The 339,955-nt window shown below is 72.3% G+C and carries 298 protein-coding genes, 9 tRNA genes and 1 pseudogene (1 of these 308 only partly in view); 126 read left to right on the forward strand and 182 right to left on the reverse strand.

Annotated elements, in window-relative coordinates; translation table 11 throughout:
* From ACGIF2_RS01520 to ACGIF2_RS01565, 10 genes are all read right to left on the reverse strand, one after another.
* Positions 1 to 974, reverse strand: the 5' portion of a protein-coding gene (locus tag ACGIF2_RS01520; protein WP_396042747.1) for a pyridoxal phosphate-dependent aminotransferase. 226 nt of this gene lie to the left of the window's left edge; the window shows 974 of its 1,200 coding nt (coding positions 1-974); its start codon is at positions 972 to 974; its stop codon lies beyond the left edge, outside the window.
* Between the two features lie 79 nt (positions 975 to 1,053).
* A complete protein-coding gene (locus ACGIF2_RS01525) occupies positions 1,054 to 1,623 on the reverse strand; it encodes an NUDIX hydrolase (protein WP_396042749.1) in 570 nt (189 codons plus the stop codon).
* A complete protein-coding gene (gene pdxS / locus ACGIF2_RS01530) occupies positions 1,620 to 2,543 on the reverse strand; it encodes a pyridoxal 5'-phosphate synthase lyase subunit PdxS (protein WP_396042751.1) in 924 nt (307 codons plus the stop codon). Before pdxS ends, ACGIF2_RS01525 begins: the two co-directional genes overlap by 4 nt.
* 61 nt (positions 2,544 to 2,604) lie before the next feature.
* Positions 2,605 to 3,291 carry a hypothetical protein gene (locus tag ACGIF2_RS01535; protein ID WP_396042753.1) on the reverse strand — a complete coding sequence of 229 codons (687 nt, stop codon included), beginning with the start codon at positions 3,289 to 3,291 and terminating at the stop codon, positions 2,605 to 2,607.
* Entirely contained in the window at positions 3,288 to 4,511 is a 1,224-nt protein-coding gene (locus tag ACGIF2_RS01540) for a glycosyltransferase family 4 protein (protein WP_396042755.1), read from the reverse strand. Before ACGIF2_RS01540 ends, ACGIF2_RS01535 begins: the two co-directional genes overlap by 4 nt.
* The gene (locus ACGIF2_RS01545; RefSeq protein ID WP_396042757.1) at positions 4,508 to 5,473 is read right to left on the reverse strand and encodes a phosphatidylinositol mannoside acyltransferase; all 966 of its coding nucleotides are present in this window, start codon (positions 5,471 to 5,473) and stop codon (positions 4,508 to 4,510) included. The genes ACGIF2_RS01540 and ACGIF2_RS01545 overlap by 4 nt, the downstream gene beginning before the upstream one ends.
* Positions 5,470 to 6,078 (reverse strand): phosphatidylinositol phosphate synthase, encoded by a 609-nt coding sequence (gene pgsA / locus ACGIF2_RS01550; protein WP_396042759.1) that lies wholly within the window; start codon positions 6,076 to 6,078, stop codon positions 5,470 to 5,472. Before pgsA ends, ACGIF2_RS01545 begins: the two co-directional genes overlap by 4 nt.
* Positions 6,079 to 6,085: 7 nt before the next feature.
* Positions 6,086 to 6,664, reverse strand: a complete 579-nt coding sequence (locus tag ACGIF2_RS01555) for an HIT family protein (protein ID WP_396042761.1) — start codon at positions 6,662 to 6,664, stop codon at positions 6,086 to 6,088.
* A 7-nt stretch (positions 6,665 to 6,671) separates the two neighbouring features.
* A complete protein-coding gene (gene thrS, locus ACGIF2_RS01560; protein ID WP_396042763.1) occupies positions 6,672 to 8,675 on the reverse strand; it encodes a threonine--tRNA ligase in 2,004 nt (667 codons plus the stop codon).
* A 143-nt stretch (positions 8,676 to 8,818) separates the two neighbouring features.
* The gene (locus ACGIF2_RS01565; protein ID WP_396042765.1) at positions 8,819 to 9,496 is read right to left on the reverse strand and encodes a TetR/AcrR family transcriptional regulator; all 678 of its coding nucleotides are present in this window, start codon (positions 9,494 to 9,496) and stop codon (positions 8,819 to 8,821) included.
* A 122-nt stretch (positions 9,497 to 9,618) separates the two neighbouring features.
* On the opposite strand from ACGIF2_RS01565, the gene ACGIF2_RS01570 reads away from it, so the two are divergent.
* Positions 9,619 to 11,865: a hypothetical protein gene (locus tag ACGIF2_RS01570; RefSeq protein WP_396042767.1), complete on the forward strand. Its 2,247-nt coding sequence runs from the start codon at positions 9,619 to 9,621 to the stop codon at positions 11,863 to 11,865.
* 121 nt (positions 11,866 to 11,986) lie between these two features.
* On the opposite strand, the gene ACGIF2_RS01575 is transcribed toward ACGIF2_RS01570, so the two are convergent.
* Positions 11,987 to 12,793, reverse strand: a complete 807-nt coding sequence (locus ACGIF2_RS01575) for an alpha/beta fold hydrolase (protein ID WP_396042769.1) — start codon at positions 12,791 to 12,793, stop codon at positions 11,987 to 11,989.
* Between the two features lie 197 nt (positions 12,794 to 12,990).
* Positions 12,991 to 13,062: transfer RNA gene (locus ACGIF2_RS01580), tRNA-Val, on the reverse strand.
* 192 nt (positions 13,063 to 13,254) lie between these two features.
* Between ACGIF2_RS01580 and ACGIF2_RS01585 the strand changes: the two genes are divergently transcribed.
* Entirely contained in the window at positions 13,255 to 13,683 is a 429-nt protein-coding gene (locus tag ACGIF2_RS01585) for an SsgA family sporulation/cell division regulator (protein ID WP_396042771.1), read from the forward strand.
* Between the two features lie 82 nt (positions 13,684 to 13,765).
* Here the strand turns inward: ACGIF2_RS01585 and ACGIF2_RS01590 are convergent, their stop codons facing one another.
* Both ACGIF2_RS01590 and ACGIF2_RS01595 read right to left on the reverse strand, forming a co-directional pair.
* Positions 13,766 to 14,641 carry an aminotransferase class IV gene (locus ACGIF2_RS01590; protein ID WP_396042773.1) on the reverse strand — a complete coding sequence of 292 codons (876 nt, stop codon included), beginning with the start codon at positions 14,639 to 14,641 and terminating at the stop codon, positions 13,766 to 13,768.
* A gap of 99 nt (positions 14,642 to 14,740) precedes the next feature.
* On the reverse strand, positions 14,741 to 15,865 hold the full coding sequence (locus tag ACGIF2_RS01595) for a chorismate-binding protein (protein ID WP_396042775.1): 1,125 nt from the start codon (positions 15,863 to 15,865) through the stop codon (positions 14,741 to 14,743).
* A gap of 124 nt (positions 15,866 to 15,989) precedes the next feature.
* On the opposite strand from ACGIF2_RS01595, the gene ACGIF2_RS01600 reads away from it, so the two are divergent.
* From ACGIF2_RS01600 to ACGIF2_RS01610, 3 genes are all read left to right on the forward strand, one after another.
* A tRNA-Gly gene (locus ACGIF2_RS01600) sits at positions 15,990 to 16,061 on the forward strand.
* 53 nt (positions 16,062 to 16,114) lie between these two features.
* Positions 16,115 to 16,185 (forward strand) — tRNA-Cys (locus ACGIF2_RS01605).
* Between the two features lie 22 nt (positions 16,186 to 16,207).
* Positions 16,208 to 16,282 (forward strand) — tRNA-Val (locus ACGIF2_RS01610).
* Between the two features lie 103 nt (positions 16,283 to 16,385).
* Here ACGIF2_RS01610 and ACGIF2_RS01615 read toward each other — a convergent pair.
* Positions 16,386 to 16,904 carry a GNAT family N-acetyltransferase gene (locus ACGIF2_RS01615; protein ID WP_396042777.1) on the reverse strand — a complete coding sequence of 173 codons (519 nt, stop codon included), beginning with the start codon at positions 16,902 to 16,904 and terminating at the stop codon, positions 16,386 to 16,388.
* A 175-nt stretch (positions 16,905 to 17,079) separates the two neighbouring features.
* Positions 17,080 to 17,673 carry a sugar O-acetyltransferase gene (locus ACGIF2_RS01620; RefSeq protein ID WP_396042779.1) on the reverse strand — a complete coding sequence of 198 codons (594 nt, stop codon included), beginning with the start codon at positions 17,671 to 17,673 and terminating at the stop codon, positions 17,080 to 17,082.
* Between the two features lie 418 nt (positions 17,674 to 18,091).
* Between ACGIF2_RS01620 and ACGIF2_RS01625 the strand changes: the two genes are divergently transcribed.
* The 3 genes from ACGIF2_RS01625 (at position 18,092) to ACGIF2_RS01635 (ending at position 18,377) form a co-directional block, all read left to right on the forward strand.
* Positions 18,092 to 18,163 (forward strand) — tRNA-Gly (locus ACGIF2_RS01625).
* Between the two features lie 54 nt (positions 18,164 to 18,217).
* A tRNA-Cys gene (locus tag ACGIF2_RS01630) sits at positions 18,218 to 18,288 on the forward strand.
* A 14-nt stretch (positions 18,289 to 18,302) separates the two neighbouring features.
* Positions 18,303 to 18,377, forward strand: a tRNA-Val gene (locus ACGIF2_RS01635).
* A 175-nt stretch (positions 18,378 to 18,552) separates the two neighbouring features.
* Here ACGIF2_RS01635 and ACGIF2_RS01640 read toward each other — a convergent pair.
* The gene (locus tag ACGIF2_RS01640) at positions 18,553 to 19,287 is read right to left on the reverse strand and encodes a hypothetical protein (RefSeq protein ID WP_396042781.1); all 735 of its coding nucleotides are present in this window, start codon (positions 19,285 to 19,287) and stop codon (positions 18,553 to 18,555) included.
* A gap of 445 nt (positions 19,288 to 19,732) precedes the next feature.
* Between ACGIF2_RS01640 and ACGIF2_RS01645 the strand changes: the two genes are divergently transcribed.
* Complete coding sequence (locus ACGIF2_RS01645) at positions 19,733 to 19,963, forward strand: SulP family inorganic anion transporter (protein WP_396042783.1); 231 nt, start codon at positions 19,733 to 19,735, stop codon at positions 19,961 to 19,963.
* 500 nt (positions 19,964 to 20,463) lie between these two features.
* Complete coding sequence (locus ACGIF2_RS01650) at positions 20,464 to 21,834, forward strand: arylsulfatase (protein WP_396042785.1); 1,371 nt, start codon at positions 20,464 to 20,466, stop codon at positions 21,832 to 21,834.
* A gap of 857 nt (positions 21,835 to 22,691) precedes the next feature.
* Here the strand turns inward: ACGIF2_RS01650 and ACGIF2_RS01655 are convergent.
* The gene (locus tag ACGIF2_RS01655; RefSeq protein WP_396042787.1) at positions 22,692 to 24,947 is read right to left on the reverse strand and encodes a LuxR C-terminal-related transcriptional regulator; all 2,256 of its coding nucleotides are present in this window, start codon (positions 24,945 to 24,947) and stop codon (positions 22,692 to 22,694) included.
* Between the two features lie 155 nt (positions 24,948 to 25,102).
* On the opposite strand from ACGIF2_RS01655, the gene ACGIF2_RS01660 reads away from it, so the two are divergent.
* Positions 25,103 to 27,469, forward strand: a complete 2,367-nt coding sequence (locus ACGIF2_RS01660) for a sulfatase-like hydrolase/transferase (RefSeq protein ID WP_396042789.1) — start codon at positions 25,103 to 25,105, stop codon at positions 27,467 to 27,469.
* Between the two features lie 173 nt (positions 27,470 to 27,642).
* Positions 27,643 to 28,641, forward strand: coding sequence for a formylglycine-generating enzyme family protein (locus ACGIF2_RS01665; protein ID WP_396042791.1), 999 nt, complete (start codon positions 27,643 to 27,645; stop codon positions 28,639 to 28,641).
* A gap of 454 nt (positions 28,642 to 29,095) precedes the next feature.
* Here ACGIF2_RS01665 and ACGIF2_RS01670 read toward each other — a convergent pair whose 3' ends face one another.
* Positions 29,096 to 29,746 (reverse strand): hypothetical protein, encoded by a 651-nt coding sequence (locus ACGIF2_RS01670; RefSeq protein WP_396042793.1) that lies wholly within the window; start codon positions 29,744 to 29,746, stop codon positions 29,096 to 29,098.
* Between the two features lie 187 nt (positions 29,747 to 29,933).
* Here ACGIF2_RS01670 and ACGIF2_RS01675 point away from each other — a divergent pair, with 187 nt between their 5' ends.
* Positions 29,934 to 32,318, forward strand: coding sequence for an ATP-binding cassette domain-containing protein (locus tag ACGIF2_RS01675; RefSeq protein WP_396042795.1), 2,385 nt, complete (start codon positions 29,934 to 29,936; stop codon positions 32,316 to 32,318).
* Between the two features lie 58 nt (positions 32,319 to 32,376).
* Here ACGIF2_RS01675 and ACGIF2_RS01680 read toward each other — a convergent pair whose 3' ends face one another.
* The 12 genes from ACGIF2_RS01680 to ACGIF2_RS01735 all read right to left on the reverse strand — a co-directional run bounded on the left by ACGIF2_RS01680 (position 32,377) and on the right by ACGIF2_RS01735 (position 47,622).
* Entirely contained in the window at positions 32,377 to 34,728 is a 2,352-nt protein-coding gene (locus tag ACGIF2_RS01680) for an alpha/beta hydrolase-fold protein (protein WP_396042797.1), read from the reverse strand.
* 180 nt (positions 34,729 to 34,908) lie between these two features.
* Positions 34,909 to 35,757, reverse strand: coding sequence for an HpcH/HpaI aldolase/citrate lyase family protein (locus tag ACGIF2_RS01685; protein WP_396042799.1), 849 nt, complete (start codon positions 35,755 to 35,757; stop codon positions 34,909 to 34,911).
* Entirely contained in the window at positions 35,754 to 36,974 is a 1,221-nt protein-coding gene (locus ACGIF2_RS01690) for a CaiB/BaiF CoA transferase family protein (protein ID WP_396042801.1), read from the reverse strand. Before ACGIF2_RS01690 ends, ACGIF2_RS01685 begins: the two co-directional genes overlap by 4 nt.
* Complete coding sequence (locus tag ACGIF2_RS01695) at positions 36,971 to 39,064, reverse strand: SUMF1/EgtB/PvdO family nonheme iron enzyme (protein ID WP_396042803.1); 2,094 nt, start codon at positions 39,062 to 39,064, stop codon at positions 36,971 to 36,973. The genes ACGIF2_RS01690 and ACGIF2_RS01695 overlap by 4 nt, the downstream gene beginning before the upstream one ends.
* Positions 39,061 to 40,017 (reverse strand): ribokinase, encoded by a 957-nt coding sequence (locus ACGIF2_RS01700; RefSeq protein WP_396042805.1) that lies wholly within the window; start codon positions 40,015 to 40,017, stop codon positions 39,061 to 39,063. Before ACGIF2_RS01700 ends, ACGIF2_RS01695 begins: the two co-directional genes overlap by 4 nt.
* A complete protein-coding gene (locus ACGIF2_RS01705; protein ID WP_396042807.1) occupies positions 40,014 to 41,378 on the reverse strand; it encodes an ADP-ribosylglycohydrolase family protein in 1,365 nt (454 codons plus the stop codon). The genes ACGIF2_RS01700 and ACGIF2_RS01705 overlap by 4 nt, the downstream gene beginning before the upstream one ends.
* Entirely contained in the window at positions 41,375 to 42,568 is a 1,194-nt protein-coding gene (locus ACGIF2_RS01710; protein ID WP_396042809.1) for an ADP-ribosylglycohydrolase family protein, read from the reverse strand. Before ACGIF2_RS01710 ends, ACGIF2_RS01705 begins: the two co-directional genes overlap by 4 nt.
* A 95-nt stretch (positions 42,569 to 42,663) precedes the next feature.
* Positions 42,664 to 43,959 carry an ABC transporter substrate-binding protein gene (locus tag ACGIF2_RS01715; RefSeq protein WP_396042811.1) on the reverse strand — a complete coding sequence of 432 codons (1,296 nt, stop codon included), beginning with the start codon at positions 43,957 to 43,959 and terminating at the stop codon, positions 42,664 to 42,666.
* A 44-nt stretch (positions 43,960 to 44,003) separates the two neighbouring features.
* Positions 44,004 to 44,870, reverse strand: a complete 867-nt coding sequence (locus ACGIF2_RS01720) for a carbohydrate ABC transporter permease (protein WP_396042813.1) — start codon at positions 44,868 to 44,870, stop codon at positions 44,004 to 44,006.
* Positions 44,867 to 45,823, reverse strand: coding sequence for a carbohydrate ABC transporter permease (locus tag ACGIF2_RS01725; protein WP_396042815.1), 957 nt, complete (start codon positions 45,821 to 45,823; stop codon positions 44,867 to 44,869). Before ACGIF2_RS01725 ends, ACGIF2_RS01720 begins: the two co-directional genes overlap by 4 nt.
* Positions 45,820 to 46,875: a LacI family DNA-binding transcriptional regulator gene (locus ACGIF2_RS01730; RefSeq protein ID WP_396042817.1), complete on the reverse strand. Its 1,056-nt coding sequence runs from the start codon at positions 46,873 to 46,875 to the stop codon at positions 45,820 to 45,822. The genes ACGIF2_RS01725 and ACGIF2_RS01730 overlap by 4 nt, the downstream gene beginning before the upstream one ends.
* 213 nt (positions 46,876 to 47,088) lie before the next feature.
* Positions 47,089 to 47,622, reverse strand: coding sequence for a flavodoxin domain-containing protein (locus ACGIF2_RS01735; protein ID WP_396042819.1), 534 nt, complete (start codon positions 47,620 to 47,622; stop codon positions 47,089 to 47,091).
* A 185-nt stretch (positions 47,623 to 47,807) separates the two neighbouring features.
* Here ACGIF2_RS01735 and ilvD point away from each other — a divergent pair, with 185 nt between their 5' ends.
* The 3 genes from ilvD (at position 47,808) to ACGIF2_RS01750 (ending at position 50,768) form a co-directional block, all read left to right on the forward strand.
* A complete protein-coding gene (ilvD, locus tag ACGIF2_RS01740) occupies positions 47,808 to 49,706 on the forward strand; it encodes a dihydroxy-acid dehydratase (RefSeq protein ID WP_396042821.1) in 1,899 nt (632 codons plus the stop codon).
* A gap of 76 nt (positions 49,707 to 49,782) precedes the next feature.
* The gene (locus tag ACGIF2_RS01745) at positions 49,783 to 50,514 is read left to right on the forward strand and encodes a hypothetical protein (RefSeq protein WP_396042823.1); all 732 of its coding nucleotides are present in this window, start codon (positions 49,783 to 49,785) and stop codon (positions 50,512 to 50,514) included.
* Positions 50,511 to 50,768: a helix-turn-helix domain-containing protein gene (locus ACGIF2_RS01750; protein WP_396042825.1), complete on the forward strand. Its 258-nt coding sequence runs from the start codon at positions 50,511 to 50,513 to the stop codon at positions 50,766 to 50,768. The genes ACGIF2_RS01745 and ACGIF2_RS01750 overlap by 4 nt, the downstream gene beginning before the upstream one ends.
* A gap of 67 nt (positions 50,769 to 50,835) precedes the next feature.
* On the opposite strand, the gene ACGIF2_RS01755 is transcribed toward ACGIF2_RS01750, so the two are convergent.
* The 4 genes from ACGIF2_RS01755 to ACGIF2_RS01770 are packed head-to-tail and all read right to left on the reverse strand — an operon-like array spanning position 50,836 to position 53,086.
* Positions 50,836 to 51,420 (reverse strand): DoxX family protein, encoded by a 585-nt coding sequence (locus ACGIF2_RS01755; protein ID WP_396042827.1) that lies wholly within the window; start codon positions 51,418 to 51,420, stop codon positions 50,836 to 50,838.
* 51 nt (positions 51,421 to 51,471) lie between these two features.
* Positions 51,472 to 51,897: a hypothetical protein gene (locus ACGIF2_RS01760; protein ID WP_396042829.1), complete on the reverse strand. Its 426-nt coding sequence runs from the start codon at positions 51,895 to 51,897 to the stop codon at positions 51,472 to 51,474.
* An 11-nt stretch (positions 51,898 to 51,908) separates the two neighbouring features.
* On the reverse strand, positions 51,909 to 52,403 hold the full coding sequence (locus tag ACGIF2_RS01765; protein ID WP_396042831.1) for an NUDIX domain-containing protein: 495 nt from the start codon (positions 52,401 to 52,403) through the stop codon (positions 51,909 to 51,911).
* 47 nt (positions 52,404 to 52,450) lie between these two features.
* Positions 52,451 to 53,086: a uridine kinase gene (locus ACGIF2_RS01770; protein ID WP_396042833.1), complete on the reverse strand. Its 636-nt coding sequence runs from the start codon at positions 53,084 to 53,086 to the stop codon at positions 52,451 to 52,453.
* 135 nt (positions 53,087 to 53,221) lie between these two features.
* On the opposite strand from ACGIF2_RS01770, the gene ACGIF2_RS01775 reads away from it, so the two are divergent.
* Together ACGIF2_RS01775 and ACGIF2_RS01780 are read left to right on the forward strand one after the other, a co-directional pair.
* Positions 53,222 to 54,124 carry an alpha/beta hydrolase gene (locus ACGIF2_RS01775; protein ID WP_396042835.1) on the forward strand — a complete coding sequence of 301 codons (903 nt, stop codon included), beginning with the start codon at positions 53,222 to 53,224 and terminating at the stop codon, positions 54,122 to 54,124.
* Position 54,125: 1 nt separating this feature from the next.
* Positions 54,126 to 54,758 (forward strand): GyrI-like domain-containing protein, encoded by a 633-nt coding sequence (locus ACGIF2_RS01780; protein WP_396042837.1) that lies wholly within the window; start codon positions 54,126 to 54,128, stop codon positions 54,756 to 54,758.
* 25 nt (positions 54,759 to 54,783) lie between these two features.
* Here the strand turns inward: ACGIF2_RS01780 and ACGIF2_RS01785 are convergent, their stop codons facing one another.
* Positions 54,784 to 55,185 carry a VOC family protein gene (locus ACGIF2_RS01785; protein WP_396042839.1) on the reverse strand — a complete coding sequence of 134 codons (402 nt, stop codon included), beginning with the start codon at positions 55,183 to 55,185 and terminating at the stop codon, positions 54,784 to 54,786.
* Between the two features lie 171 nt (positions 55,186 to 55,356).
* Here ACGIF2_RS01785 and ACGIF2_RS01790 point away from each other — a divergent pair, with 171 nt between their 5' ends.
* Positions 55,357 to 56,841: an SDR family NAD(P)-dependent oxidoreductase gene (locus ACGIF2_RS01790; RefSeq protein ID WP_396042841.1), complete on the forward strand. Its 1,485-nt coding sequence runs from the start codon at positions 55,357 to 55,359 to the stop codon at positions 56,839 to 56,841.
* A 17-nt stretch (positions 56,842 to 56,858) separates the two neighbouring features.
* On the opposite strand, the gene ACGIF2_RS01795 is transcribed toward ACGIF2_RS01790, so the two are convergent.
* A complete protein-coding gene (locus tag ACGIF2_RS01795; protein ID WP_396042843.1) occupies positions 56,859 to 57,653 on the reverse strand; it encodes an SDR family oxidoreductase in 795 nt (264 codons plus the stop codon).
* Positions 57,654 to 57,752: 99 nt separating this feature from the next.
* Positions 57,753 to 58,256 carry a DUF664 domain-containing protein gene (locus ACGIF2_RS01800; RefSeq protein WP_396042845.1) on the reverse strand — a complete coding sequence of 168 codons (504 nt, stop codon included), beginning with the start codon at positions 58,254 to 58,256 and terminating at the stop codon, positions 57,753 to 57,755.
* Between the two features lie 147 nt (positions 58,257 to 58,403).
* Here ACGIF2_RS01800 and ACGIF2_RS01805 point away from each other — a divergent pair, with 147 nt between their 5' ends.
* The 5 genes from ACGIF2_RS01805 to ACGIF2_RS01825 all read left to right on the forward strand — a co-directional run bounded on the left by ACGIF2_RS01805 (position 58,404) and on the right by ACGIF2_RS01825 (position 65,262).
* The gene (locus ACGIF2_RS01805) at positions 58,404 to 59,570 is read left to right on the forward strand and encodes a N(5)-(carboxyethyl)ornithine synthase (RefSeq protein WP_396042847.1); all 1,167 of its coding nucleotides are present in this window, start codon (positions 58,404 to 58,406) and stop codon (positions 59,568 to 59,570) included.
* A 111-nt stretch (positions 59,571 to 59,681) separates the two neighbouring features.
* The gene (locus ACGIF2_RS01810; RefSeq protein ID WP_396042849.1) at positions 59,682 to 60,698 is read left to right on the forward strand and encodes a magnesium and cobalt transport protein CorA; all 1,017 of its coding nucleotides are present in this window, start codon (positions 59,682 to 59,684) and stop codon (positions 60,696 to 60,698) included.
* Between the two features lie 147 nt (positions 60,699 to 60,845).
* The gene (locus ACGIF2_RS01815) at positions 60,846 to 61,844 is read left to right on the forward strand and encodes an NAD-dependent epimerase/dehydratase family protein (protein ID WP_396042851.1); all 999 of its coding nucleotides are present in this window, start codon (positions 60,846 to 60,848) and stop codon (positions 61,842 to 61,844) included.
* A 454-nt stretch (positions 61,845 to 62,298) separates the two neighbouring features.
* Complete coding sequence (locus ACGIF2_RS01820) at positions 62,299 to 63,687, forward strand: glutamate decarboxylase (protein WP_396042853.1); 1,389 nt, start codon at positions 62,299 to 62,301, stop codon at positions 63,685 to 63,687.
* A 162-nt stretch (positions 63,688 to 63,849) separates the two neighbouring features.
* Complete coding sequence (locus tag ACGIF2_RS01825; RefSeq protein ID WP_396042855.1) at positions 63,850 to 65,262, forward strand: amino acid permease; 1,413 nt, start codon at positions 63,850 to 63,852, stop codon at positions 65,260 to 65,262.
* 12 nt (positions 65,263 to 65,274) lie between these two features.
* On the opposite strand, the gene gtfA is transcribed toward ACGIF2_RS01825, so the two are convergent.
* The 3 genes from gtfA to ACGIF2_RS01840 form a co-directional block, all read right to left on the reverse strand.
* Positions 65,275 to 66,801, reverse strand: a complete 1,527-nt coding sequence (gene gtfA / locus ACGIF2_RS01830) for a sucrose phosphorylase (RefSeq protein WP_396042857.1) — start codon at positions 66,799 to 66,801, stop codon at positions 65,275 to 65,277.
* Positions 66,802 to 66,908: 107 nt separating this feature from the next.
* The gene (locus ACGIF2_RS01835) at positions 66,909 to 67,805 is read right to left on the reverse strand and encodes a DUF72 domain-containing protein (protein ID WP_396043342.1); all 897 of its coding nucleotides are present in this window, start codon (positions 67,803 to 67,805) and stop codon (positions 66,909 to 66,911) included.
* A gap of 86 nt (positions 67,806 to 67,891) precedes the next feature.
* Entirely contained in the window at positions 67,892 to 68,806 is a 915-nt protein-coding gene (locus tag ACGIF2_RS01840; RefSeq protein ID WP_396042859.1) for a DNA-3-methyladenine glycosylase family protein, read from the reverse strand.
* 105 nt (positions 68,807 to 68,911) lie between these two features.
* Here ACGIF2_RS01840 and ACGIF2_RS01845 point away from each other — a divergent pair, with 105 nt between their 5' ends.
* From ACGIF2_RS01845 to ACGIF2_RS01855, 3 genes are all read left to right on the forward strand, one after another.
* Positions 68,912 to 69,160, forward strand: coding sequence for a hypothetical protein (locus ACGIF2_RS01845; protein ID WP_396042861.1), 249 nt, complete (start codon positions 68,912 to 68,914; stop codon positions 69,158 to 69,160).
* 105 nt (positions 69,161 to 69,265) lie between these two features.
* Positions 69,266 to 70,429, forward strand: coding sequence for a GGDEF domain-containing protein (locus ACGIF2_RS01850; protein ID WP_396042863.1), 1,164 nt, complete (start codon positions 69,266 to 69,268; stop codon positions 70,427 to 70,429).
* Positions 70,416 to 71,018, forward strand: a complete 603-nt coding sequence (locus tag ACGIF2_RS01855; protein ID WP_396042865.1) for a methyltransferase domain-containing protein — start codon at positions 70,416 to 70,418, stop codon at positions 71,016 to 71,018. Before ACGIF2_RS01850 ends, ACGIF2_RS01855 begins: the two co-directional genes overlap by 14 nt.
* On the opposite strand, the gene ACGIF2_RS01860 is transcribed toward ACGIF2_RS01855, so the two are convergent.
* The 3 genes from ACGIF2_RS01860 to hrpB all read right to left on the reverse strand — a co-directional run bounded on the left by ACGIF2_RS01860 (position 71,009) and on the right by hrpB (position 74,404).
* Positions 71,009 to 71,368, reverse strand: coding sequence for a DUF1622 domain-containing protein (locus tag ACGIF2_RS01860; protein WP_396042867.1), 360 nt, complete (start codon positions 71,366 to 71,368; stop codon positions 71,009 to 71,011). The genes ACGIF2_RS01855 and ACGIF2_RS01860 overlap by 10 nt on opposite strands.
* Before the next feature lie 106 nt (positions 71,369 to 71,474).
* A complete protein-coding gene (locus ACGIF2_RS01865) occupies positions 71,475 to 71,816 on the reverse strand; it encodes a cupin domain-containing protein (protein ID WP_396042869.1) in 342 nt (113 codons plus the stop codon).
* Positions 71,817 to 71,839: 23 nt separating this feature from the next.
* The gene (gene hrpB / locus ACGIF2_RS01870; RefSeq protein WP_396042871.1) at positions 71,840 to 74,404 is read right to left on the reverse strand and encodes an ATP-dependent helicase HrpB; all 2,565 of its coding nucleotides are present in this window, start codon (positions 74,402 to 74,404) and stop codon (positions 71,840 to 71,842) included.
* A 147-nt stretch (positions 74,405 to 74,551) separates the two neighbouring features.
* On the opposite strand from hrpB, the gene ACGIF2_RS01875 reads away from it, so the two are divergent.
* From ACGIF2_RS01875 to ACGIF2_RS01895, 5 genes are all read left to right on the forward strand, one after another.
* On the forward strand, positions 74,552 to 75,178 hold the full coding sequence (locus ACGIF2_RS01875) for a hypothetical protein (protein ID WP_396042872.1): 627 nt from the start codon (positions 74,552 to 74,554) through the stop codon (positions 75,176 to 75,178).
* Positions 75,179 to 75,572: 394 nt separating this feature from the next.
* Complete coding sequence (locus ACGIF2_RS01880) at positions 75,573 to 76,877, forward strand: ABC transporter substrate-binding protein (RefSeq protein WP_396042874.1); 1,305 nt, start codon at positions 75,573 to 75,575, stop codon at positions 76,875 to 76,877.
* Positions 76,878 to 76,958: 81 nt separating this feature from the next.
* The gene (locus ACGIF2_RS01885) at positions 76,959 to 77,927 is read left to right on the forward strand and encodes a carbohydrate ABC transporter permease (RefSeq protein WP_396042876.1); all 969 of its coding nucleotides are present in this window, start codon (positions 76,959 to 76,961) and stop codon (positions 77,925 to 77,927) included.
* Between the two features lies 1 nt (position 77,928).
* On the forward strand, positions 77,929 to 78,807 hold the full coding sequence (locus ACGIF2_RS01890; protein ID WP_396042879.1) for a carbohydrate ABC transporter permease: 879 nt from the start codon (positions 77,929 to 77,931) through the stop codon (positions 78,805 to 78,807).
* Positions 78,808 to 78,847: 40 nt separating this feature from the next.
* Positions 78,848 to 79,804 carry an LLM class flavin-dependent oxidoreductase gene (locus ACGIF2_RS01895; protein WP_396042882.1) on the forward strand — a complete coding sequence of 319 codons (957 nt, stop codon included), beginning with the start codon at positions 78,848 to 78,850 and terminating at the stop codon, positions 79,802 to 79,804.
* 21 nt (positions 79,805 to 79,825) lie between these two features.
* Here the strand turns inward: ACGIF2_RS01895 and ACGIF2_RS01900 are convergent, their stop codons facing one another.
* Positions 79,826 to 80,767 (reverse strand): hypothetical protein, encoded by a 942-nt coding sequence (locus tag ACGIF2_RS01900; protein ID WP_396042884.1) that lies wholly within the window; start codon positions 80,765 to 80,767, stop codon positions 79,826 to 79,828.
* Positions 80,768 to 80,931: 164 nt separating this feature from the next.
* On the opposite strand from ACGIF2_RS01900, the gene ACGIF2_RS01905 reads away from it, so the two are divergent.
* Positions 80,932 to 81,240 carry a hypothetical protein gene (locus tag ACGIF2_RS01905; RefSeq protein WP_396042886.1) on the forward strand — a complete coding sequence of 103 codons (309 nt, stop codon included), beginning with the start codon at positions 80,932 to 80,934 and terminating at the stop codon, positions 81,238 to 81,240.
* Between the two features lie 86 nt (positions 81,241 to 81,326).
* On the forward strand, positions 81,327 to 82,334 hold the full coding sequence (locus ACGIF2_RS01910; protein ID WP_396042888.1) for a LacI family DNA-binding transcriptional regulator: 1,008 nt from the start codon (positions 81,327 to 81,329) through the stop codon (positions 82,332 to 82,334).
* Between the two features lie 112 nt (positions 82,335 to 82,446).
* Here the strand turns inward: ACGIF2_RS01910 and ACGIF2_RS01915 are convergent, their stop codons facing one another.
* Positions 82,447 to 84,345 carry an adenylyl cyclase gene (locus ACGIF2_RS01915; protein WP_396042890.1) on the reverse strand — a complete coding sequence of 633 codons (1,899 nt, stop codon included), beginning with the start codon at positions 84,343 to 84,345 and terminating at the stop codon, positions 82,447 to 82,449.
* 175 nt (positions 84,346 to 84,520) lie between these two features.
* Here ACGIF2_RS01915 and ACGIF2_RS01920 point away from each other — a divergent pair, with 175 nt between their 5' ends.
* Both ACGIF2_RS01920 and ACGIF2_RS01925 read left to right on the forward strand, forming a co-directional pair.
* A complete protein-coding gene (locus tag ACGIF2_RS01920; protein ID WP_396042892.1) occupies positions 84,521 to 86,209 on the forward strand; it encodes a long-chain-fatty-acid--CoA ligase in 1,689 nt (562 codons plus the stop codon).
* A gap of 36 nt (positions 86,210 to 86,245) precedes the next feature.
* Entirely contained in the window at positions 86,246 to 87,451 is a 1,206-nt protein-coding gene (locus tag ACGIF2_RS01925; RefSeq protein WP_396042894.1) for a winged helix DNA-binding domain-containing protein, read from the forward strand.
* 28 nt (positions 87,452 to 87,479) lie between these two features.
* On the opposite strand, the gene ACGIF2_RS01930 is transcribed toward ACGIF2_RS01925, so the two are convergent.
* Positions 87,480 to 89,096, reverse strand: coding sequence for a methyl-accepting chemotaxis protein (locus tag ACGIF2_RS01930; RefSeq protein ID WP_396042896.1), 1,617 nt, complete (start codon positions 89,094 to 89,096; stop codon positions 87,480 to 87,482).
* Positions 89,097 to 89,317: 221 nt separating this feature from the next.
* On the opposite strand from ACGIF2_RS01930, the gene ACGIF2_RS01935 reads away from it, so the two are divergent.
* Entirely contained in the window at positions 89,318 to 91,246 is a 1,929-nt protein-coding gene (locus ACGIF2_RS01935) for an FAD-dependent oxidoreductase (RefSeq protein ID WP_396042898.1), read from the forward strand.
* 72 nt (positions 91,247 to 91,318) lie between these two features.
* On the opposite strand, the gene ACGIF2_RS01940 is transcribed toward ACGIF2_RS01935, so the two are convergent.
* The 4 genes from ACGIF2_RS01940 to ACGIF2_RS01955 are packed head-to-tail and all read right to left on the reverse strand — an operon-like array spanning position 91,319 to position 94,538.
* Complete coding sequence (locus tag ACGIF2_RS01940) at positions 91,319 to 91,777, reverse strand: SRPBCC family protein (RefSeq protein ID WP_396042900.1); 459 nt, start codon at positions 91,775 to 91,777, stop codon at positions 91,319 to 91,321.
* Between the two features lie 24 nt (positions 91,778 to 91,801).
* Positions 91,802 to 92,659: a hemerythrin domain-containing protein gene (locus ACGIF2_RS01945; RefSeq protein ID WP_396042902.1), complete on the reverse strand. Its 858-nt coding sequence runs from the start codon at positions 92,657 to 92,659 to the stop codon at positions 91,802 to 91,804.
* Between the two features lie 21 nt (positions 92,660 to 92,680).
* Positions 92,681 to 94,105 carry an MFS transporter gene (locus ACGIF2_RS01950; RefSeq protein ID WP_396042904.1) on the reverse strand — a complete coding sequence of 475 codons (1,425 nt, stop codon included), beginning with the start codon at positions 94,103 to 94,105 and terminating at the stop codon, positions 92,681 to 92,683.
* Entirely contained in the window at positions 94,098 to 94,538 is a 441-nt protein-coding gene (locus tag ACGIF2_RS01955) for a MarR family winged helix-turn-helix transcriptional regulator (RefSeq protein ID WP_396042906.1), read from the reverse strand. The genes ACGIF2_RS01950 and ACGIF2_RS01955 overlap by 8 nt, the downstream gene beginning before the upstream one ends.
* Before the next feature lie 128 nt (positions 94,539 to 94,666).
* On the opposite strand from ACGIF2_RS01955, the gene ACGIF2_RS01960 reads away from it, so the two are divergent.
* From ACGIF2_RS01960 to ACGIF2_RS01985, 6 genes are all read left to right on the forward strand, one after another.
* Positions 94,667 to 95,182 (forward strand): histidine kinase, encoded by a 516-nt coding sequence (locus ACGIF2_RS01960; protein WP_396042908.1) that lies wholly within the window; start codon positions 94,667 to 94,669, stop codon positions 95,180 to 95,182.
* Between the two features lie 70 nt (positions 95,183 to 95,252).
* Positions 95,253 to 96,092 (forward strand): DUF4097 family beta strand repeat-containing protein, encoded by an 840-nt coding sequence (locus ACGIF2_RS01965; protein WP_396042910.1) that lies wholly within the window; start codon positions 95,253 to 95,255, stop codon positions 96,090 to 96,092.
* Positions 96,093 to 96,157: 65 nt separating this feature from the next.
* Positions 96,158 to 96,970 (forward strand): ABC transporter ATP-binding protein, encoded by an 813-nt coding sequence (locus tag ACGIF2_RS01970; RefSeq protein ID WP_396042912.1) that lies wholly within the window; start codon positions 96,158 to 96,160, stop codon positions 96,968 to 96,970.
* A complete protein-coding gene (locus ACGIF2_RS01975; protein ID WP_396042914.1) occupies positions 96,967 to 97,803 on the forward strand; it encodes an ABC transporter permease in 837 nt (278 codons plus the stop codon). The genes ACGIF2_RS01970 and ACGIF2_RS01975 overlap by 4 nt, the downstream gene beginning before the upstream one ends.
* A gap of 106 nt (positions 97,804 to 97,909) precedes the next feature.
* On the forward strand, positions 97,910 to 98,539 hold the full coding sequence (locus ACGIF2_RS01980) for a ClpP family protease (protein WP_396042916.1): 630 nt from the start codon (positions 97,910 to 97,912) through the stop codon (positions 98,537 to 98,539).
* The gene (locus ACGIF2_RS01985) at positions 98,536 to 99,123 is read left to right on the forward strand and encodes a ClpP family protease (protein WP_396042918.1); all 588 of its coding nucleotides are present in this window, start codon (positions 98,536 to 98,538) and stop codon (positions 99,121 to 99,123) included. The genes ACGIF2_RS01980 and ACGIF2_RS01985 overlap by 4 nt, the downstream gene beginning before the upstream one ends.
* Before the next feature lie 43 nt (positions 99,124 to 99,166).
* Here the strand turns inward: ACGIF2_RS01985 and ACGIF2_RS01990 are convergent, their stop codons facing one another.
* The 3 genes from ACGIF2_RS01990 to ACGIF2_RS02000 form a co-directional block, all read right to left on the reverse strand.
* A complete protein-coding gene (locus tag ACGIF2_RS01990) occupies positions 99,167 to 99,523 on the reverse strand; it encodes a helix-turn-helix domain-containing protein (RefSeq protein WP_396043344.1) in 357 nt (118 codons plus the stop codon).
* Positions 99,524 to 99,667: 144 nt separating this feature from the next.
* Positions 99,668 to 100,156 (reverse strand): flavodoxin domain-containing protein, encoded by a 489-nt coding sequence (locus tag ACGIF2_RS01995; protein WP_396042920.1) that lies wholly within the window; start codon positions 100,154 to 100,156, stop codon positions 99,668 to 99,670.
* Between the two features lie 194 nt (positions 100,157 to 100,350).
* Positions 100,351 to 100,932, reverse strand: coding sequence for a dihydrofolate reductase family protein (locus tag ACGIF2_RS02000; protein ID WP_396042922.1), 582 nt, complete (start codon positions 100,930 to 100,932; stop codon positions 100,351 to 100,353).
* A gap of 34 nt (positions 100,933 to 100,966) precedes the next feature.
* Between ACGIF2_RS02000 and ACGIF2_RS02005 the strand changes: the two are divergent.
* Positions 100,967 to 101,108 (forward strand): annotated as a pseudogene (locus ACGIF2_RS02005) (transposase); the annotation flags it as partial.
* A 373-nt stretch (positions 101,109 to 101,481) separates the two neighbouring features.
* Here ACGIF2_RS02005 and ACGIF2_RS02010 read toward each other — a convergent pair.
* A complete protein-coding gene (locus ACGIF2_RS02010) occupies positions 101,482 to 101,739 on the reverse strand; it encodes a hypothetical protein (RefSeq protein ID WP_396042924.1) in 258 nt (85 codons plus the stop codon).
* Positions 101,740 to 102,683: 944 nt separating this feature from the next.
* On the opposite strand from ACGIF2_RS02010, the gene ACGIF2_RS02015 reads away from it, so the two are divergent.
* Positions 102,684 to 103,373 carry an HAD-IA family hydrolase gene (locus ACGIF2_RS02015; protein WP_396042926.1) on the forward strand — a complete coding sequence of 230 codons (690 nt, stop codon included), beginning with the start codon at positions 102,684 to 102,686 and terminating at the stop codon, positions 103,371 to 103,373.
* 364 nt (positions 103,374 to 103,737) lie between these two features.
* On the opposite strand, the gene ACGIF2_RS02020 is transcribed toward ACGIF2_RS02015, so the two are convergent.
* From ACGIF2_RS02020 to ACGIF2_RS02120, 21 genes are all read right to left on the reverse strand, one after another.
* A complete protein-coding gene (locus tag ACGIF2_RS02020; RefSeq protein WP_396042928.1) occupies positions 103,738 to 104,298 on the reverse strand; it encodes a GNAT family N-acetyltransferase in 561 nt (186 codons plus the stop codon).
* 139 nt (positions 104,299 to 104,437) lie between these two features.
* On the reverse strand, positions 104,438 to 105,190 hold the full coding sequence (locus ACGIF2_RS02025; RefSeq protein WP_396042930.1) for an IS30 family transposase: 753 nt from the start codon (positions 105,188 to 105,190) through the stop codon (positions 104,438 to 104,440).
* Positions 105,115 to 105,609, reverse strand: a complete 495-nt coding sequence (locus tag ACGIF2_RS02030; RefSeq protein WP_396042932.1) for a transposase — start codon at positions 105,607 to 105,609, stop codon at positions 105,115 to 105,117. The genes ACGIF2_RS02025 and ACGIF2_RS02030 overlap by 76 nt, the downstream gene beginning before the upstream one ends.
* A 202-nt stretch (positions 105,610 to 105,811) precedes the next feature.
* Complete coding sequence (locus ACGIF2_RS02035; protein ID WP_396042934.1) at positions 105,812 to 106,159, reverse strand: hypothetical protein; 348 nt, start codon at positions 106,157 to 106,159, stop codon at positions 105,812 to 105,814.
* Between the two features lie 861 nt (positions 106,160 to 107,020).
* The gene (locus ACGIF2_RS02040; protein ID WP_396042936.1) at positions 107,021 to 107,854 is read right to left on the reverse strand and encodes a hypothetical protein; all 834 of its coding nucleotides are present in this window, start codon (positions 107,852 to 107,854) and stop codon (positions 107,021 to 107,023) included.
* Positions 107,851 to 108,072 (reverse strand): hypothetical protein, encoded by a 222-nt coding sequence (locus ACGIF2_RS02045; RefSeq protein WP_396042938.1) that lies wholly within the window; start codon positions 108,070 to 108,072, stop codon positions 107,851 to 107,853. Before ACGIF2_RS02045 ends, ACGIF2_RS02040 begins: the two co-directional genes overlap by 4 nt.
* 46 nt (positions 108,073 to 108,118) lie before the next feature.
* Positions 108,119 to 108,580 carry a hypothetical protein gene (locus ACGIF2_RS02050; RefSeq protein ID WP_396042940.1) on the reverse strand — a complete coding sequence of 154 codons (462 nt, stop codon included), beginning with the start codon at positions 108,578 to 108,580 and terminating at the stop codon, positions 108,119 to 108,121.
* Between the two features lie 49 nt (positions 108,581 to 108,629).
* Positions 108,630 to 108,706 (reverse strand) — tRNA-Pro (locus ACGIF2_RS02055).
* Between the two features lie 52 nt (positions 108,707 to 108,758).
* Complete coding sequence (locus ACGIF2_RS02060; RefSeq protein ID WP_396042942.1) at positions 108,759 to 110,072, reverse strand: MFS transporter; 1,314 nt, start codon at positions 110,070 to 110,072, stop codon at positions 108,759 to 108,761.
* On the reverse strand, positions 110,069 to 110,764 hold the full coding sequence (locus ACGIF2_RS02065) for a GntR family transcriptional regulator (RefSeq protein ID WP_396043346.1): 696 nt from the start codon (positions 110,762 to 110,764) through the stop codon (positions 110,069 to 110,071). Before ACGIF2_RS02065 ends, ACGIF2_RS02060 begins: the two co-directional genes overlap by 4 nt.
* Positions 110,765 to 110,779: 15 nt before the next feature.
* The gene (locus ACGIF2_RS02070) at positions 110,780 to 111,724 is read right to left on the reverse strand and encodes a hypothetical protein (protein WP_396042944.1); all 945 of its coding nucleotides are present in this window, start codon (positions 111,722 to 111,724) and stop codon (positions 110,780 to 110,782) included.
* 160 nt (positions 111,725 to 111,884) lie between these two features.
* Entirely contained in the window at positions 111,885 to 113,402 is a 1,518-nt protein-coding gene (gene der / locus ACGIF2_RS02075; protein ID WP_396042946.1) for a ribosome biogenesis GTPase Der, read from the reverse strand.
* A 33-nt stretch (positions 113,403 to 113,435) separates the two neighbouring features.
* Positions 113,436 to 114,137, reverse strand: a complete 702-nt coding sequence (locus ACGIF2_RS02080; protein WP_396042948.1) for a lysophospholipid acyltransferase family protein — start codon at positions 114,135 to 114,137, stop codon at positions 113,436 to 113,438.
* Positions 114,134 to 114,892, reverse strand: a complete 759-nt coding sequence (gene cmk / locus ACGIF2_RS02085; RefSeq protein ID WP_396042950.1) for a (d)CMP kinase — start codon at positions 114,890 to 114,892, stop codon at positions 114,134 to 114,136. Before cmk ends, ACGIF2_RS02080 begins: the two co-directional genes overlap by 4 nt.
* On the reverse strand, positions 114,874 to 115,989 hold the full coding sequence (locus ACGIF2_RS02090; RefSeq protein ID WP_396042952.1) for a prephenate dehydrogenase: 1,116 nt from the start codon (positions 115,987 to 115,989) through the stop codon (positions 114,874 to 114,876). Before ACGIF2_RS02090 ends, cmk begins: the two co-directional genes overlap by 19 nt.
* Positions 115,986 to 116,915 carry a pseudouridine synthase gene (locus tag ACGIF2_RS02095; RefSeq protein ID WP_396042954.1) on the reverse strand — a complete coding sequence of 310 codons (930 nt, stop codon included), beginning with the start codon at positions 116,913 to 116,915 and terminating at the stop codon, positions 115,986 to 115,988. The genes ACGIF2_RS02090 and ACGIF2_RS02095 overlap by 4 nt, the downstream gene beginning before the upstream one ends.
* A complete protein-coding gene (gene scpB / locus ACGIF2_RS02100; RefSeq protein WP_396042956.1) occupies positions 116,912 to 117,616 on the reverse strand; it encodes an SMC-Scp complex subunit ScpB in 705 nt (234 codons plus the stop codon). Before scpB ends, ACGIF2_RS02095 begins: the two co-directional genes overlap by 4 nt.
* Complete coding sequence (locus ACGIF2_RS02105) at positions 117,613 to 118,620, reverse strand: segregation and condensation protein A (RefSeq protein ID WP_396042958.1); 1,008 nt, start codon at positions 118,618 to 118,620, stop codon at positions 117,613 to 117,615. Before ACGIF2_RS02105 ends, scpB begins: the two co-directional genes overlap by 4 nt.
* Complete coding sequence (locus ACGIF2_RS02110; protein ID WP_396042959.1) at positions 118,604 to 119,470, reverse strand: ParA family protein; 867 nt, start codon at positions 119,468 to 119,470, stop codon at positions 118,604 to 118,606. Before ACGIF2_RS02110 ends, ACGIF2_RS02105 begins: the two co-directional genes overlap by 17 nt.
* A 64-nt stretch (positions 119,471 to 119,534) precedes the next feature.
* The gene (locus ACGIF2_RS02115) at positions 119,535 to 120,554 is read right to left on the reverse strand and encodes a site-specific tyrosine recombinase XerD (protein ID WP_396042961.1); all 1,020 of its coding nucleotides are present in this window, start codon (positions 120,552 to 120,554) and stop codon (positions 119,535 to 119,537) included.
* Positions 120,535 to 121,482, reverse strand: coding sequence for a heme o synthase (locus tag ACGIF2_RS02120; RefSeq protein WP_396042963.1), 948 nt, complete (start codon positions 121,480 to 121,482; stop codon positions 120,535 to 120,537). The genes ACGIF2_RS02115 and ACGIF2_RS02120 overlap by 20 nt, the downstream gene beginning before the upstream one ends.
* Before the next feature lie 402 nt (positions 121,483 to 121,884).
* On the opposite strand from ACGIF2_RS02120, the gene tkt reads away from it, so the two are divergent.
* From tkt to pgl, 5 genes are read left to right on the forward strand one after another with little or no spacing between them, the layout of a single operon-like run.
* Positions 121,885 to 124,059 carry a transketolase gene (gene tkt / locus ACGIF2_RS02125; protein WP_396042965.1) on the forward strand — a complete coding sequence of 725 codons (2,175 nt, stop codon included), beginning with the start codon at positions 121,885 to 121,887 and terminating at the stop codon, positions 124,057 to 124,059.
* Between the two features lie 29 nt (positions 124,060 to 124,088).
* Positions 124,089 to 125,210 (forward strand): transaldolase, encoded by a 1,122-nt coding sequence (gene tal / locus ACGIF2_RS02130; protein WP_396042967.1) that lies wholly within the window; start codon positions 124,089 to 124,091, stop codon positions 125,208 to 125,210.
* Entirely contained in the window at positions 125,207 to 126,748 is a 1,542-nt protein-coding gene (zwf, locus tag ACGIF2_RS02135) for a glucose-6-phosphate dehydrogenase (protein WP_396042969.1), read from the forward strand. Before tal ends, zwf begins: the two co-directional genes overlap by 4 nt.
* Positions 126,745 to 127,662 carry a glucose-6-phosphate dehydrogenase assembly protein OpcA gene (locus tag ACGIF2_RS02140; protein WP_396042971.1) on the forward strand — a complete coding sequence of 306 codons (918 nt, stop codon included), beginning with the start codon at positions 126,745 to 126,747 and terminating at the stop codon, positions 127,660 to 127,662. Before zwf ends, ACGIF2_RS02140 begins: the two co-directional genes overlap by 4 nt.
* Entirely contained in the window at positions 127,659 to 128,417 is a 759-nt protein-coding gene (gene pgl / locus ACGIF2_RS02145) for a 6-phosphogluconolactonase (RefSeq protein ID WP_396042973.1), read from the forward strand. The genes ACGIF2_RS02140 and pgl overlap by 4 nt, the downstream gene beginning before the upstream one ends.
* A gap of 59 nt (positions 128,418 to 128,476) precedes the next feature.
* Here the strand turns inward: pgl and ACGIF2_RS02150 are convergent, their stop codons facing one another.
* The 10 genes from ACGIF2_RS02150 to uvrC all read right to left on the reverse strand — a co-directional run bounded on the left by ACGIF2_RS02150 (position 128,477) and on the right by uvrC (position 138,187).
* Positions 128,477 to 128,938, reverse strand: coding sequence for a DUF5680 domain-containing protein (locus ACGIF2_RS02150; protein WP_396042975.1), 462 nt, complete (start codon positions 128,936 to 128,938; stop codon positions 128,477 to 128,479).
* A gap of 178 nt (positions 128,939 to 129,116) precedes the next feature.
* Entirely contained in the window at positions 129,117 to 129,467 is a 351-nt protein-coding gene (locus ACGIF2_RS02155) for an RNA polymerase-binding protein RbpA (protein WP_396042977.1), read from the reverse strand.
* Between the two features lie 9 nt (positions 129,468 to 129,476).
* Positions 129,477 to 129,719, reverse strand: coding sequence for a preprotein translocase subunit SecG (gene secG / locus ACGIF2_RS02160; protein WP_396042979.1), 243 nt, complete (start codon positions 129,717 to 129,719; stop codon positions 129,477 to 129,479).
* A 192-nt stretch (positions 129,720 to 129,911) separates the two neighbouring features.
* Entirely contained in the window at positions 129,912 to 130,706 is a 795-nt protein-coding gene (tpiA, locus tag ACGIF2_RS02165) for a triose-phosphate isomerase (protein WP_396042981.1), read from the reverse strand.
* A gap of 3 nt (positions 130,707 to 130,709) precedes the next feature.
* Positions 130,710 to 131,909, reverse strand: coding sequence for a phosphoglycerate kinase (locus ACGIF2_RS02170; protein ID WP_396042983.1), 1,200 nt, complete (start codon positions 131,907 to 131,909; stop codon positions 130,710 to 130,712).
* 126 nt (positions 131,910 to 132,035) lie between these two features.
* Positions 132,036 to 133,043 (reverse strand): type I glyceraldehyde-3-phosphate dehydrogenase, encoded by a 1,008-nt coding sequence (gene gap, locus ACGIF2_RS02175; protein WP_396042985.1) that lies wholly within the window; start codon positions 133,041 to 133,043, stop codon positions 132,036 to 132,038.
* A gap of 196 nt (positions 133,044 to 133,239) precedes the next feature.
* Positions 133,240 to 134,220, reverse strand: a complete 981-nt coding sequence (whiA, locus tag ACGIF2_RS02180; protein WP_396042986.1) for a DNA-binding protein WhiA — start codon at positions 134,218 to 134,220, stop codon at positions 133,240 to 133,242.
* Positions 134,221 to 134,239: 19 nt separating this feature from the next.
* Positions 134,240 to 135,217 carry a uridine diphosphate-N-acetylglucosamine-binding protein YvcK gene (gene yvcK / locus ACGIF2_RS02185; protein WP_396042988.1) on the reverse strand — a complete coding sequence of 326 codons (978 nt, stop codon included), beginning with the start codon at positions 135,215 to 135,217 and terminating at the stop codon, positions 134,240 to 134,242.
* Positions 135,214 to 136,158: an RNase adapter RapZ gene (gene rapZ / locus ACGIF2_RS02190; RefSeq protein WP_396042990.1), complete on the reverse strand. Its 945-nt coding sequence runs from the start codon at positions 136,156 to 136,158 to the stop codon at positions 135,214 to 135,216. The genes yvcK and rapZ overlap by 4 nt, the downstream gene beginning before the upstream one ends.
* A 22-nt stretch (positions 136,159 to 136,180) precedes the next feature.
* The gene (gene uvrC / locus ACGIF2_RS02195; protein WP_396042992.1) at positions 136,181 to 138,187 is read right to left on the reverse strand and encodes an excinuclease ABC subunit UvrC; all 2,007 of its coding nucleotides are present in this window, start codon (positions 138,185 to 138,187) and stop codon (positions 136,181 to 136,183) included.
* 72 nt (positions 138,188 to 138,259) lie between these two features.
* Between uvrC and ACGIF2_RS02200 the strand changes: the two genes are divergently transcribed.
* Positions 138,260 to 138,787, forward strand: a complete 528-nt coding sequence (locus ACGIF2_RS02200; RefSeq protein WP_396042994.1) for an OsmC family protein — start codon at positions 138,260 to 138,262, stop codon at positions 138,785 to 138,787.
* 39 nt (positions 138,788 to 138,826) lie between these two features.
* Here ACGIF2_RS02200 and uvrA read toward each other — a convergent pair whose 3' ends face one another.
* Positions 138,827 to 141,688 (reverse strand): excinuclease ABC subunit UvrA, encoded by a 2,862-nt coding sequence (gene uvrA, locus ACGIF2_RS02205; RefSeq protein ID WP_396042996.1) that lies wholly within the window; start codon positions 141,686 to 141,688, stop codon positions 138,827 to 138,829.
* A gap of 101 nt (positions 141,689 to 141,789) precedes the next feature.
* Between uvrA and ACGIF2_RS02210 the strand changes: the two genes are divergently transcribed.
* Together ACGIF2_RS02210 and ACGIF2_RS02215 are read left to right on the forward strand one after the other, a co-directional pair.
* Positions 141,790 to 143,643 (forward strand): glycoside hydrolase family 15 protein, encoded by a 1,854-nt coding sequence (locus tag ACGIF2_RS02210; RefSeq protein ID WP_396042998.1) that lies wholly within the window; start codon positions 141,790 to 141,792, stop codon positions 143,641 to 143,643.
* Positions 143,644 to 143,651: 8 nt separating this feature from the next.
* Positions 143,652 to 144,356, forward strand: a complete 705-nt coding sequence (locus ACGIF2_RS02215) for an MBL fold metallo-hydrolase (RefSeq protein ID WP_396043348.1) — start codon at positions 143,652 to 143,654, stop codon at positions 144,354 to 144,356.
* A gap of 27 nt (positions 144,357 to 144,383) precedes the next feature.
* Here ACGIF2_RS02215 and ACGIF2_RS02220 read toward each other — a convergent pair whose 3' ends face one another.
* From ACGIF2_RS02220 to ACGIF2_RS02230, 3 genes are read right to left on the reverse strand one after another with little or no spacing between them, the layout of a single operon-like run.
* A complete protein-coding gene (locus ACGIF2_RS02220) occupies positions 144,384 to 145,058 on the reverse strand; it encodes a GNAT family N-acetyltransferase (protein ID WP_396043000.1) in 675 nt (224 codons plus the stop codon).
* A gap of 49 nt (positions 145,059 to 145,107) precedes the next feature.
* Positions 145,108 to 146,262, reverse strand: coding sequence for an acyl-CoA dehydrogenase family protein (locus tag ACGIF2_RS02225; RefSeq protein ID WP_396043350.1), 1,155 nt, complete (start codon positions 146,260 to 146,262; stop codon positions 145,108 to 145,110).
* A 5-nt stretch (positions 146,263 to 146,267) separates the two neighbouring features.
* The gene (locus ACGIF2_RS02230) at positions 146,268 to 147,110 is read right to left on the reverse strand and encodes an aldo/keto reductase (protein WP_396043002.1); all 843 of its coding nucleotides are present in this window, start codon (positions 147,108 to 147,110) and stop codon (positions 146,268 to 146,270) included.
* Between the two features lie 81 nt (positions 147,111 to 147,191).
* On the opposite strand from ACGIF2_RS02230, the gene ACGIF2_RS02235 reads away from it, so the two are divergent.
* Positions 147,192 to 147,482, forward strand: coding sequence for a YciI family protein (locus ACGIF2_RS02235; RefSeq protein WP_396043004.1), 291 nt, complete (start codon positions 147,192 to 147,194; stop codon positions 147,480 to 147,482).
* Positions 147,483 to 147,489: 7 nt separating this feature from the next.
* Here ACGIF2_RS02235 and ACGIF2_RS02240 read toward each other — a convergent pair whose 3' ends face one another.
* The 8 genes from ACGIF2_RS02240 to ACGIF2_RS02275 all read right to left on the reverse strand — a co-directional run bounded on the left by ACGIF2_RS02240 (position 147,490) and on the right by ACGIF2_RS02275 (position 156,670).
* A complete protein-coding gene (locus tag ACGIF2_RS02240; RefSeq protein ID WP_396043006.1) occupies positions 147,490 to 148,221 on the reverse strand; it encodes a Type 1 glutamine amidotransferase-like domain-containing protein in 732 nt (243 codons plus the stop codon).
* The gene (locus ACGIF2_RS02245; protein ID WP_396043008.1) at positions 148,218 to 149,231 is read right to left on the reverse strand and encodes a TerC/Alx family metal homeostasis membrane protein; all 1,014 of its coding nucleotides are present in this window, start codon (positions 149,229 to 149,231) and stop codon (positions 148,218 to 148,220) included. The genes ACGIF2_RS02240 and ACGIF2_RS02245 overlap by 4 nt, the downstream gene beginning before the upstream one ends.
* Positions 149,232 to 149,240: 9 nt before the next feature.
* A complete protein-coding gene (locus ACGIF2_RS02250; RefSeq protein WP_396043010.1) occupies positions 149,241 to 150,257 on the reverse strand; it encodes a TerC family protein in 1,017 nt (338 codons plus the stop codon).
* Positions 150,258 to 150,432: 175 nt separating this feature from the next.
* Entirely contained in the window at positions 150,433 to 152,523 is a 2,091-nt protein-coding gene (uvrB, locus tag ACGIF2_RS02255) for an excinuclease ABC subunit UvrB (protein WP_396043012.1), read from the reverse strand.
* Between the two features lie 54 nt (positions 152,524 to 152,577).
* A complete protein-coding gene (pcp, locus tag ACGIF2_RS02260) occupies positions 152,578 to 153,216 on the reverse strand; it encodes a pyroglutamyl-peptidase I (RefSeq protein WP_396043014.1) in 639 nt (212 codons plus the stop codon).
* Entirely contained in the window at positions 153,213 to 153,842 is a 630-nt protein-coding gene (coaE, locus tag ACGIF2_RS02265) for a dephospho-CoA kinase (protein WP_396043016.1), read from the reverse strand. The genes pcp and coaE overlap by 4 nt, the downstream gene beginning before the upstream one ends.
* 171 nt (positions 153,843 to 154,013) lie before the next feature.
* A complete protein-coding gene (rpsA, locus tag ACGIF2_RS02270) occupies positions 154,014 to 155,492 on the reverse strand; it encodes a 30S ribosomal protein S1 (RefSeq protein WP_396043018.1) in 1,479 nt (492 codons plus the stop codon).
* A gap of 152 nt (positions 155,493 to 155,644) precedes the next feature.
* Positions 155,645 to 156,670, reverse strand: a complete 1,026-nt coding sequence (locus tag ACGIF2_RS02275) for a 6-phosphofructokinase (RefSeq protein ID WP_396043020.1) — start codon at positions 156,668 to 156,670, stop codon at positions 155,645 to 155,647.
* Positions 156,671 to 156,955: 285 nt separating this feature from the next.
* On the opposite strand from ACGIF2_RS02275, the gene ACGIF2_RS02280 reads away from it, so the two are divergent.
* Entirely contained in the window at positions 156,956 to 157,771 is an 816-nt protein-coding gene (locus ACGIF2_RS02280) for a class I SAM-dependent methyltransferase (RefSeq protein ID WP_396043022.1), read from the forward strand.
* Between the two features lie 21 nt (positions 157,772 to 157,792).
* On the opposite strand, the gene ACGIF2_RS02285 is transcribed toward ACGIF2_RS02280, so the two are convergent.
* The 3 genes from ACGIF2_RS02285 to polA form a co-directional block, all read right to left on the reverse strand.
* The gene (locus ACGIF2_RS02285) at positions 157,793 to 159,439 is read right to left on the reverse strand and encodes a cation acetate symporter (protein WP_396043024.1); all 1,647 of its coding nucleotides are present in this window, start codon (positions 159,437 to 159,439) and stop codon (positions 157,793 to 157,795) included.
* Positions 159,436 to 159,786: a DUF485 domain-containing protein gene (locus tag ACGIF2_RS02290; protein ID WP_396043026.1), complete on the reverse strand. Its 351-nt coding sequence runs from the start codon at positions 159,784 to 159,786 to the stop codon at positions 159,436 to 159,438. Before ACGIF2_RS02290 ends, ACGIF2_RS02285 begins: the two co-directional genes overlap by 4 nt.
* A gap of 147 nt (positions 159,787 to 159,933) precedes the next feature.
* Positions 159,934 to 162,708: a DNA polymerase I gene (polA, locus tag ACGIF2_RS02295; protein ID WP_396043028.1), complete on the reverse strand. Its 2,775-nt coding sequence runs from the start codon at positions 162,706 to 162,708 to the stop codon at positions 159,934 to 159,936.
* Here polA and ACGIF2_RS02300 point away from each other — a divergent pair.
* Positions 162,707 to 163,111: a PaaI family thioesterase gene (locus ACGIF2_RS02300; RefSeq protein WP_396043030.1), complete on the forward strand. Its 405-nt coding sequence runs from the start codon at positions 162,707 to 162,709 to the stop codon at positions 163,109 to 163,111. The genes polA and ACGIF2_RS02300 overlap by 2 nt on opposite strands.
* On the opposite strand, the gene ACGIF2_RS02305 is transcribed toward ACGIF2_RS02300, so the two are convergent.
* On the reverse strand, positions 163,024 to 163,734 hold the full coding sequence (locus ACGIF2_RS02305) for a GNAT family N-acetyltransferase (RefSeq protein WP_396043032.1): 711 nt from the start codon (positions 163,732 to 163,734) through the stop codon (positions 163,024 to 163,026). The two genes, ACGIF2_RS02300 and ACGIF2_RS02305, sit on opposite strands and share 88 nt — an antisense overlap.
* Positions 163,735 to 164,260: 526 nt before the next feature.
* Between ACGIF2_RS02305 and ACGIF2_RS02310 the strand changes: the two genes are divergently transcribed.
* The 4 genes from ACGIF2_RS02310 to ACGIF2_RS02325 are packed head-to-tail and all read left to right on the forward strand — an operon-like array spanning position 164,261 to position 168,298.
* A complete protein-coding gene (locus tag ACGIF2_RS02310) occupies positions 164,261 to 165,478 on the forward strand; it encodes a branched-chain amino acid ABC transporter permease (RefSeq protein WP_396043034.1) in 1,218 nt (405 codons plus the stop codon).
* A gap of 12 nt (positions 165,479 to 165,490) precedes the next feature.
* The gene (locus ACGIF2_RS02315; RefSeq protein ID WP_396043036.1) at positions 165,491 to 166,477 is read left to right on the forward strand and encodes a branched-chain amino acid ABC transporter permease; all 987 of its coding nucleotides are present in this window, start codon (positions 165,491 to 165,493) and stop codon (positions 166,475 to 166,477) included.
* Positions 166,467 to 167,393: an ABC transporter ATP-binding protein gene (locus tag ACGIF2_RS02320; RefSeq protein ID WP_396043038.1), complete on the forward strand. Its 927-nt coding sequence runs from the start codon at positions 166,467 to 166,469 to the stop codon at positions 167,391 to 167,393. Before ACGIF2_RS02315 ends, ACGIF2_RS02320 begins: the two co-directional genes overlap by 11 nt.
* Positions 167,390 to 168,298 (forward strand): ABC transporter ATP-binding protein, encoded by a 909-nt coding sequence (locus ACGIF2_RS02325; protein ID WP_396043040.1) that lies wholly within the window; start codon positions 167,390 to 167,392, stop codon positions 168,296 to 168,298. Before ACGIF2_RS02320 ends, ACGIF2_RS02325 begins: the two co-directional genes overlap by 4 nt.
* A gap of 136 nt (positions 168,299 to 168,434) precedes the next feature.
* Here the strand turns inward: ACGIF2_RS02325 and ACGIF2_RS02330 are convergent, their stop codons facing one another.
* Together ACGIF2_RS02330 and ACGIF2_RS02335 are read right to left on the reverse strand one after the other, a co-directional pair.
* Positions 168,435 to 169,694 carry an ABC transporter substrate-binding protein gene (locus tag ACGIF2_RS02330; protein WP_396043042.1) on the reverse strand — a complete coding sequence of 420 codons (1,260 nt, stop codon included), beginning with the start codon at positions 169,692 to 169,694 and terminating at the stop codon, positions 168,435 to 168,437.
* 221 nt (positions 169,695 to 169,915) lie between these two features.
* Positions 169,916 to 170,554 carry an ANTAR domain-containing response regulator gene (locus tag ACGIF2_RS02335; RefSeq protein WP_396043352.1) on the reverse strand — a complete coding sequence of 213 codons (639 nt, stop codon included), beginning with the start codon at positions 170,552 to 170,554 and terminating at the stop codon, positions 169,916 to 169,918.
* A gap of 204 nt (positions 170,555 to 170,758) precedes the next feature.
* Here ACGIF2_RS02335 and ACGIF2_RS02340 point away from each other — a divergent pair.
* Positions 170,759 to 170,832: transfer RNA gene (locus tag ACGIF2_RS02340), tRNA-Leu, on the forward strand.
* Positions 170,833 to 170,859: 27 nt separating this feature from the next.
* Here ACGIF2_RS02340 and ACGIF2_RS02345 read toward each other — a convergent pair.
* The gene (locus tag ACGIF2_RS02345) at positions 170,860 to 171,303 is read right to left on the reverse strand and encodes a hypothetical protein (RefSeq protein ID WP_396043044.1); all 444 of its coding nucleotides are present in this window, start codon (positions 171,301 to 171,303) and stop codon (positions 170,860 to 170,862) included.
* A 586-nt stretch (positions 171,304 to 171,889) separates the two neighbouring features.
* Entirely contained in the window at positions 171,890 to 172,585 is a 696-nt protein-coding gene (locus ACGIF2_RS02350) for a TetR/AcrR family transcriptional regulator (RefSeq protein WP_396043046.1), read from the reverse strand.
* Between the two features lie 93 nt (positions 172,586 to 172,678).
* Between ACGIF2_RS02350 and ACGIF2_RS02355 the strand changes: the two genes are divergently transcribed.
* From ACGIF2_RS02355 to ACGIF2_RS02365, 3 genes are all read left to right on the forward strand, one after another.
* The gene (locus ACGIF2_RS02355; RefSeq protein WP_396043048.1) at positions 172,679 to 174,295 is read left to right on the forward strand and encodes an MFS transporter; all 1,617 of its coding nucleotides are present in this window, start codon (positions 172,679 to 172,681) and stop codon (positions 174,293 to 174,295) included.
* Positions 174,296 to 174,346: 51 nt separating this feature from the next.
* Positions 174,347 to 174,736, forward strand: coding sequence for a VOC family protein (locus ACGIF2_RS02360; protein ID WP_396043050.1), 390 nt, complete (start codon positions 174,347 to 174,349; stop codon positions 174,734 to 174,736).
* 72 nt (positions 174,737 to 174,808) lie between these two features.
* Complete coding sequence (locus tag ACGIF2_RS02365) at positions 174,809 to 175,303, forward strand: hypothetical protein (protein ID WP_396043052.1); 495 nt, start codon at positions 174,809 to 174,811, stop codon at positions 175,301 to 175,303.
* A gap of 40 nt (positions 175,304 to 175,343) precedes the next feature.
* Here ACGIF2_RS02365 and ACGIF2_RS02370 read toward each other — a convergent pair whose 3' ends face one another.
* The gene (locus tag ACGIF2_RS02370) at positions 175,344 to 176,519 is read right to left on the reverse strand and encodes an LCP family protein (RefSeq protein ID WP_396043054.1); all 1,176 of its coding nucleotides are present in this window, start codon (positions 176,517 to 176,519) and stop codon (positions 175,344 to 175,346) included.
* A 362-nt stretch (positions 176,520 to 176,881) separates the two neighbouring features.
* On the opposite strand from ACGIF2_RS02370, the gene nrdD reads away from it, so the two are divergent.
* Together nrdD and nrdG are read left to right on the forward strand one after the other, a co-directional pair.
* Positions 176,882 to 179,122: an anaerobic ribonucleoside-triphosphate reductase gene (nrdD, locus tag ACGIF2_RS02375; protein WP_396043056.1), complete on the forward strand. Its 2,241-nt coding sequence runs from the start codon at positions 176,882 to 176,884 to the stop codon at positions 179,120 to 179,122.
* A 1-nt stretch (position 179,123) separates the two neighbouring features.
* Positions 179,124 to 179,726 carry an anaerobic ribonucleoside-triphosphate reductase activating protein gene (gene nrdG, locus ACGIF2_RS02380; RefSeq protein WP_396043058.1) on the forward strand — a complete coding sequence of 201 codons (603 nt, stop codon included), beginning with the start codon at positions 179,124 to 179,126 and terminating at the stop codon, positions 179,724 to 179,726.
* Here the strand turns inward: nrdG and ACGIF2_RS02385 are convergent.
* On the reverse strand, positions 179,723 to 180,571 hold the full coding sequence (locus ACGIF2_RS02385) for an alpha/beta fold hydrolase (protein ID WP_396043060.1): 849 nt from the start codon (positions 180,569 to 180,571) through the stop codon (positions 179,723 to 179,725). The two genes, nrdG and ACGIF2_RS02385, sit on opposite strands and share 4 nt — an antisense overlap.
* Positions 180,572 to 180,869: 298 nt before the next feature.
* Between ACGIF2_RS02385 and ACGIF2_RS02390 the strand changes: the two genes are divergently transcribed.
* Genes ACGIF2_RS02390 through narI (ACGIF2_RS02410) form a run of 5 tightly spaced genes read left to right on the forward strand, consistent with a single transcriptional unit; the run spans position 180,870 to position 189,041 of the window.
* Complete coding sequence (locus ACGIF2_RS02390; RefSeq protein ID WP_396043062.1) at positions 180,870 to 182,177, forward strand: MFS transporter; 1,308 nt, start codon at positions 180,870 to 180,872, stop codon at positions 182,175 to 182,177.
* A gap of 15 nt (positions 182,178 to 182,192) precedes the next feature.
* Positions 182,193 to 185,939 (forward strand): nitrate reductase subunit alpha, encoded by a 3,747-nt coding sequence (locus ACGIF2_RS02395; RefSeq protein WP_396043064.1) that lies wholly within the window; start codon positions 182,193 to 182,195, stop codon positions 185,937 to 185,939.
* Positions 185,939 to 187,618, forward strand: coding sequence for a nitrate reductase subunit beta (gene narH / locus ACGIF2_RS02400; protein WP_396043066.1), 1,680 nt, complete (start codon positions 185,939 to 185,941; stop codon positions 187,616 to 187,618). Before ACGIF2_RS02395 ends, narH (ACGIF2_RS02400) begins: the two co-directional genes overlap by 1 nt.
* Positions 187,615 to 188,289, forward strand: coding sequence for a nitrate reductase molybdenum cofactor assembly chaperone (gene narJ, locus ACGIF2_RS02405; RefSeq protein WP_396043068.1), 675 nt, complete (start codon positions 187,615 to 187,617; stop codon positions 188,287 to 188,289). Before narH (ACGIF2_RS02400) ends, narJ (ACGIF2_RS02405) begins: the two co-directional genes overlap by 4 nt.
* Positions 188,286 to 189,041: a respiratory nitrate reductase subunit gamma gene (gene narI, locus ACGIF2_RS02410; protein WP_396043070.1), complete on the forward strand. Its 756-nt coding sequence runs from the start codon at positions 188,286 to 188,288 to the stop codon at positions 189,039 to 189,041. Before narJ (ACGIF2_RS02405) ends, narI (ACGIF2_RS02410) begins: the two co-directional genes overlap by 4 nt.
* A 28-nt stretch (positions 189,042 to 189,069) precedes the next feature.
* On the opposite strand, the gene ACGIF2_RS02415 is transcribed toward narI (ACGIF2_RS02410), so the two are convergent.
* Together ACGIF2_RS02415 and ACGIF2_RS02420 are read right to left on the reverse strand one after the other, a co-directional pair.
* Positions 189,070 to 191,739: a multicopper oxidase domain-containing protein gene (locus ACGIF2_RS02415; RefSeq protein ID WP_396043072.1), complete on the reverse strand. Its 2,670-nt coding sequence runs from the start codon at positions 191,737 to 191,739 to the stop codon at positions 189,070 to 189,072.
* Complete coding sequence (locus ACGIF2_RS02420) at positions 191,736 to 192,914, reverse strand: hypothetical protein (protein WP_396043074.1); 1,179 nt, start codon at positions 192,912 to 192,914, stop codon at positions 191,736 to 191,738. The genes ACGIF2_RS02415 and ACGIF2_RS02420 overlap by 4 nt, the downstream gene beginning before the upstream one ends.
* A 107-nt stretch (positions 192,915 to 193,021) precedes the next feature.
* Between ACGIF2_RS02420 and ACGIF2_RS02425 the strand changes: the two genes are divergently transcribed.
* The 5 genes from ACGIF2_RS02425 to ACGIF2_RS02445 all read left to right on the forward strand — a co-directional run bounded on the left by ACGIF2_RS02425 (position 193,022) and on the right by ACGIF2_RS02445 (position 196,567).
* Positions 193,022 to 193,786: a helix-turn-helix transcriptional regulator gene (locus tag ACGIF2_RS02425; protein WP_396043076.1), complete on the forward strand. Its 765-nt coding sequence runs from the start codon at positions 193,022 to 193,024 to the stop codon at positions 193,784 to 193,786.
* A 183-nt stretch (positions 193,787 to 193,969) separates the two neighbouring features.
* Positions 193,970 to 194,431, forward strand: coding sequence for a DUF2243 domain-containing protein (locus ACGIF2_RS02430; RefSeq protein WP_396043079.1), 462 nt, complete (start codon positions 193,970 to 193,972; stop codon positions 194,429 to 194,431).
* The gene (locus tag ACGIF2_RS02435; RefSeq protein ID WP_396043081.1) at positions 194,428 to 195,219 is read left to right on the forward strand and encodes a cytochrome c oxidase assembly protein; all 792 of its coding nucleotides are present in this window, start codon (positions 194,428 to 194,430) and stop codon (positions 195,217 to 195,219) included. Before ACGIF2_RS02430 ends, ACGIF2_RS02435 begins: the two co-directional genes overlap by 4 nt.
* A gap of 90 nt (positions 195,220 to 195,309) precedes the next feature.
* Positions 195,310 to 195,729 (forward strand): ChaB family protein, encoded by a 420-nt coding sequence (locus ACGIF2_RS02440; protein WP_396043083.1) that lies wholly within the window; start codon positions 195,310 to 195,312, stop codon positions 195,727 to 195,729.
* Entirely contained in the window at positions 195,713 to 196,567 is an 855-nt protein-coding gene (locus ACGIF2_RS02445; RefSeq protein ID WP_396043085.1) for a glycosyltransferase, read from the forward strand. Before ACGIF2_RS02440 ends, ACGIF2_RS02445 begins: the two co-directional genes overlap by 17 nt.
* A 134-nt stretch (positions 196,568 to 196,701) precedes the next feature.
* Here ACGIF2_RS02445 and ACGIF2_RS02450 read toward each other — a convergent pair whose 3' ends face one another.
* Positions 196,702 to 197,460, reverse strand: a complete 759-nt coding sequence (locus tag ACGIF2_RS02450) for a DUF4118 domain-containing protein (protein ID WP_396043086.1) — start codon at positions 197,458 to 197,460, stop codon at positions 196,702 to 196,704.
* 189 nt (positions 197,461 to 197,649) lie between these two features.
* The gene (locus tag ACGIF2_RS02455) at positions 197,650 to 199,575 is read right to left on the reverse strand and encodes a potassium transporter Kup (RefSeq protein WP_396043087.1); all 1,926 of its coding nucleotides are present in this window, start codon (positions 199,573 to 199,575) and stop codon (positions 197,650 to 197,652) included.
* A 97-nt stretch (positions 199,576 to 199,672) separates the two neighbouring features.
* Between ACGIF2_RS02455 and ACGIF2_RS02460 the strand changes: the two genes are divergently transcribed.
* The 6 genes from ACGIF2_RS02460 to narI (ACGIF2_RS02485) all read left to right on the forward strand — a co-directional run bounded on the left by ACGIF2_RS02460 (position 199,673) and on the right by narI (ACGIF2_RS02485) (position 208,505).
* Positions 199,673 to 200,302, forward strand: a complete 630-nt coding sequence (locus ACGIF2_RS02460) for a nitroreductase family protein (protein ID WP_396043088.1) — start codon at positions 199,673 to 199,675, stop codon at positions 200,300 to 200,302.
* A gap of 100 nt (positions 200,303 to 200,402) precedes the next feature.
* A complete protein-coding gene (locus tag ACGIF2_RS02465; RefSeq protein WP_396043089.1) occupies positions 200,403 to 201,611 on the forward strand; it encodes a nitrate/nitrite transporter in 1,209 nt (402 codons plus the stop codon).
* Between the two features lie 72 nt (positions 201,612 to 201,683).
* The gene (locus tag ACGIF2_RS02470; RefSeq protein WP_396043354.1) at positions 201,684 to 205,349 is read left to right on the forward strand and encodes a nitrate reductase subunit alpha; all 3,666 of its coding nucleotides are present in this window, start codon (positions 201,684 to 201,686) and stop codon (positions 205,347 to 205,349) included.
* Positions 205,349 to 207,070 carry a nitrate reductase subunit beta gene (gene narH, locus ACGIF2_RS02475; RefSeq protein WP_396043091.1) on the forward strand — a complete coding sequence of 574 codons (1,722 nt, stop codon included), beginning with the start codon at positions 205,349 to 205,351 and terminating at the stop codon, positions 207,068 to 207,070. Before ACGIF2_RS02470 ends, narH (ACGIF2_RS02475) begins: the two co-directional genes overlap by 1 nt.
* Positions 207,067 to 207,762: a nitrate reductase molybdenum cofactor assembly chaperone gene (narJ, locus tag ACGIF2_RS02480; protein ID WP_396043093.1), complete on the forward strand. Its 696-nt coding sequence runs from the start codon at positions 207,067 to 207,069 to the stop codon at positions 207,760 to 207,762. The genes narH (ACGIF2_RS02475) and narJ (ACGIF2_RS02480) overlap by 4 nt, the downstream gene beginning before the upstream one ends.
* Positions 207,759 to 208,505: a respiratory nitrate reductase subunit gamma gene (gene narI, locus ACGIF2_RS02485; RefSeq protein WP_396043094.1), complete on the forward strand. Its 747-nt coding sequence runs from the start codon at positions 207,759 to 207,761 to the stop codon at positions 208,503 to 208,505. Before narJ (ACGIF2_RS02480) ends, narI (ACGIF2_RS02485) begins: the two co-directional genes overlap by 4 nt.
* 19 nt (positions 208,506 to 208,524) lie before the next feature.
* On the opposite strand, the gene ACGIF2_RS02490 is transcribed toward narI (ACGIF2_RS02485), so the two are convergent.
* Positions 208,525 to 209,328 carry a DUF2249 domain-containing protein gene (locus ACGIF2_RS02490; RefSeq protein ID WP_396043096.1) on the reverse strand — a complete coding sequence of 268 codons (804 nt, stop codon included), beginning with the start codon at positions 209,326 to 209,328 and terminating at the stop codon, positions 208,525 to 208,527.
* A 164-nt stretch (positions 209,329 to 209,492) separates the two neighbouring features.
* On the opposite strand from ACGIF2_RS02490, the gene ACGIF2_RS02495 reads away from it, so the two are divergent.
* A complete protein-coding gene (locus ACGIF2_RS02495) occupies positions 209,493 to 210,140 on the forward strand; it encodes a helix-turn-helix transcriptional regulator (RefSeq protein ID WP_396043098.1) in 648 nt (215 codons plus the stop codon).
* A gap of 121 nt (positions 210,141 to 210,261) precedes the next feature.
* Positions 210,262 to 211,080, forward strand: coding sequence for a YwiC-like family protein (locus ACGIF2_RS02500; RefSeq protein ID WP_396043100.1), 819 nt, complete (start codon positions 210,262 to 210,264; stop codon positions 211,078 to 211,080).
* Positions 211,081 to 211,105: 25 nt separating this feature from the next.
* Here ACGIF2_RS02500 and ACGIF2_RS02505 read toward each other — a convergent pair whose 3' ends face one another.
* The 4 genes from ACGIF2_RS02505 to ACGIF2_RS02520 all read right to left on the reverse strand — a co-directional run bounded on the left by ACGIF2_RS02505 (position 211,106) and on the right by ACGIF2_RS02520 (position 217,227).
* A complete protein-coding gene (locus ACGIF2_RS02505) occupies positions 211,106 to 212,677 on the reverse strand; it encodes an aspartate:alanine exchanger family transporter (RefSeq protein ID WP_396043102.1) in 1,572 nt (523 codons plus the stop codon).
* A 161-nt stretch (positions 212,678 to 212,838) separates the two neighbouring features.
* Positions 212,839 to 215,733, reverse strand: coding sequence for a beta-glucosidase H (locus ACGIF2_RS02510; protein ID WP_396043103.1), 2,895 nt, complete (start codon positions 215,731 to 215,733; stop codon positions 212,839 to 212,841).
* Between the two features lie 210 nt (positions 215,734 to 215,943).
* Positions 215,944 to 216,315: a hypothetical protein gene (locus ACGIF2_RS02515; protein ID WP_396043105.1), complete on the reverse strand. Its 372-nt coding sequence runs from the start codon at positions 216,313 to 216,315 to the stop codon at positions 215,944 to 215,946.
* Between the two features lie 93 nt (positions 216,316 to 216,408).
* Positions 216,409 to 217,227: a UbiA family prenyltransferase gene (locus ACGIF2_RS02520; protein ID WP_396043107.1), complete on the reverse strand. Its 819-nt coding sequence runs from the start codon at positions 217,225 to 217,227 to the stop codon at positions 216,409 to 216,411.
* A gap of 219 nt (positions 217,228 to 217,446) precedes the next feature.
* On the opposite strand from ACGIF2_RS02520, the gene ACGIF2_RS02525 reads away from it, so the two are divergent.
* The 6 genes from ACGIF2_RS02525 to ACGIF2_RS02550 all read left to right on the forward strand — a co-directional run bounded on the left by ACGIF2_RS02525 (position 217,447) and on the right by ACGIF2_RS02550 (position 223,941).
* On the forward strand, positions 217,447 to 218,523 hold the full coding sequence (locus ACGIF2_RS02525) for a type III polyketide synthase (protein ID WP_396043109.1): 1,077 nt from the start codon (positions 217,447 to 217,449) through the stop codon (positions 218,521 to 218,523).
* Positions 218,520 to 219,062: an isoprenylcysteine carboxyl methyltransferase family protein gene (locus ACGIF2_RS02530; protein ID WP_396043111.1), complete on the forward strand. Its 543-nt coding sequence runs from the start codon at positions 218,520 to 218,522 to the stop codon at positions 219,060 to 219,062. Before ACGIF2_RS02525 ends, ACGIF2_RS02530 begins: the two co-directional genes overlap by 4 nt.
* Positions 219,059 to 220,096: an NAD(P)/FAD-dependent oxidoreductase gene (locus ACGIF2_RS02535; RefSeq protein ID WP_396043113.1), complete on the forward strand. Its 1,038-nt coding sequence runs from the start codon at positions 219,059 to 219,061 to the stop codon at positions 220,094 to 220,096. Before ACGIF2_RS02530 ends, ACGIF2_RS02535 begins: the two co-directional genes overlap by 4 nt.
* A gap of 157 nt (positions 220,097 to 220,253) precedes the next feature.
* Positions 220,254 to 221,780, forward strand: a complete 1,527-nt coding sequence (locus ACGIF2_RS02540; protein WP_396043115.1) for an MmgE/PrpD family protein — start codon at positions 220,254 to 220,256, stop codon at positions 221,778 to 221,780.
* The gene (prpB, locus tag ACGIF2_RS02545; protein WP_396043118.1) at positions 221,780 to 222,673 is read left to right on the forward strand and encodes a methylisocitrate lyase; all 894 of its coding nucleotides are present in this window, start codon (positions 221,780 to 221,782) and stop codon (positions 222,671 to 222,673) included. The genes ACGIF2_RS02540 and prpB overlap by 1 nt, the downstream gene beginning before the upstream one ends.
* A 77-nt stretch (positions 222,674 to 222,750) precedes the next feature.
* On the forward strand, positions 222,751 to 223,941 hold the full coding sequence (locus ACGIF2_RS02550; protein WP_396043120.1) for a bifunctional 2-methylcitrate synthase/citrate synthase: 1,191 nt from the start codon (positions 222,751 to 222,753) through the stop codon (positions 223,939 to 223,941).
* 84 nt (positions 223,942 to 224,025) lie between these two features.
* Here the strand turns inward: ACGIF2_RS02550 and pyk are convergent, their stop codons facing one another.
* The 16 genes from pyk to ACGIF2_RS02630 form a co-directional block, all read right to left on the reverse strand.
* Positions 224,026 to 225,462 carry a pyruvate kinase gene (pyk, locus tag ACGIF2_RS02555; RefSeq protein ID WP_396043122.1) on the reverse strand — a complete coding sequence of 479 codons (1,437 nt, stop codon included), beginning with the start codon at positions 225,460 to 225,462 and terminating at the stop codon, positions 224,026 to 224,028.
* A 90-nt stretch (positions 225,463 to 225,552) separates the two neighbouring features.
* The gene (locus tag ACGIF2_RS02560; protein WP_396043125.1) at positions 225,553 to 227,037 is read right to left on the reverse strand and encodes a glutamate synthase subunit beta; all 1,485 of its coding nucleotides are present in this window, start codon (positions 227,035 to 227,037) and stop codon (positions 225,553 to 225,555) included.
* Positions 227,030 to 231,595 carry a glutamate synthase large subunit gene (gene gltB / locus ACGIF2_RS02565; protein WP_396043127.1) on the reverse strand — a complete coding sequence of 1,522 codons (4,566 nt, stop codon included), beginning with the start codon at positions 231,593 to 231,595 and terminating at the stop codon, positions 227,030 to 227,032. The genes ACGIF2_RS02560 and gltB overlap by 8 nt, the downstream gene beginning before the upstream one ends.
* Before the next feature lie 148 nt (positions 231,596 to 231,743).
* On the reverse strand, positions 231,744 to 232,634 hold the full coding sequence (gene lgt, locus ACGIF2_RS02570; RefSeq protein ID WP_396043129.1) for a prolipoprotein diacylglyceryl transferase: 891 nt from the start codon (positions 232,632 to 232,634) through the stop codon (positions 231,744 to 231,746).
* Positions 232,631 to 233,470 (reverse strand): tryptophan synthase subunit alpha, encoded by an 840-nt coding sequence (gene trpA / locus ACGIF2_RS02575; protein ID WP_396043131.1) that lies wholly within the window; start codon positions 233,468 to 233,470, stop codon positions 232,631 to 232,633. Before trpA ends, lgt begins: the two co-directional genes overlap by 4 nt.
* Positions 233,467 to 234,747, reverse strand: a complete 1,281-nt coding sequence (gene trpB, locus ACGIF2_RS02580; protein WP_396043133.1) for a tryptophan synthase subunit beta — start codon at positions 234,745 to 234,747, stop codon at positions 233,467 to 233,469. The genes trpA and trpB overlap by 4 nt, the downstream gene beginning before the upstream one ends.
* Entirely contained in the window at positions 234,744 to 235,556 is an 813-nt protein-coding gene (trpC, locus tag ACGIF2_RS02585; RefSeq protein WP_396043135.1) for an indole-3-glycerol phosphate synthase TrpC, read from the reverse strand. Before trpC ends, trpB begins: the two co-directional genes overlap by 4 nt.
* A gap of 128 nt (positions 235,557 to 235,684) precedes the next feature.
* Positions 235,685 to 236,104 carry a DUF4190 domain-containing protein gene (locus ACGIF2_RS02590; protein ID WP_396043137.1) on the reverse strand — a complete coding sequence of 140 codons (420 nt, stop codon included), beginning with the start codon at positions 236,102 to 236,104 and terminating at the stop codon, positions 235,685 to 235,687.
* A gap of 47 nt (positions 236,105 to 236,151) precedes the next feature.
* The gene (locus ACGIF2_RS02595) at positions 236,152 to 236,619 is read right to left on the reverse strand and encodes a DUF2752 domain-containing protein (protein ID WP_396043356.1); all 468 of its coding nucleotides are present in this window, start codon (positions 236,617 to 236,619) and stop codon (positions 236,152 to 236,154) included.
* A 21-nt stretch (positions 236,620 to 236,640) separates the two neighbouring features.
* Complete coding sequence (locus ACGIF2_RS02600) at positions 236,641 to 237,192, reverse strand: DUF4190 domain-containing protein (RefSeq protein WP_396043139.1); 552 nt, start codon at positions 237,190 to 237,192, stop codon at positions 236,641 to 236,643.
* A gap of 122 nt (positions 237,193 to 237,314) precedes the next feature.
* Positions 237,315 to 237,566, reverse strand: coding sequence for an HGxxPAAW family protein (locus ACGIF2_RS02605; protein ID WP_396043141.1), 252 nt, complete (start codon positions 237,564 to 237,566; stop codon positions 237,315 to 237,317).
* Between the two features lie 161 nt (positions 237,567 to 237,727).
* On the reverse strand, positions 237,728 to 238,354 hold the full coding sequence (locus tag ACGIF2_RS02610) for a Trp biosynthesis-associated membrane protein (protein ID WP_396043143.1): 627 nt from the start codon (positions 238,352 to 238,354) through the stop codon (positions 237,728 to 237,730).
* Positions 238,351 to 239,922, reverse strand: a complete 1,572-nt coding sequence (locus ACGIF2_RS02615) for an anthranilate synthase component I (RefSeq protein ID WP_396043145.1) — start codon at positions 239,920 to 239,922, stop codon at positions 238,351 to 238,353. The genes ACGIF2_RS02610 and ACGIF2_RS02615 overlap by 4 nt, the downstream gene beginning before the upstream one ends.
* Entirely contained in the window at positions 239,919 to 240,347 is a 429-nt protein-coding gene (gene hisI / locus ACGIF2_RS02620) for a phosphoribosyl-AMP cyclohydrolase (protein WP_396043147.1), read from the reverse strand. Before hisI ends, ACGIF2_RS02615 begins: the two co-directional genes overlap by 4 nt.
* Positions 240,348 to 240,427: 80 nt before the next feature.
* Positions 240,428 to 242,290: an ABC transporter ATP-binding protein gene (locus ACGIF2_RS02625; RefSeq protein ID WP_396043149.1), complete on the reverse strand. Its 1,863-nt coding sequence runs from the start codon at positions 242,288 to 242,290 to the stop codon at positions 240,428 to 240,430.
* Positions 242,287 to 244,191: an ABC transporter ATP-binding protein gene (locus ACGIF2_RS02630; protein WP_396043152.1), complete on the reverse strand. Its 1,905-nt coding sequence runs from the start codon at positions 244,189 to 244,191 to the stop codon at positions 242,287 to 242,289. The genes ACGIF2_RS02625 and ACGIF2_RS02630 overlap by 4 nt, the downstream gene beginning before the upstream one ends.
* A 95-nt stretch (positions 244,192 to 244,286) precedes the next feature.
* Between ACGIF2_RS02630 and ACGIF2_RS02635 the strand changes: the two genes are divergently transcribed.
* Positions 244,287 to 244,937, forward strand: coding sequence for a TIGR03085 family metal-binding protein (locus ACGIF2_RS02635; RefSeq protein WP_396043155.1), 651 nt, complete (start codon positions 244,287 to 244,289; stop codon positions 244,935 to 244,937).
* A gap of 16 nt (positions 244,938 to 244,953) precedes the next feature.
* Here ACGIF2_RS02635 and hisF read toward each other — a convergent pair whose 3' ends face one another.
* The 6 genes from hisF to ACGIF2_RS02665 form a co-directional block, all read right to left on the reverse strand.
* The gene (hisF, locus tag ACGIF2_RS02640) at positions 244,954 to 245,724 is read right to left on the reverse strand and encodes an imidazole glycerol phosphate synthase subunit HisF (RefSeq protein ID WP_396043158.1); all 771 of its coding nucleotides are present in this window, start codon (positions 245,722 to 245,724) and stop codon (positions 244,954 to 244,956) included.
* Between the two features lie 2 nt (positions 245,725 to 245,726).
* A complete protein-coding gene (locus ACGIF2_RS02645; protein ID WP_396043160.1) occupies positions 245,727 to 246,623 on the reverse strand; it encodes an FKBP-type peptidyl-prolyl cis-trans isomerase in 897 nt (298 codons plus the stop codon).
* Between the two features lie 72 nt (positions 246,624 to 246,695).
* On the reverse strand, positions 246,696 to 248,057 hold the full coding sequence (gene pafA / locus ACGIF2_RS02650) for a Pup--protein ligase (protein WP_396043162.1): 1,362 nt from the start codon (positions 248,055 to 248,057) through the stop codon (positions 246,696 to 246,698).
* Between the two features lie 46 nt (positions 248,058 to 248,103).
* Entirely contained in the window at positions 248,104 to 248,811 is a 708-nt protein-coding gene (gene prcA / locus ACGIF2_RS02655) for a proteasome subunit alpha (protein WP_396043164.1), read from the reverse strand.
* Positions 248,808 to 249,665 (reverse strand): proteasome subunit beta, encoded by an 858-nt coding sequence (prcB, locus tag ACGIF2_RS02660; RefSeq protein ID WP_396043167.1) that lies wholly within the window; start codon positions 249,663 to 249,665, stop codon positions 248,808 to 248,810. The genes prcA and prcB overlap by 4 nt, the downstream gene beginning before the upstream one ends.
* A gap of 6 nt (positions 249,666 to 249,671) precedes the next feature.
* The gene (locus ACGIF2_RS02665; protein WP_396043169.1) at positions 249,672 to 249,869 is read right to left on the reverse strand and encodes a ubiquitin-like protein Pup; all 198 of its coding nucleotides are present in this window, start codon (positions 249,867 to 249,869) and stop codon (positions 249,672 to 249,674) included.
* Positions 249,870 to 250,045: 176 nt separating this feature from the next.
* Here ACGIF2_RS02665 and ACGIF2_RS02670 point away from each other — a divergent pair, with 176 nt between their 5' ends.
* On the forward strand, positions 250,046 to 254,527 hold the full coding sequence (locus ACGIF2_RS02670) for an SCO7613 C-terminal domain-containing membrane protein (RefSeq protein ID WP_396043171.1): 4,482 nt from the start codon (positions 250,046 to 250,048) through the stop codon (positions 254,525 to 254,527).
* 18 nt (positions 254,528 to 254,545) lie between these two features.
* Here ACGIF2_RS02670 and dop read toward each other — a convergent pair whose 3' ends face one another.
* The 4 genes from dop to ACGIF2_RS02690 form a co-directional block, all read right to left on the reverse strand.
* Entirely contained in the window at positions 254,546 to 256,162 is a 1,617-nt protein-coding gene (dop, locus tag ACGIF2_RS02675; protein ID WP_396043173.1) for a depupylase/deamidase Dop, read from the reverse strand.
* A gap of 35 nt (positions 256,163 to 256,197) precedes the next feature.
* Positions 256,198 to 257,835 (reverse strand): proteasome ATPase, encoded by a 1,638-nt coding sequence (gene arc / locus ACGIF2_RS02680; RefSeq protein ID WP_396043175.1) that lies wholly within the window; start codon positions 257,833 to 257,835, stop codon positions 256,198 to 256,200.
* 166 nt (positions 257,836 to 258,001) lie between these two features.
* On the reverse strand, positions 258,002 to 259,045 hold the full coding sequence (locus ACGIF2_RS02685; protein WP_396043177.1) for a tRNA (adenine-N1)-methyltransferase: 1,044 nt from the start codon (positions 259,043 to 259,045) through the stop codon (positions 258,002 to 258,004).
* A gap of 11 nt (positions 259,046 to 259,056) precedes the next feature.
* Positions 259,057 to 260,184 (reverse strand): site-2 protease family protein, encoded by a 1,128-nt coding sequence (locus ACGIF2_RS02690; RefSeq protein ID WP_396043179.1) that lies wholly within the window; start codon positions 260,182 to 260,184, stop codon positions 259,057 to 259,059.
* Positions 260,185 to 260,314: 130 nt separating this feature from the next.
* Between ACGIF2_RS02690 and ACGIF2_RS02695 the strand changes: the two genes are divergently transcribed.
* Positions 260,315 to 261,169: a RecB family exonuclease gene (locus tag ACGIF2_RS02695; protein ID WP_396043358.1), complete on the forward strand. Its 855-nt coding sequence runs from the start codon at positions 260,315 to 260,317 to the stop codon at positions 261,167 to 261,169.
* 6 nt (positions 261,170 to 261,175) lie between these two features.
* Here the strand turns inward: ACGIF2_RS02695 and ACGIF2_RS02700 are convergent, their stop codons facing one another.
* Positions 261,176 to 261,862, reverse strand: a complete 687-nt coding sequence (locus ACGIF2_RS02700) for an HAD family hydrolase (protein ID WP_396043181.1) — start codon at positions 261,860 to 261,862, stop codon at positions 261,176 to 261,178.
* 203 nt (positions 261,863 to 262,065) lie between these two features.
* Between ACGIF2_RS02700 and ACGIF2_RS02705 the strand changes: the two genes are divergently transcribed.
* On the forward strand, positions 262,066 to 262,929 hold the full coding sequence (locus ACGIF2_RS02705; protein ID WP_396043183.1) for a PAC2 family protein: 864 nt from the start codon (positions 262,066 to 262,068) through the stop codon (positions 262,927 to 262,929).
* 28 nt (positions 262,930 to 262,957) lie between these two features.
* Here the strand turns inward: ACGIF2_RS02705 and mshC are convergent, their stop codons facing one another.
* On the reverse strand, positions 262,958 to 264,220 hold the full coding sequence (mshC, locus tag ACGIF2_RS02710; RefSeq protein ID WP_396043185.1) for a cysteine--1-D-myo-inosityl 2-amino-2-deoxy-alpha-D-glucopyranoside ligase: 1,263 nt from the start codon (positions 264,218 to 264,220) through the stop codon (positions 262,958 to 262,960).
* A gap of 119 nt (positions 264,221 to 264,339) precedes the next feature.
* On the opposite strand from mshC, the gene ACGIF2_RS02715 reads away from it, so the two are divergent.
* A complete protein-coding gene (locus ACGIF2_RS02715; RefSeq protein WP_396043187.1) occupies positions 264,340 to 265,317 on the forward strand; it encodes a magnesium and cobalt transport protein CorA in 978 nt (325 codons plus the stop codon).
* 33 nt (positions 265,318 to 265,350) lie between these two features.
* Here the strand turns inward: ACGIF2_RS02715 and ACGIF2_RS02720 are convergent, their stop codons facing one another.
* Complete coding sequence (locus ACGIF2_RS02720; RefSeq protein WP_396043189.1) at positions 265,351 to 266,247, reverse strand: undecaprenyl-diphosphate phosphatase; 897 nt, start codon at positions 266,245 to 266,247, stop codon at positions 265,351 to 265,353.
* 66 nt (positions 266,248 to 266,313) lie between these two features.
* Here ACGIF2_RS02720 and ACGIF2_RS02725 point away from each other — a divergent pair, with 66 nt between their 5' ends.
* Positions 266,314 to 267,276: an aldo/keto reductase gene (locus tag ACGIF2_RS02725; protein WP_396043191.1), complete on the forward strand. Its 963-nt coding sequence runs from the start codon at positions 266,314 to 266,316 to the stop codon at positions 267,274 to 267,276.
* A gap of 64 nt (positions 267,277 to 267,340) precedes the next feature.
* Here the strand turns inward: ACGIF2_RS02725 and ACGIF2_RS02730 are convergent, their stop codons facing one another.
* On the reverse strand, positions 267,341 to 267,679 hold the full coding sequence (locus tag ACGIF2_RS02730) for a primosomal protein (RefSeq protein WP_396043193.1): 339 nt from the start codon (positions 267,677 to 267,679) through the stop codon (positions 267,341 to 267,343).
* Between the two features lie 95 nt (positions 267,680 to 267,774).
* On the opposite strand from ACGIF2_RS02730, the gene ACGIF2_RS02735 reads away from it, so the two are divergent.
* On the forward strand, positions 267,775 to 268,032 hold the full coding sequence (locus tag ACGIF2_RS02735; RefSeq protein WP_396043195.1) for a DUF5703 family protein: 258 nt from the start codon (positions 267,775 to 267,777) through the stop codon (positions 268,030 to 268,032).
* An 18-nt stretch (positions 268,033 to 268,050) separates the two neighbouring features.
* Here ACGIF2_RS02735 and ACGIF2_RS02740 read toward each other — a convergent pair whose 3' ends face one another.
* From ACGIF2_RS02740 to ACGIF2_RS02755, 4 genes are read right to left on the reverse strand one after another with little or no spacing between them, the layout of a single operon-like run.
* A complete protein-coding gene (locus tag ACGIF2_RS02740) occupies positions 268,051 to 269,403 on the reverse strand; it encodes a M20/M25/M40 family metallo-hydrolase (protein WP_396043197.1) in 1,353 nt (450 codons plus the stop codon).
* 37 nt (positions 269,404 to 269,440) lie between these two features.
* Positions 269,441 to 271,531: a M3 family metallopeptidase gene (locus ACGIF2_RS02745; protein ID WP_396043199.1), complete on the reverse strand. Its 2,091-nt coding sequence runs from the start codon at positions 271,529 to 271,531 to the stop codon at positions 269,441 to 269,443.
* A 41-nt stretch (positions 271,532 to 271,572) separates the two neighbouring features.
* Positions 271,573 to 272,601, reverse strand: a complete 1,029-nt coding sequence (locus ACGIF2_RS02750) for an NAD-dependent epimerase/dehydratase family protein (RefSeq protein WP_396043202.1) — start codon at positions 272,599 to 272,601, stop codon at positions 271,573 to 271,575.
* Positions 272,602 to 272,654: 53 nt separating this feature from the next.
* Positions 272,655 to 273,185: a dihydrofolate reductase family protein gene (locus tag ACGIF2_RS02755; protein WP_396043204.1), complete on the reverse strand. Its 531-nt coding sequence runs from the start codon at positions 273,183 to 273,185 to the stop codon at positions 272,655 to 272,657.
* 122 nt (positions 273,186 to 273,307) lie between these two features.
* Between ACGIF2_RS02755 and ACGIF2_RS02760 the strand changes: the two genes are divergently transcribed.
* On the forward strand, positions 273,308 to 274,159 hold the full coding sequence (locus ACGIF2_RS02760) for an SDR family oxidoreductase (protein ID WP_396043206.1): 852 nt from the start codon (positions 273,308 to 273,310) through the stop codon (positions 274,157 to 274,159).
* Between the two features lie 11 nt (positions 274,160 to 274,170).
* On the opposite strand, the gene ACGIF2_RS02765 is transcribed toward ACGIF2_RS02760, so the two are convergent.
* From ACGIF2_RS02765 to ACGIF2_RS02775, 3 genes are all read right to left on the reverse strand, one after another.
* Positions 274,171 to 275,661 carry an amino acid permease gene (locus ACGIF2_RS02765; protein WP_396043208.1) on the reverse strand — a complete coding sequence of 497 codons (1,491 nt, stop codon included), beginning with the start codon at positions 275,659 to 275,661 and terminating at the stop codon, positions 274,171 to 274,173.
* Positions 275,662 to 275,727: 66 nt separating this feature from the next.
* Positions 275,728 to 276,837 carry an alanine dehydrogenase gene (gene ald / locus ACGIF2_RS02770; protein ID WP_396043210.1) on the reverse strand — a complete coding sequence of 370 codons (1,110 nt, stop codon included), beginning with the start codon at positions 276,835 to 276,837 and terminating at the stop codon, positions 275,728 to 275,730.
* Positions 276,838 to 276,957: 120 nt separating this feature from the next.
* Positions 276,958 to 277,914 carry an aminoglycoside phosphotransferase family protein gene (locus tag ACGIF2_RS02775; protein WP_396043212.1) on the reverse strand — a complete coding sequence of 319 codons (957 nt, stop codon included), beginning with the start codon at positions 277,912 to 277,914 and terminating at the stop codon, positions 276,958 to 276,960.
* Between the two features lie 28 nt (positions 277,915 to 277,942).
* On the opposite strand from ACGIF2_RS02775, the gene ACGIF2_RS02780 reads away from it, so the two are divergent.
* Positions 277,943 to 278,716 carry a fructosamine kinase family protein gene (locus tag ACGIF2_RS02780; RefSeq protein WP_396043214.1) on the forward strand — a complete coding sequence of 258 codons (774 nt, stop codon included), beginning with the start codon at positions 277,943 to 277,945 and terminating at the stop codon, positions 278,714 to 278,716.
* A 322-nt stretch (positions 278,717 to 279,038) separates the two neighbouring features.
* Here the strand turns inward: ACGIF2_RS02780 and ACGIF2_RS02785 are convergent, their stop codons facing one another.
* The 4 genes from ACGIF2_RS02785 to ACGIF2_RS02800 form a co-directional block, all read right to left on the reverse strand.
* Entirely contained in the window at positions 279,039 to 279,434 is a 396-nt protein-coding gene (locus ACGIF2_RS02785) for a hypothetical protein (protein ID WP_396043216.1), read from the reverse strand.
* A gap of 291 nt (positions 279,435 to 279,725) precedes the next feature.
* Positions 279,726 to 279,899: a hypothetical protein gene (locus tag ACGIF2_RS02790; protein ID WP_396043218.1), complete on the reverse strand. Its 174-nt coding sequence runs from the start codon at positions 279,897 to 279,899 to the stop codon at positions 279,726 to 279,728.
* Between the two features lie 561 nt (positions 279,900 to 280,460).
* Positions 280,461 to 280,916: a hypothetical protein gene (locus ACGIF2_RS02795; protein WP_396043220.1), complete on the reverse strand. Its 456-nt coding sequence runs from the start codon at positions 280,914 to 280,916 to the stop codon at positions 280,461 to 280,463.
* Between the two features lies 1 nt (position 280,917).
* Positions 280,918 to 281,274 carry a hypothetical protein gene (locus ACGIF2_RS02800; protein ID WP_396043222.1) on the reverse strand — a complete coding sequence of 119 codons (357 nt, stop codon included), beginning with the start codon at positions 281,272 to 281,274 and terminating at the stop codon, positions 280,918 to 280,920.
* Positions 281,275 to 281,348: 74 nt separating this feature from the next.
* Between ACGIF2_RS02800 and ACGIF2_RS02805 the strand changes: the two genes are divergently transcribed.
* A complete protein-coding gene (locus ACGIF2_RS02805) occupies positions 281,349 to 282,848 on the forward strand; it encodes a leucyl aminopeptidase (protein ID WP_396043224.1) in 1,500 nt (499 codons plus the stop codon).
* Between the two features lie 68 nt (positions 282,849 to 282,916).
* On the opposite strand, the gene ACGIF2_RS02810 is transcribed toward ACGIF2_RS02805, so the two are convergent.
* Positions 282,917 to 283,279 (reverse strand): oxidoreductase, encoded by a 363-nt coding sequence (locus tag ACGIF2_RS02810; RefSeq protein ID WP_396043226.1) that lies wholly within the window; start codon positions 283,277 to 283,279, stop codon positions 282,917 to 282,919.
* Positions 283,280 to 283,515: 236 nt separating this feature from the next.
* On the opposite strand from ACGIF2_RS02810, the gene lpdA reads away from it, so the two are divergent.
* The 3 genes from lpdA (at position 283,516) to ACGIF2_RS02825 (ending at position 287,643) form a co-directional block, all read left to right on the forward strand.
* Positions 283,516 to 284,901: a dihydrolipoyl dehydrogenase gene (gene lpdA, locus ACGIF2_RS02815; protein WP_396043228.1), complete on the forward strand. Its 1,386-nt coding sequence runs from the start codon at positions 283,516 to 283,518 to the stop codon at positions 284,899 to 284,901.
* Between the two features lie 30 nt (positions 284,902 to 284,931).
* Positions 284,932 to 286,653, forward strand: a complete 1,722-nt coding sequence (gene sucB / locus ACGIF2_RS02820; protein ID WP_396043230.1) for a 2-oxoglutarate dehydrogenase, E2 component, dihydrolipoamide succinyltransferase — start codon at positions 284,932 to 284,934, stop codon at positions 286,651 to 286,653.
* 99 nt (positions 286,654 to 286,752) lie between these two features.
* Positions 286,753 to 287,643 carry a TIGR01777 family oxidoreductase gene (locus ACGIF2_RS02825; RefSeq protein ID WP_396043232.1) on the forward strand — a complete coding sequence of 297 codons (891 nt, stop codon included), beginning with the start codon at positions 286,753 to 286,755 and terminating at the stop codon, positions 287,641 to 287,643.
* Here the strand turns inward: ACGIF2_RS02825 and ACGIF2_RS02830 are convergent.
* The 3 genes from ACGIF2_RS02830 to ACGIF2_RS02840 form a co-directional block, all read right to left on the reverse strand.
* Positions 287,627 to 289,198 (reverse strand): serine/threonine-protein kinase, encoded by a 1,572-nt coding sequence (locus ACGIF2_RS02830; RefSeq protein WP_396043234.1) that lies wholly within the window; start codon positions 289,196 to 289,198, stop codon positions 287,627 to 287,629. The genes ACGIF2_RS02825 and ACGIF2_RS02830 overlap by 17 nt on opposite strands.
* 90 nt (positions 289,199 to 289,288) lie before the next feature.
* Positions 289,289 to 290,353: a Gfo/Idh/MocA family protein gene (locus ACGIF2_RS02835; RefSeq protein WP_396043236.1), complete on the reverse strand. Its 1,065-nt coding sequence runs from the start codon at positions 290,351 to 290,353 to the stop codon at positions 289,289 to 289,291.
* Between the two features lie 49 nt (positions 290,354 to 290,402).
* On the reverse strand, positions 290,403 to 292,730 hold the full coding sequence (locus ACGIF2_RS02840) for an MMPL family transporter (protein ID WP_396043360.1): 2,328 nt from the start codon (positions 292,728 to 292,730) through the stop codon (positions 290,403 to 290,405).
* A gap of 65 nt (positions 292,731 to 292,795) precedes the next feature.
* Here ACGIF2_RS02840 and ACGIF2_RS02845 point away from each other — a divergent pair, with 65 nt between their 5' ends.
* Both ACGIF2_RS02845 and lipB read left to right on the forward strand, forming a co-directional pair.
* Positions 292,796 to 293,311, forward strand: coding sequence for a MarR family winged helix-turn-helix transcriptional regulator (locus ACGIF2_RS02845; protein ID WP_396043239.1), 516 nt, complete (start codon positions 292,796 to 292,798; stop codon positions 293,309 to 293,311).
* A gap of 10 nt (positions 293,312 to 293,321) precedes the next feature.
* Complete coding sequence (lipB, locus tag ACGIF2_RS02850) at positions 293,322 to 294,014, forward strand: lipoyl(octanoyl) transferase LipB (RefSeq protein WP_396043241.1); 693 nt, start codon at positions 293,322 to 293,324, stop codon at positions 294,012 to 294,014.
* Between the two features lie 42 nt (positions 294,015 to 294,056).
* On the opposite strand, the gene ACGIF2_RS02855 is transcribed toward lipB, so the two are convergent.
* The gene (locus ACGIF2_RS02855; protein WP_396043243.1) at positions 294,057 to 294,575 is read right to left on the reverse strand and encodes a flavodoxin domain-containing protein; all 519 of its coding nucleotides are present in this window, start codon (positions 294,573 to 294,575) and stop codon (positions 294,057 to 294,059) included.
* A gap of 205 nt (positions 294,576 to 294,780) precedes the next feature.
* Between ACGIF2_RS02855 and ACGIF2_RS02860 the strand changes: the two genes are divergently transcribed.
* The 4 genes from ACGIF2_RS02860 (at position 294,781) to ACGIF2_RS02875 (ending at position 299,063) form a co-directional block, all read left to right on the forward strand.
* Positions 294,781 to 296,058 (forward strand): MFS transporter, encoded by a 1,278-nt coding sequence (locus tag ACGIF2_RS02860; RefSeq protein ID WP_396043245.1) that lies wholly within the window; start codon positions 294,781 to 294,783, stop codon positions 296,056 to 296,058.
* Positions 296,059 to 296,116: 58 nt separating this feature from the next.
* Positions 296,117 to 297,118 carry a lipoyl synthase gene (gene lipA / locus ACGIF2_RS02865; RefSeq protein WP_396043247.1) on the forward strand — a complete coding sequence of 334 codons (1,002 nt, stop codon included), beginning with the start codon at positions 296,117 to 296,119 and terminating at the stop codon, positions 297,116 to 297,118.
* 80 nt (positions 297,119 to 297,198) lie between these two features.
* Positions 297,199 to 297,906: a DUF4191 domain-containing protein gene (locus tag ACGIF2_RS02870; protein ID WP_396043249.1), complete on the forward strand. Its 708-nt coding sequence runs from the start codon at positions 297,199 to 297,201 to the stop codon at positions 297,904 to 297,906.
* Between the two features lie 50 nt (positions 297,907 to 297,956).
* Positions 297,957 to 299,063 carry a serine hydrolase domain-containing protein gene (locus ACGIF2_RS02875; RefSeq protein WP_396043251.1) on the forward strand — a complete coding sequence of 369 codons (1,107 nt, stop codon included), beginning with the start codon at positions 297,957 to 297,959 and terminating at the stop codon, positions 299,061 to 299,063.
* Between the two features lie 7 nt (positions 299,064 to 299,070).
* Here the strand turns inward: ACGIF2_RS02875 and ACGIF2_RS02880 are convergent, their stop codons facing one another.
* Positions 299,071 to 299,565: an RDD family protein gene (locus ACGIF2_RS02880; protein WP_396043254.1), complete on the reverse strand. Its 495-nt coding sequence runs from the start codon at positions 299,563 to 299,565 to the stop codon at positions 299,071 to 299,073.
* A 182-nt stretch (positions 299,566 to 299,747) separates the two neighbouring features.
* Between ACGIF2_RS02880 and glnA (ACGIF2_RS02885) the strand changes: the two genes are divergently transcribed.
* Entirely contained in the window at positions 299,748 to 301,172 is a 1,425-nt protein-coding gene (gene glnA / locus ACGIF2_RS02885; RefSeq protein ID WP_396043256.1) for a type I glutamate--ammonia ligase, read from the forward strand.
* A 454-nt stretch (positions 301,173 to 301,626) separates the two neighbouring features.
* Here the strand turns inward: glnA (ACGIF2_RS02885) and ACGIF2_RS02890 are convergent, their stop codons facing one another.
* The 6 genes from ACGIF2_RS02890 to ACGIF2_RS02915 form a co-directional block, all read right to left on the reverse strand.
* Positions 301,627 to 302,241 (reverse strand): hypothetical protein, encoded by a 615-nt coding sequence (locus tag ACGIF2_RS02890; protein ID WP_396043258.1) that lies wholly within the window; start codon positions 302,239 to 302,241, stop codon positions 301,627 to 301,629.
* Complete coding sequence (locus ACGIF2_RS02895; RefSeq protein ID WP_396043261.1) at positions 302,238 to 303,641, reverse strand: hypothetical protein; 1,404 nt, start codon at positions 303,639 to 303,641, stop codon at positions 302,238 to 302,240. Before ACGIF2_RS02895 ends, ACGIF2_RS02890 begins: the two co-directional genes overlap by 4 nt.
* A gap of 86 nt (positions 303,642 to 303,727) precedes the next feature.
* On the reverse strand, positions 303,728 to 304,585 hold the full coding sequence (locus ACGIF2_RS02900; RefSeq protein WP_396043362.1) for an ATP-binding cassette domain-containing protein: 858 nt from the start codon (positions 304,583 to 304,585) through the stop codon (positions 303,728 to 303,730).
* A gap of 89 nt (positions 304,586 to 304,674) precedes the next feature.
* Positions 304,675 to 304,983, reverse strand: a complete 309-nt coding sequence (locus ACGIF2_RS02905; protein WP_396043263.1) for a hypothetical protein — start codon at positions 304,981 to 304,983, stop codon at positions 304,675 to 304,677.
* Positions 304,984 to 305,701: 718 nt separating this feature from the next.
* The gene (locus tag ACGIF2_RS02910; RefSeq protein WP_396043364.1) at positions 305,702 to 306,301 is read right to left on the reverse strand and encodes a TetR/AcrR family transcriptional regulator; all 600 of its coding nucleotides are present in this window, start codon (positions 306,299 to 306,301) and stop codon (positions 305,702 to 305,704) included.
* Between the two features lie 26 nt (positions 306,302 to 306,327).
* Entirely contained in the window at positions 306,328 to 307,323 is a 996-nt protein-coding gene (locus ACGIF2_RS02915) for an NADP-dependent oxidoreductase (protein WP_396043266.1), read from the reverse strand.
* A gap of 258 nt (positions 307,324 to 307,581) precedes the next feature.
* On the opposite strand from ACGIF2_RS02915, the gene ACGIF2_RS02920 reads away from it, so the two are divergent.
* Together ACGIF2_RS02920 and ACGIF2_RS02925 are read left to right on the forward strand one after the other, a co-directional pair.
* On the forward strand, positions 307,582 to 308,157 hold the full coding sequence (locus ACGIF2_RS02920) for an alcohol dehydrogenase catalytic domain-containing protein (RefSeq protein WP_396043268.1): 576 nt from the start codon (positions 307,582 to 307,584) through the stop codon (positions 308,155 to 308,157).
* Positions 308,158 to 308,189: 32 nt separating this feature from the next.
* On the forward strand, positions 308,190 to 308,372 hold the full coding sequence (locus ACGIF2_RS02925; RefSeq protein ID WP_396043270.1) for a hypothetical protein: 183 nt from the start codon (positions 308,190 to 308,192) through the stop codon (positions 308,370 to 308,372).
* A gap of 60 nt (positions 308,373 to 308,432) precedes the next feature.
* Here the strand turns inward: ACGIF2_RS02925 and ACGIF2_RS02930 are convergent, their stop codons facing one another.
* The 4 genes from ACGIF2_RS02930 to ACGIF2_RS02945 form a co-directional block, all read right to left on the reverse strand.
* Entirely contained in the window at positions 308,433 to 308,867 is a 435-nt protein-coding gene (locus ACGIF2_RS02930; RefSeq protein WP_396043272.1) for a glyoxalase superfamily protein, read from the reverse strand.
* A 12-nt stretch (positions 308,868 to 308,879) separates the two neighbouring features.
* The gene (locus tag ACGIF2_RS02935; RefSeq protein ID WP_396043274.1) at positions 308,880 to 309,140 is read right to left on the reverse strand and encodes a hexameric tyrosine-coordinated heme protein; all 261 of its coding nucleotides are present in this window, start codon (positions 309,138 to 309,140) and stop codon (positions 308,880 to 308,882) included.
* A 78-nt stretch (positions 309,141 to 309,218) separates the two neighbouring features.
* Complete coding sequence (locus ACGIF2_RS02940) at positions 309,219 to 309,863, reverse strand: trimeric intracellular cation channel family protein (RefSeq protein ID WP_396043276.1); 645 nt, start codon at positions 309,861 to 309,863, stop codon at positions 309,219 to 309,221.
* Between the two features lie 67 nt (positions 309,864 to 309,930).
* Positions 309,931 to 310,938 (reverse strand): Lrp/AsnC ligand binding domain-containing protein, encoded by a 1,008-nt coding sequence (locus ACGIF2_RS02945; RefSeq protein ID WP_396043278.1) that lies wholly within the window; start codon positions 310,936 to 310,938, stop codon positions 309,931 to 309,933.
* A gap of 162 nt (positions 310,939 to 311,100) precedes the next feature.
* Here ACGIF2_RS02945 and ACGIF2_RS02950 point away from each other — a divergent pair, with 162 nt between their 5' ends.
* Positions 311,101 to 312,324, forward strand: coding sequence for an amidohydrolase (locus tag ACGIF2_RS02950; protein ID WP_396043280.1), 1,224 nt, complete (start codon positions 311,101 to 311,103; stop codon positions 312,322 to 312,324).
* Entirely contained in the window at positions 312,321 to 313,823 is a 1,503-nt protein-coding gene (locus ACGIF2_RS02955; RefSeq protein ID WP_396043282.1) for an MFS transporter, read from the forward strand. The genes ACGIF2_RS02950 and ACGIF2_RS02955 overlap by 4 nt, the downstream gene beginning before the upstream one ends.
* A 110-nt stretch (positions 313,824 to 313,933) precedes the next feature.
* Here ACGIF2_RS02955 and ACGIF2_RS02960 read toward each other — a convergent pair whose 3' ends face one another.
* Positions 313,934 to 314,599 carry a hypothetical protein gene (locus tag ACGIF2_RS02960; RefSeq protein ID WP_396043284.1) on the reverse strand — a complete coding sequence of 222 codons (666 nt, stop codon included), beginning with the start codon at positions 314,597 to 314,599 and terminating at the stop codon, positions 313,934 to 313,936.
* 141 nt (positions 314,600 to 314,740) lie between these two features.
* Here ACGIF2_RS02960 and ACGIF2_RS02965 point away from each other — a divergent pair, with 141 nt between their 5' ends.
* The 5 genes from ACGIF2_RS02965 to ACGIF2_RS02985 all read left to right on the forward strand — a co-directional run bounded on the left by ACGIF2_RS02965 (position 314,741) and on the right by ACGIF2_RS02985 (position 321,271).
* Positions 314,741 to 315,994, forward strand: coding sequence for a HupE/UreJ family protein (locus tag ACGIF2_RS02965; protein WP_396043286.1), 1,254 nt, complete (start codon positions 314,741 to 314,743; stop codon positions 315,992 to 315,994).
* Between the two features lie 133 nt (positions 315,995 to 316,127).
* A complete protein-coding gene (locus ACGIF2_RS02970) occupies positions 316,128 to 318,110 on the forward strand; it encodes a fibronectin type III domain-containing protein (RefSeq protein WP_396043288.1) in 1,983 nt (660 codons plus the stop codon).
* Between the two features lie 89 nt (positions 318,111 to 318,199).
* Entirely contained in the window at positions 318,200 to 319,345 is a 1,146-nt protein-coding gene (locus tag ACGIF2_RS02975; RefSeq protein WP_396043290.1) for a WxL protein peptidoglycan domain-containing protein, read from the forward strand.
* A 171-nt stretch (positions 319,346 to 319,516) separates the two neighbouring features.
* A complete protein-coding gene (locus ACGIF2_RS02980) occupies positions 319,517 to 320,239 on the forward strand; it encodes a YqjF family protein (protein WP_396043292.1) in 723 nt (240 codons plus the stop codon).
* An 18-nt stretch (positions 320,240 to 320,257) separates the two neighbouring features.
* A complete protein-coding gene (locus ACGIF2_RS02985) occupies positions 320,258 to 321,271 on the forward strand; it encodes a glycosyltransferase (RefSeq protein ID WP_396043294.1) in 1,014 nt (337 codons plus the stop codon).
* On the opposite strand, the gene ACGIF2_RS02990 is transcribed toward ACGIF2_RS02985, so the two are convergent.
* The 4 genes from ACGIF2_RS02990 to ACGIF2_RS03005 form a co-directional block, all read right to left on the reverse strand.
* Positions 321,268 to 322,497 (reverse strand): zinc-dependent alcohol dehydrogenase, encoded by a 1,230-nt coding sequence (locus ACGIF2_RS02990; RefSeq protein ID WP_396043296.1) that lies wholly within the window; start codon positions 322,495 to 322,497, stop codon positions 321,268 to 321,270. The two genes, ACGIF2_RS02985 and ACGIF2_RS02990, sit on opposite strands and share 4 nt — an antisense overlap.
* 50 nt (positions 322,498 to 322,547) lie before the next feature.
* Positions 322,548 to 323,630 carry a YihY/virulence factor BrkB family protein gene (locus tag ACGIF2_RS02995; protein ID WP_396043298.1) on the reverse strand — a complete coding sequence of 361 codons (1,083 nt, stop codon included), beginning with the start codon at positions 323,628 to 323,630 and terminating at the stop codon, positions 322,548 to 322,550.
* Positions 323,631 to 324,018: 388 nt separating this feature from the next.
* The gene (locus ACGIF2_RS03000; protein WP_396043300.1) at positions 324,019 to 325,044 is read right to left on the reverse strand and encodes a zinc-dependent alcohol dehydrogenase family protein; all 1,026 of its coding nucleotides are present in this window, start codon (positions 325,042 to 325,044) and stop codon (positions 324,019 to 324,021) included.
* Positions 325,045 to 325,191: 147 nt separating this feature from the next.
* The gene (locus ACGIF2_RS03005; protein WP_396043302.1) at positions 325,192 to 325,767 is read right to left on the reverse strand and encodes a GNAT family N-acetyltransferase; all 576 of its coding nucleotides are present in this window, start codon (positions 325,765 to 325,767) and stop codon (positions 325,192 to 325,194) included.
* A 95-nt stretch (positions 325,768 to 325,862) separates the two neighbouring features.
* Here ACGIF2_RS03005 and ACGIF2_RS03010 point away from each other — a divergent pair, with 95 nt between their 5' ends.
* The 3 genes from ACGIF2_RS03010 (at position 325,863) to ACGIF2_RS03020 (ending at position 329,185) form a co-directional block, all read left to right on the forward strand.
* A complete protein-coding gene (locus ACGIF2_RS03010; RefSeq protein ID WP_396043304.1) occupies positions 325,863 to 326,384 on the forward strand; it encodes a sigma-70 family RNA polymerase sigma factor in 522 nt (173 codons plus the stop codon).
* Positions 326,381 to 327,511 (forward strand): hypothetical protein, encoded by a 1,131-nt coding sequence (locus tag ACGIF2_RS03015; protein WP_396043306.1) that lies wholly within the window; start codon positions 326,381 to 326,383, stop codon positions 327,509 to 327,511. The genes ACGIF2_RS03010 and ACGIF2_RS03015 overlap by 4 nt, the downstream gene beginning before the upstream one ends.
* Positions 327,512 to 327,670: 159 nt before the next feature.
* Entirely contained in the window at positions 327,671 to 329,185 is a 1,515-nt protein-coding gene (locus ACGIF2_RS03020; RefSeq protein WP_396043308.1) for a DUF4153 domain-containing protein, read from the forward strand.
* Positions 329,186 to 329,239: 54 nt separating this feature from the next.
* Here the strand turns inward: ACGIF2_RS03020 and ACGIF2_RS03025 are convergent, their stop codons facing one another.
* Positions 329,240 to 330,211, reverse strand: a complete 972-nt coding sequence (locus ACGIF2_RS03025) for a hypothetical protein (RefSeq protein WP_396043310.1) — start codon at positions 330,209 to 330,211, stop codon at positions 329,240 to 329,242.
* Positions 330,212 to 330,359: 148 nt separating this feature from the next.
* Here ACGIF2_RS03025 and ACGIF2_RS03030 point away from each other — a divergent pair, with 148 nt between their 5' ends.
* Both ACGIF2_RS03030 and ACGIF2_RS03035 read left to right on the forward strand, forming a co-directional pair.
* Positions 330,360 to 331,481, forward strand: coding sequence for an AI-2E family transporter (locus ACGIF2_RS03030; RefSeq protein WP_396043312.1), 1,122 nt, complete (start codon positions 330,360 to 330,362; stop codon positions 331,479 to 331,481).
* A gap of 104 nt (positions 331,482 to 331,585) precedes the next feature.
* The gene (locus tag ACGIF2_RS03035) at positions 331,586 to 332,791 is read left to right on the forward strand and encodes an AI-2E family transporter (protein WP_396043314.1); all 1,206 of its coding nucleotides are present in this window, start codon (positions 331,586 to 331,588) and stop codon (positions 332,789 to 332,791) included.
* Here the strand turns inward: ACGIF2_RS03035 and ACGIF2_RS03040 are convergent.
* The gene (locus ACGIF2_RS03040) at positions 332,782 to 335,823 is read right to left on the reverse strand and encodes a bifunctional [glutamine synthetase] adenylyltransferase/[glutamine synthetase]-adenylyl-L-tyrosine phosphorylase (RefSeq protein WP_396043316.1); all 3,042 of its coding nucleotides are present in this window, start codon (positions 335,821 to 335,823) and stop codon (positions 332,782 to 332,784) included. The genes ACGIF2_RS03035 and ACGIF2_RS03040 overlap by 10 nt on opposite strands.
* Before the next feature lie 39 nt (positions 335,824 to 335,862).
* A complete protein-coding gene (glnA, locus tag ACGIF2_RS03045) occupies positions 335,863 to 337,200 on the reverse strand; it encodes a type I glutamate--ammonia ligase (protein WP_396043318.1) in 1,338 nt (445 codons plus the stop codon).
* 96 nt (positions 337,201 to 337,296) lie between these two features.
* Here glnA (ACGIF2_RS03045) and ACGIF2_RS03050 point away from each other — a divergent pair, with 96 nt between their 5' ends.
* Complete coding sequence (locus tag ACGIF2_RS03050) at positions 337,297 to 338,946, forward strand: NAD+ synthase (protein WP_396043320.1); 1,650 nt, start codon at positions 337,297 to 337,299, stop codon at positions 338,944 to 338,946.
* Between the two features lie 86 nt (positions 338,947 to 339,032).
* Positions 339,033 to 339,845: a 3-methyl-2-oxobutanoate hydroxymethyltransferase gene (gene panB / locus ACGIF2_RS03055; RefSeq protein WP_396043322.1), complete on the forward strand. Its 813-nt coding sequence runs from the start codon at positions 339,033 to 339,035 to the stop codon at positions 339,843 to 339,845.
* The last annotated feature ends 110 nt before the right edge of the window (positions 339,846 to 339,955 follow it).

Genomic DNA, 339,955 nt, shown 5'->3' on the forward strand with positions numbered 1-339,955 from the left:
GCGCGCGTGATGTCGACCATGAGGTAGAACGCGCCGTCGGGCCGCACGCACGGGATGCCGCGGGCCGCGAGCAGCGCGACCGCGGCGTCGCGACGCTCGCGGTAGCGGGCGACGGCGTCACGGACGTCGTCCTGCGGGCCGGCGAGGGCCGCCAGCGCGGCACGCTGGCTCACCGACGACGGGCACGCGACGGTCGCCTCGGCGACCTGGCCCAGCAGGTCGTGCACCACGTCGTCTCTCGTCACGACGTAGCCGAGCCGCCACCCCGTCATGGCGTAGGTCTTGGAGAACGTGAAGAACGTGACGACCCGCCCGTCGGTGTCGTAGCGGGCCGGGCTCACGTGCTCAGGGCCGAACGTGATCGCCTCGTAGCACTCGTCCGAGAACACCCACAGGTCGTGGCGCCGGGCGATGTCGACGATGCCCTCGAGCACGTGCGCGGGGTACATCGCACCCGTCGGGTTGTTGGGCGAGCTCACGAGCAGCACCTTGGTGCGCGGCGTCACGGCGGCCTCGATGTCCTCGAGGGTGGGCACGAAGCCGGCCGCGGCCCGCGCCGGGTACGTCGCGACGTCGACGCCCACGGCCGTGGCGGCCATCCGCCAGTTGGGGAACTCGGGGTCGGGGACGAGCATCTCGTCGCCCGGGCCCATGAGCGCGTTGATGGCCATCGCGAGACCGTGCATGGCCCCGTGCGTGGCGACCACCTCGTCGGGCGACGTGGGCAGGCCGTTGATCTCGGTGACCTTGCGGGCCAGGGCCGTGCGCAGCTCGAGCGAGCCCACGCTCGACGTGTAGCCGGTGTGGCCGTGGCGCGCGTCGCGGGCCGCCGCCTCGATCACGTGCGCGGGGGTGGAGACGTCAGGCTCGCCCAGCTCGAGGCGTATCGCCGTCGGGTCGAGCATGGCGAGCTCCATGACGCTGCGGATCCCGCTGCGCTGCATACGGATGACAGGTGAGGTCGAGGTGGGCACGTACCGCACGGTAACCCCTCGATGTCACCGGCATGTGACGACGCAGGTCCTGCCTGCGGCGTGTCCCCGGTCACGGGCCTCAGCCGCGACAGTCCCCCAGATGCCGGGTCTGCCCGTCCCAGCCCGGCAGGAGCCCACGCACGAGGTCGACCAGCCCTTCCGGGAAGACCTCCTGGCGCACCTGCGCGAGCTCGTCGAGGTCCCACCAGCGCAGCTCGTCGACCAGGTCGAGCTCGATGTCGGTCCAGCCCTCGCGACTGAGCGCGTCGACGTCGGAGCCCACGCCGTGCCCGAGCCGCGCGACGAAGATCTCCTCGTCCTGCCGGCAGTGCTCGGCGAAGAAGTCGAAGACCGCCGAGCGCGTGAGGACGGGCCCGACCAGCGCGTCCGCGGCGAGCTCGATGCCCGTCTCCTCGCGCACCTCGCGCAGCGCGGCCGTGCGTGCGTCCTCGCCCGGGTCGATGCCCCCGCCGACAAGGAACCACCAGCTCCGGCTCGGCTGGTCCGCGTCGTGCCCGCGCATGAGCAGCACCCGGTCCTGCGGGTCCAGCAGGATCACCCGCGCCGCCCGGCGGAACCGCAGCCCGTCCGCGCCCTCGACCCACTCGGAGCCCAGGGCGTGGACCGGACCGTGGACCGGCTCGGTCACCAGCCCCGCTCAGCCAGGCGGTGCGCGACGGGCACGTCGTCGACGTTGATGCCGACCATCGCCTCGCCGAGCCCCCGCGAGACCTTCGCGATGACGTCCGGGTCGTCGAAGAACGTCGTCGCCTTGACGATCGCGGCAGCACGTTCGGCCGGGTTGCCGGACTTGAAGATGCCCGATCCGACGAACACGCCCTCCGCACCGAGCTGCATCATCATCGCCGCGTCGGCCGGGGTCGCGATGCCCCCCGCGGTGAACAGGACCACGGGCAGCTTGCCCGTCCGGGCCACCTCCTGGACCAGGTCGAACGGCGCCTGCAGGTCCTTCGCGGCGAGGAACAGCTCGTCCTCGGGCAGCGACGTCAGGCGGCGGATCTCGTCCCGGAGCGTGCGCATGTGCGTCGTCGCGTTCGAGACGTCGCCCGTGCCGGCCTCCCCCTTCGAGCGGATCATCGCCGCGCCCTCGGTGATGCGCCGCAGCGCCTCCCCCAGGTTCGTCGCACCGCACACGAACGGGACGGTGTAGGCCCACTTGTCGATGTGGTGCGCGTAGTCGGCCGGGGTCAGCACCTCGGACTCGTCGATGTAGTCGACGCCGAGGCTCTCGAGCACCTGGGCCTCGACGAAGTGGCCGATCCGGGCCTTGGCCATGACGGGGATGGACACCGTCGAGATGATCGCGTCGATCAGGTCCGGGTCGCTCATCCGCGCGACCCCGCCCTGGGCCCGGATGTCGGCCGGGACCCGCTCGAGCGCCATCACGGCGACCGCGCCGGCGTCTTCGGCGATCTTGGCCTGCTCGGCCGTCACGACATCCATGATCACGCCGCCCTTGAGCATCTCGGCCATGCCGCGCTTGACGCGGGCGGTCCCGACGGCACCACCGGGTGCGGACGGGGCGGACGTGCTGCGTTCAGTGGTCACGCTGGCCTCACGATCGAACGGGCGGGAAGGGTGGCGAACACCCTGGGAAGGCGTCCTCGATTCATCCTAGACCGTGGGGTTCTCGCCCGGTCTCGCCGTTCCGACCTGCGGAAGCAGCCGGTCGGCCGGGCCGCCCGAGGGCGTCCGGCCACGCGTCGTCGAGCTCGAGGGTCTGGGGCACCGGGGCGTGACCCGCGAGGCGCAGCAGCCGCACGATCCACCCCTTGCGGACCCGCTGGGTCTGCGCCACCGCCTCGTTGTGGAAGCGCCGTGCCAGCTGCGTGCGGTACCAGGACGCGGCGATCGCGTCGAGCAGCATGTCCCCGCCCGGCTCCTCGCGCAGCTCGGCCACCTCGTCGACGTCGTCCAGCACGGCGCGCAGCGTCGCCGACAGCTCGCTCTCGGCGAGCCCCCGGTCGTGCTGCTGCAGGTGCGGGTCCCCCGCGCGTGCGCCGACCCCGTCGAGGTCGAGCGGGAGCGCCGCGAGCCCCGAGACGTCCTGGCCACCGGCAGCCAGCGCACCCCAGGCCGCCTCACCGACGAGCAGCGAGCTCACCGGGTCCATGAGCCCCGACGCGGCGAGCGTCGACGCGGCCGTCGCCCGGCGCAGCAGCTGCGCGTCGACCACCGCGCGCGACGCGGCGACCTTGCGGTGCAGCCGGTCGAGCCGCGAGGCCGCGACCCACACCCACCACACGGTCAGCGCGATCAGCGCGGCGGCGAGCACAGCACCCTCGGACCAGCTCATCGCGCCTCACCTCGTCCGCGCCGTCGATCCAGGAGCCGCGAGCCGCGCCGCGAGGAGGGGTCCTCCCGCACGGGCGACTCCCGGTCCTCGACGACCATCTCGTACACCGTCAGCACCTCGTGCGTGACCGACGACCAGTCGTAGCGCCGCACGGCCTCGCTGCCGCGGGCGACCAGCTCGCGCCGGCGCTCGTCGTCGCCGAGGACCGCCAGCAGCGTGCGTGCCAGGTCCTGCGAGTCGCCCGTGCGGAACAGCGCGCCCGCCCGCCCCTCGTCGAGCACGCGCCGGAACGCACCGAGGTCGGACGCGACGACGGCGGTACCCGCGCTCATGGCCTCGACGAGCACGATGCCGAAGCTCTCGCCGCCCGTCTGCGGCGCGCAGTACACGTCGACCGACGCGAGCAGCCGGGCCTTCTCCTCGTCGCTGATGCCCCCCAGGAACTCGACCGCGTCGGCGTTGTCGCCGATGAGCGCACGCACGTCGTCGGGGCCCGTCTCGCCGCGCCCCGCGACGAGGAACCGGGTCCCCGGGCGGTGCCGCAAGATCTCGGGCACCGCGCTGAGCAGCACCGCGAGGCCCTTGCGCGACTCGTCGAGCCGCCCCAGGAACGCCACGGTCGGTGCCTGCGGTGTGCCGACCCAGCGCGGGTCGCTCGTCGCGTCGGCGAACGCGTCGACGTACACCCCGTTGGGGATCACGACCGCGTCACCGCCCAGGTGCTCCACGAGGGTGCGTCGGGCGTCCTCCGAGACCGCGATCCGGGCGCTGATCTTCTCGAGCGACTGCCGCACCAACGGGTAGGCGGCCTGCAGGGTGCGCGAGCGCAGCAGCGCGGTGTGGAACGTCGCCACGATGGGGCCGTCCGCGATCCACAGCGCGAGCATGCTCAGGCTCGGGGTCACGGGCTCGTGCAGGTGCAGCACGTCGAACTCCCCCGCGGCGAGCCAGCGCCGCACCCGCGCGGCGGTGACCGGGCCGAAGGTGAGCCGCGCGACGGCGCCGTTGTACCGCACGGGCACGGCCCGCCCCGCGGACGTCATGTACGACGCGATCGGGGTCTCGTCGTCGGCCGGGGCCAGCACCGACACCTCGTGCCCGCGCGCGATCAGCGCCTCGGCCAGGTCCCGCACGTGGAACTGCACGCCACCCGGGACGTCGAACGAGTACGGGCAGACGATCCCGATGCGCAGCGGTCGCGCGTCAGCCGGTTCGCTCACCGCTCCGCCTCCGAGGCGGCCACCGTGGCGGCGTACCGCTCGGGATCCAGGTCGGCGACGAACACCTTCTGCAGCATGTGCCAGTCCTCCGGGTGGTTCTCGATCGTTCCGGCGAGCTGGTCGACCCATCGCTGGGTGGTCACGGCCACCTGCTCGCGTCGCGATCCGGTCGTCGGCGGCACGACGGGCGGGTGGAACGTGACGACGACGCCCCAGGGCGACCCGGCGACCCGGCGGCGCTCGCCGTGCAGCCGTTCGTAGTGGACGCTGATCGCGACCAACGGCGCGCCCGTCGACACGGCCAGCGCGGCCGGCCCTGCCGCGACCCGGGCCCGCTCGTCGAACAGGTCGACCTCGACGCCGCGCGCCGTGAGGTCGCGGTCGGCGAGCAGCGGGAGCAGGCCGGGACCCGTGCGCGCCACGCGCAGGAGCTCACGGAACACCTCGCCGCCCGGGGCGAGCGGGATGATCCGCATCCCCAGGTCCTCGCGGAACCGCAGGAACGCCTGGAACAGCTCCTCGGGCTTGAGGCGCTCGGCGACGGTGGTCACGGGCGCGAGGTCGACGGTCCCCCACGCCCCGGCGAGGTCCCAGTTGCCCATGTGTCCCAGGGCCGCGACGACGGTGCGCCCCTCGTCGAGCGACGGCTGGACGTTCTCGCGCCCGACGACCCGCACCCGGGCGAGGATCTGCTCGCGCGTCAGCGACCCGACCGCGAACGCCTCGCCGAAGTAGCGGATGTACGAGCGCATGCCGGCGCGGCTGAGCCGCCGCAGCTCACGGTCGTCCATCCACGGACGCACCCGGCGCAGGTTCCTCTCGAGCTGGCGCACGCCGGACCCGTGCCGCAGCCACGCGACGTCGGCACCCAGGTTGCACGCACCCCGCAGCAGCGGCCCGGGGACCCGGCCCGCCCCGCGCAGCCCCAGCAGGTACAGCGGAGCAAGGTCGGGGCTCTTCACCGAGCAGCCTCGACCTGCCGCCGCACGGCGGCCATCCGCTGGCCCACCGTGACGGCCGAGGCGAGCGCGAGCAGCCCGAGGACGACCGTGAGCACGACCGACGGCAGCCCGACCCCGACGAGGGCGCATGCCACGAGGACCGCCGCGAGCCGGTCGGCCCGCTCGGCGATACCCACCGCAGCCGTCATGCCGAGCCCTTCGGCCCGGGCCCGCGCGTAGGGCACGATCGAGCCGAGCACGAGGCACGCGAGGGCCAGGACCCCGGCCACGCGGTCGTCGCCCGTCCCGAAGAACCACAGCACGAGCCCCGCGAAGATCGCGGCGTCGCCGAACCGGTCGAGGGTCGAGTCGAGGAACGCGCCCCACGCGCTCGACCGTCCGGCCCGGCGGGCCATCACGCCGTCGAGCGAGTCCGTGAGGACGAACGCCGAGATCACGAGCGTGCCGAGCAGCAGATGGCCCGTCGGATAGGCCCACAGCGCCGTCACGACGACGGCAAGCGTCCCCGTGATCGTCACCGCGTCGGGTGAGACCCCATGTCGCAGCAGGGCGTCGGCCAGGGGCGTCATGACGCGTGTCATGAGCCCCCGCAGTCGGTTCAGCACGCCGTGGTCATCCCTTCAGGTCAGACGGCCACGCCGCAGCGAGGCGCGCCCGGGTGTCGCCCAGGATCTCGGGCAGTGCGCGCGTGCGCGCGACGATCGGCAGGAAGTTCGAGTCGCCGCCCCAGCGGGGCACGACGTGCTGGTGCAGGTGCGCCGCGATGCCGGCGCCCGCGACGTCGCCCTGGTTCATGCCCAGGTTGAAGCCCTGCGGGGCGTACACCTCGCGCACGACGCGCATCGCCGTGCGGGTCAGCTCGGCGACGTCGGCGACCTCCTCGGGCGTGAGGTCGGTGTAGTCGGCGACGTGCCGGTACGGGCACACGAGCAGGTGGCCCGAGTTGTACGGGTACAGGTTGAGCACCACGTACGCGGCCCCGCCGCGAGCGACGACCAGACCTTCCTCGTCGCTCAGGTGCGGCGTGCGGCAGAACGGGCAGCCCGCACCGGCCGTCGCGTCGGTCGGCTTGTTCTCGCCGCCGATGTACGCCATCCGGTGCGGGGTCCACAGCCGCTCGAAGCCGTCGGGCACACCGGGGTGATCGCCCGGCTGCTCGACCTCGACGGGGTCGTCGGCGTCGTCGCTCACGGCGCGCTCAGACCTGGACGCGGTCGCGCACGGCCGCCACGACGCGCTCGACGGCCTCGGCCACCGGCACGCCGTTGTCCTGGCGCCCGTCGCGGTAGCGGAACGACACCGCGCCCGCGTCGACGTCGTCCCCGCCGGCGATCAGCACGAACGGGATCTTCTGCGTGCTGGCGTTGCGGATCTTCTTGCCGAAGCGCTCGTCGCCCGTGTCCAGCTCGGCGCGGATGCCCTGCGCCCGCAGCTGGGCCACGACGTCGGCGAGGTAGTCGTTGAACGGCTCGGCCACCGGCACCGCGAGCACCTGCACGGGCGCCAGCCAGGCCGGGAACGCCCCCGCGTAGTGCTCGGTCAGCACGCCGAAGAAGCGCTCGATCGAGCCGAACAGCGCGCGGTGGATCATCACCGGGCGCTGCCGCGAACCGTCCGCCGCCGTGAACTCGAGCTCGAAGCGCTCGGGCAGGTTGAAGTCGAGCTGGATCGTGGACATCTGCCACGTCCGCCCGATCGCGTCACGCGCCTGGACCGAGATCTTCGGGCCGTAGAACGCCGCGCCGCCCGGGTCGGGGACGAGCTCGAGCCCGGACGCCTCGGCGACCTCGGCGAGCGTCCGCGTCGCCTCGTCCCAGACCTCCTCCGAGCCCACCGACTTCTCGGGGTTGCGGGTCGAGAGCTCGAGGTAGAAGTCCTCGAGGCCGTAGTCCTTGAGCAGGTCGAGGACGAACTGCAGCGTGGTGGTGAGCTCGTCCTTCATCTGCTCGCGGGTGCAGTAGATGTGCGCGTCGTCCTGGGTCAGGCCGCGCACGCGGGTCAGGCCGTGCACGACGCCCGACTTCTCGTACCGGTACACGGTGCCGAACTCGAAGAGCCGCAGCGGCAGCTCGCGGTACGAGCGCCCGCGCGAACCGAAGATCAGGTTGTGCATCGGGCAGTTCATGGGCTTGAGGTAGTAGTCCTGGCCCGGCTTGCGCACCGATCCGTCGTCGTTGAGCTCGGCGTCGATGTGCATGGGGGGGAACATGCCGTCGCGGTACCAGTCGAGGTGGCCCGAGACCTCGTACAGGCGTCCCTTGGTGATGTGCGGGGTGTTGACGAACGAGTAGCCCGCCTCGATGTGGCGCTTGCGGGAGTACTCCTCCATCTCGTTGCGGATGATGCCGCCCTTGGGGTGGAACACCGGCAGGCCCGAGCCGAGCTCGTCGGGGAACGAGAACAGGTCGAGCTCGGCGCCGATCCGGCGGTGGTCGCGGCGCTCGGCCTCGGCCAGCCGCTCGAGGTACGCCTTGAGCTCGTCCTTGGTGGGCCACGCCGTGCCGTAGACGCGCTGCAGCTGCGGGTTCTTCTCGGACCCGCGCCAGTACGCGGCGGCCGAGCGGGTGAGCTGGAAGCCGTTCGCGATGAGCTTGGTGCTCGGCAGGTGCGGGCCGCGGCACAGGTCCTGCCACGCGACCTCGCCGGTGCGGCGCACGTTCTGGTAGATGCTCAGACCGCCGAGACCCACCTCGACGCTCGCACCCTCGCCGGCCTCGGCGGCGGTGCCCTTGAGCCCGATGAGCTCGAGCTTGTACGGCTCGTCGGCCAGCGCCGTGCGGGCCTCCTCCTCGGTCACGTCCCAGCGACGGAAGGTCTGGCCCTCCTTGACGATCCGCTGCATGACCTTCTCGAGGGCCTTGAGGTCCTCGGGGGTGAACGGGGTCTCGACGTCGAAGTCGTAGTAGAAGCCGTCCGTGATGGGCGGTCCGATGCCGAGCTTCGCCTGCGGGTTGACCTCCTGCACGGCCTGGGCGAGCACGTGCGCGGCCGAGTGGCGCAGCACCGCGAGGCCGTCGGGCGAGTCGATCGTGACGGCCTCGACGACCGCCCCGTCGGGCAGCGGGAGCGCGAGGTCGCGGAGCTCACCGTCCACGCGGACGACGACGACGTCACGCCGTGCGCCGAAGAGATCGGTGCCCGTCGTCCCCGCCTCGACCGTAGTGCTCGTTCCGTCGACGGTCAGGGTGATGTCCTCGGGCACGGGTGCGATCTCCTCAGGTCAGGCCAGCCGGAGCGGCGGGCGCACCCACGATGCTACCGAGCCTGGTCGGCCGTCCGGCCGCAGCACGGCCGACGGCCCGTCGCGGGGCGGACGAGGGACGGTCCCACGGCACCGCGGGACCGTCAGACGGACGGCGCCCCGTGCACCTCGCTCCACTGCGTCGACGCCCAGTCGACGTCGGGGTAGCGGCTCGTCTGGGTGGAGGGACCCGTGAGCATGCCCGCGAGGGCATCGACCAGGAAGTCCCCGACCTCGGGCCACCGCGGGTCGGCACCGTCACGGTCGGCGGCGCCCTCCACGTCGGCGCACGAGGTCAGCACCAGCCGCATCATGAGGCTGAGACGCCCCCGCGCGACGCCAGGGTCCAGGGCGGACATGCGCGAGAGGAGCGAGGTGCCGATCGACCGGTCGGCGAGGCTCGTGCGGGAGGTGTCACGGAAGAGCGGTGCGGTCTCCGGGTGGTAGAAGGCCCGGGCGAGGAAGCGGGCGCGCCAGCTCGGGGTGGGGAGCTCAGCGAGGTTCGCCGTGACCGGGAGCACCAGGGCGCGCACGTCGCCCACGAGCGACTCGGACTGCTCGAGGAGGCTCAGTCGCTGTGCGGCGACGGCCACCGCGTGCCGTTCGACGAGGGTGCACAGGAGCCCCTCCCGGCCACCGAAGTGGTACCGGACGGCCGAGTGGTTCTTCTGGCCCGCAACCTCCGCGATCCTGCGGTCGGAGACGTCGGAGATCCCGTGCTCGGCGAAGAGCCTCTCGGCGACGTCGAGCAGCGCGGTCCGTGCTGCGTCCGACCTCGTCATCGGTGGTGAACCTCCAGGGCGTGCGTGCCGAAGTGACACAGGTCATGGATCGTAGCGGCACTGATTTTAAGCCACGTGGCGTAAAGTGCGGAGGAACCCCCACCGAACGGAGCCCATTCATCGTGCTGCCCGATCCCGACCAGACCGAGGCCGAGCGAGCCATCGCTGCCGACGCGCGTCCACCCGCCACCGAGCCGTCGGCAGCGCGACGCACGAAGCCAGGGCCCTCCCCCGTGAAGGCCAAGATCATGGGCTACGTCGGCATCCTGGCCTTCCCGTTCGTCATGGTCACGATGATGTACGCGACCTACATCGGCACGATGCACGCCCCGCAGGTCACCGACCTGCCCGTCGCGGTCGTCGGCGCCAGCAGCGACTCCGGGGCCGCGCACGACACCTTCGCTGCGCTCGACGCCCTCCCCGACGACCAGGTCGAGCCGCTCATGGTCGCCACCGTCGCCGAGGCGCGCGCGCTGCTCGACTCGCAGGACGTGGCCGCCGCGATCGCCCCACCCGTCCTCGACGGTGCCCCCGCGACCGTGTACGTCGCCGGCGGCGGCGGTGCGTCCAGGGCGCAGACCGCGCGGACGTTGGCCGTGTCCACCACCACGGGCCTCGGCTGGTCCGCCGAGATCGAGGACGTCGCGCCGCTGCCCGCGGGCGACTCGTCCGGCACCGTCGCGCTCTTCGCCGCGATGGGGATGATGCTCGCGGGATACGTGCCGATCAGCATCATGATGATGGGCACGCCGCACCTGCTGCGGCTCCGCCGCTTCCTGCCCGCGCTCGCCGGCTGGGCCGTCGCCGTGCCGAGCGTGATCTACCTGCTGCTCGGCCCGGTGGTCGGGGGCGTCGCAGGGCACTACTGGGAGTTCCTCGGCGTCGGCGCGCTCACCATCTCCGCTGTCGCCCTCGTCCAGCTCTTCTTCACCAAGCTCGCCGGACCGCTGGCGGTCCTGCTCGGCATGCTGCTCCTCGTGGTGCTCGGCATGCCGGCGTCGAACCTGGCCCTGCCGGTCGAGTCGATGCCTGGCTTCTTCCAGGCCGCCCACCACGTCCTCCCGCTCCCGGCAGCAGGTGAGGCCCTGCGCTCGATCCTCTACTTCGACGGGGTCGGCCTGGCGCCACACCTGATCACGCTCGGTGTCGGGCTCGTCGTCGGTCTCGTCCTCGCGGCCGTCGTGGACCGCAAGAACGGCGACGTCATCCCCGTCGCGTCGAAGTTCGAGGACGCGGACACCCCCCTGCCCGCGCTGCCTGGGGGTCCCCTCCGCTCGAAGAAGATGCGCTACTTCGCCGCTGCCGCGTTCCCCGGCACCCTGGTCGTGCTCGTCGTCGGCCTCATGGGCTTCACGATGCACGCGCCGACGGTGCGGGACATGCCGGTGGCCGTCGTCGGCCAGACCAGCGAGCTGGCGGGTCAGGCTGCCGCCGGGCTGCAGCAGGCGCTCGGCGACGTCGTCGACCTGCGGGTCGCCGACTCCGTGGCGGCGGCCGACGAGGCGATCACGCAGCAGGAGGTCGTGGCGGCGTTCGTGCTGCCCGGCGTCGAGGGCCAGGACGCCGTCCTGCGCACCGCGTCCGGCGCGGGCATGGCGCAGCAGCGCGCCGCCTCCACGATCTTCACCCAGATCGCCGACGCCCAGGGGATGTCGCTCCAGCAGGTGGACGTCGCGGCCCTCACCCAGGACGACCTGCAGGGCAGCAACAGCATGTACGTCGCGATGGCGTGGGTCATGGCGGGCTTCCTGCTCTGCTCCGTGCTGCGCGGTGGAGCACCGCACCTGCGCACGATGCAGCAGCTGCTGCCCGTGCTGCTCGGCTGGGCCGTCGGCATGTCCGTGTGGCTGTGGTTCCTGTTCTCGGTCCTCATCGGAGCGGTCCACGGCAACGCGTGGCAGCTGATCGGCTTCGGAGCCGTGACGATCCTCGCCGTCTCGCTCGCCACGGCGGTCCTCACCCGGACGATCGGCATGGCGGGCGTGCCGATCGCCACCCTCGTCATGATGCTCGCGGGCGTCCCGGCCTCAGGCGGTGGCATGTCGATCTACATGGTCCCCGAGCTGTTCCGCTCATTGCACGGCGTGCTCCCGCTGGCGGCCGCCACGGACGCCGTGCGGTCGCTGACCTATCTCGGTGGCACCGGCGTGGTGCAGAACCTGCTCGTCATCGTGGCCTGGGGAGCGGTCGGCCTGCTGGTCAACGTCCTGGTGGACCGCTACCTGGCGACGCGCCCGCCGCACCCGCAACCCGAGCGCTTCATGCCGCAGCGCAGCTCGGGCACACCGGCCTCGACCCTGCCGACCGGTGCGGACGGGACCACCTCTGACGCCGCTCTCGAGCCCGAGCCGACGGGCGCGCGTTCGTAGGCCGTTGGTCTGGACGGCGGGCCGTCGCGGCGTCAGCGCCGTGGCGGCCCGCCGGTGCGACTCCTGACCCGGCCTCGGTCGCACCAGGGCCGCCACCTGCCGCACGAGGATCGGCCTGCCGTCAGGACAGGCCGGCGACGAAGTCGGCGAGGTCGTTGACGACCCGGTCGGGCTGCTCCAGGTGGACGCCGTGGCCGGCGCCCGGGTACACCACGAGCCTGGCGCCGCGGATGCGGTTCACGATGGTGTCCTGGTCGCTGCGTGGGACGACCGGGTCATGGTCCCCCCAGATCAGGAGCGTCGGTGCTGTGATCCGGTCCAGCATCGCGGTCGCGTCGGAGTCGATCAGCCCGCGCATGGCGCCCTTCCAGACTCGGGCGGGAGCCTTCAGGCTCTCGTCGACGAGGTCGTCGACGACTCCCTCGGGCAAGCTCTCGGGGCTGGTGGCGCGCACGAAGCCCTCGACGAACGCACGGTCGAGCGGGTCCTCGAGGCGCGCGATGGTCTCCCACATCTCGGCGACGCCGGGCTTGTCGGCAAGAGTGGCTGGGGTGCTGACGAGCACCAAGCCGGAGACCCGGTCGGAGCTGCTGCCGGCGACGACTTCGGCGACCAGGCCGCCGCTGGAGGTCCCGACCAGGACTGCCCGGCGGACGCCGACCGCGTCCATGAAGGCAACGAGGTCGGCCGCGTAGTCGGCGGGCCGGTAGCCGTCGCGAGGCCGGTCGGCGTCACCGTGGCCGCGCTGCGTCGGGGCGTAGCCGTGGATGAACGGTGGCAGGCGTTCGAGGAGGGCCTCGAGGTACCGCCAGGACTCCACGTACCCGTGCACGAAGACCACGTCGATCCCGGCAGGGTCTCCGACCTCGGCGTAGGGCAGTGTGAGCTGGCCGGTGACGGCCGCGGTCTTCACTGCGACACCCGTCATGGGCGGGCCCCTCCCTGCTGCGGCCGCCCCCCACGCTGAGGATGAGGGACCCCCAGCCATTCTCACCCGCCCCGAGGCGGGCGTCACCGTCTCGCAGAGACCCAGTGACAGATCGGGCTGCGGAGGGGCGACGGGGCCCGAAAACGAGAACCGCCTCCGACCAGCGATGTCGCTGACCGGAGGCGGTCTTCTCGATGTGGGCGATACTGGGTTCGAACCAGTGACCTCCTCGGTGTGAACGAGGCGCTCTACCACTGAGCCAATCGCCCGTCGTCACGACTGCACGACCCGCAGGCCGTCCACCGTGGTTGACGTCGAGAATGCTACCCAACGTTTGGCGATATTCCGAACCGGACTCGCCGCGCGGCCTGATGGGTGAACTCCGGGACGAAGTTCACCACGAAGCGCCGTCCCGCTGCCATGATGGCAACTCCACTCACGTGCGAATCAGGAGGACGCCGGTGACGCAGCAGTCGTACGACGTCGTCGAGGTCGTCACCATGCAGCTGATCAGCTCCGACGCGAGCGTGATCCCGGTGACCGCAGAGATCTCGTTCCGGATAGCCGACCCCTACACGGTCCGTGCTGTCTTCACCGGTCCCCACACGATGTCGACCTGGCTGCTCGGCCGCGAGCTTCTCGTCCAGGGCATGCTCGCCCGGAGCGAGGCCCCCGCAGGTACGGGCGACGTGCAGGTCTGGCGCGACGAGGACCCGGACTACGCGCTCCTGTCGCTCAGCGGGGTCGAGGGCAGTGCGCTGCTCGCCACCCCGGCCGAGCCCCTCGAACGCTTCCTCACCGCCACGCAGGCGCTCGTCCCGCTGGGATCCGAGAGCGACCGCATGGAGAGCGAGATCTCGGCGCTCATCGCAGCGTTGCTGACCGCCTGAGAACCCGCAGCACCGACCCCGCAGCACACGCGACAGGCCGGCCGCCCCTCACGGGGTGACCGGCCTGTCGCGTGGCCGGGCCTCACGGGTCGAGGTGCTCGACCATCCGCGACTCGAACAGGTCGCGCGCGGCCGCGCACAGCGGACCGACCGCGACGTCGTGGCCGTCGAGCTGCACCACGGGCACCACGTTGCGCACCGAACCGCTCAGCAGCAGGTGCGCACCACCGGCGAGCACGTCGTCGAGGACCGACAGGGGCAGCTCCCCCGGCCTGGCCTCGCGAACCGGCAGGCCCGTCTCGGCGCCCCACTCGAGCAGCAGCTCGCGCGTGATGCCGGCGAGGCACCCGCCCGACAACGCCGGGGTGACCAGCTCGCCGTCGCGCTCGACGAAGACGTTCGAGCCGGTGCCCTCGCACAGCTCGCCCACTGTGTTCGCGAGCAGCGCCTCGTCGGCGCCGTGCCGGGCCGCCTCGGCGAGAGCCACCACGTTCTCGGCGTACGAGGTCGTCTTGAGCCCCGCCACCGCCGAGCGCTCGTTGCGCACCCACGGCACCCGCACCGCGCGGGCGACGTCCGAGCGCGTGGCCGGACCGGCGAGGACCACCACCGTCTGGGGGACGAGTCCCGCGGTGAAACGGTGCGAGCCGAGCGGACCGGGACCGGCCGTGAGCGTGATCCGCAGCCGCCCGACGTCGGGTCCAGAGGCGGCGAGCACAGCCGCCACCCCGGCGCGGATCGCGGCCTCGTCCGGGTCCTCGAGACCCAGGCCGCGCGCCGAGCGGGTGAGCCGACGCAGGTGACGGGTCAACGCGAACGCCTCGCCCCGCACCACGCTGCACGTCTCGAACACGCCGTCACCCACGGTCAGGCCGTGGTCCACGGCGGTCACGAGGGGGTCGTCGGGGGCCCGCAGGCTCCCGTCGAACCAGATCAGGGGGGTTGTCGGGTCGCTCATGGCTGCCAGTCTGGCACCGGACGAGCGCGAGAGGGCGGTGAAGCTGCGGCGCGCGCCGGTTGCCGCCGGACGGCACAACGGGGTGCGGTGCGGAGGCGCTCAGTGCGGACGGGAGGCGAGCCCGACCAGGCGGCGGGCCTTGAGCTCGGTCTCGACCCACTCCGCGGCCGGGTCGCTCCCCCACGTGATGCCCGCGCCGGTGCCGAAGCGCAGCACCCCGCCGACGCCCGGGTCGGGCTCCCACCAGAACGTGCGGATCCCCACCGCGAGCTCGGCGCGCACCGCACCGTCGGGGGCGACGTCGACCCAGCCGAACGCGCCGCAGTACGGCCCCCGGGGTGCCCGCTCGAGCGCCCCGATGACGCGCAGCGCCGCGCTCTTGGGAGCCCCCGAGACCGATCCGGGCGGGTACGTGGCGTCGAGCAGGGTCGACCACAGCCGCGCACCACCCACGACGTCGGGGGTGAGGGCGCCCTGGACGGTCGAGACCAGGTGCACCAGGCCCGGGTGCTCCTCGACCGCGAGCAGCGACGTCACCTCCACGGTCCCCGGCAGGCAGACGCGCTGCAGGTCGTTGCGCACCAGGTCGGTGATCATGACGTTCTCGGCGCGGTCCTTGGCCAGCAGCCCGTCCACGGTCGCCGCGGTGCCCTTGATCGGGGCCGACGTGACCACGTCGCCGTCGACCCGCAGGAACAGCTCGGGCGAGGCGCTCACGACCCACGCCGGCTCGATGCCCGGGCCCGCGGGGACGCTCACTCCTCCCGCGTACGGCGCGGGGTTGCCCGCCTCGAGGACCGCAGCGAGGGCACGCGCATCGGGCGGGCCGTCCGCACCAGGGGGCAGCGGTGCCGCGAGCACACGGCAGACGTTCGCCTGGTAGACACCCCCGCGCCGCACCTCCGCACGCACCTGCCGCACGGCGTCCTCGTACGCGTCGCGCGTCATCGACGACGCCCACGCATCCGCGGACGGACCTGCCCACGGTCCGGGCCGCGGGATCACAGGCCCCGGGTCGCGGTCGACCTCGGCGAAACGCCAGGCCCGCACCCGCCCCTCGAACTCCCCCACGACCACCCAGAGCCCCGGCGTGGTGAGCCGCTCAGGCTCCGCACGAAGGTCGACCTGCTCGAGCACGCCGCGCGCGCGCAGCCCGGCGAACCACGCCTCGCCCGCCGCGGCGACCTGCGGGGCGGGCGCCACGGAACGGCTGGTCACGGCCACGACGTCACCGTAGCGACCCGCGGCATGCCCCCGCGGGCGAGGCCAGTTGGACGGACCCCGAAAGAGTCAGTTAGAGTCTGGGACGCACACAGAACGCCGGTGAGAGCCGGCGTGACGTGATCGCGCGGACGTGGCTCAGTGGTAGAGCATCACCTTGCCAAGGTGAGGGTCGCGGGTTCGAATCCCGTCGTCCGCTCGGAGATGAACTCCTTGATCGGGGCACTCGTGCACCGCTGAGGACGATCTCAGGGTGGAGTGGCCGAGTGGCGAGGCAGCGGCCTGCAAAGCCGTATACGTGGGTTCGAATCCCATCTCCACCTCGCAACACGCTTCACCCCTCACGGGCGATTGGCGCAGCGGTAGCGCGCTTCCCTGACACGGAAGAGGTCACTGGTTCGATCCCAGTATCGCCCACCATCTTGTGCAGTTCAGAGGCCGTTCCGGGTTCACCCGGGGCGGCCGTCCTGCATCTCCGCACCCCGCGCGCTGCGGACCACGCCGATGGCGGACCCCAGGAGCGTCAGGTGCGAACGAGGCGCCTCTCCCACAGGCCGGTGTCGGGGTCGATCTTCCGGTGGCCGTCGAAGGCGAAGCCCCACTTCTCGTAGAAGGCGTGCGCACGCGGGTTGGTCTCGAAGACCCACAGGTGCGCGGGCGCGTCACCGAGAGCGTGCGAGATGAGTGCCGCGGCCACGTCGGTGCCGTGATACGCCGCAGCCACGTACAGACTCTTGAGCTCCAGCGGCGGGATCCCCGAGTCGGCGGAGTCACCCCAGCTGACGACGCCCGCGAGCGAGCCTGCGACACGACCGACGGCAACGTGGCGCGTACCTGTCACAACCCTCTCGCGCCAGCGCATCTCACGAGCGTCCGCGTCAACGCCATCGAGATAGCTCCGCGGAACCAGGTCCAGGTACGCCTCACGCCAGCACGCGGTCTGGAACTCGGCAATCGCGCGCACGTCGGAGGACACCGCCGCGCGCACCACGACACCGGCGCGCTCGTGCCGTTCCTCCCTGGCCGACGACATGCCACTCATCGCTGTCCCCTTCACCGTCGGGGCAATCCACCCGAATCGCTGGACCGGACGCAACGGTAGCCCGCCCGCCACCAACCGGACCGCGGTGGCAGCTGCCAGGGCGCTCGACCCTGCGGCGCCAAAGACGACAGCGCCGCCCTCGTGCCAGCCGGCGGCGGGTACGGCGCTCGCGCGGTCAGGCGAGGGTGCGGATCACCCGAGCCGGGTTCCCGGCCGCGAGGACGCCCGCCGGCACGTCCTTGGTGACGACAGCACCGGCGCCGATGACCGATCCGGCACCGATCGTCACGCCCGGGCAGATCACGACGCTGCCGCCGAGCCACACGTTGTCGCCGATGACGATGGGCTCGACCCGCTCATAGCCCTCGAGGCGGTGCTGCGGGTCGAGCGAGTGGTTCGGGGTGTAGAGCCGCGCGCTCGGACCGATCAGCACGTTCTTGCCGATCACGATCTCGCCGCCGCCGAGGGCCAGGAAGTCGGCGTTGATGAACGTGCCGTCGCCGATGTGGAGCTGCGAGCCGTAGTCGAGGTAGACCGGCGGCCGGAAGTCCACACCGTCGCCGACCGTCCCCACGAGCTCGCGGAACAGCGCCAGGGCCGCGTCGGGGTCGCTCGCGTAGGTCTCGTTGATCTCGCGGCAGGCGCGCTGGGTCGCGGTGGTCATGCCGGCCAGCTCGGGTCCGTGCCGGTAGCGGTACCACTCCCCCGCGACCATCTTGTCGAACTCGGAGCGGGTGGGGTCGCCGGTCGGCGCGGTCGTGGGGGGCACGGTGCCCGACGATACCAACGGCGCAGGCATCAGACCGGGGACCTTGTCCTCGCCGCACCACAGACCTGCCCGGGTGCACTGCCCAGGGACGCCGCTCGCCGTGACGACGCTGCGTGGCGAGGCTTCGGCCGCCGCCGGACCGCCGAGCGCGCCGGGCATCCGGGCATCCGGGCACCGGCACCACGCGCACGCATCGGCCCCGCTCCCCTGCCCCGATGATCCGGGCGACCACCGCGGCGGTGTGATGCACGCCGCGCCGCGCCGCAGATCCGCAGGATCATCGGGCAGCCGGGCACCACGGGAGGCCCATGACCGGCGCTGCAGGTCACAGCGCCTGCCGGGTGACCCGAGCACCCCCCAGAATCGGCTAGAGTTCTGGTCGCGCCTGAAGCGCCGGGAGACCGGCCCACGTGGTCGCGCGGACGTGGCTCAGTGGTAGAGCATCACCTTGCCAAGGTGAGGGTCGCGGGTTCGAATCCCGTCGTCCGCTCGGAGATGAGTTCTGATCGGGGCACGTGTGCACCACTGAGGAACGCTTCTCAGCGGTGGAGTGGCCGAGTGGCTAGGCAGCGGCCTGCAAAGCCGTCCACGTGGGTTCGAATCCCATCTCCACCTCGCAGGACTGCATTGGGCGATTGGCGCAGCGGTAGCGCGCTTCCCTGACACGGAAGAGGTCACTGGTTCGATCCCAGTATCGCCCACCACCATTACCGCAGGTCAGAGGCCGTTTCGGAAGACTCCGAGGCGGCCTTTTCCCTTGCTCTGAGGCGAAATGTAGCAACGGGTGTAGCAACGTCCCTCCAGATCGCCGCACCCGGTCGTGCATAGATCTGCGAGCGCAGGCATCGAGATGCAGCCCCGAGCCTTCTACAGGCAGCTTTACTCAGCCCTCCCGATGTCGGTCGTCTCGTCGGCCGAGAAGACCACCGGCTGCGTCATTCCGACTCGGCCGGTGCCGACAGCGTTGCCGTCGTAGTAGAGAGAGACGTTGCCGCCCTTGGCCAGGCCGCCGCCGAACGCGAACTCCATCCGCACTTGGTGCTTGCCCTCGGGGATCGCCGTGGCGGCCTCTGCGAACTCCTGGATGCCCAGGACGTTGTAGACGAACTTGGCCTTGCCGTCCTTGGCGTAGAGACACCAGCCGCCGAACCGTCCTCCCTGAGCGATGATCACGCCCTCCGCCCCGCCTGCGGGGACATTGACCTTCGCGGTGATCGAGAACGACTTGTTCTTGATGCTGACGACGCTGTTCTCCGACAGACGTCCCATGCCAAGGAAGAACAGTTGCGAGTTCCCACTGATCAGCGTTGGTCGGCCAGCCATTTCTGGGACGATTCTCTCTGCGGTGCGGTCGTCCATGGGCAACACGTTGTACTTGGTGGCCTCGATCAGCCAGAGTCGCTGCAACTTGGCGAGCATGTCCGGCTTGTCGGCGGCCAGGTCGCGGGCCTGGCTGTAATCGGCCGTGCCGTCGTACAACTCCCACACGTCGTCGTCGAACGCCGGGAGATCACCACCGACCATGACCCACGGCGTGCGGTGCTTCGTCACCGCGCTCCAGCCCCGGTGATAGATCCCGCGATTGGCGAACATCTCGAAGTACTTGCAGATCATGCTGCTCCGGCGCGTCCACGCCGTTCAACGTGTACAGCATGCTCGTGCCCTCCATGGGCGACTGCTGCACCCCTTTCACCATCGTCGGCTCAGGCAGCCCGGCCGCCTCCAAGATCGTCGGAGCGACGTCATGACATGCACGAACTGCGACCGCAGCCCACCCAGGTCCTCGATCCCGTTGGGCCAGTGCACGATCGTCGCGTTGCGGGTCCCGCCCCAGTGCGACGCCACCTGCTCCGTCCACTGACGCGGGTGATCACGTTCGCACCTGCCACCTGAGTCGGGCGGTCGCAGGAGCCTGCTTGCCGACAGGCCGGGCAATGACGACGTCGGGCGAGCTCGAGGCCCGACTCCGGGTGGCTCCCCGGAGAGGTCGCGGAGCGAGACACGGCGTACCCCAGCCACACGACCACTCGAGCCGCCCGTAATGGCCGCCCTTCCCCGCGTGTCCCTGCTCTCGGGCTTTGCCGGGATCGGTCCCGGCAGTGCGCTGCGCGAGGCGTCAGCCGGCGTCATGCTCCTCGCCCTGGCTGTCCCCTTGAACATCGGGTACGCCCAGATCGCCGGGCTCCCCGCGACCGCAGGCATGTACGCACTGATCGTGCCAACGATCGTGTTCGCGCTGCTGACACGACGGACTGGACATCGCTCGCGCTCCGATGCCCGCTCGGCGTAGGCCCCGGCGCGGTGTTGCCGCACGATCGTCTCGACGAATTCCCGCCTCGCAATCTCCTCGCGCATCCGCTTCCTCGACTGCTTCGCGCTTCTGGTCGAGCCGTTGCTGCCAGGTCAGCACGCGGAGGGCGGGCGCGTGCACAGGCTCGAGCTCGTCGAGCTTCGCTCATCGCCGCCAGGCGGGCAGCTCGTCGGGTCTGAGGTCGGACTTGGACACGCCGAGGAGTCGCACGCTCGGGTCGCCGGGGTTCCGGATGACGCCCAGGACGGAGGACAACCGAGGTGGGGTCGCCGGGATCGCAACGATCCACGTCGCTGGGACCTCGCCACTCGTCGGGCTCCCAGTGAGGCGACCTCCTCTCGCCGGGCCCATGACGAAGAGCGTCATCGAGCTCGGGCCAGCTGCCCGGTTTCACCTACTTTGGGCGATGCGACGACCGGGGTGGTGCGCGATCCTGAGCGTGAGCGGGCGACGACCGCCCGCACTAGGGAGGTGCCGCGATGGCGAGAACGCCGAACGTGGTGTTCATCTTGTGCGACAACGTGGGCTGGGGCGACTTCGGCGTCTACGGCGGGAGTACGCCGACGCCGCGCATCGACCGGCTAGCCGGCGAGGGCATCCGGTTCAACAACTACTGCGTCGAGTCGCAGTGCACGCCAACGCGCTCGGCCATCTTGACCGGTCGCCAGTCCGTGCGGTCGGGTACGTTCCGGGTGCCGTTCGCAGGGGAAGGGAAAGCGGGCTTGGCGCCCTGGGAGTACACGATCGCCGACCTGCTCTCCGAGGCTGGCTATGCGACGTCGCTGTTCGGCAAGTGGCACTGCGGGGACACCGAGGGCCGGTTGCCGACGGACCAGGGTTTCGACGAGTGGTGGGGCTATCGCAACAGCGTCGACGAGGCCGGCTGGACGTCTTACGCCACGTTTGACGCGATCGCCAAGGCCAAGGGAATTCAACCGCCGCAGCTCTGGGAGGGCACCAAAGGTGGTGCGCAGACCGCCGTGCGCGAGCTGAATCTGGAGGTGCGACCGTTGCTGGACGAGCTGATCGTGCAGAAGGCGACCGACTTCATCACCCGCCAGGCTGCTGCGGACAAGCCGTTCTTCACCTACGTCGGGCTCTCACACATGCACCCGCCGGAGCGTGCGCACCCGGACTTCGACCAGACCTCCCCGGCCCGCCTGGGCCAGTACGCGGACCTCATCGCCGAGATGGACTACCGGGTCGGACAGATCGTGGACTGCATCGACGAGGCGGGCATCACCGACAACACCCTCGTGGTCTTCTCCAGCGACAACGCGGCAGGGGACATCCCGGCCATCCAAGGCGGCTCGAACGGCCCCTTCCGCGGCTCGTTCATGACCCCGCCGTGGGAAGGGTCGATGCGGGTTCCAGCGATGGCCCGCTGGCCAGGGAGCGTTCCGGCGGGTGTGGTCACCGAGGAGCTGCTGTCCGCGCACGACTGGTACGCCACCTTCGCTTCCCTTGCCGGGGCAGCGGACAAGGTGCCCACCGACCGACCCATCGACGGCATCGACGCCTCGAACTTCCTGCTCGGGCAAAATAGCGCCAGCGGCCGGGAGAGCTATCTGTTCTTCGGTCCGGACGGTTCGTTGATGTCGGTCAAGTGGCGCAACGTCAAGGTGGTTCTGCGCTACAGCGACGGCATAGATCAGCCGATCGTGACTCCGCAATGGCCCATGCTCTTCGACCTGGCCAGCGACCCAGGCGAGCTGTACAACCTGCTGGCCACAAAGATGGATATGGGCTGGATGATGGGCGTCGCATTCCAGATCGTCGGCGACTACCAGAGGAGCATCGTCCAACACCCGAACATCAAGACCGGTGCTGAGTTTACCGGGTACGAGTGACGGCACCGAGCCGGGCCGCCCAGCACAGCCAGCTGTAGCTCTCGGTCAACAAGCCTCGAGGTTAGAGCGATGATGAATGACTCAACCGGCCGCGTCAGCGACGTCGACGGCGGCGACCACCTCACACGTATGGGGTGACCAGTTAGCAGCCGACTGGCACGAGCGGGCGCACGACACTGATCGACCTTCTCGGGTGCCAACGCTCGTTGTCGGGCCCGCGGTAGCGCCGCGCACGCGGGCGAGGCGCTTCATCGCGTGCTTGAGCCGGAGCTCGTAGGTGTGCCGGGCAGCGGGAGGAAGCGGTTCGACCCGTCCTTCCGCCCCGTCGCCCGATCGACCGACTCGGGCGGAACACACGAAGGGCTGCTCCCACCCTGTCGGCGGCCCCGGCGCTTTCGTCACGCGAGTGTGTAGCTTCCGGTCCGGCAATCACGACCTTCACGCAATCGGCGTGATGACCCGCGCTCGCGGCGGGTCGCATAGTGGCATCGCACCGCACGGAACCGCCGAGTGACCCGATGAGGTGATCGCGTGGAGTACACCGACCGACTGCGACGCTTCGCGATCAACGACGCCGCGCTGCTTGAGAGGGAGTTCGAGCTGCGCGCTCTGGAGCCCTGGGCCGCCGCCCTCGTTCGGCTAGCCGCCCTGATCGCGATCGGGGGTGCGGAGCCGACGTACAGCGCGGAGGTCGACCGCGCGGTGAGCTGCGGAGCCACACCCACCCAGATCGTCGACGTGCTGGCTGCGTCCACCCGATCGTCGGTCTTCCGATTGTCGTCACGGCTGCACCCAAGCTGCTCTGGCGCTCGGCTACGACCCGTTCGACACGGACCCGGGGGGATCCACCTGACCCGCTAATCCCCCAGCAGGCCGATCCTGACGGCCTGCACCACGGCGTCGCTGCGCGTCGAGACGCCGAGCTTGCGGTAGATCGATCCGATCTCCGAGCCCGCAGTGTTCCGCGAGACGAAGAGTCTCTCGCCGATCTCCTTGATCGTCAGGTGCGTCTGCAAATACGGCAGGACGCGAAGCTCGGCAGGGGTGAGTGGGGAGCGGCCGGTCGCGCCTAGGTGCTCGCTCGCGTCGAGTGCCGCTCGCAGGTCGGTGACCTCGCGGAGAAGGGTCCCCAGGTGGGCCCGGAGCAACAGGAGATCGTCGATCTCACGCAGCAGGTGGCGCGCGGCGGCGTGGTCACCAAGGGCAGCGCAGGTCCGCGCGAGCTGAACCCGGCCGCGTACGGCGACGAACGGCAGCACGTGGGTGCACAGGCGCCGGGCACGCATCGCGCGGGTGAGGTGCCGGTTCGCCTCGGCGATGTCACCGTTGTGCACGTACAGGCGGGACGCTGCGGCGAACCCGAGCATGCTCACGGCGTAGTCGTGCATCCGGTGCTCGTCGATCACGCCCAATAGGCGTCGCACCCGGATTCCCGCTTGCGTCCAACGCCCGTGGTCCATGTCGAGCAGGGCTAGCTCGGCCTCGCAGAAGACGACCGAGTCGCCGTTGCCGATGCGATCGCCCGCGACGCTGCCCTCCTCGAGCAGACTCGCCGCGCGGTCGACGTCGCCGAGCAGGAGGTGGGCCTCGCCCAGCAGGAGCAAGGCGTTGTCCCGCCACGGGCTCCACTCGGGTTCCAGCTCGATCGACATCGCGGCGTCCGCGAGCATCCTCTCGGGGCCGTCCGCGCACATCGTTGCCCGAAGCATGGCCCGGGCCGAGTCGAACGACGAGGAACCGTCCAGCGGGACCAGGTCGAACGAGGACGCCTTGACGACCGCGGCCCACCGCTCTGCGTCCACGGCGTTGCCGGTGAACACGGCGATGTAGCCGGAGAGCACGGCCAACGGGGGGTACCCGGCCACCGAGACGTCGCCGAGGGTGCGCAGCCAGCGTTGAACCGTCCCGACCTGTCCGGCCGCCCACGTCGGGACTACCAGCTGCGTGACGAGGTGCACGCACCGCTCCAGCTCGCTGGTCCGCAGCAGGTGCTCCAACGCCCGGGCCATCGAGCCGTGAGACTCGAACCAGTCGGCAGCGCGCAAGTGAAGCTTCATTGAACATTCGGGCTCGATACGGGCCAGCTCGCCGAGAAGGAACTCTCGAAAGAGGGGGTGATATCGGAACCACTCTCGGCGGCGATCCAGAGGGATCAGGAAGAGACTGGAGGCCTCGAGGTTGCGCAGCTCCTCCACCGCTCGGGGGGCAGCAGGATCGTCGACGAGCGCGTCGCACAACGGCGCGCACATCTGGTCCAGGACGGCAGTCCGTCGCAAGAACTGCTGCGTGTGCTCTGGCAGCCGCATCAGCGCTTCGCGCTGCAGGAAGTCGGCGACGTATCGGTCCTCCCCCGTCAACATCGGCACCGCGCCACTTGCGTCGTCGCGTGCGATCAGCGACGCCAAGTAGATCCCGACCGGCCAGCCCTCCGTGCGTTCGGTCAGGAGAGCGGCTGCTTCCGGGGTCACTGTGACGTGTGACGTCGCGAAGATCTGCTCGGCACCCGATGCGTCGAGTGCTAGGTCCGATGCGGTGAGCTCGATGGCGTCCCCGGTGGCGCGCAGCCGGGGAAGATGCGGATGCTCTGTCCTGCTCGCCGAGACCACCTGCGAACCGTCCGGGATACCTGCCAGCACGACGCCGAGGATGTCGTGGCACTCTGCCGAACGCACCTCGTGCAGGTCGTCGAGGACGAGCAGGAAGGGCACCGAGCTCGCACGGAGCACCGCCGCCATCCGCGGTGCAGCGCGACCCAGCGGGGACACGCCGATGCCGACCAGCTCGGAGGCAAGCCCGAGATCTCCGCCCGGGATCCTTTCGACCGCGGCGGCGAGCAGCGTGAGCAGCGCAGCAGGATCGTCGTCGAGCCGGTCGAGCGACACCCACGCCACGTACCGGTCCTCGCGCAACGCCCATTCGGCCAGCAGGGTCGACTTGCCATATCCGGCCGGCGCCGTCACGCTCACAACTCGGCATCCGCTGGTCCGGGCGCGCTCGATCAGATGCGCCCTGGCGACCCAGCCTGAGCGTGGTCGAGGCACTGCGAGCTTGGTGTCGAGGAGTACCCGGTCCAGCTCGGCGGTCGCGGGTAGCCCGCCGGGGACCTCGGTCACTCTCGCAGCGTAGGCACAGCCGGTGGTCCGCTCAACATTTCGTCCTGGTGGTTCCGCCAACGACGTTCTCACGCGTTATGCGTGATGTGTCCTCATTCGGGTGCGCCTAGTTTCAAGACGACCGATCGACGTCACAGAGCCTGCGGAGAACCGTCATGAGCGCTGACCGGCACGCACGCACGATGCTCCCCATCCCGGACCGCCCGGCGCCGAGGCTGACGACGTACGACGCGAAGGACCCCGACACGACCTTCCCGCCGATTGAGCCCCTGCTCCCGCCGCAGGGAGCGCCGAACGTGCTGATCGTGCTGCTCGACGACGTGGGTTTCGGGGCGTCGAGCGCGTTCGGTGGCCCGTGCGCCACGCCGAACGCCGAACGGTTGGCGGCCGGAGGGCTGAGGTTCAACCGGTTCCACACCACCGCCCTGTGCGCGCCCACCAGGCAGGCCATGCTGACCGGCCGCAACCACCACTCGGTCGGCATGGGCAGCATCACGGAGACGGCGACATCCGCGCCGGGCAACAGCTCGCTGCGACCGAACACCAAGGCGCCCCTGGCGATGACCCTCAAGCTGAACGGGTACTCGACCGCGCAGTTCGGCAAGTGCCACGAGGTCCCGGTGTGGCAGTCGTCACCGCTGGGCCCGTTCGACGCGTGGCCGTCAGGCGGCGGTGGGTTCGAGACCTTCTACGGGTTCATCGGCGGCGAGAACAACCAGTGGGAGCCGGCGCTGTACGACGGGACGACACCCGTCGACCCGCCGGCGACGCCCGAGGAGGGCTACCACCTGACTGAGGACCTGGCCGACCATGCCGTGACCTGGGTGCGACAGCAGAAGGCGTTGATGCCCGACAGGCCGTTCTTCGTCTACTTCGCCCCGGGTGCGACGCACGCACCGCACCACGTGCCGAAGGACTGGATCGACAAGTACGCCGGGCGGTTCGACGACGGCTGGGACGTGCAGCGTGAACGCACGTTCACGCGGCAGAAGGAGCTGGGTGTGATCCCAGCCGACACCGAGCTCACCGCGCGGCACGACGAGATCCCGGCGTGGGACGACATGCCCGAGGAGCTCAAGCCGGTGCTGGCCCGTCAGATGGAGGTCTACGCCGCGTTCCTTGAGCACACGGACCACCACGTGGGCCGGCTCCTCGACGCCATCGAGGACCTCGGCGTCATGGACGACACGCTCGTGTACTACATCGTCGGCGACAACGGGGCGTCTGCCGAGGGCACCGTGAACGGTGCGTTCAACGAGATGGCCAACTTCAACGGCATGGCCGCGCTCGAGACGCCGGAGTTCATGCGCAGCAAGATGGGCGAGTTCGGCTCACCCGCGTCGTACAACCACTACGCGGTGGGCTGGGCCTGGGCGATGTGCTCGCCGCTGCAGTGGACCAAGCAGGTGGCCTCGCACTGGGGTGGCACCCGGAACGGGACGATCGTGCACTGGCCGCACGGGATCACCGAGAAGGGCGGGCTGCGCTCCCAGTTCACACATGTCATCGACGTGGCTCCGACGATCCTGGAGGCCGCGGGCCTGCCCGAGCCGACGATGGTCAACGGCGTGATGCAGTCGCCCATGGAGGGCACCTCCATGCAGTTCGCGTTCAACGAGCCCGACACCCCGGAGCGCCACGACCTGCAGTACTTCGAGATGTTCGGTAACCGCGGCATCTACCACCGCGGCTGGAGCGCGGTCACCAAGCACAAGACTCCGTGGTTGATGGTCGGCGGCAACCTGCCCGCGTTCGACGACGACGTCTGGGAGCTCTACGACGGCTCCACCGACTACAGCCAGGCCCGCAACCTCGCGGCCGAGCATCCCGACCTCCTGGCCAAGCTGCAGCGGTTATGGCTGATCGAGGCGGTGAAGTACAACGTCGTTCCGCTCGACGACCGCACCGGCGAGCGGCTGGAGCCGTCGATGGCGGGTCGGCCGACCCTGATCCGCGGCTCGTCGCAACTGTTCTTCCCGGGCATGGGGCGGCTGTCGGAGAACAGCGTGGTCAGCATCAAGAACAAGTCGTTCTCCGTGACCGCCGAGGTCAACGTCTCGCCCGGTGGCGTGCACGGCGTCGTGATCGCCCAGGGGGGCCGGTTCGGCGGGTGGAGCGTCTACTTCAAGGACGGCCGGCTCACGTTCGTCTACAACGTCCTGGGCATCCATGAGTTCTCGGTCCCGGCCGAACAGCCCATCCCGTCCGGGACGCACCAGGTGCGCGCAGAGTTCGCCTACGACGGGGGCGGGCTCGCCAAGGGCGGGGACGTGACCCTCTTCTACGACGGCACAGCGGTCGGTACGGGTCGGGTCGCGATGACGCAGCCGATGGTGTTCTCCGCCGACGAGACGACGGACATCGGCTACGAGTCCGGGACCACGGTGAGTCCCGACTACACGGCCGCCACCAGCCGGTTCACCGGGAAGATCCACTGGGTGCGGATCGACCTCGGCGACGACGACCACGACCACTTCATCGACCCCGACGAACGCCTCCGCATCGCACTCGCTCGCCAGTAGGCCGGACTCGCCGGAGCGGGGTTCACACCCCTCGCTCCCCTGGGCGCGGCGTCGAGAGTCACACCACCACGAAGGAGTCGCAATAGATGTGTCGACGACGTTCAGCAAGGGCGACGTACTGCTCTAGATGCTCGATCTCTTCCTGTTCATCATCAGGTTCTGGCTGCTGAGCTGTGCCCAGCGGAGAGCTGACCGCGGTGGTCGCGATACCGGGTGGCGAGCTGTTGATGGGCTCGACCGGGTACTACGCGGACGAGCAACCCGTCCACACGGTTGTCGTGCACGGCTTCCGGATCGAGACCCACCCGGTGACCAATGCGCAGTTCGCTGCGTTTGTCGACGACTCCGGTTACGTCACGGTGGCCGAGCAGCAGCTCGACCCCGTGTTCTACCCCGATGTCGCCGTCGAAGATCTGCAGCCCGGCGCACTCGTGTTCCGACCGACGAGCGGTCCGGTCCCGCTCACGAACTGGCGGCAGTGGTGGCACTGGCAGCCCGGCGCCTCGTGGCGGCACCCCTTCGGCCCGGGATCGGACCTCGCCGGCAAGACGAGTCACCCGGTGGTGCAAGTCAGCTACGTCGACGCCGCGGCCTATGCCGCGTGGGCCGGCAGATCGCTGCCCACCGAGCCCGAGTGGGAGCTCGCCGCACGGGGCGGTCTCGTCGGCAAGGACTTCGCCTGGGGCGATGACGCACGACCAGATGGCGACCTGCGGGCCAACACCTGGCAGGGCCGCTTCCCCTACGAGAATCTGGGCGCGGCCGGCTGGGCCGGTACTTCGCCGGTCGGCACATTTGCATCCAACGAGTTCGGGCTCGTGGACATGATCGGGAACGTCTGGGAGTGGACCGCCGACCCGTACACCGAGCGGCACGACGTCGACGCACATGCCACCTCGTCGTGCTGCGCGCCCTCGGCTGTGGAGGCACGCACGACAGCGAGCATGCACGCCGCGTCCACCGTCGATCCCGCGGTCCGAAAGGTCCTCAAGGGCGGGTCGCACCTGTGCGCCCCGGAGTACTGCTTGCGGTACCGCCCCGCTGCGCGGTCACCGCAGGCCATCGACTCAGCAACCACGCACATCGGCTTCCGCTGTGTCATCCGTTCGCACCTGGGGCCACCTGAGTCGGGCGGCCGCAGGAGCCTGCTTGCCGACTGGCACGGGGAATGACAACGTCCGGCGAGTTCTCATCGCCGCCGTGTGCTTCGTCGCGGTCCTCACCGTCGGCGCCGTCCGCGGCGTGATCATCGCGTTCCTGCTCTCGGTCATCGACGTCGTGCGACGAGCAGCCAACCCACCCCACCGCCGAGCTCGGCGCCAGCACGGGCCGCGGCCGCCTGGTCACCCGCAGTCGAGCATCTCAGGGGCGCCGACCGGGGCGACGCTCAGGACGGCCGCGTACTGGGTCGACGGCGACGACATCCCGCGCAAGACGGTCTCCGAGCTCAAACGGGTCGGTCACGACCATCACCGTGACGAACCTCGGCGCGGGCGCCCTGGTGACGGCACCGACCGACGACCAGGTCACGACCGAGATGCCGTTCTGACAGGCCCGCGGGACTGACGCGGCCCGCACGGGAGCCCGTCGCGGATCTGCTGCGACGGGGGCTCCCGTGCGGGGACGTCAGCCCAGGAGCGTCGGCGCGCCCGACCGGGCCCGCCGCCGCATCCCGACCGCGCCCGTGCCCAGGAGCAGGAACGAGCCTGCGAGCACCGCGATACGCAGCGGATCGAACCCCGTCGAGCTCAGGAAGCCGTGACGCACGACGGGCGTCGACTGCGCGGCCGGGGTGCCTCCGTCGGAATCCGGCGGGACGATCGCCGCGCTGCCGGGATCGGTGACGCCTGGCGTCACGACCGGGGCGGCCGTGCCGAAAGGCACGGAGGTGAGCAGGACGTCACCGGCGCCGGCGTTCACGTCGCCGTCGGCCGCACCGTAGGTCAAGGCGCTGAGCCATGCGGTGGTGGCACCGTCGTACGCCAAGAACAGGTTGCTGTCGTAGTCGTCCATGCCGTCGCGCTCCACTGTCCCGAACTGGGTGACCGGTCCCGGCGTGCCCCCGGGTGTCACGGCCACGCGGAACAGGTCCACGCCCCCGACGCCGCCGGCCATCCGCCCGGCGGTGTGCCCGACCACGAGGAGCCGGCCCGAGGGGTCGGCGACCACCGCGACCGCGCGATCGTCACCGGTGGTCCCCAGCTGGGTGGACCATCCGAGCGTGCCGGCGGCCGCGACCGACGCGACGAAGGCGTCCTTGTCCCCTCTGACAGGCACGCGGGGCTGACGCGGCGACACGTCAGCCCCGCGCTCGGGTGCTCGTCCGACCGGCCGTGCCTCGCCACGAGCGACCACGGTGGACGGTGCGCGATCCCGGATGGCACTGTGCCCCGGTGAGCCCGGCAAGACGCCGGCGAGGACGCGCTGACCGCGAGCGCGCTCCACCCAGGGGGACGGAGACACGATGAGTGCCACGGAGTCGGACCCGCACGCACCCGCGCCGCACGCCGCCGACGTGCACGACCTGATCCGTGTGCAGGGTGCACGGGAGAACAACCTGCGGGACGTGAGCGTCGAGATCCCGAAGCGTCGGCTGACGGTGTTCACCGGCGTGTCCGGGTCGGGCAAGAGCTCGTTGGTGTTCGACACGATCGCTGCGGAGTCGCAGCGGATGATCAACGAGACGTACAGCGCGTTCGTGCAGGGCTTCATGCCGACGCTCGCTCGGCCGGACGTGGACCTGCTGGAAGGGCTGACGACGGCGATCATCGTCGACCAGGAGCGGATGGGCGCCAACGTGCGCTCGACCGTCGGCACGGCCACGGACGCGAACGCGCTCCTGCGGATCCTGTTCAGCCGGCTCGGGGTGCCGCACGTCGGCTCGCCCCAGGCGTACTCGTTCAACGTGGCCTCGGCCCACGGTGCCGGGGCGATCACCGTCGAGCGTGGCTCGCAGAAGGCGTCGCGGGCGAGCTTCTCGATCACAGGCGGGATGTGCCCGCGGTGCGAGGGCATGGGGCGGGTGACCGACTTCGACCTGACCCAGCTGTACGACGCGGACAAGTCGCTCCTCGAGGGTGCGATCACGGTCCCGGGGTACAGCGTCGACGGGTGGTACGGGCGCATCTTCTCCGGCTGCGGGTTCTTCGACCCTGACAAGCCGGTCCGCGACTTCACGCCGACGGAGCTCGACGACCTGCTCCGCAAGGAGCCGACGAAGATCAGGGTCGACAACGTCAACCTCACGTACGAGGGCCTGATCCCGAAGATCCAGAAGTCGTTCCTGTCGAAGGACCGGGAGGCGATGCAGCCGCACATCCGGGCGTTCGTGGACCGGGCGGTCACGTTCACGTCGTGCCCCGAGTGCGGCGGCACCCGGCTCAACGAGGGGGCGCGCTCGTCACGGATCGACGGCGTGAACATCGCCGACGCGTGCGCCATGCAGATCAGCGACCTCGCCGGGTGGGTGCGTGACCTGGACGCGCCGTCGGTGGCACCGCTGCTGGGGGCGCTGCGGGACCTGCTCGACGCCTTCACCGAGATCGGGCTCGGGTACCTCTCGCTGGACCGGGCGTCGGGCACGCTCTCGGGCGGTGAGGCGCAGCGCACCAAGATGATCCGCCACCTGGGGTCCTCGCTCACCGATGTGACCTACGTGTTCGACGAGCCGACGGTCGGTCTGCACCCGCACGACATCCAGCGGATGAACGACCTGCTGCTGCGGCTGCGCGACAAGGGCAACACGGTGCTCGTGGTGGAGCACAAGCCGGAGACGATCACGATCGCCGACCACGTCGTCGACCTCGGGCCCGGTGCGGGCTCGGCAGGTGGCACCGTCTGCTTCGAGGGCACCGTGGAGCAGCTCGCGACCAGCGGCACCCTCACGGGCCGCCACCTCGACGACCGGGCCACCCTCAAGCAGGAGGTGCGCACCCCCCACGGCAGGCTCGAGGTCCGGGGCGCATCCACCCACAACCTGCAGGACGTCGACGTCGACATCCCGCTGGGCGTCCTCACCGTGGTCACCGGTGTCGCCGGCTCGGGCAAGTCCTCGCTCATCCAGGGCTCGGTCGCGGGGCGGGACGGCGTGGTGTCGGTGGACCAGGGCGCGATCAAGGGGTCCCGGCGCAGCAACCCGGCCACGTACACCGGACTGCTCGAGCCCATCCGCAAGGCGTTCGCGAAGGCCAACGGCGTCAAGCCGGCGCTGTTCAGCGCCAACTCCGAGGGGGCGTGCCCCACGTGCAACGGCGCGGGCGTGGTCTTCACCGACCTGGCGATGATGGCGGGCGTCGCCACGGTCTGCGAGACGTGCGAAGGGAAGAGGTTCGAGGCCTCGGTGCTCGAGTACCACCTGGGCGGGCGTGACATCAGCGAGGTGCTCGCGATGCCGGTCACCGAGGCCACGGAGTTCTTCGGCTCGGGCGAGGCTCGCGTCCCCGCCGCGCACGCTGTGCTCGGGCGGCTCTCCGACGTCGGGCTCGGGTACCTCAGCCTGGGCCAGCCGCTCACGACCCTGTCCGGCGGCGAACGGCAGCGGCTCAAGCTGGCGACCCGCATGGCGGAGAAGGGCGGCGTGTACGTCCTCGACGAGCCCACGTCGGGCCTGCACCTGGCCGACGTCGAGCAGCTGCTCGGCCTGCTCGACCGGCTCGTCGACTCGGGCACGTCCGTCGTCGTGATCGAGCACCACCAGGCCGTCATGGCGCACGCCGACTGGATCATCGACCTCGGCCCCGGCGCGGGGCACGACGGCGGGCGGGTGGTCTTCGAGGGCACGCCCGCCGACCTGGTCGCGGACCGCTCGACCCTGACCGGCCAGCATCTCGCGGCCTACGTCGGCGCCTGACGGCCCGCACGGGAGCCCGTCGCGGATCTGCTGCGACGGGGGCTCCCGTGCGGGGACGTCAGCCCAGGAGCGTCGGCGCGCCCGACCGGGCCCGCCGCCGCATCCCGACCGCGCCCGTGCCCAGGAGCAGGAACGAGCCTGCGAGCACCGCGATACGCAGCGGATCGAACCCCGTCGAGCTCAGGAAGCCGTGACGCACGACGGGCGTCGACTGCGCGGCCGGGGTGCCTCCGTCGGAATCCGGCGGGACGATCGCCGCGCTGCCGGGATCGGTGACGCCTGGCGTCACGACCGGGGCGGCCGTGCCGAAAGGCACGGAGGTGAGCAGGACGTCACCGGCGCCGGCGTTCACGTCGCCGTCGGCCGCACCGTAGGTCAAGGCGCTGAGCCATGCGGTGGTGGCACCGTCGTACGCCAAGAACAGGTTGCTGTCGTAGTCGTCCATGCCGTCGCGCTCCACTGTCCCGAACTGGGTGACCGGTCCCGGCGTGCCCCCGGGTGTCACGGCCACGCGGAACAGGTCCACGCCCCCGACGCCGCCGGCCATCCGCCCGGCGGTGTGCCCGACCACGAGGAGCCGGCCCGAGGGGTCGGCGACCACCGCGACCGCGCGATCGTCACCGGTGGTTCCCAGCTGGGTGGACCATCCGAGCGTGCCGTCGGCCGCGACCGACGCGACGAAGGCGTCCTTGTCCCCCCGCGCTGCTGCACCGCCGAGGGCGCCTTCCGTGTCACCGACGACGGCCACGCCATCGGAGGTGGTGACGAGGCCGAGGATCTCGTCGGTCGCTGACGTGCCGACCGCCGTGACCCACTGCCGGGCTCCGGCGGGGCTGTACCGCGCGACCCACCCGTCGTTCCCACCGAGGCCGGTCGTCCCCGGCATCGCCCCGCCGGCGATGCCCGCGACGTACGCCCCGCCGTCCGCCGCGCGCGTGATCGCCAGGGCCTTGTCCTCGCCCGGGCTGCCGATCTGGTCCGCCCAGAGCAGGTTGCCCGCACCGTCGAACCGGGCCAGGACGGCGTCCTTGTCACCGGCGCTGGGCGTCCCGGCAAAGCTCCCCGACGTGTAGCCGGCGACGTAGATCCCGCCTGCGCCGTCGGACGCGGTCGCGTAGACGCGGTCGGCCTTCGCCGGGTCCCCGAGCTGCTTCACCCACGACTCGTGGCCGGTCGAGTCCACGGCGGCGACGAACACGTCGTCCGAGGCTCCGCTGGGGTGCGTGCCGTCGAGGTTCCCTCGCGTGTAGCCCGCGGTGAGGACCGCGCCGGCTGCACCCGGGACGAGTCCGTAGGCACGGTCGTTGGCCGTCGTGCCGAGCACGTGCGTCCACAGCGGGTCACCCGCTGCGGACCGTGCCTGCAGGACGGCGTCCATGCCGCCGACCCGGGCGACCCCCGGGAGCGCGGCTGCGGCGTTGACGGCCACGACCACAGAGCCGTCAGGTGACGCGACCACACCACCGGCGCGGTCGTCGCCGACGCTGCCGAACGTCGCGCCGGCGAGGGGGTCCGGCGCGGTCGTCCGGAGGTAGCTCGCCAGGTCGGTGAGGCCCTCACGGAACCCGGGCCGCCACACGGTCCAGTCGTGGCCCCCGTTCATCACCCGGAGCTCGGCCGTGATGCCGGGTACCCGGCGGGCGGCGTTGTACAGCTGCGCGGACTCCAGGTCGAGGTCGTGGCGTGCGTCCGCGGGCGCGGGGTTCGCGTACTCGTCGTCCCCCACGGCGATGAACAGGTGCACGGGCAGGGCGGGGTCGACCGCGGCCAGGGCGGCCGGGTAGTTGAGCGCGTCGTAGCGGGCCTGGTCGAAGAGCGCCGTGCCGACCCCGTACGCGCCGTAGTCGCGGGTCGACGAGTCAGCAGGCGGGCTCGGCACGTAGACCGCGGGGCTCAGCACGATGGCGGCCGAGAAGACGTCCTGGTGCGCGAGCGCATAGCGCAGCGCCCCGGCCCCGCCCATCGAGTACCCGCCGACGGCACGCGCAGACCGGTCGTCGACGGTCCGGTAGGTCGCGTCGACGTAGGTCACCAGGTCGTGGGTGAGCGCGGTCTCCACCGCCTTGCCAGGACCGCCCGCGGCGGGGGCCGTCCCGGTGTACTGCGAGTCGACGTACCAGCTTCCGCCGCCGCTCCAGGGCGCGTCCGGCATGACGACCACCAGGGGCGGCACGGAGCCGTCGGCGATCATCGCGTCGAGATCGCCCGAGACCTGGGTCCACGCCTTCTGCGTGTCACCCCGCCCGTGCAAGAGGTACAGCGTCGGGTAGCTCTCGGTCGCGGTGTCGTACCCGGGCGGAAGGTACGTGGTGAAGCTGATCGTGCCGCCGAGCGCCGCGGAGGGCGCCGTCCCCGCGACGAGGGTGCCGGCCGGGTCCGCGGCGGAGGCCGGCGACCCGGTGACCGTCACCAGGGAGAGGCCGAGTGCGCAGGCCAGGAGCAGCACCGCACTGCGACGTGGTGACCTCCTGACCCGACCATGGGACGTCGATGTGCTCATGCTGGATCTCCTCCTTGAGATCAGGCGGTGCAGGGTCGATCAGGTCCGTACCGGTCGGGCTCGGCACGCACTGCCGGTCCGGGAGCGAGCTCAGTCCGCGAGCGCGACCGTGCGCCGGGCGCGCTCGACCATCGCGACGTCGAGGAAGGTGCCGTCGGGCAGCACCACGGTCCCGCTCCCCGCCTGCTGGGCGTCGCGCAGGGCAGCGACGACGAGCTGCGCGCGGGCGAGCTCGACCTCGGTGGGGGCGAAGGCCGCCGCGATCACCGGCAGCTGCCGGGGGTGGATGGCCGTCCGTCCGAGGAATCCGAGGCTGCGCCCTGTCGCGCAGGACCGCGCGAGCCCGGCGTCGTCGCGCACGTTCGGGTAGACGGACATGGCCGGCGCCGGCAGCCCGGCTGCGCGGGCGGCGATGACGACCCGCGAGCGCGCGTACGCGAGCGCGGCGTCGTCGTCGACGCCGAGGTCCGAGCGCAGGTCGGCCTCCCCCAGGCCGAGGCTGGCGACCCGGGGGTGGGCTCGAGCGATGTCGGAGGCCGCCTCGATGCCCCCGGCCGTCTCGAGCAGCAGGTGCAGGGGGCGGTCGCCGACGGCCGCCGCCACACGTGTCACGTCCAGGGGTGAGCCCACCTTGGGGACCCGGACCGCGACCTGTGCCGGCAGACCGGCGACGGTGGCCAGATCGAGCGCTGACCAGGGGGTGTCGAGCGCGTTCACCCGCACCTGGACGCGGCGGCCCGGCTGTCCGGCAACCAGGCGTCCGAGTGCCGCGCGGGCGGACTCCTTGTGGGCAGGGGCGACGGCGTCCTCGAGGTCGACGATGACGACGTCGGCAGCGGACGCGAGCGCCTTCTCCACCAGGTCGGGCCGGTCGGCGGGGGCATAGAGCAAGGTGACGACCGGCCGTTCCACCGGGTTCCCGGCCCCGGGCTGGCTCACAGCACGCCCTCCGCCCGCAACGACGCGATCTCCTCGGCGCTGAGGCCGAGCGCACCGAGCACCGAGTCGGTGTCGGCGCCCGGCGCCCGGCCCGTGAACCGGGTCGGTGCGTTGTCGCGTGACATCCGGAACAGCGGCCCCTGCATGGCGATCCGCCCCAGGTCCTCGTCGTCGACGTACTGGATGGTGCCCAGGGCGTTGAGCTGGGGATCGGCGACGATGTCCCGCGCGTCGTAGATGGGCGCGACGGCAGCCTCGGCCTCGTCGAACGCGGCGATCACCTCCTCACGGGTCCGCGCGCGGATCCAGGCGGCGACCGACGCGTCCAGGTCGTCGGCGTGCGCGGCGCGCCCCGATCCGGTGGCGAACCACGGTTCGTCGATGACGTCCGGGCGCCCCACCAGGCGCATCACACGCTCGGCGATGCTCAGTGCGCTCGTGGAGACCGCGACCCAGGCGCCGTCGGACGTCTGGTAGGTGTTGCGGGGCGCGTTGTTCGCGGAGCGGTTGCCGGTGCGCGGCTGGATCGAGCCCAGCTGGTCCCACCGGGTGATCTGGGGGCCGAGCATGGCCAGCATCGGCTCCACGATCGCCAGGTCGACGACCTGACCGAGCCCGGTCCGGGTACGGGCGTGCAGGGCGGCCATGACCGCGTAGGCGACGGCGAGCGAGGCGACGCCGTCCGCGAGGCCGAACGGTGGCAGCGTCGGTGGCCCGTCGGGTTCGCCGGTCAACGAGGCGAACCCGCTCATCGCCTCGGCCAGCGTGCCGAAACCGGGCCTGCGCCGGGAGGGGCCGATCTGCCCGAAGCCGGTGACGCGGGCGAGGACCAGCCCCGGGTTGGCTGCCGAGAGCCGCTCGTAGCCGAGGTCCCAGCGCTCGAGGGTGTCCGGGCGGAAGTTCTCGATCAGGACGTCGGCCGTGGCCGCCAGCCGGACGAGGACGTCCTGGCCCGCGGGCTGCGACAGGTCCAGGGTGACGGTCCGCTTGTTGCGGCCCAGGGTCTTCCACCACAGGCCGTGCCCGTCCTTGGCGGGTCCGTGACCGCGGGAAGGGTCGGGGCGGCGGGGGTGCTCGATCTTGATGACCTCCGCGCCGAGATCCCCGAGGTGCATGGCGGCCATCGGACCCGCGAAGAGGGTGGAGACGTCGAGCACGCGCAGCCCGGCGAGCGCGCCCTCGCCTGCCGTCGGCGTGGGGTGGGGGGTGGTGGTCATGGCCGAGCCTCCGGGGTGTTCCAGGCGCACCGGAATCCGATGCTGGCCGACCGCGCGAGCCCGAGGCCGGGCATCAGGTACTTGGCCGAGAAGTCAGCGGGCCGGGGGCCGCCGTCGAAGTACCACTCCGAGTCCGGGGTGGCGTGGTCGGACCCGCCCTTGAGCATGACGAACCGGGTGCGTCCGTCGGTGTGCTCGCTCTCGGTCCAGTTCCAGACCGCCGGCCGACGGCGGGTGAACCCCGGTCGATCGGCGGCGAGCTGCCACTCGTCCTCGCTGGGCAGGTGGCCACCCGCCCACGCGGCGTACGCGCGCGCATCGTCCAGGTCGACGAAGGTGACGGGCTGGTCCTCCGTGCCGGGCACGGGTGCCGGCGCCACGTCGGTGATGTGGCCCACGGCGTCGAGCCGCCCGGCCCAGTGAGCCAGGAACCGGTTCGTGGTCCGCGGGCGATAGCCGGTGGCGGTCATGAACTGCGCGAAGTCTCCGTTGGACACCTCGCTGGCACCCACCACCACGGGGGTCGTGAGGTGCACGACGCGCTCGAGCGTGCGCTGGTCGTGCAGCCGTGGTGGCAGCGGCTTCCACTCCTCGACGTAGGGGGCGCCGTCGTACATCCCGGTCTCCCGGGCACGGAAGCGCACGGTCAGGACATGGGTGCCGGCGGCCACGACGACACCGTGCGGCCGCACCCCTGACCCGGCTCCCGGAGCGATCTGGGCGAGGTGGGGCTGGAGCCGCCGCGACCGGGCGTGGGGGAACGCGGTGTCGCTCGTGTCGGGGACGGCCGACGTCAGGGCGAGCACGGGGTCGAGACCGGAGCCGGGTTCGGTGACCCCGGGCGCGAGCCGCAGGAGCCCGGCGATGCCGTGGGCGGGCACCCGGGTGCGGACCGGATCCGCCGGGTCGAGACGCCGCCCGCCGGTGAGGTCGACGAACCGGGTCCCCTCGGGCGAGGGGGTGCCGAGGTCGCCGGGAAGGAGCACCGGACCGGTCCAGTCGGTGTCGCCGCGGTTGACGAGCGTCCACACGGTCAGCCCGTCGAGCTCGAACCGGGACGCGTAGACCCCCGCCGCGGTGGCCGCCGGGTCGAGCTCGGTCAGCGGCGTCCACTCCCCCTGGTGGAGGACGTGTGCCAGCGCGCGCTGCACCGGGAGCATCCGGCGCAGCGTGGCGGAGTCGCGGGGGTTCCAGCCGACCCAGGCGCCGAAGACGACCTCCCACACCATGAGCCCGACCCCGTTGATCCAGGCGCTCTGCAGCTCGGCGGAGTGATCGCGGTTCCAGCGCCGGACGTGGTGCTGCAGGTGGCGGCGCTCGTACCAGTGCGCCCGCAGCACCCCCGGCACGGGGCTGTCCGCGAACCACTGCGCCCAGGACAGGGAGTGGTCGGCGATGCGGGCGAGGGGCAGCTTCGACTCGCCTTCGAGGGCGAGCCCGGATCGCGCGGCCTCGAGGGCACCGACGAGGGCGGGGTTGGCCTCTTTGAGGGTGTCGAGGAAGACCCCGTCGGCGTGCAGGTCACGCACGAGCGTGGCGAGCTCGACGACGTCGTCCCCGGTCCGGCGGGTCCCGGTGTCCCAGGGGTTGTAGTCGACGAAGACGCGCACGCCCGCGTCGTGCAGGGTGGTGACGAGGTCGTCGAGCCCGGGGACGTCGCGGTAGAAGTCCCACTGGTTCCGGTCGTCGATGCCGATCACCGGGTAGGCGTGCCACAGCACGATCCCGTCGAGCCCTCCGAGGCGCTCCCGCGCGTCGGCGAGCAGCCGCTCGGGGGTGAACCGGTGCGTCTCGACGTCGTACAGCAGCTCGTCCCAGAGCCAGACCTGCGCGATGGCGAAGCAGCTCGCCGACCACGCCGCCGCGGGGCGCTCGTAACCGGCGCCGGTGAACTGCAGGCGGGAGCGTGCGTCGGCCCGCCATCGGGTCAGCTGCGCGCGCCAGGCGGGCCACAGCTCCGGGTCCTGGGGCGCGGCGAAGATCTTGGCGTCGTCGAGCGTCGCGAGGTCGAACGGCTCGTCGCCGAGCGGCACGACGGTGGGCAGGTCGATCGGACGGGGGACGAGGGGGTCGAAGCCGAAGTCGATCATGCGCCGCCCGCCTCTCCCTCGGCCGACGCCGTGCCCGGCGCCGGGTAGGAGGCGTCGCGCTGGGCGCGGGTCTCGGCCGACGTCGGGACGGAGTCCTGCGCTCCGCGTCGTTGGACGGCGAGCGAGGCGGCGGAGCTCCCGAGCCGGACCGCCTCGAGGATGTCGAGCCCTCGGGCGAGTGCGGCGGCGACGAACCCGCAGAACGTGTCCCCCGCGGCGGTGGTGTCCACCGCGACGACCACCGGGGAGGGGATCCGGGCCGGTGCAGCCCCCCGACGGGCCACCACTGCTCCGGCGCTGCCCAGGGTGACGACGACGAGGGGAACCCGCTCGGTCAGCGCCCGCGTGGCCTGGTCGACGTCACCGGCGTCAGGTCCGCACAGGTCGAGCGCCTCATGCTGGTTGACGACCAGGATGTCGATGAGCGACCAGAGCTCGTCGGACAGCGGGGCCGACGGCGCGGCGTTGAGGATGAACACAGCGCCCGTCCTGCGGGCGCGAGCGGCGGCGACCACAGCCGCCTGGGGGATCTCGAGCTGAGCGAGCAGGACGTCCGCTGCGGCGATCCGTTCGCGCTGCTCGGCGCTCGGCGCAGCGACCGCGGCATTGGCACCGGGGACGACGACGATCGCGTTCTCGCCGCCGTCGTCGACGCTGATCAGTGCCGTCCCGGTCGGGGCGTCGACGGTGGCCACGAGGTCGGTGCGCACTCCGGACGCGGTGAGCGAGTCGCGCAGCCGGGCCCCGTCGGCGTCGTCACCGAGGCAGCCGAGGAAGCTCGTGTCCGCGCCGGCCCGAGCGGCGGCCACCGCCTGGTTCGCGCCCTTGCCGCCTCCTGAGCGACTCATGCTCGACGCCAGCAGCGTCTCCCCCGGGCCGGCGATGCGGGGTACCCGCACAGCGATGTCGAGGTTCACGCTGCCGATGACGACCACGGAACCCGGGGCCGTCACGGCCGCACCTCGGTGGCGAGGTCCACGGTTCGCCGCGCGAGCTCGGCGATCGACAGCCGGCCGTCGCCGGGAAGGCTCGTGGCGATCTGGTCGCGGAGCGGGGCCGTCCAGGCCGCGGGCAGCTGAGATGCCCCCCGGACCGCGCCGACCACGCCGCCCACGGTTGCTCCGGCGGAGTCGGTGTCCCAGCCCGCGGTCACCGCGAGGGCGATGCTCGCGCCGAGGTCGCCGTTCCCGGCAGTCAGCGCATAGGCGATGGTCGCGGCGTTGTTCAGCACGTGCACCCAGTGCAGGTCCCCGAGCTCGGCGTGCAGGACGTCCAGGGCGTCGGGCACGGCCGCTCCCGACCGACCGATCTCGACGCCTCGGCGCACGGCGCTCGCCAGCCTGCTCTCGGGCGGCACCACGGCCAGGCCGGCCTCGATCGCGGTCCCGACGTCGTCGACCACCACGGCCGCGGCACACATCCCGGCGACCCACATGGCGCCGTAGACGCCGTTGCGGGTGTGGCTGAGCCGGGCGTCGGCCCACGCGAGGCGGGCCGCGGTCCGGGGGTCCCCGGGACTGGTCCACCCGTAGACGTCGGAGCGGATCAGAGCGCCGATCCACTCCCGGAACGGGTTGTGGTGGGTCGCCGTCGACGGGACGGGGCGCGCGTCGAGCAGGTTGCGGTAGGCGGCCCGCTCGGCGGTGAACACCCGTCCGGCGGGCAGGTTCGCGAGCCAGGCATCGGCGACGTCGTCGGTGGTGAACCCGCGGCCGTGCGCCTCCAGGATCCCGAGCGCCAGGATCGGGAAGTTGAGGTCGTCGTCCTCCGGCATCCCGTCGATGTTCTCGACCAGGCTCGTGGGCGCGCTGCGCCGGTTCCAGGGCCAGCGGGCCGCGACGTCGTCGGGCAGGCCCGCTGCCGTGAAGTAGTCGGCCAGCGGCCAGCGACCGGTCGAGCGCAGGATCTCCTCGATGCCCTGGCGTGGGATCTTCTCCACGGGCTTGCCCAGCAGGCAGCCCGCCGCGCGGCCCAGCCACGCCCCGTGCACCCGGTCGGCGAACGCCCCGGACTCGTGGTCCGGGCCTGGTGTCGGGACGGGCGAGGACCAGAGCGCCTCGATCGAGCCCAGGTCATCGGGTTCGTGCGGGTGCGCGGGGGTCGGGAGCGCATCGAGCTCGTCGAGCAGCACCCGAGCGAGCGCCCGGACCCCGGGCGCGGCGGGCCGTGGCCCGGCCCCGCTCACCGGTGGGCTGGGGTCTCCCCCGGCGTCGACCCAGCCCTGAGCGAGGTGGGCGACGTCGCGCCCTTCTGCCGCGGACTGGACGAGCTCGTGCGCCACGAGGTCTTCGGGCTGGGCCCAGGTCAACCTCATCGCCGGACGCCCTCCGCCTGCACGCTGACCTCGTCCTGCACGCCGGTGGCGGTCGGCGCGGTGAGGTCCGCGAGACGGCGCAGGTGCGCCTGGGCACGCTCGACGTCGCGGGCGGCGATCCGCGTGGCGGCATCCGCCATCTGCCGGCCGACGGCGGTCAGGTCGGTCCGGCTCGCTGCCTCGATCGTCGTCACCCAGTCCTCGGGGATCACGCCACGGCCGCCGAGCGCTGCCGTGACAGAGCCGGCCATGGTGGCGATGGAGTCCGCGTCCCGTCCGTAGTTGACCGCGCCGAGGACCGACGGGACGAACTCGCCGTCGTGCGCGAGCACGAAGCCGAGCGCGACCGGCAGCTCTTCGATCGACTTGGTCCGGGACGGCAGCCGGGCATCCAGGGCGGGCTTGCGGTACTCGGGTCCGACCGTGTCGAACGGCGCGACCGCGGCCCGGAGCGCGGGCGCGAGCTCGTCGTCCGGGGCGAGGGCACGCACCGCCTCGACGACCGCTTCGATCGCGTGCAGCGTGCCGTCGCGCGCCACGTCGAGACACCCCGCCACGACGGTCTGCGCCGTCGCCCCCGGGGCCATCGCGGCGGCCACGGCAGCGGCGAACACCCCCGCGGCCTCCCGGCCGTAGCTCGACTGGTGCGCACCCGCGATGTCGATCGCCTCGGTGTAGGCGCCACGGGGATCCCCCGCGTTGGCGATGCCGACGGGCGCCATGTACATCGCCGCTCCGCAGTTGACGATGTTCCCGACGCCGGCCGAGCGCGGATCGACGTGGCCGTAGTGGAGTCGCGCGACGATCCACTTCTCGGCGAGGAAGACCCGGTGGAGCAGGATCGTCTCCTTCTCGAGCTCCGGGATCCACCGGACGTCGCCGACGAGCAGGGGCACGAGATCCTCGGCCACCGCGTACGCGTCAAGATGGTCGCCGCGCCGGGCGTACACCTGGACCAGCGCCTGCGTCATCAAGGTGTCGTCAGTGATGTGCCCGTCACCCTTGTGGTACGGAGCGATGGGGCGGGCGTCCTGCCAGTTCGGGTAGTACGGGGGCACGATGCCGGTGACCGGGCCGCCGTAGCGTGCCTCGATCTGCTCCGGGGTCCAGCCCTCGGTGGCCCCGCCGAGCGCATCGCCGACGGCTGCGCCGATCAGGGTCGCCACGGCGCGGTCTTCGAGCCAGTTCACATCGTCTCCAGGTGCAGTTCGAGCGTGCGGTGCGGGGTGCAGGGTGTGCAGGGGTGGGTGGGGCGCGCCAGCGGGGACGCGCCCCACCCGATGGCTCAGCGGCTGACCTGAGCCCAGCCGTCCGTGAGCTCCTGCGCGAGCTCGTCAGCCGTGGTCTGCTGCGCGAGGAACTTCTGGTACGCGGGGGTCGCGACCGTGTCCTTCCACTGCGTGTAGAGGTCGACCGAGAGGAACGGCGCCTTGGTGAGGTACGCACCGGACTTGAGGGTCATGTCCCAGCCGTCGGCACCAGCGGTGTCCGTCGCGATCTTCTTCTGCGCCGACGTCGACGCCGGGATGAGGGCGTCAGCGGTGTTCAGTGCTGCGAGGTTGTCCGTCGAGGCGAAGTAGTTGACGAACTTGGCTGCTTCGGCGACGTGCTCGGAGTCGATGTTGACCGACAGCGTCTGGGGGTTCGCGGACTGCGCGGCGCCCTTCGTCCCCTCGAGCGGCGGCAGGACGACCCAGTCGAAGCCGGCAGGCGCGTCCTTGGCGATGTTGGCGGCCTGGAACGAGCCCTGGACCGTCATCGCCACGTTGCCCGCGTAGAACGAGGCCAGCACCTCGGAGCCGGACTGCGTCAGGCTCACGGGGTCGATCGACTTGTCGGTGTAGGCCATGTCGGAGACCCGCGTCGGAACCGCCATCTCGCCGTCGCCGATCTCGATCGTGGCGTCCTTGCCCGTTCCCTCGAAGTACGTGCCGTCGAACCCGAGCCCGAGGCTCATGAAGGTCGCCGTCGGGTTCTTCAGGCCCCAGGCGACGCCGAACTTCCCGCCCGTCGAGGTGGCCTTGGCGATGCTCTGGAACTCGTCCCAGGTCATGGTCTCCCCGGACGGGACCGTCACCCCCGCGGCGTCGAGCATCGTCTTGTTGGCGAAGACCATGTACGACTGCAGCTCGGTCGGGACCGCGATGATCTTGTCGTCGACGGTCACGGACTTCCAGATGCCGTCGGAGATGTCAGCCTTCAGGTCCGCGTCCACGAGGTCGGTGAGGTCCGCGACGTAGCCGTCCACCGCGAAGGGGATGATGCTTGCCGCCTCGTAGTGGATGATGTCCGGCGCGACCCCGCCGTTGAACTGCGCGACGAGCTTGTCGTAGACGCCGTCCCAACCGGCGGGCACGAGCTCGACCTGGATGTCCGGGTTCTCTGCGTTCCACGAGTCCACGATCGACTGGGTGGCCGCGATGGCACCGGGCTGGTCGGAGAGCGACTGGAAGGTCAGCTCGACCGGCTCGGCGGGCGCCGACGACGGCGACGTCGCCGGGTCCGAGCTCGAGCCGCACGCGGTCAACGAGATCGCGGTGAGGGCGATGACGCCCATGGCGACGGTGCCACGGATCTTCATGAGGTGCCTTTCGGGGGTGGGTGGTGGTGGGGGAATCGAAAGATTCAGCCCTTGACGGCGCCGGCGAGAAGACCGCCGGCCAGCTTGCGCTGGAGGAAGCCGAAGAAGATGAGGCTCGGGATCGTCGCGAGCACCGCGCCGGCCGCCAGCGGACCGAGGGCGACCTTGCCCTCACCGCCGACGAACATCTTCAACGTGATGGGGAGGGTGTAGTTGTCCGGCGACTGGATCAGCACGAGAGCGAAGAAGAACTCGTTCCATGCCGAGACGAAGGAGAACATCGCGGTAGCCACCACGCCGGGCATGAGCAGCGGGAGGACGATGATCCGCAGGACCTTCAGACGGCTCGCGCCGTCCATCGACGCGGCCTCCTCGAGCTCGACCGGGATCGACGCGATGTAGCCCTGCAGCATCCAGAGCGCGAACGGCATCGTGTAGGTCGTGTAGACGATGATCAGGCCGAACAGGTTGTCGACCAGGCCGATGCTCTTCAGGATGAGGAACAGCGGGATGATGATCAGGATCACCGGGAACACCTGGCTGACCAGGATCCAGCCCGTCCCCACGGTGCGGAGCTTGCCGCGGAACCGGGCCAGCGCGTAGGCCGCCGGCATCGAGATCAGGATCACCAGGAACGTGGTGGCGACCGCCACGAACAGGCTGTTGGATGCCGAGTGCAGGAGCCCCTGCTTGGCGAGGGCGTCCGAGAAGTTGGCCCAGTGGAAGCTCTCCGGGATGAGCCCGACCCGGAGCGAGTTGAGCTCGCTCGAGGACTTCATCGATGCGGAGACGAGCCACAGCAGCGGGAATCCCAGGAAGATCAGATACGCCGTCAGCGACACGTACTGCATGGGCCTGATGAGCCGCTTGGCCCCGGTGAGCTGCTTCGTCCCGGTGAGCGTGGTGCTCATTTCTCACGGTCCCCTCGGAGTTGGGCCCACAGGTAGACGGCGAGCAGCACGACGACGACGAGCACGAGCACGTCCCCCATCGCGGCCGCATACCCCAGGTTCCGGTTCTTGAAAGCCTCGATGTAGGTGAAGAGCATCGGGAGCATCGTCTTGCCGCCCGGCCCACCCTCGGTCATGACGTACACGAGGCCGAACGAGTTGAAGTTCCAGATGAAGTTCAGCGAGGTGATCGACGCGACGATCGGGCGCAGGCTCGGCAACGACACGTTCCAGAACCGCGACCACGCGTTCGCGCCGTCGATGGCCGCTGCCTCGTGCAGCTCGTCCGGGATCTGCTGCAGGCCTGCCAGGAGCGTGATCGTGGTCTGGGGCATGCCCACCCAGATGCCCACCACGATGACCGCGGGAAGTGCCGTGTCGAAGTTCCCGAGCCAGTTGGTGTCCGACGGGCCCCCGAGGAAGCCGATCACCGCATTGAGCGGGCCCGTGGTCGGCGAGTAGATCATTCGCCACATGATCGCCACGACCACGGGTGGCATGGCCCACGGGATGAGCGCCAGCAGCCGCGTCACCGACTTCAGTCGGAGATCAGCGTTCAGGAGCAGGGCCAGGCCCATCCCGGCCACCAGCTGCAGCACGGTCACGGACAGCGCCCAGATCATGCCGATCCGGAAGGACTCCCAGAAGAGCGTGTCGCCCACCAGACGGGCGAAGTTGTCCAGCCCGACGACGTTCGACTCCGAGTTCCGCTTGAGCGTCGAGTCGGTGAAGGCGAGAAAGATCCCGTTGAGCAGCGGGTAGATGCTGAACGCGAGCACGGGGATCAGCGAGGGGATCACCAGCGCGACGGCCTCACGGCGCCGAGCACGGCCGACCCCGGATCGCTGGTACGGGCGGCGGCCCGCGGACGTCGAGGGGGCCTTCGAGCGAGCGGCGTCAGTCGTGAGCGTCATCGCACATCTCCGGCGGTCTTCGGCTCGACGACCGTCGACCCGCGGACGACGAGCGTGGGTTGGACGACGAGCCGGCGGGCCACCCGGGTGGGCTCGGCGAGCCGGTCGAGGAGGAGCTCGGCGGCATGCCGGCCACGCTCGGCGGACCCGAGCGAGACGCTCGTCAGGCCAGGGTTGAAGAAGCCGGCGAGCTCGGTGTCGTCCATCCCCACCACTGCGAGGTCCTCGGGTACCCGGAGCCCGAGCTCGAGCGCGGCATGGACGGCTCCGACGGCGAGCAGGTCGTTGGCCGCGACGAGCGCGTCCAGCGTGCGGACCCCGTTCGCGCCGCGGTGTCGCGAGAGCAGATCCAGCGCGGCGCGGCGACCGGCCGCCACGGTGAAGTCGGCCGCGACCTCCTGGACGGAGCTCACGGTGGGCGTGAGGCGGTGAGCGGCGTAGGCCTCCACGAAGCCGCGCTGGCGAGACGTCCCGGGTGTCGTGTCGAGCGGACCGTTGAGGAAGCCGATCTGCCGCCGGCCGCTGTCGACCAGGTGGTCGACGGCCAGCGCGACCCCGCGTGCGGAGTCGGTCTGCACCGTGTCGAGCTGGACGGACTGGGGCAGCGAGCCCACCACGACCACCGGGACGGCCACACGCTGGAGCTCGGCAACGAGCTCATCCGTCACCCGGAGCGGGCTGATGATCAGTCCGTCGGCGTACCCGCGCGCCAGGCTGCGCACGAGATCGACGGTCTCCGCGGGCGCTGCGCCCGTCGACGACACGAGGAGCCGATAGCCCGAGCCGCTCACCACGGACTCGATCGCCCGCATCATCTCGACGTAGACCGGGTTGCCGACGTCGTCGACCGCGAAGGCGAGCTGGAGCGAGTGCCCGAGCTTGAGCGACCGGGCCGTCGCGTCCGGGACGTAGCCGAGGCTCAGCGCTGCGGCCCGTACCTTCGCGACCGTCTCCGCGCTCGCGACCATCCCGTTGAGCGCGCGGGATGCCGACGCCACGGACACTCCGGCGAGCTCCGCGACCTGGATGAGGGTGGGACGAGCGGGCGACATCAGGCGAATCCCCTTCGACGCTGAAGAGTGATCACTGGAAACGTTTCCAGTGCGCCAAGACTGGACCCGCCGGATCCGCTTGTCAAGACCCACGTCCGCAGACGTCGACCACCGGGCGGTCAGGCTGACGTCACGATCCGCCCGAACGGGTGACTCAGATCGCAGCCCTCATCGCGCCGGCCGACGGTCGCGGTCCCCGCGGGACCGCACCGTTCACCCGCGCGTGGCCGAGAGCTCCGAGGCGACACCGCGCGCCCACGCCGCGATGGCCGGCCAGTCCCGGAAGTCACCCTCGACCATGACGTCGCGCGCTGCCGGCACCCGCATCACGAGCCGTCCGGCCCGGTCGAGGCGTGCGGTGTCGAGCGCCCCGAAGAAGACCGCCGTCCCGCGGGCGCCGGTCGCCTCGACGAGCTTGGCGATGGCGAGCGGCTGCGAGGTCTCGACGAGGTCCTTGCCGGCCTTGTCGTGCGTCGCGGTGCCGAGCGGGCCGCTGCTGAACAGCCAGACGGGCCGCTCGCGGAGCTGGGCGCCGTGACGGCGGACGAAGTCGCGGGCGTCGCGGTGCCACCGGCCGGCGAAGACGGCGCTGCCGACGATGACGGCGGTGTACCCGGAGAGGTCGGTGACGGTGGCGGCGGGCAGGGTCTCGGCGGGGTGGCCGGCGTCGGTGAGCTCGCGGGCGACGTGCTCGGCGATGCCCCGCGTGGCGCCGTACTTGGTGGCGTAGGCGACGAGGACGGGCATGGGCTTCCTCCGGTTCGCAGGCCCCGCGGAGGCCTGGTGCCCGTGCGCGGGGTGGGTCGTGGACCTGTCCGCAACGTATTCCCTGCGCGCGGCGTGCGGTCCTGGTTCGCGCGTCGATGCAGGCCGGGGTGTCCAGCGCCCGGTCGGTGACGTCAGCACCGGTGCTGGAGTGATGAGATGTGCTCATGCCTCAGCTGCGATCGAGAACCGTCACCCACGGCAGGAACATGGCCGGAGCGCGCGCGCTGCTGCGCGCGGCCGGGGTCGCGCGGGAGGACATCGGCAAGCCGATCATCGCCGTCGCGAACAGCTTCACCGAGTTCGTCCCCGGGCACACGCACCTCGCGCCCGTGGGGCGCATCGTCTCGGATGCGATCCTCGAGGCCGGTGCTGTGCCGCGGGAGTTCAACACCATCGCGGTCGACGACGGCATCGCGATGGGACACGAGGGCATGCTCTACTCGCTGCCCTCGCGCGACCTGATCGCGGACTCGGTCGAGTACATGGTGCAGGCGCACCGTGCCGACGCACTGGTGTGCATCTCCAACTGCGACAAGATCACGCCCGGGATGCTGATGGCCGCGCTGCGGCTCAACATCCCCACGGTGTTCGTCTCGGGCGGTCCGATGGAGGGCGGCTCGGCGACGCTCACGGACGGTTCGACGCGCACCGGGCTCAACCTGGTCACGGCGATCTCCGAGGCGGTCGACGACAAGGTCTCCGACGCGGACATCGACCGCATCGAGGAGGCCGCGTGCCCCACGTGCGGCTCGTGCTCCGGGATGTTCACCGCCAACTCGATGAACTGCCTGATCGAGGCGCTGGGCCTGGGCCTGCCCGGCAACGGCTCGACGCTCGCGACGCACACCGCGCGCCGGGCGCTGTACGAGGACGCCGGGCGCACAGTCGTGGACATCACCCGCCGGTACTACGAGCAGGACGACGCGAGCGTGCTGCCGCGGGCGATCGCCACGCACGAGGCGTTCGACAACGCGATGGCGCTGGACATCGCGATGGGTGGCTCGACGAACACGGTGCTGCACCTGCTCGCCGCGGCGCACGAGGCCGAGCTCGACTACACGCTCACCGACATCGAGGCGCGCTCGCGCCAGGTGCCGTGCCTGAGCAAGGTGGCGCCCAACGGGATCTACCTGATGGAGGACGTGCACCGCGCCGGCGGGATCCCCGCGATCCTGGGTGAGCTGCACCGGGGCGGCCTGCTGCACGAGGACGTCCACTCGGTGCACTCCCCCTCGCTCGACGCGTGGCTCAAGGAGTGGGACGTGCGCGGCGGCGGGGCGTCCGACGTGGCCGTCGAGCTGTTCCACGCCGGGCCGGGCCGCCAGCGCTCCGCGAAGGCGTTCTCGCAGTCCTCGAGGTGGGACGAGCTCGACGTGGACGCGGCGAACGGCTGCATCCGCGACGTCGAGCACGCCTACTCCGTGGACGGCGGCCTGGCGGTGCTGCGCGGGAACCTGTCCGAGGACGGCTGCATCGTCAAGACGGCGGGCGTCGACGAGTCGATCTGGACGTTCTCCGGACCTGCGCTCGTCGTGGAGTCCCAGGACGACGCGGTCGAGGCGATCCTGTCCAAGCGCGTCAAGCCCGGCGACGTCGTCGTCATCCGCTACGAGGGTCCGCGCGGCGGCCCGGGCATGCAGGAGATGCTCTACCCGACCTCCTACCTCAAGGGGCTCGGGCTGGGGAAGGCCTGCGCTCTGGTCACCGACGGGCGGTTCTCGGGCGGGACGTCCGGGCTCTCGATCGGCCACGTCTCCCCCGAGGCGGCGGCGGGTGGGGCGATCGCGCTGGTCGAGGACGGGGACACGATCACGATCGACATCCCGCACCGCTCGATCCGGCTCGAGGTCGGGGACGAGGTGCTGGCCGAGCGTCGGGCACGGCTCGAGGCGACCACCGGTTACCGGCCCCGCTCGCGGGCCCGCACGGTCTCGCCCGCGCTGCGCGCCTACGCCGCGATGGCGCTCTCGGCCGACAAGGGCGCCGTGCGCGACGTGAGCATCCTCGAGGACCGGGTGACCGCTCGCGCGGCGGCGCACGCGCAGCCCGCGTCGGAAGGCTGACCCGGGCGCTCAAGTTCGCCGTATCGACTGTCGATATGCCATCGCACAGGCCCTCCCCTTTGCGATGGAGCAGATGATGACGACAGCAACGACGCAGCCACGGTCCGCACCCCGCACCCTGGGAGGAGCCTCCCTCGTGGGCCTGGCCACGGTCTTGGCCTGGCTGCTGATCGGCGCCGGGGCCTTCGTCGTCGTGCAGGTCGTCTCCGGGACGATGGTCGCCGAGGTCCCGGTCCGGCTCGGCCCGGGCACACCGGCGTACGAGAGCGTCGTGCTGCCCTGCGTCGAGGGCTGGTCACGCGAAGTGGGCTCGGGCTGTGCGCCCGCCGCGACCGCCGAGCAGTGGCCCGGCGGCGCGGCGCTCCCGGTCGATCACGACGGCGGGATGGTCGCGACGGGCTACGACGCCTCGTGGACGACGGCACTGCTGGCCGACGCCGGGACCTGGGCCCTGCTGCTCGCCGGTGGTGTGGTGGTGCTGATCCTCGTCCCGGTGCTGCGCAGCACGGCGGCCGGTCGCCCGTTCGCGCCCCACAACGGCCGCCGCCTGGCCGTCGCCGCCTCCGTCACGGCCGCCGCCTGCCTCCTCGCGACGGCCGGGCCGTACCTGGCGGCCCCTGAGGTGATCGCGCTGCTCGAGGCCGCACGCGTTGCGCCCGACTCGGCGATCACGCTGCCCGACGGGTGGCTCGTCCCGCAGCTGCGCGTCACCTGGTGGCCCGCGCTGGTCGCGACGCTGCTCCTGGTCCTCGCCGCAGCCACCCGCACGGGCGCGCGGCTGGCCGACGACGCCGAGGGTCTCGTGTGAGCGCCGACGACCCGGCAGCGCCGAACCGGGTCGTCTGCCACCTGGGGAGGGTGCTGGACGACCGCGGGATGACCCTCGTCCAGCTCGCAGAGCGCACGGGGATCACGGTCGCCAACCTCTCGGTCCTCAAGAACGACCGCGCCCGGGCGGTCCGCTTCAGCACCCTCACCGCCGTGTGCGACGCCCTGGGCTGCCAGCCGGGCGACCTGTTCGAGGTTGCCCCGACCAGGAAGCGCCCAGCCGGCGGAGCCTGAGCCGGGGAGCCCCCACGGACCGGGCGTGGCCGCGCGCCGGCCCCGCCCGGGCCACCCACCCGACGCCTCAGCGCAGCCAGGGTGTCCGACGGACGACGGGGAGCTGGGCCCACCGACGTCCCAGACCCCACGTGTCACCGGCCAGCAGAACAGCGCACACGATCAGGACCAGCGCGTAGACGATGTGGTAGTCGACCAGGGGGTTGGTGGACCCGGCGACCAGCGGCCACTCAGCAGCCCACATGAGGACCATGAGCAGCGAACCGCACACCGCGGCGACGCGCAGACCGATCCCGAGCATGACGGCCAGGCCCACGCCGAGCAGAGCCAGCATGAACAGCCAGTCGGTGACCGGCCCGGCCATCGACGCGAAGGTGTCCTTGAACGGGCCGACCGCCGCGAACTTCATGAAGCCCTGGCTCGGGGTGCCGCCCTCGAGCCACGAGAGCGAGGGATCCCCCTCGGTCACGGGCGCGCCGGTGCTGTAGTGCAGCCCGAACGTCTTGTCGAGGAAGGCCCACAAGAAGACGAAGCCGGTCACCAGACGGGTCACGGCGAGCCATCGGCGGCCCGTCTGGGAGGTCACGACGTCGTGCTGGACGAGGACGGCGGGGTGGGCCGACCGCGACGGTGCGGAACGGGTGGTGGCCATGAGTTCCTCCGTGGGAGACCGGAGCGCTGGTTTGTCCGGCTCCCACCAGGTTTAACCCGATACCGCCCGGGTCCCAGGGACCGAGGTCCCAGGCACGGGTGCGGCACGGTCGATGACCAGCGGGGCGAGCGCGGTCGGGAGCGCGGCGACCCCCGGGCCGCCACCCGCGAGCCAGACCGCGAGCGCGGCGGTGAGCTCGTCGCCCGCGAGCCGTTCGAACCACACCGGCAGGGCCTGCGCCGCACGCCCCTCGGGGCTGGGTCGGGCGACCACGACGTCGCCTCGCTCGCACTCGTCGAGGCACTCGGTGAGGGTCAGCCGGGCCGCGCCGCTCGCCTCGACGGCCCGCAGGCGAGCGGGCTGGCCACCCTCGAGCGGGTCGTCCGCACCCAACGTCTCGCCCGAGCACAGGCTGCACACCGTGAGCCCCGGGATGGTCCTGCGCTCGCGCTGCCCGCAGCCGTCCCGTTCGCTCACGAGCGAGAAACCTACCCGAGCGGCGGCGGCCCGCCGTCCGTCGACGATCCGGGCAGCCGCGCCTCGAGCGCGTCGAGCAGCGGGACCTGGCCTCCGATCACGAGCGCGCGCGCCTCGTCGAGCGGGAACCACGCGGCTCGGTCCAGCTCGGGGAAGACGATGCGACGCCCCGAGCGGGGCGGCCACTCCATCTCGACCGGGTTGCTCGCGATCGTCGTGACGTCGAGGTCGCCCCGGCGCGCCCACGCGGTCACGAGCTTGCCGCCACGCTGGCGCACGGTGCCGAGGTCGATCTCGGGCCCGGGCGGCGGCGGTCGCCCGATCTCCTCGGTGAACTCGCGCACGGCGGCCACGTGCGGGTCCTCGCCGTCGGCAGGCTCGCCCTTGGGGATCGTCCAGGCACCCGCGTCCTTGCGGGCCCACAGCGGGCCACCCATGTGCCCGAGCAGCACCTCGACGCGACCATCGACCTCGCGGTGGAGCAGGATGCCCGCGCTGCGCCTCATGCCCTCACCCCATCAGCCGTCGCCGGACCCGTCGCCCTCCGACGCTGTCACACGTCGACCACGAGCGCCGGGTGCCGCGGGTCGTCCACCCGCAGCACCAGGTCGGCGACCTCCTCGGGCCGCACCTCCTCGCCGTAGCGGGCGAACGCGGGCAGCGTCCACGCGCCGTCCGGCGGGGTGCGCCGGGCGAGCGTGGCGGGCCGGAGCGCGAGGTGGACGGTCAGGTCCAGGTCAAGCCAGCGCCCGAGCAGCAGCGCACCGTCGAGCAGCAGCACGGTGCCGGGGGCGGTCGCCTCGTACGGTGCGCGCGTGGCTCGGTCGGTGCGGGGGTCCCAGAAGCTCGGCAGGTATCGGCCCGTGCCGCCCTCGCCGAGAGGATCCAGGACCTCGCGGGTGAGCGCGCCCGTGTCGATCCGGTCCTCGAGGTACGCGTCGGCGTCGTCGTGCCCGTGCTCGAGCCGCAGCGACGCGGGTCGCAGGAAGTCGTCGGCCGAGACCCGCACCACCGGGCGCCCGGCGGCACGCAGCGGGTCGACGAGGGCGTCCGCGAGGTCGCCCGGTCCCGCCGCGGGCGCGCCGTCGATCGCGACCCGCAACCGGCCACCCTGCCGGTCCGCGGTCGCGAGGACCGCCTCGGCGACGTGCCGGACGACGCCGTCCGGCGTGAGGGGCTGGGCGCGCACCCCGCCAGTCTGCCGCACCGTCCGCGGTCGCCCACCCGGCCGACGCTGGTGCACGATCCGGACAAATGCGATGCTGATCCCGGTCACGGCGCTCCGCGGAGCGGAGGGTCGGGCCCCCACCCCGGAGGAGATCGCATGGCGACGATCACGGACTTCGAAGCGGCACAGATCGACAAGGCGAACGCGTCGGGCAGACCCCCCGTCGTGTTCATCCACGGGCTGTGGTTGCTGCCGAGCAGCTGGGACCGGTGGCGTGAGGTGTTCGAGGACGCGGGGTACGCGACGCTGACGCCGGGCTGGCCCGACGATCCCAACACCGTCGCTGAGGCCCAGGCGCACCCCGAGGTGTTCGCCCACAAGACAGTCAAGCAGGTGGCCGACCACTTCGCGGAGGTCATCGCCCGGCTCGACGCACCCCCGGTCCTCGTGGGGCACTCGTTCGGCGGGCTGCTCGCACAGATCCTCGCCGGACGCGGCCTGGCCGCCGCGACGGTCGTGATCGACCCGGCACCCTTCCGAGGCGTGCTGCCGTTGCCCGTCTCGGCGCTCAAGTCGTCCTCGCCGGTGCTCGGCAACCCGGGAAACTACGGGCGAGCGGTCCCCCTCACGTACGAGCAGTTCCGCTTCGCGTTCGCGAACGCGCTCGGCGAGGACGAGGCCCGCGCGCTGTACGAGACGTTCGCGGTGCCCGCGTCCGGCACGCCGCTGTTCCAGGCTGCGACGGCCAACCTCAACCCTTGGACCCAGGCCAAGGTCAACAGCAAGAACCCGGAGCGCGGGCCCATGCTGCTGCTCTCGGGCGAGCTCGACCACACCGTGCCGTTCGCGGTCACGAACGCGTCGTTCAAGAAGCAGCGCCGCAACGCCGGGGTCACCGAGCTGCGCGAGGTCCCCGGCCGCGGTCACGCGCTGACGATCGACAGCGGGTGGCGGGAGGTCGCGGGCACGACCCTCGACTTCGTGCAGCGCTTCGTCGCTCCGACGGCGACGCCGACGGTGGCCGAGCCGGCCGAACAGGCGCCCGAGAGGCCCGCCTGACGTGATCCCCGCCCCCGGTGGCAAGACCGACCTGATGATCTCCGACCGGTCGTACTACCTGCCCCCGGCCCACCCGACCGAGATCGTCCTGCCGTCGCTCGGCTACGTCGCGATCAACGGTCGCGGCGAGCCGGGCGGCGCGGCCCACCGGGTGGCCGTCGACGCCATCGACACGACGCTGCGCACGCTCAAGGCGCGCGCGAGAGCCCGCGGTCAGGACTTCGCGATCGCGAAGCACGAGGGGCTCTGGTGGAACGACGAGGGAGAGCTCGTCCCACCCGCGCGACTGTCCCCCTACGACTGGAACTGGACCATGCTCGTCAGGCTGCCGGAGTTCGTGGACGCCACCGAGGTCGCGGCCGCGGCCGAGACGTCCCGGACCGACCGACCCTGGCTGAACGCGCTCGCCGACATCCGGGCCACGCGCCTGACCGAGGGTCGCTGCGTGCAGATGCTCCACGTGGGGCCGTACGCGGACCGACCCGAGACGATGACCGCGCTCACCGACTACATGGACGCGCGAGGCCTGGTGATGTCGGGCCGGCACCACGAGATCTACCTGTCGGACCCGCTCCGGGTGTCACCCGCGCGGCTGCGGACGGTGCTGCGCTACCCGGTGGTGGCGCGGCACTGACCGCGACCGCCCTGGGCGTCGCTCCTCAGACCACCTCGATCGAGGACGTCTCGATGTTGAGGATGTTGCCGTCAGGGTCGGTGAACCACACCGAGCGCATGTCCCCCATCGTGGCGATCCCGTCCGCCCAGACGGTGTCCTCGTCCGTCTCGAACGTCTGGAACGTGATGCCGTTGTCGCGCAGCTTCGCGATCTCGGCGTCGAACTCCCCCTCCGGGACCTGGAACGACATGGCCGTCGCCTGGTTGGTGCCCGCGAAGTCCGACGCGTAGACGAGGAACGACTCGTCCCCCGCGCTGTAGACGACCCCGTCCGGGACGCTGTCGTCCGTGTTCTCGACGAAGCCGAGGACCCCCTCGTAGAACGCGCGTGCCCGATCGACGTCAGAGACTGCCAAGGTGGGGCTGGGCGCATAGTCGGAGAGCATGATGCCTCCCACGGCGGACCGGACGACCGTCGCCAGGTCGGCCTCCTTCGAACGTATGTCGGCACCCCGGAGCCGTCAAGGAACGAACCCACCCAGCCGGGGCCCTTACAGTAGGCGCGGTTCATTTCAGGTGGTCGGCACGGCCCGACCCGGCAGGACGGCACACGGAACATGACAGCGACCGACTCCTCCGACGCGCGCTACGCGGAGGTGGCCGACGGTGTGGACGCAGCGGACCTCGAGGTCTTCCTGCGCGTGATCGAGCAGATCGGCGAGCTGCCCTCGGACCACCCGCACATCACCGTGGCACGGCGCGCCACGGCCCAGCTCTTCAAGGCCGCGAAGAAGCAGCGTCGCACCGAGAAGCGCGCAGCGATCAGCGAGGCCGACCGTGCGGTGGTCGCCGCGACCGCGACCGGCAGCCCGGGCCGCATCGACGACGAGACGCGCGGCCTGCCCATCACCTCGAACGCGCAGGGAGCGATCGCCGGGACGCTGCTGCGCCCCCGGCCCTGCTACATCTGCAAGGAGCCGTACACCACGGTCGACGCGTTCTACCACCAGCTGTGCCCGGCCTGCGCCCGGCTCAACCACGCCAAGCGCGACGCGCGGACCGACCTCCGGGGCCGGCGCGCGCTGCTCACGGGCGGCCGCGCGAAGATCGGCATGTACATCGCGCTGCGGCTGCTGCGCGACGGCGCCGAGACGACCATCACGACGCGCTTCCCGCGCGACGCGGCCCGCCGGTTCGCCGCGATGGAGGACAGCGCCGACTGGCTCGACCGCCTGACGATCGTGGGCATCGACCTGCGTGACCCGGCCCAGGTCGTGGCCCTCGCGGACCAGGTCGCGGCCGAGGGCCCGCTCGACATCCTCATCAACAACGCCGCGCAGACGGTGCGCCGGTCGCCCGGTGCCTACTCCCCGCTCGCTGACGCCGAGCTCGAGCCCCTGCCCGCCGGCCCCATGCCGGTGGTGCGCACGCTCGGGCACACGAGCGACGCCCACCCGCGGGCGCTGGCCGGCTCGGTCACCGAGCTCACGAGCCCCGTCTTCGAGCTCGCCGCGCAGACCGACGTCGCGAGCATGGCCCTCACGGCGCAGGCCGCGTCTCTCGAACGGCTCGTCGCGGGCACCTCGATCGACGCGGGCGGTCTGGTGCCCGACACCGCCGACACGAACAGCTGGGTCGCGACCGTCGACCAGGTCGACGCGATGGAGCTGCTCGAGGTCCAGCTCTGCAACCAGACGGCGCCGTTCATCCTCATCAGCCGCCTGCGTCCCGCGATGAAGGCGTCGCCGGCCCGGCGCACCTACGTCGTGAACGTCTCGGCGATGGAGGGGGTGTTCGCGCGCGGCTACAAGGGCCCCGGGCACCCGCACACCAACATGTCGAAGGCCGCGCTGAACATGCTCACGCGCACGTCCGCGGCCGAGATGGCCGAGGACGGGATCCTCATGACCGCCGTCGACACCGGCTGGATCACCGACGAGCGCCCGCACCCGACCAAGGTGCGGCTCGCCGAGGAGGGGTTCCACGCGCCGCTCGACCTCGTCGACGGGGCCGCGCGCGTGTACGACCCGATCGTGCGCGGCGAGGCGGGCGAGGACCTGTTCGGCTGCTTCCTCAAGGACTACGAGCGCTCAGCCTGGTAGTGCCCTGACGGCGGCCTTCAGAGCGTCTTGACGAGGCCGCCGTCGATGACGAAGTCGGCACCCGTGACGTTGCCGGCACGGTCGCTCGCGAGCAGCACGACGAGGTCGGCGACCTCGTCCGGCCGGGTGAACCGCCCGGTCTCGAACCCACCCTGGGCGGCGATGGCCTGCTCGCGGGCGGTGTCGGGGTCGGTCCCGGCGGCCGCCGCGAGGGTCGCAGCGACACCGTGCTCGCCGAGCCACAGGTCGGTGGCGACGGGCCCCGGGCTCACCGTCGAGAACCGCAGGCCCTGAGCACCGAACTCCTTGGACCACGACTTCGAGACGTTACGCAGCGCGGCCTTGGTCGCCGAGTAGTCGATCACCCCGGGGTCAGGAAGGAAGGCGTTGACCGAGGCGATGGTCACCACCACGCCGCCGCCGCGGGCCACCAGCAGCGGGACGGCCGCGCGCGTCGCCCGGACCGCCGCCATGAACCCGAGGTTCCACGTCGCGAACCACTCCTCGTCGGTCACCGCGAGGAACCCCGCTGTCCGCGGGGTGACAGCGCCGACGTTGTTCACGAGGATGTCGAGCCCTCCGAAGTGAGCCGATCGGCCCACGAGGTACTCGGGCCCCTCGGGGGTCGACAGGTCGACCTCGACGGGCAGCACCACCCCGGTCCACTCGAGACGGCTGAGGTCGGGGTTCAGGGTGCGCGCCCCGGCCACCACCTTGGCGCCCTCGGCGGCGAGCGCCTTCGTCACGGCCAGCCCGATGCCGCGGCTCGCGCCCGTGACGACCGCCACGCTGTCCTGGAGATGCAGGTCCATCGCATGTGCTCCGCTCCGCCGGGTACCGCCCACGCCTCGAGTCGATCGTGGCCCGGCGCGCGGTGGGCGGCAAGGGGTCGACCCGCCCGGGCGGTGAGCTCAGGTCAGCAGCCCGCGGACGTACGCGGCCTGCCCCGCGTGCTGCAGGTCGTCGGCGATCACGCTCACGAGGCGGACCCCCAGGGTCACCGGCGGGTCCCACGACTCGTCCACGACGCGGTCCAGGTCGGCGTCCGCGAGCGCCGCGACCCGGGCCACCGTCACCTCGTGCACCGCTTCCAGGTACTCCCGCAGCAGGCCGACCGAGGCCACCTGCACCGCGGCGACCTGCTCCGAGGTGTGCCCGTAGCCCGTCTCGTGCGGGTCGAGCGGGAGCGCGAAGCGCTCGGCCCAGCCGCCCGAGGTCCAGACCTGCGGGGCGTCGAACGCGTCGGCGACGTGGCCGTCCTGGACCCGGGTGAGGTGCCACACGAGCCAGGCCACCGAGTTGCCGTGCCCGTCGGGGCGCCAGCTCGCCTGCTCGGGCGTGAGGCCCGCGAGCGCCGCGCGGCCCGCCTGCTGCACGCGGGTGAAGCCGTCCACCAGAACCTCCGACGCGCGCATGTCCGTCCTCCGCCTGCGTGCTCCCGGCCCTCGGGCGTCCGCTGCGCAGCACGGTAGCCCGGACCGGAGCGGCCCGCAGGGCAGGCCCCCGGACGGGTGCCGTACTGTCGAGGGCGCGGACCACGTGGTCCGCACGAGGGAGCCACGATGACCGTCAGGTCCGGCGCTGTCCACCTCGGAGTGCCGGCGACGTCCCGCAAGCAGGACGAACGCCGGCTCCCGATCCACCCCGAGCATCTCGAGCGGATCGACCCCGGACTCCGCGGACGCATGCTCCTCGAGAACGGCTACGGCGCCGCTCTGGGTGCGACCGACGACCACCTGCGCACGCTCGTGGGAGGCGTCTGCTCGCGCGCCGAGCTGCTCGAGCGCTCCGACGTGGTCCTGCTGCCCAAGCCGCAGGCGGCCGACCTCGCCGAGCTGCGGGAGGGCCAGGTCCTGTGGGGCTGGCCGCACTGCGTGCAGGACGCCGCGCTGACCCAGGTGGCCGTGGACCGGCACCTCACGCTGATCGCGTTCGAGGCCATGAACCACTGGGCCCACGACGGCGGGTTCGGGCTGCACGTGTTCCACAAGAACAACGAGCTCGCGGGGTACTGCTCGGTGCTGCACGCCCTCGCGCTGGACGGGTCGACCGGCGACTACGGCCGGCGCCTGCGTGCGGTGGTGATCGGTTTCGGCGCGACAGCGCGCGGGGCGGTGACGGCGCTCAACGCGCACGGCGTGCACGACGTCCACGTCCTCACGCACCGGGGCGCCGCGGCCGTCGGCTCCCCGATCCACTCGGCGCGGATCTCGCAGCTCGACCACGACGAGGTCGCGCCGTTCGTGAACCACGTCCTCACGGAGACCGGGCGCGTCCCGCTCGCGCCGTTCCTCGCGACGTTCGACGTCGTCGTCAACTGCACGCTCCAGGACCCCGCCGCCCCGCTCACGTACCTCAGCGAGGACCAGCTCGGCGGGTTCCGGCCCGGCAGCCTGGTCGTGGACGTCTCGTGCGACGAGGGCATGGGCTTCACCTGGGCCCGCACGACCACGTTCGAGTCGCCGACGTTCGACGTCGGGGACCGTGTGCACTACTACGCGGTCGACCACAGCCCGTCGTACCTGTGGGCGTCGGCCACCTGGGAGATCAGCGAGGCGCTGCTCCCCTTCCTGCCCACGGTCATGGCAGGTCCCGCGGCGTGGGACGCGGACCAGACCATCGGCCGGGCCATCGAGGTGCGGGACGGCTCCGTGGTCAACCCGGCGATCCTGGAGTTCCAGGGCCGGGACGCGCGGTACCCGCACGTCCGCGCGCCCCACGCCGCGTAGGCGGGTGGCCGCCGGCCCGCCGCACCCACGGCATGATGGGGGCGGCTCCGCCCCGGCCCGCAGTCGAGCGAGGCTGCAGGGGGCGGGCACGGGTGACGGGAAGGCCGCAGCATGAGTGTGATCGACAACGCCGTGTACGTCGACGGGCGTCGCAGAGCAGAACCCGAGTCGCTCGAGATGACGTTCGAGCTGCTGGACGCCGACGGCGAGATGGCATGGATCGGCCTCTACCGGCCCGACCGCGCGGCGATCCAGTCGGTCGCCCGCAAGTTCGACCTGCACCCGCTGGCGGTCGAGGACACCATCAGCGCGCACCAGCGCCCCAAGCTCGAGCGCTACGGCGACGTGCTGTTCACCGTGCTGCGGCCCGCGCGCTACCTCGACGAGGAGGAGCGCGTCGAGTTCGGCGAGCTCCACGTCTTCACGGGCAAGGACTTCGTCGTGACGGTGCGCCACGCCGAGTGCCCCGACCTGCCCCGGGTCCGCGAGCGCATGGAGGACACCCCGGAGCTGCTGCGGCTCGGGCCCGAGGCCGTGCTGTACGCGATCCTGGACCAGGTCGTCGACGAGTACGCGCCCGTGGTCCTGGGCCTGCAGAACGACATCGACGAGATCGAGATCGAGGTCTTCGCGGGCACCCCGGACGTCTCGCGGCGCATCTACCAGCTGTATCGCGAGGTCATGGAGTTCCAGCGGGCCACGCACCCCCTCGTGGGCATGCTCGCGGAGATCCGCTCGGGGCTCGGCGAGACCGGGACCGACCGGGACCTGCGCCGCCACCTGCGGGACGTCGAGGACCACGTGCAGCGCATCGTCGAGCGGGTCGACTCCCACCGCGCGCTGCTGCAGAACGCGCTGACCGTGAACGCGACGGTGGTGAGCGAGCGTCAGAACGAGGAGATGCGGGCCATGACCGAGGCCAGCCTCGTGCAGAACGAGGAGGTCAAGAAGATCTCGGCGTGGGCCGCGATCCTGTTCGCACCCTCGCTGGTGGGCGGTGTCTACGGGATGAACTTCGAGCACATGCCCGAGCTGGGGTGGGAGTACGGGTACCCCGTCGCGCTGGGGCTCATGGTCACGTGCTCGGTCGGGCTGTTCGCTGTGTTCCGGTCCCGCAAGTGGCTCTGAGCTGCGGGTCGGTTCGCAGGACCTAAGGCCCCATCGAGCCAGGACCTTGGACCTCAGGACCGTGGCGTGACCCGGACAGACTGGTTTTCGACGGCACTCGCCGTCCTGGCGCCGGGGGCGCCGGTGCACCGTAGGGAGCTACACATCATGGAATCGGTCCTCGTCATCGGAGGCACTGGCCTTCTCGGGTACCACACGACCCTCGAGCTGGTGCGACGGGGCTTCGCCGTCACGTCGCTCGCGCTGCCGCCGATGCCGGCCGAGGACCTGTTCCCCGCCGAGGTCGAGAGCCTCCTGGCCGACGTGAGCGCGCTGTCGGACGACGAGCTCGGCGCCCTTCTGACGGGTCGGCACGCGGTCGTGTACGCCGCGGGTGCCGACGAGCGGATCATCCCGGACGCCCCGGCGGCGAAGTTCTTCTACGAGGCCAACGTGCGTCCGGTGCAGCGGGTCGCGCGCCTGGCGCGGGCCGCGGGCGTCAAGAAGTTCGTGCTGTTCAACTCCTACACCGCGGAGTTCGCCGAGCAGTGGCCCGACCTCGGCTACCGGACGCGCAACGGCTACCCCCGCACGCGGCTCGCGCAGGAGGAGATCGCCTACCTCGAGGGCGACGGCGCGATGGACGTGATGTCGCTGCGGCTGCCGTACATCTTCGGCACGATGCCCGGGCGCACGCCCCTGTGGCAGATGTTCATCGACCTGATCCGGGCGCAGCCGGGCTTCGTGGGCGTCGGGGCGGGGTCGACGTCGTCGGTCACCGTCGAGCAGGTGGCACAGGCCGCCGCGGGCGCGATCGAACGTGGCGAGCACGGCGGCCGGTACCCGATCAACGGGTACGACCTGACGTACGTCGAGTTCCACCGGACGATCTGCGAGCTCATCGGTCGCGACCCCGACGAGGTGGGCGTGGTGCCGCTCGAGGCGATGCTCCCCACCGCGGCCGAGCACGACGCAGCGGCGGCCGCCGCCGGCAAGGAGCACGGCATCCACGTGTCCGACTCGGTGCGCTTCAACGCCCGCGACGCGGTGTCCGACCCGGCACCGTCACAGGCCGTCCTGGGCTACGCCGACGCCGACGTGCCCGCCGCGATCGTCGCGACGATCCGCGCGTGCCTGGAGATCGAGGCGCAGACCGCGTCCGTGTGACCTGGCCCCCGACGCCGGTCCCCGTCCGGGGGCCGGCGTCGTCGTGCTCGGACCTCCCGCCGGGTCTGCGGGCGCTGGACGCGCCCCGCCCGGGCAGGCGACGTAGCCTGAACGGACGCAGGGTGGACCAGAGGGGGCACACATGTCACCACCCATAACCCGCTCGCGGCCCCGGCCGGTGCGCCGCGCTCCGGTCCCTGACCGGGCCCCCACCACCTGACCTCGTCCACGCTGGACGGCTGGCGGCCGCTGCGCCGCTGCTCCCGTCCCCCTCGGTGCGAGCCGGCCGGCAGCCCGACACCGTCGCCGCCGTGCGTCCGATGGAGCGTGCACCCGGCACCGAGCCGTGCCTGGGCACGCAGCTCGCGCACGCGATCCACACCGCCGGGGGCCATCGTGCCGTCGGCACCGACCGAGCCTGGTCCCGGCGCGGGGCCGCGCTGGAGGATGAGAGATGTCGACCAACGAGAGCCTCAACGAGAGCCTGAACGCGTCCGACCCGATCTTCGCCCGGCGCGGGGAGGACACCCTCTCGTCGCGGACGAGCCTCGACGAGGAGCCGATGCTCCCGTCCACCGCGTACCAGATCGTCCACGACGAGACGATGCTGGACGGCAACGCGCGGCTCAACCTCGCGACCTTCGTCGGCACGTGGATGGACGAGCACGCGATCAAGCTCTACAACGACTCGTTCCAGAAGAACATGATCGACAAGGACGAGTACCCGCAGACCGCGGCGATCGAGCAGACGTGCTGGCGGATGCTCGCCGAGCTGTGGCACGCCCCGGCCCCGACGAGCACCACCGGGTGCTCGACGATCGGATCGTCCGAGGCCTGCATGCTCGGTGGCCTGGCCCTCAAGCGCCGCTGGCAGGAGGCACGCCGCACGGCGGGGAAGTCGGTCGACAACCCGAACCTCGTGATGAGCTCGGCGGTGCAGGTGTGCTGGGAGAAGTTCTGCAACTACTGGGACATCGAGATCCGGCTCGTGCCGATCACCGAGGAGCACAAGACCCTCGACGGGTACGACCTCGAGAAGTACGTGGACGAGAACACGATCGGCGTCGTGTCGATCCTGGGGGTCACGTACACCGGGATGTACGAGCCGGTGAAGCAGGTGGCCGAGGCCCTCGACCGGATCCAGGAGAAGACGGGGCTGGACGTCGCGATCCACGTCGACGGGGCGTCCGGGGCCATGGTGGCCCCGTTCCTGCAGCCCGACCTGGAGTGGGACTTCAGGATCGACCGGGTGCACTCGATCTCCACCTCGGCCCACAAGTACGGCCTGGTCTACCCGGGCCTGGGCTGGGTCGTGTGGCGCGACAAGGAGTACCTGCCCGACTCGCTGGTCTTCCACGTCAGCTACCTCGGCGGTGACATGCCGACGTTCGCGCTGAACTTCTCGCGGCCGGGCGCGCAGGTGCTGCTGCAGTACTACCTGTTCCTGCGGCTGGGCCGGAAGGGCTACTACGAGGTGCAGAAGGCCTCGCAGGACGTCGCGCTCTTCCTCTCGAAGGGCATCGCCGAGCTCGGGCCGTTCGAGCTGTGGAACGACGGCAGCGACATCCCCGTGTTCGCCTGGCGCATCAAGCCGGGCTACACCGACAGGTGGACGCTGTACAACCTGCAGGACCGGCTGCGCACGCGCGGCTGGCTCGTGCCCGCCTACCCGATGCCGGACGACCTGTCCGACATGACGGTGCAGCGCATCGTGGTCCGCAACGGCCTGAGCATGGACCTCGCGGCCCTGCTGCTCAACGACATCAAGACCCAGACCGAGTACCTCGACGGGCTCGAAGGGAGCCTCCCGCAGGAGGCCCCGCAGTCGGCCTTCCACCACTGAGCGGGAGCCGTGTCCACCGTTCACCCGTCCTCCGCGGCGGGGGCGGACGGTCGGCCGCCCGCCGGGGAGGTCAGCGGACCGGTGCACCAGGTCCGGGCCCGGACGCGCCGACGCCCGCGCCTCCGTGCGCGGAGCGGGTCACGCGCGATCACGCTCGCGCAGATGACGGTGCTGACCGTCGTGGCTGTGGTGGGGCTGCGCTCGGCGCCCGCGATGGCGCCGTACGGGCTGGGCGCCGTGGTGCTGCTGCTCGTGCCGGCCCTCGTGTTCCTGGTGCCGACCGCGCTGGTCGTCGCCGAGCTGGGCAGCACCTGGACCGGGGGCGTGTACGTGTGGGTCCGCGAGGCCCTGGGCCCGCGGTGGGGCCTCACGGCGGTCTGGCTGCAGTGGGTCCAGGGCGTCGTGTGGTACCCCGTGCAGCTCGCGTTCATCGCAGCGAGCGTCGCGTACGTGCTGGTCGCCCCCGACCTGGCGACGTCCGGGGTGTACACCGCCGTGGTGGTGCTCGCACTGTTCTGGGGCTGCACCCTGGTGACCATGCTCGGCGGCACCCTGTTCGCCCGGCTGGGCGCGTGGGGCGGTGTCCTGGGCACGCTGCTGCCCGCCGCGCTCCTCGTCGCCCTGGGCGGGGTGTGGCTCGCCACGGGTGAACGCAGCCAGGTGAGCCTGTCCCCCGCCGAGCTCGTCCCGCCGTACACCGGCATCGCCACCGTGGTGCTCGTGATGTCCAACGTCCTCGCCTTCACCGGGATCGAGGTCAACGCTGTGCACGTCGGGCACCTGCGAGCGCGGGCACGTGGCCTGCCGCGCGCGGTGCTGCTCGGCGCCGCGCTCGTCGTGGCGGTGGTCGTGCTCCCCCCGATCGCGGTGTCGCTCGTCGTCGAGAGGGCCGATCTGGGCGCCACGAGCGGGGCGAACATCGCCTTCGGGACCTTCCTGGGCCTGTGGGACGTGCCCTGGGCCCTGCAGGTCGTCTCGGCGTTGCTCGCGGTCGGCGCGCTCGCCTCGGTCCTGACGTGGGTCGCGGGCCCGAGCCGCGGGCTCGAGATCGCCGGCCGGGCGGGGCTGCTGCCCCCGAGCCTGCAGCGGCGCAACGCGCGCGGCACCCCGACCGGTGTGCTCCTGCTCCAGGGGGCCGTGGTCTCGGTGCTGGCCGTGCTGTTCGTCGTCGTGCCCGATCCCGCCGCTGTGCTCGCGCTGCTCGTCGGGACCGCGGCCGCGCTCTACCTCGTCATGTACATGATGGTGTTCGTCGCGGCCGTGACCCTGCGCCGCACGCACGCCGCCGTCGTGCGGGGCTTCCGCACCCCGGGGATGCCCGCTGTCGCGACGATCGGGTTCGCCGCGTGCCTCGCCGCGTTCTTCATGACGTTCATCCCGCCGGCCGCCACACCGGTCGACGTGGGCGCCTACCCCTGGCTGACGGCCGCCGCGGTCGTGCTCGTGGGCACACCCCCGCTGCTCCTCTACCGGCTGCGGCGCCCGGGCTGGGACCAGCGCACCCCGCTCGAGCGGGACGAGGACAGGGGTGCCCTGCTGGCCGCACCGGCCCTGGACGGCACGCCCCCGCCCTGAGGCCCCCGGCGGTCAGGCCTGCCGCCGCCACGGCAGCCGCAGCTCCCGGGCACCGTCGAACAGGTCGGGGACGTGCCGCAGGTCCCCGTCCTCGTCGGTCCAGGTCAGCGCGGCACGGCCCGTTCCGAGCGAGACCTCGAGCCGGGCCTCGTCGCGCCCCTTCCTCCAGCGCAGCTCGAGGTGCTCGCCGCTGCCACCGAAGCTGAACCCGCCGCCGAACGCGGGGTGCGCGTCCCGGAACCGGATGAGGTCGAGCAACGCGACGACCACCGGGCGCACCAGGTGCTCCTCGACGTCGCGTGGTAGGTAGCGCCGCCGGTTGATGTCACGACCGACCCGGGTTTCGGCCAGCAGCACCAGGTCGTTGTACCCGGCCAGGAGCCCCACGTAGTACACCTGCGGGATCCCCGGGGTGAAGAACTGGAGCGCCCGGGCCACCAGGTAGCGCGAGTCGTCACGCGCGAGCGCCTCGAAGTACGTGGTGTTGACCTGGTAGACGTCCACGTTCGACGCGCCGGTCCCGGTGGACAGGCGCGAGCCCTGCCCCGCACGCTCGTGGATGCCCTCGACGAGCAGCTCGAGCTGCTCCGGGTCGAGCAGCCCGGGCTCCCGGGTCTCGTCGTGCGCCGGCCCGATGTCGACCACACCGATGCCGTCGTGCGTGTCGAGCACGGTGACCGCGTTCGCCGGGCGCACGGCGAGCCACCGGCGCAGCGGGTCGCCGTCGCCCGTGAACAGGCTGTAGAGCACGAGCGGGGGCAGCGCGAAGTCGTACACCAGGTCGACGCGTCGGGCCAGCGCGACCTGCTGGGCGTAGTGCCCGTGCACCTCGACGAGCACCCGCATGCCCAGACCGTGCGCCCGCGCCGTGATCCGGTCGATCAGGTCGAACGTGTCGGGGGTGAGGAAGCACGACGTCCCGGCCGTCTTGATCGCGTAGCCCACGGCGTCGAGCCGCACGGTCGTGACCCCGGCCTCGGCGAGCGTCACCAGCACGCGGTCGAGGTACTCCCAGCCCGCGTCGCCGCGCAGGTCGAGGTCGATCTGGTCCTGCGTGAACGTGGTCCAGGCGAGCCTGCGTCCCTCACCCCAGGGCACGGCGGTGAAGGGCAGGCCCGGGCGCGGACGGTAGATCCGCAGCAGGTCCTCCTCCCGCGCGCCGTCCGGGAACACCCCCTGCATCGTCAGGAACAGGCTCGCGTGCTGCGACGCGTCGCCGAGCCGTGTCGCGTCGAGGAACTGCGGCGAGCGCGAGGAGACGTGGTTGACGATGAGGTCCGCGGTGAGCTCGAACCGTGAGGCGAGCGCCCGGACGTCGTCCCACGTGCCGAGCCGGGGGTCGACGCGGGTGTGGTCGATCGGGTCGAAGCCGCCGTCGGCTCCGTCGAACGGGACGTAGAAGGGCAGCAGGTGCACGCCCGAGAAGACCCCACGGAACGGACCGTCGAGCAGCGCGAGCAGGCCCGGGATCGTCGCCCCGAGACGCTCCGGGTACACGATGAGCTGCACACCTCCGGGTGTGGCCGGCCTGTCGACCATGGCGCGCGCTCCCCCGCCCTGCGCGGCGCAGGGCCCCAGAACCGACGATACCGGGCATCGAGCCAGACGCGCGGCGGCGGTCTGGGCGGTGCCGTGGGTCCTGCCCGTCACTGCGCGGCGGCGCCCGGCGGGCCGTCGCGCAGCATCGCCGCGAGGGACATCGCGTCGAACGGCGCGTGGACCTTCGCGTCGTTGTCGAAGTACACGTACACCTCACGCCCGTGGGGGGCACGCGGTGCGTGCGAGGCGACGAGCGGGCCTCCGACGTCGGTCTCGCCGGCCGACCAGGCCCGGACCCGGGCGGCCCACTCCTCGAGCAGCGTGCGCGGGTAGCCGCTCGCGTACAGCTCGGCGTGCCCGTGCAGCCGCACGTAGACGACGTCGGACGTCACGTCGAAGAGCTGGGGCCAGCGCCCCGCCGAGTCCGCGACGACGAGCGCGATGTCGTGCGCGCGCAGCAGCTCGACGAAACCGGGCTCGACGTAGCCCGCCCCCCGCACCTCGAGCGCGTGGTGCAGCGGTCGGTCGGCGTCGGTCGTGGTCCACGCCCGCCCGTCGAGGCGCGCGTCGTGCTGCGCGGCCAGCTCGGCGGCGCGGGCCGTGGTGCGTGGGAGCAGCGCGAAGAACGCGGCGAGCCGGTCGGGGTCGTAGGGCAGCGTCGGCGGCAGCTGCCACAGCACCGGTCCCAGCCGGCGGCCGAGCGCGAGCACCCCCGAGGCGAAGAAGTTCGCGAGCGGCACCTGCACGTCCACGAGCTTCTTCAGGTGCGTCACGAATCGCCCGCCCTTGACCGCGAGCACGAAGTCCTCGGGGGTCTGCGCGGCCCACTGCTGGTAGCTCGACGGGCGCTGCAGCGAGTAGAACGAGCCGTTGAGCTCGATCGTCCCGAGCCGCGCGGCGGCGTACCCGAGCTCGTCGCGCTGGGGCAGGCCCACGGGGTAGAACGTGCCGCGCCACCGCGGGTAGCGCCACCCGCTGATCCCGACCCGCGTCACCGTCCCGATCCTAGGAGCGCACCCGGCGCGCCGCCCGGGCGGCGGTGCTGCCTCCGGGCGGCGGTCCTGCGGGCGGTGGTCCTGCCGCCGGGCGGTCAGCCGCGCCGGTGGTCCTGCACCGCGAGGCGCGGACCGCGGCGAGGGACGCGCGCCGCCCCCGACAGGTGCAGCAGCCGCACCACCCGGTGCCGGTGCGGCCGGTACGGCTCGAGGAGCTCGAGCATCCCGGCGTCGTCCACCGTCCGCCCCACCAGCGCCCAGCCGACCTGACCGGCCAGGTGGTAGTCACCGACCGAGACCGCGTCCGCGTCGCCCAGGGCGCGCTGCGCCGTCTCGGCCGCGGTCCACACACCCACCCCCGGCACGAGCTGCAGCCGGGCCCTCGCCTGCTCGGGCGCCATCGTGACCGCCTCCTCGAGCCGCGCGGCGACCCGTGCGCACTCGGTCACGGTGCGGGCCCGCCGCGGGTCGACCCCGGCCCGGTGGAAGTCCCACGAGGGCACCGCGAGCCAGCCCCGGGCATCGGGCGGCACGCGCATGCCGTCGGGCGCCGGACCGGGCGCCGGGTCACCGTGCTGCACGAGCAGCCGGCGCCACGCGTCGTGCGCGCCGCGCAGCACCACACGCTGCTCGAGCACCGCCGGGACGAGGGCCTCGAGGACCCTGCCGGTGCGCACCATGCGCAGGCCCGCATGACGGCGGTGCGCGGTGCGCAGCAGGTCGAGCGTCGGCTCGAACGAGGCCGGGTCGTCGCGGGCCCCGAGCAGCTCCGGGGCGTCCGCGAGCGCGGCCACCGCTCCCGGACCCCAGGCCGCGACGTGCACGTGGTGGGGCGAGGCCTGCACGAACCGGCAGGTGACGGGCCCGTCGGCGGTCCGGGTCGTGCGCCACACGGCGCCGTCGGCGGTCCGCCGGAACGTCGGGTCGAACCGGCCGTGGGCCAGCGGCGCGAGGGTCAGCGCGAGGTCGAGCGGCCCGGCCGTCTCGAGGGTCGTGGCGCGCGCGTCCATGCGCCCATGCTCACACGCGTACCTGAGGCGGTGCGGTGGGCACCGGGACCCTGCCGGGCGCATCCTGGACAGGACGTCGCCGTCGCCCACCGGAGGGAGTGCGCCATGTCCCAGCACGACGAGTTCGCCGAGCTCTCCACCGCGGACGCCGCGTCGGACGAGGCCTACCCCACCGCACGGCCGCGCGGGCAGGGTGCCGTGATCTTCCTGCTGTGCTTCGCGCTGTTCCTGCTGGGCATGTGGCTGTTCGCGGTGGGCTTCGGTCACGCGAACGGGTACATCTTCGGCGCCGGCATCCTCGCGTGCACCCTCGCCTACCTCGTCCCGGTCTACCTGGGCGGTCCCAGCTTCTGACCGGGCTCCGGGCGCGCGGCGCGGCGCGGCGCGGCGGGGCATGGCGTGACGAGGAACTCGGCCCCGACCCTGCAAACCGGGCCCCGCCTGGACGATGAGCAAGGTGTGAGCACGTCATCGCGCACCCTCGGCACCGTCGCGGCGGACAGGTCGTTCATCGGGTGGGTCGCGCGCCGCACGCCACGGTGGGTGCGCACGGGCGGCCTGGAGGCCGTGGTGGGCAGGGTGCTCCTGGTGTTCATGGGGGCCGTGCTCGCGATCAGCGCTCCGCTGCTGTCCCTGGACCTGCGCGGGACAGGGCTGCTGCTCGCCGCTGCCGGGACCCTGCTGCTGCTCGCCGGCCTGAGCCTGCGGGTCCGGTGGCGACGCCTGCCCCGGCTCGCGACGCTCGTCTTCCCGGCCGTGGCGCTGCTGACCCTGCTCGCCGTCGCGCTCGAGATCGAGGGCGTCGCCACGGCGTACGTGGGCCTCATCCCCCTGTGCTTCGTCTACACGGGCCTGTTCCACCACGGCTCCGCCGGGCCGCTGCTGCTGCCGCTCGCCACCGTCGCCTACATGGCGACCCTCACGGCGGTCAATGCGACCTCGTGGATCCGGCTCGCGGTCTACTGCGCCGCGTGGCTCGCCATCAGCGCGACGCTCGGGACCAGCCAGTCCCGGCAGCGCGCCGCCACCGAGCTGCTGCACGAGCTCAGCCGCACCGACTCGCTCACCCGGCTCGGCAACCGGCGGGGCCTCGAGCGGCGCCTCGAGCGCCTCGCGATCGGCGACTGCGTCGTGATCTGCGACCTCGACCACTTCAAGCGCGTCAACGACGCGGGCGGGCACGCCGCGGGGGACGTGATCCTCGAGCGGTTCGCGTCGACGCTCGCGCAGCACCTGCGGGGACGCGACTACGCGGCCCGCTTCGGCGGTGAGGAGTTCGTGCTGCTGCTGGCCCGGACCCGCCCCGGACAGGCGCTCACGGCCGTGGACGTGCTGCGTGCCGAGTGGGCCGAGATCTCGGAGGTGACGTTCTCGGCGGGGATCGCCTCGTTCTCGCGCTCCCGCGACGCGGCGCAGACCCTCGCGGGGGCCGACGCGGCGCTGTACCGCGCGAAGGAGGAGGGGCGTGACTGCTCGCGCTTCTCCGCGTGGGACGCCGAGGTGCCCACCCCGCGCCGGACCCTGCCCCCGCGCGACGCGGACGAGCCCGAGCATCGTCCACGGGGTGTCGGGCGCGCGGTGCGGGCCGTGGACGACCGACACTACGGAGATGCACACGCCTGACGGGGCCACCTGGCCCGGCACGACTGACCCCGAGCACTCCCGCTGGTACATCGCCCGGTTCCGGGCCATGGCCGCCGACGGCCACGACCTCGCGGGCGAGGCCCGGTTCGTCGACGCGATGGTGCCGCGAGGCGCCCGCATCCTCGACGCCGGGTGCGGCCCGGGCCGCGTCGGCGGTGAGCTGCACGCGCGCGGCCACGTGGTCGTCGGCGTCGATGTGGACCCGCTGCTGATCGAGGCCGCGCAGACCGACCACCCGGGCCCCCGCTGGTACGTCTCCGACCTGGCGGCGCTCGACCTCGCGGCCCTCGGCGAGGACGAGCCGTTCGACGCGGCCGTGCTCGCGGGCAACGTCATGCCGTTCCTCGTGCGGGGCACAGCGTCCGAGGCCCTGCGCCGGGTCGGGGCGGCCGTGGCGGGCGACGGGTTCGTGGTGGTGGGCTTCCAGGTGCGGCGACTGCCGCTCGAGGTGTTCGACGCCGCTGTCGAGGGCGCGGGGCTGCGGGTCGAGCACCGGTTCGCCACCTGGCAGCTCGGGGCGTGGCACGACGACGCCGACTTCGCGGTGAGCGTGCTGCGTCACTCCTGAGGGGCGCCCGTGGTGGCCTTCGGCTGCCACGGCCACCGCCCGGAGATCTCGAGCTCGAGGGAGAAGCTCAGGAACGTGCGGATGAGCACGATCCCCGCGAGGACCCCCACGCTCTCGAACGTCGGGGTCACGGCGACGGTACGGATGATGTCCGCAGCCACGAGGAGCTCGAGCCCCAGCAGGATCGAGCGGCCGAGCTGCTGGCGGAACGGCCGGTACACCGGCGCGTCGCCGCCCCGCGCGGTGCGCAGCGCGGCGACCCCGGCCGCGATCGCCCCGACGACGATCGCCACGACACCCGCGGCGTCGACGCCCTGGCCGACCGTCTCGACGACCTCCTGGAAGCCCATCGTCTCTCCTCGCCGCGCCACGACGGCGCACCCCACGTGGGGCCATCCTCGGTCGCCGGGCGTGGGCGCGCCCGCCGAGCGCCGTCGCCGACGACGGACTCACCGCTCACGCCGGGCCGAGCACCCCCGCGTCCCCCGGCGGGCGGACCGCCGGGTGCTTCATCTCGACGAAGATCGCCCGGGTGGGGGTCTGGCCGGTGTTGCAGGCGTGGTGCTGCTGCGCGGGAAGCCACACGACCTCGCCTGCCGGCAGCTCGACGTCCCGCACCTGGTCGTCCTGGAACAGCCGGCGGGTGAAGGACGTGAGCGTGTACATGAGGGAGTCGGGGTGCGCGTGCAGGGCGGTGGCGTCGCCCGGCTCGTCGGTGTACTCGAGCACGCGCACCTCCTCGTTCTCGAAGATCGTGCGGTAGTGCTCGGGGTTCGTCACCACGGGGTCGAGGCTCATGACCCCCATGGTGCTCCGGACCCTCAGGTGCCGCGCGGGCGGCGCACGCCGCGCACGGGCTCGGCCTGCAGCGGGTCGTCCGGCCACGCGTGCTTGGGGTAGCGGCCGCGGAGCTCGGCGCGCACCTGCGGGTAGCCCGTGCGCCAGAAGGACTCGAGGTCGGCCGTCACGGCTGCCGGGCGTCCGGCCGGAGAGAGCAGGTGCAGCAGGACCGGCACGCGCCCGTCGGCGACACGCGGGGTCGCCCGCCAACCGAAGACCTCCTGGAGCCGCACCGCGAGCACCGGCTGCTCGCCGTCGTAGTCGACGCGCACCGACGAGCCGCTGGGCACCGCGAGCCGCTCGGGGGCGAGCTCGTCGAGACGGGCGGCCTGCGGCCACGGCAGCAGCCGGCGCAGCGCGGCGTGGACGTCGATGCGGGCGAGGTCGCGGGTGCCGCGGACCCGCGCGAGGTCGGGTCCGAGCCACCGGTCCAGCCCGGCGAGCAGCTCCGCGTCGCTCACGTCCGGCCAGGGGTCGCCCAGCGCACGGTGCAGGAAGTCCAGGCGTCGACGCAGGGCCACGGCGCCCGCCGACCAGCGCAGCACGGCGAGCCCCTCCCGGTCCAGGCCGTCGCGGACCGCGGCGACGACGAGCTCGCGCGGCGGGTCGACCAGCGCGGCCGAGGTCAGCTCGATCGCCCCGAGGGACGTGGTACGTCGCGCGACGACCCCGTCGGACCACGCGACGGTCTCGGCCTCGCGCCACAGCGCGGGCGCGGCCTCGAGCGCGAGGTCCTCGTCGATCGGCGCGGCCGAGCGCACAGTCGCGTCCCGACGGCCTGCCGCGCGGTCGGCGTCGGCCACCGCGAGCCACGGCAGACCCTGCAGCGGCGACCCGGCGGGCAGCGAGGCACCCGTGCCCGACGCCATGAGGTACGTCGTCCCGCCGGGCCGCAGCCGGGCGATGCGGTCCGGGTGGGCGAGCGCCACCACGAGACCGACCGCGAGGTCGTCGGTGAGCTGGTGGGGTGGGCGCCCGGTCGCACCCGGCCGGGCCGGGCCGGCGCCGTGCGCGACCGGTGCCGCCTCGGACAGCGCGTGCTGCATCCGTCGCGTCTCGTCGGACCATCCGCTGCCTGCGGCCTCCGCCCCGCCCCGGCGCAACGCGCGCAGCGCCGCGACCAGGTCCCCGCCGGGGGCACGCACGTCGGAGGACAGCATCGCGACGACCTCGGCGGCCCGGCGGGGTCCGACCAGGTCTGCCGCGTCGAGCAGCGCCCGGGCGAGCCGGGGGTCGGCGCCGACCCGGGCGACGTCCCGGCCGCGTGGCGTGACGCGTCCGTCGTCCGCGAGCGCGCCGAGCCCCACCAGGACCTCGTGCGCGGCACCCATCGCCCCCGCGGGCGGTGCGTCCATGAGGGCGAGGCCCACGCCACCGGGGCTGCCCCAGCAGGCGAGCTCGAGCGCGAACGAGGTCAGGTCGGCGGTCATGATCTCGGGTTGGGGGTGCTCGGGCAGCTGGACGTGCTCCGCGGGCGACCAGCAGCGGTACACCGCGCCCGGGCCCTCGCGCCCGGCGCGGCCGGCCCGCTGACGGGCACCGGAGCGGCTCACAGCGACGGTCACGAGCCCGGCCAGGCCACGGCGGTGGTCGGTGCGCGGCTGGCGGGCGAGCCCCGCGTCCACCACGACGCGGACCCCGGGGACGGTGAGCGAGGACTCGGCGACAGCCGTCGAGACCACCACGCGTCGGCGGGGACCCGCCGTCAGCGCGAGGTCCTGCTCACGGTGCGGCAGGCGTCCGTGCAGCGGGCGCACGTCGGCGTCGACCCCGGCCAGGCGTCGGGCGACACCGGAGACCTCCCCGGCCCCGGGCACGAACACCAGCACGTCGCCGTCGTGCTCGGCGAGGGCTCGGCGCGTGACGGCGGCCACGTGGTCCAGGAACGCCGGGGTGACCCCGCGGTCGTCGGTGCGGCGCACGCGGGGCGGTGGCGGGCACCAGTGCTCGGCCACCGGGTGCAGCGCCCCGGGCACCTCCACGACGGGCACGGGCACGGCCGCACCCTGCCCGAGCAGCTCAGCCGTGCGCGCGGCCTCGACCGTGGCGGACATGGCCACGAGCACGAGGTCGGGGCGTAGGTTCGCGCGCACGTCGACGAGCAGCGCCGTCGTCAGGTCGGCGTCGAGGTGCCGCTCGTGGCACTCGTCGAGCACCACCGCGTCGACGCCCGCGAGCTCGGGGTCGCGCTGCAGACGGCGCAGCAGCACGCCGGTCGTGACGACCTCGACCCGGGTCGCCGCGCTGCTGCGACGCTCGCCACGCACCGCGTACCCGACGCTCTGCCCGACGGGCTCCCCCAGCAGGCCGGCCAGCCGACGGGCCGCAGCCCGGGCGGCGAGCCTGCGCGGCTGGGTCACGACCACCCGGCCGTCGACCGCCAGGGCCAACGCCGGCGGGACGAGCGTGGTCTTGCCCGTTCCGGGCGGAGCCTGCACGACCGCCGCGCCCGTCGCACGCACGGCGTCCGCGAGCGCCGGGAGACCCGTCACGACCGGCAGGTCGGGAGGGGCGGCGAGCAGACGGGCGAACGGGTCGACGGGCACAGGCGAAGTCTGCCCTGCGAGGGTGGGCGCGCAGCCGGCGTCCGTTCGGGTTGCCCCTCTTCCTGACGGCATCGACGAAAATGTACGGTCGGCTCAGCCCGCTGAGCGCCCGAGCTCTCCGGCATCTACGACCACGCGGAGCCCTCTGTGGACGACACCCTGCTCGCGCCCCCGGTGCCTCATGCCGGAGGTGTCCGGACGCTGGCCCGGGCGCTGACGGCGCTGGGCTGGGGCGCAGGCGTGTGGGGCGTGCTCTACGCGATCAACGGCGCGACCCAGGCACCGGCCGCGGTCCGGGTGCCGGTCACGCTGCTCGCCGCCCCCGGCGCACCCGCCACCGGGGCCGTCACGGCGGCGTTCACGGTGCCCGACGGGTGGCTCGACGGCTCCGGCTCGCGGCTGACCCTGCGGCTGTGGGGATCGTCGGTCCCCGAGCAGGTGCTCAGCCGAGGCGACGTGCTGCTCGGCGGGCTGGCCCTGCTCGTGCTCGCCCTCGCGGTGGGCCCTGTGCTCAGGTCGATCGCCGCAGGTGACCCGTTCGCCGTCGGCAACCCGCGCCGGCTCATGGTTGCGGCCGGGGCGATCGTGGTCGGGGGCGCGGTCGCGCCGTTCCTCCCGCAGATCGCCGCAGCGCAGGTCATCGCTCGCGCGGGGCTCAGCGCTCACCTGGCGCCCGTCCACACGTTCCCGCTCGCGCCGCTGGTCACCGCCGCGCTGGTGCTCGTCCTCGTCCCGGTGTTCCGCGCGGGGACAGCCCTCACGCGCTCGTTCTAGGGCCCCGCGCCGCCACTGTCGTCTGCCCTGTGAGCAGACGCCGTGCCGCAGGGCACCTCAGACGCTCGGCGGGTGGGTGCCCTCCGCGGCCCTCCGGCGCCCGCTCACGCCCCGTCGGCCACCTCCAGGTTGATGCTGTAGACGTTGTCCTCGTCCGCCCGTCGCGCGGGGGTCGCAGCTGCGGCGCTGGGCGCGGTGGAGCAGGCCTCGGCCGGGGGACCCGACCTCGTCGGGGGGCGCTCCTTGCGCCTCTGACCGGCCCATTTGACGTTCGGCATTTGTTCAACCGATACTCCTAATCGAAGCGCTTCGACAGCCTGATCCGCGACGCCGACTGGCTCGTCGAAGGGCGGCCGACGCGCGACCTGCTGCTCTCGATGAGGAGACCAAGAACATGAAGAACCTGTCCCGTCGCGCCGGTCTGGTCGCGACTCTGGCCATCGTGCCGCTCGCACTCGCGAGCTGCTCCGGAGGGTCCGACAGCGCGTCGGGCGACGGTGAGTCCCTGACGGTCTGGCACTTCGAGTCCGACACCTCGGCCATGGGCCAGGCGTGGGATGCCGCCATCAAGATCTTCAAGGACGAGCACCCCGGCGTCGACGTCGTCGTCGAGAACCAGACGTTCGAGGCGATCCAGAAGAACGCCAAGATCGTCCTCACCGGCGACGACGTGCCGGACGTCATGGAGTACAACAAGGGCAACGCCACGGCCGGCCAGCTCGCCTCCCAGGGGCTGCTCGCCGACCTCACGGACTACGCCGAGGAGTTCGGCTGGGACGACACGCTCTCGAGCTCGCTCCAGACCACGGCCAAGTACGACGAGGCCGGTCTGATGGGCTCGGGCGACTGGTACGGCGTGCCGAACTACGGCGAGTACGTGTCCGTCTTCTACAACAAGGACATGTTCGCCGCCGCCGGCGTCGAGGTCCCGACCACGCTCGCCGAGTTCGAGACCGTCATGGACACGTTCGTCGCGCAGGGCATCACCCCGCTCGCGGAAGCCGGTGCCGAGTACCCGCTCGGCCAGCTCTGGTACGACCTCGTGCTGGCCAACGCCGACCGCGGCTTCGTCGACGACTACCAGCTGTTCGCGAACGACGTCGACTTCCACGGCCCCGAGATGACGGCCGGCACCGAGACGCTCGCCAAGTGGATCGACAAGGGCTACGTCGCCTCCGACGTCGCCGGGCTGACCGCCGAGGACATGGGCACGTCGTTCATCTCGGGCACCTACCCGATGATGGTCTCCGGCTCGTGGTGGTTCGGCCGCCTCGCCGACGAGATCCAGTACGACTGGGGCCAGTTCAAGTTCCCCGGCAGCGACCTGCAGATCGGCTCGTCGGGCAACCTCTGGGTCGTCCCGGAGAACTCGGCGAACAAGGACCTCGCGGCCGATTTCATCGACATCACCCTGCGCCCCGAGGTGCAGAACATCCTCGGTGAGAAGGGCGGCCTGCCCGTCGCCGGCGACCCGTCGGTCATCTCCGACCCGAAGACGCAGGCCCTGACCGAGGGGTTCAACGACATCATCGCGGCCGACGGCCTCGCCTTCTACCCCGACTGGCCCGTCGCAGGCTTCTACGACGTGGTCGCGAGCGGCATGCAGTCCCTCGCCAACCAGTCCAAGTCGCCCGCCGAGGTCCTCTCCGACCTCGAGAGCGCCTATGCCGAGGGCCGGGCCGACCTGCTCGAAGGCTGACCCGCTCGACGCGCAGTGCGCGTGGTGCCCGGGAACGACCCCGGGCACCACGCGCCCGTCCACCCACGAAGGACCGAAGAGATGTCAGCAACCCGAACGGCGCCGGTGGTCGCCGAGAGCACCCCGCGGACGACAGCGATCCGTCGGTCGCGACGCCGACCGTCCCCCTACTGGTGGTACCTCCTGCCGGGCGCCGTCGGATTCACGGCGATCATCCTCGCGCCCTTCGCGATGAACGTCTGGTACAGCCTCCACAAGTGGAAGGGCGGCAACGCCCCGATGCGGTGGGTCGGGCTCGAGAACTACACCAACCTGTTCGCGGACGAGAAGTTCTGGATGTCGTTCCAGAACTCGGTGTCGATGATCGTCGCGATGGTCGTCGTGCCGACGCTGGTCGGCCTCGTGCTGGCAGCGGTCCTGTTCGACTACATCGGCAAGCACTTCGGCGGCCGCGTGGCGAGCGTGCTGCGCGCGAGCTACTACCTCCCGCAGATCCTGCCCGTGTCGATCGCGGGGATCCTGTGGAACTGGATCCTCAACTCCCAGACGGGCGCCCTCAACGAGATGCTGCAGGCGATCGGCCTCGACAACCCGCCGAACTGGCTGGGCTCGACCTCGACCGCGCTGCCGTCCGTGATGCTCGTGCTCATCTGGCTCCAGATCGGCTACCCGACAGTCATCTTCATGTCGGCGATGGAGCGCGTCGACCCTGAGCTCTACGAGGCCGCCGAGCTCGACGGCGCCGGCTGGTGGCGCCGCTTCCGGGCGATCACGGTGCCGCAGATCAAGCCCGAGACGTTCGTCATCTCGCTGACGTGCACCATCGCGGCCCTGAAGGTCTTCGGCCCGGTCTACGTCCTGACCAAGGGTGGTCCGGAGAGCTCGACGCTCGTGCCGTCGTACTACTCGTACCTCAACTTCTTCGACAAGTCGAAGGTCGGCTACGGCGCCGCCATCGCGACAGTCCTGACCGTCATCATCATCGTGATCGCCCTGGCGATCCAGTACTTCCAGAACCGCAGCGCGCGGCGGGAAGAGGAGGGCCGCTGACATGGCTGGTGTCATCTCGCACCCCCGCGGCGCAAGCGCTTCGACGACAGAACGCCCGAAGAAGACCCTCGCGACGTGGCTCATGCTCGCGGCCGCCGTGATCGTCGCCATCCTCATGCTGGCGCCGTTCATCATCATGCTGCTGAACGCGTTCAAGTCCCCCACGGACTACTCGACCAACGGCCCCCTGTCGTTCCCGACCCACCTGTACCTCGACGGGCTCACGTCGTTCTGGCAGCGCGTCGGCTTCGAGACCAAGCTCTGGAACTCGATCTGGACCTCAGGCCTCGTGGCCGTGCTCGCTGTGGTCCTCTCGCTGTTCAACGCGTACGCGATCGGCGTCGGCCGGATCAAGGGCCGCCTGTGGATCGTGGCGCTGCTCCTGCTCGCCAACATGCTGCCGCAGGAGGTGCTGATCTACCCGCTGTTCACGATGATGCAGGAGCTCGGCCTCGGGAACTCGCAGTGGTCGATCGTCATCATCTTCACCGTGATCCAGTCCGCGTTCGGCACGTACCTGCTCGCGTCGGTGCTCGGCACCTTCCCGCCCGCGCTGCTCGAGGCCGCGCGGCTCGACGGGGCCTCGCGCTGGCAGATCCTGTGGCGCGTGGTGTTCCCGGTGGTGCGCCCGAGCATGAGCGTCCTGGTGATCTTCTTCTTCATCTGGACCTGGAACGAGTTCTTCATCCCGCTCGTGATGCTCACGACCAACGCGACCCAGACGGTCCCGATCGCGCTCGCCTCGCTCCAGGGCGACCGCATGCTCGACGTCCCGACCCTCAACGCCGGTGCGCTCGTGTCGCTGGTGCCGACGCTGATCTTCTTCCTGCTGTTCCAGCGCACCCTGACCCGCGGCGTGACCGCGGGCGCGGTGAAGTAGCTCGTCACCCGCACGACAGCGGGTCGGTAGGTTGCTGCCCATGACGAACGACGACGCCGCTGTCGGCATCCTGCTCCCCCGAGACCTGCCCGCCCCGTCCGTGCTGCCGTTCGCACGGCGGGCGGAGCAGGCGGGGTTCGACGAGCTGTGGGTGGTCGAGGACCTCGGCTTCCGGGGCGGGATCGCGCAGGCGGCCGCGGTGCTCGCGGTCACCGACCGGATCCGGGTGGGCATCGGCATCCTGCCGGTCGGGGCCCGCAACGTGGCGTTCACCGCGATGGAGCTCAACACCCTCGCCGAGATGTTCCCCGGGCGCGTCGACGCGGGCATCGGGCACGGCATGCCGGGGTGGATGCGGCAGGTCGGCGCCTGGCCGGCGAGCCCCTTGACCCTGCTCCGCGAGCAGTCCGTCGCGCTGCGGGCCCTGCTGCGCGGCGAGATCGTCTCGGTCGACGGCAGCCACGTGCGCCTGGCGGACGTCACCCTCGAGGGTCCGGCTCCTCAAGTGCCGCGGGTCCTCGCGGGCGTCCGTGGTCCGCGCTCGCTCGCCGAGGCGGGCCGATCGGCCGACGGCACGGTGCTCGCCGAGCCCGCCACCCCCGAGTACATCGCGGCGGCCCGCTCCCACATCGGGGACGCCCCCGGGCACCGGGTCGTGGCGTACAACGTCGCGAGCGTGCACCCCGACGCCGCCGTCGCGTACGCGGCCGTCCGGCCCGCTCTCGCCTGGATCGGCGAGCCCGACTGGTCACCCCACGTCGCTCCCCTGCCGTTCGCCGCCGAGCTCGCCGAGCTCCGGGCCCGCAGCGCCTCGCGCGAGGCCTTCGCGGCGGCCCTGCCCGACGCCTGGGTCGCGCAGCTCGCGGTCGCGGGCACCCCGGACGCGTGCCGGGCCCGCATCCGCCAGATGCACGACGCGGGCGCCGCGAGCGTGGTGCTCACCCCGTCCGGGCCGGACCCGCTGGCCGATCTCGACGCGTTCGCGACTGTGCTCTGAGGTCTGCCGCACCCGCTCGGGTCAGTCCGGGGGCCACCCGCACGCGCGGGCGACGAACTCGTGCAGGGCGGCGCGGGCCGTCTCGGGCAGCGGCACGTACGTCACGGTCTGCTCGACGCCGTCGACCCGCGCGCGCAGCGGCAGGTACCCGCCGCGCTTGTCCTCCGCGACGGCGTGCGGGTCGCAGCGTGCCGCGGTCGCCTCGAGCACAGCGCTGACGGGCTGCCCGGTCGCGGACGTGAGCCCCGGGTGCCACTGCGGGTCGCCGACCGGGGTCAGCAGCGTGGTCCCGTCGACCGCGTCGACGTCCACCCGCGGGCCGCCGGGCACCGGGGCGAGCCGCAACGTCATCCGTACCCGCAGCCCTTCGGGTGCCTCGACGACCTCCAGATCGGCGTCGAGCGACACCCGCGCACCGGCGGCGATCGCCGCGCCCGCGCAGTCCTCGTCGCGGGCGCGCGCGAGCACCCCGTGCGGGTCGTCGGGGTCGGTCACGAGGTGCACCACGACGGGTTCCTCGGTGCTCGTGCCCGGCGTCGCGTCCGGTGGCGTCGCGTGCGCCAGCTCGATGGCCACCACGACGGGCTCGTCGGCGCTCGACCCGCACGCGGGAGTGCCGAGGTGGACCGGGACGTCGGCCGTCCACCCGGGGGGCGCTTCCTCGGGACCGTCCGACGTCGCGGCGGTGGCCCACCCGCCACCCGTGAGCTCGACCGACCTGACGACCAGGTCGTCGTCACCCCCGTTCGTCACGCGCACGCGCACGATGCGCGCGGCCAGCTCGGCGCGGGCCTGGTGCACCTCGACCGAGATCTCCGCGGGCAGCGGCGCGGTCACCGCCGGCGACGCGGACGCGGCGGGCCGGACCGGGGCGTCGGCGCTGCACCCGGCGCAGGCGAGGACCACCCCGGCCGCCAGCACGATGGCCGGGGTGCGCACCCGCGAGCGCCCGAGCGGCTCCATGCCCGCATCCTGGCCCAGCACTCCCCCGCATCGCCAGCCCCGACCACGGGCGGCCCCCTGCTGCGCACGACGCGCGGCCGGTGCAGCATGGGATCGAGCACCGACGACCCCCAGCGACCGACGCCCAGCCACCATGGACTGGCGACCGAGGACAGGTGAGCGCGATGACGCGACGGCAGACCACCCTGACCGTGCTGCTCGTCGTCGGGCTCCTGGTGCTGGCGGCCTGCGCGGCCGGACCCAACGACGCGCAGGGAGCCGGGCCCGACCAGGCGGGTTTCTGGCTGGGGCTCTGGCAGGGGTTCATCAGCCCCGTCACCTTCGTGATCTCGCTGTTCGACCACGACGTCAACATCTACGAGGTGCACAACGTGGGCCGCTGGTACAACTTCGGCTTCCTCATCGGTGTGGCCGTGACGTTCTCGGGGGCCGCCGGGGGCGGGTCGTCGGGGCGTCGTCGGCGCGCGCGGTAGCACCGGACCTCGCGGCAGGCCCGGCACCCGCTGCACGAGCCCACCGACGCGACCCGGCGCGCGGCTAGGGTGGGCGCACCGAGCGGGTGCTGCCGAAGGAGGTCGACGTGCGGGGCGTGACCAGCGCGGACGTCGCACGCGAGAGCGGGGTCTCCCGCACCACGGTGAGCTACGTGCTCAACGCGACGCAGGGCGTGCACATCTCGGCGGCGACCCGGGAACGGGTGCGCGAGACAGCGGAGCGGCTCGGGTACGCGCCGTCGGCCGCGGCGCGCACGCTGCGCACCGGACGCAGCGACCTCGTGCTGTGCGTGCTTCCCGACTGGCCGATCGGCCCGGTCGTCGACTCGCTGCTCGAGCTCCTCGCGGCTGAGCTCGGCGGACGCGGGCTCGCGGTGCTGGTCCACCACGGCAGGGGTCGGCGTCCGCTGGCCGAGCTGTGGCGTTCGGTGACCCCGCGGGCCGTCGTCGGGTTCACCGAGTTCGCCCCCGAGGACGAGCGCGCGATGCGCCAGGCCGGCATCCAGGTGGTCGGCACCGAGCTCGAGACGGACCCGCGTGACCCCGGGGCCCACGCCGTGTCCCAGGTCCGGATCGGGCGGCTGCAGGTGGCGCACCTGGCCGACCGCGGCCATCGCCGCATCGCCTACGCGGCGCCGACGGACCAGCGGCTCGCCGACTTCACCACGGGCCGGCTGCAGGGGGCGCGGCTCGAGTGCGGGGCGCGCGGGCTGCCCGAGCCGGTGGTCCGGGAGGTCGACCTGGACCCGGGTGCGGCGGCGGTCGCGGTGCGCGGCTGGCGGGAGGTCGACACCCCCGTCACCGGCGTCGCCGCCTACAACGACGAGGTCGCCCTCGCGGTGCTGGCGGGGCTGCGTGCCGTGGGGCTGCGCGTCCCGCAGGACGTGGGCGTGATCGGCGTCGACGACGTCCCCGCCGCGCGGCTCGCGGTGCCCGCTCTGACGAGCGTGTCCCAGGGGATCGAGGCCCAGGCGCTGTACCTGTCCGCGGCCGTGCTCGCCGCGATCGACGGGGCGGCCGAGCCGGCCCCGTTCCCCGCGGTCCTGCGGGTGGTCGAGCGCGAGTCGACCTGACCGTCCCCCGTCGGGCCGGGTCGGCGTGCACGCGGGCGGCCGGGGTGCTCGACCCCGACCACCCGCGCCGCCCGCTGCTCGAACCGCTCGGTCCCTCAGCCGGACGTGCCGGTCACGGGTAGGACACCACGAAGCTGGGCGTCCCGGTGTTGCTGTTGTCGACCGGTGCTCCGGTGTCGTTGACGACGTGGTCGATCGTGCCCGCGCCGAGGTTGACAGTCATCACGTGGTGCAGCCGCACCCCGGCCGTGACGGGCACCTCGAACCCGCGGGTGGCGTGGAGCGTCGGGTCCACGTTGGTGTAGACGTACGCGCCGCCACCCCAGAGCTCGTGCTGCCTGACCTTGTCGGACACCTTGTACGCGGCCCAGCCGAGCACGCCGTCGTGCTGCCAGGCGGCCTGGTTCGGCGCGTCGTACGGCAGCTCGTTCTGGAAGAACACGGTGCGGCCCCGCTCGCCGTTCCAGATGACGTTGAACTGCTGGTAGTGCTCGACGAACAGGCCGGTCGCTGTCACGTCGTCGCCGTTGACGACGACGCCGTTGCGGCCCGTGCTGACGTCCCAGCCGAACGACCCCGGGACCCCGTGGTCGGCACGCCAGGCCCACAGGTGGTCGATGAGCACGTCGTCGCTGTTCACCTCGAGGCTGACCGTCGCCTTGCCGACGTGCGGGCCACCGACGCGGAAGTACACGTCGCTGAGCGTCGTCGGGTTGCGCGGGTCGCTCGCGCCGTGCCGGTGGCTCCCCTTCGCCGTCCCCACCCGGAGCAGCACCGGTGAGTTCACGGTCCCCGCGTCGATCGTCAGGCCCGCGACGACCACGCCGGGCACGTCGGCCACGGTGAGCGGCACCGCGCCGCGCACCGCGGTGAGGGTCGCGTGCCCGAGCCCGAGCACGACTGTGCTCGCCCGCGTGACCGCGAGGGACTGGGCGACGTCGTACACCCCCGGGGTGAGCAGCAGGTGGCGTCCGCGTGCGAGCTGGTCGTTGATGGTGCGCACGGAGTCGGACGGCTTCGCCACGAAGAACTCGCCGAGGGGGATCGTGCGGCCGGGGGTGATCCCCTCGTCCCACGTGACGCCGGCGGTGTCACGCTGCGCGGCGGGGACCCGCACGTTGTAGCGACCCTTGGCGTCCACGAAGAGGTAGGGCTTCTCACGGCTCAGCGGCGTGGTGTCGAGCGTCGTGTACGGCGGGTCGGGGAACGTCGCGTCGGTCGGGGCGCCCTCGACGCCCGCGAAGACCGCGTTCCACACGCCGTTGGACCAGCTGCCGATGGTGCTGTTGCGGGTCAGCCACTGCTGCTGGGACCCGTTGACGACAGCGCCGGCCTTGCTGTCGGCGATGTAGCCGCCGCTCGCGTACTGCGGTCCGGCCGTGCAGTAGTCCATGAGCGAGAGCGTCCCGCCGGTGACGTTGAGCCGTCGCATCGATACCGCCTGGGACACGGCCCAGAAGTTCGCGGTGGCCCGGCAGCCGTCCTGCCCTGCACCGTTGATGTTCAGGGTCAGGTTGGACAGCGTGCGCCAGAAGTTGACGAGCGCGAGGCAGTTGCTCGTGCCGTCGTCCTCGAGGCACCGGTTGTAGACCTCGATCTTGCCGTTGATGACGACGTCGGTGGGTGAGGCGCCGAGGCCCGCGAGCTCGGTGTAGTAGCCGACCTTGATCTGGAGCGGCTGCTCGGCGGTCCCGTACTCGCCGGGCAGGAACAGCAGCGCCTTGCGCGCTGTCCCCATCTCGGCGTCGATCTGCTGGGAGTTGATCGCGTCGACGGTCGCCTGGATCTCGCTCACCGGCATGCTCGGGTCGAAAACGACGACGTCGGGGCCGAGGTCGGGACGCCCGGAGCCGTGGCCGGTGCCGGGGCGCGTCCCGGCGGTCGCGGTGGCGGTCAGGGCCGCCGAGAGCACGAGCGTCGCGGCGAGACCGACCGCGACGCGTCGCAGGTGCCGCCGGCCCGGGCCGCGCGCGGCGTGGGGTGCGGGATCGAGGGTGGGGTGTGGTGTCATGCGGTTCAGTCCTCCCCATTGAGGCCTTTGTCCAGGTGACTCGTGTCACGTGGCAGTCTCACCGTAGAGAGCATGTGAGGTGCGCCACAAGGGCTTCGGCTCCCCGTGCGGCACGTTGCTCTCGTCACCCCCCGAAGTGGCGGTCCGGCACAGCAAGGCGCGAGACCATAGGTGCATGTCGCAGACTGACCAGCAGCCGTGGGTGAAGAACTACCAGCCGGGCGTCCCCGCCGAGATCGATCTCCCCACGGAGTCGCTCGTCGAGATGTTCGAGCGCTCGGTGGCCGAGGCGGGACAGCACCCGGCGATGGAGTTCTTCGGGCGTCGCACCACGTACGCGCAGCTCGGTGACCAGGTCGCCCGCGCGGCCGAGGGCCTGCGCCGGCTCGGGGTGCGGGCAGGTGACCGCGTCGCGCTGGTCCTGCCCAACTGCCCCCAGCACGTCGTCGCGTTCTACGCGGTGCTGCGGCTCGGCGCGATCGTCGTCGAGCACAACCCGCTGTACACGTCACGCGAGCTGCGCCACCAGTTCGAGGACCACCAGGCCCGCGTCGTCATCGCCTGGGACAAGGCCGCGGCCGCGATCCGCGCCTTCCCGTCGGACGTCGAGATCGACCACGTCGTCTCGGTCAACCTGCTCAAGGCGTTCCCGACGGCCAAGCGGCTCGCGCTGCAGCTGCCCGTCAAGAAGCTCCGCGCGACCCGCGACTCGCTGACCGCCGCGGCCCCCGGGACCCTCACGTGGGAGTCGCTGCTGACGTACGGCCCGATCGACCCCGCGCACCCCCGCCCGTCGGTCGACGACCTGGCCGCGATCCAGTACACGTCGGGCACCACGGGCCACCCCAAGGGCGCGATGCTCACGCACCTGAACCTGTACGCCAACGCGCTGCAGGGCGAGGCGTGGATGCACGGTGCGGAGTACCGCAAGGAGATCTTCTACGCGATCCTGCCGATGTTCCACGCGTTCGGCATGACGCTGTACCTGACCTACGGCATCCGCAAGCAGGCCCTGATCGTGCTGTTCCCCAAGTTCGACCCCGACCTGATCCTCGACGCGATGAAGAAGTCGCCCGCGACCGTCTACTGCGCCGTGCCGCCCATCTACGAGCGCACCGCGCTCGCCGCGAAGGAGCGGGGCGTCTCGCTGCGGTCGTGCAAGTTCTGCATCTCGGGGGCCATGAACCTGCCCGAGCACGTGGTCGAGCTGTGGGAGTCGATGTCGGGCGGCCTGCTCGTCGAGGGCTACGGCATGACCGAGTCGTCGCCCGTGGCGCTCGGGAACCCGTTCCACCCCACGCGCCGCGCGAGCACCATCGGCGTGCCGTTCCCGTCGACGCGCATGAAGGTCGTCGACCTCGACGACCCCACCATCGAGGTCGCCCAGGGTCAGCCGGGCGAGCTGCTGCTGCAGGGCCCCCAGGTCTTCCAGGGCTACTGGAAGAACCCGGAGGAGACCGCCAAGACCCTGCTGCCCGACGGCTGGCTGCGCACGGGCGACATCGTGACCGTGGACGAGGACGGGTTCACCACGATCGTCGACCGCGCCAAGGAGCTCATCATCACCGGCGGCTTCAACGTCTCCCCCACCGAGGTCGAGTCGGTGCTGCGCCTGCACCCTTCCGTTGCCGACGCCGCCGTGGTCGGCAAGCCCCTGCAGCGCGGGGGCGAGATGGTCGTCGCCGCGATCGAGCTCGAGCCGGGCGCCGTGCTCGACGAGGACGCGCTGCGTGACCACTGCCGCACCCACCTCGCGGCGTACAAGGTGCCGCGCCGCATCGTGGCGATCGACGAGACCCCCCGCTCGATGCTCGGCAAGGTGCTGCGCAAGGAGGTCCGCGAGCAGATCCTGCCGCTGGTCTGACGCGGCGCCGGTCGCCCGCACCGTCGCCGCGGCCGCGTGGGTCGCCCTCGACATACTGACGGGGCGACCCTCACGATCGGCACGACCGAGCTGCTGCGGCTTCGGCTGAGCGCCCAGGGGCTCGGCCCGTCCGACCCTGCTCCCCCGCCCGGGCCGGCGTCGGACGTCGCTGCCGGTGCCGTGGGTCGACTGTTCGCGCTCCAGGGGCAGGACCTCCCGGGCGTGCTGTGGTCGATCGGCCGACGGTCGCCCGGCGCGGACGTGGCCGACGTGCGCGGCGCGTTCACGTCCGGAGACCTGGTGCGCAGCTGGCCGTTCCGCGGCACCCTGCACGTCCTCGCGGCTCGCGACCTGCCCTGGGTGCTCGCGCTCACCCGCGACCGGATGCTCGCGTCCGCCGCCCGACGCGAACGCGAGCTGAACCTCGACGCCACGACGTTCACCCTCGCGCGCGACGCCGCTGTGCGGGCGCTCGAGGGTGGCCGCTCGCTGGCCCGCTCCGAGCTCCTCGCCGCGTTCGAGGACGCCGGGGTGCGCACCGACCAGCAGCGGGGCTACCACCTGCTGTGGCACCTCGGCCTCGAGGGTGTCGTGGTGCTCGGTCCGTTCCACGGCGCCGAGCAGCACCTGGTGCTGCTCGACGAGTGGGTCAGCGATCCCCGCGACCTGCGCGGTGCCGACGCCGTCCGTGAGGTCGTCTTGCGGCACCTCGCGGGACGTGGAGCGGCGAGCGTCGCCGATGTCGCCTGGTGGTCCAAGCTGCCCGTCCGCGCGGTCCGTGCTGCCGTCGACGAGCTGCAGGGCTCGCTGACGGGGCTGGACCACGAGGGGACCACGCTGTGGGCCGTGACGGAGGCGCTCGACACCCCGCCGGCCCAGCACGCCCCGGTGCTCGCGCTGCCCGGGTTCGACGAGCTGCTGCTGGGCTACACGGACCGCACGGCCTCGCTCGCGGACGAGCACGCGCTCCTCACCGTCCCCGGCGGCAACGGCATGTTCAAGCCCACCGTCGTGGTCGACGGCCACGTGGCGGGCCTGTGGTCGCGCAAGGTCGGCGCCCGGCGCGCGACCCTGACCTTCACCCCGCTCGAGGTCCCGTTCGACGACGGCGTCCGGGCCGGGATCCGGTCCGAGGCCGACCGGTACGGCCGCTTCCTCGGCGTCGAGGCGGACGTCGTGGTCGAGGACGAGCCGGTCCTTCCCACCAGCCCGGTGCGGTCCCGTCAGGCCAGGCGGGCCTGACGGGACCAGCGCCGGTGACGGCCGCCCGTCAGCGGGGCTGCTGCCCGCGGGCCAGCGTGAACCGGCCGACGAGCGCCTCGAGATCGGTGCTCATGGTGGTCAGGTCGCGTGCGATCGAGTGGGTCTGCCCGACGCCCTCGGCGGTCGTGGCGGTCGCCGTGGCGACCCCGTCCACGGCAACCGCGATCTCGTTGGCACCGTCGGCGGACTGCGAGACCGCGCGCGCCATCTCGCGGGTGGTGGCCGTCTGCTCCTCGACGGCCGAGGCGATCGTCATCTGGTAGTCGCTGATCTGCGAGATCACCGCGAGGACGTCACTGATCGCGTCCGCTGCCGACGAGCTGTCGGCCTGGATCGCCTCGACCTTCGCAGCGATGTCGCCGGTGGCACGGGCGGTCTGCTGGGCGAGCTCCTTGACCTCGCCGGCGACGACCGCGAACCCCTTGCCGGCCTCGCCCGCACGGGCGGCCTCGATCGTCGCGTTGAGCGCGAGGAGGTTCGTCTGGTCGGCGATCGTGGTGATGAGCTTGACGACGTTGCCGATCTCCTGGCTGGACTCCGCGAGGCGGGCGACGGTGCTGTTCGCGTCCTCCGCGTCGCGCACCGCGCGGCTCGCGACCTGGGCCGCGGAGGACGCGTTGTGCGCGATCTCCTGGATCGAGGCGTTCATCTGCTCGGCGCCCGCGGCCACGGTCGCGAGCGACTGGGAGACCTGGGTCGCGCCCGCCGCGGCGGTCACCGCCCGTTCCGCCGCGTCGCCGGCCGAACCGGTGATGACCTCGGCGGTGGTCGTGAGGCGGGCAGCCCCGTCCGTGAGGGTCGGGATGCCGTCGGCCGTCCGCACCAGGGTCTCGTTGACAGCGTCGAGCGCGGCGTCCAGGCTCCGCGACATGGTGCCGACCTCGTCCGCGGTGGTGATTCCCGAGCGCAGCGTGAGGTCGCCGTGCGCGAGCCCGTCGATGACGTGCACGACCCGCGCGAGCGGGCGGCGCACCGAACGGGTGACGATCAGGCTGAGGCCGATGCCGATCACGATCGCCGCAGCCAGGCTCAGCCCGATGAGCCGTGCGGCGTTGCGGGTGGTGCGCTCGCCGTCCGCGATGATCTCCTCGGAACGCACGTCCTGCGCGTGGGTGAGCGCGTCGATCCCGGCGACGATGTCCGCCATCATCGGTGCCGCCTTGCTGTCACGCAGGTCACGCACCGTCGCGGTGTCGCCGGCGTCGGCGGCAGGCAGGTAGTCCTCGTCGATCATCGTGCGGTAGTCGGCGATCAGCGCGGTGGTGCGCTCGAGGTCCGCCTGGTCGCCGGCGTCGGCGGTGCTCCCGAACCCGGTCAGCCCGTCGTCGGTCTGGGCGCGGGACTCCGCGAGCGACACCAGGTACGAGTCCTTGGCCGCCCGCTCGGTGCTCGCGACGTAGGACAGCGCCCAGATCCGCTCGGAGAGCAGGCTCGCGCGGGTCTGCGCGAGCTCCTCGACCGGCACCAGAGCCTCGGTGGTCAGGGCACGCATGTCGGTGCGCGCCTGGGTGACAGCCAGCAGACCCACGCCGCCCAGAGCTGCCGAGCAGAGTAGAAGGAGCGTGGTGAGCAGCGTGATCTTGCCTGCCACGGAGATGTCGGAGAAGCGCTGGGGGCGGGGCATCTGGCGAGTCCTCGATGTTCGGTGGGGCCGTGCGGCCGTCTGGCCACGGTGCGAACGTAGTGCGGGGCGAAGCAAATCATGGGTTGAATCGCGGGCGCGTCGGGTGCGACCACAACCGCACCCGTGCCTACCCTCGGGGGCCGGACGAAGGTCCGGACATCCCTGTCCGTTTCGGGGCAACGATGTTCAGGTCTCACCCCTCGTCCGCAAAGGCACGTCAGATGTCCGACTTCTCACGGATCCTCGAACCCGCCCGTTGGGGTTCGCTCGAGCTGCCGAACCGCATGTTCATGCCCCCGATGGGCACCCACACGACCCACCCCGACGGCACCATCTCCGACGTGGGCCTCGCCTACTGGCTGGCGCGCGCCCGCGGTGGCGTCGGCCTGCTCATCACGGAGTCGATCCAGACCCAGACCGTGTCCGAGCTCGCCAACCCGTCGGTCATCTCGATCTCCGCAGACCACCAGGTCGCTCCGCTGCGGGACGCAGTGGCGCAGGTCCATTCGACCGGCGCGCTCATCGCCGCCAACCTCACCCCGGGTCTCGGGCGGATCATGCCCGTGGCGCCCGACGGCGGCCCGGCGTTCTCGGCGTCCGACAACACGATCCTCGCCGACCCCGCGCAGCGCTGCCGCGAGCTCAGCCTGGAGATGATCGGGGAGATCCTCGAGCAGTTCCGCGCAGCCGTGCGCCGCACGCTGGACTGCGGGTTCGACGCGATCGACCTGCACGCGCACACCGGCTACCTCACCGACCAGTTCATGTCCTCGACGTGGAACCGCCGCACGGACGAGTACGGCGGCAGCCTGGAGAACCGGATGCGGTTCCCGACGGACATGCTGCGGATCGTGCGCGAGGAGGCAGGCTCCGACTTCCCGCTGTCCATGCGCATCACAGTCACGCACCACTTCCCGGGCGGCCGTGAGGCCGAGGAGTCCCGCCAGATGGCCCGCATCCTGCAGGACGCCGGCCTGGACGTGCTGCTCGTGGACTCGGGCGCGTACGAGGCGATCGACTGGTCCTTCCCGTCGTACTACATGGGCGACGGCGTCTACCTACCCGATGCAGCAGCCGTGAAGCCCGGGCTCGACATCCCGGTGGCGGTGTGCGGCAACCTCACGCCCGAGCTGGGCGAGCAGGCGCTGCGGGACGGCGTCGCCGACTTCATCGGCTTCGGCCGCATGCTCATCGCCGACCCCGACCTGCCCGCGAAGGTGCGCGCCGGCCGGGCCTCGTCGGTGCGTCCGTGCATCCGCTGCAACGAGATGTGCATCGGCAACGTGGTCCGCGGGAGCGGCCTCGAGTGCTCGGTGAACCCGCAGGCGGGCCACGAGACCGACCGGGTCCTGCTGCCGACGCCCACCCGCAGGCGCGTCGCCGTCGTGGGCGCCGGTCCTGCCGGTCTCGAGGCGGCCCGCGTGGCCGCCACGCGCGGGCACGACGTCGACGTGTACGAACGAACGGACGCGATCGGCGGGGTGCTCGAGCCCGCGGCCACGCCCGACTTCAAGCGCGAGCTGCACCGGATGATCGACTGGTGGCGCGTCGAGCTCGCGGACCTGGGCGTCCGCGTGCACCTGGACCACGAGGTCGGGCCGGACTCCCCCGAGCTGCTGGAGGCCGACGCCGTCGTCGTCGGCTCCGGCTCGACGCCGGTCGTCCCCAGCATCCCGGGCATCGACGCCCCCGGCGTCGTGGACGTGCTCGCGTTCCACCGCGGGGCACCCGTGGGGCAGCGCGTGGTCGTGTGCGGCGGCGGGCTCTCCGGCGTCGACTCGGCGCTCGAGCTCGCCAAGGACGGCCGCGACGTCACGGTGGTCGAGATGGCCGAGCAGATCGCGCCCACCATGGTGATCCACAACCGGGTCGCGCTGCTCCGCCAGCTCGGCGAGCAGGGTGTGCGGGTCCTGACCGGGCATGTCGTCACGGCCGTCGAGCCCGGCTCCGTGCAGGTCAAGGGCCCCGACGGCGCCGAGCGGATCGAGGCCGACACCGTGATCACCGCGTTCGGGGTGCGCGCCAACAGGAGCCTCGCGGACTCCCTGACCGGCCGGGTCGCCGAGCTGCACGTCGTCGGCGACGCGGTCCAGCCCGCGAAGGTCGCCGAGGCCGTGCACACCGGGTTCCAGGCGGGCATGGCGATCTGACCGGAGCGCAGCACCCGTCAGATGCCCCGACGCCCGGACCGGCTGGTCCGGGCGTCGGGGCATCCGGCAGAGTCACTCCCGGGGTGCGCGGGCCCGGTCTGCCTCCTCGAGCACCCGGCGGAGGCCGGTGAAGTCGCGCAGCAGGATCCGCGCCAGCACGGACGTCGGCAGGAGCGCCACCAGCCGGAGCCAGGCGGCGACGTCGCCGCCGTAGTCGGCATGGACGCGCGTGCCTCCGGCATCGGGCGTGCACACGTACTCGACGCGGGAGTTCCACGGCGACGTCGACTGCCACACGACGCGCCGGTCGCGCTCGACGGCCTCGAGCACGTCGGTGAACCGGACCCGGAACGGCCCGAACCGGTCGACAGCCGCCCACCGGTTCCCCACCTGCGGCGGACCGCTGTCCAGCGGGCGGCGGGAGTCGACCGACGGCGCGAACTCGGGCCACCGACCCGGATCGGCAAGGTACGGGTAGACGCGCGACGGCGGGTGATCGAGGTGGACGTCGAGCGTCACGCGCCGCCACATGAGTTCCTCCTCGGGGTCGCCGCGTCACACCACAGGGGGCACGGGACGGTCGCCGTAGAGCTCCCGCATCGCACTGTCGTACCTCCGCTTCATGAGGAGGAGATACAGGAGCCGGATCGGGGCGGGCACGTTGGTGCGGACCCAGTCCTCTCGCTCGGCCTCGGGCACGCTCGCGATCAGCAGGCCGAGCTGCAACGCCAGGACGTCCTTCCCGAGCTCCTTGCGGTGGGCCACGAGGGTGGCGCGTGTGTGCTCCTCCATGAAGTCCCACTCCTGCTGCGACATCACCTCGCCCGCGACAGGAAGGATGTCGTCCTCCTCCTGCCCGAGATGCACCAGCAGGACGTCGCGGAGACCTTCGATCTCGGTGGCGAAGGCGTCGCGACGCTGGGGATCGGCGGTGAGCACCCAGGGCTCCAACATCGGCTCGATCCGCGCGAGCCACACCGCGACCTCGGCGTGCTGCGCTCGCATCTGACCGACGTGCAGGGCGCAGGCGGGTTCGCGCGAGACCAGCCTGTCCCACAGCACCATGTCCTCGGTCCCGTGGTGCAGGTGCAGGGCGAAGAAGTCGAGGTGGGCGTAGCGGCCGACGACCGCGGAGCGTGCGGTGTCGCCGGGCTCGACCTCGCGCACCAGCTCAGGGAGCTGCCGATACAGCCAGCGGAAGATCCGATGGACGAGGATCATCCCCGACGTGTCGCAGCCGGGGTGCTGCCCGGCGGGCAGCGGCCCGGGAGGAGGAAGTCTTTTGGCCATCCCGTCCTCCACCCGATCATCGAGATCAACATCGACATCGGCGTCGTCCTGGCGCGAGACCCACGCTACTCCGGCCGACGCCGAGCGGCGGGCGCAGCTGCGCGCCGCCGCGGTGAGCAGCACCGCGTGATGGTACGGACGCCGCTAGGTGCGGCCCTGGTCCTGCCACCGCCGGGACGCCAGGGCGCCCGTCGCCTGGCGCGTGAGCAGTGCGTGGACGACCAGGACGGCGAACACCGCCGCGCAGAGCAGGGCGCCGATCTCGAGGACCGCCGTGATGCCCGACCCGGTGGGGTGATGATCGGGGGCCATGTTCGTGGCGATGACGGCTGCGGACATGGCCGTGCCGAACGAGCTCCCGACGGTGCGCAGCACCTGGTTGAAGCTGACCGAGCTGCCCAGCTCCTCGGTCGCGACGCTGCGCGCGATCAAGGCGGGCATCGCGGCGTAGCTGGCGCCGATCCCGAGGCCGAAGGCGAACATGCCGAGCAGCAGCTCCCAGAGCTCGCTGTGGGCGCCCCACAGCAGAGCCCCCGCCGCCGCCATCAGGCCCGCGCCGATCGGCAGCAGCGTGGCCAGGTGCACCCGGTGCGACACACTGCGGACCACGCGGTTCGCGAGGAAGCTGCCCACCGAGAGCGGGAGCATCACGAACCCGGCCCAGACGACCGGCATCGCCATGCCGTACCCCGTGGACGCGGGCGCCTGGGCGACGAGGCTGGCGACCGACAGCCCGATGTACATGGCCGCACCGAGGCCGATCGCTGTCCCGTTGGCCAGCAGCACCTCACCCTGGCGGAACACCCGCAGGTTGATCAGGGGGTGTGGGCTCCGCAGCTCCGTCCGGACCCACAGGGTGAGCAGGAGCACCGCCAGGACGATGCACGTGACGATCCGCGGCGAGGCCCATCCCCAACGGGGGCCCTCGCTGATGCCCAGGAGCAGGGTCCCGAGCCCGAGAGCGAGCAGGCCGGCACCAGCGACGTCGAAGGGCGTCCGGCGCACGGTCGCGTCCGGCCCGGCGGGCACGGTCCGCACCACGACGACGATCGCGGTGAGCACGAACAGGGCGGCGAACCAGAAGGCGAGCCGGTAGTCGAACAGGCCCGCGATGATCCCCGTGAGCGGGTAGCCGATGCCGATCCCGGACGCCACGGTGACCGACAGGCTCGAGATCGAGCCCTGCACCTGCGACGGCGAGACGTGACGACGCGCCAGCGAGATCGTCACCGCGACGATGCCGTAGGTCAGGCCCTGCAGCGCTCGTCCCACCAGGAAGATCGTGAAGGTGGGCGCGAGGGCGGCAACGACGCAGCCGACCCAGATGATCGACAGGGCGACGAGCAAGAGCTTCTTCTTGTGCGGTCCGTCGCTCAGCCGTCCCATCACCGGGGTCGCGACCGCACCCGCCAGCAGGTTGATGGTGAGCATCCACTGCGCGGTGCTGACCGGCACGTCCATCTCGGCCGAGATCGTCGGCACGAGCAGCATGCCCAGCGAGCTGACGATCGCCGTCGACAGTGCGGCGTAGATCAGACCGGGTACCAGGCGGGGGTGCGGCTCAGTCATCGATGGTCTCGGCGGTGATCTTCCGCAGGATCGAGACGCCCGCCTCGAGCGTGCGCGTCTCCTCGTCGGTGAGCCGTTCGGCGATGGCACGGTCCAGCCACTCGTGTCCCACCCACGACTCCTGCGCGAACCTGTCACGGCCGGCATCGGTGACGACGATCCAGACCTTGCGCCGGTCCTCCTCGTCGGGGATGCGGGCGACGCAGCCCATCCGCTCGAGCTCGCGCGCTGCGAGCGAGACGCCCTGCGGGCTGACGTGGACGGCGACGGCCAGCTCGGCCGTGGTCGCACGCCCGCGAGCGACCAGATGACGCAGGATCCCGACCTTGCCGGCCGAGAGCGTCCGTTCGAGGTTCATCCTTCGCACGATCGGGTTCAGCACGTCGAGCAGTGAGCGCGTCACCTCGGCGACGGGCGCGGGTTCATGGGGCACCTCCCGACCGTACACCTGCTTGATCAAGTTGCTTGCGCATCTCCTGTCAGCAGCACCTCGCCACCGGACCGCACCACCGTGACGCCATAACCCTTGTGGTGGCGCCAAAGTGGTGTCACAGTGGTGTCATGGACCTGAACAGATACGTCGCCGAGCTGCACCACCAGCTCGCCACCGCTGCCTCCGCCGGCGGGGACGAGGCTCGTGAGCTCGCCGATCGTCTGACGGCCCCGCTCGACGCCGCGGTCCGCCTCGTCCTGCTCGAGGCGCTCTCGGTTGCGGCGAACGAGATCACGGCCGAGCTGGCCCCCGGCTCGGTCGATGTCCGCCTCCGGGGCCGCGACCCAGAGTTCGTCGTCACCCCCGCCCCGTCCTCGGACTTCGAGGATGCCGCACCTCCGGCGGCGGCGGACCCGGTCCGGCCCGCTGCCCTCGAACCCGACGACGTCAGCACCTCGCGCACCACGCTGCGCCTCCCCGACCAGCTCAAGGCACAGGTCGAGGACGCAGCGGCTCGCGAGGGCATGTCAGTCAACACGTGGCTGGTGCGTGCGGTCGCGGCCGCGCTCCAGCCCGCCGCGCCGTCCCGCGCCACGGCACGTACCCGCAGCACCTCCGGCCGGTTGACCGGCTGGGTGCGCTGACCCACCACCGCACGCAGACTCGCGTCCCGCCACCCGGGGCGACGCCCACTCCTCCGGAGGCCCGCTCACCATGCCTGCTTATGCGACCCCAGAACCGATCACCGTCGCGGTCGACCTCGCCGCCGCCGTCGTCAACGTCGTCGCGAGCGACCGCGCCGACACCGTGGTCACCGTCAGCCCCAGCGACCCGAGCAGGTCCGGCGACGTGCGATCCGCAGACGAGACCCGCGTCGACCTCCTCGACGGGACCCTCACCGTGCAGACGAGCGGCAGGTGGCGGCACCTCACCAAGTCCGCCGTCGAGGTGACGATCGAGGTGCCGACCGGATCCACCCTGCAGGGCACCGCGCTCGGTCCCCTGTTCACCGAGGGCTCGCTCGCGGCCTGCTCCTTCACGAGCCGCTCCGGGGACATCCGGATCGACGTGGCCGGTCAGCTCGACCTGCGCGCATCGGCGGGCTCGGTCGTCGTCGGGCATGCGCTCGGTTCGACCTCGATCGTCGCCGCTGCCGGTGGCGTGCGCATCCGCGAGCTCGACGGCGACACCGTCCTCAAGGTTCCCAACGGATCCACCGAGATCGGCCGGACCACCGCCAGCCTGAAGGTGAACGGCGCCCACGGGTCGATCGCGATCGGCCGGTCGCTGGGTGAGACCGAGGTGCGGTGCGCGTCCGGGAGCATCCGCGTCGAGGAGGCGACGGCCGGCCGTCTCCAGCTCGAGACCTCGTACGGCTCGATCGACGTCGGGGTGCCCGAGGGCACCGCCGCCTGGCTCGACGCCACGTCGCAGCACGGCGCGCTCCGCCACCTCCTGCAGGACGCCGTCGGCCCCGACGAGGGCGACCTGACGGTCGAGGTCCACGCCAGCACCAGCTACGGCGACGTCGTCGTCCGACGCCCGCACTCCTGACCCGGGCCCCGACCGACCCGGGCCCGCCAGACCACCCGCACGCCACCACGCCCGAAGGAGAAGCCATGACCACCCCCTTCCAGGGGCCCGCGATCGAGGTCGCCGGCCTGCGAAAGTCCTATCGGTCGAGGTCCGGCGAGCAGCTCGTGCTCGACGGCGTCGACCTCGTCGTCCCCGCCGGCACCGTGACAGCCCTGCTCGGCCCCAACGGGTGCGGGAAGACCACGACGGTCGGCATCTTGAGCACGCTGCTCGCCGCCGACGCCGGCACCGTGCGCGTCGCGGGCCATGACGTCGCCCGGGAGCCCGATGCCGTGCGTGCGTCGATCGGCGTCACCGGCCAGATCACGGCCGTCGACGAGCTGCTCACCGGCACGGAGAACCTGCGCCTCATGGCCGACCTCAACCACCTGGGCCGCACCGCGGGTCGCCGACGAACGGCCGAGCTGCTCGAACGGTTCGGTCTGACCGAGGCGGCGGCCAAGCCCGTGGCGACCTACTCGGGAGGGATGAAGCGCAAGCTCGACCTCGCGATGACCCTCGTGGGGGCACCCTCGGTCGTCTTCCTCGACGAGCCGACCACGGGCCTCGACCCCCGCAGCCGCCGCGCCCTGTGGGACGAGGTGCGTGCCCTCGTGGCGGCCGGCACCACGATCCTGCTCACCACCCAGTACCTCGAGGAGGCCGACCGGCTCGCCGACCAGGTCGCCGTGCTGCACGGCGGCCGGATCGTCGCCGAGGGCACGCCGGCCGAGCTCAAGGCCGTGCACGACGCTGGCTCGCTCGACGACGTGTTCCTCGCGCTCACCGAACCGCCCGCCGAGGCCGAGACCGACCCCGAGGACACCGCCACGGCCGACAAGGAGAAGATCCGATGACCACCATCGCCCCCACCGCACCCGCGACCGTCCGCCTGCGCCCGGTCTCCGACGTCCTGACCATGCTGCGCCGCAGCCTGCTGCGCGCCGTGCGCTACCCGGGCCTGACCGTCTTCCTGGTCGCCGTCCCGCTCGTGATGCTGCTGCTGTTCGTGTACGTCTTCGGCGGGGCCTTCGGCGCCGGCGTGGCGCCCGGCGTCGCCTCGGGGGCCGAGGGGCGCGCCGCCTACCTGGCGTACATCACGCCGACCCTCCTGATCCTCACCGTGGTCGGTGGGGCGACGTCGGTCGCCATCAGCGCCGCGATGGACGCCTCCAGCGGAATCATGGCGCGGTTCAAGACGATGACGATCTCGCCGGGGTCCGTGCTGTCCGGGCACGTGCTCGGGTTCGTCGTGCAGGCGATGGTCGCGCTCGTCCCCCTTCTCGCCGTCGCCTTCGCGATGGGCTACCGCCCCGCCGCCGACGCGCTCGACTGGCTCCTCCTGCTCGGGCTGCTCGGGCTGCTCGGCCTCTCCCTCAACTGGCTGTGCGTCGCCATGGGGCTCAACGCGCGCAGCGTCGAGACGGCGAGCAACACACCGATGATCCTGCTGCTCCTGCCGTTCCTGGGCAGCGGGTTCGTCCCCGTCGAGACCATGCCCACGGCCGTGCGCGTGTTCGCGGAGCACCAGCCGTTCACCCCCGTCATCGAGACCGCGCGCGGGCTGCTCGCCGGCGGCGCGGGGCTCGAGGGCGCGGTGGCCGCGCAGGCGGTCGGCTGGTGCGTGGTGCTCGGCGCAGCCGGCTGGGCGTGGTCGCGCTCGCTCTACCGCCGTGAGCGGCGCGTCTGAGCGGCACCTCCACCTCTGGGACGCGGTGCGAGCTCTCTGCCGAGGGCTGCTCTGCTGGCGGCAGAGACGCCTCCCGGGGCAGCCATGAGCGGTGCACCGTGGGGACATGAGTGAATCCCCGATGACGCGCTTGTTCAGTCCACGCATCCGACAGGAGTTCTACGAGCGCCGGGTGCTCGTGCTCGACGGGCCGCTCGATGACGACAACGGGACGCTGCTGGCCACGCAGCTGATCGCGCTGGCGACCGCGGACCCGTCGGCGGATGTGGCGTTGTGGATCCACTCACCCGGTGGTTCTGTGCCGGCGATGCTCGCCATCCGCGACATCATGCGGACGATCCCGAACGACGTGTCGACGGTCGTGTTCGGGATCGCGTACAGCGCCGGACAGTTCCTCCTCTCGGCGGGCACCCGAGGCAAGCGCAAAGCACTCCCCCACTCGCGGATCCTGATGCACCAGGGTTCCGCCGGGATCACAGGCAGTGCGGTCGACGTCGAGCTGCAGGCGGACGACCTTCGCCACACCCGAGACACCGTGCTGCGGTTGATCGCCGAAGACACCGGGCAGCGCGTCGAACGGGTCTTCGAAGACTCGATCCACGACCACTGGTACACGGCCGAGGAAGCCCGTGAGTACGGGTTCGTCGACACGATCGTGCGCTCCTTCGAGGAGATCGCACCCTCGCATCGCGTGATGACGGGGTTTCACGGAGCGATCGTGGAGGAGGTCCGATGAGCACCTACACGATCCCTCAGGTGATCGCACAGCATCCTCGAGGCGAGCGGATCATGGATGTCTACTCGCATCTGCTCACCGAGCGGATCATCTACCTCGGCACCGCCATCGACGCCGGTGTCGCGAATGCTCTGATCGCGCAGCTGCTCTTCCTGGAGTCGAGCAACCCGGACGGCGAGATCCAGCTCTACGTCAACTGCGAGGGCGGCGACCCGAGCGCCATGCTGGCCATCTACGACACCATCCGGTTCATCCGCCCCCAGGTCGCGACCACGTGCGTGGGTCAGGCCGTCGCCGTCGGTGCCGTCCTCCTGGCTGCCGGCGCGGCCGGGAGACGCGCGGCTCTGCCCCACGCGCGGATCATCCTGCATCAACCCGCAGCGCACGGGCGTGGCGCGATCCCCGACCTGATCCTGCAGGCCGACGAGGTCGTGCGCATCCGTTCCGACATCGAGGACGTGCTGGCCTGCCACACGGGTCAGAGCGTCGAGACGCTTCGTGCCGACACCGACCACGACCGCTTCTTCACCGCGCGCGCCGCGCGCGACTACGGCCTCCTCGACCATGTGATCGACCAGCGCTGACGGCACGTTCGGCCTCTGCGCCGGGTCGTGGCGGCCGCGCCGGTCACGCGGCCAGCGCGAGAGCGGCCCGGCAGACCGGCCCCTGTGCCGCGCCGAACTGAGCGCTGGTCAGGGACTCTGCGACCGCGAGCGTGAGGTCGACCAGCGTGGCATCCATCGCCCCCGCGACGGCCGCGATCATCTCGGAGGACGGCTCCTTGAGCCCTCGCTCGATCTCCGAGAGGTACTGCGGCGAGACCCCAGCGCGGCTGGCGACGTCGCCGAGCGTCTCACCGCGCGCGTGCCGGAGGCTTCGCACGCGGGCACCGAGGGCATGCCGCCACAGCGGTTCACGCGGCGCCCCCTCGGCAGATCCCGCATCTCTCAGCGGCGCGGGGGGAACGGCTGGACGCTGGGGCAGGACGATGTCGGCCATGCCCGATCGTAGGACCGCGCGGCGGCTCGCTGCCGCGTGATCTGCTCACAGCAGAGGGCCGCGACGCAGGGCGATCCCGCGCGTCATCGTCACGCACCGAGCCGGTCCCGAGGGAGCGGCACGGTCGATCTACGCCCGGAGCTGGCCGTCCACCTCGTCGACCCACCGGGCGACGTGCTCGGCGTCGCGCCAGTCGCCGGCCTTGGTCTTGGCCATCGCGCTCGCGGGGAAGCCCTTGGCGTCGGGCTCGAGCCGCCCTCCGAACGTCTGGACCCCCCGCGCACCGATGCGCGCCGCCGCCTCCCGTACGTGCGGGACGGGTGAGATCTGACCCTCCTCCGCGGACGCGTCGAGCGGTCCGGTGGCGACGAGCCACACCGGCAGCTCGGACAGGCGTTCCGCCTGCCGCTTGACGAGCTTGCGCGCGTCCTTGTGCCACCGCCCCGCGTACAGGGCGCCCGCGACGATCACGGCGTCGACGTCGTCCAGGTCCGCGACCTCGGCCGCCGCGCGGACGGTCGTGTCATGTCCGTGGCTGCCGAGGCCGTGGGCGATCTGCTCGGCGAGGCCCTGCGTACCACCCCGGGACGTCCCGTAGGCCACCAGCACGTGCGACATCTCCAGCTCCGTCCGACGACGAGTCGCGCCCTGCTGGGCACACCTCGATCGTCGACCGGGGTGCCCGTCGGACGTCAGGGCCAGAGGTCCCCCGCGGGCTGGTGACCCAAGGGCAGCGATGCGCAAACGCGGTCGGAGGCCCGGTCTAGTGTCACGGTTCGCAGTGGACTTCCTCGCGTCACCGCTCAGATCGGTCAACGGCGCACCCGATAGCGCAGGTGAAGCACCCGGTTGCCCTGGATCACCACGTCCGGATCCTCCAACAGGTGCTGTGCGTGGACCGACCCGAAGTAGCGCTTGCCGGACCCGAACACGACGGGTACGACGTCCATGCGCACCTCGTCGATCAGGCCCGCGGCAAGCACCTGGCCACCGACGTCGCCAGCGGCGACCTCGACGATGCGGTCACCCGCAAGCTCCTGTGCCTTGGCCACGGCGGCCTCGACGCCGTCGACGAAGTGAAACGGCGCCTCGGGGTCCCAGCCGTCGGGCTTCGCTCGGTGCGTCACGACGACCACGTGGTCGATCCCGCCCGGAGGCTTCCCGTCCCAGCCGTCCGTCAGGTCGAAGACGTGGCGGCCGACGATCGTCGCCCCGATCTGATCCCAGTACGGCCGGGTGTAGTCGTAGGACGTCTGCGACACCTTCAACTCGCCGCTCTCGTCCAACGGCACCTCACCGTTGGACAACCAGTCGAACAGCGGTCCGGGCTGGTCATCCGCGTCCGCGACGAAGCCGTCCACCGACACCGAGCTGTACATGACCACCTTGCCCACGGGGCTCTCCTCTGCTTGGGGATGCAGCCACGCCGTCCCTGCTGCATCGAGCGTCATCACGCTGGGACGGACGCTGAACGAGCGCGCCGACGACGTCCTGGCCTACGTCGACCGCCCCGGCACCAGCAACGGCCCCACCCGAGGCGATCAACGGCCGGCTCGAGCACACCCTCGGTTGTCAAGAGCCCTCATGATCATCCTGCGGCGAGCGTGACGCGCAGCGCCCGGACGCCGGGCCCGACGTGCACAAATGACAGAGCGATCGCGTTCGTGCGGATGGAACAATCCCGGCAAACGAGGGTCATGCGGCTGGCTAACGCATTCTCAAACCGAATCGTGGCGGCGCGGCAAAACCAACGGGGAACGTGCGAGAAACGAGACAGGCCCGTGACCTCGATGTCTCGTCAACTGTTCGACACAGCCATGAGCATTGAGGTCACGGGCCTGATACGTCCCACTACCGACCGACTCACCCTGCCTTCCAGCCGTGAAGAGCCGGCAAGGCATCGCCCCACACCAAGCAGGCGGCTCGGTCGCGGCGAGGACCACCTACCGCTTGGCGATGGCAATTCCCAAGAAGATGCCCACGACGAAGCCTGCGCTTCCTGCCAGCATCGTGGCGACATTGCCAGCCTGTACGGCAGTGGCAGTCGCGGTCATTCCCGCCTGGGCTGCGGCTTGCGTCGCCTGCGCTCCGGCAGTCACTGCCGCCTGAGTCGACTCCACACCCGCAGCGGTCGCTGCCTGCACCGCAAGCTCGGTCTCAACACTTTCGACGCGCGTCAGCAATTCGTCCTCAGTGGGCATAGTGGTACCTCCGTGAGAGAATCGATTCCGTCTCGACGAGAGTATGGCGACGCCGAGCTCCTCGCCATCCGGAGGAGGTCGGCCGTGGCCGAGATCGTCGATGCCCGGTCAGGCGGCGCTGACGTCAGTCACGACGAGATCGACGTGCACGACGGTGTCGGCCAGGTCAGGGGTACCGAGCGTGGTTCGCAGCAGGTCCGTCTCCCACCCCCAGCCGGGCGCAAGGCGCCTCGTAGCCTCAGCGCGCTCGACGGCGTGAGCGTCGTCGCGCGGTGGCTGAGCCCTCGAGAGGAGCGCTGACGCCGGATTACCCGCCTGCAGCCGCCCCGTCCGCTCCCGGAGGGTCCACGACCCCCGAACATGCGATCAGGGCCCTGCCGGAGTACCCCCAGCAAGACCCTGACCTGTACAAACTCTGTCGGGCTGACAGGATTTGAACCTGCGACCCTTGAAGAATCCCTGGGCCGCGGGCATCTCCCCCGGCGTCTTGCATCTTTTGGTGAAACCGCGCGTGATCTGCGGATTTACGCCGTGCGCGGCGGCGGATACCACGCATCGTTGGCTATTGTCGAGCGTCGACATGCCACGTATCCGTGGGGTAAACGTGGGGACTGCGATCTCCCGCTGGCCACGTATTCGCCAATCAATCAAGCATGCCTCAAGGCGCACCACCTCGGCCACAGTGAGATCGGAGCCTGAGCCGGTTTGCCGGACAGTTGCGCCGGGCGGGTCTTACGGGACAAAGCACGACGCTCAGCACGATCCTAGCGCCTCGGTCACTGAGTGGGCCGTTGGAGGTTCCCCTTACGGAACACTCCCCCGCGGCGGCCGGTGCCGCGCTCATGCCGTTTTGCAGATGACATGCGGCACGCTGGCTCCCGAGGCGGATCGCGTGGTCGTCCTCGCCCGCTCACCGTGCGTTTCGCCGAGGTAGTGTCCGACAAGTGACGACCCGCCCGCTCAACGCCGCCGATAGAGGGATGCCGCCCGCGTACGAGTTGGCCGTCGCGGCTGTTCTGCTCGACATGGACGGCACGCTCGTGGACTCCACCGCTGTCGTCGAGGCTGTCTGGGGTGAGTTCGCCGCCACGCACGGCGTCGACCTTGAAGCGGTGCTGCGCTTCTCCCACGGGCGCCGCACCATTGACACAGTGACCGCTTTCCTGCCGGACCCGCACCAGGCACGCGACGTCGCAGCCGACATCGAGGCCGACGAACTCGTACGCCTTGAGGGGATCATCGCGATCCCCGGAGCACGCGATCTGCTCGCCTCACTGCCCGACGCACGCGTCGCCGTGGTGACGTCGGCTGAGCGGGAGCTCGCCGTACGCCGGCTGACGGCAGTTGGCCTGTCGTGTCCCACCGTGCTCGTGGCCGCGGAAGACGTCGAGGCTGGCAAGCCATCTCCTGACGGGTTCCTGCGTGCGGCAGCCGCGCTCGGGGTCTCCGCGGAGGACTGCGCCGCCTTCGAGGACGCTGAAGCGGGCCTGCAGGCCGCGAGGGCCGCAGGTGCGTTCACCGTCGTCGTCGGTGGCTACGAGTCACCCCTCACCCGTGATCTCCGACGAGTGATCGACTTCCGCCAGGTGAGAGCACGCATCGAGGGCCACCGCGTGGTGCTCGCGCTCCCCTAACCTTTGGCATCGCCTCCTGCGGGGCGGGCTCACGGCCATGCCGCGACGGCTCAGACGCCCGATCATGGCCCGAGGGGCGCACGCCGGGCCGCCGCCAGGGATGGAGTGTCCCGGTTGTTGGGGGTGAGCGAGACATGTCCCAGTGGAGGAACCCCCTACGGAACGCTCCGCTGGGCCGACCGACCGCCCCGAAGCCCCGGGCGACCCGGTCAGGCCATGGCGCCGCGTCCTATGGCCGCTACTACAGACGCGAGCGTCTGGCCACGCCGCGGGCCATCGTTGCGCAACGGCCCGCGGAACGCAGGCCCAACACAGGGCAGCGGCGAGCGTCTCGTGCACCGGACAGTTCGCGGCAGCGCGGCCCTCACTCGGCGAGGTCTCCAGCCAGCAGGCTATGGACAACGGTGTCCCGGCGACCCGATTTGAACGTCATGTGCGAGCGCAGCACGCCTTCGCGCCGGAAGCCGCATCGCTGAGCTACCCGCTGCGAGGCGATGTTGTCGGGGCCGCAGGTCAGTTCCACGCGCGCGAGGTTCAGGGCGTCGAAGCCCCAACCCGTCAGCAGCCGAACGGCTGTGGTCGCGGCACCCCGACCACGCGCCGCCGTCGTGAGCCAGTACCCGATGGACGCCCGTCGCTGCGTCAGATCGACCGCGTACAGCGACACACCGCCCCACAGCGTCCCCGTGCCGCACGCCGCCACCGCCAGCTGCAACTCCTGCCCCGCGATCCGCGAGCGCTGCTGGTCCTCCAAGAACCGCTTCGCGTCCTCGACGAGGTAAGGGTCAGGGGACGGCCATGTGAACGCCAGCACCTCCGGGTCAGCGAAGGCCGCATGCAGAGCGACTGCCTCGTCGGCGAGCCACGGTCGCAACAGGACGCCACCGGAGGACAAGTCCGGGTCAGGCAGCGATAGGGCGCTCACCGCAAGCAGCATAGGAGCCCCGCAACCACGGGCGACCCCGCACGCACTCATCTGGCGCAAGTGGTGCGGCCCCGGGCGCGGTCGGGCCGGGGTGTCCCGGCTACGGGGTGTGCAGGGCAACGTCTCCGTGCAGCAACCCCTACGGAACGGTCGCGTGCTGCCTGGCGGTCGCCTCGGCGTAGACCTCGGCCGGGGTTCGCCAGCCCAGCACCCGCCGGGGCCGGTTGTTGAGCCGCGCCGCCACCTCGTCGAGCGCGCGCTGGTCACGCCCCCGCAGGTCCTCGCTGCGAGCGAGGTACTGGCGCAGCAGCCGGTGTGTGTTCTCGTTGGTGCCGCGCTGCCACGGGCTCTTCGGGTCGCAGAAGTAGACGGGACACCCGGTCTGGGCGGTCTGCTCGGCGTGAGCTGCCATCTCGCGGCCGCGGTCCCACGCCAGCGAGCGGCGCAGCTGAGATGGAACCTGGTGCAGCGCGTCGCGCAGCGCCGCCTGCACCGCATGGGCCGTGATCCCAGGTAGCGCGACCAGCAGCAAGTATCGGCTCGAGCGCTCAACCAGCGTCGCGACCGCCGACGGGCGCCGGCCCATCACCAGGTCGCCCTCCCAGTGCCCCAACGTCCGGCGGTCCTCGGCCTCGGTAGGGCGCTCGCGCAGCGGCACCATCCCGCGCAGCCGGCCACGGCCGGAAGGCTGACGGGCCACCTTCGGATAGCGCATCGCCCGACCGGTGCGCAGGCGCTGCGTCAGCCGCGGTGACAACGGCGAGCGGGCCGGGACGAACAGGCTCAGGTAGATCGTCTCGTGCGACACCCGCATGCTCACGTCATCTGGGTGCTCCAGGCGCAGCCGGTGGCTGATCTGCTCAGGCGACCACTCTTTACCCAGGCCCTGCACGACCGCCGCGAGCAGCCGGGCGTTGCCGTGCAGTTGCCGACCTTCGGTCGCCTCGCCCGCCCGTACGCGGCAGTGTCGGCGTCATACGCCCGGTAGGCGTCGTGGCCGCCGTTGCGAGCCACCTCCCGCGACACCGTCGACGGTGGCCGGCCCAGCGCGTCGGCGATCTGCCGCATGCTCCGTCCAGCCGCCAGCCCCCGCGAGATCTCCTCACGCTCTCGCAGCAACAAGTGCCGCGCCGAGCGCCCCGCTGGCCGAGGCCGCACCCCGCCGGTCTGCGCCACGTACCGGCGAATGTGATGCACCGGCGCCCCCAGCTGGCGGGCGACGCTGCGCAGCGCCTCACCCTCCCGCCACCGTCGCCACAGCTCGTCCTGCTGCTCAACCGTCAACCCACCCGCCTGCACGTCTGCCTCCACGAAGTGATCATCGTGGTGCGTTGACCCACTGAGACCGCCGCGGTATCGCGTTCAACGACACCACGGCGGCCCGGCAACGCCCACACCTTCACGGTCGCTCCCTCGGTTCGTCGACCGCGACGGTCCGCATCTGGCGCCTGTGCCGGGACCCAGCCCCGGACCTACCGATCAGCAGCTCCGGGATGACGTCGTGAGCAGGTCTTCACCCCTGTGCTTTGGCCTGGATCCGCTGCACGGAGGCATCGAAGCGGGTAGGGCTGTCCAGCTTCAACCGACGACTCTGCCGTCGGGCGAAACCAAGTCGCCGCCCCACCCGCATCTTGATCCCCCTGAAGATCGCCGCCATTCCGACGAAGTACCCGCCGAGACCACCCATGAAGATGGCGGCGGCGACTGGCGGTGGCAGCACATCGGCCCACTCGAGCGAGATCACCGCGATGAGCAGGCCGACGGCGACCGGCCCCGCGGCGAGCCCCAACATGAGCCAGCGGAGCATCCCGTCGACGCCGTCGTCACCCAGCCGGCTCTGCCACCTGGCCTCGATGAGCACCCGGGTCCGCGCTCGCCTGCCGCCTCGTCCTGTGTTGCCCACGACCTCACTCTTCGACATGGCACGACGCTATCCAGTCGACTGCCGTTCCTGTTCCCCACAGCTTCGCCCCGACGTCGAAGGCCTTCATGACCAAAAGTGCCTCCTCCGACAACTCCCCACCGGTCACGACCGCCCCGAAACCTGGCCCCTCCGGCAGGCCTTACGACTGGCCGAGCGCGACCGACCCGCTTGCCGGGCAGCCACCCGCCGCTCGGCGAACTGCTACGAGCCCCTGCCCGGGCTCGTTGATCCACATCGTCGCCAAGAGGCTCGTTCGCATCCCCGACGGCGGGGGTGGAAGCCGCACGGCCGCGGACAACGACCCAACGACAGACGCGGTCCGCACGCTCTGTGCTCTCATGGCGCTGGAGTCACGTGCTGCCCCGGCCTGGGCGTTCGTTGGGGGTTGGGTTCGCGGGTTCCCAATGTCGTGTGCAGCGTTTCTTCGTTGCTTGATGGCCTTGTGCTCGGCGGGTGGGATGTCGCCGAACGGCGCACGCACCGCGGCCGGCAAAGTCAAGCCCGCTCGAGGGTTGCGGTCCACGGCCGAAGAACTGGTCGATCATCTCGACCATGGCAGCCCCCATCCCGCGGCTCCGGCTGGCCGGCGCCTGCGCGTGCGACGACGCGCGATGCTCCGGCTAGTCGCCCATACCGATGTCTAGGTGTAGTTCCTCCCCGGCATCGGAGTCGAGGGGTGGCGAGGTGTACCCGCGCTGCATGACGTCGTCACGATTCCAGATGCCGTACGGCCTCGACATGTCCGGCTCAACGCTGGCTGCGCTCGATTAGCAGCCGAACGACACTCGTGTCCGACGACTAGTCACTGAGGCAATTACCAGGTGTCGGAGGCGTGCCCGAACGCGCATGGGCCGACTCCACGGCCGCGTCGAACGCGACGAGGTCGGGTGTGACGGGAAGGCTCCCGCTCAGCCGCTCCGGGATGCCAAGATGGTGCGCCGCAGCGGCCCGGGTCCGCCGGCGCGCCCGCGCCGCCCCCCACGTGCCCGCACCTCCGGCCACGATCGCACCGAGCAGAACCGCGGGCGCCCAGGGCTGCCCGGTCAGCACGGCGGGCATCCCCACCGTCGGCACCGCGATGACCGCGACGGCCCGGAGGCCGACCCACTGGGCCGTGACCCGTTGCGCGTGGACAGCCGCTGCGTCGTACCGGTCCCCCCAGAACCGGGCGAGCCGGCGCTCCCACGCGGCTCCCCATCCCGTCCCGTCGACCACCGTGGGCTCTCCCGGGGCGAGGGCCTCGTACTCCCGAGCCCGCACGACGCTGGCGTCGAAGGCGGCGACACCGTGCCGCAGCGTGATCGGTGCGATCCAGCGCGAGTAGTCGAGGCCCAGGTCGCTCTGCACCTGGTGGATCAGCAGGGACCACGCCCGCATCCTTCGCGCTGCCAGCACGCCGAGCGCGGCGATGCCCACCACGAGCGCCGCGACGAGCTCGGGCCCGACGCGCCACACCACCGCTGCGACAACCGACACGACGAGCCAGACGACGAGGACGACAGTCGAGACCTCCGCCAGCACGACGACACCGCGCATGTGCTCGCGTGCTCGTGGGCTCAGGCGCGGACCCCAGGTATCCTCGAGGCCGCGTTCCACCGCACTGACGTGGGCGGCCCACGTGTGACGTGTCACGGGTCGCACCCTTCCGCGCCGTGCCCGTACTCGTGCTGGTAGGCCAGGCCGTCGACCCCAAGACCGGTCCCACCGAACATGAGCCCACCGAGCGCTCCGCCCTTCGAGTACCCCTCCAAGATGAACTTCTGCTGCGAAGTCAGGCCACCTTGCCAGCTGAGGATGTCGGCGGGAAGGCCGCGCGCACCACTGTCCATCGAGAGCGTTCCCCTCGTCATTCCCCCGCAGGCTGCACGGTCCTGTTCGGCGAAGCAGTACGAGCCGTCAATGGCTGCCGCGACGCCACCGGCACCCAGCGGTCCATCCCGCGGCCACGGTCGTGGTGGACGCCACCCCGGCGACGTCTAGAGACACGCCAAGGTACGCCGCGGCGCCGCCACCGACCACACCGGCACCGAGCTCGGCGACGAGCCCGACCCCGTGGCAGCGATCGCGATCCCGGCGGCTACGAGCCCGATCGTCAGCCACGTCTTCTTCGAGAAGAGCCAAAGCCGGCACACCGACGTACTCCGCCAGTGTCTCGATGCTGAGCAGCGGCTCGAGGCCGTCGCCGTCGAGTGTGGCGAGGCACTTGTGGTTGGCTCGTTCGTGTTCATACACGAAGGTGTGCGCGACGGCGAGCAAGGCGCGACGGCGATGCACGCCGTTGCCCGACATCGCGTGCACGACCTGGTGCGTCCGTGCGACGCGGCGCGATAAACGCGGGGGAAATGCGGGATCGAGCATGTCTAGAGACACCTCAGGCCTGGTGAGACACCGTCTCACCAGGCCTGATTGGTCGGGCTGACAGGATTTGAACCTGCGACCCCTTGACCCCCAGTCAAGTGCGCTACCAAGCTGCGCCACAGCCCGAACGTTCCCTTGGGAACACGGAGACTCTACCGCACCGGAGCGGTCTGTCTCGTCACGAGTCCGTGCCGCGGGTGCCCGCCAGGCCGATGGTTCCGCTGGTCACGGCGGTCGATGTGGTGAGGGTCACCCGACGCGTGGGCAGGTGCGCCTTCCAGGCCGCACCGACGACGGCGAGGCACAGGAGGGCGATCGCGAGCCCTCCGAGGAACATCTGCGGGTAGCTCCACCAGCCGGCCAGCATCGCGAGCAGTGCGGGGACGGCGAACCCGACGTACGCGACCGAGTAGTAGACGGCAGTGAGCCCGGCGAGGTCGTCGGGGCCCGCGATGCGCTGGACCTCGTTGAGCCCGGCGACGAGCGCGAGCCCGTAGCCCATGCCGAGCACGGCGGCAGCGACCAGCACGACGGGCAGGGCGAGCCGGTCGGCGGCGAGCGCCCCGAGACCCATGCCGACCACGACGATCACGAGCGCCACGACCGACGCACGGGCGCTGCGGTCGGTGTCGATGGCCCGGCCGAGCACCTGGATGCCGACGCCGCAGCCGAGCGTGAGCACGGTGAGCAGTCCGGAGAACGCGACCGGCAGGCCGCCGGAGTGCTCCCGCATCAGCCCGGGCAGCACGGCGTAGGCCGATCCGGCGCAGCCGAAGACCCAGGGCGCGAGCGGCACCACGACGCGCAGGAACCGGCGGTTGGCGACGGTGGGGATGCGCAGGTCGTCCCGCAGGGGCAGCTGAGCGCCCAGGGCGGTGCGGTGGCGCGTCTCGGGCACCCGGAGGAGCCACAGGCAGGCTCCGAGGGTCAGCACGACGTGCACGAGGTAGGACGTGTGCGTGGGCCACGGCCCCCACTGGGCGAGGGCGCCGGCGACCCCGGCACCCACGAGGAAGCCGAGGGTGAGCGCGAGCGAGGCCCGACGGGCCCCGGCGCGCGGGTCGCCTGTCCCGGCCGAGAGCTCCGTGACCCAGGTGGTGCCGACGGCCATGACGAGCCCGAGCGCGGCACCGCACAGCACGCGCCCGACGCCCAGGGCGACCGGTGAGTCCGCGCCGAGCGCGAGCACGAGCGAGCCGGCCAGGCTGAGCGGCGCTGCGGGCAGCAGCAGGGGTCGGCGCCCGTACCGGTCGGACAGGGGGCCGCCGACCAGCAGCGCGGGCACGATGCCGAGCACGTACGCCCCGAGCAGCACGTTGACGGTGAGTGCGGAGAAGCTGCTGACCTCGCGGTACAGGACGAGCAGGGGTGTGAACTCGTTGCCGCCCCACGCGACGGTGAACATCGAGGCGGCGACGCCGAGCCAGATGCGTGACTGCCCGCCGAACCGCGTCTGGGGTGTGCGGTCCAGCTCGATCGCGACGGCGGTCATCGGGCCTCACCGGCCTCGGCGGCACGCTCGGGCAGGTGGGCGTGGTCCAGGTGGCGGCGGAGCGCCACCCTGAACTCCGCGACGGCCCCGGCGCCGACGGCCGCGGCAAGGTGCTCGTGCTGGTCGACGAACGCGCGGGCCCGCCCCTCGTCGCGCCACAGCGAGCGGGCCACCATGCGCCGCTGCCGTTCGCGCAGAGTGACGTAGAAGCTCGTGAGGAGCGGGTTGCCGCCCCCGGCGACGATGGTCAGGTGGAACTCGGTGTCGTGCTCGGCGTACGCGTCGATGTCGCCGCGGTCGAGCGCGTCGCGCTGCTGGTCGATCGACGCGCGCAGCCGGGCCTCGAGCCGTTCGCGCTCGTCGCGGTTGCGCAGCGCCTCGACGGCGTGCACCTCGAGCAGCAGTCGCGCGTCGACCACGGACTGCGCCTCACCGGCGGCGACGGGGACGACGAGCGCACCCCGCTTGGGGTACAGGCGCAACCAGCCCTCGGTCTCGAGCCGCAGGAAGGCCTCGCGGACGGGGGTGCGGCTCATGGTGAGCCGGGCGGCGATGTCGCCCTCGCTGACCATCGTGCCGCCCGGGAGCTCGTCGGTCAGGACGAGCTGCTTGACGTGGCGGTAGGCCTTCTCGGCGGCGGGCGTGGCCTTCGGCGGTGCGGGCAGGGCAAGGGTCGCGGTCTTCGACAACATAGACACAAGATGAGTCTATCTGGCGTTCTCGCGCTCCCCCGCCGCCTCGAGCCGCCGTGCACGCGCGACCTCGCCCTCGGCCGCCACCACGCCCAGCACCAGCAGGTCCACGATCAGCCCCGTCAGCGCGGCCCACTGCTGGAGCCGGAACAGGAAGATCTGGGTCAGCAGCAGGCTCACCAGGACCGAGCGGCGGAACCACGCGAAGCCGTCCTCGCGCGATCGCCGCACCACCACGAGCCCGACCACCGAGCACGCGAGCGAGCCGGCACCCGAGACGAGCATCCCGACCACGACCCAGCCCGGCACGTCGACCCCGCCGAGCCACGCGACCAGCCCCCGCCCGATCGTCGCCGCCTCGGTACCCGTGAGCACCACGACCGCGACCCACGGCACCCAGCGGGCCCGCACGAGCCGGTGCGTGCCGCGCACGACCCACCGGGCCACGGACCCGACCACGTCGGGCACCTCGTGCTCGTCGTCCTCGACCACCCGGAGCAGCGCCCGCACCTCGGGCGCACCGCGCTGGTCACCGGCCGCCTGCACCAGCCCGCGGGCCCGGCGCCGCGCGCGCGGGCTGAACCCGCCGACCACGCCCGAGACGGCCTGGTCGACGGCCCCCGCGAGGAGCTCGCTCGCGTCCCGCTCCCGTCGCCCGTGCAGCACCTCGGCGAGCAGCGCCAGCAGCACCACGACGACGTAGATGAGCGAGGCGGTCGGGGCGTAGAAGTAGTCGTTGTCGGCCGTGACGAACTTGCCGATCTCGTCGACGAAGAGCCCGAACCCGATGCCGCCCACCACCGCGCCGAGCGGCCGCACCACGGGCCCGGCGTACGAGAGCAGGAGCACCACGGCGACGGCGAGCAGCAGGCCACCCCAGAGCACGTGCGCCACGTGCAGGTGCGTCCCGCCGACCTGCGGGTAGCCCGTCGCGGCCAGCAGCCCCCGTGTGAGCAGCACCGTCACCACGGTCGCGACGAGGAACGCCGCGAGGTGCTGCGGCGCGGCGGGTCGCGTGGCAGCCCGAGCCGCAGCAGCACCGCGCGGCCGGGCACGGCGGACCGCGCCGTACCCCCCGGCGGGCCGGCGGGCGAGTGCGCCCCGCCGGCCGCCGGACGGGTCACCGCTTGCGCTTCTCCCGCACCCGCACCGAGATCTCGATCGGGGTGCCCTCGAAGCCGAAGGTCTCGCGCAGACGACGCTCGATGTACCGGCGGTAGCCGGCCTCGAGGAAGCCGCTCGCGAAGATCACGAACCGCGGCGGGGAGGTCGACGCCTGCGTCGCGAACAGGATGCGCGGCTGCTTCCCCCCGCGCAGCGGGTGCGGGTGCGAGGCGACGAGCTCACCGAGGAACGCGTTGAGACGTCCCGTCGGGATGCGAGTCCCCCACGACTCGAGCGCGCGCTCGAGCGCCGGCACGAGCCGCTCCGCGTGCCACCCGGTGCGGGCCGAGAGGTTCACGCGCGGCGCCCACTGCACCTGCACCAGGTCCTGCTCGATCTCGCGCTCGAGGTACGGACGACGGTCCTCGTCCATGAGGTCCCACTTGTTGAACGCGAGCACGAGCGCCCGTCCGGCCTCGATGACCTGCGAGATGACACGCGTGTCCTGCTCGGTGAGCTTGGTGGACGCGTCGATCAGCACGACCGCGACCTCGGCCTTCTCGATCGCGGCCTGGGTGCGCAGCGACGCGTAGAAGTCGGCGCCCTGGGTCTGGTGCACGCGGCGACGGATGCCCGCGGTGTCCACGAACCACCACGTCTTGTCCTTGAGCTGCACGAGCTCGTCGACCGGGTCGCGCGTGGTCCCGGCGACGTCGTCGACGACGACCCGCTGGGCGCCCAGCACCTTGTTGAGCAGCGAGGACTTGCCGACGTTGGGGCGCCCGACGAGGGCCACGCGCCGCGGGCCGCCCACAGGGATCGCGGTGCCGTGCGCCGAGACCCGCGGCAGCGCCTTCATCGCGGCGTCGAGCAGGTCACCCGTGCCACGCCCGTGCAGCGCGGAGACGGGGTGCGGCTCGCCGAGGCCCAGGCTCCACAGCTCGGTCGCGTCGGCCTCGACGCGCGGGCCGTCGACCTTGTTGGCGCAGAGCACCACGGGCTTGCCGGACTTGCGCAGCAGACGCACGACGCGCTCGTCGGTGGCGGTGGGGCCCACCGTTGCGTCGACCACGAACAGCACGGCGTCGGCGAGGGAGATCGCGACCTCGGCCTGCTCGGCGACGCGCGCCTCGATGCCCGCGACGTCGACCTCCCAGCCGCCGGTGTCGACGAGGGTGAAGTTGCGGCCGGCCCACTCGGCCGGGTAGCTCACCCGGTCGCGCGTCACACCGGGCTTGTCCTCGACGACCGCCTCACGGCGGCCGAGGATGCGGTTGACGAGCGTGGACTTGCCCACGTTGGGGCGGCCCACGACGGCGAGCACGGGCAGCGCCGCACCTCCGGCCTCACCCGGCCCGGCGCTGATCTCGCCCTCGAGCAGGGCGAGGTCGTCCTCCTCGAGGTCGTACTCGGCGAGGCCCGCGCGCAGGGCCTCCTCACGGGCCGCATCCGACAGCTCGGTGTCCGGGGTGGTGTCGGTGGCGCCCAGTGGCGCGTCGTCGGGCAGGCCCGCGGTCGGGTCGGTCTCGGTCATGGGGCCATTCTCTCCCGCGCACCGCCCTGACGACTAATGCGCCTCCTGCGGGGCCGGGACGTCGTGGTCCGCGTCGTCCACGGGCAGCCTGATCCCGGTGCGCCCGACGGCCGCGGTCACGAGGTCCGACAGCGCGACACGGATCTCCTCGTTCGCCTGGGCGACCGCGGCCCGGCCCGACGTCCCCGGCGCCCGCTCGAGGACGAGCGGCTCGCCGAACTCGATCTCGAACCGGCGACGGAAGCCCGGCAGGTGCCCCACGGACTCCCCCGTCCGGCGCGTGCCGAGCACGGCGACCGGCACCACCGGCGCGTGACCGTTGATGGCGAGCCACGCGACGCCGGCCCGCGCGTCGGCCGCGTCACCGCGCCCACGGTTCCCCTCGGGGAACACAGCGACGACTCCCCCGCGCTTGAGCACGCCCAGGGCCGCCGCGAGCGACCCGCGGCCGTCCTGACGGTCGACGGCGATCTGGCCCAGGCCGCGCAGCACCGGACCCAGCACCCCCGCGAACAGCTCGGCCTTGATGAGCACGTGCGCGGGGCGCGGCGAGGCCCCCGCGAGGATCGGGCCGTCGGCGACGCCCACGTGGTTCGCGGCGAGCAGCACGGGCCCGTCGGTGGGGACGCGGTCCGCGCCCGTCACGTGCGTGTTCCACAGCCCGTGGGCGAACACGCGCCCGGCCACCAGGCCGACACGCGCCCCGCGGGCGCCAGGTATCACCGGCTCGCTCATGCGACGCGTCCGCTGACCTGCGCGACCACGTCGAGCACGGCCTGCACGGTCTGCTCGAGGTCCAGGTCCGACGAGTCGACGGTGACCACGCCGTCGGCCGCGACGTGGAACGTGGACACCGTGGAGTCGTCCCGGTCGCGGCGCAGCACCTGGTCGCGGGTGGCTTCGACCGCTGCGGCGTCGGCGCTGCCGTGCACGTCCTTCGCGCGCCGCGCGAGCCGCGCCTCCTCGCTCGCGGTCAGCAGGACCCGCACGTCGGCGTCGGGGGCGATCACCGTGGTGATGTCGCGCCCCTCGGCGACGATCCCGCGTCCCTGCGAGAACGACGTCGGCACCCGCTCGGCCGCGATGGCCTCGCGCTGGCGGCGGCCGAGCTCGGCGCGGACCTCGAGGTTGGTGGCGACGGCGCTCACGGCCGACGAGATGGCCGTGGTGCGGATCGCCTCGCCCACGTCGGTGCCGCCCACGTGGACCGTCGGCCCCTGCGGGTCGACCCCCACGACGAGCGGCAGGTCACGCACGAGCGCCGCGACGGCCGCCGTGTCGGTCAGCGGGACGCCCTGCTCGAGGCACCACCACGTCGCAGCGCGGTACATCGCGCCGGTGTCGAGGAACGCGAGCCCGAGCCGTGCGGCGACGAGCCGCGACACGCTGGACTTGCCCGAGCCCGACGGCCCGTCGATCGCGACGACCAGTGCCTCGTGGCGCCGTCCGCCGTCGTGCTGTGCTTCCGTGCTCAACTCACCAGTCTCCATCCGCGGGCACTGAGCTCCGCCTCCAGGTGCTCGGACCGTCCGGGCAGGACCCACATCGACGCCATGCCGACCGGCCGGCCGGCCGAGTGCTCGAGCCGCAGGTCCTCGAGGTTGACCCCGGCGTCGCCGACGTCGGCCAGCAGCCGGGCGAGCTCGCCGGGGGTGTCGGGGACGAGGGCTGTGACGACCTCGTACGTGCGTGGCGCGCCGCCGTGCTTGCCGGGGATCCGGGCCGCGCCGGCGTTCCCGTCGGCGACGGTCTGCGCGATCGCCGCGAGCGCCCCGAGCTCGACCGTCTCGGGGCCGGTCGCCGCCGCCGCACGGTCGAGGGCGGCGATCACCACGTCGAGGTCGCCGCGCAGGTCGCGCAGCACCCCGCGCACCGCGTCGGCGTTGGCGGCCAGGATCGACGTCCACAGCGCGGGGTCGCTCGACGCGAGCCGCGTCACGTCGCGCAGCCCCTGGCCCGCGAGACCCAGCGCCTGGTCGGACGCGTCGCGGAGCCGGGACGCGACGAGGCTCGAGACGACCTGCGGGACGTGCGAGACCACGGCGACCGCCGCGTCGTGCGCGGTGGCCTCCATGTCGACGGGCACCGCCCCCAGGTCCACGGCGAGGGCCCGCACCGCGAGCAGCGCCGCCGCCGAGGACGTCCCCGAGTCGGCGACGACCCACGGCCGCCCGACGAACAGCTCCGGCACCGCGGCGGCCGGACCCGAGCGCTCGCGCCCGGCCATGGGGTGCGAGCCCACGTAGCGGGTCAGGTCGGCCCCGGCGGCACGCAGCTCGTCGAGCACGGACCCCTTGACGCTCGCGACGTCGGTGACCACCGCGTCCGGGAACGCCGCGAGCTCGGCGAGGACCACGTCGGCCGTGACGTCCGGGGGCGCCGCGACGACCACGAGCGCCGGGGGCGCGTCGTCGGGCGTCGCCGGACGGCCGGCACCGACGTCGCGCGCGAGCGCCAGGGCGGTGCGGGACGGGTCGTGGAGCACGACCTCGACCCCGCGGGTGGTCAAGGCCAGTCCGACGGACGCGCCGAGCAGCCCGGTGCCGACCACCCGCACCGGGCCGCGCGTCGCGACCGTCGAGGTCACATCCCCACCAGCGCCATGAGCGTGCCGAGCTCGACCTTGCCGAGCACCCGCGTGCGGCCCTGACGCAGGTCGCCGAGCTTGATCGGGCCGATCTGCGTGCGCACGAGCCGCGTCACGGGGAAGCCGACCTCGTCGAAGATGCGCCGGACCACGCGGTTGCGGCCCTCGTGCAGCACGATCTCCACGAGGCTCGCCTGCGGGGTCTGGTCCACGATCCGGAAGCTGTCGACGGACACGAGGCCGTCCTCGAGCTCGATGCCCTGCTGGAGCTGCTTGCCGAGCGAGGGGTGCACGCGCCCCTCGACCTCGACCATGTAGGTCTTGGGGACCTCGTGCGACGGGTGCGAGAGGCGGTTCGCGAGCTCGCCGTCGTTGGTCAGCAGGATCAGGCCCTCGGTCTCGGCGTCCAGGCGCCCGACGTGGAAGAGCCGCTCCTCGCGGTTCTTGACGAACTCGGCGAGCGACGGACGCCCGTCGGGGTCGTGCATGGTCGAGACCACGCCGAGCGGCTTGTTCAGCGCGATCGTCACCATCGAGGTGTCGAGCTGCACGCGCATCCCGTCGACGTGGATCGCGGCCTTGGCCGGGTCGACCCGCACCCCGAGCTCGACGACCGGTACGCCGTCGACCGTCACGCGGCCCGCGGTGATGAGGTCCTCGCACGCTCGGCGCGAACCCAGGCCCGCGCTCGCGAGGACCTTCTGCAGCCGGACGCCGTCCGGGTCGTGCACGTCACGCGGCGGCTCGACAGGTCGTGCCGGTCCCTTGGCGCGTGCCGGTCGTGCCGGCCGGCCGCCCTGTGCGGCGCCGCGTGCGGGACGCGGCTGGCCGCTGCGGCCGCTCGCTCCGCGGGAGGCGCCGGGGCGCCCTCCGCTGTCGCGTCCGCGGCCTCCGCCGTCGCTGCGTCGTCCATCCGGTGTGCTCATCGTCTCTCCCCATTCGCCGTGTCCACGCCCTCGAGCGCGTCGTAGTCCGGCAGGTAGGGCGCGAGCGGAGGCAGCTCGTCCAGGCTCGCGAGCCCCATCCGCTCCAAGAAGTATCCCGTGGTCTCGTAGAGGACCGCACCAGTCGACGGGTCGGTGCCCGCCTCGGTGACCAGCCCACGGGTCGTCAGCGTCCGGACGACGCCGTCGACGTTGACCCCGCGCACCCCGGAGACCTGCCCGCGGGTCACGGGCTGGCGGTACGCGATCACCGCGAGCGTCTCGAGGGCCGCGTGCGTCAGCCGCGACGTCTGGCCCTCGAGCACGAACCGCCCCACGACCTCGGCGTACGGGGACCCGGAGTAGATGCGCCAGCCCGCGCCGGCGTGCCGCAGCTCGAACCCGCGCGGGCGTCCGCCCTGGTCACCGCGGTACTCGGAGGCCAGGGCGAGCAGGATCTGCTCGACCCGGTCGGTCGGCAGCGCGAGGACAGACGCCAGCCGGACCGCGGGGATCGGCTCGTCGGCGACCATGAGCACAGCCTCGACGGCGGCGAGCGCCCCACCGGGGAGGTCCTCGACGTCGAACGCGAGCTCGTCGGTCGCGACCGCACCGGGCTCGGCCGTGACGTCCGCCGGGTCGGCACCGGATGTGGTGGACGTCACGTCGGTGACGTCGGTCGGATCGAGCGCTGGCTCGGTCATGCGTCGTGCTCCAGGGTCGGGAGGTCGAGGGGGGTGTCCGGTGCCGGGTCGGCGGCCAGGGCTTCGCGCGCTGCCGTCGCACGGACCAGGTCGGCGTCGGCCACGTCGAAGTCGTCGGAGACCTCGACGTCGCCGTCGTCGGTGCCGGTCCAGCGCACGGTGAGCTCCCCGAGCGGGGTCACCTGGTCGAAGCCCACGGCCCCCTCGCGGAACAGCTCGAGCAGCGCGAGGAACCGCGAGACCACCACGAGCGTCGAGCCCGCGTCGGCCGTGAGCGCACGGAACGTGGCCGCACCGCCGTGCCGCAGCCGGTCGACCAGCAGCGCGGCCTGGTCGCGCACCGAGACGGCAGGCGCGTGCAGGTGGCTGATGTCGACGCCGGGGGGCGGAGCCTTGGGCGACAGGGCCCGGGCGGCCAGCTGGGCGAGCTCGTGCGGCCCGATCTGCCAGACGAGCTCGGGCAGCAGCGCTGCGAGCTGCGGCTCGAGCGTGACGCTGCGCGGCGTGCGCCGGGCCTCAGCCGTGAGCCGCTCGCCGATGTCCGCGGCGACGACCTTGTAGGCGCGGTACTGCAGCAGCCGCGCGAACAGCAGGTCGCGCGCCTCGAGCAGCTCGAGGTCCTCGGCGTCCTCGACGTCACCGGCCGGCAGCAGCCGCGCGGCCTTGAGGTCGAGGAGCGTGGCCGCGACCACGAGGAACTCGCTCGCCTGCCCCAGGTCCCAGGACCGGCCGCCCTGGGCCGCGGCACGCTCGGCGGTCCGGATGTACCCGATGAACTCGTCGGTGACGCGCGCGAGCGAGACCTCGGTGATGTCGAGCTTGTGCTTGGAGATCAGCCCGAGCAGCAGGTCGAACGGGCCGCTGAAGTTGTCGAGGTGCACCTCGAACGCGCTCGTGCCCGCGGGGGTCGCGCTCGCGCCGCTGGTGTCCGGTGCGTCTGCGCTCGGCGCGGGCTGCTGCGGGTGTCCTGGCGCCTCGGCGACCAGGCTAGGCGGCGTCGCCACGGGCGATGAGCTCGCGCGCGAGCTGGCGGTAGGCCGTCGCGCCGCTGTGGGTCGGCGCGTACGTGGTGATCGGCTCGGCCGCGACCGACGCGTCCGGGAACTTCACCGTGCGGCCGATGACCGTGTGCAGCAGCGTGTCGCCGAACGCCTCGTGCACGCGGGCCACGACCTCGCGGGCGTGCAGCGTGCGTGAGTCGTACATCGTCGCGACGATGCCGTCGACCTCGAGGCGCGGGTTGAGCCGGTCGCGCACCTTCTCGATGGTCTCGACGAGCAGCGCGACGCCGCGCAGCGCGAAGAACTCGCACTCGAGCGGGATGAGCACGCCGTGCGCGGCCGTGAGGGCGTTGACGGTGAGCAGCCCGAGCGAGGGCTGGCAGTCGATGAGGATCACGTCGTAGTCGTCGAGCGCAGGGCGCAGCACGCGCGCGAGCACCGACTCACGGGCCACCTCGGTCACGAGCTGGACCTCGGCCGCCGACAGGTCGATGTTGGCGGGCAGCAGGTCGAGGTTCGGCACGTCCGTGGTGCGCACGACCTCGGCGAGCGAGGCGTTGCGCTCCATCAGCAGGTTGTAGACGGTGCGGTCGAGCTCGTGCGGGCTGATGCCCAGGCCCACCGACGCGGCACCCTGCGGGTCGAAGTCGACGATGAGCACCCGACGACCGACCTCGGCGAGCGCCGCCGCCAGGTTGATCGTGGTGGTCGTCTTGCCGACGCCACCCTTCTGGTTGCACATCGCGATGACCCTGGCCGGACCGTGCGAGGTCAGGGGCTCGGGGTCCGGGAAGATCGGCAGGGCGCGCCCGACGGGGTCGCGCTCCAGCTCGGTCGTCTGCTCGGTTGCCACGCGGACAACGTACCGGAGCGGATGCCCCGAGCGGCTGCGACAGACCGGACACGCCCGCGCGGGCTCAGCCGACGGGGTGCGTGACCGCGTCGTCGCGGTCGGGGCTGGTGCGGCGCAGCGCACGCGGGTGCGAGGTCGCGTAGACCTCGCGCAGGGTGTCGCGCGTGACCAGGGTGTAGATCTGGGTGGTCGTGACGGAGGCGTGCCCGAGCAGCTCCTGGACCACGCGCACGTCGGCACCGCCCGCGAGCAGGTGCGTCGCGAACGAGTGCCGCAGCGTGTGCGGGGAGATGTGCGTCGCCTGGGGCAGCCTGGCCCGCTCGGCCGCGGCCCGGAGCACAGCCCACGCGCTCTGCCGGCTGAGCCGCGCGCCGCGCGTGTTGAGGAACAGGGCCGGGGTGCCCCGACCCCCCGCGGCGAGCATGGGCCGGGCGCGCACCAGGTAGGCCTCGACCGCCTCGACCGCGTACGAGCCCACGGGCACGATGCGCTGCCGGTCGCCCTTGCCCGTCAGCCGCACCGCGGCGAGCCCGGGCGTGAGGTCCAGGTCGTCGACGTCGAGGCCCACGGCCTCGGAGATGCGGGCACCGGTCGAGTAGACGAGCTCGAGAAGCGCGCGGTCGCGCAGGGGCACGGCCCCCTCCCCCGCCGACGCCGCCTCGAGCAGCCGCTCGACGTCCGCTGTCGAGATCGCCTTGGGCAGCCGTCTGGGCTGGGCGGGCGGACGCACGGCGCTCGACGCGTCGGTGCCGGTGAGCCCTTCGAGCGCGCAGAACCGGTGCCAGCCGCGGACGGCGACCACGGAGCGGGCGGTCGAGGACGCCGACAGCGTCGAGCCGCCGTCGCTGCCGGTGCGCACCACGGTGACGAAGTCCTCGACGTCGGCCGGGGTCACCTCGGCCGGGGTGGTGCGACCGCGCGCGTCGAGGTGGGCGACGTAGCGGCGCAGGTCCCGCCGGTACGCCGAGAGGGTGTTCACCGAGAGCCCCCGCTCGACGGTGAGGTGGGCCAGGTAGTCGTCGACGACCCTCTGCAGCGGGCTCTCGGGCTCGGCCCGCCCGTCGTCAGAGGGGGAGGAAGACATCCACCACGATCGCGGCGCAGAGCAGCGTGAGGTAGGTGATGGACCCGTGGAACACCTTCATCGCGTCGAGCTTGCCCCGCGACGGGTCGAGCGCACGCCGGTACAGGCCCACGCACAGCGCCAGGAACCACGCGCCGAGCCCGACGGCCAGGATCGCGTAGACCCAGGTCATGCCGTAGACGGGGACCAGGAGCAGCGAGCACGCGATCATCGCGATCGTGTACGCGATCATCTGGCGGGCGACCTTGGTGTCGCCGGCCACGACCGGGAGCATCGGGACGTGCGCGGCCGCGTAGTCGCGCCGGAACTTGATCGACAGCGGCCAGTAGTGCGGCGGGGTCCAGAAGAAGATGACACCGAACAGCAGCGCCGCGGTCCACGAGACGCCCTCCGTGACGGCCGACCAGCCGATCAGCACGGGCATGCACCCGGCGGCGCCGCCCCAGACGATGTTCTGCGACGTGCGGCGCTTGAGGATCATGGTGTAGCCGACGACGTAGAGCAGGATCGCCGCGGCCGTGAGCAGCGCGGAGGGGACGTTGACGAGCACAGCGAGCCACGTGAGCGACACGACCGCGAGCAGCGAGGCGAAGACCAGCGCGGCCCGGGGGGTCAGCTCACCGGTGACGAGCGGGCGCCGCTTGGTGCGGTTCATGACCTCGTCGATGTCGCGATCGAGGTAGCAGTTGAACGCGTTCGCGGCACCGGCCGCTCCGCCTCCGCCGACCAGCGTCGCGAGCACGAGCCACAGCGACGGCAGGCCGCGCTCGGCGAGCACCATGGTCGGGATCGTGGTGACCAGGAGCAGCTCGATCACGCGCGGCTTGGTCAGCGAGACGTAGGCCGCGACCTTGCGTCGCAGCGGACCGCGCCGCCCGACCGCGCCGGTGGTGGGAGCGGGCTGGGCGTCGTCCACGGCTCCTGGCACGGCTCGTTCGTCCGCCGACGCGCCCGTGGGCACCCCGGCGTCGTCCAGTGGGGCAGGGCTCGTGATGCGCACGCGCTGCGGACTTCCGTTTCTCGAGCTGTCGGTGGGGTCGTCAACCGCCCATGCTACGTCGGCGGGCACCCCGGGACGGGTCGCCGGACCGCCCCGGGCGCCACCTGGCGGTGTGACGTCGGTCGTCTGACTCCAGATGAAATCGATTTCACGGTCGATGGGCCGACCCACGCGGGAGCACCGCGGCGAGATAGGCTCGACCCACACGGCTCTGCGTTGCGCCACCCGGCCCTCGCTCGAGACGTGTCCGGGAGCCCACCGAGGGCTGGCCGGCCAGATCGATCGGAACGCCCAGGGATGCTGAACCTCCCTCGGCGGGAATGAGGTGCGGTGAACGCGAAGGCCCCCGTGGCAGCGACAGTCGGCTGGACCGAGCTCGACAGGAAGGCCGTGGACACGATCCGCGTCCTGGCTGCCGATGCCGTGGAGAAGGTCGGCAACGGCCATCCCGGAACCGCCATCAGCCTCGCCCCCGCGGCGTATCTGCTCTACCAGAACGTGATGCGCCACGACCCCGCCGACCCGAGCTGGCTCGGTCGCGACCGCTTCATCCTCTCGGCAGGGCACTCGAGCCTGACGCAGTACCTCGAGCTCTACCTCGCGGGCTACGGCCTCGAGATCGAGGACATCGAGGCGCTGCGCACGTGGGGCTCCAAGACCCCCGGCCACCCCGAGTACAAGCACACGACCGGCGTCGAGATCACCACGGGCCCGCTCGGCCAGGGTCTCGCGAGCGGTGTCGGCTTCGCCATGGCGGCCCGGCGCGAGCGCGGTCTGCTCGACCCCGACGCGCCCGCCGGCGAGAGCCCGTTCGACCACTTCGTCTACGTCATCGCCTCGGACGGCGACCTCCAGGAGGGCGTGACCAGCGAGGCGTCCTCGATCGCCGGCACCCAGGAGCTCGGCAACCTCGTCGTGCTGTGGGACGACAACCACATCTCGATCGAGGGCGACACCGACATCGCCTTCACCGAGGACGTCCTCAAGCGCTACGAGGCCTACGGCTGGCACGTCCAGTTCGTCGACTGGACCCAGGGTGCCGACGGCTACGAGGAGAACGTCGACGCGCTGAACGCCGCGATCGAGGCGGCCAAGCAGGTCACCGACCGTCCGTCGTTCATCGGCCTGCGGACCATCATCGCGTGGCCCTCGCCGACCAAGAAGAACACGCACGGCGCGCACGGCTCCAAGCTCGGCGGCGACGAGGTCCGCGGGCTCAAGGAGGTCCTCGGCTTCGACCCCGAGAAGTCCTTCGACGTCGACCCGGCCGTCATCGCGCACACCCGCGAGCAGGTCGCCGCGCGCGCCAAGGCCGCCAAGGAGCTGTGGGACGCCCGCTACGAGGCGTGGCGTGCCGCCAACCCGGACCGTGCCGCGCTGCTCGACCGGCTCGTCGCGGGCAGGCTGCCCGACGGCTGGACCGACGCGCTGCCCACGTTCCCCGCCGGCAAGGGGATCGCGACCCGCGCGGCGTCCGGCGAGGTCCTCTCGTCGCTCGCCTCCGCGCTGCCCGAGCTGTGGGGCGGCTCGGCCGACCTCGCCGGCTCGAACAACACCACGATGAAGGGTGAGCCGTCGTTCCTCCCGACGGAGCGCTCGACCAAGGAGTTCGCGGGCAACCCGTACGGGCGCACGCTGCACTTCGGCATCCGCGAGCACGCGATGGGCTCGATCCTCACGGGCATCGCGCTGCACGGCCTCACGCGCCCCTACGGCGGCACGTTCCTCACGTTCAGCGACTACATGCGTGGTTCGGTGCGCCTCGCGTCGCTCATGGGCGTGCCGGTCGTCTACGTCTGGACGCACGACTCGATCGGTCTGGGCGAGGACGGCCCCACGCACCAGCCCGTCGAGCACCTCGCCGCGCTGCGCGCCATCCCCGGCCTCGCCGTGGTCCGTCCCGCCGACGCCAACGAGACGGTCGCGGCGTGGAAGGCGATCATCGAGAAGCCGCACGGTCCCGTGGGCCTCATCCTCACGCGCCAGAACGTGCCCACGTTCCCGCGCGGCGAGGACGGCTTCACCTCGGCCGACGGCGTCGAGCGCGGCGCCTACGTGCTGGTCGAGGCGAGCACGGGCACGCCCGACGTGATCCTCATCGGCACGGGCTCCGAGGTCCAGCTCGCGGTCGCAGCGCGTGAGGCCCTCGAGTCCCAGGGCGTGGCCACGCGCGTCGTGTCCGCACCGAGCCTGGAATGGTTCGCCGAGCAGGACGAGGCGTACCGCGAGCAGGTCATGCCGTCGTCGGTGCGGGCCCGGGTCTCGGTCGAGGCCGGACTTGCGCTCTCGTGGCACAAGATCGTCGGTGACGCCGGGCGCACGATCTCGCTCGAGCACTACGGCGCATCGGCCGCGTACGAGACGCTCTACCAGGAGTTCGGCATCACGACCGAGGCCGTGGTCGAGGCCGCGCACGAGTCGATCGCCGCAGCGGCCGGGCAGCACGCGCCCGCGTCCGACGCGGGGACGCCCACGCAGAGCGGGACCGGCGACCAGATCGTCTGACCGTCGCAGTGCCAGGAAGGGGATCCACCATGACCGAGGACCGCAGCACCGCGCTCGACCGGCTCACAGCAGCCGGCGTCGCGGTGTGGCTCGACGACCTGTCGCGCGAGCGGCTCCGCACGGGCAACCTCGCGGGACTGGTCACCGACGACGACGTCGTCGGGGTCACGACCAACCCGACGATCTTCGCGAGCGCGCTCGCGAAGGGCGACGCCTACGACGCGCAGCTCCGTGAGCTCGCGTCCGAGGGCGCCGACGTCGACCGCGCGGTCTTCGCGATCACGACCGACGACGTCCGGGAGGCAGCCGACGTGCTGCGCCCGGTGTACGACGCCACGGACGGCGTCGACGGTCGCGTCTCGATCGAGGTGGATCCCCGCCTGGCGCACGACACCCAGGGCACCATCGACGCCGCCAAGGCCCTGTGGGCAGCGGTGGACCGTCCCAACGTGTTCATCAAGATCCCCGCGACGCCCGAAGGGCTCCCGGCGATCACAGCCGTGCTCGCCGCGGGCATCAGCGTCAACGTGACGCTGATCTTCTCGCTCGAGCGGTACGCCGCGGTGATGGCGGCGTTCCTCGACGGCCTCGAGCGGGCCAGCGACAACGGCTACGACCTGCGACCCATCGGTTCGGTCGCGTCGTTCTTCGTCTCCCGCGTCGACGCCGCGATCGACCCCCGGCTCGACGCCCTCGGCACCCCCGAGGCCGCCGCGCTGCGGGGCCGGGCCGCCGTCGCCAACGCGCGGCTCGCGTACGGCCTCTACGAGGAGGTCGTGGCGGGTGACCGCTGGCAGGGTCTCGCCGAGCGCGGGGCGCACCCCCAACGTCCGCTGTGGGCCTCGACGGGCGTCAAGGACCCGGCGTACCCCGACACGAAGTACGTCGAGGAGCTCGTCGTCGCCGGCACCGTCAACACCATGCCCGAGGCGACGCTGCGCGCGTTCGCCGAGCACGGCACCGTGCGGGGCGACACCGTCTCGGGGGCGCAGGTGGAGTCGGCACGCGTCATCTCGGCCCTCGCCGGCCTCGGCATCGAGATGGACGCGGTCACCGCGCAGCTCGAGGCCGAGGGAGTGCAGAAGTTCGAGGCGAGCTGGGACCAGCTGCTCTCGACCGTCACGTCAGGACTCTCGAAGGACAACGGATGACTCCGGCGAACGTCACCGCCGACCACAACCCGCTGCGCGACCCCCGCGACCGGCGTCTGCCCCGCATCGCGGGCCCCTGCGGCCTGGTGATCTTCGGCGTCACGGGCGACCTCGCACGCAAGAAGCTCATGCCGGCCGTCTACGACCTGACCAACCGTGGCCTGCTGCCGCCCGGGTTCGCGCTCACCGGGTTCGCGCGACGCGACTGGGAGACCCAGGACTTCGCGCAGATAGTGCACGACTCGGTCAAGGAGCACGCCCGCACGCCGTTCCGTGAGGCCACCTGGCGCCAGCTCGCCGAGGGCATCCGGTTCGTGCAGGGCACGTTCGACGACGACGACGCGTTCGACCGGCTGAGCGAGACGGTCGAGGAGCTCGACAAGGACCGCGGCACCGGCGGCAACCACGCGTTCTACCTGTCCGTCCCCCCGAGCTCGTTCCCCGTGGTGTGCCGCCAGCTCGCCCGCTCGGGGCTCTCGCAGCCCCGCGAGGGCACGTGGCGCCGGGTCGTCATCGAGAAGCCGTTCGGCCACGACCTGGAGAGCGCGCGCGAGCTCAACGCCGTCGTCTCCCAGGTCTTCCGGCCCGACGACGTGTTCCGCATCGACCACTACCTCGGCAAGGAGACGGTCCAGAACCTGCTCGCGCTGCGGTTCGCGAACCAGCTGTTCGAGCCGATCTGGAACGCGCACTACGTCGACCACGTGCAGATCACCATGGCCGAGGACATCGGCATCGGCGGCCGCGCCGGGTACTACGACGGCATCGGCGCCGCACGCGACGTCATCCAGAACCACCTGCTCCAGCTGCTCGCGCTCACAGCGATGGAGGAGCCGGTCTCGTTCGACGCGGAGTCGCTGCGCGCCGAGAAGATCAAGGTGCTCTCGGCCGTCCGGTTGCCGCGCGACCTGGGTCGGCACACCTCGCGCGGGCAGTACACGGCGGGCTGGCAGGGTGGCGAACGGGTCGCCGGGTACACCGAGGAAGAGGGCTTCTCCCCCGGTTCGACGACCGAGACGTTCGCCGCCGTCCGCCTGGACATCGACACCCGGCGCTGGGCCGGCGTGCCGTTCTACCTGCGCACGGGCAAGCGGCTCGGACGCCGCGTGACCGAGATCGCCGTCGTGTTCAAGCGCGCGCCGCACCTGCCGTTCGAGTCGACCTCGACCGAGGAGCTGGGCAAGAACGCCCTGGTGATCCGGGTGCAGCCCGACGAGGGCGTCACCCTGCGCTTCGGCGCCAAGGTCCCGGGCACCGCGATGGAGGTCCGCGACGTCACGATGGACTTCGGCTACGGGCACGCGTTCACCGAGTCCTCCCCCGAGGCCTACGAGCGGCTCATCCTCGACGTGCTGCTCGGCGACCCGCCGCTGTTCCCGCGGCACGAGGAGGTCGAGCTGTCCTGGAAGATCCTCGACCCGATCACCTCGTACTGGGCCGAGCACGGCAAGCCTGACCCGTACCGCTCCGGCACCTGGGGCCCGACCTCGGCCGACGAGATGATGGCCCGCGACGGACGGCACTGGAGGATCCCGTGATCATCGACCTGCCCGACACCTCGACGCGCGCCATCAACGGGCGCCTGGTCAAGGCCCGTGACGAGGGCGGGGCGGTGGCCCTCGGTCGCGTGCTCACCCTCATCATCGACCTCGGCGGCCACGACCCCGAGGAGTCGATCGAGGCGGCCAACGACGCGAGCCGCGAGCACCCGTGCCGCATCATCGTGCTCGCCGACCAGCCCGGTCACCGTGCGGCCTCGCTCGACGCGCAGATCCGCCTGGGCGGCGACGCAGGGGCCAGCGAGGTCATCGTGCTCCGCTCCGCCGGCGCGCTGCGCAGCCACTCGGACACGCTCGTGATCCCGTTGCTGCTGCCCGACGCGCCGATCGTCGTGTGGTGGCCGTACGACGTCCCCGACGACCCGGGCGCGCACCCGCTGGGTGCGATGGCCCAGCGGCGCATCACCGACTCGGTCAACACCACCGCACCGTCGAAGGCGCTGCGGCACCTGGCCGAGGTGTACTCCGAGGGCGACTCCGACCTCGCCTGGACCCGGACGACGCTGTGGCGCGGCCTCATCGCCGCGACGCTCGACCAGGCGCCGTTCGAACCCGTCGAGCGCGCGCTCGTCTCGGGCGAGAGCAAGCACCCGTCGGTCGACCTCATGGCCGCGTGGCTCGCGGAGGCGCTCGACTGCCCCGTCGACGTCGAGCGCATCCCCGGCGCCCCGGCGATCACGCAGGTGCGGCTCGACCGCAAGGCCGGCCCGATCATCCTCGACCGGCCCGACGGCAAGACCGCGGCCCTCATCCAGCCCGGCCAGCCCGAGCACCGCATCGCGCTGCCGATCCGTCAGCTGCGCGAATGCCTGTCCGAGGAGCTGCGGCGCCTCGACCCCGACGAGGTCTACGGCGAGGTGCTCCGCACCGGGCTCGCGAAGGTCCAGTCGTGAGCGAGCGGCTCGTGGTGGTCCACCCCGACGCCGCTGTCCTCGTCGAGGCCACCGCGGCGCGGCTGCTCACGCGCCTGCTGGACCTGCAGTCGCAGCGACGGCCCGTGCACGTGGTGCTCACGGGCGGCACGGTGGGCATCGCGACGCTCGCCGCCGTCGCGCACGACCTGGTGCGCACCGCCGTCGACTGGTCGGGCGTGCACCTCTGGTGGGGCGACGAGCGGTTCCTGCCCTCGGGTGACGGCGACCGCAACGAGACCCAGGCCCGCGACGCGCTGCTGCGCTCGCTCGGCTCGGCGCTGCCCGACGTCAACGTGCACCCGGTGCCGGCCCTCGGCGGTGACGTGCGCACCCCGGAGCGAGCTGCCGAGCTGTACGCCGCGGAGCTGGCCCGTTTCGCCGCGCCCGGTGCGACCTCGCCCGCGTTCGACGTGCTCATGCTGGGGATGGGGCCCGACGGCCACGTCGCGTCGCTGTTCCCCGGGCACGAGGCCCTCGCGGTCGAGGGCGTCGCCGCGACCGGCGTGCACGGCTCCCCCAAGCTCCCTGCCGAGCGGGTCTCGCTGACGTTCGACGCCATCCGTGGCGCCCGCGAGGTGTGGGTCGTCGCAGCGGGCCCGGAGAAGGCCCAGGCGGTCGCCTCAGCGCTCTCGGGCGCCCCGGTCGACCAGACGCCCGCTGCGGGGGCCTCCGGCTCCGAGCGGACGCTGTGGTTGCTCGACGCCGCGGCGGCCGGCACCGAGCCCGACGCCTGACGGCTGGTCCGGTGGCAGTCCCTGGTGAGGGGCCCGCCACCGGCTCGCTCACGTCCGGCTCACGGCCGCACGAGGCCGCCGTGGTAGACGAGCTCGTAGACGCGCACGCCCGCCCGCTCGATCCACTCCTTGCCCTCGAAGTGCGTCACGTCCCCCGTGCTCGTGTCGGTGTAGACGTCCTCGCCCTGCGTCGAGCGGAATCCGCCCAGGAACCGCCCCTCACCGTAGAGCTCGGTGAGCGAGGCCTTGATGACCTGCCCCGCACGGCCCGCGTCGATCAGGTCGGGCCGCAGCAGGTACCCGTAGTAGCCCATCGACCACACGGGCCGCCCCTCGAACGTCACGACCTCCTGGCCCAGGAAGTCGCTGCCGCCCACGTAGCTGTCGAGGTAGCCGTAGTCCCCCTCGGCGTAGGTCAGGTCCACGGTCCCGGGTCGGGACCCTGCAGCGGCGGCACCTGACCCTGCGTAGGTGGCCGTCTTGGCCCGCACGACGACCTGCTCGAGCTCGCTGACCTGCATCGTTGCACCTTTCTCGGAGGAGCGTCGACCGTAGCGCGGGGCACCCACACGACCCCCGGGGCGCTCTGCCCAGGCGCGGTCGCCGGACGCACGACGCACGACGAGCGCCTGCCCCGGAGGGCAGGCGCTCGTCGTCACACGGTCGGAGCCACGCAGCGCTGCGCGGCGGACCGGTCGTTCAGCGGCGTCCTCGACGTGCTCGCAGCGCAGCCAGCGCCTCGTCGAGTATCGCCTCGCCGTCCTCGTCCGAACGACGCTCCTTCACATAGGCGAGGTGCGTCTTGTACGGCTCGTTGCGCGACGGCGACGGAGGGTTCTCCTGGTCCTGTCCACCGGGGAAACCACACCGGGGGCAGTCCCACGTCTCGGGCGCCTCGGCGGCGGCCTCCTCGGCAAAGCTCGGGCGCGTCTCGTGCCCGTTCGCGCACCAGTACGAGATCCAGATGCGAGGCGCGCTGTCGCCCCGCTCGGCCTCGCCCATGGGGCCGGCACCGACCCGCGATCCCCTGATCGCGCTACCACTGGCCACGGGACTCCCTCAGCTCACGCGCTGGATCAGGCCCAGCAGGATGATGATGACCGCCCACGTGACCGCGACGGTCACAGTGATGCGGTTCAGGTTGCGCTCGGCGACTCCCGAGCTGCCCGCGCTCGAGGTGATGCCGCCGCCGAACATGTCGGACAGGCCGCCGCCGCGCCCCTTGTGCAGCAGGACGAGAGGGATCAGCAGGAAGCTGGCGAGCACCAGCAGGACCTGGAGGGTGATGCGCAGGGCGTCCACGTCGGGGGTCTGTCCTCACTCGTGCGGGGCGTCACCAAGAGGTGATCGGGTCAAGACTAGGCGATCCAGCGTAGGTGACGGCGCAACGAACGCCAAGAACATGGCGGCGCACGGTGCGGTGCCTGTCACCCAGCAGCGGGTGTGCGGACCGGGGTCCCGGCCCGCACACCCACGCCACGGGTCGTGCAGAGGTCAGAGACCGACCTCGTGCGCCTGGAAGCGCGCGATCTTCGCGAACTCCTCGGCGTCGAGGCTCGCACCGCCGACGAGCGCGCCGTCGACGTCGGGCTTGGCCATGATCGACGCGACGTTGCTCGACTTCACCGAGCCGCCGTACAGCACGCGCACGGCGTCGGCGATCTCCTGGCCGTACATCTCGGCCAGCTTGCCGCGGATCGCGCCACAGACCTCCTGCGCGTCCTCGGGGGTCGCGACCTCGCCCGTGCCGATGGCCCAGACGGGCTCGTACGCGATGACGACGGTCGCGGCCTGCTCGGCCGTGATGCCCGCGAGCGAGCCCTCGAGCTGCGTGAGCGTGTACGGCACCTGCTCGCCGGCCTTGCGGACGTCGAGGCCCTCGCCGACGCACACGATCGGGACGATGCCCGAGCCGAAGGCAGCGACGGCCTTGGCCGCGACGACCGCGTCCGACTCGTGGTGGTACTCGCGACGCTCCGAGTGACCGACCGTCACGTACGTGACGCCCAGCTTCGCGAGCTGCGTCGCCGAGATCTCACCGGTGTACGCGCCGCTGGCGTGCTGCGAGACGTCCTGCGCGCCGTAGCCGAGCTCGAGCTTGTCGGCGTCCACGAGCGTCTGCACGGAGCGGATCGACGTGAACGACGGCAGCACGACGACCTCGGTGGTCGCGTAGTCGAACTTGCCGTCCTTGAGCGTCCAGGCCAGCTTCTGCACCAGGTGGATGGCCTCGTTGTGGTCGAGGTTCATCTTCCAGTTGCCTGCGATGAGCGGGATACGAGTCGTCATGGCTCAGCCCTCCAGAACTGCGATGCCGGGGAGGGACTTGCCCTCGAGGAACTCCAGGCTGGCGCCGCCACCCGTGGAGATGTGGCCGAACGCTGCCTCGTCGAAGCCGAGCACGCGCACGGCTGCGGCGGAGTCGCCACCGCCGACGATCGTGAAGGCACCGTTCTCGCCAGCCTCGACGAGCGCCTGCGCGATGGCACGCGTGCCGTGCGAGAACTCAGCGAACTCGAAGACGCCCGCGGGGCCGTTCCACACGACGGTCTTCGCGTCGAGGATCTTCTCGCGGAACAACTCCCGCGACGCCGGGCCGATGTCCAGACCGATGCGGTGGTCCGGGATGGCGTCGGCAGCGACGTCGTCGTGCGGCGAGTCAGCGGCGAACGCGTCCGCGACCACGATGTCCGTGGGCAGCACGATCTCGACGCCGAGCTCCTCGGCCTTGGCCAGGTAGCCCTTGACCGTGTCGATCTGGTCGGCCTCGAGCAGCGAGGCGCCGACCGAGTAGCCCTTGGCGGCGAGGAACGTGAAGACCATGCCGCCACCGATGAGCAGGCGGTCGGCCTTGGTCAGCAGGTTCGCGATCACGCCGAGCTTGTCGGAGACCTTGGAGCCGCCGAGCACCACGACGTACGGGCGCTCGGGGTTCTCGGTCGCCTTCTTGAGCGAGTCGACCTCCTTGAGGACGAGCAGACCCACGGCGGACGGGAGCTTCTGCGCGACGTCGTACACCGACGCCTGCTTGCGGTGCACCACACCGAAGCCGTCCGACACGAACGCGTCGGCCAGCGCCGCGAGGTCCTCGGCGAGGGCGGCGCGCTCGGCGTCGTCCTTCGAGGTCTCGCGGGGGTCGAAGCGGATGTTCTCGAGCAGGGCGATCTGGCCGTCCTGCAGCGCTGCGACGGTCGCCTTGGCGGAGTCGCCGACGACGTCCTCGGCGAGTGCGACGGGCTGGCCGAGCAGCTCGCTCAGGCGCTCGGCGACGGGGGCCAGGGAGTACTTCGCCTCGGGAGCACCCTTGGGGCGTCCCAGGTGGGCTGCGACGACGACGCGCGCGCCCTTCCCGAGCAGCGTCGTGAGCGTGGGCAGCGCCGCGCGCACCCGGCCGTCGTCCGTGATCGTCGTGCCGTCGAGCGGCACGTTGAAGTCGGAGCGGACGAGGACGGTCTTGCCCCGCAGGTCCCCGAGATCCTCGATGGTCTTCATGGCGTTCTCATTCCTCACAGGGGCCGCGTCAACGACCCGGGACATGACAGCGTCCGCGTGCGCCTCGGACCCGAAGGCCGCGGGGCGCACGCGGACGCATGGTCGTGCTACGTCAGGGTCGACGTGTCAGAGACGCTCGCCGACGTAGACCGTGAGGTCCACGAGACGGTTCGAGTAGCCCCACTCGTTGTCGTACCAGCCGACGACCTTGACCTGGTCGCCGATCACCTTGGTGAGCTTGGCGTCGAAGATGCACGAGGCCGGGTCGGTGACGATGTCCGACGACACGATCTCGTCCTCGGTGTAGACCAGGATGCCCTTGAGCGCCTCGGTCTCGGAGGCGGCCTTGATCGCGGCGTTGACCTCAGCGGCGGTGACCTCGCGGCCGGCCGTGAACGTCAGGTCCGTGGCAGAGCCGGTCGGGACCGGGACGCGCAGCGCGTAGCCGTCGAGCTTGCCCTTGAGCTGCGGGAGCACGAGGGCGACAGCCTTGGCGGCACCCGTCGAGGTCGGGACGATGTTGACCGCAGCGGCACGCGCACGACGAAGGTCGCGGTGCGGGCCGTCCTGCAGGTTCTGGTCACCCGTGTACGCGTGGATCGTGGTCATGAGGCCACGCTCGATGCTGAAGGCCTCGTCGAGGACCTTGGCCATCGGCGCGAGGCAGTTCGTGGTGCACGACGCGTTGGAGATGATGTGCTGCGTCGCGGCGTCGTAGTCCTGCTCGTTGACGCCGACGACGAACGTGCCGTCCTCGTTCTTGGCCGGAGCCGAGATGATGACCTTCTTGGCGCCGGCGTCGAGGTGAGCCTTCGCCTTGGTCGCGTCAGTGAAGAAGCCGGTCGACTCGATGACGATGTCGACGCCCAGCTCGGCCCACGGCAGCAGCGCGGGGTCGCGCTCCTCGAGGGCACGGATGGCCTTGCCGTCCACGATGATCGACGACTCGTCGTAGGTGACCTCGGCGGGGAGGCGACCCAGGACGGAGTCGTACTTCAGCAGGTGCGCCAGGGTCTTGTTGTCCGTGAGGTCGTTGACAGCGACGACGTCGATGTCCGCCCCGGACGCCAGGATGGCCCGGTAGAAGTTACGTCCGATACGGCCGAAGCCGTTGATACCGACGCGGATGGTCACTTGCCCTCCTCGGCAGCGCCGACGGAGTCGGCGCACACAGTTACGGTGATTGACTTGCACGCACGCCGATGTGCGCCGCCGGTGCCCACGAAGAAGACGAACCGCATCCCCCTTGGCCTTCGCCGGGCCACCGGATGCGATGAGCCTATACCCGTGACGGCCATCACGCCGGGACCTAGGTCTACGGCGCGACGTGTCAGAGGTCCAGGAGCTCCGGGCTCAGGCCGGCCTCGGTGTCCGGTATGCCGAGCTCGGCGGCGCGCTTGTCCGCCGTCGCCAGCAGACGCCGTATGCGCCCCGCGACGGCGTCCTTCGTGAGCACCGGGTCGGCCAGCTTGCCCAGCTCCTCGAGCGAGGCCTCCTTGTGCGCGAGCCTCAGCTCGCCCGCCTCACGCAGGTGTTCGGGCAGGTCGGCGCCGAGGATCTCGAACGCCCTCTCGACGCGCGCGCCCGCGGCGACCGCGGCACGGGCCGAGCGGCGAAGGTTCGCGTCGTCGAAGTTCGCGAGCCGGTTGGCGGTGCCGCGCACCTCGCGGCGCACGCGCCGCTCCTCCCACACCAGCATCGTGTCGTGGGCGCCCAGCCTCGCGAGCATCGCGCTGATCGCGTCGCCGTCACGGATCACCACCCGGTCCACGCCACGCACCTCGCGGGCCTTGGCCGCGATGCCGAGCCGGCGTGCCGCACCCACCAGCGCGAGGGCGGCCTCGGGCCCCGGGCAGGTCACCTCGAGGGCCGACGACCGGCCGGGCTCGGTCAGCGAGCCGTGCGCCAGGAAGGCCCCGCGCCACGCCGCCTCGGCCTCGCCGACACCGGCAGACACGACCTGGGGCGGCAGCCCTCGGACGGGGCGTCCGCGGTTGTCGAGCAGGCCGGTCTGCCGCGCGAGCGACTCACCGTCCTTGACGACCCGCACCACGTACCGGCTCCCCCGCCGCAGCCCGCCCGCCGAGATCACGATCACGTCGCTGCCGTGGCCGTAGACCTCCGAGATCGCCTGCCGCAGCCGACGCGCGGCGATGCCGGTGTCGAGCTCCGCCTCGATCACGATCCGGCCCGAGATGATGTGCAGACCACCCGCGAACCGGAGCATGGCCGACACCTCGGCCTTGCGGCAGGACGTCTTGTCGACCTGGAGCCGTGCGAGCTCGTCCTTCACCTGTGCCGTCAGCGCCATGGCGACATCTTGCCATTCTCTAGGAGTCCCCCGTGCGCGTCCCCACGTCTCCGAGATAGTCGTCGACCACGTCGCGCAGCGCCGCAGCCAGGCGCAACGGATCGTGACGGGGAGACCCGTCGCTGCTGCCGACCTGGCGCAGGAGCAGCCGCGCCCCGATCGCGGCCGTGCGCTCGACGAGCACGCCGACGTCCTCGACGGCCCCGGGGTCGGCCACCACCGCGTCGATGCGGAGGTCGGGCGCATGCCGGAGCAGCACGTCGATGTAGTCCTCCGCGCGCATGCCGTCGGTCTCGCCCGCGTCAGGGGCCAGGTTGAGCACGAGGATGCGGCCGGCCGACGTGCGGTGCAGCGCCGCCGCGAGGTCGGGGACGAGCAGATGCGGCAGCACCGACGTGAACCACGAGCCGGGCCCGAGCACGACCCAGTCGGCCCCGTCGACCGCGGCGACGGCCTCCGCGCACGCCGGAGGGGCGTCGGGCACCAGGCGCACGCTCGTGATCCGCTCACCGACCACGGCGACGGCGCTCTGGCCCCGGACCACGCCGATGGTCCCGTCGCCCTTGTCGACGTCCGCCTCGATCTCGAGCGGCACCGCAGCCATGGGGAGCACCCGGCCGCGCGCACCCAGCAGCCGACCCACCCAGTCGAGGCCCTCGACGGTGTCCCCCAGCAGCTCCCACAACGCCACGATCAGCAGGTTGCCGACCGCGTGGCGGTCGAGGTCCCCCGACGACGAGAAGCGGTGCTGCAGCACGTCGCGCCAGGTGCGCCCCCACTCGGTGTCGTCGCACAGCGCCGCGAGCGCCATCCGCAGGTCACCCGGGGGCAGCACCCCCAGCTCGTCGCGCAGCCGCCCCGACGAGCCGCCGTCGTCGGCCACGGTGACCACGGCGGTCAGCTGGTCCGACATCAGACGCAGCGCCGACAGCGTCGCCGAGAGCCCGTGCCCCCCACCCAACGCGACGAACGACGGACCGGCAGGCACCAGGCTCACTCCTTCCCGAGGTCTCGGGCGGAGACGGTCACCCGCAGACCACGGTCACGCAGCCGGGCTGCGATCGCCTCGCTGATCGCGACCGAGCGGTGCTTGCCGCCGGTGCACCCGACGGCGATCGTCAGGTACCGCTTCTCCTCCTGCACGTACCCGGCCAGCGCCGGCTCGAGCGCGTCGACGTAGCGCTCGACGAACGTCGTCGCCCCCGGCAGGCCCAGCACGTAGTCCCGCACGGGCGCGTCCCGGCCCGAGAGGTGGCGCAGCTCCGTGATCCAGTACGGGTTCGCGAGGAACCGCACGTCCACGACGTGGTCCGCGTCGAGCGGCAGCCCGTACTTGAAGCCGAACGAGACCACGTTGACGCGCAGCGTGTCCGAGCTGCCGCCCGCGACGGCTGCCCGGATCTCGCGTGCGAGGTCGTGGACGTTGAGGTCCGACGTGTCGATCAGCACGTCCGCGCGCTCGCGCGTGCTGCGCAGCATGGCCCGCTCGGCGCCGATCCCGTCGAGGATGCGGCCGTCTCCCTGGAGCGGGTGCGGGCGCCGCACCTGCTCGAAACGCCGCACGAGCACCTCGTCCGACGCGTCCAGGAACAGGATCCGGTAGTCGATGCCGGCCTCGCCGAGCCCCGACAGCACCTGCTCGAGGTCGGCGAAGAACTCGCGACCGCGCACGTCCACGACCGCACCGAGGCGCTGCGGCTGGGCGCCCCCCGTGCCGTGCGTCATGAGACCCACCAGGTGCGTGAGCATCTGGGCCGGGAGGTTGTCGACCACGTACCAGTCGAGGTCCTCCAGGACGGCGGCCGCGCGCGTGCGCCCGGCGCCTGACATCCCCGTGATGATCAGGACCTCGGGCGTCTTCAGGCGCGGAGCCTCGGCGGCGGCCTCGAGGGCCGGGATGCCGGCAGGAACGGTGATGGGAGAAGGCTCGTCCGACATGGCCCCAGCATGCCAGCCCGGGTCAGGACCCTGCGGTTCCCGCGGTCGTAGGCGTGGCGAGCGCCGCGACCACGGCCGCGGCCGTGCGCTCCCCCATGCCCGGCACCGACGCGATCTCCTCGACCGAGGCCGCCCGGAGGCGCTTGAGCGAGCCGAAGTGCTTGAGCAGAGCCGCCGACCGCGCGGGCCCGAGCCCGGGCACCGAGTCGAGCGCCGAGACGGTCATGCCCTTGCTCCGGCGCTTGCGGTGCGCGGAGATGGCGAACCGGTGGGCCTCGTCGCGCAGCCGCTGCAGCAGGTACAGCCCCTCCGAGCTGCGCTGCATGATCACCGGGTACTCCTCGCCCGGCAGCCACACCTCCTCGAGGCGCTTCGCGAGCCCGCACAGCGCCACGTCGTCGATGCCCAGCTCGGCCAGCGCCGCGGCGGCAGCGGCCACCTGGGGCGGGCCGCCGTCGACGACCACCAGGTTGGGCGGGTACGCGAAGCGCACCGGCTTGCCCGTGGTCTCGTCGACCGGGCCCGAGCGCGGCAGGCTCTCGTCGTCGTCCTCACCCATCTCGAGGTCGCTCGACGCGGTGCGCTCGGACAGGTAGCGGCGGAACCGGCGCGTGATGACCTCGTGCATCGCCTCGGTGTCGTCGCGGGCCCCCTGCCCCTCGGCGCCGCGCACCGAGAAGTGGCGGTACTCGCTCTTGCGCGCGAGCCCGTCCTCGAACACCACCATCGACGCCGACTGGAACGTCCCCTGGTTGTGCGACACGTCGTAGCACTCGATGCGCAGCGGTGCTGTCGACAGGTCGAGGGCCTCCTGGATCTCGCGGAGCGCCTGGCTGCGGGTCGTGAGGTCGCCCGCGCGGCGCGTGCGGTGCAGCACGAGCGCGTGCTCGGCGTTGCGCTGCACGGTCTCGGCGAGGTCCTTCTTGTCGCCGCGCTGCGGCACACGGACCTCGACCCGGCTGCCCCGCAGCCCGGTGAGCCAGTCCTGCACCTGCTCGACGTCGGTCGGCAGCACGGGGACCAGCACCTCGCGCGGCACCGCACGCGAGTCGCCGCGCCGCGTCGCGTCGGCCCGACCGGCCGCGTCCTCGCCCTCGCCGCCGTAGACCTGCTGGAGCAGGTGCTCGACCAGGTCGGCGTCGGTCGCGTCCTCGACCTTCTCGACCACCCAGCCGCGCTGGCCGCGGATGCGCCCGTCGCGGACGTGGAACACCTGGACCGCGGCCTCGAGCTCGTCGCCCACGAGCGCGAAGACGTCGGCGTCCGTGCCGTCGGGCAGCACCACGGCGTTCTTCTCGGTGGCGCGCTCGAGCGCGCCGATGTCGTCGCGGAGCCGGGCCGCACGCTCGAAGTCGAGGTCGGCAGCGGCCTCCTTCATGCGCTGCGTCAGGCGCCGCGTGAACCGGGCCGTGTCGCCCGCCATGAAGTCGCAGAAGTCCTGCGCGAGCGCCTTGTGGTCGTCGGGCGAGATCCTCCCGACGCACGGCGCCGAGCACTTGTCGATGTACCCGAGCAGGCACGGACGGCCCTGCTGGTGGGCGCGCTTGAACACCCCGGCCGAGCACGTGCGCACGGGGAACACCCGCAGCAGCAGGTCGACGGTCTCGCGGATCGCCCAGGCGTGCCCGTACGGACCGAAGTAGCGGGTCCCCGGACGCTTGGCCCCCCGCATGACCTGCACGCGGGGGAACTCCTCGGACATGGTGACCGCGAGGTACGGGTAGGACTTGTCGTCGCGGTACTTGACGTTGAACCGCGGGTCGAACTCCTTGATCCAGGAGTACTCGAGCGCGAGCGCCTCGACCTCGGTGCCGACCACAGTCCACTGCACCGACGCCGCGGTCGTGACCATCTGCTGGGTCCGCGGGTGCAGGCCCGCGACGTCCTGGAAGTAGCTGCTGAGCCGGGACCGCAGGCTCTTCGCCTTGCCGACGTAGATGACGCGGCCGTGCTCGTCCCGGAAGCGGTACACGCCCGGGGAGTCGGGGATCTCGCCGGGGGCGGGACGGTAGGTGGCGGGATCGGCCATGGGTACGAGGGTAGTTCGCGTGACTGACGCCGAACGCACGCACCGCGGCGGGCCGCGGGCTAGCGTGGCGCGATGGGCCCCCTGCACACGTACGCCGCCGACGTCGTCTGGACCGGAGCCGGTGCGTCCGGCACCGCGAGCTACACCTCCTACAGCCGCGACCACGACGTGCGGATCGGTGACAAGCCGCCGCTGCCCGGATCGGCCGACCCCGCGTTCCGCGGCGACCCCGCCCGGTACAGCCCGGAGGAGCTGCTGGTCGCGGCCCTCGCGCAGTGCCACATGCTCTGGTTCCTGCACCTCGCGTCGGCCGACGGCGTGGTGGTCGTCGGGTACACCGACCACGCGCGGGGCACCATGCGGGTCGAGGCCGCCGGGCACGGGCAGTTCACCGAGGTGGTGCTGCACCCCGTGGTGACCCTCGTGCCCGGCGCGCACGCGAACGACGGGGGCCCGGTCGACGACGCTCGGCTCGACGCGCTGCACGAGCGCGCGCACGAGCACTGCTTCATCGCCCGCTCGGTCAGCTTCCCCGTGCGGTGCGTCCCGTCGACGCCGCGCACGGGCGAGGTGCCGCTCGTGACGACGCCCGGACGCTGAGGTCGCGGAGCGCCCGAGCGGTGGTGGTCGGCTCCCGCGTCAGGCGCTGACAGCGACCGCCGCGGGCTCGAGCACCTCGGCGAGGAACCTCCCGGTGTGGCTCGCCTCGACCGTCGCGATGTGCTCGGGCGTGCCCTCGGCGATCACCAGGCCGCCGCCGCTGCCACCCTCGGGCCCCATGTCGATGACCCAGTCGGCGTTCTTGATCACGTCGAGGTTGTGCTCGATCACGATCACGCTGTTGCCCTTGTCGACGAGCGACTGGAGCACCTCCAGCAGCCTGCGGATGTCCTCGAAGTGCAGACCGGTGGTCGGCTCGTCGAGCACGTAGATCGTCCGGCCGGTCGACCGGCGCGCGAGCTCCGTCGCGAGCTTGACGCGCTGCGCCTCCCCGCCCGAGAGCGTCGGGGCCGGCTGCCCGAGCCGCACGTAGCCGAGGCCGACGTCGACGAGGGTGTTCAGGTGGCGCGCGATCGCGGCGAAGGGTGCGAAGAACTCGGCCGCCTCCTCGATGGGCATGTCGAGCACGTCGGCCACGTTCTTGCCCTTGAACCGGACCTCAAGGGTCTCCCGGTTGTAGCGCGCCCCGTGACAGACCTCGCACGGCACGTACACGTCGGGCAGGAAGTTCATCTCGATCTTGAGCGTCCCGTCGCCCGAGCACGCCTCGCAGCGCCCGCCCTTGACGTTGAACGAGAACCGGCCGGGCCCGTAGCCCCGGACCTTCGCCTCGGTCGTCTCGGCGAACAGCTTGCGGATCCGGTCCCAGACCCCCGTGTAGGTGGCCGGGTTCGAGCGCGGCGTGCGCCCGATGGGCCCCTGGTCCACGTGCACGACCTTGTCCAGGTTCTCCATCCCGGTCACGCGCTTGTGCCGGCCGGCGACCTGGCGGGCGCCGTTGAGCTCGTTCGCGAGCACGGTGTAGAGGATCGAGTTGACCAGCGTCGACTTGCCCGACCCCGAGACGCCCGTGACCGCCGTGAGGGTGCCGAGGGGGAACGTCACGTCGATGCCGCGCAGGTTGTGCTCCCGCGCGCCGACCACGGTGACGGCGCGCGCCGGGTCGATCGCCCGGCGCTCGGCCGGCATCGGGATCGCGCGACGACCCGACAGGTAGGCGCCGGTGACCGAGTCAGGCGACGCGAGCAGCCCCGCGAAGTCGCCCGAGTGCACCACGTGGCCGCCGTGCTCCCCCGCGCCGGGGCCGATGTCGACGATCCAGTCGGCGGCGCGGATCGTGTCCTCGTCGTGCTCCACGACGATGAGCGTGTTGCCCAGGTCGCGCAGCCGCGTCAGCGTCTCGATGAGCCGACGGTTGTCCCGCTGGTGCAGGCCGATGCTGGGCTCGTCGAGGACGTACAGCACGCCCACCAGCCCGGAGCCGATCTGCGTCGCCAGCCGGATGCGCTGGGCCTCCCCGCCGGAGAGCGTCGCGGCGGGCCGGGACAGCGACAGGTAGTCGAGCCCGACGTCGAGCAGGAAGCCGAGGCGGGCCTGGATCTCCTTGAGCACCTCGACCGCGATCGCGCGCTCGCGCTCGCCGAGCTGCAGGTCGTCGAGGAAGTCACGGGCGGCCCGGATCGGCAGGTCGCAGATCTCGGCGATCGACAGGCCGCCGACCCGCACCGCGAGCACCTCGGGCTTGAGCCGCGCACCCTGGCAGACCGGGCACGGGACCTCGCGCATGTAGGCCTCGTACCGCTCCTTGCTCCAGTCGGACTCGGTCTCCTTGTGGCGCCGCTCGATGAACGTGACAGCGCCCTCGAAACCGGTCGAGTACTGCCGCTCCCGACCCCAGCGGTTCTTGTACCGGACGTGGACCTCGTGGTTCTCGCCGTACAGCACCGCCTTCTTGGCCCGCTCGGGCAGGGCTCGCCACGGCACGTCCATCGAGAAGCCCAGGTCGCTGGCCAGCGCGCTGAGCACGCGCGTGAAGTACTCGCTCGACGCCTGCGACCAGGGCGCCACGGCCCCCTCGGCGAGCGAGAGGTCCTCGTCCGGGACGATCAGGTCGGTGTCCACCTCGAGGCGTGAACCGATGCCCGTGCACTCAGGGCATGCGCCGTACGGCGCGTTGAAGGAGAACGTGCGCGGCTCGATCTCCTCGAGCGTGAGCTGGTGGTCGTTCGGGCAGGCCCGGTGCTCGGAGAACCGGCGCTCGCGCTCGGGGTCGTCCTTGTCGGCGTCGACCATCTCGACCACCAGGAGGCCCCCGGCCAGGCTGAGCGCCGTCTCGACCGAGTCGGTCAGACGTCGCTGGACGCCCTCCCGGGCCACCAGCCGGTCGACGACGACCTCGATGTCGTGCTTGAGCTTCTTCTCCAGGGCGGGCGGGTCGGTGAGCTGCACGACCTCGCCGTCGACGCGGGCACGCGCGAAGCCCTTGGACTGCAGCTCCTTGAACATCTCTGCGTACTCGCCCTTGCGCCCGCGGATCACCGGCGCCAGCACCTGGTACCGCGTGCCCTCGGGCAGCTCGAGCAGGCGGTCGACGATCTGCTGCGGCGTCTGGGCCGTGACCTGCTCGCCGCACACCGGGCAGAACTGGGTGCCCGCGCGCGCGAACAGCAGGCGCAGGTAGTCGTAGACCTCGGTGATGGTGCCGACGGTCGAGCGCGGGTTGCGGTTCGTCGACTTCTGGTCGATCGACACCGCGGGCGAGAGCCCCTCGATGAAGTCGACGTCGGGCTTTTCCATCTGACCGAGGAACTGGCGGGCGTACGCCGAGAGCGACTCGACGTAGCGCCGCTGGCCCTCGGCGAAGATCGTGTCGAACGCGAGGGAGGACTTGCCCGACCCCGACAGCCCGGTGAACACGACGAGCGCGTCACGCGGGAGGTCGATGTCAACGTTGCGCAGGTTGTGCTCACGGGCGCCTTGCACGATGAGTCGATCATTCACCCGGACATGGTAGGACGGTCACCTGACATCCGCACACGTGTTCGAAATGTGGCACTGCCCACAGTGCCGCACCGGCGCCTGCCTCGGACGATGATGGGGGGATGACGCCGCCGACCGTGCCGATCTCGGAGTACGCGGTGCTGGGCGACGGGAGCACAGCGGCCCTCGTCTCGCTCCGCGGGTCGGTCGACTGGCTGTGCTTCCCGCAGTTCGACTCGCCCGCGTGCTTCGCGGCGCTGCTCGGCGGTCCGACGCACGGCCGCTGGCTGCTGACAGTGCCCGACGCGACCGAGGTCACGCGCACCTACCTCGGCGACTCGTTCGTGCTGCAGACCACCTACGCCTCGCCCACCGGGACCGCGCTCGTGACCGAGGCGATGCCGCTCGGTGACGGGCGGGCCGACCTGGTGCGGCGCATCGAGTGCCTCGAGGGCACCGTGACCGTGCGCCACGAGTGGGTGGTGCGCTTCGGCTACGGGACCATCGAGCCGTGGGTGCACCACGTGCGCGACCCCGACGGGTACGACACCATCCGGGCGATCGCCGGCCCCGACTCGCTGGTGCTGCGCGGCAACCGGCTGCCGCGGGCCGAGGGGCGTGCGCACCGCGACGACTTCGAGCTCACCGAGGGGCAGTTCGTCGAGCTCGCCTCGACGTGGACGCACTCGTGGCGCCCCGTCCCCCGCCGGCTGTCGATCACCGACCGGCTCGCCTCGACCCGTCAGCGCTGGGGTCGCTGGGCGCGCCGCTGCGACTACCACGGGCCGCACCGCGCCGCCGTGGTCCGCTCGCTGCTCGTGCTGCGCCTGCTGACCGACGCCGAGACCGGCGGCATCGTCGCCGCGCCCACGACGTCCCTGCCCGAGGTGTTCGGCGGCGAGCGGAACTGGGACTACCGCTACTGCTGGCTGCGCGACGCCGCCCTCACGCTCGAGGCGCTGCTCGAGAACGGCTACCGCGAGGAGGCGACCGCGTGGCGCGACTGGCTGCTGCGTGCGGTCGCCGGTCGCCCCGCCGACCTGCAGATCGTCTACGGCTCCGATGGGCGCAGGGACCTGCCCGAGGCGACCCTCGACCACCTGCCCGGCTACGCGGCCTCACGACCGGTGCGGATCGGCAACGGGGCCGTCGACCAGGTGCAGAACGACGTGCTCGGCGGGGTCATGTGCGCGCTGCAGCTCGCGCGGGAGGCTGGTCTGACCGAGACGACCGACTCCTGGTCGATGCAGCAGCACCTCGTCGCGGAGCTCGCGACCCACTGGCGCGAGCCCGACCGTGGCATCTGGGAGGTGCGCGGCGACCCCCAGCACTTCACGCACTCGAAGATCATGGCGTGGGCTGCGCTCGACCGGGCCGTGCGCGCGGTCGAGCAGCACGGCCTGCCGGGGCCGGTCACGCGGTGGCGCGCCGAGCGCGCGGCGATCCGCGCGGACGTGCTGGCTCACGGGTACGACGCCGAGCGCGGAACCTTCGTCCAGCACTACGGGGCCGAGCACACCGACGCGGCGCTGCTCCAGATGCTCCAGGTCGACTTCCTCCCGGCCGACGACCCGCGCGTCCAGGGCACGATCGCCGCTGTGCGCCGCGAGCTCGAGGTCTCCCCCGGGCTGCTGCTGCGGTACCGCACCGGGCGGACCGACGACGGCATGCCCGGGGTCGAGTTTCCGTTCCTGGCCTGCTCGTTCTGGCTGGCAGACGCGCTCGCGCGCAGCGACCGGCTCGACGAGGCGACGGCGGTGCTGGACCGGCTCGTCGGGATCGGCAACGACGTGGGCCTCTTCGCCGAGCAGTACGACCCGGTGGGCCGACGGATGGTGGGAAACTTCCCGCAGGCGCTGAGCCATCTCGCGCTCGTGCGTGCCGCGCACAGCCACGAGCTCGCGCTCGCGCGGCAGGGCCGACGTGCCGCGGCAGCGGCGGCCGGGCGCACCCCCGAGCGGGACACGGAGCAGTGAGGACGACCATGGGCTACACCGGTGACGTGCGGGCGGGCGGCCCCGCCGACGTGCGCGAGCTCGACGCGCTGACCGTCCGCAAGGCGTCCGTGGGCGGCATGGACAACAACGCCTACCTGCTGACCTGCCGCCGCACCGGCGCCCAGCTGCTCGTCGACGCCGCGGCCGACGCGGACCGGCTGCTCGATCTCGTGCGGGAGGGCTCGGCCACCGCGCGCCTCGACACGGTCGTCACGACGCACCGGCACCGCGACCACCTGGGCGCCCTGGCGTCGGTCGTGGCGGTCACGGGGGCGCTCACCTGCGCAGGGGCCGACGACGCGCACGCGATCTCGGTCGAGGCGGGCGTCCCCGTGCACGAGCGCCTGCACGACGGGGCGACCGTGACGTTCGGCGACGTGGTCCTCGACGTCATCGGCCTGCGCGGCCACACTCCCGGCTCGGTCGCCCTGGCCTACCGCGAACCCGCGGACGCCCGCGCCGACGGTGCGGTGCCCGGCCGCACGCACCTGTTCACGGGCGACTCGCTGTTCCCCGGCGGGCCGGGCCGCACCTCGGGCGGCGAAGACTTCGACAGCCTCATGGACGACCTCGAGGAGCGGGTCTTCGCGCAGTTCCCGGACGACACGTGGGTCTACCCGGGCCACGGGAACGACACAACGCTCGGTGTCGAGCGCCCGCACCTCGGGGAGTGGCGCGCCCGGCGCTGGTGAGCACCCCCGCGCCGCGCTGACCTGCGCTCAGTCGATCGCCAGGAACCGGCGCACCGGGCCGACACCGTGCAGCTCGATGCCGCTCCTGTCGAGGCCGCACGCCGCCCCCCGCTGCTCCCAGTCCGCGCGTTCGAGCCGGTAGCGCTGCGAGACCGCCGGCTGCCCCTCACGCGCAAGCGTCACGATGCCGTCGGGTGCGTAGCCCATCTTTCGGGTGACGGCGTTCGACGCCGGGTTGTCGGCGAACGCGTCGGTCCGGGCGACCTGGGCGCCGAACCCCTCGAACGCGAGGTGCAGCGCGAGCGCGCGCATCCGGGTGCCGGTGCCCTTCCCCTGGAACTCCAGGCCCAGCCACGAGCCGGTCGTGACGTCACGGGTCACGGCGAAGTCCGTCGCGGACAGACCCTGGACGCCCTGGGGGATGCCGTCGCGGAGCACAGCGAGCTCGATCGACCACCTCTCGGGGCTGGTGCGCGACCGCACGCCCCACTGGTAGGTCAGGACCGAACGGCCGACCTCCTCGGGAGTGCCCCGGGTCCACGGCACGGTGAACGGCATCCTGTCCGGCGCGTGCACCCCACGAGCGGCGACCGCCGCGAGCTCGTGCAGGAGGTCGTCCGAGAGGTACCTGAGCTCGAGGTCGCCCTGCACCACGCGCAGCCCGGTGAAGGGCCACACCGTCACGTCGTCCATCGTCGTCATCGGGTCAGCCTCCCAGCACGACGAGGCCGCTGACCAGCGGAAAAGCAGCTCAGGGCTCGATCGGCCCCAGGAGCGCGTTGGCGACGGTGGCGTGCGCGGACTCGTCGTCCGACGGGTGGAAGATCCCCGCGAGCACGTCCCGGTACAGGCGCCCCAGCTCGTTGCCGGCGAAGTACGAGCCGCCGCCCGAGACGCGCAGCGCCTGGTCGACCACGTCGCGCGCGTTCTCGGTGGCCCGCACCTTGAGCCCGACGAGCCGCGGGAACCACTGGCTGCCGTGGTCGGCGAGCTGGTCGACGTCCCGCGCGAGCGTCGTGATCTGGGGCAGCATGCCGTCCTGCGCGATCGCGGCCGTCGCGATCTTCCACCGGATGTCCGGGTCCTGCGCGTACGTGCGCCCGCCGTTCTTCATCGACGTGCGCCGGTTCGCGGCGGCGACGGCCAGCTCGACCGCGCGCTGCCCGATGCCCGTGTACACCGCGGCCAGCAGGATCTCGAACGTGGCGAACAGCGCGAAGATGAACGGGTCGCCGCTCGGGCCCGGGGGAAGCGAGCGGTAGACACGCTCGGGTCGCGCGTACGCGCCGTCGAGCACAGTGGTGCAGCTCTGGCTCGCGCGCATGCCCAGGGTGTCCCAGTCGTCGCGCACCTCGATGCCGCCGTCCTCGCGCGAGACGACGGCGTGCACGAGCCGCGGGTCCTGCGGGTCGGTGTCGTCCCGGCCGAAGGTCGCCAGCCGCGTCCACACCGGCGACAACGACGTGAAGATCTTCGTGCCGTAGTAGCGGTACCCGCCGTCGGGCTGGGGCTCGGCGCGCGTGCGCGAGCCGAACATCACCAGGTCGTTGCCGCCCTCGGAGTTGCCGAACGCGAAGACCTCCCCGCGCGCCGCGTCCTCGAGGACGAACTCGAGCGCGTCGTCGCCCCGCGCGGCGAGCGCGGCGGCGATCCCCGTGACCACGAGGTGCATGTTGACCGCGAGGGCCGTCGCGGGGGCCGCGGTGGCCAGCCGCACCTGCTCGAGCGCGACCTGCTCGAGCGTGAGCCCCAGACCGCCGAGGCGCACCGGCACGAACGCGCGCAGGTAGCCCGCGGCCGTCAGGTCCGCCAGGTCGTCGTGCGGGAACGTGTTCTCCGCGTCGTGCCGCGGGGCGCGCTCGGCGACCCGGGCCAGCAGCTCGTCGGTGAGGACGTGCGTCGTCATCGCGCTCACGCCCCGAGCACGTCGGGGTCGGGGCCGATGCGTTCGCCGCGGTCGAGGCCCGCGATCGCCTCGTGGTCGGCCGCGCTCAGCGCGAACCCGAACACGTCGAGGTTCGCCGCGATCCGGGCCGGGGTGACCGACTTGGGGATCACGACGGTCCCGAGGTCGAGGTGCCAGCGCAGCACCACCTGGGCTGTGCTCACGCCGTGCGCCTGCGCGATCGCGACGAGGACCGGGTCCTCGAGCACGCCCGTGTTGCGACCCAGCGGTGACCACGCCTCGGTCACGATGCCCAGCTCGGCGTGCACGTCCCGCAGCGCGCGCTGCTGCAGGTACGGGTGCAGCTCGACCTGGTTGACCACGGGCACCACGCCCGAGTCCTCGATGATCCGCGCGAGGTGCGCCGGCTGGAAGTTCGAGACGCCGACCGAGCGCACCCGGCCCGCGTCGCGCAGCTCGACCAGCGTGCGCCACGTCTCGGAGTACAGGTCCTGGCCGGGCATCGGCCAGTGGATGAGGAACAGGTCCGGCTCCCCCAGCCCCAGGCGCTCGACCGAGGCGTCGAACGCGGCGAGCGTGCGCTCACGACCCTGGTCGTCGTTCCACAGCTTGGTGGTGACGTACACGTCCTCGCGGGGCAGACCCGAGGCACGCACAGCGCGGCCGACCCCGGCCTCGTTGCCGTACAGCTTGGCGGTGTCGATCAGGCGGTAGCCGTCGGCCAGCGCGTGCGCCACGGCCGTCTCGGCGCCCTCGTCGTCGATCTTGAACACACCGAAGCCCAGCTGCGGGATCGTGGTCCCGTCGTGCAGGTGGACGTCGGGGACCGGGGGAAGCGGAGCAGTCATGACGTCATGCTCTCATCCGCCCCGGACGCCGGGCGTGCCGTGGGCGCGGACCGAGGCGACCGCTGCGGCAGGATGTCCCCTATGCAGACCTATGCCGTCCAGTACGTCTACGACGCCCGCCACGAGCTGCAGGACGAGGTGCGCCCGGCGCACCGCCTGTACCTGTCGGGCCTGGCCGAGCAAGGTCTCCTGCTCGGGTCGGGTCCCTTCACCGACGGGGCGCCCGGCGCGCAGCTCGTGTTCCGCACCGAGGACCCCGCCCAGCTCGACCGCCTGCTCGAGGCCGACCCGTTCGCGATCGCCGGCGTGATCGCCGAGGTCGGTGTCCGCACGTGGAACATCGTGATCGGCCCCTGGGCAGCCGACGACTGACGCCCGCTCAGGCCCCGGGCAGCACCCGCGGCTCGAGGCGGTCCTCGACCACGGCCCCGTCCTCGCGGCGCACCTCGTACGCACCGCTGCCGCGCCGCTCGGTCACGGCTTCGACGAGCGCGGTTCCCCGGTAGACGAGCCCCACGCCGTCGTCGGTGCAGTGCGTCGTGGGCAGCACGCCCTCGCCCACCAGCCGGTGGACCAGCGGACGGCGCTCGGCCTCGGAGTCGTAGTGCACCCCGTTGCCGTACGGCAGCAGCCCCAGACCGTCGGTGACCGCACGCAGCTCGGGACCGAACGAGTCGGTCGTCCCGCCCACGTACCAGCAGATCGACCCGGCGCTCACCCCGGCCAGCACCACCCCGGCCTCCCACACGCGGCGGAAGATCTCGTCGAGGCCGTGCACGCGCCACACCGCCAGGAGGTTGGCCACCGAGCCGCCACCCACCCACACGACGTCCTGCGCGAGCAGGTGACCCTCGACGTCCTCGACGTTCGGCATCGGGAACAGGTTGAGGTGGGTGAGCTCGACGCCCGCGACCCGAGCCGCCTCGTCGAGCGCCGCGTTCGCCCACGCCTGGTCGCCGCCCGCGGTGCCGAGGTGGCACACGCGCGGCCGGCCCGAGGTCCCGGCGAGATCGACGGCGTGCCACATGAGCGGGCCGAGCTCGAGTCGGGTGCGGCGCCCGGCCACCAGCCCGCCCGACGTCGCGAGGATCGTGGGGGCGTCGGCGCTCACGGCTCGATCACCGGCGCCTCGGCGCGCGCGAGCTGCTTCTCGTCGTGGTTCACCTTGAGCAGGCTGACGACCGCGGTGAGCCCGAGGGTCACGACGATGACGGCCAACGAGAACCAGATCGGCATCTCCGGTGCCCAGGCCACGTGCTCACCGCCGTTGATGAACGGCAGGGTGTTCGAGTGCAGGGCCTCGAGCACGAGCTTGACCCCGATGAACCCGAGCAGCACCGCCAGCCCGATGTGCAGGTAGACGAGCCGCGTCAGCAGGTCGCCCAGCAGGAAGTACAGCTGGCGCAGTCCCATGAGCGCGAACAGGTTGGCCATGAGCACCAGGTACGCGGACTGCGTCAGGCCGAAGATCGCGGGGATCGAGTCGAGCGCGAACAGCAGGTCGGTCGAGCCGAGCGCGACGAGCACCACGAGCATCGGCGTCACGAGCCGGCGCCCGTCCTCGACGACCGTGAGCCGCACGCCGCGGTACCCGTCGGTCGACGGCAGCCAGCGCTGCACCAGCCGCAGCACGAGCGGCGGACGGTAGTCGTCCTCGTCACCGCCACCGCCCTCGCGGCCGACCTTGACCGCCGTCCACACGAGGAACGCGCCGAACAGGTAGAACAGCCACCCGAAGCTCGAGATCGCCGCCGCACCGACCGCGATGAAGATGCCGCGGAACACCAGGGCCAGGATGATCCCGATGAGCAGCGCCGTCTGCTGGTAGGGCTTCGGCACTGCGAAGGTCGTCATGATCAGCAGGAAGACGAAGAGGTTGTCGACCGACAGCGAGTACTCCGTGAGCCAGCCCGCGAAGAACTCCCCCGCGTACTGGCCGCCCGCGGTCACCCACACCCCGAGCCCGAACGCGATCGCGAGCCCGACGTACAGGGCGAGGTACCGCAGGCACTCGGACGTCGTCGGGATGTGCGGTCGCCGCCCGACGACAGCGACGTCGACGAGCAGGACGACGCCGGCGATGCCGAGAGAGAGGATCCAGACGAGGGGTGGGACGACCACGGGCTACCTTCAGCTGTCGTTGCGACCCGCGACGGCGCGTTCGTCGTTGCGGGTCTTGATGAGGCTCGCGACGGTCGCCACGGCCAGAGTTCCCAGGATGAACCCGAGCGAGAGCCAGATCGGGATCTCGGGGGCCCACTCCACGTGCTCGCCACCGTTGATGAACGGGAGCTCGTTGGTGTGCAGCGCCTCGAGGACGAGCTTGACGCCGATGAAGCCGAGGATGACCGACAGTCCCTGCGCGAGGTACACCAGACGGTCGAGCAGCCCGCCGAGCAGGAAGTACAGCTGCCGCAGCCCCAGCAGCGCGAAGGCGTTGGTCGTGAAGACGATGAACGGCTCCTTGGTCAGGCCGTAGATCGCGGGGATCGAGTCGAGCGCGAACAGCACGTCGGTGCTGCCGATCGCGACCATGACCAGGAGCATCGGGGTGATGAACCGCTTGCCGTCGATCACGGTGGTCAGGCGGTCGCCGTGGTAGACGTCGGTCGTGGGCACGACCTTCTTCATCATGCGGACGGCGAACCCGTCCTTGCGCTCGGCGGCCGCGACCTCTGCCGACTGCTCGTCGTGCTTCTCGAGAGCGAGCTTGACGGCCGTGTAGACGAGGAACGCGCCGAACAGGTAGAAGACCCACGAGTAGCGCTCGATGGCCGCGGCCCCGGCGAGGATGAACACGGTGCGCAGCACCAGGGCGATCACCACGCCCACGAGCAGCACCTTCTGCTGGTACGGCCGGGGCACCTTGAACTTCGTCATGATGATGAGGAAGACGAAGAGGTTGTCGACCGACAGGCTCTTCTCGGTGAGGTAGCCGGCGAAGTACTCCGTGCCGTGGTCCCAGCCCCACACCATGCCCAGGCCCACGCCGAACACCACGGCCAGCGCGATGTAGAAGATCGACCACCTGACCGACTCGCGGAACGTCGGCTCGTGCGGGGTGCGGACGTGGGTGAAGAAGTCGAAGAGGACCATCGCGACGACGAGCGCGACGGTCGCTCCCCAGATCCAGAGCGGGACGGACACAGGTCTACCTCCGGTACAGGTTCGGGTACCGGAGGTCTCTCCCACCCGCTGCGTCAGCGGGCCGGCTCCCCGGGTCGCTGCTGAGCGGACCGTGATGACGAGGACGCCGTGTCGGGATACTCCCCTCCACAAGGGACTCAGCATAAGGCACGGCCGTCAGACCGACAGCCGTTGGTCAGGCGGTCGCGGCCTGCATCTGCCGCAGCTCCTTCTTGAGCCCCGAGATCTCGTCGCGCAACCGTCCCGCGAGCTCGAACTGCAGCTCGGCGGCGGCGGCGTGCATCTGGTCGCTGAGCTCCTGGATCAGCTCGGCCAGCTCGCCCGCCGCGGCGCCCGCGAGGCTCACCCGCGAACCGGCGCCACCCGGCACCGGGGCCTTGCCCCGCTGCTGCTCCCGGCGGTACCCGCCCTCGAGCAGCTCCTTCGTGTCGACGTCCTCGCGCGCGAGCATGTCGGTGATGTCGCCGATCTTCTTGCGCAGGGGCGTCGGGTCGATCCCGTGCTCGAGGTTGTACGCGACCTGCTTCTCGCGACGACGGTTCGTCTCGTCGATCGCCATGGCCATCGCGGGCGTGATCTTGTCCGCGTACATGTGCACCTCGCCCGAGACGTTGCGGGCTGCGCGCCCGATCGTCTGGATGAGCGAGGTCGCCGAGCGCAGGAAGCCCTCCTTGTCCGCATCGAGGATGCTGACGAGCGACACCTCGGGCAGGTCGAGCCCCTCGCGCAGCAGGTTGATGCCGACGAGCACGTCGAACTCCCCGAGCCGCAGCTCACGGAGCAGCTCGACGCGGCGCAGGGTGTCGACCTCGGAGTGCAGGTAGCGCACCCGCACACCCTTCTCGAGCAGGTAGTCGGTGAGGTCCTCGGACATCTTCTTGGTCAGCGTGGTGACGAGCACACGCTCGTTGCGCTCGGACCGCGTGCGGATCTCGTCGAGCAGGTCGTCGATCTGGCCCGTCGTGGGCTTGAGCACCACCTGCGGGTCCACGAGGCCCGTCGGGCGGATGATCTGCTCGACCGTCCCGTCCGACATCGACAGCTCGTAGCTGCCGGGCGTGGCGGAGAGGTACACCGTCTGCCCGATCCGGTCGACGAACTCCTCCCAGCGCAGCGGCCGGTTGTCCATCGCGCTGGGCAGCCGGAAGCCGTGGTCCACGAGGTTCCGCTTGCGCGACATGTCGCCCTCGTACATCGCGCCGATCTGCGGCACGGTGACGTGCGACTCGTCGATGACCAGCAGGAAGTCCTCGGGGAAGTAGTCGAGCAGCGTGTGGGGTGCGGTGCCCGGCCCGCGGCCGTCGATGTGCCGCGAGTAGTTCTCGATGCCCGAGCACGAGCCGATCTGACGCATCATCTCGATGTCGTACGTCGTACGCATGCGCAGCCGCTGGGCCTCGAGCAGCTTGTTCTGCCGTTCGAACTCCTCGAGCCGCTGGGCGAGCTCGGCCTCGATCGACCCGATGGCCCGTTCCATGCGCTCGGGGCCCGCGACGTAGTGCGTCGCCGGGAACAGGTAGATGTCCTGCTCGGCGCGGACCACGTCACCCGTGAGCGGGTGCAGCGTCTGGATCGACTCGATCTCGTCACCGAAGAACTCGATGCGGATCGCGAGCTCCTCGTACACCGGGATGATCTCGACGGTGTCGCCCCGGACCCGGAACGTGCCCCGCGTGAAAGCCATGTCGTTGCGCGTGTACTGCATCGCGACGAACCGGCGCAGCAGCTGGTCGCGCTCCACCTGGTCGCCGACCGACAGGCGCACCATGCGGTCGACGTACTCCTGCGGGGTGCCCAGACCGTAGATGCACGACACCGACGCCACCACGACCACGTCGCGCCGCGTCAGCAGCGAGCTCGTGGCGGAGTGCCGCAGCCGCTCGACCTCGTCGTTGATCGACGAGTCCTTCTCGATGTAGGTGTCCGTCTGCGCGATGTACGCCTCGGGCTGGTAGTAGTCGTAGTACGAGACGAAGTACTCGACCGCGTTGTTCGGCAGCAGCTCGCGGAACTCGGTGGCGAGCTGCGCCGCGAGCGTCTTGTTCGGTGCCATGACGAGCGTGGGCCGCTGGAGCTTCTCGATGAGCCACGCGGTGGTCGCCGACTTGCCGGTACCGGTGGCACCGAGCAAGGTCACGTCCTTCTCGCCGGCCTGGATGCGGCGGGTGAGGTCGGCGATCGCCGACGGCTGGTCACCCGAAGGCGTGTAGTCGGAGATCACCTCGAACGGCGCGACCGTCCGCTGGAGATCTGTCACAGGGCGCATGCCTCCACGGTACGTGCACCGTCTGACAACCCGCGCACCCGCCCCGTGCGACCCTCAGGCCTCGCTGCCCGCCGCGACCCGGGCGTCGACGCGTGTCCCGAGCGTGACGGTGAGGATCCGGCCGAGGGCCCGCGCCGAGTCGGCTGTGCTCAGGGCGGGCTCCCCCACCTCGACCTGAGCGGGTGTGCGGGGCACGTGCACGAACCCTCCGCGCATGCCGGTGGTCGACGCCAGGAGGTGCGCGAGCACGTAGGACGTCGCGTTGCACACGTAGGTCCCCGCTGTCGTCGACACCTCGACCGGCAGCCCGAGCTCGCGGACCGCCGCGAAGCACGCCTTGACGGGCAGCGTCGACTCGAGCGCGAGCGGGCCGCCCGCCACCACCGGGACGTCGACCGGCTGCGCGCCGTCCGAGTCGGGGATCCGCGCGTCGACGAGGTTGAGCGCGAACCTCTCGATGCCCACCCGGCCACGGCCGCCCGCCTCACCCACGCACACGACCACGTCGGGCCGCACCTCGTCGACGGCGGCCCGCAGCAGTGCGGGCACCGACCCGAACGACACGGGCAGCAGCCGCGTCACCAGACGCGCGTCACCGTCCCAGACCGCCTCGACGTGCTGCACGGCCTCCCACGAGGCGTTGACCGGCTGGCCGTCGAACGGCTCGAAGCCCGTCAGCAGGATCGTGCTCACGGCTTCTCGGCCGCGAGCTCGGCGCTGCGCTCGTCGGCCAGCCGCTGCCAGAGCGCGTCGACCTGCGTCTGCAGGCCCGCGACGTCGCCCGAGCCGTCGAGCACCACGTCGGCGAGGGCGAGGCGGGCGGCGTCGTCGATCTGCGCAGCGATGCGCCCCAGCGCCTCCTCGCGGTTCAGGCCTCGCATGCCCATGAGCCGCTCGGCCCGCAGCGCCGAGGGGGCGTCGACGACGACGAGCACGTGGAACGCGTCGGCCTGCCCGGTCTCGACCAGCAGCGGGATGTCGTGGACCACGACCGCCCCCGGGTCTGCGGTCGCCGCGGCGGCCTCGCGCTCGGCGGCGAGCCGGCGCACGCTCGGGTGCACGATCGCGTTGAGCTGCGCGAGAGCGTCCAGGTCGGCGAACACGATCCCGCCGAGGGCCGCCCGGTCGAGCGCACCCTCGGGCGTCAGCACCTGCGCGCCGAACGCGGCGACGATGTCGTCGAGCGCCGCGGTGCCCGGGGCGACCGCCTCGCGCGCGAGCACGTCGTAGTCGATGACCACGGCCCCGAGGGTGCCCAACCGCTCGGCCACCACCGACTTGCCTGCTGCGATCCCGCCGGTCAGTCCGATGCGCTGCATCGCTCCATCCTGCCCGACCTGCTCGCCGTGTGCGTCGGCGGGACGCGGAACGGCCGCGATCCGGCGGCCTGCGCGGGCCCGGTCACCCGCCGGGGACAGCACAGCGGGCCGGCCACCCGAAGGTGACCGGCCCGCTGCCAGGAACGTGACGTGGCGCCGAGGCGCCAGGTGTCAGTTGCCCGTGAGCTTCTCGCGCAGTGCGGCGAGCGCCTCGTCCGACGCGAGGGTGCCCGCAGCCTCCTCGGCCGGGGCCGAGGAGTAGGACGACGCCGTAGCGGTGCTGCTGCTGCTGCCGGTGTCGCCGTTCGCGGCCTCGGCGTCGGCCTTGCTGGCCTCGGCGACCTGCTTGCGGTGGGCCTCCCAGCGCTCGTGGGCCTTGGCGTACTGCGCCTCCCACACCTCGCGCTGGGCCTCGAAGCCCTCGAGCCACTCGTTCGTGGCCGGGTCGAAGCCCTCGGGGTACTTGTAGTTGCCCTGCTCGTCGTACTCGGCCGCCATGCCGTACAGCGCCGGGTCGAAGTCGTCGCTGTTGGGGTCGACGCCCTCGTTGGCCTGCTTGAGCGACAGCGAGATGCGGCGACGCTCCAGGTCGATGTCGATGACCTTGACGAAGACGTCGTCGCCGACCTGGACGACCTGCTCCGGGATCTCGACGTGGCGCACGGCCAGCTCCGAGATGTGGACCAGGCCCTCGATGCCGTCCTCGACACGCACGAACGCGCCGAACGGGACGAGCTTCGTGACCTTGCCGGGGACGACCTGGCCGATGGCGTGCGTCCGGGCGAACGCCTGCCACGGGTCCTCCTGCGTCGCCTTGAGCGACAGGGAGACACGCTCGCGGTCGAAGTCGACGTCGAGAACCTCGACGGTGACCTCCTGACCGACCTCGACGACCTCGGAGGGGTGGTCGATGTGCTTCCAGGACAGCTCGGAGACGTGCACGAGGCCGTCGACGCCGCCGAGGTCCACGAACGCACCGAAGTTGACGATCGAGGAGACGACACCGGGGCGGACCTGGCCCTTCTGCAGCGTCTGCAGGAAGGTCGAGCGCACCTCGGACTGCGTCTGCTCGAGCCAGGCACGGCGCGAGAGGACGACGTTGTTGCGGTTCTTGTCGAGCTCGATGATCTTGGCCTCGATCTCCTTGCCCACGTAGGGCTGGAGGTCGCGGACACGACGCATCTCCACGAGCGACGCGGGCAGGAAGCCGCGCAGACCGATGTCGAGGATGAGGCCGCCCTTGACGACCTCGATGACGGTGCCGGTGACGACGCCGTCCTCCTCCTTGATCTTCTCGATCGTGCCCCACGCGCGCTCGTACTGCGCACGCTTCTTGGACAGGATCAGACGACCTTCCTTGTCCTCCTTCTGGAGGACCAGGGCCTCGACCTCGTCGCCGACCTGGACGACCTCTCCGGGGTCCACGTCGTGCTTGATGGACAGCTCACGGGAGGGGATGACGCCCTCGGTCTTGTAACCGATGTCGAGCAGCACCTCGTCACGGTCGACCTTGACGATGGTCCCCGAGACGATGTCACCATCGTTGAAGTACTTGATGGTGGCGTCGATGGCAGCGAGGAAGTCCTCGGCCGAGCCGATGTCGTTGATCGCGACCTGCGGCGTGGCGGGCTTCGCGGTGGAAATGCTCATGTAGTGATGGACTCCGATGCGGACAGGAAGTAGTGCGGGCAAGGATCCTGATGGATTGTCGGCTGCTGACCTGCGACCGCCGTACGAGCGGACCGTGGGCGTGCAGCACCACCCACCAGCCTATCTTTGGGCGGGACGCGGGTCAAAGCGGATCAGGCGAGCGCCTGCGCGACCTGCAGCAGCTGGGCGGGCACGTGCTTGACCTTCCCGGCGATCTCCGGGAGCGGCACGAGCACGACCTCCTCGCCACGCAGCGCGGTCATCACGTTCGACTCGCCCCGCGTCACCGCGTCTATGGCCGCGACCCCGAAACGGCTGCCGAGGATGCGGTCGGACGGCGTGGGGATGCCACCGCGCTGCACGTGCCCGAGCACGGTGACGCGGGTGTCGAACCCGGTGCGCTGCTCGATCTCAGCCTTGACGCGCTCGCCGATCGCGCCGGCGACGATCTCGCCGAACTTGCCGACCGGGGCCTCGTACGACATCGACGTGCCTTCCGCGGGCACCGCGCCCTCGGCCACGACGACGATCGAGAAGCTCGCGTGCGCACGGTGCCGGTGCTTGAGGAACCGGATGACCTTGTCGATGTCGAACGGGTCCTCGGGGGTCAGCACGACCTCGGCGCCGCCCGCGATCGCCGACGTCACGGCGATCCAGCCAGCGTGGCGACCCATGACCTCGACGATCATGACGCGGTTGTGGCTCTCCGCGGTGGTGTGCACCCGGTCGATCGCCTCGGTCGCGATGTCGACGGCGGTGTCGAAGCCGATCGACCTGTCGGTGCCCCACACGTCGTTGTCGATCGTCTTGGGGATCGCGACGATCTTGACGCCCTCGTCCGCGACCTTGCTGGCCGCGTGCAGGGTGCCGTCGCCACCGATGCAGATCAGGGCCTCGATGCGCTCGGCCTCGAGCGTCTGGAGGACGGCGTCGATGCCACCGTCGGACGCGTGCGGGTGGTACCGGGCGGTGCCGAGCAGCGTCCCGCCGACGGGCAGCACGTTGCGGATGTGCTGGCGGGTCAGCGGGAACACGTCGCCGTCCACGACACCGCGCCAGCCGTTGCGGAAACCGACGATGGAGTGGCCGTGCTCACCCTCGCCTCGCTTGACGACGGCCCGGATAGCCGCGTTCAGGCCGGGGACGTCCCCGCCTCCGGTGAGCAGTCCGACACGCACGCGAGAACTCCTTCAGTCGTCTGGGGGCCGGGCAGTCGCGCGCCGTCGCGCACCCGTAGGGCCCAGGGTATCCACCGACGGTCCCCGGCGCCGGGTCTTGGGTCCCACGACGGGCGCGGGTGACGCCTCCGCTCCCGTGTGCCGCTCCACGACCCGGCAGGCCGGGCACGACGCCGGGAATCGCCCAGATCAGGGCCGCGCGCGCCGCCACGACGCCCGCGTCCGGCCGTCCCGCACCGGTGGGATGATCGTCCGGACCCCGAACCGACGCCCGAGGAGCCCTGCGTGGAACCGCCCGACGAGAGACTGGCCGACGCCGGGTACCGCGCGGTGCCCGACGAGGCGGGCGGCCGCGCCGGACGCCGCTGGTGGGACGCGAACGCCCGGGAGTACCTCGACGAGCACGGCGAGTTCCTGGGCCCCGACGAGTTCTGCTGGTGCCCCGAGGGGCTGCGCGAGGCCGACGCGCACCTGCTGGGCGACGTGGCGGGGGTGCGGGTCCTCGAGGTGGGAGCGGGCGCCGCGCAGTGCTCACGGTGGCTCGTGGGCCAGGGCGCTCACGTCGTGGCCACCGACGTCTCGGCGGGGATGCTCGCCGCCGGGTCCGGGTACGACGCCGCGGCGGGCACCCGGACCCCCCTCGTGCAGGCCGACGCGCGCGCCCTGCCGTTCGCGGGAGCGAGCTTCGACGTCGCCTTCACCGCGTTCGGGGCGATCCCGTTCGTGCCCGACGCGGCCCGCGTGCACGGCGAGGTCGCGCGGGTGCTGCGCCCCGGTGGGCGGTGGGTCTTCTCGGTCACGCACCCCGTGCGCTGGGCGTTCCCCGACGACCCGGGCGAGGCCGGCCTCACCGCGACCCGCTCGTACTTCGACCGCAGGCCCTACGTCGAGCTCGGGACCACCGGGAACGTGCTGTACGCCGAGTACCACCGCACGCTCGGCGACCACGTCGGCGAGGTCGTGGGCGCCGGCCTGGTGCTCGACCGGGTCGTCGAGCCCGAGTGGCCCGCGGGGCACGACCGCACGTGGGGCGGGTGGGGGCCGGTGCGCGGTGCGCGCCTGCCCGGTACGGCGATCTTCGTGACCCACCGACCGGCCTGAGCGCACCGCGCACCGTCCGCCTCAGTGCGCCGTCGCCTTCTCGGCGCCGGCGCCCGTGAGCGAGCGCACCTCCATCTCGGCGAACTTCGCCGGGGCCGCGCGGTCCTTGGAGAGCAACGTGCCGACGATCCCGAGCAGGAACGCGAGCGGGATCGAGATCAGGCCCGGGTTCTCGAGCGGGATGACGTGGAAGTCGACCGACGTGTCCTTGATCATCGACAGGCTCAGCCCGGTGACCGGGTCGACCTTGCCCGAGACCACGGGCGAGAACGCGATGAGCACGAGGCACGAGACGAGCCCGCCGTACATGCTCCACAGCGCGCCCGAGGTGTTGAACCTCTTCCAGAACAGCGAGTAGAGGATGGTCGGCAGGTTGGCGCTGGCCGCGACCGCGAACGCCAGCGCGACCAGGAACGCGACGTTCTGGCCGTTCGCGAAGATCCCGCCGACGATCGCGAGCAGCCCGATCGCGACGACCGTGATGCGCGCGACCCGCACCTCCTTGTCCGGGTCGACCTTCCCGTCCTTGATGACCGAGGCGTAGATGTCGTGCGCGAACGACGCCGCCGCCGTGATCGTCAGGCCGGCCACCACCGCGAGGATCGTCGCGAACGCCACCGCCGAGATGAGGCCCAGCAGCACCGTGCCGCCCAGCTCGAACGCCAGCAGCGGCGCCGCGGAGTTGACCCCGCCGGGTGCGGCCCGGATCACGTCGGGCCCGACGAGCGCCCCGGCGCCGTAGCCGAGCACGAGCGTGAACAGGTAGAAGATGCCGATGAGCCAGATGGCCCAGACCACGCTGCGACGCGCCTCCTTGGCGCTCGGCACCGTGTAGAAGCGCATGAGGACGTGCGGCAGCCCCGCGGTGCCGAGCACGAGCGCGAGCGCGAGCGACAGGAAGTTCAGGCGGGTCAGCGACGTGGCGCCGTACTGCTTGCCCGGCTCGATGAGCGCCTCGCCGCCGGGGCCCGCCGTGTCGATGGCCCCCTGCAGCAGGGCTGAGAAGTCCATGCCGAACTTCGCCAGGACCCAGATCGTCATGACGCCCGCCCCGATGATCAGGAGCACGGCCTTGATGATCTGCACCCACGTGGTGCCCTTCATGCCGCCGACCAGCACGTACAGGATCATGAGCGCCCCGACGACGGCGATGACGACGCTCTGGCCCGCGACCCCGTCGATGCCGAGCAGCAGCGCGACGAGCCCGCCGGCGCCGGCCATCTGGGCGAGCAGGTAGAAGAACACCACCGCGAGGGTCGCGAGCGCTGCGGCCATCCGCACCGGGCGCTGCTTGAGGCGGAACGAGAGCACGTCGGCCATCGTGAACTTGCCCGTGTTGCGCATGAGCTCGGCCACGAGCAGCAGCGCGACGAGCCACGCGACGAGGAAGCCGATCGAGTACAGGAACCCGTCGTAGCCGTTGACCGCGATCGCGCCGCAGATGCCCAGGAAGCTCGCCGCGGACAGGTAGTCCCCCGCGATGGCGGTGCCGTTCTGCGGGCCGGTGAACGAGCGGCCCGCGGCGTAGTAGTCGGCCGCGCTCTGGTTCGACTTCGAGGCGCGGAACACCACGACGAGCGTCACCGCGACGAACGCGACAAAGATCCCGATGTTGACCGCGGGGTTGCCGATGCTCACGGCCTCGGCCGCGACCGCCGCGGGCCTCATGCCAGGTCCCCTTCCTCGATCTGGCGGCGGAGCTCGGCGGCGACCCGGTCCTGGCGCGTGTTGGCCCAGTGCGCGTAGATCATCGTGATCGCGAACGTCGAGACGAACTGGCCGAGGCCCAGGAGCAGCCCGACCGTGATGTTGCCCGTGACGCGGATGCTCATGAAGCCGTGTGCGTAGTCGGCGAGCAGCACGTACACGAGGTACCAGGTGAGGAACAGCGCGGTCATCGGGAACACGAACCGGCGGAACCGGTGTCGCAGGGCCTGGAACTCGGGCGACCGCTGCACGCGCTCGTAGTCGGTCTCTTCACGTCGGGTGTCGTGATGCTCTGCCACATCGGACATGGGGCTGCCTCCGCGGTTCGGGGTGGCACCGTCGCCACCGCGACCCACTGTGACGCACGTCACGGGTGAAGTCACGCATCTCGTGACAGATGCGACAGGCCGCCGGGACGCCCGGCGGCCTGTCGGTGCCTCACCCGCGGTCGGAGGTCAGTGCCCCGCCTCGTGCCAGCTCACCCCGGCGCCCACCGACACGTCGAGCGGCACCAGCAGATCGGCGGCCGAGCCCATCTGGGCACGCACCAGCTCCTCGACCTCGGCGCGCTCCCCCGCGGCGACCTCGAGCACGAGCTCGTCGTGCACCTGCAGCAAGAGCTGCGACCGCAGCCCACGTCGGGCGATCTCGCTCTCGACACCCAGCATCGCGACCTTGATGAGGTCTGCCGCGCTGCCCTGGATCGGCGCGTTGAGCGCCATCCGCTCGGCCATCTCACGGCGCTGCCGGTTGTCGCTCGTGAGATCGGGCAGGTAGCGGCGCCGGCCCATGATCGTCGCGGTGTACCCCGTCGCACGGGCCTCGTCGACGACCCCCGTGAGGTAGGACCGCACCCCGCCGAACCGCGCGAAGTAGTCCTCCATCAGGCGGGCCGCCTCCCCCACCTCGATGTTGAGCTGCTTCGAGAGGCCGAACGACGACAGCCCGTAGGCCAACCCGTAGCTCATGGCCTTGATCTTCGAGCGCATCGCCGAGGTGACGGCGTCGGTCGGCACCGAGAACACTCGGGAGCCGACGTAGTTGTGCAGGTCCTCTCCGGAGCGGAACGCCTCGATGAGCCCTTCGTCGCCCGAGAGGTGCGCCATGATCCGCATCTCGATCTGCGAGTAGTCGGCCGTCAGCAGCGTCTCGAAGCCGTCACCCACCACGAAGGCCCGGCGGATCTGCCGGCCGGCCTCGGTGCGGATCGGGATGTTCTGCAGGTTCGGGTCGGTCGACGACAACCGGCCCGTCGCCGCGATGGTCTGCTGGAAGGTGGTGTGGATGCGCCCGTCGTCGCCGACCGAGCGCAGCAGCCCCTCGACGGTCTGACGCAGCCGGATCGCGTCGCGGTGCGCGAGCAGGTGCGCCAGGAACGGGTGCTCGGTGCGAGCGAACAGGTCAGCGAGGCTCGCCGCGTCGGTCGTGTACCCGGTCTTGATCTTCTTGGTCTTGGGCATGCCGAGCTGGTCGAACAGCACCTCCTGGAGCTGCTTGGGCGACCCGAGGTTCACCTCGCGCCCGATCACGTCGTACGCCTCGGTCGCGGCCGTCTGGACCTGCGCGTCGAAGGTCTTCTCGAGCTCGCGCAGGTAGTCGGTGTCGGCCGCGATCCCGCGGTGCTCCATGCGCGCGAGCACGTCCTCGAGGGGCAGCTCGAGGTCCGCGAGCAGGCGTCCGGCGCCGCGGTCGTCGAGCTCGTCGGCGAGCACGTCCGCGAGCTCGCGGACCGCGGCGGCGCGACCCGCCGCCTGACGGTCCTCGTCCGAGCCGTCGAGCTCGAGGTCGAGCGCGCCCTGCGTCCCCGCGGCCTGCACGCCCGACGCCGAGTCGAGCTCCCGGTGCAGGAACCGCACCGCGAGCGAGGGCAGGTCGTACGAGCGCTGGTCGGGGTGGCACAGGTAGGCCGCGACCTCGGTGTCGAACACGACGCCCGCGAGCGTGAGCCCACGGCCCGTGAGCGCGTGCCACGCGGCCTTCGCGCCGTGGACCACCTTGGGGGCCTCGGGGTCGGCGAGCCACGTCGCGAGCGCCTGCTCGTCGGTGGGCGTGAGCGTCGTCAGGTCGAGAGAGACGGCCTCGCTCGCGTCGTCGGAGATCGCGAGCCCCCACGCGTCGCCTGCGGCCGGCCGCACGGTGCCGCGCACGTCGATCCCGAGGGGACGACCTGCTCGCTGGGCGAGCCAGTCGCCGAGCGTGCCGGGCTCGAGCGTCACCAGGTCGATGCTCGCTCCCGGGGCGAGGGGCTCGGCCGCCTCGCCCGGCATGGCCGCGAACAACCGCTCGCGCAGCGCGGTGAACTGCAACGCGTCGAACACCCGGTGCATGGCCTCGCGGTCCCACGGTCGCACCGCGAGGTCGGCCGGTCCGACCGGGAGCTCGAGGTCGGTCAGCAGGTGGTTGAGCTCACGGTTGAGGATGACCTGGTCGAGGTTCGCGCGCAGCGACTCACCGGCCTTGCCCGTGATCGACGGGGCCGCGGCGATGATCCCCTCGAGACCGCCGTACGCCGTGATCCACTTCGCCGCCGTCTTCGGGCCCACGCCCGGGACACCCGGCAGGTTGTCGCTCGTCTCGCCCACCAGCGCGGCCAGGTCCGAGTACTGCCCAGGGCCCACGCCGTACTTGGCCTGCACCGCCTCGGGGGTCATGCGGGTCAGCTCGGACACGCCCCGGATGGGGTACAGCACAGTGACGTCCTCGTTGATGAGCTGGAACGCGTCCCGGTCGCCCGAGCACACGAGCACCTGCATGCCGGCCGCGCGCGCCTGGGTCGCGAGCGTGGCCAGCACGTCGTCGGCCTCGTAGTTCTCCTTCTCGATCACGGGGACCCGCATGGTCTCGAGCACCTCGCGGATCAGCGGCACCTGACCACGGAACGGCGCGGGCGTCTCGTCGCGGGTTCCCTTGTAGGCCGGGTAGCGCTCGGTGCGGAACGTCGTGCGGCCCAGGTCGAACGCGACGGCCAGGTGCGTGGGGGCCTCGTCGGCGAGGATCTTGGTGAGCATCGAGGTGAAGCCGTACACCGCGTTGGTCGGCTGGCCCGACGTCGTCGAGAAGTTCTCGACGGGGAGCGCGAAGAACGCCCGGTAGGCCATCGAGTGGCCGTCGATCAGCAGCAGCCGGGCGGGGCCGGTGGCCGGCGAGGGGGACGCTGTCGCGGCGTCGGGGGCGGTCGGCTGGTCGGCAGTTGGCTGAACGTCGCTCACAGGTGCCAACCTATCGGGCATGACTGACGTCGACGGCCTGCCGCCCCTGGACCAGACCCTCATCGCCCGGATGGGCATCACGATCCTGGAGGTGGCGCCTGAGCGTGCCGTGGGCACGATGCCCGTGGACGGGAACACCCAGCCCTACGGCCTGCTGCACGGTGGCGCGTCGGCCGTGCTCGCCGAGACGCTCGGGTCGTTCGCCGCGGCGGCGCACGCCGGTCCGGGTCGCATCGCCGTGGGCATCGAGCTCAACGCGACGCACCACCGCTCCGCGCGGGAGGGCACCGTGACGGGCACCGCGAGGGCTGTGCACCTCGGGTCGACCCTCGCGACCTACGAGATCGTGGTCGAGGACTCCGAGTCGCGGCGGCTCTGCACCGCGCGGCTGACCTGCATGCTGATGGACGACCGGCGCAGCTGAGCGCTCGCCGCAGCCTGGACGGCGCTGCTCCCGACCACGTCGCCGTGCGCCGACGCCCGGACCTGACGGCGCCGGGCGATCAGGTCCTCGAGCCCCCGGCCCGAGGAGCGGCGTGCCTGCGCACCGGCCGTCTCGCCCACGAGGCGACGCTGGAGCGCGCTCGTGCTGACCACCCGGTGCGCCGCCGCGGGGACGAAGCCGAGCCGGACGAAGAAGCGCTGCATGCCACGGGCGCCGGGAAGCGGTGCGGCGTACACCTCGGTCGCCCCGGCGGCCTCGGCGACCTCGAGCGCACCGATCATCAGCGCGTGACCGAGACCACGCCGCCGGGCGCGCGGTGCGACGTAGATCGCCTCGAGCGTCAGGCTCACGACATCGGTGAACGGGCCGGGGCCGACGACCTGGGCCAGGAGCAGCCCTGCGGGCTCGCCCTCGAAGAACCCGACGAGCAGCTGACCACCGCGCGAGGCGAGCAGCGTGCCGAGCTGGTCGCGCAGCCGCGCCGCGTCGTCGCTGCACAGCTGCGCACCGACCGCTGACTCGGTCCTCGCCTCGAGGCACAGCTCGACGAGAGCCGCCAGGTCGTCGGGCTCGGCGGGTCGTACCTGAGCACCTGGGCGCACCTGCGTCGGCCTCCTGTCGTGTCTCGTGGTCGGGCGCGGGGCTCCGTCGACCGTCGCGCGGTCCGATCATGACAAAGACAACGCGCTGTGCCTAGTCCGCAGGTCGGAGAACCGGTCGCGTCGAGCGCGCCGCGCCGACATTCACCCCAAATGGTGAATCCTGGCGGTTTCGTGCGTGATGCTGTCGCCGCGTGCGTAATGCACCCGACACAATCCGCTCCTAGTCTCCTCCCCACTCGGAAGCCGCGCACCGCTCGGTACCACGCCGAGAATCGTGAACCAACCCGACCGAACCGACCGGACGGAGGTCCCAGTGCGCCGAGCAGCGTCACCGGACCGATTCACCAGCTCGACGCACGGACGGACCAGGCACCGGGTCCGCGCCCTCCTCGGCCCGACCCTCGTCGCCCTCGTCGCGACGGCGGTCGCGTTGCTGGGCGCGGGTCCCGCCGCGGCGGCGGGCGCTGTGTGCGCCGCCGACCCGGCGACCGGGTGCGTCGGGGGGACGATCCGGACCGCGGCAGGCGTGGGAGCACCCGACATCCTCCTCACGATCGAGGGCGGCGGCCAGAGCGTCGAGGCGACGACGGACGCGGACGGCCGCTGGGCGGCAGCTGTCACCGCCGCAGGCGAGTACACGGTGACCCTCGACGAGGCGTCGCTGCCCGCCGGTGAGTCGCTGCGCGACCCGGCCGGCAACCCCCGGACCGTCACGGTCCGGCTGGGCGCGAGCGCAGGTGCGCTGTTCCCGCTCGGGGCGCCCACCGGGGGCTCGACCGGGGGCGCGAGCGCGGCACCGACGACCGGGACGGGCACGGACCCGTCGGCACCCGCCGACACCGGGGGGAAGCCCGGGGGCATCACGGCCCAGCGCGTGCTCCAGCAGGGCGTCAACGGCCTCGTGTTCGGCCTGCTGCTCGCCCTCGCGTCCGTCGGGCTCTCGCTCATCTACGGCACCACGGGCCTGAGCAACTTCGCGCACGGCGAGCAGGTCACGCTCGGCGCGCTGCTCGCGTACGTCGGGTGCCAGACCTTCGGCCTGCCGCTGCTGGTCTCCGGGATCGCGGCAGTGCTGCTCGGGGCAGCGTCCGGGTGGCTCCAGGACGCCGGGATATGGCACCAGCTCCGCAAGCGGCGCATCGGGACGACGCAGCAGATGATCGTCACGATCGGCCTGTCGATGGCGCTGCAGTACACGTTCCAGTTCTTCCTCGGCGGTCGCCCGCTGCGCATCGTCACGGCCAACCCGAAACCTGTGCGCATCGGGCCGATGCTCTTCACGCAGCAGTCGCTCACCTCGGCGGCCATCGCGATCGTCGCGATCGGGGCGGTGGCCTACTTCCTCGTCGCGACCCGCACCGGTCGCGCGACCCGGGCCGTCTCCGACAACCCGGCCCTCGCGGCCGCCTCGGGCATCACCGTCGAGCGCATCGTGCGGATCGTGTGGACGCTCGGCGCGGGTCTCGCGGCGCTCGGCGGCGTGCTGCTCGGCCTGTACTTCAACGCGACGAACTGGAACATGGGCGGCGCGATCCTGCTCCTCATGTTCGCCGCCGTCACGCTGGGCGGCCTCGGCACCGCGTTCGGCGCGCTCGTCGGGTCGGTGGTCATCGGCCTGGTCGTCGAGCTCTCCACGCTCATCCTCCCGTCCGACATGCGGTACGCGGGAGCGCTCGTGATCCTCATCCTCGTCCTGCTCGTCCGGCCCCAGGGCATCCTGGGCCAGGCCGAGCGCATCGGCTGACGGAGGCCACCCATGGACTGGCAGCAGATCCTCACCAACGTCGCCGGCGAGATCATCGCCCCCACCACCGCCGCGTACGCGCTCGCCGCGATCGGGCTCAACGTGCACTTCGGCATGACCGGGCTGCTCAACTTCGGCCAGGCCGGCTTCATGCTGCTCGGCGCGTACGGCTACGCGATCGCCTCCGTGGCCGGGTGGCCCGTGTGGGCCGCGTTCCTCGTCGCCCTCGCGTGCGCCGTGGTCTTCGCGCTGATCCTGGGCGTGCCGACCCTCAAGCTGCGGGGCGACTACCTCGCGATCGTGACGATCGCCGCGGCGGAGATCATCCGCATGGTCGGGCGGTCCACGTCGCTCACCGGGCTGACCGGCGGCAACGCGGGCATCTCGGGCGACGGTTTCAAGGGCTCGTTCCAGCACCTGTCGCCGCTGCCCGACGGGAACTTCGCGATCGGCCCGTGGTCGTACTCGACCAACTTCTCGAACAGCTGGTGGGTCCGCATCGTCGGCTGGGCGCTCGTCGCCATCGCGTGCTTCGTGGTGTGGCGGTGGATGAACAGCCCCTGGGGCCGCGTGCTCAAGGGCATCCGCGAGGACGAGGACGCGGTTCGCTCGCTCGGCAAGAACGTCTACGCGTACAAGATGCAGGCCCTCGTGGTCGGCGGCGCGATCGGCGCCGTCGCCGGCATCGTGTACGCCCTGCCCCGGGCCGTGCAGCCCGACTCGATGGGCCGGCCCATGACGTTCTACGTGTGGACGATCCTGCTGCTCGGCGGGGCGGCGACAGTGTTCGGCCCCGTGCTCGGCTCGATCCTGCTGTGGACCATGCTCATGCTGGTCAAGACCGTGCTGCGCGACGTGATCCCCTCGACCGTGCTGCGCACCGAGCAGATCGAGATGCTCGGGTGGGTGCTCGTCGGCGTGACCCTCATGCTCCTCGTGATCTTCCGACCACAAGGAATCCTCGGCGACCGCAAGGAGCTGGCGATCGATGTCCGCTGACACCCCCGGCCCCGCGCCGGCCACCCTCGCCCTGGCCGACGTCGAGCGTGTGCCCGGCGCCGCCAAGCCCGACCCGATCCTCGTCGCCGAGGACGTCACGCGGACGTTCGGCGGCATGACGGCCGTCGACGTCGACCGGCTGCAGGTCCAGCGCGGCGCGATCACAGCACTGATCGGGCCCAACGGTGCGGGCAAGACCACGCTGTTCAACCTGCTCACCGGCTTCGACCGCCCCGACACCGGGACCTGGTCGTTCGAGGGCCGCTCGCTCGCGCGGGTGCCCGCGGCCAAGGTCGCCCAGGCCGGCATGGTGCGCACGTTCCAGCTCACCAAGGCGCTGTCCCGCATGACGGTGATCGAGAACATGCGCCTGGGCGCGACGGGGCAGAACGGCGAGAACCTGTTCGCCGCCCTGGTGCCCGCGCTGTGGCGCACGCGCGAGGACGAGATCACCGCGCAGGCCCTCGAGCTGCTCGAACGGTTCCGGCTGCTCGAGAAGAAGGACGACTTCGCGGGCAGCCTCTCGGGCGGGCAGCGCAAGCTCCTCGAGATGGCCAGAGCGCTCATGAGCCGCCCGACGATGGTGATGCTCGACGAACCCATGGCCGGCGTGAACCCCGCGCTCACGCAGTCGCTGCTGGGCCACATCCAGGCGCTGCGCGACGAGGGCACCACTGTGCTGTTCGTCGAGCACGACATGCACATGGTGCGGCACATCTCGGACTGGGTCGTGGTCATGGCCGAGGGGCGGATCGTCGCCGAGGGGCCGCCCGAGTCCGTGATGCAGGACCAGGCGGTGATCGACGCCTACCTCGGCGCGCACCACGACACCGACCTGGGCGACGACCGGCTGCTCGAGGACGACGTGACCCACCAGCTCGAGACAGAGGCGCAGGCCGAGGAGGAGCAGCGATGAGCACCGACCCCGGGTCCCCCGCACCCGTCACCGCGAGCGACGTGCACCGCGGCGCCCCCACCGGCGAGGCCCTGCTCACCGCCACCAGTCTCGTCGCCGGCTACGTGCCCGGCGTCGACATCCTGGGCGGCTGCGACCTGGTGGTGCACCCCGGCGAGCTCGTCGGCATCATCGGGCCCAACGGTGCCGGCAAGTCGACGCTCCTGAAGGCGCTCTTCGGTCTCGTGACGATCCGCTCGGGCACCGTCGTGCTCAAGGGCGAGGACATCACCAACCACCGCGCCGACTCGCTCGTGCGCCGCGGCGTGGGCTTCGTGCCGCAGAACAACAACGTCTTCCCCTCGCTCACGATCGAGGAGAACCTGCAGATGGGCGTGTTCCAGGCGCCCCGCCTGTTCGCCCAGCGCTTCGAGTTCATCGTCGACCTGTTCCCGACCCTCGGTGACCGCCGTCGGCAGCGCGCCGGGTCGCTCTCGGGCGGCGAGCGCCAGATGGTCGCGATGGCCCGCGCGCTCATGATGGACCCGTCGGTGCTGCTGCTCGACGAGCCCTCCGCGGGCCTGTCACCCGTGCGGCAGGACGAGACGTTCCTGCGCACCCGCAAGATCAACCGGGCCGGGGTGTCCGTGGTGATCGTGGAGCAGAACGCCCGCCGCTGCCTGCAGATCTGCGACCGCGCGTACGTCCTCGACCAGGGACGCAACGCGTACTCGGGACCGGGCCGCGACCTCATGCACGACCCCAAGGTGATCGAGCTGTACCTCGGCACGCTGGCAGCTGACGTGGAGACCGCAGCCGGCACCGCGGGTCACCCGGGCACGCAGGACGCCACCGACCGCCCGGACACGGTCGAGCCGACCGACCCGGCAGGCGACGCGGGCGACTCCCCCGACACACCGCGCTGAGCTGCTCGGGCCGCCCACGGCCCGAGCACGCACACACGAGCACGCACACGAAGGGGCCGGGCGGTCTGACCGCCCGGCCCCTTCGTGTGCCACCCGCTCCCTGGGGGCGCCCGCAGGCACCCCCAGGGAGAGTGGATCAGAGCTCGCCGAACTCGGCCTTGATCCAGGTGTACGTGTTGTCCTCGCCGTACTGGTAGATCCCGATGAAGGCGCTCGACGGGTCGTTCTTGTCGTTGAACGGCCCGGCCCCCGAGAGGGCCTGGTAGGCGATCTCGTTGCCCGCCTCGAGCTCCTTGACGCCCTCGGCGAAGGTCTTGACCTTCGTGCCGCCGTCGGCCCCGGAGACGGCCGCCAGGTTCTTCTGGATGGTCGGTCCGTCGGTCGCGCCACCCTTGACGGCAGCGAGAGCCGCGAGGACGACCGCGTCGTACGACTCGGCCGCGTACGAGAAGTCCTTGAGGTTCGGGTCGACCGCGAGCAGCCGTGCCTTGAGGTCGTCGTCCGGGTAGGCCCCGGGCAGCGTGCCCTGAGCGCCCGTGAGCGTGCCCGGCGCGAACGTCTTGCTGTAGTCCGACAGGTTGCCGTCGACGAAGTACAGCTTGGAGGTGTCGAAGCCCTGGGCGACGAGCTCGGGCACGATCAGCTCGGTCTGGGCGAACGCGATGATCGCGATCGCGTCGGGCTTGGTCGCCAGGACGTTGCTGACGATCGTGTTGTAGTTCTGCTCGGTCGGGTCGAACTCCTCGCCAGGGTTGCCGTAGGTGATCGTGCCACCGGCGCCCTCGACCGTGGACTTCAGCACGTCACGCAGCGACGTGCCGTAGTCCTCGTTGAAGACCAGGGCCCCGACGTTCGAGTAGCCGTCGTTGAGGATGAGGTTCGCGAGCGAGGCACCCTGGAGCAGGTCCGACGGCGCGGTGCGGAAGTAGTACGGGTCCTTGCCCGACAGGTCGGTCGCGGTGTTCGCCGGCGAGATCTGCACGATCTCCGCGTTGGTGATGTCGTCGACCACGTTGCGCGTGACAGCGGACGCCGCGGCGCCGATGATGACCTGCACGTCCTTGCCGATCAGGTCCGTGACCGACTGGGTCGCGACCTCGGCGTGGTCGGCGTCGGACGAGTCGGCGTGCTCGATGACGACGTCCTGACCGAGCACCCCACCGGCCTCGTTGATCTCCTTGATCGCGAGGTTGACCCCCGCGATCTCAGGCGGGCCGAGGAAGGCCAGCGAGCCCGTCTGCGGGAGCAGCGAGCCGATCACCAGCGCGTCGGCGGAACCACCCCCATCTGCCGACTCGGAAGCCCCCGGTTCAGCGTCCGAGGAGCACGCGGTGAGGGCGAGGGCGAGCGCACCTGCGAGGGCGGCGAACCGGAATCCATGCGTCACACGAGTCATGCGTGGTACCCCTTCGGCTACGGGTCCGCGCGGCCACGGATGGTCGGCGGATCGAACTGAGTGCGGGAAACGTAGCCATCCTTTGTGTCGGCAATGTGACCTGGGACCCCCCGGAGAAGGTTGTGGCCGATTTGTGACCAAACACAGCGAGGAAAAGTCACCCGGACGACACAAAGCCCGGACCACCCGTGACGGGCGATCCGGGCTCGAGGCCGATCAGGTCAGTCGCTGCCGCCGCCGACCTGCTCGATGACGGCGTCCGCGACCTCACGCATCGTGAGGCGGCGGTCCATCGACGTCTTCTGGATCCAGCGGAACGACTCGGGCTCGGTCAGGCCCATCTTCGTCATGAGGAGCCCCTTCGCGCGGTCGACGCGCTTGCGGGTCTCGAAGCGCTCAGCGAGGTCGGCGACCTCCGACTCGAGCGCGGTGATCTGCGCGTACCGGGAGATCGCGATCTCGAGCGCGGGCAGCAGGTCGGCCGGGCTGAACGGCTTGACCACGTACGCCATCGCGCCGGCGTCACGCGCCCGCTCGACGAGCTCGGTCTGCGAGAACGCCGTGAGCAGCACGACCGGGGCGACGTGCGCCTTGCCGATCCGCTCCGCGGCCGAGATGCCGTCGAGCACGGGCATCTTGACGTCCATCACGACGACGTCGGGCTTGAGCTCCAGCGCGAGCTGCACGGCCGTCTCGCCGTCGCCCGCCTCGCCCACGACCTCGAAGCCCGCGTCGCGCAGCGTCTCGACGACGTCCATGCGGATGAGGGCCTCGTCCTCAGCGACGACCGCGCGCCGGGCCGGCCGCGCCTTGGGGGCCTCCGGCTCGTCCTGGGTCGACGCGGCAGGGGCCGTCGTCAGGTCCAGAGGGGCCGCAGCCTCGTCGGTGCTGGGGGTCGTGCTCGCGTCGTCCTCATTCGTGCTCACGGCGTCAGCCTAATGCCGCGCGGCGCCTGACGTGGCCGGACGAGACGCCACCTCGCGTGACGCAGACCTCACCGACCTGCGCGCGACCCCCCAGACGGTCGCCCGACAGGCGCTCACGTGCGCGGTAGCCTTCTCCTGGCCCCGATAGCCCAATCGGCAGAGGCGTTCGGCTCAAACCCGATCCAGTGTGGGTTCGAATCCCACTCGGGGCACCGAAGGAGGACGACCGGGCTCACCGGTCAGGCAGGCGGCAGGTCGAGCGAGCTGATCGCCACGCCCGGATCGGCGAGCGTGCCCGCCTCAGCGAAGGCCGCGATGGCGCTGTCGATCACTTCGCGCACCGTGGTCGCGTGGTAGACGCCCTTTCTCAGGGCGACCGTGACGACGGTGCTCGGGGCTACGCCATCGAGGTCGACCGTGACGACCCCGAAGCCGTGCGGACCACCGATGAGCTTGCTGCGGAGCACAGAGATCGCGAGGACGTCGTCGACCGCCTCCCGCAGCGGACTGCTCCAGTGGAACCGGACCAGCTCGCCGCCGGACGCCGTCGGGCAGGAATCGGCTTCGCGGTAGCCGCGCCGCTGCAGCTCGTTCGCGACCACTCCCCGCGCGGTCGCCCGGTCGCACGTCACGCGGATGGCGCGGGCAGGACTCTGCTGCGCGGCGTCTTGACGGCGGTTCACCGGTCGCCCAGGTGTCGGCGGACGGCGTCGACTCGTGTCTGCAGGTCGTCGAGTGCACGCCTGGGGGACGCGAGGGGGTCCTCCACGTGGCCGGTCTGGCGACGAAGGAGGTCACTGCCGAGACCCAGGGTGGCGAAGTCGACCGCGACACTCATGCCGGGAGTGTTCCACGGCGTCGTCGACGTCGTGGGCCGGACTGGGACGGTTCGTCAGAGGGCCCCGACCAGCCGCCTCCCGCAGCGGACTCGGGAGGGTGTGCGCAAGCCGAGGCGGTCGACCATCGCGCTCCGCCGTTCGAGCAGGCGCCTGCCCTCCCCCCGACGACGTCGCGAGTCGTCTTCTGCGCTGCGTGCAAGTAGGCGCGTGCTCCCCGGGCGGCGGCGTTGGGGTGGCGTTTATCACAGCTGGCCATCGTGGCGCACCCACTGCCGGTGCCAAACGCGTTGCCTCGATACGCAGCCCGCAGCCCACATGACTGCATCTGAGCCCGACCGCATGCGCGAGCTGATACTGGGTCAGATCCGCTCGCTCACGCACAGCGCACAGGGCCGCCGGTGATCGGCCAGCGAGGCGCTGGACCGTGGGGTCACGGCGATCGCTGCGAGCCGGTGACCCGTAGCGCCAGGCCGTCGAGGATGCACTCGAGTCCCCAGTCGAACCTCTCGTCCAGGTCCATCGTCGTGAGGTAGTGCGACGCCTCGGCGAGGTGCGGGAACGCCTCGGGGGGGAGGTCGGCGAGCTCGGCGGAGACATCCGCCATCGCCTCGACGGGGGTTCCGCCCATCGCTTCGACCGCGCGCATCGGGTTCATCTCCTGGAGCACGAATCCCTGCACGTAGGTGACGGAGGTCAGGTACATCGCGGCCGCGGCGCCCCCGGGGCTGAAGTCAGCCGACCGGAAGATGCCGAGCACGTGCTCCATCATCACGGAGGAGTGACGGCCGACGACGAAGCGGCCGGCGATGAGCCTCGGGACGTCGCGCCGGGACTTCAGGAGGGCCCGGTAGCGGTGGGCCAGCACCCGCACCTGCGCGCGCCAGTCGCCCTCGACGACCGACAGGTCCAGGCCCGCCAGCGCGGCGTCCGCCACGAGATCCAGCAGCTCCTCCTTGTTGCGGACGTGCCAGTAGAGCGAGGCGGCCTGCAGACCGAGCTCGCTCGCCACGCGCCGCATCGACAGCGCATCGAGCCCGTCACGCTCGAGGACGGTGAGCGCCGCCTGAACGAGGACGTCCTGGGTGAGGGCGGGCTGGTCACGTCCGGCCCGAGGTCTGGGGGTCATCGCCGCACGCCTCTCTGATTGGTCCCTTGCAATCTAACACCGTTAGTGGGAACGTCTCCTCGTTCAATCAACTAACACCGTTAGGTGAAGCCGTTGCCCTCCTCCACCGCCCGTCGGCGCCAGCTCATCCTGGCGACCCTGTGCCTCGCTCTCTTCATGTCGATGCTGGACAACGTCGTCGTCAGCAACGCGTTGCCCAGCATCTCCACCGACCTCCACGCCGGGATGACCGGCCTGCAGTGGGTCATGGAGGGCTACAGCCTCGTGTACGCATCGCTCCTCCTGCTGGGAGGCACCCTCGGTGACCGCGTCGGCCGCCGACGGCTGTTCCTCGGCGGTCTCGCGCTGTTCACGGCGGGCTCGCTGGGGTGCGCCGTCGCGGGCACGCTCCCGGTCCTGGTGACGGGACGTGTCGTCCAAGGGGTCGGGGCGGCGCTCCTGACTCCGCAGTCGCTCGCGATCCTGCGCGTGACCTTCGTCTCCGAGGTGGAGCGCGCTCGCGCGATCGGCACGTGGAGCGGGGTCTCGGCACTGGGGCTCGCCCTGGGCCCCGCGATCGGTGGGCCGCTCGTGACCGCGTTCGGGTGGGCCAGCGCGTTCTGGATCAACATCCCCGTGGGCGTCGCCGCCCTGGTCCTGGGCATGCGGGTGCTGCCGCACGACGACGGCCATGGGGGTCGCGTCGACCTGCTGGGACAGGTCGCGGGGACGGCGGGGGTCGCGGGGGTGGTTTTCGCGCTGATCGAGGCGCCGAGCCGCGGCTGGACGTCTCCGACCGTGCTCGGCAGCGCAGCCGTCGGCGCTGTCGGTCTCGCGCTCTTCGTCCCGGTCGAGCTGCGCGCGAAGCGACCCATGCTCGACGTCCGGCTGTTCCGCGACCGCATCTTCGCGGGCGCGACCCTGGCAGGCTTCGTGGTGAGCTTCGGGATGTTCGGCGTGCTCAGCTACCTCGGTCTCTACATGCAGTCCGTGCTCGGCTGGTCGGCGGCCGGCGCGGGGATCGCCTCGCTCCCCTTGACGGCCGTCGTGATGCTCGCGGCGCCGGTCGCGAGCAGGATGGCGGCCCGGTGGGGGCCGCGGCCCCCGTTGGTCATCGGTCTCTCGCTCTGCGCGACGGGTGTGGCGATCCTCTCGCGCGCCGGCGCGACCTCGAGCTACGCCGACTTCTGGTGGGCGCTCCCCTTGATCGGCACCGGCATGGGGATGTCCTTCAGCCCGATCACGATCGCCGTGATGGGCCGCGTGCCGGCAGCCCGCGCCGGGATGGCCTCGGCCGCCACCAACGCCACCCGCGAGCTCGGTGGGGTGGCGGGGGTCGCGGTCATGGGCAGCCTCATCACCGTCCGGCTCGCGTCCGTGCTCCCTCAGCGGCTCGCCGACGCCGGGGTACCCGACGCCGTCGCCCGTCATGTCCTCGACACCGCGACGGCGGGAGGCGCCGGCGGCATCGCGACCTCGGCCGACGTCCCGCGGGCCATCTCGTGGTCCACGGCGCTCTCCTTCACCGACGGCCTCCAGCTCGCACTCGTCGTCGCGGCCGTCGCGCTCGCGCTCGGCGCCGTGATGGCCTTCCGCCAGCTACGGCCAGAGGCCGTCGTGCCGGCCGTGCCGGGTCGGCCGACGAGCGTGCCGGGGTCGACGCCGACGACGGGGACCAACGGGCACGGCGGGGGACCTAGGGCTCGCATCCCCTCCCGAGATCGTCCCTAACCTGGCCGCACGCCCCACGCAAGACGTGGGCGACGACGAGGCGGGGGCACGATGGACGTCCTGGGGTTCGACAACGTGTTCATGCAGGTCGGTGACCTGGAGGAGGCGATCGACTTCTACAGCCGGGTCGTCGGGCTGCCGGTGGCCAAGCGTTTCGACGCCATGGGGACCGTCCTGTTCCAGATCGGCCACGAGACGCCAGGGCTGGGCGTGGGGGTCGTGGAGTCGCCCGACCCCGGCGGGCACAAGGTGTGGTTCGAGGTCGCCGACGCGCGTGCAGCCGCCGAGCAGCTCGCGGCGAGCGGCGTGCCGCTCCTCGCTCCCCCGTTCGCGATCCGGACGGGATGGGTCGTCGAGATCGCCGACCCATGGGGCAACCGCCTCGGCTTCACCGACTACCAGCTGATGCCCCAGCTGGGCCGACCCGCGGCGGCGGGCTAGCCGCACTCACCGTCCGGGCACATCTCCCGCCCACCTGCCCGGGACGTCCCGGGCGGGTGGGACGATGGGCGGATGCCAGACGTGACCGGGCTGTCGCCCGCCGATGCACGCCTCGAGACGATCAGGCGTGCGGTCGCCGCCGCCGAGAAGGCCGAGTCCGACCTCCAGGACGCGGTCGACGCGGCACGCGAGGCCGGTGACCCGGAGGACGCCATCCGTCGGGTCCTGGCGACCCGCGACTCGGCCGCGCGGACCGCTGCGCACGAGCTCGTCGCCGCGCTGGGCCCGACATACGTCGCGGCCGTCGCAGGGGCCACGAGCAAGCAGCAGGCGGCCGAGTGGGCCGAACCCGGTGGGTCCGTCCCGGGACCGGACGCCGCACGACGCCTGCGGCTCGCGCACCGGACCTGGACGCAGGTCGCGGGTGCCCGGGGCGACGCTGCCGCGCGTGCCTGGTTCCTGGGCGCGAACCCGCACCTCGGCGGGGACTCACCGCTGGTGGCGATCAAACGGGATCGCGCGCCCGAGGTCAGGTCGGCGATCGACGCGCTCCTCGACGAGCGGTAGCCGGTCCGGCGACGCGCGGCGGGAGTCGGATCCCGCGCGCTCAGGCCTCGCAGGTGGCGGTGACGTCGGCGCCCGTGAACGGCTCGCGGCCCGCGGACCTCGTCTGCGTTGGCACCGGGACGGGAGCGACGGGTGCGGTCGTGGGCGACGGCGACGTGCCGAGGGCTGGCGACGTGCTGGTCGTCGCAGGCGCCGGGGCGACGTCGGTGGCCGGTGGCGGCGCGGTCTCGTCGGCCGGGACGACGGGGAGGTCCTGCGCCATGGCGGCCCACACCGCGTCGGCCTCGTCGGTCCACACGACCCGGTCGTGGTCGGCGGGGTCCGGGCCGTTCGGGATCGTCATGAACGTGATCTGCTCCCTGCCGATGCCGCGCATGCTGTACCCGAGCCCGGCGATCCGCCGGACGTCGAGATCGTTATCGGTGGTCAGCGAGCTGGTCGCTGCCGACAGGAACGACAGGAGCTCGGGGACGTCGGTCAGGACGTTCTTCGCGAGCACCTCCCCCAGCACGGCCGACAGCAGGCGCTGCTGGTTGCCGATGCGGTTGAGGTCCGAGCCGTCGGTCCCCTCGATGTGCCGGGAACGGGCGAGCTGAGTCGCCACGACACCGTTCAGGTGCTGGTCACCGGGCCCGAGGTCCAGCCCGGTGTAGCGGTCCTTCATCGGCACGGGGATGCAGATGTCGACCCCGCCGATCGCGCCGATCATCTGCTGGAACCCCGCGAAGTCGACCACGGCCACATGGTCGATCCGCACGCCCGTGTTCTCCGTGACGGTGCTCGCCGTGCACGCCGCCGCGGTGCCGAGGTCACCACCGAGGTCCCACCCGATCCCGAACGCCTCGTTGAACTGGCCACGCTCCCGAGGCTTGGACGTCGAGCCGTCCACCGCAGAGCAGGCGGGGATGCGCACCATCGAGTCACGCGGGATGGACACGAGCTCGACCCGTGACCGGTCGGCGGAGAGGTGGGCGACGATCACGGTGTCGGACGCCATCGTGTCGGCCTCGCCGCCGATCGCCGCGTTCTCGCCGTCGCGCTGGTCCGAGCCGAGCAGCAGGATGGTGACCGCTGCCCCCGCGCCGGGGTCGTCGAGGCCCGCGCTGCTCGGCGTGGACGACGGCTCGGCGATCAGGCCCACCATGTCGACGTGCGTCATGTTCCCGCCCAGCCGTGCCGCGACACCCGTCGCCGCACCTCCCACCCCGACGAGCACAGCCGTGAGCCCCAGAGAGACGCCCCGCGCGACCGCGTGGCTGCGCTGCCGCCGCGCATGACGGGGCGCGGGACCTGGTTCCGACCGCTGGTGGAGTGGGGCCACGGGGCGAACCTAGGCGACCGCACCTGACTGCGGAGGGGGAACGACCGGAAATCACGTGAAGCGTCTGTGTGCATCGGTCAGAGAACTCTTGTCGGCCCGCTTTCATGCGGCTGGGGATGCGACCAGGGACCTTTGACCTGGGTCGCCGAACAGCACTACATCTAGCGTCTAGCGATCACACGACCACCACATCTTGTCGTTGAACCCGCGGTCCGCATGGCGCCGCCACCGGTTCGGTGACTGAGGAAGGCACGCGCATGCTGCAGACCGAGTCCCCCGCGGCGGCGGCCACGACGGCCACGACCACCCCTCGGGGGCTGATGGTCGCCAAGCGCGACGGCCGACGGCTGGCGTTCGACGACGAGCGCATCTTCGCGGCGCTGGCCAAGGCGTTCACCGAGGTGCACGGCGAGCCGACGCCCACGACGCACCGCACGCTGCGTGACCTCGTCGCGCGGATCAACCGCGAGCTGGCCGCACGCTTCAGCGTCGACGTCAAGATCTACGAGATCCAGAACGTCGTGGAGCACGTGCTGCTCGACAGCCACGAGTACGCCGTCGCCGAGGCGTACATCAGCTACCGCATCCAGCGTGACTTCGCCCGCAGCAAGGCGACCGACATCAACCACTCGATCGTCCGGCTGATCGACAAGGACCAGTCGATCGTCAACGAGAACGCCAACAAGGACAGCGATGTCTTCAACACGCAGCGGGACCTGACCGCGGGCGCGGTGGGCAAGGCCATCGGCCTGAAGATGCTGCCCCCGCACGTGGCGAACGCCCACCAGAAGGGCGACATCCACTACCACGACCTCGACTACCACCCCTATGCGCCGATGACGAACTGCTGCCTCATCGACTTCCAGACGATGCTCAGCAAGGGGTTCCGGATCGGCAACGCCGATGTCGAGCCGCCCCGGTCGATCCAGACGGCCACCGCGCAGATCTCGCAGATCATCGCGAACGTCTCCTCGAGCCAGTACGGCGGGTGCTCGGCCAACCGCATCGACGAGCTGCTGGCCCCGTACGCGGAGCGGAACTTCGCCAAGCATCTGGCCGACGCTGCGCGCTGGGTCACGGACGAGGCGCTGCACCACCAGTACGCCGAGGAGCGCACGCGCAAGGACATCTACGACGCGATGCAGAGCCTCGAGTACGAGATCAACACGCTGTTCACGTCGAACGGGCAGACGCCGTTCACCTCGCTCGGGTTCGGCCTGGGCACGAGCTGGTTCGAGCGCGAGATCCAGCGGGCGATCCTGCAGATCCGCATCGACGGGCTGGGCAGCGAGAAGCGCACCGCGATCTTCCCCAAGCTGATCTTCACGCTCAGGCGCGGCCTCAACCTCGACGAGGGCGACCCCAACTACGACATCAAGCAGCTCGCGCTCGAGTGCTCGACCAAGCGCATGTACCCCGACATCCTCAACTACGACAAGATCGTCGAGCTGACCGGCAGCTTCAAGGTGCCGATGGGGTGCCGGTCCTTCCTGCAGGGGTGGCAGGACGCCGCGGGGAACGACGTCTCCGAGGGCCGGATGAACCTGGGCGTCGTCACGCTCAACCTGCCGCGCATCGCGCTCGAAGCGCAGGGCAGCACCGAGCGGTTCTGGGGAATCCTCGACGAGCGGCTGGCCATCGCGCGCGACGCGCTGCTGTTCCGGATCGCGCGCTGCAAGGAGGCCACGCCCGCCAACGCGCCGATCCTCTACGTGTACGGCGCGTTCGGCGAGCGGCTCGCGGCCGGGGACTCCGTGGACGCGCTGTTCAAGGACGGCCGCGCCACGGTGTCGCTCGGCTTCATCGGCCTGTACGAGGTCGCCGCGGCGTTCTACGGCGGCGCGTGGGAGCACGACCCCGAGGCGAAGGCGTTCACGCTCGACATCCTGCGCACCCTGCACTCCAGCACGAGCGCGTGGAGCCGGGAGAACGGCTACCAGTTCAGCGTCTACTCGACCCCGAGCGAGAGCCTGACGGACCGGTTCTGCCGGCTCGACAAGGCCAAGTTCGGGTCGGTCGCGGACATCACCGACAAGGACTACTACACGAACAGCTTCCACTACGACGTGCGCAAGAACCCCACGCCGTTCGAGAAGCTGGACTTCGAGATGGACTACCCGACCTACGCGTCGGGCGGGTTCATCCACTACTGCGAGTACCCGGTGCTCCAGCAGAACCCCCGCGCGCTCGAGGCGGTCTGGGACTACGCGTACGACAGGGTCGGCTACCTGGGGACCAACACCCCGATCGACCGGTGCTACGCCTGCGGCTACTCGGGCGACTTCGACGCGACCGCCCGCGGGTTCGAGTGCCCCGAGTGCGGCAACGCCGACCCGCTGACCTGCGACGTCGTCAAGCGCACGTGCGGCTATCTCGGCAACCCGCAGGCCCGGCCCATGGTGCACGGCCGGCACACCGAGATCGCCTCACGGGTCAAGCACATGACCGGCGCCGTGGGCGGGGTGCCCATGCAGCCGGGCGCGTCCGACCAGGGCTGAGATGCGTACCCCGCTCCCCCGCGAATGGCTGTCCGACAAGCTCAGCCAGGACCACGTCGGGGACTACAAGCCGTTCCAGTTCGTCGACGGCGAGGGCGTGCGGTGCAGCCTGTACGTCAGCGGCTGCCTGTTCGCGTGCGAGGGCTGCTTCAACGAGGCCACCTGGAGCTTCCGCTACGGCCGCCCGTACACCGACGAGCTCGAGGACCGGATCCTGGCGGACCTGGGCCACGAGTCGGTGCAGGGGCTGACGCTGCTGGGCGGCGAGCCGTTCCTCAACACCGGCGTCTGCCTGCGTCTCGTCACGCGCCTGCGCCGAGCCTTCGGTCACACCAAGGACGTGTGGGCGTGGTCGGGCTACACGTTCGAGGAGCTGCTCGCCGACAGCGACGACAAGGTCGCGCTGCTGCGCGAGGTGGACGTGCTGGTGGACGGCCCGTTCCGCCGCGAGCTGCGCGACCCGGGGCTGCAGTTCCGGGGCAGCAGCAACCAGCGGATCGTGGACGTGCGGGCCTCGCTCGCGGCCGGCGAGGTGCGGCTGTGGGAGCGCCGTTCCGATGCCGCATCCGCGTTCGAGCAGGTCGAGCGGCGGGCGCTGATCTAGAGGCGGTCGAGCGCTGCGCCCACTGCTGCGAGGAACGCGGACGGGTCGTCGCGCCGCGGGTTGTGACCGGCCCCGGCGAGCGGGACGTGCACGAGGCGACCCCCGAGGATCTCGCGCGCCCGGGCGGCTGCTGCCGGGTCGACGACCGAGCCGAGCGACGGCGCTCCGCTCACGACCGTCACCGCGACATCGAGCCCGGCGAGCGACTCGACCCAGTCACGGCCCTGCCAGTCGTGCGGCACGTGCGCCAGCCGCTGGTCGACCTGCGTCTTCGACCGGGCCCACGGACCGATCTCGTCGTCGGGCCACCCCGCGTTCGCACGACGCCCGTAGGCCTCGAGCGGCGCAGCGTCGACGCCCGCAAACGATTCCAGGAGCGGCCCGAGGAAGTCGGGGACACCCGCGGCGTCGGCGGGCCGACCGGCCGACCACGCCGGCTCCTCCAGCAGCACCCCGGCGACCAGCTCGGGTCGCGTCAGTGCGAGCTCCTGGGCGACGAGGCCGCCCATCGAGTGCCCGACGACGAACGCCGGGCGGTCGGTGATGGTGCGCAGGACGGCCGCTGCGTCGTCCGCGAGCGCCGCGATCGTGAACGGCCGGTCACCGAGCGGCGTGCGCCCGTGGCCGCGCGCGTCGACACCGACGACCCGGCGACCGGGCGCGAGGACCCGCGCCACCGGGTCCCAGCACTCGGCCGAGTCGGTCACGCCGTGCAGCAGGAGGACGGGGGGCGCGGTGTCGTCCGCGGGGTCGTCGGTGGTCCACGCGGTGTACCCGACCGACCGACCCTCGACGGTCAGGACGCGCTCCGTCGCGCGGACGGGGTACGGCAGGTCGGTCGGCACGGTGGCGTCCTCTCGCTGAGGTGGCAGCGCCGAGACTAGCCCCCGGCCGAGACGTGACCGCCTTCATCACGCTGGTGTGCGAGGCACCCAGCTCGTGTCGACGTACCCCCTGGGTGCTGACAAAGAGCTGCGGAGATCGGCAACGTGCCGGACCCGGTGAGCGCACGATGGGGGCCGTCCTTGGCACCCCCGGCAGCGCCGGGATTTTCCACGGTCTACGGGCTCGCAGGCCCCGTGAGCGTCGCGCCATCCTGGCCTGGACCGGACCAGGAAGACTGCCGCTACGAGGGAGTTGCAGATGGCCACACTGACGAGCACGACCCGTGACCTGACAGGCTGGGACCCCGAGAACGCGGAGACCTGGGACCGACGGCTGGCGTGGCGGACGCTGGCGATCACCACCTACAACCTGACCCTCGCGTTCACCGTGTGGTACCTGGTGTCAGCGATCGCCCCGCGGCTCACCACGATCGGGTTCGACCTCGACAAGGGCCAGCTGTACTGGCTGGTCGCGGTGCCGGGCCTGGCCGGCGGGCTCCTGCGCCTGGTGTTCATGTTCCTGCCGCCCGTGGTCGGCACCCGGACACTGGTCGGTGGCAGTGCGACCCTCCTGCTGCTCCCGATGATCGGCTGGACGCTGGCGGTCCGCGATGCCACGACGTCGTACGGCGTGCTGCTCCTGCTGGCCGCCGCCACCGGCATCGGTGGTGGCGCGTTCGCCGGGTTCATGCCGTCCACCAGCTACTTCTTCCCGCGCAAGATGTCCGGCACGGCGCTCGGGCTCCAGGCGGGCATCGGCAACTTCGGGGTCAGTCTCATCCAGTTCCTGGTCCCCTGGGTGGTCGGCTTCGGCCTGCTCGGCACGGCGGCCCTCACCCCGCAGACCACGGTCGACGGCGGACAGCTCTGGCTGCACAACGCGGGGCTGGTCCTCGTCCCGTGGGTCCTGGCCGGCATCGTGATGGCGGCGCTGTTCCTGCGCCGTGTGCCCGTCACGGCGAACTTCCGGCAGCAGCTGGACATCTTCTCCAACCGCGACACGTGGCTCATGACCGCGATCTACCTGATGACGTTCGGGGCGTTCTCGGGCTTCGCCGCGCAGCTCGGCCTGCTGATCCTCAACGAGTACGGCAGCTTCGCCGACGCCCCCGACCCGCTCAAGTTCGCGTTCCTCGGGCCGCTGCTCGGCTCGTTGACCCGGGCCGCGTGGGGGCCGTTGTGCGACCGGTTCGGCGGTGCGGTGTGGACGCTCGTGGCCGGGATCGGCATGACCGCGAGCACCGTGTTCACGCTGCTCTTCCTGGACCCGCACGACGTCGGCCAGTTCACCTGGTTCCTGGTCGGCATGCTGGCGATCTTCACGTTCGCGGGCATCGGCAACGCCGGGACGTTCAAGCAGATGCCCATGATCTTCGACCGCCGGCAGGCCGGCGGCGTCATCGGGTTCACGTCCGCGATCGCGGCGTTCGGGCCGTTCCTCGTGGGCATGGCCCTGTCCGCCTGGAGCCCCCGGGCGTTCTTCATCGGCGCGGCGGCCTACTTCGCGCTGTGCACCTGGTTGACCTGGGCCAACTACGCGCGGCCCGGCGCACGTCGTCCGAGCTGATCAGAGAAGGTCATCATGCCTGCACCCACCGACCGGCCGCGCACGACCGGCACGGACAACGCCGCCGTCGACCGGCTGCTGCGCCTCGGCTCGCACCTGCGCCGCGGCGAGGTCTCCGAGGACCTCCGCTCGGTCTTTCTTCAGGGTGGCCGCGAGGGCGACTCCTTCTACCGTGACCGGTGGTCGCACGACAAGGTGGTGCGCTCGACGCACGGCGTGAACTGCACCGGGTCGTGCTCGTGGAAGGTGTACGTCAAGGACGGCATCATCACGTGGGAGACGCAGCAGACCGACTACCCGTCGGTCGGCCCGGACTCCCCCGAGTACGAGCCCCGGGGCTGCCCGCGGGGTGCAGCGTTCTCCTGGTACACGTACTCCCCCACGCGGATCCGCTACCCGTACGTGCGCGGCGTGCTGCTGCAGGCGTACCGCGAGGCCAAGCAGCGCACCGGCGACCCGGTCCTGGCGTGGGCCGAGGTCACGTCCGACCCCGAGACCTCGCGGGCGTACAAGTCGGCCCGTGGCAAGGGCGGCCTGGTCCGGGCGACGTGGGACGAGGCGGCCGAGATCGTGGCCGCCGCGCACGTGCACACGATCAAGGAGTACGGGCCCGACCGGATCGCGGGCTTCTCCCCCATCCCCGCCATGTCGATGGTCTCGCACGGGGCCGGCTCCCGGTTCGTGTCGATGCTCGGCGGCACCATGCTGTCGTTCTACGACTGGTACGCCGACCTGCCGGTCGCCTCGCCGCAGGTGTTCGGCGACCAGACCGACGTCCCGGAGTCCGCCGACTGGTGGAACGCGAGCTACCTCATGATGTGGGGCTCGAACGTCCCGGTGACCCGCACGCCCGACGCGCACTTCATGACGGAGGCCCGGTACCGCGGGCAGAAGGTCGTCACGGTCTCGCCGGACTACGCCGACAACAGCAAGTTCGCGGACGAGTGGCTGGCACCGCACCCGGGCACCGACGGCGCCCTGGCGATCGCGATGGGGCACGTCATCCTGCGCGAGTTCCTCGTCGAGCGCCGCACCGAGCAGTTCGCGTCGTACATGACGCGGTTCACCGACGCCCCGCACCTGGTGCGGCTCAAGGCGCGCGAGGACGGCTGGGTACCGGACAAGTTCCTCACCGGCGACCTGCTGCCCTCGCCCAGCACCGACCGCGACGCGGCGTTCCAGACTGTGGTCCTCGACGCGTCGGGCACCGCCGTCGTCCCGCCGGGCACGCTCGGCCACCGGTTCGACCCGGCGCAGGCGGGGCAGTGGAACCTCGACCTCGGGGACATCGACCCCGTGCTCTCCGTGGCCGACGCGGCGGACTGGGACGGCGCAGCGGTCACCATCGACCTGCCCCGCTTCGACGTGGCGCCCCAGCCCGGCAACGAGCACCAGGGCGGCGCCGGCATCGTGCGCCGCGGCGTGCCCGTGCGGCGGATCGGCGACCACCTCGTCACCACGGTGTTCGACCTGATGCTCGCCCAGTACGGCGTGGGGCGTGACGGGCTGCCGGGCGACTGGCCCACGGGTTACGACGACCCCACCAGCCCGGGCACCCCCGCGTGGCAGGAGGAGATCACGTCGGTGCCCGCCGCCGCGGCAGAACGGATCGGACGGGAGTTCGCCGAGAACGCGGAGGCGTCGGGCGGACGCTCCATGATCCTCATGGGGGCCGGGACCAACCACTGGTTCCACTCCGACACGATCTACCGCGCGTTCCTCGCGCTCGTGACGATGACCGGGTGCCAGGGCGTCAACGGTGGCGGCTGGGCGCACTACGTCGGGCAGGAGAAGTGCCGGCCCGTGACCGGGTGGGCGCAGTACGCCAACGGCCTGGACTGGTCGCGTCCGCCGCGCCACATGATCGGCACGGCGTTCTGGTACCTCGCGACCGACCAGTGGCGCTACGACGGGCTGCCCGCCGATGCGCTGGCCAGCCCGCTCGCGGAGGGCACGTTCGCCGGGCGCACCACCGCCGACTGCCTCGTGGAGTCGGCCCGTCGCGGGTGGATGCCGTCCTACCCCACGTTCGACCGCAACCCGCTCGATCTCGTGGACGAGGCGCGCGCGCAGGGTGTGGAGCCCGCGCAGCACGTCGTGGACGAGCTGGAGGCCGGGCGGCTGCGGTTCGCGTGCGAGGACCCCGACGACCCGGCGAACTTCCCCCGGGTGCTGACTGTGTGGCGCGCGAACATCCTCGGATCGTCCGGCAAGGGCAACGAGTACTTCCTGCGGCACCTGCTGGGCACCGACAACGCGGTGCGGGCCGAGGAGTCCGAGCCCGGGCGTCGCCCCGTGAGCATGGAGTGGCACGACGAGGCGCCGCGCGGCAAGCTCGACCTGCTCGTCACGAGCGACTTCCGGATGACGTCCACCACGCTGTTCAGCGACGTCGTGCTGCCGACCGCCACGTGGTACGAGAAGTCCGACCTGTCGACCACGGACATGCACCCGTTCGTGCACTCGTTCAACCCGGCGATCGCGCCGCCGTGGCAGACCCGCACCGACTTCGACACGTTCGCGACTCTCGTCCGCGAGGTGCAGCGGCTCGGCACCGTGCACCTCGGCGTGCGCGAGGACCTCGTGGCGGCCCCTCTGCTGCACGACACCCCCGACGAGCTCAGCACCCCGTACGGGCAGGTGCCCGCGCAGGCGGAGCTGGTGCCGGGCGTCACGATGCCCAAGCTCGTCGTCGTGGAGCGCGACTACACGACCATCGCGGACCGGTGGGCCGCGCTCGGCCCCCTGACCGCCGCGGCGGGGATGGTGACGAAGGGCGTCACGTACTCGCCCGAGCCGGAGGTCGAGGCACTCGGCCGGCTCAACGGGACGGTGCCCGCGGGCCCCGCGGCGGGGCGGCCGCGGCTCGCCACCGCCCAGCACGTGTGCGAGACCATCCTGGCGCTCTCGGGCACCACGAACGGCCGCCTCGCGGTCCAGGGGTTCGAGCAGATGGAGAAGCGCACGGGCACCGAGCTGGCCTCGCTCGCCCGCGACCACCAGGGCGAGCGGATCCGGTTCGCGGACGTGCAGGCGCGCCCGGTGCCGGTCATCACCTCGCCCGAGTGGTCCGGCTCCGAGCACGGCGGGCGCCGGTACTCGCCGTTCACCATCAACGTCGAGCACCTCAAGCCCTGGCACACGCTCACGGGTCGCCAGCACTTCTACCTCGACCACGACTGGATGACCGAGCTCGGCGAGAACCTGCCCGTCTACCGCCCACCGCTCGACCTGCACCGGCTGTTCGGCGACGCGCGGCCCGGGTCGACCGACCCGAGCGGGGCGCCCGGCTCCGAGGGGACCGCGGAGGTGGCCGTGCGGTACCTGACCCCGCACTCCAAGTGGTCGATCCACTCGGAGTACCAGGACAACCTCTTCATGCTGTCGCTGTCCCGGGGCGGCCCGACCATCTGGATGTCCCCGCAGGACGCGACGACGATCGGCGTGCGCGACAACGAATGGATCGAGGCGTACAACCGCAACGGCGTCGTGGTCGCCCGCGCGATCGTCTCCCACCGCATGCCGGCCGGGACCGTGTACATGTACCACGCCAAGGACCGCACGGTGGACGTGCCGCGGTCGGAGACGTCGGGGCTCCGCGGCGGCATCCACAACTCGCTCACCCGGGTGCTGCTCAAGCCCAGCCACCTGATCGGCGGGTACGCGCAGCTGTCCTTCGCGTTCAACTACCTCGGACCCACGGGCAACCAGCGTGACGAGGTCACAGTGATCCGCCGTCGCTCGCAGGAGGTGCAGTACTGATGCGTGTCATGGCTCAGATGTCGATGGTGATGAACCTCGACAAGTGCATCGGGTGCCACACCTGCTCGGTGACCTGCAAGCAGGCGTGGACGAACCGCACCGGCGTGGAGTACGTGTGGTTCAACAACGTCGAGACCCGCCCGGGCGTCGGCTACCCGCGCCGGTACGAGGACCAGGACCGGTGGCGCGGGGGGTGGGTGCGCACGCGCGGCGGCCGGCTCAAGCTCCGGGCCGGCGGGCGGTTCAGCAAGCTCGCGCACATCTTCTCCAACCCGACGCTGCCGGGGATCGACGACTACTACGAGCCGTGGACGTACGACTACGACACGCTCCTGTCGGCGCCGCTGGGCGAGCACACCCCCGTCGCCCGCCCCAAGTCGTTGCTGACCGGCGACGACATGCAGATCCGCTGGTCCGCGAACTGGGACGACGACCTCGGCGGCTCGGGCGAGACGATGGCGGGCGACCCGGTGCTCGCCACGATGAGCACGCAGGTCAAGGCCGAGTTCGAGTCGGCGTTCATGTTCTACCTGCCGCGCATCTGCGAGCACTGCCTCAACCCGTCGTGCGTGGCGTCGTGCCCGTCGGGCGCGATGTACAAGCGCTCAGAGGACGGCATCGTGCTGGTCGACCAGGACGCGTGCCGCGGCTGGCGCATGTGCGTGACCGGCTGCCCGTACAAGAAGGTGTACTTCAATCACGCCACGGGCAAGGCCGAGAAGTGCACGATGTGCTACCCGCGGCTCGAGGTCGGGCTGCCGACCGTGTGCTCGGAGACCTGCGTCGGGCGGCTGCGCTACCTCGGCCTCGTGCTGTACGACGCCGACCGGGTGCTCGAGGCCGCGAGCGTCGAGGACCCCACCCAGCTGCTCGACGCCCAGCGCTCGGTCTTCCTCGACCCGCACGACCCGGAGGTGGTCCGGGCGGCCCGCGAGGCCGACATCCCCGAGGACTGGATCACCGCCGCACAGGCCTCCCCGATCTGGAAGCTGATCGCGGAGTACCAGGTCGCCCTGCCCCTGCACCCCGAGTACCGGACCATGCCGATGGTCTGGTACATCCCCCCGCTGTCCCCCGTGGTCGACGTGGTGTCGGGCTCGGGCGCCGACGGCGAGGACGCGCCCACGCTGTTCGCGGCGATCGACCGCCTGCGCATCCCGGTCGAGTACCTGGCCGGGCTGTTCACCGCCGGCGACACCGAGCCCGTGGTCGCGTCGCTGCAGCGGCTCGCCGCGATGCGGGCCCACATGCGCAACGTGAACCTCGGGATCGAGCAGGACCCGCGCATCGCCGCCGCCGTCGGCATGGACGCCACGACCATCGAGGCGATGTATCGGCTGCTGGCCATCGCGAAGTACGAGGACCGGTACGTCATCCCGGCCGCGCACGCCGAAGGCGCACGCGAGCTCGAGGAGATCGCCACCGGCTGCTCGCTCGACGGCGAGGGCGGCCCAGGGATGGGCGGGCCCTTCGGCTCCTCGAGCGGGCGCCCCGTGCGCGCGAGCGTCGAGACGTTCCACGCTCTGCGTGACCGTCAGCTCGGGGAGGGCCCCGCCGACCAGGGGGCGCCGACGCGCGTCAACCTGCTCAACTGGAACGGCGACGGCGCACCGCCCGGGCTGTTCCCGCCCGAGCCCGACCAGGCCGGGTACGGCCAGGGACCCGAGGCGCGGTCATGACGCGCACCGCCCTGCCGTTCCTGACCCCGGTCACGTGCACCGGCCCGCAGCGGGCGGTCGCGCACATGACGGCCGCGCTGCTGCTCGACTACCCGACCGCCGACCTCCGAGACGGGTTCGCGACGCTGCGCTCGACGGTGGCGGACCTGCCCCGTCGGGTCGAGAAGGCGTTCACCTCGTTCCTCGACCGGGTGGACGTGTGGGACCTCGCCCAGCACGAGGCCGAGTACGTCCGCACGTTCGACCTCAAGCGACGCTGCGCGCTGTACCTGACGTTCTACGCCGCGGGCGACACCCGCCGGCGCGGCATGGCCCTGGTGACCTTCGTCGAGGCGTACCGGGCGTGCGGCTGGCAGCCACCCCCCGACGAGCTCCCCGACTTCCTGCCGGCGGTGCTCGAGCTGTCCGCGCGCGAGCCGGGCGAGATCAGCGACCTGCTGCTGGGCGCCCACCGCGACGGTCTCGAGGTGCTGCGATCTGCCCTGCACGATCTGGGCAGCCCGTACGCCGACGTGCTCGACGCGGTCTGCCTGACGTTGCCGCAGGTGGACGCCGCGACGGCGGAGCGCTTCACCGCGCTGGTCGCCGCCGGGCCGCCGCAGGAGATGGTAGGGCTGTCGGCCCCGCTGCTCCCCTTTCCCACCACCCGACCTGTGGAGGCGCTCTCGTGAACACCTGGGACACCCTGTGGTGGGTCGTCGTGCCCTACGTCGCGGCCGCCGTGTTCGTCGTCGGGCACGCGTGGCGCTACCGCTACGACCAGTTCGGCTGGACGACGCGCTCGTCGCAGGTCTACGAGAACCGTCTGCTGCGCTGGGGATCGCCGATGTTCCACGTCGGGATCCTCATGGTGATCGGCGGGCACGTCGTGGGGCTGCTGGTCCCGCGCAGCTGGCTCGAGGCGATCGGTGTGACCGAGCACGTCTACCACCTGGGCGCGACGTGGATGGGCACCGCGGCAGCCGTGCTGACCCTCGCCGGGCTCGCGATCCTGGTCTACCGCAGGCGCACGGTCACCCGGGTGTTCACGGCGACCACCCGCATGGACAAGGTGATGTACGTCAGCCTCGGGGCGACGCTGACCTTCGGGACCGCGGCGACCGTGCTGTTCCAGGTCTTCGGTGAGGCGTACGACTACCGGGGGTCCATCGCGCCGTGGGTGCGCGGGCTCCTCACGCTCCGGCCCGACGCGGCGCTCATGGGCGACGTGCCGCTGATGTTCCAGCTGCACGTGCTCAGCGCGATGCTCCTGTTCATGCTGTGGCCGTTCACCCGGCTGGTGCACGTCTTCTCCGCACCGCTGGGGTACGTGGTCCGGCCGTACATCGTCTACCGGTCCCGCGACGAGCACATCGGCTCGCGCGCCGTGCGCCCGGGCTGGGAGCGCGTGGAGCGCCCCGGCACCGGTTCGCGCCCGCGCTGACCCGTGCCGGCGGACCGAGGGGCCGCCGTCAGCCGTCCGTGACGAGGAACCGGCCGGCGGCGCCCGACTCGGCGTCGCTCATCGCGTGCGTCACGAACGAGTAGGTGCCGGCCTCGGGGAACGTGAGCTCGACGAAGCCGCCCTCCGCGGGCTGCAGCGCGAGCACCTGGGCTCCCCCGGTGCCGGTGGACCCACCGTCCCGCAGCACCCAGTCGCCCTCCCGGTACACCGAGCTGAACTGGCTCCCCACGACATGGAACGCGCTCGCCCGGTTGGGCCCGGCGTCGAGCACCCAGATGCGCACGCTGTCACCGGCCGGCACCTCGATCGGGCGGTAGCGGTACTGGTTCGCGTACCCGTTGAACACCACGAGGTCGGGCTCGCCGTCGGCGACCTTCGCCGCGTCCGACTCCCCGCCCTGCGGACCGAGGTAGAGCTCGGACTGGACCAGGAGGTACTCGTGGTCGACCGCCGGGAGCCCGGGCGGGTCGATGACGACTGCCCCGAACATGCCGCTCGCGATGTGCAGGCTCATGGGCGCGGTGGAGCAGTGGTACATCCAGATGCCGCTGCGGTTCGCCGTGAACGTGTACGTGAGCGTCTCGCCGGGGGCGATCGTGCGCATCACGTCGTCCGGCGACAGGGCGCCCGCGTGGAAGTCGAGCGAGTGCCCGATGCTGCCCTCGTTGACGAGCGTGACCACGAACGTGTCACCGACGCGGCCCCGCAGCACCGGCCCGGGCACGGCGCCGTTGAACGTCCACGCGAGCTGCGTCACCCCGGGGGCGACCTCGCGCTCGATCTCCTGGGCGCGCAGGGTGACGTGGTGCGTGGTCACCCCGTCGACGGTCTGAGCCGTCCCACCCGACTGCTCGACGCCGGAGACGGCCGCGGGGGCCAGCACGGCGTCCCACGGCCGGAAGTCGGCGTCCGGCTCGGCACCCGGGTCGATGTCGTCGGCGGCAGATGCGGCCGCGGCGCCCGGGCTCTGGTCGTGCTCGTGGTCGACGACCTGGGCGGAGGCCGCGGCGGCCGCACCGGTGGCGACGATCTCCAGGGTCATCCCCATGAGCCGGTGCCCGGCGACCGAGCACCACCCGTCGGTGTCCGCGGAGACGACGCCCGCGTCGACGGTGGTGGTCTCCCCCGGCTCGAGCCGTCCCGACGTGGCGCCCGACGCCAGCACGAGGTCGTGCACAGCGGAGTCCCCGTTCGTCAGCTCGATGACCAGCCGGTCGCCGACGGGCACGTCGACCGACCGGGGACTGAACCGCATGTCCAGGGCCGTGACCTGCACCGTGGTGGTGCCGCCCGAGGCGGCGACGGGTGATCCCGCGGGCACCGAGGCCGCGTCCGTGACGCCCGCCGCGACGGGGTCCATCGCGACGCCGAGGACCACGGCGACGAGCAGCCCGGCCACGGCGACGCTGGCACCTCCCCGGTGCCGGGTCGACTGCAGCGGGTCGGGCGTCAGCGGGATGGCGGGCGGTGCACCCGTCGGCACGGGGGGCGCCGGGACGCGGGACTGGCGGACCGCGACGACGGCGAGCACGAGGAACGTGACGAGGGCTCCGAGCCCGACGAGCGAGACGACCACCCGCACGGCGCTGGGCACCGGCGCGACGTAGAGCAGCAGCGCACCGTTGAGCAGGACGACCCGGGCCGCGCCACCCCGGTCGAGGGCAGCCGACGTGCGCCGCTGGACCGCCGGACCGCCACCGAGCACGACGGGCAGCAGGTGGGACATCGACCCGACGAGCACCTGGGCGACGAACCCGACGACGAACGCGGGCACCAGGTCCACGAGGGCGCCCGCGGCCGCGTCCCAGTCCGGGGCGAGGGCGACCCGCACCCCCAGGGCCACCGTCGTGCCGGTCCACCAGAGCAGGGCGCCGCCCACGCTCCAGGCCGAGAACGACCGGGGCGCCGAGGAGCGCGCCTGGGCGACCACGAACCGGCCGAGCATGGCGATCCCCGCCACGACGACGGCAGCTCCTGCGGCCACGATCACCCTGCTGCCCGATGCGGGCCCCGCCGTGAGCACGACCACCCCTCCCACGAGGACGGGGAACGCGCGCCGCGCCGCGGCCTCCGCAGCGGGGTGGATGCGGGCGTGCAGCACCGTCGGCCACAGGACGACGAGCGTGCCGGCGACGGTCAGGCCGACCCAGCCGAACAGCGTGAGGGCGGTGTGCGCGACGGACAGCCGCGCGTGCGGCTCGGGGCCGACGGGGAAGCGCGCCATCACGACGCCGCAGGCCACCCCCGGGACCAGGAACGCCGCGGCGGCCAGGTAGTAGCGCACGAGGTGCGCGAAGCGTGCGGGCAGGGCGTGCCCGCGCTGCCGCGCGATGCCGACGACCTGATGCACCGCGGCGCCCGCCACGGCGGCGCCGCCCCCGACGACGAGCGGGGTGCTGACGACCTGGACCCCGACCACCACGGCCACGGCACCCGCGTTGTGCAGGGCCAGGCGCGCCAGCAGCGCCGTCCGGCTCGCCGGGTGGCGGAGCAGCGTGTCGGCGAAGTGCTGGCTCCAGATGAGGATCGCGGTGCTGGCGCCGCCCAGCAGGAGCAGGTGGACCATGAGCCATCCGGAGCCGACGATCTCGCGGTGCACGACTGTCGCGAGCGCCGCCGCGGCCAGCCAGGCCAGGACGACGACGTTGGCGCGCAGGTGCCATGCCGCGCGGTTCACGGCCGCAGCCCGATCGTCGTCGCCACCGCTGCCGGCCCGGCGGGTCTCGCGGGTTCGGGGTCGACGACCCGCGGCCGGGGACCTGGCCGGTCGGGGCCACGTCGGCCTGCCCGGGCGACGGAGACAGCCGCGACCACCATGAACCCCAGCAGGGCGACGATGTTGCCGACCCCCCCGACCTGCACCGCGATCGGCACGTCGTGGGCGTCGCCGACGAGCACCCGCAGCGCGAGGGTCACGTGCAGCACAGCGAGCGGGGTGTACATCACCGGGTGGTACGGCAGCGGACGGCGCACGACGGCGGGCAGGATCACCGGGGCGTGGGCCATGATCATCGACATCACGAAGCCGAGGAACACGCTGTGCAGCACGGCGTCGTAGCCGCCGCCGGAGAGCACCGGACCGCCCGCGAGCCACACCGCCCCGGCGACGGCGAGCCACACGTACCCGGCGAGCATCGCGACCGCCATGAACCGCGGCAGCCCTGCCGCGCGGACGGTGCGGCGGGCGACGTCGTGACGCACGAGGACGCCGACGAGGGTCAGCAGCACCGCCCCCAGGAGCGGGTACCCGACAGCGGGCCACAGCAGGGCAAGGACAGCCGCGACGCACCACGCCTGCGCGAGGACCAGCACGGCGTCCTCGACGCCACGCGGTGGGGCCGCCACGCGCAGCAGCTCCAGACGCTCCCCGGCGATCGTCAGGACCAGGAAGCCGGCGAGGCACGGGACGAGGTGCGGGACGGCGACCCCGCTCGTCCAGAGCCCCGCGGCAGCGACCGCGAGCGCGGCGCCCGTCGCCTGGACCGCGACGGCAGCTGCGGGCTGTCGTCGCCACACGCGCGTGTAGAGCCAGACGAGGGCGAGCGCCCCGAGGAGCAGCGCCGTCTGACCGACGACCCGCGGCAGGGGCGAGACGAGGGCGAGGCCGCCGGCGCCCAGGAGGAGCGGGGACGCGTACCCGGCTCGACGGCCCACAGCGACGGCACGTTCGAGTGCGACGACGGTCCCCACGAACCCGAGCACCATGACCGGGCCGTGCACGTCCGGCAGCCGCTGCAGGTCGACGGGGGCCGGCAGACCCAGCAGCAGCAGGGCGCCGTCGAGGCCCGCGAACATCGCTGCCCCCGCTGGGAGCAGGAAGACGGAGCGGGCGGCGACGCGTCGATTATCCACGGGCTCATCGTGGTATTTCGGAACAGCCCCGTGCCCAGGACGAACGTCCCTGGGCTCGACGTCGATGCCGACGCAGGCTGCGGTGCACGAGGAGTGAGGGGACACGCATGGACGAGGCAGCGAGCACCGGTCTTCACGGTCGGCGTGCGCGCTCGGCGCTCGCCTCGAGCAGCCGGGTCGAGCTGCTCGACGCCCTCCAGCGGCGCGGCGCGTGCACTGTCGACGAGCTCGCGGCCGCCACGGGTCTGCACGAGAACACGACCCGCGAGCACCTGCAGCGGCTCATCGCCGAGGGGTACGTCCGACGTGACCCCGGCACACCGGCCGGGCGCGGGCGACCACCGATGCGGTACCGCTCCACGACGGCGCGCGACGTGCGCGAGGATCCCCTGGCGGCGCGACGGCTCGAGGACTCGATCGCCCAGGCTGCACTCGTCCGAGCGCTGCTGGACGGCTACGGCATGGCCATGGACGACGTCCCGGGCTCCGCGCAGCAGCACGGCACCCGGATCGGGCGGCATCTGGACGATGACGCGGCCACCGAACGGTCGCCCGACGACGTGCGGCGTGCGGCGCCCGAGGGATCCGAGACCTACGCGGCCCACGAGCGACAGGTCCTCGCCCTCGACGCCCACCTGGACAGGATGGGCTTCGACCCCGTGCTGGACCCCGACACGCTGACCTTCGACCTGTGGCGCTGCCCGTTCCTGGAGCTCGCGCAGGAGCGCCCCGAGGTCGTCTGCAGCGTGCACCTCGGGCTCGCGCAGGGGGTGCTGGAGCAGGTGGGCGGCCCCGTGCGCGCACAGGCCCTCGAGCCGTTCGTCGGGCCGCGGCACTGCGCGCTGCGTCTGACCACCGACGCGCAGAGCTGACGGACGATCCAGACGACGGCAGACAGGTGCTCTCCTGCTCCGTCGCCGGACAGGACGTCAGGAGGACGCCGACCGTCGGGCCGTTCCTGATGCGGGAGGCCGGCAGGCCCGAGAAGGTGGTGGCACCGAGGTCCGCTTCGAGGGGGAACCCATGGCCACGCGATCAGGCACCACGGTGAGCCGGTGACGGGGCCGGCCGCGGCGCTGGACCCCCGCCGCTCCACGTGGGTGGGGGCACTCCTCGGCATCGGCGTGATGGCGGCGGTCGACCAGATCGTCTTCCACCAGATCCTGGGCTGGCACCACTTCTACGACCGGGCGACCCCCGACATCGCCCTGCTCTCCGACGGGCTGCTGCACGCCGCGGAGCTGATCGTGCTCGTGGCGGGGATCTTCCTCGTGGCGGACCTGTCGCGTCGACGCGCGCTGTCCCGCGCCGCGCTCTGGAGCGGCGTCCTGCTCGGAGCCGGCGCGTTCCAGGTGTTCGACGGCCTGGTGGACCACAAGGCGCTGCGCGTGCACCAGGTCCGGTACGAGGTCGAGCTCCTCCCCTACGACGTGGCGTGGAACGTCGCGGGCCTGCTGCTGCTGGCGGGCGGCCTCGCGATGGCACTTCGTGCCCGGCGAGCGAGGCAGACGCCATGACCCCGGCGCGGATGACGGACTGGGCGCCGCCGGTGGCCGTGGCCGCAGCGCTGCTCGTCCCGTACCTGGTCGCGCTGCGGCGACGTCCGGGCACGCTGCCCGACCATCCCCGATGGCGGACCGCGGCATGGGTGTGCGGCGCGGTCCTGGCGGCGGTGGCCATCACTCCCCCGATGACTGCGCTCGCCCACCACGACCACCGCGCCCACATGACCCAGCACCTGGTGCTCGGCATGTACGCGCCGGTGGCCCTGGTCGCGGGGGCGCCGTTGGCGCTCGCTCTGGGTTCCATGCCGCAGCGCACGGGTCGCGCCGTCAGCAGGGTGCTGCGCACCGCACCGGTCCGTGCGGTCACCCATCCGCTGACCGCCGCTGTGCTCGCCGTCGGCGTCCTGTTCGTGCTCTACCTGACACCGCTCTACGAGCTGAGCCACTCCCACGCCGGGCTCCGGTGGCTGATCCTGCTGCACTTCCTGCTGGCCGGGTACGCGTTCGCCTGGTCGATCGCCGGGGTCGACCCCGCACCGCACCGGTCGGCCTTCGCCACGCGTCTCGCCGTGCTGGTCGTCGCGGCCGGGGCGCACTCCTTCCTCGCCAAGCTGCTGTACGCCCGCACGACGAGCGACCCGCACGCGCACCTCGGCTCACTGGCAGACGCCGCCCAGTGGATGTACTACGGGGGCGACGCTGCGGAGATCCTGCTGGCGACGATGCTGTTCGCCACGTGGTACCGCCGGCGCGAGCCCGTCAGCGACCCGCCGCGCCCCGGCCGGCTGCAGCACTCCTGACGCGACGGCCGCGAGATGCGGCGGGAGGCCGTCCGGCCGACCATGGGGCCAGGCCACCGCACCAGCCGAGCCGCGCACCAGGAGGTCGCCATGCCGATGATCGGCAAGAAGGGCAAGGTCCACAAGAGCGAGCTGCCGAGCACGGTGGCCCGTTCGGGGAGGAAGGCGCGAGAGACCTTCGCGAAGGCGCACGACGCCGCCGCCGAGCAGTACGGCGAGGGCGAGCGCGCGCTCGGGGCGGCGTACTCGACCCTCGAGCACACGCACGAGAAGGTCGGCAAGCACTGGGAGCGCAAGCACGACGAGAAGAAGGGCCGTGGCCACCGCGGGCCCGACGCGCCGCGTCGCACCTCGACCGACGTGCGTCTCGACGCCAGCGCCACCAAGGCGCACCTGTACGAGGCCGCCAAGGGCCTGGGCATCCCCCGCCGCTCCACGATGTCCAAGAGCGAGCTCGTCACGGCCATCCAGCAGGAGAACCGGAGACGGTCCCGTGCCGCCCGAGCGTGACGCCGCCACGGTCGGCCCCCTGGTCGGCGCCACGCAGACGCCGGTCCTGGGCGCCGCGACGCCGGAGCGCGGCATCCCCTCGCACCTGACCGTCACGGTCGTCGTTCCCGCGCGGGACGAGGCGACCCGCCTGCCGCGCTGCCTGCGTTCGCTCGCAGGCCAGACCCTCGCCCCGCACGAGGTCGTCGTCGTCGACAACGCGTCGCGGGACTCCACCGCCGAGATCGCCTCGCAGGCCGGCGCCCGGGTGGTGCACGAACCGGTGCCTGGCGTGTGGTCCGCCGCGGCCAGGGGGTACGACGCGGCCGGGACCGACCTGATCGCCCGGTGCGACGCCGATTCGGAGCCCCCGCCGGACTGGATCGAGCGCATCGTCCGGGCGTTCGAGGAGGACCCCGGCCTGCAGGTCCTGACCGGGCCGGGTGACTTCTACGACCTGTGGGGGCCGCCAGGTCGGGTCGCGTCCTGGGTCTACATGCACGGCTACGTCACCGCGATGACGCTCGCTCTGACCCATCCGCCGGTCTTCGGCTCCAACCTGGCGATGCGCACCGAGGCCTGGCGCCGCGCACGGCCCAACGTGCACCGCACCCGCGACGACATCCACGACGACGCGGACCTCAGCTATCACCTCACGGGGCGCATGCGGTTCGACTGGGGTCTGTGGGTCGGCATCTCGCCCCGACCTCTCTTCGCGGCCCGCCGGCGTCGGTGGGCCGTCGGCATGCGCACGGTGCTGATGCACTGGCCCGCGCACGCGCCGTGGCGCCGGTTCCTGGGCCTGTCCGGACCGCACCTGACGAGCACGCGGCCCACCCGGGGCGCACGACTCCGCTGACCGCCGCGGGGTCGCCGTCGGCGGCCGGCTGTCTCCCGAGGTCCTGCCGGGCAGAGGTCCTGCCGGGCAGAGGTCCTGCCGGGCAGAGGTCGCCGGCGACCAAGGGGCTCACCGAACTCGTCGGGGCCTGAGCCTCAGCCCGCGGGGTTGGCCAGGGCAGCGCCGACCTGATCGGCCAGCAGCACAGCGACCCGGCGCTGCTCGAGCGTCGGTGACACGACCCGGGTCGCGGCCGTCAGCACGAACCGGCCGACGCCGACCCCGCCGTGACGCACCTCGAGCCCGATGACGTCGTCGCTGGGCAGCCCGTGGCGCTCGACGTCGACCGGGCGCCCGCGCTGGGTCACCGACCCGTCGTGCTCGAGGCACGCGGACGACCGGCCCTGCGCGGCGAGCGGCTCGAAGCCGCACGCGTCGACGCCCAGGACCTCCACGATCTGCCGCGAGACGTGGTCGACGAGGGCGTCGGTCGACTCCCCCCGGGCCGCCACGATCTCCGCGGTGCCGATGACGCCGGTGAGGTAGCCCGCCCGCCGGCTCGCCGCCGACTCCTGCCGCAGACCCCACAGCGCGATCTCGCTGACCGCGAAGCCGATGAGCAGCAGCAGGACGGTGGCCTGGATGTCGTCCGCGTCGTCGATCTTGAAGCTGTTGTACGGAGCGGTCAGGAAGAAGTCGAACCACGCACCGGCGGAGAGCGCCGCGACGAACCCCGCAGGGCGCGACCCGGTCGCGGCAGCGCCGACCACGACGAGGACCAGTGCCAGCGCGACGGTGGTGCTGGTGATCGTGTCCCGGAACGGGGCCAGGGCCGCGCTCACGACGAGGGGGGCGAGCGCCGCGAGCACGACCAGCACACCGCGACGGTCCCGCACGAACGACCTGATGTCCATCTCCGCACTCCTTCCACGAGCGTCGTCGGAGCGTGGAGGGCCGCGGTGACGACAGGCGGTGCGCCCGGGGCGGACCGCGGTTCCAGCATGCCCGCTGCGGGCCCGCCGCGGTGCCGTGGTGGCGTTCGGGAACCGTCAGGATCGGCTCCCCGGGCGTCAAGGAACCGTGAAGGGACCGGCGTCCCCGCGCTACAGGTCGAGGTTCGCGCCGATGACGATGGTCCGGCCGGGCGGCAGGTGGAACACCTCGGTGCGCCGCGCGGCGTTGTGCGCCATCCAGACGAACAGCCGAGCGCGCCAGTCCTTGAGGTGCGCGGTGCCCGTGGTGCTCACGGTGAAGACCGACAGGAAGTACAGGGCCTCGTGGAGGTCGATGTCGAGCTCGCGCGACGTGCCGACCGCGAGCGCGAGCCCCCGCGGGATGTCCTGGCTGTCGTTGAACCCGACGCGCACCCGCACGTGGGCGATGCCGTCACCCGCGTAGCCGAGGTCGGAGACCTGGACCCGGTCGGTGTGGCGGACGTGCGGCACGTTCTCGTTGACGACCTGGACGATGACCACGTGCTCGTGGAGCACGTGGCTGAAGCTCAGGGCCAGCCGCAGCGCCAGGGGTGTCGTGGTGCTGTTGTTGTGGGGGAAGACCGCGAGCCCGGGCACCCGCGGGACGCGCGCCACCCGGATCTCCTCGACGAACCGGTCGAGCGGACCCTCGAGCTCGCGGCGCCGGGCCCCGAGGATCTCGGCGCCGCTGCGCCAGGTCGTCATGAGCGTCACGACCGCGGCGGCCACGACCAGGGGGATCCACCCGCCGCTGAAGACCTTGGTGAGGTTCGCGACGAAGAACGTCACCTCGAGACCACCGACCACCACGGCGTACGCGACGAGCTGCCACGTCGGCCAGTGCCAGACGGCGTGGGCGAGCAGCAGGAAGAGCAGGCTCGTGAGCACGAGGGTGCCGGTCACGGCGAGCCCGTACGCGGTCGCGAGCCGGGTCGAGGTGCGGAACAGGACGACGAGGAGGACGACGCCGAGGAACAGGATCCAGTTGACGACGGGCAGGTAGATCTGACCGCCTTCCTCACGTGAGGTCTGCTTGACCGTCAGGCGCGGGAGCAGGCCGAGACGGACGGCCTGCCGGGAGACCGAGAACGCGCCCGAGATCACCGCCTGGGACGCGATCACGGTGGCCAGCGTCGCGAGGACCACGAGGGGCAGCGTCGCCCAGGACGGTGCGAGGAGGAAGAACGGGCTCGCGACTGTGGTCGGGTCGTCGAGGATCATCGCGCCCTGGCCGACGTAGTTGAGCGCGAGCGCGGGGAACACCAGCGCATACCAGGCCGCGCGCACGGGACGCGCCCCGAAGTGCCCCATGTCCGCGTAGAGCGCCTCGGCACCGGTGATGGTGAGCACCACGGCGCCCATCGCGACGAACGCGACGAACGGCCGCTCGGCCACGAAGGTGAGCGCGTACGTCGGTGACAGCGCCGCGAGGATCCGCGGGTTCGCCACGATGTGCGGCGCGCCGAGCACGGCCAGGACCACGAACCACGCGGCCATGACCGGCCCGAACGCCCTGCCGACCACCTCGGTGCCCCACCGTTGGAGGACGAAGAGCAGCGTCAGGACCACGACCGACACGGGCAGCACCAGCCCGGCGAGCGAGTCGTCGACCACCGCGACCCCTTCGATCGCGGCCAGCACCGAGATCGCGGGCGTGATCACGCTGTCGCCGTAGAACAACGCGGCCCCGAACACCCCCAGCAGCGTGACGACGGCCAGCCGCCGTCGGCCCGCGAGGCGGGCACGTAGCAGCGCGACGAGCGCGAGGATGCCGCCCTCGCCTTCGTTGTCGGCGCGCATGACCAGCGTGACGTACTTGACCGACACGATGATCGTCACGGACCAGAGGACCAGCGAGATCACGCCGAGCACGTCGATCTCGGACGGGCTGACGTCGTTGTGGTCGATGCTGAACACGGTCTGGAGCGCGTACAGCGGGCTCGTGCCGATGTCGCCGAACACGACCCCCAGCGCTCCGAGCGTCATGGCGGCCGGGCCCGGGCCACGCCCCGCCGACGCCCCCGGGACGTCGGTCGAGCTCTCGCTGGTGCTCACCTTCGCATCGTGGCACAGACCGGACGAAGCGCCGGGTCGGGCCGCTCACCGACCGTGTCTGCGGCCAGTCCGTGCGAACACCGGCCGGGACTCGGCGATGATCGAGCCCATGGAGTTCCAGGACGTGGTCCGCCGTCGCCGCATGGTGCGCACGTACACCCCCGACCCCGTGGACCCGGCGCTCGTCGACCGGCTGCTCGACAACGCGGTGCGGGCCCCGAGCGCGGGTTTCAGCCAGGGCTGGGGGTTCCTCGTGCTCGACGACCCGGCGGACGTCGCACGGTTCTGGTGCTCGACCACGCCGGCGGGCACGGAACGGCCCAGCGCGTGGCTCGAGGCGATGCGCGTCGCCCCGGTGGTCGTGGTCCCGCACTCGAGCCGGGCGGCGTACCTGGCCCGGTACGCGCAGGACGACAAGCGGTGGACGGACCCCGACGCCGACCCGTGGGCGGTGCCGTACTGGCACGTCGACGCGGGCATGGCGGCGCTGCTGATCCTGCAGACGGCGGTCGACGCGGGGCTGGGGGCGTGCTTCTTCGGCATCCCCGCCGCGCGCACCGAGGCGTTCCGGGCCGAGTTCTCGGTGCCGGAGGAGTTCATGCCGGTCGGCGCGATCACGGTGGGGCACCCCGGCCCGGTCGAACGGCTGCCGGGCTCGGCCGCCCGACGCGCACGCCGACCGCTCGCCGACGTGGTGCACCGCGGCACGTGGTCACCGCCCCGCTGACCTGACGCGGTCGGCACCCGATCGGGCGGTGCGCGCCCAGCACTGCTACCGTCCGAACCGGACATATGCCGCGCGGGTGCCACCATCGAGGGGGCGAGCTGTGACCGACGGGAAGCCTCCGACAGCGGATGCCGCCGGACCTGCCGGCCGCATGCTCGTCCTGGCGACCGTGGGCTTCATGGTCAACTTCTGGGCCTGGGCCCTCATCAGCCCGCTCGCCGCCGCGTACCGCGAGCGCCTGGACCTCACCGTGTTCGAGCAGTCGGTGGTGGTGGCCGTCCCCATCATCGTCGGCTCGCTCGGCCGCATCCCCGTCGGGGCACTCACCGACCGTCTGGGCGCCCGGCTCATGTTCCCCGTGGTCAGCCTGCTCACCGTGCTCCCGGTGCTGTTCGTCGGGCTGGTGGCCGACAGCTACGCCGCGATGCTCCTCGGCGGGTTCTTCCTGGGCCTGGGCGGGACGACGTTCGCGATCGGCGTCCCGCTCGTGAACGCCTGGTACCCGCCGGCCCGGCGCGGCACGGCGCTCGGCATCTTCGGGATCGGCATGGGCGGCACGGCGATCTCGGCGTTCACGACCGTGAAGATCGCCGACCGCTTCGGCAACGCGGCACCGTTCGTCCTCGTCGCGGGGATCCTCGTCGTGTACGCGGCGGTCTCGGCGCTGCTGCTGCGCGACGCCCCGGGTCGCACACCACCACCCCCCGGCTCGTTCCTGGCCCGGACGTGGGAGACGGTCAAGCTCCCCGCGACGTTGCAGCTGTCGTGGCCGTACGCGGTCGGCTTCGGTGGCTTCGTCGCGTTCAGCGTGTACCTGCCCACCTACCTCACCAACACGTTCGACCTGACCCCGGACGACGCCGCGCTGCGCACCGCGGGCTTCGTCGTGCTGGCCGTCGCGATGCGGCCCGTCGGCGGGTGGCTCTCCGACCGCGCCGACCCGATCGTCGTGCTCGTCGTGTGCTTCGTCGTGGCAGCGGCCCTCGCGGCGGTCGCGGCCTTCCAGCTGGCGCTCGTCCCGGTGGGCACGATCGCGTTCCTCGGCCTCGCCGCAGTGCTCGGCGGCGCCTCGGGCGCGACGTTCGCCCTGGTCGCGCGGCTCGCCCCCGCCGCGAAGGTCGGGGCCGTCACGGGGGTCGTCGGGGCCGCGGGCGGCCTCGGCGGGTTCGTGCCGCCTCTCATCATGGGCGCCGTCTTCAGCGCGACCGGCAGCTACGGGCCGGGCCTGGGACTGCTGGCCGTGACCTGCGCCGCGACGGCCCTGTTCACCTGGGGCCCGCTGCGTCGCTCCGCGAACCGCACGACCTGACCGCCCAGCACCCCGTCGTCGAGAGGACCCCTCGTGCCGATCCAGGACGACCCCACCACGTCACCGCCGCGGATGGACGACGACGTGATCCGCACGCTGCTGCGCACCCGGCGCTTCTTCCAGAAGAACGAGGTCTCCCCGGACCTGCGGACCCTGCACCAGGTGGGCGGGCGCGACGCCGACTCGTTCTACCGGGACCGTTGGAGCCACGACAAGGTGGTCCGCTCGACGCACGGAGTCAACTGCACCGGGTCGTGCTCGTGGAAGGTGTTCGTCAAGGACGGCATCATCACGTGGGAGGCGCAGCAGACCGACTACCCCACGGCGGGCCCCGACAGGCCCGAGTACGAGCCCCGCGGCTGCCCGCGCGGCGCCGCGTTCTCCTGGTACACCTACTCCCCCACCCGGGTGCGCTACCCGTACGTGCGCGGCGTGCTGCTCGAGATGTACCGCGAGGCCCGCACCCGCACGGGCGACCCCGTCCTGGCGTGGGCGGACATCATGGCCGACCCGGACCGCTGCCGGGCGTACAAGGCGGCCCGCGGCAAGGGCGGGCTGGTGCGCGCGACGTGGGACGAGGCCGTCGAGATGGTCGCCGCCGCGCACGTGCACACCATCCGGGAGCACGGACCGGACCGGATCGCGGGCTTCTCTCCCATCCCGGCGATGTCGATGGTGTCGCACGGCGTCGGGTCCCGGTTCTTCGCGCTGATCGGCGGCGCGATGCTCTCGTTCTACGACTGGTACGCGGACCTGCCGGTGGCCTCGCCGCAGGTCTTCGGCGACCAGACCGACGTGCCCGAGTCGGGCGACTGGTGGGACGCCGGGTACCTGATCATGTGGGGCTCGAACGTGCCGGTGACGCGCACCCCCGACGCGCACTGGATGGTCGAGGCCCGGTACCGGGGGCAGAAGGTCGTCGCCATCTCCCCCGACTACGCGGACAACGTGAAGTTCGGCGACGAGTGGCTGGCACCGCAGCCGGGCACCGACGGCGCCCTGGCGATGGCGATGGGCCACGTGGTGCTGCGCGAGTTCTTCGTGGAGCGCACCACGCCGCACTTCGACCAGTACGTGCGCCGGTTCACCGACCTCCCGTTCCTGGTCGCCCTGGAGCCGCGCGGCGACCAGTTCGTACCCGGCAAGCTCCTCACCGAGGCGGACATCGGCGGGGCGAGCGAGCACGCGGACTTCAAGCCGCTGCTGCTCGACCAGGCCACGGGGCGCCCGGTGGCCCCGAACGGCTCGCTCGGCTTCCGCTTCGGCGCCGAGGGCGAGGGTCGGTGGAACCTCGACCTGGGCGACGTCGTGCCGATGCTCAGCCTCGCCGGCGAGGGCGCGCGGGGCGTCGAGGTCGAGCTGCCGCGCTTCGACGGGGTGGACGGCTCGGCGGAAACCATCCGGCGCGGGGTGCCGATGCGGGTCGTGGCCGGGCACCTGGTCACCACCGTGTACGACCTGCTGCTGGCGCAGTACGGCGTGGGACGGCCCGGGCTGCCGGGCGAGTGGCCCACGGGCTACGACGACGCGTCCCAGCCCTGCACGCCCGCGTGGCAGGAGGCCATCACCGGTGTCCCTGCCGCCAAGGCCGCCCGCGTGGGCCGAGAGTTCGCTGCCAACGCGGAGGAGTCGAAGGGCCGGTCCATGATCATCATGGGCGCCGGGGTGAACCACTGGTTCCACGCCGACACGATGTACCGCGCGTTCCTCACCCTGACCATGCTGTGCGGCACGCAGGGCGTCAACGGTGGCGGGTGGGCGCACTACGTCGGCCAGGAGAAGGTGCGCCCCCTGACCGGGTTCACGCAGTACGCCAACGCGCTCGACTGGTCGCGTCCCCCGCGCCTGATGATCCAGACGGCCTACTGGTACCTGCACTCCGGCCAGTACCGCTACGACTCGTTCGGCGCGGACGCCCTCGCCTCAGCGCGCGGCGGCGGCGCGTTCGCGGGGCTGGCGATGGCCGACGTGCTGGCCAAGTCCGCGCGCATGGGCTGGATGCCCAGCTACCCGACCTTCGACCGCAGCTCCCTGAGCCTGGCCGACGACGCGGCGGCGGCCGGCGTCCCCGTCGACGAGTACGTGCCGGCCGCGCTGCTCGACGGCAGCCTGAGGTTCGCCGGCGAGGACCCGGAGGCCCCGTCGAACCACCCACGTCTGCTCACCGTGTGGCGCTCGAACCTGCTGGGCAGCTCGGGCAAGGGTGACGAGTACTTCCTCAAGCACCTGCTCGGGACGGACTCCTCGCTGCGCGCCCAGGAAGCCCCGCCCGACGTCCGCCCGCGCGACGTGACCTGGGCGCCGGACGCCACCCTCGGCAAGCTCGACCTGCTGCTCACCCTCGACTTCAGGATGACCAGCACCACCCTGTTCTCGGACGTGGTGCTGCCCGCCGCCACCTGGTACGAGAAGTACGACCTGAGCACCACGGACATGCACCCGTTCGTCAACTCGTTCAACCCGGCGATCGCCCCGCCCTGGCAGACGCGCACCGACTTCGACGCGTTCCACGCCATCGCGCGCAGGTTCTCCGACCTGGCGGCCGTGCACCTGGGGACGCGCCAGGACGTCGTGGCGGTGCCGCTGATGCACGACACCCCCGACGCGATGGCCACCCCCTCAGGCCGGGTCCGGGACTGGAAGCTGGGCGAGTGCGACCCGGTTCCGGGCGTGACCATGCCGAAGCTGGTGGTGGTCGAGCGCGACTACGCGGCGGTCGCGGAGAAGCTGGGCGCCCTGGGGCCGCTGGCCGACAGGCTCGGCGCGACGACGAAGGGCATCACCTACGACCTCACCGAGCCGGTGGCCTTCCTGGCCCGCAAGAACGGCGTGGTGCGCGGCGGCGTCGCGGACGGGCGACCGTCGCTGCAACGTGACGTGCACGCCTGCGAGGCGATCCTCGCGCAGTCGGCAGCCACGAACGGCCACCTCGCGGTGGCGGGCTTCCGCGACCTCGAGCGGCGCACCGGGCAGCCGATGGTCGAGGCGCTCGCGGTCGAGAACGAGGCGCGACGCATCACCTTCGCGGACGCGCAGGCGGCGCCCGTCGGCGTGCTCACCTCCCCCGAGTGGTCCGGCTCCGAGACGGGCGGGCGCCGCTACTCGCCGTTCACCACCAACACCGAGCACCTCAAGCCGTGGCACACGCTCACCGGACGCCAGCACTTCTTCCTGGACCACGACTGGCTGATCGAGATCGGCGAGCAGCTGCCCGTCTTCCGGCCGCCGCTCAACATGGCCGCGCTGTTCGGCGAGCCGCAGCTCGGCGACCAGGGCGAGCTCGGCATCACGCTGCGCTACCTCACGCCGCACAACAAGTGGTCCATCCACTCCGAGTACCAGGACAACCTGCTGATGCTCAGCCTGTCGCGCGGCGGGCCGCTGATCTGGATGAGCGAGAAGGACGCCGCGAAGATCGGCGTGGCGGACAACGACTGGATCGAGGCGGTCAACCGCAACGGGGTCGTGGTGGCCCGGGCCGTCGTGTCCTACCGGATGCCCGAGGGCACCGTGTACATGCACCACGCCCAGGACCGGCTGATCGACGTGCCGCTGGCGGAGACGTCGGGCAAGCGCGGCGGGATCCACAACTCCCTGACCCGCATCCTCATGAAACCCAGCCACCTGGTGGGCGGGTACGCCCAGCTGTGCTTCGCGTTCAACTACCTCGGGCCCACGGGCAACCAGCGTGACGAGGTCACAGTGATCCGCCGTCGCTCGCAGGAGGTGCAGTACTGATGCGTGTCATGGCCCAGATGTCGATGGTGATGAACCTCGACAAGTGCATCGGGTGCCACACCTGCTCGGTGACCTGCAAGCAGGCGTGGACGAACCGCTCGGGCACCGAGTACGTGTGGTTCAACAACGTCGAGACCCGGCCCGGGCAGGGCTACCCCCGCCGCTACGAGGACCAGGAGAAGTGGGAGGGCGGCTGGGAGCTCACGAAGAAGGGGCGACTGCAGCTCCGTGCGGGCAGCCGGATCAAGAACCTGCTGACGATCTTCGCGAGCCCCAAGATGCCCTCGATCGACGACTACTACGAGCCCTGGACCTACGACTACTCGGTGCTGACCGACGCCCCGCGCCAGGAGCACATCCCCGTCGCCCGGCCCCGCTCGCTGATCACCGGCGAGGACACCGCGATCACGTGGAGCGCGAACTGGGACGACGACCTGGGGGGCTCGACCGCGCTCGGCCAGGACCCGGTCCTCGCCAAGGTCTCGGACAAGGTCAAGCTCTCCTACGAGCAGACCTTCATGTTCTACCTGCCGCGGATCTGCGAGCACTGCCTGAACCCGTCCTGCGCGGCGTCGTGCCCGTCGGGGGCGATCTACAAGCGTGCCGAGGACGGCATCGTGCTGGTGGACCAGGACCGGTGCCGGGGCTGGCGCAAGTGCATCACCGGCTGCCCGTACAAGAAGGTCTACTTCAACCACCGCACCGGCAAGGCCGAGAAGTGCACGTTCTGCTTCCCCCGCGTCGAGGTCGGCCTGCCCACCGTCTGCGCGGAGACGTGCGTGGGTCGGCTGCGCTACATCGGTCTGGTGCTGTACGACGCCGACCGGGTGCTGGAGGCGGCCGCGGTGCAGGACCCGCACGACCTGCTCGAGGCGCAGCGCAGCGTCTTCCTCGACCCGAGCGACCCCGCGGTCGAGCGGGCCGCCGAGGAGGCGGGCATCCCCTACGACTGGGTGCAGGCGGCACGCCGCTCGCCGATCTGGTCGCTCATCAGCACGTACCGGGTGGCCCTGCCGCTGCACCCCGAGTACCGGACGATGCCGATGGTCTGGTACATCCCGCCGCTGTCCCCCGTGGTCGACGTGGTCGCGGAGACCGGCGAGGACGCCGAGGCTGCCGACAACCTGTTCGCTGCGATCGACACGCTGCGCATCCCCGTGGAGTACCTGGCCGAGCTGTTCAGCGCGGGCGACCCCGCGCCGGTCACCGGGGTGCTCAAGAAGCTCGCCGCGATGCGCTCCTACATGCGCGACCTGACCATGGGCCGCGAGGGCGACCCGTCCATCCCGGCCGCGGTGGGCATGTCCACCCAGGACATGGAGGCGATGTTCCGGCTGCTCGCGCTCGCGAAGTACGACGAGCGCTACGTCATCCCGCCCGCGCACGCCGAGCAGGCGCACGACCTCGAGGAGCTGGCCACCGACTGCAGCCTCGACTACGAGGGCGGCCCAGGGATGGGTGGCTCGGGCCCGTTCGGGGAGGGCTCGGGCACCGGGACGCCGCTCGCGGTGGAGAACTTCCAGGCCCTGCAGGACCGGCAGAGGTCAGGGTCGAGCACCGACACCACGGGCGCGGGCAGCCGGGTCAACCTGCTGAACTGGGACGGCCGCGGCGCGGCGCCCGGGATGTTCCCGCCCCGCTCCGAGTCCGGCGGCGGGGAGCCCCCGACCGACACCGGGCCCGAGCCGGGACCCCGGCCTGGGCCGGAGCCGGGACGATGAACGACCAGCCGACCTCGCGGCTGCGACGAGGACGAGCCCGACGCGCACCCCTGGACGACAGCCAGCGCGCGCTCGTGCACCGGGTGGCGGCGCTGCTGCTCGACTACCCCGACCCCGAGCTGCTGCAGCGGCTGCCGGCACTGCGCGCGGCGGTGGACACGCTGCCCGCGCCGGTCCGCGACGACCTCGCCGGGGTGGTCCACCACCTCGCGACCGCGCAGCCGCAGGCAGCCGCTGCGACGTACGTCGAGACGTTCGACCTGCGCCGCCGTGCCTGCCTGTACCTCACCTACTACGCCCACGGCGACACCCGCCAACGCGGCGTGGCCCTGCTCGCGTTCAAGCAGGCCTACCGGGCGGCCGGGCTGCTCCTGCGCGACGACGAGCTGCCCGACCACCTGTGCGTGGTGCTGGAGTTCGGCGCGACCCACGACCTGGCCGCCGGGACCGCGCTGCTGCTCGAGCACCGGGCGGGGCTGGAGGTGCTGCGCCTGGCGCTGCGCGACGCGGGCTCGCCGTACGCGGGTGCCCTCGCCGCGGTGTGCGCCACGCTGCCCCCGCTCGCCGGTGACGACCGGGACGCCGTCGCCCGGCTCGTCGCCCAGGGCCCGCCCGACGAGTCGGTGGGCCTCGAACCGTACGGCTCCCACGACCCGGCGCTCGGCCACCCCCGCGAAGGAGCACGACGATGAGCTCTGGCGACCTGCTGCTCTGGGTGGTGCTGCCGTACGTGACCCTCGCGATCTTCATCGGCGGGCACGTCTGGCGCTACCGGTACGACAAGTTCGGCTGGACCACGCGGTCCTCCCAGCTCTACGAGAGCCGCCTGCTGCGCTGGGGCAGCCCGCTGTTCCACTTCGGCATCCTCGCCGTGGTGGTCGGCCACGTCGCGGGCCTGGTGGTCCCCGAGTCGTGGACCGACGCGATCGGCATCTCCGAGGGCCTCTACCACGCGTTCGCCGTGGGGGTCGGCTCGATCGCCGGGTTCTGCACGCTCGTCGGGCTCACGCTGCTGATCTACCGCCGGCGGACAGTGGGACCCGTGTTCCGCGCGACGACACGCATGGACAAGGTCATGTACTTCTTCCTCGCGCTCGTGATCGTGCTGGGCGTGTTCAACACCGCCTCGGGTGCGGTGCCGAACATCGAGGGGGACTACAACTACCGCGAGGGCGTGTCCGTGTGGTGGCGCGGGATCTTCTCCCTGCGGCCGCAGCCCGAGCTGATGGCCGACGCGCCCCTCGGCTTCCAGGCGCACGCCGTGGTCGCGATGATCCTGTTCGCGCTGTGGCCGTTCACCCGGCTCGTGCACGTGTTCAGCGCGCCGCTGTTCTACCTGTGGCGACCGTACGTGGTGTACCGCAGCCGGGACGCGCAGCAGGGTTCGCGCGCGGCCCGGCCCGGATGGGGAGCCTCCGAGCCCGTCGACCGCTGACCGGGCCCGCACGGACCGATCAGACGGCGCTGCGCACGAGGCGCAGGCGCCACGCCTCGGGCCCACGCTCCAGGTAGTCGACCGCGAACGCGCCCGGCTGACGCTGCTCGATCTGGGCGAGCAGCGGCAGCGGGTCGTGCGGGGCCACCAGGACCATGCCGCTGCCCGGACCGACGGCATCGAGGGCGCCGAAGATCGTGGCGTGCCGCAGGGCGTGCGGGACCGTGCGGGCGTCGAGCACGGGGAGCTCCGGCTCGTCCGACCCACCGCATCCGCACTCTCCGCCGCAGCCGCCCGCGGGAGCGTCCTCCACGTCGGGAACGGGCTCGGTGACGTGCGCGGTCAGCTCGTGGTGCATCGCGTCGAGGATGGTGGCGAGCGCGACCCCGGGAGCCGCGACGAGCAGCGGGACCACGAGCGTGTTCTCCTTCAGCAGGTGGCTCTCGAACAGGACCCGCAGCGCCGTCGCGTCTGCCGCGGCGCGCACCGGGTCGGCTGTCGTCGCCAGCCGGGCCACGAGGCCGTTCAGGGCCTCGTGCTCGCCACGCATCCCGTCGATGAGCAGCCGTCCCTCGCGCAGTTCGCGTGCCGGTGGGTACATCTCCGCCTCTTCCGCACGGGCGTGCGGGAGCAGCTCGGTCTCGCACCAGGTGACCAGGCCGGTGCGTGCGGCCTGCACCGCGACCTGGTCCCGCGCGACAGCTGCGCCCACCAGCGTCTCGACCAGGAGCGCGAGGGCCCCGGCCATCTCGGCGTGATGCTGCTCGATCGTTGTCGCGGCAGCAGAGTCCGCTGCGCTGGTGGCGAGGGTGACGGCGTTCATGGCGACCTCCGGCTCGGTGGGCGTGCCCACATCTCGCGGTCCCGGGGTGTCGCGGCCGCGCCTCGGATATTAGTACCCTGTGCTCCGTGGAAAACAATCAGGATGGAGCCGCCGGTCCCGCACCCCGCCTCGGCCCCCCGGACGACGGGCCCGACCGTGGGCACGTGCCCCTCTCGGAGGCCCGCACCACGCTGCTCGAGACCCTGCGCGCCCAGCCCGCACCGGTCACCGTCGCGACGCTCGTCGAGGTCACCGGTCTGCACCTCAACACAGTCCGCGAGCACCTGGACGCGCTCCACCGCGACGGGCTCGCCCGCCGCCGCCGCGACGACCCCCACGGCCGCGGGCGCCCCGCATGGCTCTACGAGCCGACGCGGCGCACCTCGACCCTCGCGGCGTACACGGGACTGGCGGCGACCCTCGCCGAGACGATCCATCGCACCAGCCCGACCCCGCGCGCGGACGCCACGAGCGCCGGCGACCGGTGGGGCCACGACCTCGCCCGCGACCGCCCCGCACCCGACGCGCACGACGCCGAGCCCGCCGAGCACGCCCGGCGGCAGGTCGTCGAGCTCCTCGACGACCTGGGGTTCGCCCCCGAGCCCGACGCCGGCCACCGGCGCGTCCGCCTCACCCGCTGCCCGCTGCTCGAGACCGCCCGCGCCTACCCGGACGTGGTGTGCGCCGTGCACCTGGGTGTCGCGCGAGGGGCGCTCGCCGCGCACGGGGCCGACCCGGACGCGGCCCGGATCGCGCCGTTCGCCGAGCCCGGGGCGTGCCTGCTCGACCTGGCCGACCCCGCCACCACCTGAGGAGGAAGCTGACGTGGTGCTTCCCACCCTGTCCCCGGGCAACGCCGTGCCGGATGCCACCCCGAACGGAGCCGGACCGATGTCCCACGCCGGGGCAGGTGCTGCCCCCTACGGTGGATCGATGCCCGCCACCGAGGCCGCACCTCCCCGGGCGCCCCGCGCGCCCCGATCTCGACGCCGCGGACCCGGGTGGGTGCCGAACCAGCACGGCGCGTGGGCCATGCTCGTCGCGCCGTTCGTGGTCGGCGCGCTCGACTCCGGGCCGACGTGGCGCCAGGTCCCGCTGCTGCTGCTGTGGCTCACGGGCTACCTCGCGTTCTTCGCCGCGGGGCTGTGGCTGCGCTCGCGGTGCAAGGGCCGGTACTGGCCGCCGGTGCGCACCTACGGGGTCGTGACGGCGGCGCTCGGTGCGGTCGTCGTGGCCCTCGCCCCCGAGCTGCTGCGCTGGGTCCCGGTGTACCTGCCGCTGCTCGCGGTGAGCCTGTGGTGCTCGTGGCGCCGGGCCGACCGCACCTACCTCAACGACGGCGTGACCATCGTGGCCGCGTGCCTCATGACCGTGGTCGTGACCGCGCTCGGTTCCCACCCCGCCGTCGGCGCGGGTCTCCCGGGCGCAGGCTGGCTGCCCGGTGCGGGCTCGACCCGTGCGTGGCTGCTCGCCGCCGTGCTCGCGACCTACTTCGGCGGCACCGTGCTCTACGTCAAGACGCTGATCCGCGACCGCGGCGACGCGAGGGTCTGGGCCGCGTCGGCGGCGTACCACGTCGTGGCGTGCGTCGCGGCGTTCCTGGTGGACCCGTGGGTCGGCGCCCTGTTCGCGGTCCTCGCTGTGCGCGCCGCCGTCGTCCCCCGCCGGTGGCCGGGGATCACGCCTGCTCGGATCGGCGCCGGGGAGGTCGTGGCGACGATCACGCTCGCGGCCCTGCTGCTCGTCGGCTGACCCCCGCCCGCGGCCGCGACCGCCGTCAGAACCCGACGACGACCGGGGCGAGCACGATCTTCACGATGATCCCGAGCGCGAACACCGCGGCGTAGCCGCCGTCGATGCGCTCGTCGGTGGTGCGGTCGTTCGCGTACGACAGGATCGCGGGCTGCCCCACGAACCCCGCGAGGCCTCCCGCCACGCGCGCCGAGCTGACCCCCACGAGGCGGCCCATGCCGACGAAGAGCACAGCCGAGACGACCACCACGACGGCCGCGGTGAGCACGATCCGCAGTCCGAGGCCCGTGAACGCCTGCGCGGCGAACGCCTGCCCGGACGCGAGCCCGGTCGCCGAGAGGAAGAGCAGCAGCCCCAGCTGCCGGATGGTCAGGTTGGCCGGCTGGGGCAGCCCCCACACGATCGGGCCGGTGCGCTCGAGCCGCCCCAGCACCATGCCGACCACGAGGGGTCCGGCGGCGGCACCCAGCGCGAACGACGAGCCGCCCGGCAAGGGGATCGTGACGAGACCCACCAGCAGGCCCACCACGAGACCGAAGCCGAGCGAGAGCGCGTCGACCTCGCTGACCTTGCGCTCCGAGTCGCCGAACAGCGCCGACACGTCGGGGATGTGCCCGCGCGGCACGATCACCCGGACGCGGTCGCCGAGCTCGAGCACGAAGTCGTCCGAGGCCAGCAGGTCGAGGTCGCCGCGGCGCACCCGCGTCACGATCCCGCCGAACCGCCCCGGGACGTCCATCTCGCCGATGGTGCGACCGGCGACCCGCGGGTCGGAGACCAGGAACCGCCGGAAGTCGACGACGCTGCGATCGTGCGCCAGGTGCTGGTCCACGCGGTGCCCCAGGTGCTCGGTCGCGCGTGCGACCGCGGGCGCCGGGCCGACCACCACGACCTGGTCACCGGTCCGCAGCTGCTCGTCGTCCGTCACGACGCGCGTGTGCCCGTCCCGCGAGAGGTAGGAGAAGCGCACCGAGTCGTCGTCGAAGCCCGGGACGTCACGCAGCGGGCCGGCGTGCTGGACCTCGACGCTGATGTCGACGAGACCCTTGCGGGCCACCGGCTCCGGGTCGTGCTTCGCGCGCCACGCCCTGCTCACCACGATCGTGACCGCGACGATCGTGAGCGTGACCCCCACGGGGTAGGACAGCGCGTACCCGACGGCGGGCTCCTGGCTCCCCCCGGCCGCCTCCGTCGCGGCCGCGAGCGCGGGGGTGCTGGTCAACGAGCCCGTGAAGATGCCGGCCTGGATGGCCGAGGCGATCCCGAGGCCACCGCCGAGCGCCACCGTGACGGCGGCCGCGGCGACGAGGATCACGACCGAACCGGCCATGAGCGGCAGCTGACGCCGCAGGTCCCGGAAGAAGCCGTTCCCCGCGGCGAGGCCGACCGTGTAGACGAACAGGGCGAGCCCGAGGCTCTGCACCAGACCCAGGCCCTCCCCGAGCCGTGGGTCGAGCGCGCCGACCGCGAGCCCCACGAACAGCGCACCCGAGGCGCCGAACCGCACGGGCCCGAACGGCACCGTGCCGAGCAGCGAGCCGAGTGCGAGCACCACGAGCAGCGTCAGGAGCGGGGACGAGACCAGGACGTCGATCATCGGGCTACCACGTGCGTCACGGCCTTCTCCTCGTGCCAGGGACGTCTCGTGCCCGGTCGGCACATCTTACGGAGGCCACGACGTCCCCACACGACCGGGAGCCGGGACGAGCAGGTCTCCCTGCCCGCCCCGGCTCCGGCCCGAGGGCTACGCCTCGTCCCTCACGAGCGTGAACGGATCCGCACCGTCCCCACCAGCGGGGTGTCCTCGGACGACGAGCCGACGTACACCGGCACGTTCCCCGACGGGGTGACCCAGCTGTCTGAGTCGACGTCCCAGTAGGAGAACACCTGGGGGTCGAGCGGCACCGTCACGACTGTGCTCTGTCGGGGCCGCAGGGTGACCTTCGACCAGCCGGCGAGCGACTTGGGCGCCGTGGCGACCGGTGCACCGGGCAGCTCGCCCGCGTACGCCTGCACGACCTCGGACCCGGTCCGCTGACCGGTGTTGGTGATCTTGACGGTCGCGGACAGCTTGCCGTCCTTGCACGAGCTGCCCTTGCCCTTGTCCCAGCCCTTCTTCCCGTGGTCACCGCGGTCGCCGTGGTCACCGCGGTCGCCGTGGTCACCGCGGTCGCCGTGGTCGCTGCGGTCGCCGTGGTCGCTGCGGTCGCCGCCGCCGAAGACGGAGCCGTAGGCGTTGGCGTCGTCCGGGTTCTCAGCCTCGGAGTCACGGTGACCGTTGTCGTCGCCCGGCGTGACGTTCCACGTCTTGCACGACAGCTGCAGGTCGGAGTAGCTGAACGAGGTGTACGAGAGCCCGTAGCCGAACGGGTAGGACGGCTGGATGCCGAGCTCCTGGTAGCCGCGGTACCCGACGAAGATGCCTTCGGTGTACTCGGCGTTCAGGCCGTCGCCCGGGTACTGGGCGGCGGTGGGCGTCGGGGTCTGGGTGTCGTCCACCGGGAGGGTGATCGGCAGCTTGCCCGACGGGTTGACGTCCCCGAACAGGATCCGGGCGATCGACGTGCCCTGGTTCTGCCCGCCGTACCAGGAGTGCACCAGGCCCGCGACGCCGTCCTGCCAGTCGGAGACCTGGGTCGCCGCGCCGGTCGTCAGGACGACGATCGTTCGCGGGTTGGCCGCAGCCACCTCCCGGATGACGTCGGGCTGGCCGTTGGGCAGCTCGATCGTCGCGAGGTCGGAGCCCTCGGTCGAGTAGTCGCGGACGAAGACCACGGCCACGTCGGCAGCCGCAGCGGCCTCGGCCGCTCCGGTCGCCTGCGGGGCGACGACGCCTTCCGGCGGGACCCAGCCGAGCTTGATCTGCTGGGCGCTCTGGTTCCACGCCTCGCTCGAGTCGTACACGTAGGACAGCACGACCGGGTGGGTCGAGCCGGCCTCGAGGTCGACCGAGTAGCTCACGATCTGGTTGGACTCGGTCGCGTTCGGGACGAACGCCTCGGTCGAGATGACGTCCGCTCCGTCGAGGTTGAGCGTCGTCACGCCGTTCGTGACCACCTGCAGCTCGTAGGTGCCGGTCACGGGGGCCACGATCGACCCGCTCCACCGGACGGAGGAGTTCGTGTCGAGCGCCTGCGTCTGCGGCGGGAAGTGCGGCGAGTTGGCGTTGAGACCGTCGAAGATGACGAACCCGCCGTTCAGGCCCGCGTACGGGTCCGTCCGGTCGAAGTACGGCGTCCCCGAGAAGTCCTGGTTGAGGTAGTACCGGGCCGTGAGCCCGTTGTTGCCCGACTCGTCGCGCAGGAAGTCCGACGGGATGGGCTGTGCACCGCGCAGGAGCGCCGTCGTGGTGACCGGGTCAGACCCGCTCGTCCACGTCACGTCGGTACCGCTGCCGGCCCGGTTCTGGATGCCCTGCAGCGGAGAGGTGGTGATCGTCGGGTCGGCGATGTGCGAGCTGCCGCCGCCCTGCACGACCGTGTCGGCGTCGGAGCCGATCACAGCGATCGAGTCGACGCCGCTGCCCAGCGGCAGCGCCTGGTCGTCGTTCTTCAGCAGCACGATCCCCTGCTCGGAGATCTCGGCCGAGGCCAGGTTGTGCTCTTCCTCGGGCAGCGGCTGGATCTCCTGCGGGTTGTCGAAGACACCGAGCCCGAACATGGGCCGCAGGATGCGCAGCACAGCGTCGTCGATGCGGCTGATCGGCACGGTGCCGTCGTTCACGGCGTCGATGAGCGGTCCGCAGAACGCGCAGGTGCCGGGCTGCTGCGACGGGTCGGAGTTGCCGGGCATCTCCTGGTCCTGGCCCGCGAGGATCTCGAGCGTGCCGTGGTTGGCGCCGTAGTCGGTGACGACCCAGCCGTTGAACTCGTACTGGGTCTTGAGGATCTGGTTGATCAGGTAGTCGCTGCCGCAGGAGTACTCGCCGTTGACCTTGTTGAAGCCACACATGACCGAGGCCGCGTGGGACTCCTCGATGGCGATGTCGTAGGCACGGTTGTAGATCTCCTGCTGGGCCCGCTCGTCGACGACGGCGTTGAGGCCCTCGAGCCGGTTGAACTCCTGGGTGTAGACGGCCCAGTCCTGCAGGTTGCCGATCACCCCGCCGTAGTTCTGCGTGGTGCGGACGTAGGCGCCGCCCAGCTTCCCCTGCAGCAGCGGGTCCTCGCCGTAGGACTCGAAGTTGCGGCCGTTCTGGGGCACGCGGGCGATGTTCAGCGAGGGTGCCAGCACCATGTTCTGCCCGGTGCGGTACGTCTCGTCGGTCTCGACCTCGGACGCGTAGGCGGCGATGTCGGTGTCCCACGACGCCGCGACGCTCACGGCGGAGGGCAGCAGCGTGGACCGCTTGCCCGGCACCTCGTCGTTGGCGACGCGGACGCCGTTGCGGCCGTCCGTCATCTTCAGGGCGGGGATGCCCAGCCGCTCGATGGGCGCGTTGTAGAAGCCGAACGAGTTGTTGAGCTCGCCGTGGAGCATGTCGACCTTCTCCTCGAGGGTCATCTCCGCGAGCAGGGCCTCGGCACGTTCGGTGGCCGAGGCGTCCGTGTCCCACCACTGCTGGCCCGAGCGCCAGCCGTCGTCCTTCGTCTGCTGCTGTCCTCCTCGTGGACCCTGCCGTTCGCCTGCGGCGGCGGCGGTGGCGGGCGCCACCAGCGCGACCGCACAGGCCGCGGCAGCCACCACCCGTAGCGTTCTGGATGATCGTGGAGCTTGTCTCATCGGGCACTCCCTCGTGTCGAGGACGTGACACGGCGGAATAACGTCGCACACACGGCGCTCGTGTCTATCCCTCGGAAGATTGACACTATTTCACCCGATTTGTCCTGTCCAACCGGTAGCGCGATCTGCTATGAGCAACCCTCAACGCAGCAGGTCAGCCTCGGGAACCGAGAGGTGCACGACCCCGTCGACGACACCCTGCACCTGGTCCCCGGAGGCGTAGAGGTGCCGCCCCCCGAGGTGGTGCCGGTCGATCCGCAGGTACCCGAGACGGGCCAGCTCCTCCTGAGCCTGCCTCGGCAGCCGCCCTTCGCCCGTGATCGCGGCGGCCACGGCACCGATGACCCCACCTTCACGCTGGGGCTCCTCACCCTCGGCGGTCACCGCCTCGGGATCCCCCATGTGCACGTCCCCGACCTTGCCGACCTTCTGCCCGCCCGGGTCGACGACCTCCATGCCCTCACGCACCTGCGCGATCGGGCCCGGTTCGCCGAACGGAAGCCTCTCAGTCATGGTGGTCCCCTTCGTTCGCTGCCTCGCACGACGCCGTCATCGGCAATTCACGCTATGCCCGAGATGTCCGGATCGCCCGCGCTCGTCCCGCCCTCAGGGCAGCAGCCGCCCCGCGGCGACGAGCAGCACGACGTCGACCCCAGCGACGGCGATGACGAGCAGGAACGGCACCCGGCTGCGCGGGCGGAGCACGGCGACGGTGCACGCGGCCACCGCGAGCGCTGCGGCCACCGCGAGACCCACGAGCCCCGCGGCGCCGGGCGCACCCCCGCGCCCGAGCACGAGGCACCCGGTCGCCGTCACGAGGGCCGCGCAGGCCACCAGGCTCGACACCCGAGGGCCCCAGCGGTGCGGGAGCCCGCGCACACCCGTGCTCGCGTCGTCCTCCAGATCGGGCACCACGTTCGCGAGGTGCGCACCGACCCCCAGCAGCGCACCTCCGGCGGGCGCCCACCACGGGGGGACCGGGGCGCCGGGCAGCGCCCCGACGACGAACACCGGGATGAGCCCGAACGAGACGGCGTAGGGCAGCCAGGACCACACCGTGCCCTTGAGCCGCAGGTTGTAGGCCCACGCCGAGGCCACCGCCACGAGGTGCAGACCCCCCGACCACCAGCCGAGCCCGGCCGAGAGGAGCACGCACGCGAGCAGTGCGACGAACGCCGCGGTGCGCACCTCGGCGACCCGGACCGCGCCCCGGGCGAGGGGCTTGTCGGTGCGGGCCACCGCGGTGTCGCGGGCCGCGTCGAGCCAGTCGTTCGACCACCCGACCGAGAGCTGGCCGGCCAGGACCGCGAGCCCGAGCACCCACCAGGTCCGCACGGGCGACCCCACCCCGATCGCGAGCGCCGTCGCGAGGGCCGTGACCGCGACGGTCGGCGCCGGGTGGCTCGCGCCCAGCAGCGCGCGCACACCGTCGCTGCGTCGTCGCGGCCGATGACCCGCGGCGACAGGTGCCGGACGCACCGCGGACCCACCCGACGCCGGCGCAGCGGGACGCACGCCTGGACCGGCTTCCTGACCGCTCACGCCGACCACCCCCGCGCCGAGCCTAGGGCGCGGTGGTGGTCGACGCGCGCGTCGGTGGCCCTCTCCCGCGACGTGCGGACCTCGGCGTGGCACGATGCCGAAATGTCCCGGATCGTCGCGGTCTCCCCGGTGCTCCCCGTGCACGCCTACGACCAGGCGACGATCACGGCCGTGATCGCGCCGCTGCTCACGTCCGACCCGGTGCGACAGGCCGCGATCCAGCGGCTTCACACCGCGAGCGGTGTGCGCACCCGGCACCTCGCCCTCCCCCTCGAGCGGTACGTCGAGCCGATGTCGTTCGGGCAGGGCAACGACGTGTTCATCGAGGTCGGTCTCGACCTGGCCGAGGACGCCGTGCGGCGCGGCCTGAAGTCTGCGGGCCTGGCCCCCGACGACGTCGACCTGCTGCTGTTCACGTCGGTCACCGGCATCGCGGCCCCGTCGCTGGACGCCCTGCTCGCCGGACGCCTCGGGATGCGACCGGACGTCAAGCGGATCCCGGTCTTCGGCCTGGGCTGCGTCGCCGGGGCCGCGGGCATCGCCCGGCTGCACGACCACCTCGCGGGCCACCCCGACGACGTCGCTGTGCTCGTCTCGGTCGAGCTGTGCTCGCTCACGCTCCAGCGCGACGACGACTCGCTCGCCAACGCCGTCTCGAGCGGCCTGTTCGGCGACGGCGCGGCGGCCGTGGTCATGGCCGGCGCGCGCCGGGCCCGTGAGCTCGGGCTGCCGGGGCCCGATGTGCTCGCGACCCGCAGCTGCCTGTTCCCGGGCACCGAGGGCCTGCTGGGCTGGGACGTGGTGGACACGGGGTTCCGCATCGTGCTCTCACCGACCCTGCCCGACGTGGTGGGCACCCACCTGGGTCCCGCGGTCACCTCGTTCCTCGCGGCGCAGGGCCTCGCGACCGATGACGTCCGCACGTGGCTCGCGCACACCGGCGGCCCCCGGATCCTCGACGCCGCAGGTCGCTCGCTCGGCCTGCCGCCGGCTGCACTGGCCCGCAGCCGCGCGGGCCTCGAGCGGGCGGGGAACCTCTCGTCGTCCGGGGTGCTGCACGTGCTGGCCGATGCGCTCGCGGGGCACGACGCCCCGCCGGGCTCGCCCGCGGTGCTGTTCGCGATCGGGCCGGGCGTGAGCGCCGAGCTCGTGCTGCTGCGCTGGGACGCGCCGTCATGAGCAGCGTGACGCTCTTCGTGCTGCTGGTCGGCGCTGTCGCCGTCGAGCGCCTCGTCGAGCTGGTCGTGGCGCGCCGCCACGCCGCGTGGGCGCTCGCCCGGGGCGGTGTCGAGCTCGGCGCGGGCCACTACCCCGCCATGGTCGCGCTGCACACGGGTCTGCTCGTGGCCTGCGTGGTCGAGGTGCTGGGCCTGGACCGTCCCTTCGTGCCCGCGTGGGGCTGGGCCGCGCTCGCCCTCGCCCTCGCGAGCCAGGTGCTGCGCTGGTGGTGCGTGCGCACGCTCGGCCCGCAGTGGAACACCCGCATCCTCGTGGTGCCCGGACTCGCGCTCGTGGCACGCGGGCCGTACCGGTGGCTGCGGCACCCCAACTACGTCGCGGTGGTCGTCGAGGGCGCGGCGCTCCCGCTCGTGCACTCGGCGTGGCTCACGGCGCTGGGCTTCACCGTCCTGAACGCCGTGCTGCTGCTCGGGTTCCGCATCCCGGCCGAGGAGCGCGCTCTCGACGCGGCGACCACCGACGTCGCGAGCCCCGCATGAGGCCCGAGGTCGACGTCCTGGTGGTGGGCGGCGGCCCGATCGGGCTCGCCACGGCGATCGAGGCCCGGCTGGCAGGGCTGACCGCGATGGTCCTGGAGGCCCGGCGGGGCACCGTCGACAAGGCGTGCGGCGAAGGGCTGATGCCGGGGGCCGTGCAGGCGCTGGCCCGGCTCGACGTGCACCCTCCGGGGCAGCCGTTCCACGGCATCGCGTACGTCCAGGGCGCGCGCCGCGCCGAGCACCGGTTCGCGGGACGGCCCGGCCTCGGGGTGCGCCGCACCGTGCTGCACGCCACCCTCGCGCTGCGTGCGGCACAGCTCGGGATCGAGGTGCGTCACGTGCGCGTCACCGACCTGGCGCAGGACGCGCAGGGCGTGCGGGTCGCGGGGGTCGAGGCCCGGTGGCTGCTGGCCTGCGACGGGCTGCACTCGCGGGTGCGCCAGCTCACGGGCCTCGCCCTGACGTCGCCGCGCACCGCCGCGCGGGCGCGGCGACGCTTCGGGCTGCGCCGGCACTACGTCGTGGCACCGTGGAGCGACCTGGTCGAGGTGCACTGGGCACGCGACGTCGAGGCGTACGTGACCCCGGTCGCGCCCGACCTGGTCGGGGTCGCGGTCCTCGGGCCGCCCGGGCTCGACCACCACGACGCGGTCGCCGCCGTGCCCGCGCTCCGTGAACGGCTCGCCGGTGCCCCGGTGCACGGCACGCTGCGTGGCGCAGGTCCGCTGCTGCAGCGCACCGTGCGCCGATCGGCCGGGCGGGTGCGACTGGTCGGCGACGCCTCGGGGTACGTCGACGCGCTGACCGGCGAGGGGGTACGGGTCGGGCTCGCTCAGGCGCGCGCGGCCGTCGCCACGCTCGACGCGGGGAACGACGCCTACGAGGCGGCCTGGTCGGCTGCGACGCGCGACTACCGGGTGCTGACCACGGGCCTGCTCGCCGCGGCCCGCTCCCCGCTGCGCGGGGCCATCGTTCCCGCCGCGGTAGCCCTGCCCCGGGTGTTCGGCGGCGTGGTGGACCGGCTGGCTCGCTGACGACTTGAGCACCCGATGCATGCATCCGGTACCTCACGCCCGCTCCACCGGCGCGGGGCCGCGACATCGGCGACGAACGTGCATGCATCGGGCACGCGAGAGGTCTAGGGTGCGAGACCACCGGCCCGGGCGACCCGACCACCCTGGAGGGCACAGCATGAGCCCGACCCGCACCGTGCGCGTGCACCCGAGCGCGGACCGGCTCGAGCGCAAGGACCAGCTGGCCTGGGCGCTCGCCGAGGTCGCCGCCGACGACGCCCCCGTCGACGCCGACGTCGCCGAGATGGTGGTCAACCGGCTCGTGGACGACACCGCCGTCGCCGTGGCAGCGCTCACCCGGGCACCCGTCGCCGCGGCACGCGCCCAGGCGCTCACCCACGGACCGTCGTCGGGCGGCCCCGGGTCCACGGTGCTCGGGGTCACGCCCGGTGTGCGCACGAGCCCCGAGTGGGCCGCGTGGGCCAACGGCGTGGCGGTGCGCGAGCTCGACCTCCACGACACGTTCCTGGCGGCGGACTACGCGCACCCGGGCGACACCATCCCCCCGCTGCTGGCCGTCGCCCAGCACGTCGGTGCGAGCGGCCACGACCTGCTGCGCGCGATCGTGACGGCGTACGAGGTCCAGGTCGCCCTCGTGCGCGCCATCTGCCTGCACCGCCACCGGATCGACCACGTGGCCCACCTGGGCCCGGCGGTCGCCGCGGGCCTGGGCACGCTGCTGCACCTGGACCCCGAGGTGACGTTCCACGCGATCGGCCAGGCGCTGCACACCACGACGGCGACCCGTCAGTCGCGCAAGGGCGAGATCTCGACGTGGAAGGCCTACGCACCGGCCTTCGCGGGCAAGGTCGCGGTCGAGGCCGTCGACCGGGCGATGCGGGGGCAGACGTCACCGAGCCCGGTGTACGAGGGCGAGGACGGCGTGGTCGCGTGGCTGCTCGACGGGCCCGACGCGCGGTACGAGGTGGCCCTCCCCGCCCCCGGCGAACCCCGGCGCTCGATCCTCGAGACGTACACGAAGGAGCACTCGGCCGAGTACCAGTCGCAGGCCCCCATCGACCTCGCGCGTCGTCTGCACCACGAGCACCCCGAGGTCGGTGACCCCGCGCAGGTCCGCTCGATCGTGCTGCACACGTCGCACCACACGCACCACGTGATCGGCTCGGGCGCCCACGACCCGCAGAAGTACGACCCGACGGCCACGCGCGAGACGCTCGACCACTCGATCCCGTACGTCCTGGCCGTCGCGCTCCAGGACGGTGCCTGGCACCACGTCGCGTCCTACCTGCCCGAACGCGCCCAGCGGCCCGACACCGTCGCCCTGTGGCAGCGGGTCAGCACGGTCGAGGACCCCGCGTGGACGGCCCGGTACCACGCGACCGACCCCGCCGAACGGGCGTTCGGCGGCCGGCTCGAGATCACCCTGGAGGACGGTCGCGTGCTCGTCGAAGAGATCGCCGTGGCCGACGCGCACCCGCTCGGCACGCGCCCGTTCACCCGCCCGCAGTACGTCGCGAAGCTGCGCACGCTCGCCCACGACGTGCTCGACGACGCCGAGGTGCAGCGGTTCCTGGGCGTCGCCGAACGCCTCGCGACCCTGCAGCCCGGCGAGCTGGCCGGGCTCGGCGTCACGGCCCGTGCAGGCCTGCTCGAGTCCGTCGTCTCACCCGAGGGGCTGTTCTGATGCTGTACGCGAGCGCGACCCCGTCCGCCAAGCGCCGCACGCTGCGCGAACGTCTCGCGAGCGGTGACCTGCTGCAGCTGCCCGGCGCGTTCAGCCCGCTCACCGCGCGGCTCGTCGAGGCCAAGGGTTTCGACGGCGTCTACGTCTCGGGGGCCGCGCTCGCGGCCGACCTGGGGCTGCCGGACATCGGGCTGACCACCGCGAGCGAGGTCGCTGTGCGCGCGGGCCAGATCGCCCGCATGACCGACCTGCCGACCCTGGTCGACGCCGACACGGGCTTCGGCGAGCCCATGAACGTCGCACGCACGGTGCAGGGGCTCGAGGACGCGGGCGTCGCCGGCTGCCACGTCGAGGACCAGGTCAACCCCAAGCGCTGCGGCCACCTCGACGGCAAGCAGGTGGTCGACGTCGCGACGGCGGTGCAGCGCATCCACGCGGCCGTCGCCGGGCGGCGCGACCCCGACTTCCTCGTCATGGCCCGCACCGACGTGCGTGCCACCGACGGGATCGACGCGGCGATCGACCGGGCCAAGGCGCTGGTCGACGCGGGGGCGGACGCGGTCTTCCCCGAGGCGCTCGTCGGTGTCCGCGAGCTGGCGCGGTTCCGGGCCGCGATCGACGTGCCCCTGCTCGCCAACATGACCGAGTTCGGCAAGGGCGAGCTGCTCACCGCGCGCGAGCTGACCGATCTGGGCTACAACATGGTGATCTATCCCGTGACGCTGCTGCGGCTCGCGATGGGCGCCGCGGGCGCTGGTCTCGACGAGATCCGCGCGACCGGCACGCAGCAGGGACTGCTCGGGCGCATGCAGCACCGGTCCGAGCTGTACGACCTGGTCGACTACGCCGGCTACGGCCTGTTCGACGAGGGGATCTACACCTTCCGGCTCTGAGGTCCCGGCCCCGGGCGCCCGGCCCGCTCGCACCCCCGCTCCCGCACCGCACCCGTCAACGACGATGGAGGCACGTGATGACGACCGACGAGACCACCGGGACGACCGGGACGACCGGAACCGCGACCGCCCCGACCACCCCGACCGCTCCCCCGACCCTCGAGGTCCGCCGCGGCCTGGGTGGCGTGGTGGTGGACACGACCCAGATCTCCGCGGTCGACCCCACGTCCGACTCGCTGCTCTACCGCGGGTACCCCGTGCAGCAGCTCGCCGCGGGGTGCTCGTTCGAGCAGGTCGCCCACCTGCTGTGGTCCGGCGAGCTGCCCGACGAGACGCAGCTCGCGGCGCTCGAGCACGACGAGCGGACCCAGCGCGCGCTGCCGGACCCGGTGGTCGACGCCGTGCTCGCACTGCCCCGGCACGCGCACCCGATGGACGCGGTCCGGACGGCCGTGAGCGTCATGGGAGCGTTCGACGAGGCCGGCGAGGACCCCTCTCCCGAGGCCGACCTGGCCCGCTCCGTACGGCTCCTGGCGCGGCTGCCCGGCGTGGTGGCCCTCGACCAGCGTCGACGCCGTGGCCTCGACCCGGTCGCTCCTCGCGAGGACCTGGGCTACGCCGCGAACTTCCTGCACGTGACGTTCGGTGCGGTGCCCGACGCGAGGGTGGTGCGCTCGTTCGAGGTGTCGATGGTGCTCTACGCCGAGCACTCGTTCAACGCCTCGACGTTCGCCGCGCGGGTCATCGCCTCGACGCTCTCGGACCTGCACTCCGCTGTCACGGGTGCGGTGGGCGCTCTCAAGGGGCCGCTGCACGGCGGCGCCAACGAGGCCGTCATGACGGCGTTCGAGCAGATCGGCACGGCCGACCGCGTCGACGCGTGGCTCACCGCGGCCCTCGCCCGCAAGGAGAAGATCATGGGCTTCGGGCACCGGGTGTACCGCGACGGGGACTCGCGGGTGCCCACCATGAAGGCCGAGCTCGACGCGCTGACGGCCGCGACGGGCCGCGACGACCTGGCTGCGCTGTACGACGCGCTCGAGGCCGCGATGGCCGCGCGCACGGGCATCCGGCCCAACCTCGACTACCCCACGGGTCCGGCGTTCCACCTCATGGGCTTCGACACCCCGACGTTCACGCCCTTGTTCGCCGCGAGCCGCGTGGTGGGCTGGACCGCGCACGTGCGCGAGCAGCTCGCGCACAACGCGCTCATCCGCCCCCTGAGCCGCTACACCGGGCCGGCCCGTCGCGACGTGCCCGCCGCCTGACGGACCCCCGCGCGGCACCCCGCGCAGGGACGGCGAAGGCCCCCGGGGAAACGTCCCCGGGGGCCTTCGTCAGGCTGCGGTGCGTCAGGCGATACGGCCCGACGTCGCCTCGTCGTCACCGATCTTGTGCACGACGATCGAGTTGGTCGAGCCGACCTCGCCGACCGGCGTACCGGCGACGACGACGACGTAGTCGCCCAGCTCCACGAGACCGTTGGCGCGCAGGGTCGAGTCGACCTGCTTGACCATCGCGTCGGTGCTCGCGACCGGCGGCACCTCGTAGGACTGCACGCCCCAGCTCAGCGACAGCACGTTGCGGATCGAGCGCTCGGGCGTGAAGGCCACCAGCGGGATCGAGGCGCGCAGACGCGACATGCGACGGGCCGAGTCGCCCGACTGCGTGAACGTCACGAGGTACTTGACGTCGAGCGTCTCGCCGATCTCGGCGGCCGCACGCGTGATCGCACCACCGCGCGTGTGCGGGGTCGAGCCGAGGGGCGCGATGCGCTCCCGACCCATCTCCTCGGTGACCTCGATGATGCGTGCCATGGTGCGCACGGCCTCGATCGGGTAGTCACCGACGCTGGTCTCGCCCGAGAGCATGACGGCGTCCGCACCGTCGAGCACGGCGTTGGCGCAGTCCGAGGCCTCGGCGCGCGTCGGACGCGGGGCCGAGATCATGGACTCGAGCACCTGCGTCGCGACGATGACGGGCTTGGCCGCACGGCGGGCCAGCTCGACCGCACGCTTCTGGACGAGCGGGACCTGCTCGAGGGGCAGCTCGACGCCCAGGTCGCCACGGGCGACCATGATGCCGTCGAACGCGGCGACGATCTCGACGAGGTTGTCGACGGCCTGCGGCTTCTCGACCTTGGCGATGACGGGGAGGACCCGGCCCTCCTCCTCCATGATCCGACGCACGTCGTCGTAGTCCGCCGCGCTGCGCACGAAGGACAGCGCGATGATGTCGGCGCCCGTCCGGATGGCCCAGCGGAGGTCGGACTCGTCCTTGTCGCTCATCGCGGGCACGGAGACCGCGACGCCGGGCAGGTTGAGGCCCTTGTTGTTCGAGACGGGGCCGGCGACCTCGACGCGAGTGACGACGCGGGGGCCGTCGACCTCGATGATGCGGACCAGCACGCGGCCGTCGTCGATGAGGATCGGGTCACCCACGCGGGCGTCGTTCGGCAGACCCTTGTGGGTCGTGGAGACGAGCTCCTTGGTGCCGGGGACGTCCTCGGTGGTGATCGTGAAGATGTCGCCCACGGCGAGCTCGTGCTTGCCCTCGACGAAACGGCCGAGGCGGATCTTGGGACCCTGCAGGTCGACGAGCACCGCGACGGAACGACCCGACGCCTGCGCGGCTGCGCGGACGTTGTCGTACACGCGCTGGTGCACCTCGGTGTCACCGTGGCTGCGGTTCAGCCGCGCCACGTCCATCCCGGCGTCGACCAGTGCCTGGATCTGTTCGGCGGACTCCGTCGCGGGTCCGATGGTGCAGACGATCTTTGCTCTACGCATGGGGCAAGCCTAGGCCTTTCGTGGGTATCTGGTTCGGGACCGAACGTCCCAGCCAGTGTTCCCACCGACCGGTAACGACGTCGATCGGGTCTAGGGGCGCAACGCCACCGTCCGTGCGGTGACGGGCGCGGGGAGCTCGGTGCTCCCCGAGAGGTACGTGTCGACGGCCGCGGCCGCGGCGCGGCCCTCGGCGATCGCCCACACGATGAGGGACTGACCACGTCCGGCGTCACCGGCGACGAACAGGCCGGGGACGGACGTCGCGAAGTCGTCGGTCCGCTCGACGAGACCGCGTGCGGTCAGGGCCGCACCCGTCTGCCCGACGAGCGAGGCGGTCTCGGGTCCGGTGAAGCCCATCGCGATGAGCACGAGGTCGGCCGGGATGTCGTGCTCGGTGCCCGGCGTGGGCACCCGGCGACCGTCCGGCAGGTACTCCGTGGTCGCGAGCCGCAGCCCGCGCACGTGCCCGGAGTCGGCACCCTCGCCGCCGATGAACGCGACGGTCGACGCGAGGTAGCTGCGCTCGCCGCCCTCCTCGTGCGAGGACGACACCTCGAACAGGATCGGGTCGGTGGGCCAGGGCTGGTTCGCGGGCCGCTCGGTGGGTGGACGCTTGCCGATCGCGAGGGTCGTGACCGACGCGGCCTGCTGGCGCAGCGCCGTCCCGAGGCAGTCCGAGCCGGTGTCGCCGCCGCCGATGATGATGACGTGCTTGCCGGTGGCCGTGATCTGGTCCGGCACGTCGTGCCCCGCGACCACGGAGTTCGCCTGGTGCAGGTAGTCCATCGCGACGTGCACGCCCTCGAGCTCACGACCCGGCAGCGACAGCTCGCGCGGGACCGTGGCGCCCGTGGCGACGACGACCGCGTCGAACCGTGCGCGCAGCTCGTCCCAGGACAGGTCGCGGCCGATCTCGACGCCCGGACGGAACCGGGTGCCCTCGGCACGCATCTGCTCCAGCCGGCGCTCGATGTGGCGCTTCTCGAGCTTGAAGTCGGGCACGCCGTACCGCAGCAGGCCACCGATCGCGTCGTCCCGCTCGTACACCGCGACCGTGTGCCCGGCGCGGGTGAGCTGCTGGGCGACCGCGAGACCCGCCGGGCCCGAACCGACCACCGCGACCGTGTGCCCTGTCAGACGCTGCGGCACCTGCGGCGTCACGAGGCCACGGTCGAAAGCCTCGTCGATGATCGAGACCTCGACGTTCTTGATCGTGACGGGCGGCTGGTTGATGCCCAGCACGCAGCTCGACTCGCACGGCGCCGGGCAGATGCGGCCCGTGAACTCCGGGAAGTTGTTGGTCGCGTGCAGGCGGTCGCTCGCGTCGGCCCACTGCCCGCGCCACACCAGGTCGTTCCACTCGGGGATCAGGTTCCCGAGCGGGCAGCCGTTGTGGCAGAACGGGATGCCGCAGTCCATGCAGCGTCCCGCCTGGCGCGTGAGCACTGCTGTGTCCTCGGGGTGCCCGGCGCGGTGCTCGTGCACCTCGCGCCAGTCCATCAGACGCACGGGCACGGGACGGTTCGCCGGGAGCTCGCGCTCACGGACCGTCAGGAAGCCACGAGGGTCAGCCACGGGCCACCTCCAGGATCTCGTTCCAGACACCGGGCGCTGCCGGGTCGAGGCCGTCGGCCTCGGCCTGGGCCAGCGCGCGGCGCACTCGGGCGTACTCGGTGGGCACGACACGGGTCAGCCGGGCGCGGGTGGCGCCCAGGTCCGCGAGCAGCTCCTCGGCCACGGGCGACCCCGTCTCGTCGGCGTGACGACGCAGCAGCCCCTCGACGAGCGCCACGTCCTCGTCGTCGAGAGGCTCGAGCGCGAGCTCCCCCGAGGCGAGCGCGGCGGTGTTGAGCAGCGCCGGGTCGACGTCGAGCAGGTACGCGGTGCCGCCCGACATCCCGGCGGCGAAGTTGCGCCCGGTGGGACCCAGCACGAGGACGGTGCCGCCCGTCATGTACTCGCAGCCGTGGTCGCCCACGCCCTCGACCACGAGCGTGGCCCCCGAGTTCCGCACCGCGAACCGTTCGCCCACGAGGCCGCGCACGAACAGCTCGCCCGAGGTCGCGCCATAGCCGATCACGTTGCCCGCGACGACGTTGTTGCCGCCCGAGAGCACGGCGCTGCGGTCGGGCCGCACCACGATGCGCCCTCCCGAGAGGCCCTTGCCGACGTAGTCGTTCGCGTCGCCGAGCAGCCGCAGCGTGATGCCGCGGGGCAGGAACGCCCCGAACGACTGGCCCGCCGATCCGGTCAGCGTCACGTCGATCGTGCCGTCGGGCAGCCCCGCACCCCCGGTGCGCCGGGTGACCTCGTGGCCCAGCATGGTGCCCACCGTGCGGTTGACGTTGCGCACGGGCAGCGTGACCTGCACCGGCGTGCCGTGCTCGAGCGCGTCCGCGGCCTGCGCGATCAGCTGGTTGTCGAGCGCGCGGGCGAGCCCGTGGTCCTGGTCGCGGGTGTGGTGCAGCGCCGATCCCTCGACGGGCTGCGGCACGGCGAGCACGGGCTCCAGGTCGAGACCCTCGGCCTTCCAGTGGTCGATCGCGGGGCGCGTGTCGAGCAGCTCGACGTGGCCCACGGCCTCGAGGATGCTGCGGAAGCCGAGCCGCGCGAGCAGCTCACGGACCTCCTGCGCGATGTACTCGAAGAACGTCACGACGAACTCGGGCTTGCCCGTGAACCGCTCACGCAGCTCCGGGTTCTGCGTGGCGACGCCGACCGGGCACGTGTCGAGGTGGCACACGCGCATCATGACGCAGCCCGAGACCACGAGCGGCGCGGTCGCGAAGCCGAACTCCTCGGCGCCGAGCAGCGCGCCGATGACCACGTCGCGACCCGTCTTGAGCTGGCCGTCGACCTGCACGACCACGCGGTCGCGCAGGTTGTTCAGCACCAGCGTCTGCTGCGTCTCCGCGAGGCCGATCTCCCACGGGGTGCCCGCGTGCTTGAGCGACGTCAGCGGGCTCGCGCCCGTGCCGCCGTCGTGACCCGAGATGAGCACCACGTCCGAGTGCGCCTTGGCCACACCGGCGGCGACCGTCCCGACGCCGAACTCGCTCACGAGCTTGGTGTGGATGCGGGCGCGCGGGTTCGCGTTCTTCGCGTCGTGGATGAGCTGCGCGAGGTCCTCGATCGAGTAGATGTCGTGGTGCGGCGGGGGCGAGATCAGGCCGACGCCGGGCGTCGAGTGCCGGGTCTTCGCGACCCACGGGTACACCTTGTGACCGGGGAGCTGACCGCCCTCGCCCGGCTTGGCGCCCTGGGCGAGCTTGATCTGGATGTCGTCGGCGAACGTCAGGTACTCCGACGTGACGCCGAACCGGCCCGAGGCGATCTGCTTGATCGCGCTGCGACGCTCGGGGTCGTGCAGCCGCTCAGGGTCCTCACCACCCTCACCGGTGTTCGAGCGCGCACCGATGCTGTTCATCGCGATGGCGAGCGTCTCGTGCGCCTCGGCCGAGATCGAGCCGTAGGACATGGCGCCCGTGTTGAACCGCTTGACGATCTCGCTGACCGGCTCCACCTCGTCGATCGGCACGGGCGTGCGCTCGCCCTCCTTGAACTGCAGGAGGCCGCGCAGCGTCATGAGCCGCGAGGACTGCTCGTCGACCCGCTTCGAGTACTCGCGGAACACGTCGAACTGGCGCGTGCGCGTCGAGTGCTGCAGACGGAAGACGGTCTCGGGGTCGAACAGGTGCTCCTCGCCGTCGCGGCGCCACTGGTACTCGCCGCCCACCGCGAGGCGCTGGTGCGGCTGCCGGTTGCCGCTCGCCGGGTAGGCGTCGGCGTGCCGGGCCGCGACCTCGGCCGCGATGACGTCGAGCCCGACGCCGCCCAGCCGGCTCGTGGTCCCCGTGAAGTAGCGGTCCACGAGGGCGTTCGAGAGCCCGATCGCCTCGAAGACCTGCGCGGCGCGGTACGACGCGATCGTCGAGATGCCCATCTTCGACATGACCTTCAGGACGCCCTTGCCGAGCGCCTTGATGAGGTTCTTGACGGCCTGCTCGGGCTCGACGCCCGGCAGGTAGCCGCTACGGGCGAGGTCCTCGACCGTCTCCATCGCGAGGTACGGGTTGACCGCTGCCGCGCCGTAGCCGATCAGCAGCGCGGCGTGGTGCACCTCACGCACGTCGCCGGCCTCGACCACGAGCGAGACCTGCGTGCGCGTGTGGCGGCGCAGCAGGTGGTGGTGCACAGCGCTCGAGAGCAGCAGCGACGGGATCGGCGCGAGGTCGGCGTCGCCGTCGCGGTCCGAGAGCACGATGAAGCTGACGCCCGCGGCCACGGCCCGGTCGACCTCGGCGAAGATCTCCTCGAGACGACGCTCGAGAGCAGCTCCCCCGCCGTCGACCTTGTACAGGCCGCGCACCATCACCGAACGGAAGACGCCCGCGAGACGCGGGTCCTTGTCGATGCGCACGATCTTCGCGAGCGCGTCGTTGTCGATCACCGGGAACGGCAGCACGAGCTTGCGTGCGTGCTCGGGCAGGTCCTCGAGGAGGTTCGGCTCGGGGCCGATCGCGCCGCCGATCGCGGTCACGAGCTCCTCACGGATCGCGTCGAGCGGCGGGTTCGTGACCTGAGCGAACATCTGCGTGAAGTAGTCGAACAGCAGCCGCGGACGCTGCGAGAGCACAGCGACCGGGGTGTCCGACCCCATCGCGCCGAGCGGCTCGGCGCCCGTGGCCGCGATCGGGCTCAGGATGATCTTGAGCTCTTCCTCGGTGTAGCCGAAGGCGCGCTGGCGCCGGCGCACCGAGGCGGCGGAGTGCGCGACGTGCTCGCGCTCGGGCAGCTGGTCGAGGTAGATCGAGTTGTCGCGGACCCACTGCGCATAGGGACGCTGCGCCGCGAGCTGGGCCTTGACCTCCTCGTCCTCGATGATCCGGCCCTGGCCCGTGTCGACCAGGAACATCCGGCCCGGCTCGAGCCGGCCCTTGCGCACGATCGTCGACGGGTCGAGGTCGAGCACGCCGGCCTCGGAGGCCATCACGACGAGCCCGTCCTCGGTCACCCAGAAGCGGCCCGGGCGCAGGCCGTTGCGGTCCTGCACGGACCCGATGAGCGTGCCGTCGGTGAACGTCATGGCCGCGGGGCCGTCCCACGGCTCCATGAGCGTGGAGTGGTACTCGTAGAACGCGCGCCGGTCCGGGTCCATCTGGGCGTGGTTCTCCCACGCCTCCGGGATCATCATCATGACGGCGTGCGGCAGCGAGCGGCCGGCCAGGTGCAGCAGCTCGAGCACCTCGTCGAAGCTGCCCGAGTCCGAGCCTCCGGGCGTGCAGACCGGCAGCAGCGGGGCCAGGTCGCCGAGGACCTCGCTCGACAGCGTGCCCTCGCGCGCGGCCATCCAGTTCCGGTTGCCGCGCACGGTGTTGATCTCACCGTTGTGCGCCACGATCCGGAACGGCTGCGCGAGCGGCCACGACGGGAAGGTGTTGGTCGAGAACCGCGAGTGCACCAGCGCGAGCTCGCTCGCGTAGCGCGGGTCCGACAGGTCGGCGAAGAACGGCTCGAGCTGGCTCGTGGTCAGCATGCCCTTGTACGTCAGGGTCCGGGCCGACAGCGAGGCGAAGTAGACGCCGAGCTCGCGCTCCGCACGCTTGCGCAGCCGGAACGCCCGACGGTCCAGGTCGATGTCGGCGAGCTCGCGTGACGGGTCGGCCACGACGAGGTGCTTGAAGACGGGCATCGACGCGCGGGCGGTGGGGCCCACGAGGTCGGCCGTGACAGCGATGTCGCGCCAGGCCAGGACGTCGAGCTTCTCCTCGGAGGCGATCGCCTCGATCGCGCGCACGGCGGCCGCCTGCTCGGTGGCGTCGACCGGCAAGAACGCCATGCCGATCGCGTAGCGGCCGACGGGCGGCAGCTCCGCGTCGACCACGTCGCGCAGGAACGCGTCGGGGATCTGCGTGAGGATGCCCGCGCCGTCGCCGCTGTCCGGCTCGGCGCCGACCGCGCCACGGTGGTCCAGGTTGAGCAGGGCCGTCAGGCCCGCGTCGACGATGTCGCGCCCGGGCGTGCCGCGCAGGGTCGCGACGAACGCGAACCCGCAGGCGTCGTGCTCAGCCACCGGGTCGTACAGACCCTGCGACGTCGGTGCGCGCAGCACACCGGGGGTCACCGTGGACATCAGCACCGTCCTCAGAACCCCGAGACCGGGGCATAGCGACAACAGGGAGGGAAACGTGGGTCGCCATTGGCCCGAGCGTCACACGACGATACCCGGCCCCGGAGAGCCAGGTCACATCGCCGTGGTGAGGGACCACCGCCCGCCGCGGTCAGCGAGCGGAGTCGGGTGCACTCTCTTCGGACTCCTGCGAGGCCGGTGACGCCAGCAGGAGTGTCGTCTCGCGTCCAGGATGCCGACGTCCGACCACCACGAACGCTACCAGCGCGCCGAGCCACACCACGATCGACGTCCAGACGTTGAGCCGGAACGGCCCGATCATGTGGGCCGGGTCGATGCGCAGCAGCTCGATCCACAGCCGCCCGGTGGTGTAGACCACGACGTACAGCCAGAACACGCGCCCGTGGCCGAGCCGGTAGCGCCGGTCGATCCAGATGAGCAGCGCGGCGCCCGCGAGGTTCCACAGCATCTCGTAGAGGAACGTCGGATGGAACAGCGTGCCCGACTCGTAGCCGGCGGGCAGGTGCAGGTCGTCGATGCGCAACCCCCAGGGCAGCGTCGTCGGGCCACCGAACAGCTCCTGGTTGAACCAGTTGCCCAGCCGCCCGACGGCCTGCGCCACGAGCAGCCCGGGGGCCAGCGCGTCGGCGAACGGTGCCAGGCGCACACCCAGGCGTCGGCACCCGATCCAGGCCCCGACCGCACCGAAGGCCACGGCCCCCCAGATCCCGAGCCCGCCCTCCCAGACCGCGAACGCGCTCCAGGGGTCGCCCCCCTTGCCGAAGTACTGATCGGGCGAGGAGATCACGTGGTACATGCGACCTCCGACGATGCCGAACGGCACCGCCCAGAACGCGATGTCGAGCACGTCGTCGGACTTGCCACCGCGCGCGACCCAGCGCCGCTGGGTCATGTACACCGCGACGGCGATGCCGAGCAGGATCGACAGGGAGTACCCCCGCAGCGGGAACGGTCCCAGGTGCCAGACCGACTCGGGCGGGCTCGGGATGGCGCCCGGGACGACCAGCGCGGCGAGGGTCATCGGCGGGCTCCGCGGACTCCGGCGGCGAGCGCGGCGGTGACCTCGGCCAGCCGGTCCAGCCCGCCCACGGGGTCGTCCGCCTGCTCCTGCACGGCGCGCACCAGCGCGGAGCCGACGATCACGCCGTCGGCGTACCGGGCGACCTCGGCCGCCTGCTCGGGACGCGAGACGCCGAGCCCCACGCACACGTGCTCGGCGCCGGCGGCGCGGGTGTCCGCGACCAGCTGCTCGGCGCGCACGCCGACTGTCGCCCGCTCGCCCGTGACACCCATCGTGGAGGCGGCGTAGACGAAGCCCGAGCAGGCGGCCGCGGTCGACGCGAGCCGCTCGGGGGTCGAGCTCGGTGCGACCAGGAAGACCCGGTCGAGGTCGTGCTGCTGCGAGGCGGCGATCCAGTCAGCCCCCTCGTCGGGGATGAGGTCGGGGGTGATGAGACCGGCCCCACCGGCCGCGGCGAGGTCGCGGGCGAACGCGTCGACGCCGTAGCGCAGCACAGGGTTCCAGTACGTCATGACGAGCACGGGGGCGCCGGCGGCCGCGATCCGCTCGACGGCGCCGAAGACGTCCCGGACCCGGGTCCCGCCGGCGAGCGAGCGCTCGGCGGCGTACTGGATCGTCGGTCCGTCCATGCCGGGGTCGGAGTACGGCAGGCCGAGCTCGACCACGTCCGCACCGGCCTCGACCATCGCCACGGCCGCGTCGACCGAGCGGGCGACGTCGGGGAACCCGAGGGGCAGGTAGCCGACGAGCGCGGCACGCCCCGGGGCGCCGTCCTCCCCCGCCGCGAGCCGGGTGAGCAGGTCGCCCGTGCGCCGACGGGTCTGGGTGAGGCTCACAGCTGGGTCCCCTCGTCGAGGTTCGGGACGGCGTCGGCGTCGATGAGGCCGAACCACTCGGCCGCGGTGGCCACGTCCTTGTCACCCCGACCCGAGAGGTTCACGAGGATGACGGGCTCGCTGCCGTCGGCGACCGTCCAGGACTTCGCCTCGGCGCCGATCTGGATCGCGCCCGCGAGCGCGTGGGCGGACTCGATCGCGGGGATGATGCCCTCGGTCCGGCACAGCAGCCGGAACGCCTCCATCGCCTCGACGTCGTTGACCGGTCGGTAGTCGACCCGGCCGATCTCGTGGAGCCACGCGTGCTCGGGGCCGACGCTCGGGTAGTCGAGGCCCGCCGAGATCGAGTGGCTGGGCAGGGTCTGCCCGTCCTCGTCCTGGAGCAGGTACGACTTCGCGCCCTGGAGCACGCCCGGCGAGCCGCCGCTGAACCGCGCCGCGTGGCGCCCGGTGTCGATCCCTTCGCCGCCCGCCTCGAACCCGAACAGCCGCACGCCCGGGTCGTCGAGGAACGCGTTGAAGACGCCCATGGCGTTGGAGCCGCCACCGACGCACGCGGCGACCGCGTCAGGCAGGCGGCCGATCTCGTCGGCCAGCTGCGCCTTCGCCTCCTCGCCGATGATCTTGTGGAAGTCGCGCACCATCTCCGGGAACGGGTGCGGTCCCGTGACGGTGCCGAGCAGGTAGTGGGTCGTCTCGACGTTCGCGACCCAGTCGCGGAACGCCTCGTTGATGGCGTCCTTGAGGGTGCGCGACCCGATCGTCACGGGGATGACCTCGGCGCCGAGGAGCCGCATGCGGGCGACGTTGAGGGCCTGCCGGCGGGTGTCCTCCTCTCCCATGTAGATCGTGCACTCGAGGTCCATCAGCGCGGCGGCCGTGGCGGTGGCCACGCCGTGCTGCCCGGCCCCGGTCTCGGCGATGACGCGCGTCTTGCCCATGCGCTTGACCAGGAGCGCCTGCCCGAGCACGTTGTTGATCTTGTGCGAGCCGGTGTGGTTGAGGTCCTCACGCTTGAGGAAGACGCGGACGCCCTCGCCCACGTGCCGCGCGAACCGCGGCACCTCGGTGAGCGGGCTCGGCCGCCCGGTGTACGTCTTGTGCAGGCGTGCGAGCTGGGCCCCGAACGCGGGGTCGGCGAGCGCCTTGTGGTACTCCGTCTCGAGCTCGTCGAGGGCCGCGATCAGCGCCTCGGGCACGAAGCGGCCGCCGAAGTCCCCGTAGTAGGGGCCGGCGTGCGTGGACAGCGGACCAGGGGTGGGGTGCTGACCGGTCACTGGCGCACCGCCCGCAGCGAGGGGTGCGCACCGGCGGCGACGAGGTCGGCGACCGACTCGCGCGGCGCGTCGTCGGTCACGAGGGCCTCGCCCACCAGCACCGTGTCCGCGCCCGCGCGGGCGTAGTCCATGACGTCGTGGGGGCCGCGCACGCCGGACTCCGCGACCCGGACGATGCCCGCCGGGATCGACGGGGCGACCCGGGCGAAGGTGCCCCGGTCCACGTCGAGGGTCTTGAGGTTGCGGGCGTTCACGCCGATGACCCGCGCCCCGGCGTCCGCCGCCCGGGCGACCTCCTCGGCGTCGTGGACCTCGACGAGGGCCGTCATGCCGAGCGAGTGCACGCGCTCGACGAGCGAGGTCAGGACCGTCTGCTCGAGCGCCGCGACGATGAGCAGCACCAGGTCGGCGCCGTGCGCACGGGCCTCCCACACCTGGTAGGGGGTGACCACGAAGTCCTTGCGGAGCACCGGGATGTCGACCGCCGCGCGGACCGAGTCGAGGTCGGCGAGCGAGCCGTTGAACTTGCGCTGCTCGGTGAGCACCGAGATCGCCGTGGCGCCGCCCTTCTCGTACTCGGCGGCGAGGGCTGCCGGGTCGGCGATCGCGGCGAGCGCGCCGCGGCTCGGGCTCGAGCGCTTGACCTCGGCGATCACTGTCACGGCGTCCTCGACGCGCAGCCGTGAGACGCACTCCTTGGCCTCGGGCATGCGGGCCGCCCGCTCCTTGAGCGCCGCGAGCGGGGTCGCCGCCTCGCGGACGGCCAGGTCCTCCCTGACCCCCGCGACGATGTCGTCGAGAACTGTCATGACGCCTCAATCCCCCTTCGGTGCCCGCCCCGCCGTCCGGGTCGACGGCGAGGTCCCCCTCCGGCCATCGTAGGGGCGAGGGCGAGAGCCTCCGACCAGCGGCCACACCCTGGGACCACCCCGGCAGGCTAGCCCTGCCAGCCGAGCGAATGAGCCCCCGCGAAGACGCCCGCGAGCACCAGCGGGGCCAGGACCGCGAACACGACGCCGACCGCGCCCAGCACGATCGAGATCCACCCGAGCACGACCCCTGCGGACGCCAGCCCGGGATTGTTCGCCTCCCCCGCGGCCACAGCCTGCTTGGCCTTGTTCCCGAGCACGACCGCGGGGATGCCCGTGAAGAACAGGCACCCGAGCACGAACGACGCGATGCCGAGCACGAGCGACCAGACAGCCAGATCGTTGCGCGGGTACGCGTACCCGGGTGCGTAGCCCGGGTAGGGCTGACCCGCGGCGTACGGGTACGGACCCGGGTACGGCTGACCGGTGGGGTGCTGACCGGGGTACGGGTCGCCCGGGTCCGGCCGACCCGCCTGCTCGTCGCTCATCGCACGCTGCTCTCTCTCGTCATCCGAAGGTCAGGCGAGCGTAGGGCTCAGGGGGCGAGCCAGGGGGCCAGAACGGGGACGTTGCGCAGCGCCGAGTAGCCCAGCACCACGACGAGCAGCAGCCACGCGGTCCAGGTCCGCGGCCGCCGGTCCGGCGCGGGGGTGCTGCCCCGCCACGAGCCGACCACCCACCGCGTCCACAGCACCCCGAGCAGCGGGACGGTGAGCACCCACAACGGGTTCATCGCCCAGGCACCCGCGAGGTCACCGTGCGCGAGGTCGTGCGTCGCCCGCAGGCCACCGCACCCGGCGCAGTACAGACCGGTCAGGCGCAGCAGCGGGCAGATCGCGTAGTGCCCGGGGGTGTGCGGGTCCACGAGGGCGACGTACAGCGTCGCGGCCCCCGTCAGCGCTGCGACCGCCACGGGCCCACGCAGCCGTCCCCAGCGGGCTGCGAGCGTGCCCGACGCAGCACGGCCCGCCTCCGTGGTCGGGGGCGGGCCGTGCTCGGTCACGTCAGGCAAGGGGCAGCAGGCTCAGTAGCTCGTGCCCATGTCGTTCACGCTGCTCCAGTCGCCGTTCGCGATGGCGATGACGATGACGATCCCGAGGAGGATCGACAGGATCGTCGCGATCCAGCCGAGGATGATGCCCGCGGTCGCCATCCCGCCGTTGTTCGCCTCACCGGCAGTCACGGCCTTCTTGGCCTTGTTGCCGACGATGATGGCCGGGATGCCGGTGAACAGCCCGCACGACAGCACGAACGCCACGATGCCCAGCACGAGCGACCACACCGCGAGGCTGTTCTTCGGGTACCCGTACGCGGGCTGCCCGTAGCCGGGCTGCGCGCCGTACTGCGGGGCCCCCGGGTACTGCGGCGCCCCCGGGTACTGAGGCGCACCGTACTGCGGCGCGGCCGGGTACTGCGGCTGCTGCGGCGTCGTGGGCTGCTGGGGCGCGCCGTACGGGGGCGCGGCCGGCGGCGGCTGCTGCTGCTCGCCACCGCTGGGCGGTGTGGGCGGCGTGCCCGGCTGCTCGGGCTGGTCGCCGGTGCTGTACGGGTCCTGCGGCTCGTTCGGGGTCGACATCGTCACTCCTGGAGTCTCGCCGACGGGTTCGCCGGTCAGGATCAGATCGGTTTGCGGCCCTGATCAGCGTGAAGGCCGTTCACGAAGACTAGCGGCGCGCGGCCGGACCCGAGCCCGATCCTTCAGTGTGCGCCGTTGGCGGCCTGCTTGGCGAGCGTTTGGGCTCCGCCCTGGCCGTGGCCCAGGATCTGCAGGACCTTGCCCACGAGGAGCCCGACGACGATGACGACCATGCCGGCCCAGAACAGCCACGGCTGGGCGAACACGATCGCCAGGCCTGCGACCAGGAACCCGACGAGCACGAAGATCACAGTGGTCCACGCGGCGGTCGTGTGCCCGTGGTTGGTCGGAGGCGCGAGCGGAGGAAGGGTCACCGTCTCTTCGGAGGTGGAACCCGTCGGGGCCACTCCCCCGGGACGACGTTCGACAGTCTTGTCGGCCATGTGGCAGCGCCTTTCGTTTCAGGGTTCTGCTGGACAGCCTATATCGGACCAGCTCGTCTCGGCGCGCGGCCGGCGAGGCCTGCCGTGCGGGGTCAGGTGGGGTCGTCGCCCCGGGTCAACGCGTCCCAGGCGGCCTGGTCGTCGTCGGGTCCGGGCAGGGCTGTCTCCGCGCCGGCGCCCGCGCCGGCGGCGACGGTCGTGTGACGTCGCGTCGGGCGCGGCCAGCGGCGGGAGGAGCGCACCACGACGCCCGCCGCGAGCAGGTCCACGAGCCCGATCGCGAGCACGACCCACGGCCAGGCGGTGAGCGTCACGGGTGCGGCGAGCGCACCGACGCCGGTGACGGCCGCGGCGACGACCTCGGCCGCGGGCTCCGGCGCCGACACGACATCGAGCGTCGACCACACCACCACGCCACCGGCGGCAGCGACGACCCCCACGACCACCCAGCGACCGATGCGCCCCACCAGGCCGACCGCGGCAGCCGCGGCGAGCAGCACCACAGCCGCGGCGATCACCCCGGGGGCTGCCTGCGTGCCGGTCACGTCGACCGGGACCTGGCCCTCGAGCGCGCTGGTGCCCTGCGTGCGCAGCCACACCGGCACCGCACCGAGCGCCGTGAGGCCCGCGAGCAGCGCCAGGAGCAGGGCGACGCGTCCGCGGCCACCGCCCCGGGACGACGAGCCCCGCGAGGCGACCTGTGAGGGAGCCGTCGTCATCGGCGGACCGCCCGCAGCCGCGCCGCGACCTGCACGGCCCGGACCGCGGCGGCCGCCTTGTTGCGCGACTCCTCGTACTCAAGTGCCGGCACCGAGTCGGCGACGATGCCACCACCGGCCTGGACGCTCGCGCGGCCGTCCCGGATGAGGGCCGTGCGGATCGCGATGGCCATGTCCATGTCGCCCGCGAGGTCGAAGTAGCCGACCGTCCCGCCGTAGATCCCGCGCCGCGCCGGCTCGATCTCGTCGATCAGGGCGATCGCGCGCGGCTTGGGCGCCCCGGACAGGGTGCCCGCGGGGAACGTCGCGACGAGCGTCTGCAGGGCCGTCGCGCCCTCCCGCAGGTGCCCGACGACCGTCGAGCAGATGTGCATGATGTGGCTGAAGCGCTTGACCTCCATGAACTCCACGACCTCGACGCTGGCCGGCTCGCACACCTTGACCAGGTCGTTGCGCGAGAGGTCGACCAGCATGAGGTGCTCGGCGCGCTCCTTGGGGTCGGCGAGCAGCTCGTCGACGAGCTCCTTGTCGTGCTCGGGGTCCACGCCACGGGGCCGGGAGCCCGCGATCGGGAACGTGACGACCCGGCCGTCGGTGACCTTGACGAGCGTCTCGGGGCTCGAGCCCACCACCGCGAAGCCCTTGCCGTCGGCGTCCTCGAGCTGGAGGTAGTACATGTACGGGCTCGGGTTGATGGTGCGCAGCACCCGGTAGACGTCGATCGGGTCGGCCGGGCAGTCGAGGTCGAGGCGCTGGGACAGCACCACCTGGAAGACCTCGCCGTCGTGGATGGCCTCCTGGCCAGCGCGCACCGAGTCCTCGAAGTCGGCGCGCGTGGTGCGGAACTCGAGCTCGGGCTCGGGCACGTCCGCGAGCTCGGCCGCGGCGGGGGGCGCGGGGTGCAGCAGCCCCTGCTGCATCGCGTCGAGGCGGGCGAGCGCGTCGGTGTGCGCCTCGTCGACCCGCTCGTCGGTGTCGTCGAAGTTGATCGCGTTCGCGACGAGCCACACCGAGCCGTCGTGGTGGTCGACGACCGCGAGGTCGCTCACCAGGCACATCGTCAGCTCGGGGACGCCGAGCTCATCGGGGGCCTGCGCGGGCAGCGTCGGCTCCCAGTGCCGCACGACGTCCCAGCCGAGCGCTCCGACCAGGCCGCCGGTGAGCGGGGGCAGGCCCGGCACCGCGGGGGTCCGCAGCACCTCGAGCGTCTCGCCGAGCACAGCGACCGGGTCACCCTCGAGCGGCACGCCCACGGGCACGTCGCCGTGCCACACGGCGCGTCCGGCCCGCGTCGTGAGCGTCGCGCGCGAGCGCACCCCCACGAACGAGTAGCGCGACCACGTGCCGTCCGACTCGGCCGACTCGAGCACGAACGTGCCGGGACGACCCTGCGCGAGCGTCCGGTACAGCCCGACGGGCGTCACGTCGTCGGCGAGCAGCCGGCGGACGACGGGCACCACCCGGCGCCCCGCGGCGAGCGAGCGGAACTCTGCCAGGAGCGGCCACGTCGCACCCCACGGGACCTCGACCGGGGTGGTGGTCGCGGCGGGGGCGGCAGGCGCGCTCATGAGGCTCCTTCGGTGGTCGGCGAGACGGGACGGTGGCCGACGGCGGCGGGCAGCGGGCCCCCGGCCTCGAAGCACGTGCGGGTGCCGGTGTGGCAGGCGGCCCCGACCTGGTCGACCTGGACGAGGAGCGCGTCGCCGTCGCAGTCGAGGCTCACCGACTTGACGTACTGGGCGTGGCCCGAGGTGTCGCCCTTGCGCCAGTACTCCTGGCGCGAGCGGCTCCAGAACGTCACCCGTCCCGAGGTGAGCGTGCGGTGCAGCGCCTCGTCGTCCATCCACCCGACCATGAGGACCTCACCGGTGTCGTGCTGCTGGACCACGGCGGCGACGAGCCCGGCGGCATCGCGCCGGAGCCGGGCGGCGATCGCCGGGTCGAGCCCGTCGGCGGGGACAGGTGCGGGGGCGGAGGACGAGGGTGCGGGCACGGGAGGATCTTCCCACGCACGCCTGCGACACGGCGGACGGGTCCGCCGCGCGGACGCGCCGCAGCACGCCCGGGCGGCGGTCAGCGCGTCTGCGCCATCCAGCTCGCGTGCATGCCCGCGTACGTCCCGCCCTGCCCGACCAGCTCGTGGTGCGTGCCGACCTCGACCACGCGGCCGGCGTCCACCACGACGACGAGGTCGGAGGCCTCCGCGGTCGAGAGCCGGTGTGCGATCGTCAGGGTGCTCCGGCCCCGGGTCAGCGAACCGAGCGCGCGCGCGATCCGCACCTCCGTGGCCGGGTCGACCGCGGAGGTCGCCTCGTCGAGCACGAGCAGGTCAGCCTCCGCGAGGTAGGCGCGGGCGAGCGCGACGAGCTGGCGTTCGCCGGCCGAGAGCGACTCGCCGCGCTGCCCCACCGGCGTCTGCAGGCCACGGGGCATCTCCGCCAGCCAGTCGCCCAGGCCGAGCTCGGCGAGCGCTGTGCGCACCTCGGGCTCCCACGAGGCCGGGTCGGCCGGGTCGGCGTCGCGCAGCCCGTAGGCGATGTTCTCCCCGAGCGTCGCGTCGAACAGGAACCCCTCCTGCGGCACCATCACGACCCGCCGCCGCAGCGACGCGACGGTGATGTCGCGCACGTCGACGCCGTCGAGCAGCACCTCGCCCGAGGTGGGGTCCATGAGCCGGCCCACGAGCTTGGCGATGGTGGTCTTCCCCGACCCCGTGGCCCCCACCACGGCGACCGAGGTGCGCGCCGGGATCTCGAGGTCGATGTCGTGCAGCACGGGCGGCCCGTCCGGGTAGGCGAACCCGACCCCCCGCAGCGTGACGGCCGCCGGACCGCGGGCCGTCGCCCGGCCCGCCGCACCGGGGTCCGCGACCTGCACGGGCGTGTCGACGACCGCGAGCACGCGCCGCCACCCCGCCACGGCGTTCTGCAGCTCGTTGAGCACCTCGGTGGCCATCTGCACCGGCCCCGTGAACAGCTGCACGAGGAACAGGAAGGCGAGCAGCCGCCCGACGCTGAGCTCGCCCGCGACCCCCAGGAACGTGCCCCCGACCACCACGGCCGCGAGCACGAAGTTGGCGACGAAGACACCGCTCGAGAACACGACCGAGACGATGTTCTGCGCGCGCACCATCGCGTGGCGGGTCGCGAGGATCGCGTGGTCGATCTTGCGCTGGGTGCGCGCCTGGACCCCGTAGGCACGGATCGTCTCGGCGCCCACCACGGCCTCGGACACCGCGCCGAGCATGGCCCCGACCCGCTCGCGCACCGCCGTGTACGCCGCGTTGACCCGCGACTGCAACGGGCGCAGCACGATCGCGAGCGGCACGAAGCACAGCCACACCAGGATCGTCAGCTGCCACGAATAGGCCGCCATGAGCGCGGTGGCCACGCCGAGCTGGAGCACCGAGACGAGCAGCATGATGCCGCCCCACTGCACGAACATCGAGATGGTGTCGACGTCGGACGTCACGCGCGAGACGAGCGACCCGCGCCGCTCGGTGTTCTGGGTCAGCACCGACAGGTCGTGGACGTGCCGGAAGGCCCGCACCCGCAACGAGTACAGCCCGCGCTCGCTCGCGCGGAACAGGCGCACGTTGACCAGCGCCGAGCACACCCCGCCGAGCACCAGCCCGACGGCCGCGAGGAGCACGAGGGTCACGACCCGCTGCACGTCGGGACCGCCCGCGGCGAGGATGCCGGTGTCGATGGTCTGCTGCACAGTGACCGGCACCACGACGTGGCCCACCGCGGCGAGCACAGCGAGCACCACCGTGACCCCGATGCCCTCGACGAGCTCGGGCGAGACCTGGATGCCGCGACGGAGGGTCGCGAGCACCCCGGGCGTGCCCGTCGAGCCGATGCGGTGGTCAGAGCCGGGTGCCTGGGCGGCGGCCGGGGGGCGGCGCGCTTGCCTGCGGGTCCGTGCGGCGTTCATGACCGGTCTCCTTCCGAGGCCGGGCGTCCCGCGGCGTCGTCCTGCGCGGCGGCCCGTCGGGCCGACTCCTGCTCGTAGGCGGTCGCGAGCTCCCGGTAGCCGGGGTCGCGCGCGAGCAGCTCGGCGTGCGTGCCGCGGTCCACGACCCGCCCGCCGTCGAGGTGCACCACCTCGTCGGCCAGGGCCACCGAGGACATGCGGTAGGCGACCATGAGGACGGTCGGGCGCCGCGTCGTCACGGCACCACCCGGCGTGGGGACGCCCGAGCGCAGCCCGGCGAGGATGTCCTGCTCGACGCGCGGGTCGACCGCCGAGGTCGCGTCGTCGAGCACGAGCAGCCGCGGCCCACGGACCAGGGCGCGCGCGAGCGCGAGGCGCTGGCGCTGGCCGCCCGACAGGTTGGAGCCCCGCTCGCCGAGCGGGGCGTCGAGGCCGCCGGGCAGCGCACTCACGACGTCGTCGACGCGGGCCAGGCGCAACGCGGCCCACACGTCCTCGTCGCTCGGCGCGCCCTCCTCACCGACGTCGCACAGCGTGACGTTGCCGCGCACCGTGTCCTCGAACACGAACGTCGACTGGGCCACGAGCGCGACGTGCGCTGTCAGGTCCTCGGGGACCAGCTCGCGGACGTCGTGGCCGTCGACCTCGACGGTGCCGCTCGTCGGGTCCGAGAGCCGGCTGAGCAGCGACACCAGGGTCGTCTTGCCCGCACCCGTCGGGCCCACGAGGGCGACGGTGCGGCCGGGCGCGAGGTCGAGGTCGACGTCAGCGAGCAGGTCGGCCGTGCCGCTGCCCACCGGCACCCGCACGCCCACCCCGCGCATCCGCACGTGGGCGCCGTCGGACGACGCCGGCAGCGTCCCGGTGCCCGCCGGCAGGGTGCTGCGGGCGTCGAGCACGCGCGCGACCCGGTCGTGCCCGACGAGCGCGCGCGGCAGGTCGCCCAGCACCCACCCGAAGGCCCGCACCGGGACCGCCATGAGCGTCAGGAGGTAGGCCGCAGCGACGATGTCTCCCGTGCCGACGGCCCCGTCGCGGGCGCGCACCGTGCCGACCACGAGCACGACCAGCGTGCCGAGGCTCGGCAGCATGTCGATGGTCGGGTCGAAGAACGCACGGATCATCCCGACCCGGACGTTCGCGTCGCGCAGCCGGCCCGACGTCGCGGCGAAGCGCTGCTCCTCGCGGTCCTCGGTGCCGAGCGACTTCACCAGCAGCGCGGCCTCGAAGCTCTCGTGCGCGCGGTCGGAGACGTCGGCCCGCAGCTGCTGCGCGTGCGTGATCGCGGGCGACATGCGCCGCTCGAACACCACGTTGGCGACCATCATGAGGGGCAGCACGACGAAGGCCGCGAGCGCGAGCCACACGTCGGTGCGCAGCAGCGCGACCGCCGCCACCCCGATCATCACGACGACGCCGAGCGCGAACGGCAGCGGGTTGAACACGTTGGTCGCGGCCTCGACGTCGGCGTTCGCGTTCGAGAGCAGCTGGCCGGTGGGGTGGCGCCGGTGCCACGACATCGGCAGGTGCAGGTACTGCCGCGTGACACGGGTGCGGAACCCCACCTGCTGGTCCACGACGCCGATGCCCGCGAAGATCCGTCGGCCCGCGACGCTCACCGCGAGCGTCACGGCGACCGCGACGAGCGCGAGGCCTGCGAGCCAGATGTCCGCACGGGCCTCGGCCGAGCCGGCGAGGGCCGGGACCACGACGTCGTCGGTCACCGCGCCCAGCACCCGGCTCACCGCGACCGTCGACGCGCCGAACACCGCCGACGTGCCGATGGCCAGGGCGTACGTGCGCGGCTGGGACGCGATGCCTCGCCAGAGCAGGGCCGCCGAGCGCCGAGGAAGGGATCCGGACAGCGCCACCTGCGTCGGTGGTTCGGGGCGCGCGGGCACAGCGGTCCTCTCACAAGGTTCAGGGATCTGAGGATCTTCTCATGTGGCACCCGCACCCCCCCTGCGGGCGTCCAGCGCCGTGCGACGATGCGGTCATGACGTCATGGCACGCGCTCGAACGCGCCGAGCTGGTCCAGGTCCTGACCGAGGCGGGCCCCGACGCCCCCACGCTGTGCAGCGGGTGGCGCAGCCGTCACCTGGCAGCGCACGTGGTGCTGCGCGAGCGCTCGCTCGTCGTCCCCGTCGGGCTGGGTCTGCCCCCGCTCGCCGACCGGGCCGAGCACGCGATCGACGACCTGGCCGAGGCCGCCTCGACGCCCGAGGGCTACAGCGCGCTCCTCGCCCGGGTCGCCGAGGGGCCCGCGGGCTGGCACCCGCTCGCGTGGGCCGGCGAGCTCACCAACGTGCTCGAGTTCTTCGTGCACGCCGAGGACGTCCGGCGCGGCGACGGCGACGGCGAGCCGCGCGCACTGGACGCAGCGCGCACCGACATGCTGTGGCGCCAGCTGGTGCGGATGGCTCCGCTGCCCTACCGCGGCCCCGGCACGGGCGTGGTGCTGGTGCGTCCCGACGGGGTGCGCCGCGCGGTCCGTCGCCCGTCGGCGGGCCGTGGCACCGTCGTGGTCCGCGGCGACGTCGGCGAGCTCGTGCTGCACGCCTTCGGGCGCGGCGAGGCCGCCCACGTCACGCTCGAGGGCGCCCCGGACGACGTGCGCGCGCTGCAGGACATGCTGCCCGGCGGCTGAGGACACGCGTCCAGCGTCAGCGGACCGTGATGCCCGCTGCCCGCAGGTGGTCCTTGACCTGGCCCACCGTGAGCGCGCCGAAGTGGAAGACGCTCGCGGCGAGCACGGCGTCGGCGCCGGCCCGGGCCGCCTCCGCGAAGTGCTCGGGGGCCCCGGCGCCGCCGCTCGCGATGAGCGGGACCCGGACCTCGCGGCGCACGGCGCGCAGCATCTCCAGGTCGAAGCCCGCCGTCGTGCCGTCGGCGTCCATCGAGTTGAGCAGGATCTCCCCCGCCCCGAGCTCCGCGGCGCGCACCGCCCAGCCCACCGCGTCGATGCCGGTGCCCTGGCGGCCCCCGTGCGTGGTGACCTCGTAGCCCGAGTCGGTGCGGGTCTCGCCCGTGACACGGCGCGCGTCGACCGACAGCACCAGCACCTGGCTGCCGAACCGCTGCGCGATCTCCGCGATGAGCTCGGGGCGGGCGATCGCCGCCGTGTTGATCCCCACCTTGTCGGCGCCGGCCCGCAGCAGCCGGTCCACGTCCTCGGGCGAGCGCACACCACCACCGACCGTGAGGGGGACGAAGACCTCCTCGGCCGTGCGGCGCACCACGTCGTACGTGGTCTCGCGGTTGCCCGACGACGCCGAGACGTCGAGGAACGTCAGCTCGTCGGCCCCTTCGGCGTCGTAGCGGTGCGCCAGCTCGACGGGGTCGCCCGCGTCGCGCAGGTTCTCGAAGTTGACGCCCTTGACGACGCGGCCCGCGTCGACGTCCAGGCACGGGATGACCCGCAGCGCGAGCGACATGCTCAGTCCTCCGTACCGGTCAGGTCGCTGTCGGCGGATGCGCTCGTGGGGCCCGTCGCGAGGATGTCGATGACGAACACGATGGTCTGCCCGGCCAGCTCCTCGCTGTCGGTCGCCCCCAACGAGTACGACGGCGGCACCACGAGCATGACCTGGCTGCCCACGGGCTGCTCGACGAGCGCCGACCAGGCCGGTACCCGGTCGAGCGGGAAGAACACGGGCATGCCGCCGCTGACCCAGGTCGAGTCGAACGACTCCCCCGTGCTCCACGAGAACCCGGAGTACTGCACCGTGACCGTGTCGCCCTCCGCGACCTGCTGGCCCGTGCCGCGCAGCAGCGGCTGCGTGACGAGCTCGCTCGGCGGTGCGTCGGCCGATGCCGTGATCGAGGGGGCGCCGTTCTCGTCGAGCGTGACGACCGGCAGGCCCTCGCGCGGTGGGAGGGGCTCGCCGTCCGCGCGGGTGTTCAGCACGTCGATCACCGTGACCGTCGGGTAGTTCGCCGCCCCGCTGCCGGGCGCCGGGCTGATCTGCAGGAGCCGCGCACCGACGTGCTGACCGAGCAGCAGGTCGTACAGGTCCTTGCCGAGCGCCTCGGCCGTCAGCAGCCGGGGCGTGGGGCTCGACGTGTAGCTCTCCTTGACGAGGGTCGCGTCGGTCGCGTCCTCGAGCCAGAAGTCGATGAGCACGGGCTGCCCCTCGACCAGCTCGTCGCCGGTGCCCGGCCAGATCTCCTCGTCGACGGTCTCGCTGACCGACAACGGGGTCCGGTAGGTGACGGTGGGCGCCTGGCCCGTGTCCCCCGAGACGACCACGTCGGGCGGGTCGGGCTGGGTCGACACACAGCCCGTGAGCAGGAGCATCGTGGCCGCGAGGCACGCGACAACCACACGTCGCACAGCGTTCCTTCCGTCGGGGGTCCGCCCACACTCTACGGCGCGTGCCGACGGCGACCCCCCGGCGGTCTCCCGTCACATGGACTCGATGAGCCTCTCCACCCGCTCGTCGACGTTGCGGAAGGGGTCCTTGCACAGCACGGTGCGCTGCGCCTGGTCGTTGAGCTTGAGGTGCACCCAGTCGACCGTGTAGTCGCGTCGGGCCTCCTGCGCCTTGCGCACGAAGTCGCCGCGCAGCTTGGCCCGGGTGGTCTGCGGCGGCACCGCGGTGGCCTCGAAGACCTCGAGGTCGGTCGTGACCCGTTCGACCAGCCCGCGGGCCGCGAGCAGGTTGTACAGCCCCTCGGTGCGGGAGATGTCGTGGTAGGCCAGGTCGAGCCGGGCCACGCGCGGGTCCGACAGGTCCAGGCCGTGCTTCGCGCGGTAACGCTCGATGAGCCGGTACTTGATGACCCAGTCGAGCTCGCGCTCGACGAGCGCCAGGTCACCGGTGCGCAGCGCACGCAGCCCGCGCTCCCACAGGTCGATGACCTGCTTGACCACGGGAGTCGGGCCGACCTCGCGGTCCACGAACTCCTTGACCCGCCCGAGGTACTCCTCCTGGAGCTCGACGGCGGTCGTGGTGCGCCCGCTCGCGAGCGTGACCGGGTGCATGCCCGTCATGTCGTGGCTGATGTCCCGGATCGCGCGGATCGGGTTCTCGAGGGCCAGGTCGCGCATCGGCAGGCCCGCCTCGATCATCCGCAGGATGAGGTCCGTCGAGCCGACCTTGAGCATGGTGGTCGTCTCCGACATCGAGGAGTCGCCCACGATCACGTGCAGCCGCCGGTAGTGCTCGGCGTCCGCGTGCGGCTCGTCCCGGGTGTTGATGATGGGCCGCGAGCGGGTCGTCGCGCTCGACACGGCCTCCCAGATGTGGTCGGCCCGCTGCGACAGGCAGTACACGGCGCCGCGCGGCGTCGCGAGGACCTTGCCCGCGCCCGTGAGCACCTGCCGGGTGATGAGGAACGGCACGAGCACGTCCGACAGCCGCGCGAAGTCGCCCTGCCGGCGGACGAGGTAGTTCTCGTGGCAGCCGTAGGAGTTGCCGGCCGAGTCGGTGTTGTTCTTGAACAGGTGGATGCGGCCCGTGAGCCCCTCGTGCTCGAGCCGCTGCTGGGCGTCCTGGACCAGACCCTCGAGGATGCGCTCGCCACCCCGGTCGTGGGTGACCAGCTGGCGCACGTCGTCGCACTCGGCGGTCGCGTACTCGGGGTGCGAGCCCACGTCCAGGTACAGGCGCGAACCGTTGCGCAGGAAGACGTTCGACGACCGGCCCCACGAGACCACCTTGCGGAACAGGTAGCGGGCGACCTCGTCGGCGGACAGCCCGCGGCCGTCGTCGGCAGCGCACGTGACGCCGTACTCGGTCTCGAGCCCGAAGATCCGACGGTCCATCCTTCGCCCCCCTCTGGTCAGACTTCCCCGCGTGCGAGCCGACGGCTCACTCCTGCGGTGGCGCGATCGCGAGCAGGTCCTCGAGCAGCGGGCCCGTGAGCCGTCGGAACGCGCGCCGCGGTCGGGTGCGGTCGAGGACCGCCACCTCGAGCTGGCTCGCGGGGATGGGGTGCGGCTCGCCGTCCTCGGTGGACCCGAGCACCCGCACCGCGACCGAGAGCACCTCCGGCAGGCTCAGTCCCGCGCGCCACTCCTCCGAGAGCACCCCGCCGAGGCGCTCGGCCTGACCGCCCATGACCACGTACCCGTGCTCGTCCGCGACCGACCCGTCGTACGACAGGCGGTAGATCTGGTCCTCGGCGGCCGACGCGCCGACCTCGGCCACCACGAGCTCGACCTCGAGCGGCTTGGACTCGGTCGTGAACACGGTGCCCAGCGTCTGCGCGTACGCGTTCGCCAGGCCCCGCGCGTTGACGTCCTTGCGGTCGTACGAGTAGCCCCGCAGGTCCGCGTACCGCACGCCCGCGACCCGCAGGTTCTCGAACTCGTTGTACTTGCCGACCGCGGCGAACGCGATGCGGTCGTAGATCTCGGAGATCTTGTGCAGCGCGCGCGAAGGGTTCTCGGTCGCGAACGCGATGCCCTCCTCGTACTGCAGCACCACGACCGACCGGCCGCGGGCGATGCCCTTGCGCGCGTAGTCGGCCCGGTCCTTCATGAGCTGCTCGGGCGAGACGTAGAACGGCATGCTCATCGGTCCGTGTCCTCCGTCTCGCGGCGGTCGCGGCGGTGCTGAGCCCGCCGCTCGTCCAGCACGTCCTCCACGATGCGCCCGAGCTCCTCGTGCGGCACCCGGACGTACCCGGTGGCCGTCACGCTCGCCACGACGGGGAAGATCCGTCGCGACTCGTCGGGCCCGCCCGTGGCGGTGTCGTCGTCGGCCGCGTCGACGAGAGCACCGACGGCGACGCGCACCGCGGACGTCGCGTCCAGACCCGGACGCCACAGCTTCTTGAGCGACCCCCGCGCGAACACCGACCCCGACCCGACGCTGTGGTGGTCGCGCTCCTCGTACCTGCCGCCGGTCACGTCGTACGAGAAGATCCGCCCGAGGCCGCGGTCGAGGTCGTAGCCGCCGAACAGCGGGACGACCGCGAGCCCCTGCATCGCCAGGCCCAGGTTGCCCCGGATCATCGTCGAGAGGCGGTTCGCCTTGCCGTCGAGCGAGAGCAGCGTGCCCTCGATCTTCTCGTAGTGCTCGAGCTCGAGCTGGAACAGCCGCACGAGCTCGATCGCGAGACCCGCCGTGCCGGCGATGCCCACCGCCGAGAACTCGTCCGCGGGGAACACCTTCTCGATCTCGCGGTGCGCGATCGTCGTGCCCATGGTGGCCCGGCGGTCACCCGCGAGGATCACGCCACGCTCGAACGTCAGCGCGACGATCGTGGTGCCGTGCGGGGTGGCCGGCACGTCACCGCCCGGCAGCTCGCGGCGCCCGGGCAGCAGGGTGGGGGCCTGCGCCTGCAGGAACTCGAGGAACGACGACGACCCGGGCGTCGTGAACGCGCCCGGCAACCGCCCCGGGGAGGCCGACTGGTCCGGTCCCATCGGCGGTCACTGACCGCCCTTCTGCACGAACCCGCGCACGAACTGCTCCGCGTTGGACTCCAGGACCTCGTCGATCTCCTCGAGCAGCGCGTCCACCTCGGCGTCGCGGGACTGCGCGGCGGGGGTGGCGGGCGTCGGGGTGTCCGGTCCGTCGACCGGCTCGTCCTCCTCGCGGCGGACCCGTCCGTGTTCCTGACCAGCCATCGTGACCTCCCGGTGCGCTCAACGAGACGTGCAGCTCCCACCCTAGGCCCTGGCCCGCGACGGGTCCGACCTGAACGGTCCACCCTGCGGACATCGGTCCGTCCGGAGGAACCTGGGGAGAACGCCGACGGGCACGGCGGGCATGCGCCAGCATGTGCCCCATGTCTGCTCCCCGGATGCCTGACCAGCCCCGCGGCGCCATCGCCGCTGCCCGTCGGGCGCTCCTGGACGCTGCGTCGTGCCCCGCGTGCGAGGCCCCGCTCGCCGCGGGCTGGTGCGCCGCGTGCGGCCTCGACCTGCGCGGGCCCGCAGGGCGCGAGCTGTGGACGCTGTCGCAGGAGGCCGAGGCCGCGCTCGGTCGGCGCGTCGCTCACATCGAGCGGATGCGCGCCGGGCAGCTCCGGCCGGTGGCTGCTCCCGTAGCCCAGGCACCGGTCGCCCAGCCTCCGGTCCCCCAGCGCCCGGTCCCGGCGCATCCGACGCCTGCAGCACCGCCGACGGCCCGCCCACCGGCGGCCGTGCCGTCGCTGCTGCCGCGGTCCCTGCCCGCGTCCCCGCCGCCGTCGGCCCGACCCGCGGTCGGCGCCCGGCCGGCGTGGCGCGTGCAGACCGTGCTGCAGGTGCTGGGCGCGCTGCTCCTCGCGGCCGCCTGCATCGTGTTCCTGCTCTTCAGCTGGGGGTGGCTCGGGCTCGTGGGCCGCGCGGCGGTCATCGGGGTCGGCACCGTGGTCGTCTTCGCGGTGGCCTCCCGCCTGCGCCGCGCCGACCTGGGCTCGAGCGCCGAGGCCGTGGGCGGGATCGCGACGGTGATGCTGCTGCTCGACGCGTGGGCCGTGCGCGCGACGGGCCTCGTGGACGGGGCGAGCGACGCGCTCTACGCGGCCGTCGCGTGCCTCGTGTGCGGGGTGCTGCTCGGTGCGTGGGGCACCCGTGCACGCCTGCGGATCGGGACCGCGGCGGCCTGCGTCCTGGTCCCGCTCGCGCCGGTGCTCCTCACGCCGGTCACGGGCGCCGTCGGGCTCCCGTGGCTGCTCGCGGCCAGCCTCGCGCTCACGACGGTCCGGTTCGCCGCAACCCCGGCCCTCGGAGGCGTCGAGCGCGCGGTGCTCGGCGCGGTCGCGGGCGCCGCCGCAGGCCTCGCGGCAGGGTCGGCTCTCATGGGTCTCGCCGTGCCCGATGCCACCAGGTCGTGGTCGGCGGCGTGCGTGCTCCTCGTCCTCGCCGGGCTCACGGCCGTCGAGAGCCGGTGCGCCGGTCGCCACGCGACCGATGTCCCGGCGTCCGGCGCCGGCCGGGTGGGCGCGGTGGACCGGCAGGCTGCCGGGGCGACGACGCTCGCCCGGCCGACCGCCTGGGCCGCGGCCGCCGGGACGCTGCTCGCGCTCGGCGCAGCCGCCCTCGCGCTGGCCGCGGTGCGCACCGGTCTCCCGCCGACGACCCTCCTGGCGCTCGCTCCGCTCGGCGCGGGCGCTGCGAGCGTCGCGCTGGCATCGCTCTCGCAGCGACCCGCACCCGCACCTGCGGTGCCGGCAGGGGTGCTCGACGACCGTCGACCCGCGCCCGGGCCTGGCGCCACGCCGCCGCTGCGCGCCGCGACGCGTGGGGCGCTCGCCGTCACGCTGGGCGCGGGGCTGCCGGCCGTGGCCGTGCTGCTCCGGGTCCTCCTGGTCCAGGCGTCCGCGCTGCCGGCCGTGGTCGCTCCCCTCACGGCGGCGGCGGGCGCGGGTGGGGCGCTCGTCGTGGCGGCCACCCTGAGGCTCTGCTCCGCGCACCCTGCTGCGCGCGTCGTGGCGGCCTGGACCACGGTCGCGGCGCTGCTGAGCCTGCCCGGCACGCTCACGGCGACCTGGCCGGAGACTGGCCCCCTCGCCCGCGTCGGGATGCTCACGGGGCTCGTGGTCCTCGCCCTGCTGGCCGACCGGCGCCCGGTCCTGCTCGGCGGGCGGTCACGCACCCCCGTGCGTGCCCTCGCGGCGCTGGCGGCCCTGCTGGCTCTGGTGGGTGGACGGGACACGTTCGCGACGGGGGTCGCGCTCGTGGTGTGCGGCGGGGTCGTGCTCGTCGCCCGCAGCTGGACACCCACGGGCACGGGGGTACGCCCGCTGCTCCTCGCCGGCGCGCTCGGGCTCGGCTGGCTCGGGGTCGTGACGACCACCTCGGTCTGGTGGGACCCGGCCCAGGTCGCCCTCGCCCTCGCCGTCGTCCTCCTCGTCGCCGGTGCCGTCGTGACGCTCGCGCGGGCACCGTGGGACGGCGGCGACCGGCGAGCGGTGCTGGGCAGCGCCGCGGTCCTCGCCCTCACGGGCTGGTGGATGGGCGCCGTGCACGTCACGCCGGAGACCCCCGCTGTGCACCGGGTGGCCGTCGTGGCCGTGCCCGTGCTGGCCACGCTCGTGGGCGTGCTCGTCGCTGCGCCCGGAGGCGCCCTGCTGGGCGTCCCGACGCGGGCCGCCGGTGCCGTCGTGGCGGCATCGCTGGCACCGTCCACGGTGCTGGCGGTCGGCGTCGCGAGCGGCGGGACGGTCGCGTGGTCGGCGCTCACGGTCGCGGCCGCCGCCGTCGCAGGGGCGTGCGTGCTGCTCGCCGCCCCGGTGAGCGGCAGTCACGAGACCGTGCGTCGATCGGGCGAGGTGGCTGCCTGGTCGATGCTCACCGTCCAGCTCCTCGTCGTGCTCGGACACGTCTCCGCACCCGGTGGTCCGGAGCGCACCGCCCTCGTCGTCGCGCTCGCCGCGCTCACGGCCGGCTGCTGGTCGCTGCGTCCCGACCGTCGATGGGCGCGCTGGTGGGCCCTGGGCCTGGCCACGTGCGCGAGCTGGGTGCAGCTGCGCAGCGACGACGTCGGCACCCCCGAGGCCTACCTCGCGCCGACCGGCCTCGTGCTGGTGGTCGTCGCCCTGCGCCGGGTCGTGCGCAGCCAGGGCCACGACGTGCCGCTGCTCGCGGCCGGCCTCGGGCTCCTGACCCTGCCCACCGCGCTGCTGGGCGGCACGCTCGGGACGTCGGCCGCGCCCCGCGCCCTGCTGGCGCTCGGCGCAGCCACGGTCCTCCTGGCGCTGGGCGCCGCACAGCGTCCGGCACCCGCCCCGACCGGTGGGGTGACCCGCCGGGACGTGCTGTGCGGGATCGGGGCGCTCGGTGCACTGCTGGGTCCCGCGCTGCACGCGCTCGTCGCAGCGGCGGACGGCCACCGTGACGTGTCCGGGGTCGAGGCCTACTCGCTCCCCGCCGCGGCCCTGCTCGTCGTGGCCCGTCGGACCCTGTCGCAGGATCTGCACCCGCAGCCGGGAGACGGCGCCACGGGACGGGCCGCCCGGCAGCCCGCGGTCCTCTGGGTCGTCGCGGCGGTCGCCGTGCTGCCGACCCTCGCCGCGACCGACGCGTCGACCACCGGACTGGTCCGGTGGCTCGCCGTGCTCGCCGCCGGCGGCGCGCTGATGATGCTCGGGGCGAGGGACGTCCCGCGCGTCACGCTGCTCGCGATCGGCACGACGGCAGGTTCGCTCGCGACCGTCGTCGCGTCCGCGTCGGGGGCGGTGCGACCCTTCGAGGTCCCGGTCGTCGCGTTCGCCGCCCTCGTGATCGCGACCGCGACCGTGCTCGCCTGGCACGGCCGGCGCTCCGCGGGCTGGACCGTGGTCGGGCCGGTGCTGCTCGGGGCCGCCGTCGTCGGTCCTCCCGAACCGTGGCGGGCCCCGATGAGCCTGGGCGTCGCGGCTGCTCTGCTCGGCGTCGGCATCGTCCTGCGACGCACCGCTGCGGACAGCACCCCGCGCGCCGTCGCCGGATCCGCCGCTGCGCCCGTGCCGCTCGTCGCGGCACTCGTCGTGGCGGGCCTGGTGGCCCTCAGTCACGGCGTGCGCCCGCCCTCTGGGACCACGGCCCGGCTCCTCGACGTCGAGGTGTGGACGGTGCCGGCCACCGGTGTCGTCGCGGTGGCGCTGGTGCTGCTCGCCTCCACCTGGCCGTTCGCCGGAGTCGGGCCGCGCACGTGGGGGCTGCCGCTCGTCGTCGCCCTCGCCACGGCACCCACGCTGCTCGCGGTGGACGGCACGGGCGCCGGCTCGCTGCGCGCCGCCGTCGTGCTGGTCGGTGGTGGCGCGCTCGCCCTCGCCGCGGTGCTGCACCCCGAGCGCGTGCCGGGGCCGCGGACCGCCCTCGTGACGGGACTGGTCGCCGCCGGGGCCGCGACGCTCGCGGCGGCTGTGCACCCTCACCTCGTGCCGGCCGATGCGGTCCTCTGCGCGTACGGCGCCCTGCTCGTGGCCGTCGGGCTCGCCCGCATGGGGCGGTCGGCCGGGGTCGGCAGCTGGGACGCCCTCGGGGCAGGGCTCGTCCTCGCGCTCGTGGTGCCGCTGGGCACCGGGTGGGTCGAGCCCACCACGTGGCGGCTGCTGCTCGTCGTGACGGGTGCGCTCGGGGCCGTCGTCATGGGCGCGGCGCGCCGATGGCAGGCACCGTTCGTGCTGGGCGCCGCGACGCTGGCCACCGTGGCGCTCGTCCAGGTCACGCCCGCCGCGGTCGCCGCGGTGCGCGTGGTCGAGTGGTGGGTCGTGCTGGCGGCGGTCGGTGCCGTGCTGCTCGGCCTCGGGCTCACCTACGAGCGACGGCTCCGCGAGGCCCGCGAGGCCACCCGGTTCGTGGCGACGATGCGCTGACCCCCGGCCGGCGGCCGGTCAGGCGCCGAGCTCGTCGAGCAGCCCCTTGGCGTCCGCGTTGCGCTCGAGCAGGTCGCCGACATGGGCGCGCGTGCCACGCAGCGGGTCGCGCATGGGCACGCGCTGGAGCGTCGGGGCGCCCGGCACGTCGAAGATCACCGAGTCCCAGCTCGCGGCCGACACCTGGGGGCCGTACCGCGCGATCGCCTCGCCCCGGAAGTACGCCCGGGTGTCGTGCGGCGGGTGGCTCACCGCGCGCTCGACGTCCGCCGGGTCGACGAGCGTCTCGACCGCACCGGCCGCCGCGAGCCGGTGGTACAGCCCCCGCTCGGGGCGCACGTCGGACCACTGCAGGTCGACCGCCGCGAGCCGCGGGTTGTCCCACTCGAGGTGGTCGCGACGGCGCATGCCCTCGAGCAGGCGCAGCTTTGCGAGCCACTCGACCTCGCGCGCGCAGCTCGCCGGGTCCTCGGCGAGGCGGCTCAGCACCGACCCCCAGCGGTCGAGCACGTCACGGGTCTGCGCGTCGAGCTCCCCACCCGCGTGGGCCAGCGCCGTCCGGACCGCGGCCAGGTACTCGGCCTGGATCTCGAGGGCGGTCAGGTGGCGGCCGTCGGCGAGCTCGAGGCGTTCGGTCAGCGCGAGGTCGTGGCTCACGGCGTGCACGGCCGCGACGGGGTTCGCGAGCGTGAGCGCGTCGACGGTCGCGAGCGCGCCGCCCGCTCCCCCGACCCCGCCCGCGGCCACGGCCTGCTCGATGAGCCACAGCACGAGCGACGTGGTGCCGAGCTTGAGGTAGGTCGCGACCTCGAGCAGGTTCGCGTCGCCGAAGATCACGTGCAGCCGCCGCCACCGGTCCGGGTCGGCGTGCGGCTCGTCGCGCGTGTTGACGATCGGGCGCCGCAGGGTGGTCTCGAGCCCGATCTCGGCCTCGATGTAGTCGGCGCGCTGCGAGATCTGGAACCCGGCCCGCTCCCCGCGCTGGCCGATGCCCACCCGGCCGGCGCCGCTGAACACCTGACGGGTCACGAGGAACGGCATGAGCCGCGCGGCCAGGTCGGTGAACGGCACGGCCCGGTCGACCAGGTAGTTCTCGTGCGTGCCGTAGGTGGCGCCCTTGCCGTCGACGTTGTTCTTGTACAGGGCGACGTCGGGCAGGGCCGCGGTCGACGCGAGGGCGCGCACCGAGGACAGCATCACGAGCTCACCCGCCCGGTCCCACAGCACGCCGTCGAGCGGGCCCGTGACCTCGGGCGACGAGTACTCGGGGTGGGCGTGGTCGACGTACAGGCGGGCGCCGTTCGTGAGGATCACGTTCGCCGCACCCGGGTCCTCGTACTCCTCGGAGATCGACCGGGCGAGCTCCTGCGGGCCGTCGCCCGACGGCGCGGGTCGCGTCGGGTCGTCGGTGAGGAGCGAGGGGTGGGCCGAGGCCCGCTGCAGGTGGAAGCCGCGCGCGTCGAGCAGCGGGTCCTCGTCGTCGTAGTCCCACCGGGCCCGGGTGCGCACCCCCTCGCGCGCCGCGGCGTGCACGGCGACGACGTGGCTCGACAGCAGCATCGGGTTGGCGTTGGGCCTTCCCGGCTGCAGGATCCCGTACTCGGTCTCGATGCCCATCACACGGCGCACGCTCACGGGCCCACCCTAGGTCGTCGCGTACCCGCGGTCGGTCAGAGGTATTGCCCGGTGCTCGTCACGTTCTCGATGGTCCGCGACGCGTCGGTGCCCTTCTTGCCCTGCACGATCGTGCGGATGAAGACGATGCGCTCGCCCTTCTTGCCCGAGATCCGCGCCCAGTCGTCGGGGTTGGTGGTGTTGGGCAGGTCCTCGTTCTCCTTGAACTCGTCGACGCACGCCAGGAGCAGGTGGTCGACGCGGATGCCGCGCTGCCCGGTCGCGAGGAGGTCCTTGATCGCCGACTTCTTCGCCCGGTCGACGACGTTCTGGATCATGGCGCCCGAGTTGAAGTCCTTGAAGAACAGGATCTCCTTGTCGCCGCTCGCGTAGGTGACCTCGAGGAAGCGGTTCTCCTCGGCCTCGGAGTACATGCGCTCGACGACGCGGTTGATCATCGCCTCGACCGCGGCCCCGGCGTCCCCACCGTGCTCCGCGAGGTCGTCGGCGTGGATCGGCAGGTCCCGCTTCAGGTACTTCGCGAAGATCTCGCGGGCGCTCTCCGCGTCGGGCCGTTCGATCTTGATCTTCACGTCGAGCCGGCCGGGGCGCAGGATCGCGGGGTCGATCATGTCCTCGCGGTTGGACGCCCCGATGACGATCACGTTGTCGAGCCGCTCGACGCCATCGATCTCGCTCAGCAGCTGCGGCACGATCGTCGTCTCGACGTCGCTCGAGACCCCCGTGCCACGGGTGCGGAACAACGACTCCATCTCGTCGAAGAACACGACCACGGGGTGCCCCTGCGAGGCCTTCTCCCGGGCCCGCGAGAAGATCAGCCGGATGTGCCGCTCGGTCTCGCCGACGTACTTGTTGAGCAGCTCGGGGCCCTTGACGTTGAGGAAGTAGCTGCGGGCTTCGCTGTCGTCCTCGTCGCCGCGCGCCTTGGCCGCTGTCGTCGCGAGCGACCGGGCGACGGCCTTGGCGATGAGCGTCTTGCCGCACCCGGGAGGCCCGTAGAGCAGCACGCCCTTGGGCGGCTTGAGGCCGTGCTCGCGGAACAGGTCGGGGTGCAGGAACGGCAGCTCGACAGCGTCGCGGATCGCCTCGATCTGAGGCCCGAGGCCGCCGATGTCGGAGTAGTCGATGTCGGGCACCTCCTCGAGCACGAGGTCCTCGACCTCGGCCCGCGGGATGCGCTCGAGCACGAACCCGCTGCGGGTCTCGACCGTGAGCGCGTCGCCCACCCGCACCGAGTCCTCGAGCAGCTGGCCCGAGAAGCGCACGACGCGCTCCTCGTCGCCGCGCCCGACGACGAGCGCCCGGTGCGTGCCCAGCAGCTCCTTGACGGTGACGAGCTCGCCGACGTCCTCGTAGCCACCGGCCTCGACGACCGTCAGGGCCTCGTTGAGCATGACCTCCTGGCCGGGGCGCAGCCGCGCGACGTCGAGCGTGGGGCTCGTGCCGACGTGCATCTTGCGACCCGAGGAGATGACGTCGACGGTGCCGTCGGGCCGCGCGGACAGGAACGTGGCGAAGCTCCCCGGCGGCTTGGCCAGCTCGTCGAGCTGCCGCTTGAGCTCGACGATCTGCTCGCGTGCCGCCATGAGCGCCTCCGCGATGCGCTCGTTGCGCGCACCGAGCAGGTTGATCTCGCGTTGCAGGTCATGGCCGCCAGCTGCCGGATCCGTCATCGCCAGGTCCTCCCGTGTCCGAACCGCAAGGGTGCACACCGGTGTGCCGGTCTGTCGACCCTAACTTCTCGGTCAGATCGGCGCCGAGCGTGCTCGCTGGGCGGGCAGCACGCGGGGAGGGCCGGGCGCACCGGGACGTCCCGACGCGCCCGGCCCGGTCCGTGCGTCAGTCGACGGCGGGGCCGCGACCCACGTCGCGGCGCACCCGGCGGATCTTCTTGTCGGAGATCGCGCGCTCCCCGAGGGCCTCGGGCGTCCAGTCCTCGTCGGGCACGTGCGAGGCGCTCGCGACGCTCGCGTCCTCACCCGCGACCGGGTAGGCGCCCTTCGCCGGACGACGGCGGCGCAGCGGGGCGTCGACGCCGTCGGCGAGGCGACGGGTGGTGAGCAGGAAGCCGGTGTGCCCGATCATGCGGTGCTCGGGGCGCACGGCGAGGCCCTCGAGGTGCCAGCCGCGGACCATCGACTCCCAGGCGCTGGGCTCGGTGTAGCGGCCGTCGGCGCGCAGGTCCTCGGCGAGCCGGGAGAGCTGGGTCGTGGTCGCGACGTACGCGATGAGCACGCCGCCGGGCGCGAGGGCGTCGGCGACGGCGTCGAGGTTCTCCCAGGGCGCGAGCATGTCGAGCACCACGCGGTCGACGGTGCCGGGCTCGGTGGTCACGGGCAGCACGTCGGACAGGTCACCCACCGACAGGCGCCAGGCGGGGTGCGGTCCGCCGAAGAACTGCTCGACGTTGCCGCGGGCGATCTCGGCGAAGTCCTCGCGCCGCTCGATCGAGTGCAGCTCGCCGCCGTCGCCCACGGCGCGCAGCAGCGACATGGTCAGCGCGCCCGACCCGACGCCAGCCTCGACGACGCGTGCGCCCGGGTAGATGTCGGCCATCGCGACGATCTGTCCCGCGTCCTTGGGGTAGACGACAGCGGCACCGCGCGGCATGGACAGCACGTAGTCGCTCAGCAGCGGCCGGACCGCGAGGTACTCGATGCCTGCCGTGTTGCGCACGACCGAGCCCTCGGGCAGACCGATCAGCTGGTCGTGCGTGAAGTAGCCCTTGTGCGTGTGGAAGGACCCGCCGGGCGTGAGCGTGATGGTGTGCAGCCGGCCGCGCGGGTCGGTGAGCTGGACGCGGTCGCCCTCGCGCAGCGGGCCGCGCCGGAGGTCTGCACCGGTGCTGGTGGTCGTGGGGGGCGTGGGCGTCTCGTCGGTCACGGGGGTCGAGTCTAGGAGCGCAACGCGTGGATGACGTCCGCCGCGACCACGAGGGCCGTGACCTGACCGTCCAGGACGGCGGCGACGACGCCCGACGTGCGGGTCACCGCGCCCACCGCCTGCACCAGCTCGGCGCCCTGCAGACGCGCGTCGATCACGGCGCCGACGGGGATCACAGCGGCGACGGCCGTGACGGGCGTGTGTGCGCGCTGCTCGGGCGGCACCGCGGCAGCAGCTGCGCGGTCGACGTACGCCGCGGGGCGCCCGTCGGGCGACATCAGCACGACCTCGTCGACCCGCGCCTGGCCGCGCGCGCGGTCGGCGTCCGCGAGCGTGACGTGCGCGGGGACCGACGTCGCGGGCCGGCCCACCGACGCGACAGTCAGCTGCTCGAGCGAGCGGCCGGTGCGTCCGGAGGTCACCGCGCCCGACGCGCCGCTCCACAGGAAGGCACCGATCAGCGCGGCCCACACGACGGTGAAGAGGTCGATCGGGTAGCCACGCACGATCGGCACCGCGAGCGCCCACACGACCACGCCGGCCGCGACGACGCGGCCGACCCAGCCCGCGACGACCAGGCCCTTGTGCCGGTCGCCCGTGACCTTCCACACGGCGGCCTGCAGGATCTGCCCGCCGTCGAGCGGCAGACCCGGGACCAGGTTGAACAGCCCGACGAACCCGTTCGCGAACGCCCCCGCGTACAGCAGCAGCCCCGGCACGCCCGCGCTCGGCACCGACTGCGCGCCGATCCAGAACCCGAGCGCGAGCACCAGGTTCGCGACGGGTCCCACGACGGCCACGAGCGCGCTGGTCGCGGGGGTGGCCGCGGCCGCGCTGAACGCGGTGTGCCCGCCCCACAGCGTGATCGCGAACTCCTCGACGTGCTGCCCCCGCGCGCGGGCCACGATCCCGTGAGCGAGCTCGTGGACCAGCACCGAAGCGAACAGCAGCACCACGAAGACGAACGCCACCACGTACGTGAACACACCCAGGTGCGGGGCGCGGAGCTGGACGGTGGGCGCGAACAGGAACGTCAGGACCGCGGCGGCCAGCAGCCAGCTCGGCGTGAGGATGATCGGGGCGCCGGCTGCCCGGCCGATCACCCAGCCCTGGGTGCGTGGTCGCTGACGGTTGTTCACCTCGCCAGCCTAGGTGGCGGGCGAGACCCCTCCTCACGCGTCGGCCCACGCTGTCAGACGCCGCACCTAGGCTGGCTCCGTGCCATCCACCGCGACCCCCCTCCCCGAGCCTGAGACCGTCTCGACCCTCATCGAGGAGCCCGCGGTCGAGGTACGGCGCTCGGTGCCGGGCCTGTCGCCCTCGCGGGCCAACGACTTCCTGCAGTGCCCGCTGCTCTTCCGGTTCCGGGTGGTGGACCGGCTGCCCGAGCCGCCGAGCTCGGCGGCCGCCCGCGGCACGCTCGTCCACGCGGTGCTCGAGCACCTCTTCGACCTGCCTGCCGGCCGCCGCACGCTCGACGCAGCGCGCGAGATGCTCCCGGGGCACTGGGACGAGCTGCGCACCGCGAACCCGCGCTACGCCGAGCTCTTCACGCAGGACGCCGAGTGGGACGAGTGGCTCGCGAGCGCGGGACGGCTGCTCGAGACGTACTTCACCCTCGAGGACCCCAACCGGCTGCAGCCCCACGAGCGCGAGATGTCGGTGCGCACCCAGCTCGAGGACGGCCCGCAGCTGCGCGGCATCGTCGACCGGCTCGACGTGGCGCCCGACGGGGCGATGCGCGTGGTCGACTACAAGACGGGCCGCTCGCCCCGGGCGGGGTACGAGGGCTCGGCCCTGTTCCAGATGCGCTTCTACGCGTACGTGCTCTGGCGCGAGCGCGGGGTGCTCCCCCGCATGCTGCAGCTCGTCTACCTGGGCGACGGGCAGGTGCTTCGGCACGAGCCCACCGAGCCCGAGATGCTCACGCTCGAGTCGCGGGTCCGGTCCATCTGGGCCGGCATCGAGGAGGCTGCGCGCACGGGCGACTGGCGTCCGCGCACCTCGAAGCTGTGCGACTGGTGCGCGCACCGCGACGTGTGCCCGGCGTTCGGCGGCACGGCCCCCGAGGTGCCCGAGGGTGCGGTGCAGCTCGCGCTCGGCGTCGTCCCGAACCCCCGCTGACGCTCGCTAGACCTCGGTGGCGACGGCGCGCGGCACGAGCACCTCGCCGCCCATGATCCGGTCGAGGTCGTCGATGCCCACGTCGGCGAGCGACCGCACCCGGCTCACGCCCGGGCGCGGCACGACGCCCACCATGACCTCGACGGCCAGCACCCGCGCCCCCGATGCCACCGCGGACGCGATGCCCGCGGGCGAGTCCTCCACCGCGAGGCAGCCCGCGATGTCCACGCCCAGGCGGGCGGCGGCCGTCAGGTAGGGCTCGGGGTCCGGCTTGGGTCGGACGACCTCGTCGCCGCACACGGACACCTGGAAGAACCCGGCTCCGCGCACGAACGGCTCGGCCAGCTCACGGTGCGAGGACGTGACCAGCGCCATCGGGACCCCGCGCGCGGCGAGGTCGACGAGCAGCTCGCGGGCGCCCGGCTGCCACGGCGTCCCGGCCGCGACACCGGCCGCGACACGGGAGTTGAGGAACGCGAAGATCTCCTCGTCGGTGAGGTCGACCCCGTGGGCGCGCAGCGTGGCCGCCGACGTCGCCATCGGGTTGCCGACCATCGCCAGGCCGTCCTCGTGCGTCCACGTACCGCCGAACGAGGACACGAGCTCGGTCTCCGCGGCGATCCAGAAGGGTTCGCTGTCGATCAGCGTGCCGTCCATGTCCCAGAGGACCGCGGCGGGCGTCCGGGACCTCATGGACGAGGCCTGAACTGCACGGACGCTCTCAGCGGGGAGGGTCAAGACGGGGTTCCTTCCGACGACGGGCACGCTGCTCCTGGTCCGACGAGGCTACCTGGCCGCACTGGTGGTGGCGGCTCTCGGTGGCGGCCCGGGGTACGGGTGACCGGCGCGGGCGAGACACCGGGGACGCACGGCGGGGCGGCCCCTAGGCTGGGGAGATGACCGACCAGGTAGAAGGGCCGACCGCCGCACAGACCGGCGACCCGATCATGCTGGCCGCGTTCGAGGGCTGGAACGACGCCGGGTCGGCAGCGACCCAGGCCCTCGAGCACCTGCACGACGTGTGGGCGGCCGAGCAGGTCGACGAGCTCGACCCCGAGGAGTACCACGACTTCCAGGTGAACCGCCCGGTCGTGGGGCCGGGGCCCGACGGGCGCCGCGAGATCACTTGGCCCACGACGTCGGTAGCCGTCGCGACCGCACCCCGGAGCGGGCGTCAGGTGGTCCTGGTGCACGGAATCGAGCCGTCCATGCGCTGGCGGCGCTACTGCCGCGAGCTGCTAGACATCGCCGCGACGCTCGGCGTGAAGACGGTCGTGACGGTCGGCGCGCTGCTCGCCGACGTGCCGCACACCCGGCCGATCCCCGTGACGACCACGAGCGAGGACCCCGAGGTCCGCGAGCACATGGGTGTCGAGTCGAACAGCTACGAGGGCCCCACGGGCATCGTCGGGGTGCTGCAGCACGAGGCCGAGGCCCGGGGCATGCACGCGCTGTCGCTGTGGGCGGCCGTGCCGCACTACGTGGCGCACCCGCCGTCGCCCAAGGCCACGCTGTCGCTGCTCGGCAGCCTCGAGTCGCTGCTGGGCGAGCCGGTACCGCTGGGTGAGCTGCCCGAGGACGCGATCGCGTGGCAGCACGGCGTGGACGAGCTGTCCGCGGAGGACACCGAGATCGCCGAGTACGTGCACCAGCTCGAGGAGGCCAAGGACACCGCCGAGCTGCCCGAGGCGAGCGGCGAGGCGATCGCCCAGGAGTTCGAGCGCTACCTGCGCCGACGCGACAAGGGCACGGGCGGCTGACGGAGCCCGGCGATCCCGCGGGCCGTGCCTACAGACGCACGCCGAGCAGGGTGTTGACCGCGCGGGCCACGACGCCGGGGGCGCCCTCGACCGCGTCGTCGGTGCTGCCGCGCGAGATCGACTCCGCGGCCCACGCGTCGACGGCCGCGAGGGCCGAGGGGGCGTCGAGGTCGTTCGCGAGGGCGGCCCGCACCGCGGCGAGCACCACCGTGGCGTCGGGTCCGCCGTTGCCCGAGACGGCGGCACGCCACCGCTCGAGCCGGTGGCGGGCGAGGACGAGGTCGTTGCGGGTCCAGCTCCAGTCCTCGGCGTAGTGGTGCGCCAGGAGGGCCAGGCGGATCGCCATGGGGTCCTCCCCCGCCTCACGCAGCCGGGAGACCAGCACGAGGTTCCCGCGCGACTTGCTCATCTTCTCGCCGTCGAGACCGACCATCCCGGCGTGCACGTGGTGGCGCGCGCCGTGACCGGCGTCGAGCAGCCGCGCGTGGGACGTGCTCATCTCGTGGTGCGGGAAGCGCAGGTCGATGCCGCCGCCCTGCACGTCGAACGGCAGGCCCAGGCCGTCGCGGGCGATCACGGCGCACTCGATGTGCCAGCCGGGGCGTCCGGCTCCGAGGCTCGCACCGTCCCAGGCGGGCTCGCCGGGACGCTCGGCGCGCCACAGCAGCGGGTCGAGGGCGTGCCGCTTGCCGGGGCGGTCGGGGTCTCCCCCGCGCTCACCGAACACGTCACGCATGCTCGCGGCGTCGAGTCCCGCGACGGCGCCGAACTTCGGGTCGGCGGTGACGTCGGCGTACACGTCGCCCGCACCGTGGCCCGAGGCGTCGGGCACCCCGACGCGGTAGGCCGCGCCCGCGGCGACGAGCTGCTCGACCGCTGCGACGACTTCGGGCACCGACTCGACAGCGCCGGTCCACACATCGGGCGGCACGACGCCGAGCGCCGTCATGTCCTCGGCGAACAGGGCCGTCTGGTCGCGGGCCAGCTCACGCCAGTCCACGCCGGTCGCGGTCGCGCGCTCGAGCAGCGGGTCGTCGACGTCGGTCACGTTGGACGCGTAGCGCACCCGCTGGCCCGCGTCGGTCCAGGCCCGCACCAGCAGGTCGAACGCCACGTACGTCGCGGCGTGGCCCAGGTGGGTGGCGTCGTACGGCGTGATGCCGCACACGTACAGCGAGGCGGTCTCGCCCGGCGCGGCCACGACGAGCTCGCCGGTCGTGGTGTCCCGGACGCGGACGGGTCCGCCCTGTCCGGGGAGCTGGGGGATCTGCGGGGCCGGCCAGGTGAGCACGGAGGAAGCCTAACCGCCGCGGGCCCGCACCCCTACGGCAGCCCGGACCCAGGAGCACGACCTGCGGGCGTCTGCGCGCCGCGACGCCCCCCCGGGGTGACACGCACCACAATGCACGGGTGGAGAACGTCTGGGTGCTGCGGTCCGGGAAGTGCTCGCCCTCGTCGATCGCGGAGGCGACGGTGCTGCTCACGGAGCGCCGACCCCCCGTGGTGTGGGTCGCGGCCGACGACCCGGCCGAGCTGCCGGGTGTCGCCCGGAGCCTGGGTATCGAGCCCCGCCACCTGGTGGTGGTCGGCGCCGGCCTCGCGCACCGGACCGCGCGGGCACACCTCGACCATCTCGAGGGCGGCGGCGTGGCGCTCACGGTGCCGACCGTGAGATTCGCGCAGGACGCGCTCGACGTGCGCACCGGGCGGGTCACCTGCGTGGTCGTCGGGTCGGTGATCCTCACCGCGGAGGAGGGCGACGCCGGGGTGCTGGACCTCGTCCACGACGAGCTCGACGCGCGCACCCCGCTCCCCGAGCGCGGACCGCGCAAGGTCCTGGCCGCGCTGCTGGGGGCGCTCGTCCGCGCCGTGTCCGACGTCGAGGCCGCGCTCGGGGAGGCGGTGGCGGACGCGGAACGGCTCGTGTTCTCCCCGGGCACCGACGACCCCGTCGGACGCGTCTACCACCTCAAGCGCGAGGTGGCGCAGGCGCGCCGCGCGCTCGTCCCGCTCGGCTCCGAGCTGCTCGAGGTCGTGGACGACGAGCAGGACGTCCGTCAGGACGCCGACGCTGCCCGGTGGCTGCGCCGGCTGCAGTCCTCGGTCGAGCGCGTCGACCGCCGGCTCACCGCGCACGACCAGCTGCTCGCGGACATGCTCTCGGTGCACCTGTCGCAGGTGTCGGTACGGCAGAACGAGGACATGCGCAAGATCTCGTCGTGGGCCGCGATCGCCGCGGTGCCGACCCTGCTGGCCGGGGTGTACGGCATGAACTTCCGGCACATGCCCGAGCTCGGCTGGCAGTACGGGTACCCGTTGGCCCTCGCCGGGATGGTCGCCGTGTGCGTGGGGCTGTACGCGGTCTTCAAGCGGTCCGGCTGGCTCTGAGCCGGCCGGGTCCAGGACCCGCCCAGGACGCCGCTACAGGACGGTGGCAGGCTGCGCGCCGGTCGCGTCGAGCACCCCGGTGAGCAGCAGCACCACCACGAGGGCCGCGAGCACGAGCCGGTAGACGACGAACGGCTTGTAGCTGTACGTCGACACGATCTTGAGGAACGCGATGATGACGACGTACCCGACCACGAACGCGATGAGCGTCGCGATCAGCGTCGCCCCGAAGGACGGTGTGCCCTCGGTGCCGAAGTCGCCGACGCTCTTGGCCAGCTGGAACAGACCCGAGCCGAACACGGCAGGGAGCGCGAGCAGGAACGAGTACCGGGCCGCTGCCTCACGGGTGTAGCCCATGAGCAGTCCACCGGTGATGGTGCCGCCCGAGCGCGAGACGCCCGGGATCAGCGCAAGGGCCTGCGCGAAGCCGAACACCACGGCGTCCCTGGTGGTGAGCTCGGTCAGCTCGCGCCGCTTGGCCCCGACCCGGTCGGCCCAGCCGAGCACGAGGGCGAAGCCCGCGAGCGTCAGCACGATGAGCCACAGGTTGCGGAAGCTGCCCTCGATCTTGTCCTGGAACGCCAGGCCCAGCACCACGATCGGCACGCTGCCGAGCGCGATGAACCACGCCATCATGGCCTCGTGGTCCTGGGGCTGCCCGACGGGCGCGCCGAGCCGTGCACGCAGGTCAGTGCCGCGGTCGCCCCGCACCGAACGCCACCACGCGCGGCAGATGCTCGCGATGTCGCGCCGGAAGTACAGCAGCACCGCGGTCTCGGTGCCGATCTGCGTGATCGCCGTGAACGCCGCGCCCGGGTCCGCCGATCCGATCAGCTCCCCCACGATGCGCAGGTGCGCGCTCGACGAGATCGGGAGGAACTCTGTGAGCCCCTGCACGAACCCGAGGACGATTGCTTCCCATGTACCCATGCCGGACTCCACGAGCGGCAACGATAGCCCCGGTCACGTCCGATTCCGCGATTACCCTTGCGCCTCATGGAACAGCGTCAGCTCGGCCGCACCGGTCTACGGGTCTCCCAGCTCGGTCTGGGCACGCTGACGTGGAGCCGTGACACCGACGAGCACGAGGCCCGCGAGCAGCTGCGCGACTTCGTGGACGCCGGCGGCACGCTCGTCGACACGTCCGCCTCGTACGCCGACGGCGGTGCCGAGGAGCTCATCGGGTCGCTGCTCGGTGACGTCGTCGCCCGCGAGGACCTGGTGCTGTGCACCAAGGCCGGGGTGCGTCGCACCGCGACCGGCGGCGTCGTGGACGCCTCGCGCGGGGGCCTGCTGACATCGCTGGACGCGTCGCTCGCCCGGCTGCGCACCGACCACGTGGACCTGTGGCTCGTGCAGACCCCCGATCCGCGCACGCCGCTCACCGAGACCGTGTCGGCGCTGCGGCTCGCTGTCACGAGCGGGCGGGCGCGGTACGTGGGGCTGTCGAACCATGCCGGGTGGCAGGTCGCCCGGGCGGCCACGCTGCTGGCCGACGACGTGGGCCTCGCCGCGGTCGAGGTCGAGTACTCGCTGCTGCAGCGCGGCATCGAGCGCGAGGTGCTGCCCGCGGCCGCCGACCTGGGCGTCGGGGTGCTCGCCTGGTCACCGCTCGGGCGCGGGGTCCTGACCGGCAAGTACCGGCGCACGATCCCCGCCGACTCGCGCGCGGCCTCCCCGCACCTGGCCGGTTTCGTCGAGCCCTACCTGGGTGCCGACTCGCTCGCGGTCGTCGAGGCCGTCGCCATCGCGGCGCAGGGCCTGGACCGCAGCCCGCTCGACGTGGCCCTCGCCTGGCTCCGGGTGCGCGGGCAGATCTCGTCCGCGATCGTCGGCGCTCGCACGGCCGCCCAGCTGCGGGCGTCGCTCGCGGCCGAGGACGTCGAGCTGCCGCCCGAGATCCTGCGGGCGCTGGACGAGGTCAGCGCGCCCGATCTCGGGTACCCCGAGCGTCGCTGACCTCGTTCACACAGCTGTCGGGGCCCTCAGGCTCGGCGCTCGGGACCCCGCTCCGCGGTCGGACTCAGTGCTCGGGGTGCGCCGCGTCCTCGACCAGGTCGTCGAGGTCGTCGTACTCGTCGCCCGCGACGTGGGCCACGTCGGCGCCAGCGTCGAAGTCGTCGTCATCCTCGTCGTCGTCATCGTCGTCGTCGTCTTCGTCGTCCTCGGCGAGGTAGAACGGGGTCGCCTCGCCGTGCACGGTGCCGAGCGCGTCGTCGTACACCTCGAACGCGTCGGCCAGGATGTCGTAGGCGTCGTCGACGGCCGGGTCGTCCTCACCCCGGCGGGTGGAGACTGCGAGGTAGTGGGCTTCGAGGGCAGCGATCAAGCGGTCAAGCGCGGCACGGGGGTCGACGTTCATGCCTCGACCGTAGCGCCGCGCCGTGCACAATGGCACAAGAATCAACCGGGGCCGGTCTGCGTTGTCCCGGTCTGTCTGGAGAACGGTGGTGACGGATGACCGACAGTCGCACGGGTCGACCCTCTCGACGCGCGAGCAGCACGCCGCAGTCCCACTACGAGTACCGGGTGCTGACGTTCCCGAGCAGCATCAGCCGAGGTGACACCCGACGTGCTCTGACCGAGGCCGCGGAGTACGGCCGCTGGGAGCTCGCCCGCTCCCGGCTCTACGCCGGTGGCGACCGCAAGGTGTGGCTGCGCCGCAAGGTCATGCGCGTGCGCAGCACCCTGGACCTGGTCCCCGACCTCGACTGAGCGGCGCCGGACCACCCGTCAGGCGGTCTGCAGCAGCCGGTCGAGCACGCGGACGCCGAAGCGCAGGGCGTCGGTCGGCACGCGCTCGTCGACGCCGTGGAACATCGCGGAGAAGTCGAGCTCGTTCGGCAGCCGGAGCGGCGCGAAGCCGTAGCCCACGATGCCCAGGTCGGCGAGCGACTTGTTGTCGGTGCCGCCCGAGAGCGTGTATGGCAGCACAGCGGCGCCCGGGTCCTCGGCCGCGAGCGCGGCGACCATCGCGTCGACGAGGTCGCCCTCGAACGGCACCTCGAGCGCGATGTCCCGGTGCAGCACCTCGATGCGGACCTCGGGGCCCGCGAGGTCGTGCAGCGTCGACATCAGCTCGGACTCGTGACCAGGCAGGAACCGACCGTCGATGACAGCCTCGGCGCGGCCCGGGATGACGTTGGCCTTGTAGCCCGCCGTGAGCTGGGTCGGGTTGGCGGTGTTCCGCAGGGTCGCCCCCACGAAGCGTGAGGCCGGGCCCAGGGCGTGCACCAGGCGGTCGATCGTCTGCGGGTCCCACGGGTCGAAGGGCAGACCGGTGAGGTCGGCGACGCCCCGCAGCAGCCGCTCGACGGTCGGGGTGAGCGCGAGGGGCCAGGGGTGCTGCCCGATGCGCGCGACGGCGGCCGCGAGGTGCGTCACCGCGTTGTCGTGGTTGACCTGGCTGCCGTGGCCCGCACGGCCGTCGGCGACGAGCTTGAGCCAGCCGATGCCCTTCTCGGCGGTCTGCAGCAGGTACGCCCGGCGTCCGTCGATCTCGACCGAGAAGCCGCCGACCTCGCTGATCGCCTCGGTGGCACCGGCGAACAGCTCGGGGCGGTTGTCGACCGACCAGCGCGCACCGTAGACGCCACCGGCCTCCTCGTCGGCGAAGAACCCCACGACGACGTCACGTGCGGGCTTGCGGCCCTCGCGGACCATCTGGCGCACGACCGCGAGGATCATCGCGTCCATGTCCTTCATGTCCACGGCGCCGCGGCCCCAGATCAGGCCGTCCTTCTCCTCGCCCGCGAACGGGTCGACCGACCAGTCGGCGGCCTGGGCGGGGACGACGTCGAGGTGGCCGTGGAGCACGAGCGCCGGCCGGCTGGGGTCCTGGCCCTCGAGGCGCACGACGACGTTCGCGCGCCCCGGCGCGCTCTCGTAGTACTCGGGCTCGAGACCGACCTCGGTCAGCAGCCCCATGACGTACTCGGCCGCGGCTCGCTCGCCCGGGCCCGAGCCGTCGCCGAAGTTCGACGAGTCGAAGCGGATGAGCTCCTGGCAGATCCGCACCACCTCGTCCTCGGCGGTGGGGTGCCCGACGGGCACGGTGGTCGAGGGGCGGCCTTCACCTGCGGACATGCCCTCACCGTACCCGTCGGTCCCCCGCGTCAGCCGTTCAGTCCGTGCTCGCCGCGGCGAGCAGCCCGCGGCGGGCGAGCAGCGGCGTGATCTCCGGGTCGCGGCCGCGCAGCTCGCGGAACGCGTCCATCGGGTCGCACGAACCGCCGCGCGCGAGCAGCGTGCGCCGGAACGCCTCACCGTTCTCACGCTTGAGGCCGCCGTTCTCCTCGAACCACGTCACCGTGTCCGCGTCGAGCACCTCGGACCAGATGTACGAGTAGTACCCGGCCGAGTACCCGCCACCGAACACGTGGTTGAAGTACGTGGTGCGGTACCGCGGCGGCACCGGCGCGAACGCCACGCCCACCCGCTCGAGCGCCGCGGCCTCGAACGCCTCGACGTCCTCGACGTCGGTGGGCACGTCCTCGGGGGCCAGCTGGTACCAGGCCTGGTCGAGCAGCGCCGCGGCCAGGTACTCGGTCGTCGAGAAGCCCTCGTTGTCGAGCCGCGAGGCGAGCATCGTGTCGACCCACTCCTGCGGCATCGGCTCACCGGTCTCGTGGTGCACCGCGTACGCGCGCAGGATCGTCGGGTCCCACGCCCACATCTCGTTGACCTGCGAGGGGTACTCGACGAAGTCCCGCGGCACCTCGGTGCCCGACTGCGAGGGCAGCCGCACGTCCGAGAACAGCCCGTGCAGCGCGTGCCCGAACTCGTGGAACATCGTGATGACCTCGTCCCAGGTGAGCAGCGTCGGCTCACCGGCAGGAGGCTTGGGGATGTTGAGGTTGTTGACCACCACGGGCTTCTCACCCAGCAGGTGCGACTGGTCCACGAGGTTGTTCATCCACGCGCCGCCGCGCTTGGACTCGCGCGTCCAGAAGTCGCCCAGGAACAGCCCGAGCGGCGTGCCGTCCGCCTCGAAGACCTCGAAGACGCGCACGTCGGGGTGGTAGCCCACGAGGCCGGTGCGCTCGGTGAACGTCAGGCCGTACAGCGCACCGGCCGCACGGAAGACCCCGTCATGCAGCACGCGCTCGAGCTCGAGGTAGGGCCGCAGCAGCGAGTCGTCGAGCGAGCGGCGCTCCTTGCGGACCTGCTCGGCGTAGTAGGCCCAGTCCCAGGCCTCGAGCCGGGCGCCGGGCACGTCGCGCTCGAGCGCCGCCTGCAGATCGACGGCCTCGGCGCGGGCGTTGGCCACCGCGGCGGGGGCGAGCTGCGTGAGGATGCCGTGGGCCGCCTCGGAGGTCTTGGCGGTCGCGTCCTCGGCGATGTAGGCGGCGTGGTGCGGGTAGCCGAGCAGCTGGGCACGCTCGGCCCGCAGCCGGGCGAGCGCGAGCACGGTGGCGCGCGTGTCGTTCTCGCCGCCCGTCGCGCCCCGGGTGACCGACGCGGTGTGCAAGCGCTCGCGCAGCCCACGGTCGCGCAGGGCCGCGAGCGGGGCCTGCTGGGTGGGCAGCTGCAGCTCGATGAGCCACGCACCGGCGTGCCCGCGGTCGGTCGCGGCCTGGGCTGCGGCGGCCCGCGCGTCGGACGGCAGACCGTCGAGCTCGCTCTCGTCGGTCACCAGCACGGCGGCGGCGTTGGCACCGGCGAGCAGCTTGCGGCCGAACGCCGACTCGAGCGAGGTGATCTCGGCGTTGAGCGCCCGCAGCCGGTCCTGGGCGGCGGCGTCCAGCCCGATGCCGGCGCGGACGAACGCGGTGCGCTGGCGGTGCAGCAACCAGGCCGTGTCGGGGGCGAGCTCGAGCTCCCCGGCCTCGACCGCGGCGTGCAGCGCCTCGAGCCGCGCGAAGATCCTCGCGTCGAGGTACAGGGCGTCGGAGTGCGCCGCGAGCAGCGGGGCGACCTCCTCCTCGATCGCCTCGAGGCCCGGCGTGGAGTCCGCGCTCGACTGGTTGAAGAACACGGTCGCGGCGCGGTGCAGCAGACGCCCCGAGCGCTCGAGCGCCTCGAGGGTGTTCTCGACCGTGGGCGGCTCGGGGTCCGTCGCGATGCGCTCGAACTCCTCACGCTGCTGCGCCATGCCCGCGAGCAGCGCGGGCAGGTAGTGCTCCTCGCGGACCGAGGCGAAGTCCGGCAGGCCGTACGGGAGGGTGGACCCGGTGGCGAAGGGGTTGGCGGGGTCGAGGTCGCTCGTCGTCATGCCGTCATCATTCCCGACCGCGGGACCCCTCCGGAACCTGCTCAGCGCGCCGAGCGGGCCAGGTGCTCGTCCTCGGCGGCGTAGTCGAAGAAGTCTCGGCCGCCGGCCATCCGCGCCACGCCCGGGAACACCGCGCGCCAGTCCCCGTGAGCCGCCGCCTCGATCAGCCACTCGACCGCCGCGCCCACGGTCTGCGCGTAGCCGCCGGGCGCGACTTGCCCGAGCTCGCGCGCCGCGGCGCCCAGGTCCATCACGACGGGCCCGGGGACCGCCCACGGGGTGAGCCCGACGTTGCCGCGCGGCGGGCCCGCGAACGTGACCGTCTCGACCGCGTGGCCCGTCACGGCGTCGATCGCCGCCCCGATCTGGGCGACGGTGAGCGCCTGCGGGTCGGCGGCGTTCAGCACCCGCGTCCCGGGCCGGGCCGCCGCGCGGCGGACCAGGTCGCCGATCACGGCGGTCGAGGTGGTGTGGAACCGGCTCGTGCCGTCGAACGCGAGCACCCGCACCGGGCGCCGGTCGAGCGCACGCTTGACGAACGTCCACTCGCGGGGCTGCACGCACCCGGGGCCGTGCACGGCGCCCGGTCGCAGCACGGTGACCGGCACCGCGTCCTGACCGAGCCACGCCTGCTCGTAGGCCACCTTGCCCGCGGCGTAGCCGTCCCGACCCGGCGCGACTGTCGCCTGGGTCTCGACGACCGGGTCGGGCAGGTCGGGGAACTCGTCGGTCTCGAGCGACCGGCCGCGGGCGTCGGCGTAGACGCCCGCGGTCGAGATCACGACCGCCGAGCCCACCAGGTCCTGGTGCGCGAGCACCGCGGTGGCGTCCCGGCCGTCGAAGCCGATCGCGTCGACCAACACGTCCACCCCGGGCCCGAGCGCGCCCGCGAGCGCGGCGTCGTCGCGCCGGTCACCCAGCACGGGCTCCGCGCCCCACGACCGCACCCGCGCCGCATGGTCGCCCGACCCGCGGCACAGGACACGCACGTCCCACCCGTCCCCGACGAGGGCCCGCGTCGCCGCCTGCCCGATCTGCCCGCTGCCACCCAGCACCAGTGCCGTCGCCATGGCCCGACGCTAGCGCCCGCCCTCGGTACGACGGAACGGGCAGCGGCGGTCCGTCAGCGCGCGTACCGGAGCTCGACGAACGAGTCGCCGAACCGGGTCACGTCGCGCAGCTCCCACGTGCCCGGCAGCCGCGTGGGCAGCACGGGCGACCCACCACCCAGCACGACGGGCGCGACCCCGAGCCAGATCTCGTCGAGCAGGCCGCGCTCGGCGAACTCCCCCACGAGGCCGCCACCGCCCACGAGCCACACGTTGCGGCCCGCTGCGGCCTCGACCATGCGCGCGTGCACGTCGGCGACGTCGTCGCTCGTGAGCACCACGTCGGCACCCTCGGGAACGGGCAGGTCCCGGTGGGTGAACACCCACGTGCGGTGGTCCGGGTAGGGCCACGCGCCACCTTCGCCCAGCACGAACTCGTACGTCGTGGCCCCCATCGCGATCGCCCCCACGCCCGCCAGGAAGTCGCGGTAGTGCTCCCCCACCCCGGTGGTGTCGTTGAACTGGAACAGCCAGTCGAGCGAGCCTTCCGGGTCGGCGATGTACCCGTCGATGCTCGCGGCCACGTAGTACTGCGTCAGCGTCATCCCGACAGGCTTCCACGGGCCACCGACACCCGCTCTCGGGATGCTGGACCGGCTCGCCCGCGGCAGGCTGGCGGACGTCCCCGACGACACGGGTCGCCCCGTCGACCCCGGAAGGAGCACTCATGGCCGAGTTCCCCCCGCAGCAGCAGACACCGCCCGGACTCACGTCCGAGATGACGCCGCAGCCCGACCACGGCGAGCAGTCGTACCGGGGCTCGGGCCGGCTCTCCGGGCAGCGGGCACTCATCACCGGGGGCGACTCCGGCATCGGCCGGGCCGTGGCGATCGCGTTCGCACGCGAGGGTGCCGACGTCGCGATCGGGTACCTCGCCGAGGAGCAGGAGGACGCCGACGAGACCGCCCGGCTCGTCCGCGAGGCCGGGCGCACGGCCGTCCTCGTCCCCGCCGATCTGCGTGACGAGAGCGCGGCGCGCGGCATGGTCGCACGCGCCGTGGAGGAGCTCGGCGGGCTCGACACGCTCGTCAACAACGCCGGCTACCAGATGGCCCGCGGCTCGGGGCTCGCCGACATCTCGAGCGAGGAGCTCGACCGGGTGCTCACGACCAACCTGTCCGCGCTGTTCTGGGTCACGCAGGCCGCTCTCCCCCACCTGTCCGAGGGCGCGAACATCATCAACGTCTCGTCCATCCAGGCCTACCAGCCGTCCACCACGCTGCTGCACTACGCCGCGACGAAGGCCGCGATCAACAACTTCACCGTCAACCTCGCCGCCGAGCTCGGCGAGCGCGGCATCCGGGTCAACGCGGTCGCCCCGGGGCCCATCTGGACGCCGCTGCAGCCCGCGACGCAGACGGTCGAGAAGATCACCTCGTTCGGTTCGGAGACCCCGCTCGGCCGCGCCGGACAACCGGCGGAGGTCGCACCGGCGTTCGTCTTCCTCGCGTCACCCTCGGACGCGAGCTACGTCTCGGGCACCGTCATCGGGGTCACCGGCGGCAAGCCGGTCTTCTAGCCGGGCTCACCTCACGGCGCAGCCGTCGTCGTGGTCCCCGGCCCCTCGGACGCGGGGGTGCCGGGGGCCAGGCGGCTGTGCCGTCGCCCGTAGCCCGCGTAGATCACCAGGCCCACGGCCATCCACGCGAGGAACCGCAGCCACGTGGCGACAGGCAGGTTCAGCATCAGCCACACGCACGTCACGACGCCCAGGATCGGGACCAGGGGCACCCACGGCGTGCGGAACGGCCGGGGCAGCTCGGGGCGGGTGCGGCGCAGCACGGGCACCGCGACGCACACGATCGTGAACGCGAACAGCGTCCCGATGCTCACGAGCTCGGACAGCTCGCTGAGCGGCACGGCAGCCGCCAGGACCACCACTCCGGCCGAGATCAGCAGGGTGATGAGCCACGGGACGCCGCGCCTGCTCACGCGCGCCAGCCCCTCGGGCAGCAGCCGGTCGCGGCTCATCGCGAACAGCACCCGCGACTGCCCCAGCATGAGCACGAGGATCACGGTGGTGATGCCCACCACGGCGCCCAGCGCGACGAGCTTCGCAGCCCAGGTGACCCCCAGCGTCACGAACGCCTGCGCGAGCGGGTCGGCGTTGTTGAGCTGCTGGTAGGGCACCATGCCGGTGATCGTGGCGGCCACCGCCATGTACAGCAGGGTGCAGATGGCGAGGGAGCCGAGGATCCCGCGGGGCATGTCGCGCTGCGGGTTGCGGGTCTCCTCGGCCGTCGTGGCGACGATGTCGAACCCGATGTACGAGAAGAACACGACCGACGCCGCCGCGAGCACCCCGTACACGCCGTACCGCGTCGGGTCGATGCCCAGGAACGCCTGCACGATCGGCTGCCGCAGCGGGTCCGCGGTCTCGGCGGGGATCGCCTCGGCCGGTGGGACGAACGGGCTGTAGTTCGCGACGTCGATGTACCGCACGCCCACGACGACGACCACGACGATGACTGCGAGCTTGACCGCGACGAGCACCCCCGTGAGCCGCCCGGCGTCCTTGATCCCGAGCAGCAGCATCCCCGTGAGCACCAGGACGATCGCGACGGCCGCGAAGTCAGGCTGCGCGGCGCCGCCCGCCATCCACCCGGGCAGGTCGAGGAGCGTCTGCAGGTAGGCCGACCAGCCGCGGGCGACCACCGCCGCGCCGAGCATGAGCTCGAGCAGCAGGTCCCAGCCGATGATCCACGCGACGACCTCACCCAGCGTCGCGTAGGCGTAGGTGTACGCGCTGCCCGCCACCGGGACCGTCGACGCCATCTCGGCGTAGCAGAGCGCGGCGAACGCGCACGTGACCCCGGCCGCCAGGAACGACAGCACGACCGCGGGCCCCGCGTTGACCGCGGCCTGCTGACCGGTCAGCACGAAGATGCCCGTGCCGATGATGACGCCCACGCCGAACGAGATGAGGTCGATCGCGCGCAGGTCGTGCTTGAGCTCGAAGCCCTGCACGTCGGTCTCGGCGATCGACTCCTCGATGGTCTTGACGCGGCGGCGCATCGCCATGGCAGTCCCCCCGGTCGGGCCGTCGTTCGACCCTAACGACCGGTTTGTCGCCCCGCGCGGGCTGCGTCAGACGCCCGCCGGCACCCCGACCTCGTAGCCGTGCGCCGCGGCGACCTCACGGCTGACGAGCCGACCCGCGTGCGTCGTGAGGCCCGCTGCGAGCGCCGGGTCGTTCGCGGTCGCCTGGCGCCACCCCTTGTCGGCGAGCTGCCCGAGGTAGGGCAGCGTCGCGTTCGTCAGGGCGTGGGTCGAGGTGACAGGGACCACCCCCGGCATGTTCGCGACCGCGTACAGGATCGAGTCGTGCACGCGGTAGGTGGGCTCGTCGTGCGTGGTGGGACGGGTCGGCTCGAAGCAGCCGCCCTGGTCGACGGCCACGTCCACGAGCACCGACCCGGGTCGCATGCGCCCGATGAGCTCGGTGCTCACGAGCTTCGGCGCACGGGCCCCGGGCAGCAGGACCGCACCGATCACCAGGTCGGCGTCGGCCACCTCCCGCTCGAGCGTGTACGCGTTCGATGCGATCGTGCGCACCGACCCCTGGAACTGGATGTCGAGCTCGCGCAGCCGGTGCGCCGAGACGTCGAGCACCGTCACGTCGGCGCGCATCCCGCGGGCGATCTCGGCGGCGTTGCGCCCCGCGACCCCGCCGCCGATGATGACGACCTTGGCCGCGTCGACGCCGGGCACCCCGCCCAGCAGCCGGCCCGAACCGCCGACGCTCTTCATCAGGTGGTACGCGCCGACCTGGGCCGCGAGCCGACCTGCCACCTCGCTCATGGGGGCGAGCAGCGGGAGCGAGCCGTCGGGCAGCTGCACCGTCTCGAACGCGATCGCGGTGGTGCCCGCCGTCAGCAGCGCGTCCGTGACCGGGCGGTCCGCCGCGAGGTGCAGGTAGGCGAACAGCACGAGGTCCTCGCGCAGGTACCCGAACTCGGACGCGACGGGCTCCTTGACCTTGCACACCAGGTCGGCGCCCTCCCACACGTCCGCGGCCCGCGGGAGCACCTGCGCGCCGGCGTCCAGATACAGGTCGTCCGAGATCGCGGACCCCGTCCCGGCTCCGCTCTGCACGAGCACCTCGTGCCCGGCCGTGACGAGCTGGTCGACCCCGGCGGGGGTGAGGGCCACGCGGTACTCACGGTTCTTGACCTCGGTCGGGATGCCGATCCTCATGCTGAGCTCCTCTACGGCGGATCTCGGTGGGTGGGCGATGCGCGCTCATTCTGCGGCCGCGCACGGCTCCGCGTCAGCCGAATCCGACGATCGGTGCCGACCCGTGACCACCTCGACCGCTCACCGTGCGAGCGTCTCCCACACCGCGGCACGGTCGAGCTCGCGCTGCGCTCCGGTCAGGTCCCCGAGCTCGTCCCAGCGCCACAGCGCCGACTCGGTGCACCGCGCGAACGCCCACGCCGCGATGCGCTGGACCTCGAGCCCGAGCTCGTCGGCGAGCAGTGCCGTGCGCTCGCCCAGCACCCGGGCGGGGTCAGAGGCGCGGAACGGCGGGTCCACCTGCTCGAGCAGCGGCCACAGGTCGAAGGCGGCGTCGCCGCGCACCGGCTTGGGGTCGATCGCGACCCACCGGCCGTCGGGGCCCTCGAGCAGGTTCCCGGGGTTGAGGTCGCCGTGGAGCACGACGTCCGCGGCACCCGGGACGGGCAGCGCGAGCAGCAGCCCGTGCGCGGACGCGACGAGGCCGCCGTCGACGTCGATCTCGCCCTCGACCGCCGCCCGCCCGGCCCGGTCGAGGAGCGTGGGCGCCCAGTCCCGGCAGACGTCGACCAGGTGCGGCACGTCATCCAGGCCCGGGCCGACCGGCAGGCCCGTGAGCGTGCGGTGCACGGCCGCCGCGGCGCGCAGCCGGTCGTCGGCCGGGAGCGTCGAGGCAGTCAGCGGGCGGCCCGGGCGGACGCGTTCGAGCAGCAGCGCCCAGTCGGACGGCTCGTGCGCGAGCAGCCGGACGGTGCCGCGGCCCGCCCACTCCCGCAGCGCTGCGGCCTCGTGGCGCGCCTCGTCGTGCGGCAGCACGATCTTGAGCACCGCCTCGGTGCCGTCGGCCCGGCGCACCGGCGCCGTCCACGCGGCGGCACCATCAGGGAACGGCTCGCCGGGCACCAGGTCCCAGCGCTCGACCGCCCGCGCCACGAGGCCCGGCAGCGCCGCGACCCACGCCGCGCCGGCGGGCGAGCGCCCCACGCCGTCGTGCAGGATCGGGGGGACGGTCAGGTCGGGCACTGTCTCGTGGGGCACGGGCCGACGCTACCCATAGGAGGACCACGTGACGAACGACGTGTTCCGCAAGCAGCGGGCGGACGCCCCACCCGGTTTCTTCGAGTGCGAGGCCGCGGGGCTCGAGTGGCTGCGTGCCGCGCGCGCCGTGCCGGTGGTGCCGGTCCTCGACGTGGGCCACGACCACCTCGACCTGCGCCGGCTCGTGCCGGTGCGCCCCGACCGTGCGGCGGCCCGGGCGTTCGGTCGGGGGCTCGCGGCGCTGCACGACGCGGGCGCACCCGCGTTCGGGAGCCCGCCGTCCGGCTGGGAGGGCGACGGCTTCTTCGGGCCGCTCGACGAACCGTTGCCGATGCTCGCGGGGGCCGAGCAGAGCTGGGGACGCTTCTACGCGGACTGCCGCCTCGACCCGCTCGCCCGCCAGGGCAGCCGTCGAGGAGCCCTGGCGCCCGACGACGCCCGTCTTCTCGAGGCCGTCGCCGGTCGGCTGCGGCGGGGCGACCTCGACGACGACGAGGCACCGGCGCGCCTGCACGGCGACCTGTGGGGCGGCAACGTCGTGTGGACGACCGAGGGGGTGACCCTGATCGACCCCGCGGCGCACGGCGGCCACCGCGAGTCCGACCTCGCGATGCTCGCGCTGTTCGGGCTGCCGCACCTCGACGACGTGCTCGCGGCCTATCAGGACGTGCACCCGCTGCGCTCCGGCTGGCCGCGGCGCGTCGGGCTGCACCAGCTCTACCCCGTGGGGGTCCACGCCGTGCTGTTCGGCGGTCACTACGTCGAGCAGCTGCGTCGGCTGGCCGCGCCGTGGGCGGGGTGAGCGGTCCGCGCCGGGGACGACAGCGGCCCCGGGACCCGAAGGTCCCGGGGCCGCCGGCCGCCGTTCAGCATCTCTTCGTCACCGCCCACCGCGCCCGCTTGTCCTCTTCGCGCGCGGCCTGAACCGCCCCGGGCCCTGTTGGGGGCTGTCGGTGACGAGCCACCCGGACCGTGTCCGTCCACCCCTCACAAGGGGAGCGTGCTCCACGTCCGGGCCGATCCTTCGCGGCGGGATGCTGACACCGCTGCGCAGACCGGGAGACCGAGTCTGGCGGTCTCAGCGTTCCGCGTCGACGGATTATTCCCGCGGCGGGCGGACGACGTCAGGAGGCGGGGTCGTCCTTCATGCGGACCTCGAGCTGCACGACGGTGCCCGGCTCGACCGTGCCGGTCTCGGGCGTCTGCGTCACGACGAGCCACTGGGTCGGGTCGTCGATCGTGCGGCCCTGGCCCGTGATGTCGGTGGCCTCGACCTTGAGGCCGCGTCCCTCGAGCGTGTCCTGCGCGGTGACCAGCAGCAGGTTCGTCTGCGAGATCACGGTGACCTCGTCCGAGGCCGCGGTCGTGGACGCCGAGGCGCTCGGTGCGTCGGTGGTCGTCTCGTCCGAGCTCGAGTCGTTCGAGCAGCCCGCCAGGAGCGCGGCGGCCGCGAGCGCGGCGACGACGCTCACGCGGAGACGGGTGGCCGAACGGCCGGTACGTGCGATGGACAGGTTCATCGAGATGCCCTCCTCGGGCTGTGTATGTCGTTGTCGCGCCGACCTCAGGGCGCGACGAAAGACCGACCCGAAGGTCGGCGCGGGGTCACGGAGGGCGCAGCGATGGCGCAGCTCTGCGCTTGTCGGGGGGGCCCGGCGATCACCTCGCACAGTGCCCGAGGCCGCGGCAGACGACACCGCCGACCCTCGTGACCAGGGTACGCCCGGGAGCGTAGGCCCTGGCCACCTGTTTTCCGGGCCACCGGGCGCTACCGGGACGGGTCGCCCGTACCGGGCGCGGGGAGCCTCGGCTCAGGCCGACCGGGCGACCTTGGCGGACTTCCCGCCGGCTGCGGCGGGGCTGCTGGCGGGACCCGCGGGATCGCCGAGCTCGCCGACGAGCGCGTCGTAGATCGGCGAGGCGTCGAGCGCCGACTGCGCGTCGCCCGACGGGACGGGCGGGTGCGGGAGGTCGGGACGGCTCATGGAGGTTCTCCTGGTGAAGGTGGTGCGGTTGCCGACACATCCTGCGGGACGTGCGGACCGTTCGCCACACCGGACGCGCTGTCGCGACCTGTGCACGAGCACCTCGGCGGGTGCGGACCGGGCGTAGCGTGACGCACGCCCGGCGCTCCCCTGCCCCCCTTGCGGAGCGTCGGGCGCCCCGTCCCGACCGCTCCGGTACCGGGGCGCGCTGACCCCCTCCTGGCTGCGCCCACGAGACCGGACCGCGCGGTCCTCCGATCGCCCTGACCGGCGGGGACGCGACGCACGACGGGCGCCGCAACCTGCAGGATCATCGGCCTCGAGAGCCCTGCGGGGCACGTGCCCCGGCGTGCCACCCGCTGTGCTCGACGACGCCGCGGCGGCGGCGCTCACGGGCGACCGCTCGGTCCCGGGGACGCCCCTGCGGACCTCGATCCCGAGGACCGGTCGCGACGGACGAGGCACCGACGCGGGACCGGCCCGCGCCAGCGGCGAGACGCGCCGCGACCGCGCTGCCGGTTGTGGGGATTCTCACTCCGACCGATCGCGCGCGAGGTGAAGCTAGGCCCCGTCGGGGTCCGTGCGTCCCGGGCGGGTGTGCCACAGCCACCAGACGCCCAGGAAGGGCAGCACGAGCGGCACGTACCCGTACCCGGCGCCGAACCCCGACCAGACCGTCTCGTCCGGGAAGTCGCCCGTGTCGAGGAGCGACAGCGCACCGACCGTGAGCACCCCGACGAGCTCGACGCCGACAGCAGCCCACGCGATGCGACGCGCGCGACGGCTGCCCCGGGCGAGCGCGAACGTCGCGAGCACGTAGACGACGGCCGAGAGCGCGGACAGGAGGTACGCGACGGGCGCCTCGTCGAGCTTGGTCGCGATCTGGAAGGCGGCCCGGGCCGTCGCCGCGAGCGCGAACACCCCGTAGACCGCGACGAGTGCGCGCCCCGGCCCGGAGGACGTGCTCGTCGACGGGGCCCGCACGGGTTCGTCCTGCTCGGTCAACCGGATCCTCATCTCAGCTCCCCCAGATCTGCAGCAGGCGGTACTCGAGGAACACGACGGTGACGCCCGCGACGAGCAGCACCACCGAGCTCCAGCGGGTCCGTTCGGCGAAGGCCCACGCTGCCGCGAACGGCAGGATCATGAGCTGCACCACGACGTACCCCCACAGGGTGATCGGTTCGGCGACCGACGCGCCGCCCAGCACCAGCACGAGCGCGACGACCGCCTGCACGAGCATCAGGCCCTCGACGACGGCGCCACCCCACAGCTGGCGCAGGATCACAGCGCGGTCGCGGACCACGAACCACGCGGCCCATCCGGCGAGGAGCGTCGCGGTGCCGATGACGAGGAGCGAGAGGGGGCCGACCACGATGACCCACCGTACCGGCGCCGACGCCCGGCACGTCCTCGGACGGCCGGTTGTGTGCGGGCTAACATCGTCCCGTGCCCACCGTGACCCTGACTTCCAAGAGCCCCGCCCAACTCTCCGCCGACGCTCTGGTCGTCGCCGTCGCCCAGAGCGACGCCGGACCCCAGCTGCTCGACGCCGACTGGCTCCCGTCCGAGGTACGCACCGAGCTGATCTCGGTCGCGTCCACGCTCGGGGTCACGGGCGCCGTCGACGAGGTCCGCAAGCTGCCCACGGCCGGGCGCATCGCGGCCAAGGTGCTCGTGCTGACCGGCGTGGGCCCTGCGACCGCTCCCGATGCCGAGACGCTGCGCCGCGCCGCAGGTGCCGCGACGCGCGAGCTCGCCGGCACGCAGTCGGTCGCGCTCGCGCTGCCGGCCGAGGACGTCGCCCACCTGACGGCTGTCGCCGAGGGTGCGCTGCTGGGCGCCTACTCCTACACGCGCTACCGCGACGCCGAGGCGTCCGCGAAGGCCGCACCCGTCGCGTCGGTCGAGATCGTCACCCCGCTGGTGCGGGACAAGGCCGCGAAGGCCGCCGTCGCGCGCGCCGAGGTCGTCGCCGCGGCCGTGCACGCCACCCGGGACCTGGTCAACGCCGCCCCGAACGACCTCTATCCCGCGGCGTTCGCCGACCTGGCCAAGGCCGCGGTCAAGGACGCGGGTCGCGGCAGCGCTGTCAAGATCACGGTGCTCGACGACAAGGCGCTGATCGCGGGCGGCTACGGCGGGCTCACGGGCGTCGGTCAGGGCTCGGCCCGCGGCCCGCGTCTGGTCAAGGTCGCCTACAGCCCGAGCCGCCCGGTGGCGAAGGTCGCGCTCGTCGGCAAGGGCATCACGTTCGACTCGGGCGGCATCTCGATCAAGCCCGCCGCGGGCATGGACGCGATGAAGTCCGACATGGCCGGCGCCGCCGCCGTGCTGCACACGGTGCTCGCCGCCGCGCAGCTCGAGCTGCCCGTCGCTGTCACCGGCTGGCTCTGCCTCGCCGAGAACATGCCGTCCGGGACCGCTCAGCGCCCCTCGGACGTCATCACGATCCGCGGCGGCAAGACCGTCGAGGTCCTCAACACCGACGCCGAGGGCCGCCTGGTCATGGCCGACGGCCTGGTGGCGGCCGTCGAGGAGAAGCCCGACGTCGTGCTCGACATCGCGACGCTCACGGGCGCGCAGATGGTGGCGCTCGGCACGCGCGTGTCCGCGGTCATGGGCTCGGACGACGTGCGGGGCGAGGTCGTCACGGCGGCCGAGGGCGCCGGCGAGCTGTTCTGGCCCATGCCGCTCCCCGCAGACCTGCGTGCCGGCATGAAGTCGAAGGTCGCGGACATCGCGAACATCGGCGACCGCTTCGGCGGGATGCTCAGCGCAGGTCTTTTCCTGCAGGAGTTCGTCGGTTCGACGCCGTGGGCCCACCTGGACATCGCCGGCCCGTCGTTCAACGAGAAGGGTGCGCACGGCTACACGCCCGTGGGCGGCACCGGCGTGGGTGTCCGCACGCTCCTCGCCCTGATCGAGGCCCGGGCCGGCGCCCGGTAGCCCTCGCCAGATCCGTGACGCAGCACGGCCCGGTCGGTCCGCCCGACCGGGCCGTGCTGCGTCCGGCCTCAGGCCTGCCGGCGCTGCCGTTCGATGCGCTGCCGCGAGTTCCAGTCCCGCATGCGCTGCGGGTAGCCGGTGCGCTGCACGTCGTAGACGGGGATCGCCAACGACCGGGCGATCGAGTAGGCGGTCTTCGCGTCGGGGACGCGGCGCCGGGTCCACTCGCCGTCGGTCGCGATGAGCATCATCGTCGTCTGCGTCACGTTCGTCACGGGCTCGACGTAGGCCTCGACGCCCACACGGGTCGCGACGAAGTCCGTGAGGTGCGCGAGCGTCGCACGCTCGCGCTCGCGGCCCGAATCGGGCGCGGCGTCACCGGCTGCCTGAGCACCCGAGCGAGGACGGCGCCACCGTGAGAACAGACCCATGCAGGTGAGAGTACCGATCGTGCCCGGGCATTCCCTGGGAACCGGGTGGTCGTCCTGCTGTCCGATTCCTGATGGCGACGCGGATGAGAAGAGCCTCCGGGCCCCCGAAGACATGGGATGAATGTTCGCAGAGTCACAGCCGAGAACGGCCCTACGGGTTCGATCCCGTGGCGGCGTGGTGACAAGATGGGCGCCGAACACAAACGTGAACACACGTCTGCACTGAGGAGTTGCACGTGGCCGACACCACCGGTACCGCTTTCGACATCGTCGTCCTGGGCGGAGGGAGCGGCGGCTACGCGGCCGCGCTCCGAGGTGCCCAGCTCGGCAAGAGCGTGGCACTGATCGAGGGCGGCAAGGTCGGCGGGACCTGCCTGCACAACGGGTGCATCCCGACCAAGGCCCTGCTGCACGCCGCCGAGATCGCCGACAACGCCCGCGACGGTGCCCACTTCGGTGTCCACACCGAGCTCAAGGGCATCGACATGGCGGGCGTCAACGAGTACAAGGACTCGGTCGTCTCCCGCCTGTACAAGGGGCTGCAGGGACTCATCAAGTCCCGCAAGATCACGGTGATCGAGGGCTACGGCAAGCTCGTGGGCCCCGACACGATCGAGGTCAACGGCGAGCGCATCACGGGCGACAACATCGTCCTGGGCACCGGCTCGTACGCCCGTTCGCTGCCCGGCCTCGAGATCGGCGGCCGGGTCATCACGTCCGACCAGGCCCTCCAGCTCGACTGGGTGCCGCGCTCGGCGATCATCCTCGGCGGCGGCGTGATCGGCTCCGAGTTCGCCAGCGTGTGGCGCTCGTTCGGTGCCGACGTGACCATCATCGAGGCGCTCCCCCACCTGGTCCCCAACGAGGACGAGGCGCTGTCCAAGGCCTTCGAGCGCGCGTTCCGCAAGCGCGGCATCGGCTTCAACCTGGGTGTCCGCTTCCAGGGCGTCACGCAGGACGACAGCGGCGTGCACGTCACGCTCGAGGACGGCAAGACGTTCGACGCCGACCTGCTGCTCGTCGCCGTGGGTCGCGGCCCCAACACCTCCGGCCTGGGCTACGAGGAGCAGGGCCTGCGGATGGACCGTGGCTTCGTCCTCACCGACGAGCGCCTGCACACGGGCGTCGCGAACATCTACGCGGTCGGCGACATCGTCCCCGGCCTGCAGCTCGCGCACCGCGGCTTCGCGCAGGGCATCTTCGTCGCCGAGCAGATCGCGGGGCTCAACCCCCAGCCGATCGTCGAGTCGGGCATCCCCCGCGTCACGTACTCCGACCCCGAGGTCGCCTCGGTCGGCCTCACCGAGGCCAAGGCCAAGGAGATCCACGGCGCCGACGCGATCGAGACGCTCGAGTACAACCTGGGCGGCAACGGCAAGAGCCAGATCCTCGCGACCACGGGCTTCGTCAAGCTCGTGCGTCAGAAGGACGGCCCCGTCGTCGGCGTCCACATGATCGGCGCGCGCGTCGGCGAGCTCATCGGGGAGGGTCAGCTCATCGTCAACTGGGAGGCCTACCCCGAGGACGTCGCCGCGCTCGTCCACGCGCACCCCACGCAGAACGAGGCTCTCGGAGAGGCGCACCTCGCGCTCGCCGGCAAGCCGCTGCACGCCCACAACTGACCACCACGATCAAAGGAGACACGAGCGGTCATGTCTGACAACGTGCAGCTCCCCGCCCTCGGCGAGTCCGTCACCGAGGGAACCGTCACCCGCTGGCTCAAGAACGTCGGCGACACCGTCGAGCTCGACGAGCCCTTGGTCGAGATCTCGACCGACAAGGTCGACACCGAGATCCCCTCGCCCTTCGCGGGCGTGCTCGAGCAGATCCTCGTCCAGGAGGACGAGTCGGTCGAGGTCGGCGCCACGCTGGCCGTGATCGGCTCGGGCGACGGCGCAGCCCCGGCTGCCGCCGCCCCCGCCGAGGCTGCCCCGGAGGCCGCACCGGCCCCCGCCGCCGCCCCGGCGCCTGCCGCCGCCCCGGAGGAGGCTCCGGCTCCCGAGCCGGCAGCCGCCGCCGCACCCGCTCCGGCCGCCGGCGCGTCCGACGGCCAGGAGGTCACCCTCCCCGCGCTCGGCGAGTCCGTCACCGAGGGCACCGTCACCCGCTGGCTCAAGGCCGTCGGCGACAGCGTCGCGGTCGACGAGCCGCTGCTCGAGATCTCGACCGACAAGGTCGACACCGAGATCCCGTCGCCCGTCGCGGGCACGCTCCAGGAGATCAGGGTCCAGGAGGACGAGACCGCCGAGGTCGGCGCCGTCCTGGCCGTGATCGGCTCGGGCGCCGCTGCGGCTCCCGCAGCACCTGCTGCCGCCGCACCGGCACCGGAGCAGGCCGCGCCTGCCGCGGAGCCGGCCCCGGTCGCCGCTCCCGTGCCTGCCCCCGTCGCGGCTCCGGCCACGCCGGCACCGGCAGCCGCCCCGGCTCCCGCCGCCGCGTCGGGCACGTACCTCACCCCGCTCGTCCGCAAGCTCGCGGCCGACAAGGGCGTGGACGTCGCTTCGCTCACGGGTACCGGCGTGGGCGGTCGCATCCGCAAGGAGGACGTCCTCGAGGCTGCTGCCCAGGCCGAGGCCGCCGCCAAGGCCGCCGCTGCCCCGGCACCCGCCGCAGCTCCGGCTGCGTCGAAGCCCTCCGCTGCCGTCGAGGTCTCGCCGCTGCGCGGCACCACCGAGAAGGCCAGCCGGCTGCGCCAGATCATCGCCGAGCGCATGGTCGACGCGCTGCACAGCCAGGCGCAGCTCACCACGGTCGTCGAGGTCGACGTGACGAAGGTCGCGCGGCTCCGGGCCAAGGCGAAGAACGACTTCAAGGCACGCGAGGGCGTCAACCTCACGTTCCTGCCGTTCTTCGTGCTCGCCGCGGTCGAGGCGCTCAAGGCGCACCCCAAGGTCAACGGGGTGCTCGAGGGCAACCAGATCACGTACCACGGCCAGGAGAACGTCGGCATCGCGGTCGACACCGAGCGCGGGCTGCTCGTGCCGGTGATCCGTGACGCGGGCGACCTCAACCTCGCGGGGATCTCCCGCAAGATCGCCGACCTGGCCACGCGGACGCGTGACAACAAGGTCAAGCCCGACGAGCTGAGCGGTGCCACGTTCACGGTGACGAACACCGGTTCGGGCGGCGCGCTGTTCGACACGCCGATCGTCCCGAGCGGCACGTCCGCGATCCTGGGCACCGGCACGATCGTCAAGCGCCCGGTCGTCACGACCGACGCGGACGGCGCCGAGGTCATCGCGATCCGGTCGATGTGCTACCTGTCCCTGTCGTACGACCACCGTCTGGTCGACGGCGCGGACGCGTCGCGCTACCTCATGGCGGTCAAGCGCCGCATCGAGGAAGGTGCGTTCGAGGCTCAGATCGGCCTCTGACACCTGCTCCACCGCTGCTCCCGGTTCCAGGCCACCGCCTGGACCCGGGAGCAGCGTCATGTCCGGCGCACCCCGGCTCCCGCTCCGTAGGGTGGGGTCATGGAGATCGTCGTCGCAGGGTCGCGCGGCCTCATCGGGACCCCCCTCGTGGCCGAGCTGCAGGACCGCGGGCACCGGGTGCGTCGGCTCGTGCGCCGGGCCGCCCGCTCGTCCGACGAGATCTCGTGGGACCCGGACGCCGGGCACCTCGACGGCCATGACCTCGTGGGCACCGACGCGGTGATCAACCTCGCGGGCGTCAACGTCGCCGGCGGACCGCTCACGGCGGCCCGCAAGCGCGCTGTGCTCCTCTCACGCACCCGCACCACGTCCCTGCTGTCGCAGACCATCGCGACGCTCGACCCGCGCCCGTCGGTGCTGCTCCAGGCCTCGGGCATCGGTGCCTACGGCGAGCGGGGCGCCGACCTGCTCGACGAGTCGCAACCGCTCGGGGAAACGTTCTTCGCGGGCGTGGTGCGCCGGTGGGAGGCCTCGACCGCCGCCGCCGAGGCCGCGGGCATCCGCGTGGCGCACCTGCGCTCGGGCATCGTGCTCGCCCCGCACGGCGGGGCGGCCGGGCGCATGCTGCCGCTCCTGCGCGCCGGGATCGGAGGTCCGCTCGGCAGCGGCGAGCAGTTCTGGAGCTGGATCACGCTGCCCGACGAGGTGCGCGCGATCACCCACCTGCTCGACGCACCCGTGCACGGACCGGTGAACCTGGTCGCGACGGCCGCCACGAACGCCGAGATCACCCGGGCACTGGCCGACGCCCTGCACCGCCCGGCAGCGCTGCGGGTGCCCGCCTGGGCGCTGCGGCTCGTGCTCGGCGACTTCTCCCAGGAGGTGCTGGGATCGGTGCGGGCCGTCCCGCAGGCGCTCACCGCGAGCGGCTTCACGCACCTGCACCCGGACATCGCCTCGGCCGCGCCCTACGTCACGGGTCGGGACTGACGACGTCGACCACGCGCCACCCTGCCGACGTGCCCCGCAGCACGAGCACGACGGTGGTGGGTGGACCGTCGGGCACGACCTCCTGGACGATGCCGTCGGCCCCGACCCGGCTGTGCTCGGACAGCGCCGACGTGACGGCGACCCGGGCCTCGACCGGGACGGGGCGCTGCCGGGTCCCGGTCGACGTGGCCACGGCGAACGCGGTGCCCCCCGTGACGACCCGGTCCGCGTCCTGGACGTCGACCCGCAGGCCCGCGATGCGCAGCCCGGCCTCCGCGAGCCCGGCGAGCAGCCGGACGTCGGCCTCGTACGCCGCGGACCCGACCACCTCGACCTCAGCCAGCGCGGTGACGTCCCCCGCGACGACGGCGTCGATGCGCGCGGTGGTCAGCGCGACCGCCGCGGCCACCGGGTCCGGTGCCGTGGGCTCAGCCGTGGGCGCGCGGGTGGCCCCGTCGGGCGGCGCGGCCGGAGCGGTCGCCGGCGTCGCGGAGGCGGTCGCCGGCGTCGCGGTCGTGCCGGGATCGCCCTGCTCCCCCGCGGCCGCCGTCGCCGTGGGGCCCGGCCGGGTCGCGAGCACCACGACGAGCGCGGCGCACACCCCCACCGCGCCGACCGCGACCACCCCGCGGAGGACCGGGCCCTGCCACCGCCTGCGCAACCGGTGCCGGCTCGCTCGGCGCCCGCGCACCGCTCCGGCGGCCGGCCGTGTCGTCGAGGCGGTCCTGGGGCGCCCTGCGAGCCGGGCCAGCTCGGTGCGGGCCAGCACCGACACGTCGGGCAGCACGATGGGTGCCGCCTGGTCGACGTCGAAGCAGGCGTCGCCGAGCGCGCGCGCCCCGGGCCGCTCGTCCGCCGCGACGTCGGTCACCTCGGACAGCACGGCACGCAGGTGGGACAGCTCGGGGCTCGGCATGCCCGGCGGCTGGGCGGGCGGCAGCTGCGCGAGGACGACCCGGGCCAGCGCGTAGACGTCCGCCGCGGGACCGGGCTCGTCGCCGCGCTCGACCTCGGGGGCGGCGAAGCCGGGCGTGCCGGGCGAGTCGTGCACGCTCCCGTGCAGGTCGACGAGCACGGGACGCCCGTCGGGGCGGACCACGACGTTCGCGGGCGACACGTCGCCGTGCACGAGGCCCGCGGTGTGCAGCGCGTCGAGCGCGTCGGCGAGGGGCACCGCGAGCGTCACGGCCTCGCCCGACGTCAGCGGGCCCCGCGCCTCGCGCACGACGTCGAGCGTGGGACCGGGGACGTGCTCGACGAGCATCGCGCACGTGCGGCCGTCGACCGGTACGGCGTCGACGACCCGCGCCAGGTGCTCGTGGCGGACGTCGAGGAGCCGGGCGAGCCGGGCCTGGCGCCGGGGGTCGCCGGCGAGGTCCACGACGCGGACGACGACGCGCCGCGCGGGGTCGTCGAGGGACGTCGCCGACCACGCGGGACCACCACCGCCGCGCCCGACGGGCCCGACGACGCGGTAGCCGGCCGTGAGCAGCGCGGCGACGACCGCGGGCGGGACCCGCTCGGCCGGGGCAGGGAAGGTGGGCGAGGTGCGCATGCGCCCATCGAACCGTCCGGCCGGAGGCCGCAGCGGTTGTCCACAGGACGAGGGGCGACGGACCGGGCTCCGGCCGCCCGCCCCCGCGGTTCAGGCGGTCGTGGCCGCACCGATCGGCACGACGCGGCCCTCGCGCGCCGACACCCGTGCGGCGTCGAGCACAGCGGCGGTGCGGACGGCGTCCCACGGATCCACGGGCGGTGGTGCGCCGTCCTCGAGCCAGTGCACGACTGCGCGGTAGAAGTCGCGGTGCCCGCCCGGCGCGCGCGGCACCGCGACGAGCTCGTCGCCGCGCACGAGCCACCCCTCGGTCTCGGGTCCGTGCCCTCGACCGGGGCGCTGCTCGTCGAGCGCGGCGAACGGGGTGGCCTCGCCCTCGAAGCTCGTCACGAGGAACGCGCCCCTGTCGCCCAGCACGCGGGTGCGCGGACCGGGCGCGCCCGCGAGGCCGCTCGCCTGGAGGTGGCTGATGACGCCCGGGGCACCGCCGGCGTGCTGGTGGGTCAGCGCCAGGAAGACGTCGTCCTCGGTGGGGGTCGTGATGGCCCGGAGCTCGGCGTAGACGCTGGTCACGGGCCCGAACAGGTGGACGGCGGAGTCCACGAGGTGCGCGCCGAGGTCGAGCAGCAGCCCACCGCCGAGCAGGTCGTTCTCTTTCCACCGCTGCTGCGGCTCGGGGCGCCACCGCTCCCACCGCCGCTCGAAGCGGTGCACGGTGCCGAGCTCCCCCGAGTCGATCACCGCTCGCAGCGTGAGCTGCTCCGGGTCCCAGCGCCGGTTCTGGAAGACCGTGAGCCGCCCGCCCGAGCGCTCGGCCGCTCGGGCGAGCCGACGGGCCGCGTCGCTGGTCGTCGCGAGCGGCTTGTCGACCACGACGGGCAGCCCGGCGTCGAGCACCGCCTGGGCCTGGTCGGCGTGCTCGGCGGTGGGGCTGGCGATCACGACGACGTCGAGCTCGGGAGCCCGGTCGAGCAGCGCCGCGAGCGTCGGCACCACGGCCACGCCGGGCCAGTCGGCCCGCGCAGCGGCGGACCGCTCAGGGCTCCTGCTCACCACGACCGTGACCTTCTGGTGGGCCTCCCGCAGGAGTCTGGCGTGGATCTTCCGGCCGGCTGCCCCGTACCCGACCAGCCCGACCCGCATCGGCTCGCTCATGACCACCACACTAGGTGGCGCCGCCAGCCCCCAGGCGGCGCCACCCAGGTCAGTGGGTCTCGGCCACGTGCGTCCCGCGCGACCCGTGCGCCGTGGAGTCGAGGGCTGCGAGCGCAGCCTCCTCGGTGTCGCGCCGCCCCAGCGTGCTGGGCCACCAGGTGACGCGGCCCAGGTCGTGCACCAGGGCCGGCACGAGCAGGCTCCGGACGATGAGCGTGTCGACCAGGACACCGAAGGCCACGATGAACGCGAGCTGGGCGAGGAACAGCAGCGGCAGGATCGCCAGCGCACTGAAGGTCGCCGCGAGCACGACTCCCGCCGACGTGATGACCCCGCCGGTGACCGCGAGCCCGCGCAGCACCCCCGTGCGCGTCCCGAAGTGGGTCGCCTCCTCCCGGACCCGGGTCATGAGGAAGATCGAGTAGTCGACCCCCAGCGCGACGAGGAAGACGAACGCGTACAGCGGGACCGTCGGGTCGGCCCCGGGGAAGTCGAGCACGTGGTTGAACACCACTGCCGACACCCCGAGCGCCGCACCGAACGACAGGACGTTCGCGAGCACCAGGACCAGCGGGATCACGAAGGCGCGCAGCAGCAGGACCAGGATCACCAGGATCACCGCCAGCACGGTGGGCACGATGACCTTGAGGTCGTGCGCGCCCGCCACCTGGGTGTCGAGGGTCTGGGCGGCGGCACCGCCGACGAGCGCGTCGGGCTCGACCTCGTGCACCGCCTCGCGCACCTGCCGGACGATCTCGACGGCTTCCTGCGTGTCGGACGCCTCGGTGGTGACCACGTCGAGGCGCACGTCGCCGTCCACGACGAGGGGCGGGGACGCCTGGCCACCGCCGCCGCCCACCGGGGCACCGGCGCCGGCAGCGGTGACGGGCGTGACGTCCTCGACCCCATCGACGGACCGGGCGGCCTCGGTCACGGCGTCGATCGAGGCTTCGGGGGCGATCACGATGACGGGCTGGACGGCCCCGGCCGGGAAGTGCGCGGCGAGGACCTCCTCGCCGGTCACGGCGTCGACGGACGTGAGGAAGACGTCGGACTGGCTCGTGCCGTCGGCCTTGAGCGTGGGCAGGAACGCGGCGCCCCCGGCGAGCAGGATCGCGGTGATGATCCACACGGGGCGCGCGTGCGCGCCGACGAACCGGGCGAGCCTGCCCCACACGCCCGTGAGCACCTCGTCGGTGGGGCGCTGCTCGGGCTTCACCGCGTGGGCACCGGCTGCCTCGAAGCGGGGCTTGCGCGGCCAGAACAGACCGCGCGAGCGGCTGCCGAGCACGAGCAGGAGGGCCGGCAGCAGCGTGAGCGTCGCCACGAAGGCCGAGGCGATGCCGATGGCGCCCACCGGCCCGAGGCTCCGGTTCGAGCCGAGGTCGGAGAGCAGCAGGCACAGCAGGCCCGCGATCACGGTGCCTGCGCTGGCCGCGATGGGCTCGATCGAGCCGCGCACCGCGCGCTTCATCGCGGTGTAGGTGCTCGGGACCTGGCGCAGCTCCTCGCGGTAGCGGCTGACGAGCAGCAGCGAGTAGTCGACGGCGGCGCCGATCACGAGGATCGACAAGATGCCCTGCGCCTGGCCGTTGAGCGTGAGCACGCCGTCTGCCGCGAGGTGGTAGACGACCAGCGCCGCGCCGCACAGCGCGAAGACGGCCGAGAGGATCACCACGAACGGGAGGAACGGCGAGCGGTAGACGAGCACCAGGATGACGAGCACGGCGCCGAGCGCGACGAGCAGGAGCACCCCGTCGATGCCGCCGAACGCGTTGACCAGGTCGGCGACGAAACCGGCGGGGCCGGTCACCCAGGCCTTGAGGCCCAGGGTCCCGGCGGAGTCGGCGGTCGCGCCCAGCTCGTCAGCGAGCGCGGTCCGCAGCGCCGACACGACGGCGCCCGTGACGGACTCGTCGTCGGCGAGCGGCTCCTCGGTCGCGGCCGTGTCGAGCGAGAGCGGCACGAGCAGCGCCTTGCCGTCCTCGGAAGGAACGACGACGCCCTGCCCGACGGTCACGTCGCCGATCGTGGCCGGGTCCCCGGCGGCCGGGTCGGCCCCGGGGATCGCCAGGTCCGGCACCCCGGCGACGAAGTCCTGGACCGCGCTCAGCTGGGCCGGGGTGACGGCCGAGCCGCCCTCGGGCTCGAGCACCACGAGCACAGGTAGGGTCTCGGTGTCGACGAATCCTGCGCCTGCATCGGCGGCGCGGGTCGACTCCGCGGAGGACGGCAGGAATGCCGCCTGGTCATTGGTCTGGACCTGTGAGAGTCGCCCCTGCGCCATCCCCCCGAAGGCCCCCACGCCCAGCCATGCAGCGAGCACGACGACGATGGTCAGAGCGCGGAGGACCGCACCGCCTGTTTTACTCAGCATGCTGAGCACTATGCGGGTCGAGGTCGCCGCGCGCAAGCGCTGTCCAGCGAGGAAGGAGGTCGACCGTGGCCGACGAACGCACGACGAACGGACATGAGCGGCCCGAGACCGCCAGGCCCTGGGACGAGCTCGCCTCGTCGGCCGTGGCCGACTGGCCGCTGGGACGCCTGCTCTCGACCGCGTCCCGACGGGTCGAGCGGGAGTGGAACGCCCACCTCGCCGCGTGGGAGCTCAACCACGCGAGCCTGCCCGTCCTGGTCCAGCTCATGCGCAGGCCGCACTCCCAGCGTGAGCTCGCCGACGCGTGCGGCGTCACCGAGCAGACCATGAGCCGTGTCCTGGCCCGGATGGAACGCACCGGCTACGTCACGCGCGCGCCCCACCGCGGCGACAAGCGGCGTCACGTGATCGCCGTGACCGACGCGGGTCGCGCCGTCGCGGTCCAGGCAGCCGACCCGGCCGCGCCCGAGGAGATGACCACCCGCGGCCTGACGCCCGAGCAGGTCGACCAGCTGCGCGCCCTGCTCGCGATCGTGGCGACCGCGCGGCCGGCAGAGCAGCAGCCCGGGGACGAGGGCTAGCCTGACGTCCATGCAGTTCGTCGAGCTCGACCTGGGTGTGCGCCTCCTCCCCTACCAGCCGACGTGGGACCTGCAGCGTGAGGTGCACGCGCAGGTCAGCGCGGGCGAGCGTGAGGACACGGTGCTGCTGTGCGAGCACGAGGACGTCTACACCGCCGGGCGCCGCACCGCGTCGTGGGACCGGCCCGTCGACGGGACGCCCGTGGTCGACGTCGACCGGGGCGGACGCATCACCTGGCACGGCCCGGGCCAGCTCGTCGGGTACCCCGTGGTCCGGCTCGCGACCCCGGTGGACGTGGTCCGCTACGTCCGGACGCTCGAGGAGGCCCTCATCCGCACCTGCGCCGACCTGGACCTCGAGGCCGTCCGCGTCGAGGGCCGCAGCGGGGTGTGGTTCGCGGCCGACGGCCCGGGGCGCACGACGGGTCGGCGCCGCGAGCGCAAGGTCGCCGCGATCGGGGTGCGCGTCGCACGCGGCGTCACGATGCACGGGTTCGCCCTCAACTGCGAGCCCGACCTCGACGCGTTCTCTCGCATCGTCCCGTGCGGGATCCCCGACGCCGACGTCACGTCGCTCACCGCCGAGACGGGGCGGCGCGTGACGATCTCCGAGGTGCTGCCGCTCGTGCGCCGGCACCTCGGCGACGTGCTGCCCCCCGTCCTCGCCGCCGCGTCCTCGCCCCAGGTCGTCACGACGCCCTGACCTGGACGGGCCGCAGGTGACCGCGCCGGGCGGCCGGGAGCGTCAGCCCTGCGGGTCGAGGGGACGCGCGAGCTGCAGCGCGATGGTCCCCGCCCACGCCTGGATGTCGTCGAGGTCGCGGAAGTCGCCCACCTCGGCGTCGATCGCGGCCGCGTGGGCACGTTCGCTGACCCCCAGGTCGGCAGACCGCAGGCGCCCCGGGAAGCAGCGCGCCTCGAACGCACCCGTCCGGCGCACGATCGTCGTCACGTCGTCGGGCTCGACGGGCGGCACCGGGTCGTCGCCGACCGGGCCCGACCAGAACAGCCACACAGGTCGGTCGCTGAGCGCCGCGACCTGCCGGTCGACGAGCTCACGGATCGCCGCGGCGATCCGCCCGCCGTACACCGCGGAGCCGAGCACGACGGCCGAGTAGGGCGCGAGCGTCCCGACGTCGTCCGGGTCGATCTGGTCGACCTCGTGCCCTGCGTCGGTCAGCACCTCGGCAACCACGTCGCCGATCTCCTGCGTCGCACCGTGCCGCGAGGCGACCGTCACCAGGATCCGCACTGGAACCTCCATACCGAGGACGGGGTGCCAGGCGCATGCCCCAGGGACCAGGGTGCACAGGAACGACCCCGCCGCGCTAGGCCAGAGGTCCTCTCGATGTCGTCGGAACGCGCAGGCCGCTGCCCTCGGCCCATGCCGGGCCGCCACGACACCCCGGTAGAGTGGACCGTTCAGGGTTGTGTGCGCGCCGGGAACGGGTGGGTCGGCGTGCTCGTCCGTGAACTCCGAGGCCATGAACCAGAGCTCGACCGCATCCCGCACCCTCGCCGCCTACCGCGCGCTCCCCGCGCTGTCCGGCCGCCCCTACCTCCCCGTCGCCTTCCTCGCACGGGTCCCCTTCTCGATGACAACGCTCGGCGTCATGGTCCTGGTGACCGCGACCACCGGATCGGTCGCCGCCGGGGGCCTGGCGACAGCCGGCGCATCGCTCGGCACCGCCGCGTTCGCCTCGGTGCAGGGCAACCTCGCCGACCGCCTGGGCCAGCGCCCCGTGCTCGTCGTCGCGAGCCTGCTCAACGCGGTAGCCGCCGTCGCGGTGGTGCTGGCCGCGACCGGCGGCGCCCCGCGCGCCGTGCTCGCCGCCTGCTGCTTCCTGCTGGGGGCGAGCGCCCCGCAGGTCGGCGCGCTCGCCCGCGTCCGCTGGATCGCGCTCGGCGGCGCGGACCAGCCGCGCACCGCCGAGGCCGCCATGAGCTACGAGAGCACGGTCGACGAGATCACGTTCGTGCTCGGGCCGGCGCTCGTCGGGGTGATCGCGACCGCCGGCAGCCCGGCCGCCGCGCTGCTCGTGGCCGCGGGGCTCGTCGCCGTGTTCGGCCTCGCGTTCGCGCTGCACCCCACGGCCGACGCCCCGGCCCGTCGTCCCCGGGCAGGCAGGTCGTCCGGCGCCCGACGACCGGGGGCGCTGCACGTCCTGCGGCGGGTCGCGCTGCCCGTCGTGGGCATGGCGTGCATCGGGGTGTTCTTCGGAGGGACGCAGGCGAGCGTCACGGCCGTCGCCGAGGCCGCGGGCCGTCCGGGCGTCGCTGGGCTGATGTACGCGGTGCTCGGCGTCGGCTCGGCGATGACGGCGCTCGCGCTCGTCGCGCTCCCGGCCTCGGTGGGCTCCCGCACCCGCTGGCTCACGGGCGGCACCGGGCTCGCCCTGACGATGAGCCTGGCCCTGCTCACGAGCGGCACCGGCCAGGTCGTGGCCGTGCTCGCCGTCGCGGGCCTGTTCGTCGGTCCCACGCTCGTGACCCTGTTCTCGGTGGGCGGCAACCTGGTTCCGGTGACCGAGGCGGGCACGGCCATGACGATGCTCGTGAGCGCCAACGTGGTCGGCGTGGCCGCGGGCGCCGCGGTCGCGGGCGTCGCCTCCGAGCACCTCGGCACCCCGACCGTGTTCGTGGTGCCGATCGCGGCGGCCGTGCTGGTCGCGCTCGCCGGGCTGCTCTCGCCCCGCGAGCGCCCCGGGGCGACGTCGAGGACCGATCTGGTGGACGCCGCCGTGTGACGTGCACCTCGTCGTCGCTTCCGTGGCGGGCCCGACGCCCTGCCGTAGGGTGACGAACGTGACGATCGCTCCCGAGGGCCGCCGCATGCTGCGAGTCGAGGCTCGCAACTCCGAGACGCCCATCGAGAAGAAGCCCGAGTGGATCCGCACGCGGGCCACCATGGGTCCCGAGTACACCGAGCTCAAGGGCCTGGTGAAGACCGGCGGCCTGCACACGGTGTGCGAGGAAGCGGGTTGTCCCAACATCTTCGAGTGCTGGGAGGACCGCGAGGCGACGTTCCTCATCGGGGGCGACCAGTGCACGCGACGGTGCGACTTCTGCCAGATCGACACGGGCAAGCCCGCCGACTTCGACGCCGACGAGCCGCGCCGAGTCGCCGAGTCCGTCGAGGCGATGGGGCTGAAGTACGCCACGATCACCGGTGTCGCCCGTGACGACCTGCCCGACGGCGGCGCCTGGCTCTACGCCGAGACCGTGCGCCAGATCCACGCCGCGAACCCCGCCACGGGTGTCGAGCTGCTCATCCCCGACTTCAACGCGACGCCCGAGCTGCTGGCCGAGGTCTTCTCCTCGCGCCCCGAGGTGCTCGCGCACAACCTCGAGACCGTGCCGCGCATCTTCAAGACGATCCGGCCGGGTTTCCGCTACGACCGGTCGCTGTCGGTGCTCACCGCCGCGCGGGCGGCGGGGCTCGTCACCAAGTCCAACCTCATCCTCGGGATGGGCGAGACGATCGACGAGGCCAAGGAGGCGCTCGTCGACCTGCACGAGGCCGGGTGCGACCTCATCACGATCACGCAGTACCTGCGCCCGTCGGTGCGCCACCACCCCGTGACCCGCTGGGTGCGGCCCGAGGAGTTCGTCGAGCTGTCCGACGAGGCCGAGCGCATCGGCTTCCTGGGTGTCATGTCCGGTCCGCTCGTGCGCTCGTCCTACCGGGCCGGTCGCCTGTGGGGGCAGGCCATGCGCCGCCGCGGCCAGGAGATCCCTGCGGCGCTCGCGCACCTCGGCGAGGAGCGCACGGCCCGCCAGGAGGCCGCGAGCCTGCTCGCGCGCTGACCTGCGCACGGGCGCGTCCGCCCAGGGCGTAGCCGTCGCCCGTCGTGAGCGGCCCGCGAGGGTCGGTAGACTCCCACGTCATGGCCCGTGACACCGCTCCAGCCCCCGCCAAGGTGAAGAAGACCCGGTGGTACCACCAGGTCTGGCAGGCATACCAGATGACCCGGCGCAACGACCCGGCCGTCACCTGGATCGTGCTCGCGGTGTTCTTCGGCATCCTCGCTGTCGGCTCGGTCATCGGCATCCTCATCGACAAGCCCGTGTACGTGGGCCTGCTGAGCGTCCCGTTCGCCGTGCTCGGCGCGATGTTCATCCTCGCGCGCCGCGCCGAGGCGTCGGCGTACAGCCAGATCGAGGGTCAGCCGGGGGCCGCGCGTGCGGCGCTGGGCACGATCCGCCGCGGCTGGAACTTCCCCGAGGAGCCCGTCGCCGTCGACCCCCGCACCCAGGACCTGGTGTTCCGTGGAGTCGGCCGGGCCGGCGTGGTCCTCATCGGCGAAGGCCCCTCGCCGCGGATCGAGCGCCTGCTCGAGTCCGAGCGCAAGCGCACCGCACGCGTGATCTCCGGCGTGCCGATCACGCTCATCCAGGCCGGCAACGGCGAGGGCCAGGTGTCGCTGCGCAAGCTGCCGCGCGCCGTGCAGCGCCTCAAGCCCACCCTGACCAAGCAGGAGACCGCCGAGGTCATCAAGCGCCTCAACGCGCTCGGCGCGGTCCGGCTCCCTGTCCCCAAGGGCGTCGACCCGATGAAGGCCCGTCCCGACCGCAAGGGCATGCGCGGCCGCTGACCAGCGCATATCTCGTGGCCGTCCGGGCGGGGCTCACCTAGGCTCGCCCGATGCCCGGCACCGACGACCTGACCAGCACCCTCACCGTCCCGACGGCAGCCGTGCACGCTGTGCACGACCTGCTCACCGAGGCTGCGTCCGCCGACGGCTTCTCGGGGTCGGTGCACGTGGTCCAGGGCAGCGAGGTGCTGCTCGACGCGGGCTACGGCGTCGCCTCGCGCCGCTGGGGCTCCCCCGTGACCACCGCCACCCGCTTCGACGTGGCGTCCGTGACCAAGCTCTTCACGGCGGTCGCCGTGCTCCAGCAGGTCGAGGCCGGCCGGCTCGACCTCGACGCCCCGATCACCGACGTCGTCGACCTCACGGGCACCACGATCACCTCGGCCGTGACGCTGCGGCACCTGCTCACGCACACGTCGGGCATCGGCGACGACGCCGACGAGGAGGCCGGTGAGGCCTACGAGGACCTGTGGCTCGAACGCCCCTGCCACACGGTGACGAGCACCGCCGACTTCCTGCCCCAGTTCGCGCACAAGCCGTCGAACTTCGCCCCGGGCACCGGCTGCCGCTACTGCAACGTGGGCTACGTCCTCGCGGGCCTCGCCCTCGAGGCTGTCACCGGGACGACCTACCGGGAGCACGTCCTCGAGCACGTGCTCGCCCGCGCCGGCATGACCTCCTCGGGCTTCTTCGACATGCGCGACGCGGTGCCCGACGTCGCCGAGGGCTGGGACCCGGTGCGCGACCCCGACGGCGTCGTCACCGGGTGGCGCTCGAACATCTTCTGCTACCCGCCGATCGGCTCACCCGACGGCGGCGCGCACGCGACTCCCCGTGACCTGGTGCGGTTCCTCGACGCGGTGCGTGGCGGCGATCTCCTCGGCCCCGAGCTGACCGCGGCGTTCCTCACCCCGCAGGTCACCCACCACGAGTCGGACGGGCGCACAGTGCGTTACGGCTTCGGCCTGGAGTTCGTGGTGCTGGCCGACGGCTCGGTGCGCTCGCTCACGAAGGACGGGATCAACGCGGGGGCGAGCGCTGTGCTCCGGCACTACCCCGCGAACGACGTGACGGTGGCGCTCGTGTCGTCCTCGGAGGACGGCGCGTGGGGCCCGTTCCGCAGGATCGACGGCCTGCTGGGGCCTGCGACCCCCTGAGCGCGGCTCAGCGCCGGACGATGACGGTGCCCGCGGCCCTGTCGTGCAGGCCGCGACCGTCCGCGTCCCACACCACCGCGGGGATCACCAGGCACAGCAGGACGGTGCGCACCGCACCCGAGAGCAGCCCCGGCACCACGACCGGGCCGGCCTGCACCTGCGGCTCCTGACCGCTCGGGTCGGGACCCAGCCGCGCGGGCCTCACGGCACGGCGCACGTGCAGGCCCAGCAGCCGGTGGCCCAGCGTCGTGCCCAGCAGGCTCACGAGCAGCACGTTCTCGACCGCGAACACAGCGAGCGTCGCCATCGGGTCGCCGCCGAAGAAGGCCGCCGAGATCGCCAGGCAGGCCGCCCAGTCGACCGCGAGAGCCAGCAGCCGGCGCCCCAGGGGCGCGAGCGACCCCGGCCCAGCGGCGGGCAGCCCGAGGCGGGCGCCGGGGGCGCCGCTGCCGCCCGAGGGGCCGCCCTCGAGCCACGAACCCATGCTCCGCCGCGTGCTCACCCCGATAGCCTAACCAGCGGGCGGGCGACAACCGGACGCGCGCCGACGAGGTCTGACGCGCACGACCGTTACACAGGACCGCGCCACGTAACACCCCGGAAACAGGCGGTACATGGACGGGAAACGGCGTGCGCCTAGCCTCGAACCGCCCGACCAGGGCACGACTACCCGAGGAGCAGCGGATGTTCAGCAAGCCAGAAGAGGTCCTGGCGTTCATCAGGAACGAGGACGTCAAGTTCGTCGACGTGCGTTTCTGTGACCTGCCCGGCACCATGCAGCACTTCAACGTGCCGGCCGCGTCGCTCGACGAGAACTTCTTCACCGAGGGCCAGATGTTCGACGGCTCGTCGATCCGCGGCTTCCAGGCGATCCACGAGTCCGACATGAAGCTGATCCCGGACGTCACGACGGCCTACGTCGACCCGTTCCGGACGCAGAAGACGCTCAACATCAACTTCCACATCGTCGACCCGTACACCGACGAGCCCTACAGCCGCGACCCGCGTCAGGTCGCCGCCAAGGCCGAGGCGTACCTGCGCTCGACGGGCATCGCGGACACGGCGTTCTTCGCCCCCGAGGCCGAGTTCTACATCTTCGACGACGTGCGCTTCGAGACGAAGCAGAACGCCGGGTACTACTACATCGACTCGATCGAGGGCGCCTGGAACTCGGGCCGCGTCGAGGAGGGTGGCAACCTGGGGCACAAGACGCCCTACAAGGGTGGCTACTTCCCCGTCCCGCCGGTCGACCAGTTCGCGGACATCCGCGACCAGATCTCGCTCCAGCTCGACGAGCTGGGCCTCCAGGTCGAGCGCGCCCACCACGAGGTCGGCACCGCCGGCCAGGCGGAGATCAACTACCGCTTCGACGAGCTCGGCAAGTCGGCCGACAAGGTCCAGCTCTTCAAGTACGTCGTGAAGAACGTGGCCCACGCGAACGGCCGCACCGCGACCTTCATGCCGAAGCCGCTCTTCGGCGACAACGGCTCGGGCATGCACGTCCACCAGTCCCTGTGGAAGGACGGCGTGCCGCTGTTCTTCGACGAGAAGGGCTACGGCGGCCTGTCCGACATGGCGCGCTGGTACATCGGTGGCCTGCTCAAGCACGCGCCCTCGCTGCTCGCGTTCACGAACCCGACGGTGAACTCCTACCACCGCCTGGTCCCCGGCTTCGAGGCCCCGGTCAACCTGGTCTACTCGGCCCGCAACCGCTCCGCGTGCATCCGCATCCCGGTCACCGGTTCGAACCCGAAGGCCAAGCGCATCGAGTTCCGCGTCCCGGACCCGTCGTCCAACCCGTACCTCGCCTTCGCAGCGATGCTCATGGCTGGCCTCGACGGCATCCAGAACCGCATCGAGCCCCCGGAGCCGGTCGACAAGGACCTCTACGAGCTGCCGCCGGAGGAGCACGCGCTCATCCAGCAGGTTCCCGGCTCGCTCTCCGAGGTCCTCGACAACCTCGAGGCCGACCACGACTTCCTCACGGCGGGCAACGTCTTCACGCCCGACCTGATCGCGACGTGGATCGACTACAAGCGCTCGCACGAGGTCGACCCGATCCGTCTGCGGCCGCACCCGCACGAGTTCGAGCTCTACTACGACTGCTGATCGTCTGGGCTCGCGGCTGCTCCCGTGAGCGTCTGACCTGCAGTGACGGCAACCCCGTCGCCCTCGTGGCGGCGGGGTTGCCACACTTTTTGCCACAACCGCGTGCGCCGGTTGCCCCGGCCGGAACCTTGCGGACGGTCCCCGGCATGCCGGGCCTCTACGACGTGGGCGTCGTGCACCGTCCGACTTGATGAACTACCGCTGCAATGGCCCGCGGCCGGCAAGCTCGACCCCGAGAAGTGCGGGCCGCACTCAGGCGGCGGCCATCGAGTGGGTACTGACCTGAGCGGACCAGGTCCACGGCTCGACGCCGGAACTCCGGCGGCTTGGTTGGAGGCAGTTAGGTCACTCCTCAGAGTTGACATCACCACCCCAGGATCGGTGTCCGGCGAAGGGGCATGCTCCGCGCCAACCGATGGAGAGTTCGACGTCTTTCAGAACCACAACGTCAACGTCACAGCCGGCGCAGAAGCCACCAGTCACTGACCAAACCGGCCACGAGGAGCACTACCCACCGCACGCGTGAGGAATCCCATGCTTGGTCGGCTGCACTCGCCACCAGCACGAAGGAATCCGGCACGAACAGCATGACGGCGTAATACGCGAAGAGGACCAGCAGAGCCACGGGCACGACGCTCCGCTCGGGTCGATTCCCGATACTCCATGCACCCGCGGCGAAGACCGCAGTCAGAATCGCGAACGGTTCCACGACAAGCCCGAGCGGATGCCACTCAGCTGAGCTGGCCACGAGCCGCGGCGCCAGGGCCAGCTGCGCGAGCCACGAAGTGCCGACGACGACCGCCCCGACGATCATCCGCAGCGTGGTGGTGCGCAGGGGGCCGACCGGCATCGCGACCAGGGATGCGGCCGCGGGATCGTCCAGTACATAGCAGGCGCCGACCAGTGTCACGAGCATCGAGACATGCAGCGCCGTGGTGGCGTCGACCGTCCCGAGCCCGTAGCGCGCCGAAACCAGAGCGGCGACGACAAGAAGACCGGCCACTGCGCTCACCACGATCGGGGCCAGTCGGGAGGACCGAAGCACTGCGGCCGTGACCTCGGGCCTCACTGGCACACCCATCCGTCAGGGCGCTGCCGGGGCACCTCGAGTCCCAGTTCGTCGGCGATCTGTACGGCCGTCGCACCAGTTCCCCAGTCGATCGACCTCACCCGACGGATCGCGTCATCCGGCTGCAGAGTGAGAAGCTGCTGGACGACGTCTACTTCCGAGACGCTGAAGACATAGCCCGACCCTGATCGGACCGTACTCGTCACCAGCCCGCCGCCCTGCGTAGCCGCCAGGAGCCCACGGAAAGCGGCCCGGACGTCCGGCGAAGATGCCGCTGCCGCCCACAGGACGAGCACACCCGGCGCGTCACAGAGCGGATTGATGCTTCCCGAGTTCGCTGCTGGGGCGCCGTCGATGAGTTCGGCCGCGACATCGACGCCGAACGCCAGGGTCGTGAACTCTTCGATGCTGCTCGAGTCCGTCACGCTCCAGTCCATCGGCGCCGCTACTGAGCCTGTCGGTACCACCAGCGCCCCATCCAGGGCGGCGTACGGCACCTGGACAACGTCGAGTTGCGACATCCGTTGGGCGGAGTCAGGGACCACGGAACGTACCCCAGCGACAACGACCGCCCACTCATCGACGCGTGAGCTGAATCCGTCGAGCGGACAGTAGAGATCCGGCCCGACCTGACGGCATGAGCGGAGTCTTTCGAGGGTGCTGTTGTCGACCGTCGACGCGTCCGCCTTTGCGCGAAGCGGCACTGCCGTGACGCAGGCGACGGCCAGGATCGGCACCAGGATCAGGGCCCAGCTGCGCCAGGGGGGACCGTCACGCAGCAACGACATCAGGCACAGGAGCACCAGGACGGCCAGTAGCCATATGAGGTGGACCCCTGCAGGGCGCCCCAGCAGGTGCCCGGGAAGGGTTCCGGGATCTATCGGGTCGAGCGGGACGACGACCGCGATCCAGGAAGTCGGCAAGAGCCCGGCCTGACCAAGGAATGCCAGCAGGAACACGAGCCCGAGCAGGGCCAGCCCCAGCGCTGAGTACCGGACGAGGCGGCCCAGGAGTACGCCCACGACCCCACCGAACCAGACGACGACGGGCGCGGTCAGGGCTTCGAGAACGAGAACCTGATCGGCCGCGTTCTCACTAGAGGCGAACGCAACAAGGCAAACACTGATCAGCAGCCCCCAGGCCAGGGCCGGGATGGCCTGACCACAGAGAAGAGCCAGGGTTGAGAGCCAACGAGGCATCGGCTGAACGCTCTCCAATTCGTCCGAACCCACCCTCTCGGCGCTCATCGAGGTCAGAAGTGCCACCAGCGCCAGGCCGGCCGCTGGGAGCAGGCTCCAGGACTGCGTTGCCACCGATGCCGAGGACAGCACCGTGTACGCGGCTGAACCATCGACCATGGCGAGCACCCACTGCGAGACCGGCAGGAGCATCGAGATCACAACGACCGGATGTCGCAGCGCTCTCCAGCCGCGCGAGGCGACCAAAGTGAGGAACACCTCCGGAGATACCGTCCCAGCCGTTGGCCTCACAGTCGCCCGCTCGTCGCCACGATGTACCCGTCTTCGATCGATGGCGCCGCCAGGCTCGCACCAACAGGCGCGTCGCCGACGTAGCGCATGAGGCCCTGCTCGCCGATGCGCCAGGAGGCCAACGCCCCAGCTTCCAGCCCAGAGCTCTCCCACACACGTCCCTGGGCGAGTTCTGTCAGTTTGCTTGGAGTTCCGTCGAAGACGACCACCCCGGACTGCAGGACCAGGACGCGGTCGCAGAGTGCTGCGACGTCCTCGGTCTGGTGGGTGGAGAGCAGCACCGTCCTGCGCTCGGCCACCCCAGAAATCGTGGAACGAAACCGGACGCGTTGGCTGGGGTCCATGCCGACGGTGGGCTCGTCCAGCAGTGGCACCTGCGGATCACCGAGCATGGCGCAAGCCAGCGCCAGACGCTGTCGCATGCCACCGGACAGCTTCCCGATTCGGACGCGTCGCGAATCCTCAAGTTCGACCTCAGCCAGGACCCGTGAAACTTCGTGTGCACGCGTGCCACGACCTGCGATGTCCCGCAGCAGAGCCACGTAGGCCACGTACCGCTCGACGGTGTAGGACGGGTAGAAGCCAGGATTCTGCGGGAGGTAGCCGATGTTCCTCCGGACGTGAGACCGGTCGGCCCGTCGACGTGCGTCCACGCCGTCGATGAACAGCGTTCCCGACTGCGGAGGCGCGGCAGTGGCGAGCACACGCATGAGCGACGACTTACCGGCTCCGTTCGGGCCGAGCAACGCGGTCACACCGTGATGCAGTGCGAGGTTGAGCCCGCTGATAACTACGCGATTTCTTGCGCGATTGTTATGTCGCTTGCGACAAGTGTCGTTTGCCTCATGGAAAATTCTCTACCGCAACTTTCGTCTTGTGGCGCAGGCTGTGGCTCGTGCGCACGGCCACAGCCTGGCCTTCACGAGAACTCGGTGGATCGAATTCAGCAAGCGTCGAGACGATCGAACCGCGCAGTGAAGGGGCGGCTTTCCGTGTAGGAGTTCCCACTTGCGCGAGACGCGCAGTTTCCGTCGGCGTCAAATGCCCAAATCATGCGGATGCGTTTCGTCGCGCCACACCCGTCGTAGGCCTTCGCGTAATCGTCCAGGTCCCTCGACCACGTCGTGACCGTCATGCAGTCGGGTGCTGTCGCGGCCGACGCAGTCGACGCGACGAGGACCCCACTGCCCATTGCGCCCACCGTCGCGACGAGCGCCGCCAGGGCCTTGAATTTCGCGCCGCGCATCAGCATGACTCCAATCCGGCAACCGAGGTGTAGTAGGGCGCGCTGTACTCCCTCGAGCATCCAGAAGAGAGCGACTTACAATCGCTGTCGTTCGTGTAGTTCCACACCGGTTTCAGCCGCTTGGATGTTGAGCATCCGTTGTACGCCTTCGCGTGGTTGGTCCAGGTGTCGGCCCAAATCGAAAGTGTCACGCAGCTTGGAGCGGCCGCCGCCTGCGCTCCGACCGCTGGCACGACGATACCTGCAAATGCTTTCTGTGAGTCTTTGCGATTGTGACAATAGTGGAGGGCGACTTGACGCACATTGGAGATACGTGTGATGTGCGTCACATTCCAGTATTGACTTGTCATTGATGGGGGCTCTACGCCGATCAGGTGAGGAGTGAAGGGCTCGGGACGGTGAGCGATGGGGAGAGGTCCCCCTGCGGATCAGGAGCGACCAAGCTGCCTGATCGACTTCGAGGTCCTCGACATGTCGCACGCGAGGGGTGCACCAACAGGCCCTCTGAACTGCAGGAATGCTCTGTCCTGCGCTTCCCATGGGCTCTACTGCGACTGCTGATCGTCTGCGCTCACTGCTGCTCCCGTGAGTCGCTGACCTGCAGAGACGGCACCCCGTCACCTTCGTGGTGGCGAGGGTGCCGCGCGTTGTGCCACAACCACGTGCGGCGACTGCCCCGGCTGCGACCTGCGCGCGGGCTGTGACCGGAGCGTGGAGTCTGGCGTCAGGGCAGCAGCGCGCGAACCTGGTCCTCGATCTGCTGGACGATCTCGTCGACGGTGAGGCCGACGTTGAGCGTGGCCGCCATCGACAGGAACATGATCGCGGAGACGATGTGTGCGCGCGTCATCGCGTCGTTCGCCCCGATGCGCTCGTCGCGCCGCAGGACGACGGCGATGGCCTCCTCGGTCTGGATGGTCAGCGCCAGGGCGTCGCGGTGGTGGGGTTCTGCGGGATCGCCGAAGACGATCTCCCGAAGGTAGGTCCGTCCGTTGTCGATCTGCTTCCGGTTGCACTCCACGACCGGGCGGATGATGGCCATCACCGCACCCAGCACGTCGGGGATCTCTTCCGCCGCCGACCTGCCTCGTGCGAGCGCGTCGGTGTAGCTGGAGCTCTGCACGAGCAGGAGCAGCTCGCCCTTGGTCTTGGCGTAGAGGAACAGGGTCCCCGTGCCGATGTCGGCCTTGTCGGCGATCTGCTGGGTGGTCACCTGGTCGACGCCGTGCTCGTCGAAGAGCTCGCGGGCGGCGGCCGTGATGCGGTCCAGCTTCTGCTGCTTGTTCCGCTCCCGACGTCCGAGCGGTGGCGATGCAGAGGGGATCACGGCCTCCTTCGAAGAACTCGAGGTCATGCGATCGAGATGACGATCTTGCCTCGCACGCCGCCGTGCACGAGCGCGTCGAGGGCCTGGGGCGTCTGGTCGAAGGGAAAGACCCGCCCGACGACGGGACGAAGCTCTCCACCGTCGACGAGGGCGGTGATCTGGCGGAGCTGGTCTCCGCTGGCATGCATGAACAAGAACTCGTAGCTCACGCCGAGCTTCCTCGCCTGGCGGCGGATCCTGGCGCTCAGCACGGCGATGGCCACGCGCAGCAGCGGGTTCAGCCCGGCCTCGCGGGCGAAGGCCGGGTCGGGAGGGCCGGAGATCCCGATGGCCTTCCCACCGGGCCTGAGAACCCGCAACGACTTCTCGAGGTTTTCTCCACCCACGCTGTCCAGCACCAGGTCGTAGCCGTCGAGGAGCTCCTCGAAGTCCTGGCTGCGGTAGTCGATGACGACGTCGGCGCCCAGCTCCCGCACGAAGTCCGCGTTCTTGGCGCTCGCGGTCGTGGCCACCGTCGCACCGAGGTGCTTGGCGAGCTGGATCGCGATCGACCCGACGCCACCGGCGCCGGCGTGGATGAGCACCTTGTTGCCCGGTCCGACGTTGCCGCGTTCAACGAGCGCCTGCCACGCGGTCAACGCGACCAACGGCAGCGATCCCGCCTCCTCCACGGTGATCGACGCAGGCTTGGGGGCGAGGTCGGCCTCGGCGACGGCGATGCGCTGGGCGAACGTGCCGATCCGGTCCTTGCCGGGCCGGGCGTAGACCGCGTCTCCGGGGGCGAAGCCACGGACCTTCGCACCGACCGCGAGGACGGTGCCGGCGAGGTCGTGGCCGAGGACCAGCGGCAGCGCGTACGGCAGGATCTGCCGGAACTCACCCGTGCGGATCTTCTCGTCGAGCTGGTTGAGGCCGGCCGCCTGCACCTGCACGAGCACGTCGCGCTCCCCCACGGCAGGCTCGGGCACCTGCACCTCCTGGAGCGGCCCCTTGTACCGGGTGATGGCGAACGCTCTCACGGGAGGCCTCCTTCGTGATGGCGGCTGACCTCGATGGCGACCGATGGGCGACGACCCAAAACCGAGCCATCTCAAGTTTGAGCGCACTCATGATCGTTGTCCAGGCACGTCGGTGTTCCGCGAGATCAGCTCCTGAGTGCACCCGGCCGACGCCTGTCGCGGACACGGGCGGAGCCGTAGCGTCGAGGTGTCGCCGACGTGAGGCGGGCGGGCCCCGCGCCCACCGCCGGAGACGAGGGAGGGCGCAGAGATGCTCGCATGGCAGGTCCGTCCCCCGGCGTGCTGGAGCAGGTGCATCGTCCCGCGCCCACGCCGGAGCCCGACGAGCTCCTCGTGCAGGTCGAGGCCTGCGGGGTGTGCCGCGCGGACCTGCACGTGCTCGACGGCGATCTGCCGCCGCACCGTTCACCGGTCGTCCCGGGTCACGAGGCCGTGGGCCACGTCGTCGCGCACGGACGGGACGTCACGGGCTGGGCCGTGGGCGACGTGGCCGGCATCGCATGGCTGCGCCGGACGTGCGGACGCTGCGCGGCTTGTCGATCCGGGCGGGAGAACCTGTGCCAGCTCTCGCGCTACACGGGCTGGGACGACGATGGCGGCTACGCAGAGCTCGCCACCGTCCCCGCCGACTACGCCTACCGCTGGCCGGCCGGGCTGGACCCGGTCACGCACGCCCCTCTGCGGTGCGCGGGGATCATCGGGTACCGGGCGCTGCGCCGATCCGAGCTGCCGACCGGTGGGGTGCTCGGGCTGTACGGGTTCGGTGCGTCGGCGCACGTCACGGCACAGTTGGCTGCGCCTCCGCGTCGGGCGCGTACGACATCCCGCCGCTGAACTACCAGCGGCACCTGTTCCACGAACGCTCCGTGCGCTCGGTCGAGGCCAACACCCGCGCCGACGGGCGGGAGCTTCTCGCCGAGGCCGAGCGCATCGGGATCGAGGTGCACGCCGTCCGGTTCCCGTTCGATGCCGCGGACCGGGCGCTGGACGATCTGCGGGCCGGACGCTCCGCCGGCGCGGCCGTTCTGGTCGACGGCTCCTGGCGATGACGATGCGGGACCGTCGGCCGGTCACGGGACGGGACGCGATGACGCCGCATCCGGGCGGTGTCAGGACCCGGCCGCGCCCGACCGGTCCGGCAGCTGCTGGACCGCCCACTGGTTGCCGTCCGGATCGCTGAACCCGGTGAACCGCCCCCACGGCAGGTCCTGCACGGCCGAGGCGTCGACGTCGTGCGCGAGCAGGAACTCGCGGGCCGCGTCGGCGTCGTCGACCACCACCTGCAGCCCCTTGACCGACCCCGGCGCGGCGTCCGACAGGCCGACGCCGAACGAGATCGAGCACGCCGACCCCGGCGGGGTGAGCTGCACGAACCGCAGGTCCTCGGACACCGTCTGGTCGTGGTCGACCACGAAGCCGACCTGGTCGGCGTAGAACGCCTTGGCACGGTCCACGTCGCTGACCGGGACGAACACGAGCTCGAGCCTGAAGTCCATCTCGTCGACCCCCTGCGGAGAAGCCGCCGTCGTCCGACGGCGGCACACCTCATCGTGCGGTCAGTGCCGCCAGTAGTTGTTGGCCTTGGCGACCGTGGCGAACTCGCGTGCGATGACCTCGGCGGCCGCGATGACCGAGTCGGGGTCGCTGGCGTAGACGGCGCGGCCACGCTCCCGAGCGGCGGGGTCGGGCTGGATGGCCTCGACCGAGGACAGCGCGAGCTCGATCGCGAGCGTGCGGCCCTCCTCGGGGGTCGCCGTGATGAGCGTGTTCCCGGGGATCTTCACGGACGGCAGCGGCGGGGCGATGTTGGTAGTCATCTCTCCATCGTGGGCGCACCGGCACGCGGTGTCGCGCCGGGGAGCAGACACGTCACGGCGCGCCGATGACCGGCACCGTCAGTCGCGGCGGTGGGCGCCGGGCGGTTCGGGGGCGTTGAGGTCGTAGTGGACGCCGATCATCCGGATGGCGAAGCAGACCGCCGCCGCGCCGAGCGCTGTGCCGACGCTGTAGACACCCCCGCGGAGGATGGCGACGGTGATCGCGGCGCCCACCATCGCCGGGATCGCGTAGAGCTCGCTGCGCAGCACCGTCGGGATGCGCAGGATGAGCAGGTCGCGGATCGTGCCACCGCCGCAGGCGGTGATGACACCCACGATGATCGCCTGCGACCACCCGAAGTCGAGCGCGACGCCCTTGGCCGCCGCCAGGACGGCGAACACGCTCAGGCCGACGGCGTCGAGCACCACGATCGGCTGGTCGAGCCGCCCGAGCCGCTCGAGACGGCCGCTCAGGGCGAACGCGAGCAGACCGCCTGCTGCGGCCGTCAGCAGGAAGCGCCCGTCGATGAACGTGGCCGGCGGGAGCGCGCCCAGGAGGATGTCGCGGATGACACCACCCCCGAGGCCGGTGATCATGCCCAGCGTGACGATGCCGACGATGTCGAGACGGGTCGCGCGGACCGCCGTCAGCGCGCCGTTCACCGCGAACACGAAGGTGCCCAGAAGGTCGAGCACCAGCAGCAGGGGTGGTTCAGGGATCATGGTCCTTTGATACGTCCAGTCGTCCGGTCCCGGCGAACCGCCTCGGGGGGCGCCGCGCCGGGATGAGCTACAGGTAGGTGGGGAGCGGGACGAACCCGCGCGCCCGGCCGTCCTCGTCCAAGAGCCGTCCCATGAGCTTCACGGTGCGGAAGACCAGCACGCGGTCCTCGATCACCACGTCGGGCAGGCTGCGCTCGATGGACAGCTCCAGCTCCTGGACATCGGTCAGGCTTCGCATCCACACCACGACCGCGAGGTCGCTGGTGCCGACGGTCTGCATGATGGCGCGGACCTCGCGGAGCTGGCTGAGCTGGCGTCCCACCTCGTCGCGCCGGGAGGGTGTCGACCGGATCAGGTACCAGGAGCACACCGGCCACCCGGACAGCGGGCGCGCGATCTCGGTGCGGAACCGCAGATGCCCCGAGGCGACCAGTGCCGCGACGGCCGCGCGGGCGGTGCGGGTGCTGACGCCGACGTTCGCGGCGACCGCGGCGGCGCTGGCCCGGCCGTCCTTCGCCAGCTCACGGGCGATCGCCCCGGCCAGCTCGCCGTGCGGCATCGGCCGGCGCGCCCGGTCGGTCCCGGGACCGTGCCGGTCATGGTCCTCCGCTCGCAGCCGCCAGCCGCTGGCATCCATCAGGGTGCGGGAAGCGGGGTGCGTGTGCACCTGCGTGACCCCGGGCATCGACTCGAGCGTGTCCACCAGGAACGAGGCCAGCGCGTCGCCGTCGCCGGCGATGACAGTCAGCATCAGGCTGCGCCCGCCGGACGTCATCTCCAGCGTGGCGATCTCGGGGCAGAGGGCGAGCTCGGCGGCTGTGGTGTGCAGCGTGCCGGTGCGCACCTGCAGCTCGACCAGCGCCATCCCCATCGCGAGCGATCCGCGCCCCGTGCTGAGGTCCGGGGCGACGGTCATCCAGGCCGCGCCGGATGACCGCAGGCGTTCCCAGCGCCGGGACAGGGTGACGGCGCTCGATCCGAGCATCGTCGCCAGCGAGGACCAGGAGGCACGCGGACGGGCCTGAAGTGCGTCGATCAGGCGCTGATCCAGGTCGTCGAAGACCACATCCTTCATCCAGCACCCCGCTCTGGTCGTCGTCCTTCATCCGCGTCCGGGCCCGTGGCCACGTCCCTACGTTGGTCGGTCGGGGGCCATCTGCTCCTGTCGGAGCGCGGGTCCGGTCACCCGGCATCACCCGCGGTTCGGCGCGTCCTGTCCAGAGAAGCGAAGTCGCCCATGATAGCGGTCACCGAGATGCTCTCCCCGCTCGCCGAGACCCGGCAGTGGCAGGAGGAGCTCTACGTCCACCTCCACCAGCACCCTGAGCTGAGCTTGCACGAGACCGCCACGGCGGCGGAGATCGAGCGCCGGCTGCAGTCCTTCGGCTACGACGTCCACGCGGTCGGCGGCGGCGTCGTCGGCATCCTGCGGAACGGCGACGGCCCGGTGGTGCTGGCTCGCGCCGACATCGACGCCCTTCCCGTCACCGAGCAGACCGGCCTGCCCTACGCCTCGACCGCGACCGCGGTCGACGACGCGGGCAACACCGTCGGCGTGATGCACGCCTGCGGGCACGACGTGCACATCACCAGCCTGCTCGGCGCCGCCGAGCTGATGGCCCGCACCCGCGAGCCGTGGAGCGGCACCTTCGTCGCGCTGTTCCAGCCCGCCGAGGAGATCGCGGTCGGCGCCGCGGCGATGGTGGAGGCGGGCCTGACCGACGTGGTCCCCCGCCCGGACGTCGCCCTCGCCCAGCACGTCCTCGGGTACGAGGCTGGCACCGTGGGCACCCGCATGGGGCCGATGCTCTCCGCCGCCGACAGCATCCGGATCACCCTGCACGGATCCGGCTCGCACGGCTCGATGCCGCACCTGGGCGTCGACCCGATCCTGCTCGCCGCCGCCGTGGTGCAACGCCTGCAGGGCATCGTGTCGCGGGAGCTGCCGCCCGGCGAGCGTGCGGTCGTCACCGTCGGCTCGCTGCAGGCGGGCACCAAGAGCAACATCATCCCCGACCGCGCCACGCTGCTGGTCAACACGCGTGTCTACTCCGACGAGGTCCGTGCCACCGTCCTCGGCGCGATCGAGCGCATCGTGCGAGCCGAGTGCGAGGCGTCCGGCTCGCCCCAGCCGCCGACGTTCGAGTACTACGACCGCTTCCCGCTGACGGACAACGACGCGGAGATCACGCGCACGGTGACCGAAGCCTTCCGGGCGCACTTCGGCGAGGACCGCGTCTTCGAGCTGGCGCCCGTCCCGGCCAGCGAGGACTTCAGCCGGATCCCCGCCGCCTTCGGCACGCCGTACACCTATTGGGGCCTGGGCGGCTTCCCCGCCGGCACCGTCGCCCCGCCCAACCACTCCCCCGGCTTCGCGCCGGTCCTGCAGCCCACCCTGACGACCGGCACCGAGGCGATCGTCGTGGCCGCGCTGGCCTACCTCACCAAGGACGCGTCATGACCTCTGTCACCTCCGTCGCCGCCGACAGCGCGGCCCCCACCACCTACAAGGGCAGCGCCAAGCTGCTCACCGGCATCGTCCTCGGTGTCCTCACGTTCTGGCTCTTCGCCGGCTCGCTGGGCACCGTCGCGCCGAACATCCTCAGTGACATCAACGGGAGCACGGAGTACATCTCCGCGAGCCAGATGAACATGGCGGTGTCCATCACCGCCCTGTTCTCCGGCCTGTTCATCGTGCTGATGGGCGGCGTCGCCGACAAGGTCGGGCGGCTGAAGATCGCGATCATCGGCAACATCCTCGGCATCGCGGGGTCGCTGCTGGTGGTGCTGTCCACCGGCGCGCTGACCCTGCCGCTGATGCTGACCGGCCGGGCCCTGCAGGGTCTGTCCGCGGCCTGCATCATGCCGTCCACGATGGCGCTGCTGCGCGCCTACTGGGACGGCAAGGACCGCCAGCGCGCGGTCTCGATGTGGTCGATCGGCTCGTGGGGCGGTTCGGGTCTCGCGTCCCTCGTCGGCGGGTTCCTGGCCTCCAACCTGAACTGGCGCTGGATCTTCATCGTCTCCATCGTCGTGTCCGTCGTCGCCGTGCTGCTGATGCTCGGCGCCCCGGAGAGCAAGGTCCGGACGACGGTGGCCCGCAAGAAGTTCGACCTCCCGGGCCTGGCCACCTTCATGGTGATGACCCTGGCGTTCATGGTCGTGATCATCTTCGGTCGGCAGATCGGCTGGGGCGAGCCGCTGATCCTGGTGCTGGTCGCGGTCGGTGTCGTCGCCGCCGTCGCGTTCACGATCGTCGAGAAGAAGAACACCGACAACCCGTTCATCGACTTCGCCCTGTTCAAGAACACGACGTTCGCCGGTGCGACCCTGTCCAACTTCCTGATCAACGCCACGATCGGGCTGCTGATGGTCTCGCAGCAGATGCTGCAGCTGTCGAACAAGGGCTACGACGCGTGGAAGGCGTCGCTGCTGACCATCGGGTACGCCGTGTTCATCATCGGCCTCATCCGGGTCGGCGAGACGCTGCTGCGCAAGTTCGGCCCGCGCAAGCCGATGATCTGGGGCACGCTCATCGTGGCGCTGTCTGCGATCTGCCTGATCCCGACGAACCTGATGGTCGGCGACTACCAGGTCCTGGCGTTCGTCGCCTACAGCCTGTTCGGCATCGGTCTGGCGTTCTACGCCACGCCGTCCACCGACGCGGCCCTCTCCAACCTGCCGGCCGACCAGACCGGTGCGGGCTCCGGCATCTACAAGATGGCCTCCTCGCTGGGGTCGGCCGTGGGCGCCGCGGTGTCGCTGACGATCTTCTCCTCGCTCTCCGGCACAGGCGCGGGCTGGATCGGCTCGGTGCTGACCACGCAGGGCACCCTGGACAACGAAGCTGTGCGCCAGGCCGGGGCGGTCGCGTTCCTGTTCAACCTGGTGATCACGCTGATCGCCCTGGCGTCGATCATGGTGACGGTCCCCAAGGGTCGGAAGTACAACAACGACTGACCGACCGACCGGCATGCGACAAGGGGCTGCCCGCTCGTCCGGCCGGACGAGCGGGCAGCCCCTTGTCAGCGGCGGTCGACCTGCACACCACCTCCCTCTCGGGACCGGTGTCAGTCGACCCAGACGACGATGCCCGTGACCCCACCGAGCACCGCCCCGACCCCCGCCCGCACGGCGGCAGCGCACCGCTGGGCGGTGAACGTCGCCGGGTCGTAGGCGGAGGCGGCGTCGGCGCCGGTGCCGCGGTACGACGCTCCGGTCCAGTCGACGGCTGTGACGTTCACGGTGGGCTCGGCGATCTCCGCGCCGACGACGAGGAACTGCTGGTCGAGGTGGCTCGCGCTGACCACGGCGAGGGGGTCCACCAGGTCGTTCCCCGCGCTGACGACGAGGTCGGCGCCCATGCCGACGGCCTCGACGATCGTCGGTACCAGGTCCGCGGGGGTCTGGGGCTCGAGCACACGCAGGTCGACGTCCTCGGCCTCGGCCCAGTCGCGCACGGCGGTCACGAGGGCCTGGGTCGGCTCGTCGTCGCCGCGGGTCAGCAGGACGACCCTGTAGCCCTCACGGGGCGTGATCCCGTCCCACGACCCGGCCTCGGGCGCGATCGTGGCCTCGGGCGTCGGGCTCTCGCCCGGTTCGAGGAACCCGGGGGCGAGCGCACCGACGGCGACGGGTCCGTCGTGCGGGCGGCTCCAGTCGCCCGCACCGCAGCCCGCGAGGAGCACGAGGGTCAGGGTCGCCGGGACGAGGGCGCGGGCTGGGTGGCGTAGCACGGCACTTTCCTACCCGACCCCACGGGCCCTGTCGGCCCGGGGAGCAGTCGTGCGCCGAGCATTCGGTCGGTGTTCGCCCGCGGTGCCCCGCCCGTTCACCACGTCGCGACACAGTGCCACGGCCGACCGCCGAGGAGACCGATGCTGCGCCCTGCCCGCCCTTCCGCTGCCCACTCGTCGCGGGCACGTCCCGCCGGACCGCGGGCCCGTTCGTTGATCACCCTGGCGCTGCTCGCCGGCGTGGGCATCGCGACCGCCGCACCCGCGTCCGCCCACGGGTTCACGTCCGTGGTGTTCGCGGACGTCACCGCGCCCGAGGCCGGGGTGGTGCGTACCGAGCTCGGCCTCGAGTACGACCTGCTCGTGGTCTCCGCCGCGGACATGGAGCACGACGACCCGCTGTTCCAGGACGGTACGGCGGCCCTCGAGAGCGGCGACCCGGACGAGCAGGCCGCCGCGATCGAGGCGCACGCCGACACCGTCCTGACGTACGTGGGCGAGCGGTTCACGGTCACGTCGGCGGATGAGGTGTGCCCGCCGGAGCAGGTCGGCGACGTACGCATCGAGCAGCGCGAGGGGGTGCCCTACGCCGTCGTGACGCTCGACCACGCGTGCACGGACCCCGACGGAGCGCACGAGGTGACCAGCTCGCTGTTCGCCGACGACGAGGGCTACGTCACGGGGACGACGACGATCGTGACGTACGACCTCGACGGTGCGTCGGGCAGCGCGGCGCTCGACGCCGGGCAGTCGTCGTTCTCGACCGAGCAGTCGGGGTGGGAGCGATTCGTGGACTTCTTCGTGCTCGGCGCCGAGCACCTGCTCTTCGGCCTGGACCACGTCCTGTTCCTGCTGGCGGTCATCGTCGGCTCCCGTCGGCTGCGCGAGATCGTGCTGACCGCCACCGCGTTCACGGTCGCGCACTCGATCACGTTCGTCCTCGCGGCCACGGGACTGGTGCACGTGTCCGGCGCGGTCGTGGAGCCGATCATCGCGCTGTCGATCGCGGTCGTCGCGGGATGGCACCTGTGGCGGCTGCGCGACCGCGGGGATCACGCCTCCGACCTGTCCGCCGGCGACGGGTGGTTCGGGCTGGACCGCTCGGGGTGGGTGCGCATCGGGGTCGTGCTCGCGTTCGGCCTGGTGCACGGGCTCGGCTTCGCCGGGGCGCTGGGCATCGACGAGCCGATGTCGTGGACGCTGCTGTGGTCGCTGCTGGTGTTCAACGTCGGGATCGAGGTCGTGCAGCTCGCGATCATCGCGGTGGTGTTCCCCGTGCTGGCCCTGCTGCGGCGCCGGGCACCGGCCGCCGCGACGTGGGCGACCGGGACGGTGGCGACGGGTGTCGCGGCGATGGGCCTGGTCTGGTTCGTGCAGCGGCTGTGGGGGGTCTGAGCTCCCGGCAGGAGTTCTGGTCGGTGCCACACGGCGGAATGTCCCTGTTCAGCCTCCATTCACCTCATGGGTGCAGGTTGAGCCTGCTTCCCGGTTGTACGCCCCCCTGTGGATCGAAGAGAACGGACGACGTATGTCTTCCAGCACGAGAGCTTCCCGCGAGCGCACCCGACGGTTGTCGGCCCAGCTCACGGCGCTCGCCGTCGGCACCGTCATGGCGGTCGGCGCCGTCGTGGCAGCCGCCCCGGCGACCGCCGCCGACAGCACCTCCACCGGCATCATCCTCGGCGTCGGCGCCGACGAGACCCAGCGGATGGTGACCTGGTACACCTCGACCGACACGGCGCAGGTCGTCCAGGTCGCGCCGACGTCCACCGTCACCGACGGCGCCTTCCCCGCCGACGCCACGACCTTCGCGGCGACCGGCTCCGCCAACATCGCCGGCAGCGGCGGGTTCAACCGCCACGCCACCCTCACCGGCCTGCAGGAGAACACCGCGTACTCCTACCGCGTCGGCTCCGAGGGCGCGTGGTCACCCGCCTACACCTTCGCGACCCAGTCGTTCGAGGGCGAGTACGACTTCCTGTTCTTCGGCGACCCGCAGATCGGCGCGTCCGGCAACGTCGCGAAGGACCAGGCGGGCTGGACCGACACCCTCGACGTCGCACTCGCAGCGAACCCGAAGGCGGAGATCCTCGTCTCGGGCGGCGACCAGGTCGAGGTCGCGAACACCGAGCTGCAGTGGGACGCGTTCCTCGCTCCCGACAAGCTCCGGCAGTACCCCTGGGCGGCGACCATCGGCAACCACGACGTCGGCGGCAAGGCCTACGAGCAGCACCTCGCGACGCCGAACACCGACAGATCCGGCGCGCTGTACGGCAACGGCAACCCGTCGTCGAACACCTCGGGCGGCGACTACTGGTACATCTACAAGGACGTGCTGTTCATCGACCTGAACAGCAACTCCTACGCCACCTCCCAGGGCGGCGGCGGCGACGAGGCACACCTCGCCTACGTCACCGACGTCATCAACCGCCACGGAGCGGACGCGAAGTACACGGTGCTCGTGTACCACCACGCGATCTACTCGGCCGCGTCGCACGCGAAGGACGCTGACGCCAAGGTGCGGCGCGTCGACTTCCCGACGACGTTCTCGAACCTCGGCGTCGACCTGGTGCTGCAGGGCCACGACCACGTGTACACCCGCAGCTACCTCATCAAGAACGGCGAGAAGGCTGACGCGTCCGAGCAGCCCGGCGCGGCAGACGTCTACGCCGGTCCCGGTGGCGTCCTGTACGTGACGGCCAACTCGGCGTCCGGCTCGAAGTACTACGACATCACCGCCCCCGACTCCAGCGGCACGTCCGGTGCCGGCAACGGGGCGGACCCGCTCAACCCCACGAACTACTGGTACAACTCGGTCCAGGACCAGGAGCACGTCCGCAGCTACGTCAAGATCCAGGTGCGCAACGACGAGCTGGTCGTGGCGAACATCCGCTCCGGCACGTGCGACGCCCCGAACGCCGGGGTCGAGCTCGGCAAGGTCTCCTGGTGCGGCCCGGACAGCGGAGCCACCGCGGCGCAGCCCGTCGGCTCTGTCGTCGACTCCGTCACGGTCCACCCGTACCACGGTGACGGTCAGGAGATCCAGGTCACCGTGCCCGAGGCCGCCCCCGGCGAGTTCGGCTGGACGATCGACGGCCACAACGGCCTGGTGGATCTCGGCACCGCGGTCGACACGACCGGTGGGTACTTCGAGGCGACGGGCCAGATCAACCCGATCACGGTGTCGGACACCCGCCGCTCGCAGTCGCCGTGGTCGATCTCGGCCTCGGTCAGCGACTTCCGCGACGGCGCCAAGACGTTCGACGGTTCGGCCCTCGGCTGGACCCCGGCGGTCGTCGAGGCGGGAGCCGGCGCCGTAGCCGGAGCACAGGTGGCCTCCGGCTACGACGGCGGCGACGGCCTGTCGGTCTCCCGCCCGCTCGGTGCAGGCGACCAGGGCCACGCGACCGGCACCGCCAAGCTCGGCGCCGATCTCGACCTGAAGATCCCCGGTGCCGTCGAGAAGGGCACGTACCGCGCGACGCTCACCCTCACGGCCCTGAGCAGCTGAACCCCGCCTGACCCTCCTGACCGGTGGGGCGGGCGTCGTACGACGCCCGCCCCACCGGTCGCTGCACCTCCTACTCCCCCGAGGACCGCATGACTGCCCGCCGTACCCCGTTCGCACCCGTCCGCACCGTTCTCACGACGCTGCTCGTCCTCTTGGCCGCCGCAGCCGCGGTCGTCGGCGCCGCGGGTCCCGCCGCCGCGGAGGACGTCACGTGGACGGTCCGCACGGCGTCCAACGGCTTCGGTTCCGACCGGACCGGCTTCACCTACGGCGTCGACCCCGGGGCGTCGGTCACCGACGCCCTCGTGGTGGCCAATCACGGCACCGCGCCGCTCGAGCTCGCGGTCTACGCCGCGGACGGCTACACCACGGCGAGCGGGCAGCTCGACCTGCTCACCCCCGACCTCGCGTCGACCGGTGTCGGTGCGTGGATCGCCACGGGCACCGATGCCGTGACCGTCGAGCCCGGCGCGACCGTCGAGCTGCCGTTCACGCTGACGGTGCCGGATGACGCGATCCCCGGCGACTACGCGGGCGGCGTCCTGACCTCGCTGGTCCAGGCCGACGAGCCCCAGGGCATCACCGTCGACCGGCGCCTGGGCATCCGGGTGGACGTGCGCGTCGGCGGTGAGCTCGCACCGTCCCTGGCCGTGGAGGACGTGCGCGTCGCCTACTCAGGAACGGTCAACCCTGCTGGGGCGGGCGACGCCTCGGTCACGTACACGCTGCACAACACCGGCAACTCGCTGGTGTCCGCGCTCACGCAGGTCACGGTCTCGGGGCCGTTCGGGCTGCTGCAGGTGGATGCGGGCGACATCGAGGCGCCGCCGCAGCTCCTGCCGGGCGAGAGGTGGACGGTGACGGTCCCCGTCGCCGGGGTGTGGCCCGCAGTCCGGCTCGGGGCAGATGTGGCTGCGACCCCCACGGTGACCGACGCCTCGGGCTCGACCTCGGCGCTCGCCCCCGTGGTCGGCACCGCGAGCACGTGGGCGGTGCCGTGGACGCTGCTCGTCGTCGTGCTGCTCGTCGTGGCAGCGGCCGTGCTGGTACCCCGGCTCGTCCGGAGCCGCCGTCGGGCACGGGCGGCGGCCGACGAGCAGCGCGTGCAGGAGCGGGTCGACGCGGCGCTGCGGGAGCGCGAGGCGTCCGGCTCCCCCGCGCCGGCGGCGCACGATGCCCTGGCGTTCGCGCAGCAGGGCCACGAGGACGGGATCGGTCGTCCGGCCGATTCCTGAGCAGCCGTGACGGCGCTCGGCGATCGTGCCGCCACGCAGCACGGCGACCTCGGCCCCCCCGGATGCGAGGCCGACCGCGTTCGGGCACGGTGGACAGCTGCGGGGCGCGGCACCGACACGGTGAGCACCCGGGTCGCGTGCGAGACCACAGAGACGTGGCGGGAGTTGACCATGAGCGGGGTGGCAGCAGAGAACACCGTGCGGGTGCCGGTGAACGCCCAGCGCTGGTCGGCGATCAGCTTCCTGCACTGGCCCGTGGACCCGGAGGTCGTCCAGTCCCTGCTTCCCTCCGGTCTGCACGTGCAGACCCACTCAGGATCAGCGTGGATCGGCCTGACCCCGTTCCTCATGCGAGATGTGCGCGTCCCGCCGTTCCCCCCTCTGCCGGGCTGGTCCACCTTCCCGGAGGTCAACCTGCGCACCTACGTGCGGCACGACGACGGCACCGACGGCCTGTGGTTCCTCATGCTGTGGTCGACCCGCAGAGCCGTGAACGTGGCGATGCGGGTCGTCGGCCTCCCCTACCAGCGCATGCGCGCACGCGTGCTGCCCGGTGAGCCGGGCACTCTCGCCTACGAGGCCCGACCCGCGCCGCAGGCCGTGCCGCTGCGGCTGTCCGCGACGGTCCGCGCCGGCGACCGGATCGCTGCCCCGTCCGACCTGGAGGTGTGGCTCACGGGTCGGTGGAACGCCTACGTCGAACGCGCGGGCCGCGTGTGGCGGGTCCCGGTCACCCACGAGCCGTGGCCCTTGCGTCGGGCGAGCGTCACCTCGCTGGACACCGATGTCTTTGCCGTCATGGGGCTGCCCGTCCCGGCCGTGGAGCCGCTGGTGCACGTCTCGCCCGGGGTCAGCACGCGGATCGGCATCCCCCGCCCAGCTCCCCGACGCTGAACGGCCGAAGGAGCCCCCGTGACCGCGTTCTCCGCTGCGCGCACTGGTGCGGTCTACCTGATGCCGCTGCGCTGGGACCAGCCTGATCGCGGGGAGCTCACGCGGTACCTGAGGCGCCTGACCTCCTGGATCGACGTGGTGGTCGTCGATGGCTCCCCCGAGCAGGTCTTCGCTCGGCACCATGCCGCCTGGGAGGGGCTGGTCACGCACATCGCCCCCCGCGCCCCGCGCACTGACGAGAACGGCAAGGCGGTCGCCGTCATGGAGGGCCTGCGAGCCACGCGCGCGCCGCTGGTCGTCATCGCCGACGACGACGTGCGCTACGACGTGGCCGGTCTCGAGCGCATGCTGCGCCTGCTCGACGACGCCGATGTCGTCCGTCCTCAGAACTACTTCCGGCCCCTGCCCTGGCATGCCCGCTGGGACACCGGCCGCGCGCTGATCAACCGCGCGGCCGGTGGTGACTACCCCGGGACGCTGGGCCTGCGACGCGACGCCCTGCCGTGCGGCTACGACACCCACGTCCTCTTCGAGAACCTCGAGCTCGTGCGCACGGTCCGCGCGGGCGGCGGACGCGAGAGGCGAGCCCACGACCTCTTCGTGGCGCGCGGGGCGCCCACCGCGACGCGCTTCTTCTCCCAGCGTGTGCGCCAGGCCTACGACAGCCAGGCACAACCGGCGCGGCTCGCCGTCGAGCTCGCACTGCTCCCCCTGCTCCTGTGGGCGTCTCGGCGTCCGTGGCGGGTCGCCGCGCTGGCCGGCACGGCCGTCGTGACCGCCGGGTGCGGACGGGCGCGGGCCGGCGGTCGGCGGACCTTCCCCGTGTCGTGCCTCGCCTTCGCTCCGGCGTGGGTCCTGGAACGGGCGCTGTGCTCGTGGCTGGCGCTCGGCCACCGGCTTGCCGGCGGGATCACGTACTCCGGCTCGCGGCTGCGCACCGCGGCTCATTCCGAGAGGTGGATCCGCACCCACCTGCTCTCGCGGCCGGCACCGCCGGTGGCGCCTCGCCCTGCCGACGTCCCTCGCCGCTAGGCGGACGACCCCGCGCTCGCATCGTGCGTCGAGGCGGGCAGAGCCGGGTCCAGCACGACCTTGACGCAGCCGTCCTCCTTCTTCTGGAAGAGGTCGTAGGCGCGCGGCGCGTCCTCGAGCGGGAGCCGGTGCGTGCGGAGATCGAGCACCCCGAGCGGGTCGGCGGGGTCCGAGACCAGCGGCAGGACGTCGTCGATCCAGTGCCGGACGTTCGCCTGGCCCATCCGCAGCGTGAGCTGCTTGTCGAAGAGCTCCATCATCGGCAGCGGGTCCTTCGCGCCGCCGTAGACGCCGGCGATCGAGACGGTTCCCCCGCGACGCACCAGGGCGATCGCGGACAGCAGCGCCGCCAGACGGTCGACCCCGGCCTTCTCCATGGCGGCGGCCGCGACGGCATCGGGGAGGATCCCCGCCGCGCGCTGCGCGAAGGCGGCACCCGGCGACCCGTGCGCCTCCATCCCGACGGCGTCGATGACGCTGTCGGCGCCGCGCCCGTCGGTGAGCTCCCTGACCGCGCCGGTGACGTCGCCGAGCCCGGTCAGGTCGAGGACCTCGATGCCGTGGCGCCGGGCCATCTCGAGCCGCGCGGGCACCAGGTCGAGGCCGATGACCTTCCCCGCCCCCCGGTGGCGCGCGACCCGGGCCGCCATCTGGCCGATCGGACCGAGGCCCACGACGGCGACAGTCCCCCCGGCGGGCACGTTCGCGTACTCCACGGCCTGCCACGCGGTCGGCAGGACGTCCGAGAGATAGAGGTACTGCTCGTCGGGGCCGTCGCCGGGCACCACGACCGGACCGTAGTGGGCCTGCGGCACGCGGAGGTACTCCGCCTGACCCCCGGGCACCTGCCCGTACAGCTTGGTGTAGCCGAAGAGGGCCGCCCCCTTGTCCTGGGAGCGCACCTGGGTCGTCTCGCACTGGGACTGCAGACCTCGCGTGCACATCCAGCACGAGCCGCACGCGATGCCGAACGGGACCACGACCCGGTCGCCGACCTTCAGCCTCGAGGCGCCCGAGCCGACCTCCTCCACGATGCCCATGGCCTCGTGCCCGAGCACGTCACCGGCGTCGAGATACATCCCCAGCACTTCGTACAGGTGCAGGTCCGATCCGCAGATCGCCGTGGACGTGACCCGGATGATCGCATCGGTCGGCTCGTCGATCCGGGGGTCGGGGACGTCCTCGACGGCCACGTTCTCCCGGCCCTGCCAGGTCAGTGCTCGCATGTCGCAGCCCTTCGTTGTGGCGTGCTCGACCCCGCTGTTGCGGGACCAGGTCAGCGTGCGCCGCCTCCTCGACGGTCGTCGTGCTCCGCTCCCCCCGCATCCCGGCGGATCTCGCGTCCACGCTCGATGTCCTTCTGGTACTTCTGCTCGCGCTTCTCGCTCGCGCGGGTGTCCCGCGGAGGGAGCTGCAACGTCTCCTCGGCCGCGATGCCGCCCTGCAGCTCGCGTCCCCTCTCCAGCTCGGCGTCGAGCTCCGCCCCGAAGAGGAGGGCCAGGTTGGTGATCCACAACCAGAGCAGGAAGACGATGACGCCGCCCAGCGCCCCGTAGGTCGCGTCGTAGGAGCCGAAGCTGGCCACGTAGAACCCGAACCCGACCGAGGCGATCGCCCACACGAGGATCGCGACCACGGCGCCCACGCTGATCCAGCGGAACTTCGGCTGCCGCACGTTGGGGGTGGCGTAGTACAGGAGCGCGATGATCACGACGACCAGCAACAGCGCCACGGGCCACTTGGCGATGTTCCAGACGGTGAGCGCCGTGGGGCCGATCCCCACCGCATCACCGACCGCACGCGCCACGGGACCGGTGAGCACGAGGGCGGCGGCCACGAGCGCCGCCAGCACGACGACGACAGCTGTCACCACCAGCATCACCGGGCGCAGCTTCCAGATCGGCCTGCCCTCGTCCACCTCGTAGATGCGGTTCATCGCGCGTCCGAAGGCGCCGACGTATCCGGACGCCGACCACAGGGCCAGCACCACGCCGATGATCAGCGCGATCCCGGCCGACTCCCCCTTGCCGGCAACCTGCTCGACGATCGGTTCGAGCGTGCTCATCGCGTCCGCGGGCACGACCGAGGAGGCGGTCTTCAGCACCTCGTCGACGATCTTCTGGCTGTCGCCGAGCAGCCCCAGGAGGGAGACGAGGGCCAGGAGCGCGGGTGCCGATGCGAGGACCGCGTAGTACGTGAGGGCCGCGGCCGCGTCCTGGCACTGGTCCCGGGAGAACTGCCTGAGGGTGGTGCGGGCCACGTGCATCCAGGACCGCTTGTGCAGGTCCGGCGGCGAGGCGGGCTTGCGCGGGTCGTCAGGAGCCGGGGTCTCCCCGGCCTCGCTCCCGGCATCAGACACCCCGTGGGACCTGCGATCGTCGGGATCGTCCGGACGCCGACGCTTCTCCACCATCACTGCTCCTCCGGATGCGATACGTGCACGGCTGACAGGCACGCACGTCGCGTTGCGTTGCGTTGCGTCGTCCGCTCTGCGGACGTGCGGGAACGGGGCGCGAGGGCATCCCTCGGGGTTCGGCGCCGCTCGTCCGGCCTTCCCTTCCTGACCTGCTACGACACTAGGCGCATCCCCAGTTCTCGCCACTCCAGCGCCGCCCCCGCGACCCGTCGGGGGACGGTCATGCTGCGTAGGGCGTCGTGGCCGATGTGCTGCATCACCCTGACCAGGTCGAAGGCCTGTCCCGTGCGCCGCGCACCGGCCGGAACATCGCCTCGTCGTCGCCGACGACCTAGACGGTGAGGAGGACCTTGGTGGCTCGGCGCTCGTCCATCGCCCGGTACCCCTCGGCGGCGTACTCGAGCGGGAGGGTGAGGTCGAAGACCCTCCCGGGGTCGATCGCGCGGTTCCAGATCAGCTCGATGAGCTCGGGCAGAAAGCGCCGCACCGGAGCGGGGCCGCCGTGCAGGTGGACGCTGGTGAAGAAGAGCTCGAGGCCGTCGAGCTCGACGCCGTGGGAGACGCCGACGTAGCCGACGTACCCGCCGCGCCGCGTGGAGTGGATGGCCTGCCACATCGACTCCTGGGTGCCGACGGCCTCCACCACGCCGTGCGCGCCATACCCGTTCGTCAGCTCCTTGACCTTCGCCGCGCCCTCGTCGCCGCGCTCCTCGAGGATGTCGGTGGCGCCGAACTCCGTGGCCAGGGCCTGCCGCTCGGGGTGGCGACTGAACACGATGATCCGTTCCGCACCGAGCTGCTTCGCCGCCAGGATCGCTGACAGACCCACGGCGCCGTCGCCGACGACGGCGATCGTCTTGCCGGGCCCGGCCTCGGCGGACACTGCGCCGTACCAGCCGGTTCCGAGGACGTCGGAGGCGGCCAGCAACGAGGAGACCAGGTCCGCCGGGGGTTCGCCCGGCGTGGTCACCAGGGTGCCGTCGGCCAGCGGGATGCGTGCCCGCTCGGCCTGGGTGCCGATCGAACCCATCATCACGCTGTGGATGCAGCGGGACTGGTAGCCGGCCTGGCAGATCTCGCAGGTGTTGTCGGAGGCGACGAACGACCCGACGACGAAGTCGCCGACCCGGACGTTCATCACTGCGTCGCCGGTCTGCTCGACGACCCCGATGTACTCGTGCCCCATGGCCTGCGGTTCGGCGTAGAGCGGCTCCAACCCACGGTAGGGCCACAGGTCCGACCCGCAGATGCACGTGGCCGTCACACGGATGATCGCATCGGTGGCCTCGCGGATCTGCGGGTCCGCGCGCGTCTCGTTGCGGACGTCGCGAGGGCCGTACATGAGTACTCCACGCATCGTTCGTCCTCTCCGGGACTCGTGACCACGCGTGCGGAACCGGAAGACCCATCATGCGCTCAGATGTCGAGGCTCACACGTTGGGCGCGACGGCGTCGGTGACCTGGTCGGTCGTGTCGACCTCGTGATCGGGGGCGCCGCGGTCGCTCAGGCGATGCTGCGGCGCATCACGATCCTGGGCATCTGGCTCGCGAGCGCATCGGTGGTGCCCATGACCTCGAACCCTGCCTTCTCGAACATCGACCGGGTGCCGACGAACGCCATCGTCGTGTCCATCCGGCCCTGCGGCTCGACCGGGTACGCCTCCACCGCGGGCGCGCCCCGCGACCGCGCGTACTCGACCGCACCCTCGATCAGCGGCGCCGTGACGCCCTGCCTGCGGTGCCCGCCGCGCACGACGACGCAGACGATGCTCCACACCGAGACGTCGTCGACCGGTCGGATGACGCGTGAGTGGACCAGCCGCGGGTTGTCGCTGCGCGGCCCGATGCTGCACCAGCCGACGGGCGTCCCGTCGAGGTAGGCGACCACGCCGGGTGGGTTCTCGCGTTCGCAGAGCCGGCGCATGGCCTGCTCGCGGCTGCCCGCACCCAGCTCCTCGATCTCCTGCGCGCGCAACCTGTGCGACAGGCACCAGCACGCGTCCGACCGGCGGTTCGGGTTCACGACGTCAGCGAAGTCCTCGAACCGGTCGGGCGTCACGGGTCGCACGTCCCACGCCATGGCTCGATCACAGCACCACGCTCCGACACGCGCCCCCGGTGACCCCGGTCGGGGGCCGGACTCAACATCCTGGGACCCTCACGACTTGGAGGGGTATGACGACATCGCAGGTCGCGCCGCCTGGTGGGGAGCCGCCGCAGGACTTCGCCACGTGGTACCGCTCCGAGCTGCCGCGGGTGTGCCGGGCACTGGCGCTGGCCACGGGCGACGTCGGTCTGGGCGAGGAGGCCGCGGCGGAGGCCTTCGCGCGCGCTCTGGCCTCGTGGGACCGGGTGGGGCGGATGGCCTCGCCGGGCGCGTGGGTCTACACCGTCGCGCTCAACGAGGCCCGTCGCACGTGGCGCCGTTCCCGGCTCGAACGCCGGTACCTGGAACGCCAGCGGCTCGAGGACGTCCCTGCGCCGTCGGCACCGGACGACACGCTCTGGCGTGCCGTCGCGGCGCTCCCGCCCCGGGCGCGGACCGCCGTGGCGCTGCGCTACGTCGCCGACCTGCCCGAGGCCGAGATCGCCGACGTCATGAACGTCCACCGCGGCACGGTCGCCGCGACCCTGTCCACCGCCCGCCGGCAGCTCGCCGCCACGCTCGGCCCCGCCCTGAATGGAGAGCCCCGATGACCCACGACCTCCTGACCCACCTCGCCGACGTCGAGATCCCGACCGCGGAGCCTGATCTGGCCCGCGTCACCCACCGTGCGCACAGCCTGCGCCGCGCCCGGCGGGCGAGGCTCGCGGGTGGGACCGGCCTGGTGGTCGCGGTGCTCGCCGTGGGTGGGGTGACGCTCCCGCAGGGGGGCCAGGGGCCCACGGGGAACGACGCCCCCCTCGCCCTCGCCCTCGGTGCGGCACCGGCTCAGGCCGCCGATGCGGGCGTCGCCTGCAACACCGGCACGGCCGAATGGGTCGACCGTGCCGACTGGTCCTCGGAGCCGGACGTGGTCGCTGCCGCGAGCCTGGTCGGCGACGTCGCACTGCCCCTGACGGGCATCGGCGTGCACCACGACGAGGCGGCGTGCTGGCCCACGGTCCCGGTGGCCGTGCTGTTCAGCGAGGCGCCCGTGAGCGGCGTCACGATCTGGGCCGACGTCGCCGACCCGTTCCCGGAGGGGACCGACGGCGTGCGTGACGTCACGGTGCGCGGCACGGACGCGCGGCTGCGCGTCTTCGACAACGGCTCGATGGCAGTCGCGTGGACGGCGCCCGACGGCACGACCTGGCTGGCCTCGGGCAGCGGGATGGACGAGGCCACCCTGCTCGCGACGATCGACGGGCTGCGCTTCGACGGCTCACGCGTCCTGGACGTCGAGAGCGTCCCCGCAGGGCTCGAGCCCGCGACGATCGACCCACAGCCGGTGAGCCGGACGACCACCAGATGGTGGGCAGCGTACGGCGATCCCGACGCCCAGATCGAGGACGCCGGTGTCATCGAACCCGTACCGGGCGCGGGGATGCTCCTCGAGGCGATCTCCGGGTGGACGGCGCCCGTCGAGGTCGCCGCCTCGTCGTGGGCGCAGGGCGTGCGTTTCGTGGACGTCGACGGCGCGCGGGGCACGTTCAGCCCGTGGGGTGGCGACGCCACGAGCGACGCCGGCGGATGGCTCACATGGCACCGTGACGGCACCAGCTACACGCTGAGCGGCGCGTTCCCCCTCGCCGTGCTCACCGCTGCCGCGACCACCGTCGAGAAGGTCGACCTCATGGACCCGCAGGTCACCGGGGCACCCGAGTACCCAGCGGCCGGCTGACCGACGTCCGCAGGGGCCCGCCGCGACGCGCCGGGCTCCCGGGACCTTCACGGCGCTCACCGGACCGTCACGACGCGGCCCACTCCTGCACACGAACCGCTCGCGCCCGTCACCAAAGGCGCCGGACGCGGGGCACGCCCCCTGCCTAACGTCAGTCGTATGAGCGAGCTGAACGCCCCCACGCCGGGCCCGGTGCCGGTCCACCGAGGCGCAGGGGCCGTCGGCCCCGCCCTGCCCCGCGCTGCCGCGGCACCGTTGCGGGAGTTCTGGGAGGCGCACCCCAGGGTGGCCGACCCTCGGACGCTGCTGGTCTGCGCAGCCGTCGGCGTGGCAGGTGCTGTGCTCCTCGTGGGGCACAGCCCCGGGCTCGGCGCCGCCGTCACGGGTCTGGCGGTGTGGGCCGCCGCGCTCCCCGCGCTCGTGAGACGGCGGGCCGTGGGTGCCCTGGTCACCGCAGGCCTGTCGGTCGCGCTGCTCGCGGTGGTCGCGGTGCGCGACGCCGGCTGGGTGGTCGGCGTCTGCGTCGCGACGGCCGCGTGGGCCGGTGCGGTCGCCGTGACGTCGGGCCGCTCGGCCACGGCGGTCGTGCTGAGCCCCGTGAGCTGGGCCGCGGGTCTGGTCCGTGCGCTGCCGTGGCTGGTGCGTGGCGGCCGTGACCTCATGGGGGGCCGCCGAGGACAGCTCGTGGTGGCGCTGCGCAGCATCGGGGTCACGGTCCTGCTGCTCATGGTCTTCGGCGCGCTGTTCGCGAGCGCCGACACGGTCTTCTCGAGCTACCTGCCCCACATCGAGCTGGGCTCGCTGCCCGCGCGGCTCGCCGTCGGCGCCCTGGTGGCGGTGGGCGCGGCGGCGCTGGCTCACCTCGCGCTCGCTCCCCCGGCCTGGTCGGACGTCGCGCTTCCCGAGGCGCGACCCGCGCGACGCGGCGAGTGGCTGCTGCCGGTGCTCGCGCTCGACGCCATGGTGCTGGCCTTCGTGCTGGTGCAGGTCGGTGCGCTGCTCGGTGGGCACCGGCACGTGCTCGAGACGGCGGGGCTGACGTACGCCGAGTACGCCCGCGAGGGGTTCGCGCAGCTCATGGCGACGACGGCCCTCACCCTCGCGGTCGTCGCGGTCGGCGCCCGGTACGCGCCCCGGGCAACGGCCCGCGACCGGGTCGTCTCCCGAGTCGGGCTCGGCGTGCTGTGCGTGGGGACGCTCGGCGTGGTCGCGTCGGCGCTGCGCCGGATGGACCTGTACGTCGACGTGTTCGGGCTGACCCGGCTGCGCGTCTTCGTCGTGGTCGTCGAGCTCGTGATGGCGGCCGTGCTGGTGCTCGTGCTGGTCGCGGGTGTGCGGTGGCGGGCCGGCTGGCTGCCACGCACGGTCGTGCAGGTCGTAGCGGTGGCGATGCTGGGCCTGGCGGTGGCCAACCCCGACGCGATGATCGCCCGGCACAACACCGCCGCGGGGCCCGACGCCCCGCTCATGGACCTCACCTACCTGCAGGGCCTCTCGGCCGACGCGGTGCCCGTGCTCGACCAGCTGTCCGAGCCGTGGCGCTCGTGCGTCCTGGGAGGTGCGCACGTCGACGCACCGCAGGGTCCGGCCGACTGGAACCTCGGCCGCGAGCGCGCGGCGACGGTGCTGGCGTCCGGGGCGAGCACGTCCGGCGTCCCGCTGTGCTCCCCGTGACGTGGCCCGTGTGCCCCGTGCCGTGCTCCGTCCCGTGCTCCACGGGACGCGGGCTCACGCCGGCGCGGGTGCCGACCGCGCGCGACGTCGGCGCACGAGCCAGGCGATCACCGCGGCGATGATCCCGACCGCGGCGCCGATCAGCGCCGCGACGGCCACCTGGTGGATGACCTGCGCGTAGACCGCCGCGGCCGCCCCCGAGTCGACCGACGCGTCGGGCATCTGTCCCAGGTACACCTGGCGTCCGACGACCAGGCCCGCCGCGAGCAGCAGCAGCGCCACGGCGAGCCACACCCCGCCCACGAAGACCACCCGCCACCGGTCGGCCGCCAGGACGAGCGCACCCACCACGAGCGCGAGCACGAGCCACGGCAGCCAGGTCCCGAGCACGTCGAGCCACCGGTAGGCGCCCTGCAGCGGGGTGAGGTCCTGCGAGTCGACGACAGCGAACGTGAGGTCCCGCGTGGGGATCTGCTCGACGATCGTGAAGCCGCGCGCGACGAGCTCCTGGCGCACGGCCTCGGTCGCCGAGTTGAGCTGCACCACCAGGTGTCCCTGCTCGTCGATCTGGAACCGGGCGTCGGGGTCGCCGCGCAGCGTCGCCACCAGCTGCTCGTGCACCCGCTGGTTCGCCTCGACCCACAGGTCGGCGAACCGATCCGACGTCACGACGTCCGAGACCGTGCGACGCACGAAGCCGTCGGCCGCGTCGACCAGGGGGCCCTCGAGCGAGCCGAGGGTGGCCGCGACCCGCGGCGGCAGGTCGCCCGCCGCGAGCGCCGACGTCGCATCGCCGATGCGCTGCTCGAGGTCTGCGGCGTCGAGGATCGCCGCGGTCAGGGCGTCGGTCACCGCGGCCTGCACGTGCGGGTCCGAGGCGAGCGGGCCGATCGTCGCGAGGTAGCGGTCGGTGTCGACGACGAGCCCGCGCGTCCACGTGACGACGAGGGCCACCGGGGCCAGGAGCACGCCGACGAGGACCAGGACGAGGGCGGCTCGCGTCCGCCGCTTCTGCGCGGTGCTCACGCGCCCATGCTCCCGCGTGGGGCCCGCGTCCGCCGGATGAAACCCACGGGCGACCGGGCCGTCGAGCCCTTCGGAGCGCCCGAGCCCGGCATCGGCGAGGATGTCGAGGTGACCGCGTGCGCGCGGCAGGACCTGCGAAGGACATCGGATGAGGGCATCGACGGCTCCGCGCGCGGCGCGGCGTCCTCCGGAGTGGCTGCCCCGCGCGCTGCTCATGGCGGTGCTGGCCGCGTTCGCCGGTGTGCTGGTCTGGCGCGCGGCCGCCCAGCTCGGCACCGTCATCACGATCGTCGTGGTCGCGTGGTTCCTCTCTCTCGCGATGGAGCCGGTCGTGGCGTGGCTCGCGCGGCGGCACGTGCGGCGGGGGCTCGCGACCGGGCTGGTCATGATCGGCGGCCTGCTCGCGACGCTCGCGCTCCTCGCGGTCTTCGGCCAGCTCTTCGTGGTCCAGCTGATCGAGCTGCTCGACGACGTGCCGACGGTCTACTCGCAGCTGAGCGACCTGGTCGACCGTACGGTCGGCTACACGCTGCCGACCAGCGACACCGTGCTCGAGCGCCTCGTCGACAGCTGGGGCAGCGACGTGGCCCAGGGCGTCATCGGTGTGGGCGGCACGCTCCTCGGTGTGCTGTTCAGCGCCTCGGCCGTGCTGCTCGTGGCGTACTACATGGTGGCGCAGGGCCCGGCCTTCCGAGCGTCGATCTGCCGGCTGCTCGCCCCGCACCGCCAGCGCGAGGTGCTGCGGATCTGGGAGGTCTCCCAGGAGCAGGTGTCGAACTTCCTCGTCTCACGCATCCTGCTCGCGCTCATCGCCACGGCCGTGACGTTCGCCTACCTGACGATCGTGCACGTGCCCTACGCGCTGCCCCTCGCCGCGTTCACCGGCCTGGTCTCGCAGTTCGTGCCCACGGTCGGCACGTACATCGGCGGGGCGCTGCCGGTCGCCGTCGCGCTCTCGGTCAGCCCCCTCACGGGGGTGGGCGTGCTGATCTTCATCGTCGCGTACCAGCAGCTCGAGAACCTGTTCCTCGCGCCGCGGATCTCCGCGCACACGATGGCGCTCAACCCCGCCGTCGCGTTCCTCTCCGTGATCGCGTTCGGCGCCGTCTTCGGGGCCGTCGGGGCCTTCCTGTCGCTGCCGGTCGCCGCGACCATCAAGGCAGTCTCGGCGACGTACCTGCACCGGCACGAGCTGGTGGACTCGGCCCTCCTCGAAGACGAGCGCCGCCGCCGCGAGCCGCCCGACGAGGACGCGCCCGACCAGACCTGACGCCCCACGGCGCCCCGGCTCGCGCGTGCCGTTGCCGCGCCCGCCAGATCCGGTACGTTCCGTCACGTCACAGCACCCGTGCCGACGACCTGCGAAGGAACACCATGAGAAGCACGACGGCTCGCCGCACCGACCCGCGCGTCCCCCCGGCGTGGCTCCCCCGAGCGCTGCTCATGGTCGTCGTGGCCACGTTCGCCGCGCTGCTCACCTGGCGTGCCGCAGGCCAGCTGGGCGCGGTGCTGACGATCCTCGTCTCCGCGTGGTTCATCGCGCTCGCGATGGAGCCGCCCGTGCGGTGGCTCGTGGGTCGGGGCATGCGCCGCGGCATCGCGACGGGCATCGTCCTGTTCGGGTCGTTGCTGGCGTGCCTGGGCATCCTCACCGTCTTCGGGCAGCTCTTCGTCGCGCAGCTCGTCGAGCTCATCAAGGCGGTGCCCGGTCTGTACGTGCAGCTCACCGAGTTCGTGATGGAGGCCTTCGACTACGAGCTGCCCGCGACCGACAAGGTCCTGACCCAGCTCGTCGACAGCTGGGGGGCGAACGTCGCGCAGGGCGTCATCGGCCTCGGTGGGACGATCCTGGGCGGGCTGTTCATGATCTCGGCGGTGCTGCTCGTCGTGTTCTACATGGTCGCGCAGGCACCGCGGTTCCGGGCCTCGATCTGCAGCCTGCTCGCCCCTGAGCGGCAGCGCGAGGTGCTGCGCGTGTGGGAGGAGTCCCAGGACCAGGTGTCCAACTTCCTCAGCTCACGCATCCTGCTCGCGGTCGTGTCCGCGTTGGCGACCTTCGTGTTCCTCACGGTCGTGCACGTGCCCTACGCGGTGCCGCTCGCGGCGTTCACGGGTCTGGTCTCGCAGTTCGTGCCGACGATCGGCACGTACATCGGCGGCGCGCTGCCCCTCGCGGTCGCGCTGTCCGTGAGCCCGCTGACCGGCCTCGGGGTCGTGATCTTCGTGGTGGTCTACCAGCAGATCGAGAACCTGCTGCTGGCGCCCAAGATCTCGGCCCACACCATGGAGCTCAACCCCGCCGTCGCGTTCGTGGCCGTGCTGGCCTTCGGCGCCGTGTTCGGGCCGCTCGGGGCGTTCCTCGCCCTCCCCGTCGCCGCGACCCTCAAGGCGGTCTCGGGCGCGTACCTCACGCGGCACGAGCTCGTGGACTCGGCGCTCCTCGTCGACCGGGTCCGCGGCGACAGGACCCCCGCCGAGTCCGACGACGCGACCGACGCGGATCCCGACGTCGACGGGCGCGACACCGCCGATGCCGAGCCGACGAGCGAGCCCGCGACCGCCGGCACCGCTCAGGTGTAGAAGACCCGTTCGACCACGGCCCGCGCCCGGCGCGCGGTGCGCAGGTACTCCTCCTCGAGCTCGCCCCCCGAGCCCGACGGGTACCCGAGCACCCGCGCGACCCCCTCGAGCGCCTGCCGGTCGTGCGGCAGCACGTCAGCGTGCGCTCCTCCGGCCCGCCCGCTCCACAGCACCACCGCGTCGCGCAGCCGCGAGGCGAGCTCCCACGCGTCGGCGAGCACCTGCGCGTCACCGCCGTCGAGCAGGCCCGCGCCGGTCGCGGCCTCGAGCGCCGCGAGCGTCGACGTGGTGCGCAGCCCCACGACCTCGTGCGCGTGCTGCAGCTGGAGCAGCTGCGCCGTCCACTCGACGTCGGAGATCCCGCCGCGCCCGAGCTTGAGGTGACGCGCGGGGTCGGTGCCGCGCGGCAGCCGCTCGGACTCGACCCGGGCCTTGATCCGGCGCACCTCCCGCACGTCGGCCGCGTCCAGGCCACCCGCCGGGTAGCGCAGCGGCGCGACGAGCTCGACGAACCGCTCGCCCAGCGCGGCGTCGCCCGCGACCGGCCGTGCGCGCAGCAACGCCTGGCTCTCCCAGGGCGAGGACCAGCGCTGGTAGTACTCGGCGTACGCGTCGAACGAGCGCACGAGCGGCCCGTTGCGCCCCTCGGGGCGCAGTGCGGCATCGACCTCGAGCGCCGGCTCGGGACCCACCTCGCCGAGCGCCCGACGCAGCCGCGTCACGGCGGCGAGGGCGAACTCCTGGGCCTCGACGGGGTCGGCGCCGACGACCGGGTCGTGCACGAACAGCACGTCGGCGTCCGAGGAGTAGCCCATCTCGCCGCCGCCCAGGCGTCCCATCGCGACGACCAGCAGCCGGGTCGGGTCCTCGACGAGGCCACGCTCGGCCCGGGTCTCGGCGGTCGCGACCCGCAGCGCACCCGCGAGCACCACGTCGGCCGAGTTCGACAGGCTCTGCGCGGCGCGGGTGCCCGTCACCACCCCCAGCACGTCCGCGGCGGCGGCCCGGGCGAGCTCGCGTCGGCGCAGGGCCCGCAGCGCGACGACCGCGGGGCCGGGATCGGTCGCGCGGGTGAGGATCGCGTCGGCCTCGGCCGTGAGCCGCTCGTGGGTCGGCGGCTGGAGCTCGGCGTCGTCCGCGAGCCACGTGACCGACTCGGGCGAGCGCGACAGGGCGTCGGACACGTAGCGCGACGTCGAGAGCACCCGTGCGAGCCGGTGCGCCGCCAGCCCCGAGTCGCGCAGCAGCTTGAGGTACCAGTGGGTGGTCCCGAGCTCCTCCGAGAGGCGCCGGAACGCGAGGAGCCCCGCGTCGGGGTCGGCGCCGTCCGCGAACCAGCCGAGCATCACGGGCAGCAGCTGGCGCTGGATCGAGGCTCGGCGCGAGACCCCCTCGGTGAGCGCGGCGATGTGCCGCATCGCGCCGGCGGGGTCGCGGTAGCCGATGGCTGCGAGCCGGGCACGCGCGGGCTCCGGGGCCAGGCTCGCCTCCTCGGCCGAGAGCTGCGCGGTCGCGGGCAGCAGCGGCCGGTAGAACAGCTCCTCGTGCAGCCGCCGCACGTCGCGGCGCACCACGCGCCACCTGTCGGTCAGGCCCTGCGCCCCGTCGGCCCGCATGCCCACCGACCGGGCGAGACGGCGCAGGTCGGCCTCGGCCGCGGGCATGAGGTGCGTCCGGCGAAGCCGGTAGAGCTGGATCCGGTGCTCGAGCGCCCGCAGGAACCGGTAGCAGACCGCGAGCTGCGCGGCGTGCTCGCGGCCCACGTACCCGCCGGCCGCGAGCGCCGCCAGGGCCGTGAGCGTGTGCGGGCTGCGGATCGACTCGTCGGCCCGCCCGTGCACGAGCTGCAGCAGCTGCACGGTGAACTCGACGTCCCGCAGCCCGCCCTTGCCCAGCTTGAGCTGCCGGTCGGCCTCCGCGGCGGGCACGTTGTCCTCGACCCGGCGGCGCATCGCCTGGGAGTCCTCGACGAAGTTCTCCCGCTGCACCGCTGCCCACACCATGGGGTTGACGGTCTCGACGTACGCGCGCCCCAGGTCGGGGTCGCCCGCGAGGTGGCGGGCCTTGAGCAGCGCCTGGAACTCCCACGTCTTGGCCCAGCGCTCGTAGTAGGCGCGGTGGCTCGCGAGCGTGCGGACCAGGGGGCCGTTCTTCCCCTCGGGGCGCAGCGCCGCGTCGACGGGCCACAGCGCCGGTTCGCCCGACGCGGTCGAGCACGCCCGGGCGAGCCCCGTGGCGAGCCGGGCGCCGGTCGCGAGCGCGTCGTCCTCGCTCGCGCCCTCGACCGGCTCGGCGACGTACACCACGTCGACGTCGCTCACGTAGTTGAGCTCGCGACCCCCGCACTTGCCCATGCCGATGACGGCGAGCCGCACCCCCGCGCCGTGGTCGTCGAGGTCCGCGCGGGCGATCGCGAGGGACGCCTCGAGCGCCGCACCGGCGAGGTCGGCGAGCGCGGCACCGACCGCGGGCAGCTGGGAGATGGGCTCGTGGCAGCACAGGTCCGTCGCGGCGATGCGCACGAGCCGACGCTGGTAGGCGCGCCGCATCGCGTCGATCGCGCTCGCTCCCCCGTCGGCGGCGACGGGGACGTCGGCCTCCGGGTCGGCGCCCACGGCCTCGAGCAGCTCCGCGCGGACGTGCGCGGCGGGCACCCCCGTGCCCGAGGTCGGGTCGGCGAGGACCGCCAGGTGCTCGGGGTGGGCCGTGAGGTTGTCGCCGAGCGCGACCGACGCGCCCGCGACAGCGAGCAGCCGGTCGCGGCCCGGCCCGTCCTCGCCGAGCAGCCGGGACAGGAGCGCGCGCAGCTCGGGGTCGTGCGCGACCGCCCCGGCGACCTTGGCGAGCGTGAGCAGCGCCAGGTCGGGATCGGCCACCTCGGTGAGCGGACCCAGCAGCGTCTCGGCAGGGTCGGGCACCACGGCGGTGAGCGCGTGGTCGTCGAGCAGGCGCTCGGCCCGTGCGACGTCCTCGAAACCTGCGCGGGTCAGACGGCCCGCCAGGGAGCCCGTGCGTCGTCCTGTGCTGCTCACGTGATCACGCTACCCATGCCCGGCGCACCGTCCGGCCGCTCACAGCAGGGGCAGGAACCGCCGCAGCTCGTACTGCGTGACCTGCGCCCGGTACTCGTCCCATTCCTGGCGCTTGTTCTTCAGCACGAAGTCGAACACGTGCTCTCCGAGCGTCTCGGCGACCAGCTCGGACTTCTCCATCACAGCGATCGCGGCCTCGAGGGACGTCGGCAGCGGCTCGATGCCCAGCGCTCGGCGCTCGGCGTCGGTCAGCTCCCACACGTCGTCCTCGGCGCCCTCGGGCAGCTCGTAACCCTCTTCGATGCCCTTGAGGCCCGCGGCCAGCAGCACAGCGAACGCGAGGTACGGGTTCGTCGCGGAGTCCACCGCGCGGTACTCGACCCGGCTCGAGTTACCCTTGCCGGGCTTGTACATGGGCACCCGGACCAGGGCCGAACGGTTGTTGTGGCCCCAGCACACGTAGCTCGGCGCCTCGGCGCCGCCCCACAGCCGCTTGTAGGAGTTCACGAACTGGTTCGTCACGGCCGTGATCTCGGCCGCGTGCCTCAGGACACCGGCGATGAAGCTGCGGGCGACCTTCGACAGCTCGAGGTGCGCGCCGGGCTCGTGGAACGCGTTGCGGTCCCCCTCGAACAGCGACAGGTGCGTGTGCATGCCCGATCCGGGCTGGTCGGCGAGCGGCTTGGGCATGAACGAGGCGAACACGCCCTGCTCGAGCGCGACCTCCTTGACGACCGTGCGGAACGTCATGATGTTGTCCGCGGTCGTCAGCGCGTCCGCGTAGCGCAGGTCGATCTCGTTCTGGCCCGGCCCCGCCTCGTGGTGCGAGAACTCGACCGAGATGCCCATCGACTCGAGCATCGTGATCGCGGCGCGCCGGAAGTCGTGCGCGGTGCCGCGCGGCACGTGGTCGAAGTAGCCGCCCGAGTCGACGGGGACGAGCGGGCGCAGCGGGTCGGCCGGCGCCTCGAACAGGTAGAACTCGATCTCGGGGTGCGTGTAGAACGTGAAGCCCTGCGCGCTGGCCTTCGCGAGCGCGCGCTTGAGCACGTTGCGCGAGTCGGCGAGCGACGGCTGGCCGTCGGGCGTGAGGATGTCGCAGAACATGCGGGCGGTGCCGTGCCGCTCACCGCGCCACGGCAGGATCTGGAACGTCGTCGGGTCGGGCCGGGCGATCATGTCCGCCTCGTAGACCCGGGTGAACCCCTCGATCGAGCTGCCGTCGAAGCCGATGCCCTCGGAGAAGGCGGCCTCGAGCTCGGCCGGGGCGATCGCGACGGACTTGAGCATGCCGAGCACGTCGGTGAACCAGAGGCGGATGAAGCGGATGTCCCGCTCCTCGACCGTGCGGAGCACGAACTCCTGCTGCCTGTCCATGCGGTACATCCTGCCTGATGCGCGTGGTGGGTGTTGACATACCGGTGGGGCGATTCTCGGACGGATGTCCTCCTCACGGGGGCCTAGGCTCGACGCATGGCACTGCGCATCGCCCTCGCCCAGATCGACACGTGCGTCGGTGACGTCGACGGCAACGCCGGGGCGGTGCTCGAGTGGTCGCGGCGCGCGGCCGACGCGGGCGCCGACCTCGTGGTCTTCCCCGAGATGACGATCACCGGCTACCCCATCGAGGACCTGGCCCTGCGGGCCTCCTTCCGTCGGGGTGCGGAACGCGCCCTCGAGCGCACCGCGACCGAGCTCGAGGCCGGTGGCCTGGGTGACCTCGCGGTCGTCGTCGGCACCGTCGGTGAGAAGACCGTGCGCGAGCACGAGGGGACCCCGGCGCGCCCGACCAACCAGGCGGTGCTGCTCCAGCACGGTCACGTGGTCCAGCGCTACGACAAGCACCACCTGCCGAACTACGGCGTGTTCGACGAGTTCCGCATCTTCACCCCGGGCGACGACACGTGCGTGCTGGACGTGCGCGGCCACCGCGTCGGCGTGGTGGTCTGCGAGGACATCTGGCAGGACGGCGGCCCCGTGTCGCAGATGGACGAGCACGAGATCTCCCTGCTCGTGGTCCTCAACGGCTCGCCGTTCGAGGAGGGCAAGGGGCACGTGCGCACCGAGCTCGCGGCACGACGTGCGGGTGAGGTCGACGCCCCGGTCGCGTACGTGAACATGGTCGGCGGGCAGGACGACCTGGTCTTCGACGGCGGCTCGTTCGTCGTCGCGGCCGACGGCACGCTGCTGGCCCGCGCGCCCCAGTTCGTCGAGCACCTGCTCGTGTGGGACCTCGACGACGGCGCGCCGCGCTCTGGCGAGATCGCCCCGCACCTGGGCGCCGACGAAGAGGTGTACAGCGCGCTCGTGACCGGGCTGCGCGGCTACGCGACCAAGAACGGCTTCCGGTCGGTCGTGCTCGGGCTCTCGGGCGGCATCGACTCGGCGCTCGTGGCCGCGATCAGCGCCGACGCGCTGGGCGGGGAGAACGTCGTGGGCGTCTCGATGCCGTCGCGCTACTCCTCGGAGCACTCGAAGGACGACGCGGCCGACCTGGCCGAGCGGATCGGCGCGCACTACCGCGTCGAACCCATCGGCACGATCGTCGGGGCGTTCGAGGCCCAGCTGGGGCTCGATGGTGTCGCGGCCGAGAACCTGCAGGCGCGGGTGCGCGGCATGATCCTCATGGGGCTGTCCAACGCCGAGGGCCACCTCGTGCTCGCCACGGGCAACAAGAGCGAGCTCGCCGTGGGCTACTCGACGATCTACGGCGACGCCGTCGGCGGCTACGCCCCGCTCAAGGACGTCGACAAGTCACGGGTGTGGGCGCTGTCGCGGTGGCGCAACCACGCCGCGATCGACGCGGGCCAGATGCCGCCCATCCCCGAGAGCTCGATCACCAAGCCCCCGTCCGCCGAGCTGCGCCCCGGCCAGGTGGACCAGGACTCGTTGCCGCCCTACGACCTGCTCGACGAGGTGCTGGACGCCTACGTCGAGAACGCCGAGGGGCGCGCCGAGCTTCTCGCCCGCGGCTACGACCCGGAGGTCGTGGACAAGGTGCTCTCGCTCGTGGACCGCGCCGAGTGGAAGCGCCGCCAGTACCCCCTGGGCCCCAAGGTCACGGCCCTCGCGTTCGGCCGGGACCGTAGGCTGCCCATCACGACGCGCTGGCGCGAGCCCTGACAGGTGGCCCTCGCGCCCGAGACCGTCAGCACAGACCCGAGACCGTCAGCACAGGCAGTGCGCCCGGACCCACAGGAGCTTTCCCGATGACGAACACCACCAAGCGCGTGCGAGTGCACCACCTGCGCGAGGCCAAGGAGCGCGGCGAGAAGCTCACGATGCTCACCGCCTACGACGCCCCCACGGCCCGCATCTTCGACGAGGCGGGCATCGACCTGCTGCTCGTCGGCGACTCGATCGGCAACACGATGCTGGGCCTCGAGACGACCATCCCGGTCACCGTCGACGAGCTCGTGCCGCCGGCCCGCGCCGTCGTGCACGCCGCCAAGCGCGCCCTCGTGGTCGTGGACCTCCCGTTCGGCTCGTACGAGGCGGGCCCCGAGCAGGCCCTGGCGACCGCCGTGCGGATGTTCAAGGAGACCGGTGCGCACGCCGTCAAGCTCGAGGGCGGACGGCGGATCGCGGCCCAGGTGCGGGCACTGACCGACGCGGGCATCCCCGTGTTCGGGCACCTGGGGTTCACCCCGCAGTCCGAGAACCTGCTCGGCGGCAAGCGCGTGCAGGCCCGTGACGAGGACGCCGCCGAGCTGCTCAGCGAGGACGCGGTCGCGCTGCAGGAGGCGGGCGCGGTCGCGGTCGTGCTCGAGATGGTCCCGTCGCCCGTCGCGGCGCGCGTGACCGAGATCCTGCACGTCCCGACGATCGGCATCGGCGCGGGCTCCGACTGCGACGGCCAGGTGCTCGTGTGGCTCGACATGGCCGGCATGGGCGGCTGGTCGCCGCGCTTCGCCAAGCAGTACGCCCAGATCGGGCAGGCCCTGGGCGAGGCGGCGCGGGCCTACGCGGCCGAGGTGCGCGGTGGTGCGTTCCCCGACGACGAGCACTCGTTCCTCGTCTGAGGAGCTGTCCACCGGACGTGGGGGGGGGGGGGGGGGGGGGGGGGGGGGGGGAAGGCCACCCACCAAGAGGGCACACACAAACACCCACCCTCCCCTCTCCGGGGGGGGGG

The organism is Cellulomonas sp. P22, from assembly GCF_044392165.1.

What these genes read in the sequence shown, in the direction of transcription:
- ACGIF2_RS01535 (WP_396042753.1), bottom strand. Translation starts at nt 3,291, where the DNA reads ATGAGCTGGTCCGAGGGTGCTGTGCTCGCCGCCGCGCTGATCGCGCTG.
- ACGIF2_RS01565 (WP_396042765.1), bottom strand. Translation starts at nt 9,496, where the DNA reads ATGACGAGGTCGGACGCAGCACGGACCGCGCTGCTCGACGTCGCCGAG.
- ACGIF2_RS01575 (WP_396042769.1), bottom strand. Translation starts at nt 12,793, where the DNA reads ATGACGGGTGTCGCAGTGAAGACCGCGGCCGTCACCGGCCAGCTCACA.
- ACGIF2_RS01590 (WP_396042773.1), bottom strand. Translation starts at nt 14,641, where the DNA reads ATGAGCGACCCGACAACCCCCCTGATCTGGTTCGACGGGAGCCTGCGG.
- ACGIF2_RS01615 (WP_396042777.1), bottom strand. Translation starts at nt 16,904, where the DNA reads ATGAGTGGCATGTCGTCGGCCAGGGAGGAACGGCACGAGCGCGCCGGT.
- ACGIF2_RS01640 (WP_396042781.1), bottom strand. Translation starts at nt 19,287, where the DNA reads ATGATCTGCAAGTACTTCGAGATGTTCGCCAATCGCGGGATCTATCAC.
- ACGIF2_RS01650 (WP_396042785.1), top strand. Translation starts at nt 20,464, where the DNA reads ATGGCGAGAACGCCGAACGTGGTGTTCATCTTGTGCGACAACGTGGGC.
- ACGIF2_RS01660 (WP_396042789.1), top strand. Translation starts at nt 25,103, where the DNA reads ATGAGCGCTGACCGGCACGCACGCACGATGCTCCCCATCCCGGACCGC.
- ACGIF2_RS01675 (WP_396042795.1), top strand. Translation starts at nt 29,934, where the DNA reads ATGAGTGCCACGGAGTCGGACCCGCACGCACCCGCGCCGCACGCCGCC.
- ACGIF2_RS01690 (WP_396042801.1), bottom strand. Translation starts at nt 36,974, where the DNA reads ATGACCACCACCCCCCACCCCACGCCGACGGCAGGCGAGGGCGCGCTC.
- ACGIF2_RS01695 (WP_396042803.1), bottom strand. Translation starts at nt 39,064, where the DNA reads ATGATCGACTTCGGCTTCGACCCCCTCGTCCCCCGTCCGATCGACCTG.
- ACGIF2_RS01705 (WP_396042807.1), bottom strand. Translation starts at nt 41,378, where the DNA reads ATGAGGTTGACCTGGGCCCAGCCCGAAGACCTCGTGGCGCACGAGCTC.
- ACGIF2_RS01715 (WP_396042811.1), bottom strand. Translation starts at nt 43,959, where the DNA reads ATGAAGATCCGTGGCACCGTCGCCATGGGCGTCATCGCCCTCACCGCG.
- ACGIF2_RS01720 (WP_396042813.1), bottom strand. Translation starts at nt 44,870, where the DNA reads ATGAGCACCACGCTCACCGGGACGAAGCAGCTCACCGGGGCCAAGCGG.
- ACGIF2_RS01725 (WP_396042815.1), bottom strand. Translation starts at nt 45,823, where the DNA reads ATGACGCTCACGACTGACGCCGCTCGCTCGAAGGCCCCCTCGACGTCC.
- ACGIF2_RS01730 (WP_396042817.1), bottom strand. Translation starts at nt 46,875, where the DNA reads ATGTCGCCCGCTCGTCCCACCCTCATCCAGGTCGCGGAGCTCGCCGGA.
- ACGIF2_RS01735 (WP_396042819.1), bottom strand. Translation starts at nt 47,622, where the DNA reads ATGCCCGTCCTCGTCGCCTACGCCACCAAGTACGGCGCCACGCGGGGC.
- ilvD (WP_396042821.1), top strand. Translation starts at nt 47,808, where the DNA reads ATGCCTCAGCTGCGATCGAGAACCGTCACCCACGGCAGGAACATGGCC.
- ACGIF2_RS01745 (WP_396042823.1), top strand. Translation starts at nt 49,783, where the DNA reads ATGACGACAGCAACGACGCAGCCACGGTCCGCACCCCGCACCCTGGGA.
- ACGIF2_RS01755 (WP_396042827.1), bottom strand. Translation starts at nt 51,420, where the DNA reads ATGGCCACCACCCGTTCCGCACCGTCGCGGTCGGCCCACCCCGCCGTC.
- ACGIF2_RS01765 (WP_396042831.1), bottom strand. Translation starts at nt 52,403, where the DNA reads ATGAGGCGCAGCGCGGGCATCCTGCTCCACCGCGAGGTCGATGGTCGC.
- ACGIF2_RS01775 (WP_396042835.1), top strand. Translation starts at nt 53,222, where the DNA reads ATGGCGACGATCACGGACTTCGAAGCGGCACAGATCGACAAGGCGAAC.
- ACGIF2_RS01785 (WP_396042839.1), bottom strand. Translation starts at nt 55,185, where the DNA reads ATGCTCTCCGACTATGCGCCCAGCCCCACCTTGGCAGTCTCTGACGTC.
- ACGIF2_RS01790 (WP_396042841.1), top strand. Translation starts at nt 55,357, where the DNA reads ATGACAGCGACCGACTCCTCCGACGCGCGCTACGCGGAGGTGGCCGAC.
- ACGIF2_RS01795 (WP_396042843.1), bottom strand. Translation starts at nt 57,653, where the DNA reads ATGGACCTGCATCTCCAGGACAGCGTGGCGGTCGTCACGGGCGCGAGC.
- ACGIF2_RS01800 (WP_396042845.1), bottom strand. Translation starts at nt 58,256, where the DNA reads ATGCGCGCGTCGGAGGTTCTGGTGGACGGCTTCACCCGCGTGCAGCAG.
- ACGIF2_RS01805 (WP_396042847.1), top strand. Translation starts at nt 58,404, where the DNA reads ATGACCGTCAGGTCCGGCGCTGTCCACCTCGGAGTGCCGGCGACGTCC.
- ACGIF2_RS01810 (WP_396042849.1), top strand. Translation starts at nt 59,682, where the DNA reads ATGAGTGTGATCGACAACGCCGTGTACGTCGACGGGCGTCGCAGAGCA.
- ACGIF2_RS01815 (WP_396042851.1), top strand. Translation starts at nt 60,846, where the DNA reads ATGGAATCGGTCCTCGTCATCGGAGGCACTGGCCTTCTCGGGTACCAC.
- ACGIF2_RS01820 (WP_396042853.1), top strand. Translation starts at nt 62,299, where the DNA reads ATGTCGACCAACGAGAGCCTCAACGAGAGCCTGAACGCGTCCGACCCG.
- ACGIF2_RS01825 (WP_396042855.1), top strand. Translation starts at nt 63,850, where the DNA reads ATGACGGTGCTGACCGTCGTGGCTGTGGTGGGGCTGCGCTCGGCGCCC.
- gtfA (WP_396042857.1), bottom strand. Translation starts at nt 66,801, where the DNA reads ATGGTCGACAGGCCGGCCACACCCGGAGGTGTGCAGCTCATCGTGTAC.
- ACGIF2_RS01840 (WP_396042859.1), bottom strand. Translation starts at nt 68,806, where the DNA reads ATGGACGCGCGCGCCACGACCCTCGAGACGGCCGGGCCGCTCGACCTC.
- ACGIF2_RS01845 (WP_396042861.1), top strand. Translation starts at nt 68,912, where the DNA reads ATGTCCCAGCACGACGAGTTCGCCGAGCTCTCCACCGCGGACGCCGCG.
- ACGIF2_RS01855 (WP_396042865.1), top strand. Translation starts at nt 70,416, where the DNA reads ATGCACACGCCTGACGGGGCCACCTGGCCCGGCACGACTGACCCCGAG.
- ACGIF2_RS01860 (WP_396042867.1), bottom strand. Translation starts at nt 71,368, where the DNA reads ATGGGCTTCCAGGAGGTCGTCGAGACGGTCGGCCAGGGCGTCGACGCC.
- ACGIF2_RS01865 (WP_396042869.1), bottom strand. Translation starts at nt 71,816, where the DNA reads ATGAGCCTCGACCCCGTGGTGACGAACCCCGAGCACTACCGCACGATC.
- ACGIF2_RS01880 (WP_396042874.1), top strand. Translation starts at nt 75,573, where the DNA reads ATGAAGAACCTGTCCCGTCGCGCCGGTCTGGTCGCGACTCTGGCCATC.
- ACGIF2_RS01885 (WP_396042876.1), top strand. Translation starts at nt 76,959, where the DNA reads ATGTCAGCAACCCGAACGGCGCCGGTGGTCGCCGAGAGCACCCCGCGG.
- ACGIF2_RS01890 (WP_396042879.1), top strand. Translation starts at nt 77,929, where the DNA reads ATGGCTGGTGTCATCTCGCACCCCCGCGGCGCAAGCGCTTCGACGACA.
- ACGIF2_RS01895 (WP_396042882.1), top strand. Translation starts at nt 78,848, where the DNA reads ATGACGAACGACGACGCCGCTGTCGGCATCCTGCTCCCCCGAGACCTG.
- ACGIF2_RS01900 (WP_396042884.1), bottom strand. Translation starts at nt 80,767, where the DNA reads ATGGAGCCGCTCGGGCGCTCGCGGGTGCGCACCCCGGCCATCGTGCTG.
- ACGIF2_RS01905 (WP_396042886.1), top strand. Translation starts at nt 80,932, where the DNA reads ATGACGCGACGGCAGACCACCCTGACCGTGCTGCTCGTCGTCGGGCTC.
- ACGIF2_RS01915 (WP_396042890.1), bottom strand. Translation starts at nt 84,345, where the DNA reads ATGACACCACACCCCACCCTCGATCCCGCACCCCACGCCGCGCGCGGC.
- ACGIF2_RS01920 (WP_396042892.1), top strand. Translation starts at nt 84,521, where the DNA reads ATGTCGCAGACTGACCAGCAGCCGTGGGTGAAGAACTACCAGCCGGGC.
- ACGIF2_RS01930 (WP_396042896.1), bottom strand. Translation starts at nt 89,096, where the DNA reads ATGCCCCGCCCCCAGCGCTTCTCCGACATCTCCGTGGCAGGCAAGATC.
- ACGIF2_RS01935 (WP_396042898.1), top strand. Translation starts at nt 89,318, where the DNA reads ATGTCCGACTTCTCACGGATCCTCGAACCCGCCCGTTGGGGTTCGCTC.
- ACGIF2_RS01940 (WP_396042900.1), bottom strand. Translation starts at nt 91,777, where the DNA reads ATGTGGCGGCGCGTGACGCTCGACGTCCACCTCGATCACCCGCCGTCG.
- ACGIF2_RS01950 (WP_396042904.1), bottom strand. Translation starts at nt 94,105, where the DNA reads ATGACTGAGCCGCACCCCCGCCTGGTACCCGGTCTGATCTACGCCGCA.
- ACGIF2_RS01960 (WP_396042908.1), top strand. Translation starts at nt 94,667, where the DNA reads ATGGACCTGAACAGATACGTCGCCGAGCTGCACCACCAGCTCGCCACC.
- ACGIF2_RS01965 (WP_396042910.1), top strand. Translation starts at nt 95,253, where the DNA reads ATGCCTGCTTATGCGACCCCAGAACCGATCACCGTCGCGGTCGACCTC.
- ACGIF2_RS01970 (WP_396042912.1), top strand. Translation starts at nt 96,158, where the DNA reads ATGACCACCCCCTTCCAGGGGCCCGCGATCGAGGTCGCCGGCCTGCGA.
- ACGIF2_RS01975 (WP_396042914.1), top strand. Translation starts at nt 96,967, where the DNA reads ATGACCACCATCGCCCCCACCGCACCCGCGACCGTCCGCCTGCGCCCG.
- ACGIF2_RS01980 (WP_396042916.1), top strand. Translation starts at nt 97,910, where the DNA reads ATGAGTGAATCCCCGATGACGCGCTTGTTCAGTCCACGCATCCGACAG.
- ACGIF2_RS01985 (WP_396042918.1), top strand. Translation starts at nt 98,536, where the DNA reads ATGAGCACCTACACGATCCCTCAGGTGATCGCACAGCATCCTCGAGGC.
- ACGIF2_RS01995 (WP_396042920.1), bottom strand. Translation starts at nt 100,156, where the DNA reads ATGTCGCACGTGCTGGTGGCCTACGGGACGTCCCGGGGTGGTACGCAG.
- ACGIF2_RS02010 (WP_396042924.1), bottom strand. Translation starts at nt 101,739, where the DNA reads ATGCCCACTGAGGACGAATTGCTGACGCGCGTCGAAAGTGTTGAGACC.
- ACGIF2_RS02045 (WP_396042938.1), bottom strand. Translation starts at nt 108,072, where the DNA reads ATGACGAGGGGAACGCTCTCGATGGACAGTGGTGCGCGCGGCCTTCCC.
- ACGIF2_RS02050 (WP_396042940.1), bottom strand. Translation starts at nt 108,580, where the DNA reads ATGCTCGATCCCGCATTTCCCCCGCGTTTATCGCGCCGCGTCGCACGG.
- ACGIF2_RS02060 (WP_396042942.1), bottom strand. Translation starts at nt 110,072, where the DNA reads ATGACCGCCGTCGCGATCGAGCTGGACCGCACACCCCAGACGCGGTTC.
- ACGIF2_RS02065 (WP_396043346.1), bottom strand. Translation starts at nt 110,764, where the DNA reads ATGTTGTCGAAGACCGCGACCCTTGCCCTGCCCGCACCGCCGAAGGCC.
- der (WP_396042946.1), bottom strand. Translation starts at nt 113,402, where the DNA reads ATGACCGAGACCGACCCGACCGCGGGCCTGCCCGACGACGCGCCACTG.
- ACGIF2_RS02080 (WP_396042948.1), bottom strand. Translation starts at nt 114,137, where the DNA reads ATGAGCGAGCCGGTGATACCTGGCGCCCGCGGGGCGCGTGTCGGCCTG.
- cmk (WP_396042950.1), bottom strand. Translation starts at nt 114,892, where the DNA reads ATGGAGACTGGTGAGTTGAGCACGGAAGCACAGCACGACGGCGGACGG.
- ACGIF2_RS02095 (WP_396042954.1), bottom strand. Translation starts at nt 116,915, where the DNA reads ATGAGCACACCGGATGGACGACGCAGCGACGGCGGAGGCCGCGGACGC.
- scpB (WP_396042956.1), bottom strand. Translation starts at nt 117,616, where the DNA reads ATGACCGAGCCAGCGCTCGATCCGACCGACGTCACCGACGTGACGTCC.
- ACGIF2_RS02115 (WP_396042961.1), bottom strand. Translation starts at nt 120,554, where the DNA reads ATGTCTTCCTCCCCCTCTGACGACGGGCGGGCCGAGCCCGAGAGCCCG.
- tal (WP_396042967.1), top strand. Translation starts at nt 124,089, where the DNA reads ATGACCGAGGACCGCAGCACCGCGCTCGACCGGCTCACAGCAGCCGGC.
- zwf (WP_396042969.1), top strand. Translation starts at nt 125,207, where the DNA reads ATGACTCCGGCGAACGTCACCGCCGACCACAACCCGCTGCGCGACCCC.
- ACGIF2_RS02150 (WP_396042975.1), bottom strand. Translation starts at nt 128,938, where the DNA reads ATGCAGGTCAGCGAGCTCGAGCAGGTCGTCGTGCGGGCCAAGACGGCC.
- tpiA (WP_396042981.1), bottom strand. Translation starts at nt 130,706, where the DNA reads ATGACGACTCGTATCCCGCTCATCGCAGGCAACTGGAAGATGAACCTC.
- ACGIF2_RS02170 (WP_396042983.1), bottom strand. Translation starts at nt 131,909, where the DNA reads ATGAAGACCATCGAGGATCTCGGGGACCTGCGGGGCAAGACCGTCCTC.
- whiA (WP_396042986.1), bottom strand. Translation starts at nt 134,220, where the DNA reads ATGGCGCTGACGGCACAGGTGAAGGACGAGCTCGCACGGCTCCAGGTC.
- rapZ (WP_396042990.1), bottom strand. Translation starts at nt 136,158, where the DNA reads ATGTCGGACGAGCCTTCTCCCATCACCGTTCCTGCCGGCATCCCGGCC.
- uvrC (WP_396042992.1), bottom strand. Translation starts at nt 138,187, where the DNA reads ATGGCCGATCCCGCCACCTACCGTCCCGCCCCCGGCGAGATCCCCGAC.
- ACGIF2_RS02200 (WP_396042994.1), top strand. Translation starts at nt 138,260, where the DNA reads ATGGGCCCCCTGCACACGTACGCCGCCGACGTCGTCTGGACCGGAGCC.
- ACGIF2_RS02210 (WP_396042998.1), top strand. Translation starts at nt 141,790, where the DNA reads ATGACGCCGCCGACCGTGCCGATCTCGGAGTACGCGGTGCTGGGCGAC.
- ACGIF2_RS02215 (WP_396043348.1), top strand. Translation starts at nt 143,652, where the DNA reads ATGGGCTACACCGGTGACGTGCGGGCGGGCGGCCCCGCCGACGTGCGC.
- ACGIF2_RS02220 (WP_396043000.1), bottom strand. Translation starts at nt 145,058, where the DNA reads ATGACGACGATGGACGACGTGACGGTGTGGCCCTTCACCGGGCTGCGC.
- ACGIF2_RS02225 (WP_396043350.1), bottom strand. Translation starts at nt 146,262, where the DNA reads ATGACGACGCACGTCCTCACCGACGAGCTGCTGGCCCGGGTCGCCGAG.
- ACGIF2_RS02230 (WP_396043002.1), bottom strand. Translation starts at nt 147,110, where the DNA reads ATGACTGCTCCGCTTCCCCCGGTCCCCGACGTCCACCTGCACGACGGG.
- ACGIF2_RS02235 (WP_396043004.1), top strand. Translation starts at nt 147,192, where the DNA reads ATGCAGACCTATGCCGTCCAGTACGTCTACGACGCCCGCCACGAGCTG.
- uvrB (WP_396043012.1), bottom strand. Translation starts at nt 152,523, where the DNA reads ATGCGCCCTGTGACAGATCTCCAGCGGACGGTCGCGCCGTTCGAGGTG.
- coaE (WP_396043016.1), bottom strand. Translation starts at nt 153,842, where the DNA reads ATGCAGCGCATCGGACTGACCGGCGGGATCGCAGCAGGCAAGTCGGTG.
- rpsA (WP_396043018.1), bottom strand. Translation starts at nt 155,492, where the DNA reads ATGAGCATTTCCACCGCGAAGCCCGCCACGCCGCAGGTCGCGATCAAC.
- ACGIF2_RS02285 (WP_396043024.1), bottom strand. Translation starts at nt 159,439, where the DNA reads ATGAGGCCCGCGGCGGTCGCGGCCGAGGCCGTGAGCATCGGCAACCCC.
- ACGIF2_RS02290 (WP_396043026.1), bottom strand. Translation starts at nt 159,786, where the DNA reads ATGTCCGATGTGGCAGAGCATCACGACACCCGACGTGAAGAGACCGAC.
- ACGIF2_RS02300 (WP_396043030.1), top strand. Translation starts at nt 162,707, where the DNA reads ATGACTGACGTCGACGGCCTGCCGCCCCTGGACCAGACCCTCATCGCC.
- polA (WP_396043028.1), bottom strand. Translation starts at nt 162,708, where the DNA reads ATGCCCGATAGGTTGGCACCTGTGAGCGACGTTCAGCCAACTGCCGAC.
- ACGIF2_RS02315 (WP_396043036.1), top strand. Translation starts at nt 165,491, where the DNA reads ATGGACTGGCAGCAGATCCTCACCAACGTCGCCGGCGAGATCATCGCC.
- ACGIF2_RS02320 (WP_396043038.1), top strand. Translation starts at nt 166,467, where the DNA reads ATGTCCGCTGACACCCCCGGCCCCGCGCCGGCCACCCTCGCCCTGGCC.
- ACGIF2_RS02325 (WP_396043040.1), top strand. Translation starts at nt 167,390, where the DNA reads ATGAGCACCGACCCCGGGTCCCCCGCACCCGTCACCGCGAGCGACGTG.
- ACGIF2_RS02330 (WP_396043042.1), bottom strand. Translation starts at nt 169,694, where the DNA reads ATGACTCGTGTGACGCATGGATTCCGGTTCGCCGCCCTCGCAGGTGCG.
- ACGIF2_RS02350 (WP_396043046.1), bottom strand. Translation starts at nt 172,585, where the DNA reads ATGACCCCCAGACCTCGGGCCGGACGTGACCAGCCCGCCCTCACCCAG.
- ACGIF2_RS02360 (WP_396043050.1), top strand. Translation starts at nt 174,347, where the DNA reads ATGGACGTCCTGGGGTTCGACAACGTGTTCATGCAGGTCGGTGACCTG.
- ACGIF2_RS02365 (WP_396043052.1), top strand. Translation starts at nt 174,809, where the DNA reads ATGCCAGACGTGACCGGGCTGTCGCCCGCCGATGCACGCCTCGAGACG.
- nrdD (WP_396043056.1), top strand. Translation starts at nt 176,882, where the DNA reads ATGCTGCAGACCGAGTCCCCCGCGGCGGCGGCCACGACGGCCACGACC.
- nrdG (WP_396043058.1), top strand. Translation starts at nt 179,124, where the DNA reads ATGCGTACCCCGCTCCCCCGCGAATGGCTGTCCGACAAGCTCAGCCAG.
- ACGIF2_RS02390 (WP_396043062.1), top strand. Translation starts at nt 180,870, where the DNA reads ATGGCCACACTGACGAGCACGACCCGTGACCTGACAGGCTGGGACCCC.
- ACGIF2_RS02395 (WP_396043064.1), top strand. Translation starts at nt 182,193, where the DNA reads ATGCCTGCACCCACCGACCGGCCGCGCACGACCGGCACGGACAACGCC.
- narH (WP_396043066.1), top strand. Translation starts at nt 185,939, where the DNA reads ATGCGTGTCATGGCTCAGATGTCGATGGTGATGAACCTCGACAAGTGC.
- narJ (WP_396043068.1), top strand. Translation starts at nt 187,615, where the DNA reads ATGACGCGCACCGCCCTGCCGTTCCTGACCCCGGTCACGTGCACCGGC.
- ACGIF2_RS02425 (WP_396043076.1), top strand. Translation starts at nt 193,022, where the DNA reads ATGGACGAGGCAGCGAGCACCGGTCTTCACGGTCGGCGTGCGCGCTCG.
- ACGIF2_RS02435 (WP_396043081.1), top strand. Translation starts at nt 194,428, where the DNA reads ATGACCCCGGCGCGGATGACGGACTGGGCGCCGCCGGTGGCCGTGGCC.
- ACGIF2_RS02440 (WP_396043083.1), top strand. Translation starts at nt 195,310, where the DNA reads ATGCCGATGATCGGCAAGAAGGGCAAGGTCCACAAGAGCGAGCTGCCG.
- ACGIF2_RS02450 (WP_396043086.1), bottom strand. Translation starts at nt 197,460, where the DNA reads ATGGACATCAGGTCGTTCGTGCGGGACCGTCGCGGTGTGCTGGTCGTG.
- ACGIF2_RS02460 (WP_396043088.1), top strand. Translation starts at nt 199,673, where the DNA reads ATGATCGAGCCCATGGAGTTCCAGGACGTGGTCCGCCGTCGCCGCATG.
- ACGIF2_RS02470 (WP_396043354.1), top strand. Translation starts at nt 201,684, where the DNA reads ATGGACGACGACGTGATCCGCACGCTGCTGCGCACCCGGCGCTTCTTC.
- narH (WP_396043091.1), top strand. Translation starts at nt 205,349, where the DNA reads ATGCGTGTCATGGCCCAGATGTCGATGGTGATGAACCTCGACAAGTGC.
- narJ (WP_396043093.1), top strand. Translation starts at nt 207,067, where the DNA reads ATGAACGACCAGCCGACCTCGCGGCTGCGACGAGGACGAGCCCGACGC.
- narI (WP_396043094.1), top strand. Translation starts at nt 207,759, where the DNA reads ATGAGCTCTGGCGACCTGCTGCTCTGGGTGGTGCTGCCGTACGTGACC.
- ACGIF2_RS02490 (WP_396043096.1), bottom strand. Translation starts at nt 209,328, where the DNA reads ATGAACGCCGTCACCCTCGCCACCAGCGCAGCGGACTCTGCTGCCGCG.
- ACGIF2_RS02500 (WP_396043100.1), top strand. Translation starts at nt 210,262, where the DNA reads ATGCCCGCCACCGAGGCCGCACCTCCCCGGGCGCCCCGCGCGCCCCGA.
- ACGIF2_RS02505 (WP_396043102.1), bottom strand. Translation starts at nt 212,677, where the DNA reads ATGATCGACGTCCTGGTCTCGTCCCCGCTCCTGACGCTGCTCGTGGTG.
- ACGIF2_RS02515 (WP_396043105.1), bottom strand. Translation starts at nt 216,315, where the DNA reads ATGACTGAGAGGCTTCCGTTCGGCGAACCGGGCCCGATCGCGCAGGTG.
- ACGIF2_RS02525 (WP_396043109.1), top strand. Translation starts at nt 217,447, where the DNA reads ATGTCCCGGATCGTCGCGGTCTCCCCGGTGCTCCCCGTGCACGCCTAC.
- ACGIF2_RS02530 (WP_396043111.1), top strand. Translation starts at nt 218,520, where the DNA reads ATGAGCAGCGTGACGCTCTTCGTGCTGCTGGTCGGCGCTGTCGCCGTC.
- ACGIF2_RS02535 (WP_396043113.1), top strand. Translation starts at nt 219,059, where the DNA reads ATGAGGCCCGAGGTCGACGTCCTGGTGGTGGGCGGCGGCCCGATCGGG.
- ACGIF2_RS02540 (WP_396043115.1), top strand. Translation starts at nt 220,254, where the DNA reads ATGAGCCCGACCCGCACCGTGCGCGTGCACCCGAGCGCGGACCGGCTC.
- prpB (WP_396043118.1), top strand. Translation starts at nt 221,780, where the DNA reads ATGCTGTACGCGAGCGCGACCCCGTCCGCCAAGCGCCGCACGCTGCGC.
- ACGIF2_RS02550 (WP_396043120.1), top strand. Translation starts at nt 222,751, where the DNA reads ATGACGACCGACGAGACCACCGGGACGACCGGGACGACCGGAACCGCG.
- pyk (WP_396043122.1), bottom strand. Translation starts at nt 225,462, where the DNA reads ATGCGTAGAGCAAAGATCGTCTGCACCATCGGACCCGCGACGGAGTCC.
- gltB (WP_396043127.1), bottom strand. Translation starts at nt 231,595, where the DNA reads ATGTCCACGGTGACCCCCGGTGTGCTGCGCGCACCGACGTCGCAGGGT.
- lgt (WP_396043129.1), bottom strand. Translation starts at nt 232,634, where the DNA reads ATGACCCTCGCCGCGCTGGTCGTCCCGGGCGCCATCCCGAGCCCGCCC.
- trpC (WP_396043135.1), bottom strand. Translation starts at nt 235,556, where the DNA reads ATGACAGTTCTCGACGACATCGTCGCGGGGGTCAGGGAGGACCTGGCC.
- ACGIF2_RS02590 (WP_396043137.1), bottom strand. Translation starts at nt 236,104, where the DNA reads ATGAGCGACGAGCAGGCGGGTCGGCCGGACCCGGGCGACCCGTACCCC.
- ACGIF2_RS02600 (WP_396043139.1), bottom strand. Translation starts at nt 237,192, where the DNA reads ATGTCGACCCCGAACGAGCCGCAGGACCCGTACAGCACCGGCGACCAG.
- ACGIF2_RS02610 (WP_396043143.1), bottom strand. Translation starts at nt 238,354, where the DNA reads ATGACGACGGCTCCCTCACAGGTCGCCTCGCGGGGCTCGTCGTCCCGG.
- ACGIF2_RS02615 (WP_396043145.1), bottom strand. Translation starts at nt 239,922, where the DNA reads ATGAGCGCGCCTGCCGCCCCCGCCGCGACCACCACCCCGGTCGAGGTC.
- ACGIF2_RS02625 (WP_396043149.1), bottom strand. Translation starts at nt 242,290, where the DNA reads ATGAACGCCGCACGGACCCGCAGGCAAGCGCGCCGCCCCCCGGCCGCC.
- ACGIF2_RS02635 (WP_396043155.1), top strand. Translation starts at nt 244,287, where the DNA reads ATGACGTCATGGCACGCGCTCGAACGCGCCGAGCTGGTCCAGGTCCTG.
- hisF (WP_396043158.1), bottom strand. Translation starts at nt 245,724, where the DNA reads ATGTCGCTCGCGCTGCGGGTCATCCCGTGCCTGGACGTCGACGCGGGC.
- pafA (WP_396043162.1), bottom strand. Translation starts at nt 248,057, where the DNA reads ATGGACCGTCGGATCTTCGGGCTCGAGACCGAGTACGGCGTCACGTGC.
- prcA (WP_396043164.1), bottom strand. Translation starts at nt 248,811, where the DNA reads ATGAGCATGCCGTTCTACGTCTCGCCCGAGCAGCTCATGAAGGACCGG.
- prcB (WP_396043167.1), bottom strand. Translation starts at nt 249,665, where the DNA reads ATGGGACCGGACCAGTCGGCCTCCCCGGGGCGGTTGCCGGGCGCGTTC.
- ACGIF2_RS02665 (WP_396043169.1), bottom strand. Translation starts at nt 249,869, where the DNA reads ATGGCTGGTCAGGAACACGGACGGGTCCGCCGCGAGGAGGACGAGCCG.
- ACGIF2_RS02670 (WP_396043171.1), top strand. Translation starts at nt 250,046, where the DNA reads ATGCCTGACCAGCCCCGCGGCGCCATCGCCGCTGCCCGTCGGGCGCTC.
- arc (WP_396043175.1), bottom strand. Translation starts at nt 257,835, where the DNA reads ATGACGGATCCGGCAGCTGGCGGCCATGACCTGCAACGCGAGATCAAC.
- ACGIF2_RS02700 (WP_396043181.1), bottom strand. Translation starts at nt 261,862, where the DNA reads ATGAGGTCCCGGACGCCCGCCGCGGTCCTCTGGGACATGGACGGCACG.
- ACGIF2_RS02705 (WP_396043183.1), top strand. Translation starts at nt 262,066, where the DNA reads ATGACCGACCAGGTAGAAGGGCCGACCGCCGCACAGACCGGCGACCCG.
- ACGIF2_RS02720 (WP_396043189.1), bottom strand. Translation starts at nt 266,247, where the DNA reads ATGGGTACATGGGAAGCAATCGTCCTCGGGTTCGTGCAGGGGCTCACA.
- ACGIF2_RS02725 (WP_396043191.1), top strand. Translation starts at nt 266,314, where the DNA reads ATGGAACAGCGTCAGCTCGGCCGCACCGGTCTACGGGTCTCCCAGCTC.
- ACGIF2_RS02730 (WP_396043193.1), bottom strand. Translation starts at nt 267,679, where the DNA reads ATGAACGTCGACCCCCGTGCCGCGCTTGACCGCTTGATCGCTGCCCTC.
- ACGIF2_RS02735 (WP_396043195.1), top strand. Translation starts at nt 267,775, where the DNA reads ATGACCGACAGTCGCACGGGTCGACCCTCTCGACGCGCGAGCAGCACG.
- ACGIF2_RS02740 (WP_396043197.1), bottom strand. Translation starts at nt 269,403, where the DNA reads ATGTCCGCAGGTGAAGGCCGCCCCTCGACCACCGTGCCCGTCGGGCAC.
- ACGIF2_RS02745 (WP_396043199.1), bottom strand. Translation starts at nt 271,531, where the DNA reads ATGACGACGAGCGACCTCGACCCCGCCAACCCCTTCGCCACCGGGTCC.
- ACGIF2_RS02750 (WP_396043202.1), bottom strand. Translation starts at nt 272,601, where the DNA reads ATGGCGACGGCACTGGTGCTGGGTGGCAGCGGGCAGATCGGGCAGGCG.
- ACGIF2_RS02755 (WP_396043204.1), bottom strand. Translation starts at nt 273,185, where the DNA reads ATGACGCTGACGCAGTACTACGTGGCCGCGAGCATCGACGGGTACATC.
- ACGIF2_RS02760 (WP_396043206.1), top strand. Translation starts at nt 273,308, where the DNA reads ATGGCCGAGTTCCCCCCGCAGCAGCAGACACCGCCCGGACTCACGTCC.
- ACGIF2_RS02765 (WP_396043208.1), bottom strand. Translation starts at nt 275,661, where the DNA reads ATGGCGATGCGCCGCCGCGTCAAGACCATCGAGGAGTCGATCGCCGAG.
- ald (WP_396043210.1), bottom strand. Translation starts at nt 276,837, where the DNA reads ATGAGGATCGGCATCCCGACCGAGGTCAAGAACCGTGAGTACCGCGTG.
- ACGIF2_RS02785 (WP_396043216.1), bottom strand. Translation starts at nt 279,434, where the DNA reads ATGAACCTGTCCATCGCACGTACCGGCCGTTCGGCCACCCGTCTCCGC.
- ACGIF2_RS02790 (WP_396043218.1), bottom strand. Translation starts at nt 279,899, where the DNA reads ATGAGCCGTCCCGACCTCCCGCACCCGCCCGTCCCGTCGGGCGACGCG.
- ACGIF2_RS02795 (WP_396043220.1), bottom strand. Translation starts at nt 280,916, where the DNA reads ATGAGGATCCGGTTGACCGAGCAGGACGAACCCGTGCGGGCCCCGTCG.
- ACGIF2_RS02810 (WP_396043226.1), bottom strand. Translation starts at nt 283,279, where the DNA reads ATGGGTCTGTTCTCACGGTGGCGCCGTCCTCGCTCGGGTGCTCAGGCA.
- sucB (WP_396043230.1), top strand. Translation starts at nt 284,932, where the DNA reads ATGTCTGACAACGTGCAGCTCCCCGCCCTCGGCGAGTCCGTCACCGAG.
- ACGIF2_RS02825 (WP_396043232.1), top strand. Translation starts at nt 286,753, where the DNA reads ATGGAGATCGTCGTCGCAGGGTCGCGCGGCCTCATCGGGACCCCCCTC.
- ACGIF2_RS02830 (WP_396043234.1), bottom strand. Translation starts at nt 289,198, where the DNA reads ATGCGCACCTCGCCCACCTTCCCTGCCCCGGCCGAGCGGGTCCCGCCC.
- ACGIF2_RS02835 (WP_396043236.1), bottom strand. Translation starts at nt 290,353, where the DNA reads ATGAGCGAGCCGATGCGGGTCGGGCTGGTCGGGTACGGGGCAGCCGGC.
- ACGIF2_RS02840 (WP_396043360.1), bottom strand. Translation starts at nt 292,730, where the DNA reads ATGCTGAGTAAAACAGGCGGTGCGGTCCTCCGCGCTCTGACCATCGTC.
- lipB (WP_396043241.1), top strand. Translation starts at nt 293,322, where the DNA reads ATGCAGTTCGTCGAGCTCGACCTGGGTGTGCGCCTCCTCCCCTACCAG.
- ACGIF2_RS02855 (WP_396043243.1), bottom strand. Translation starts at nt 294,575, where the DNA reads ATGGAGGTTCCAGTGCGGATCCTGGTGACGGTCGCCTCGCGGCACGGT.
- ACGIF2_RS02870 (WP_396043249.1), top strand. Translation starts at nt 297,199, where the DNA reads ATGGCCCGTGACACCGCTCCAGCCCCCGCCAAGGTGAAGAAGACCCGG.
- ACGIF2_RS02875 (WP_396043251.1), top strand. Translation starts at nt 297,957, where the DNA reads ATGCCCGGCACCGACGACCTGACCAGCACCCTCACCGTCCCGACGGCA.
- glnA (WP_396043256.1), top strand. Translation starts at nt 299,748, where the DNA reads ATGTTCAGCAAGCCAGAAGAGGTCCTGGCGTTCATCAGGAACGAGGAC.
- ACGIF2_RS02905 (WP_396043263.1), bottom strand. Translation starts at nt 304,983, where the DNA reads ATGCTGATGCGCGGCGCGAAATTCAAGGCCCTGGCGGCGCTCGTCGCG.
- ACGIF2_RS02920 (WP_396043268.1), top strand. Translation starts at nt 307,582, where the DNA reads ATGGCAGGTCCGTCCCCCGGCGTGCTGGAGCAGGTGCATCGTCCCGCG.
- ACGIF2_RS02935 (WP_396043274.1), bottom strand. Translation starts at nt 309,140, where the DNA reads ATGACTACCAACATCGCCCCGCCGCTGCCGTCCGTGAAGATCCCCGGG.
- ACGIF2_RS02940 (WP_396043276.1), bottom strand. Translation starts at nt 309,863, where the DNA reads ATGATCCCTGAACCACCCCTGCTGCTGGTGCTCGACCTTCTGGGCACC.
- ACGIF2_RS02945 (WP_396043278.1), bottom strand. Translation starts at nt 310,938, where the DNA reads ATGAAGGATGTGGTCTTCGACGACCTGGATCAGCGCCTGATCGACGCA.
- ACGIF2_RS02950 (WP_396043280.1), top strand. Translation starts at nt 311,101, where the DNA reads ATGATAGCGGTCACCGAGATGCTCTCCCCGCTCGCCGAGACCCGGCAG.
- ACGIF2_RS02955 (WP_396043282.1), top strand. Translation starts at nt 312,321, where the DNA reads ATGACCTCTGTCACCTCCGTCGCCGCCGACAGCGCGGCCCCCACCACC.
- ACGIF2_RS02965 (WP_396043286.1), top strand. Translation starts at nt 314,741, where the DNA reads ATGCTGCGCCCTGCCCGCCCTTCCGCTGCCCACTCGTCGCGGGCACGT.
- ACGIF2_RS02970 (WP_396043288.1), top strand. Translation starts at nt 316,128, where the DNA reads ATGTCTTCCAGCACGAGAGCTTCCCGCGAGCGCACCCGACGGTTGTCG.
- ACGIF2_RS02975 (WP_396043290.1), top strand. Translation starts at nt 318,200, where the DNA reads ATGACTGCCCGCCGTACCCCGTTCGCACCCGTCCGCACCGTTCTCACG.
- ACGIF2_RS02980 (WP_396043292.1), top strand. Translation starts at nt 319,517, where the DNA reads ATGAGCGGGGTGGCAGCAGAGAACACCGTGCGGGTGCCGGTGAACGCC.
- ACGIF2_RS02990 (WP_396043296.1), bottom strand. Translation starts at nt 322,497, where the DNA reads ATGCGAGCACTGACCTGGCAGGGCCGGGAGAACGTGGCCGTCGAGGAC.
- ACGIF2_RS03000 (WP_396043300.1), bottom strand. Translation starts at nt 325,044, where the DNA reads ATGCGTGGAGTACTCATGTACGGCCCTCGCGACGTCCGCAACGAGACG.
- ACGIF2_RS03005 (WP_396043302.1), bottom strand. Translation starts at nt 325,767, where the DNA reads ATGGCGTGGGACGTGCGACCCGTGACGCCCGACCGGTTCGAGGACTTC.
- ACGIF2_RS03010 (WP_396043304.1), top strand. Translation starts at nt 325,863, where the DNA reads ATGACGACATCGCAGGTCGCGCCGCCTGGTGGGGAGCCGCCGCAGGAC.
- ACGIF2_RS03015 (WP_396043306.1), top strand. Translation starts at nt 326,381, where the DNA reads ATGACCCACGACCTCCTGACCCACCTCGCCGACGTCGAGATCCCGACC.
- ACGIF2_RS03020 (WP_396043308.1), top strand. Translation starts at nt 327,671, where the DNA reads ATGAGCGAGCTGAACGCCCCCACGCCGGGCCCGGTGCCGGTCCACCGA.
- ACGIF2_RS03030 (WP_396043312.1), top strand. Translation starts at nt 330,360, where the DNA reads ATGAGGGCATCGACGGCTCCGCGCGCGGCGCGGCGTCCTCCGGAGTGG.
- ACGIF2_RS03035 (WP_396043314.1), top strand. Translation starts at nt 331,586, where the DNA reads ATGAGAAGCACGACGGCTCGCCGCACCGACCCGCGCGTCCCCCCGGCG.
- glnA (WP_396043318.1), bottom strand. Translation starts at nt 337,200, where the DNA reads ATGGACAGGCAGCAGGAGTTCGTGCTCCGCACGGTCGAGGAGCGGGAC.
- ACGIF2_RS03050 (WP_396043320.1), top strand. Translation starts at nt 337,297, where the DNA reads ATGGCACTGCGCATCGCCCTCGCCCAGATCGACACGTGCGTCGGTGAC.
- panB (WP_396043322.1), top strand. Translation starts at nt 339,033, where the DNA reads ATGACGAACACCACCAAGCGCGTGCGAGTGCACCACCTGCGCGAGGCC.